This window comes from Aquiluna sp. Uisw_065 (assembly GCF_047731275.1).
Classification (GTDB): Bacteria; Actinomycetota; Actinomycetes; order Actinomycetales; family Microbacteriaceae; genus Aquiluna.
This window is the reverse complement of record NZ_CP159836.1, coordinates 690202-1151574: the sequence shown is the minus strand read 5'-3', so window position 1 is coordinate 1151574 and position 461373 is coordinate 690202. Positions and strand designations below refer to the sequence as shown.

437 protein-coding genes, 20 tRNA genes, 3 other RNA genes and 7 pseudogenes (2 of these 467 cut by a window edge) are annotated in these 461373 nt (G+C 51.6%); 290 read left to right on the top strand and 177 right to left on the bottom strand.

Annotated features, from left to right (window positions below; all coding sequences use genetic code 11):
* Positions 1 to 1017, top strand: the 3' portion of a protein-coding gene (locus ABXT50_RS05815; protein WP_415273933.1) for a cryptochrome/photolyase family protein. 501 nt of this gene lie to the left of the window's left edge; only the last 1017 of its 1518 coding nucleotides appear in the window; its start codon lies beyond the left edge, outside the window; it ends in the stop codon at positions 1015 to 1017.
* 73 nt (positions 1018 to 1090) lie between these two features.
* Here ABXT50_RS05815 and ABXT50_RS05810 read toward each other — a convergent pair whose 3' ends face one another.
* On the bottom strand, positions 1091 to 1534 hold the full coding sequence (locus ABXT50_RS05810; RefSeq protein WP_415273932.1) for a hypothetical protein: 444 nt from the start codon (positions 1532 to 1534) through the stop codon (positions 1091 to 1093).
* A gap of 199 nt (positions 1535 to 1733) precedes the next feature.
* Between ABXT50_RS05810 and ABXT50_RS05805 the strand changes: the two genes are divergently transcribed.
* The 5 genes from ABXT50_RS05805 to pntB all read left to right on the top strand — a co-directional run bounded on the left by ABXT50_RS05805 (position 1734) and on the right by pntB (position 8413).
* Positions 1734 to 2381, top strand: coding sequence for an LON peptidase substrate-binding domain-containing protein (locus tag ABXT50_RS05805; protein WP_415273931.1), 648 nt, complete (start codon positions 1734 to 1736; stop codon positions 2379 to 2381).
* Between the two features lie 504 nt (positions 2382 to 2885).
* Positions 2886 to 3620, top strand: coding sequence for a hypothetical protein (locus ABXT50_RS05800; RefSeq protein WP_415273930.1), 735 nt, complete (start codon positions 2886 to 2888; stop codon positions 3618 to 3620).
* 49 nt (positions 3621 to 3669) lie between these two features.
* Entirely contained in the window at positions 3670 to 4764 is a 1095-nt protein-coding gene (locus tag ABXT50_RS05795; RefSeq protein WP_415273929.1) for a hypothetical protein, read from the top strand.
* 719 nt (positions 4765 to 5483) lie between these two features.
* Positions 5484 to 7019, top strand: coding sequence for a Re/Si-specific NAD(P)(+) transhydrogenase subunit alpha (locus tag ABXT50_RS05790; protein WP_415273928.1), 1536 nt, complete (start codon positions 5484 to 5486; stop codon positions 7017 to 7019).
* The gene (gene pntB, locus ABXT50_RS05785) at positions 7016 to 8413 is read left to right on the top strand and encodes a Re/Si-specific NAD(P)(+) transhydrogenase subunit beta (protein ID WP_415273927.1); all 1398 of its coding nucleotides are present in this window, start codon (positions 7016 to 7018) and stop codon (positions 8411 to 8413) included. The genes ABXT50_RS05790 and pntB overlap by 4 nt, the downstream gene beginning before the upstream one ends.
* A 194-nt stretch (positions 8414 to 8607) precedes the next feature.
* On the opposite strand, the gene ABXT50_RS05780 is transcribed toward pntB, so the two are convergent.
* From ABXT50_RS05780 to hemE, 4 genes are read right to left on the bottom strand one after another with little or no spacing between them, the layout of a single operon-like run.
* Positions 8608 to 9708: a ferrochelatase gene (locus ABXT50_RS05780; protein ID WP_415273926.1), complete on the bottom strand. Its 1101-nt coding sequence runs from the start codon at positions 9706 to 9708 to the stop codon at positions 8608 to 8610.
* Entirely contained in the window at positions 9709 to 10386 is a 678-nt protein-coding gene (gene hemQ, locus ABXT50_RS05775) for a hydrogen peroxide-dependent heme synthase (RefSeq protein WP_415273925.1), read from the bottom strand.
* Positions 10370 to 11728, bottom strand: coding sequence for a protoporphyrinogen/coproporphyrinogen oxidase (locus ABXT50_RS05770; protein ID WP_415273924.1), 1359 nt, complete (start codon positions 11726 to 11728; stop codon positions 10370 to 10372). Before ABXT50_RS05770 ends, hemQ begins: the two co-directional genes overlap by 17 nt.
* Complete coding sequence (hemE, locus tag ABXT50_RS05765) at positions 11725 to 12804, bottom strand: uroporphyrinogen decarboxylase (RefSeq protein ID WP_415273923.1); 1080 nt, start codon at positions 12802 to 12804, stop codon at positions 11725 to 11727. Before hemE ends, ABXT50_RS05770 begins: the two co-directional genes overlap by 4 nt.
* Before the next feature lie 73 nt (positions 12805 to 12877).
* On the opposite strand from hemE, the gene ABXT50_RS05760 reads away from it, so the two are divergent.
* The 8 genes from ABXT50_RS05760 (at position 12878) to ABXT50_RS05725 (ending at position 19484) form a co-directional block, all read left to right on the top strand.
* Positions 12878 to 14131, top strand: coding sequence for a glutamyl-tRNA reductase (locus ABXT50_RS05760; RefSeq protein WP_415273922.1), 1254 nt, complete (start codon positions 12878 to 12880; stop codon positions 14129 to 14131).
* Positions 14124 to 15050: a hydroxymethylbilane synthase gene (gene hemC, locus ABXT50_RS05755; protein ID WP_415273921.1), complete on the top strand. Its 927-nt coding sequence runs from the start codon at positions 14124 to 14126 to the stop codon at positions 15048 to 15050. Before ABXT50_RS05760 ends, hemC begins: the two co-directional genes overlap by 8 nt.
* On the top strand, positions 15047 to 15793 hold the full coding sequence (locus ABXT50_RS05750; RefSeq protein WP_415273920.1) for a uroporphyrinogen-III synthase: 747 nt from the start codon (positions 15047 to 15049) through the stop codon (positions 15791 to 15793). The genes hemC and ABXT50_RS05750 overlap by 4 nt, the downstream gene beginning before the upstream one ends.
* Entirely contained in the window at positions 15793 to 16767 is a 975-nt protein-coding gene (gene hemB, locus ABXT50_RS05745; RefSeq protein ID WP_415273919.1) for a porphobilinogen synthase, read from the top strand. The genes ABXT50_RS05750 and hemB overlap by 1 nt, the downstream gene beginning before the upstream one ends.
* Positions 16764 to 18089: a glutamate-1-semialdehyde 2,1-aminomutase gene (gene hemL, locus ABXT50_RS05740; RefSeq protein ID WP_415273918.1), complete on the top strand. Its 1326-nt coding sequence runs from the start codon at positions 16764 to 16766 to the stop codon at positions 18087 to 18089. Before hemB ends, hemL begins: the two co-directional genes overlap by 4 nt.
* A gap of 11 nt (positions 18090 to 18100) precedes the next feature.
* On the top strand, positions 18101 to 18433 hold the full coding sequence (locus ABXT50_RS05735) for a TetR/AcrR family transcriptional regulator (RefSeq protein ID WP_415273917.1): 333 nt from the start codon (positions 18101 to 18103) through the stop codon (positions 18431 to 18433).
* Positions 18411 to 18665: a hypothetical protein gene (locus tag ABXT50_RS05730; RefSeq protein ID WP_415273916.1), complete on the top strand. Its 255-nt coding sequence runs from the start codon at positions 18411 to 18413 to the stop codon at positions 18663 to 18665. The genes ABXT50_RS05735 and ABXT50_RS05730 overlap by 23 nt, the downstream gene beginning before the upstream one ends.
* Positions 18666 to 19004: 339 nt before the next feature.
* Entirely contained in the window at positions 19005 to 19484 is a 480-nt protein-coding gene (locus tag ABXT50_RS05725; protein WP_415273913.1) for a DUF427 domain-containing protein, read from the top strand.
* A gap of 151 nt (positions 19485 to 19635) precedes the next feature.
* Here the strand turns inward: ABXT50_RS05725 and ABXT50_RS05720 are convergent, their stop codons facing one another.
* Entirely contained in the window at positions 19636 to 20094 is a 459-nt protein-coding gene (locus ABXT50_RS05720; RefSeq protein ID WP_415273915.1) for a hypothetical protein, read from the bottom strand.
* A gap of 62 nt (positions 20095 to 20156) precedes the next feature.
* On the bottom strand, positions 20157 to 20930 hold the full coding sequence (locus ABXT50_RS05715; RefSeq protein ID WP_415273914.1) for a hypothetical protein: 774 nt from the start codon (positions 20928 to 20930) through the stop codon (positions 20157 to 20159).
* Between the two features lie 631 nt (positions 20931 to 21561).
* On the opposite strand from ABXT50_RS05715, the gene ABXT50_RS05710 reads away from it, so the two are divergent.
* Entirely contained in the window at positions 21562 to 22041 is a 480-nt protein-coding gene (locus ABXT50_RS05710; protein ID WP_415273913.1) for a DUF427 domain-containing protein, read from the top strand.
* A 52-nt stretch (positions 22042 to 22093) separates the two neighbouring features.
* On the opposite strand, the gene ABXT50_RS05705 is transcribed toward ABXT50_RS05710, so the two are convergent.
* A complete protein-coding gene (locus tag ABXT50_RS05705) occupies positions 22094 to 22801 on the bottom strand; it encodes a flavodoxin family protein (RefSeq protein ID WP_415273912.1) in 708 nt (235 codons plus the stop codon).
* A 98-nt stretch (positions 22802 to 22899) separates the two neighbouring features.
* Positions 22900 to 22987: transfer RNA gene (locus tag ABXT50_RS05700), tRNA-Ser, on the bottom strand.
* Between the two features lie 66 nt (positions 22988 to 23053).
* On the opposite strand from ABXT50_RS05700, the gene ffs reads away from it, so the two are divergent.
* From ffs to ABXT50_RS05670, 6 genes and pseudogenes are all read left to right on the top strand, one after another.
* Positions 23054 to 23150: signal recognition particle sRNA small type (gene ffs, locus ABXT50_RS05695), an RNA gene on the top strand.
* A 68-nt stretch (positions 23151 to 23218) separates the two neighbouring features.
* The gene (locus ABXT50_RS05690) at positions 23219 to 23668 is read left to right on the top strand and encodes a DUF2231 domain-containing protein (RefSeq protein ID WP_415273911.1); all 450 of its coding nucleotides are present in this window, start codon (positions 23219 to 23221) and stop codon (positions 23666 to 23668) included.
* Positions 23669 to 23730: 62 nt separating this feature from the next.
* A pseudogene (locus ABXT50_RS05685) lies at positions 23731 to 25308 on the top strand (DNA polymerase III subunit gamma and tau); the annotation flags it as partial.
* 212 nt (positions 25309 to 25520) lie between these two features.
* A complete protein-coding gene (gene recR, locus ABXT50_RS05680; protein ID WP_415273910.1) occupies positions 25521 to 26117 on the top strand; it encodes a recombination mediator RecR in 597 nt (198 codons plus the stop codon).
* A 50-nt stretch (positions 26118 to 26167) separates the two neighbouring features.
* On the top strand, positions 26168 to 27436 hold the full coding sequence (locus ABXT50_RS05675) for an aspartate kinase (protein WP_415273909.1): 1269 nt from the start codon (positions 26168 to 26170) through the stop codon (positions 27434 to 27436).
* Positions 27437 to 27438: 2 nt separating this feature from the next.
* Positions 27439 to 28506, top strand: a complete 1068-nt coding sequence (locus tag ABXT50_RS05670) for an aspartate-semialdehyde dehydrogenase (RefSeq protein ID WP_415273908.1) — start codon at positions 27439 to 27441, stop codon at positions 28504 to 28506.
* A gap of 6 nt (positions 28507 to 28512) precedes the next feature.
* On the opposite strand, the gene ABXT50_RS05665 is transcribed toward ABXT50_RS05670, so the two are convergent.
* Both ABXT50_RS05665 and ABXT50_RS05660 read right to left on the bottom strand, forming a co-directional pair.
* Positions 28513 to 29343: a metallophosphoesterase gene (locus ABXT50_RS05665; RefSeq protein WP_415273907.1), complete on the bottom strand. Its 831-nt coding sequence runs from the start codon at positions 29341 to 29343 to the stop codon at positions 28513 to 28515.
* On the bottom strand, positions 29334 to 31883 hold the full coding sequence (locus ABXT50_RS05660) for a transglycosylase domain-containing protein (protein WP_415273906.1): 2550 nt from the start codon (positions 31881 to 31883) through the stop codon (positions 29334 to 29336). The genes ABXT50_RS05665 and ABXT50_RS05660 overlap by 10 nt, the downstream gene beginning before the upstream one ends.
* A 42-nt stretch (positions 31884 to 31925) precedes the next feature.
* Between ABXT50_RS05660 and ABXT50_RS05655 the strand changes: the two genes are divergently transcribed.
* Together ABXT50_RS05655 and ABXT50_RS05650 are read left to right on the top strand one after the other, a co-directional pair.
* Positions 31926 to 32081 (top strand): hypothetical protein, encoded by a 156-nt coding sequence (locus ABXT50_RS05655; RefSeq protein WP_415273905.1) that lies wholly within the window; start codon positions 31926 to 31928, stop codon positions 32079 to 32081.
* Positions 32078 to 32539, top strand: a complete 462-nt coding sequence (locus tag ABXT50_RS05650) for a RidA family protein (protein ID WP_415273904.1) — start codon at positions 32078 to 32080, stop codon at positions 32537 to 32539. Before ABXT50_RS05655 ends, ABXT50_RS05650 begins: the two co-directional genes overlap by 4 nt.
* Here the strand turns inward: ABXT50_RS05650 and ABXT50_RS05645 are convergent.
* Complete coding sequence (locus ABXT50_RS05645; RefSeq protein WP_415273903.1) at positions 32536 to 32973, bottom strand: GNAT family N-acetyltransferase; 438 nt, start codon at positions 32971 to 32973, stop codon at positions 32536 to 32538. The genes ABXT50_RS05650 and ABXT50_RS05645 overlap by 4 nt on opposite strands.
* Positions 32974 to 34947, bottom strand: coding sequence for an acetate--CoA ligase (gene acs / locus ABXT50_RS05640; RefSeq protein ID WP_415273902.1), 1974 nt, complete (start codon positions 34945 to 34947; stop codon positions 32974 to 32976).
* 346 nt (positions 34948 to 35293) lie between these two features.
* On the opposite strand from acs, the gene ABXT50_RS05635 reads away from it, so the two are divergent.
* The 9 genes from ABXT50_RS05635 to ABXT50_RS05595 are packed head-to-tail and all read left to right on the top strand — an operon-like array spanning position 35294 to position 43552.
* Positions 35294 to 36205 (top strand): ATPase, T2SS/T4P/T4SS family, encoded by a 912-nt coding sequence (locus ABXT50_RS05635; RefSeq protein ID WP_415273901.1) that lies wholly within the window; start codon positions 35294 to 35296, stop codon positions 36203 to 36205.
* Positions 36205 to 36933 carry a hypothetical protein gene (locus ABXT50_RS05630; protein ID WP_415273900.1) on the top strand — a complete coding sequence of 243 codons (729 nt, stop codon included), beginning with the start codon at positions 36205 to 36207 and terminating at the stop codon, positions 36931 to 36933. Before ABXT50_RS05635 ends, ABXT50_RS05630 begins: the two co-directional genes overlap by 1 nt.
* 12 nt (positions 36934 to 36945) lie before the next feature.
* The gene (locus ABXT50_RS05625) at positions 36946 to 37107 is read left to right on the top strand and encodes a DUF4244 domain-containing protein (RefSeq protein WP_007540090.1); all 162 of its coding nucleotides are present in this window, start codon (positions 36946 to 36948) and stop codon (positions 37105 to 37107) included.
* Positions 37100 to 37405, top strand: coding sequence for a hypothetical protein (locus ABXT50_RS05620; protein WP_415273899.1), 306 nt, complete (start codon positions 37100 to 37102; stop codon positions 37403 to 37405). Before ABXT50_RS05625 ends, ABXT50_RS05620 begins: the two co-directional genes overlap by 8 nt.
* The gene (locus ABXT50_RS05615; RefSeq protein ID WP_415273898.1) at positions 37333 to 37731 is read left to right on the top strand and encodes an Rv3654c family TadE-like protein; all 399 of its coding nucleotides are present in this window, start codon (positions 37333 to 37335) and stop codon (positions 37729 to 37731) included. Before ABXT50_RS05620 ends, ABXT50_RS05615 begins: the two co-directional genes overlap by 73 nt.
* Before the next feature lie 14 nt (positions 37732 to 37745).
* On the top strand, positions 37746 to 40322 hold the full coding sequence (gene topA / locus ABXT50_RS05610) for a type I DNA topoisomerase (RefSeq protein ID WP_415273897.1): 2577 nt from the start codon (positions 37746 to 37748) through the stop codon (positions 40320 to 40322).
* A 2-nt stretch (positions 40323 to 40324) separates the two neighbouring features.
* The gene (gene tmk, locus ABXT50_RS05605) at positions 40325 to 40936 is read left to right on the top strand and encodes a dTMP kinase (RefSeq protein ID WP_415273896.1); all 612 of its coding nucleotides are present in this window, start codon (positions 40325 to 40327) and stop codon (positions 40934 to 40936) included.
* The gene (locus tag ABXT50_RS05600) at positions 40933 to 42090 is read left to right on the top strand and encodes a DNA polymerase III subunit delta' (protein WP_415273895.1); all 1158 of its coding nucleotides are present in this window, start codon (positions 40933 to 40935) and stop codon (positions 42088 to 42090) included. Before tmk ends, ABXT50_RS05600 begins: the two co-directional genes overlap by 4 nt.
* Positions 42080 to 43552 (top strand): alpha/beta hydrolase, encoded by a 1473-nt coding sequence (locus tag ABXT50_RS05595; RefSeq protein ID WP_415273894.1) that lies wholly within the window; start codon positions 42080 to 42082, stop codon positions 43550 to 43552. The genes ABXT50_RS05600 and ABXT50_RS05595 overlap by 11 nt, the downstream gene beginning before the upstream one ends.
* 34 nt (positions 43553 to 43586) lie before the next feature.
* Here the strand turns inward: ABXT50_RS05595 and ABXT50_RS05590 are convergent, their stop codons facing one another.
* Positions 43587 to 43955, bottom strand: a complete 369-nt coding sequence (locus ABXT50_RS05590; RefSeq protein WP_415273893.1) for a hypothetical protein — start codon at positions 43953 to 43955, stop codon at positions 43587 to 43589.
* Between the two features lie 41 nt (positions 43956 to 43996).
* Between ABXT50_RS05590 and ABXT50_RS05585 the strand changes: the two genes are divergently transcribed.
* The 4 genes from ABXT50_RS05585 to ABXT50_RS05570 all read left to right on the top strand — a co-directional run bounded on the left by ABXT50_RS05585 (position 43997) and on the right by ABXT50_RS05570 (position 46988).
* On the top strand, positions 43997 to 44902 hold the full coding sequence (locus ABXT50_RS05585; RefSeq protein ID WP_415273892.1) for an oxygenase MpaB family protein: 906 nt from the start codon (positions 43997 to 43999) through the stop codon (positions 44900 to 44902).
* A 16-nt stretch (positions 44903 to 44918) separates the two neighbouring features.
* Positions 44919 to 44991, top strand: a tRNA-Thr gene (locus ABXT50_RS05580).
* Between the two features lie 42 nt (positions 44992 to 45033).
* The gene (locus ABXT50_RS05575; RefSeq protein ID WP_415273891.1) at positions 45034 to 46059 is read left to right on the top strand and encodes a proline racemase family protein; all 1026 of its coding nucleotides are present in this window, start codon (positions 45034 to 45036) and stop codon (positions 46057 to 46059) included.
* Positions 46056 to 46988: an ornithine cyclodeaminase family protein gene (locus ABXT50_RS05570; protein WP_415273890.1), complete on the top strand. Its 933-nt coding sequence runs from the start codon at positions 46056 to 46058 to the stop codon at positions 46986 to 46988. The genes ABXT50_RS05575 and ABXT50_RS05570 overlap by 4 nt, the downstream gene beginning before the upstream one ends.
* Positions 46989 to 46992: 4 nt before the next feature.
* On the opposite strand, the gene ABXT50_RS05565 is transcribed toward ABXT50_RS05570, so the two are convergent.
* Together ABXT50_RS05565 and ABXT50_RS05560 are read right to left on the bottom strand one after the other, a co-directional pair.
* Complete coding sequence (locus ABXT50_RS05565; protein ID WP_415273889.1) at positions 46993 to 47271, bottom strand: hypothetical protein; 279 nt, start codon at positions 47269 to 47271, stop codon at positions 46993 to 46995.
* A 16-nt stretch (positions 47272 to 47287) separates the two neighbouring features.
* Positions 47288 to 47437 carry a hypothetical protein gene (locus ABXT50_RS05560; RefSeq protein WP_415273888.1) on the bottom strand — a complete coding sequence of 50 codons (150 nt, stop codon included), beginning with the start codon at positions 47435 to 47437 and terminating at the stop codon, positions 47288 to 47290.
* A gap of 132 nt (positions 47438 to 47569) precedes the next feature.
* Between ABXT50_RS05560 and ABXT50_RS05555 the strand changes: the two genes are divergently transcribed.
* Positions 47570 to 48493, top strand: a complete 924-nt coding sequence (locus tag ABXT50_RS05555) for a D-isomer specific 2-hydroxyacid dehydrogenase family protein (protein ID WP_415273887.1) — start codon at positions 47570 to 47572, stop codon at positions 48491 to 48493.
* A 14-nt stretch (positions 48494 to 48507) separates the two neighbouring features.
* Here ABXT50_RS05555 and ABXT50_RS05550 read toward each other — a convergent pair whose 3' ends face one another.
* From ABXT50_RS05550 to ABXT50_RS05540, 3 genes are all read right to left on the bottom strand, one after another.
* Positions 48508 to 49485, bottom strand: a complete 978-nt coding sequence (locus ABXT50_RS05550; RefSeq protein WP_415273886.1) for a dipeptide epimerase — start codon at positions 49483 to 49485, stop codon at positions 48508 to 48510.
* Positions 49482 to 50498, bottom strand: a complete 1017-nt coding sequence (locus ABXT50_RS05545) for a DUF1611 domain-containing protein (RefSeq protein WP_415273885.1) — start codon at positions 50496 to 50498, stop codon at positions 49482 to 49484. The genes ABXT50_RS05550 and ABXT50_RS05545 overlap by 4 nt, the downstream gene beginning before the upstream one ends.
* Before the next feature lie 72 nt (positions 50499 to 50570).
* Positions 50571 to 50945, bottom strand: coding sequence for a thiol-disulfide oxidoreductase DCC family protein (locus ABXT50_RS05540; protein WP_415273884.1), 375 nt, complete (start codon positions 50943 to 50945; stop codon positions 50571 to 50573).
* Positions 50946 to 51016: 71 nt separating this feature from the next.
* Between ABXT50_RS05540 and ABXT50_RS05535 the strand changes: the two genes are divergently transcribed.
* The 3 genes from ABXT50_RS05535 to ABXT50_RS05525 are packed head-to-tail and all read left to right on the top strand — an operon-like array spanning position 51017 to position 53442.
* Positions 51017 to 52384: a TrkH family potassium uptake protein gene (locus tag ABXT50_RS05535; RefSeq protein ID WP_415273883.1), complete on the top strand. Its 1368-nt coding sequence runs from the start codon at positions 51017 to 51019 to the stop codon at positions 52382 to 52384.
* Complete coding sequence (locus tag ABXT50_RS05530) at positions 52377 to 53057, top strand: potassium channel family protein (RefSeq protein WP_415273882.1); 681 nt, start codon at positions 52377 to 52379, stop codon at positions 53055 to 53057. Before ABXT50_RS05535 ends, ABXT50_RS05530 begins: the two co-directional genes overlap by 8 nt.
* Before the next feature lie 7 nt (positions 53058 to 53064).
* Positions 53065 to 53442, top strand: a complete 378-nt coding sequence (locus ABXT50_RS05525; RefSeq protein ID WP_415273881.1) for a hypothetical protein — start codon at positions 53065 to 53067, stop codon at positions 53440 to 53442.
* Here the strand turns inward: ABXT50_RS05525 and ABXT50_RS05520 are convergent.
* Positions 53365 to 53961 carry a copper resistance CopC family protein gene (locus ABXT50_RS05520; protein ID WP_415273880.1) on the bottom strand — a complete coding sequence of 199 codons (597 nt, stop codon included), beginning with the start codon at positions 53959 to 53961 and terminating at the stop codon, positions 53365 to 53367. The genes ABXT50_RS05525 and ABXT50_RS05520 overlap by 78 nt on opposite strands.
* 22 nt (positions 53962 to 53983) lie before the next feature.
* On the opposite strand from ABXT50_RS05520, the gene ABXT50_RS05515 reads away from it, so the two are divergent.
* Together ABXT50_RS05515 and ABXT50_RS05510 are read left to right on the top strand one after the other, a co-directional pair.
* Entirely contained in the window at positions 53984 to 55354 is a 1371-nt protein-coding gene (locus tag ABXT50_RS05515; protein ID WP_415273879.1) for a D-alanyl-D-alanine carboxypeptidase/D-alanyl-D-alanine-endopeptidase, read from the top strand.
* 47 nt (positions 55355 to 55401) lie between these two features.
* Positions 55402 to 55995, top strand: a complete 594-nt coding sequence (locus tag ABXT50_RS05510) for an isochorismatase family protein (RefSeq protein WP_415273878.1) — start codon at positions 55402 to 55404, stop codon at positions 55993 to 55995.
* On the opposite strand, the gene galK is transcribed toward ABXT50_RS05510, so the two are convergent.
* Positions 55992 to 57131, bottom strand: a complete 1140-nt coding sequence (gene galK, locus ABXT50_RS05505) for a galactokinase (protein ID WP_415273877.1) — start codon at positions 57129 to 57131, stop codon at positions 55992 to 55994. The genes ABXT50_RS05510 and galK overlap by 4 nt on opposite strands.
* Positions 57128 to 58207, bottom strand: a complete 1080-nt coding sequence (gene galT, locus ABXT50_RS05500; RefSeq protein WP_415273876.1) for a galactose-1-phosphate uridylyltransferase — start codon at positions 58205 to 58207, stop codon at positions 57128 to 57130. Before galT ends, galK begins: the two co-directional genes overlap by 4 nt.
* 37 nt (positions 58208 to 58244) lie before the next feature.
* On the opposite strand from galT, the gene ABXT50_RS05495 reads away from it, so the two are divergent.
* Complete coding sequence (locus ABXT50_RS05495) at positions 58245 to 59117, top strand: hypothetical protein (RefSeq protein ID WP_415273875.1); 873 nt, start codon at positions 58245 to 58247, stop codon at positions 59115 to 59117.
* On the opposite strand, the gene ABXT50_RS05490 is transcribed toward ABXT50_RS05495, so the two are convergent.
* Entirely contained in the window at positions 59104 to 59766 is a 663-nt protein-coding gene (locus ABXT50_RS05490; RefSeq protein WP_415273874.1) for an SDR family NAD(P)-dependent oxidoreductase, read from the bottom strand. The genes ABXT50_RS05495 and ABXT50_RS05490 overlap by 14 nt on opposite strands.
* A 143-nt stretch (positions 59767 to 59909) precedes the next feature.
* On the opposite strand from ABXT50_RS05490, the gene ABXT50_RS05485 reads away from it, so the two are divergent.
* Genes ABXT50_RS05485 through ABXT50_RS05475 form a run of 3 tightly spaced genes read left to right on the top strand, consistent with a single transcriptional unit; the run spans position 59910 to position 61834 of the window.
* Entirely contained in the window at positions 59910 to 60401 is a 492-nt protein-coding gene (locus tag ABXT50_RS05485) for a hypothetical protein (RefSeq protein ID WP_415273873.1), read from the top strand.
* Positions 60402 to 60430: 29 nt separating this feature from the next.
* Positions 60431 to 61045 (top strand): DUF998 domain-containing protein, encoded by a 615-nt coding sequence (locus ABXT50_RS05480; RefSeq protein WP_415273872.1) that lies wholly within the window; start codon positions 60431 to 60433, stop codon positions 61043 to 61045.
* 36 nt (positions 61046 to 61081) lie between these two features.
* Entirely contained in the window at positions 61082 to 61834 is a 753-nt protein-coding gene (locus ABXT50_RS05475) for a DUF429 domain-containing protein (protein WP_415273871.1), read from the top strand.
* 46 nt (positions 61835 to 61880) lie between these two features.
* Here ABXT50_RS05475 and ABXT50_RS05470 read toward each other — a convergent pair whose 3' ends face one another.
* Positions 61881 to 62849: a sugar-binding transcriptional regulator gene (locus tag ABXT50_RS05470; protein WP_415273870.1), complete on the bottom strand. Its 969-nt coding sequence runs from the start codon at positions 62847 to 62849 to the stop codon at positions 61881 to 61883.
* A gap of 88 nt (positions 62850 to 62937) precedes the next feature.
* Between ABXT50_RS05470 and ABXT50_RS05465 the strand changes: the two genes are divergently transcribed.
* Positions 62938 to 64647 (top strand): glycerol-3-phosphate dehydrogenase/oxidase, encoded by a 1710-nt coding sequence (locus ABXT50_RS05465; RefSeq protein ID WP_415273869.1) that lies wholly within the window; start codon positions 62938 to 62940, stop codon positions 64645 to 64647.
* Positions 64648 to 64895: 248 nt separating this feature from the next.
* Positions 64896 to 66719 (top strand): alpha/beta hydrolase family protein, encoded by a 1824-nt coding sequence (locus ABXT50_RS05460; RefSeq protein ID WP_415273868.1) that lies wholly within the window; start codon positions 64896 to 64898, stop codon positions 66717 to 66719.
* Between the two features lie 233 nt (positions 66720 to 66952).
* On the opposite strand, the gene glpK is transcribed toward ABXT50_RS05460, so the two are convergent.
* The 3 genes from glpK to ABXT50_RS05445 form a co-directional block, all read right to left on the bottom strand.
* Complete coding sequence (glpK, locus tag ABXT50_RS05455; RefSeq protein ID WP_415274819.1) at positions 66953 to 68452, bottom strand: glycerol kinase GlpK; 1500 nt, start codon at positions 68450 to 68452, stop codon at positions 66953 to 66955.
* Between the two features lie 247 nt (positions 68453 to 68699).
* Positions 68700 to 68776: transfer RNA gene (locus ABXT50_RS05450), tRNA-Lys, on the bottom strand.
* A gap of 26 nt (positions 68777 to 68802) precedes the next feature.
* A complete protein-coding gene (locus ABXT50_RS05445) occupies positions 68803 to 69018 on the bottom strand; it encodes a hypothetical protein (protein ID WP_415273867.1) in 216 nt (71 codons plus the stop codon).
* A 75-nt stretch (positions 69019 to 69093) separates the two neighbouring features.
* Here ABXT50_RS05445 and ABXT50_RS05440 point away from each other — a divergent pair, with 75 nt between their 5' ends.
* The gene (locus ABXT50_RS05440; protein ID WP_415273866.1) at positions 69094 to 69618 is read left to right on the top strand and encodes a DUF4864 domain-containing protein; all 525 of its coding nucleotides are present in this window, start codon (positions 69094 to 69096) and stop codon (positions 69616 to 69618) included.
* 184 nt (positions 69619 to 69802) lie between these two features.
* Positions 69803 to 69925: a hypothetical protein gene (locus ABXT50_RS05435; RefSeq protein WP_415273865.1), complete on the top strand. Its 123-nt coding sequence runs from the start codon at positions 69803 to 69805 to the stop codon at positions 69923 to 69925.
* A 63-nt stretch (positions 69926 to 69988) separates the two neighbouring features.
* Here the strand turns inward: ABXT50_RS05435 and ABXT50_RS05430 are convergent.
* The 15 genes from ABXT50_RS05430 to ABXT50_RS05360 form a co-directional block, all read right to left on the bottom strand.
* A tRNA-Lys gene (locus tag ABXT50_RS05430) sits at positions 69989 to 70062 on the bottom strand.
* Positions 70063 to 70088: 26 nt separating this feature from the next.
* On the bottom strand, positions 70089 to 70889 hold the full coding sequence (locus ABXT50_RS05425) for an ABC transporter permease (protein WP_415273864.1): 801 nt from the start codon (positions 70887 to 70889) through the stop codon (positions 70089 to 70091).
* A gap of 19 nt (positions 70890 to 70908) precedes the next feature.
* Positions 70909 to 71853 (bottom strand): ATP-binding cassette domain-containing protein, encoded by a 945-nt coding sequence (locus ABXT50_RS05420; RefSeq protein WP_415273863.1) that lies wholly within the window; start codon positions 71851 to 71853, stop codon positions 70909 to 70911.
* A gap of 5 nt (positions 71854 to 71858) precedes the next feature.
* Positions 71859 to 73052 carry a LolA family protein gene (locus ABXT50_RS05415; RefSeq protein ID WP_415273862.1) on the bottom strand — a complete coding sequence of 398 codons (1194 nt, stop codon included), beginning with the start codon at positions 73050 to 73052 and terminating at the stop codon, positions 71859 to 71861.
* A 129-nt stretch (positions 73053 to 73181) separates the two neighbouring features.
* Positions 73182 to 74471, bottom strand: coding sequence for a saccharopine dehydrogenase family protein (locus tag ABXT50_RS05410; protein ID WP_415273861.1), 1290 nt, complete (start codon positions 74469 to 74471; stop codon positions 73182 to 73184).
* A 175-nt stretch (positions 74472 to 74646) separates the two neighbouring features.
* Entirely contained in the window at positions 74647 to 75441 is a 795-nt protein-coding gene (locus ABXT50_RS05405) for an ABC transporter ATP-binding protein (RefSeq protein ID WP_415273860.1), read from the bottom strand.
* Positions 75442 to 75569: 128 nt separating this feature from the next.
* Positions 75570 to 76460 carry a DMT family transporter gene (locus ABXT50_RS05400; RefSeq protein ID WP_415273859.1) on the bottom strand — a complete coding sequence of 297 codons (891 nt, stop codon included), beginning with the start codon at positions 76458 to 76460 and terminating at the stop codon, positions 75570 to 75572.
* Between the two features lie 9 nt (positions 76461 to 76469).
* On the bottom strand, positions 76470 to 77996 hold the full coding sequence (locus ABXT50_RS05395) for an SDR family oxidoreductase (protein ID WP_415273858.1): 1527 nt from the start codon (positions 77994 to 77996) through the stop codon (positions 76470 to 76472).
* A gap of 34 nt (positions 77997 to 78030) precedes the next feature.
* A complete protein-coding gene (pstB, locus tag ABXT50_RS05390) occupies positions 78031 to 78810 on the bottom strand; it encodes a phosphate ABC transporter ATP-binding protein PstB (RefSeq protein WP_415273857.1) in 780 nt (259 codons plus the stop codon).
* Between the two features lie 3 nt (positions 78811 to 78813).
* A complete protein-coding gene (pstA, locus tag ABXT50_RS05385) occupies positions 78814 to 79878 on the bottom strand; it encodes a phosphate ABC transporter permease PstA (RefSeq protein ID WP_415273856.1) in 1065 nt (354 codons plus the stop codon).
* The gene (gene pstC / locus ABXT50_RS05380; RefSeq protein WP_415274818.1) at positions 79878 to 80804 is read right to left on the bottom strand and encodes a phosphate ABC transporter permease subunit PstC; all 927 of its coding nucleotides are present in this window, start codon (positions 80802 to 80804) and stop codon (positions 79878 to 79880) included. Before pstC ends, pstA begins: the two co-directional genes overlap by 1 nt.
* Before the next feature lie 91 nt (positions 80805 to 80895).
* Positions 80896 to 82005, bottom strand: a complete 1110-nt coding sequence (pstS, locus tag ABXT50_RS05375; RefSeq protein WP_415273855.1) for a phosphate ABC transporter substrate-binding protein PstS — start codon at positions 82003 to 82005, stop codon at positions 80896 to 80898.
* Between the two features lie 92 nt (positions 82006 to 82097).
* Positions 82098 to 83015, bottom strand: a complete 918-nt coding sequence (locus ABXT50_RS05370) for an NUDIX hydrolase (RefSeq protein ID WP_415273854.1) — start codon at positions 83013 to 83015, stop codon at positions 82098 to 82100.
* A gap of 35 nt (positions 83016 to 83050) precedes the next feature.
* A complete protein-coding gene (locus ABXT50_RS05365) occupies positions 83051 to 85162 on the bottom strand; it encodes an RNA degradosome polyphosphate kinase (RefSeq protein ID WP_415273853.1) in 2112 nt (703 codons plus the stop codon).
* 11 nt (positions 85163 to 85173) lie between these two features.
* A complete protein-coding gene (locus tag ABXT50_RS05360; protein ID WP_415273852.1) occupies positions 85174 to 85866 on the bottom strand; it encodes a winged helix-turn-helix transcriptional regulator in 693 nt (230 codons plus the stop codon).
* Between the two features lie 65 nt (positions 85867 to 85931).
* Here ABXT50_RS05360 and ABXT50_RS05355 point away from each other — a divergent pair, with 65 nt between their 5' ends.
* The 5 genes from ABXT50_RS05355 (at position 85932) to ABXT50_RS05335 (ending at position 89686) form a co-directional block, all read left to right on the top strand.
* The gene (locus ABXT50_RS05355) at positions 85932 to 86186 is read left to right on the top strand and encodes a hypothetical protein (RefSeq protein WP_415273851.1); all 255 of its coding nucleotides are present in this window, start codon (positions 85932 to 85934) and stop codon (positions 86184 to 86186) included.
* Between the two features lie 121 nt (positions 86187 to 86307).
* Positions 86308 to 86904, top strand: a complete 597-nt coding sequence (locus ABXT50_RS05350) for an FABP family protein (protein ID WP_415273850.1) — start codon at positions 86308 to 86310, stop codon at positions 86902 to 86904.
* On the top strand, positions 86897 to 87865 hold the full coding sequence (locus ABXT50_RS05345; protein ID WP_415273849.1) for a YgfZ/GcvT domain-containing protein: 969 nt from the start codon (positions 86897 to 86899) through the stop codon (positions 87863 to 87865). Before ABXT50_RS05350 ends, ABXT50_RS05345 begins: the two co-directional genes overlap by 8 nt.
* Positions 87862 to 88929 (top strand): FUSC family protein, encoded by a 1068-nt coding sequence (locus ABXT50_RS05340; protein WP_415273848.1) that lies wholly within the window; start codon positions 87862 to 87864, stop codon positions 88927 to 88929. The genes ABXT50_RS05345 and ABXT50_RS05340 overlap by 4 nt, the downstream gene beginning before the upstream one ends.
* Before the next feature lie 10 nt (positions 88930 to 88939).
* Positions 88940 to 89686 carry a phosphoglyceromutase gene (locus tag ABXT50_RS05335; protein WP_415273847.1) on the top strand — a complete coding sequence of 249 codons (747 nt, stop codon included), beginning with the start codon at positions 88940 to 88942 and terminating at the stop codon, positions 89684 to 89686.
* On the opposite strand, the gene phoU is transcribed toward ABXT50_RS05335, so the two are convergent.
* Positions 89683 to 90333 (bottom strand): phosphate signaling complex protein PhoU, encoded by a 651-nt coding sequence (phoU, locus tag ABXT50_RS05330; protein WP_415273846.1) that lies wholly within the window; start codon positions 90331 to 90333, stop codon positions 89683 to 89685. The two genes, ABXT50_RS05335 and phoU, sit on opposite strands and share 4 nt — an antisense overlap.
* Positions 90334 to 90510: 177 nt before the next feature.
* On the opposite strand from phoU, the gene ABXT50_RS05325 reads away from it, so the two are divergent.
* Positions 90511 to 91572 (top strand): sensor histidine kinase, encoded by a 1062-nt coding sequence (locus ABXT50_RS05325; protein WP_415273845.1) that lies wholly within the window; start codon positions 90511 to 90513, stop codon positions 91570 to 91572.
* Positions 91569 to 92249 (top strand): response regulator, encoded by a 681-nt coding sequence (locus ABXT50_RS05320; RefSeq protein WP_415273844.1) that lies wholly within the window; start codon positions 91569 to 91571, stop codon positions 92247 to 92249. Before ABXT50_RS05325 ends, ABXT50_RS05320 begins: the two co-directional genes overlap by 4 nt.
* Before the next feature lie 5 nt (positions 92250 to 92254).
* On the opposite strand, the gene ABXT50_RS05315 is transcribed toward ABXT50_RS05320, so the two are convergent.
* On the bottom strand, positions 92255 to 92728 hold the full coding sequence (locus tag ABXT50_RS05315) for a hypothetical protein (RefSeq protein WP_415273843.1): 474 nt from the start codon (positions 92726 to 92728) through the stop codon (positions 92255 to 92257).
* 91 nt (positions 92729 to 92819) lie between these two features.
* Here ABXT50_RS05315 and ABXT50_RS05310 point away from each other — a divergent pair, with 91 nt between their 5' ends.
* The 4 genes from ABXT50_RS05310 to rlmB are packed head-to-tail and all read left to right on the top strand — an operon-like array spanning position 92820 to position 96794.
* Complete coding sequence (locus ABXT50_RS05310; RefSeq protein ID WP_415273842.1) at positions 92820 to 93302, top strand: CarD family transcriptional regulator; 483 nt, start codon at positions 92820 to 92822, stop codon at positions 93300 to 93302.
* Positions 93303 to 93305: 3 nt separating this feature from the next.
* The gene (ispD, locus tag ABXT50_RS05305; RefSeq protein ID WP_415273841.1) at positions 93306 to 94424 is read left to right on the top strand and encodes a 2-C-methyl-D-erythritol 4-phosphate cytidylyltransferase; all 1119 of its coding nucleotides are present in this window, start codon (positions 93306 to 93308) and stop codon (positions 94422 to 94424) included.
* Positions 94425 to 94428: 4 nt separating this feature from the next.
* Entirely contained in the window at positions 94429 to 95826 is a 1398-nt protein-coding gene (gene cysS / locus ABXT50_RS05300; protein ID WP_415273840.1) for a cysteine--tRNA ligase, read from the top strand.
* A complete protein-coding gene (gene rlmB / locus ABXT50_RS05295) occupies positions 95826 to 96794 on the top strand; it encodes a 23S rRNA (guanosine(2251)-2'-O)-methyltransferase RlmB (protein WP_415273839.1) in 969 nt (322 codons plus the stop codon). Before cysS ends, rlmB begins: the two co-directional genes overlap by 1 nt.
* On the opposite strand, the gene ABXT50_RS05290 is transcribed toward rlmB, so the two are convergent.
* Both ABXT50_RS05290 and ABXT50_RS05285 read right to left on the bottom strand, forming a co-directional pair.
* Positions 96791 to 98104 carry a DUF4032 domain-containing protein gene (locus ABXT50_RS05290; RefSeq protein ID WP_415273838.1) on the bottom strand — a complete coding sequence of 438 codons (1314 nt, stop codon included), beginning with the start codon at positions 98102 to 98104 and terminating at the stop codon, positions 96791 to 96793. The genes rlmB and ABXT50_RS05290 overlap by 4 nt on opposite strands.
* Positions 98105 to 98110: 6 nt before the next feature.
* Complete coding sequence (locus tag ABXT50_RS05285; RefSeq protein ID WP_415273837.1) at positions 98111 to 99184, bottom strand: ABC transporter ATP-binding protein; 1074 nt, start codon at positions 99182 to 99184, stop codon at positions 98111 to 98113.
* Positions 99185 to 99318: 134 nt separating this feature from the next.
* Between ABXT50_RS05285 and ABXT50_RS05280 the strand changes: the two genes are divergently transcribed.
* The gene (locus tag ABXT50_RS05280; protein WP_415273836.1) at positions 99319 to 100167 is read left to right on the top strand and encodes a DsbA family protein; all 849 of its coding nucleotides are present in this window, start codon (positions 99319 to 99321) and stop codon (positions 100165 to 100167) included.
* 56 nt (positions 100168 to 100223) lie between these two features.
* On the opposite strand, the gene ABXT50_RS05275 is transcribed toward ABXT50_RS05280, so the two are convergent.
* Together ABXT50_RS05275 and ABXT50_RS05270 are read right to left on the bottom strand one after the other, a co-directional pair.
* A complete protein-coding gene (locus tag ABXT50_RS05275; protein ID WP_415273835.1) occupies positions 100224 to 100826 on the bottom strand; it encodes a hypothetical protein in 603 nt (200 codons plus the stop codon).
* Between the two features lie 425 nt (positions 100827 to 101251).
* Entirely contained in the window at positions 101252 to 101467 is a 216-nt protein-coding gene (locus ABXT50_RS05270) for a hypothetical protein (protein WP_415273834.1), read from the bottom strand.
* A 279-nt stretch (positions 101468 to 101746) separates the two neighbouring features.
* On the opposite strand from ABXT50_RS05270, the gene ABXT50_RS05265 reads away from it, so the two are divergent.
* Positions 101747 to 101819 (top strand) — tRNA-Thr (locus ABXT50_RS05265).
* Between the two features lie 12 nt (positions 101820 to 101831).
* Here ABXT50_RS05265 and ABXT50_RS05260 read toward each other — a convergent pair.
* Entirely contained in the window at positions 101832 to 102920 is a 1089-nt protein-coding gene (locus ABXT50_RS05260; RefSeq protein ID WP_415273833.1) for a fatty acid desaturase family protein, read from the bottom strand.
* Between the two features lie 35 nt (positions 102921 to 102955).
* Between ABXT50_RS05260 and ABXT50_RS05255 the strand changes: the two genes are divergently transcribed.
* The gene (locus ABXT50_RS05255; protein WP_415273832.1) at positions 102956 to 104389 is read left to right on the top strand and encodes an aspartate ammonia-lyase; all 1434 of its coding nucleotides are present in this window, start codon (positions 102956 to 102958) and stop codon (positions 104387 to 104389) included.
* A gap of 12 nt (positions 104390 to 104401) precedes the next feature.
* On the opposite strand, the gene ABXT50_RS05250 is transcribed toward ABXT50_RS05255, so the two are convergent.
* Together ABXT50_RS05250 and msrB are read right to left on the bottom strand one after the other, a co-directional pair.
* Positions 104402 to 105133: a DUF554 domain-containing protein gene (locus ABXT50_RS05250; protein WP_415273831.1), complete on the bottom strand. Its 732-nt coding sequence runs from the start codon at positions 105131 to 105133 to the stop codon at positions 104402 to 104404.
* 47 nt (positions 105134 to 105180) lie between these two features.
* On the bottom strand, positions 105181 to 105585 hold the full coding sequence (gene msrB, locus ABXT50_RS05245) for a peptide-methionine (R)-S-oxide reductase MsrB (RefSeq protein WP_415273830.1): 405 nt from the start codon (positions 105583 to 105585) through the stop codon (positions 105181 to 105183).
* Between the two features lie 174 nt (positions 105586 to 105759).
* Between msrB and ABXT50_RS05240 the strand changes: the two genes are divergently transcribed.
* Positions 105760 to 105963: a cold-shock protein gene (locus tag ABXT50_RS05240; protein ID WP_040324712.1), complete on the top strand. Its 204-nt coding sequence runs from the start codon at positions 105760 to 105762 to the stop codon at positions 105961 to 105963.
* 172 nt (positions 105964 to 106135) lie between these two features.
* Positions 106136 to 107755, top strand: a complete 1620-nt coding sequence (groL, locus tag ABXT50_RS05235; protein ID WP_415273829.1) for a chaperonin GroEL — start codon at positions 106136 to 106138, stop codon at positions 107753 to 107755.
* Between the two features lie 61 nt (positions 107756 to 107816).
* Here groL and ABXT50_RS05230 read toward each other — a convergent pair whose 3' ends face one another.
* The 5 genes from ABXT50_RS05230 to ABXT50_RS05210 are packed head-to-tail and all read right to left on the bottom strand — an operon-like array spanning position 107817 to position 113490.
* Positions 107817 to 109271 (bottom strand): sensor histidine kinase, encoded by a 1455-nt coding sequence (locus ABXT50_RS05230; protein WP_415273828.1) that lies wholly within the window; start codon positions 109269 to 109271, stop codon positions 107817 to 107819.
* Between the two features lie 3 nt (positions 109272 to 109274).
* A complete protein-coding gene (locus ABXT50_RS05225; RefSeq protein ID WP_415273827.1) occupies positions 109275 to 109967 on the bottom strand; it encodes a response regulator transcription factor in 693 nt (230 codons plus the stop codon).
* A 48-nt stretch (positions 109968 to 110015) separates the two neighbouring features.
* Positions 110016 to 111644 (bottom strand): DNA repair helicase XPB, encoded by a 1629-nt coding sequence (locus tag ABXT50_RS05220; protein ID WP_415273826.1) that lies wholly within the window; start codon positions 111642 to 111644, stop codon positions 110016 to 110018.
* 2 nt (positions 111645 to 111646) lie between these two features.
* Entirely contained in the window at positions 111647 to 113251 is a 1605-nt protein-coding gene (locus tag ABXT50_RS05215; RefSeq protein ID WP_415273825.1) for a helicase-associated domain-containing protein, read from the bottom strand.
* Positions 113251 to 113490: a hypothetical protein gene (locus tag ABXT50_RS05210; protein ID WP_415273824.1), complete on the bottom strand. Its 240-nt coding sequence runs from the start codon at positions 113488 to 113490 to the stop codon at positions 113251 to 113253. Before ABXT50_RS05210 ends, ABXT50_RS05215 begins: the two co-directional genes overlap by 1 nt.
* 56 nt (positions 113491 to 113546) lie before the next feature.
* On the opposite strand from ABXT50_RS05210, the gene ABXT50_RS05205 reads away from it, so the two are divergent.
* Positions 113547 to 113927 (top strand): cold-shock protein, encoded by a 381-nt coding sequence (locus ABXT50_RS05205; protein ID WP_415273823.1) that lies wholly within the window; start codon positions 113547 to 113549, stop codon positions 113925 to 113927.
* Positions 113928 to 113937: 10 nt separating this feature from the next.
* A pseudogene (locus ABXT50_RS05200) lies at positions 113938 to 114228 on the top strand (DUF3027 domain-containing protein); the annotation flags it as partial.
* A gap of 36 nt (positions 114229 to 114264) precedes the next feature.
* On the opposite strand, the gene ABXT50_RS05195 reads toward ABXT50_RS05200, so the two are convergent.
* Complete coding sequence (locus ABXT50_RS05195) at positions 114265 to 114492, bottom strand: DUF2530 domain-containing protein (protein ID WP_415273822.1); 228 nt, start codon at positions 114490 to 114492, stop codon at positions 114265 to 114267.
* Positions 114493 to 115608, bottom strand: a complete 1116-nt coding sequence (gene serC / locus ABXT50_RS05190) for a phosphoserine transaminase (RefSeq protein WP_415273821.1) — start codon at positions 115606 to 115608, stop codon at positions 114493 to 114495.
* 56 nt (positions 115609 to 115664) lie between these two features.
* Between serC and ABXT50_RS05185 the strand changes: the two genes are divergently transcribed.
* The 4 genes from ABXT50_RS05185 (at position 115665) to ABXT50_RS05170 (ending at position 118441) form a co-directional block, all read left to right on the top strand.
* Positions 115665 to 116348: a metal-dependent transcriptional regulator gene (locus tag ABXT50_RS05185; protein WP_415273820.1), complete on the top strand. Its 684-nt coding sequence runs from the start codon at positions 115665 to 115667 to the stop codon at positions 116346 to 116348.
* A gap of 48 nt (positions 116349 to 116396) precedes the next feature.
* Positions 116397 to 117143 carry a C40 family peptidase gene (locus tag ABXT50_RS05180; protein WP_415273819.1) on the top strand — a complete coding sequence of 249 codons (747 nt, stop codon included), beginning with the start codon at positions 116397 to 116399 and terminating at the stop codon, positions 117141 to 117143.
* A gap of 282 nt (positions 117144 to 117425) precedes the next feature.
* Positions 117426 to 117932: an HNH endonuclease gene (locus tag ABXT50_RS05175; protein ID WP_415274817.1), complete on the top strand. Its 507-nt coding sequence runs from the start codon at positions 117426 to 117428 to the stop codon at positions 117930 to 117932.
* Positions 117933 to 118075: 143 nt separating this feature from the next.
* A complete protein-coding gene (locus ABXT50_RS05170; protein WP_415273818.1) occupies positions 118076 to 118441 on the top strand; it encodes a hypothetical protein in 366 nt (121 codons plus the stop codon).
* An 81-nt stretch (positions 118442 to 118522) separates the two neighbouring features.
* On the opposite strand, the gene ABXT50_RS05165 is transcribed toward ABXT50_RS05170, so the two are convergent.
* Positions 118523 to 118595 (bottom strand) — tRNA-Arg (locus ABXT50_RS05165).
* 200 nt (positions 118596 to 118795) lie between these two features.
* Between ABXT50_RS05165 and ABXT50_RS05160 the strand changes: the two genes are divergently transcribed.
* Positions 118796 to 122398 (top strand): hypothetical protein, encoded by a 3603-nt coding sequence (locus ABXT50_RS05160; RefSeq protein ID WP_415273817.1) that lies wholly within the window; start codon positions 118796 to 118798, stop codon positions 122396 to 122398.
* A gap of 9 nt (positions 122399 to 122407) precedes the next feature.
* On the opposite strand, the gene ABXT50_RS05155 is transcribed toward ABXT50_RS05160, so the two are convergent.
* Positions 122408 to 122563 carry an FmdB family zinc ribbon protein gene (locus tag ABXT50_RS05155; protein ID WP_415274816.1) on the bottom strand — a complete coding sequence of 52 codons (156 nt, stop codon included), beginning with the start codon at positions 122561 to 122563 and terminating at the stop codon, positions 122408 to 122410.
* Between the two features lie 75 nt (positions 122564 to 122638).
* A complete protein-coding gene (locus ABXT50_RS05150; RefSeq protein ID WP_415273816.1) occupies positions 122639 to 123160 on the bottom strand; it encodes a 5-formyltetrahydrofolate cyclo-ligase in 522 nt (173 codons plus the stop codon).
* An 18-nt stretch (positions 123161 to 123178) separates the two neighbouring features.
* On the opposite strand from ABXT50_RS05150, the gene ABXT50_RS05145 reads away from it, so the two are divergent.
* Genes ABXT50_RS05145 through ABXT50_RS05135 form a run of 3 tightly spaced genes read left to right on the top strand, consistent with a single transcriptional unit; the run spans position 123179 to position 125068 of the window.
* Positions 123179 to 123766 carry a GNAT family N-acetyltransferase gene (locus ABXT50_RS05145; RefSeq protein WP_415273815.1) on the top strand — a complete coding sequence of 196 codons (588 nt, stop codon included), beginning with the start codon at positions 123179 to 123181 and terminating at the stop codon, positions 123764 to 123766.
* 35 nt (positions 123767 to 123801) lie between these two features.
* Positions 123802 to 124398, top strand: a complete 597-nt coding sequence (locus ABXT50_RS05140) for a hypothetical protein (protein ID WP_415273814.1) — start codon at positions 123802 to 123804, stop codon at positions 124396 to 124398.
* Positions 124399 to 124450: 52 nt separating this feature from the next.
* Positions 124451 to 125068, top strand: coding sequence for a hypothetical protein (locus ABXT50_RS05135; RefSeq protein WP_415273813.1), 618 nt, complete (start codon positions 124451 to 124453; stop codon positions 125066 to 125068).
* On the opposite strand, the gene ABXT50_RS05130 is transcribed toward ABXT50_RS05135, so the two are convergent.
* A complete protein-coding gene (locus ABXT50_RS05130; protein ID WP_415273812.1) occupies positions 125069 to 125953 on the bottom strand; it encodes a TIGR01777 family oxidoreductase in 885 nt (294 codons plus the stop codon).
* 79 nt (positions 125954 to 126032) lie between these two features.
* Between ABXT50_RS05130 and ABXT50_RS05125 the strand changes: the two genes are divergently transcribed.
* Positions 126033 to 127034: a TerC family protein gene (locus tag ABXT50_RS05125; protein WP_415273811.1), complete on the top strand. Its 1002-nt coding sequence runs from the start codon at positions 126033 to 126035 to the stop codon at positions 127032 to 127034.
* Here ABXT50_RS05125 and ABXT50_RS05120 read toward each other — a convergent pair.
* Entirely contained in the window at positions 127031 to 128485 is a 1455-nt protein-coding gene (locus ABXT50_RS05120) for a dolichyl-phosphate-mannose--protein mannosyltransferase (RefSeq protein ID WP_415273810.1), read from the bottom strand. The two genes, ABXT50_RS05125 and ABXT50_RS05120, sit on opposite strands and share 4 nt — an antisense overlap.
* A gap of 23 nt (positions 128486 to 128508) precedes the next feature.
* Between ABXT50_RS05120 and rsmI the strand changes: the two genes are divergently transcribed.
* From rsmI to ABXT50_RS05050, 14 genes are all read left to right on the top strand, one after another.
* Positions 128509 to 129327, top strand: coding sequence for a 16S rRNA (cytidine(1402)-2'-O)-methyltransferase (rsmI, locus tag ABXT50_RS05115; protein WP_415273809.1), 819 nt, complete (start codon positions 128509 to 128511; stop codon positions 129325 to 129327).
* Positions 129305 to 130912 (top strand): methionine--tRNA ligase, encoded by a 1608-nt coding sequence (metG, locus tag ABXT50_RS05110; protein ID WP_415273808.1) that lies wholly within the window; start codon positions 129305 to 129307, stop codon positions 130910 to 130912. The genes rsmI and metG overlap by 23 nt, the downstream gene beginning before the upstream one ends.
* Complete coding sequence (locus ABXT50_RS05105) at positions 130909 to 131805, top strand: TatD family hydrolase (RefSeq protein WP_415273807.1); 897 nt, start codon at positions 130909 to 130911, stop codon at positions 131803 to 131805. Before metG ends, ABXT50_RS05105 begins: the two co-directional genes overlap by 4 nt.
* Positions 131805 to 132620 carry a 16S rRNA (adenine(1518)-N(6)/adenine(1519)-N(6))-dimethyltransferase RsmA gene (gene rsmA / locus ABXT50_RS05100; protein WP_415273806.1) on the top strand — a complete coding sequence of 272 codons (816 nt, stop codon included), beginning with the start codon at positions 131805 to 131807 and terminating at the stop codon, positions 132618 to 132620. The genes ABXT50_RS05105 and rsmA overlap by 1 nt, the downstream gene beginning before the upstream one ends.
* Entirely contained in the window at positions 132617 to 133495 is an 879-nt protein-coding gene (locus ABXT50_RS05095) for a 4-(cytidine 5'-diphospho)-2-C-methyl-D-erythritol kinase (RefSeq protein ID WP_415273805.1), read from the top strand. The genes rsmA and ABXT50_RS05095 overlap by 4 nt, the downstream gene beginning before the upstream one ends.
* Positions 133495 to 135279 (top strand): ABC-F family ATP-binding cassette domain-containing protein, encoded by a 1785-nt coding sequence (locus ABXT50_RS05090; RefSeq protein WP_415273804.1) that lies wholly within the window; start codon positions 133495 to 133497, stop codon positions 135277 to 135279. Before ABXT50_RS05095 ends, ABXT50_RS05090 begins: the two co-directional genes overlap by 1 nt.
* Before the next feature lie 37 nt (positions 135280 to 135316).
* Positions 135317 to 135388: transfer RNA gene (locus tag ABXT50_RS05085), tRNA-Gln, on the top strand.
* A 24-nt stretch (positions 135389 to 135412) separates the two neighbouring features.
* Entirely contained in the window at positions 135413 to 136825 is a 1413-nt protein-coding gene (glmU, locus tag ABXT50_RS05080; protein ID WP_415273803.1) for a bifunctional UDP-N-acetylglucosamine diphosphorylase/glucosamine-1-phosphate N-acetyltransferase GlmU, read from the top strand.
* Positions 136826 to 136827: 2 nt separating this feature from the next.
* Positions 136828 to 137802, top strand: a complete 975-nt coding sequence (locus ABXT50_RS05075; protein WP_415273802.1) for a ribose-phosphate diphosphokinase — start codon at positions 136828 to 136830, stop codon at positions 137800 to 137802.
* Positions 137803 to 137811: 9 nt separating this feature from the next.
* Positions 137812 to 139017: an APC family permease gene (locus ABXT50_RS05070; protein ID WP_415273801.1), complete on the top strand. Its 1206-nt coding sequence runs from the start codon at positions 137812 to 137814 to the stop codon at positions 139015 to 139017.
* Between the two features lie 96 nt (positions 139018 to 139113).
* Positions 139114 to 139752, top strand: coding sequence for a 50S ribosomal protein L25/general stress protein Ctc (locus ABXT50_RS05065; protein ID WP_415273800.1), 639 nt, complete (start codon positions 139114 to 139116; stop codon positions 139750 to 139752).
* Between the two features lie 7 nt (positions 139753 to 139759).
* Positions 139760 to 140290 (top strand): aminoacyl-tRNA hydrolase, encoded by a 531-nt coding sequence (gene pth, locus ABXT50_RS05060; protein WP_415273799.1) that lies wholly within the window; start codon positions 139760 to 139762, stop codon positions 140288 to 140290.
* Between the two features lie 10 nt (positions 140291 to 140300).
* The gene (gene mfd, locus ABXT50_RS05055; RefSeq protein WP_415273798.1) at positions 140301 to 143807 is read left to right on the top strand and encodes a transcription-repair coupling factor; all 3507 of its coding nucleotides are present in this window, start codon (positions 140301 to 140303) and stop codon (positions 143805 to 143807) included.
* The gene (locus tag ABXT50_RS05050) at positions 143782 to 144480 is read left to right on the top strand and encodes a MazG family protein (RefSeq protein ID WP_415273797.1); all 699 of its coding nucleotides are present in this window, start codon (positions 143782 to 143784) and stop codon (positions 144478 to 144480) included. Before mfd ends, ABXT50_RS05050 begins: the two co-directional genes overlap by 26 nt.
* Here the strand turns inward: ABXT50_RS05050 and ABXT50_RS05045 are convergent.
* Positions 144473 to 145057, bottom strand: coding sequence for a TetR/AcrR family transcriptional regulator (locus tag ABXT50_RS05045; protein WP_415273796.1), 585 nt, complete (start codon positions 145055 to 145057; stop codon positions 144473 to 144475). The genes ABXT50_RS05050 and ABXT50_RS05045 overlap by 8 nt on opposite strands.
* A 102-nt stretch (positions 145058 to 145159) precedes the next feature.
* On the opposite strand from ABXT50_RS05045, the gene hisS reads away from it, so the two are divergent.
* From hisS to ilvA, 10 genes are all read left to right on the top strand, one after another.
* The gene (hisS, locus tag ABXT50_RS05040; RefSeq protein WP_415273795.1) at positions 145160 to 146362 is read left to right on the top strand and encodes a histidine--tRNA ligase; all 1203 of its coding nucleotides are present in this window, start codon (positions 145160 to 145162) and stop codon (positions 146360 to 146362) included.
* Positions 146363 to 146442: 80 nt separating this feature from the next.
* Positions 146443 to 147729 (top strand): phosphopyruvate hydratase, encoded by a 1287-nt coding sequence (eno, locus tag ABXT50_RS05035; RefSeq protein ID WP_415273794.1) that lies wholly within the window; start codon positions 146443 to 146445, stop codon positions 147727 to 147729.
* 50 nt (positions 147730 to 147779) lie between these two features.
* Positions 147780 to 148280, top strand: a complete 501-nt coding sequence (locus tag ABXT50_RS05030) for an FtsB family cell division protein (protein ID WP_415273793.1) — start codon at positions 147780 to 147782, stop codon at positions 148278 to 148280.
* An 8-nt stretch (positions 148281 to 148288) separates the two neighbouring features.
* Positions 148289 to 148765: a DUF501 domain-containing protein gene (locus tag ABXT50_RS05025; protein WP_415274815.1), complete on the top strand. Its 477-nt coding sequence runs from the start codon at positions 148289 to 148291 to the stop codon at positions 148763 to 148765.
* Positions 148756 to 149952: a S8 family peptidase gene (locus ABXT50_RS05020; protein ID WP_415273792.1), complete on the top strand. Its 1197-nt coding sequence runs from the start codon at positions 148756 to 148758 to the stop codon at positions 149950 to 149952. The genes ABXT50_RS05025 and ABXT50_RS05020 overlap by 10 nt, the downstream gene beginning before the upstream one ends.
* 14 nt (positions 149953 to 149966) lie before the next feature.
* Positions 149967 to 151358 carry an NAD(P)/FAD-dependent oxidoreductase gene (locus ABXT50_RS05015; protein WP_415273791.1) on the top strand — a complete coding sequence of 464 codons (1392 nt, stop codon included), beginning with the start codon at positions 149967 to 149969 and terminating at the stop codon, positions 151356 to 151358.
* 47 nt (positions 151359 to 151405) lie between these two features.
* Positions 151406 to 151481, top strand: a tRNA-Leu gene (locus ABXT50_RS05010).
* A gap of 63 nt (positions 151482 to 151544) precedes the next feature.
* The gene (locus tag ABXT50_RS05005) at positions 151545 to 152114 is read left to right on the top strand and encodes a LemA family protein (protein WP_415273790.1); all 570 of its coding nucleotides are present in this window, start codon (positions 151545 to 151547) and stop codon (positions 152112 to 152114) included.
* Positions 152115 to 152123: 9 nt separating this feature from the next.
* Positions 152124 to 153011, top strand: coding sequence for a M48 family metallopeptidase (locus ABXT50_RS05000; protein WP_415273789.1), 888 nt, complete (start codon positions 152124 to 152126; stop codon positions 153009 to 153011).
* A 42-nt stretch (positions 153012 to 153053) separates the two neighbouring features.
* Positions 153054 to 154289 carry a threonine ammonia-lyase gene (gene ilvA, locus ABXT50_RS04995; RefSeq protein WP_415273788.1) on the top strand — a complete coding sequence of 412 codons (1236 nt, stop codon included), beginning with the start codon at positions 153054 to 153056 and terminating at the stop codon, positions 154287 to 154289.
* On the opposite strand, the gene greA is transcribed toward ilvA, so the two are convergent.
* Together greA and ABXT50_RS04985 are read right to left on the bottom strand one after the other, a co-directional pair.
* Positions 154286 to 154792, bottom strand: coding sequence for a transcription elongation factor GreA (gene greA / locus ABXT50_RS04990; protein ID WP_415273787.1), 507 nt, complete (start codon positions 154790 to 154792; stop codon positions 154286 to 154288). The genes ilvA and greA overlap by 4 nt on opposite strands.
* A 51-nt stretch (positions 154793 to 154843) precedes the next feature.
* Positions 154844 to 155236, bottom strand: coding sequence for a DUF4307 domain-containing protein (locus tag ABXT50_RS04985; protein WP_415273786.1), 393 nt, complete (start codon positions 155234 to 155236; stop codon positions 154844 to 154846).
* 39 nt (positions 155237 to 155275) lie between these two features.
* Here ABXT50_RS04985 and ABXT50_RS04980 point away from each other — a divergent pair, with 39 nt between their 5' ends.
* Positions 155276 to 155572 carry a hypothetical protein gene (locus ABXT50_RS04980; RefSeq protein WP_415273785.1) on the top strand — a complete coding sequence of 99 codons (297 nt, stop codon included), beginning with the start codon at positions 155276 to 155278 and terminating at the stop codon, positions 155570 to 155572.
* Here the strand turns inward: ABXT50_RS04980 and trhA are convergent.
* Positions 155526 to 156254 carry a PAQR family membrane homeostasis protein TrhA gene (gene trhA / locus ABXT50_RS04975; RefSeq protein WP_415273784.1) on the bottom strand — a complete coding sequence of 243 codons (729 nt, stop codon included), beginning with the start codon at positions 156252 to 156254 and terminating at the stop codon, positions 155526 to 155528. The genes ABXT50_RS04980 and trhA overlap by 47 nt on opposite strands.
* A gap of 46 nt (positions 156255 to 156300) precedes the next feature.
* On the opposite strand from trhA, the gene ABXT50_RS04970 reads away from it, so the two are divergent.
* The 3 genes from ABXT50_RS04970 (at position 156301) to ABXT50_RS04960 (ending at position 159088) form a co-directional block, all read left to right on the top strand.
* Complete coding sequence (locus ABXT50_RS04970; protein ID WP_415273783.1) at positions 156301 to 157062, top strand: isoprenyl transferase; 762 nt, start codon at positions 156301 to 156303, stop codon at positions 157060 to 157062.
* A 150-nt stretch (positions 157063 to 157212) separates the two neighbouring features.
* On the top strand, positions 157213 to 158541 hold the full coding sequence (locus ABXT50_RS04965) for a PhoH family protein (RefSeq protein ID WP_415274814.1): 1329 nt from the start codon (positions 157213 to 157215) through the stop codon (positions 158539 to 158541).
* A gap of 52 nt (positions 158542 to 158593) precedes the next feature.
* Entirely contained in the window at positions 158594 to 159088 is a 495-nt protein-coding gene (locus ABXT50_RS04960; RefSeq protein WP_415273782.1) for a prepilin peptidase, read from the top strand.
* Here ABXT50_RS04960 and ABXT50_RS04955 read toward each other — a convergent pair.
* Genes ABXT50_RS04955 through xseA form a run of 5 tightly spaced genes read right to left on the bottom strand, consistent with a single transcriptional unit; the run spans position 159066 to position 163093 of the window.
* Entirely contained in the window at positions 159066 to 160454 is a 1389-nt protein-coding gene (locus tag ABXT50_RS04955; RefSeq protein WP_415273781.1) for a class II fumarate hydratase, read from the bottom strand. The two genes, ABXT50_RS04960 and ABXT50_RS04955, sit on opposite strands and share 23 nt — an antisense overlap.
* 10 nt (positions 160455 to 160464) lie before the next feature.
* Entirely contained in the window at positions 160465 to 161094 is a 630-nt protein-coding gene (locus tag ABXT50_RS04950; RefSeq protein ID WP_415273780.1) for a carbonic anhydrase, read from the bottom strand.
* A gap of 7 nt (positions 161095 to 161101) precedes the next feature.
* Positions 161102 to 161656, bottom strand: a complete 555-nt coding sequence (locus tag ABXT50_RS04945; protein ID WP_415273779.1) for a DUF4245 domain-containing protein — start codon at positions 161654 to 161656, stop codon at positions 161102 to 161104.
* Positions 161653 to 161862, bottom strand: a complete 210-nt coding sequence (locus tag ABXT50_RS04940) for an exodeoxyribonuclease VII small subunit (RefSeq protein ID WP_007542392.1) — start codon at positions 161860 to 161862, stop codon at positions 161653 to 161655. Before ABXT50_RS04940 ends, ABXT50_RS04945 begins: the two co-directional genes overlap by 4 nt.
* Complete coding sequence (gene xseA / locus ABXT50_RS04935; protein WP_415273778.1) at positions 161846 to 163093, bottom strand: exodeoxyribonuclease VII large subunit; 1248 nt, start codon at positions 163091 to 163093, stop codon at positions 161846 to 161848. Before xseA ends, ABXT50_RS04940 begins: the two co-directional genes overlap by 17 nt.
* A gap of 32 nt (positions 163094 to 163125) precedes the next feature.
* Between xseA and ABXT50_RS04930 the strand changes: the two genes are divergently transcribed.
* Entirely contained in the window at positions 163126 to 164142 is a 1017-nt protein-coding gene (locus ABXT50_RS04930; RefSeq protein WP_415273777.1) for a 4-hydroxy-3-methylbut-2-enyl diphosphate reductase, read from the top strand.
* Between the two features lie 27 nt (positions 164143 to 164169).
* On the opposite strand, the gene fbaA is transcribed toward ABXT50_RS04930, so the two are convergent.
* The 4 genes from fbaA to ABXT50_RS04910 all read right to left on the bottom strand — a co-directional run bounded on the left by fbaA (position 164170) and on the right by ABXT50_RS04910 (position 168096).
* A complete protein-coding gene (gene fbaA / locus ABXT50_RS04925) occupies positions 164170 to 165192 on the bottom strand; it encodes a class II fructose-bisphosphate aldolase (RefSeq protein ID WP_415273776.1) in 1023 nt (340 codons plus the stop codon).
* A 12-nt stretch (positions 165193 to 165204) separates the two neighbouring features.
* Entirely contained in the window at positions 165205 to 166212 is a 1008-nt protein-coding gene (locus tag ABXT50_RS04920) for a 1-phosphofructokinase family hexose kinase (RefSeq protein WP_415273775.1), read from the bottom strand.
* An 86-nt stretch (positions 166213 to 166298) separates the two neighbouring features.
* Complete coding sequence (locus tag ABXT50_RS04915) at positions 166299 to 167510, bottom strand: DNA recombination protein RmuC (RefSeq protein ID WP_415273774.1); 1212 nt, start codon at positions 167508 to 167510, stop codon at positions 166299 to 166301.
* A 22-nt stretch (positions 167511 to 167532) separates the two neighbouring features.
* A complete protein-coding gene (locus ABXT50_RS04910; RefSeq protein ID WP_415274813.1) occupies positions 167533 to 168096 on the bottom strand; it encodes an exonuclease domain-containing protein in 564 nt (187 codons plus the stop codon).
* 36 nt (positions 168097 to 168132) lie between these two features.
* On the opposite strand from ABXT50_RS04910, the gene ychF reads away from it, so the two are divergent.
* Positions 168133 to 169206 (top strand): redox-regulated ATPase YchF, encoded by a 1074-nt coding sequence (gene ychF / locus ABXT50_RS04905; RefSeq protein ID WP_415273773.1) that lies wholly within the window; start codon positions 168133 to 168135, stop codon positions 169204 to 169206.
* A gap of 72 nt (positions 169207 to 169278) precedes the next feature.
* Here the strand turns inward: ychF and ABXT50_RS04900 are convergent, their stop codons facing one another.
* The 3 genes from ABXT50_RS04900 to ABXT50_RS04890 form a co-directional block, all read right to left on the bottom strand.
* Positions 169279 to 170631: a dihydrolipoyl dehydrogenase family protein gene (locus tag ABXT50_RS04900; RefSeq protein ID WP_415273772.1), complete on the bottom strand. Its 1353-nt coding sequence runs from the start codon at positions 170629 to 170631 to the stop codon at positions 169279 to 169281.
* A gap of 72 nt (positions 170632 to 170703) precedes the next feature.
* Positions 170704 to 171819, bottom strand: coding sequence for a calcium/sodium antiporter (locus ABXT50_RS04895; RefSeq protein ID WP_415273771.1), 1116 nt, complete (start codon positions 171817 to 171819; stop codon positions 170704 to 170706).
* A 9-nt stretch (positions 171820 to 171828) separates the two neighbouring features.
* On the bottom strand, positions 171829 to 172383 hold the full coding sequence (locus ABXT50_RS04890; RefSeq protein ID WP_415273770.1) for a hypothetical protein: 555 nt from the start codon (positions 172381 to 172383) through the stop codon (positions 171829 to 171831).
* Positions 172384 to 172530: 147 nt separating this feature from the next.
* On the opposite strand from ABXT50_RS04890, the gene ABXT50_RS04885 reads away from it, so the two are divergent.
* A complete protein-coding gene (locus tag ABXT50_RS04885) occupies positions 172531 to 173166 on the top strand; it encodes a DedA family protein (protein WP_415273769.1) in 636 nt (211 codons plus the stop codon).
* On the opposite strand, the gene ABXT50_RS04880 is transcribed toward ABXT50_RS04885, so the two are convergent.
* Entirely contained in the window at positions 173163 to 173759 is a 597-nt protein-coding gene (locus tag ABXT50_RS04880; RefSeq protein ID WP_415273768.1) for an ATP-binding protein, read from the bottom strand. The two genes, ABXT50_RS04885 and ABXT50_RS04880, sit on opposite strands and share 4 nt — an antisense overlap.
* A gap of 86 nt (positions 173760 to 173845) precedes the next feature.
* Here ABXT50_RS04880 and typA point away from each other — a divergent pair, with 86 nt between their 5' ends.
* Positions 173846 to 175747, top strand: a complete 1902-nt coding sequence (typA, locus tag ABXT50_RS04875) for a translational GTPase TypA (RefSeq protein WP_415273767.1) — start codon at positions 173846 to 173848, stop codon at positions 175745 to 175747.
* On the opposite strand, the gene ABXT50_RS04870 is transcribed toward typA, so the two are convergent.
* Positions 175744 to 176340, bottom strand: coding sequence for a nitroreductase family protein (locus ABXT50_RS04870; RefSeq protein WP_415273766.1), 597 nt, complete (start codon positions 176338 to 176340; stop codon positions 175744 to 175746). The genes typA and ABXT50_RS04870 overlap by 4 nt on opposite strands.
* A gap of 57 nt (positions 176341 to 176397) precedes the next feature.
* On the opposite strand from ABXT50_RS04870, the gene ABXT50_RS04865 reads away from it, so the two are divergent.
* Positions 176398 to 177294, top strand: a complete 897-nt coding sequence (locus ABXT50_RS04865) for a DMT family transporter (RefSeq protein WP_415273765.1) — start codon at positions 176398 to 176400, stop codon at positions 177292 to 177294.
* A 37-nt stretch (positions 177295 to 177331) separates the two neighbouring features.
* On the opposite strand, the gene cysE is transcribed toward ABXT50_RS04865, so the two are convergent.
* Entirely contained in the window at positions 177332 to 177862 is a 531-nt protein-coding gene (cysE, locus tag ABXT50_RS04860; RefSeq protein ID WP_415273764.1) for a serine O-acetyltransferase, read from the bottom strand.
* Positions 177859 to 178809: a cysteine synthase A gene (gene cysK / locus ABXT50_RS04855; protein WP_415273763.1), complete on the bottom strand. Its 951-nt coding sequence runs from the start codon at positions 178807 to 178809 to the stop codon at positions 177859 to 177861. Before cysK ends, cysE begins: the two co-directional genes overlap by 4 nt.
* Before the next feature lie 147 nt (positions 178810 to 178956).
* Between cysK and ABXT50_RS04850 the strand changes: the two genes are divergently transcribed.
* Both ABXT50_RS04850 and glpX read left to right on the top strand, forming a co-directional pair.
* Complete coding sequence (locus tag ABXT50_RS04850) at positions 178957 to 179325, top strand: hypothetical protein (RefSeq protein ID WP_415273762.1); 369 nt, start codon at positions 178957 to 178959, stop codon at positions 179323 to 179325.
* Positions 179326 to 179361: 36 nt separating this feature from the next.
* On the top strand, positions 179362 to 180339 hold the full coding sequence (gene glpX / locus ABXT50_RS04845; protein WP_415273761.1) for a class II fructose-bisphosphatase: 978 nt from the start codon (positions 179362 to 179364) through the stop codon (positions 180337 to 180339).
* Here glpX and ABXT50_RS04840 read toward each other — a convergent pair.
* Genes ABXT50_RS04840 through aroA form a run of 4 tightly spaced genes read right to left on the bottom strand, consistent with a single transcriptional unit; the run spans position 180336 to position 184613 of the window.
* A complete protein-coding gene (locus tag ABXT50_RS04840; protein WP_415273760.1) occupies positions 180336 to 181520 on the bottom strand; it encodes a CynX/NimT family MFS transporter in 1185 nt (394 codons plus the stop codon). The genes glpX and ABXT50_RS04840 overlap by 4 nt on opposite strands.
* Positions 181521 to 181522: 2 nt before the next feature.
* Positions 181523 to 182299, bottom strand: coding sequence for an inositol monophosphatase family protein (locus ABXT50_RS04835; protein WP_415273759.1), 777 nt, complete (start codon positions 182297 to 182299; stop codon positions 181523 to 181525).
* Between the two features lie 8 nt (positions 182300 to 182307).
* Complete coding sequence (gene rsgA / locus ABXT50_RS04830) at positions 182308 to 183309, bottom strand: ribosome small subunit-dependent GTPase A (protein WP_415273758.1); 1002 nt, start codon at positions 183307 to 183309, stop codon at positions 182308 to 182310.
* Positions 183309 to 184613, bottom strand: coding sequence for a 3-phosphoshikimate 1-carboxyvinyltransferase (aroA, locus tag ABXT50_RS04825; protein WP_415273757.1), 1305 nt, complete (start codon positions 184611 to 184613; stop codon positions 183309 to 183311). The genes rsgA and aroA overlap by 1 nt, the downstream gene beginning before the upstream one ends.
* An 86-nt stretch (positions 184614 to 184699) precedes the next feature.
* On the opposite strand from aroA, the gene ABXT50_RS04820 reads away from it, so the two are divergent.
* The gene (locus tag ABXT50_RS04820) at positions 184700 to 185287 is read left to right on the top strand and encodes a sigma-70 family RNA polymerase sigma factor (protein WP_415273756.1); all 588 of its coding nucleotides are present in this window, start codon (positions 184700 to 184702) and stop codon (positions 185285 to 185287) included.
* The gene (locus ABXT50_RS04815; protein ID WP_415273755.1) at positions 185284 to 185526 is read left to right on the top strand and encodes a zf-HC2 domain-containing protein; all 243 of its coding nucleotides are present in this window, start codon (positions 185284 to 185286) and stop codon (positions 185524 to 185526) included. The genes ABXT50_RS04820 and ABXT50_RS04815 overlap by 4 nt, the downstream gene beginning before the upstream one ends.
* Here the strand turns inward: ABXT50_RS04815 and ABXT50_RS04810 are convergent.
* Positions 185523 to 186116 (bottom strand): GDSL-type esterase/lipase family protein, encoded by a 594-nt coding sequence (locus ABXT50_RS04810; RefSeq protein WP_415273754.1) that lies wholly within the window; start codon positions 186114 to 186116, stop codon positions 185523 to 185525. The genes ABXT50_RS04815 and ABXT50_RS04810 overlap by 4 nt on opposite strands.
* A complete protein-coding gene (locus ABXT50_RS04805; protein WP_415274812.1) occupies positions 186116 to 189769 on the bottom strand; it encodes a multifunctional oxoglutarate decarboxylase/oxoglutarate dehydrogenase thiamine pyrophosphate-binding subunit/dihydrolipoyllysine-residue succinyltransferase subunit in 3654 nt (1217 codons plus the stop codon). The genes ABXT50_RS04810 and ABXT50_RS04805 overlap by 1 nt, the downstream gene beginning before the upstream one ends.
* Positions 189770 to 189949: 180 nt before the next feature.
* Here ABXT50_RS04805 and ABXT50_RS04800 point away from each other — a divergent pair, with 180 nt between their 5' ends.
* Together ABXT50_RS04800 and ABXT50_RS04795 are read left to right on the top strand one after the other, a co-directional pair.
* Entirely contained in the window at positions 189950 to 191254 is a 1305-nt protein-coding gene (locus ABXT50_RS04800) for a hemolysin family protein (RefSeq protein WP_415273753.1), read from the top strand.
* The gene (locus ABXT50_RS04795) at positions 191247 to 192284 is read left to right on the top strand and encodes a hemolysin family protein (protein ID WP_415273752.1); all 1038 of its coding nucleotides are present in this window, start codon (positions 191247 to 191249) and stop codon (positions 192282 to 192284) included. Before ABXT50_RS04800 ends, ABXT50_RS04795 begins: the two co-directional genes overlap by 8 nt.
* Here ABXT50_RS04795 and ABXT50_RS04790 read toward each other — a convergent pair.
* From ABXT50_RS04790 to ABXT50_RS04770, 5 genes are all read right to left on the bottom strand, one after another.
* Positions 192274 to 193350, bottom strand: coding sequence for an NADH:flavin oxidoreductase/NADH oxidase (locus tag ABXT50_RS04790; protein ID WP_415273751.1), 1077 nt, complete (start codon positions 193348 to 193350; stop codon positions 192274 to 192276). The genes ABXT50_RS04795 and ABXT50_RS04790 overlap by 11 nt on opposite strands.
* Positions 193334 to 194509 carry an MFS transporter gene (locus ABXT50_RS04785; protein WP_415273750.1) on the bottom strand — a complete coding sequence of 392 codons (1176 nt, stop codon included), beginning with the start codon at positions 194507 to 194509 and terminating at the stop codon, positions 193334 to 193336. Before ABXT50_RS04785 ends, ABXT50_RS04790 begins: the two co-directional genes overlap by 17 nt.
* 10 nt (positions 194510 to 194519) lie before the next feature.
* On the bottom strand, positions 194520 to 195722 hold the full coding sequence (gene metX, locus ABXT50_RS04780; protein ID WP_415273749.1) for a homoserine O-acetyltransferase MetX: 1203 nt from the start codon (positions 195720 to 195722) through the stop codon (positions 194520 to 194522).
* A complete protein-coding gene (locus tag ABXT50_RS04775) occupies positions 195723 to 197018 on the bottom strand; it encodes a bifunctional o-acetylhomoserine/o-acetylserine sulfhydrylase (RefSeq protein WP_415273748.1) in 1296 nt (431 codons plus the stop codon).
* 90 nt (positions 197019 to 197108) lie between these two features.
* Positions 197109 to 198224, bottom strand: coding sequence for a M20 metallopeptidase family protein (locus tag ABXT50_RS04770; protein WP_415273747.1), 1116 nt, complete (start codon positions 198222 to 198224; stop codon positions 197109 to 197111).
* A gap of 127 nt (positions 198225 to 198351) precedes the next feature.
* On the opposite strand from ABXT50_RS04770, the gene ABXT50_RS04765 reads away from it, so the two are divergent.
* From ABXT50_RS04765 to ABXT50_RS04715, 11 genes are all read left to right on the top strand, one after another.
* Positions 198352 to 199002: a uracil-DNA glycosylase gene (locus ABXT50_RS04765; RefSeq protein WP_415273746.1), complete on the top strand. Its 651-nt coding sequence runs from the start codon at positions 198352 to 198354 to the stop codon at positions 199000 to 199002.
* 2 nt (positions 199003 to 199004) lie between these two features.
* Positions 199005 to 199574: a GNAT family N-acetyltransferase gene (locus ABXT50_RS04760; protein ID WP_415273745.1), complete on the top strand. Its 570-nt coding sequence runs from the start codon at positions 199005 to 199007 to the stop codon at positions 199572 to 199574.
* Positions 199575 to 199879: 305 nt separating this feature from the next.
* Positions 199880 to 200068 (top strand): hypothetical protein, encoded by a 189-nt coding sequence (locus tag ABXT50_RS04755; protein ID WP_415273744.1) that lies wholly within the window; start codon positions 199880 to 199882, stop codon positions 200066 to 200068.
* A 230-nt stretch (positions 200069 to 200298) separates the two neighbouring features.
* Entirely contained in the window at positions 200299 to 201996 is a 1698-nt protein-coding gene (locus ABXT50_RS04750) for an FAD-dependent oxidoreductase (protein WP_415273743.1), read from the top strand.
* Positions 201993 to 203090, top strand: coding sequence for an ABC transporter ATP-binding protein (locus tag ABXT50_RS04745; RefSeq protein ID WP_415273742.1), 1098 nt, complete (start codon positions 201993 to 201995; stop codon positions 203088 to 203090). Before ABXT50_RS04750 ends, ABXT50_RS04745 begins: the two co-directional genes overlap by 4 nt.
* Positions 203091 to 204176 carry an ABC transporter ATP-binding protein gene (locus tag ABXT50_RS04740; RefSeq protein ID WP_415273741.1) on the top strand — a complete coding sequence of 362 codons (1086 nt, stop codon included), beginning with the start codon at positions 203091 to 203093 and terminating at the stop codon, positions 204174 to 204176.
* A gap of 2 nt (positions 204177 to 204178) precedes the next feature.
* The gene (locus ABXT50_RS04735; RefSeq protein ID WP_415273740.1) at positions 204179 to 205129 is read left to right on the top strand and encodes a carbohydrate ABC transporter permease; all 951 of its coding nucleotides are present in this window, start codon (positions 204179 to 204181) and stop codon (positions 205127 to 205129) included.
* 88 nt (positions 205130 to 205217) lie between these two features.
* The gene (locus ABXT50_RS04730; protein WP_415274811.1) at positions 205218 to 205982 is read left to right on the top strand and encodes a carbohydrate ABC transporter permease; all 765 of its coding nucleotides are present in this window, start codon (positions 205218 to 205220) and stop codon (positions 205980 to 205982) included.
* 2 nt (positions 205983 to 205984) lie between these two features.
* Complete coding sequence (locus ABXT50_RS04725) at positions 205985 to 206269, top strand: DUF2160 family membrane protein (RefSeq protein ID WP_415273739.1); 285 nt, start codon at positions 205985 to 205987, stop codon at positions 206267 to 206269.
* Between the two features lie 113 nt (positions 206270 to 206382).
* Positions 206383 to 208161, top strand: coding sequence for an ABC transporter substrate-binding protein (locus tag ABXT50_RS04720; protein WP_415273738.1), 1779 nt, complete (start codon positions 206383 to 206385; stop codon positions 208159 to 208161).
* Between the two features lie 81 nt (positions 208162 to 208242).
* Positions 208243 to 209079, top strand: a complete 837-nt coding sequence (locus ABXT50_RS04715; RefSeq protein WP_415273737.1) for an aldo/keto reductase — start codon at positions 208243 to 208245, stop codon at positions 209077 to 209079.
* A 326-nt stretch (positions 209080 to 209405) separates the two neighbouring features.
* On the opposite strand, the gene ABXT50_RS04710 is transcribed toward ABXT50_RS04715, so the two are convergent.
* Positions 209406 to 210179: a DeoR/GlpR family DNA-binding transcription regulator gene (locus ABXT50_RS04710; protein WP_415273736.1), complete on the bottom strand. Its 774-nt coding sequence runs from the start codon at positions 210177 to 210179 to the stop codon at positions 209406 to 209408.
* Positions 210180 to 210519: 340 nt separating this feature from the next.
* Here ABXT50_RS04710 and ABXT50_RS04705 point away from each other — a divergent pair, with 340 nt between their 5' ends.
* Together ABXT50_RS04705 and ABXT50_RS04700 are read left to right on the top strand one after the other, a co-directional pair.
* Positions 210520 to 212637 (top strand): alpha-galactosidase, encoded by a 2118-nt coding sequence (locus tag ABXT50_RS04705; protein ID WP_415273735.1) that lies wholly within the window; start codon positions 210520 to 210522, stop codon positions 212635 to 212637.
* Positions 212637 to 214538 carry a beta-galactosidase gene (locus ABXT50_RS04700; protein WP_415273734.1) on the top strand — a complete coding sequence of 634 codons (1902 nt, stop codon included), beginning with the start codon at positions 212637 to 212639 and terminating at the stop codon, positions 214536 to 214538. Before ABXT50_RS04705 ends, ABXT50_RS04700 begins: the two co-directional genes overlap by 1 nt.
* Before the next feature lie 62 nt (positions 214539 to 214600).
* Here ABXT50_RS04700 and ABXT50_RS04695 read toward each other — a convergent pair.
* Positions 214601 to 214682 (bottom strand) — tRNA-Leu (locus ABXT50_RS04695).
* A gap of 118 nt (positions 214683 to 214800) precedes the next feature.
* Here ABXT50_RS04695 and ABXT50_RS04690 point away from each other — a divergent pair.
* The 10 genes from ABXT50_RS04690 to ABXT50_RS04645 all read left to right on the top strand — a co-directional run bounded on the left by ABXT50_RS04690 (position 214801) and on the right by ABXT50_RS04645 (position 223047).
* On the top strand, positions 214801 to 215817 hold the full coding sequence (locus tag ABXT50_RS04690) for a CpaF family protein (protein ID WP_415273733.1): 1017 nt from the start codon (positions 214801 to 214803) through the stop codon (positions 215815 to 215817).
* A complete protein-coding gene (locus ABXT50_RS04685; RefSeq protein WP_415273732.1) occupies positions 215804 to 216568 on the top strand; it encodes a type II secretion system F family protein in 765 nt (254 codons plus the stop codon). The genes ABXT50_RS04690 and ABXT50_RS04685 overlap by 14 nt, the downstream gene beginning before the upstream one ends.
* Positions 216555 to 217103, top strand: coding sequence for a type II secretion system F family protein (locus ABXT50_RS04680; protein WP_415273731.1), 549 nt, complete (start codon positions 216555 to 216557; stop codon positions 217101 to 217103). The genes ABXT50_RS04685 and ABXT50_RS04680 overlap by 14 nt, the downstream gene beginning before the upstream one ends.
* Before the next feature lie 12 nt (positions 217104 to 217115).
* Positions 217116 to 217268, top strand: a complete 153-nt coding sequence (locus ABXT50_RS04675) for a hypothetical protein (RefSeq protein WP_415274835.1) — start codon at positions 217116 to 217118, stop codon at positions 217266 to 217268.
* A gap of 32 nt (positions 217269 to 217300) precedes the next feature.
* Positions 217301 to 217618 carry a hypothetical protein gene (locus ABXT50_RS04670; RefSeq protein ID WP_415273730.1) on the top strand — a complete coding sequence of 106 codons (318 nt, stop codon included), beginning with the start codon at positions 217301 to 217303 and terminating at the stop codon, positions 217616 to 217618.
* On the top strand, positions 217611 to 217955 hold the full coding sequence (locus ABXT50_RS04665; RefSeq protein ID WP_415273729.1) for a hypothetical protein: 345 nt from the start codon (positions 217611 to 217613) through the stop codon (positions 217953 to 217955). The genes ABXT50_RS04670 and ABXT50_RS04665 overlap by 8 nt, the downstream gene beginning before the upstream one ends.
* Positions 217952 to 218341, top strand: a complete 390-nt coding sequence (locus ABXT50_RS04660; RefSeq protein WP_415273728.1) for a hypothetical protein — start codon at positions 217952 to 217954, stop codon at positions 218339 to 218341. Before ABXT50_RS04665 ends, ABXT50_RS04660 begins: the two co-directional genes overlap by 4 nt.
* A gap of 200 nt (positions 218342 to 218541) precedes the next feature.
* Positions 218542 to 220341: an ABC transporter substrate-binding protein gene (locus ABXT50_RS04655; RefSeq protein WP_415273727.1), complete on the top strand. Its 1800-nt coding sequence runs from the start codon at positions 218542 to 218544 to the stop codon at positions 220339 to 220341.
* 70 nt (positions 220342 to 220411) lie between these two features.
* Positions 220412 to 221959 carry an ABC transporter permease subunit gene (locus ABXT50_RS04650; protein WP_415273726.1) on the top strand — a complete coding sequence of 516 codons (1548 nt, stop codon included), beginning with the start codon at positions 220412 to 220414 and terminating at the stop codon, positions 221957 to 221959.
* Positions 221959 to 223047 carry an ABC transporter permease gene (locus ABXT50_RS04645; RefSeq protein ID WP_415273725.1) on the top strand — a complete coding sequence of 363 codons (1089 nt, stop codon included), beginning with the start codon at positions 221959 to 221961 and terminating at the stop codon, positions 223045 to 223047. Before ABXT50_RS04650 ends, ABXT50_RS04645 begins: the two co-directional genes overlap by 1 nt.
* Positions 223048 to 223049: 2 nt before the next feature.
* Here the strand turns inward: ABXT50_RS04645 and ABXT50_RS04640 are convergent, their stop codons facing one another.
* Positions 223050 to 223622, bottom strand: a complete 573-nt coding sequence (locus ABXT50_RS04640) for a PH domain-containing protein (protein ID WP_415273724.1) — start codon at positions 223620 to 223622, stop codon at positions 223050 to 223052.
* Between the two features lie 29 nt (positions 223623 to 223651).
* Here ABXT50_RS04640 and ABXT50_RS04635 point away from each other — a divergent pair, with 29 nt between their 5' ends.
* Positions 223652 to 225316 (top strand): ABC transporter ATP-binding protein, encoded by a 1665-nt coding sequence (locus ABXT50_RS04635; RefSeq protein WP_415273723.1) that lies wholly within the window; start codon positions 223652 to 223654, stop codon positions 225314 to 225316.
* Here the strand turns inward: ABXT50_RS04635 and ABXT50_RS04630 are convergent.
* Positions 225313 to 226524 carry an MFS transporter gene (locus tag ABXT50_RS04630; protein ID WP_415273722.1) on the bottom strand — a complete coding sequence of 404 codons (1212 nt, stop codon included), beginning with the start codon at positions 226522 to 226524 and terminating at the stop codon, positions 225313 to 225315. The genes ABXT50_RS04635 and ABXT50_RS04630 overlap by 4 nt on opposite strands.
* On the bottom strand, positions 226505 to 227365 hold the full coding sequence (locus ABXT50_RS04625) for a DMT family transporter (protein ID WP_415273721.1): 861 nt from the start codon (positions 227363 to 227365) through the stop codon (positions 226505 to 226507). Before ABXT50_RS04625 ends, ABXT50_RS04630 begins: the two co-directional genes overlap by 20 nt.
* A gap of 120 nt (positions 227366 to 227485) precedes the next feature.
* On the opposite strand from ABXT50_RS04625, the gene ssrA reads away from it, so the two are divergent.
* The 5 genes from ssrA (at position 227486) to ABXT50_RS04600 (ending at position 231326) form a co-directional block, all read left to right on the top strand.
* Positions 227486 to 227856: a transfer-messenger RNA gene (gene ssrA, locus ABXT50_RS04620) on the top strand.
* 108 nt (positions 227857 to 227964) lie between these two features.
* A protein-coding gene (gene prfB / locus ABXT50_RS04615) for a peptide chain release factor 2 (RefSeq protein WP_415273720.1) occupies positions 227965 to 229067 on the top strand; the annotation gives its coding sequence in 2 pieces (ribosomal slippage) (positions 227965 to 228331 and positions 228331 to 229067; 1104 coding nt in all).
* Positions 229068 to 229128: 61 nt separating this feature from the next.
* A complete protein-coding gene (smpB, locus tag ABXT50_RS04610; RefSeq protein WP_415273719.1) occupies positions 229129 to 229602 on the top strand; it encodes an SsrA-binding protein SmpB in 474 nt (157 codons plus the stop codon).
* A 57-nt stretch (positions 229603 to 229659) separates the two neighbouring features.
* The gene (gene fdxA / locus ABXT50_RS04605) at positions 229660 to 229983 is read left to right on the top strand and encodes a ferredoxin (protein ID WP_415273718.1); all 324 of its coding nucleotides are present in this window, start codon (positions 229660 to 229662) and stop codon (positions 229981 to 229983) included.
* A 71-nt stretch (positions 229984 to 230054) separates the two neighbouring features.
* Entirely contained in the window at positions 230055 to 231326 is a 1272-nt protein-coding gene (locus tag ABXT50_RS04600) for a citrate synthase (RefSeq protein ID WP_415273717.1), read from the top strand.
* On the opposite strand, the gene rsmD is transcribed toward ABXT50_RS04600, so the two are convergent.
* Entirely contained in the window at positions 231323 to 231892 is a 570-nt protein-coding gene (rsmD, locus tag ABXT50_RS04595) for a 16S rRNA (guanine(966)-N(2))-methyltransferase RsmD (RefSeq protein WP_415273716.1), read from the bottom strand. The two genes, ABXT50_RS04600 and rsmD, sit on opposite strands and share 4 nt — an antisense overlap.
* Before the next feature lie 50 nt (positions 231893 to 231942).
* On the opposite strand from rsmD, the gene ABXT50_RS04590 reads away from it, so the two are divergent.
* The 6 genes from ABXT50_RS04590 to mutM are packed head-to-tail and all read left to right on the top strand — an operon-like array spanning position 231943 to position 236859.
* On the top strand, positions 231943 to 234072 hold the full coding sequence (locus tag ABXT50_RS04590) for an ATP-dependent DNA helicase RecG (protein WP_415273715.1): 2130 nt from the start codon (positions 231943 to 231945) through the stop codon (positions 234070 to 234072).
* Positions 234073 to 234081: 9 nt separating this feature from the next.
* Positions 234082 to 234570: a pantetheine-phosphate adenylyltransferase gene (coaD, locus tag ABXT50_RS04585; protein WP_415273714.1), complete on the top strand. Its 489-nt coding sequence runs from the start codon at positions 234082 to 234084 to the stop codon at positions 234568 to 234570.
* Entirely contained in the window at positions 234567 to 235073 is a 507-nt protein-coding gene (locus ABXT50_RS04580; RefSeq protein WP_415273713.1) for a YceD family protein, read from the top strand. The genes coaD and ABXT50_RS04580 overlap by 4 nt, the downstream gene beginning before the upstream one ends.
* Before the next feature lie 2 nt (positions 235074 to 235075).
* On the top strand, positions 235076 to 235279 hold the full coding sequence (gene rpmF, locus ABXT50_RS04575) for a 50S ribosomal protein L32 (protein ID WP_040325276.1): 204 nt from the start codon (positions 235076 to 235078) through the stop codon (positions 235277 to 235279).
* 3 nt (positions 235280 to 235282) lie between these two features.
* Positions 235283 to 235957, top strand: a complete 675-nt coding sequence (gene rnc / locus ABXT50_RS04570) for a ribonuclease III (protein WP_415273712.1) — start codon at positions 235283 to 235285, stop codon at positions 235955 to 235957.
* Positions 235957 to 236859 (top strand): bifunctional DNA-formamidopyrimidine glycosylase/DNA-(apurinic or apyrimidinic site) lyase, encoded by a 903-nt coding sequence (gene mutM, locus ABXT50_RS04565; RefSeq protein WP_415273711.1) that lies wholly within the window; start codon positions 235957 to 235959, stop codon positions 236857 to 236859. The genes rnc and mutM overlap by 1 nt, the downstream gene beginning before the upstream one ends.
* Here mutM and ABXT50_RS04560 read toward each other — a convergent pair.
* Positions 236852 to 237235, bottom strand: a complete 384-nt coding sequence (locus tag ABXT50_RS04560) for a hypothetical protein (RefSeq protein ID WP_415273710.1) — start codon at positions 237233 to 237235, stop codon at positions 236852 to 236854. The two genes, mutM and ABXT50_RS04560, sit on opposite strands and share 8 nt — an antisense overlap.
* Before the next feature lie 140 nt (positions 237236 to 237375).
* On the opposite strand from ABXT50_RS04560, the gene smc reads away from it, so the two are divergent.
* The 23 genes and pseudogenes from smc to ABXT50_RS04445 all read left to right on the top strand — a co-directional run bounded on the left by smc (position 237376) and on the right by ABXT50_RS04445 (position 258122).
* Positions 237376 to 240825, top strand: a complete 3450-nt coding sequence (smc, locus tag ABXT50_RS04555; RefSeq protein ID WP_415274810.1) for a chromosome segregation protein SMC — start codon at positions 237376 to 237378, stop codon at positions 240823 to 240825.
* Positions 240825 to 241922, top strand: a complete 1098-nt coding sequence (gene ftsY, locus ABXT50_RS04550; RefSeq protein WP_415273709.1) for a signal recognition particle-docking protein FtsY — start codon at positions 240825 to 240827, stop codon at positions 241920 to 241922. Before smc ends, ftsY begins: the two co-directional genes overlap by 1 nt.
* An 8-nt stretch (positions 241923 to 241930) precedes the next feature.
* The gene (gene ffh, locus ABXT50_RS04545; RefSeq protein WP_415273708.1) at positions 241931 to 243433 is read left to right on the top strand and encodes a signal recognition particle protein; all 1503 of its coding nucleotides are present in this window, start codon (positions 241931 to 241933) and stop codon (positions 243431 to 243433) included.
* Between the two features lie 144 nt (positions 243434 to 243577).
* Positions 243578 to 243994: pseudogene (gene rpsP, locus ABXT50_RS04540) on the top strand (30S ribosomal protein S16); the annotation flags it as partial.
* Between the two features lie 275 nt (positions 243995 to 244269).
* A complete protein-coding gene (locus tag ABXT50_RS04535; RefSeq protein WP_415273707.1) occupies positions 244270 to 244506 on the top strand; it encodes a KH domain-containing protein in 237 nt (78 codons plus the stop codon).
* 16 nt (positions 244507 to 244522) lie between these two features.
* Positions 244523 to 245053 (top strand): ribosome maturation factor RimM, encoded by a 531-nt coding sequence (rimM, locus tag ABXT50_RS04530; RefSeq protein ID WP_415273706.1) that lies wholly within the window; start codon positions 244523 to 244525, stop codon positions 245051 to 245053.
* Positions 245043 to 245729, top strand: coding sequence for a tRNA (guanosine(37)-N1)-methyltransferase TrmD (gene trmD / locus ABXT50_RS04525; protein ID WP_415273705.1), 687 nt, complete (start codon positions 245043 to 245045; stop codon positions 245727 to 245729). Before rimM ends, trmD begins: the two co-directional genes overlap by 11 nt.
* 126 nt (positions 245730 to 245855) lie before the next feature.
* Complete coding sequence (gene rplS, locus ABXT50_RS04520) at positions 245856 to 246209, top strand: 50S ribosomal protein L19 (protein ID WP_040325274.1); 354 nt, start codon at positions 245856 to 245858, stop codon at positions 246207 to 246209.
* Positions 246210 to 246262: 53 nt separating this feature from the next.
* Positions 246263 to 246970, top strand: coding sequence for a signal peptidase I (gene lepB, locus ABXT50_RS04515; protein ID WP_415273704.1), 708 nt, complete (start codon positions 246263 to 246265; stop codon positions 246968 to 246970).
* Complete coding sequence (locus ABXT50_RS04510; protein WP_415273703.1) at positions 246951 to 247583, top strand: ribonuclease HII; 633 nt, start codon at positions 246951 to 246953, stop codon at positions 247581 to 247583. The genes lepB and ABXT50_RS04510 overlap by 20 nt, the downstream gene beginning before the upstream one ends.
* Before the next feature lie 18 nt (positions 247584 to 247601).
* On the top strand, positions 247602 to 247931 hold the full coding sequence (locus ABXT50_RS04505) for a DUF2469 family protein (protein ID WP_415273702.1): 330 nt from the start codon (positions 247602 to 247604) through the stop codon (positions 247929 to 247931).
* Between the two features lie 73 nt (positions 247932 to 248004).
* Positions 248005 to 249042, top strand: coding sequence for a DNA-processing protein DprA (gene dprA / locus ABXT50_RS04500; protein ID WP_415273701.1), 1038 nt, complete (start codon positions 248005 to 248007; stop codon positions 249040 to 249042).
* Positions 249043 to 249126: 84 nt separating this feature from the next.
* A complete protein-coding gene (locus ABXT50_RS04495) occupies positions 249127 to 250017 on the top strand; it encodes a tyrosine recombinase XerC (RefSeq protein WP_415273700.1) in 891 nt (296 codons plus the stop codon).
* A 99-nt stretch (positions 250018 to 250116) separates the two neighbouring features.
* Entirely contained in the window at positions 250117 to 251130 is a 1014-nt protein-coding gene (locus ABXT50_RS04490; RefSeq protein ID WP_415273699.1) for a YeiH family protein, read from the top strand.
* A gap of 851 nt (positions 251131 to 251981) precedes the next feature.
* A complete protein-coding gene (gene rpsB / locus ABXT50_RS04485; RefSeq protein ID WP_415273698.1) occupies positions 251982 to 252920 on the top strand; it encodes a 30S ribosomal protein S2 in 939 nt (312 codons plus the stop codon).
* Position 252921: 1 nt separating this feature from the next.
* Positions 252922 to 253748: pseudogene (gene tsf / locus ABXT50_RS04480) on the top strand (translation elongation factor Ts).
* Between the two features lie 105 nt (positions 253749 to 253853).
* Entirely contained in the window at positions 253854 to 254549 is a 696-nt protein-coding gene (gene pyrH / locus ABXT50_RS04475; protein ID WP_415274809.1) for a UMP kinase, read from the top strand.
* Positions 254550 to 254568: 19 nt separating this feature from the next.
* Positions 254569 to 255129 (top strand): ribosome recycling factor, encoded by a 561-nt coding sequence (frr, locus tag ABXT50_RS04470; protein ID WP_415273697.1) that lies wholly within the window; start codon positions 254569 to 254571, stop codon positions 255127 to 255129.
* Complete coding sequence (locus tag ABXT50_RS04465) at positions 255130 to 255951, top strand: phosphatidate cytidylyltransferase (protein WP_415273696.1); 822 nt, start codon at positions 255130 to 255132, stop codon at positions 255949 to 255951.
* Between the two features lie 2 nt (positions 255952 to 255953).
* Positions 255954 to 256490, top strand: a complete 537-nt coding sequence (locus ABXT50_RS04460; RefSeq protein ID WP_415273695.1) for a hypothetical protein — start codon at positions 255954 to 255956, stop codon at positions 256488 to 256490.
* Positions 256491 to 256540: 50 nt separating this feature from the next.
* Positions 256541 to 257119 carry a lytic transglycosylase domain-containing protein gene (locus tag ABXT50_RS04455; RefSeq protein WP_415273694.1) on the top strand — a complete coding sequence of 193 codons (579 nt, stop codon included), beginning with the start codon at positions 256541 to 256543 and terminating at the stop codon, positions 257117 to 257119.
* Positions 257119 to 257415 (top strand): hypothetical protein, encoded by a 297-nt coding sequence (locus tag ABXT50_RS04450; RefSeq protein WP_415273693.1) that lies wholly within the window; start codon positions 257119 to 257121, stop codon positions 257413 to 257415. Before ABXT50_RS04455 ends, ABXT50_RS04450 begins: the two co-directional genes overlap by 1 nt.
* The gene (locus ABXT50_RS04445; RefSeq protein ID WP_415273692.1) at positions 257415 to 258122 is read left to right on the top strand and encodes an alpha/beta hydrolase; all 708 of its coding nucleotides are present in this window, start codon (positions 257415 to 257417) and stop codon (positions 258120 to 258122) included. The genes ABXT50_RS04450 and ABXT50_RS04445 overlap by 1 nt, the downstream gene beginning before the upstream one ends.
* A gap of 9 nt (positions 258123 to 258131) precedes the next feature.
* On the opposite strand, the gene ABXT50_RS04440 is transcribed toward ABXT50_RS04445, so the two are convergent.
* Together ABXT50_RS04440 and ABXT50_RS04435 are read right to left on the bottom strand one after the other, a co-directional pair.
* Positions 258132 to 259184 (bottom strand): AI-2E family transporter, encoded by a 1053-nt coding sequence (locus ABXT50_RS04440; protein WP_415273691.1) that lies wholly within the window; start codon positions 259182 to 259184, stop codon positions 258132 to 258134.
* The gene (locus ABXT50_RS04435; protein WP_415273690.1) at positions 259185 to 260252 is read right to left on the bottom strand and encodes a DivIVA domain-containing protein; all 1068 of its coding nucleotides are present in this window, start codon (positions 260250 to 260252) and stop codon (positions 259185 to 259187) included.
* Positions 260253 to 260313: 61 nt separating this feature from the next.
* Here ABXT50_RS04435 and ABXT50_RS04430 point away from each other — a divergent pair, with 61 nt between their 5' ends.
* The 8 genes from ABXT50_RS04430 to gatB all read left to right on the top strand — a co-directional run bounded on the left by ABXT50_RS04430 (position 260314) and on the right by gatB (position 270678).
* Entirely contained in the window at positions 260314 to 262023 is a 1710-nt protein-coding gene (locus tag ABXT50_RS04430) for a hypothetical protein (RefSeq protein ID WP_415273689.1), read from the top strand.
* Complete coding sequence (locus tag ABXT50_RS04425; RefSeq protein WP_415273688.1) at positions 262023 to 262865, top strand: tetratricopeptide repeat protein; 843 nt, start codon at positions 262023 to 262025, stop codon at positions 262863 to 262865. The genes ABXT50_RS04430 and ABXT50_RS04425 overlap by 1 nt, the downstream gene beginning before the upstream one ends.
* Before the next feature lie 72 nt (positions 262866 to 262937).
* Positions 262938 to 264104 carry a cysteine desulfurase family protein gene (locus ABXT50_RS04420; protein WP_415273687.1) on the top strand — a complete coding sequence of 389 codons (1167 nt, stop codon included), beginning with the start codon at positions 262938 to 262940 and terminating at the stop codon, positions 264102 to 264104.
* A gap of 29 nt (positions 264105 to 264133) precedes the next feature.
* Complete coding sequence (gene mnmA / locus ABXT50_RS04415; RefSeq protein WP_415273686.1) at positions 264134 to 265240, top strand: tRNA 2-thiouridine(34) synthase MnmA; 1107 nt, start codon at positions 264134 to 264136, stop codon at positions 265238 to 265240.
* A complete protein-coding gene (gene ligA, locus ABXT50_RS04410) occupies positions 265233 to 267329 on the top strand; it encodes an NAD-dependent DNA ligase LigA (protein ID WP_415273685.1) in 2097 nt (698 codons plus the stop codon). Before mnmA ends, ligA begins: the two co-directional genes overlap by 8 nt.
* A 48-nt stretch (positions 267330 to 267377) precedes the next feature.
* On the top strand, positions 267378 to 267674 hold the full coding sequence (gene gatC / locus ABXT50_RS04405) for an Asp-tRNA(Asn)/Glu-tRNA(Gln) amidotransferase subunit GatC (RefSeq protein ID WP_415273684.1): 297 nt from the start codon (positions 267378 to 267380) through the stop codon (positions 267672 to 267674).
* 2 nt (positions 267675 to 267676) lie between these two features.
* Positions 267677 to 269179 (top strand): Asp-tRNA(Asn)/Glu-tRNA(Gln) amidotransferase subunit GatA, encoded by a 1503-nt coding sequence (gene gatA / locus ABXT50_RS04400; protein WP_415273683.1) that lies wholly within the window; start codon positions 267677 to 267679, stop codon positions 269177 to 269179.
* Positions 269179 to 270678 carry an Asp-tRNA(Asn)/Glu-tRNA(Gln) amidotransferase subunit GatB gene (gatB, locus tag ABXT50_RS04395; protein WP_415273682.1) on the top strand — a complete coding sequence of 500 codons (1500 nt, stop codon included), beginning with the start codon at positions 269179 to 269181 and terminating at the stop codon, positions 270676 to 270678. The genes gatA and gatB overlap by 1 nt, the downstream gene beginning before the upstream one ends.
* A gap of 4 nt (positions 270679 to 270682) precedes the next feature.
* Here gatB and ABXT50_RS04390 read toward each other — a convergent pair.
* The 4 genes from ABXT50_RS04390 to ABXT50_RS04375 all read right to left on the bottom strand — a co-directional run bounded on the left by ABXT50_RS04390 (position 270683) and on the right by ABXT50_RS04375 (position 278541).
* A tRNA-His gene (locus ABXT50_RS04390) sits at positions 270683 to 270758 on the bottom strand.
* A 24-nt stretch (positions 270759 to 270782) separates the two neighbouring features.
* Entirely contained in the window at positions 270783 to 271352 is a 570-nt protein-coding gene (gene orn / locus ABXT50_RS04385) for an oligoribonuclease (protein ID WP_415273681.1), read from the bottom strand.
* Positions 271353 to 271391: 39 nt separating this feature from the next.
* A complete protein-coding gene (locus tag ABXT50_RS04380) occupies positions 271392 to 274994 on the bottom strand; it encodes an efflux RND transporter permease subunit (protein WP_415273680.1) in 3603 nt (1200 codons plus the stop codon).
* Between the two features lie 97 nt (positions 274995 to 275091).
* Complete coding sequence (locus ABXT50_RS04375) at positions 275092 to 278541, bottom strand: bifunctional proline dehydrogenase/L-glutamate gamma-semialdehyde dehydrogenase (RefSeq protein WP_415273679.1); 3450 nt, start codon at positions 278539 to 278541, stop codon at positions 275092 to 275094.
* A 154-nt stretch (positions 278542 to 278695) separates the two neighbouring features.
* Between ABXT50_RS04375 and ABXT50_RS04370 the strand changes: the two genes are divergently transcribed.
* Both ABXT50_RS04370 and ABXT50_RS04365 read left to right on the top strand, forming a co-directional pair.
* Positions 278696 to 278771 (top strand) — tRNA-Arg (locus ABXT50_RS04370).
* A 54-nt stretch (positions 278772 to 278825) separates the two neighbouring features.
* Positions 278826 to 280109: an ATP-binding protein gene (locus ABXT50_RS04365; RefSeq protein ID WP_415273678.1), complete on the top strand. Its 1284-nt coding sequence runs from the start codon at positions 278826 to 278828 to the stop codon at positions 280107 to 280109.
* Between the two features lie 99 nt (positions 280110 to 280208).
* Here ABXT50_RS04365 and ABXT50_RS04360 read toward each other — a convergent pair whose 3' ends face one another.
* Positions 280209 to 281570 (bottom strand): DEAD/DEAH box helicase, encoded by a 1362-nt coding sequence (locus ABXT50_RS04360; protein ID WP_415273677.1) that lies wholly within the window; start codon positions 281568 to 281570, stop codon positions 280209 to 280211.
* Positions 281571 to 281842: 272 nt separating this feature from the next.
* Here ABXT50_RS04360 and ABXT50_RS04355 point away from each other — a divergent pair, with 272 nt between their 5' ends.
* Complete coding sequence (locus ABXT50_RS04355) at positions 281843 to 282364, top strand: YqhA family protein (RefSeq protein WP_415273676.1); 522 nt, start codon at positions 281843 to 281845, stop codon at positions 282362 to 282364.
* A 93-nt stretch (positions 282365 to 282457) separates the two neighbouring features.
* On the opposite strand, the gene ABXT50_RS04350 is transcribed toward ABXT50_RS04355, so the two are convergent.
* The 6 genes from ABXT50_RS04350 to ABXT50_RS04325 all read right to left on the bottom strand — a co-directional run bounded on the left by ABXT50_RS04350 (position 282458) and on the right by ABXT50_RS04325 (position 286727).
* The gene (locus ABXT50_RS04350) at positions 282458 to 283336 is read right to left on the bottom strand and encodes an ABC transporter substrate-binding protein (protein ID WP_415273675.1); all 879 of its coding nucleotides are present in this window, start codon (positions 283334 to 283336) and stop codon (positions 282458 to 282460) included.
* A 15-nt stretch (positions 283337 to 283351) separates the two neighbouring features.
* Entirely contained in the window at positions 283352 to 284032 is a 681-nt protein-coding gene (locus ABXT50_RS04345) for an ABC transporter permease (protein ID WP_415273674.1), read from the bottom strand.
* Positions 284025 to 284666 carry an ABC transporter permease gene (locus ABXT50_RS04340; RefSeq protein ID WP_415273673.1) on the bottom strand — a complete coding sequence of 214 codons (642 nt, stop codon included), beginning with the start codon at positions 284664 to 284666 and terminating at the stop codon, positions 284025 to 284027. Before ABXT50_RS04340 ends, ABXT50_RS04345 begins: the two co-directional genes overlap by 8 nt.
* 11 nt (positions 284667 to 284677) lie before the next feature.
* Entirely contained in the window at positions 284678 to 285394 is a 717-nt protein-coding gene (locus ABXT50_RS04335) for an ATP-binding cassette domain-containing protein (RefSeq protein WP_415273672.1), read from the bottom strand.
* A gap of 21 nt (positions 285395 to 285415) precedes the next feature.
* Positions 285416 to 285703, bottom strand: coding sequence for a DUF427 domain-containing protein (locus tag ABXT50_RS04330; RefSeq protein WP_415273671.1), 288 nt, complete (start codon positions 285701 to 285703; stop codon positions 285416 to 285418).
* 199 nt (positions 285704 to 285902) lie between these two features.
* Entirely contained in the window at positions 285903 to 286727 is an 825-nt protein-coding gene (locus tag ABXT50_RS04325) for a WD40/YVTN/BNR-like repeat-containing protein (RefSeq protein WP_415273670.1), read from the bottom strand.
* Positions 286728 to 286987: 260 nt separating this feature from the next.
* Here ABXT50_RS04325 and ABXT50_RS04320 point away from each other — a divergent pair, with 260 nt between their 5' ends.
* Entirely contained in the window at positions 286988 to 287893 is a 906-nt protein-coding gene (locus ABXT50_RS04320; protein WP_415273669.1) for a ribokinase, read from the top strand.
* A 4-nt stretch (positions 287894 to 287897) separates the two neighbouring features.
* Here the strand turns inward: ABXT50_RS04320 and ABXT50_RS04315 are convergent, their stop codons facing one another.
* From ABXT50_RS04315 to ABXT50_RS04255, 13 genes are all read right to left on the bottom strand, one after another.
* Positions 287898 to 288527: a LysE family translocator gene (locus tag ABXT50_RS04315; RefSeq protein WP_415273668.1), complete on the bottom strand. Its 630-nt coding sequence runs from the start codon at positions 288525 to 288527 to the stop codon at positions 287898 to 287900.
* 23 nt (positions 288528 to 288550) lie between these two features.
* The gene (locus ABXT50_RS04310) at positions 288551 to 288961 is read right to left on the bottom strand and encodes a hypothetical protein (protein ID WP_415273667.1); all 411 of its coding nucleotides are present in this window, start codon (positions 288959 to 288961) and stop codon (positions 288551 to 288553) included.
* Positions 288958 to 289653, bottom strand: a complete 696-nt coding sequence (gene deoD, locus ABXT50_RS04305; protein WP_415273666.1) for a purine-nucleoside phosphorylase — start codon at positions 289651 to 289653, stop codon at positions 288958 to 288960. Before deoD ends, ABXT50_RS04310 begins: the two co-directional genes overlap by 4 nt.
* Positions 289653 to 290966 (bottom strand): argininosuccinate synthase, encoded by a 1314-nt coding sequence (argG, locus tag ABXT50_RS04300; protein WP_415273665.1) that lies wholly within the window; start codon positions 290964 to 290966, stop codon positions 289653 to 289655. The genes deoD and argG overlap by 1 nt, the downstream gene beginning before the upstream one ends.
* Before the next feature lie 28 nt (positions 290967 to 290994).
* On the bottom strand, positions 290995 to 292662 hold the full coding sequence (locus ABXT50_RS04295) for a DUF885 domain-containing protein (RefSeq protein ID WP_415273664.1): 1668 nt from the start codon (positions 292660 to 292662) through the stop codon (positions 290995 to 290997).
* A 90-nt stretch (positions 292663 to 292752) separates the two neighbouring features.
* Positions 292753 to 293625: an ABC transporter permease gene (locus ABXT50_RS04290; RefSeq protein ID WP_415273663.1), complete on the bottom strand. Its 873-nt coding sequence runs from the start codon at positions 293623 to 293625 to the stop codon at positions 292753 to 292755.
* A complete protein-coding gene (locus ABXT50_RS04285) occupies positions 293622 to 294503 on the bottom strand; it encodes an ABC transporter permease (protein ID WP_415273662.1) in 882 nt (293 codons plus the stop codon). The genes ABXT50_RS04290 and ABXT50_RS04285 overlap by 4 nt, the downstream gene beginning before the upstream one ends.
* Positions 294445 to 295266 (bottom strand): ABC transporter ATP-binding protein, encoded by an 822-nt coding sequence (locus tag ABXT50_RS04280; protein ID WP_415273661.1) that lies wholly within the window; start codon positions 295264 to 295266, stop codon positions 294445 to 294447. The genes ABXT50_RS04285 and ABXT50_RS04280 overlap by 59 nt, the downstream gene beginning before the upstream one ends.
* Before the next feature lie 9 nt (positions 295267 to 295275).
* Positions 295276 to 296319, bottom strand: a complete 1044-nt coding sequence (locus ABXT50_RS04275) for an ABC transporter substrate-binding protein (protein WP_415273660.1) — start codon at positions 296317 to 296319, stop codon at positions 295276 to 295278.
* 81 nt (positions 296320 to 296400) lie between these two features.
* Positions 296401 to 297408: an agmatine deiminase family protein gene (locus ABXT50_RS04270; protein ID WP_415273659.1), complete on the bottom strand. Its 1008-nt coding sequence runs from the start codon at positions 297406 to 297408 to the stop codon at positions 296401 to 296403.
* Complete coding sequence (locus tag ABXT50_RS04265; RefSeq protein ID WP_415273658.1) at positions 297405 to 298397, bottom strand: nitrilase-related carbon-nitrogen hydrolase; 993 nt, start codon at positions 298395 to 298397, stop codon at positions 297405 to 297407. Before ABXT50_RS04265 ends, ABXT50_RS04270 begins: the two co-directional genes overlap by 4 nt.
* A 2-nt stretch (positions 298398 to 298399) precedes the next feature.
* Positions 298400 to 299758, bottom strand: a complete 1359-nt coding sequence (locus tag ABXT50_RS04260; protein ID WP_415273657.1) for a pyridoxal phosphate-dependent decarboxylase family protein — start codon at positions 299756 to 299758, stop codon at positions 298400 to 298402.
* Between the two features lie 25 nt (positions 299759 to 299783).
* Positions 299784 to 300266 carry an Lrp/AsnC family transcriptional regulator gene (locus ABXT50_RS04255; RefSeq protein ID WP_415273656.1) on the bottom strand — a complete coding sequence of 161 codons (483 nt, stop codon included), beginning with the start codon at positions 300264 to 300266 and terminating at the stop codon, positions 299784 to 299786.
* A gap of 123 nt (positions 300267 to 300389) precedes the next feature.
* Here ABXT50_RS04255 and ald point away from each other — a divergent pair, with 123 nt between their 5' ends.
* On the top strand, positions 300390 to 301505 hold the full coding sequence (gene ald / locus ABXT50_RS04250; RefSeq protein ID WP_415273655.1) for an alanine dehydrogenase: 1116 nt from the start codon (positions 300390 to 300392) through the stop codon (positions 301503 to 301505).
* Between the two features lie 49 nt (positions 301506 to 301554).
* On the opposite strand, the gene ABXT50_RS04245 is transcribed toward ald, so the two are convergent.
* The 3 genes from ABXT50_RS04245 to ABXT50_RS04235 are packed head-to-tail and all read right to left on the bottom strand — an operon-like array spanning position 301555 to position 303109.
* A complete protein-coding gene (locus tag ABXT50_RS04245; RefSeq protein ID WP_007542103.1) occupies positions 301555 to 301782 on the bottom strand; it encodes a hypothetical protein in 228 nt (75 codons plus the stop codon).
* 9 nt (positions 301783 to 301791) lie between these two features.
* A complete protein-coding gene (trxA, locus tag ABXT50_RS04240; protein ID WP_415273654.1) occupies positions 301792 to 302169 on the bottom strand; it encodes a thioredoxin in 378 nt (125 codons plus the stop codon).
* Position 302170: 1 nt separating this feature from the next.
* Positions 302171 to 303109 (bottom strand): DMT family transporter, encoded by a 939-nt coding sequence (locus tag ABXT50_RS04235; protein WP_415273653.1) that lies wholly within the window; start codon positions 303107 to 303109, stop codon positions 302171 to 302173.
* A gap of 72 nt (positions 303110 to 303181) precedes the next feature.
* Here ABXT50_RS04235 and msrA point away from each other — a divergent pair, with 72 nt between their 5' ends.
* The 3 genes from msrA (at position 303182) to ettA (ending at position 306034) form a co-directional block, all read left to right on the top strand.
* Positions 303182 to 303703, top strand: coding sequence for a peptide-methionine (S)-S-oxide reductase MsrA (msrA, locus tag ABXT50_RS04230; protein WP_415273652.1), 522 nt, complete (start codon positions 303182 to 303184; stop codon positions 303701 to 303703).
* An 85-nt stretch (positions 303704 to 303788) separates the two neighbouring features.
* On the top strand, positions 303789 to 304193 hold the full coding sequence (gene ssb, locus ABXT50_RS04225) for a single-stranded DNA-binding protein (RefSeq protein WP_415273651.1): 405 nt from the start codon (positions 303789 to 303791) through the stop codon (positions 304191 to 304193).
* 158 nt (positions 304194 to 304351) lie between these two features.
* On the top strand, positions 304352 to 306034 hold the full coding sequence (gene ettA / locus ABXT50_RS04220) for an energy-dependent translational throttle protein EttA (protein WP_415273650.1): 1683 nt from the start codon (positions 304352 to 304354) through the stop codon (positions 306032 to 306034).
* On the opposite strand, the gene ABXT50_RS04215 is transcribed toward ettA, so the two are convergent.
* On the bottom strand, positions 306031 to 306909 hold the full coding sequence (locus ABXT50_RS04215) for an acyl-CoA thioesterase (protein ID WP_415273649.1): 879 nt from the start codon (positions 306907 to 306909) through the stop codon (positions 306031 to 306033). The genes ettA and ABXT50_RS04215 overlap by 4 nt on opposite strands.
* Before the next feature lie 37 nt (positions 306910 to 306946).
* Here ABXT50_RS04215 and ABXT50_RS04210 point away from each other — a divergent pair, with 37 nt between their 5' ends.
* The gene (locus ABXT50_RS04210; protein ID WP_415273648.1) at positions 306947 to 307606 is read left to right on the top strand and encodes a hypothetical protein; all 660 of its coding nucleotides are present in this window, start codon (positions 306947 to 306949) and stop codon (positions 307604 to 307606) included.
* On the opposite strand, the gene ABXT50_RS04205 is transcribed toward ABXT50_RS04210, so the two are convergent.
* The 3 genes from ABXT50_RS04205 to pepN are packed head-to-tail and all read right to left on the bottom strand — an operon-like array spanning position 307603 to position 311400.
* On the bottom strand, positions 307603 to 307980 hold the full coding sequence (locus ABXT50_RS04205; RefSeq protein ID WP_415273647.1) for a globin: 378 nt from the start codon (positions 307978 to 307980) through the stop codon (positions 307603 to 307605). The genes ABXT50_RS04210 and ABXT50_RS04205 overlap by 4 nt on opposite strands.
* Positions 307981 to 308841, bottom strand: coding sequence for a mechanosensitive ion channel family protein (locus ABXT50_RS04200; RefSeq protein ID WP_415273646.1), 861 nt, complete (start codon positions 308839 to 308841; stop codon positions 307981 to 307983).
* A complete protein-coding gene (gene pepN, locus ABXT50_RS04195; protein ID WP_415273645.1) occupies positions 308842 to 311400 on the bottom strand; it encodes an aminopeptidase N in 2559 nt (852 codons plus the stop codon). It lies immediately after the preceding gene.
* A 75-nt stretch (positions 311401 to 311475) separates the two neighbouring features.
* Here pepN and ABXT50_RS04190 point away from each other — a divergent pair, with 75 nt between their 5' ends.
* The 4 genes from ABXT50_RS04190 to ABXT50_RS04175 are packed head-to-tail and all read left to right on the top strand — an operon-like array spanning position 311476 to position 314643.
* A complete protein-coding gene (locus tag ABXT50_RS04190) occupies positions 311476 to 312660 on the top strand; it encodes a cation:proton antiporter (protein WP_415273644.1) in 1185 nt (394 codons plus the stop codon).
* Between the two features lie 10 nt (positions 312661 to 312670).
* Positions 312671 to 313369, top strand: a complete 699-nt coding sequence (locus ABXT50_RS04185; protein ID WP_415273643.1) for a hypothetical protein — start codon at positions 312671 to 312673, stop codon at positions 313367 to 313369.
* Position 313370: 1 nt separating this feature from the next.
* Complete coding sequence (locus ABXT50_RS04180; RefSeq protein ID WP_415273642.1) at positions 313371 to 313844, top strand: ribose-5-phosphate isomerase; 474 nt, start codon at positions 313371 to 313373, stop codon at positions 313842 to 313844.
* Between the two features lie 4 nt (positions 313845 to 313848).
* A complete protein-coding gene (locus tag ABXT50_RS04175; protein ID WP_415273641.1) occupies positions 313849 to 314643 on the top strand; it encodes an Fpg/Nei family DNA glycosylase in 795 nt (264 codons plus the stop codon).
* Positions 314644 to 314669: 26 nt separating this feature from the next.
* On the opposite strand, the gene ABXT50_RS04170 is transcribed toward ABXT50_RS04175, so the two are convergent.
* A tRNA-Gly gene (locus ABXT50_RS04170) sits at positions 314670 to 314743 on the bottom strand.
* Between the two features lie 72 nt (positions 314744 to 314815).
* Between ABXT50_RS04170 and ABXT50_RS04165 the strand changes: the two genes are divergently transcribed.
* The 6 genes from ABXT50_RS04165 (at position 314816) to ABXT50_RS04140 (ending at position 319995) form a co-directional block, all read left to right on the top strand.
* Positions 314816 to 314889, top strand: a tRNA-Pro gene (locus ABXT50_RS04165).
* 38 nt (positions 314890 to 314927) lie between these two features.
* A complete protein-coding gene (tig, locus tag ABXT50_RS04160; RefSeq protein WP_415273640.1) occupies positions 314928 to 316190 on the top strand; it encodes a trigger factor in 1263 nt (420 codons plus the stop codon).
* Positions 316191 to 316266: 76 nt separating this feature from the next.
* Entirely contained in the window at positions 316267 to 316848 is a 582-nt protein-coding gene (locus ABXT50_RS04155) for an ATP-dependent Clp protease proteolytic subunit (protein ID WP_415273639.1), read from the top strand.
* Positions 316849 to 316850: 2 nt separating this feature from the next.
* A complete protein-coding gene (locus tag ABXT50_RS04150; protein ID WP_415273638.1) occupies positions 316851 to 317492 on the top strand; it encodes an ATP-dependent Clp protease proteolytic subunit in 642 nt (213 codons plus the stop codon).
* Between the two features lie 57 nt (positions 317493 to 317549).
* Positions 317550 to 318824 (top strand): ATP-dependent Clp protease ATP-binding subunit ClpX, encoded by a 1275-nt coding sequence (clpX, locus tag ABXT50_RS04145; protein WP_415273637.1) that lies wholly within the window; start codon positions 317550 to 317552, stop codon positions 318822 to 318824.
* A gap of 19 nt (positions 318825 to 318843) precedes the next feature.
* Positions 318844 to 319995 (top strand): benzoate/H(+) symporter BenE family transporter, encoded by a 1152-nt coding sequence (locus ABXT50_RS04140; RefSeq protein ID WP_415273636.1) that lies wholly within the window; start codon positions 318844 to 318846, stop codon positions 319993 to 319995.
* Here the strand turns inward: ABXT50_RS04140 and valS are convergent.
* Positions 319992 to 322571, bottom strand: a complete 2580-nt coding sequence (gene valS / locus ABXT50_RS04135; protein WP_415273635.1) for a valine--tRNA ligase — start codon at positions 322569 to 322571, stop codon at positions 319992 to 319994. The genes ABXT50_RS04140 and valS overlap by 4 nt on opposite strands.
* Before the next feature lie 73 nt (positions 322572 to 322644).
* On the opposite strand from valS, the pseudogene ileS reads away from it, so the two are divergent.
* From ileS to ndk, 4 genes and pseudogenes are all read left to right on the top strand, one after another.
* Positions 322645 to 325832, top strand: a pseudogene (gene ileS, locus ABXT50_RS04130) (isoleucine--tRNA ligase).
* Positions 325829 to 327187, top strand: a complete 1359-nt coding sequence (locus ABXT50_RS04125) for a bifunctional folylpolyglutamate synthase/dihydrofolate synthase (protein WP_415273634.1) — start codon at positions 325829 to 325831, stop codon at positions 327185 to 327187. The pseudogene ileS and the gene ABXT50_RS04125 overlap by 4 nt, the downstream one beginning before the upstream one ends.
* Positions 327180 to 327584: a DUF4233 domain-containing protein gene (locus tag ABXT50_RS04120; protein WP_415273633.1), complete on the top strand. Its 405-nt coding sequence runs from the start codon at positions 327180 to 327182 to the stop codon at positions 327582 to 327584. The genes ABXT50_RS04125 and ABXT50_RS04120 overlap by 8 nt, the downstream gene beginning before the upstream one ends.
* Positions 327562 to 327969: a nucleoside-diphosphate kinase gene (gene ndk / locus ABXT50_RS04115; protein WP_415273632.1), complete on the top strand. Its 408-nt coding sequence runs from the start codon at positions 327562 to 327564 to the stop codon at positions 327967 to 327969. Before ABXT50_RS04120 ends, ndk begins: the two co-directional genes overlap by 23 nt.
* A gap of 18 nt (positions 327970 to 327987) precedes the next feature.
* On the opposite strand, the gene ABXT50_RS04110 is transcribed toward ndk, so the two are convergent.
* The gene (locus tag ABXT50_RS04110) at positions 327988 to 328554 is read right to left on the bottom strand and encodes a vitamin K epoxide reductase family protein (RefSeq protein ID WP_415273631.1); all 567 of its coding nucleotides are present in this window, start codon (positions 328552 to 328554) and stop codon (positions 327988 to 327990) included.
* Between the two features lie 182 nt (positions 328555 to 328736).
* On the opposite strand from ABXT50_RS04110, the gene ABXT50_RS04105 reads away from it, so the two are divergent.
* The 11 genes from ABXT50_RS04105 (at position 328737) to ABXT50_RS04055 (ending at position 337122) form a co-directional block, all read left to right on the top strand.
* On the top strand, positions 328737 to 330788 hold the full coding sequence (locus ABXT50_RS04105) for an Rne/Rng family ribonuclease (protein ID WP_415273630.1): 2052 nt from the start codon (positions 328737 to 328739) through the stop codon (positions 330786 to 330788).
* Positions 330789 to 330892: 104 nt separating this feature from the next.
* Complete coding sequence (gene rplU / locus ABXT50_RS04100) at positions 330893 to 331198, top strand: 50S ribosomal protein L21 (protein WP_007542036.1); 306 nt, start codon at positions 330893 to 330895, stop codon at positions 331196 to 331198.
* Between the two features lie 14 nt (positions 331199 to 331212).
* Positions 331213 to 331464 carry a 50S ribosomal protein L27 gene (gene rpmA / locus ABXT50_RS04095; RefSeq protein ID WP_040325248.1) on the top strand — a complete coding sequence of 84 codons (252 nt, stop codon included), beginning with the start codon at positions 331213 to 331215 and terminating at the stop codon, positions 331462 to 331464.
* Between the two features lie 60 nt (positions 331465 to 331524).
* Positions 331525 to 333018 carry a GTPase ObgE gene (gene obgE / locus ABXT50_RS04090; RefSeq protein WP_415273629.1) on the top strand — a complete coding sequence of 498 codons (1494 nt, stop codon included), beginning with the start codon at positions 331525 to 331527 and terminating at the stop codon, positions 333016 to 333018.
* Positions 333015 to 333794, top strand: coding sequence for a glutamate 5-kinase (gene proB, locus ABXT50_RS04085; RefSeq protein ID WP_415273628.1), 780 nt, complete (start codon positions 333015 to 333017; stop codon positions 333792 to 333794). Before obgE ends, proB begins: the two co-directional genes overlap by 4 nt.
* A gap of 9 nt (positions 333795 to 333803) precedes the next feature.
* Positions 333804 to 335048 (top strand): glutamate-5-semialdehyde dehydrogenase, encoded by a 1245-nt coding sequence (locus ABXT50_RS04080; RefSeq protein ID WP_415273627.1) that lies wholly within the window; start codon positions 333804 to 333806, stop codon positions 335046 to 335048.
* Positions 335049 to 335075: 27 nt separating this feature from the next.
* Positions 335076 to 335258 carry a hypothetical protein gene (locus ABXT50_RS04075; RefSeq protein ID WP_415273626.1) on the top strand — a complete coding sequence of 61 codons (183 nt, stop codon included), beginning with the start codon at positions 335076 to 335078 and terminating at the stop codon, positions 335256 to 335258.
* A gap of 6 nt (positions 335259 to 335264) precedes the next feature.
* Complete coding sequence (gene nadD, locus ABXT50_RS04070; protein ID WP_415273625.1) at positions 335265 to 335873, top strand: nicotinate-nucleotide adenylyltransferase; 609 nt, start codon at positions 335265 to 335267, stop codon at positions 335871 to 335873.
* Positions 335854 to 336663, top strand: a complete 810-nt coding sequence (locus tag ABXT50_RS04065) for a hypothetical protein (protein ID WP_415273624.1) — start codon at positions 335854 to 335856, stop codon at positions 336661 to 336663. Before nadD ends, ABXT50_RS04065 begins: the two co-directional genes overlap by 20 nt.
* Positions 336664 to 336667: 4 nt before the next feature.
* A complete protein-coding gene (gene rsfS / locus ABXT50_RS04060) occupies positions 336668 to 337021 on the top strand; it encodes a ribosome silencing factor (protein WP_415273623.1) in 354 nt (117 codons plus the stop codon).
* 28 nt (positions 337022 to 337049) lie between these two features.
* Positions 337050 to 337122: transfer RNA gene (locus ABXT50_RS04055), tRNA-Ala, on the top strand.
* Positions 337123 to 337291: 169 nt separating this feature from the next.
* On the opposite strand, the gene ABXT50_RS04050 is transcribed toward ABXT50_RS04055, so the two are convergent.
* Positions 337292 to 338806: a protein adenylyltransferase SelO gene (locus ABXT50_RS04050; RefSeq protein ID WP_415273622.1), complete on the bottom strand. Its 1515-nt coding sequence runs from the start codon at positions 338804 to 338806 to the stop codon at positions 337292 to 337294.
* A gap of 893 nt (positions 338807 to 339699) precedes the next feature.
* On the opposite strand from ABXT50_RS04050, the gene ABXT50_RS04045 reads away from it, so the two are divergent.
* Positions 339700 to 340440 carry a Bax inhibitor-1/YccA family membrane protein gene (locus ABXT50_RS04045; protein ID WP_050816757.1) on the top strand — a complete coding sequence of 247 codons (741 nt, stop codon included), beginning with the start codon at positions 339700 to 339702 and terminating at the stop codon, positions 340438 to 340440.
* Here the strand turns inward: ABXT50_RS04045 and ABXT50_RS04040 are convergent.
* The 3 genes from ABXT50_RS04040 to ABXT50_RS04030 form a co-directional block, all read right to left on the bottom strand.
* Positions 340437 to 343667, bottom strand: coding sequence for a DNA polymerase III subunit alpha (locus ABXT50_RS04040; RefSeq protein ID WP_415273621.1), 3231 nt, complete (start codon positions 343665 to 343667; stop codon positions 340437 to 340439). The two genes, ABXT50_RS04045 and ABXT50_RS04040, sit on opposite strands and share 4 nt — an antisense overlap.
* Positions 343668 to 343952 carry a hypothetical protein gene (locus ABXT50_RS04035; protein WP_415273620.1) on the bottom strand — a complete coding sequence of 95 codons (285 nt, stop codon included), beginning with the start codon at positions 343950 to 343952 and terminating at the stop codon, positions 343668 to 343670. It lies immediately after the preceding gene.
* Positions 343953 to 344274: 322 nt separating this feature from the next.
* Positions 344275 to 345069 carry an aminotransferase class IV gene (locus ABXT50_RS04030; RefSeq protein ID WP_415273619.1) on the bottom strand — a complete coding sequence of 265 codons (795 nt, stop codon included), beginning with the start codon at positions 345067 to 345069 and terminating at the stop codon, positions 344275 to 344277.
* A 33-nt stretch (positions 345070 to 345102) separates the two neighbouring features.
* Between ABXT50_RS04030 and ABXT50_RS04025 the strand changes: the two genes are divergently transcribed.
* The 5 genes from ABXT50_RS04025 (at position 345103) to holA (ending at position 352322) form a co-directional block, all read left to right on the top strand.
* On the top strand, positions 345103 to 346380 hold the full coding sequence (locus ABXT50_RS04025; RefSeq protein WP_415273618.1) for an anthranilate synthase component I family protein: 1278 nt from the start codon (positions 345103 to 345105) through the stop codon (positions 346378 to 346380).
* A 31-nt stretch (positions 346381 to 346411) separates the two neighbouring features.
* Positions 346412 to 348877, top strand: a complete 2466-nt coding sequence (gene leuS / locus ABXT50_RS04020) for a leucine--tRNA ligase (RefSeq protein WP_415273617.1) — start codon at positions 346412 to 346414, stop codon at positions 348875 to 348877.
* 63 nt (positions 348878 to 348940) lie between these two features.
* On the top strand, positions 348941 to 349510 hold the full coding sequence (locus ABXT50_RS04015) for a helix-hairpin-helix domain-containing protein (protein ID WP_415273616.1): 570 nt from the start codon (positions 348941 to 348943) through the stop codon (positions 349508 to 349510).
* Positions 349507 to 351363 (top strand): ComEC/Rec2 family competence protein, encoded by a 1857-nt coding sequence (locus ABXT50_RS04010; protein ID WP_415273615.1) that lies wholly within the window; start codon positions 349507 to 349509, stop codon positions 351361 to 351363. Before ABXT50_RS04015 ends, ABXT50_RS04010 begins: the two co-directional genes overlap by 4 nt.
* Positions 351360 to 352322, top strand: coding sequence for a DNA polymerase III subunit delta (gene holA, locus ABXT50_RS04005; protein WP_415273614.1), 963 nt, complete (start codon positions 351360 to 351362; stop codon positions 352320 to 352322). The genes ABXT50_RS04010 and holA overlap by 4 nt, the downstream gene beginning before the upstream one ends.
* A 40-nt stretch (positions 352323 to 352362) precedes the next feature.
* On the opposite strand, the gene rpsT is transcribed toward holA, so the two are convergent.
* Entirely contained in the window at positions 352363 to 352623 is a 261-nt protein-coding gene (gene rpsT / locus ABXT50_RS04000; RefSeq protein WP_415273613.1) for a 30S ribosomal protein S20, read from the bottom strand.
* Positions 352624 to 352758: 135 nt separating this feature from the next.
* Between rpsT and lepA the strand changes: the two genes are divergently transcribed.
* The 20 genes from lepA to ABXT50_RS03900 all read left to right on the top strand — a co-directional run bounded on the left by lepA (position 352759) and on the right by ABXT50_RS03900 (position 372429).
* Positions 352759 to 354615 carry a translation elongation factor 4 gene (gene lepA, locus ABXT50_RS03995; protein ID WP_415274808.1) on the top strand — a complete coding sequence of 619 codons (1857 nt, stop codon included), beginning with the start codon at positions 352759 to 352761 and terminating at the stop codon, positions 354613 to 354615.
* Positions 354615 to 355814: a radical SAM family heme chaperone HemW gene (gene hemW, locus ABXT50_RS03990; protein ID WP_415273612.1), complete on the top strand. Its 1200-nt coding sequence runs from the start codon at positions 354615 to 354617 to the stop codon at positions 355812 to 355814. Before lepA ends, hemW begins: the two co-directional genes overlap by 1 nt.
* A gap of 42 nt (positions 355815 to 355856) precedes the next feature.
* Entirely contained in the window at positions 355857 to 356882 is a 1026-nt protein-coding gene (gene hrcA, locus ABXT50_RS03985; RefSeq protein WP_415273611.1) for a heat-inducible transcriptional repressor HrcA, read from the top strand.
* On the top strand, positions 356879 to 357931 hold the full coding sequence (locus ABXT50_RS03980) for a DnaJ C-terminal domain-containing protein (protein ID WP_415273610.1): 1053 nt from the start codon (positions 356879 to 356881) through the stop codon (positions 357929 to 357931). The genes hrcA and ABXT50_RS03980 overlap by 4 nt, the downstream gene beginning before the upstream one ends.
* A complete protein-coding gene (locus ABXT50_RS03975; protein WP_415273609.1) occupies positions 357931 to 358623 on the top strand; it encodes an RsmE family RNA methyltransferase in 693 nt (230 codons plus the stop codon). Before ABXT50_RS03980 ends, ABXT50_RS03975 begins: the two co-directional genes overlap by 1 nt.
* Positions 358624 to 358631: 8 nt before the next feature.
* The gene (locus ABXT50_RS03970; protein ID WP_415274807.1) at positions 358632 to 358964 is read left to right on the top strand and encodes an HIT family protein; all 333 of its coding nucleotides are present in this window, start codon (positions 358632 to 358634) and stop codon (positions 358962 to 358964) included.
* Complete coding sequence (locus tag ABXT50_RS03965; protein WP_415273608.1) at positions 358964 to 359911, top strand: PhoH family protein; 948 nt, start codon at positions 358964 to 358966, stop codon at positions 359909 to 359911. Before ABXT50_RS03970 ends, ABXT50_RS03965 begins: the two co-directional genes overlap by 1 nt.
* Complete coding sequence (gene ybeY / locus ABXT50_RS03960) at positions 359908 to 360366, top strand: rRNA maturation RNase YbeY (protein ID WP_415273607.1); 459 nt, start codon at positions 359908 to 359910, stop codon at positions 360364 to 360366. Before ABXT50_RS03965 ends, ybeY begins: the two co-directional genes overlap by 4 nt.
* The gene (locus ABXT50_RS03955) at positions 360363 to 361436 is read left to right on the top strand and encodes a hemolysin family protein (RefSeq protein ID WP_415273606.1); all 1074 of its coding nucleotides are present in this window, start codon (positions 360363 to 360365) and stop codon (positions 361434 to 361436) included. Before ybeY ends, ABXT50_RS03955 begins: the two co-directional genes overlap by 4 nt.
* Positions 361429 to 362313: a GTPase Era gene (gene era, locus ABXT50_RS03950; protein WP_415273605.1), complete on the top strand. Its 885-nt coding sequence runs from the start codon at positions 361429 to 361431 to the stop codon at positions 362311 to 362313. Before ABXT50_RS03955 ends, era begins: the two co-directional genes overlap by 8 nt.
* A 134-nt stretch (positions 362314 to 362447) precedes the next feature.
* Positions 362448 to 364190 carry a 2-isopropylmalate synthase gene (leuA, locus tag ABXT50_RS03945; protein WP_415273604.1) on the top strand — a complete coding sequence of 581 codons (1743 nt, stop codon included), beginning with the start codon at positions 362448 to 362450 and terminating at the stop codon, positions 364188 to 364190.
* A 27-nt stretch (positions 364191 to 364217) separates the two neighbouring features.
* Complete coding sequence (recO, locus tag ABXT50_RS03940) at positions 364218 to 364940, top strand: DNA repair protein RecO (RefSeq protein ID WP_415273603.1); 723 nt, start codon at positions 364218 to 364220, stop codon at positions 364938 to 364940.
* A 62-nt stretch (positions 364941 to 365002) separates the two neighbouring features.
* Positions 365003 to 365695 (top strand): polyprenyl diphosphate synthase, encoded by a 693-nt coding sequence (gene uppS, locus ABXT50_RS03935; protein WP_415274806.1) that lies wholly within the window; start codon positions 365003 to 365005, stop codon positions 365693 to 365695.
* Positions 365696 to 365734: 39 nt separating this feature from the next.
* Positions 365735 to 367108, top strand: coding sequence for a glycine--tRNA ligase (locus ABXT50_RS03930; protein WP_415273602.1), 1374 nt, complete (start codon positions 365735 to 365737; stop codon positions 367106 to 367108).
* 58 nt (positions 367109 to 367166) lie between these two features.
* A complete protein-coding gene (gene dusB / locus ABXT50_RS03925; RefSeq protein WP_415274805.1) occupies positions 367167 to 368267 on the top strand; it encodes a tRNA dihydrouridine synthase DusB in 1101 nt (366 codons plus the stop codon).
* Positions 368268 to 368269: 2 nt separating this feature from the next.
* Entirely contained in the window at positions 368270 to 369523 is a 1254-nt protein-coding gene (locus tag ABXT50_RS03920) for a deoxyguanosinetriphosphate triphosphohydrolase (protein WP_415273601.1), read from the top strand.
* Positions 369524 to 369532: 9 nt separating this feature from the next.
* Positions 369533 to 371350: a DNA primase gene (gene dnaG / locus ABXT50_RS03915; RefSeq protein ID WP_415273600.1), complete on the top strand. Its 1818-nt coding sequence runs from the start codon at positions 369533 to 369535 to the stop codon at positions 371348 to 371350.
* 43 nt (positions 371351 to 371393) lie between these two features.
* Positions 371394 to 371469, top strand: a tRNA-Asn gene (locus ABXT50_RS03910).
* Positions 371470 to 371488: 19 nt separating this feature from the next.
* On the top strand, positions 371489 to 372133 hold the full coding sequence (locus tag ABXT50_RS03905) for an AzlC family ABC transporter permease (RefSeq protein ID WP_415273599.1): 645 nt from the start codon (positions 371489 to 371491) through the stop codon (positions 372131 to 372133).
* Entirely contained in the window at positions 372130 to 372429 is a 300-nt protein-coding gene (locus ABXT50_RS03900; protein WP_415273598.1) for an AzlD domain-containing protein, read from the top strand. The genes ABXT50_RS03905 and ABXT50_RS03900 overlap by 4 nt, the downstream gene beginning before the upstream one ends.
* Here the strand turns inward: ABXT50_RS03900 and def are convergent.
* The gene (def, locus tag ABXT50_RS03895; RefSeq protein WP_415273597.1) at positions 372418 to 372981 is read right to left on the bottom strand and encodes a peptide deformylase; all 564 of its coding nucleotides are present in this window, start codon (positions 372979 to 372981) and stop codon (positions 372418 to 372420) included. The genes ABXT50_RS03900 and def overlap by 12 nt on opposite strands.
* Before the next feature lie 86 nt (positions 372982 to 373067).
* On the opposite strand from def, the gene ABXT50_RS03890 reads away from it, so the two are divergent.
* The 9 genes from ABXT50_RS03890 to ABXT50_RS03850 all read left to right on the top strand — a co-directional run bounded on the left by ABXT50_RS03890 (position 373068) and on the right by ABXT50_RS03850 (position 381992).
* A complete protein-coding gene (locus tag ABXT50_RS03890; RefSeq protein WP_415273596.1) occupies positions 373068 to 373976 on the top strand; it encodes a DMT family transporter in 909 nt (302 codons plus the stop codon).
* On the top strand, positions 373960 to 375408 hold the full coding sequence (locus tag ABXT50_RS03885) for a glycosyltransferase (protein ID WP_415273595.1): 1449 nt from the start codon (positions 373960 to 373962) through the stop codon (positions 375406 to 375408). The genes ABXT50_RS03890 and ABXT50_RS03885 overlap by 17 nt, the downstream gene beginning before the upstream one ends.
* A 163-nt stretch (positions 375409 to 375571) precedes the next feature.
* Entirely contained in the window at positions 375572 to 377323 is a 1752-nt protein-coding gene (locus ABXT50_RS03880) for an AMP-binding protein (protein WP_415273594.1), read from the top strand.
* Complete coding sequence (locus tag ABXT50_RS03875) at positions 377323 to 378288, top strand: hypothetical protein (RefSeq protein WP_415273593.1); 966 nt, start codon at positions 377323 to 377325, stop codon at positions 378286 to 378288. Before ABXT50_RS03880 ends, ABXT50_RS03875 begins: the two co-directional genes overlap by 1 nt.
* 68 nt (positions 378289 to 378356) lie before the next feature.
* Positions 378357 to 378430: transfer RNA gene (locus ABXT50_RS03870), tRNA-Ile, on the top strand.
* A gap of 94 nt (positions 378431 to 378524) precedes the next feature.
* Positions 378525 to 379580, top strand: coding sequence for a type III polyketide synthase (locus ABXT50_RS03865; RefSeq protein WP_415273592.1), 1056 nt, complete (start codon positions 378525 to 378527; stop codon positions 379578 to 379580).
* On the top strand, positions 379577 to 380113 hold the full coding sequence (locus ABXT50_RS03860; RefSeq protein WP_415273591.1) for an isoprenylcysteine carboxyl methyltransferase family protein: 537 nt from the start codon (positions 379577 to 379579) through the stop codon (positions 380111 to 380113). Before ABXT50_RS03865 ends, ABXT50_RS03860 begins: the two co-directional genes overlap by 4 nt.
* Entirely contained in the window at positions 380110 to 381153 is a 1044-nt protein-coding gene (locus ABXT50_RS03855) for an NAD(P)/FAD-dependent oxidoreductase (protein WP_415273590.1), read from the top strand. Before ABXT50_RS03860 ends, ABXT50_RS03855 begins: the two co-directional genes overlap by 4 nt.
* Positions 381154 to 381155: 2 nt before the next feature.
* Complete coding sequence (locus ABXT50_RS03850) at positions 381156 to 381992, top strand: UbiA family prenyltransferase (RefSeq protein ID WP_415273589.1); 837 nt, start codon at positions 381156 to 381158, stop codon at positions 381990 to 381992.
* A 12-nt stretch (positions 381993 to 382004) separates the two neighbouring features.
* On the opposite strand, the gene ABXT50_RS03845 is transcribed toward ABXT50_RS03850, so the two are convergent.
* The 6 genes from ABXT50_RS03845 to ABXT50_RS03820 all read right to left on the bottom strand — a co-directional run bounded on the left by ABXT50_RS03845 (position 382005) and on the right by ABXT50_RS03820 (position 388187).
* Entirely contained in the window at positions 382005 to 383072 is a 1068-nt protein-coding gene (locus tag ABXT50_RS03845; protein ID WP_415273588.1) for a homocysteine S-methyltransferase family protein, read from the bottom strand.
* Between the two features lie 73 nt (positions 383073 to 383145).
* The gene (locus tag ABXT50_RS03840; protein WP_415273587.1) at positions 383146 to 383931 is read right to left on the bottom strand and encodes an amino acid ABC transporter ATP-binding protein; all 786 of its coding nucleotides are present in this window, start codon (positions 383929 to 383931) and stop codon (positions 383146 to 383148) included.
* Entirely contained in the window at positions 383928 to 385112 is a 1185-nt protein-coding gene (locus ABXT50_RS03835; protein WP_415273586.1) for an amino acid ABC transporter permease, read from the bottom strand. Before ABXT50_RS03835 ends, ABXT50_RS03840 begins: the two co-directional genes overlap by 4 nt.
* Entirely contained in the window at positions 385109 to 386272 is a 1164-nt protein-coding gene (locus tag ABXT50_RS03830; protein WP_415273585.1) for an amino acid ABC transporter permease, read from the bottom strand. Before ABXT50_RS03830 ends, ABXT50_RS03835 begins: the two co-directional genes overlap by 4 nt.
* 50 nt (positions 386273 to 386322) lie before the next feature.
* Positions 386323 to 387429, bottom strand: coding sequence for an amino acid ABC transporter substrate-binding protein (locus ABXT50_RS03825; RefSeq protein ID WP_415273584.1), 1107 nt, complete (start codon positions 387427 to 387429; stop codon positions 386323 to 386325).
* A 164-nt stretch (positions 387430 to 387593) separates the two neighbouring features.
* Entirely contained in the window at positions 387594 to 388187 is a 594-nt protein-coding gene (locus tag ABXT50_RS03820) for a thymidine kinase (protein ID WP_415273583.1), read from the bottom strand.
* A gap of 168 nt (positions 388188 to 388355) precedes the next feature.
* Between ABXT50_RS03820 and ABXT50_RS03815 the strand changes: the two genes are divergently transcribed.
* Complete coding sequence (locus tag ABXT50_RS03815; protein WP_415273582.1) at positions 388356 to 388805, top strand: DUF3145 family protein; 450 nt, start codon at positions 388356 to 388358, stop codon at positions 388803 to 388805.
* Here the strand turns inward: ABXT50_RS03815 and ABXT50_RS03810 are convergent.
* The 6 genes and pseudogenes from ABXT50_RS03810 to aceE all read right to left on the bottom strand — a co-directional run bounded on the left by ABXT50_RS03810 (position 388802) and on the right by aceE (position 396085).
* Positions 388802 to 390010: a beta-ketoacyl-[acyl-carrier-protein] synthase family protein gene (locus ABXT50_RS03810; protein WP_415274804.1), complete on the bottom strand. Its 1209-nt coding sequence runs from the start codon at positions 390008 to 390010 to the stop codon at positions 388802 to 388804. The two genes, ABXT50_RS03815 and ABXT50_RS03810, sit on opposite strands and share 4 nt — an antisense overlap.
* 25 nt (positions 390011 to 390035) lie before the next feature.
* Positions 390036 to 390284 (bottom strand): acyl carrier protein, encoded by a 249-nt coding sequence (locus ABXT50_RS03805; RefSeq protein WP_415273581.1) that lies wholly within the window; start codon positions 390282 to 390284, stop codon positions 390036 to 390038.
* 40 nt (positions 390285 to 390324) lie between these two features.
* A complete protein-coding gene (locus tag ABXT50_RS03800; RefSeq protein WP_415273580.1) occupies positions 390325 to 391323 on the bottom strand; it encodes a beta-ketoacyl-ACP synthase III in 999 nt (332 codons plus the stop codon).
* Complete coding sequence (locus ABXT50_RS03795; protein WP_415273579.1) at positions 391320 to 392219, bottom strand: ACP S-malonyltransferase; 900 nt, start codon at positions 392217 to 392219, stop codon at positions 391320 to 391322. The genes ABXT50_RS03800 and ABXT50_RS03795 overlap by 4 nt, the downstream gene beginning before the upstream one ends.
* Positions 392216 to 393274 carry a PucR family transcriptional regulator gene (locus ABXT50_RS03790; protein WP_415274803.1) on the bottom strand — a complete coding sequence of 353 codons (1059 nt, stop codon included), beginning with the start codon at positions 393272 to 393274 and terminating at the stop codon, positions 392216 to 392218. Before ABXT50_RS03790 ends, ABXT50_RS03795 begins: the two co-directional genes overlap by 4 nt.
* A gap of 88 nt (positions 393275 to 393362) precedes the next feature.
* Positions 393363 to 396085, bottom strand: a pseudogene (gene aceE, locus ABXT50_RS03785) (pyruvate dehydrogenase (acetyl-transferring), homodimeric type).
* A gap of 135 nt (positions 396086 to 396220) precedes the next feature.
* On the opposite strand from aceE, the gene ABXT50_RS03780 reads away from it, so the two are divergent.
* From ABXT50_RS03780 to rnpB, 6 genes are all read left to right on the top strand, one after another.
* Complete coding sequence (locus ABXT50_RS03780) at positions 396221 to 396679, top strand: peroxiredoxin (RefSeq protein WP_415273578.1); 459 nt, start codon at positions 396221 to 396223, stop codon at positions 396677 to 396679.
* 30 nt (positions 396680 to 396709) lie between these two features.
* Positions 396710 to 396782 (top strand) — tRNA-Val (locus ABXT50_RS03775).
* Between the two features lie 74 nt (positions 396783 to 396856).
* A complete protein-coding gene (locus tag ABXT50_RS03770; protein WP_415273577.1) occupies positions 396857 to 397672 on the top strand; it encodes a Nif3-like dinuclear metal center hexameric protein in 816 nt (271 codons plus the stop codon).
* Between the two features lie 29 nt (positions 397673 to 397701).
* Positions 397702 to 398385, top strand: a complete 684-nt coding sequence (locus tag ABXT50_RS03765; protein WP_415273576.1) for a zinc ribbon domain-containing protein — start codon at positions 397702 to 397704, stop codon at positions 398383 to 398385.
* 14 nt (positions 398386 to 398399) lie between these two features.
* The gene (locus ABXT50_RS03760) at positions 398400 to 399509 is read left to right on the top strand and encodes a histidine phosphatase family protein (protein ID WP_415273575.1); all 1110 of its coding nucleotides are present in this window, start codon (positions 398400 to 398402) and stop codon (positions 399507 to 399509) included.
* Between the two features lie 14 nt (positions 399510 to 399523).
* Positions 399524 to 399866: RNase P RNA component class A (rnpB, locus tag ABXT50_RS03755), an RNA gene on the top strand.
* A 5-nt stretch (positions 399867 to 399871) separates the two neighbouring features.
* Here rnpB and ppgK read toward each other — a convergent pair.
* Both ppgK and map read right to left on the bottom strand, forming a co-directional pair.
* Complete coding sequence (ppgK, locus tag ABXT50_RS03750; protein ID WP_415273574.1) at positions 399872 to 400624, bottom strand: polyphosphate--glucose phosphotransferase; 753 nt, start codon at positions 400622 to 400624, stop codon at positions 399872 to 399874.
* Complete coding sequence (gene map, locus ABXT50_RS03745) at positions 400625 to 401488, bottom strand: type I methionyl aminopeptidase (RefSeq protein ID WP_415273573.1); 864 nt, start codon at positions 401486 to 401488, stop codon at positions 400625 to 400627.
* Positions 401489 to 401528: 40 nt separating this feature from the next.
* On the opposite strand from map, the gene ABXT50_RS03740 reads away from it, so the two are divergent.
* Complete coding sequence (locus ABXT50_RS03740; RefSeq protein WP_415273572.1) at positions 401529 to 401714, top strand: hypothetical protein; 186 nt, start codon at positions 401529 to 401531, stop codon at positions 401712 to 401714.
* On the opposite strand, the gene panB is transcribed toward ABXT50_RS03740, so the two are convergent.
* Both panB and ABXT50_RS03730 read right to left on the bottom strand, forming a co-directional pair.
* A complete protein-coding gene (gene panB, locus ABXT50_RS03735; RefSeq protein ID WP_415273571.1) occupies positions 401711 to 402496 on the bottom strand; it encodes a 3-methyl-2-oxobutanoate hydroxymethyltransferase in 786 nt (261 codons plus the stop codon). The two genes, ABXT50_RS03740 and panB, sit on opposite strands and share 4 nt — an antisense overlap.
* On the bottom strand, positions 402493 to 404112 hold the full coding sequence (locus ABXT50_RS03730; protein WP_415273570.1) for an NAD+ synthase: 1620 nt from the start codon (positions 404110 to 404112) through the stop codon (positions 402493 to 402495). Before ABXT50_RS03730 ends, panB begins: the two co-directional genes overlap by 4 nt.
* A gap of 34 nt (positions 404113 to 404146) precedes the next feature.
* Here ABXT50_RS03730 and glnA (ABXT50_RS03725) point away from each other — a divergent pair, with 34 nt between their 5' ends.
* Both glnA (ABXT50_RS03725) and ABXT50_RS03720 read left to right on the top strand, forming a co-directional pair.
* The gene (gene glnA / locus ABXT50_RS03725) at positions 404147 to 405487 is read left to right on the top strand and encodes a type I glutamate--ammonia ligase (protein ID WP_415274802.1); all 1341 of its coding nucleotides are present in this window, start codon (positions 404147 to 404149) and stop codon (positions 405485 to 405487) included.
* Positions 405488 to 408373, top strand: coding sequence for a bifunctional [glutamine synthetase] adenylyltransferase/[glutamine synthetase]-adenylyl-L-tyrosine phosphorylase (locus tag ABXT50_RS03720; protein WP_415273569.1), 2886 nt, complete (start codon positions 405488 to 405490; stop codon positions 408371 to 408373). It abuts the gene before it with no gap.
* Positions 408374 to 408422: 49 nt separating this feature from the next.
* Here the strand turns inward: ABXT50_RS03720 and glnA (ABXT50_RS03715) are convergent, their stop codons facing one another.
* From glnA (ABXT50_RS03715) to ABXT50_RS03680, 8 genes are all read right to left on the bottom strand, one after another.
* A complete protein-coding gene (gene glnA, locus ABXT50_RS03715) occupies positions 408423 to 409847 on the bottom strand; it encodes a type I glutamate--ammonia ligase (protein WP_415273568.1) in 1425 nt (474 codons plus the stop codon).
* A 78-nt stretch (positions 409848 to 409925) separates the two neighbouring features.
* Positions 409926 to 410624 (bottom strand): DUF4191 domain-containing protein, encoded by a 699-nt coding sequence (locus ABXT50_RS03710; RefSeq protein ID WP_415273567.1) that lies wholly within the window; start codon positions 410622 to 410624, stop codon positions 409926 to 409928.
* A 14-nt stretch (positions 410625 to 410638) separates the two neighbouring features.
* The gene (lipA, locus tag ABXT50_RS03705; protein WP_415273566.1) at positions 410639 to 411631 is read right to left on the bottom strand and encodes a lipoyl synthase; all 993 of its coding nucleotides are present in this window, start codon (positions 411629 to 411631) and stop codon (positions 410639 to 410641) included.
* The gene (lipB, locus tag ABXT50_RS03700; protein WP_415273565.1) at positions 411618 to 412268 is read right to left on the bottom strand and encodes a lipoyl(octanoyl) transferase LipB; all 651 of its coding nucleotides are present in this window, start codon (positions 412266 to 412268) and stop codon (positions 411618 to 411620) included. Before lipB ends, lipA begins: the two co-directional genes overlap by 14 nt.
* A gap of 10 nt (positions 412269 to 412278) precedes the next feature.
* Positions 412279 to 413754 (bottom strand): 2-oxo acid dehydrogenase subunit E2, encoded by a 1476-nt coding sequence (locus ABXT50_RS03695; protein WP_415273564.1) that lies wholly within the window; start codon positions 413752 to 413754, stop codon positions 412279 to 412281.
* A gap of 28 nt (positions 413755 to 413782) precedes the next feature.
* A complete protein-coding gene (lpdA, locus tag ABXT50_RS03690; protein WP_415273563.1) occupies positions 413783 to 415156 on the bottom strand; it encodes a dihydrolipoyl dehydrogenase in 1374 nt (457 codons plus the stop codon).
* Between the two features lie 43 nt (positions 415157 to 415199).
* Positions 415200 to 416228 (bottom strand): leucyl aminopeptidase, encoded by a 1029-nt coding sequence (locus ABXT50_RS03685; RefSeq protein WP_415273562.1) that lies wholly within the window; start codon positions 416226 to 416228, stop codon positions 415200 to 415202.
* Complete coding sequence (locus ABXT50_RS03680; RefSeq protein WP_415273561.1) at positions 416218 to 416601, bottom strand: hypothetical protein; 384 nt, start codon at positions 416599 to 416601, stop codon at positions 416218 to 416220. The genes ABXT50_RS03685 and ABXT50_RS03680 overlap by 11 nt, the downstream gene beginning before the upstream one ends.
* Positions 416602 to 416633: 32 nt before the next feature.
* On the opposite strand from ABXT50_RS03680, the gene ABXT50_RS03675 reads away from it, so the two are divergent.
* The 4 genes from ABXT50_RS03675 to ABXT50_RS03660 all read left to right on the top strand — a co-directional run bounded on the left by ABXT50_RS03675 (position 416634) and on the right by ABXT50_RS03660 (position 420684).
* The gene (locus ABXT50_RS03675; RefSeq protein WP_415273560.1) at positions 416634 to 417539 is read left to right on the top strand and encodes a proteasome assembly chaperone family protein; all 906 of its coding nucleotides are present in this window, start codon (positions 416634 to 416636) and stop codon (positions 417537 to 417539) included.
* A gap of 134 nt (positions 417540 to 417673) precedes the next feature.
* Positions 417674 to 418912 (top strand): RNA polymerase sigma factor, encoded by a 1239-nt coding sequence (locus tag ABXT50_RS03670; RefSeq protein ID WP_415273559.1) that lies wholly within the window; start codon positions 417674 to 417676, stop codon positions 418910 to 418912.
* Entirely contained in the window at positions 418913 to 420115 is a 1203-nt protein-coding gene (locus ABXT50_RS03665; protein WP_415273558.1) for a MurT ligase domain-containing protein, read from the top strand.
* Positions 420112 to 420684, top strand: a complete 573-nt coding sequence (locus ABXT50_RS03660; protein ID WP_415273557.1) for a hypothetical protein — start codon at positions 420112 to 420114, stop codon at positions 420682 to 420684. The genes ABXT50_RS03665 and ABXT50_RS03660 overlap by 4 nt, the downstream gene beginning before the upstream one ends.
* Before the next feature lie 62 nt (positions 420685 to 420746).
* On the opposite strand, the gene ABXT50_RS03655 is transcribed toward ABXT50_RS03660, so the two are convergent.
* Positions 420747 to 420935 carry a hypothetical protein gene (locus ABXT50_RS03655; protein ID WP_415273556.1) on the bottom strand — a complete coding sequence of 63 codons (189 nt, stop codon included), beginning with the start codon at positions 420933 to 420935 and terminating at the stop codon, positions 420747 to 420749.
* 118 nt (positions 420936 to 421053) lie between these two features.
* Here ABXT50_RS03655 and ABXT50_RS03650 point away from each other — a divergent pair, with 118 nt between their 5' ends.
* Positions 421054 to 423108, top strand: coding sequence for a DNA gyrase/topoisomerase IV subunit B (locus ABXT50_RS03650; RefSeq protein ID WP_415273555.1), 2055 nt, complete (start codon positions 421054 to 421056; stop codon positions 423106 to 423108).
* On the opposite strand, the gene ABXT50_RS03645 is transcribed toward ABXT50_RS03650, so the two are convergent.
* Positions 423105 to 425453, bottom strand: coding sequence for a DNA gyrase/topoisomerase IV subunit A (locus tag ABXT50_RS03645; RefSeq protein ID WP_415273554.1), 2349 nt, complete (start codon positions 425451 to 425453; stop codon positions 423105 to 423107). The two genes, ABXT50_RS03650 and ABXT50_RS03645, sit on opposite strands and share 4 nt — an antisense overlap.
* Before the next feature lie 27 nt (positions 425454 to 425480).
* On the opposite strand from ABXT50_RS03645, the gene ABXT50_RS03640 reads away from it, so the two are divergent.
* On the top strand, positions 425481 to 426605 hold the full coding sequence (locus ABXT50_RS03640; RefSeq protein WP_415273553.1) for an alkaline phosphatase family protein: 1125 nt from the start codon (positions 425481 to 425483) through the stop codon (positions 426603 to 426605).
* On the opposite strand, the gene sepH is transcribed toward ABXT50_RS03640, so the two are convergent.
* The gene (gene sepH / locus ABXT50_RS03635) at positions 426585 to 427340 is read right to left on the bottom strand and encodes a septation protein SepH (RefSeq protein WP_415273552.1); all 756 of its coding nucleotides are present in this window, start codon (positions 427338 to 427340) and stop codon (positions 426585 to 426587) included. The two genes, ABXT50_RS03640 and sepH, sit on opposite strands and share 21 nt — an antisense overlap.
* Before the next feature lie 160 nt (positions 427341 to 427500).
* On the opposite strand from sepH, the gene ABXT50_RS03630 reads away from it, so the two are divergent.
* Positions 427501 to 427782 (top strand): DUF4193 family protein, encoded by a 282-nt coding sequence (locus tag ABXT50_RS03630; protein ID WP_415273551.1) that lies wholly within the window; start codon positions 427501 to 427503, stop codon positions 427780 to 427782.
* Here the strand turns inward: ABXT50_RS03630 and ABXT50_RS03625 are convergent.
* The gene (locus ABXT50_RS03625) at positions 427750 to 428136 is read right to left on the bottom strand and encodes a DUF3093 domain-containing protein (protein WP_415273550.1); all 387 of its coding nucleotides are present in this window, start codon (positions 428134 to 428136) and stop codon (positions 427750 to 427752) included. The genes ABXT50_RS03630 and ABXT50_RS03625 overlap by 33 nt on opposite strands.
* A gap of 79 nt (positions 428137 to 428215) precedes the next feature.
* Between ABXT50_RS03625 and dut the strand changes: the two genes are divergently transcribed.
* The 5 genes and pseudogenes from dut to dxs all read left to right on the top strand — a co-directional run bounded on the left by dut (position 428216) and on the right by dxs (position 434542).
* Positions 428216 to 428647: a dUTP diphosphatase gene (gene dut / locus ABXT50_RS03620; RefSeq protein ID WP_415273549.1), complete on the top strand. Its 432-nt coding sequence runs from the start codon at positions 428216 to 428218 to the stop codon at positions 428645 to 428647.
* Complete coding sequence (locus tag ABXT50_RS03615; RefSeq protein ID WP_415273548.1) at positions 428647 to 429210, top strand: DUF3710 domain-containing protein; 564 nt, start codon at positions 428647 to 428649, stop codon at positions 429208 to 429210. The genes dut and ABXT50_RS03615 overlap by 1 nt, the downstream gene beginning before the upstream one ends.
* Positions 429203 to 429877: a DUF3159 domain-containing protein gene (locus ABXT50_RS03610; protein WP_415274801.1), complete on the top strand. Its 675-nt coding sequence runs from the start codon at positions 429203 to 429205 to the stop codon at positions 429875 to 429877. The genes ABXT50_RS03615 and ABXT50_RS03610 overlap by 8 nt, the downstream gene beginning before the upstream one ends.
* Positions 429878 to 429896: 19 nt before the next feature.
* The gene (gene acnA, locus ABXT50_RS03605; protein ID WP_415273547.1) at positions 429897 to 432566 is read left to right on the top strand and encodes an aconitate hydratase AcnA; all 2670 of its coding nucleotides are present in this window, start codon (positions 429897 to 429899) and stop codon (positions 432564 to 432566) included.
* 33 nt (positions 432567 to 432599) lie between these two features.
* A pseudogene (gene dxs / locus ABXT50_RS03600) lies at positions 432600 to 434542 on the top strand (1-deoxy-D-xylulose-5-phosphate synthase).
* Here the strand turns inward: dxs and ABXT50_RS03595 are convergent.
* The 5 genes from ABXT50_RS03595 to ABXT50_RS03575 are packed head-to-tail and all read right to left on the bottom strand — an operon-like array spanning position 434484 to position 438117.
* Complete coding sequence (locus ABXT50_RS03595; RefSeq protein WP_415273546.1) at positions 434484 to 435626, bottom strand: ribonuclease D; 1143 nt, start codon at positions 435624 to 435626, stop codon at positions 434484 to 434486. The pseudogene dxs and the gene ABXT50_RS03595 sit on opposite strands and share 59 nt — an antisense overlap.
* A 59-nt stretch (positions 435627 to 435685) precedes the next feature.
* On the bottom strand, positions 435686 to 436246 hold the full coding sequence (locus ABXT50_RS03590; RefSeq protein WP_415273545.1) for a DUF3000 family protein: 561 nt from the start codon (positions 436244 to 436246) through the stop codon (positions 435686 to 435688).
* Positions 436247 to 436281: 35 nt separating this feature from the next.
* A complete protein-coding gene (locus ABXT50_RS03585; RefSeq protein WP_415273544.1) occupies positions 436282 to 436824 on the bottom strand; it encodes a hypothetical protein in 543 nt (180 codons plus the stop codon).
* A complete protein-coding gene (locus ABXT50_RS03580) occupies positions 436817 to 437245 on the bottom strand; it encodes a SufE family protein (protein ID WP_415273543.1) in 429 nt (142 codons plus the stop codon). The genes ABXT50_RS03585 and ABXT50_RS03580 overlap by 8 nt, the downstream gene beginning before the upstream one ends.
* The gene (locus tag ABXT50_RS03575) at positions 437242 to 438117 is read right to left on the bottom strand and encodes a sulfurtransferase (protein ID WP_415273542.1); all 876 of its coding nucleotides are present in this window, start codon (positions 438115 to 438117) and stop codon (positions 437242 to 437244) included. Before ABXT50_RS03575 ends, ABXT50_RS03580 begins: the two co-directional genes overlap by 4 nt.
* A 48-nt stretch (positions 438118 to 438165) precedes the next feature.
* On the opposite strand from ABXT50_RS03575, the gene zapE reads away from it, so the two are divergent.
* Complete coding sequence (zapE, locus tag ABXT50_RS03570; protein ID WP_415273541.1) at positions 438166 to 439167, top strand: cell division protein ZapE; 1002 nt, start codon at positions 438166 to 438168, stop codon at positions 439165 to 439167.
* Here the strand turns inward: zapE and nhaA are convergent.
* Positions 439151 to 440302: a Na+/H+ antiporter NhaA gene (gene nhaA, locus ABXT50_RS03565; protein WP_415273540.1), complete on the bottom strand. Its 1152-nt coding sequence runs from the start codon at positions 440300 to 440302 to the stop codon at positions 439151 to 439153. The two genes, zapE and nhaA, sit on opposite strands and share 17 nt — an antisense overlap.
* 187 nt (positions 440303 to 440489) lie before the next feature.
* Between nhaA and ABXT50_RS03560 the strand changes: the two genes are divergently transcribed.
* The 16 genes from ABXT50_RS03560 to ABXT50_RS03485 all read left to right on the top strand — a co-directional run.
* Entirely contained in the window at positions 440490 to 441710 is a 1221-nt protein-coding gene (locus ABXT50_RS03560; RefSeq protein WP_415273539.1) for an ammonium transporter, read from the top strand.
* Positions 441711 to 441818: 108 nt separating this feature from the next.
* Positions 441819 to 441890 (top strand) — tRNA-Gly (locus ABXT50_RS03555).
* Positions 441891 to 441915: 25 nt separating this feature from the next.
* Positions 441916 to 441989: transfer RNA gene (locus ABXT50_RS03550), tRNA-Cys, on the top strand.
* An 11-nt stretch (positions 441990 to 442000) separates the two neighbouring features.
* Positions 442001 to 442072: transfer RNA gene (locus ABXT50_RS03545), tRNA-Val, on the top strand.
* A gap of 365 nt (positions 442073 to 442437) precedes the next feature.
* Positions 442438 to 443085, top strand: a complete 648-nt coding sequence (locus tag ABXT50_RS03540) for a response regulator (RefSeq protein WP_415273538.1) — start codon at positions 442438 to 442440, stop codon at positions 443083 to 443085.
* 89 nt (positions 443086 to 443174) lie between these two features.
* The gene (locus tag ABXT50_RS03535; RefSeq protein ID WP_415273537.1) at positions 443175 to 444794 is read left to right on the top strand and encodes a hypothetical protein; all 1620 of its coding nucleotides are present in this window, start codon (positions 443175 to 443177) and stop codon (positions 444792 to 444794) included.
* 212 nt (positions 444795 to 445006) lie between these two features.
* Entirely contained in the window at positions 445007 to 447700 is a 2694-nt protein-coding gene (locus tag ABXT50_RS03530) for a leucine-rich repeat protein (protein WP_415273536.1), read from the top strand.
* Between the two features lie 321 nt (positions 447701 to 448021).
* Entirely contained in the window at positions 448022 to 450913 is a 2892-nt protein-coding gene (locus ABXT50_RS03525) for an RCC1 domain-containing protein (RefSeq protein WP_415273535.1), read from the top strand.
* 252 nt (positions 450914 to 451165) lie between these two features.
* The gene (locus ABXT50_RS03520) at positions 451166 to 451375 is read left to right on the top strand and encodes a hypothetical protein (protein ID WP_415273534.1); all 210 of its coding nucleotides are present in this window, start codon (positions 451166 to 451168) and stop codon (positions 451373 to 451375) included.
* Between the two features lie 273 nt (positions 451376 to 451648).
* The gene (locus ABXT50_RS03515) at positions 451649 to 453037 is read left to right on the top strand and encodes a hypothetical protein (protein ID WP_415273533.1); all 1389 of its coding nucleotides are present in this window, start codon (positions 451649 to 451651) and stop codon (positions 453035 to 453037) included.
* Positions 453038 to 453247: 210 nt separating this feature from the next.
* The gene (locus tag ABXT50_RS03510) at positions 453248 to 454513 is read left to right on the top strand and encodes a hypothetical protein (RefSeq protein WP_415273532.1); all 1266 of its coding nucleotides are present in this window, start codon (positions 453248 to 453250) and stop codon (positions 454511 to 454513) included.
* A 269-nt stretch (positions 454514 to 454782) separates the two neighbouring features.
* Positions 454783 to 455901, top strand: a complete 1119-nt coding sequence (locus ABXT50_RS03505; RefSeq protein ID WP_415273531.1) for a hypothetical protein — start codon at positions 454783 to 454785, stop codon at positions 455899 to 455901.
* A gap of 566 nt (positions 455902 to 456467) precedes the next feature.
* Positions 456468 to 457601, top strand: a complete 1134-nt coding sequence (locus ABXT50_RS03500; protein ID WP_415274780.1) for a hypothetical protein — start codon at positions 456468 to 456470, stop codon at positions 457599 to 457601.
* A gap of 483 nt (positions 457602 to 458084) precedes the next feature.
* Positions 458085 to 459404: a hypothetical protein gene (locus ABXT50_RS03495; protein WP_415274779.1), complete on the top strand. Its 1320-nt coding sequence runs from the start codon at positions 458085 to 458087 to the stop codon at positions 459402 to 459404.
* Between the two features lie 313 nt (positions 459405 to 459717).
* Entirely contained in the window at positions 459718 to 460347 is a 630-nt protein-coding gene (locus tag ABXT50_RS03490) for a hypothetical protein (RefSeq protein WP_415274778.1), read from the top strand.
* A 378-nt stretch (positions 460348 to 460725) separates the two neighbouring features.
* Positions 460726 to 461373: the 5' portion of a hypothetical protein gene (locus ABXT50_RS03485; RefSeq protein WP_415274777.1), read on the top strand. Its footprint extends 327 nt past the window's final position; 648 of the gene's 975 nt are visible here — the first part of the coding sequence; it begins with the start codon at positions 460726 to 460728; its stop codon lies beyond the right edge, outside the window.

Genomic DNA, 461373 nt, shown 5'->3' with positions numbered 1-461373 from the left:
TTGGTAACGGATGGTAAGCCGGAACAGGGCCGCTGGAACTTCGATGCCGATAACCGGCTGCCACCACCAAAGAACTACACCTGGCCAGATAGGCTCAACCACTCTCGCGACGAAGTCGATCTCGAGGTGGCAAAGAGTTTGAACTATGAACCGACTGATAGTTGGGCCACAACTCGTGAGGGAGCTCTTAGGCAGCTTGGACACTTCTTAACTAATCATCTCGCCGGTTTTGGACCATACGAAGATGCCGTGACACTGGATGAATGGTCCCTGCATCACAGTCTTTTGAGCCCGTATCTGAATAACGGCCTGATCACACCGGCTGAGGTCGTTGCGGCGGCCGTCGAGCGCTACGACGATGGACATGCTCCGATTGAGTCAGTGGAAGCCTTCGTTCGGCAAATCATTGGCTGGCGCGAGTACATAAATGGCATGTACTGGTTTTTGGGCGAAGACTACAAGGAGCTAAACGGCCTCGGCGCGACCAGAAAACTATTACCCCTGTTTGCAGATTCATCAAAAACCAAAATGAACTGCGTTAGCCAAGTTGTTTCACACGTCGAGACGCGAGCTTGGACCCACCACATTCCAAGACTCATGATTCTTAGTAACTTGGCCCTTGTCACCGGCACCAATCCACAGGAGTTTTTAGATTGGATGCGAGAGCAGTTTGTCGATGCAGCCGAATGGGTAATGGTGCCGAACATCATCGGCATGGGAGTTCATGCCGATAGCGGCCGCCTTATGACTAAGCCGTATGCCGCTGGCGGTGCTTATATCAATCGGATGACGCAGTACTGCAAGGGCTGTGCATACGACCCTAAGAAGCGAGTGGGCGATGACGCCTGTCCTTTCACCACTTTGTATTGGGATTTTCTTGACCGACACAAAGATGAATTCAAGAAAAATCACCGCATGAGTCAACAGGTGTTTGGTCTGAATCGGCTATCTGACTTGCCGGAGCTCAAGACTCGTGCCCAGGAGGTTCTAAACGGCTTGAGCGAAGGAAAAATCTAAGCCCAAGGATCGAGCAATTAGACGGGTGGAATGGCTCTCAAATCTCCCGACAACGCCGCTGTCTGTCGCCTTGCTACTTTGCGCTGAGTTTCAGAAGAAACTGGCCGGCTCCGGGGGTTATTTCGGTGAAGAACTTGGTGGTTGGCGCGAGCCTTGACAAGCGGTCCAATAGCCAGAGCGACGCCTGTTCGGCGTCTTCGTTGGTTGCGCAACGGCCGACCGCTTCCCTCCCGCCTTTTTTTGCAAGTCGTTCGACCGATTCGAAAATTGGTGCTGGGTCAAAAACAAAGAGATCTTTTGACCAAGGAACTACCGGGGCAACCTTGCCGCGCATAGTGTTGCAAGATCGGTGGGCTAGTCGCTCAACGGTCGTGGCTCCCTTTTTGGCCTTTGAAGCTGCGTAGCTGTCGGTACTTGGACCTTGGTCAGAATTCACGGAGCCGTCCGGGTCTACCTGTTCATCGCACAGCCAACAGCGCCAGTTATCTTTTTGGCCTATTTGGTTTAAATCGCTCATTGTTACCGCCCTCATACTGAACTTTAGTCAGGCTAAGAGCAGGCCGCGGCTATAACAGGGGAGTGATTGAAGGTCTTGTTGAAATTTAATTAGTTTTTGCTTGGTTTGACTGATTTCAGGCAAGTGCGATTGGATGCTAAAAATTGAGTAATAAGAAAACTAAGCGGCTTGAAAAAAGCCTGATTGTTGAGGTTGCCTCATGCCAGTAATGCCAATGTTTCCTTTGGGCCTTGTTCTTATGCCCCATTTGCCCCTTGATCTTAGAATCTTCGAAGAGCGCTATCTAAAGCTGCTGGGAGATTTGCTCGGAGATGAAAACCCAGAGTTTGGTGTGGTTCTAAACGGTCGTGGTGAGGACGAGCGAGGCAAGGAAAAGCGCTTCGATATGGGTACGGTCGCTCTAGTGACAGACATCGGTACCACCGAAGAGTTTTATGGCTTGCAGTCGGTTGGGGGATCCCGGTTCAAGGTAAACGCTTGGCTTCCGGATGACCCATACCCGGTAGCCGATATTGACTTCCTGCCCGATCTGGTTTGGGATAAAGCCCTTGAACCGCTTCGGCAAGAACTCGAGACAAAGGTCCGAAAGCTTTTGTCTTTTGCAAGTGAGTTTGCTGATTTGCAGTATGGAGCGGACACGGTTTTGAGTGATGACCCCTTGGAGGCGTCCTGGCAATTGGCGGGCGTGCTACCGGTTGGCCAGTTGGATCAGATCGATTTGTTGCAGTCGCAGTCCACTGAAGAACTTTTGACAAGGGCGCAGCATATCGTTGACAACGCCGATGACACTCTCCACGCGATGATTACTGACCAAGAAGGCGTCGGCTTGACTGACGATGAGGACTAGACCCCAAAGCTGCTTCCTAGCTTTCCACCGAGGCCGATGTCAAAACTCTGAGGTTCAAGTTATACGATTCAAGCAACGTGGTGAGAATTTCTAATCCGTAATTTTCGAGTTCAGAGTTGGAATTTTATCGAGTTAGATACCCAATACCCACACTAGGGCCCGCGAGTCGTCATTGGCATAGAAGGCATTCAAGGAAACGGTCTTTTGAGCGCCAGCTGCGTTCGCAAGCGGCAGACGTTATTTCGTCGAAGCAAGGCTCTCTTCGCAAAGCCAATCTCGCTTCCAAAATTACTCACTGGCAAAAGAATGCTCAAGCTCCTTCGTTGCGCAAGTTAACCAGTGGAAGCGGGCTCTCTAAGTCGGGGTAATTATTGAATGAGCCCTAATTGGCTGGGGCCTGACCCTTGACCGGCTAGACATTTTATTTTGACCGGTCTAGACCAGTCAAAACCACTAGCTTTGAAAACGAGTGTTATTTTCATCGAAGCTTTGAATGGAATTGTTATGAACCAGAGAAAAAAATTAGGGGCTGCGTTTATCAGCCTCGCAGTGTCCGGGTTTGCCAGCCTAATGATCGTCGCACCGGCCGCACTTGCGGTAACTGTGGGCGGTGGTGGCATAGTCGGAACTGTGCTCACAGATGCAAAGTGCGATTGGAAAATTGTTGCCATACCTACAAGCTTCGTAGTCGGGAGTTCAGGCGCCACGAAGTACACAGGCGTGCCCTTAGATCTCACTCTTGCGGATCAGGATCTAAACATTTATGTCTCCGGTAAGCAAGACGGTGCGACTTCGACGGGACACACACCCTGCATTTTCTACGATGGGTTGGACGCATCAAAAAAAACGCGACCAGAGATCACGATGAGCATCAATGCAACGAAGTTCCTGGCTGAGTACCAGGTCAACGGTGCAGGTACAGTTGTGCTTGATCCCACCATGGATATAAATCTCACTACGTCCCCCTTGGTGATAACAGTGGGTGAATGCGCCGATAAGACCACATGGATTTCACCTGCAACACTGCAGCTGGGTCCGACCACCAGCGGCACAGCCCTAAAGATTGCGGACATGGCAAAAGTGCTAAGCAGTCAGCTGCTTTCTGGACTTCGATGCGATAGTGGTTATGGAGTTAAGCTAACGCTTCCTGGCGGCATAGAACCCGCGGGAGCCGGGGAAGAGTATTCCTTTAGAGGCGTCACTCTAACAACGACGCTCGTGGCTGTAAACGGCAGCTGAAGTAACTATCGCAGTAGCTGTGAAGTGAGAGTTACTTAGGAACAATTGAATGACGTCAATTAGAACAATCAAGGCCCGGCTCGTCAGCTTGGCCTTGATTGTTTTTTGTTTTTTTGGCGGGCTCCCGGCCCTAGGGGCAACTCTTGGGATATCTGTAAACGTTGAGGCACAAAGCGATAATAGTAATAGGTCGTCGAGCAAGGAAATCTGGTTTTTGGGAGACCAAGGCGCAGAAGTTACTCGAAGGATAACAGTTGGCGGGCAGAATGATATTGCTCAGAATCTTGAGCTGAGGTTTTACGAAGTTCAGATCATAAACGGGGAAAAGACTTACCAGCAGACAGAGCTCAGCAAAGCTCAGGACTGGTTTCAATTCACCGAAGAGTTCCCAAGCGTTGAACCGGGTGAAGTAAAGACCTTCGAGATAGTGGCGACAATTCCCCAAAATGCAAGACAAGGGCTTGTTGAGGGATTGATGGTCGTAATTGCCACGGCTAAAGGAGAGGCGGAAGTCGATAGCCCCAGAGGAGGTGCTGTCGGAATTATCGCGGCTGAGGCTGGAATAGGAATCCCCTTCAAGCTCGCAATTGGAGACATGTCAGCCTTAAATCCAATGTTTTCTATTCAATACGTCGAGGGAGTTTTGATCGACGGGGAGAAATACCTTCGCACTTTTTTCCGCAACGAGGGGACAGTGCCGGTCATTCTTGCTGGGTCAGTTCAGCTAAGCGATGCCGTCTTTGTAGACCGACTCTTTGGTCCATACGAGTATCGCTCTAGAGAGATTGCTGCAGGCGCGCTTGGCTTTATTGACATCGTTGCTGACGAGGAAATAGAAGAAGGTAGCTACAGCGCCTTCGTCACGGCTGAACAGTTGGGCGTGAAGGAATCAAGAGTTTTTGACGTCTACATCGAATACCTCTCACCTGGCACTCTAAAGTTCTGGGACTTAGCTCCGTGGATTGGGCTGGTGCTGCTGTCTGGCATTTTGATGGTCATTGGGATTCGCCTGTTCAGGCGACCATCACTTAGGGACACCGATTTAGAGACACCGACAAAGCTCAAGAAACCCAAAACTGAAAAGGTCAGGAGAGGTAAGCAGAAACGGCTGAAAAAAGGAAGTAAAAAGCAGCGGCGGCACTAGAGACCTAGGTCCCGATAGAACCCAAGCCTACGTGCCCAAAAAAGTTTCAGCGGAAACCAATAGAAGAGCTACCTCTTAAAACTCCAACCATCGAGGAGTTGCTGGCTGGGCCCTAAGTTGAAGGACGCGGCCCAGAAACCAAGAAGTCAAGAAGCAAAGAAATCGAAAATCGCTAGGGAAAAAAGTAACTCGAGTCCCGCAGATTACATGCCCGTGGCTTAGCATGATGGGAAAATTGGAAAGCGCTAATAAGTTTTTGAGTGCTAAAGATGGCGGCGATTGTTGAGCGAAAAAAATTCTTTTTCGGCGGCTGGCCACCGAAGCTTTTAGCTTGCATTTGGGGATTAGTTGACCCCCAGCTATCGCGCTGCTCTTTGCACTTGCTCCTATAAAGCCAAGCTCCCCGAAGAGCTATCGCGCGTTTCAGTTTGGATATAGCTCTGTGCATCTCGTTCCCGGTTACTGCTTGGCAATTCGGTGAAGCAATCCGCAAGGCCCACCAAGAGCACGAAGCCGCTGAAGAATTTGCTGAAGCCATGAGGAGCAGAGTCTTCATGGGCCAGTTCCTGCCGGATTGACCCCTCGTCTCTTGGTTGCCGCGTGTCGGACAAAAATCAACAGGCCCAAAACGCGCGCTAAGGCTCATAAAAGGCGATAACGTATTGGGGAATTGCGAGCGCTGCTCGTGAGTTGACTAACAAATCGACAGGGAAGAGTAGATGTCAGTAATTGGAGTAGTGACCGAGCAGTCACAAGAATCTAGAGTTTCGGCCACCCCAGCAACTGTAAAGAAGCTGCTTGAACTGGGCTATGAGGTCTTAGTACAAAAAGGCGCGGGAGCCAAAGCCGCATTCCCGGACTCTGCTTATGCCGAGGCCGGTGCCAAGGTAGTTGCTGCGGCCTCCGCATGGAAAGCAGACATCATTTTGAAGGTGGATGCCCCTACGGAAACCGAAGTAAAGAAACTGCAGGCCGGAACAGTTCTTGTGGGCCTATTGAGCCCCGCGTTCAAGCCAGAGCTACTTGAGGCTCTTGCCAAGCGAAAAGTCACCGCGCTCGCAATGGATGCAGTGCCAAGAATTTCCAGAGCTCAGTCCATGGACGTGCTCAGTTCAATGGCGAACATCGCTGGTTACCGAGCGGTTATTGAAGCCGCTCACGAATTTGGTCGCTTCTTCACCGGTCAGGTCACCGCCGCTGGAAAAGTGCCGCCCGCCAAGGTCTTGGTCGCGGGAGCCGGAGTGGCGGGGCTAGCCGCAATTGGATCGGCATCGAGTCTCGGAGCTATCGTCCGGGCAACCGATCCTCGCCCAGAGGTGTCCGATCAGGTTCGGTCAATCGGAGGCGTGTATTTGCCCGTTGAGGTTGAAGAGAAGATGGAGACCGGTGACGGCTATGCCAAGGCCACAAGCGATGCTTATAACAAGCGTGCCGCAGAGATTTATTCAGAGCAGGCTGCGGAAGTGGACATTATTATTACCACTGCTTTGATCCCTGGACGACCCGCTCCAAAGCTAATAACTGCAAAAGACGTCGCCCTTATGAAGTCCGGAAGCGTGATTGTAGACATGGCTGCAGCCCAGGGCGGTAACGTCGCTGGTTCAGTCGCAGGAAAAAAGATCGTAACCAAAAACGGCGTCACCATCCTTGGTTACACCGATCTGCCAAGCAGGCTCCCGGCTCAATCCTCACAGCTTTACGGCACCAACCTGGTAAACCTTTTGAAGCTGCTCACACCAGCTGCAGACGGCAAACTTGTGATTGATTTCGAGGATGTGGTTCAGCGGGCCGTGACAGTAGTCAAGGCCGGCGAGGTAACGTGGCCACCGCCTCCAATTCAAGTCTCGGCAGCCCCGCAGGCCGCCGCCCCCGTAGCCGTTGTTGTTGCCAAAAAGAAGATGTCGGCGCTTTCTAAGAGCATGCTGATTGGTTTGGCTTTTGCCGCAGCTTTTGCCGTGATTTCATTCGCACCGCCATTGTTGCAGCAGCACTTCCTAATTTTGACCCTGGCCGTTGTGGTCGGGTTCTATGTCATTGGCAAGGTTCACCACGCTCTTCACACCCCATTGATGAGCGTTACCAACGCAATCTCTGGAATCGTGGTGGTAGCGGCAATCTTGCAAGTCACCGATTCCAATAGCTTGATTCAGATTCTCGCTGCAATCGGTGTGTTGCTTGCGAGCATAAATGTTTTTGGTGGCTTCGCGGTTACCCGTCGAATGCTCAAGATGTTCACGAAGGGTGAAAGCCGATGAACGCCGTCGCTCTAGCAAACTCCGCATATATCGTCGCCGCACTGCTTTTCATTATGAGCCTTGCAGGTCTCAGTAAGCATGAGACGGCAAGAACAGGCGTGGTCTACGGAATGACAGGCATGGCTGTCGCCATCTCCGCAACCATTTGGCTCACACTCTCAGGGGAGTGGAACGACTCAACCTCCACGGGCTTTGTGCTCTTGGTTGCAGCACTGTTGATAGGCGCGCTAATTGGACTCTGGCGGGCCCGGGTGGTTGCAATGACGGGTATGCCTGAGCTGATTGCCCTGTTCCATAGCTTCGTCGGTCTAACGGCCGTGTTGGTGGGTTGGAACGGTGCTCTCCACACGGCAGATGTTACCGCTGAGATGATCGGGGTTCATCGAGCAGAGGTGTTCATTGGAGTCTTTATTGGTGCTGTTACCTTTACGGGTTCGATTGTTGCCTACCTAAAGCTCTCGGCAAGGATTTCCTCTAAGCCACTGATGCTCCCAGGTAAGAACCTGCTAAATCTTTCGGCATTGGTTGGGTTTTTGGTTCTAACGGTTTGGTATGTAATTACACCGGACCTGTGGCTTTTGATCGCAGTAACGGTTTTGGCACTGGCTCTTGGTTGGCACCTGGTTTCATCAATCGGTGGCGGAGATATGCCAGTGGTTGTCTCGATGCTCAACAGCTACTCCGGTTGGGCAGCAGCAGCAACTGGATTCTTGCTAAGCAACAACTTGTTGATTGTTACCGGTGCCCTAGTCGGTTCTTCCGGTGCCTACCTGTCCTACATCATGTGCAAGGCCATGAACCGTTCCTTCATCTCGGTTATAGCCGGCGGCTTCGGTATTGAAGCCCCTTCCTCCGAAGAGGAAGAGCAGGGTGTTCACACTGAGATCGATGCCGGGTCCGTGGCTGAGCTTCTCAGCAATGCCAGCAGCGTGGTTATTACTCCGGGCTATGGCATGGCAGTTGCCCAAGCTCAGTATCCGGTGGCAGATCTTGCAAAGCGTCTTCGAGACAAGGGTGTGAACGTTCGATTTGGTATTCACCCTGTCGCTGGACGTCTCCCAGGACACATGAACGTGCTCCTTGCTGAAGCCAAGGTGCCGTATGACATCGTGCTAGAGATGGACGAGATAAATGACGAACTGTCTCAGACCTCAGTCGTTCTAGTTATTGGTGCGAATGACACCGTGAATCCAGCTGCCACCGACAACCCAGGTAGTCCTATCGCGGGAATGCCGGTGCTAAAGGTCTGGGAGGCTGAGAACGTGATTGTCTTCAAGCGCTCAATGGCCTCTGGTTACGCAGGTGTTGCAAATCCTCTGTTCTACAAGGACAACACCAGAATGCTCTTTGGCGATGCCAAAGATCGCGTTGAGGACATTCTCAAGGCTCTCTGAAGCCAGGGCTTTACCTCCAAGACAAGGGAAGTGGAATTCGTTGACCAACCTATCTTTTTGGGGTAATTCCAAAAAGATAGGTTGATTTTCGTCCAACGAGACTCTCTAGATTGAGGCCTGATCTCGGTTCTCAATCAGTAGAGGTACTGACTTACGGGTCTAGTTTTGGGCTCGCTTTGGCTTATTGCTCTGGCTTATTGATCCGCCTGAGCCACTGTCTGAAGCTCACTCCTGAGGTTTGGGCAACATCCAACAGCGCAGTTATCGGCCCATGGACCCAAGGGTGAAAGCGCCTTCTTGTCAGAACCGTTGATTCGCTCAAGTATCAAATCGGCAATGCCGTCCACGAATGCGTGGTGATCAGAAGCGGTAGCAGCTCTTAGGAAGTGCATACCTAGCTCCTCTGCGGTTTCCTTGGCCTCATTGTCTAGATCCCAGACGACCTCTACGTGGTCGCTGACGAAGCCAATAGGCACGACCATAACCGCGGCTTTTCCGGATTGATGCGCGGTCCGGATTGCGTCGTTCACATCTGGCTCAAGCCAGGGCGTCTGCGGGCTGCCGGACCTGGACTGGTAAACAACTTCCCAATTTGGAGACTCTTGCCCAAGTCGTTTGCTCACGGCGTCGATTACTAGACCACCGGCAACTAGGTGTTGTGCTTCGTAGGCGCCACCGGGAGCGGTGAATTCATCCCGTCTTTTTGGAGGCCCACTGGTTTCGCCCATTGTGTTCGGGATTGAGTGAGTGGCGAACATGATTTGGATGTCATCGTCTGAGATCCCCTCGCCGCGGAATTGAGTTAGCTTTTTCGCAACATCTTCAATCACTGGCTCGAGGAAGCCGGGGTGGTCAAAGTAGTGACGAACCTTATCGATCTTCATCTTGCCAACCAGATCATTCTCATCGAGCGCTTTATAAAGGTTCTCTCGATACTGGCGGCATCCTGAGTAGGAGGAGTAGGCGCTTGTGACCCACGCCAAGACATTGCGGTGGCCATCCTCGTACATTTGGCGCACAACATCTGCAAAATACGGCTCGCTGTTTCTATTACCCCAGTAAACCGGGATGTCGATGCCGCGATTTGGAAAGTGCTCTTTTAGCTTGGCAAGCAACGCACGGTTTTGGTCATTGATTGGGCTCACGCCACCCAGTGCCATGTAATGGTGAGACACCTCAACAAGGCGCTCCTTCGGGATACCGCGACCCGCTGTTACGCGCTCGAGGTATGGCATCACTTCTTCAGGACCCTCTGGGCCTCCGAACGAGGTCAATAAAATTGCGTCGTAGGACATTTAGTTTGTTCCGATCTGGCTTAGTTGTATTTTTCTTCCTGTGTAAAACGGGACCTCTTCGCGCACGTGCAGTCGGGCCTTGGTGTATCGAAGCTCGCGCATCATATCCACGATCTCGTGCAAATCATCTGACTCAAGCGCCAACAGCCACTCATAGTCACCTAGTGCAAAGGCCGCAACAGTGCTCGAGAGTATGCCTGGGAACTCCTGACCCGCTTTACCGTGCCCAATCAGCATTTCTCGACGCTCCGCCTCCGGCAGAAGGTACCAGTCGTAAGACCTTACGAATGGGTAGAAGCAAAGCCAGTCCTTGGGTTCCTTACCCAGCATGAAACCGGGCACGTGGCTCCGGTTGAACTCCGCTGGCCTGTGAAGCCCCATTGCACTGAAAACGCTCTCGTAGTAGGCGCCTAGGTCGGTTGCCAGAAAGGACTTGATAGCACTTTGAACTTGCTCAGCAGTCTCAGCGTGAATCCAAAGCAGTAGGTCTGCATCACCCCTAAACCCCGTGAGGTCATAGGAGCCGCGCAGTTCAATATCGTCTTTGGCCAGACTCGCCTCAAATTCCGCGACCGGGGTGCCAGCGTTTGTCCTTGGCACGCTCAGTCTTCTTAGTGCGGTCCAGTTGGTATAGCGAACCGTGTTGTTGATTTCTTCTGCTTTAGATTCCTGTTCCAATGAGATCTCCTTCTCTAGTTTCTAGCTCGTGTTTTAAGATTCCCAGCAGGCCATTTCCTGACATGTATGCACCGCGCAGTTCTATGCCCAAAGGTTCAACGAGACTCTTAATCCGCTCTATTCTTCTCAGGTGCCCGGCGGACGCCTTGACCAGAGAGTCTTCCCAAAACACCTCGACTTGACCAAGTAGCTTCGGACTTTTTACTCCGTAGATTAAGTCGAAACTCTCGAGGATGGCAGATTTTTGCTCGATGCCGTCTAACTTCCTTGAATTTCGGAAACTGAATCGGACCAGATGTTGATCTTTTTTAAGCTTGTCGTTTAGCCATTCCCACTTCGCGTTTATGTGGGTGGTCGCCTTCACCGCGAGCCCTAAATCCTCCGCTACAAGCGCGCCGGTGCCAATCGGAAAACTGTTGAGCTCCGGGGACTCAACCAGCACTGTTACCAGAAGCGTTTCTAAGGACTCGATCTCCTGCAAGGCAACCGACAGCTCATGAAATTCGACCAGCATTCTTGCTGCAGCGTTTGCCGTTGTCGCGATAACTAAGTTTCTTGCGCGAATGGTTTCTCCCGCTTCAATCTCAAATTGGCCATCGCTCAACCTTGTTATCCGAGAGACGTCGGTGCCTAGACGCAACGTGCCACCAGATTGCACGAACTCATCAACCAGTTTTTCAACGAGCAGGTGCATGCCACCCTCAAAGCTCGCAACCGCTGATCCAGGGGCAGGCTTATCGCCTCGAAGCGTTTTGGCGGCCTCTACTATCGAACCTTTTGACTTGAGCTCTTTTACAAGACCGCCAAGCACAGATCTGGCCTCGAGATGCTCTGGTAGCGATCCGTGTACACCTGAGATCACCGGGCCCACAAGTGAATCTGTAAATGCCGGCCCGAGTCTCAAGTCGATTAGTTCCCGAACTGAAAGTTCATCGAGATTCTCAGGAAGCGGCTTGGCGTCAAGCTTTCTGGCAAGTGCAAGCGCTGGAGCACCAAGAAACTCAAGGCCCGAATCATCGAGGCTCACTGGAACGCCAAATACACCTTGGGGTATTGCGTGGACACCTATTTTCGAGAGAATAACTGGAGATTTGGTGTTCGGCTTCACAACGAAAGAGCCAAGACTCAGATCTGACAACCAATTTTCAAACTCAGGGGTGACATTGGAGAAAGCTTCCGCTCCCGAATCGAACTTGATACCGTCAATTTCTTCAGACTGAATCAATCCGCCAGGAGATTGGCTTCTCTCAAGTAGCAGGACTTGTTGTCCTGCTCGAATAGCACTCAGTCCGTGCAATAGACCTGAAAACCCTGCGCCAATAATTACCTTGTCGATGCTCATTTTGTTAGCTCGTGCACTAGCGAGACAATCTTGGTGAGGACTTCTGGATTAGTATCCTTTGGAACCCCATGGCCCAGGTTCACAATGTGTCCCGGTGCTCCCTGGCCAAAAGCAATGACATTTTTGACTTCTTGCTCTATTACTTCCCAGGGCTCGGTTAGTAGCTCCGGGTTGATATTGCCCTGCAAAGCAACCGATGGCCCCAAGACTTCAGTAGCAAAAGAGAGCGTCGTGAAGTGATCGACTCCCATTACCGTTGCACCGGTCTGATGCATTTGGGACAACATGTCTTGGGTCCCAAGACCAAAGAGGGTCCTTGGAACTGCAATCCCTGCCTCGTCCTTGAGGTCTTCAAGAAGAGAAAATAAAGTCTTCGTGTGAGGGGCAGCAAATTGTTCGTACTCGGGGACTGTAAGTTTCCCAGCCCAGCTGTCAAAGACCTGTAAGGCACTTGCGCCCGCCAAAACCTGGGCCCTGATAAATTCTGCCGTAATTTCCGCGCACCAGCTAAGAACACTGTTCCAAAGCTTGGGATCCCCATGCATTATTGCTCTGGATTTTGGGAGATCTTTGGAGGGCCCACCCTCAAATAGGTAAGAAGCAAGCGTAAATGGAGCCCCACCAAATCCAATAAGGGGTGTGCTTCCAAGTTCTGCAACAAGCTTTTGTACCGCTGATCGGATTGGTTCTAGGCTCTCGGGCGTTATTGGTTTGAGCCTGGCGAGGTCTTGAGTTGTTGAGATTGGATCCTTAATTACTGGGCCCACTCCGGCCACAATCTCAACCTCTATGCCCGCAAGTTTGAGCGGAATCACAATGTCCGAAAATAAGATAGCCGCGTCCGTTTGGTGTCTACGAACCGGCTGCATGGTGATCTCAAAAACCATGTCCGGGTTCAGGCAGCTTTCTAGCATTGTTGTGCCTAGCCGAATCTCACGATACTCAGGCAACGACCTGCCTGCCTGGCGCATGAACCAAACTGGAAGCGGTGCCGTGCGCTCGCCACGCAGTGACCTGACCAGTGCAGATTTTGCAGTCAGTCCGGTGTTCAAGGGATGGATCGCACTTAGGGTCACATCAATATCTTCGGGAGCATTTGGTTAGATTCTCTGACAAAGTGTCAGTAGGCCTATTGGTACCTTCTAACTTGTGGGACTTGTATTTATTGGTTCAAACTTTAGAGATAGCGAACTGAGCTGGCTTGAGAGGCTTGAGGCTGCCAGCTCGGCTATAAGAGCCAGGCTTGACGACTCGTCAAGCCTGATTGACTCCCATGTTTCTCTGGCCACTTGCAACCGTTTTGAGCTTTACTTCGAAACCGATGATTTCCACCGCACTTTAGACAGCGTGATTGATGCGATTGCCGAAGAGACGAACGAAAATAGGGATTCTGTTTCCCAATCTCTTCAGATCCTCTCCGGCGACAAAGTTGCTCAGCACCTTTTTAGTGTTACTTCGGGCCTCGAGTCGATGATCGTAGGCGAGAGTGATGTCACCGGACAGGTTCGAAGGGCGCTCACCCGCGCTCAGCTGAGCGGTCCCTTAGCCCCATCAGTCCAACAGCTATTTCAAACTGCCCTTCGAGTCTCAAAGAAGGTTAGCCAGACAACTGGAATTGGCTTATCTGGCAAGTCCGTTATCACAACGGCCCTAAAACTTTCTGAGCCTCTGATGCCTCGGGATGTCCCGAAGCAGGTTCTAATTATCGGCACCGGTGCATATGCACGAGTGGTGACCGCCTTCTTCAAAAAAACTGGGGCGGGCGACATAGCGGTTTATTCGCGCTCGGGCCGTGCGGAGATGTTTGCCGAGACTCATACAGTCAGGGCCGTGACGAATCAAGACCTGGTGGCAGAGCTGTCCCGAGCGGATATTGTGATCAGTGCAAGTGGCTCAAGGGGCCATCTCCTGGACGAGGCCTTGGTTTCAGAGGCTCTAAGGCTACGAAGCAAAGAGCATGATTTAGTGGTTGTTGATGTTGCTCTTTCTAGAGACGTAGCTCCCGCGGTGCACGAATTGGCTGGTTGCTTCGTGTTGGATTTGGAGCAGTTGAAAAAACTCACTCCGCAAGAGCATTCAATCGCGATCGACAGTGCTCGTGAAATGGTGAAGGCAGCGGCTGAGGAGTTTGAGGTAGAGCAGCGCGCCAAGACCATGGGCCCAATAATCACGGCGCTGCGATCTCACATTGAACTGCGGGTTGATCAAGAGATCGATTCGGTAAAACACAAGCTTGATCCGGCCACGGTGACTGAGATCCGAAAATCGCTTTCCAGAGTAAAGGACGCGATTTTACACACTCCGAGTCTGAACGCAAAGAGTTTGGCTGGGACGGGAAATCAAGCAGATTATGTCAATGCTATAAGAGTGCTGTTTGACATAGAGATCGGCGAAAATGGCTAAATTTCGCATTGGCACCAGGGCAAGTTTGCTCGCCCTCACCCAAACTAGGTGGGTTGCGTCTCAGCTGCAACTCCACTTTCCAGGGCTTTCTATTGAAGAGGTGTTGATCACCACCGAGGGAGATCTCAGCACCTCACCTCTCTCGGAATCTAAAACCCCCGGAGTCTTTGTCTCCGCCCTACGTAATGCACTTTACGATCGGGAAGTGGACTTTGTTGTGCATTCAATGAAGGATTTACCGGCAAAACTGGAACCAGGAATCAGTGTGGCTGCTGTCCCGAAGCGCGAGGATGTCAGAGATGTCTTGGTATCAAAGGGAAACCTCAAACTTTCCGAGCTAAGAAGCGGCGCCAGGGTTGGAACTTCCTCACCTAGGCGGGCTGCGACTCTGAGGCAACTGCGACCAGATCTTGAATTGGTATCAATCCGAGGCAATGTAGACACCAGAATCGCCAAGGTGCGAGAGGGCGATTATGATGCCACCATTTTGGCGTTGGCAGGACTCAATCGCATTGGTAGATCAGCGGAGCTCAGCGAGGTTTTTTCGCCAGATCTAATGATTCCCGCTCCTGGTCAAGGTGCTCTGGCAGTGGAACTTAGGACTCAGGACAAGGAATTAGCAGCGGTCTTAGGTGCGATTAATAGCGCATCGGATCTACTTGTCACCACAGCCGAGAGGGCAGTACTGCGAGGTCTCGGCGCTTCTTGCGCGACCCCCATTGGCGCCAGTGCTCGCTTTGAAAAGGGTGAGCTGATACTGATTGCCGAACTGGCAATCGAATCAACTGGCCAAGCCATAAGAGTGTCAAGGTCAGTTGAATCTGATCTCCACAACCTTGAGCAGGCTGAGGAGCTGGGTCTAAGTGTCGCGGCCGAAATGCTGAAGAGTGAAATTGCAGATCGGGCGTCACTCAAGTGAAGATTTTGCTGATTAGACCGAATCGTAACGAGGCCGACGCGTCGGCGCTCGCGGAATTTGGCATAGAAACCGAGATTGATCCGTATCTTGAGATTTCGCAGGTGAACAATGTCTTAGGCGCCCAAAAAATGCTTGATGCCTTGAGGTCTAAGGCTGAAAAGTGGCTCATCTTAACTTCCTCAAACGGCCTGCAGTATTGGCAAAATCTCTTGGGTCCGGGTGAGCTGGAGAAAGCGGTTTTTGAATCCGAGTCAATTCAATTTGCCGCCATCGGACAGCAAACCAAGAAGCAGCTTCTCGCACTGGGTGCCAGCGAAGTTGTGGTTGCGGACCGGTTCGATTCTGCGTCTTTGGCTAAGACTCTTTCTGGGGGCAAGCCAATACCCGTCGTGATTCCGGCCGGCTCTATCGCGATGCAGACCCTAGATAATTCGCTGTCGGGACTTGGATTTGATGTCATCTCGGAAGTTGTTTATCAAACCACGCCAGTCGTCGCGGCTCCTAATTCTGTTCGCCAAATTTCGGCTGGCGTTTTTGATGCGGTGTTGTTGAGATCGCCGAGCGCAGCGAGAACGTTTTTGTCCAAGAACCCAAGCCCTCGATTGAGCATCATCTGCGGCGGTAACACCACAGCTAAGGCTGTTCAGGCGCTAGGTGTAAAGCCAGATCTGATTGCGGCTGATCCCAGCCCTGAGTCAATTGCTAAAGCGGTGTCAGAGTACTTTTCGGACAGGAGAACCTAATGCTAAAGCGTCCCAGAAGGTTGCGCTCTAGCGCTGCTATCAGAGAGCTGGTTGCCGAAGTGCGGCTTAGTCCGGAAAATCTTATGCTTCCACTTTTTTTGCGTGAAGGGTTAGTTCAGCCAAAGCCAATCGAAGGTATGTATTCGGTTTTACAGCACTCGCCAGAGACTTTTCTCCAGGAACTTGATCGTGCATTGGCTGTCGGAATCAAGTCAGTCATGGTTTTCGCCGTTCCGGAAAAAAGGGATGGGACGGGATCCGAGGCCTGCAATAGCGAAGGTGTACTTTCAAGAGCCATCCGAAGCGCGCGAGCGCACGTGGGAGACAAGCTGGTTCTGGTTGCGGACCTCTGCCTAGATGAATTCACTGACCACGGCCACTGTGGAGTTTTAGATAAAAGAGGCGAGGTTGATAACGACGAGACTCTGAAGCACTATCGGAAGATGGCCGTAGTTCTTGCAGATGCCGGAGCTGACCTTTTGGGCACAAGTGGCATGATGGACGGCCAGGTTCAGGCCATAAGGGAAGCACTTGATGCGGCAGGTTTCATAAACGTCGGCATTCTTGCCTACGCGGCCAAGTATGCCTCTAGTTTCTATGGTCCGTTTAGGAATGCCGTTGAGTCAAAACTTCAAACAGACAGAAAAACCTACCAGCAGGATTGGCGAAACGTCGTTGAGGCGCTGCGTGAGATTCAGCTGGATCTTGAACAAGGCGCGGACATTGTCATGGTTAAACCGGCCATGAGCTATCTGGATGTAGTGCGAGCTGCCGCTGAGATTAGCGATGTTCCGGTCGCTGCCTATCAAGTCTCGGGAGAGTACGCGATGATCGAGGCTGCCGCGAGCCTTGGGCATCTAGATAGAAAACACGCGATTTTGGAAACCCTTCACTCCATCAGGCGTGCGGGCGCGACCATTATCTGTAGCTATTTCGCAATTGAGGCCGCCACTTGGCTAGGAGAGAAAAAATGATCACCATAGGTTCAAGCAGTTGGCACGAGAGAGCAAAGCTCTCAATTCCAGGCGGCGTGAGCAGTCCGGTTCGGGCTTTTCAATCCGTTGGTTCGCATCCGAGGTATTTTGTACGAGGCGAGGGATCAAAGGTCTTCGACATCGACGGAAACCAGTACGTTGATCTGATTGGCTCTTGGGGTCCCATGATTTTGGGTCATGCGCACCCGGCAGTGGTCGAGGCTGTAGTAAAGACATCAAGAGACTCCTTCTCGTTTGGCGCCCCTGGGCCCAACGAGGTTTTATTGGCGGAGGAAATTATCGCCCGAGTGGAGCCTGCCGAGCAGGTCAGGTTCGTGTCCTCTGGCACCGAGGCAGTAATGACTGCCGTTCGACTGGCAAGAGCGGCTACTGGGCGCGATTTGATTGTGAAATTTGCCGGTTGCTATCACGGTCACAGCGATGCCCTTTTGGTGGAGGCGGGGTCTGCAATTGCGACTCTTGGACTCCCAAACTCCCCGGGCGTGACTGTTGGTGCGACAAAGGACACTTTGGTTTTGCCTTACAACGACGAAGCAGCGCTCCGAGAGCTATTTGCAACACGGGGTCATGAGGTCGCCGCCATCATCACTGAAGCTGCTGCCGCTAACATGGGCGCAGTTCCGCCAGAGCCGGGCTTCAACAGGCTGCTGGCTGATTTGACCAAGAGTCACGGCGCGCTTTTAATTCTTGACGAGGTAATGACCGGTTTTAGAATCTCGGCTGGCGGTTGGTGGCAGGCGTTCGGCAAACCGGAAGGCTGGGAGCCGGACCTATTTACTTTCGGAAAGGTCATCGGCGGCGGCTTTCCTCTTGCCGCAATTGCGGGTAAAAAAGAGGTAATGCAGCTTCTTGCACCGGTTGGAAGCGTGTATCAGGCTGGAACCTTGAGTGGAAATCCGGTTGCAACCGCATCCGGTCTTGCGACCTTGGAAAACTGCACACCAGCGGTTTACAAAACCCTAAACCTAAGGGCGACACAAATTGGGGAGGGCATAAGTCACGCCCTTACTGGTGCCGGGTTAGAACACAGTTATCAAACAGCGGGAAATCTATTTTCTTTCTTTTTTGCGCCCGGTAGGGTTACGAATTACGCCGAAGCAAAACTTCAAGACACCGCCCGCTTTGCAAAGTTCTTCCATGGACTTCTAGAAAAGGGAGTATCGGTGCCGCCGTCTGCTTTCGAGGCCTGGTTTGTTTCGGCTGCTATCACTGATGCGGATGTTGACCAGGTGCTTTCCGCAGCCGAATACGCGGCAAGAATTACCCGAGAATTCTCAGGAGTTGACAAAAAAACTACGTAGAATTAAAGCAAATGAGATCTCAAACCCTTGATGCGCGACAAGAGGCGATACTTGGCGCAGCCGCTGAACTTATTGCAGTCGAGGGCGTGGAGGCCGTAACGATGGCAACGCTGGGAAAAAGAACCGGTCTGTCTCGACCCGCCATTTACCAGTACTTTGCCTCCAGAGATCACATCTTGGGCGAGCTGTTGATCAATGAAATGGCTGACCTAAGCAACGAGATAGATCGTTTGATTTCAGGAAATCGAAGACCCTCTCGAGCGGGTCCGAGTTTGGATTCACTATTCCCTGGCTCACTTGGCCAGCGCGGAGCACAGAGTGGTGAGGCAGATCTCTATAGATAACCTTCCGACCGACCAACGGGGCATGCTCAAGGCAATGCACGGCTACTTCATGATAAGTCTGATCACATCTCTGAAGGACCTCGGGATTGATGAGCCAAGTTCTTTGTCAGGCATGATTTTTGGTTCGATTGCCTCTGCCGCAAAGCGAATTGATGATGACGGCAATTTTGCCGCCGAGGCCATGGCGGTTGAGAAATTTGTGATGGCCGGAATTCAATCAGTCATTCGCTAACCAGTTTCAGATTTACTAGTCTGCGATTCTTCAAACTTAATATTTTTATCTTCACAAAATACTGACCGACACTGGTTTCTATGCCAAGTGACGAGACGCGGTCCAGGAGCAAGATAGCGGCTTGTGTTTCCAAATTTCCAAGAGGGCGAGCCGTTGCTACTTAGTTTTCACCATCTCGAACAACAACACGAGTCCCCCCAACGCCAACGAGGTCTTTATAGTTTTTAGTGCGCCCCTAAGCTCAGTCGCATTCATGGCCAAAAATCGGGTGTGTAGAAAAGCCCTTACCTCAGAGAACTCTGGAAATTTCGCGTCAGCGATCACGGTTATCATCTAGTGATGAGCGCAAAGAGTGAGCAAGAATCGGTCTGGGACTACCCCAGACCTCCAAGAATCGATCCGGTATCAGAGCACATCACTGTCACTCACCTAGGCAAGGAAATTGTTTCAACAAACCAATCGGTAAGGGTGTTGGAGACCTCCCACCCTCCCACCTACTACCTACCCATTACCGACTTTGCTGAGGGGGTATTGGTGCCCGTGGATGGACAAACCTATTGCGAGTTCAAGGGAGCCGCCAGCTACTTCGACATTGTTGTTGGCAACAAACGCATACCAAGGGCTGCATGGACCTTCGAAAATCCAACCAAAGGCTTTGAAGTCCTCACCCGCAAAGTCGCTCTCTACGCCAGCAAAGTTGATCGTTGCACAGTGGGTGAAGAAGTGGTTCAGGCCCAAGAGGGTGACTTTTATGGTGGCTGGATAACCAGCAAGATCGTTGGCCCCTTCAAGGGCGCGCCCGGAACCTTGGGCTGGTAATACACCCTTACTTAGGCGCTATCTCGAGGGAGGTACTGGCGGAGAATGGGGATTCAAACGATTCCCTTTTTGTCACCATAATCCCTGCGGCTAACGAGCTAAGAAACGCTTTCTACGTCACCCTGAACAGGGTAGAGGGCGACATTCATGGCTAGGCAGGCAACGAACCTTCTAATCGACCTTGCCGGTCTTGCGTAGCACGAGACCTGAGGTGTTGTGAGATGACTAAGTAGATAATTGGCACAACGATGTCAGAGACGATAAAAATTGGGTCTTCCATCAGGTAATCGAAGTGGGCATCCGAAGTCTGGATGAAGAGGATAGCGTGAATCGTAAATACCGAGACAGGCCAAGCTAATACTGAAACAAGGAAAAGCGCCCACCAGGCGCCCACGAGTTGGACTCTAGATAGCAGGATAAAGACTGGTCCACACATCAATAGAACCCAAGATGCGATTGCAATCAGTTGGGCCAAGCCCAAGATGCTAAAGCCCGTCTCGAACGGGTTGAACATGAAAAAGCCCGGATTACTGAGAGCTATGAGAAGCAGAACCGTGGCAATGAGAACACTCAGTAGGGCGGCTGTTCCCCTTGTGATTTTCTTTAGCATTTCTGAACGTCCGGAAGCGCGAAAGCTTCGGGTTTTGGTAGAACTCAGATCTTGTTTAGATTTCATATTCTGACGCACGCCAAAACGGAGGCGGTTTTTCCCACAAGTAGGGAAATATCTAGCCACACGAACTTTCCAGTTATGCCATCGGCCGAGCATGATTGCCCTGCAGTGATGCCAACGATTGCACCTGGATCGCCCTTAGGACCGGCTGGACCGGCTGGACCGGCTTTGCCGTCGACACCTGAATCGCCCTTAGGACCGGCTGCACCGCCGTCACCTGTCGCACCCTGGGCCCCATTGATCCCGTCGGCACCCGCGGTCCCGGTGGCACCCTTTGAACCGGTAGACCCAGCGGCACCAGTTGAACCGGTAGACCCAGCGGCACCAGTTGATCCCGTTGACCCAGTGGAACCCGCGGCACCCGTTGACCCAGTGGAACCCGTTGATCCAGCAGCACCCGTTGACCCAGTGGAACCCGTTGATCCAGCAGCACCCGTTGACCCAGTGGAACCCGTTGATCCAGCAGCACCCGTTGACCCAGTGGAACCCGTTGACCCAGTGGAACCCGTTGATCCAGCAGCACCCGTTGACCCAGTGGAACCCGTTGATCCAGCAGCACCCGTGAGGTCCAGATCACCAGCTGTAGTAGAGACACCTGAAGTATTCGATGCGTTGGGGGTGTCGAGAGAGGACAATGTGATGGGTTTCATTACTGCTGTGGGCCCGAACATCTGAGTGGAGCCTTGCGCACTCATAACAGAAAGGCCAATGACTGCCTGCACGACTATGAATCCTGCGAGCGTGTACGCAGTCTTATTCGTTAGTGGTCGCATAACTCCTCTTTTGCTTTAATCCCCGGGGTTAGTCCTGGGAAGAATCAAAGGTCATCGAGTCTGTTAGTCCCGAGAGATGTTGTCTCGGACAAGCAAGAATAGACCAGTTTTTGGTGGCTATATCCCTCGAGAATAGACCAAAAATATCGTCATCTTCTTTTTTGTACGTACAGTTTTCCGCACCTTATAAAGTCAACGAAAGTGGACTCTAGGGGGTTGCAAGGATGCAACCAGGTATCAATTTTACGCTCGAGCCCTCTTGCTAAACGGAAACAATAGTTCGGCGGCTTGCTCCTGACAACTCTGTCAAACCCACGTTCTTTGTCGGTCGCTTACTGATATTTATGAACGTGCCCTAGTCGGACTACAAGTTCTTAAACTCGACATCCGTCGCGACGAAACCGCGCAAGCTCACTGAGATGCACTCGATAAAGCTTTAGGCCCGTAATTCTGGTGGGCGGCGCTGCGGTGTTGTGGTTGCTGCCCCGTCGACGTACTTGAAATGCGGAGGCTTGCAACCACCCAGTACCGATCGCAGCATGTTTGCGAGACTCTAAGGCCTTGGTGGGAACGTGAAAACCTCAGAGAACTCTGGAAATTTCGCGTCAGCGATCACGGTTACCATCTAGTGATGAGCGCAAAGAGTGAGCAAGAGTCAGTCTGGGACTACCCCAGACCTCCAAGAATCGATCCGGTATCAGAGCACATCACTGTCACTCACCTAGGCAAGGAAATTGTTTCAACAAACCAATCGGTAAGGGTGTTGGAGACCTCCCACCCTCCCACCTACTACCTACCCATTACCGACTTTGCTGAGGGGGTATTGGTGCCCGTGGATGGACAAACCTATTGCGAGTTCAAGGGAGCCGCCAGCTACTTCGACATTGTTGTTGGCAACAAACGCATACCAAGGGCTGCATGGACCTTCGAAAATCCAACCAAAGGCTTTGAAGTCCTCACCCGCAAAGTCGCTCTCTACGCCAGCAAAGTTGATCGTTGCACAGTGGGTGAAGAAGTGGTTCAGGCCCAAGAGGGTGACTTTTATGGTGGCTGGATAACCAGCAAGATCGTTGGCCCCTTCAAGGGCGCGCCCGGAACCTTGGGCTGGTAATACACCCTTACTTAGGCTCTAGGGATGCATTGCCGAAACAAAGCCGAATCGTCTAAAACCACTTATCGATTTGGTCAAATCCAGGCTTGATGCCATTTTCCCAGTCGCTACGTGAGTTGCCCTCTTGTGGGAAGAAGTGGTTGTCTTTCAATAGCTTCGCGAGGTACATCAGATTCCAAACCATCGTGGTTGTGTTCCGATTTGTAAAATCGTTCTGCGGGCCTCCGGAGCCTTCGTCTAGATAGCTTTTTCCTGGACCAATAGTCCCAAGCCATCCTGCATCCGCTTGCGGCGGAATGGTATAGCCGATGTGCTGCAGCGCAAACAAGTTACCCATTGAGGCATGCTTAACTCCGTCTTCATTGCCCGAAACCAGGGTGCCGGCAACCTTGCCGTACATCTTGAACTGACCCTTTTCGTTGAGTGCAGAAGAAGTTGCATACAGTCGCTCAAGCACAATCCTCATCACCGAAGAGTTTTCCGCAAGCCAGATTGGACCACACATGACAAGAATATCCGCTGCTAAAAGCTGCTCGGAGAGCTCTGGCCAAGGGTCACTGTCATAACCTTTACCGCGCATGTCGTGTTGAATTCCTGGCGGAATGTCATAGTCAACCGCCCTGAAGCTCGTTGTGTTGACGCCTTGAGTCTGCATAACTTTGCAGGCAAGAGAAATTAGTCCGTCAGTGTGTGAAAGCTCCGGAGACTTCTTAAGCGTGCAATTGATAAACAGTGCCGAAAGTTCATTAAATTGAGCCATGCCCCCAACCTACTCCCGTTCTGAGGCACGCAAATTTCACATTATCTAAATGCACCCTTACCGAGGTCTTTATTCTGACTCTAGATTGGGCGAGTTACTGGCGGAGAATGGGGGATTCGAACCCCCGAGGGCTTGCACCCAACACGCTTTCCAAGCGTGCGCCATAGGCCACTAGGCGAATTCTCCAGAACCCCGATTCTAGCTGTATTTTTTGCGGTCTGGAAATTGACTGATTCTGGGTTTAGAATTGAGAACGACTCCTCGTGTGGCGTCACCTTGGCTAAATCCCCCAGGATCGAAAGATAGCAAGGGTAACTGAGCTCTGATGGGTGCACGGGGGGTCCTTTTTATCGAAAGAATGCTGGCAGTGCCTTTTTTAGCTGCGTACCGCTTCAATCAGCCAAGGATTTTCAAGTAATGGATGAACTGTTTTTACGATTTGGGGACTTACCGCTTCACCCGCTCGCCGTGCACTTTGCCGTGGTGCTTTTGCCGCTTAGCGCGATTGTTTTTATAGTCACAGTTTGCTGGCCGAAGTTTAGAGACAAGTTTTTAGTCACTTCGATCGTGGGGCTAGGCGTTTCGGTCCCAGCTGTCTATGTATCTTCCCAATCCGGCAAGGCGTTCCAAGAGGTTGTTGGTAACCCTGGCGTTCACGCCCAGCTGGGCGATTCGATGATGGTGCTTTCGATAGGCATGTTTGCGGTGGCTTTTGCTTACTGGCTTGCCGTGAAGAAGAATTTAGCTAAGCCGATTGTCTACGTACTTAGTTTTATCGGCATCTCGGTTGCCATTGCTGTGATTGTAATGATTGTCCTTATTGGCCACTCGGGCGCTGCAGCTACTTGGTCCTCGGTACTCGGCTAGTAAATGCTTGCAAGGCTGTGGAATTGTCCTTGCTTGTCTGCTAGCTCGGTTAGGCTTGGCGCGTGACCACAGCCCTATATCGACGCTATCGACCAGAGAGTTTTGCCGAGCTAATTGGCCAGTCTCAGGTGACCGATCCGTTGCGCTCTGCTTTGAGGTCAGACCGGGTTAATCACGCTTATTTGTTCTCCGGCCCAAGGGGTTGCGGAAAGACAACAAGCGCCAGAATTTTGGCCAGGTGCCTAAATTGCAAAGAGGGTCCTACCGACACACCTTGCGGCAAGTGCGACAGCTGCATCGAGCTTTCGCGCGGCGGACCTGGTTCTCTGGACGTAGTTGAAATTGATGCGGCCAGCCACAACGGTGTTGATGATGCGCGAGATCTTCGAGAGCGGGCAATTTTTGCTCCGGCGCGGGACCGATACAAGATCTTCATTCTTGACGAGGCACACATGGTTACCCCGCAGGGCTTCAATGCCCTGCTAAAGATTGTTGAAGAGCCACCAGAGCACGTGAAGTTTATTTTTGCAACCACAGAGCCCGAGAAGGTTATAGGAACCATTCGCTCCAGAACCCACCACTACCCCTTTCGGTTAGTCCCTCCAGGGGAGCTCCTGGAGTACCTAGGGACTGTTTTGGATGCTGAAGGTTTCAGCGCTGAGGCAGGCGTGATGGCGCTTGTAGTCAGGGCTTCCGGCGGTAGTGTTCGAGATGCCTTGTCACTGCTTGACCAGCTGATTGCCGGCAGCGACACCAAAGAGGTTGCCTATCAGCGTGCAGTAAACCTATTGGGCTTCACTCACGACGAGCTTATGAGTGAGGTCATAGACGCCTTTGCTGAGATTGATGCTGCCAAGGCTTTTAGTGCAGTGGACAAGGTAATTCAGTCCGGCCAAGATGCAAGAAGGTTCCTTGAGGATTTACTCGAACGCCTCAGAGATCTAATGCTTGTCAGCTCTCTTGGAAACGACGCTAAGGCTATTTTGCGAGGTATTGGGCCCGAGCAGTTCGATATTCTTACGATTCAGGCCAACCGATTCGGTCTTTCCGATTTGACCGCAGCTGCGGAGGCCACCTCTAAGGCGCTCTCAGATACCAGTGCGGCCTCAAATCCGAGGCTGCAGCTTGAACTTCTTTGCGCGAGGGTGCTAGCACCGGTGAGCCAGCGATCCATCGCTGCAATTCATCAAGAGCCGGTTGCAACCCTTTCTGCACCCGCAGCTATGCCAGTAAAGACCCCGGTCACTGGTGCTAAGACCACAACTGCCGCACCCGCCACTCCCTTCGCGGAGGAAGCCAAGCCAGAGGCTGTAAAGCCAGCAACCCCAGTAGAAGAAAAAATCTCGGAGACCGAGGCAAGGTCTGTCATTACTGCTCCAAAGCAGCCGGTCGTGCTCTCACAGGACATCACCACCGCCACTGTCAAGTCTGCTTGGCCGATGATTCTAGAAACATTGGCTAAGCAGTCACGATCTGCTTGGGCTGTTGCCTTCACCACCAAGGTGATTGACTTCAAAGACGAAGTGCTAACCCTCTTGTTTCAGAGCCAGAACGATGTTGATGCGTTCAAGAGTTCCCAAGGTGCAGCCGAGGTGCTTCGCCAAGTTATTCGTGAGCAATTGGGAGTCGTTGTCAAATATCGGGCCAAGGTTGCTGAGGCGCCAGTAAAGCCGGAGACAAAAAACACTGTTGAACCGACGGCACCTGAAGAGTTCACGACGGAAGAAGAGCTAGAAGCACAAGACACGCCAGTCGAAGTGATTCAGGCTTCCGAACCAGAAGCTCAGCAAGCCGGAGAGTTTGTTCTGAGAGAAGTCCTTGGAGCCAAGCCGATAAAGGGTGAGCCTAACTAATGTATGACGGAGTGATTCAGGAACTAATTGATCAGCTTGGTCGGCTTCCCGGTGTGGGGCCCAAATCTGCCCAGCGAATTGCCTTCTACCTGATTGAAACCGACAGCGAAGTTGCTCTTGAGCTTGCGGACGTGCTCCGGGAGGCCAAGGAAAAAGTTCGTTTTTGTGCAACCTGCGGAAATGTTTCGGAGACCGAGCAGTGCTCTATTTGCTTAGACCCAAAGCGGGAACTGACTTCTATATGCGTAGTTGAGGATTCCAAGGACATCAATTCCATTGAACGAACAAGAGAGTTCAGGGGCAAATACCACGTCCTCGGAGGGGCAATCTCGCCAATTATTGGTATTGGCCCAGACCAGCTGAGAATCAAGGACTTACTAAAGCGCCTAAGTGACCCGGAAATTACAGAAGTTATCCTTGCGACCAATCCAAACCTCGAGGGTGAGGCAACCGCCACTTACTTGATTAGGCTCTTGGGATCAATGGAGATCACGGTCTCCAAACTCGCCTCTGGCTTGCCGGTTGGCGGCGATTTGGAATATGCGGATGACATGACTTTAGGTCGTGCCTTCGAGGGGCGCAAGAGAGTCAACTAGAATTGGCAAGTTGCCAATGAAGGCATAATTCCTCAATCCAGGAGCCCCAATTGGCAGTTATTGTGCAGAAATATGGAGGATCTTCCGTCCAAGACGCTGAGAAGATCAAGAATATTGCTGTGCGCGTTTTACAGACCCAAGCCCAGGGAAATCAGGTGTGCGTAGTGGTTTCTGCCATGGGGGACACTACCGATGACCTAATAGATCTTGCAAATTCGGTTTCGTCTTCGCCGGAAGGCGGACGTGAGATGGATGTTTTACTAACAGCAGGTGAGCGCATATCTATGTCGCTACTGGCAATGGCCATAAAGGAGCAGGGCGGTCAGGCCAAGTCCTTCACTGGTTATCAGGCTGGTATTTCAACTGATTCGGCTCACGGATCGGCCAGAATATGGAAACTAGAGCCAACTCGTATCGAAGAGTCTTTGGCAAAGGGTGAGGTTGCTATTGTTGCTGGCTTTCAGGGCTTCAGCTTCGAAAATGGTGACACCACAACTTTAGGTAGAGGCGGGTCGGACACCACTGCGGTGGCACTGGCTTTCGCGCTCAAGGCAGATGTTTGTGAGATCTATTCGGATGTGGATGGCATCTATACCGCCGACCCAAGAATTGTCCCCCGGGCTCACAAGCTTGCGCAGATTGATATCGAATCGATGCTGGAGCTTTCATCCTCCGGAGCTAAAATCCTTTACATCCGCGCTGTTGAATTTGCGCGTCGCCACAAGGTCCCCCTTCGTGTTCGGTCCTCGTTTAGTACTGACCCCGGAACCCTCGTTTACACAGCTAGTGCAGGAGATGACATGGAAGAGCCAATCGTTTCAGGTGTTGCAACTGATGACACTCAATCAAAGGTGACAGTTATTGGTCTGCCAGACCGACCGGGTAAGGCAGCAGAGGTGTTTCAAATTGTGTCCGAAGCCGGTGCGAACATCGACATGATCGTGCAGAACGTCTCGACCGATGAAGACAAGCTGAGCGACATTTCAATGACGCTTCCTCACTCAGACCGACACAAGGTGGTTCAGGCCCTCAAGGACCGTCAGGAAGAGGTCGGCTTCGAGAACATTACCTACGATGACGAAATCGGCAAACTTTCCGTCGTTGGGGCCGGAATGAAGACCTCATCCGGCGTTTCGGCAAAGCTTTTTGGAGCCTTAGCAAAAGCCGGGATCAACATCGAAATGATCTCCACATCCGAAATCAGAATCTCGGTTGTTACTCGCGCAGATCAGTTAAAAGAAGCCACCAGAATCGTGCACTCTGCCTTTGAGCTGGACGCCGCCGATACTGCAATCATTTACGCCGGAACCGGGAAGTAAGAATGTCTAAGCCAAATCTCGCCCTTGTTGGCGCAACCGGTGCGGTTGGCACCGTGATGGTCGAAATCATCAACTCACGAGAGAACATTTGGGGTGAAATAAGGCTTATTGCATCAGCGAGAAGTGCGGGCAAGCAGATTATTGTCCACGGCCAGCCGCTGACGGTTGTAGAGCTTACCGAAGATGCATTTGATGGCATAGACATCGCTTTGTTTGATGTTCCAGATGAGGTATCGGAAGTTTGGGCACCAATCGCTGCTGCCAAGGGTGTTGTTGCGGTTGATAACTCAGCGGCTTTCCGCATGAACCCTGAGGTTCCTTTGGTGGTTCCTGAAGTGAACCCTCACATGGCTAAATCACGCCCTATCGGGATCATTGCAAACCCAAACTGCACTACCTTGACCATGATGGCCGCTCTTGGCGCCCTGCATCACAAGTGGGAGCTTAGAGAGTTAGTCGTTGCTAGTTACCAGGCTGTGTCTGGAGCGGGTACTCCGGGCATTGACCGTCTGGCGAACGAGATCAAGGCTGCAGCCACGAACCGCGAAGCGGGACTCAGTTCCGACAGTGTTTCAAAGACCTTGGAGGCTCAGTCAGTGCACCAGGCCGATTCGCCCTGGCCACATCCGATTGCTTTGAACGTCATTCCTGCGGCCGGCGGCTTCAAAGAAGGTGGGCACACCTCCGAAGAGCTCAAGGTCAGAAATGAGTCACGCAAAATTCTTGGAATTCCTGGCCTCAAGGTTGCTGCAACCTGTGTTCGAGTCCCAGTCCAGGTTGGTCACTCCTTGGCCGTCCATGCGACTTTCGGATCTTCGGTTTCCGCCGACGAGGTTAGAGAGCTGCTTTCCAAGCAGCCAAGCATCGTTGTCATGGATGATCCAGAAAATAACCTTTACCCCACACCTCAGCATGTTGCCGGACAGGACCCGACCTTTGTTGGGCGCATCCGCCAGTCCGAAGATTTTCCAAACACAATCGATCTTTTTGTGGTGGGGGACAACCTTAGAAAAGGCGCTGCCTTAAACACTTACGAAATAGCGGAGCTAGTAGCGCAAGAGCTCGCTTAGTAAAAGCTAACTAAGGGTTATGAGCGTTGCACTCGGTGGGCAGAAGATTCTAAGAGGCGCATAGATAGAGCAGCCAATGCCGGCTGAAACATGCAGCATTGCCTGGTGGTTGTCATCTGACCAAGCCGATAATCCGCTTGCGTACTTCCTCGGCAAATCGCAATTAGTAATCAATGCCTTTTGTCCCGGCAAACACAACTGACCACCGTGAGTGTGGCCGGCAAACATAATTCCGACTCGCTGCTCCAAGAAGGCGTCTATAACCTCCAAATAGGGTGCGTGAGCCACTCCAATTGTGATGTCTACTTCTTTTAGCGATGCGGTTTGCTTTGGCAGTCCAGCAAAATCTTCAAGTCCTTCGTGGGCATCATTGAGCCCAAGGAAACCAATTTGGGTGCTATTGATTTCCAATTGACCTGCCTTGTTGTTGAGGTTTAGCCATCCGGAGCCAATGAGCTCATCTTCAAATCTTTTAGTATCGAGTCGAACTCCCGGTGTCGAGTTTGATGAGGGTCCGATGAAGTAACGAAGCGGATTTCTTGGCATCGGTGCTCGGTAGTCATTGCTTCCGTTGACAAAAACGCCCGGAAACTGCCTGAGTGGTTCCAGTGCCAATAGGGCCGGGTTGATGGCGTCCTTATGTCCCAGGTTGTCGCCGGTGTTGATTACTAAATCCGGTTCCAGTTCAGAAAGTCTGACTAGGAAGTCAGCCTTGGCGGCTTGTCCTGGAGCGAAGTGCAGGTCGGAAATGTGCAGAATACGTAAGCCCTTGCCAGCCGAGCTTGCAATCTCTATTTCATGAAGCTTAAAGGGACCTGAGTTTCCAGCTATCCACATGTGTTGGGCTGCACAATCACTGCGGATGCGACGATCACTGATTCGCCGGCGGCAGGAATGGTTGAATGAGCCGAACCTTCTGGAAGATTCGGATCACAAAGATTTAGCATCCAGTATTGACTTGGCTGAGGTGGGGTTGGGAAAAAGCCCATCACCTCAAGCGCGGTGTAAGCGTCCTCAAGGGCTAGGCCCGAAACGTCTGGCACTATGAGCTGACCACCAGCTGAAATAAAGACTTCGATTATAGATCCCCTAGGTATTGACTCTCCTGCGGCAGGGAGTGTGTAGGCAACGGTGCCCACCTGTTGAGCGGAGGGCACTGGGGTGTCGACGAATTTTATGTTCAGACCGCTGGTGATCAACTGAACCTTCGCGCTATCCATACCGAACCCGGTTATCTCCGGAACATTGAGCATCGTGGCATTTACATATCTAGGGTTTGCAGCTGGGAATGGAACTTCCTCGTAGTGCTTATTTACCTCGAGCATTACCTCTTTCCAGACGGCATGACGAATGGTTGAAACTGCTCTATTGTTTACAGACTTGCCAGTCTGGGGTGTCAGTCCAACTACGTTTCCAACCCAAGTCGCGGTCGCTACCTCCGAAGAGAAACCTGCCATCCAGGTGTGGATGCGGTTGTCTGTGGTACCGGTCTTGCCGGCCAAAGGTGTTCCATCATTGGTATTGGCAGCGGAACCGGTTCCTCCGGAGACAACGCCCTTCATGGCGTAAATCATCGCCGCTGAAACTTCTGGGGAAACCGACTGGTTGCACAAGCTCTTTGGAACGGCTAGCTCCTCGTTGGTCAACCTAACGAGCACTCTGTCAATGGCAATCGGCGAGCAGTAGACACCGGCATTTGCGATGCCAGCGTAGGCGGCAGCCATTGTCAGCGGTGCAATTTCGTTCGTTCCTAGAATTGCGGACGGGACATACAAGAGCTCATCGCCATCGGCCCTGTGGACACCAAAATCCTTGGCTGTGTCTCTTATGGCGCAAAGGTCCAGTTTGGATGCCATTGCCGCAAATGCGGTGTTTTGAGACGTCACAACCGCCTCTCGAACGCTTAGGTCATCGATGGTTTTGTCTCCGGAGTTATTTACCTCCCAGAGTCCAACAACACCACCACAACTAGCCCGGAAATCTTTTGAGACATCCCAAATCTTCACCTTGTCAGCTTTCCCGTCAAGGTCGACATCTTCACCAGTAAAAATTCGGCCATCAACGTGGTCACCGAGGGTGTAGCCACTCTTTAGCCACTCCGCCAAAGTAAAGACCTTGTAGGTCGAGCCGGGTTGGAAGCCCGAAGATCCGCCGTACGGCTTATCGCTATTGAAGTTCACGCTGGTGCCGCCCAGAACTGGGTTATCGCTCTGATCGAAGTAGCGGTTTTGCGCCATCGCCACGATTCGGCCAGTTCCAACCTCAACCGAAACCGATGCAGTGCCAAAGCCCCACTCGTTTTCAGGTGGAAGGTTTGTCATAACCGAATCCCAGGCTGCCTGCTGAATGTCTAAATCGATTGTGGTGAAGATTTCTAGCCCGCCGCGGCGAAGAAGCATTTCCCGGTCCTCCGGGGTAACTCCAAATTCCGGAGAATTTCTTATGGTCCATACGGTGTAGTCGCAGAAGAATGCCGAAACTTGATTCTCTCCACAGCCCTGCTTATTTATGGTGATTTTGGTCTGGATTGGTGATTCTTTGTAGGCGTCAGCCTGCTCTTGAGTTATGTAACCTTCGCTAGCCATGTTCTGGATGACGTAGTTTCTTCGGTTAAGGCCACGCTCGTGATTTTCGGCCTCGTCGGGCTTGTAGTCATTCGGAGACTTCAGCATGCCGGCCAAGTAGGCGGCTTGCGGAACGGTCAGGCGGCTTGCCGAGGTTCCAAAATAGTACTGGGAAGCCGTTTCAACACCGTTTATTTGATTGCCCAAGAACACCAAATTTAGGTAGCCGGCCAGGATTTCCTTTTTTGAGACCTCTTGCTCCAGAGCGATGGCGAGCCTAATTTCCCTAAGTTTTCTGGCAACGCTGACTTCGGTCGCGGCCTGAATGGCTCCAGCGTCATTCGAAATGCTCGCTGCTTCCACCATCGACTGACGGACATACTGCATTGTGATAGTGGAAGCACCGGGTCCATCGCCGAAAGTGGCAAGGTTTGTCAGCGTCGCACGGATCAGAGAAATGATGTCCACCCCGCCGTGCTCATAAAATCTAGGGTCCTCAGTCGCGATAACAGCGTTCACAAGGTTGTCGGACATGTTCTCGAATGGAACCTCGACGCGGTTTTCGTGGAAGAAGGTCGCAATTTGCTCCGGCTTTCCGTCTCGAAGCGCGTAGATCGATGATGACTGCGATGAGTTCACGGGCTTGATATAAGAAGGTATTCCTTCAAACATTCCTATCGAAGTGGTCGTAACCACTCCGGCCACCGCGACCGCCGGTGCTAGGAGCGCAACAGACAATAGGCCGGCGACAACGCTGAGTACGCCAAATTTTAGAAGGCTTACGAACGTAGAGGATTTAGAGCTGCCGGACATAGACTCTAGGATACTCGACATAGGCTGAAATGGAGCTGTGAAATGACCAAGTGGGAGTACATAACAACGCCGCTATTGATACACAAGGAAACTCAAATTCTGAACACCTGGGGTAACCAGGGCTGGGAACTGGTTCAGGTGACTACGGGTCCGCAGGGCGGCCTCATAGCATTCTTCAAAAAAGCTGTTGCTGAGTGAGCAAGGTCGAACAAAGGCTCACCGAACTGGGCTTTACTCTTCCCGAGGTGGCAGCCCCTGCCGGCTCGTATTTGCCAGCCATGATCTCAGGAAACCTAGTCTTCACGGCCGGCCAAATACCGCTCATTGAGGGCAAGCTCATGGCTACTGGAAAGCTTGGTGCGGAAATAACCGCTGAGCACGGAGCCGAAATTGCTCAGCGCTGCGCGCTAAATGCCCTTGCTGCTGTGAAGTCGGTTCTTGGGGATTTAGATCGAGTGAAGCAGGTAGTCAAGGTCGTTGGTTTTGTGTCATCAGTCCCAGAGTTCTCCAGTCAGCCGGCGGTCATCAATGGCGCCAGCGAGTTCTTGCAACAGGTTTTTGGAGACGCAGGCAAGCATGCTAGAAGTGCAGTTGGAGTTTCAGTGTTACCGCTTGATGCCCCAGTTGAAATCGAACTGATCGTGGAGTTTTCCTAGAGGGCTTTGCGCATCCAAACCGAGTCCTCGGTTTCGAAACCAAGATTTTCGTAAAGCTTTCTAGAATTGGGGTTTTGGGCTTCGGTTTCGAGAAACACGATCTTTGTTTCGTACTTTCCTAGTTCAGCTATGACCGCGGTGATGATTTTTGCGCCGATTCCCTGGTTACGGTGGGCCTCCAAGACAAGAACCTCATCTATTAGTGCTTCTCTGCCGCCAGATTCGATTCCCCAGCCCCAGCCGATGACCGCGTAACCAATCAACAAGTTGTCTAATTCGGCTACAAATAGCAGCCCCAGATCCTGATTATTTAGCATCGGTTGAAGTCCGGTCAGCAAGTGCTCACGACCGAAGTTAGTACCGGCCTCTTCAGAAAAGCCCGTCAAAAGCGACAGCAGTGCTTCTAAATCATCAGGAACTGCTTGCCTGATCATTTAGTCGTTGGCACCAGAGTCGAGCTTTCGGCCAATGATGTCCATGACTGAAGTGTCCGTAAGGGTACTTATGTCGCCAATTGGTCGATCTTCGGCAACGTCCCTGAGAAGCCTGCGCATAATCTTTCCGGAACGAGTTTTGGGCAGTTCGCTAACCACGAAGATTGACCTTGGCCGAGCAATCGGGCCTATCTGACTTGCAACGTGATCGCGCAGAATCTTTGAGGTGTCGGCTTCGCTACCGAGTTTGTCTAGTTCTTCTCGCATCAGAATCACAAACGCCACAATTGCCTGACCGGTGGTTTCATCGGACGCTCCCACCACTGCAGCTTCTGCCACATACGGGTGAGCCACCAGCGATGATTCAATCTCTGTCGTGCTGAGTCGGTGACCAGAGATGTTCATCACGTCGTCCACTCGGCCGAGCAGCCACAGGTCGCCATCAGCATCTAGTTTTGCGCCGTCACCCGCAAAATAAACTCCTGGAAACCTGGACCAATAAGTTTCTTTAAACCGTTCCGGGTCTCCCCAGATGCCTCGCAGCATTGAGGGCCAAGGCTCAGTGATTGCTAGGTAACCTGCGTGACCGGGACCAAGTTTTTCGCCGTCCTCACTGATCACCGCAATCTCGATTCCTGGAAGTGGCACTTGCGCACTACCGGGCTTGGTTTTGGTAATCCCAGGTAGCGGAGAAACCATGATCGCTCCAGTTTCGGTTTGCCACCAAGTGTCGACAATCGGCGCCTTTTCAGAGCCAATCGCCTTTCGATACCAAAGCCAAGCCGCTGGGTTTATTGGCTCACCCACTGAACCAAGGACCCTTATCGAACTCAGGTCGTAGTGGCTCACGACCGAGTCGCCTAGTTTCATAAAGCTTCTAATTGCGGTGGGTGCGGTGTAGAAAATGCTGACGTGGTACTTCTGGACAATATCCCACCAGCGACCCCAGTCCGGAGTATCTGGTGTGCCCTCGTAAATAACCTGCGTGGCACCATTGGCAAGAGGCCCGTAGACAACATAGGTGTGACCGGTTATCCAGCCGACATCGGCCGTGCACCAATAAACATCCTGGCCTTCGTGCAGATCAAAAACGTTTTTGTGAGTGAAGCTGGATTGAGTTAGATATCCACCGGTTGTGTGCAGAATCCCCTTGGGCGTTCCAGTTGTTCCGGAAGTGTACAGAATAAAGAGCGGGTGCTCGGCATTGAATCCCTTGGCAACGTGCTCATAGTCAACGCTTTGCATTTGCTCTTCCCACCAAACATCGCGGGCTGAATCCCAGTCGACGTCTTGGCCAGTTCGCTTGACCACGAGCACCTGTTCGACGCTCGGGCAGTTTCCATCTTTGAGGGCTTGGTCCACCGCCGGCTTCAGCGCGCTGGCTTTACCTTTTCGATAACCACCGTCGGCTGTGATGACGACCTTGGCCCCAGCATCTTGAATTCTGGACGCCAACGACTCGGCGCTAAAGCCACCGAAGACCACCGAGTGCACAGCGCCGATTCTGACGACTGCCTGCATGGCGATGATCGCTTCCGGAATCATGGGCATATAGATAGCCACTCGATCACCTGGCTCAACGCCCATTCTTATTAGGACGTTCGCTGCTTTTTTTACAGCCTTGAGCAAATCTAAGTAGGTATAAACCTGAGTGTCGCCCGGTTCTCCCTCAAAAAACAGCGCCACTCGCTTGCCCCAGCCGGCTTCAACGTGACGGTCAAGGCAGTTGTAGCTGACATTTAGCTCGCCGTCGGCAAACCATTTTGCAAACGGTGCGTTAGTAAAATCCAGGGTCTCAGTGAAAGGCTTGTGCCAGTGAAGCTCTCTGGCTTTATCAGCCCAGAACTCCAAGCGGTCTACCTTGGCCTGGTCGTAAATCCCAGGCTTAGCTATTGCAGCCTCAGCGAATTCTTTAGACGGCGCAAATGAGTCAGTATCGGTCAGCAGGGTCTCTATTTCGTGCTGTTCAGACAACTTTGCCCTCCAGGTGGTTTCTAGTTTTATACCTAATCTTATTATCGGTTTTCATTGATGTTTCGGCTATCACGCTAGCGCTTTTCGTCGTCGGTCATGTCGATACCTAACAACGCCAAATGTACCGACAGACAAAAAATGTCCATATTTTGCTCTTCGCACCAAAATGGGGGACAAATCTTCGTAATCTTCGATAGGGTTACAGAACTGATTAGTCAGTCGCGGTGCCACATCCCCCATGTCGGCATCGCCGGCAGCAGGTTTCCCCAAACCTGCTGCCACCCTAATTTTCCCCAGATTCATTTTTTAGAGACGAAGTTTCCAGTCCGCGAGCGAACATAAGTTTGTGGAGATCAATCAACTAAGCATCTGGCAAGTAATCGACACCCTTGGGGTTACCGACCTAATCATCGATGGTGCCAGTTATGCTCGGGCGGATTATGGGTCCGGTCTTCAGGATATTAAATCGCCATTTATTACAGATCAGGATCTTTCTGAAGTCATTATCCAGCTCGCGCTGGATGCCGGATCAAGAATTGATATCGCAAAGCCGGTCGCCGATTTTGTTTATCGCGGAGCACGGTTTCACGCCGTCTTGCCATTCGGGTTATCTGATAAGCCGCTACTGAGTATTCGGGTTCACCCCCGTAAGCCTCAAACTCTAGAGTCGCTGCAGTCAGCTGGAATGTTCTCCAATCGCCGGCTCGATTGGCTTAGGCAGCAAATCTTTCGTAAAAAGAACATAGTTTTTAGTGGTCCGACTGGTGTAGGGAAGACCACCTTGCTGCGGTCGCTCTTGAGTGAAGTCACTGAGCGCGTGATCTGTATTGAGCAAACACCTGAACTGTTTCTTGCTCCACCCGCAATTGCACTTACAGAACGGGAAGCAAACCAAGAAGGTGTCGGTCAAATCGAACTGGATGAACTAATAGTTCATGCCCTTCGCATGCGACCAGATCGAATAGTGGTCGGCGAAGTGCGCTCAAAAGAGTTCAGAGTACTGTTGCAAGCTATCAACAATGGTCACGAGGGCACCCTTACGACTCTGCACGCAAATAATTTGGAAAGTGTCGCGGAGCGACTACTAGTCCTTGGGCTGCTCGGGAACCTAACTTCCGAGCTCACCTCGAGGCTCGTTTCCCAATCGATCGATTACGTTGTTCAGCTAGGAAAAAAAGGTAACCAAAGAGTCATTGCGGGGATTGGTCAACCGATCATGACCCCTACTGGGCTAGTGGTTCAGAAGGTGGCAATCTAATGCGGCCTGCAATGTTGGCGGGGTTGTTGTCAGCGGGGGTTCCGTTTCCAAAGGCCATTGAGCTGGCAGACCCCAAGGATTTGCCGAAAAAATTTCGAGATTTTATAGTTCTCGCCTTCGAACTGGGTGCTCCATTGGTTCCAACCCTGAGTCAACTTGAGGTGCAGATGCGCCACGAGGAGCGCACGAGTCAAGAAATCGATCAGGCACAGGCAGTCCCTCAGGCCACTAGAACACTGTTGATTTGGCTGCCATTGGTCAGCTTCGTTTTGGCACAAATAATGGGCCTTGGAACCTTCAGTGGAATATTGCACCCGGTGGGAGCCTTGGCCGCATTGCTCGCAGGAGCACTGCTGTTCGCTGGCTATAAAATTTCCGGCCGAATGCTCAACAGTTTTCTTGTCCCAAAACCAGACCCAACCCTGTCGTTGATGGTTTTGCGTATTTGCCTTTCCGCCGGGGAGCCGTTGGAAAAAATTCGTAGAAGGCTTGAAGGTTACCCAGACGGCGGAGCAAGTCAGTTGGTTGAAATTTCAAAGCGCACTGGAGCAAGGCTCTCCTTTCTTATTGACTCTGAACTCGAGCAACTGAATCAAAAGCTTCTGTCCGCCCGCATTGAGGAGGCCAGAAAGCTCTCCGTTCGATTGCTTATTCCATTGTCTTTGACAACCCTTCCCGCATTCTTGCTTCTCACCCTGCCGCCGATAATCATCGGCTTCACCCAATAAGAAAGGAAAAAAATGCAACTACTAAAATCCGAAGACGGTGCCATTACCGCCGAATATGCAATTGCAACACTTGCCGGAGTCGCCTTTGCGGGTCTCATGCTGCTGGTGCTGAAATCCGAAGAGGTCAGGTCGCTGCTATTCAAGTTGATTGCAGGAGCAATTGGCCTTGGCTAGCAAAAACTTTTCTAGTGATGATGGGGCGGTAACAGCAGAGTTCATGCTGCTGTTACCGGCTCTCATAATGCTATTTGCCACGGTGCTCGGCTCAGTGGTTTTTGCAACCGATCGAATAGCACTTGAGGCAAGGGGTTTTGAGGTAGCCAGGACGCTCGCCCTTGGGCTTGATCTTCGAGCCGAAGAGGGAATCGAAATTGAGAAATCCGTAGAAGGGGCTCTAACTTGCGCAAGAATAACAAAGCAGTCACTCATGCCTATGAGCACCAAGCTCTGCGTGATGCAGGTTGGTCAGTAGATGCGGGATCCACCGCGATGGTCTCACTAGCGTTCATGGGAGCGCTCATGCTGTTGTTGTCCGCGGTCTCGATAACGACGTCATTGGCACTCGAGCGCACGAGGTTACAGGTGGTCGCGGATCTTGTTTCGCTCGCCGCCGCCGACACACTTCGGGGCCTGATTACTGGAATTCCTTGCGAAAATGCGGAACTGATTGCGGTTTCAAATAGTAGTTTCCTAGATTCATGTCGTATTGTCGGAAGCGACGCGAGCGTCGAGCTAACCAAGCAGGTCGGATTTGCAGATATTTTTGCATTTTCGGAAGCGGGTTCGCCAAATGACTAAATAGGAGTATTTTCTTGACTAAGAAACTGGTGATTGTTGAGTCGCCCGCAAAGGCGAAGACGATTTCCAAGTACCTCGGAAATGATTACGAAGTATTGGCATCGGTTGGCCACATCCGAGACTTGGCTCAGGCAAAGGAAATTCCAGCAGACAAGAAAAAGGGCTCGCTCGGCAAGTTCTCAATTGATGTAGAAAACGACTTCGAACCTTTCTATGTCGTTTCACCCGGTAAAGCCAAGACCGTAAGTGATCTAAAAAAAGCGCTAAAAAACGCCGATGAGCTTTACCTTGCTACCGATGAGGACCGCGAAGGCGAAGCAATCGCGTGGCATCTTTTGGAGGTCCTGAAACCCAAGGTCCCGGTTCACCGAATGGTCTTCAACGAAATTACAAAAGACGCCATCACTGCGGCCGCAAACAACACCAGGGAGCTGAACACCAACTTGGTGCAGGCCCAGGAAACTAGGCGCGTAGTTGATCGCTTGGTCGGCTATGAGATTTCTCCGGTGCTTTGGCGCAAGATAAATCGCGGGCTATCCGCTGGAAGAGTTCAGTCACCTGCAATGCGAATGATTGTGCAGCGCGAGCGCGAGCGGATGGCTTTTGTCTCCGCTAGCTATTCCTCAATTACTGCAAATCTTGAGGCCGACTCAATTGGCTTCGAGGCGAAACTCACAATCTTGGATGGACAAAAACTTGCCGGAACCAAGAGTTTTGACTCCAAGGGCGTTCTAGTTCAAGAGGTTTTGGTGCTATCGCCCGAGGAAGCTGCCGGCTATGCGGCAAAACTCAAAGGTAAGACTCTTAAGGTTTCAGCGGTTGAAGCGAAGCCGTCGACCAGAAAGCCGTACGCGCCTTTCACCACTTCGACTCTGCAGCAGGAAGCCTCTAAAAAACTTGGCATGAGTGCCAAGCAGGCAATGGACACGGCCCAGATGCTTTATCAAGATGGTCACATTACCTACATGCGAACGGATTCGCCTTCGCTGTCTGGGCAGGCAAGTTCTGCAGCAATTGCTGCCGCCAAAGAGCTCTTTGGGCCGGACTCGGTTGCTTCGGCGCCGCGTATGTATGGGGCTAAGTCAAAAAATGCCCAAGAGGCCCACGAGGCTATTCGTCCTTCTGGAGAGAAATTCGTTCACCCAGACGACCTCAAGAATGTTTTACAGGGAAAATCACATCTTCTATACGAGTTGATTTGGAGAAGGACTGTCGCTTCTCAAATGGCGGACGCAAAGCTCTCAACAACGACCGCAAAGTTGCAAACCGAAGTTGATGCGAAGGTCGCTGAATTCTCGGCATCCGGAACCGTGGTTTTGTTTAAGGGCTTTATGGCCGTTTATCAAGAAGCTCAAGAAGAAGGCAAAGAACCAGAGAGTGCGAAGCTTCCGGGTCTTGAGGTCGGCGCAACGATCCAAATTGACGAAATCGCATCGAAGGACCACTCGACTTCGCCACCAGCCAGATACACCGAAGCTTCATTGGTAAAGGCTTTGGAAGAGCAGGGTATAGGAAGACCTTCAACTTACGCTGCCATTATTTCCACAATCATTACCAAGGGCTACGTTGTTAAGCGCGGCAGCGCACTGGTTCCTGAGTGGATCGCGTTTACTGTGACCAGATTCTTGGAAGACAACTTTGGCGACTTGGTTGATTATGCTTTCACGGCGAAGATGGAGTCGGATCTCGACCGAATAGCCCTTGGCGAACTAGATCGCTCTGGTTGGCTTAAGAATTTCTACTTCGGGGAAACCGGGTTGCAGTCAACCGTTGAGGGTCTTGGCGAAAGCGACCCTCGATCGATCAACACATTCGAGATTTCCGAGGACATCAATCTTCGAACCGGTAAATTCGGTCCGTACCTTGAAGTCATGGAGAACGAAGAGCGCAGAATCGTGAACATCCCTGCGGACCTGAGCCCCGACGAACTGACTCAAGCTAAGGCCGTTGAACTTGTAAATGCTCCGCCGGCAAGCGACCGAGTCCTGGGCCAAGAGCCGGAATCGGGTTTGGACATCATCGTTAAAGATGGTCGCTTTGGTCCTTACCTAACGTTGGTTGATGAGGGCAATCCAAAGCCAAAGACCGCCTCCTTGTTCAAGACCATGGCCGTGGACACTGTCACCTATGAAGATGCCCTGAGGCTCATGTCCCTGCCAAGAGTTATCGGCATCGATCCGGAAAATGAAACTGAAATAACTGCTCAGAATGGGAAGTTCGGTCCTTACTTAAAGCGTGGAACGGATTCTCGCTCCCTTGATACTGAGGAGCAGATTTTCTCACTTGATTTAGATTCGGCGTTGGAAATCTACAAGCAGCCAAAGTATGGCGGGCGCCGCACGGCAGCCACTCCGCTAAGGGAGTTTGGCGAAGACCCAGCCTCCAAGCTGAACGTTGTGGCCAAGACCGGACAGTTTGGAACCTATGTGTCTGATGGAATCGTGAACGCGACGGTGCCAACGGATGAGCCCTTGGACGAGCTAGCAAATGACCGCGCCTTCGAGCTTTTAGCCATTAGGCGTGAAAAGCTAGGGGTAGAACCAGGCGAAACACCAAAGACTCAGAAAAAGACGACCAGAAAAAAGCGGTAGCCGTGTTTATTACTTTTGAGGGAATCGACGGAGTTGGCAAGTCCACTCAGTTGGACCTGCTCGAGACCTGGCTAAAAGCCAGGGGACATGAAGTTCTGCGCACGATGGAGCCCGGCGGGACCGAACTGGGTCAAGAAATAAGGCACTTACTGCTTCACCGTAAGGGAGATGTCGCCCCAAGGGCAGAGGCACTTTTATATGCCGCGGACAGAGCGCATCACGTCGCCACCAAGATTAGGCCGGCTCTCGAGCTCGGCACAATAGTGCTCGGGGACCGATATTACGATTCATCAATTGCCTATCAGGGTGCCGCTCGAGAGCTTTCCGTGAAGGAAGTTCAGGACATTTCGCTCTGGGCCGTTGCAGGCCTCGAGCCTGACTTGACTTTTTTACTGGACATGCCAGCCGAACAGGCGCTTATAAGACGCGATGACACTGGAACTGCTCCAGATCGACTCGAAAGTGAGCAGGTTGAGTTTTTTACGAGGGCGAGAGATCAGTTCCTGAAGCTCGCGACCCAGCCTCGTTTTGAAGTTATTGACGCGTCCATGGCCATTCCCGACATACATTCAGCGGTGATTGCTCGTATTGAAAAAGCGGGGCTTGGCAAATGACCGCCGGGGTCTTTGATCGGCTTCTAGGTCAACCAGAAGCAATTGAGCAACTTCAACGTGCGGTTGCCGGCAAACTAGAAGGCGTCCACCACGCGTGGCTATTTACTGGCCCCGCAGGTTCCGGCCGGTCCTTGTTGGCCAAGGCTTTTGCCGCTGCGCTTCAGTGCGAAAATAATGGCTGTGGTCGCTGCCAGCAGTGTTCGTTGACAATTGCCGGAGCTCACCCGGATGTATTGACCCTTGCCACCGAGCGGGTGTTGATCAGCATCGATGAGGTTCGTGAGCTGGTACAAAAATCCGGGATGAATAGCACCATTGGTGATTATCGAATCGTGATTATCGAAGACAGCGATCGTATGACCGAGCGCACCTCAAATGTTTTACTAAAAGCCCTTGAAGAACCTCAAGACAAAACAATTTGGATTCTCTGCGCACCAAGTGTTGCCGACCTTTTGCCAACAATCCGTTCTAGAACTATGAACGTGCTTCTTCGCCTCCCGAGTGTCGAGGAGGTTGCCGAGCTGCTGGTTCAGCGGGACAAGGTTGATAGGGAGCTTGCCATTAGATCAGCACGCCAGGCCCAGAATCACGTTGGCATGGCAAGAAGGCTGGCAATGTCCCAGGACGCAAGATCCAGAAGGGCTGAAACCCTTAGGGAAATTGCGGGAATCACAAACCTTAGCCGGGCCATGCTTGCTGCTGAAAAGCTACTGGGTGTGGCCAAGCGCGATGCTGAGGCGCTAGCTCAAGAGCGCGATAAATCGGAAAGGGAGCACTTGATGCTTGCCTATGGACTCGGGATTGACGAGAAAATTCCTCCCAATCTGAGGCCGCAGTTCAAAGGCTTAGAGGAAAATCAGAAGAGAAGAAACACCCGGGCTCTTAGAGACGGGATTGACAGAATTTTCACCGATGCCGAGTCGTTTTTTAGGGACGTGCTTGCCCTTCAACTCGGAGCGAATGTCGAAATGACTAATCCTGAGCTTGCCGAAGACCTTCAGCTAAGGCAACTGGGTACAAACGCGGCCGCAAGCATCGCTGTTTTAGACGCAATCACCGAATCCAGAAAGCGTTTGGCTTCAAATGTTAGAGACCTGCTGGTGCTCGAATCGCTTTGCACGCTGATGATCCTGAGACGCGACCTTGCGGCTTAGGGCAACTGTCATCGCTGGCGTTTTGTTGCTTGCCGGCTGCACCCCTACTCCAGCCCCGAATCCTGTTGCTGAAATTTCAAGCGGTGCTGTTTCCTTGTATGAGCAGGTAATCATCTGGGAGGACTGTGAAGAGAGTTTCGAGTGCGCGGTTGCTGCTGCGCCGCTTGATTGGCAAGAGCCCAATGAATCGTTCATCACGGTATCCCTTATTCGAAAAGCCGGAACCTCGTCGCTAGAACCACTGCTTGTAAACCCTGGTGGACCGGGATCCAGCTCGATCGAATGGTTGCTGGCTTCTTACGAGAGCCTCGGAAGCGATTACCTGCGATCAAATTTTCAAATCATAGCCTTTGATCCAAGGGGGGTTGGAAAGACTTCACCCGTTGAGTGCAGCAACCTAGGCCTAAAAGACCAAGTTCTCTACGGAAGCTCTCCCTACCGATTTGGAACCGAAGAGGACATTCAGTATTCGGCCGACTTGTCCTATCGCTTCGCACAGAGTTGCCAGGGGGAAGTGAGCACCGGTTATTACAACACTCAGCAGACTGCCAAGGACATGGAGCTACTGAGAATTCTTCTTGGCAGCGAGAAGCTAAATTATCTTGGCTACAGCTACGGCACCGAGCTCGGAGCCACCTTCGCGGTCCTATTCCCGGATCAAGTGGGTCTGTTTGTGCTGGACGGTGCAGTTGACCCAACTGTTGACCCTGACCTGGCTCTACTGGGCCAGATAAAAGGCTTTGATAAGGCGCTCAGCGCCTATCTAGTCGACTGCTTCACCAGAGCCAGCTGCCCACTACCAAATGACATGGCTGAGGCTAGGGACACTATTGCAGGACTCTTGAGCTCGCTAGAAAATAGTTCGATGCCAACTGATTTTGATAGGGACCTATCGTTGACGGCAGCGATTGCGGGAATGATTGTGACTCTTTACTCGGAAGACAGCTGGAAGTTTCTATCGATTGGGCTTGAAGAGGCTCTTGCAGGAGATGGCACAACCCTGTTGCTACTTGCAGATTTTTATAACGACCGCGATGCCGAAGGCGGTTATCTAACCAACTTGGTTGAGGCAAATTATGCAATTGCGTGCGCCGATGAAATTACTTATCCTCTTTCGTCCACTGATCTGACCCAAGAAATAATGGCTGCGAGCAAGGTTTTCGGAAAGTACTTTGCCTATGGCGAGAATTCTTGCGATGGTTGGGCAGAGGGTATTGGGAACCAAGTGCTTGATTACAGGGTTGAGTTGCCAAATCCAGTCATGATCATTGGCACCACCGGTGACCCGGCCACTCCCTACGAGCAGGCCGTTACCTTGAGTTCGCTGATGAAGGGTTCTTACTTGCTTACATTCGAGGGTGAGGGCCACACTGCCTATGGCTCCAGTGACTGCGTCGGCAAGGTCGTCGATGACTACCTTGCAGGTGAAGAGATTTCAGAAGATTCGCTTTACTGCAGGTAGTGCGCCTAAAGTCCCCAGCCTTTTATCTGGCCTTCTATAGATAAAGAGCCGCCATTAATACTGCAAATATCACGATAAAGATTGCAGGGGTCACAAACTTCACAACCTCTAGCCATGGTCGAAAGCTAACTACCCTTGATCGAAGAGCCGACTGACCTGGTAGCGCACTTAGGTCATCAATGACAGCCTGGGCCTGGGATGCAGCCGAGTATTCCGCCAAAGCGCCGAGAATCCCTGAGGCTAGTAAAATAAGAGCAAACCCATGAACCAAGAACATTTCATAGCCGGAGATGGTCGGGGTTGCAAAGGCGGCAAAGGCCAGCAGGGCCGTTGGCGCGAGCTGAGCCAAAATAATGTGGAGTCGGTTTTTTTGAAACTCGCGGATTAGTTCGGCTTCTGTCATGGTTATGTCCTTTGATCGTATCTATAAGGTTAGGCAACACATTGAAAAATAATGCCCTGCAGGAGAGCCTGTCGCGCAGATTCCGTAAACTCTTGTCTGGTGCACCCGACGGAGTTCCTCCGTGGCTAGAAGTCGTCGCCAGGGGCAATGAGCCAGGTTTTTATTTGCCTACCGATGCACCCTGGGTTGTACACGGAAATTTTTCGACATTGGTTGGCGGCGTCAGGGCACTACTTATGCAAGCCCTTCACCCAGGTTCGCTCACCGGGGTGTCAGAACACTCTCGCTATGAGCAAGACCCACTGGGCAGACTGTCTGGAACGATTAGGTGGCTAACGGTTACAACCTTTGGTTCAATCGAGGCAATAAACGGTGAGGCCGGCAGAGTAAACCGTATGCACAAGACCGTCAGCGGCGAATATGAGACTTCCACTGGCGAAATAAAGGGTTACAGGGCGGGAGACAAGGATCTGTTACTTTGGGTTCACGTTGCTTTTATGGACTCATTCTTGAGGGCCCACCAGAATTACTCAAAGACCCCAATTCCGGGTGGAGCAGATTCTTACGTTGCACTGTGGTCAAAATCAGTTCAGCCTCTTGGGCTAAAAACTGCCCCGATGAGTGAAGCCGAGCTCCTGGAAACTCTCGAAGATTTCAAGTCGAAGCTCACCGTCACCGAGGACACTAAAGCAGTCATCAGCTGGATAAGGAAAGCACCGCTACCGCTTGTTGCAAAGCCGGTATACGCTCTGCTGTTTCAGTCGGCGCTCGCCTCAATGCCGAAGGAGTACCAGTTGATGATTGGTCTAAAACCTTGGCCACTTTGGTTCTTGAGGCCCGTGACTACATCGTTATTGAGCTTTATGCGTTTCGCTATCGGGCCGGAGTCTCCGATAGAAGACGCAGCCCTTGCCAGGCTTAGGCGAGCAGGCGCAATTAGCGACTAAACTTTGGGAGCGACACGCCACCCTAGCTCAGTTGGTAGAGCAGCTCACTCGTAACGAGCAGGTCAGGAGTTCGATTCTCCTGGGTGGCTCTGCGTAAAGTCCCAAAACCCAGTCGCCCATAGACTCGACTTATGAAGAGTCCTTTGGTAAAAATCACTGCTGCGGATTATCACACCGCTGGCGAGCCATTTCGAATCGTGAGTGTTGGGCTTCCTTCCATCACAGGAGCGATGGTTCTGGATAAGCGAGCAGGGGCTCCCTCGAACCAGGAACTTGAACAAATTAGAAAGCTTCTTGTCAATGAACCCCGGGGACATGCGGATATGTATGGCGGGTTTATCGTGGAGCCAAACGATGATGGCGCTGATTTTGGTGTGCTGTTCTGGCACGGCGATGGTTATTCAACTGCTTGTGGGCACGGCACCATTGCGCTCGGTGCTTGGGCCGTAGACACTGAGTTAGTCGCGGCAGAGCCGAATGGCGAAACGGCAGTCACAATCGATGTTCCGTCTGGCAGGGTGCAGGCTCTGGTGACCCAAGAAAACGGCATTACAACAAAGATTTCCTTTAAGAACGTGTTTTCCCATGCAATCGCCGAGGCAGTGCCAGTAGCTCTGGATGATGGCAGGACCGTCTTGGTGGACATTAGTTACGGGGGTGCCAACTACGCAAGTATTGATGCGAGCAAGCTTGGCCTATCGGTAGAACCCCAGCATTTAGATGAGCTAATTCGCATCGGCAGACAGATCAAATGGAAGTTGAACGAGGCCCCAGAATCTAATTCGCAGGTCGATGAGCGCCTAAACGGCATTTACGGAACCATTATTTTTGATGAGATCAATTCAACTGAGTCCGAGCTTCATCAAAGAAATGTAACCATTTACGCCGATGGCCGGGTTGATAGATCTCCTTGTGGTTCTGGAACCGCAGCGAGGATTGCTCAGCTGGCTCATTCCGGCAAGCTAACTAAGTCAATGACCCTAATTCACGACTCAATCATCGGAACCAGGTTCTTAGGTCGCATCGAAGAAACCCAAACCCACGGCCAAAAATCTGGGGTTATCCCGATGATTACTGGAAACGCCTTCCATGCTGCCAATTCAGAGTTTTTGCTATTTGAAAACGATGAATTGGACACAGGGTTCTCACTTCGATGAGCGCTATAGGCCCAGCTAAGTGGATAAGTGACCAAGAGCTATTCGTAAAGTTCGGCTATCGGAAGGCAATCGAAGCAATAAGCCATGCTTTGACCGGAGGGTTTGACCCTGCAACTGATAAACCCCGCTCATTTGTCGAATTTGCCTCTGGCCAGGGGCTTGTGATGCCGAGCGAGAATGCCGAGTTTGTAGGGCTGAAGTTCGTCACCGTGGCACCCAAGAACCCGGCTAAAAACATTCCCAGAATCCAAGGCATCTACACGCTATTTGATGCCAAAACTCTTACTCCTCTCGCCCAGTGCGATGGCGCCGCCCTTACGCTCCTCAGGACTTCCTGCGTCACAGCCGCCATGGTTCAAAAGCTAGATTTGCCAGAAAATCCAAAGCTGGTTGTTTTTGGGTCTGGGCCGCAGGCCTTTGCCCACATTCTTGCAATTTCGGCAGTGTCGACGCCGAGTGGAATTCGCATATTAGCTAGGAACACCTCCGGGGTTGAGAAGCTGATTGTCGAGCTCAGGTCCCATGGCATCGAAGCTGCTGCCGGTTCAACCAAGGACCTTGCGGAGGCGGACCTGGTCATTACTGCAACCACAGCAAGAGAACCCCTGTTTGCTGCAGAGCAAGTTCAGAAGACCGCAATCGTTGCGGCGATTGGCTCTCACGAACCAAACGCTAGAGAACTACCCGGAAACCTTATGGGTATTGGAACGGTTTTCATCGAAGATCTATCAGCTGCTCTTAGAGAAGCGGGTGATGTCATCATGGCAATCAACGAAGGCTTCGTTGCCGTGGAAGATCTCGTGGAGGTAAAAAAGCTGTTCACCTCTGATCAAAAGATAGACAGTCGATCCCTAAGGATTTACAAATCGTCCGGAATGCCGTGGCAGGATCTGGCAATCGTTGGCGCGGCTTATAAGGCCCTGATCTAAGCGTTTATTTCGTGCGCAACGCGCTTATAAGAGCAAAGCCCCCGGCAATTATGACCATGGCCGGTGGGATGAAGTTTAGAGGCGAGTACCAATCGGTGGCGCTGTTGGCAATTACGAACGCTACTCCAGCGACACCAAGCGCGAGCAATAGCCATGCAATTACCTTGGTGGACTGCGGGTCGATTTTCTGAAGGTCTTCCCTCGACTGCGCGGTTGTTTTACCGCAGCTCGGGCAATTGAAATCAGACTTGGAAATATCGCTCTGGCAATTTTTGCATTTCATAGCTCTAGGTTATTGCCTATCTAAAGTCTGGGTTCACTAAATCAATAACCTGAGGACCTGCCACCAGGAAGATTGCCAGCAGAAACAGCGCTAGGCCGATTCGTTTCCAAATCTTTTCTAGTTGCTTGGAATCCTTGGGTTCCTTCGGGCTCTTTTCATCAATCACTCCCACAGACTACTTCTAGCCTCTGGCATGGGCGGGCTTTGACTTGCTGGCAGATACAATTGCCCAAACGGGAAGCAGCAGTTCTGCTGGGGTTTCATTTAGCGTCGCCGCCCTTTTTTAGATTGGAAAACCTTGAAGAACAATCTCGTTGCACTGGAGCCAAAGCAGGTTCCAGAATATGCCCAGGCAATAACCGATGCCGGTGGTCAGGTGACTGCAATCACCCCTTCCACAAAAGCCCTTGTCTGGACCGACTACTCGTCCCCGGAGGCCTTGCAGGCGATGCTTACCTCTAACCCGCAGCTTGAGTGGGTGCAGCTGCCATTTGCTGGGGTTGATGCTTTTGGGGAGATTTTGAAAAGTCCAATTATTTTTACAAGCGCAAAGCGGTCCTACTCTGAACCGGTCGCTGAGCATGCCCTCGCTCTTTGCTTGGCTTTGGCAAGAATCATTCCGGAGCGAGTAAGGACCAAGAGCTGGGGCAGGCAATTTGCCGATTCTTTTTATGATGAGGATGTTTTGATTGTTGGTGGCGGCGGTATTGCCGAGGAGCTTGCGTCACTGCTTACCCCTTTTCGATCCAATGTAACCGTTTTAAGGAACAGGCCCAACGAGCCTTTTCTTGAGGGCTTCACAGGACGAGTTGTTTCGTTTGATCACTTCGATCAGGAGTTAGCGAAAGCAAAGTTTGTGATTCTGGCCTGCGCTTTGACCGAGACCACGAGGTTCTTGTTTGATGCTCGAGTCCTCGGGCTGATGCGTACGGATTCGTATCTAGTGAACATTGCAAGGGGAGAGGTTGTGAACCAAGAGGACTTGGTTCACGCTTTGAAATCAGGCAGCATTGCGGCAGCAGCAACTGATGTTACTTACCCAGAGCCACTGCCTGAAGAGCATCCAATGTGGGAATTGGATAATTTACTCATCACCCCCCACACAGCAGATACCAAGGAGATTGTGACGAAGTTGTTTTCAGATCGACTCAGGGTCAACGTGGGAGCATGGCTCACCGACAAGCCGCTTGTCGGCGTTGTCGATGCAGACCTGGGCTATTAGCTCAGTATCTTGCTCTAACCCCAAAGCTTCGAGGTAAAGACTTCCACTTTTCCGCCCGGAAGGTAGCTTAAGCCGTTTGGAATATCTTGAGCTATCAAAAGCGGCCCATCGATATCTACGAAGTCAGAGTGCTGGCCGATGACATAGGCCGGAGCCATGGACAGTGAGGTGCCGGTCATATTGCCCACCATTACCGACTTACCATCTTTTTTGGCAACCTCAACAATTTGCAAGGCTTCGGTCAGGCCACCGCATTTATCCAGCTTTATGTTTATCACCTGGAAATTCTTTGAATTGGATTCATATTCGCTGAGGTTTAGGACGCTCTCGTCCCCGCCCAAAGGAATGGGAGAAACAAAGCCGTCAAGTTCAGAGTCGCTACCGCGAGCTAGCGGCTGCTCGATCATCTTTATGCCCAAGTCGCTGAGGGCTGGAATGAACTTTGTTAGCTGTTCAAAATGCCAGCCCTGATTTACGTCGACAACTAGATTCGCATCGGGTCTTGCCAGTCGTATCGCGGCCAACTTTTCTACCGGCTCATAATCATCGAGCTTGATTTTCAAGTTTAAAAAATCGCTTAGCTCTTTTGCTCTTCTGGCCATTTGCTCTGCTGTGCCGATGCCTATGGTCGCAACGGTACTAAGTTGTTTGGGTTTTAGCCCAACCAGCTCCCAGATGCTGGCATCTCTCATCTTGCATTCCAAATCCCACATCGCAGAGTCAAGCGCGTTTCGGGCCCCATTAGGCGGCATAAGTTCGTTGAGGTCTTGACGGGTGGCACCTTGCTCGATCCGGGGTTTTATTTCTTCAAGGTCTCTTAGCATCTTGGCTTGGTCGTCTCCCAAATAGTAAGCGCCAACACCTTCGCCCTTGCCAATAAACCCATCTTGTTCAAGGGTCACCCAAACTGCATTTAGCTCAAGAAAGGTGTAGCCGGTGATAACAAAGGGTGAGTGCAACGCGAAATCCTTGCGCTCAATTGTCATCCTCATTTTTGGCCCAGAAGATTATCAATCACATCGTCAAGTCCAGTGATTAACGGGTCCATGGTGGGAAGGTCGTAGAGTGCGCTCAGATTAGTAAGGTAGGCGGCTCGCTCGTGATCTGGGATTGCGCTCGTGTTTACGCTGATTCCAACGCACCTAATTTCGGGGTTCACGCTTCTAGCAATCTCAATGGTTCGATCGATTACTGCTGGAATGCTCGGCAATTCAAAATCGGGCCAGCCCTTGATATGGGTGCGAAGTGCTTCGGTGCAAACCACAAAGGCATCTGGTTGCGAGCCCACTAGTAGACCGGTGCTTACGGATGAGTAGCCCGGGTGAAACAAGCTCCCCTGACCCTCGATTATGTCCCAGTGGTCGGGGCGATTGTCCGGAGAAATCATTTCTGCCGCACCCGAAAGAAAGTCGGCAACAACGGCATCAATCGGGATACCGCTTCCGGCAATCATGATGCCAGTTTGGCCGGAAGCGCGGAAGTCGGCATCGATGCCTCGTTCTTGCAGTCGTTTAGCGATTGCTAAGGCTGTGTACTTCTTGCCCAGAGCGCAATCGGTACCAACTGTCAGAAGTCTTTTTCCAGTTCGTTTTTTACCGGTTCCAACAGGAATATCCTTTGGAGGCACCCGAATATCAACCAGCTTTGCCCCAGACGCGTTAGCTACCGAAACCAGCGCTGGAATATCATTCAACTTCGTGTGAACTCCCGCGACGATGTCCATGCCTGCCTGCAAGGCGGCAACTAAGGTCGGCATCCAAGTCTCTGGAATTGCACCGCCTACGGCCGATGTTCCAATGACTAGTGATTTAGCTCCGGCTTCGGCCGCACTTGTCACGCTGTGCTTAGCGAGGCCTAAATCGATGGTGCCGCCCTCGAGGCTCAGCTGGCCCATGCAGCTTTCTGGTCTCCACTTGGCAAGCCCTGCAGCGGTCTTGGCATATATTGGCTCGGTCTCGCTGCCCATAAATAAGAGGTAAGGGGTGCGGAGCGTGATTGCTGTCAATTGGTCCTCGCCGTGCTAGATGTCCACATGATTCTTCACTCTAACTAGGTTTGTGGCTTGAAGTTCCGCTTCTTAGCTCTGCGGCAGCTGGCACTCTGGGGTGCCGCCCGGGAACCGATGCCGATTAGCCGCAACCAAGTAATAAATAGGCTTTGCGATGTTTCTTACGACCGGGAGCTTGAGGAACCGGCCGGCTAGCGCCCACGCGGTTTGGGATTCGATTAGTGCCTGGGCGATAGCCGCCGCCGCAACAAACCTTTTTTTGCTAGACACGAAGTAGACCGCCTTGGAGGTTAGCTCAGAGGTCAGACCCAAAGACTCAAGGTCTAATTTTTGGTACGGTTCGATCGGAATTTTGTTTTTGGTCATTCTGCGCAGCAGCCTGGCACTTGAGCTGCAGAAAGCGCAGTCTCCGTCGAAAATAAGAACTTGTTTAGTTGCGTCCATCGGTTAAGCCTAATGCGGTGTAATGTTCTGGGGTTGTATTGGTTTTACTACAGGAGGCGTAGGCTCAAAGCGTGAACCAATTAGGTCGCAAGCGATCCATGCACCCAACACAGATCGTAGTTATTGCGTTCGGTGTGGCGGCAATTGTTGGCACCCTGTTGCTTTTGCTCCCAATATCAACATCCGCCGGAAATAACACGACTCTGGTGACCGCATTCTTCACTGCCGTTTCGGCTGTTTGTATTACTGGTTTGACCGTTGTGGACACCGCAACTCACTGGTCCGGTTTTGGGCACTTCGTGATTTTAATTTTGATTCAACTTGGTGGTCTTGGAATAGTTGCTTTCGCAACTCTGCTTGGGTTGCTGATTTCCGGTCGTATAAGCCTTAGAGACCGAATGAACACTTTGTCTGAAGCCAAGATTGTAGGCGCGGATAACGTTTCTAAATTGCTCGGTCGCATTCTGTTGGTCTACTTTGGTTTTGAACTAATCCTGGCTGCTTACCTAAGCATTAGATTGCACTTCAGCTATGGCGAAGAAGTTCTTCATTCAATCTGGTACGGGACTTTTCACTCGATTTCAGCTTTCAACAATGGTGGCTTTTCGCTTTACACCGACAGCATGATGGGTTTTAGCCAGGACATGTTTTTCATCGCCCCCGTGATGTTGGCCGTGATCGTTGGAGGGCTTGGGTTCCCGGTGCTAATCGAGCTTCATGAGCGGCTATGGCGCTTGCGAGTGCAACCAGGTGGCAAGCCAAAACGCTTTAGCTTGCACACCAGACTCACCCTCTGGATGACTATTAGCCTGATCGGTCTAGGAGCACTTTTTATAGGGCTACTTGAGTGGAATAACCCCGGAACCCTGGGGGGCTTGAACACCTGGGACAAGCTGGTTAACACCCTCTTTTCAGCTGTCATGCCGCGCTCGGGTGGTTTTAACTCGATAGATATCTCCTTGATGGACCCTGCCACTTGGCTCGGGATAGACCTTCTTATGTTTATCGGAGGCGGCTCGGCCTCCACCGCCGGCGGCATTAAGGTCACCACAATCGCTGTTTTGATCTTTATTGTTTACACCGAAATTCGCGGTGAGACCGCGGTGAACGTTGGAAACCGCAGACTTCCTCGCTCGATTCAACGTCAGGCTCTTACTTTGGTGGCTCTGAGTACGACGGCGATTCTGGGCACGACTTTGCTTTTTGCCGCGACAACTGACTTCTCGCTTGACGAGATTCTTTTCGACGTGGTCTCGGCTGCCGCGACGGTAGGGCTTTCAACTGGCATAACCGCCGAGTTGCCGGCGTTTCATCAATTTTGGCTGGCACTTCTGATGTTTGTTGGCCGGCTGGGCCCGGTTGTTGTTGCGTCAGCACTTGCTCTTCGAATCACAAAGAGGCACTATGAATTACCAAAGGAAAGGCCCCTAATTGGCTAAGGAAAAAGCAAAGCGACGAATTCTGCACACAAACGTCATCGTGATTGGCCTCGGTCGCTTTGGGTCTTCGCTGGCCAGAGAGCTGGTTCGAACCGGACACGAGGTTCTAGGTGTTGATACCGACGAGAGACTGGTTCAACAGATGGCGCAGGAACTTACCCACACCGTCAAGGCCGACTGCACGGATGAAGCCGTCCTTTCCGAACTCGGCATTCAGGAGTTTGACGCTGCCGTTGTGGCAATCGGAGCAGATATTGAGGCAAGCATTTTGACCACCTCGTTGCTGTTGCAACTGGGCGTTCCAAACGTCTGGGCGAAAGCTAACTCGAAATCTCACGGTCGTATCTTGGAGCAACTAGGCGCTCACCACGTGGTGTTCCCTGAGTTTGAGATGGGTAAGCGAGTGGCCCACATGGTTTCTGGAGAGTCACTTGACTATGTCCCAATCGACAACGATTTCGTGATGATCAAGTCGAAGGTTCCGGAGTCATTTCACAACAAAAACTTGGCGGAGCTGAAAATTAGAACCAACTATGAAGTGACAGTGGTTGCGGTCACAAAAGGCGATGGTAAATATTCGCCAGCGTTCCCCGAAACGGTTCTGGAGTCAGGCGATCAAATTGTGGTGGCTGGCCAGGTGGAACCGTTGAACAAGTTCTGCCGGGTTATTTAGGCAGCCCTTGAATTCGTCAAGAGCGCTGAAGGTTTCACTGTTTTGGCTGTCCTTATTACTTGCCATGCTGACTAGTAACTTTTTCTACCAGACTACTTACCCACTAATTTTCGCCGGGACGGCACTAGCGCTTGGGCTTTCCTCGCTCACGATCTGGAGCGGCTCTAGAATCTCCGGCAGCGTCGTTCCGGTGAAGCTGATGGTGGTGGCGGGCGTCTCTGCCTTCATGTATGCGCAAGCACTCGATGTTGCCTACTCTTTGGCGTTTGCACCGATGGGTAATCGTTTTGACATGCCTATTGAAGTATTAGTTTTCGGTCTTCTCTTCTGGGTCTTTGCGGTTATTGCCAGAACTTTTGTTTTTAGACCTCAGCAGCAAAAATAGTCCGACCGCGGCCAGTGGCAATGAGCCCCAGAGTAACCAATACAAAGAGGCAGGTGTCTGAACCTCGACGTCTAAAGTTTCCGGGTTGTAAGGGTTAGCGCACTCCGTGAAGAGGTAGTCCGGGTCAGCGATGTAGCCGGCATTATTTTCAACCACGAAGCTAAAGCTTCCGGAAATTGGATGGCCGTCTCCGGACACAACACGCCAGCCCACTTGATAGGTCCCAGGTTTGTCAATGTCCGCCCGCGCAATCGCGGTGCGGCCATCAATAACCGCGCAACCGTTGTTCACTGGATTCCGATCCGAATCAAGAATGACTATTTCGGAGCCGGCTGAGTTTTCCAGAGAAATCAGATCATCGCTGAAGGACAGCTTCACTTCAGCGATACCGGCCTCCAGAATCTGTCCAGTCTTGGGCTCTTGGTCCACAAGCCGTTCGTGTGAGGTTGCCGGCAGTGATGTCATCATGACTGTGGTGACTAGGGCCAACATGGAGGCTGCGAACAATCTAAACTTCATGGGTAAAGCTTAGGTGAGTGAGATGAAGCAAGCACTAATTGGCATCGGTTCAGGTCTGGCCGCGGGTTCCGTTGCGCTTGGCTTTTTGTTTTTGGGCCCACTGAGCCAGACCGATGAAGGCCCTGCGCCGATAGCAAGCCAAACCACTGTGCCCGAGGCGACGGTTTCTGCCTCTCCGGTTGAAATCGAGCCGGAGCCGACAACGCCGGAAGTCACCCAGTGCTCGGTGTCGGTACTCGAAGACGCCGCTGAAATCTTATTGCTGCAGGCTCAGGTGATTGATGCTTCAACGGGCGAGGTTTTATTTGACCGCGGAAGCGGTTCGGCTGCAAGACCTGCATCGGTTATGAAACTCTTCACTGCCGCTGTCGCTCTTGAAACCCTTGGCCCGGACTACCGAGTAACGACCAGGGTCTATCGGGACAACTTGGAGCCTGGAAAAATCTACCTGGTTGGAGCTGGCGACCCGACTCTTTCGCGCACAGGGGTCAATGAAAATTCGGTCTATCAAAAAGCCCCAAAGCTTTCTGACCTCGTCGCTCAGGTGCTCAAGGTTTTTGGGAAAGAGCCGATAACCCAAATAGTGCTTGATACTTCTCTGTACGGGGGAGCCAAGGGCGAGTACCAAAGCGTTTGGGACTCTCGCGGCATCACTAATGGCTATATGTCTCCGGTTTCTGCTCTTCAGGTGGACGGTGACAGGGCGAGCCCAGCCGCTAAGGAATCTCAGCGTTCGATGGACCCGGTCAGCAGGGCCGGTGCTTGGTTCCAAGAGTCACTTGGAGTGGCGGCGACGGATGCGGTAATTACCAAGGGCTTGGCCCCCGCAGATTCAATACAAATTGCCACTGTAAAATCTAGGCCAATCAGCGAGTGGATCGACTACATGCTCGTTGTCAGCGACAACACCCTTGCGGAAGCACTTGCAAGATTGGTGTCTCTCGATGTCGGGCTTGATGGGACCTTTGGCTCTTTGACTGAAGCCTACAATCGGGCACTCAGGGGAACCGGACTGAATCTTGCAGGCCTTACCATTGAGGACGGCTCAGGCTTGTCCAAGTACAACCAGGCCTCCCCTGAGCTAGTAAATAAACTCCTGAAGCTAATCGATGCCGGCTATGGAGACTTTGAGGTAATTCTTGGAGGAATGCCGGTTTCCGGAACTCCCGGCTCATTGAGCTACCGATTTGAAGATGCGGTTGGAACAATCACCGCAAAGACCGGTTGGATCAGAACGGGTTACACGCTCGCTGGCTTCCTGGACACACCGGATCAGTCGAGGCTAATTTTTACCGTGTATAACCTAGGCGATGTGACCGCTAGTAACCGTGAGGCCATGGACGATTTAGTCATGGGCTTTTATGATTGTGGCTCAACGCTAGTAAATAGATAGCTAGGTAATAGATAGCCTGAGAACAAAACGGGTAACAAGAAAGCAAAATGACTAAAGCATTATTGGTAATTGACGTTCAGGTCGATTTTTGTGAGGGCGGCGCCTTAGCCTGTGCCGGAGGGGCAATAACCGCCAAGCGAATTACCGAACACCTCGAGAGCAATAAAGGTGATTACGACTATGTAATTGCTTCAAGAGATTGGCACAGAGCCAACGATGCAAATGGTGGGCACTTTGCGGCATTAGACGAGTCTCCTGATTTCAAAACTAGCTGGCCGGAACATTGTGTCGAAAACAAATTCGGCAGCCAGTACCACGCGAACCTAGACACCAGCCTTATCGACATCCACATAAAAAAAGGCCAAGGAGCAAACGGCTACTCGATCTTCGAAGGTATCGATGATGCCGGCACCAGCTTCCCTGATCTAGTCAACCAGCTTCAGATCACCCAGGTCGATGTGGTTGGAATAGCGACCGACTATTGCGTTCTGGCTTCTTCGATGGATTCAAAGAAATTTGGGCTGGCAGTTAGGGTCATCACCGGCCTAACCGCCGGGGTTTCACAAGGCTCTACTGAAACTGCAATCGATGACATGGTCGATCAGGGAATCGAAGTAACTCCGGTTTACGAAGCAAATTAGCTTTCTCTGGTTGCTCCGGCGCTCGCGGAGACAGTAAATACGTTTGCTGCGCCAAATCCGGCTTTAATAAAGGCAGCCTTGACAGCCATTTCTAGGCCGGGCAGCAGGTCTTTATCGATAACAGCAATCGCAGCGCCCCCGAAGCCGCCACCGGTCATCCTGGAGGCGATTGCGCCGGTTTTCAGGGCAGTTTCGACCGCTAGGTCTAGTTCTGGGATAGAAATCTCGAAATCATCGCGCATTGAGACGTGGCTTGCTTCAAAAATTGGACCGATTTTCTCAATCCGGCCGGCCCTTAGGGCCGCAACGGTAGCTAACACTCGGTCGTTTTCGGTGATGATGTGGCGGACGCGACGATAAGTCAGATCGTCGAGCTTTGATTTTGCGGCTTCAAGGTCCAACTGTCCAAGCTCACGCAACGAGCTCACGCCCATAATGAGGGCGCCTTTCTCGCAAGCATCTCTTCTAGAGCGGTAGCCACCGTCGGAGTGACGATGTGAGACCTGGGTGTCAATTACTGCCACAACTAGATTCTGAGCCTCCAGGCCCAGCTCGACTGTTTCTGTTTCAAGACTTAGGCAGTCAATCAAAACCGCAGCGTCAGTTGAGGCGAGCATAGATGCTGTCTGGTCCATGATTCCGGTCGGAGCACCTACGACTTCGTTTTCGGCACGCTGGCCGATAAGGGCGAGCTCCTGCTTGCTGTGTCTCAAGTCCCACAAGTCGTTTAGTGCAAGGGCTACCGAGCACTCAACCGCGGCAGACGATGAAAGGCCGGCTCCAATTGGAACATTTGAATCCAAGTACAAGTCAAAGCCAGCATCAAGACCCGCACGCACTACCCAGGCTACGCCAAGAGGGTATAGCGCCCAATCGAGATCTTGTGGCTCGGTTTCTCCTAGTTCAAATTCGACGATGCCCTCAGTGAAGGAAGTTCCGATTCTGATTAGGGAGTCATCCCGCTTGGACATGGCCGCATAGGTTCGCTTATCTATTCCAAACGGGAGAACAAAACCATTGTTGTAATCGGTGTGCTCGCCAATTAGGTTGGCGCGTCCCGGTGCTGACCAGACTCCAGTTGGTAAGTAACCAAACTGTTTTTCAAAGCCCGCTGTTGTTTGCTTGGTCAGGTTCACTTGATTACTTTCTTGAGTCTTGCAGCAGTTTCTTCTGGAGCAACGTCTCCGACAAAGGCTCCCATGGCGCTTTCAGACCCTGCCAAATATTTCAGCTTGTCGGCATCCCGAAGCGGAGAAGTGATTTGAAGCATCAATCTAATCTGGTCCCGGTTTTCAATCATCGGAGCCTGGTGCCAAGCTGAAATATATGGAATTGGCTTGTCATACAAAGCATCAAGACCTAAAAGTATTTGCTTATAGGCGCCAGCCAGCTCGCTTACTTCGGCGTCTGTCAGCTCCGTAAAATCTGCAACCTGGCGTTTTGGCAATAGGTGGATTTCGATTGGCCACCTTGCGGCAAAAGGCACGAACGCAACAAAGTTTTCGGTTTCTAGAATATTTCTACTCGAGGATTTTTCGAATTCAACTAGCTCACCGAAGAAGTCGCCGCCGTGATTCCGGACGCTCGCGATTAGCTTTTCAGTTCTAGGAGTCACAAACGGATATGAGTAGATCTGCCCATGGGGGTGGTGCAGGGTGACTCCTATGTCCTGGCCGCGGTTTTCAAAGGGGAAGACCTGAATAACGCCTTCCAGTTTCTGGAGGTGTGAGGTTCGAGATTGCCAGGCTTTTATAACCGTCTCGATGCGGGCCACCGGCATGGATCCCAAGTTGCCCATGTGGTCGGGACTGAAAACAACTACCTCACAGCGGCCGAAGGAGGTTGTCGAGAAACCGAACGGGGCAGTGCGCTCAGGAGGCGAAATCTCACCGAGATCCGGACCAAAAGCCGGGCCCTTGTTCTCAAAGACCGCGACATCGAAGTTGTCTGGAACCTCGCTTGGGTTATTTTCGGAAGTTGGACAGAGCGGACAAGCATGAGCGGGTGGTAGAAATGCGCGCTGCTGTCTATGGGATGCGACAGTGATCCACTCTCCAGACAAAGCGTCATAACGTAATTCAGCGGTTACGGGTCTTTGGTCCGACTCGCGCTGATCTTGTATGCGGTTTGCTGGAAGCGTTGATTCGGCGTCATCAAAATAAAAGATGTCCCGGCCATCAAAAAGCTTGGCTTCAATACTGGGCTTGTTCACTCAAGTACCTCATACTCACTGTCGGTAACATATACGGGTGCGCAAAAACTACCCTGGTGAGCAACTGAGTATTTCCCGCCTAGGCGGGAAGACTTCCAGTATCGCAGAATTTGATGTACTAGGAGGTCAAATTAGACATCTTATGTTGGGCGGCGTTGAGGTAGTCCCTGAATTCGCAGGCGAAAATCCTCGCGCTCAGGTGTTCGGCTTCACAATGGCGCCTTGGCCCAACCGTCTTCAGGACGGTAAGTACCAGATGTCCGGAACCGACTATCGGATTCCAAAACTCGATTCTCAAAACAACGCTAACCACGGTTTATTGCTCGACGAAAAGATGGAGATTGTCTCTCACGCTTCGGATTCTCTGAAGCTCTCCTACAGCTTCGGCCAAGCTGCTCACTATCCATTTGCGATTGATTTAGAGCTTGAATTTAGCCTCGAGGAAAATGCACTGGTAACTCGAGCAACCGCAACGAACAACTCGACGCAGTCCGCACCATTTGCTATCGGCTTTCATCCTTATTTCCTGATGGGAAATGAGTTCACTTTGTCCGCGGGCTTCACTCACCAAATAGCTACCGATGATCGAATGTTGCCGGTTTCGGCGAAGGAAATTTCGGGGTTAGCTCTCAATCAAGACTCCCGGGAGCTAGCAACACTGGATAATTGCTATTACGGGAGCAATGAAGTTCTGGTTACAAATTCCTCAGGTTCTTTCGAGATTCGCGGTCTAGAAAATATCAACTACTTCATGCTTTATCGGCCATCAGCACTTTTGTTTGCGAAGGGCTCTGCGCTTGCTATCGAACCCATGTCTCATCCTGCGAACGTTTTTGCAACCGACATTGCCAGCACTGAAATTTTGGCTGGAGAATCTAAAAGCTACAGCTACGAAATTAGAAGTCGGTAGAAGCTAGGTCTTTCTCATCAGCTTCCAAAGCGGCAATCAACCTTGCGACCACGTGTTCTGTAGTCATGCCAGCTGGGAAATTAGGAGCTTGTCCAGCAATCGCTCTTGTAGCCAGGCCGGTTTCGGTGTGGCCCGGCCTGGCAGAAATTACTCGAATTCCTTCGCGGCGCCATTCTTTGCCCAGTGCAGTCAAGAACCCATGAACTGCGGTCTTTGAGCCGCAGTAAGCAGCCATACCCATCATCGGAGTTTCCGCGACCACTCCGGTAATGTTCAGCACGAAAGGCTGGTTACCAGCTTCTGAGGATTCCTTTAGTTTCCCAAACAGCTGGGATATTAGCTGAATAGGCCCTTGGGAGTTCACGGCCGTCAGTCGCCTGCTGGTCTCGACGGTCAGTTCGCTGACCGGACCAAAAGCAACTACTCCGCTGGCGTTGATGATTCCGTCAACTTGGCTCGCAGCAACCAGGTAATCGGTCAAAGTTTGAATTGAGTCTGGCTCCTGAAAGTCAAGCAGTAATCTAACTTCAGCCTTGGCAGGGATACTGCCCGCAGACTCGTTGTTAGTCGCAGTGCCCAGCACCTTTGCTCCCTTTGATGAAAGCACGTTCGTAAGTTCTGTACCAAGTGCGCCTGAGGCGCCGGTCACCAATATAGTTTTTCCTGAAAGATCCATAGGGAAAGCTAACACCATTGCGGCTCGCGGTATTTCGATGAACCCGATGAATTTGGCGTCAAAGCCTAAACTTAGGGCTCGCAGCCCTGTTTTCAAAAGATCCTGAAGGGGGTTTTATGCTCAAATCGGTTTCGCTGATGGCCTTAGTGGCGTTGGTCTTGACTGGCTGTGCATCGGCATCGGTCTCAGAGTTTGCGGCAGACGGCAGTTGCGACGGCGCTAGGGTCACGGTGAATTTTGCTGGTCTTGGTCGGGATGTTTCCAGCTGCGTTTCAATCAGTGGGGATGTGGCCACCGCCAAGCAGGTCTTGTCCGCGGCAGGAGTATCCACCGAGGGCACTAGAGCTTATGGAGACATGGTTCTTTGCCGTGTAAACGGTGTTCCGGGAAAGAACCAGCAGATAGTGATTTCAGGAGGCGAGCCTTACGTGGAGACTTGCCAGGAGCTGCCAGCGGCATTTGCTTACTGGGGTTTTTATGTCCGGGTTTCAGATACAACCGACTGGGTTTTTGCGCCGGAGGCGGTGACAGATCTTTTGGTTAGACCTGGAGACTCGATTGGTTTGGCTTTTTCACTAGGTGGAACAGCGCTAAAGCCGACAGACTAGGCAACATTGTCCATTAGAGGGGTAACACATTGAGGCGAATCGGCATTTGGGCTTTGGTGGCCGCAACACTCGGCCCAATTCAAAACGTACTGGGCTGGACCATTTCAGGTTCACTGGTCCCCGGCTATGACCCCATAGCCAAAACAATAAGCGATCTTGCGGCAGACGATTCTCCCGTGCAGGTGATTCAGTCCAGCTTCTTCCTGTTTGGCTCGCTGCTGACGCTAGCGGGCGCGTGGCATGCCAAGGCGTTTTCTCTCCCCGGACGACTGGCGCTTGCTGCTGCTGGTTTAGCCGGCTTCGGTTATACATTCTTTTCGACCCCCTCCCAAGACAGCTCCTCTTATTGGCACGTTTTGTTCGCAACTTTTGCCTTCGTCTTATTTTCGGCATGGCCACTGTTGGCAATGCGCTTTGACAAGCGATACCACTGGAGCATCAGACCCGTCGGCGCGATTCCAGCCACTCTGATTATGGGGATTACCACGCTATGGTTCCTACTTACGTGGCTGGAACCCGGACAGCCGATTGTTGGATTATCGGAGCGTGTGATTGCTGTCATGCAGGTTTTGTGGCTTTCGGCTGCCATCTGGTTGCAGTGGTTGCACCAGAAGAAGGCTGACGCCGGGCTTGTCGCCAGCTAGTTCTAATTACTACAAACCTGGCCTTAGGCTTTTATTGTGATAACCGCCGGAATCGACCTAGCCGCAGAGCCAAAAGGCACTGCCCTGGCAATCATCGATTGGAACAGTAGCTCTGGGACGCTAATAGACCTGAAGGCAGGTGTCGCTGACAGTGTCATAGTTCAAGGCTCTTCTGATGCCGAGAAAATTGGTATCGACTGCGCACTCGGGTGGCCAATCGAATTCGTAGATTTCGTCTCGAACCATAATGACCCAGATTCTAAAAGCCACGAAGTAGAAGGCGACATGGATTGGCGTCGACGGCTTTCATACCGAGAGACCGACAGGGAGGTTCGTGCAAGAACAGGCAGATGGCCACTGAGCGTTTCTACCGACCGACTGGGGCTCACTGCTATGAGGTGTGCTGGTCTTCTAGGCAGGCTTGAGAAAACCGGAATTCAGATCGACAGATCTGGTGCCGGAGTAGTTGTCGAGGTTTACCCCGGTGCAACTTTGAGGGTTTGGGGCTTTGATACCACGGGTTATCGAAAGTCCATTGATGAACGTAAGCGTCTACTAGGCCAAATTCTTGAGCAGGCTGACTGGCTAGATACTTCCGCGTTCGAGTCGCTAATGCTCGAATCATGCGACGCGTTTGATGCAGTGATAGCCGCCCTTGCAAGCAGAGCGGCGCTTCTGGGCTTATCTGAGCCTCCGACTCAAAGCCAGATGTCGCAGGCTCGCATCGAAGGCTGGATTGCCTTGCCGGCCGGAAAAATAACTGAGCTAGTAGCGCATGGCCAAGAATGAAGCAAGCCCCGTCGGATTCGAGCTGACATCAAAAGCGATGTAAGAGTTAGTTCGCCGTCAAGAGAGATGCTGCGGAAAAATCATCGATAATCAAATCGGTTATGAAGCCCCCGGCAAGAGCTCCTTGCAGGCTAGGGATTCGAGATTTACCCGAAACGACACAGACTCGTCTTGGCGCACGTTTGAGGACATCCAGGTCTAGGCCACTGGATCGACGGTTTAGTTTGACATCCTCCCAGGAGCCATCGGGACGATAAAACACTGTTGCGATATCGCCCACCACGTTATCGTCGCGAAGGCTATCTAGGTCGGCCTGACTCAGATAGCCGGCGGTATAGACGTGACTTGGGACCTCGGCGTGCAGCGCGCCTAGTCCAAAGAGCGCGACATCTAAAGAGCCTTGAATGTTTAGAGTGCGCTTAATGCTGCGCTCCCTCCAGAGGATTGATTTAGTGTCTGAGTCATCAAAAAAGGCTGGCACCGGAAACTGTTCAACTACGGCACTAAAGGCCTCACCAAAACGACGCAGAATTTCACCGGAGTAGGTGACTCCCGTGGTGTGGTCATTTCCGGCTCCGTTTAGCTGAACAATCCGAGAATCACTTGTTTGCCTGCGGGTCAAGTGACGGCTCACGGCGCTGGTAGTTGCTCCCCATGCCACCCCCATTGTCATCTTCGAACCAAAAAAGCCGCTTAGCATTCGTGCAGCACTGAGCGAAACTCGGTCCAATTGCTCAACCGGGGAAATAGCATCGGAGACTGGAACCAAGTGAGCATTCACTCCAAATCGGTCATTAATTTCACTAGCTATTCGCCTTGGAGCTTCGTCGGGGGTGTGGACTTTTATTTCAACGATGCCTCGGTCTCTAGCCATCTGTAGCAGCCTCGAAACGGAAGACCGGGATACATTCAGCTCGGTGCCTATGGCTTCCATTGTGAGATCTTGCTGGTAATACAGCTGGGCAGCTCTAAGCGAAAGCTTGACCTTGGATGTTTCGTTTAGTTCCTGATACATAACAAAAGTATTGCACGAATGTGCAATATCCCTGATTAGTATTTCAGGTTCCGAAGAGCCCACGTAAATTTTATTGAACTATACCGTTATGAAGGGAAGCTACCCCGTGGGGCAAAGAGGCTCGAGTAAGGAATCAGACATCAGGCTTCAGGGCCTTCGAGATAATCCGACTGCGCAGGTGCTTATTATTGGCGGCGGCATAAATGGGATTGCAACTTTCAGAGATCTTGCGCTCCAAGGTGTGAGCGTAGTTTTGGTTGAGCGCGAGGACTTCTGCTCCGGCGCATCGGCGGCCTCTTCGCACATGATTCACGGGGGAGTTCGCTACTTAGAAAACGGTGAGTTCAGACTGGTCAAGGAGTCGCTCCAAGAACGCAATCGTCTTCTGGCTTCGGCGCCTCATTACGTCAAGCCACTTCAGACCACAATGCCGATTTTCACTCTTTTTTCGGGCTTGCTTTCCGCCCCACTTCGGATTCTTAGACACACTCAAGGCAAACCTCAAGAGCGCGGAGCTGTGCTCATCAAAGTGGGATTGACGCTGTATGACTTCTTCGGTCGTAACGGCGGACGCATGCCGCGCCATGAGTTTTTTGGCAGGAAGAAATCACTGAAACTATTTCCAGAGCTCAACAAGAAGGTGGCTTTTACCGCCACCTACTATGACGCAGCGATGGAAAGCCCAGAGCGCCTAGCACTGGACACTCTCAAGGATGGCTTGGCAACAGGATCTCATGCTCGAGCTGCAAACTACTTGTCAGCCGTAGGCATGAAAGATGGTGGAGTTGTTTTACGTGATTCGCTAACGGGTCAGGAGTTTTCCTTCAAGGCCGAGGTAATCATCAACACCTCGGGACCTTGGACAGACCTAACCAACAAGACCCTCGGTCGATCCACAAGCTACATGGCCGGCACAAAAGGTTCTCATATTGTGCTTGACAACCCTGAACTGCTTGCAGCCTGCGACAGCCGTGAAATTTTCTTCGAGAACGAAGATGGTCGAATTGTGCTCATGTACCCAATTCTTGGTCGAGTCTTGGTCGGCACCAGCGATATTCCTCATGACATGTCTGAGCCTGCGGTTTGCACCGAGGAAGAGGTGGACTACTTCTTTGATTTGGTGAAGTACATCTTCCCTGACATCAACGTCGACAGATCTCAAATCGTATTCCGGTATTCCGGTGTGCGCCCCTTGCCTAAATCAGATGATTTGTTACCGGGCTTTGTTTCCAGGGACTATCGAATTGTGAAGACCTCAGATGAAGCAGATATCCCTTGGCTGAGTTTGGTTGGCGGTAAATGGACCACCTTCAGGGCTCTTGGAGAGCACATGTCCTCTGAGGCGCTGAAGCTTCTAGGTATAAAGCGCACCGTTTCAACCACCGACATGGCTATCGGTGGGGGAAAGAATTTTCCAATCTCCAAGGCCTCTCAGCTTGAGTGGGCCGAGGAGAACGGCGGCGAACTGGAAACAGACAGAACTCTGCAGTTATTGAACCGTTACGGCACTTTGGCGTCGGAAGTTATTGACTTTGTACACGCGGCCAATAAAGACGAAAACCTTCTACATAGCTCGGACTATTCCAAGGCTGAAATTCAGTTTTTGGTAGAGCGGGAACACGTGGTTCATCTTTCGGACATTGTCCACAGAAGGACCAGCCTCGCCTTCACCGGAAAAGTGAATAAACAATTACTGGTTGAGCTTTCCGAAATAGTAGGAGCAGAGTTGGGATGGTCGTCCGATCAGAAGGCTCAAGAAGTCCAGGGAATTCAGCTGGAGAGCGTAAGTCCAGTATGAGCACCGTTGAGCTAGTGAACAAAGCCTTTGACAATTCTGCGAATGGCAAACGACTAGTGCCGCAGATGAACTCCCTCAATCGTCATCAGCTCTTCCGAAACTGGAAGAGGACTGTGCCTAAGACCATGGGTTGGATTGATCAGGACGTGGAGACCTAATCAACCAATCTTCATGAGGAGCGCACATCCGTCGCGACTCTAAAAACGCAGTACCCAATACAACGAAGTAGGGAATCTATGAGACACACAATGATTAAAAAGAACAGCTTTTGGCTGGCGCTTTCGCTGATAGTGATGTTGCTTTCGGGCATCGTCGCCTCAGTAGTGCAGACTGCAGGTGGCACCGTAGCCATCAAGGACATGCGATGGGAGACCCCGTCTGGTCAGATGATCAGTGCGCTGATGTACAAGCCGGACTCGGTCACCTCAGAGAACAAGGCACCCGTTATTATCGTCAGCCACGGCTGGTGGAATAATCGCGAGATGCAGGCCGGCAACTATGTCGAGCTTGCGCGACGCGGCTACGTTGTCGTGACGATTGACATGTACGGCCACGGCAACTCTTCACCGCTGATTAACGACCAGTTGACTCTGGGTGCCACAGGAATGTATGACGTTGTCAAGCTTGTTGCTGCCTTGCCTTACGTTCAGGCAGACAAGATCGGTATCTCGGGTCACTCTAACGGTGCCCGCGCGTCGAACTTTGCAGTGGCTTTGGACAACGAAGCAGAAACACCGCTTATTGCGGCACTCTTGCTCGTAGACAAGGACCCGGACACGAGGGACGCTGATGGCGCATTCACAAACGTATATGGTGCCCGCGACGTTGGCGTCGTGGCAGCGCAGTACGACGAGTTCTTCTTTCGTAGCTACAGCGCAGAAGGTGCAGTTCTAACCCCGCCGCGCGAGTACATCGGCACGCCCAACGCACAGTCGTTCCTAAACTTTGGAGTCGACCCTGCGATGGGTGAAGAGCGCAACGCAGGTGAGTTCTACACCGAAGGCGGCTCAACTCGCATCGTCTACACCCCTGCTGAAACTCACCCGTGGGGCACTATCTCGATGACGACCATCGGTAGCCAGATCGAGTTCTGGGAAGAGGTTTTCTCGGCCCCGGCCCCGTTAGCCGCCAGCTCTCAGGTATGGCAGGTTAAGGAAGTCTTCACCGCTCTCGGTTTGGTCGCTTTCGGTATCTTCCTGCTCACTTTCGCTCGTGCGCTTCTCGGCACTCGTGCGTTTGCCGGGCTCAAGAAAGAAGCCCCAGCTGCGGTTGCTATGGCAGGCGGCAAGGGGCTCGCATGGTTCTGGGGCGGCATTACTGTCTCAGCGCTATTCTCCGGCTATAGCTACGTGTGGCTCAGCCAGCAGCCTATGATTCAAGGAATTGCGTTCAATGGCACTCCCACAATCTTTACTCAGGGCGCGGTTTTCTTCATCGCATCGTGGGCAGCGATCAACGGTCTTTTCGCCATCCTCGTAATGACCGTGTCGTACTTCGCCTTCGGCAAGAAGAACGGCATGAACCTTCGCGAGTCTGGCGTACTACCGGGCTGGAAGAAGTTCTTCCATGGAATCGGCTTGGGCGCTGTTGTAGTTATAGCGGCATTCAGCATCGTCTTCGTGCTCGATTACTTCTTCAAGACCGACTTCCGATTCTGGACGATGGCGGTCAAGGCCTTTGAAGCAGACAAGCTCTGGATTGCACTGCTTTACGTGCCGTTCTTCTTGGTGTTCTTCATCGCTAACTCAGTCGCGATCAACGCATTCAACAGGTTCACTTTGGTTGGAAAAGAGTGGGCAAACACGCTCGTTCTTACCATCGGAAACTCGTTGGCAGTTCTTGTGCTCGTTATTGCGCAGTACACCAACTTCGCATCCACGGGCTACACGATTGATGGCTTCAGTGGCATCTTCAGCATCTGGCTTTTCCCGGTCATCGTGATTCTTGCGGTGGCGGCTGTTGTTTCGCGCAAGCTGTACCGCGCGACCAGCAACCCTTACATCGCTGGCTTCATAGTGGCCACTGTGGTGACGATCATGTCAGTGTCCAACACTCTGACCGTCACTTACTAAATCCCTCCAGTCGGCAGCAATAGCCGACCGGTAAAAACTCACGGCCCCAGCATTTGCGCTGGGGCCGTGAGTTTTTTTTAGAATCTGCAGTGCAGTGCTCGTATATCGCGCCAAGGAAGAGAAAATCCTCTAGAGCCCAATCGCCGTCCCTGGTTACGTTCCGCTGGTAACTTCACTGTGGGGTTGGTGTATTTACAAAAGCCAATGCCACCCAGAGGATGGCTACTAAAGGTTTAGACCCAATTCAAGGTTCTGGAAACTGCCTTCTTCCAGAGTGACAGGTGTCGGTCGCGTTCTGGAGCCGCCATCTTTGGTTCCCACCTTGCGCCTTCCTGCCAGCGATCTCTTAGCTGATCTAGATCTTTCCAAAAACCAACTGCCAGACCGGCCGCGTAGGCGGCACCAAGCGCGGTGGTTTCGGCGACCACTGGACGTATCACCGGCACCCCGAGGATGTCAGCCTGGAACTGCATAAGAGTATTGTTATTGATCATGCCACCGTCGACCTTTAGCTCGGTCAGGTCGTGACCAAAGTCCGCATTTAGGGCATCTAGAACTTCGCGAGTCTGAAAGGCTGTTGCCTCGAGCGCGGCTCTGGCGATGTGTCCCTTGTTTATAAAGCGAGTCAATCCTACCAAAACACCGCGTGCATCCGGTCTCCAGTGCGGTGCGAATAGACCGCTAAATGCCGGCACGAAGTAGGCGCCACCGTTGTCTTCAACGGTATTAGCCAAGGCCTCTACATCTGAAGCCGAATCTATAATTCCTAGGTTGTCTCTCAGCCACTGGATCAGGGACCCGGTTACTGCGATCGAGCCCTCAAGAGCGTATACCGGAGCCGCATCGCCGAGCTTGTAGGCCACGGTGGTTAGCAGGCCGTTCTTGGAAAGAACTATCTCCTCACCGGTATTGAAGATCAGAAAGTTGCCGGTGCCATAGGTATTTTTGGATTGGCCCTTTGAAAAAGCCGCTTGACCAAAGGTTGCTGCCTGCTGGTCGCCAAGGATTCCGGCAATCGGGACATCTCTGAGCAGGCTTTGACCGCTTACGGTTCCAAACACTTCCGAGGAGGAGCGGATTTCCGGAAGCATGGACAGCGGAATATCGAACTCCTTGGCAATGGCTTCGTCCCACTCGAGAGTCCTGAGGTTCATCAACAGGGTTCTGCTGGCATTTGTGACGTCGGTTTTGTGAACGCCGCCCTCGACGCCACCGGTGAGATTCCAGAGCAGCCAGGTGTCCGGAGTTCCAAATAGAAGTTCGCCCTTGTTTGCAAGCTCCCGCGCGCCGGACACGTTCTCTAGGACCCAGCTAATTTTCGTTCCAGAAAAGAAGGTGGCAAGCGGAAGGCCTGTAGTTTCTCGGTATCGATCGACGCCTTCGGGACCAGCGAGACGGTCGACTATGTCTTGGGTTCTGGTGTCTTGCCAGACAATGGCGTTATAGACGGGCTCGCCGGTTGTCTTATTCCAGACAATGGTGGTTTCGCGCTGATTGGTGATGCCAACGGCGGCAATGTCGTGCCTAGTGATGTTTGCCCTGGAAAGCGCAGTTCCAACCACTTCGCGGGCGTTACCCCAAATTTCCATCGGGTCGTGTTCGACCCAGCCTGGCTTGGTCATTATTTGCTTATGTTCTAGTTGTCCGGTGGATATAACCGAGCCCGACTCGTCGAAGACAATCGCTCGAGTGCTGGTTGTGCCCTGATCGATTGAAAGGACGTATTTTTCCATGAGAATAATCCCTAGCTCCGTTGATAGTTTTCCCTTGCTGCCCCACAAGGATACCGCTGCGAGCATGTCAAGAGGCTGGAGCGAGGCAACAATTGAGCTGCACGAATGTTCAGATTCAAAGGCCACCCAGCCCAGTTTTTGGAGTCTAATTCCTGATCATAAGGGCTTATTCATATGTCCTCGGGGCTCGGAGAGTGCAGCGACCCCTTCACAGAGTAAAAAGACCCCATCCTGGAGGATGGGGTCTTGGTAGGCCCCGTCGGGATCGAACCGACGACCCACGGATTAAAAGTCCGTTGCTCTAACCAACTGAGCTAGAGGCCCTAACCGTCTATAATTCTAACAGCGAGCTAGCTCCGAACAACATCGTTTTTCGCATCGGACAAACGCAATAGCACCGAAGATCGCGACTTAGCCGAGCTGCAGCAACTGCAGTCTTTATCTTCACATTCTTCGGCAACATCAATCAGTGCGTCGAGGATAAAGGTGCATTTGGCATAGACACTGACCAGGAACGGCCATCGTGGCTGTTCGGCCAGTGCTGGCATCTTGGGCTGCGTTGCCATCCTCTGTAACTCGGCATCTAGAGGCTCTAAACAAGCCTAGGGAATTTCGGTCCAAGCCCCAAAGTTGATCTTCAAATGAAGACCGCTCGGCAGCTGCTATACGCGATTCCCGTCCTTCTCCTGCTCGTTGGTTGCGCACAACCCCAAGCTAACATCGTGTCGGAGTCTGAAACACCCACGGCGGAAGCCCAACCCCAACCAACTCAGAGTGAGGCCCCTATCACGGAGGGCGGTCCCATTGCTTGCGATGCCAATGTCCAGGGCGCCATCGAGACAACGGTAAACGCTCAGACCTCGGCCTTTGCACGTGATGACTTTGAGCTGGCGTACTCGTTTGCGTCACCATCATTTCGGTCCAACGTGACACTAGAGGGCTTCGTGGAAATTATCGCCGGGAGTTATGGCCCGCTAATCGAGTCTTCCAAGCTAATTTTCAATGACTGTATGGTTGATTCGAATTCCGGAATAGCGCTGATTGATGTTCGGTTTCTACAAGCCGGAAACGACGTTTATGCCCTCAGATATTTGATGATTGAAGCCATGGATGGTTGGCGAGTCCAGGGCGCAAGTAACCTTCAAGTGGTTGGTGAGGGCGCCTAGGAAGGTCAGCTCATGGCTGCGAAGGCAGCTACTTTACGCAACCGCCTGCACAAGTCGCCAAGGACTTAATGAGAATAAGCTGGCGGAGAGACTAATTTGAGTTTTCAAAGCTAAGTTTGTACGGGATGGTTGTTATCGATAAGCCGATAACCCGCGTGAATAGAAGCTCAAGTAATAAGGGAGAATGACAATGGCACAAAAAGAGCAAAAGCCTCAAAAAAACACCAAGAAGGCCCCTGCAAAAAACTTGAAGGAAAAAAGACTGGAAAAGCAGTCCAAATCAGAAAGCAAAAAGCGCCTCGGATAGATTCGCTTTTAGCCTCTTAGTGCCCGTGTCGGGCATAAAATCCTGAGAGGTCACCAATTTTTGTAGGCCCCGTCGGATTCGAACCGACGACCCACGGATTAAAAGTCCGTTGCTCTAACCAACTGAGCTAGAGGCCCCTGCAGCTTGAAAGTGTATCAGCCGATTAGCTCAAGATGTCTTTAGTGGTGAACCTTGAATAGGCCAAAGCTCCAAAGACAGCAATGTATCCCAGTTGGAGGAGAGAATTGCTGGCAAATGATCCAAGCTCAATCGGTTGCCTCAGCAGATCCGCGAAGCTCAGCCAATAGTGGGTAAAGAGCCATTCGTGGAGCCAAGAAAGCTGTGGCAAGTTATCAAGAATCTGGCTTACCCCTGCTAGAACGACCGTTGCAGCCATTGCGCCGACTGGGACCGTAGTCAGAGTCGAAACAAATAAGCCAATAGCTAATAGCCCGCTCATTGAAATTGCCGTGTAGACGGCGACGAGTGCCATGCGACCGATTGATTCCGCCAGGGAAATTTGATCGCCTGACAACAAGGTGACCGGGCCAATTGGGAACAAGATCGCTCCAATAATCCCGCCGGCTAGCATCAGCGTGAAGGTGCCCGCAAGTGCGAAGACGAGTGTTCCTAAGTACTTGACTACAAGGAGTCTCAAACGACCCACCGGAGCAATCAGCAGGTATCTAAGCGTTCCAAGACTCGCCTCTCCGGCAATGGTGTCTCCGGCAACGACGGCCATGGTTAGTGGCAAGAACAGCGGAAGAGCCAAAAGGGTAGCGGTGAAGCCAGTGAAGAGACCATTTTGGGTCACTCGATCAAGGAAAGGCGGGCCTTCACCAGGAGCGAGCTGATCACTGGTTAGCGCGACCGCTACCGCCAACAAGATCGGTATTAGTGCAATTGCCGCAAGCATCGCCCACGTGCGACGCCGGGTGAACATGACTCTTAGCTCTGAGAGCATCAGAGAAAGACTTAGGGATTTAGCGAACAACTTCAAACCCCTCTCCGGTCAGGTTGACAAAGTATTCTTCCAAACTTGGTTGCTCGAGACGGATCTCACTGACCATAAATTTCTTCTTGACCAGTAACTGGTTCAGACTCGCAACGTCGAAGTCACTCGGCACTGGAACCACCACTCGGTCTGGTTTTAGGGAAAGTTTTGTTAGCCCTTGAGTTTTTAGTAGATCAACCAACTCATCAATACGGTCGGCTTTTAGCACCAGTCTGGTTTGGGACTCATTTCTTAGTTCCGCCAAGCTGCCCTGCGCGACTATCTTGCCGGCGGTCATAACTGCTAAATGACTACAAAGCTGTTCGATTTCGCTCAAAAGATGGCTCGAGACAAAGATTGTAATACCCTCAGCGGCGAGCGAGCGAATAAGGTTTCTAACCTCTCTGGTTCCTTGAGGGTCTAGGCCGTTTGTCGGCTCATCAAGAATCAAAATCTCGCGCGGCTTTAGAAGTGCATTGGCCAAGCCCAGGCGCTGCTTCATGCCTAGTGAATAAGCATGAACCTTTTTCTTGGCGGCGTTGGTGAGACCAACCCGCTCTAGCGCAGCGTCTACGCGCTTCTTACGCGTGGAAGCAGTTGAATTACGGTCGGCCGAATCAATTCTTATAAGGTTGTTTCGCCCCGACATGTATGGGTAGAAGGCCGGGCCTTCTACCAGGGCGCCAACTTTGGGGAGGGCGTGTTCTAGTTCTTTAGGAATAGGGTGACCTAGGAGTTCAATTTCACCTTTGGACGCTGCGGCTAGACCCAGAATCATGCGGATTGTTGTTGTCTTTCCTGAGCCATTTGGACCCAAAAAGCCAAACACCGATCCCTTTGGGACACTTAGGTCGATGCTTGATACCGCCTTTTGGGAGCCAAACTGCTTAGTTAGAGAGCTGGTTTTTATCGCCAGCTCAAGACTCTGGGGCATGTCCTCTATTTCGAAACGCTGAGCAAGTACTCAATTGTGACGGCACCCATGTAGACCTCGCCGGAATCAGTAAGGAATACATTCACAAGTGCGCTTGAGAATACTTTGCCGCCTGGAACCTCGGTCAGCATGTCTGCGAATAGCTCAGTTGCCATTAGCTCTGCTGGAATGTCTGCCGGAAGAGCTGGCAAATAAACAACGCTCTGCCAGTCCTTGCCAATAACCTCGGGCTTCGCTGAGTCGCCAAATGCTTCTTCAAGCTGGGCTTCTAGTTTGCCACTGTCCTTGTCGGCGTAACCTTCTAGGTCAGTGGAATCTAAGGTTGTCACCACTGTGCCAGCCGGTGGGGTGAAGTCAAATAATGAAGCGTCATTCGGCCCGAAGCTGATTGATTCAAAACCTACAGAAAAAGCAGCTTCCGACTGCTGAGTGGAGAAAACTTCAACCTTCAGTGGAAGTCCGGTTTCAGAATCAACCGAAATCTCAGCGCGCTCAATCAAAGAAGCGGCGGCGTCCGGGCTAATGAGTAGCTGGTAGGCGGAGCGGCCTGCAACATTGTGGTCCTTGCCGACCTCAACTGTGCTGGTCTCGTCAATCATGCCGACTAGATAGTCGGCAATGGCTTCTGGACTACTTAGGTCCAGAGCGATTGATTCTGCATAGTCGAGAACTTCCTGCTCGGCAGTTGCCTGCTTTGCAGGATCGATTTCCATGTTTATGGTGCCAGTTGTTGCGGTGGCGGTCTTGGCGTCATAGACCCAAAACTCATCTCCGTTAACAATCAGGTCTCTCTGGGACATGGGATCTAAAATCTGAGCTCGCATCTTGTCCTGACCGGACACATAAACCCTCACATTGTGAGTGCCGGAGACTATTTCCATGGCCTGGGTCAAGGCGCTTGATTCAATAACAGCTGGCACAAAATCAGCGAATTCAGCCGGCATCTTCTCTGCCATCTCGTCTGCCATGTCTTCACTCACCATGGAGCTGAACTCCAAGGAGGGAATACCCATGTCGCTGACCTTTACGATTGTTCCGGAAAACTCCAGCACCTCGCTCTTTTGCATCAGCACCATAACTTCGGATGCGCTTAGGTCCGGAAGGTCCACGGCGTTAGCCTGAAGTGGAACCGCGACAGCACCCAGTGCAATTACAGCCGGAACCGCTACGGATGGAATCCATCGCTTTGAAATGCGCATCTTTAATCTCCCTGAAAGTTGGTAGTTGTAAGCCTAGTTTTTATAACTTCAAGTTAGCTGAGAGTGTTCCCAATTATCAAAGTTGCCTGCTGACTAAATTTCGGGCTCTAACCCCAACATCAACGTAGGTTATTGCCAGTTGGCGTCAATTACGCTCGGGTTTTCTGGGTTACGGTCCTGCGAACCCCATGGCTGCTTGTATTCAGTGGACATTAGGTCCAAGAACAGCTTGGCGTCGAATTCTTCAGGACCACGAACTCCAGTGGCCTTCCAGTCACCTCGCGATAGCAGCTCTAGTGCAACTACCGGAACCAAAGCGGTCTGCCAGACCACGGCCTGAGCATTGTAGTTTTTGCCAGTCCAGCTGGTGTCTGCCACGTGGTAGAGGTAGGTGGCTCTTGGCTTGCCATCGAGGCCTTTTCCTGTAACCAAGGTTCCTGCACAGGTCATACCAGTCATCGAATCGACCAGGGAGGCTGGGTCAGGAAGAACTGCAGCGACTAGGTCCCTCGGGGCAACTTCGACGCGTCCGGATTTGGATCTAACCGAGACCGGCTCAATTTTGTCGAGACCAAGAGCGTGTAGGGTCTGCAAGACGCCGATGAACTCACTGCCAAGGCCATATTTGAAGCGGACCTTTTGGGCATCCATGGTGCGGGGCAACATGTTTACTTCTTCGTGCTCAACGTTCACGCACTCGATTGGTCCTATTCCTCCTGGGAACTCGAACATCGCTGGCTCGCTAAACGGTTCGGTTGTGTACCAGCCGCGATCTTTTTCCCAGATCAGTGGTGGGTTCAAGCATTCTTCGATGACGGTCCAGATCGAGAACGAAGGAGCGAAGATTTCCTCACCCTGTTCATTCCTGACAACTAAGTTCCCACCATCAAGGATGCAGATTTCATCAACTTCACTGAAAAGGTAATCGGCTGCGTAACGAGCAAAAATGTTAGAAATACCGGGCTCAGCTCCGGTGCCGATTAGAGCCAGTAGGCCTGCCTTTTCAAACTCAGCGTGTTTTTCATATTGCCAATCGCCTAGTTTTTCCGCCGGGGTGTTGAACGGATCTGTCTTGTGGACGTGGCTCAAACTCATCGCCATGTCCATGTAGTTCACGCCTGCCTTCAGTGCACCATCGAAGATGCTCTGGACAAACTTGGGCTCGACCGCGTTCATGATGTGAGTGGCGCCGACCTCCTTGGCCAAGGCGGCCACCTGGTCTGAGTCACTGGCATCAATCTGCGCAGTTTGGAACTTGTCTGCGGCTTCCGGGGAGTGCTCTTTTACCCAATCAACGCTTTTTTCAGCACGCTGAATGTCGTAGTCAGAGACGATTAGTTTTTCGAAGAAATTACGATCGGCAGAGATCTTAACGATCGCATCGCCAACACCACCTGCCCCTATTAGCAAGATACGCACGGATTTTCACAACCAAACATGACCGATTCGAAGATTCGGGCCCAGTCCTTGCCCTCATTCATTGGTAGGCGCAAGCCTCTGTGGCGTCACTGCTAGTAACTGCGCCTTCACCTAATGAACTACGTGCTCAATTATGGCGCTTGCTTCAAAAATAAGCGACCTTGAACAAAACTTTCTAAGCAAGCTGGCGAATTGGAATCACCAGTGGCGTCTTACCAACCGGATCATCGATTACGCGAGCCAAAATCCTAAAGGCGTCGGCCAAATTGTTTGGGGTTATAACCTCGTGCGGAGTGCCCTGTGCCACTATGGAGCCGTCTTTGAGGATAACTATATGATCTGCAAATCGGGCCGCAAGGTTTAGGTCGTGGATCACCGCGACGACTGTCATCCCACGTTCGCGCTTCAGGGAAGACAAAAGGTTCATCACCTGCAGCTGGTGACTGTAGTCGAGAGAGTTGGTGGGTTCATCTAGCAACAGCACCGCAGGGTTTTTCACCAGCGCCGCCGCTATCACGGCGCATTGACGGTAACCGGAGGAAAGTTCCCCTACCTTTTTATCTCTGGCTCCAGTAAGTGAGGTTCGCTCCAGAAGGGTTTCGATTTCTTCCTTGAGCCTCGGAGATACTCTGGAAATTTGGCGGGCTGCCATTGCCGATCTTCCCACCAGATCAAAAACAGTTTCCTGGTTTCTGGCCGCCGGTATTGCGGCAAGAAAACCAATGCTTTGGTTTATCTCTGCTTTGGTGAGTGAAGTGATTGAAATGCCGTCCAGTAGCACAGCCCCGCTTGCCGCCGGAATTTTCCGTGCTAAAGCCTTTAGGAGCGAAGTCTTTCCAGCACCATTTGGCCCAATAATCGCCGTGACAGAACCCGGACTGATTTCTAGGTCAAGGTTTCGAATTACTTGGTCGGCGGAGTACCCAGCACTCAGTGCCTGCGCGGCCAACTTGGACTCGGGTTGATACATGCCTAAAGCTTAGTTTTTGTGGGACCATTCGGTCGCACCTAAGGGTCTTAGTCCCAGCACATCTTTTTTTGAAGTGCGACTGCAGTTGCGGTAGGAGATTCTCTGCAACCTGTAATTCGCCTGAAAACCTACTCGTGGAGCTTGGGCTCTAGGGGTATGACCGGTTCGGTCTTTGTTGGCCACTCAACAATAAGCATGGCGGTCAGCATCACCGATCCACCGATGACCATCGCAGTTGTCAGTGGTTCTTGACCAAGCCCGACCGCCAATATGGCCGTGAAGATAACTTCGCTGGTAATCAACAATGCCACTCGAGCAGGATCGATCAGGGTCTGGGCCCAGGTCTGAACCCAAAACGCGATCACAGTGGACAGTAGGGCCGTGAAAAGAACCGCGAACCAAACTTCCCAGTTTGGTGGTGGCTGGTAGCCATCGACAAGCGCAAAACCCCAGCAGACAACGGCTGCGAAGCTGATTTGAATCATGGCGATTCTGTATGAGTTTCTTCCATGACCGAATTTGCCAAGTAGCAAAATATGAATGGCGAAAAACACTGCGCAAATTACAAGCCAGATTTGCCCAAGCTGAAATTCGATGTTGGTGGCGGCGCCGGAGAAAACAGCGAGCCCCGCCACTGCCAGCAGGATTCCCACTATTACTCGGGCCGGGAAGCGCTTGCGAGTGAAAACCCAGGCAATGATCGGCGTGAATACGACATACAGCCCGGTGAGAAAACCGCTTGTGGCTGCAGTTGTGAGGCTTAGCCCAACGGTCTGGGTTATAAAGCCAAAGGCTAGGACGATCCCAATTAAGGAGCCGAACTTCAGGTCACCTGGCTTCATGCTGAGAGAAAGTCTTGGTCGTAGGACGATCATGGCAAGCGCGGCGATCGAAAATCTGGTTGCGAGAAAGTCCATATACGGCTGTTGTTCGATGGCGTCCTTCATTAGGACAAAGGCCGCGCCCCAGACAAAACCAACGCCCAGCAGGGCAATAACAGCTAGGCGAGTTTTAGGCACTCCAGAAGCCTAGCTGCTGACGGGCTTTCTACTCTTGCCACCACTTAGCTTCTTCGCCATGGAAGGGAACACAATTCCGTGCATAAACGAAACCAGCCACCAGTAAGCGTGTCCGGCAAGTCCGTGCGGGTGATAGTAGGCCTTTTGAACGAGCAAAGTTTTGCCGTCTTCGAGAGTGGAGACTTCAAATTCCAGCCAGGCGAGTCCAGGCATCTTCATTTCGGCTCGAAGCCGAAGCATGTGCTGTCTGTCAATTTTTTCAACTCTCCAGAAATCAAGAGCTTCGCCCTCCATAAGGGTTTCGGGGTCACGACGGCCTCTTCGAAGACCGACTCCGCCAATCACCAGATCCATGAGCCCACGTAGCTCCCAGGCCCAAGTGGCAGTTGAATATCCGTTTTTACCGCCGATTGCTTCGACTCGACTCCAAACTTTACTTACCGAATCAGTGGATACAAATTCGCGATGATCAACATACAGCGACCCTCCAGCCCAGCTCGGATCGGTTGAGAAGGGTTCTGAGGGGGTGCCCGGAAAAGACGCATTGCTCCATCTGGTTTCCACCTCCAAATCTTTTACTCGAGTTAGCGCCAGGCCAACAGCGCTTTTGAAGTCAGTCATGCCTCCCACGGCCTCGGGGATCAATTCCCTGATGCTGTTGTCTCTGGCAACCACATCGTGCTTCAGGGATGCCACCAAGCGCTTGGCAAGGGTCACTGGCACCGGGGTGACAAGCCCAACCCAACCCGATGCAAGCCTTGGGGTTAGAACAGGAAGCGGAATGATTATCCTCCTGCGTAATCCGGCCACTTGGGCGTAGAGCTGCATCATCTCCAGGTAAGTGAAAATCTCCGGACCACCGATGTCGAAGTCCTTGTTCATTTTCTTATCGAGGGTCGCGGAGCCCACTAGATATCGCAAAACATCCCGGATAGCTATCGGCTGGATTTTATTTAGTAGCCATTTCGGGGTGACCATGAAAGGCAAGCGCTCGGTTAGGTGCCTAAGCATTTCAAAAGAGGCGGACCCGGAACCTATGACAACCCCTGCTCGGAGCTCGATTGTAGGGACTCCAGACCCGCGGAGGATTTCACCGGTTTCTTCTCTGGCGGACATGTGAGGTGAAAGCTCGAAGTCATTTGAAATCATGCCACCCAGGTAAATAATTCTGGAGACATTTTTTTCTTTGGCCACCCTGCCAAAAACCTCAGCTAGCTGTCGCTCCATGAGTTCGAAGTCTTTGTCGACCATGAGGGCGTGCAGCAAATAATAGGCAAGATCGACACCCTCTAGCGCCTGAGCCAGCACCGCTGGGTCGGTGGCATCGCCTACTACAACCTCGACATTCTTTTGCCAGGGGTAATCAGTAATGCGTTGGGGGTCGCGGACTAGTACTCGAACTTTGTAATCGTGGCTCAGTAGCTCACGAATCAAGCGGCCGCCGATATACCCGGTGGCACCGGTAACAAGTACCTTGGCCGGCTTCCCACTTTTATTCTTGAGGGTTGCAAGATCTGAGGTTACGGTTTCTATCATTAAAATAACAACTTACTACCGACCAGTTTTGTTTCTAACCGAAGCGACCAGAAACGTAATCTTCGGTTTGCTGTTCGGTTGGGTTGGAAAAAACCTTTTCGGTTTTGTCGTATTCGATTAGCTTGCCGGGCAGACCGCTCCCCGCAATGTTGAAAAACGCGGTCATGTCAGAAATTCTTGAGGCCTGCTGCATATTGTGAGTGACAATCACAACGGTGAAGTGTTCTTTTAGTTCTACCGCAAGGTCTTCAATCGCTGCTGTCGAAATTGGGTCAAGTGCGGAAGTCGGCTCGTCCATCAAAATAACGTCCGGCTCCACCGCGATTGCCCTGGCGATACAAAGACGCTGCTGCTGACCACCAGAAAGTCCAGAGCCTGGTTTTTCTAAGCGGTCCTTGACTTCATTCCAAAGGTTTGCCCCCACAAGTGCTTTTTCGGTAATCTCCTCTGCCTCAGCTTTTGACATCCTGGAATTATTTAGCTTGTATCCGGAAAGGACATTGTCTTTGATTGACATGGTTGGGAATGGGTTTGGTCGCTGGAAGACCATTCCGACTTGCCTGCGCACTCGAACCGGATCAACATCTGGTCCGTAGACATCTTCGCCGTCCATCAGTAGTTGACCTTCAACCCTTGCGCCGGGGATAACCTCGTGCATGCGGTTCAGGGTCCTAATAAGCGTTGACTTCCCGCAACCGGAAGGACCGATAAAAGCGGTGATGGCTTTGGGCTCAATCACCATGCTCACGTCCTCAACAGCCAAGAAGGCCTTGTAATAGACATCTAGCGACTTTAGTTCAATGCGTTTTGACATTTTTTATCCCTTCGGAGAAAAGTATTTACTTATTAGACGGGCAACGAGATTTAGGACCATGACAATGAGCATCAATGTGAGAGCTCCAGCCCATGCCCTATCCACATAGGCCTGCATGTCCACACCCTGGTTCGCGTAGGAAGTGTAGACAAAAACAGGCAGCGTCATCATGCGCTCATCTAGTGGGTTGTAATTCATGGAAGCCGTAAATCCTGCGATCAGCAACAGCGGAGCTGTCTCTCCGATTACTCTCGCGATAGCTATCATGATGCCGGTTGCAATACCGGCTAGCGATGTTGGCAGCACAACTTTTAGCACCGTTAGCCACTTTGGAACCCCAAGCGCATAAGCTGCCTCGCGGAGCTCGTTTGGAACGATCTTTAGCATTTCCTCGGTAGCCCTTATGACAACCGGAATCATCAGGAGGCTTAGAGCGATCGCGCCGCCGAGTCCCATTCTGACGCCAGGACCAAAGAAGATTACAAAAAGCGCATAAGCAAAAAGGCCAGCCACAATCGAGGGAACTCCAGTCATGACATCGACGAAGAAGGTCACCAAACGAGCGACTGTTCCGCGGCCATATTCCACAAGGTAGATAGCGGCCATGATTCCAATGGGGACTGAAATAAGGGTTGCTATTCCGGTGATCTCGATTGTCCCGATGATTGCGTGCAGTGCGCCGCCGCCTTCACCGACAACATTTCGCATCGAGAAAGTAAAGAACTCGGCGTCAAACCTTGCTACTCCCTTGGTTACAACCGTGTAGGCGAGCGACAACAGCGGAATCAGTGCAAGCGAGAAAGCAGTGGAAACCATAATCGTTACCAAACGATCTTTTGCTTTTCTGACTCCTTCGATAACGCGTGAGATTACGTAGAGAGCAAGCGTGAAGCTAAGGAGTCCAAAAATCGCGACCGGAATAAAATTAATGTCCGCACTGTCGCTATTCGATGCAAGCAGAACCTGTAGTCCAAATGAAGCCAAGAAAAAGCCGACAAGCAATGATGGGGACAGCCACTTTGGCAAGTCTTGGGTTCCTCGGAAGCTTGAATTTAGCTGCGTCGTCATTAGTTGGCCCCCGAGAATTCTGCTCTGCGGCTTATGACCCAGCGGGCAATCATGTTGACAACCATGGTGATCGCGAACAGAACCAGCCCGGTCGCAATCAAAAGGTTCGTATAGTTCCCGCCGGCTTCTGGAAATTGCAGGGCGATGTTGGCCGCGATTGTGTTTGAGTTTGTTGAGGTTAAAACTGCGAAGGAGACAACGGCCGCAGGCGAAAGCACCATTGCCACTGCCATGGTTTCACCAAGTGCCCGGCCTAAACCGAGCATTGCGGCTGAGATGATTCCGGGACGACCAAATGGCAGCACTGCCATCTTGATCATTTCCCATCTGGTCGCTCCGAGAGCAAGAGCAGCTTCCTCGTGGAGCCTGGGGGTCTGCAAGAAGATTTCGCGAATAAGCGCCGCCATGATCGGCAGCACCATGATTGCAAGAACGATACCCACCGTCAGCATCGTTCTTCCGGTGGCAGAGACTTGCCCAGCAAATATCGGGATCCAGCCCAAGTTTTCATTTAGCCAATTGAAAGTTGGGCTTAGAAATGGCGCCAGCACCAAGATTCCCCAGAGACCATAAACCACGGAGGGGATAGCCGCCAGAAGGTCTACTGCGTAACCGAGTACCTGAGCAAATTTGCGGTTAGCGAAGTGTGAAATATAAAGTGCTATGCCGATCGCCAAGGGGGTAGCGATTGCCAACCCGATGACCGAGGCATAAACGGTCCCAAAAACAAATGGGAGAACGTAGCTGAAGAAACCCTCGGAGGCCGCATCGATTGGTGGTCCGGTAAAAGCTGGAACTGACTGCGCGAACAAGAAGGCAGCGACAGTAGCAAGAGTGGCAAGGATGCTGACACCCGCGAAAAAAGCTAGGTTTGCGAACACGACATCCCCGAGGCGTCGAACCACCTTCGGCTTAGTGTCGGTCATCATTTCCTTTTCTTAGATGTCTGTGTACAAAGTTAGTAAGTAAAACCCGGCCCAGGAAACCTAGGCCGGGTTTTATTAACCTACTGTTCAGTTACTTGATTGCGTCGATGATGGCCTGTGCCTTTGCACGAAGACCAGCAGAGATTGGTGCATTTCCAGCTGACTCTGCAGCTGCGTTCTGTCCTTCTTCTGAAACTAGGTACGAAGCCCAGGCGCGAACAAGTTCTGCCTGTGCGTCATCCGCGTAGTCGTTGCAACCCATTAGGTAGCTAACCAAAACGATTGGGTAAGCACCTGATGCTGTGGTGTTGCGGTCAATCTTGGTTGCCAAGTCGTATGACTCGCGTCCCTCAACTAGTGGTGATGCGTCAACCACTGCAGCAGCAGCTTCGGCTGAGTATGAAACGTAGTCAGTTCCTACCTTCACGGCGACGGTTCCTAGGTCTCCGGCGCGCGATGCGTCTGCATAACCGATTGTTCCGTTAGCACCAGTAACAGCGGAAACAACTCCCGAGGTACCCGGTGCGCTTTCGCCCTTGTACTCAGCTGGCCACGCTTCAATTGCGCCTACTGTCCAGACGTTCTCCGCAACCTTGGCTAGGTAGTCAGTGAAGTTCTTCGAGGTACCAGACTCGTCAGAGCGGTGAACCGCAGTGATCTGTAGGTCAGGAAGGGCTACACCTGGGTTTGCAGCGGCGATTGCTGCATCGTTCCACATTGTGATCTGGCCAGCAAAGATGCCGGCAACAGTTGCGCCATCCATGTTCAGACTTGAGATGCCATCAAGGTTGAAAATAACTGCGATCGGAGAAATCCAGATTGGGAACTCCCACGGCATTGTTCCGGCCTCACAACTAGGGAAAGCCTCAAGTAGTTCTTCGTCTTTCCAGTACGAGTCAGAACCGGTGAAGGAGGTTGCACCATCCATGAACTGAGCACGACCGGTACCAGAACCGGTTGGGTCATAGTTCACGGTCACACCAGGGTTTGCAATCTGGAAACCGGCAATCCATGCTTCTTGACCAGCGGCCATTGAAGATGCGCCAGAACCGTTCAGGGTTCCAGTTAGCTCAACAACTGTTTCTGTTGATTCGGAGGCAGCGCTTGTTGCGGTCTCTACGACCTCTTCGTTAGCTGCACAGCCCGCTAGCACCAGGGTGCTGACAGCAGCCAGGGCACCAAGCTTGAGAATGTTATACATGTATTACCTTTCCTTGTGGGTTTTGTTAGGCGAGAGCCAAGTTAGAAAGGGAATACAAACTTGGCTTGTAAACCAAGTAAACAGCTGATGAATTAAGCGCTAAGTTTTGCCTCTGATACCGCGGATTCCAGATAGATGCGCTCATAGGCGATGACCTTAGGACTACTGCCCGTGGTTACCCGCAACACGAAAAACTCTCCCGGTGACAAGGTTTTCTCGGCGGCAAGCGTCGGGGCAACATCTGTGGTGGCATATTTTGAAAAAGTCTCGATGATTGTTGGAAGTGCTGGGCGGTGAGTGCAGATGAGGGCGTTTTTCGTCTGACCAAAGGTGTCATCGATGACGTTCTTGGTTTTTCTAGGGCCGCGTTCATTTGCAAGCTCAGTGAGTTGAGAACGTTGAATCAAGGTTCGCTTTGACTTCTTGGAATAGGGAGCAACGGTCTGCTGACATCTAGTCCAAGGGCTTGTGACCAATCGTTTCGGGCCGTAAGCATCTAGCAGGTTCACCAGCCGTTTCGCCTGCTGTCGTCCTTCTGGGAGCAACGGTCTCTTGGCCTCCTCGCCCGCCCATGAAGCTCTCGGCGTCGCCGAAGTGTGGCGGAGAATTATCAGCCCTCTGGTTTCAAGCTCACCCTGATCGTAAAATTCGAGGGTTCTTGCCAGTAGCTCCCGGTCGTGGTCGTAGGTGAGTTGCTCCATGGCTCTTTTCGCTGTGACCCACTCGACTTTTTCGATTTCATCGTTGGGTGCGAACTTTGATTTGGCAATTGCGCTGTCTTTGACTTTGGAAACCCAATAGTGAACCTCTTTGGTTTCGCCTGAGGCCAGCTCATAATCGATGACCGCAAGCTTTCGACCAAGCCTGATTCTGAAGCCAGCTTCTTCCTCAACTTCTCTCACGGCAGTTTCCGGGAGTAGCTCTCCAGGGTCAACCTTGCCCTTGGGGAAGGTCCAATCCCTGTGCCTGGTTCGGAAGACCATGGCAAGTTCTATCTCGCCCTTTGACATTCTCCAACATACTGCACCGGCCGCATAGATGGTCATTACCTGGCCCCTTTTTTCAAGAGTGTCCGTGCCATTACTTCATCTTGCATATCAATTAGCGCTTCACCATCTTGATTCTTTGAATCCCGTCTCCAAATACCACTGGACTCCAGCTCCCAGATTGCGACCGTGCCTCCGACGGCAAGTTCCAAAAGATCGTTGAGCTCTTTTATCTGATCAGCTTGAGTTATTTTCACCAATGACTCAACTCGCCGATCGAGGTTGCGATGCATCATGTCAGCACTGCCAATAAAGACATCGGGGTCACCTGCGTTTTCGAAGAAGAACACTCGGCTGTGCTCGAGGTAGCGACCGAGCACGGATACGACCTTTATGTTTTCGCTTAGGCCCTGAATGCCAGGTTTTAGGGCACACATACCTCGCACCAAGATTTCGATGGAGACTCCAGCCATTGATGCGAAGTAGAGCTGGTCGATAATTTGCTCGTCTACCAGAGAGTTCAATTTCATTCGAATTTTGGCTGGCTTGCCATCTTCCTTATTGGTGATTTCGCGCTGGATTCTTTCGACAAGCCCCTCTCTGACTCCAACTGGAGAGGTCAAGATCGATGTGTAACCGGGCTCAGTCGAGAATCCTGAAAGCTGATTGAAGAGCTGAGTCAAGTCCGCGCCAACTGATTCTCTGGCTGTTAGAAGCCCTAAGTCCTCGTAATACCGAGCGGTTTTGGGGTTGTAGTTTCCGGTTCCTATGTGGCAATAGCGCCGGAGTTTGTCGCCCTCTTGTCGTATCACGAGTGAGAGCTTGCAGTGAGTCTTGAGTCCAACAATCCCGTAGACAACGTGTACTCCTGCTGCTTCTAGTTTTCTTGCCCAGGCGATGTTGTTTTTTTCATCAAATCGAGCTTTGATTTCCACCAGCGCCAAAACCTGCTTACCCGCCTCCGCGGCATCTATCAGGGCATCTACTACCGGAGAGTCTCCAGAGGTGCGGTAAAGAGTTTGTTTTATTGCCAACACTTGGGGGTCCTCAGCGGCTTGCTCCAAAAACGCCTGAGTGCTTGTAGCAAAGCTCTCGTAGGGGTGGTGAACTAAAACTTCTCGCTTGCGAAGAGCCGCGAAAATATCCGCAGCTTCGTCCTCGTCGGCCTCTAAGTGGGGGCTGGTGGTAATCGAGTGCGGCTCAAAATGTAGTTCTGGCCGCTTTAGAAAGGCGATTGCTATAAGCCCCGTAAGGTCCAAGGGCTCTGGCAGGTGATAAACATCGGTGTTGGAAATATCGAGTTCTCGCTGCAGCAGGCTGAGTATTTGAGAGTCGATGTTTTCTGCAACCTCGAGGCGAACCGGTGGACCAAATCTTCTACGAAGCAGTTCTTTTTCTAGCTGAACCAAGAGATTCTCGCCTTCGTCCTCATCTACCTCAAGGTCTTCGTTTCTAGTGACTCGGAAAATGTGGTGCTGAGTGACTTCCATTCCGGGGAAAAGCTCGCCTAGAAATTGGCCCATTATCTCTTCCAGCGGCACGTAACTGGATTCCGAACCCGGGACCGGCACGAAGCGTGGCAACAGCGATGGAACTTTTACTCGGGCGAAGTGTTCTGAGTCTGTCTTTGGGTTCCGAAGCGAGACCGCGAGGTTTAGAGAAAGGCCAGATATGTATGGAAAAGGATGAGCTGGGTCAACAGCGAGCGGAGTCAAAACCGGGAACACTTGATTGGTGAAATATTCGTGAAGCGCGTCATGCTGTGGTTCGGACAGAGTCGACCACTGCACAACATCGATGCCGTTGACTCTGAGCTCTTGAGAAATTTCGGTTGCAAACAATTCCGCATGGCGCGACTGCAGGTCCCTGGTTCTGTCAGAAATACGCTGCAAAACCTCCTGAGGGCTCAGGCCTGAAGCTGATTGAACTGCGATACCGGTCGCGATTCTTCTTTTGAGTGAAGCAACCCTGACCATGAAGAACTCATCGAGGTTGGAGGCAAAAATGCTTAGGAAGTGGACACGTTCCAAAAGCGGCAGTGATTTATCTTCGGCGAGCTCCAAGACACGCTGATTGAACTCCAGCCAGCTCAATTCGCGATCTAGAAAGCGACCCTGAGGAAGATCCGGTTGCGAATCTGGCTGAAAAATTATTTGTGTTTCTTCTGACATGGGCCTAATCCTTACAGCTGCGGGTTAGCAGCAGGTGAACTTATATCGGCTTCTTGTCGCTCAGGGTCCAATCGGTAGCCGACATTTCTAACGGTGCCAATCAAGGACTCGTGCTCCCCGAGCTTGGAACGAAGGCGCCTTATGTGGACATCCACGGTCCTGGTGCCCCCGAAGTAGTCATAACCCCAAACTTCGCTGAGGAGCTGCTCTCGGGTGAATACCCGTCCTGGATTTTCGTTCAAGTGACGAAGCAATTCGAATTCTTTGAATGTTAGGTCTAGCGTCTGGCCAGCCATCTTTGCGACATAGCTATCAAGGTTGATCACCAGTCCCGTTTCTTGGTTTAGAGCCGGTGCTGTTGCCTGCTTTGCATCGAGCAAAATTCGCAATCTCGCATCGACTTCCGCGAGGCTTGCACCTTCCAAAACAAAGTCATGCAGTCCCCATTCGGCGTTTACTGCCGCAAGTACGCTCTCGTTCGCAACCAGCATCAGGGGCTTGGTCCAGCCGGCGGCGCTCAAAATTCTCGCAACAGATTTTGCGCCCATAAGGTCGTGTCTGCAATCCAGCAAAACCAAGTCGTGTCTGGGCGATTCCGAGAGGCTTTGCGGGTCAAATGTGACTTGAATCAACTGATGTCCGAGAGCGTCAAGGGCGCCTAGGGGGCTGGTTCCCGCGGGCGAAATGCACAGGACAATAGCCATGTCAACACCCTTCGTTTAGCCAAATGATAGCCCGAATTTAAGCTGTTTTGGGTAGAGTTTGAGTCGTGAGTAGGCAGTGGTTGCAGATTGCAGCGATTTGGGCGGGTGTCCTGATCGCAGGGATTGTCGCCCTGTTTGGTTATTCGGATGATCGGCTCTACACGGCATTTGCTGCAATAGCCGGATCCGCCATTGCCCTTGTTAGTCTCGAGCACTTGTTCTCAAGAAAAGCCAAAGACACCGTTAGGCAGCAAATTTATGTCTCAACCGGAACCGTCTCAATCCTCGGTCTTCTGACGCTGATTGCATTGGTCAGATAGACTCTGAACATGTTGTTGGCAATCGAAATATTTTTCACGGGCCTATTAGTATTGGCCACAATCGCTATCGCCGGTGTATCGGCGTTGGTGGTCTTCAAGTTGTTCAAGGGCCAGAGCTAATTTGTTCGTTCTCCCCGACGACTTACCAATAGCGCTTACTCCTTTTACCTTCCTGATTGGAACCTGGAGCGGCTCTGGAGTGGTCAGCTATCCAGTTGAGGGAACCGCTACAACTGAAATCGAATTTTTCCAAAGGGTCGAATTCACCCCTTTGACCACTGGGAAACTTGAATACCGCTCAATTGTGTCGGACTCCAAGGGCGGCCTAATTATCCAAGAGCAGGGTTACTGGATGCTTGCGCAAATAAGCACCGCGGACCAACCCGGACCCGGTCTTTTGCCCGGAACCGGGAAGCCCATAATTGAAACTCGTGACGATTTGGAGTTACTCAGAAACGTCAACGATGGCTTTGAAATCGAAGCAATCATCACCAATTCGGACTCTGTTTCCGAGCTCTACTTCGGCCAGATAAAGGGTGCAAGAGTCGACATCGCAACTGACGCAGTTCTAAGGTCGCCTAATTCTAAGGAATACACGGCGGGCCAACGCATGTTCGGACTGGTAGATGGTGCTCTACTTTGGGCATGGGACATGGCGGCCATCGGCAGCCCTTTACGGTCCCACGCATCGGCGAGATTGGAGAAGCAGGTTGACTGACCACTACGGCAACCCTCTTCTTGAGCAGCGCAAGCTTTTGTCGCATGACGCATTCGTTGAGCGAACTGATCAGCGGGTTTTTGAAGTAAATGGGCCGGATGCGAAGAGCTGGCTGCACTCGCTGTTATCGCAGAACATCATGAATCTAAAAGATGGGCAAAGCGCCGAGGCACTCCTGCTAACGCCGCAGGGAAGAATCGAGCACCAGCTAAAAATAATTGCCACTGAAGCTGGCGTCTCAATCATCACCGCCGCAGACCACCTGGAGCCTTTGATTGCTTGGCTTCGAAAAATGGTTTTCCGATCAAAGGTTGAGATAACTGAGCGTGCGGACCTGAAGGTAATCGGCGGGTTCTTTATCCGGGAGGGCTTGTGCTGGATCGACAAGTTTGACGGTGAGCCAGTCGGTTCGGTACGTTATGCCGCAAACCGGGCCGAATTTCCCTACCGCGAGTACTTGCTGGAAGACGCCCCGACTGACCTTGTGCCATCCGGGCTATTGGCCTATGAGGCTCTCCGCATCAGCGTCGGTCGACCGGAGATAAAAGACGTTGACGATCGCTCTTTACCTCACGAGTTTGACTGGCTCTCTTCGGCTGTTCACCTAAGCAAAGGTTGCTACCGAGGCCAAGAGGCCGTTGCAAAGGTCCATAATCTAGGTCGTCCTCCAAGAAGGTTGATTATCTTGAACCTTGAGCAGGGCGATGTTTTGGCAAGCAAAGATGACAAAGTTTTTTACCAAGAAAAAGAAGTCGGCAAAGTCGTCGCGGGTGCTCTCCACTACGAAACCGGGTCGTTAGCCCTGGCGCTAGTGAATCGAAATACTCCTTACCTTGACCTGTTCATCGAATCTGGTAGCTTCCGTGTCTCTGCCATGCAAGAAGTCCTAGTGCCTCACGACGCTGGAAAGGCGGCGGATCTTCCAAGGCCCGCGGCCTTCAAGCTCACCGGCCGGAAATGAACCGATTTGTAATTAGGTTCTCCTTCGCCAGGGTTAGAGATTCATTTTGGACAATCGGGCAAATAGTCCTTGCTGCGCTGTCTTCCTATCTCTTCGCACGCTATGTTCTCGGCCACCAAGTGCCATTATTGGCGGTCACGGTGGCCATCTCTTCACTGGGTTTCAGTCGTGACACCAAGCCCAAGCAGGTTTTGCTCACGGCCATAGCTATGTTCTCGGGAGTTGTTCTAAGCGAAACCCTCCTTCAAACCTTCGGCAGCGGGGCTGTGCAGTTAGCGGTTGCAATACTGCTTGCTCTAATGATCGCGAGACTCTTCACGTCTAACCCGGCTTTTACAATAACCGTTGCGATTCAGGCCGTTTTGGTCCAGTTGATGCAGACTCCAGTTACCGGTATCTACTCTCGGGCGATTGATGGTTTGATTGGCGGAGCCATTGCCCTGATCTTTGTATCACTAATGCCACGCAATCCAATCAAGTTGGCCAGACAAGACTCAAAGGCTTTGTTTCTGGTGTTTAGAAACACGCTTTCAACCGTTGCGACAGTGCTGAGATCTCCAAACGCTGATTTAGCCGATCAGGCTCTCACCGACATTCGCAAAACTCAGCCCTTGGTCGACAACTGGCAAAGCTCGCTGGAAAGCGCGCTTGCGATCAGCAAGATTTCTCCGTTTTATCGTTGGACCACAAGGGAGATCAGTCAGCAATGGCAGGTCGCCGCGGGCATGGATTTGGCCACCAGAAACCTTAGGGTCCTGACCAGGCGAGTTCATTTTTTAATCAAGGACGAAAAACCACGGCCTCAACTTGCTGATTTAGTGGGAAAGATAATCATTGCTACCGAGTTACTTGAGCAAACCTCCGATGATTTTTCAGTAACGCAAAAGGCCAAGAAGTATCTGAGAAAAATTCCACCCAGCTTGAGCCCAACGGTTTTTGATCCACCCCTGACGATCTCAGAAAGCGCTCTGCTTCTGGAAATTAGGCCACTCTTCGTGGACCTTGCTGTTGCAGCTGGCATAGCCGCAGACCAGGCCAGGTCGCTGCTGCCTAAGGTTGACTAAGCTCTTCCGTATGACCTACGACCTGATCTTGCTGCGACACGGCAATTCGACATGGAACCAGAAAAACCTCTTCACTGGATGGGTGGATGTTGATTTGACTGACCAGGGGAGACAGGAAGCCAGAAGCGCCGGAGAGCTCATCGAGGCTTCTGGGCTAAAGCCAGATATTCTCTACACTTCGGTCCTAAAGCGAGCGATAAATACCGCTCACATCGCCCTCGATCAAATGGACCGAAACTGGATCGAAACTCTGCGCTCTTGGAGATTGAACGAGAGGCACTATGGGGCTCTGCAGGGGTTAGATAAAGCCGAGACTTTGGAAAAATACGGCCCGGAGCAATTCCAGATATGGCGAAGGGGCTTTGATTCTCCGCCTCCGGCGATTGCCGAAAATTCTCAATACTCCCAGGCTCACGATGAGCGTTATAAAGACCTCGGAAAAGATTTACCGGACACCGAGTGCCTGAAAGATGTCTTAGTAAGAATGCTTCCCTACTGGGAGAGCGACATCGCTAAATCTCTTAGAGAAAACAAGACGGTTTTGGTCACCGCACACGGCAACTCTCTTCGGGCGCTGGCCAAGCACTTAGACGGCATTGGCGATGATGAAATTACCGATCTGAACATCCCAACCGGAGTTCCGCTTTACTACCAGCTTGATGCAGACCTTCAGCCAGTTGAACCGGGTGGTCGTTATCTAGATCCTGAAGCGGCTAAGGCTGGAGCTGATGCAGTCGCATCACAGGGAAAGCACTAACTATGTTCTTGCCAGTCTCCAGTTTGCAGAAAGCTCACCTTGGATGAAATGTCCACAACGTGGTCGGCAAATCGCTCGAAGTAACGGGACGCCAGTGTTACGTCAACCGTGAACATGGCATTTTCGGACCAATCTGGACCCAGCACGACGTCGAAGACTTTTCTGTGAAGTAGATCCACTGCCTCGTCCTCGGCCTGAATCTCACGAGCCAAGTCAACATCGGTATCCCTTAGCAAGATAATTACCTTGTCGGCAAGTTTCAGATTCAGCCGTGCCATCTCTTCGAAGGTGCCACGAAGGGAATCGGGGACCGCGGAGCCGGGGTAACGGTAGCGGGCGATTGCGGCGATGTGTGAAGCAAGTGAGCCCATGCGCTCTATGGAAGCGCTCATTCGAAGTGCTGACACCAAAATTCGCAGATCTCTTGCAACCGGCGATTGAGTCGCCAAAATCTTTATCACAAGCTCATCAAGGTCCAAAGCGCGTTCTTCGTTGGCGTCGGTCAACGCAAGAGCTTCATCGGCCAGCGAAACATCGCTAGTTAGAAACGCCGTTGAGGCCTTTTGCATGATTATGCGGGCATTTTTCGCCAGGTCGACCAGACGGGTCTGGACTTCAATCAGTTCCTGCTGGAATACTGCACGCATTTTTTCCTAACTGCTTCATAATTTCTTGAAAGATGCCCGAGTGTCCCACCGCTATTCAAATTTCAGATTAACTTCGAACTAATCGGGGGGAAACTAGCGCTTATAAATAGAAATTTACACCTAGTCTTAAGACAAAGCCGGTTGTTTACTTGGTAAACACAACATTAGGAAGAACTCTTGGGCATTCTTGGCAACAGAAAAGTGGACCAGGCCGACGCTCGTCAGGTTGATGCTTTCGAGATTGTGGCGGCTCAGGTCGTCGATGTCCTCGCAACCGCGGGAGTGGTGTTGGATGAGCGGAACATGGTTTTGCGAGCATCGCCCGGGGCTATTCAATTTGGACTGGTTCAAAATAGACACTTGATTCACTCGGCCCTGGTTGGTCTGGTCGAAGAGGCCAGGTCAACGTCGGGAGCCGCTGAACAAGAACTTCAGATCGAAGCTGGTCTCCGGCGAGAACAGCTTTGGGTGCATGCACGCGCTGCCAAGTTCGGCGATCGCTATGTCATGTTGTTAGTCGACGACCGAACCGAGGCAAAGCGATTGGAAGTAACCAGAAGAGATTTCGTAGCGAACGTGTCCCATGAGCTCAAAACCCCAATTGGAGCAATAAGCCTTCTAACCGAGGCGATTGCAGGTGCTCAGGATGACCCGGATACCATCAAGAAATTCTCTGCCTCACTTCAGAAGGAAGCGGCCCGGCTTGGCAGCCTGGTTCAGGAGCTGATGCAGCTGTCCAGAGTGCAAGGCGCAAATCTTTCTGACACCGCTGTCGAGCTTGATTTGGCTCTGGTCATCAACGATGCGGTAGATCGTAATCAGGTGCTCGCCGAGCAGCGTGGAGTGAAGCTAGTAACCAATGCGAAGAAGGGCTCTCGTATGGTTGGAGACTACGAAATGCTCACCACTGCGGTTCGAAACTTGGTCGAAAACGCCATCGCGTATTCAGACAAAGGGTCTCAAGTTGGAATCGGGCTAAAGGAAGTTGGTGGAGTGGCGGAAATCGCGGTCACCGACTCCGGTATTGGAATCTCAGAGGACGATCAAGAGCGCATATTCGAACGGTTCTATCGCGTCGACCCGTCGCGGTCTAGAGATACTGGTGGCTCGGGCCTGGGGCTCTCGATCGTTAAGCATGCGGCGTCAAACCACAAGGGCGATGTCAGATTATTTTCAAAAGAGGGCGTCGGAAGCACTTTCACGCTTAGGTTACCCATTCAAGACAGGGAGACAAATTGACCAGAGTTTTAGTTGTTGAGGACGAGCAAAACCTTCGGGAACCTCTTGTTTATCTTTTGCAAAAAGAGGGGTACGACGTCATTGAGGCCGAGGACGGACGCAGTGCCATTGACATCTTCTTCAGCTTGGGTGCCGACTTGGTGCTTTTGGATCTCATGCTCCCGGGGGTAAACGGCAACGAGGTCTGCAGGGCAATCCGGGCCGAGAGCCAGGTCCCAATAATCATGATTACCGCTAAGGATTCTGAAATAGACAAGGTTGTAGGGCTCGAAATTGGTGCCGATGACTACGTTACGAAACCTTATTCATCCCGAGAACTGCTCGCGAGAATGAAGGCTGTTCTTAGACGAGGAACCGAAACCGCCACGATTTCCACCGGCTTAATCAAGGCGGGTCCGGTTGAAATGGATCTCGAGCGCCACACGGTTACAGTCAACGGTGAACGAATTCAGATGCCGCTCAAGGAATTCGAGCTCCTTGAGCTGCTAATGGAAAACGTCAACCGTGTGCTAACCCGAGGTCAAATTATTGACCGAGTTTGGGGCTCAAATTACTTTGGTGACACAAAAACTCTGGATGTTCACGTGAAGAGAATTAGATCAAAGATCGAAGAAGATCCGGCCAGGCCCGTTCATCTGACAACCGTCCGAGGTCTGGGATACAAGTTCGAGGCGTAGTTTTTTTAGTCCAGAAGCTCAAGAAATGGGCGGTACTCCTCAAGGGAGCCGTCGAGCACTGGAACAGCTAGTTGTATCGGGCTCTTTCCGTCGCTCACAAAAATAGTGTGCATCGATCCTGGTCCCTCGGCAATTTCCAACAGAATTCCGAGATTGCCACCGTAGCCAAGGTCGTACTTGGCTTTGGGCCCTACTTCGAATTCGTAGACGGTTCGATTGTTGTCTTGATCAACAGTCTGAATATTTGCGCTGATAGCGGTATCGGAACTGTTAACAAAAGAGCCAATAAGAACTGCCTGAGGTCCTTCGGATTTGATGAACAGCAGGTTTCTTGCCTTCAAGCTTCCAATGTCACTAACAACCCCATCGCTGGGAGAGTAGGGGTCTAGCGAGGATACGTTCCTGCTCAACGAGCAACCGGAAAGTGCAACGACGGTTAGAACCGTGGCCAAAAGGGCAGTTAATTTCTTGATTTGCAAGGGACCTCCGCATTAGCTAACGCCTAAAGTCTAGCCTAGGTAATTGGCGGGAACTGTGGTAAAATAAGGGCTTTGAAGCCGAGAGAAGTGTATGAAGTTTGAAGTTGGCGAAACAGTTGTTTATCCCCACCACGGTGCCGCAGAAATTATCGAAGTTTCGAAAAAAACCGTTCGCGGTGAATCCCAAACCTATCTAAAGCTTCGAGTGGCTCAAGGTGATTTGATTATCCAGGTTCCAGCGGCAAACGTAGAAATGGTCGGCGTAAGAGACGTAATTGATAAAAAGGGCGTCAAGCAGGTCTTTGATGTGCTGAGAGCCGAGTTTGTCGAGGAACCAACTAACTGGTCTAGGCGCTATAAGGCGAACTTAGAAAAGCTAGCTTCTGGCGATGTTGTAAAGGTTTCCGAGGTAGTTCGCGACCTATGGCGTCGTGACCAGGACCGAGGCTTGAGTGCTGGTGAGAAGCGAATGTTGGCCAAGGCAAGACAGATTCTTATTTCGGAGCTTGCCCTTGCACGCAAGGTCGATGAGGAAAAGGCGTCTGCTGAGCTTGACAAGGTATTGGCAAGCTAACAAATGACCGTAGCGGTGGTGTTGGTCTCTGCCGGCAAGGGCGCAAGGCTTGGGGCATCAGTTCCAAAGGCTGTGGTGTCGGTAGCCGGGAAGACCTTATTAGAGCTTTCCTTGATGCACATTTCGGAATTCAAGCCGGACCAGCTGATTGTGGTCGCGCCAGAGGGCCTGACGGCTGAGTTCGAAAGACTAACGTCCAAATTCTTCCTGGATTTCAAAGTCGTGACTGGTGGCAGTACGAGACAAAAGTCCGTGGCCGCCGGCATGAAAGAAGTGACATCCGATTTTGTTCTGGTGCACGATGCTGCTCGGGCTTTCACTCCAAAAGAGGTGTTTGACCGCGTAAAAGGGGCGCTCGAGTGGGCGGATTGCGTTGTCCCAACAATTAAGCTTTCGGACACCGTAAAGCAGGTGAATGATCACTGGGTCGATAAGACCGTTGATCGCAACCAGCTCAGACTTGTGCAAACCCCTCAAGGGTTCAGAGTTTCGACCCTAAGAGATGGCCTAAGTAGGGCAATTGCAGACTTTACGGATGAAGCGGGGCTTCTCGAGTCCATAGGGGTGCCTACCGCGGTAGTCGATGGCCACGAGCACGGCTTCAAGGTGACTACTCCTTCCGACCTTGAGCGCGCCCGCGCAATCTTTGCAGATGTTCGCTCTGGAATTGGAGTTGATGCGCACCAGTTCAGTGAATCGGGGACGCTGATGTTGGGCTGCCTGGAATGGCCCGAATATCGTTTGCTTTCTGGGCACAGCGATGGAGATGCAGTGGCCCACGCGATCGTGGATGCGCTTCTTGCCGCCGCCAGCCTAGGAGACATTGGCTCTAATTTTGGAACTGATAGACCCGAGTACCAAGGAGCTAGCGGCGAGCTTTTCTTGAGAGAAGCCCTTAGGTTGCTGTCCGATGCCGGTTTCGAACCGGCCAACGTTTCAGTGCAGGTGGTTGCGGATGAGCCAAAAATCGGTCCGAGGCGATTGGAAATTGAGCAACACCTGAGCCTAATAATTGGGGCTCCTGTCTCTGTATTAGCTACCACGACTGACGGACTTGGTTTCTTGGCGGACTCAAGGGGAATAGCCGCTGTGGCAACCTCTCTCGTGAGAATGCGTGGCTAGGCTCTTGAACATGAAGCTTTACGACACAAAAGCCGGCGAACTAAGGGATTTCAAACCTCTAGTTGCGGGTCGGGTTTCCATGTATGTTTGCGGTCCCACCGTTCAGTCTGCGCCTCACATTGGGCACCTAAGGTCTGCACTCGTTTACGACCTAATGGCTAGGTGGTTTACGCACCTAGGACTTGAAGTTCAACTAGTCAGAAACGTCACGGACATCGATGACAAGGTTTTGGAAAAAGCCGGTGAGCAGTCAGTTGCGTGGTGGGAGTTGGCCTACAAAAACGAGCAATTGTTCGCCACTGATTATCGTCGGCTCGCCATTGGACTTCCAGCGCATGAGCCAAGAGCAACTGGTCACATCTCACAGATGATTACTCTCATCGAAAAGCTTGTTGAGCTCGGTTACGCCTACCAGAGCCTCGATGGCTCAGGGGGAATTTATTTCGACACGGCGAAATGGTCAAAGTACGGCGAACTGACTAACCAGAAACTCGATGACATGGAGGGTGAACGCTCAAATCCGGCGAAAATAAATCCTCAGGATTTTGCCCTGTGGAAAGCGGCCAAGTCGACCGAACCAGAATCTGCTAACTGGCCCTCTCCTTTTGGTATCGGCCGCCCAGGTTGGCACATTGAGTGTTCAGCCATGGCTGCCCACTATTTAGGGGAGAGTTTCGACATTCACGGGGGCGGCTTAGACCTTCGGTTCCCTCACCATGAAAATGAACTCGCGCAATCTACTGCAGCTGGCCACGGATTCGCTAACTACTGGGTTCACAACGGGCTGGTGAGTATTCAGGGTCAAAAGATGTCCAAGTCACTCGGGAATTCGATATTGTCAGAGGAGCTATTTGACAAGGTGAGCGACAAAGCTGCCCGTTACTATTTGGCCAGCGCTCACTACCGATCAGTCCTTGACTACCATCCCGAGGCAACTATCGAGGCTTCCGCTGCACTTTCAAGGCTCCACGGCTTCGTTGTTCGGGCAGCCAGGGAACTGAAAGAAACTAGGTTTAGTAATTTTGCAGTCGTTGAGCTGCCCGATGAATTCACTTTGCAAATGAACGATGATTTGAATATTCCTGGAGCACTTGCTGTTCTCCACGAGAGCGCAACTGCCGGTAACACTGATCTAGACGACCAGCGATTAAGCCAAGCGCACCAGCGCTGGAGCGAGGTAGTCGGTATGCTCAAGGTTCTAGGTCTTTCCTTGGACACATCGAACCGGACCAATCAAGAGCATCGAGCGCTGGATCAATTGATCCAAACTTTGATTGCCGAGAGAAATAAAGCTAGAGAAGACAAGAACTATCAACGCGCTGATCAGATACGCGACCAGCTAATAGAAATTGGTATCGAGCTATCTGACTCGACATCTGGAACACATTGGAGTTTGAAATAATGGCAAAAATTGGAAGACCTGGAGCTAGCAAGTCCAAAAAAGGGCCGCTCAAGGGAACTGGTGGGCACGGACGAAAGTCCCTAGAGGGCAAAGGCCCAACGCCCAAGGCTGAAGATCGCAAATATCACAAAACTTATCGTTCCCCAAAGGACGTGACTGAAGTTCGTCAAACCCCTAAAAAGGGTCAGTTTGTGGCGTCGAAGACGGGCAAAGCATCGAAGGCAAATGCTACCGAGGTGCTATCCGGTAGAAACTCTGTGGTTGAAGCGCTGAAGGCTAGCGTCCCGGCCACCGCCCTGTTCATTGCCCAGCGCATCGAGGTTGATGACAGAGTGCGAGAGTCAATGACCATCGCCAACAAGCGCGGGATCATTATCAACGAAGTCACTCGAGTCGAGATCGATCGGATGACCGGTGGCGACAGCGTCCACCAAGGAATCGCACTTCAGGTTCCTCCATACAGTTACAAAGACCCGAATGAACTCCTGGACCGAGCCTTGTCTCAATCGGCTTTGCCACTCTTAGTCGCACTAGATGGGATAACCGACCCTCGTAACCTTGGTGCGATAATCCGATCGGTTGCCGCGTTTGGCGGTAATGGAATCATCTTGCCGCAGCGCAGAAGCGTAGGCGTGACTGCGGCGGCTTGGAAGACAAGCGCTGGTGCCGCAGCCAGAATGCCGGTTGCCTTGGCAGCAAACCTCAATCAGACAATTAAGGAATACAAGCGTCGAGGCGTCTTTGTGGTCGGGCTTGATGGCGACGGAGACGTATCGCTACCTAATTTTCAGCTCTTCGACAAGCCGCTTCTGGTTGTTGTCGGATCCGAGGGCAAAGGGTTGTCGCGGTTGGTTCAGGAAAACTGTGACCAGGTTATTTCGATACCAATTTCCGAAGTTACGGAGTCACTGAATGCTGGAATTGCTGCAAGCGTAGCGCTCTATCAAATTGCAGCGTTAAGGGCCTAAACCTTATCTCGCCAGTCCCCAGTTTCATCATCGTCAGTCACGACTATCAGCCCGGTTGGGATAGATTGCGCGAGCATTATTGTGCCGGTCATTGGGCTACCCGATAACAACGAGGACTCATCACGGCGTTCGGCCAGGACATCTGAAATGTAGCTTCGAACGGCATCGACAAGGGCAATGTCGCTTCCTTGAACTTCGGACTGCTTCAGTCGGTGCCTCAGGACCTCGTGGAATACCTCAGCGGGCTCAAGCTTGCCGAGCAGCTCATTTGGTATTGCTCCAACCACCGGCTCGAAGACCTCGCTAAGCCATTTGTGTGCCAAAACTTCCTCATCGAAGCCGAGGTGGGCATTGACTAGTGAGTACTGGTCAATGTCATTCAGCAGGCGCCTTGCTTGATTTTCCTCCACGTCTAGACCGGTGACGAGCAAAAGCCTTCTAGCGTGATGACCTGCATCCACGACCTTCGGCTGAATTCTTACTGTTCTTTTATCTTGGTCTTTGGCCATGGACAGCTCTTGAATATCAAACCCAAGGTCGTTGAGGCGTTGAATTCTTCTAGCAATCTTCCATCGCTCGCTGTCATCGAAGGTTTCGGTTTCGGTGAGTTCTTTCCAAAGTTCGCGGTATTTATCTACGATTCGCTGGCTTACGGTCCCAGGGTCTAAGTCAGTCGCTTTTCCGGAGGCAATTAGGTCCATCAACTCACCGGCAATGTTTACCCGTCCGATCTCTAGATCGTTTTCACGCTGACCATTTGAGAGATTGGAATCATAGAGATGTCCGGTCTCCGCATCCACCAAATACGCGGCGAATTGCCCCGCATCTCTTCTGAATAACGTGTTCGACAGTGAGACGTCACCCCAGAAGAATCCAGCCAGGTGAAGTCGCACCAGGAGTAGCGCTAGAGCGTCGACCAACCGGTTGGCAGTTTGTTCTCTTAGTCCTTGAGACCACATCGCGCGGTAAGGGAGTGAGAATTTTAGGTGCCTCGTTATCAATACCGCCGGCAGCGGGCTACCATCGAGATCTTCACGCTCTTGGATTATTGCGAAGGCCTCAACGCAAGGGATGTCGAGTTTCTCCAGTTTGCGAAGCATCTCGTACTCACGTTTTGCTAGATCGAAAAGGGTTTCCTTGATGGCTATGACGTGATCGTTCAGGTGGGCGAATCTGACCGTGTGACGGGACAGGCCTTTTGGTAGCGCCGCTATGTTTTCTTTTGGCCAATCTTCCAACGGCAAATGCCACGGCAGATCCAGTAACTCTGGTTCTGCCGCAGCGGCCGTAATGCTTATAGAAGATGGCATTGAGGCCTAGTTAAGGCGCTCGCCTGACTCGGTGTCGAAGACGTGAACTGCCTCTGGGTCAGCCTGGAGATGAATCTTGTCTCCCGCCATTGGGTGGTCGATTGGGTGCACTCGAACAACGATGTTCTGCTCTGTGCCGTCCAGCTGAACGCGACCATAAAGGTAGCCATCGCTTCCAAGTTCTTCGATTACGTCAACATCAACTATTAGACCCTTTGGCGCAACGGTCAGCTTTTCGGGCCTGACACCTACGGTCACTCGGTTGCCAGTTGCCTTCGCCAGGATCTCGCGAGCAATTGGTAGCACTGCATCTCCGAACTGAACACCGCCGTCAATTATCGGAAGCTGAACAAGGTTCATTGCGGGTGAGCCGATGAAGCCGGCCACGAAGACATTTTGTGGTCGATCGTAAAGGATTCGAGGGGTGTCAACCTGCTGTAGTAGGCCGTCTTTCAAGACTGCAACTCGGTCACCCATGGTCATGGCTTCCACCTGATCGTGTGTCACATATACCGTGGTGACTCCAAGACGTCGCTGAAGTGAAGCAATCTGAGTTCTGGTCTGGACCCGAAGTTTGGCGTCCAGGTTGGAAAGCGGCTCGTCCATCAAAAAAACCTGTGGCTGTCGAACAATGGCTCGACCCATCGCAACCCTCTGGCGTTGACCACCGGAGAGCGCCTTCGGCTTGCGGTTTAGGTACGGCTCCAAGTCCAACAGCTTTGCGGCTTCTAGAACTCGCTCCGCACGTTCGTCCTTGTTTATACCGGCGATTTTCAAGGCAAAGCCCATGTTCTCCGCGACGGTCATGTGAGGGTAGAGGGCATAGTTCTGAAAGACCATCGCAATGTCTCTGTCTTTCGGCGGCACATCGGTGACTTCTCTGTCTCCGATGTAGATGCCACCCTCGTTCACTTCTTCAAGACCGGCCAGCATTCTCAATGATGTTGACTTACCGCAACCAGAAGGTCCAACGAGCACTAATAGCTCGCCGTCTCTAACTTCGAGGTTTAGTTTGTCTACAGCTGGCTTAGTTCCGCCCGGGTAGATTCTGGTTGCATTTTTAAATGACACTGTTGCCATGATTTACTCCTTCACCGGCAGGTACGTGCCGGACGATCCGTAGTGATGGATGTTTGCCTAAGCGAACCACATAAGTATGCCACTGGAATTAGACTTGACCGGCATTGCAATAAAGTTGATAACAAAGGACGAAGATGACCCCCAACGAAAAGCCAACGCGTTCAGAGCAACGCGAAGCAGCCAGAGACAAAGCACGCGAGCTTCGGAAGCTGAGCGCCAAGAAGGAAAAGCGCAATCGTTTGCTCTTGCAGGTCTCCGTTGTTCTTGTGGCACTTGGGATTATTGGGGGTATCGCGGCTGTAGTTCTTGTTGACGCGGCCAACCGCGCAGACGCACCCATTGTTGGGGAAACACCAAACAACTTGACTGATCTTGGTGGGCTAAAAATCGGTGTTGGGCTGCAGGCATTTACCCTGAGCAACACGCCAACCCCTGATGCAGCTGAAGAGACTCCTAAAATCGAGATTTATGTTGATTACCAGTGCCCAATTTGTCAGGCTTTTGATGTGCCCAACGCCTCTCAGATTCGCTCTTGGGCCGACGTGGGTGCCGCAACGGTTGAGATCAGGCCTATTTCTTTTCTTGATCGCGCATCGTTGAACGCCTATTCTTCAAGAGCCGCGAACACTGCTTTTTGCGTCGCTAACTTTGAGCCGGATTCCTTCTACGACCTTCACGAACTCTTGATGGCCAATCAGCCTGAGGAGGGTACCCAAGGACATGACGATGATCAGTTATTCGAATACGCGAAAGAGGCTGGTGCTGGCACTGAAGAGGTAAAGGGCTGCATCCAAGCCAAGAGCTTCGGGGATTACATTGAACAGCACACGCAGGCAGTGCTGTCGTCTCCTCAGAACGGAGTCAGCGTTACCGGTACTCCAACGATATTGGTAAACGACAGGCAGTACACCTGGGCAACTGGAGAAGAACTGGTGTCCGCTGAGCGATTCGCTCAGTTCGTCCAATTGGCAACTGCTGAGTAGTCAATCGGGTTAGTTCCAGGTGACCCTGCCGTTTTGAGAACTTGAAGTCGCTGACTCTAATTAGCGACTTTAGGGGGGAAAGTCTCTGATCTGTAGACGACCTGGCTGTCAGCATCCAAGTAATCGATTTTCGCAAGATAGTCCTGAGCGGCAACCCCGTCATACATTTGATAGAAGGTTGCGGAAAGCGCCACGTCCACACCAATCAGCGATGCCGAATCAGTTGCCTCAAAAGCCTCTTGGTTGACTTCAATGGTGATTGATCTGAAGTCGTCACTGTGAGTTATTGCAAGAATCGAAGGCTCGGAGGAGGCCATTGCCGCAAAGGCTCCTTCCACGCTCATTGCTGCTGATTGCAGAGTTTCGTCTCGCTTAGCCAAAGACATTCTGTAGGTCACCGAACCATCGGGGTTGCGCGCATAACCCACATAGCCTTGGTCCGCGACCATCTGGTAGAGCTCATCATCAGTAAGGTCACCTAGCAAGCTTGCTGGAATTGTTATGTCAACCGTTTCGAGGGTTTCATCGACTGGGTTCGAGGTGGGCGCAATCGCCTCAGCTGTACTTGGTGAAACCGAAGACTCTAAAGTGTTGGCTGCGCAGCCAGTCAGTAGCAGCAGGCTAGCGCCAAAGACGGCTGTTCTAAACAAGAGTGTCATGTGTTCCTAATTTCTTTGGATCGAGCTCCAAGCATAGGCGACCATTACCAAGGAGGTCTGGGTGCGCAGTAATGTTCAGTCCAGACCTTAGAAACCGAAAAATATAGATGTCTACAGTTAGCTGAAATTCTTGGCAAACGCTCGCACGACCAAAATTTAGAAACAGCTCAGGCTAGGGATTTTCGATCGAATCCGGGCTTGAGACATTGGGGAAAGATTGGTGAACTCCACTGTCCACTTTGCGAAATTCGATCAAGTCCAAGTCTTTGGGTTTTTTCAAATCGACACTCAGAACCTTCTTGACGTCTTTAAAAAGTCGAGGCAGGCGGTAGCAGGATTTTCTCCAGCGCCGACTAATGGACGGAATAACTAAAAATAGGGACACTGCATACGATGCAGAACGAGCTAGTGGAGCGCTGGCTTTCTCAAGAACCCTTCTTGGTGCTGGGCCGCTTTATTGCATTTCGCTCCTGCTTTGAACGAGTTTCGTCTGATTCGATTTTGTCCACCAGGAGCGGCTCTTGTGACTCTGGATTTCCATCGCGGGTTTCCTGAAATTTCAATGCTTCTTGTTCTGCCGAGCGCATGCCCTCGTTTATGCCCCTTGCAATGTCCCTTTGTAGGTCAAGATCTTCTAACATCTTTGGCCTCCTCTGCACTTTTCAGGCTACCCCTAGAACGCCCCGGTGTCCAAGTAATGCTGTCCCCAAAAAGTGGTAGCAGGTGGTGGCAGGATTTCCCCCAAGGGGCTGATTGATGTATTCACTGGTGGCTAAACCAAGAAGCCCTGCACGGCGGCCGCTCACGGCAATGTAAGAGGGAGCGACAGGGGGAGAATCCCCCTAAATCCAAGGGAAATGCCAGCAACTAGATGCCAATAAGCGATTATCCATTAGGCTATGTCGGGGTTAAAACCCCAAGCCGACCTGGCGCAATTGGTAGCGCACCACTCTTGTAAAGTGGGGGTTACGGGTTCGAGTCCCGTGGTCGGCTCTGTATTTTTTGCTAGTTTCTAGGGCGAAGTTCGGCAACCATTGGGCAGTTGAATGGATTGACGTTGTTGCTAAGGCCAACCTTGTTCAAGTGCTTCATAATTACCAGGTAGCTTGCAAACAAGTTCATCTCCACCATTGTGACGTCATTCTTGCGGCAGAATTCAGACACCATCTGGTGAGCCCTACGAAGGTATGGTCTCGCCATTGATGGAAACAGGTGATGCTCAACTTGGTAGTTCAAGCCACCCATTAGATTGTCCTTCAACCAGCTTCCGCGAATGTTTCTAGAAGTCAGAACTTGCCTGGAGAAGAAATCTAGCTTGCTGTCTTTTTCAATAAGAGGCATTCCCTTGTGGTTTGGGGCAAAGGCTGCTCCCATGAAGAATCCAAAGGTCATCATCATGGCAAACCACAGAGCGATGGCCCAAAGCCAGCCGAACATCCATGCCATTACGAAGTATGGAGCTATCTGGCGGACCATCATCAGGCTGAATTCCAGAATCTTTATACCTACGGACCTGTCCTTGCGGCCAAGCCCTGCAAAGGAGTCAACTAACAAGTCAAAGCCAGTGAAAAGTAGAAGGAATGGAAAGAGGTAGCCCTGGCGGTCTGAAAGCCAGCGTTCCGGTCCCTTTTTGGACTCTTTGGACTCTGTGGTGAAGCTTAGAACTCGGATGGCAATGTCTGGATCTTCACCAATTTGGTTTGGTCGCTGGTGGTGCTTGTTGTGCTTTTTTAGCCAGAAGCCGTAGCTCAGGCCAGCAAACAGGTTCGCGAGTACCAAACCGAGCCAGTCGTTGGCTTTGTTGTTTTTGAAGACTTGACGGTGAGATGCCTCGTGAGCAATAAATCCATACTGCGCACTCATGATCCCAAGGAGGCCCGCTAGAACGAAACCGGCAACTATCCACCACTGGCTCTGCTGCAATGCGTAGCCGGTAAAACCAGCACCGACCCATAGGGCTGATGCAATCAAGCTGATAACCGCAAGACGAATTATGTAGAAGCTTGGACGCTTAGTAAGTAGTCCCGCTTCTCTAACTTGCTCAAGAATTAGGCTGAAGTTAGTTGGTGTTCTGGTTTCGGAAGCAATAGTCATTACACAAGTCTACGTGTCTTAGTTCGGGTGGTGCCGTGAAACGCAATAACAATAAGTGTCATACTGATGAAGTGAAAGCGACGAGGCTTGAAAGCGACCTTCTTGGCGGTAGGGATATCCCAAACGAGGCCTACTGGGGTGTGCACACCCTCAGGGCAGTGGAAAATTTTCCCATCAGTGGAGTGCCTATAGGCCACTATCGGTCACTGGTAAGGGGCCTTGGTTTTATAAAAGAAGCTTCGGCATCAGCAAACTTAAAACTCGGGGTCATAACTTCCGAAATCGCGGAACCCATAATCAAGGCCTGCATTGAGGTGCGAGACGGCAAGTTTGACGATCAGTTTGTAGTCGATGCGATTCAAGGCGGCGCCGGAACATCAACAAACATGAATGCGAACGAAGTCATCTGTAACCGTGCTCTAGAAATAGCCGGCTTTGACAAGGGCGAGTTCCAGCACATTCATCCGCTCAACCACGTTAACGCTTCGCAATCAACCAACGATGTTTATCCGACTGCCATCAGGGTTTCGATGATCATTGAGATCAGGGCCTTGCTGGAGGAGATTGCATACCTGCGTTCGACAATTGACGCCAAGGCAGAGGAGTTCTCTGAAGTTCTAAAGATGGGTAGAACGCAACTTCAAGATGCAGTCCCTATGACCTTGGGTCAGGAATTCGCAGCTTGGTCTCAGACGCTTAGTGAAGACGAGGGCCGACTTCAGGAAATGATTCCTTTGTTGAGTGAGATAAATCTCGGCGGCACAGCTATTGGCACGAAGCTAAACACCCCGGCCGGTTACTCGCAATTGGTGACCGACGTCCTCAGCGAAATTTGCGAACACCAGTTCTTTCCAGCTGTGAACCTGATCGAGGCAACGAGCGACACCGGAGTTTTTGTGTCGGTCTCGAGCACCTTCAAGCGACTAGCTACCAAAATATCCAAGATCTCAAACGACCTCAGATTGCTTTCATCTGGCCCAAGGGCTGGCATCAACGAGATAAACCTCCCCGCAAGGCAAGCCGGATCCTCGATTATGCCCGGCAAAGTAAACCCGGTAATTCCAGAGGCGGTAAACGAGATTGCCTTCACCGTAATCGGAAATGACCTAACAGTTACGATGGCGGCCGAAGCCGGTCAGCTGCAGCTCAACGCATTCGAACCAATTATTGCCAGGTCGCTGATGATGAGCGTGGTGTACCTAAGACAGGGCTGTCACATTCTTGCCAAGTTCTGCATGAGTGGAATTACTGCCAATGTCGAGCACCTTAGGCTCACGGTTGAAAACTCAATTGGGCTTGCTACTGCACTTGCTCCAAAACTTGGGTATGAAAAGACTTCTCTGATTGCCAAGCACGCAGCCGAGATGAACATGTCAGTTAGGGAAGCAGTGATGGACCTAGGCCTAATGACCGAGGATGAATTCAATTCCCTTCTAGGTGACGTTAGAAAGCTAACCGGGCAGGACTGATTCGGCTCTCGGCTAGATAAAGCTGGCCACTCCCCAAGTAATTAGAGGCGCAAGAACGAGAGCGGGCAGCATGTCTGCGACCGAGACCATTCTGATTTGCAGGACCCTCAGTCCGGTCCCGAGCAATAGAACTCCACCGGTGGCCGTGATTGATGCCACAAGGGCATCGCTCATGAGAGTTCCGGCGCTCGCGGCCAAAAGGGTCAACAGGCCCTGCCAGATGCCAACGGGAATTGCCGCAAAAGCGACTCCCCAACCAAGGGCCGCCGCAAAGGCAACCGAGGTCAATCCGTCCAGTGAGGATTTCAGAGCTAGAACATCAAATCCTTGCCCTAAGCCATCCTGAAGCGCTCCGAGCACGGCCATGGGTCCAATTGTGAAAAGCAAAGAGGCGTTCACAAAGCCCTCTATAAATTTTTCTTTGTCTCCGCCTCGAGAGGCTTTTAGTTGAAGCCAGGTGCCGAAGTGTGAAAGGCGTTGCTCAATTTTGAGCATTGAGCCAAGAACACTGCCCACCACCAAAGATGCCAAAACTACTAGTAAGGTTCCTGCCGAACCGACCTCAGCTACGAAAGAGGAATCGGTGAGAGCTATTAGGTTTAGGCCACCGATAACCAGCACTACCAGGCCCAGAGCATCGGTCAGAGTTCGTGAAATGTTTTCAGGGAGTCTGTGACCCAGAGCTACGCCTATGCCTGCACCGATCAAGATGGAAAAAACATTAATGATTGTTCCCAAGGACACCTTTTCTAATGATTCTGGTAAGAATCAAAAGACTACTTAATAGTTGGCTAGTCTTTTTGCTCTTGGAAGCTAATCGAAACAGAGTTGATGCAGTAGCGGTTCCCCGTTGGGGTTTGCGGCGCATCGTCAAAAAGATGACCGAGATGGCTGCCGCACTTGGCACATCTGACTTCGGTCCGAACCATGCCGTGATCACGATCTTCTAGGTACTCAATCGCCTCGTTCTTAAGAGATTTGTAAAAAGAAGGCCAGCCGCAATGTGAATCGAATTTCGCCTCGGCTTCGAAGAGCTCAGCGCCACATCCTCGACAACTGTATGTACCCACTCGTTTCTCTTCGAGGAGTTCCCCGGAGTACTCGCGCTCGGTTCCTGCCAGGCGCAACACCTGATATTCAGACTCGGAAAGCTCATCGCGCCACTGCTGGTCGGTCTTGAAAATTTCGTATTTCACTAAAATCACCTCTTCCATACTTTATAACCGTTAGGTAACACATTTCATACCGACAGATATGACTGTCTTTTTTATGCAAAACCCCCTAGAGTTGGTCAGGTCGAGCTGTGACCGAGGTTAAGCTTGATGCATTTGTGAGTTACGCAAATGGAACAAGCAACAGGAGCAGCAAAAATGGCACAAGGAACCGTAAAGTGGTTTAACTCTGAAAAGGGATTTGGATTCATCACTCAGGATGGCGGACCGGACGTATTCGTTCACTTCTCCGCAATCGAGTCAGATGGATACCGCGAACTTCGTGAGAACCAGCGAGTTGAGTTCAACGTTAAGGATGGGGACAAGGGTCCTCAGGCTGAAAACGTAGTTCCAGTCGCATAAGTAGTTAAAACATCGAACACCGGTAGCTTTTGCTGCCGGTGTTCTTTTTAACCTGAGGTAACTGTTTTCCTCAATTTATTTGCACTCAGAGCATTAGAGTGCTAAAACTTTATTAGCACTCTCGAACCGGGAGTGCTAATCCCAGTCTTGAATTCAAACAGAGAAGGCCCAAATGGCAAAAATTATTCACTTCAATGAGGAGGCCCGTCGCGGTCTTGAGCGCGGCCTGAACATTCTCGCCGACACCGTCAAGGTAACCCTTGGACCACGTGGTCGCAATGTTGTTTTGGAGAAAAAGTGGGGCGCACCTACTATCACCAACGATGGCGTTTCAATCGCCAAAGAAATTGAGCTAAGCGATCCCTTCGAAAGAATTGGCGCTGAGCTAGTCAAGGAAGTTGCCAAGAAGACAGACGACGTGGCCGGAGACGGAACCACCACAGCAACTGTCCTGGCTCAAGCGCTTGTAAAAGAGGGCCTGAGAAACGTTGCAGCCGGCGCTGACCCAATCAGCCTCAAGCGCGGCATCGAAAAAGCCTCCGACGCAGTTATCGAAGCCTTGATCAAGATGGCCGTTCCTGTAGAGACCAAGGCGCAGATCGCGGCAACCGCGTCTATCTCCGCTGGCGACTCAGTAATTGGTGACATCATCGCCGAAGCAATCGACAAGGTCGGTAAAGAGGGTGTAGTCACCGTAGAGGAGTCGAACACTTTCGGTATTCACCTTGAACTAACTGAGGGAATGCGCTTTGACAAGGGTTACGTTTCTGCCTACATGGTTACCGACCCGGAACGCCAAGAGGCGATCCTAGAGGATGCCTACGTGTTGATCGTAAACAACAAGATTTCCAACATGAAGGACTTGCTTCCAATCGTTGACAAGGTCATGCAGGCTGCAAAGCCGCTGCTGATCATCAGCGAGGACATTGAAGGCGAAGCTCTTGCCACTTTGGTAGTAAACAAGATCCGTGGAATCTTCAAGTCGGTTGCTGTCAAGGCCCCAGGCTTCGGAGATCGCCGCAAGGCAATGTTGCAGGACATCGCTATTTTGACCGGTGGCCAGGTTATAGCCGAAGAAGTCGGACTAAAGCTCGAGAACACCGAGCTCTCAATGCTGGGACGTGCTCGCAAGGTTGTAATAACCAAGGACGAGACGACCATTGTTGAAGGAGCTGGTGAGAGCGACCAGATCAAGGGCCGTGTCGAGCAGATTAGGCGCGAAATCGCAACAACAGATTCTGACTATGACCGTGAGAAGCTTCAGGAGCGCTTGGCGAAGCTTGCCGGTGGTGTTGCAGTGATCAAGGCTGGAGCAGCCACAGAGGTTGAGCTCAAGGAGCGCAAGCACCGCATTGAGGACGCTGTTCGCAATGCTAAGGCTGCAGTTGAAGAGGGCATCGTAGCCGGCGGTGGAGTAGCACTACTCCAGGCTGGAAAACTGGCTCTTGACAAGCTGAAGCTAACTGGCGATGAAGCAACTGGAGCAGACATTGTTCGCGTTGCAATCTCTGCGCCTCTTAAGCAGATCGCAATCAACGCCGGCCTAGAGCCTGGTGTTGTGGCCGAGAAGGTTGCTAACTTGCCAGATGGCGAAGGACTAAACGCTGCAACTGGCGAATACGTCAACATGCTAGAGGCCGGAATCAATGACCCAGTAAAGGTAACTCGCTCTGCTCTGCAGAACGCGGCCTCTATTGCTGGATTGTTCTTGACCACTGAGGCGGTTGTGGCCGAAAAGCCAGAGCCAGCATCAGCGATGCCTTCTGACCCAAGCGGCGGAATGGACTACTAAAGTCAATCGATACTAAAAAAGAACGGGATGGCGTAGGCCATCCCGTTCTTTTTTAAGTTAACTAGTTACTCGAGTGGTTCCTTGGAAGCTCAAGTACGAAGGTAGAGCCCCCGCCTGGAGTTTCTAATGCTCTAATTTCCCCGCGGTGCGCGGTAATAATTGATTTTGCGATTGCCAGGCCGAGTCCAGACCCCCCGGTGCTGCGGTTTCTGGAACTGTCTGCTCGATAAAAGCGCTCAAACACCTTGGTCCTGAGTGGCTCCGGGATGCCCTCGCCGTGATCAATTACCTTAATGTTTAAGTTCTGAGCGGCTGCTTCGATCTCGAGGCTGACCTCCGATCCGGCCGGAGCAAAGCGAGAGGCGTTGGCAACAAGGTTTGTTAGCACTTGCTTTACTCGGTCGGTATCCACCTCGGCTACAAAGTCCTTGCCGTTTCTGGCAACTCGGAATTTCACTTCCTGGTTTGCAACCGAAGCATCTTTGATTACTAGATCCGCAAGCTTGGCTAGGTCGGTCTCCACTAGATCTAGGTTCCCACTCTCGTCCATTCGTGTGAGTGTAAGTAGGCTCTCGACGAGACCTGTCATGCGAACTGCTTCACTTTCGATGCGCTGCATGGCTTCGGCAACATCCTGTTTTTTGGTAATTGCTCCCATGCGATACAGCTCTGCATAGCCTCGAACCGTTACCAGCGGGGTGCGAAGCTCGTGGCTCGCGTCCGAAACGAACCTACGCATTTGCTGAAGTGTTTTGTCTCGACCGTCCACTGCACCCTCGATGCTGTCAAGCATGCTGTTGAGGGCATTATTCAATCTACCGATCTCAGTCTTTCCGTGTTTAGACAGCAAACGAGATGAAAACTTTCCTGCCTGAACAGCCTCAGCCGTTCGCTCCACTTCCTTCAGTGGCCTGAGCGCTGAAGTGATTGTCAGCCAGATACTGAAGCCTGAGAGTACAACCAGGAAGATCCCGAACCTACCGCCGATCACTGCGTACTCGGCCAAAATTTGTGCGTTCGAACTTGTCGGCAGTGCTACGACTACTGAGCCATTTGCCAGCTGGAGTGGGAGGGCGATCATTCTCCACTCGGTGCCCATACGCCTTGAGCTTTCAACGTCAATGTCAAAGGGAATCCCTTGGGTTTCTCGAACAGTTTCTAGGGTGAGATTTGAAAAGTTTGGTATTGCTCGGCCGCCACCGGTCGACGAGATAAGTCCAAGAAACTGATTGCCATTAGCGTCCAAAATGGCGATGTAGTAGTCGCTGGGTAACGATGGCAGAGCCAGTTGTCCTGACGAGACCATTCCTTCAAGCTTGAGAGGGTCCTGAGTTCGCAGCTCGTTGGCTGTGGTGACCAAAAGCGTGTCAGTACTTCTTTGCAGGTAGGTGTCTAAAAGCGCGATTGTCCCGGCGCTGGAGACGGCCAAGAGTATGCCTATGAGTCCAACCGATAAGGATGTTAGTTTGGCGCGAAGTGAGATTCGCGCCCAGCCTGCCAGTAACGTTTGCTTCACGAATTAGCCCTTTGGCCCCTTGAGCATATATCCGACGCCGCGCTTAGTAATAATCAACGGCTCCTGGCTAAGAGGATCTAGTTTCTTGCGAAGGTATGAAACGTAGCTCTCGACAATTCCCATTTCACCATTGAAGTCGTATTCCCAGACGTGGTCAAGGATTTGCGCCTTAGTTAGAACCCGATTCGGATTCGTGGCTAGATATCGAAGCAATTGGTACTCGGTGGGGGATAGTTCTACCACCTGCGCTCCAACGGTCACCTCGTGGGCATCTTCGTTGATTGAAAGCTCTCCGACCGTAATCAGCGCACCATCCTGCCCGTCCTTGCTGGTCCTTCGTATGATTGCCGAAATACGGGCCATGATTTCGTCCAGGCTAAATGGTTTGGTCACGTAATCGTCCCCGCCGACAGTCAGCCCCGTGATTTTATCCTCGGTGTCATCGCGCGCGGTGAGAAACAGAATTGGGACTTCAATGCCCATTGCTCTGATTTTCTTGGTAACGCCGAACCCAGAAATGTCGGGGAGCATCACGTCGAGCAGCACGATATCGGGCTTGGTTTCGGTGATCATGCTAATCGCGTCGGTTCCGTTAGCTGCGGTGGCAACTTGGTGCCCGGCGAAGCGAAGACTGGCTGAGAGCAAATCACGAATGTTTGGCTCATCATCTACGACTAGAACTTTTAGTATTTCCATGACGCCAAGTGTGTGACAGTTTGCTGGAAGTTGTCTGGGAGTTTCCTCTTACAGATTTTCAGCATCAATGATCTCGTAGGAGTAGCCCTGCTCAGCCAAAAAGCGCTGGCGGTTCTGCGCAAAGTCTTGCTCAACCGTATCGGCCGCAACAATCGTATAAAACGCAGCAGACCTGCCATCTTGTTTCGGGCGAAGCAGTCTGCCAAGTCTTTGAGCTTCCTCTTGCCTTGAACCAAATGCTCCCGATATCTGAATGGCAACCGATGCCTCTGGCAGATCCACTGAGAAATTCGCAACCTTGGAGACAACCAGCGTGTTAATTTCACCGTTCCTGAAGCTGCGGAAAAGCTCCTCGCGGACATCAACTGGGGTTTCACCGGTGAGTTTTGGAACACCCAGGCCTTCGGCAACTTCGGCTATCTGGCTCAAATATTGACCGATTATCAAAGTCGGTTCACCCTTGTGCTTGCTAAGAATCTTTCGCATTATGTCGAGTTTGGCGGTTGCCGTCGAGGCAATGCGAAAGCGGCTTTCCTGGTCAGAGATTGCATACTCCATGCGTGCTTCATCCGGTAATGCAACCCGAACTTCAAAGCAGTTTGCCGGTGCGATGTAGCCTTGCGCCTCGATGTCTTTCCAGGGTGCGTCGAAACGCTTCGGGCCAATCAAAGAAAATACATCAGACTCCCGACCATCTTCTCTTACCAGAGTTGCGGTGAGTCCAAGCCTTCTTCTTGCCTGAAGGTCAGCGGTCATTTTGAAAATTGGCGCGGGCAAAAGGTGCACTTCGTCGTAAATAATCAGACCCCAATCGCGAGCGTTTAGAAGCGCCAGGTGGGTGAACTCATTTTTGCGCTTAGTCGTCAAGATTTGGTAGGTGGCTATTGTCACTGGTCCAAGATTCTTGCTACTGCCTGAATACTCGGCAATGTCTTCTTCGGTGAGGCTGGTTTTCTCTAGAAGTTCATCGCGCCACTGTCTGGCTGCGACGGTGTTTGTTACCAAAATTAGAGTGTTGGCTTTCACATCGGCCATAATCGCCGCGCCAACCATGGTCTTACCGGCGCCACAGGGCAGCACCACAACGCCCGAACCTCCAAGTTCGAACTTATCTGCGGCCTCTCGCTGATACCCGCGCAGTGACCAGTTTTGTTGATTAAGTTCTATTGGGTACGGGGCGCCCTTGGTATATCCGGCATTATCGTTAGCGGGCCAGCCGAGCTTAAGTAGCTGCTGTTTCAACGCTCCTCTAGCCCAGTCTCTGACTCGGTAGCCATTTTCGATTTCGCCCTCTAACAGCTCAGCGACCTTCGAATTGGAACTTACTTCTGCCAGAACTGCTCTTGAATCCGAGGTAAGGATAAGACCTTGGTCATCTCTTGCAATCTCGAGCTTCCCGAAACGCGCAATGGTGTTCTCAATTTCGGATGACACCAGTTGAGGTATGTCGAACTTTGACCATTTCCTCAACGAGCTGAGAATGTACTCGGCGGTGTGTCCGGCTGCCCTAGCGTTCCAGAGGCCGAGTTTGGTTATCCGATATGTGTGTATGTGCTCTGGAGCGCGCTCTAGTTCGGCAAAGATTGCCAGCTCATGGCGAGCTGTTGTGGCGTCAGCGTGATCCGTTTCCAGAAGCACGGTTCGGTCACTCTGAACAATCAGGGGTCCTTGAGACATTCTTATACCAACAGCACTGACTGGATGCGCGATATTGGTAGGGTCCGTTCAGCATCTTTGAGCTGGTCTTTACCTCTGAGTCGTCCAGCTGCCACGCCCAATACTGAAAGGGTGAACTGTTTCGCGTCACCATCCTGCATCTCGACCGAAATCTGAACCATGATTTTGTTCTTTTGGGCAAACAAGAGTTGACGCATCACGTCATCGCCTCCCATTTGGTTTTTTTCTCCAGAGATTAGCGAGGCAACCCTCGAGGCTATTTCATCTTCCCTGGGGATTTCTGGAGTGGCAGAAACCGGCACTCTAGGCGATTGAACATTGCCCTTGTCATCAAACATCACTGCCGCATATCCGGCGTCCCGAAGGTTGAAATAGACAAGGTCCGCGCCAAGTCTGCTGCCGAGTTGTCCATTGGCAATCGGCTGAAGCATGAGTCCTCGAAGTGATTGCTCGTTCGATATCTGCGTGAGCAAAATGGTATCCGCGGCCTCGACAATGGTGCCTTCTTTTTGAGAGAGGATCTTGAGCTGCCCAAACCGATCACCGGTCTGCTGAAGAACGTATTCAACCGGCTGAGGCAGACCCTTACCTCCAGACTGAAGCAAGACTTCTGTAATTTCGGCAATACTCATTCCGGTTTCCATTGCATGCGAAATGCTAAGGCTTGAAATACGGAATCTAGATGCTAACCCGAGGTCCTCAGAGTCCGCAAAGGTGTCTAACTTTCGATGAAGGCTTGTTGAAATTGGACCGGGAGAAACAATGCTGAGGTCCGCTTGAACCAACAATTTGTCTTGAATTCCCGGCAGGTTCTTTGCTATGTCCTTGGCTGCTTTGTCGGCAGACCCAAGAGTCAGCGGGTGGAGAGCTTTGTCGAAATCAGTCAATCCCAGGTCAGCTCCGTACTCGAGCAACCTGATATTTGCCAGGTTTACTAGCGGGTACGCCGTCGAAATTTGGTCTGCGATTGGTCCTTCATGCACCTTGAGTGCTGGCAGGTCCCAACAAGCTTTTGCGAGCATTAGCCAGGCTTGACTTCTTTCGAGCTCAAGCCATTCCATGCCGAGGGTTGTTGCGACCCAGCGTGACTCGTTCTGACCAATTAGACCGGCTTCAAGGGCTAGCTGAAAGATTCGCTGAACGTCTTTTGGTGCGATCTTGATCTTTAGTGCGATCTCTTTCGCGTCTTGAGACCGAATACCTGCTCTGATGACATCTAGCCAGTGGCGTTCACAGGCGAACAATAATTCTGTAATGCAGATGAGGGTCTCGTAGGCCGTCAGGTAAGAACCGTGACGGTTTGCCGGCTTGTACTTCGCGATCTCAAGTTCCCTACCCAAGCTCGCGGCCTCAGGCAGAGAAGATTTGGTCGCTAAATTTTGCTCTCTCAAGTGAGCGGTGGTCTTTTCGTTTCTCAGCGCCTCTAGTTCGGCGGCTGGAAGTGCGCGAATCTTCGGTTCCAGCTCTCTTCTCGAGAGCAAGACCCGGCTCAGATCAAAGTAGTCATCGCATCCATGCCCATGACCGAGTGAGTTTTCAAGGGTATGGCTGAGTTCTGCAACATTCTTAGCTCTTAGCTGCGATGCAAGTTCGAGTATCGAAGACACTAATCCCTATTTTCTTTCGTACGTCGAATGATTGACACAATCAGCATGCTGATGATTATCAGAAAACCGACGGGTAGTCCGATGAGTGGCAACTGGGCAAAAAACACTGGGAAACTGTTGAAGCCAAGGGCGCTTAGCCCCAGAGTGAGTATCATGAAAAGAATCGAGACACCGATCACGCCGACGGCCATGTAAGCCAAGGTTGTTTCGATTTGGGGTCGGTTTTCATTTTTAGCCATCAGATAACTCTAACCTTTCAGATACACTAAACGCCGACCAGTTGAAAGTAGGAAGCATGCCGACCGGCAAAGTAAAATTTTTTGATGACGAAAAAGGATTCGGCTTTATCGCGGGCGATGACGGCACCGAGGTCTTTTTGCATGCCAGCGCTCTTCCTGCGGGGACCGACACAATTAAACCCGGCAGTCGCGTCGAGTTCGGCATAGCCGACGGTCGCAAGGGTGCTCAGGCTCTATCAGTCAGAGTGATAGAAGTGCCGACGCTAACATCACCGAATCGTAAGCCAGCCGAGGATTTGGCAATCATTACCGAGGACCTAATCGGTCTTTTGGATCAAGTCGGTGGGAACCTCAAGCGAGGTAAATATCCGGAGGCCGCACACGGCAAAAAAGTAGCGCAATTATTGCGCAGGGTGGCGGAAGAGCTTGAAGGCTAAAAACCAAGACATGGCCATTGAGCTTTTGAAGGCCGAGCTACCAGAGGCAAGCTACGGAGAGCTCATAAGTGAGATAGAGCCATCCAAGGGCGTCATTGAACTTCGCTACCTCTGCAGCATGCGCGGTTACAGCGGATGGCACTGGCTTCTCACTCTTACTCAAACCGATAAGCGCAAGGCCGCAACGTTCTCAGAACTTAATTTAGTGGCGTCGGAAGATGCTCTTTTGGCACCAGAGTGGGTGCCCTGGTCAGAACGCCTTAGCGAGTTTAGAAAGCAACTTCGTGCAGAGGGTAAGGCGAAAACCGACGCCGAGGCCGACGAGCTGATTAAAGCCCTAGTCGTTACGGATGATATAAAGTCCGATGATTCCGAGGGAAATTCCAACCACGGAAGTATGCAGCCACCATTGAAGACCCGCGTCCGACAGCGCCGGATAAAACACAGCGAGCCCGACGAAGACTAAGAGCCAACTTATTAAACCTGCCCTGATAATCGGTTTTGAATCTAGAGCCTTAGGGGTTGGCTCCGCTTCGCGCTCGCTAAGTTTCAGGTAGAAACGCATTCAGATTCTCTCTAGCACGTATTCAATTGATGCTATTAGTCGCTCGACTTCCGACGGCTCCGTTGAAACAAAAGTCGCTACCCGAAGCTGATTCTTTCCAAGCTTTCGATACGGTTCAGTATCGACAATGCCATTATCTCGAAGTATCTGAGCGATCCCGAGAGCATCGATCGAATCATCAAAGTTTATGGTTGCCACAACCTGTGAGCGATGTTTGGGATTTTCAACAAAGGGCTTTGTCACCTTGGTTTTTTCGGCCCAGTGATAGAGAAGGTCGGAGCTCTCTCTGGTTCTACTGTCAGCCCAAGCCAAACCGCCGTTGTCATTTATCCACTGAACCTGATTATTGGCGAAAAATATAGTTGCCAGCGATGGGGTATTGAGAGTGAAGTTCTGCCTCGAGTTATCCAGCGCTAGTTGCAGGCTCAAGATGTTTGGAATGTAACGTCCGGATGAGGCAACCGCTTCGATGCGACCAATTGCCTTCGGTGAAACTAGAGCAATCCAGAGACCTCCGTCGGAAGCTAGATTTTTCTGCGGGGAGAAATAGTAAACATCTGTTTGCTTCGGGTCAAAATCTATGCCGCCGGCAGCACTCGTGGCATCGGTGAGCATCAGGGCGTTTTCGTCAGCACCCTTTACGCGCTGGACATCTGTGACAACCCCCGATGAAGTTTCGTTATGAGGGTAAGCGTAGACATCGACGCCCTCTTCGGCGACGAGGTCGCCTCGAGATCCCGGGTCGACCGAGATGACGGTTGGGGCTTCCAACCATGGGGTGTTAAGAATATTCGCGAATTTATTGCCGAACTCACCATGAACCAGGGCCTGACCCTTTTGTTCGACAAGCGAGAAGGTCGCGGCATCCCAGAATGCTGAAGCGCCACCATTGCCCATAATTATTTCGTAACCCGCCGGAGCGTGGAACATATCCAGCAAGCCCTGCTTGAAATCACCAACCAAGTTCTTTATTGGCTGTTGGCGGTGACTGGTACCCATGTATCTCTTGCCAAAATCCTCAAAAGCACTGAGCTGCTCGGGCCGCATCCGAGATGGGCCGCAGCCGAATCTTCCGTCTAGGGGTTTGATTGAGTCTGGGATTACGATATCTGACATAGCCTTAAGTTTAGTATTGCAATTAACAGACCTGGTCTAGCGACGAAGAGGGATTGATGACTGACCTCATTGACACAACCGAAATGTACCTCAAGGCAATTTACGAGCTTGAGGAAGAGCACATTCCGCCAATGCGAGCGAGGATTGCCGAACGTCTTGACCACTCAGGCCCCACTGTTTCGCAGACCGTGGCCAGGATGGAGAGGGACGGGCTTCTTCGCTTACTGGATGACCGCCAACTTCAGTTCACTGATGTTGGGCGTCTTACCGCCGTCGAAGTTATGCGCAAGCACCGTTTAGCCGAGCAGCTTTTACTCGAGGTAATTGGACTCGAATGGTCAAACATCCACGATGAGGCTTGTCGTTGGGAGCACGTCATGAGTGAGTCAGTAGAGCGAAAACTTATCGGCCTCCTAAAAAACCCAAGTGTCTCGCCCTTCGGCATGCCGGTTCCAGGCCTTGAACTTCTGGGACTGGCCCCCGCTGATGTCAGGGAGTGCTGGGCACTAGCCTCCTTGGAACCGGGCGAGTATGAGCTTGTGAGAATCGGGGAGCCGCTGCAGCTGGATGGATCATTTTTGAATCAGCTGGCAGAGTTGTCACTTCTACCAGGGGCCAAGGTAACGCTGTCTACTCAAGAGCAGGGATGGCTTTTGATCTCAACCGGCCTTAGCGAAGGGCTGCTAGTCGACACAGAAATTGCACAGCATCTGTTTTTAGGCGTTTCCAAAGTTTTGTAGTTAGACTTTGGCGAGTAGAACCAAAGAAAGTTTTTCAGAGGACCCCTATTGATTTCAGCTAATGCTGACGCTTCGCTAAGTAGTCGCAGAATCTTGCGATCTAGCGAACGAAAAAGAACTGCGAAGGTGCAGCGGCACTCGCTTCGCACGTTTATGACAATGCTCGCTTCCACGGGCCTCATGGCTACCGCAGCTCTTCCCTCCTACGGTTTTGCACCGGATGTCACGGCGGCTTCTGGACTCGCGCGGGACTCCGAGATGGTTCAGATTTCAGCTCCGAGCCAAGGCCTATCGGTCGCGACGGTTAGGGCCGTTGAATTCACTAGAGGAGACTACGCTCCGGCAGAAGCCTCCGAATTCCAGGTCGCATCAGAATCAAGAATTTACAATTACCAAGGTCCTCGGGCCGCAGATTACCTCGCTAATCCAAGATTTACAGGTGTCTCAAGCGCCAACCTAATGAAGTCCTCCGCTGAATTAGTTGGGACCCCATATGTATTTGGTGGCCAGACTCCAGGCGGTATTGACTGCTCCGGTTACGTGCTGTTTGTTTACTCTCAATTCGGCGTCGACCTACCGCACAGTGTTTACCAGCAGGCAAAATTGGGAACCAAAATTTCCGCCGAGGAAGCCCTTCCCGGCGATTTAGTTATTTTCAATGACTTCTCCCACAACGGTATCTACGCCGGCAATGGCAATTTCTACCATGCCCCTCAACCGGGCGACCGTGTAAAGCTTGCTCCGATTTTCACTGATCGCTATCACTTCATACGCGTCGCAGAGATTCAGAACTAGAAAATTAACCCTTTTTCACTTTCCCGGTTTAGCGTTTCTAACCAAAAAATCTTCATATCCCTCATACTGTTTTTAAGTATTGATTCTTGATCTTCGGGGAAGGAGTACAGATGCCAGGAAGCATGCCAGCCATGTATGGCAACTGGATACATCTGTGCCACTACCCCTGCATATCTATTTGGGAGAACCTACGCGTCGCATTATTGCGGCGCGTTTTTTATTACCCAGGGTCAATTCGGATGCCAGCAGGCCGTGCTGGCGATTTCGATCGGAGATAACTACATGCGCACACTTGTTCTAAATGCAGGCTACGAGCCGCTCGCCGTCGTTTCTTTCAAGCGAGCCTTGGTTCTAGTTCTCAATGAGAAAGCCACAATCCTGGCGCGAATTGACCACGAAGTAGTTCGAAGCGCAAGCCAAGAATTCGAAATGCCTTCAGTTATTTTACTTTCGAGGTATGTCAGAATTCCGAACGCGAGAAGGGTCCCAGTTTCTAGAAGGGGAGTGCTCAGGCGCGATTCTCAGCGTTGTGGTTACTGCGCCGGTCCCGCGAACACCATTGATCACATCATGCCAAAATCGAGGGGAGGCAAGGACACTTGGGAGAACCTGGTGGCTTGTTGTCTAGAGTGCAATAACTCAAAGGGCAACCGCACTCCGGCGGAAATCGGCTGGAACTTGAAGGTGTTACCGAAGATGCCAACTGGAACGGTCTGGAGCGTTAGGGGATCTGATAGGCCGCTTCCGCAGTGGAGCGAGTTCCTTCCTCTGCAGGCAAAAGCCGCATAATTAAGCCGACTCAGAACGCTGCAAGTAGGCGGCAATCAACTGTGGTTCGCTTACAACCTTGCAATCATCTCCGAAAGAGCTAGGCTTTTTTAGAGTGAGACACGCATTACTCAAAGTCAAGCGCCCAAACAAAGGAAGTCAAAATGGATTCATCTGCACTTGTAGGAACCTGGAACACGTTGAGAAAAAGCATCATAAGCTCGCAAATGTCTTCGGTAATAATGCTTGCTGTGGCTCTTTATTTGGTTGCCACCGGACAATTTATTGACGCAAGTGCCGGGGTCAAGCTGTTCGCGGTAACAGTTCTGGTTACCACTGGCGCGCTGTCTTTGATAAATCAGTTCGCAGCCATTCGAGAGGGATCAGCGCTGATCAAGGACATGAAGGCCTCGGATTCCGCACTTGAAACCGCCATTGCCTCCTCAGCCCGCTTCGTCAGTTTGACTCAAGCGGCCATGGCAATCTTCGCCGCAGCCACACTCGTTCTATTTGTCGTAGCTATTTACTAGCAACTAGAAGCTAAAAGTTTTAGGGCGTGGTGACCTTTCGGTCGTCACGCCCTTTTTCGTAATTAGGTGTTCCCACAAAAGTGGCCCCGAGGTGAATCGAACACCCGACACACGGTTTAGGAAACCGTTGCTCTATCCACTGAGCTACGGGGCCAGCAGCCGTTATAGGTTACTAGTTATTAAGCCGGTGCAGATTTCCCGTCTGGAGGCTCAAGAGGAACTTGCAGCTAAAAAATTTTACGGAACTAACGGGTGTTCGTTGTTTGATCTCTGAATTATTTCGCCAGCAAGCACTTACTGCTTAGCGGGCAAGGCAACCTCAACTTTCTTGGGTTCGCTTCTAGTATTTTCCACGTGGAACGCAATGAGTTACTAGAGCTTTGGCACAAGCAGCGACTGAGCATTGGCGGCATTAATCCGTTGGTGCAGTTTGAATTATCTAGTTTCGGGCAAGTAGATCTGAGTCGGTCCCACCCGGGCGGACTGGCTCAATTGGCTTCAGCCCGCAGTTCTACTATCTCAAATCTGGTGAGAGACGGGGTTGCCCAGTCCAGGGCCCTGAATACGTCCCGCAGAATTCTAAAAAAAGCCCATCGGATCGAGCGCAATTTTGGCATTGATGCTTTGTTTGTCGCCGGAGGCCTGGTTTCTATGGGCAACACCAAAATGCCAATTTTATTGTGGCGCAGTCACCTGCTGCCAAAGGGCGAAGACTTTGAATTGCGAGTGGATTCAATACCGAGGGTAAATCCAGCCTTAGTAAGCGTGATCAAAACCTATAGAAGTGATTTTCGTGTCTCAGACTTGATAGCTGTCAGCCAAGGTCAAACTGACCTCATTCCAACCGGTGTGCTTTCTTTAGTTTCTGAATTGATTCAGGATCCAGATGTTGAAATAGAAAAGCTGTTGGTGATGGGAAACTTTGTCCCAGACCTAACCCTGAGTCAGCAGTCTGAATTAGAGAACTCATCTTCTTTGATTATGCAGCTAACTGGCAAGGTCCCTGCACCTGGCGTTGAAAGCCCCACAAGGCCCTGCACGTTGGTTCTTAACGCTGACGCAGACCAGCAAAAGGTGCTGGACAGAGCACTAGCCGGCAACAGCTTTGCGGTCGAGACACTTCCTGGCTGCGGCTACCTGCAGACCGTAGTCAACTTGATTGCGAACCTGTCTGTATCTAAAAAGCGCGCCTTAATTATTGCCCCCCGCCAGCAGACTCTCGATGAGCTTGCGGAACGACTAAGTGCTTCGAAGCTTCCCGGCTTAGCGGTTAGGCAAAGTGATAGCTGGGGCGACGCCGTTGCGGCAATTTCAAGAAACGAGAAAGCCACTCCCGGAAAGCTTGATTCCGCGAGGGACTTGGTTGCCTTGAGACAGGTGGATGTCGAGCAGTACTTTTCAGTGGTGCAGTCTCGGGAAAACAACCTTGGCGTGAGCGTTATCGAGGCTCTTGGGAATTTGGCGACTCTGGCTTCGCTGCCTTCGGCTCCGGTCAACAACGCCAGAATTGGGCCTGAAATCTTGTCGACAATTCGAACGGATGCCTCGGACCTTCTAAGCCGCGCACACGAGGCCGGACTCTTTGCGACCTCTCCGATAGATGGCCCATGGTTTCAGGCCAAATTCGATTCCGAAGCGCAAATCAGTGAAGCTCTCGTCGCAGTCAGGTCACTTGCAGGCGAAGAATTTCGAATGCTCAAGTATCAAATTAATCTTTACCTGTCGGACCTGAACCTTTCACCGAGCAAAAAAGTTGAGGACTGGTCTCACCGGCTGAATCTACTAATTGGCATTCGGGAAACTCTGGACAAATTTAAGCCAGAAATATTTGATCGTTCTCTCCAGGAAATGATGAGCGCAACTGCTTCAAGAGGAGACCGGGGTGAGCTCTCCGGCGCCCAGCGAAGGAGATTCAGGAAGCTGGCAAAGGGCTATCTTCGACCGGGTGCTGCAGTTGCGAATCTACATCAGGCCCTTGTTGAGGCCGAAAGGCAACGAGTTGCCTGGTCGGACTTCAATCTAACCCAGGCTCCGCCGACTGTCCCACTAGGGCTAAGTGACGTTCAGACTAAGTTTGAGCAAATTTATCGAGTGCTTGAGATTCTTCAGCGGCACCTCAATCCGGATCCGGACATAGAGCTTTTGACTCGAATGGACCTAGATCAACTGGCTGTCACTCTTGAAGATTTAGAAAAAAAGACCAACGGCTTAGACCACTACATGCAACGGCTGCCAATTTCTAAAGAGTTGGTGGACATGGGCTTGGGGCAGTTCACAAAGGAAGTTAGTAAGTCCAGACCGGAATACGAACGACTTCAACGGGAATTTGAGCTCACTTGGTGGCAGTCCGCGCTGGAGGCAATTATCCAGTCTGACTCGAGGATTTTGGAATATACCGCTGAGGCCATTGCAACCCTGGAGAGCGACTTCGAGCAAGCCAACGAAGACCTTATTGCTCAGGGTCTTTTGGATGTAAGGCATCAATTGGCACAGGCTTGGCATGCAGCGATTGCAAAGCAACCTGCGCAGGCCGACGCCCTCAGGGCTCAACTGAGAACCAAAAAACTAGAGCTTAAGGCCGCCTCTCAAGTTGGTGGAGATCTGTACAGGGCGCTTGTTCCGGCCGTTTCTTTGTCTCCCTACCGAATACACGAAATCGACTTGGCTGAAAAATTTGATCTGGTTATAGTTTTGGATGCATCCTCCACGGGCTTGGCTGAGGCTCAGCAGGCGCTGTCAATGGCTGACCAAGTGCTTGCGTTCGGAGACCCAGTTATTGCGACTCCCGAGAACTTTGACACAGTGGCAAGGGCCAGCCAGGCGCACGTCGAAACCGATCGCGGATCGGTGTTTGATCTAGTCGCGGAAGTTTTCGGCTCCTTGGGAATCAGTCGTAATTATCGAGTCGAGGGCCAAGTGCTTGGTAAGTACCTGAACGATAATTTTTATGGTTCGCGTCTAGTGATAGAGCCCGCAGCTGGGCAACTCTTTGGATCCCATAATTTTGAGCAGATTGAAATTACCGATGATGCCAACGCCTCAAGCACTATCGAGGGATCGACTGAGTCCTTAGATTCTGAGGTTAGTAAGGTCGCCGAGTTGGTAATGAGCCACGCCAGATGGAGCCCTGAAGATTCACTTATGGTCGTGACAGCATCAAGAACACACGCTGAACGCATTGATCAATTAGTTCGCCAAGAGACCTATAAGCAGCCCCAGCTAGCCGAATTTTTTGATGCTCATGGGAGAGAAAAGTTTGAGTGCGTCAGTATGAGCGAACTGACTCATCGGCTGGCCGATCGAGTGCTCTTTTCAGTCGGGTTTGGCCGAACGCAAGAAGGAAAAATCTCCGGAACCCTAGGGGACTTTAATTTTGCAAATGTGAGTGGCTGGATGGTCAACCAAATTGTCTCGGCCAGAAAACGCATGACAGTCGTTTCTTGCTACAACTTTGAAGACTTTGCAGCAGGAGGGCTCCCAGAGAATCAGCGTTGGTTGAAAGATCTAATTGCCCCAAGCTTTATGAGTGATGTTTCTGGGGGCCAGGCAGACCCATTGCTTAGAGATTTGGCTCTTAGGCTTGAGAAGCTGGGCCTAAAAGTTGCGCTAAATTTCGGCGGCCGCATCGGTTTGGCTGTTTCGTTTGGAAAAAAAGCTGCGGTTGTCGACCCGGACTGGGCTCTTGTTGGCGAGAGCTGGGACGAAAAGCTTCGAGTGAGACCGGGGCTATTGAGAGCAATGGGCTGGGACTACCAGCGAATTCACGCGCTTGAGATCTTTGCTAAGCCCCAGGATGTAGCGAACCGAATTGCAATGTCATTGGGTGTTGACCTTATTAGTCGCGCGCAACCGCTATTTGACGATCGAGCCTTTGAGGACACGAGTGGAGCATGGGGTCACGAAGATGATTCGAATGATGACAGGCTTCGAGACGATAAGCCTCCGCACTGGGGTTAGTTCGATTACTTAGCTATCGGTGGAACTGGGTCTTGCGGGTGCAGAATCATTTTTATAAAAGCCCGAGCCTTTAAAGCTCACGCCAAGGTTTCCAAATTGCTTTCTTAGTTCCCCTGAGCACTTCGGGCAATTCTTTAGTGCTTCTTCAGCAAAAGTCTGGTGCATCTCGAAGGTATGGTCGCATGACTTGCATACGTAGGTGTAAGTCGGCATTTGTCCTCCGCATAGATTCTAACCAGACTAAATTGCAATCAACCTGGTTGGAGTGACAATGCCGTTGACTTTCTTGTCATGAGGCTCGTTGGGCACAAGCTCCAATACTTCTGAGTCAAAAACAACCGCGAAAAGGTTTGTGCTGGCAACATCCACGAGCCATCGGTCGTAGAAGCCCTTGCCCTTCCCGATCCTGTTACCAAGAACGTCAACCGCGAGGGCCGGAATAAGAAGTAGGTCAAGATCGCTGGTTAGTATTGCCGAGCCTGTTGGTTCTATGATTTTGAATTTGCCCTCTCGCATTGGTCCTTGTGCAAATTCAAGTCTGTCTTGAACCACTCTGGGGAAGTAAAGGTCTAGGTTTTCAGCCGCCCAATTGTTAAAGGTTCCCAGATCAGGCTCGTTTTCAAGAGGGCTGTAGCTACCGATTTTTGTGGCCTTGGTCTTTTCAGCGAGACTCCGAAGTTGCTCAAATAATCCCATGGACGAGTGTGGGCGCTGCAAATTCATGATCTTTCGGAGTTCCGACTTGGCGCTTGCAGTATCCATAGCGGTAATCTTGCCAGCGTGCAGAGATTTCCTCCATTGACTCACGGTGATATCACGCTTCGGGCTCTTGCCAAGCGAGACTTCAGGGTGCTTCGAAAGCTACTAATAACTGACAGGGAGTGGCTAATTCCCTGGGAGGCCACAACGCCAGGGATTCGTTACCCTCTGGATGTTCGCTGGATGATTCGCTCCCTTATGTCCCAAGCCAAAAAGGGAACTGGCTTAGCGCTAGTTATGGAATACGAGGGCAAGGTTGTAGGGCAATTGAATGTGGCAAATATTCTTTTCGGATCGGTTTCGTCGGCGAACATTGGCTACTGGATAGCTAAAAACTCGGCAGGCAAGTCAATCGTTCCGATTTCTGTGGCCATCGCCATCGATCACCTCTTCACCGAAGTTGGTCTGCATCGGGTTGAAATAGATATTCGCCCGGAAAACACAGCATCGCTGCGGGTGGTTGAGAAGCTGGGCTTACGACAAGAGGGAGTCAAGGAGCGATTTATCCACATCGATGGTCATTGGCGCGACCATGTCGTTTTTGCCATCACCTCGGAGGAGCTGAAAGGTTCTTTGCTGTCTAGAGTTCAAAACACGGGTGGTCAATAGGCTGATTTTACCAAGCGGGACATATCTTGGTACTCATGGAAAACTCTGCAGGGCTCGGCGGCATAACTCTCGTGCTCGCAGCTGTGGTTTGGCTTTTCATTTTTGTCCCCGGATACACCAAGCGGTCTCAGATTAAAGAGACGACCAAACTCATTCAGTCGGCTCGGCGAACACAGGAAAAATCCAGAGTGCAGACTGATGACGATCGACTAAGAAGGCTGATCTCAACCCAGCGGGGTTTCTCTGTGATCTTTATGTTGTCAGCACTAGCTGCACTGGCCTCCGTGGTCGCAGCAACGGCTCAAAATTCATGGTGGTTTGGTTTTGCTGTCGCCCTCACATTGAGCTTCGCTTCCTTCGTTATCCAGAGAGCAGCTGCTAGCCAAGCTGCAAAGCTGGCAGGAAATATTCACCGAGCTAGACAGCGAGTTCGAGCTAGCGCATCCAAAAGCCAGGCGCAAATAGTCAAAGACAGGCAGTGGAGCCCTAATCCGCTGCCCACCCCAATGCCGGAGGTCAGGAAGGGCGAACTCGTCCAGCCCTTGGCTGAAGTCATCGAGATTTCTTCACCCAAAAAATCGTTAGCGGCAAAAGAAATAGACGAGATTCTGGCTCGTCGTCGGGCAATCTAGTCAAAGACCTCTAAGCTTTGAATCGTCCATCCAAACCAAAACGGAGACCCTCATGAGCCTGCTTGACTCGATCAAGAATCTTTTCACACGCACCGGTAAAGCTGCTTCAAGCTCCGCCGCAACCGTCGCACACGAAGCCCGCGATGCCGCCAAGGAAGTCGCTGCAGAAGCTTTAGCTGAGGTTGAAAAGGTAGCCACAAGGGTCGCCAAGACGGCCGCAACGGCCAAGAAGCCAGTAGCTAAGACCACTGCTGCAACGAAGCCAGTAGCTAAGACCACCACTGCCAAGAAGCCAGTAGCTAAGACCACCACTGCCAAGAAGCCAGTAGCTAAGACCACCACTGCCAAGAAGCCAGTAGCTAAGACCACCACTGCCAAGAAGCCAGTAGCTAAGACCACCACTGCCAAGAAGCCAGTAGCTAAGACCACTACTGCCAAGAAGCCAGTAGCTAAGACCACTACTGCCAAGAAGCCAGTAGCTAAGACCACTGCTGCAACGAAGCCAGTAGCTAAGACCACTGCTGCAACGAAGCCAGTAGCTAAGACCACTGCTGCAACGAAGCCAGTAGCTAAGACCACTGCTGCAACGAAGCCAGTAGCTAAGACCACCACTGCCAAGAAGCCAGTAGCTAAGACCACTACTGCCAAGAAGCCAGTAGCTAAAAAATAGTTAGCTAACTACGTATGCAGCCGACTGTTGCAAAGCCGGGTGAGTGAACTCGAATCCTGAGTCTGTGAGTTTTTTTGCGCTCATTTTTTGAGAGCAAAGTAGTAATTCTTTAGCAGCTACACCTATGACAAGGTTCATTGCCCAGGCCGGAACCTTCAGAAAAGTTGGCCTGCGGAGTTCTTTGCCAAGAGCAGTAATAAGCTGTTTGCAGGTGGCGGGTTCCGGGGCAGTGAGATTGAATGCCCCAGTAGCATCTTCATTGTCTATCAAATGAATAATCGCCCGGGCTTCGTCCTCGAGGCTAATCCAAGCCCACCATTGGCTGCCTCGCCCAATCGAGAAGCCAACACCGGCGCGGATAAACGGCAAGAGGCGACCGAGTGCCCCTAGCTTTTTGCTCATAACTAGGGTCGTTCTAGCAAGTACCACTCGAGTGTTGGCTTTCAGGGCTTCGGTTTCCCAAGAGTCGGCCAAGTCGGCAAGAAAACCTTCCCCCCGACCCGATTCCTCTGTTAGCAGCTCATCTCCGCGATCGCCATAAATTCCTGAGGCGGACCCACTCACTAAAACTTTTGGCTGGTTCTTCGAGTTATTTATTGCATCCACCAAAGTTTTGGTTGAATCGATTCTTGATGAGATCAGCAGTTTCATGTATTTCTTTGTCCATGGAATACGTCCGGTTGTCGCCCCTCCCATGTTGACGACCGCATCGATGGATTCCATCAAGCTCGAGTCAAGTGCTTCAAGTCCGGGCTTCCAGCTAACTTCGTTTCTGGCTTTGGCTTCGCGTCTTACCAGCACAACCGGTTCGTGTCCGAGAGCCAGTAGCTGCCTAGAAAGCTCAGTTCCAACTAGTCCTGATGCTCCAGAAATCAATACGCGCATTTAAAGCCTTTCGCCACTGGAAACATTACCTACAATTGGCGAAGATTGTTTATTCCAACGGTCTGGAAAACAGAAGGTCATGAACGTAGAAATTTGGGTTTGGTTAATTACAATCGGCGCATTTTCAGCCGTGATCCTTGGCGACCTTGTTTACCAGGTGCGCAATCCCCATGAGCCCGGCTTTCGGGAATCCGCAATTCAAAGTGCTATCTACATTTCTCTGGCTTTGTTGTTCACTCTGGTTATCGGCCTGGTCTGGCCGGGTCAGTATGCTGGCGAATACCTTGGCGGCTTTATTACCGAAAAGGCTTTGTCCGTGGACAACCTATTTGTGTTTTTGGTTATCTTCACCCAGTTCAAGGTGCCAAGAAAGCTTCAGTCCGAGGCTCTCCTAATAGGCATCGTCATAGCCCTTGTGCTTAGGGGTATCTTCATTGCCGCAGGTGCTGCGTTCATCGAGAACTTCAGCTGGGCCTTTTATGCCTTTGGTGCGTTCCTGCTACTGACGGCTATAAAGCTAATCAAGGACACCGCGAAGGACCTAAGGCCGGACGAGGAAACCGATGATTTCGAAGACGGCCGACTTATTCGTTTTATTCAACGACGTTTTCGTTCAACGAGTCAGTACCACGGGACAAAGTTAGTGATTGTAGAAAATGGCAAGCGGGTAATTACGCCACTGCTACTAGTCATGGTTGCGATCGGGTTTACGGATTTACTCTTTGCACTTGATAGCATCCCTGCGGTTTACGGTCTAACCAATGAGCCTTACATAGTTTTTGTGGCAAACGCTTTTGCTCTTTTAGGCCTGAGGCAGCTCTATTTCTTGCTAAGCGGCCTAATGCAGCGACTCAGATATCTTGGCTTTGGGCTAAGTTTGATTTTGGCCTGGATCGGCATCAAGCTTGTAATTCACGCCCTTCACAAAAATGAAGTCCCGTTCATTAATGGCGGGGAGGCCATCAAGGTCATCCCAGAGATCTCCACTGGCTTGTCCCTGATTGTGATTTTGATAACGCTCACTGTAACCACCGTCTGGTCCCTTGTTGCAACCAGGGCAAAAGGTGAAAAGGACAACTAGATCCAGAACGGAAAAATCATTTGCAGCTGCCAGACAAAATGTGGGACAGGCAGCGCCATCCAGATGGTCAGGAAGTACAGGGCGTATAACACCACGACCATCGTGAGAACTACCAACGCTCCAGACCTGCCCTTGAGTCTCCAAGCCACACCCTTTCGCCAGTAAGCGTGCATGCCAAAAGCTAGAGCAAGCACTAAATACGGTGCGTAAGCTACGGCGTAGAACTGGAAGGTAGTGCGTTCAAGGTAGAACACCCAAGGCAGCCAGCCGGCCAAGAAGCCAGTCATCAGTGCGAAGCTACCCGCATCAAACTGCCGAATATTTCTAAGGCCTAACCAAATAATTGCCAACAACCCGCCCAGCCAAATTACAAGATTAGGTATTGCGGTCAGTGCAACGGTGCAGTCAGTGAGTAACCCGCAGGCACTGGAGGCCTCGTAGCGCTCGAAAAACAGGGCTGTTGGTCTCAGGCTCAAAAGCCACTCAAAAGCGTTTGCCTGATAGGGGTGGGGGCTTACAAGCCCCGTGTGGAAGACGTATGCATTGACGTGATAGTCCCAAAGCGACTCGTACCAACTGGGTTTAGCGCCTCTACCCCAGCCATCACTTCCGGTAATCCAGCCAAGCCAGCTGAGCAGGTAAATTCCGAAGGCTGGAACGAGAAGCACAATCGCATTTATCGCCCCTTGTCCAATCGCTAGAACTCTCGGCATTCCTAGGCGACTTCGAAGGTTGAGATCCACGATAAACGTGTAGATGCCGAATGCTGCAAGGAAATACAGCCCTGACCACTTGACGCTGATGGCAAGCCCCAAGGCGATCCCGGCTAGCAGTAGCCATCCGCGTATGACTAAACCGTTTGACCTAGTTCGTCTCAGTCTGTGCTGCCAGGAACCTTGATCTCGGATCACAAAGTAAAAAGCCAGTAGAGCGAAAAACGCAAGGATTCCATCGAGGATTGCGGTGCGGGAAAGAGTTATTGACAAGCCCTCGAGTGCCATCAGTAGCCCAGCAACTGCGGCAAAAAAGTTTGACCCAATCAACCTTCTGGCAATCAGGATTACCAGTGGAATCATGAGGGTGCCTAGCAAGGCTGTCGTGAAGCGCCAGCCAAAAGCGGAGTCGGCACCGAATAGCTGCATGCCAAACCAGATCATCCACTTGCCAAATGGCGGGTGCACTACATAAGCGGCAGAATCCAGGAAGCCAGAGAGGTTACCCATTTCAAAGTCTGCATTGGCATCGGCCCGCCAATTGCGCTCGGATCCAAAAAGACCGAGCGTATAGGCGTCTTTCACGTAGTAGGTCTCGTCAAATATCAGAAGTCGAGGGTTAGAAAGATTTCCGAACCGAATTATCAGGCCCATGAGAGTTATGACGAGCGTGGAAACCAGCCCAAACCGCGGATGGCCGGCGAACTTGGTCGAAACGCGAATTGCTGCTGATATCACGCTTAGATGCTAGTTTGCTTAGCGTGTTGATACTCGCGGCCACTCCAATCGGAAATCTTTCCGATGCATCCAAGCGCTTGGAAAAAACTCTTATTGACGCCAGTTTCATCGCGGCCGAGGACACCAGAGAGCTAAAGCGACTGTGTCGAGGTCTGGGCATCACCCTAAACGCCAAGCTCTTCAGCCTGCACGAACACAATGAGCGCGATCGCATCGTTGAACTAGTCGAGCTTGCCAAAGAAGAAACAGTTGTCTTGGTGAGTGATGCCGGCATGCCAACAATCTCTGACCCCGGCTTTTTGCTGGTTAGGGCCTGCGCGGATGCCGGAGTGGAGATTCAAATTGTTCCCGGACCATCGGCTGTAGTTTCGGCGCTCGCGGTTTCGGGCTTACCTACTGACCGGTTTAGCTTCGAAGGCTTTTTGCCGAGAAAATCCGGCGAGCGAGTTCGAGTTTTTGAGTCATTGATTACGGAGAAGCGAACCATGGTGTTTTTTGAAGCTCCCCACCGCATTCTGGAGAGCCTCAAGGATGCCCGCAAGGTATTCGGTGCTGATCGCTTAGCCAGCGTTTCACGAGAACTGACGAAGAAATTTGAGGAAACAAAGAGAGGAAGCCTTCAAAACCTTGTCGACTGGGCAGAAAAAATACCAAAGGGCGAAATGGTACTTGTGGTTTCAGGTGCTGGCGATGAACAGCTTGATTACGAAGAATTGGGCCGGAAGGCCTTGTTGTTGGCCGAGTCAGGGATGGGCCTAAAACAGGCCAGCACAGAACTCGCTGATAAATTCGGGGCCTCGAAGACTGCCATCTATCAGCATGCACTGCAGGCTAAAGCCTAAGATATCTACAGTGTCCAAGTCTTTTTACGTAACTACGCCCATCTTCTACGTCAACGATGCCCCGCACATCGGCCATGCCTACACCGAGGTGGCCTGTGATGTTCTGGCCAGATGGCATCGTCAGCGCGGTGAGGAAACTTTTTTGCTTACTGGAACCGACGAGCACGGTGAAAAGGTTTTGCGAACGGCCCTTGGAAATCAAACGGATCCGAAGAGCTGGACCGACAAGCTGGTAACCGAATCCTGGCTTCCGCTTCTGAAGACCATCGATATTGACAACCAAGATTTCATTAGAACAACCGAGCCAAGGCACGAGGTAGCGGTTCAAAAGTTTTTACAAAAGCTTTTCGACGACGATTACATTTATCAGGGTTCTTTTGAGGGAAATTATTGCGTCGGCTGTGAAGAGTACAAAAACGACGGTGATCTCATTGACGGAGCCGACACATTTGCTGGTCAACGAGTTTGTGCGATCCATTCGAAGCCAGTGGAGCAGCTCAATGAAACGAATTACTTTTTCAAGCTGAGCCAGTTCCAAGAAAAACTTTTGGATCACTACGAGCAAAACCCCACCTTTATTCAGCCAGCGTCTGCCAGAAACGAGGTTGTTTCGTTCGTGAAATCGGGTCTGAGCGACCTTTCAATTTCTAGGTCTAAGGAACGATTTGACTGGGGAATTGATATTCCCTGGGACTCCGAGCACATCACCTATGTTTGGTTTGACGCACTTTTGAATTACATCACCGCAATTGGTTATGGCAGCGACGAAGAAAAACTCAAGTCGCTTTGGCCAGCCGATGTTCAGGTCGTCGGCAAGGATATTCTGCGTTTTCACGCCGTGATTTGGCCGGCGATGCTCATGGCGGCGGAGCTTGAACCACCTCGTCAAGTTTTTGGTCACGGCTGGTTGCTAGTCGGCGGCGAAAAGATGTCCAAGTCCAAATTGACTGGAATCTCCCCGAATCAGATAACTGATATTTTCGGCTCCGATGCTTTTAGGTATTACTTCATGAAGGCAATTGGTTTCGGTTCTGACGGTTCGTTTAGCTGGGAGGACCTTTCAGCCAGATATCATTCTGAATTGGCAAATGGATTTGGCAACTTAGCCTCCAGGACAGTGGCGATGGTGAATCGCTACTATGACGGAGTTATCCAGGCCCCCGGAGAATTTACCGATGCCGACAAACGCGTGTCGAACATTGCCGCAACCGCAACTCGCGAAGCTGATCTTGCAATTGCGCAGATTGCACCGCACGAGGCAATAGCGAAAATTTGGACACTTGTTGATGAGCTCAATAGCTATATCACGACGCAAGAACCCTGGGTGTTAGCCAAGGACCCGGCTAAGAACGAGCGTCTCTCGACTGTGTTGTACACGGCGGTAGAGGGGCTTCGCTGTCTGGCCGTGTTGCTTTACCCAGTGATGCCGAAAGCCACGGGCAGGCTCTGGGATTCGATTGGTAGCTCACTTGGTGCGCTTGCGGATCAGCCGCTGTCATCTTGCGAAACCTGGGGGTTATTGCAGCCCGGTGTGAAGTTGGGTGAATTGGAAGCCCTCTTCCCAAGGGTAGAAGAGAGCGCATGAGCGAGTTTGCGAGAACTCGCAACAGTTATGACGGCAGCGAGAAATCGAAGCGTCTCTACCCACCGCTACCTGAACCGCTTGAAGTCGGTACCTATGATAACCACACGCACTTGGAAATAGCTGACGGAGATGAGCCGCTTAGCGTGGTTGAGCATCTTGAAATGATGCGTCAAGTCAACATGTTGGGAGCTGTCCAGGTTGGAGTGACTGTGGAAAGCTCAAAGTATTCTGCCGAACTAGCAGACCGAGAGCCGATGCTACTTGCTGCGGTTGCAATTCACCCCAACGAGGCTCCGCTTTATGGGTCACTCAAAGAACTTGATGTTGCAATTTCGGAAATTGCTGACCTTGCAAGGCTCCCGCGAGTCAGAGCTGTGGGCGAAACAGGGCTCGATTATTTTCGCACCGAGGGCGAGGAAGCTCTTTCGATGCAGCAGCACTCGTTTGAGCAGCACATTGCAATCGCCAAGGAATTCGATTTGGCGCTTCAGATTCATGATCGCGATGCCCACGCCGATGTTGTTGCAACCTTGCTGAGGATGGGCGCGCCCGAGCGAACTGTGTTTCATTGTTACTCCGGGGATTTGGAGCTGGCCCAGATCTGCAAGGAAAACGGCTGGTTCTTATCTTTTTCTGGCAACGTGACTTTCAAGAAGAACCAACACCTACGAGACTCACTGCTGGCGGTCAACCCCGGTCAGCTTCTAATAGAAACCGATGCGCCATTTTTGACTCCCGAGCCCCTTCGCGGAAGACCGAATGCGCCCTATTTGGTTCCGCACACGCTCAGGTTTATCGCAGCACTTATGGAGTGGAGTCACAATGACCTGGCTATTCAGTTGAACAAGAACACTGAAAATGTGTACGGTTCTTGGTCGGAAGGGTTGAGCTAGTGCTCGGGGCTAAGGAGATTCGCCAGTTAGCGGGGACTCTGGAGATCAAACCAACAAAAAAACTTGGACAGAACTTCGTGATCGACCCAAACACTATCAATCGCATAGTTGCAGCAGCCGGTCTGGTGCCTGAGGACGTGGTTGTGGAAATCGGACCCGGTCTCGGTTCTCTCACTTTGGGGTTATTGGAAAAGACCGAAAGTGTCATAGCGGTTGAGATCGACCCGAAGCTTGCCAAGCAACTGCCTCTGACAATTTCGTTGCATGCGCCGGGAAAGACCGTGGAGCTAGTGATTGCCGATGCACTTCAGATTCGGGAATTACCGAAAGCCCCAACTGCATTGGTCGCGAATCTTCCCTACAACATTTCTGTGCCGGTGCTACTGCATTTTCTAGCAACGTTCCCGACTCTAAAAAAGGGATTAGTGATGGTCCAGGCCGAGGTTGCTCATCGATTAGCAGCGTCTCCCGGAACAAAGGATTACGGTTCCCCAAGCCTAAAAATGTCATGGTACGGGCCCGCAAGGTTGGCGGGAAACATTGGCAGAAATGTATTTTGGCCAGCGCCAAATGTTGATTCCGCGCTGGTGTATTTTCAGCATAATGTGACCAGGACTGCAAATAGAAAAGCCGTCTTTGCGGTTATTGATGCCGCTTTTGGCCAGCGAAGAAAAACCCTGAGGCAGTCTCTGTCTAGCTGGGCGGGGTCACCATCGGCCGCCGAGGAGATACTTATCAGAGCCGGTATAGACCCCAAGTTCAGAGGCGAACAGTTGCTGATTGATCAGTTCATTTCGATCGCGGAGGCTAAATGATCAGCGCGCTAGCACCGGCAAAAATTAATCTGGCTTTTCTATCGGGACCAGTTCGCCCGGATGGATACCACAACGTCATCAGCATCTACCAAGCCCTGGACCTTTTTGAAAAGGTCAGCGTCGAAAGTGCCAACGACTGGGAGGTGGAACTAATCGGAGTTGATCTAGCCGAAGCTGAGCGCATTCCAATAGACAGTTCAAACCTTGTAATCAAGGCTGCGCTTGAGCTGGCTAAGCATGTCGGAATTGAAAAGCCTCAACCAATGAGGTTTGTTATTGAAAAGCACGTGCCTCCAGCAGCTGGAATGGCTGGTGGTTCAGCGGATGCCGCAGCCAGCCTCGTTGCACTAAACCGAGCCTGGGGTCTTGATTTGAGTTCGGCCGAGCTCACTAAGGTAGCCGCCAAAATCGGGGCGGATGTTCCATTCGCGCTTCTCGGGGGAACTGCACTCGGTCTTGATACCGGCATAGAGTTGCGTCCGCTTCCGCCTTTGGGTCTGCAGTTTGTGCTGCTAATCTTCAGCACTCCAGGGCTTTCGACTGTCGACGTTTTCAGAGAGTTCGACCGACTTTGTCCGGACGGAAATCTAACTAAGACACCTGAGCAGGTTATGTCCCAATATGAGTCAGGCTTAGGGAGGGTTCTCGGCGATAACTCTCTTGAGGTGGCGGCCTATTCACTTCGACCAGATTTGTTTGGTATGGCTCAAATGATTCCGGGCAAAAAAGCTTTCGTGTCCGGTTCTGGTCCAACTTTGTTTATGCTTTCTAAGGACTCTCAAGAAGTCGATTCTTGGCATCGGGCATTTGTTGCCAATGGATTTAGTGCGATGGTCTGTAAAACGTCTAACGGCAGTGCGGAGCTTGTGAACTAATGGCACACCTAATGGGCGCCGAAGTCATCACCCATGAGTTTCCTACTAAGGAAGTCTTTTCCGGGGTAACGGTCGGTATAAATGATGGCGATCGAATAGGCATTGTTGGTCGCAACGGTGACGGAAAATCGACGCTTGTGAAAATTCTCACCAAGCAGTTTGCTCCCGATACTGGGCGCGTGACATGGCGGGGTGGTTTGCGGATTGGTTTCCTAACCCAGGTGGATGTAATTGATGACGATATTTCCATTGCCGAAGCAGTAGTGGGGGACCGGCCAGAGTTTGAATGGGCATCAGACCCAAAGATTAGGGACGTACTGTCGGGTCTGGTGGCAGATCTCGATTGGCACCAAAAGGTCGGCACGCTATCGGGTGGGCAGCGTCGAAGGGTAGCGTTAGCGGCTCTGTTGGCCGGTGAGTACGACGTTGTTTTTCTTGACGAGCCAACAAACCACCTCGATGTAGATGGCGTGGCTTGGCTTGCAAATCATCTTCAAACCCGCTGGCCGAAAAACGTCGGCGGCTTGGCTGTAATCACTCACGACCGGTGGTTTTTGGATGCGGTATGCAACTTGACCTGGGAAGTCTACGGAGGCCGCATTGAGCCATTCGAAGGCGGCTACGCGGCTTACGTGCAGCAGCGAGCAGAGCGATCGAGACAGGCCGATGCGATTGAGTCCAGAAGGCAAAACCTGCTTCGCAAAGAGCTTGCCTGGCTTGGCCGTGGCGCCCCAGCTAGAACGGCCAAGCCAAAATTTAGAATTGATGCGGCTCTTGCTCTTATTGGCAACGAGCCCCCTCCGAGAAACAGTGTTGAGCTAGCCAAACTAGCAACCACTCGTCTCGGCAAGGACGTAGTTGACATGGAAGACGTGAGCTACAGCACCCCAGGTGACTTGGTAATCGTAGATGACATGACGCTTCGGCTTGGACCAGGAGATCGAATTGGCTTGGTCGGGGCAAACGGTGTGGGAAAAACAACTCTAATGAGGCTGATTACAGGTGAGCTACAGCCTGAAACCGGCCGCATAAAAATTGGCAAGACTGTCAAATTCGCAAAACTCTCGCAGGATGTTCACGAGCTAAATAAGCATTCGGAAGAGCGAATTTTTGATCTAATTCGCCGTGAAAAGACAACCTTTATGGTCGGCAAAAAAGAGGTCGGCACCGGCCAGCTATTGGAGCAACTGGGCTTTGACCAGCAGCAGCTCCAGACCCCTATCAAAGACCTCTCGGGTGGGCAGCGAAGAAGACTTCAATTGCTCAGACTGCTTTTCAGCGAGCCAAATGTATTGATATTGGACGAGCCCACAAACGATTTGGATACAGACATGCTTGCGGCGATGGAGGATGTTTTAGATAGCTGGCCGGGCACTCTGATTGTGGTTAGCCACGACAGATATCTGCTTGAGCGCACGACTGACAATCAGTATGCGATGCTCGGAGACGGCAAGCTGCGCCATCTAACTCGAGGTGTTGAGCAATATTTGGAGCTCAGAAAATCTTCCGGAACGGAAACCAAATCAACGGGATCAGCCTCTGCTACCCCGCAAGTCACTGGAGCCGAAAAGCGCAATCTCGAAAAAGAACTCGCGCGGCTGGAGCGTGCAGTTGCCAAGTCTCACCTTGAGCTCGATGAGCTAAACAAAACCCTAGGCGACCACGATCCAGCTGATTACGAAGGGCTAGTCGCTCTTGGATCTAGGCAAAAAGAACTAGAAACTAAAATTGCCAAATCTGAAGAGCTTTGGTTGGATGTGGCTCAAAAACTGCAACTGAGCTGAACTTCTGGCAGACTTGTGCCCGAGACTCAGGTCTCATTCCGCCCTAGTGTAACGGCAGCACGGCGCTCTTTGGAGGCGTCCGGTCTAGGTTCGAATCCTAGGGGCGGAGCTAGAGGAGTTGAGGAGGACCTAAGTGCAGTTAGCAGTTATTGTGCTCGCGGCTGGTGAAGGTACCAGGATGCGCTCCAGCTTGCCCAAGGTGCTCCACTCGATTGCAGGGTTACCGCTGATCGGGCACGTGCTCTCCACCGCCTTTGCTTTGACGGCTGATCATGTCGTGACTGTTCTGGGGCATCAAAAAGATCTTGTTTCTGAATTTATAACTGAGCATTTTCCTTCAACTATCGTGACCGAACAAGGTCCGACCCCAGGCACCGGTGCCGCCGTAGAAGCAGGACTTGCTGCTCTACCCAAAGGCTTCAAGGGTGAGGTTTTAGTTTTGTCCGGCGATGTGCCGCTGCTGGATGTAACAAGCATTTCCGAATTAGTTGAGATGCACCGAGACTCATCAAACGCCGCCACGCTGATAAGCACGATTTTGGATAACCCGAACGGCTACGGTCGAATTCTGCGGTCGCAAGAAAGCCTGATAGGAATCGTCGAGCAAAAAGATGCCAGCGAGTCAGATTTATTGTTGACCGAGGTGAACGCTGGAGTTTATGTTTTTGACCGGGACCACTTGGACAATGCCCTTTTGAATGTCACCACAAAAAATGCTCAAGGCGAAAAATACCTGACCGACGTGGTTTCAATCATGCTTGAGCAAGGTCAATCTGCCTCTGCACATCCGATAAATGACCATTGGCTGGTTGCCGGCATCAACGATCGTCACCAGCTCTCTCAGGTTGCGGCTGAGCTGAACTCAAGAATTGTCAAGGCTTGGCAGCTTGCCGGAGTAACCATAACTGAGCCGGCTACAACCTGGATAGACGTGACTTGTCAACTTGGAACAGACTCTACGTTGCTGCCAAGCACCCGATTGCATGGGCTTACTCAAATTGGAGCCAAGGCGACTATCGGACCTGACACGACAATCACTGACAGTTCGGTTGGTCAAGGCGCGACTATTTCCAGATCGCAGGTTTCATCATCCGAGATCTTGGACAACTCCAGCGTGGGGCCATTTGCATTTATCCGACCCGGAACTGTTTTGGGAGCCGAGGGAAAGATTGGCGCATTCGTCGAGGTTAAGAATTCCGTTATCGGACCGGGCGCTAAGGTTCCTCACCTCAGCTACGTGGGTGATGCTTCAATAGGAGAGGGTGCCAACATTGGCGCCGGAACTATTTTTGCCAACTACGACGGAGTAACTAAGCACCGCACGACAATTGGTGCGTTTGCCAAAACGGGCAGCGGCAACACCTTTGTCGCACCGGTGACTATTGGAGATGGCGCGTACACAGCCGCAGGTTCCACTATTCGTCGGAACGTTGAGTCTGGGGCGTTAGCATTGAACCCGGCGGCACAGAAAAATCTTTCCGGTTGGGTGTTAGCCAATCGACCGGGGTCAAAATCAGCGAGAGCAATAAATCTAGATACGGAGTAAAAATGGCAATCGAAAAAGCCGCCAGAAAGCAATTAGTAATTGCATCGGGAAGAGCTCATCAGGCTCTGGCTCAAGAGGTTGCCGACATTCTAGAAACCGAGCTAGTTCCTGTAACGGCCTACGACTTTGCAAACGGTGAAACTTTCGTTCGATACGAAAGAAGCGTTCGCGGCGTCGACGCTTTCATCATTCAGGCCCACCCTGCACCTATAAACCATTGGCTCATGGAGCAGTTGTTGATGGTTGATGCAATGAAGCGTGCTTCGGCCAAGCGCATAACCGTAGTTGCACCGTTTTTCCCTTACGCCCGACAGGACAAAAAGCACAAAGGCCGTGAGCCAATTTCGGCAAGACTGGTCACTGATCTTTACGCGACCGCTGGCGCGGATCGCCTAATGTCCGTGGACTTGCATGCTCCGCAGATTCAAGGTTTTTTCAATGGCCCGGTGGATCACCTCTGGGCGCTTCCGTTACTTGCAGACCACATCGCGGAGACTTTTGGTACCGATAACTTGACGATAGTCTCACCAGACTCCGGTCGCGTGAGAGTGGCTGACATTTGGGCGGATCGCCTCGGCACCCCCCTTGCGATTGTCCACAAGCGTCGTGACCCAGATAAACCAAATCAGGTTGAAGTCAACGAAATCGTTGGAGATGTTGCTGGCCGGGATTGCCTGTTGGTTGACGACATGATTGACACGGGCGGCACTATTATTGCCGCAGCCAAGGCACTGAAAGCTAAGGGCGCCGCGCGCGTTATTGTTGCCGCCACGCACGCAGTTTTCTCACCGCCCGCTGTAGAGCGCCTCAGCGATGAAGCAATTGACTCAGTCGTGGTCACTAACACTCTTCCGGTTACGCCGGACAAAGAATTCAAGACGCTAACCGTGCTGTCCATAGCTCCGCTAATCGCAAAGGCAATAGCGGCAGTTTTCTACGACGACTCTGTTAACTCACTGTTTCCCGGACACTCGTAGATTCCGTTTGTGACATCTCGCCTAACAACTTTTGATGCGGTCAGCATCGGGGTCGCCTCAATGCTCGGAGCTGGCGTTTTCGTTGTCTTTGGTCCGGTTGCCGACCTGACCGGGAGCTTAATGCCCTTGGCTATTGTGTTGGCAGGGCTCGTGGCCTATCTCAACGCCGGCTCAATCTCACAACTTGCAGCTAAAGTCCCGAAAAGCGGCGGAGCTTACTCCTACGCCCGCCACTACCTGAATCCAACCTGGGGCTTTCTTGCGGGCGCTAGCTTCCTAGTCGGCAAAATTGCGTCCAGCGCGGCCATCGCACTTGTGGTTGCCGAATATGTGTCAGCTGAAAACCTTATTCCCTTCGCTCTCGGTGCCGTGTTGATCATGACGCTTATAAACATTGCTGGGATTAATCGCACCGCTCTTGGATCAAAAGTATTAGCCGGCATTACTTTGTTATTTTTCGCTGTCTTGATAACAGCGGCGTCATTTGCGCCCGCTGCAAGTCCACCTCTAGCAGCAGGTTCAATCTTAAATATTCCGAGTGCAGCGGCGATAGTGTTTTTTGCCTTCGCAGGATATGCCAGGGTCGCAACTTTGGCCGGCGAAGTAGCGAATTCCGTTAAGTCGGTCCCCAGGGCCATAGCTTGGTCACTGGCAATCGTAGGGACGATATATCTAGCCATCGGCATGTTATTGCCGCAAAAACTTGGGAGAAATTTGGAGGGGTCGTTAACTCCGATAGCGGATCTAGCCGCTGTCAGTTTGCCGAATCTCAACTCGAATTTTGTAGCCATCTTCGCGGCATTGGCTGGACTCGGGTCATTACTTGCCTTGTTGGCAGGCATGACAAGAACGGCAGCTGTAATGGCCGATGATGGCGAACTCTCAAGGGTTTTTCGCATCCGCCTAAAAAATGGAGTTCCGATTGTGGCAGAAGTGGTTATCGCTTTGTTTGTCGGCATTTTGGTGCTTTCCGGAAGTGTCGTTCTCACCATCGGGCTGTCATCTTTTGCGGTGCTCAGCTACTACGCGATAGCCAATTTGGCGGCCTTCAGGCAACCGAAGCCTGAAAGCGGAAGGCCGAAGTGGCTAAACCTCATCGGGCTTGCCAGTTGCTTGCTTCTGGCACTGAGCGTGCCAGCGCAGGGACTGATAGTGGGGATAGCTGTTTTGGCCTTGTTGCTATTTCTAAGGTGGGGCTTGGTAAAGCTTCGCTAACTCGGCTAAGCTTTGGGAAGTTCAGCGGCGAGGGGTACAAAAAGTATCCGTAATCGACGGGGTCCCTTTCCTCGCCTGTAATTTGAAGAGGAAACGATGTCTGAAGTAAAAATTGTTGCGGAATTCCGCGAATCATTCGGCAAAGGCGCAGCGCGTAAACTTCGTGCTGCCGGCCGCACCCCAGCTGTTATCTATGGTCACGGCCATGACACCCGCCACATTCATCTTCCGGCCCACGAGGTTGCTCTTGCGCTGCGTGTTAAAAACGCTCTGCTGGAGCTGACTATTGCTGGCAAGTCGGAGCTGGTTTTGGTGAAGAGCGCGTCAAAGGATCCCTTCACTCAAGTAATTGAGCACGTCGACCTAGTAGAGGTCAAAAAAGGCGAGAAGGTTCACGTTGAGATTCCAGTTCACATTATTGGCGAGACAATGAGCGGAACTGTCCTAGATTTCGAGCACAAGACTGTCAAGGTGGAGGCTGAGGCAACTCACATTCCTTCCTTCATCGAGCTGCACATTTCCAAAGATAACCTTGCGGGTCACCACTACTTGGTAAGCGACTTAATCGTGCCGCAAGGCGTGATCATGGAGCTTGAGAGCACTGAGCTAGTTGCATCTGTAGTCGAGACCAGAGCTGGAGTGGCTGATGAAGAATCTAATACAGAAGCTACAGCTGAGGGCGAGGCCACTGAAACAGCAGCCGCAGCCACAGCCGACGACGCAGCAGCAGAGTAGTACTTGGTTGATAGTCGGTCTCGGTAACCCCGGGTCCGACTATAAATCCAACAGACATAATGTGGGTCAGCAGGCTCTAGAGGTCATGGCCTCCCGGTTTGGGGCCGTATTCAAGACTCACAAGTCCGTGGCTCTAGTTGCGCAGGCTAAAACAACTAGTGGCGATAGCTTGTTGCTTGTGAAGAGCACAGGTTTTATGAACCTATCCGGTGGGCCTGTAGCTGCCGTCGCAAAATTTTATTCGGTCCCAACTGACAGAATAATTGCTATTCACGACGAACTGGATTTCGAGTTCGGTGTCATCCGGAAAAAGTTTGACGGCGGACATGCCGGACATAATGGCCTGAGGGACATCAGCGCCAAATCCGGTTCGGGCTATCACCGAGTTCGTTTCGGGATTGGGCGCCCGCCAGGGTCAATGCCAGTGGCTAGTTTCGTATTGCAGGATTTTTCGACTACCCAGAAAAAAGAGCTCCCCGTGCTGATCGAGTTGGCAGCAGATTGCGTTTTCGAGATTCTGCAAGCAGATTCCAAATAGACTTGAGCCCGTGACCCTGGGCCCATTACTTCAAGCGGCGGCTCTGTCGCACTCGCTGGCACAGATTGCCAAGTCAAAGACCGACCATTTTTACGCTCCATCCAAATCCAACTTCTTGGCGTTGGCGGCTCTAGTGCAGTCTTCGAGCAAGCCGATCGCAATCATTACTTCAAGCTCCAGGCAGTCCCAGGAGATATCCGATGCACTAGTTCAGATGGTCGATGAAATTGAAGTTATTGACTTTCCATCCTGGGAGACATTGCCCCATGAGCGGTTATCGCCTTCTGCAGAGACGGTCGGAAAGAGACTCCAAGCTCTCCACCGGATGAATCAGTTTTCCGCTAATAATCCCAAGCACAAAGTGGTCGTCATGATCTCTATCAGGGCAGCCCTGCAACCGGTAATCGGGGGCTTGGAAGACCACCCACCATTTGAAATGACCAGGGGCAAGGACTACTTGCTGCCAGAACTTGCTCTCAAGCTAATTGAGATTGCCTACGAGCGCGTTGACATGGTCACCAGACGAGGCGAATTCGCAATCAGGGGTGGAATTTTGGATATTTTTCCAACCACCGCGGAGCACGCCGTTCGGCTTGAATTTTTTGGGGATGAGCTGGAAGATATTCGTGAGTTTCAAGTCGCTGATCAGCGATCGATAGCAGTATCTCTCTCAGCTATCGAACTTTATCCGGCCAGAGAGATGCTAATTACTCCGGCGGTTGCTTCTAAGGCCCGGGAAATGGCTTCAGAATTTCCAGGGCTTAGCGAGATGCTTACAAAAATCTCGGAGGGTATTCCGGCTGCGGGAATGGAATCCCTGGCTCCAGTGCTGGCCAAAAAGCTAGGACCGTTGACGCAATATTTACCAACAGCGACATTTGTACTGCTAGACCCGGAGTTGATTAGTTCAAGGGCCAAGGCTTTAGCCGACACAAACGAGGAGTTTTTGCACGCCGCTTGGGACACGGCAATCGCGGGTGGCAGTGCCCCGATTGACTTATCGACCGGCGGCTTTCTTGAACTAACTGTGTTGTTGGATGCAATTCGTAAAACTAACCGACTCGTCGAAATTAACTCCCTACCGCAAGATCACTCCATTGACCTTGGCCTACGGGAGATTCCAACCTTTCAAGCAGGGGGCGCTGTCACCGATTGGATTATTGATCAGTTGGCGCAGTCGCAAAAACTTGTTATTACAGCCAAGGGCCACGGCACGGCCGAGCGGATAGTGGAAGTTCTATCGGGCCTCTCTATTCCTGTGTCTCTAAGCGAAATAGTCAGAGAACCAACTAGCGGTTCGGTGATGGTTGTGGTGGCCGATTTACCTCACGGGTTCTTCGTTGCAGATCAGAATCTTATTGTGATTACCGAAACAGAGTTTTTTGGTGTCGCATCGAGTTACCAGACTTCTAATTCACGCAAGCTTGCTAAGCGTCGCGGACCTCAGGTTGACCCGTTGACCTTGAAGCAGGGTGATTATGTCGTTCATGAAATACACGGCATTGGCAGGTTCAAGGAGCTAGTACAGCGCGACAATCGTTCCCAGGTCAGGGAGTACCTAGTTATTGAATATGCCTCTCCAAAACGTGGCTATCCGCAAGACACTTTGTTTGTGCCGACCGACCAGTTGGATTTTCTATCGCGATATGCCGGTGGTGAAGCCCCGGTTCTATCGAAGATGGGGGGCACCGATTGGGCAAGAGCCAAGGGGAATGCCAGAAAAGCTGTTCGGAAAATAGCTATTGACCTGGTGAAGCTCTATTCGGCTCGCATGAAATCGAAGGGGTATGCCTTTGGTCCGGATACCGAATGGCAACGAGAACTAGAAGAAGCATTTCCTTTTCAAGAAACCCCCGACCAGCTGACAACAATCGATGAGGTCAAAAGGGATATGGAGAAAGACATCCCGATGGATCGCCTTCTGGCCGGTGATGTCGGTTACGGCAAGACTGAAGTGGCGATTCGAGCCGCGTTCAAGGCAATTCAAGACGGCAAGCAGGTCGCCATGCTCGTGCCAACGACTCTGCTGGTTCGTCAACACATGCAAACTTTCAATGAGCGCTACGGCGGATTTCCAGTTAATATTCGAGCTCTTTCCCGCTTCCAAAGTGCGAAGGAGATTAAAACCACTCTCGCCGAGACAGCTTCCGGCGCAGCGGATCTAATTATTGGAACTCACCGACTTTTGTCTAGCGGGGTCCAGTTCCGAAACCTAGGGCTAATAATCATCGACGAGGAGCAACGCTTCGGCGTCGAGCACAAGGAAAAGCTCAAGGAGCTCAAGCACAATGTCGACGTCTTGGCAATGAGCGCAACTCCGATCCCAAGAACCCTTGAGATGGCAGTAACGGGAATCCGCGAGATGTCCACTCTAGCCACCGCCCCCGAGGAGAGGCACCCTATTCTCACTTTCGTTGGCGGGTATTCAGAGAAGCAAGTGGCTGCCGCAATCAGAAGAGAGATGATCCGTGAGGGTCAGGTTTTCTTCGTCCACAATCGCGTCGCGACCATTGAAAAAGTTGCTGCGGACATCCGGAAACTAGTTCCGGAGGCCAGGGTCGCCATGGCTCACGGCAAAATGCCTGAGGCCGCGCTCGAGCAAGTGGTCATTGATTTCTGGGAGGGCAAATACGACGTACTGGTTTCGACAACAATTATTGAAACTGGCATTGACATTCCGAATGCCAATACTTTGATTGTCGATCGGGCTGAGAATTTTGGCTTGAGCCAGCTGCATCAAATTAGAGGGCGAGTTGGTCGCTCTAAGGAGCGCGCGTACGCGTATTTTTTCTACGATCCGTCTAAAACCCTGAGTGAAACGGCTCACGATCGACTTGCAACAATCGCTACGAACAATGAACTCGGTAGTGGGATGCAGATTGCCATGAAAGATCTAGAGATCCGAGGGGCGGGGAACATGCTCGGTGGAGAGCAGTCCGGTCACATCGCTGGAGTTGGATTCGATCTTTATCTCCGAATGATCTCAGAAGCCGTAAGCGAGTTTCGGGGGGAGCCAGTCAGTTCTCCTGCTGAACTGAAGTTAGAGATCCCAGTCGATGCTCGCATTCCGCCGGAGTATCTGGATAGTGAGCGATTGCGACTCGAGGCTTATCACAAGCTTTCGGCGGCAAGCTCAAGTAAAAGCAGCCGCAAGGATCTAGACGCAATTCTGGCTGAGCTCGAAGATAGATTTGGCAAGGCGCCGGAGCCCGTGATCCAGCTACTGCAGGTGACCGAACTGAGGCAGCAGGCGAACCGGCTTGGGCTGAAAGACGTGAACCTACTCGGTGTCCAGGCGAAGCTGTCTCCAGTTGAGCTTTCCGATGCCAAGATGGTGGCACTGAGTCATAAGTTGCCTCAGCTTCGCTATCTTCAAAGCTCCAAGCTTCTGAGTGTTCCAATGCCGATTTCTCAGGGCTTGGAACCAATTACCAGCTCAGAGGTGATTGACTGGCTATGGCAATTACTCGCGATTGTATTTGAGGAGTCTCTTGGAAAAGCTACAGAGCTTAATTAAGACCGCCCACCAGCTTCGGGCTCCAGGCGGTTGCCCTTGGGATGCCGAGCAAACTCATGGCTCCCTGGTGCAATACCTACTGGAGGAAACTCACGAACTAATTGAAGCGATTGAGTCTGGCAATAGAGATGAAATCCTTGAGGAATTAGGGGACGTGCTCTACCAAGTCCTATTTCACGCTGATCTTGCAAGTCAGGGGAGCCTCGGGGAGCCCTTTGATCTGGAGGATGTGGCTCAAAAAATGGAAAACAAAATGATCTCGCGCCATCCACACGTGTTTGGCACGGCTGAGGACAAGGAAAAATACCTCGCTGAGACTGGCGAAGATGTAGTCAAAAACTGGGAATCTCATAAAAAACTAGAGAAGCCAGGTAGAACCAGTATTTTGGACGGCGTTCCTCAGGCAATGCCCGCTCTAGCCCTGGCAAGCAAAGTCATGGGCAAGGCTGAAAAGGCTGGAATCTTAGAAACAAGCGAAATACCCACAATCCCTATGGAAACAGAGGAGCAGCTTGGCAAGCTCTTGCTCGCAATAGTCGCTAGCGCTAGGTCAGTTGGACTAGACCCCGAGCGAGCACTGCGAGAAGCGAATCGCGAATTGCAAGCCGAAATTCGAGCATCGGAATTACAGGGGGACTTTGACGCGGGTGTCGTTGCTTTTCCGACTAGCTAAAAAGTGCTTCGAAGTCGTTAAAGCCGGCATCTAGAACTTCTGAGGGGGTTCTCGGGTCGTCAGTCTCAGCCCACCAAATTAGTATCGCCACTGATGCCGATAGCATCGCGGCGGAGACAGCTTTTGCTCGAAGCTTTTCTCCACCTAAACGGGAAACTGCATCCTCCAAAACCTGCCTTGCCAGATCCAGTTGCCCCTGGCCCCAACCGTAAACCTCGGGGGAAGAGCCAATCAGCTTTAGCCTGAGTCGAACGGTTTCGAGAGAATTGTCGGCCAGATGCATTGTCTCAACCCAGGAGCCATGCAGCAGCTTAACCACGCTAGAAGACGAGTCATTCAATAAGTTCTTCTCTAGCTCCGCTCTGAAAAGATGCATCCCACCCCAAACCACTGCGGCCTTCGACGGGAACACTCTAAAAAGATTTGAACGAGAAATTCCTGCAGCCTCCGCAACCTGATCCATTGTGACTTGGTCGATGCCGTGTTCGCTGAACAGCCGAAGGGCTGTGAGCCCAACTGCTTTGGGATCTGTAGTTACCGGACGGCCTCGTCCTAGTTTCTTGGCTTCTTCTGGCATGGCCCCAAGATTATCAAGACAACGCTAGGGAAGCCGATAGATTTTCAAGATAGCCGCGGTTTAGGGAAGTAGATAATTACCAGTCTGTGCCAGACTTTCAACGTGGCTAATCAAGTGAATCCCCCGCGCGGAATGCGCGACATCCTTCCGGAAGACAAGGTCTTGCGGGAACGTCTGATTTCGAGTGTCCGCCAGGGCTACCTGGCGAGAGGCTTTCAAGAAGTAGAGACGCCTGCACTCGAGGATCTATCAAGGCTTACCTCGGGCCAGGGCGGCGATAATGAGAAGTTAGTTTTCCAGGTCCTAAAGCGCGGTGACGACCTTGACGCCGCAATCAGCTCTGGTTCCGGCCTAGCCGATTTGGGCTTGCGCTTTGACCTAACGGTTCCGTTGACCAGATATTTTGCAACAAACCAGGCCGTCTTGCCAAGAGTGTTCAAGGCAATACAAATTGGTCCAGTGTGGCGGGCGGAAAGGCCTCAAAAGGGTCGGTACCGACAGTTTCTCCAGTGCGACATCGATATTATCGGCGATTCAAGCATTTTGGCCGAGGCCGAACTTCTGTCGGCTTCCCTTGTGGCGCTTGCAGAACTGGGGCTCGATGAGGCGATTATCAGAATTAACCACCGTGAAGTTCTAACCGAAAGCATTGCAAAGATTGGCGTCCCCAAAAACGAACAGCTATCTGCCATGGTCACGATAGACAAGTTGGACAAATTAGGCATTGATGGCGTTATTGCGGAGCTGGGCGAAAAATTCGGGAAGTCAGTCGCGAACGCAGGCTTTGAGTGGCTCTCGAACTTAGATCAGAGCCGGTTCCCCGAAATACTCCAGCCTCTTGTTGATGCCATGGGATCTTTGGGCTCCAGGATTCGCTACGACGCAAGCCTTGTTAGGGGAATGGGCTACTACACCGGAGCAATTTTCGAAATAGAGCACCCGCTTGCATCCTCTTCGATTGGCGGAGGAGGTAGGTATGACACCATGGTCGGAAAATGGTCCGGGACCGACGCTCCGGCAGTCGGTATTTCCCTCGGCATTGAGCGCATTATTGAGCTTGCGAGTTTGCCGAAAGAACAAACCTCTAGCCTGGTACTGATGATCGATTCCGAGGCAATAACTGGGCAAGCATTGAGCATTCAGAGTGAACTAATCGCTCAAGGCTTTAGATGTCGAATCGAGTTTCGACAAAAGAACTTCAAGGTTCAAATGGCTTCGCTGACCAAGCAAGGGTTTGAAAAGTTTGCTCAACTCGACTCCGGCACTGTCAGTGCAAGTGACCTTGATATTCGCGTGATCGACTAACTGACTAAACTCTTTTTTGAAACCAGCGCCGCTTTCGTAACTGCAGCATTTTTCTATTCACGCACAGCTAAGGAGACATCTTGTCAATCATCACTGCGATCGGTGCCCGCGAAATCCTGGACTCTCGAGGCAACCCAACGGTTGAGGTTGAAGTACTTCTTTCGGACAATTCATTCGGCAGAGCCGCAGTCCCTTCTGGCGCATCTACCGGAGCCTTTGAGGCTCACGAATCTCGTGACGGCGATAAAAATCGCTACCTTGGTAAGGGCGTCCAGAATGCCGTTAGGGCAGTGGTCGAGACTCTAGATGAGGCACTTTTAGACTTCGACGCCACCGATCAGCGAGCAGTTGATTTGGAGTTGATGCGAATTGATGGAACCGCAAACAAAGCCAAGCTAGGCGCTAACGCTATTTTGGGTGTCTCACTAGCAACCTCAAGAGCCGCAGCTGAGTCAGTTGACATGCCTCTGTACCGTTACTTGGGAGGCTCAAACGCCCACGTTTTGCCAGTTCCACTTATGAACATAATCAACGGTGGTGCTCACGCGGATAACGGTGTTGACATACAAGAATTCATGATTGTCCCACTAGGTGCTGAGTCATTCTCTGAGGCACTGCGATGGGGCGCTGAGGTTTACCACACACTCAAGAAGTTGCTAGCCGAGAAAGGTTTGGCAACCGGTTTGGGCGATGAGGGCGGTTTTGCTCCTGACCTTCCGACCAATAGGGCGGCCTTGGATCTTATTTCAGAGGCGATCGAGTTGGCCGGCTACAAGCTCGGCACGGAGATCGCACTTGCTCTGGATGTCGCCTCTACTGAGTTCTACGATGAAGCAACCTCCAGCTATAACTTCGAGGGTGCCAAGAAAACAGCCGGCGAAATGGTCGCTTACTATGCGGAGCTTTTGGAGAACTACCCTTTGGTCTCAATCGAGGACCCTCTTGCCGAGGATGATTGGGCTGGCTGGGCGAGCATCACCAAGGAACTTGGTGAAAAAGTTCAGCTGGTGGGGGACGATTTGTATGTTACAAACCCAGCGCGCTTGCAAAAGGGAATTGATATGGCTGCGGGCAATGCGATTTTGGTGAAGGTTAACCAGATCGGAACTCTCACCGAGACAATGGACGCCGTCTGGCTCGCACAGACTCACGGAATGAACGCCATTATTTCTCACCGTTCCGGAGAGACCGAGGACACCTACATTGCAGATCTTGCCGTTGCAACCAACGCCGGCCAGATAAAAACCGGTGCGCCGGCAAGATCAGAGCGAGTTGCTAAGTACAACCAGCTTCTAAGGATTGAAGAGGAATTAGCCGAGTCGGCCAAATATGCAGGACGCTCAGCCTTTCCTAGATACCGCGACTAGCCCCGGGGCAACGTGTTTTCTGTCGGTATAGCTCGTATTATCAAATAGTTATGGCTACAAATTCACGCGAGTCAAAGGTCCCGGTGGCATTGAGCCAGGGGAGAATTCTTCAGCGAATGCTGAGGCTGAATAGCGTGTCGGTGAGCGTGATCCTTGTAATCATTCTTGGCACTTATCTAATCTCCCCAGACGTCCAGAGTTACCTAAACCAGCGTCGAGAAATAGTGGAGATGGAGCAGAGCATCCAGCTTGCTGAGGACGCTGTGGTGGACATGCAAGCAGAACGGGACCGCTGGCAGGACCCCGTTTATATTCGCTCACAAGCCAGAGATAGGCTTTATTACGTGCTTCCAGGAGAAGTGTCGTACCTGGTGATGGACTCAGAAGGTCTCGATTTTTCCGATACTTCAAATACCCTAGGAGCGTTGCTTGCCCAGCAGCGGAATGCCGATGAGATAAGCCTTGAGGTTTCAGCGGCGAAGGCTAATTGGGTGGATTCACTCATGGAGACTTTGCTGCGCTCGGCAATGGAAACTCCGGTCGAGGAGTAATAAGTTTGGTGCTTGCAAAAGATATTGATGAGGTTTCCAGGCAGCTAGGCAGGCCGGCAAGGGGAATATTGGAGATAGCTTGCCGCTGTGTTTGCGAGCGTCCACTTGTGGTCAAGACCTCGCCTAGGCTCGACGATGGCACGCCGTTTCCAACCCTTTACTACTTGACGCAACCCGCGGCTACTGCCGCAATTTCAACCCTAGAGGCATCGGGTTTTATGGCTGAATTACAATCGGAGATGGCGATAAGCGAGGATTTACAAGCCGCTTATCTGTTGGCGCACGAGTCCTATCTGGCCGAGCGTGATGAGCTAGAAGTGGTTGAGGAGCTGGCTAATTTTTCAGCTGGAGGTATGCCAGAGCGAGTGAAGTGTCTTCACGCCTTGGTTGCGCATTCGTTAGCGAAGGGTCCGGGCGTGAACCCAATGGGTGACGCTGCCCTCGAGGCCCTTGAGTGGTCCCCTGAGGTTTGCAAGTGCAGTTAGCTGCAGGGATAGCGGCAATTGCAATACTGGGTGCAACCCTCGCTCCATCGGATCACTGGTGGCTTTTGGAGCTAGGGGACAAGGTCGGTCAGCCTCTGGGTGGAGAAGGGGTAGTCGTAGCGGTCATTGACACCGGTATCGATGTTACCCACCCTGATTTGACATCGACAGTTATTGGCGGAGCGGACTTTTCTAGGGTAGGTACACCTGAAGGAACGACGCCGGTGGGCTCCAGCGGTTACCACGGCACGATGGTGGCGTCCCTAATTGCGGGCCAAGGACTAAAAAGCGGAGGAATCATTGGAATAGCACCCGGTGCGAAATTGCTCTCGGTTTCTGTCGGCTTGGGTGTTGAATCTAGTGACACTGACGCTCAAATAGCGGCCGCAATTATTTGGTCGGTAGACGCCGGTGCGGATGTTATAAATCTGTCTCTTAGTCGTAACTCGCGCTCTTGGCCAATAAGTTGGGACACCGCGTTTTTATACGCCTTTGAAAATGACGTGGTAGTCATTGCCGCAAGCGGCAATGACTCGGATGGCAACTACCGTCCAGCGGCTCCAGCAACAATTCCGGGGGTTATTTCCGTAACCGGACTAGATCGAGACCTTGAGGCCACCCGCCTCTCAGGAACAACCGGTATCGACGTGACACTAGCTGCCCCTGGGGCCGGTCTTTTTGGGAGTTATCCGGAGAATCAAATTGCCGGTTGGTCAGGGTCTTCGGCCGCCACTCCGATAGTGAGCGGCGTTGTTGCGCTTATGAGAGCAAAGGATCCTGAAGCTAGCGCAAATGATATAGTTTTTCGACTGATCAATACCACTCGAGACTTAGGAGAGCCTGGGTTCGATGAAGTTTACGGATTTGGCTTAGTTGATCCGACATCTGCCATCGCATCGGCATTGAGGGCAACGACAAACCCACTCGGCTCACTGAGTTACTGGGCATCTCTTTATCGAGCATCCGTAACAGCTGAGCCTGAAGGTTCCAATCTCGTTACCCCGATTGCGCCAGAGAGCTTTTTAGGTGCGCCAGAAGCCCAAAACTCTCTTCAATCACAAGCTTCCCAAGCATCCTGGTACTTAAACCCGCTACTCTATTTATTGATAACGCCCGCGGCACCGTTGCTCTGGTTGGCACTGCGCAAAAGACGCAATGAGGGCCAGGGTAGAAAAATACGAAAGTAACCAGCGCAAACATAATGACTATTGCGAAACTGAACTCCAAGACCCCTAATGCTGTGGCCGAAAAAATATTTGATCCAAAGCCGAAGCAGCAAATACTCATCATTGGTGGCGGCTATGCCGGCTTCTACACTGCCTGGAAGCTCGAGAAAATCTTAGGAAAGAATGAAGCAGAAATAACGCTTGTCGATCCGCTCCCATACATGACTTACCAGCCATTTTTGCCAGAGGTGGCGGCGGGCTCAATTGAGCCGCGCCACGTTATCGTCTCTCACCGTCAGCATTTGAGGAAGACCACACTCATTGCCGGAAGTATGACCAAAGTGAACCACAAGCTAAAAAAGGCAACAGTAAAGATTCCTGGTGGCAAGAACCGAGTTTTGGAATATGACCAAATAATCATGACGGCTGGTGCCGTAACCAGAACCTTCCCGATCAAGGGCGTTGCCGAAGAGGCAATTGGAATCAAGACGGTTGAAGAGGCCGTTGAGATTCGCAACCGCATGGTCGGAAACTTTGAACGTGCGGCAGCCCTGCCCAAAAACAGCAAGTCACGAAGTCGGTTGTTGACAACCGTGGTCGTCGGGGGAGGCTTTGCTGGAGTGGAAGCTTTCGCCGAACTTCTCAGCGCGGCGACCGCATTGGTGCGCTACTACCCTCAGATTGATTTTGAGGAAATCGAATTTCACTTGATCGAGGCAGCCGGACGAATCATGCCCGAAGTTTCCTTGAAAACTTCGCTCTGGGTGATAGCCAACCTCGAAAAGCGCAACGCGAAAGTGCACCTGAACACGCAGCTTTCCTCAGCTGAAAAGGGTCTAGTCACCTTGTCTACTGGAGAGTCGATGGAGTCGGATTTGATTATCTGGACCGCTGGCGTTGCCGCCGCACCGATTGTTAAGAACTCCGATTTCCCATTGGATGACAGATTTCGAATTGCTGCTAACACTAGATTGCAAATTGTCGATGGTGAAAAAGTTGTTGTAGGGGCTTGGACCGCCGGGGATGTAGCCGCTGTTCCAGATACGACCGGTGGTGGTGTCGGAGGCTACTGTGTTCCAAACGCCCAGCATGCAGTCAGGCAGGCAAAGCTTTTGGCCAAGAACATCGTCGGAGACATTCGAGGAGAAGCGCCTCACGATTATCACCACAAGAACCTCGGGGCCGTTGCCGGATTGGGTATTGGAGTTGGTGTTTTCCAGTCTGGAAAAATTGGGCTAACTGGTTTTGTGGCATGGATTGCGCACCGCGGCTACCATGGGCTAGCCATGCCAACCTGGGAACGCAAAATTCGCGTTGTCTCCGGCTGGTTCTGGAACATTTTCCTGGGCCGCGACCTTTCAAGTGTCGAGGCAATGCGCAACCCACGATTATTTTTTCAAACCTGGGCTGCCAAAACTGGAAAGTAATTTCTAGGACAAAAAACTTGGGAGACCTCCTTGGTATTTTGTCCTTTGCCCCGATAGCCCAATGGCAGAGGCAGACGACTTAAAATCGTCACAGTGTGGGTTCGAGTCCCACTCGGGGCACCAGGTTTGTCAGTCACATCACAGCAAAAGATCATAAGATTTTGACTCTGGACAGTAAGGAATAACGTGGATATTGCAATTTGGGTCGTAATCGGAGTAGTAGTACTTTTAGGTCTATTCCTATGGGTGACATACAACGCGTTGGTAGCCCTCAAGGTTCGGGTAGATGAGGCCTGGAGCGACATCACTGTCCAGCTCAAGCGCAGAGCAGATTTGATCCCCAATCTGATTGAAACCGTCCGAGGCTATGCGTCCCACGAAAAAGAAGTTTTCGAAAATGTAACCAAAGCGCGAGCTGCCACCGTCTCGCCCGAGGCGCTCGAGCACCCAGCTCAAGCAGGAAAAGCCGAGGGGGCCCTTCAGGGAGCCTTGAAGAGCCTTTTCGCGGTCTCAGAGGCGTATCCAGTGCTCGTAGCGTCTACTAACTTTCTTGAGCTGCAGCGAGAGCTTACCGATACCGAAGATAAGGTCATGGCGGCCAGACGCTTTTTCAACGGCGGAGTGCGCGAACTAAATACGAAAATCTTGCAGTTCCCAAATAATGTTTTTGCTTCAAACCTAGGTTTCTCTGAGCGTGAGTTCTTCGAGGTTGAAGACCCCGACGCCATTGCAGAGCCGCCTACAGTTAAGTTCTAAGCGCCATACATGTACTCGGCGATCGCCAGAAATAAACGAAATACCGTATTTATAATCACCGGTTTCATTGTGCTCCTCGGTGGCATCGCCTTTCTCTGGGGCGCTTACAGCGGCAACGGGTCCAGTGCGATTTTTATCGTGGCATTTGCCATCGTCTACGCATTGATCCAGTACTACGCCGGCTCCCGAATAGCGATTGCCGTGAGTGGGGCCAAGCAAATTGAGAAAACAGATAATCCAAGATTGTGGAACATAGTAGAGAATCTAAGCATCTCACAGGGCATGCTGATGCCCAAGGTGTACCTGATCGAAGACGCCGCTCCAAACGCCTTTGCTACCGGAAGAAATCCCGAAAACGCAGTCGTTGGAGCTACGACCGGTTTGCTGGAGATCATGGATGACAACGAGCTTGAGGGCGTCATGGCCCATGAGATGGCTCACGTGAAAAACTATGACATTCGCGTCTCTATGATTGTTTTTGGACTGATTTCTGCCGTCGGCCTACTGGCAGACATAGCAATTCGCATGTCCTTCTATTCCAGAATGGGAAACAATCGCAACAGCGGTCAACTTGGATTGATTCTCGTCTTAGCAGGGGTTGTCGGAATGATAATCGCTTGGCTAATTGGACCTCTGGTTTCGGCTGCTGTGTCTAGACAGCGTGAATACCTGGCTGACGCCTCCGGGGTTGAGATGACTCGTTACCCAGATGGCCTGGCCTCGGCACTGGTTAAGCTCGGTGAATTTGGAAAGCCCATGAAGCGTGCAAACTCCGCCATGGCGCACATGTACATAAATGACCCCCTTAAACCCGGGTTCGTGGAGCGCGCATTCTCAACTCACCCCCCGATAACTAAGCGAGTCGAAAGACTCAAGCAAATTGGTAGGAGCTTCTAAATCACTAGACTTCTACTCATTCTTAGATTTTGAGGTTTCCCAATGGCAGCAGTTGAACCAATTACGTTAGAGCAATTCGAAGATGCTCAGCAGACCATCAGCGATGTTGCTGTGAGAACTCCGCTACTCAAGAGCGACTGGCTAAGCGAATACATCGACAGTCCGGTGTTTTTTAAGTGTGAAAATCTGCAGAGAACCGGCTCCTTTAAACTCCGCGGTGCCTACAACATAATTTCGAAACTATCGCCCGAGCATCGAGCTCGGGGAGTGGTGGCAGCATCGGCCGGAAATCATGCACAGGGCGTTGCTTATGCCGCCAAAGAGCTTGGAATTAGCGCCACCATTTTTATGCCGGTTGGCGCGTCACTTCCTAAGTATCAAGCAACCCTAGATTTCGGCGCCGAGGTTATCCTGACTGGCCAGATTGTGGACGAAACAATGAAGGCTGCTCGGGAGTTCACCGAGAGATCAGGGGCGGTATTGATTCCTCCTTTTGACGACAGAGACGTAGTGATTGGGCAGGGCACCGTGGGGCTTGAAATCCTCCAAGACCTTCCTGATGTCGACAACATTCTGGTGTGCTTGGGCGGAGGAGGGTTGGCTGCCGGCGTCGCAACCGTCGCCAAACTCATGGCGGAAAAACGCGGAAAAAAGATAAACATTATTGCAATACAGGCCGAAGCAGCAGCGGCTTATCCAGTGTCCCTTGCAGCAGGAAAACCGGTTGCGATAAAAATGTCGCCGACAATTGCAGACGGAATCGCCGTGGGCAAGCCTGGTCAAATTCCGTTTGATCTTATAAGCCAGTTCGTCGACGAAGTAGTTACCGTTACCGAAGACGAGATGGCTAAGGCCATGGTCATTGTCATGGAGAAGTCAAAGCTGGTAGTCGAGGCTGGTGGGGCTGTTGGAGTTGCGGCAATTTTGGCGAACAAGGTCAAACTATCCGGGACGACTGCGGTAATACTTTCGGGTGGGAACATCGATCCATTGCTATTGCAGCGAGTGATCCGTCACGGGTTGGCAGCTTCTGATCGATACACGAACATAGCCGTAATGCTTCCTGACCGTCCCGGACAACTTGTCCTTACTGCGCAGGCCGTAGCAGACGCCGGAGCTAACGTTGTAGAGGTTCTTCACACAAGGCACGGTGATGGCCTTCAAATTAGTGAAGTTGAATTGGAGCTGAGCATCGAAACGCGTGGGAAGTCTCACCGCGACGAGGTCTTCGAGTCGCTGAAAGCAGCGGGCCTCAGCCCGAGAATGACTGAAGACTAAAAGTTAAAGTTTTTTAGACCGGAAATTTCGACTGCTATTTCCTTACCGTTTGGCGCATTAAAGCTAACGGAGCTCCCAACTTTTTGCCCCATGACCGCTTTGCCAATCGGTGAATCTGGACTGTAAACGTCGAGATCACCCTCGTCGATTTTCGCTTGAAATTCAGTCCCGTCAAAGACCTCATTGCTGCCCAGGTAAAACTCCATCGGAGAACCGTTTAGATTGCAGCTAACGACGAGGCCCTGTTTGACAACCCCATCCGAAGGGTCGGCCTCGCCGATCTCGGCATTTCCGAGCATGTTTTGAAGTCGGTTGATTCTGGATTCCAGTTTGCCTTGCTCTTCTTTGGCGGCGTGGTAGCCCCCGTTTTCTTTCAGGTCGCCTTCTTCGCGGGCTTCTTGGATTTTGCGGCTTATCAGCCCCCGCTCAACTGTCATAAGTTGAGTGAGTTCAGCCATGAGCCTGTCGAAGGCTGCCTGGGTAAGCAATAGGTCGTCGCTCATAAAAATCTCTTTCAGGTATTAAAACAGCTCGCCTAGCGAGCCATAAATACTCTAACGCAGCCGGCACTCGTCGACCAAGCCTGTTACGGCCATCGAATAGGTATTGAGATTTATGGTGTACCGGTTGGTTGTGGTTTCGGAAGGTCCAAATTCATACTCCGCCCAGCCAACAACTCCGAAGCTGTTATCTAAGGCCTCAAAGGAGCAGACAACAACTGCTTCAGCTGGTTTACTAAGCTCAAAATCGACTTCGGTACGCCAATCTGAGAGCACCCGGAATCCCACGTCGGTGCTTGTAACCGGGGAGTAGTTCGCCAGCGCAAAGTATCCAGCCATTGCGACCAGGCCAGCCACCCCGAGTACAGAAAGCACCCGATTTCTAATCGGGTTATTTGGTTTTTTAGCGCCGTAGCGCTCAGCCAGGAGCTCTTCATTTGTTGTCATCGTGCGAAAAGTTTAAGGCACAGGTGGAATACTTGAGTAATGGATTTCTTGCTAGCGATACTTATCGAAGTTACTGCCACTCCAATCCCAGTGCCTGACGACACTTACAACTCACCTGGCCTTATCGGCTTTATCGTTACTTTTTCAGTAGCCGGTATCGCCGTGGCTCTAATTTTTGACATGAACCGCAGAGTTAGAGACACTCGCTATCGCACCGAAATCAGGGCAAAGCTCGCAGCAGAAGAGCTGGGAAACATGGAGATCGCCAAGCCGGATCGGCCGGAGCCTCCTATGAGGCCGAAGCGATCGAGCCCACAAGAGGGTCCAGACCAATAAGTAGACATGCGGTCCAGTGGCAGAAGAAAGCCGCAACTGTAAGGGCATGGAAAATCTCGTGAAAGCCAAAGTGCTTCGGAGATGGGTTAGGGCGCTTTAGACCGTAGAACACGGCTCCCAGTGAATAAAACAGTCCACCAACAATTACGAGCGTCATCATGACCCAGTTTGTTTCAAGAAAATCTGGAACGAATAGAACTGCTATCCAGCCCATTCCCAAGTAAATCGGAACGTACAGCCACCTGGGCGCATTGATCCAGAAAATTCTAAATCCAATTCCCAGAAGCGCTGTTGACCAGACTGCGGTCAATAGCCAGACGCCTTTGTCGGCGACTAAAGCGGTGACAGCCATCGGGGTGTATGTTCCCGCGATCAACAGGAAAATGTTTGAGTGATCGATACGCTTCAGGACAACCTTGGTAACTGGCCCCCAGTTGAAGCGGTGATACAGGGCAGAGTTTCCAAACAGCAAAACAGAACTAGCGAAGTAGATCGCCGCAGCAGTTTTGGCTTGCCAGCCGTCGGAAAAGACAATCAGCAGAACTCCGGCAGCGATTACGAACGGTAACACTCCGGTATGAATCCACCCTCTCCAGCTCGGCCGGAAATCGTCTTGAGTGACGGAGCCCTTGAGCCCGTTGAGTGGTATGTGAAGAGGGTCCGGAGAATCTGACTTTGCCATGTTCTTAAGGCTAAGGCATCGACTTGTTTCGGGTAGCATTAAAAATGTGCAAAATTTGCTATACGGCCTTTATTCCAAAGTTCTTGAGCGGAACCTGAGCAAAGAGGATATGCCCAAACATATTGGCGTGATGGTTGATGGAAATCGACGTTGGGCCAAAGTCCAGGGCTTCGAGGCAGCCGGCCAAGGTCACGCGGCCGGGGCAAAAAAGATTATCGAGTTTTTATTATGGTGCTCCGATCTGGGCGTGAAGCACGTGACTCTGTACTTGCTTTCCACCGACAACCTCAAGGGCAGAACTAGTCAAGAGCTGACCGAACTTCTGGATATCATCGTTTCAATGAGTGAGGAGTTGGCGGATATTGGGCTCTGGAAATTGCAAATGGTAGGCGATAAAGAGGCACTTCCTGCGTCAGCGATTGGGCGTTTAGAGGCTGTTGAAAAAGCGACCAATAGTAATTCTGGAACGCATGTGAACCTTGCGATCGCTTACGGGGGGCGTAAGGAAATAGCAGATGCCATGCGGGATATATTGCGGAAGCATTCAAAAGACGGGAGTACCGTTGATCAGCTTGCTGAGGTAATGACCCCGGAGCTGATTGCGGAGCATCTCTACACCGGCGGCCAGCCAGATCCCGATTTGCTAATTAGAACCAGCGGTGAACAGCGCCTAAGCGGTTTCTTGCTTTGGCAAAGCGCCAATAGCGAGTTTTACTTTGCAGAGGCTCTTTGGCCAGATTTTCGGAGAGTCGATTTTCTGCGGGCGCTTCGAGACTTTCAAGGCAGGCATCGCCGCTACGGAAGTTAGCAATTAGTTAGGTGAACGATTTGATTTCCGGCGTGTCTTTTTACGACTTGCGAAAAACGCAGGTCTAGATTTAGAAAAAGGTTCACACCGATAGGAGCTAAATTGGCAAATACCTCAGGCCCCAGGACGAATTCGAAAAACAAAGCCGGAATTGAGCCTGAGGCGGTGAGCCCAAGAGCCAAGAAAACCAAGGAACATACACCAACCGCTGTAAGGACATTCGTCCTTGACACCTCTGTGCTGTTATCCGACCCCAAAGCAATGTTCAGGTTTGCCGAACACGAAGTTGTTTTGCCAATCGTGGTTATCAATGAGCTTGAGAAAAAACGGAACGATTTAGAGATTGGGTTCTTCGCAAGAAAGGCGCTGCGCCTTCTGGATGACCTTCGAAAAAAGCACGAGCGACTTGATTTCCCTGTTGAAGTAGGCGACGGCGGTACCTTGAGGGTAGAGCTGAACCACATTGAGCAAAGCATTTTGCCAACGGGGTTTCAGTTGGGGGACAACGATTCCCGCATTTTGGCCGTAGCGGCAAACCTTCAAAACGAGGGTTTCCAAGTGACGCTCGTCTCCAAGGATCTTCCGATGAGAGTAAAAGCCTCATCTATCGGCCTGAACGCTGAGGAGTACCTTCACGAGCTGGCAACCGATGAGTGGAGCGGTATTGCCGAGGTGTCGCTTTCTGGCGATGACATGGCAAACCTCTACGACAACGAGGAATTAGTCCATGAGTCGGCCAAGGAGTTGCCGATGAACACTGGTCTGGTTCTGGTCTCTGAAAGAGGAAGTGCCCTGGGTCGAGTTAGCGAAAACCGCACTATCCGTCTAGTCAAGGGCGATCGAGACCTTTTCGGTCTTCATGGCCGCTCGGCAGAGCAAAGGCTTGCCATTGATTCATTGCTGGACCCGGCAATGGGCATCGTGTCTCTGGGGGGACGCGCGGGAACAGGAAAAAGTGCTTTGGCTTTATGCGCGGGCCTAGAAGCAGTTTTGGAAAGACGCCAACACAAGAAGATAATGGTGTTCCGCCCACTCTACGCCGTGGGTGGTCAGGAGCTAGGCTACCTGCCCGGCTCCGAGGCCGAGAAAATGAACCCCTGGGCCCAGGCAGTTTTTGACACCCTCGGGGCGCTGGTTTCTAAAGAGGTAATCGAAGAAGTCATGAATCGTGGAATCCTCGAGGTTTTGCCGCTTACTCACATTCGCGGTCGATCGCTCCACGACACCTTCGTAATCGTCGATGAAGCACAGTCGCTTGAGAGGAACGTTCTACTGACAATGCTCTCTCGGATTGGTCAAAAATCCCGCGTTATTTTGACTCACGACGTGGCTCAACGCGACAACCTAAGAGTTGGAAGGCACGACGGAGTTGCGTCCGTTGTAGAGAAGCTAAAAGGCCAGTCAATCTTCAGTCACATAACTTTGACCAGGTCCGAGCGAAGCGAAATTGCAGCGCTAGTAACCGAGCTACTTGACTAACACCTGGGGATAACCCAGAACGGCTCAAGCAGTTTGGTTCTAGCTTGTGGTGATGCCCGCAGGTTATTTATCTTTGGTTCCGATAGCACTCATTGCTGCTCTCGCCATCCCACTGTCGATCACTGATATTAGAGAGCACCGGCTTCCAAACAGGTATACCTACTTTTTGATCGCCACTGCTACTGCGGGAACATTGCTTGGCAGCCTCCTTGAGGCTCTGTGGGTGGATTTTGCGGCTGGCATTGCCCTTGGGGTGGTAACTGCTCTTGTCGGCTACCTGCTGGCTAGATTCGGCGCAATCGGCATGGGCGACGTAAAACTGTTGACCGCGATGCATGTTTGCCTAGGTTGGCATTCGCCGGTTCTAGTTTTATTTTCTCTCAGTCTTAGCTTGGCTCTGGCAAGCTCAATCAGCCTTATTGGTCTAGTGATGGGAAAACTAAACCCCCGAACGCTAATACCGTTGGGTCCCTATTTACTCATTGGGTTTTTAGTCGTTTCATATTCACCGGTGTCGGCAGTGATTACTGGGGAGGCCTCGTCATAGGTAGCACTGCTAGCAGTTGGTCGAGTTGCTCGAGGCTCAGTGTGTCGCCGTCGACATACCCCAGATCACGCGCAGCCTGTTTCACCGTGACAGCGTTTGCCACCGCGTGCTTGGCAATCTTTGCGGCCGCTTCGTAGCCGATTACCTTATTCAGCGGCGTGACTATCGCTGGTGATGATTCTGCGAGTGCCTTGGCTCTATCCTGATTCACCAGTAAGCCGTCGATTGTTTTGTCGGCGAGTACGCGCATTGAGTTTGAAAGCAGCCTGATTGACTCCAGGAGGGCGTTTCCCATGACTGGGATAGCAACGTTCAGCTCGAAGTTTCCACTTGCGCCGGCCCAAGTGACGGTCGCATCATTTCCAATTACTTTTGCGCAAACCATTAGCACGGCCTCCGGGATTACCGGATTGACCTTGCCCGGCATTATCGAGCTACCGGGCTGAAGATCCGGAATCTGTAGTTCGCCGAGTCCAGTGTTCGGGCCAGACCCCATCCAGCGAATATCGTTATTGATTTTAGTTAGGCTCACCGCCAAAACTTTCAGCGCACCGGATGCCTCGACTAGCGCGTCTCTAGCCCCCTGCGCTTCGAAGTGGTTGCGAGCCTCGGTGATTGGAAGGCCGGTTTCTTTGGCTAGATGGCTAATTATTGCCTGGGGGAAGCCCTTAGGCGTGTTTATGCCAGTGCCAGTGGCGGTGCCGCCCTGCGGGACTTCGCTGACTCTTGGCAAGGTCGCTTCAACTCGCTCGATCGCGTATCGGATTTGGGCTGCATAGCCAGCAAATTCCTGTCCAAAAGTAACCGGGGTCGCGTCCATCAAATGGGTACGGCCAGGCTTCACGAGATCACTCCATGCGGCTGCCTTCTTTTCAAGATGTCCGGCTAGGTAGTCAAGTGAAGGAAGGAGATCTTTGATGAGCGCGCTAGTGATTGCGACGTGAACCGAGGTGGGAAATACATCATTGGAGGATTGCGACATGTTTACGTGATCGTTTGGGTGAACCTCGGACCCCAAGTGAGTCGTTGCCAGGGTAGCTAACACCTCGTTCATGTTCATGTTCGAGCTAGTGCCACTGCCGGTTTGAAATACGTCTACTGGGAAGTGCTCATGGTGTTTGCCGGCGATAATCTGGTCAGCGGCAAACTGAATTGATGTGGAAATACTCTCGTCGAGAATGCCCAGCTGGGAATTAGCTAGTGCTGCAGCTTTTTTGATGCGGGCCAGCGCAACTATCTGTTCTTTTTCTAATCTGGTTCCAGAGATTGGAAAGTTTTCAACCGCACGTTGAGTCTGAGCTCTGTAGAGAGCGTCTTTGGGAACTTTTACTTCGCCCATTGTGTCTTGCTCTATGCGATATTCCATCAATCTCTCGCTATCTGTCTAATTCTATTTTTCCACGATATTCGACGACGTGGACTTCACCAAGCTCTAGTTTGTACTGTGCTCCGACGATAGCAACTCGACCGGCCTTAATTGCATCTCTAATAACGGCAGATCTGTCGGCAATTTCTTGAACGGTGTCCTTGATGTGGCGGTTGGTGAATTCGTCGATTGACGTTTCTCCAAGTGCTAGGCCGCGCTCAATGGTGGGAGTAATTCGGTTAACAATATTGTGGATGAACTCGCCTTTTGCAGATAGCTTTCCTTCTTGAGCGGCCATGCCAGCCTTGATAGCTCCACATTGATCGTGGCCGAGTATCAGTATCAGTGGAACGCCGATCACTTCAACTGCGAACTCCAGGGAGCCCAGAATTGTCTCTGCCAACACTTGACCTGCATTTCGAACAACGAATAAGTCTCCAAGCCCAACATCGAAGATCATCTCGGCCGCAAGTCTCGAGTCTGAGCAGCCAAAAACTGCTGCGAATGGTGTTTGCTCTCCTGCTAGCTCGCGCCGTTGTTCAGCGTCTTGATGCCTGTGCTCGGGGACACCGGATACGAAGTTCTTGTTGCCCCGCACTAGCTTGCTCCAAGCTTGCTCGGAGCTCAGAACTTCGGCCATACGTTTCCTAGTTGAGTTCAGATGAAATGGCCTTCGCCAGCTTTTCAAAATCAGCTGTTGCGGCTGTTCCATAGATTACAACCACGGAATTCTCTAGTCGGTGCAAAAGCGCATATTCGGTGGTCCCGGGAGGAGAAGACGGGTTTATTGTTGGCCATATTTCCCAGGTCAATCCCGACAGTTCAATTTGCCCGTCTTGGAAATTACTGCTTAGTAAGTCGCTCTCCCAGGAGGGATTGGAATCATAAGCTTGAGAAAGTCCAATGTACTGGTTGTCCTCGGTCACGAATCCGACGTACCAACTGACAACTCCGAGGTTTGTCTCCAATCGTGCCGCGTTAGCCCACCAGTCCAAAGGGACCTCAGGGCTCAGGGCTTGCCGCCCGAGTGACTCTGAGGCTTCGATTGAGATTGTCTGGTAGTCCACCGCAGCAATTCGATTGCTGTCATCCCTTGGAACACCAAGATAGATTGCCGCCACCAGACCCGTGGTCACAATTAGCGAAAGGATTAAGTTTCTTATGGTTTGTTTGGCTCGGCGCTGCTCTGGGGTAAGGCTCACTTGGTCTGACGCTCCTTGGAGGCTTTGTCTAGTTTCTTGCGGGCTCCACTCAACCACTCTTCGCAGTGCTTAGCCAAAGCCTCACCACGCTCCCACAGGGCCATTGAGGACTCTAAGCTCACATTCTGCTGCTCTAGTTGCTGAACGACTTCCTGAAGTTCGTCCCTGGCCTGCTCGTAGCTCAGTGAACTAATTTCTTTTGACATCTCTCTCCCTAACATCATCTACTGTTGCTGAAATTTCCTGGCTGGCCGAAATGACACTAAATGCCTCGCCTTTTTTTGCTTTGTTGATTACCTTGCCATCGGCCGAAGTTATCACCGCGTAGCCGCGTTCCAAAGTCAATTGCGGCGATAGGGATCTAGCTCGAGCATGTAACTGCTCAACCTCAGCAGTGCTCCGCTCAATTCGGAATCCCAAGATTTCAACAAGCCTTCTGGTTGCCTGGGTCAAAATATCTTGTTGGTTATCAACGAAACCGAATGGAGATGCCAGAACGGGCCGGGACCTCATCGAGGTAATGCTTTGCTGCTGGTTTTCAACCAGTGATGACATTCGAAACCAAATTCGTTCCGCGGCATTGGAGAGCTTGGAAAATTCTTCTGCGATGTCTGGGACAACTCTTTTAGCGGCATCAGTAGGCGTTGATGCTCGGAGGTCCGCAACTAAGTCTAAAAGTGGCTGGTCATTTTCGTGGCCAATCGCGCTGACAATCGGTGTTTTGGCTGCGGCAGCAGCCCGCACCAGGCGCTCGTCGCTAAAAGGGAGGAGATCTTGGAAGCTTCCACCGCCACGGGCGATAATTATTACGTCCACATCAGGCATTAGGTCCAGTTGCTCAAGAGCCAAAATGATTTCTGCCACTGCTCGATCGCCCTGAACTAGTGTGTTTATCACTTCGAAATCGACTTCGGGCCAGCGCAGCCGGGAGTTTTGAAGGACATCCTTCTCGGCGTCAGATTTTGCCCCGGTGATGAGACCAATTTTGTTTGGCAAAAAAGGGAGAGGCTTTTTTAGCCCCGCATCAGTTAGGCCCTCGGAGATCAGTTGAAGCTTCAGTTTTTCGATTCGCTCAAGAAGCTCTCCAAGTCCAACCTTGTGCATCTGGATAACGCGCATCGTTAGCTTGCCGTTTTTCGGCCAAAACACCGGTTGCACAAGTGCTACTACTCGGTCCCCTTGGCTGAGTCCAGAGGCTATCTCGGCTCCGGAGCTTGCAAAAGCGTGTATTTCAATTGAATTTTCAATGTCTAGATCACGGATTGACCCAAACATGTTCGTGCCACGCTCGGTGAAGGACTGCAGTTCTCCCTCAATCCAGACTCTCCCAAGTTTCTCAATCCAGTCTTTGAGTGATTTAGATAGAGTGGCAACCTGCCAGGGGGAATGCTCAGTGCTAACTTTGGATTGCAACTCATTACCAACTGCTTGCTCCAAACTGACCTCCTTGCTGGGGTTTGTAGAATTGAATGGTGACTGTTATCAACAATACCGACCTAAAAGACACTGGATCGAACAAGAAGGTTCTCCTAGCGGCGCCGAGAGGCTACTGCGCAGGAGTAGACCGAGCGGTGATCGCGGTCGAGAAGGCTCTTGACCACTACGGAGCACCGGTTTATGTTCGCAAGCAAATAGTCCACAACAAACATGTCGTTCGCTCCTTGGAGCGTCGTGGAGCAATTTTTGTGGAAGAAGTCGACGAGGCACCCGAGGGTTGCGTCATGATTTTCAGTGCTCATGGAGTTTCTCCAGCGGTAGTTGCGATGGCCGAATCTAGGAACCAACAAACCATCGACGCTACCTGTCCGTTAGTAACCAAGGTCCACCGCGAGGTTCAACGTTTTGAAAAAGAGGGTTACGACATTCTTCTGGTTGGCCACGAAGGTCACGAAGAGGTTGAGGGAACCGCCGGTCAGGCTCCAGGCATCGTTCAGTTAATTGACGGCAATGACGACATTGCAAAGGCAAAAGTGAAAGATCCGAGCAAGGTCATTTGGCTTTCTCAAACTACGCTGTCGGTCGATGAAACCATGGAGACTGTTCTAAAGATTCGCGAGAGGTTCCCGCTCTTGGAGAATCCACCCAGTGATGACATCTGCTACGCCACCCAAAACCGTCAGGTAGCCATCAAGAAAATAGGCGCCGATTCTGATCTTGTGATTGTTGTCGGATCGGCAAACTCCTCAAACACCGTCAGGCTTGTGGAAGTTGCTCTTGAGGCAGGGGCAAAAGCCGCCTATCGAGTCGACTTTGCATCAGAAATTGAAGACTCCTGGTTCGAGGGCGTTGCAACAGTTGGAGTGAGTTCGGGCGCATCAGTACCTGAAGAGCTTGTTTCGGACGTACTCGACTACCTCGATGAGAAGGGTTTTGGCAACGTTTCGACTGTTACGACTGCCGAAGAAGACATCCAGTTCTCGCTTCCAAAAGAGCTTCGCAAGGAGCTAAAGGGCGCAGGTCACGACACGTCGAACAAAAAGCGCTAAGAACCCCTAGGGAAGCTTTTTAGAAAACTACCAGGCGGACTTGCCGGCAGAACCCAACTGCGTGGCAGCCTGAATAACTCGAGATGCCATTCCTGCCTCCGCGGCAGCTCCCCAGTTTCTGGGGTCATATAGCTTCTTGTTTCCAACTTCGCCATCGATGCGCAAAACCCCATCGTAGTTTTTTAGCATGTGGTTGACCACTGGACGGGTGAATGCGTATTGGGTGTCGGTGTCGATGTTCATCTTGATTACACCGAATGAAACGGCATCGGATATCTCTTTGTCAGTTGATCCGGATCCGCCATGGAAGACCAAGTCAAACGGATTCTCTTGTCCGTATTTCGCCCCTACTTCACGCTGTATTTCCTCGAGTAACTCAGGTCGCAGGTGTACGTTGCCCGGCTTATACACACCGTGAACGTTGCCAAAAGTTAGTGCCGACAGGTATCGCCCTTTTCGGCCCATACCCAGTGCTTCTATCGTCTTGATTCCATCTTCCACAGTTGTGTAGAGGTGCTCGTCGATTGCACCCTCAACGCCGTCTTCTTCGCCGCCAACCGCGCCTACTTCAATTTCAAGAACTGCTCCCACGTTGTGGGTTTTCGCAAGTAGCTCCTTGGCAATAACCAAGTTCTTATCGAGGGCAATCGCCGATCCATCCCACATATGGGAGTTGAAAATCGATTCGCCGCCTGACCTAACCTGCTCCGCTGAGAGCTCCAAGAGGGGTCGCACGAATCCATCAAGCTGATCTTCTGAGCAGTGATCCGTGTGGAGGGCGACCTTAATGTCATAGTTCTTAGCGACCTCTTTAGCAAACGCGGCAAAGGCCAATGCTCCGGAAACTCGGTGCTTGATTGTCGAGCCCGACCAATAGTCTGCTCCTCCTGTGGAGACCTGCAAGATGCCATCGGAACCGGCTTCCTGCAAGCCGGCAAGAGCTGCATTCAAAGTCTGGGAGCTCGATACGTTTAGGGCTGGATAGGCAAAGCCTCCGGCTTTGGCGCGGTTCAGCATTTCAGAATATTCGTTGGAAGTTACGACTGCCATGATGTTTGCTCCTTAGGGCTTTGCTGGCTCACCGAGAAGGTGATTTCGGTCTGGATTTTGGTCAACTGTCGCCGAAACAAGATTTTCAATACTTTGGAGCCCACTGGTAGGTTGTTGGACTTTCGCCGCACCCCATTGAACCGCCGCCGAAATACCTTCGGCGATGTCGAACCCGACGCCGTAAGCGGTTTCGTCAGCCGGATGCGTGGCCAGTGCCGCAAGAAACCCGGCGATTGTCGAGTCTCCAGCTCCAACGGTGTTGATGACCTTCACGGGAGCTGTGCGGGCATGTATGGCGTGCGAGCTTGTTACGGCAAGTATTCCGTCGACGCCCAACGAAGCCATCACACAGTCGATTCCCCAGCCATTTAGCTTGCGGGCGGCATCAATGACGTCCCCGAAAGTACTGAGCTCTCTTCCGACACATTCGGCTAGTTCGTGAGCGTTGGGTTTCATAATTGTGGCGCTACCATTTTGAGCCCAGAAACGAAGTGCGGGGCCGGAGGTATCAAGTACAACGCGAACATCGAGTTTTTTTGTTAGATCAAAGAGCGGCTGAAGATCTATCGCCTTGCCTGTTTCCAGTATGTCTGGGTGAGCCCCAGCAACGACTAGCCACATGGCGCCGCTCGCGACCAAGGTTTCCTCAGTGAGCCTCAGGACGTGATCCCAGTCCGCTTGCTTTAGGGGTCTTGGGTTTTCATTAATTTTTGTGGTCGGTCCGTTTTCTTCGACGATTGTAGTTGAGACACGAAGTGTTCCTTCAACCCAAAGCGGCGTGAGAAATTCAGAACCGGTGCGCTCCAGAACTCCAGTGTCCGCATCACCGATTGGGACGATTCCAGGGGCTTCTATATTCGCAAGTCTCAGGGCTCTGGAAACGTTGATTCCCTTGCCGGCTAACTCTTCGCCCACTCGGGTAGCACGGTTTACGCCACCGGGTTCAAGGTTGTTCACGAAGTAGGTTCTGTCAAGAGTTGGCGCAGGTGTAAGTGTGACTATGGAGGTATTGCCTGCCATGGTTACTCCTTGAAGGTGGGGTAGTAAAAACTGAGATTCCACTCACATCTTTGTAGGCGCGTCCTCAACACTATAGCGATAAGCGCTCAGTCGTCCGAAAGCTCTTTGGCCGTCATTGCGGTTGGAGATTCTTCGATTTGCTTGGGTTCGGTAATCGAATCAATTCCCAGCTCATTTTCGTCGAGATCATTTAGCTTCCTGGCAGTCACCAGCATTCTGGACTCCAAGCTGGAGACGAAGGCGTTATAGGACTTCACCGTTGAGGTGAGTTTGTTGCCAAGGTCTGAGGTGAGAGTTGCAAGTTTTCCAACTCGCTCATAGAGCTCCCGGCCCAGTTTGATCATTGAGCGAACCTGGGACTCATCCGCGTTTTGGCGCCAAATGTAGTTGATTGTTTTGAGAACGGAAAATAGCGAAACCGGAGATGAGAGCGCAACATTTTTCTTGAATGCGTACTCCATCAGGGCAGGGTCTGAATCCAGAGCGGCAGAAAGCAGAGATTCGCTCGGCAGAAAGCAGATTACGAAATCCGGAGATGAATCCAAGCCAGTCCAATAGGCCTTGCTGCCCAAGTCGTCAATGTGTTTTCTTACTGCGGCCACGTGGTCCTTAATGAGCCGGTCCCGCCTGCTGGCTTCTTCGCCAGTTGCAAGTTCCGAGATAGCGCTGGCTTCTTGATAGGCGCTGAATGGGACCTTTGAGTCAATAGCTAGAGACTTGCCTGCGGGAAGGTTTATGACCATGTCGGCTCGACCGATTCCGGTGTCGGTTGATATCGTTGCCTGCTCGGAAAAGTCGGCATGCTTTATTAGACCCGCAAGCTCAACCAGCTTTCGAAGCTGAGTCTCACCCCAAACGCCTCGAAGGCTGTTTGAGCTAAGCGCTTGGGAAAGTTGCTGGGTCTGCTTTCTAAGGTTCTCATCGGTTTCGATGGCGGTTCTAAGTTGCTCGGAGATGGAACTGAATTGCTCGGTTCGCTCTCGCTCCAGGCGTTGGACAACATCTTGCATTTGTTGAAGCTGCAGCTTTACTGGTCCAAGCTGGACTAAAACTTTGTTTTCTTGGTCTTGCTGATGAGCCTGAATTGCGGAGGCTTGGTCGGCCTTGAGAAGCTGAGCGCGCAGCTCCTTTTCTGTTGCCTCTAGGCCGGCCAGCTTGCTTCCAAGTTCCGGATCAGAGCCAACGATTTTTCGCTTCTGGTATCTGACGCCGAATACGGCTCCAATGATTAGGCCGAACAGTAGGGCGCTGACGCCTGCCCAAATGGCCGTGCTGCTCGCAATAAGTCCAGTTTCCATGCTCACAAGTATTGCAGTGGGGTCAGACTAATAAGGTCTTAAAACGCTGCTTGGTTTTGATTAACAACTCATCCAGAGAGCCCGCCTCGTGCCGGTTGGCCATGTCCAGCGCAATTCTTGCGCAGGCGTCGGCATCTGCCAGTGCATCGTGGTGAGCAAATTCTTCGTGCCCTATCGCGTAGGCGACCGCGTTCAGACGGTAGCTGTCTAAGTTGTAGGTTTTCCTGGCCATGTGCAACGTGCACCCGTAGCTCAAGTTCGGAAGATCAAATGACACTGCCGCGGCCGAAGCTCGAAGCACGCCCATGTCAAAAGCGGCATTATGAGCCAGAAGTGGTAACCCGTCGGTAAAAAGTAACAATTCTGGAAGCACTTCCTCCCAATCAGGAGCATCGGCTACATCCTCCGGCTTGATTCCGTGGACCCGGATGTTCCCTTCGTGGAACCAGTTGTTTGGAAAAGGTGGTCGAAATAACATCGACAGTGTCTCGATTATTTGGCCATCGGTAACCTTCACCAGGCCAACTGCGCAGGGGGAAGCGGGCGAGGAATTAGCTGTTTCAAAGTCAATGCTTATGAATTCCATGGCCACACATTAAGTATGAGGCAATAAGCTTTGCCGGTGGCCCTAACTATCGGAATCGTCGGCTTGCCCAATGTTGGCAAGTCCACCCTGTTCAACGCACTGACTAAGAACAACGTCTTGGCGGCGAATTACCCATTCGCCACAATTGAACCCAACATCGGCGTTGTGAACCTTCCAGACCTGCGCCTCAAGAGGCTGGCAGAGATATTTGGTTCGGAGCGAATCCTTCCAGCAGCGGTTTCTTTTGTTGACATCGCAGGAATCGTCAAGGGCGCATCAGAGGGTGAAGGTCTCGGAAATAAGTTTCTGGCGAACATCCGAGAGGCAGATGCAATCGCTCAGGTAGTCCGTGGATTCGCCGATAGTGACGTTATTCACGTCGAGGGCAAAGTTGATGCTGGTGGAGACATCGAAACAATCAACACCGAATTGATTCTTGCCGACATGCAAACTCTCGAGAAGGCAAGGCCAAGACTTGAAAAAGAAGTCAAGGGCAAGAAAGTCGATCCGTCGGTGCTCGTAGTAATCGATGAAGCAATGGCTTGCCTAAACGGCGGGACACCGCTGTCGTTGTCAAGTATCGACTTAGAGCCGATTCGAGAGCTCGGCCTGCTGACCGCAAAGCCAATTTTGTTCGTGTTCAATGTTGACGAGGAAGTTCTTGGAAGCCCGGAGCGGCTTCAGGAGCTGGCCAACCTAGTTAAGCCCGCGGAAGCGGTGTTCTTGGATGCCAAGGTCGAATCGGAGCTCATCGATCTGTCTCCGGAGGAGGCTAACGAGTTACTTGCGTCGCTCGGGCAAAACGAGTCGGGTCTTGACCAGCTTGCACGAATCGGATTTGAGACTTTGGGACTTCAGACCTATCTAACTGCCGGGCCAAAGGAATCCAGAGCCTGGACAATACCAAAGGGTGCCAAGGCTCCCCAGGCTGCCGGCGTTATTCATACTGATTTTGAAAAAGGCTTCATCAAAGCTGAGGTTGTTTCGTTCAGCGATCTAGACAGTGCGGGCTCCATGGCTCAGGCTAAATCACTCGGCAAGGCCAGAATCGAAGGCAAGGATTACACAATGCAGGACGGCGATGTTGTGGAGTTCCGCTTTAACGTTTAGCCAGATCTAAAAATTACTCTGATCAGGCGTCTAGTGGATACGACGACATCCGCCGATACGAGTGCAGGCTGCTTAGAGCATCGCCGCCAAATCTCCTCCGATTGATGGGTAAACGGCGGTAGTCGACCTCAACTGTTTCGTGGTCAGGCCGTGTTTCATGGCCAAGCTAATGGTGTTGGCAACTTCGGAATAGTGGTGACCGAAGAGATGAGCGCCGATGATGCGGTCCGTGTTTTTGTCAATCAGGATCTTGGTAGCCCCGGCTGTCTCTCCAATCCGGTAGTTCGAATACCAGCCACTGGTATCGGAGTAGCGCACGTCGACGTCGAAGCCTTCCGCGCGGGCGTCATGCTCGAGCAAGCCGACTCGCACGAGTTCGGGAATTGTGAAGACGGCAGCGGGTATTGCCCGATAATCCGGTGTGACTGTGCCGGATTTCAGTATGTTGGACGCGGCGACCTGAGCCTCAAACACGGCGACCGGTGTGAGCGGCATCCCTGGAGTATCCGCAGAATCTCCCGCCGCATAAACATGAGGGTTCGTGGTGCTTTGCAGGTGGCCTGCAACGCTGATGCCCTTGGGGCTGTAGGCGATGCTGCCGGCATCAAGGCCCATTCGGGTGAGATCCGGAACACGCCCAGCACCGTGCACGACAAGGTCAGTATCGATCGTGGCTGTCTCCCCACCGCGTTCCACAGTGATCCGAAAACCCTGGGGAATCTTCACCACGCTGGCGATCGTCGTGTTGCGCTGGACGGCAACGCCGGCGGTTTCGCCGCGCTCCAGGAGAAGTTCGACGAGGTCGGGGTCGAATTCTTGCAGCGGGATGTCACCACGGTCGAGGATCACGGGGGAGCTTCCCGCACGCGCTGCGATGTGAGCAAACTCAAAGGACACGAGGCCACCGCCGATGAAAGCGATCCGGGGTGGCAGATTCGGCAGATTCAGGAAGTCAGTGCTGTCGATGAGATGCTCATGCCCGGGAAAGTCGAGTTCGCGAGGCCGCGCGCCGGTCGCGATAAGGATGTTGCTCGCCTCATAGATCTTGCCGTCGATGTCGACGTGCGTGTCGTCCGTGAACGCCGCCACTCCATGGAGCGTGGTCACGCCCTGTGAGCGAAGGCTCTCTTCCATATTTTTCGGAACTGGGTCGGTGAAGCCGTGTTTGTGCTTCATCAAGTCAGCCCAGTTGATGCCGAATTGATCACCTTCAATGCCTTTGCCACTAAACATACGGGCGGCATCAACGATTTCTGCGCCGCGGCGAAGGATTTTCTTCGGGTCGCATCCCCGAAGGGCGCAGGTTCCTCCGTATGGAAGTGCATCAACGATAGCGACGCGCCGGCCCTGCGAGGAGCTCTTTGTTGCGGCGGACATTCCGGCCACTCCTGCGCCGATTACGAGTAAGTCGAATTTTTCGGTCATGATTCCATCATTGCATAGCCATGCGATTTGGTGGAGTTTCGCCGTAGCGCTTAGCGAGTAGTTGGAATCTAATTAGCCGCTTGGTGCATCTTTGGGCCTGGTGCGTTGCTTTCGGCCTTTTACTAAACCGACCTCGTATGAGGTGACAGCAATGATGGTGACGGCAAGTAGCGGCAAGACGAACCAGAGCATGACAATTGTGAAGCCTTGGGCCGCATCGTGCTCGGTTGATGCGAGCACGAGATAGAGGGTGTAGGCAGCGTAGAGTGCCACAAACATCACGCCTTCCCAGCGAGCAATGATGAAGCCAGTGAATGCGATTGGTAAAAGTGCAACTGCCGCCGCGAGCATCAGCGGGAGATCAAGCGCAATTGCAGCTGAGGGCACCGGAATGCCCTGGCCGAAAATAATGGCTGGCAGACCAAGCACTACACCGATGTTGAAAAGATTACTGCCGACAATGTTTCCAACCGCCATGTCTCGCTCGCCGCGCCTGAGAGCGATGATCGAGGTGGCAAGTTCCGGCAACGAGGTGCCTAGGGCGACAACGGTCAGTCCAATAACCAGGCTGCTCACGCCGAGCCCCGTAGCAATATTCACGGCTCCCGAAACCAGCAACTGAGCTCCAAGAACCAATAATCCAACCCCGACTGCAAGTAATAGTGCGGCCAGCCACATGGATGTCGGCTTGCTATTACCCGGTAGCTCATTTGGTTGATGATCCGGCTCGGCGGCAGTGCGCTTGCCAATCAAAATGCTCATGATTATGTGGAAAACTAGAACAGCAAGTAACAACATCCCATCAAAGATGCTGATTCTTCCATCTAGGCTCACCAGCACAAGCAGTAGCGAGAGACCGACCATTACCGGAATATCGAACCTAATCAGCTGACGCTTTATGACCAGCGGGCTGATGATCGCCGAAATTCCAAGAATCACCAAAATGTTTACGATGTTGCTTCCGACGACATTGCCCACCGCGAGGTCGGGTTCTCCATCCAGAACAGCGCCAACCGTCACTGCCAGTTCAGGGGCAGAGGTTGCGGCAGAGACAACAACCAGACCAATCACCAGTGGCGATAATCCAACTTTGGAGGCCAAAGTTGATGCGCCACGAACAAGGGCTTCGCCTCCCGCTATAAGAAGAATGAGGCCGGCAATAACCATCACGATGTCGGAAATATTCACTTTGGTAGCTTACGCTTCTGCGATTCCGGTTATTGCCAACTCGACTCGCTCATTCAGATAATCTTCTAGCGGTCGAAGGTCAGAGTCTGAAGCAGTCGACATCCAGCGGACTAGGAGTTGCTGAGTACGAACCCCGTCGACAACTATTTCTCTTAGCACTAGCGGCCCATTTTCTTTTGCCAGTGCCTCTAGGTCGTCTATTGGCAATCGACGAGGGTCAATCAAAACAGCGCTGTCCTCTGGGAACTTAGCCGCCAGAAGTTTCCTCCTCAGCTCTACTCGCTCCTGAGCGCTCTGAGCTTGATGGCCCGGCAGAACCTTGAGGCTCGCTCTGATTATCAAGCCTGGTTCAAATACATTCCCATGAGTGGTGACCACAAGAGCACCAAGCAAAAAGCCCTCGCCGGCCCTCTTGTAGGAGGCGGAGAGCGGGAAAGCCCCAAGAAGCCTGCGAGCAGGCGTCGATACTGCAAGCTGCTCAGGGTTGGCGCCAGCAGCCGACAGTTGGTTCGCTACCGAAGTGATTAAGTTTCTAGTTTCAGCGATCACCGAGTTCAAATCCATTGCTATATCGTGCCCTTCTAGTTGCTATCTAGCAAGCAATACCCCAATTGGCCCTGGGGCCATAGTGTGAAATTCGAGATTTCGCTTGGAAGAGCCAAGCTTGGGCAGGTAAGCATTTTGCAAAATTAGCGAGTTAGACTTCACTCCGTGACCTCGACCATAATCCGCTTATCAGTCTCCGACGATATCGTCAGTTGGTTTGATTCAGTCGGTCCAATCCTCTTCTACACGGTTGTTTTTGGTCTCGTGTTCGCCGGGACCGGTTTGTTCATTGGTGCCTTTATTCCTTTTATAACTGGGGATTCTCTGGTATTTGCCGCTGGCTTGGTTGCGGCAGCCAACGCTGATTCAATCAATATTTTTGTCATGGTTATTGGGGTCGGCATAGCCGCTTGGCTCGGCGATCAGGTTGGCTACACTCTTGGTCGGCACTATGGACGCCCTTACCTCGATAATCGTCAGGGCAAATGGTTACAAAAAGCCATCATCAAGTCAGATCAGTTTTACGATCGTTACGGCTGGTGGTCAATTGTTGTTGCAAGATTTGTGCCCTGGGGAAGAGTAATAATGCCTGCCCTAGCAGGCATTAGCAAGATGGATTACTACAAGTTTTTTAGTGCCAATGCTGTTGGTGCGGTCGTCTGGGGATCGGGCTTGACCATCGCCGGTTACTTCACTTATTCGATCCCGGGCGTGAGGTCAGCGGTCTACATAATTGCGCTTGTTGTGATCACACTCAGCGTTATTGCTGGAGTTCGAACTTGGCGGGCTAACCGGGTTTAGTTTTCCACCGTAATCTCGCATAACTTAGTGGTTTGTTCTTGCTCGTAAAACTCATCTTCTTGAATGGACCAAGCCGCCCAATACGAGTCAAACTGCCCCTGATCTCTTGCTGAGATTCTCGTCTTTCTTTGGCCCGCGTCACTCTCGATCCAGATCGTCAGGTCCGCTAGCTCGCTGGATGCCTTGGACACAGAGCCGCAGCCCTCGGCAAGAACTAAATTGCCGCCCTCAAAACTGCGCCAACCATTCGCCGGTTCGTTTGACGTGCCTCTTCTGCCTAATTCCCAGTCCCAGACTTGCCAAGCCGCCTGCTTTCCGGCCGCAATTGGCTGAAGAATGCTTCGGTTTAGATAGGTCGACCCTGCCCTGAGGCCATCCCAGCCCGGGTATAAATCGTCCATGTGGATTAGCTTGGGGAGTTGCTTCTCGGATCGAAAAATCAAGTCTGCGAGCTGGCCGGTAAAGCGCGACTTTCCGGATCCGGCTCTGCCGTCAATCAGAACTATGGCTGTGTTTTTTGTATTCATAAGAACATCAAGCTTGGAGTGAACCGAAACAAGGGCCTCTTCGTAGCTAAGCAAATTTCGCGGCATATGGTGAGTTTAGGCGGAATTCCCGTAAGCTTAGAAAGGCTATTCCAGCCTCCTCAGAATTTTCCCAACCCAAGGTCTATATAAAAATGAAGAACAACGCGCTCAGGAACCTAGCCATCGTGGCCCACGTGGACCACGGTAAGACTACTTTGGTGGACGCCATGTTGCGCCAGACTGGCTCTTTTGCCTCTCACGGGACGCAGGGCGAGCGCGTCATGGACTCCGGCGACCTTGAGCGCGAAAAGGGAATTACGATCCTGGCCAAGAACACGGCGGTTCGCTATGAAGGGCCTGCAGCCAAGGGTGAGTCGATCATCCTAAACGTTATTGACACCCCGGGTCACGCTGACTTCGGTGGCGAGGTTGAGCGCGGTTTGTCAATGGTCGACGGTGTGCTGCTTCTAGTTGATGCATCAGAGGGGCCCTTGCCACAAACCCGTTTCGTGCTGCGCAAGGCACTTGAAGCCAGACTTCCCGTGGTGCTACTTGTAAACAAGACTGACCGCCCGGATGCCAGAATCGACGAGGTAGTTGAGGAAAGTCATGACCTACTTCTGGGACTTGCTTCTGATTTGAACGACACTATGCCGGATTTGGATGTCGATGCAATTTTGGATCTTCCTGTTATTTATGCTTCAGGCCGAGCTGGTCGAGCATCACTAAACAAGCCAGCAGATGGTCAGTTTCCAGACTCGGAAGACCTAGAACCTCTATTTGAGGCAATCTTGAAGTACATCCCGGCTCCTACTTACGAAGAAGGCGCACCACTGCAAGCCCACGTCACCAACCTTGACTCATCTCCATTCCTTGGTCGCCTAGCTCTGCTTAGGATTTTTAACGGTGAAATCAAGAAGGGTCAGACAGTTGCCTGGGCTCGTCAAGACGGAACCACTCAGAACGTAAAAATTACCGAGCTGCTTGGAACAAAGGCCCTGGAGCGTATGCCAATCGATAGTGCCGGTCCTGGAGACATCGTGGCTGTTGCCGGTATCGAGGACATCACCATCGGTGAATCACTTTGTGACCCGAATGACATCAGGCCGTTGCCGCTAATTACAGTTGACGATCCTGCGATCTCGATGACCGTTGGTATTAACACTTCTCCTATGGCCGGCCGCGTCAAGGGCGCCAAAGTCACCGCTCGTTTGGTGAAAGATCGACTAGATCGCGAGCTGATCGGTAACGTTTCGATTCAAGTTCTTCCAACCGAGCGTCCAGATGCTTGGGAAGTTCAGGGACGAGGCGAGCTAGCTCTAGCCATTCTTGTTGAGCAGATGCGTCGCGAGGGTTATGAGCTAACAGTCGGCAAGCCACAGGTAGTTACCAAGAAGGTCGACGGCAAGGTGCACGAGCCGGTTGAAGACCTGACCATTGACACCCCAGAAGAGTTCTTGGGTGCTGTCACGCAGCTTCTAGCCGCCCGCAAGGGCCGCATGGTCAACATGACCAATAATGGAACTGGATGGGTGCGAATTGAGTTCATGGTTCCATCACGAGGACTTATCGGATTTAGAACTGAGTTCCTGACCACAACCAAGGGTGCCGGTATCGCGAACGCACTGGCTGCTGGCTATGAGCCATGGTTCGGCCCAATTGTTACTCGACAAAATGGATCTATGGTTGCAGACCGAGCCGGTGTTGCGACGCCATTTGCGATGATCGCGCTGCAAGAGCGTGGATCATTCTTTGTTGAACCAACCAGTGAGGTCTACGCCGGAATGGTAGTAGGCGAGAACTCTAGGGCTGATGACATGGACATCAACATCACAAAGGAGAAGCAGCTCACTAACATGCGAGCTGCTTCTGCTGACAACTTTGTTGGCCTAACTCCTCCCAAGAAGCTTTCTTTGGAAGAGTGCCTGGAATTTGCTCGCGAAGACGAATGTGTTGAGGTCACGCCAGAAGCCACCAGAATTCGAAAGCTGGAGCTCGATCCAAACGTTCGTGCACGCCATGCTTCTTCCAGAAAGCGCGCTTCCGAAAGCTAGGCGATTTTGGAATCTATTGAATAGATTTCGGCGGGGTCCTTTCGCGTTCTTATCGCTACTTCTCGCTCGACTATCTCTGCGCTCTGGTTTTCAGTTGTGCCTTGCTTGCCGATCGCAATTACGCAGATAACTTCCCGATTCTTGGCGCCGACTATGTCCGAGACGATCTGGTGATTGACGCCTCCCATGTAGTGAGCCTTGAGGCCCATAGCTTCGGTTTGGGTAACCAGCTGGCTCGCTGCCAGACCAACATCGAAAAAGGTACCACCTTGGTTTCTAGGTTCACCATCAAATTTTGTATCGGCCAGCAACACAGCATAGGCAGATCCCTGTGGAGCCCAGGCTTGGTTGAATCCCATTAGTCCGGATTCTGACATTTTCGCAAATAGATCGGTTCCGGATCTTAGAATCACCACGTGCCAATTTTGATGGTTGCTACTTGAAGGGCTCCAGCGGAAGGCTTCGCCAAGGCTCGTCGCTTCGGCGTCAGACAGCTTGTAGCTTGAATCAAAGATTCTTGGGCTCCACCTGTTAGAGATAAGTGGGTGTAGGTCTGCGCTAGTTTGGGCAGTTTTTTCTATTAAAGGACTCATAATTACTACAACAGTACCCGGTTAGTCATTAGTCCCTTCGGACACTAACATTAGGGAGTGTCATCTCGAGGTTTGATTCTGTTCTCGATGGCTGGCCTATTCTGGGGCCTCCCATACTTCTTTATCGCACTTGCTCTAGAGAGCTTCTCAACACCCACGATTGTTTTTGCCAGGACTTTTCTTGGCGCGCTGGTTCTGATTCCTTACGCGGCTTTGACCGGTGGACTAAAGCCAGCACTGAGAGCCTGGCCTTATGTGGTGATGTTTGGACTTATCGAGATGGTGGGTCCTTGGTTTTTGATTACCGAGGCTGAGAAAAACATATCTTCCGGTCTTGCCGGTCTTTTGATTGCAACTGTGCCATTTTTTGCCGTAGCGGTGCTGGCTATTTTCCTAAAGGATCGTAAGGCTCTGCGTCCGCGCTCATTGGCTGGAATGCTAATCGGTTTCTTCGGCGTTGTTGTTTTAGTCGGAATCGACTCATTCTTGGGTGCAGTGAATCCGCTATTTGTGATGATGGTCATTCTGGCCGCCGTGGGCTACTCAATAGCACCGATTATCGCAAGCAGAAAGCTAAACCATGTTCCGAGTGCGGGGGTAATTGGTGTCAGCATGGCGATGGTTTCAATCATATACGCGCCGTTTTCCTTGCCCGGCTTGGGCGACGAGTTGGCCGAAGCGACCACCTCTAGCATCTGGGCGATTATTGTTTTGGGGCTGGTGTGTTCGGCGTTGGCATTTGTGGTTTTCTTCATGTTGATTCAGGAAGTTGGGCCCGTCCGAGCCACTCTGATTACCTACGTCAATACTGCCGTAGCTCTAACACTGGGTATCGTGTTTTTGAACGAGCCGATCACCATCGGGTTAGCGGTTGGATTACCACTTATTGCTATAGGTCTTTACTTAGCCGGGGGCACTGAGAAAAAAAGAGAGATCCCAGAAACTCCGGCCTAACCAGAATTTCGAATGGGCTTCGGAAGCATTTCAGGAGCTAGATCAGGTATAGATCGTCTCCGGTAATGTTGAGCAATCTGGCATTAACACCGACCGCAACAGTCCCGGCTGGCATGTCCTTGGTCACTACAGCGTTAGCACCAACGGCACAGTCATTACCAATGCGAATATTGCCGATTAGTTTTGCTCCGGCACCGAGAATTACCCTATCTCCGACCGTGGGGTGGCGCTTTACAGGGTCCAGGGTTTTACCGCCGAGGGTAACGCCGTGGTACACCAATACATCGTCTCCGATTACTGCTGTTTCACCGATAACGACGCCGACGCCGTGATCAATAACGAACCGCTTCCCTATTGTTGCACCGGGGTGAATCTCAATGGCGGTGAAGAATTTAGCGTGGTTTGAAACCATTCTTGACAGCGTTCGGAGCCGGAGATTCCACAATCTGTGCGCCAGACGATACTGCCAAATCGCGTGGAGACCTGCGGACGTGAACCACAGCTCCCATGCACTCAATGTGGCTGGATCGCGCTCAAGTCCTGCGCGAATGTCTTCCCTAAAGCTCAAAGCTTGCTCTGGTATTCATCTTGCAGGTCGCGGTAAAGAGTTGAAGATACATAACGCTCACCAAATGAAGGAACGATCACCACTATTTGCTTGCCGGCAAACTCTGGGCGTGCTGCAACTTGGCACGCTGCCCACAGCGCAGCACCCGACGAGATGCCGGCCAAAATACCTTCTTCGGCGGAAGTTCGCCTTGCAAATTCAAATGCTGTGGCATTTTGGACGCTAATAACTTCGTCATAGCTTTTGGTGTCGAGTATTGAGGGGATAAAGTTCGGCCCAATTCCCGCCAGCGGGTGACCGGCTGCATCGCCTCCGGTCAACATTGGAGAAGAAGCCGGTTGAACAACGAAGCTTTTTATCTCTGGATTGAGTTCTTTCAGTCGCTGTGATGTTCCAGTAATGGTGCCGCCGGTGCCACTTCCCGCAACTAGGGCAGCGACTTGGCCATCGGTATCGGCCCAAATCTCCTCGGCGGTGGTCCTCCGGTGAATGTCGGGTCCGGCTTCATTGTCAAATTGGCGCATCATGACTGCGTTTTCGATTGTCCTACCTAATTCATCGGCCTTGGCAACTGAGCCTTTCATGCCCTCCGCCGCAGGAGTGAGTACTAGCTCCGCACCGTAGGCACGAATCAAGATTTTGCGCTCCATGCTCATGGAATCCGGCATGACGATAATGGTCTTGTAGCCGCGTGCCGCACCCACCATAGCCAGTGATATGCCGGTGTTTCCGCTGGTGGCTTCGATAAGAGTCCCGCCAGGCTTGAGCTCGCCTGATTTCTCTGCGGCGTCCACCATGGCGATACCCAGTCGATCCTTCACTGAGGACGACGGATTGTAAAACTCGAGCTTGGCAAGGACAGTGCCCTTGGCACCGTCGGTTACTTTGTTCAGGGTGACAAGAGGGGTATTACCGAACACTTCGGTGATGTTGTTGTAAATACGCAAGAGATCAGTCCTAAAAGTCGAGGCTACAAGATTCTAACCAGAGTGGGGTGTGCATAAGTCCTTATTGCCGATTGTTACGTCTTGGGTATTGATTTGGCAAGAGTGGCTAAGTCGGAATCGGAGCGATCGCAAATACTGTTTGAATCGATGAAGAAACTCTCTATTGCTGTCCTCTTGGGACTCGGCGTTATTGGCATTGCTGGCTGCAGTATCCAAGAAGTGGCCTCCACTGCAGCTGATGCCGCTGCATGCAAGGCACTCAGCTCCACCTTGAGCGGCATCTCTGGTGCCTATGAGAAAGGCCTAGTTGACTCCGGCGTAATTACCCAGCTCGATTCGATTGTCGGAGAGCAGGTTGATTTTTTGCTCTCGACTGAATTGGCGGCCGACCTCGGTGAGCTTGCTAAACAACTAAGCCAATCAAGCCCTGCGCAGGGAACTTCGGACAAGGTCGCCGAACTAACCGCGAGTATCGCGGAAAAGTGCTCCGGATACGGCGTTGATTTTTCAAACTGACCGTGACATCACTTCTGGCATCAGTAACCTAAGAGCATGAATGTATCGCCTCCGGAACTGCACCCCGACCGTAACTTGGCACTGGAGTTGGTGCGAGCCACCGAGGCCGCGGCAATTCGTGCCTATCCATTCATTGGCAAAGGCGACAAGAATGCGGCTGACGGCGCGGCAGTCGATGCAATGCGAGCTTTCTTGGGGACCGTTAACTTCGAGGGCCTCGTAGTCATTGGTGAGGGCGAAAAAGATAACGCTCCAATGTTGTTCAACGGTGAAATCGTGGGAACTGGTAACGGCCCGAAGGTTGACATCGCCGTTGATCCAATCGATGGCACGTCACTGACGGCAGCCGGAAGGCAGAATGCTATTTCTGTCATAGCGGTTGCGGATCGTGGTTCAATGCTCGATGCTTCTACGATTTTTAAAATGGACAAGTTTGTGACCGGCCCAGCCGGAATCGAAGTCTGTGACATTAGGCAGTCAATGGATGAAAACCTCCGTGCTTATTCAAAAGTAACCGGCAAGCCAGTGGCTGAGATCCTGGTCGCAGTTTTAGACCGCGAATATAACGCCGAGCTCGTAGATGAAATCAGAAGTGCTGGAGCGGCGACCCGATTGCTTCGAGACGGCGATGTTGCCGGCGGCATTCAGGCCGCGAGAGAAAATTCGCGAATCGACATGTGCGTCGGTAAGGGAGGGTCGCCAGAGGCAATTATTACCGCCTGCGGCATTCAGGCCCTAGGCGGCCTTATTCAAGGGATTCTTGCTCCTGGCGACGAGGAAGAAAAAAAGCGCGGCCTCGATGCTGGCTTGAAGTTTGACTATGTTTATGAAACCAACGAAATGGTGAAATCTGACAACACATTCTTTGTTGCCACCGGGGTAACCGACGGCATGCTGTTCGCGGGTGTAAAAAAACTTGGCAAGACCATAATCACTGAGTCATTGGTGATTAGGGGGAGATCCGGAACTGTAAGAACTGTTGTGGCCGAATACAAAGCTGACCGTTGGCTCTAGTGGGCCAGCTCGTCATCAACGAAGTGGTTTTTGGCAATTTGAATCCCCATCAAAGCACTAAATAAAGCAACCCCAAACAACATCCAAAGAGCAAATTCCCAGCCTCCGGTGATCTCTCGGAAGACTCCTACCAAAAACACAATAATCGTGGTCATTGTGTAGCTCATTCCTTGCCCAAACGAGCTAACGGCGAGCACTGTGCTACGTTCCCTCGACCTCAGGTTATAGAGGGTAAGGGCAAGAGGGAACATCGTCGGTCCAAGGCCCAGTGCCGCAACCCAAATCCAGAGGTGCGCCCCATCGGCCCAAAGAATACCCAGTGCTCCGGTCATTCCCATGGAGCTCGAAAACCAAATAATCGGGGCGTGTAGCCGCTTGTACTTGACTGCTAGCCCGGGGATTATCAGTGCCGCTGGGAGCCCCAAAATTGCAAACAGTGACAATAGTGCTCCAGCCTCTGCCACACTCACCGAATTGTGTTCAAGCAATAAAAGTGGCAGCCACGCAAAGCTCACGTATCCGAAAACGGAAGTCATTCCCTGGGTCCCAAATATTGCCCAGGCCGTTGGCGAGCGCCAGATTGCCTTTTGTTTGACTACACCGGGTGGGGGCTTCTCGGGCGTGGAGTTTTTTCGAAGGGCAATGAGTGGTAGCAGGGTAAGTGCCGCCATCAGCGCCCACTGTCCGAGGGAAAAGCGCCAGCCGCCTAAATCTGCAAACGGAACAGCCAGGAACGAGCCCGCTGATGCGCTGAGGGCTGCTAACGAGATGTAAAGACTAGAGATCAAGCCCACTCGGTTTGGGAAATACTTTCGAACGATTACAGGCATCAGGATGTTTCCAATCCCCATGCCCAAAAGACACATCATGCTGCCCACGAATAAGGCAGTCGAGTCCCAGGACAGGGCCCTAAGGACATGACCGCCAATAATTAGTAGCGAGGTTGCAATAAGTGTTTTTTCAACACCGATTTTTCTGGTTGGAACGTTTGCCATTGTGGTGGCTATTGCGAAAGCTAGTGGAGCCGCGATCCCAAGTAGGCCAATAGTCACAATGGGGAGCGAAATTTCCTCTTGTATGTAGGTAACCAGTGGAGAGAAAGAGCTAACGGCGGTCCTCATGTTTAGTGCCAGTAGCGCGATTGCTACGATCGCCAGCCATTTTGTCCTGCGTTCGGTCAAAGCTAAGAGTCTGTCTGAAGAATTTGAAGCGCTTTTTCGTGCAGCTTTCCGTTAGTTGCTAGAACTGTTGAGGTGTCGTTTTCTAATGGACCGGAAAATGAGCTGATCATCCCGCCAGCCTCAAGGAGAATAGGAACCAAGGCCGCAATGTCATAAACCTTCAAGTCATGCTCGGATGCAATCTCAATTGCGCCTTCGGCAACGAACATGTAGCTCAGAAAGTCACCGTAAGCGCGAGTTCTAAGAACCTTAGTTGAAAGTTCCATGAGCTGATCCAGGTATCCCGCGTCACGCCACTGCTCCAATGAATTAAAACTTAGAGTCGCATCGGCAAGCTCTGAGATGCCCGATACCGCTAGTTTTCTCACGGTGCCATCAATGTCTTTGGTGAAGGCCCCTTTGCCGCTAGCGGCCCACCAGCGCCTTGACAAGGCCGGGGCGGAGACGACCGAGGCAACTAGTTCTTGGTCAACGCGAAGAGCAATCAGAGTTGCCCATATCGGAACACCTCGCAGATAGTTTGCGGTGCCATCGATCGGGTCGATAATCCAGGCTCTCTGCGAGTCACCAGTGTTTTCAAATTCCTCTCCGATGACAGAGTCGGCTGGGCGATAAAGCTTCAGTAAATCCCGAAGTTTTTGTTCCACTGCCCGATCGGCATCGGTTACCGGAGTCCTGTCGGGTTTCGCTTCAATTTTTAGATCCAGTGCCCGATAGCGCGATAGTGATATTTCATCGGCGGCATTCGCGAGGACCTGTGCAAGCTCTAAATCGTTCATCTTGTCACCTAATCTACCGAGGAAAGTGACTCAAGCAGTCTTCGAAGTGAGTCCAGCCTCAAGGGAGAAATTTCTCCAGCCAGCATTTTTTGATCCAGCGCGCAATCTGGCGAATCGGCCAGATGGGTGCATCCACGAGGGCAGTCGCTACTAGCGTCACTCAAGTCCGAAAAGCCCTTGAGTAAGCCATCCGCATCAATGTTGGATAGGCCAAAGCTTCGTATCCCTGGGGTGTCAACCAACCAGCCCCCTTGAGCCCGAATGGCGTGCGCGGAGCTAGAGGTGTGGCGACCTTTGCCCGTGACCTTATTGACTATCCCAGTCGCACGGATAAAATCCGGAGCTATTTGGTTAATAATGGTGGTTTTGCCAACTCCGGAGTGTCCCACAAACACGGTGGTGTGGCCCGTGAGCATTTGTTTTAGTGATTCCAAGTTCGGAGCATTTTCCGAGGTTTGAATAATTTCTAAGTCAAACCCTTGAAAACTATCGATGAAATCCCTTGGATCCGCAAGATCACACTTAGTCATAATCAAAATCGGTTTTAGTCCAGAGTGAAAAGCAGCGACTAAATACCTGTCGACTAGCCTCGAGCGCGGCTCGGGATTTGCTGCGGCCATGACAATAACTAATTGGTCTGCGTTGGCCACAATTGTTTGTTCCAGCGAGTCGCCGTCTTCGGCGGATCGTGAAAGAGCATTCCTTCTGGGCTCAATGCCCACGATCCTGGCTAGAGCACCTGAGGCTCCAGTAACGTCGCCGTCAAGTCGAACTCGATCGCAAATCACGCAGCCATCTTTGCGAAGCTCTTTGGCCAATGTCGCCGTTATTTCCTTACCTTCATCGGTAAGAATGCGGTACCTAGCTAAGTGAACCTCTAAGACCATCCCTAATGGCGCTTTGCTAAAATCTGGACGCCTCTTCGTTCTTGGCCTTGAGCCCTTGGGGTTAGGCCTAATGCGGACATCATCCTCATCAAGATCCATGGGATCAGCCCTAGACCAGGTCATTATGCCCCGAGCATCTCAAGCCACATCTTTGCAAAGTTGGGCATGGTTTTCGCGGTTGTTTCAATGTTCTCTACCTCAACACCGCTTACTGCTAGTCCTATGATCGCTCCGCTGGTGGCCATTCGATGGTCGTGATAGGTGTGCCAAAGTCCGCCATGTAGAAGCTGTGGCGTGATCTCGATTCCGTCCGCAAGCTCTTTAGCGTTTCCGCCGAGGTTATTTATTTCAGCCACTAGTGCCGCGAGACGGTCGGTCTCGTGCCCCCGGAGGTGCCCGATACCTATCAGCTTGCTTGGACTAACCGCTAGTGCGCAGAGGGCTGCAATGGTCGGCGCCAGTTCGCCGGCCTCTGACAAGTCGGCTTCGAGGCCAATAATTTCTCCGCTGCCCGAAATGGTGAGCACATCGTTCACAACTTCAATATTCGCGCCCATGCGAGTCAGAAGTTTTCGGTAGTGGTCTCCAACTTGAGTTGTCGAACTAGGCCAATTCGGAATCTTGACGGTTCCTCCGGTCACCATTGCTGCTGCAAGAAACGGACCCGCATTTGAAAGGTCAGGTTCAATTACGACTTTGCCACCAGAAATCGGGCCGGGCTCTACCTTCCAGCTGGAATTGTCGAGCGCTTCAGCTTTAACGCCCCTCGCTCTGAGGGTGTGCAGGGTCATCTCAATGTGAGGCAGTGAAGGTAGACCATGACCTTTGTGGCTGAGGGTTAGGCCTTGATTGAATTTGGCAGCGCTAAGCAAAAGCCCAGACACAAACTGCGAGGATGCTGATGCATCGATGGTTAGCACACCACCGGTGACCGCCCCTTTGCCAATGACGGTGAAAGGGAGTGACTTGGCACCGGAAGTGACTTCGGCCCCTAACGCCTGCATTGATTCGATTGTGGTTTTCATTGGCCGCGCTCTGGCACCGGCGTCACCATCAAAGCTAACCTCGCCGTCCACCAGCATCGATAGCGGCGGGACGAATCGCATAACTGTTCCGGCAAGACCGCAATCAATTTTGGCAGGACCGGATAGCTCTCCAGGGGTAACCAGCAGATCCGAACCTTGCCACAGGAATTTGGTTCCCAGAGACTTTAGAGATGCGATCATAAGTTCGGTATCTCTGGATACCAGGGGTGAGATAAGTTCAGTTGGCTCTTCGGCCAATGCTGAGAGCACCAGCTCACGATTTGTGAGAGATTTGCTCCCAGGCAGCACAACTTCGGCGCTAACGGCAGAAGATAGCGGCGCGGGCCACGTTGAAAACTCAATCATCACTCCAAAGATACAAGGAATGGCGGCTATCGGCATGTCGGGCCCATCGTTCCTCGAAAGGTTTTGTTGTGAATTATTTATGCTTGCACCTGCTTTTCGGGTGGAGGTTAGACTGTTGAGTAATGCCCAATAAAAAATCTGAAAAAATTCTGAGCTTCGAAGCCCAGGCGTTGCCGCTCATGCCTCAGCTTTACGGTGCAGCTCTGAGGTGGACCAGAAATCCCAGCGACGCTGAGGATCTGGTGCAGGAGACCTTCGCAAAGGCCTTTGTGGCGTGGGAAAAATTTGAGCAGGGCACCAACTTGAAGGCTTGGTTGTTTCGGATAATGACCAATACTCATATAAATCTTTACAATAAAAAAGCCAAGGACAAGGCAAAGACAGCACTCGATGATCTAGAGGATTGGCAAGTTGGCCAAGGAGAGTCGGTAACTTCAAGGTCTTCAAGGTCTGCGGAAATAGAGGCTATGGAGAATCTTCCCTCCCTGGCCATAAAAAATGCACTTGACCAAATCCCAGAAGAATTCCGAATGGTGGTTTACTACGCGGTAGTCGAAGGCCTCCCTTACCAAGAAATCGCCGACATTATGGGCACGCCAGTTGGTACTGTTATGTCAAGATTGCACCGAGGGAAGAAATTACTTAGAACTTTGTTGCAAGACTACGCAAAGCAAGAAGGTTACGACACAGGAGTGGAGGTCGACAATTGAAAAAAGTTGACTGCGAAGAAGTGAAAAAAGGCGTTCATGAGTATCTGCACTCTGAGCTGCACGAAGAAGAGCTTGATCAAGTGACCGCTCACCTGGCGAACTGTGATTCCTGCGAAAGTCACTACGACATCGAGGTTATCTTCAACCAGGTAATTCAACGTGCGTGTGACGAAATTCCAGCAGAGCAGTTGGCTGAACGAGTTATGGATCGCCTAAAAGAGATTCAGCAACACGACTAATCTTTCTGAGTGAGACCTAACCACTCGAACCAACCGCGATTCAAAACCAACCAAGCAATTAGGCCATAGCCAACTTGACCGGGCAGCTGCTTGGGGTGGTTAGTAACTTCTGACAGCCAGCCCTCATGGTCTACTAGTGGACTAAAGCAGTCCACGTAAGTCAGCTGTCTTCGCCTCACGACATCCGAAAAACCCTCTGACAGGTGCTTGACCTCGGAGTCAAATTCCGGGACACCGGTAGGTGTGGGACCCACGACCAAAACCTTAATACCCTCGCGAACCGCGTCATCTAGTAGCGAGGCGAGGTTCAATCTGGAGCGAGATATGGTTATGCCGGATCGAACGTCTGCAGACCCAAGGGCCAAGACCAAATAATTTTCACTGTCCTTGGAAAACCTGATTGTCGCTTCATTTTTCCATCTGCTCAAAAGATCAGAAGTTGTCTCTTCGATCATTGGCAAAGCGAAGACCGCCACATCTCTATCGCCGGGCAAGCGTGCCTGAACTCTGCCTAGCCAGCCAATGCCCTTTGGGTCACCAGCTCCGGTGAGAAGTTCGTCTCCGAGGATAACGACGCGTAGGTCAGGCATCAGTCGCTAAATGCCCTATTGACCAAATCTGCTTGCTCGGCAGCGTGCCTCTTGGCGGAACCAGTGGCCGGAGAAGCGGATGCTGCTCTGGCAAAAACCTTAAAGTTGACTCCGTACTTAGGCATAAACAGTCCCAGGTAGGTCCAGGCTCCTTGGTTGGCGGGCTCATCTTGGACAAATCTCAGTTCCGCTTCTGGGAACTGAGAAATCGCGGCTTTCATTTCCTCAACGGGAGTCGGGTAAAGCTGCTCAAGTCGAACGATTGCCGTGTCACCGGCTCCACGTTTTTGGCTCTCCGCCAAAAGATCCCAATAGACCTTGCCGGAGCAGAATAAAAGCTTGGTAACTTTTGCCGGGTCCAAATTTTGCTGGTCATTTATCACTGGCCGGAAGCTGCCCTCGGTAAAGTCTTCAACAGAGCTAGAAGCCGCCTTGAGGCGCAACATTGATTTTGGAGCAAAGACTACAAGCGGTCTTCTAGGAACCGTATAGGCCTGCCTTCGAAGCAAGTGGAAGTGGCTTGCTGGAGTTGAAGGCTGCGCAATCGTCATGTTGTTCTGCGCACACAGCTGCAGGAATCTCTCGAGCCTCGCCGATGAGTGGTCTGGGCCCTGACCTTCATACCCATGAGGCAAGAGCATTACCAGCGACGAGCTTTGGCTCCACTTTTGTTCGGCACTAGAAATAAATTCATCCACAACGACTTGGGCACCGTTGATAAAGTCACCGAACTGAGCCTCCCAAAGCGTAAGAGTGTCCGGTCTTTCGACGGAATAGCCATATTCAAAACCGAGTGCTGCGTACTCGCTAAGGAAGGAGTTGTAACCTTCGAATTTAGCTTGCTGTTCCGAAACGTAGCGAATGGGAGTCCATTCTTGACCATTATTTCTGTCGTAAAACACGCTGTGGCGCTGGACAAAAGTTCCTCTAAGGCTGTCTTGACCTGCCAGTCGAATGTTTACGCCTTCTACCAGTAGCGAACCGAAGGCGAGTAGCTCACCAAAGCCCCAATCGATTCCACCTGACCTTGACATCTCAACGCGTTTTTGGAGTAGTTGGGCAAGTTTTGGGTGAACGCTGAAGCCTTCGGGTTCATTGCCGTGAGCATTACCTATGGCTTCCACCAATTCTTGAGGTATCGCGGTCTGGCGAAGAAGCTCTTGTTTCTCACTGGCCGTAGTTCCAATGCCATCTGGTCGCGTTTGGAGGGCAACGGTAGCGGTCATGGCGTCGTGAACATCTATAAATGCCTGCTCAAGGCTGTGCTGGAAGCGTTGATTCGCCTCGTCAAATTCCTCTTTGGTAATGTCTTCACGGCCAATCAAGTTGTCCATGTAAAGGGACCTAACCGAACGCTTTGCCTCAATGAGGTTGTACATCATGGGCTGCGTCATCGAAGGATCATCGCCTTCGTTGTGACCACGTCGGCGGTAGCAAACGATGTCAATAACAACGTCCTTTTTGAATTCTTGTCGGTACTCAAATGCCAATTGTGAGACTTTGACTACAGCCTCGGGGTCATCGCCGTTTACGTGGAAGATAGGGGCTTGAATTGCCTTGGCCACGTCGGTGGCATACAGACTCGATCGTGCATCTTTTGGAACCGTTGTGAATCCCACCTGGTTGTTTACTATCACGTGAATAGTACCGCCGACCTTATACCCGTCCAGCTGGCTCATTTGAAGGGTTTCTAAGACGACACCTTGACCGGCAAAGGCCGCGTCACCGTGAATCAAGATTGGGAGAATTGGGAAGTTCTCCGGGTTTCCGAGCTTGTCTTGTTTGGCCCTAACAATTCCCTCAAGAACTGGATTAACAGCCTCGAGGTGAGAAGGGTTCGCTGCAAGCGAGACTTTGATTTGAGTGCCGTGACCCGAGGTGAATACCCCTTCTGTCCCCAGGTGGTACTTCACGTCTCCAGAGCCCTGGACGCTAGAAATGTCATTCGAACCCTCGAACTCGCGGAAGACTTGCCCGTAGGTTTTCCCGGCGATGTTCGTCAGAACATTCAAGCGACCACGGTGGGCCATTCCGATGACCGCTTCGTTCAATCCAGCGTCCGCTGCTGCTTGCAACATCTGGTCCAAAGCGGGGATTAGTGATTCGCTGCCCTCTAGAGAGAACCTTTTTTGACCGACAAACTTAGTCTGCAGAAAAGTCTCAAAAGCCTCGGCTTCGTTGAGCTTGTTCAGAATCCTAAACTGCTCTTCCTTGGTTGTTTTCTGATACGGGCGTTCTAGCCTGTCTTGGAACCAAATGCGCTCCGATGGATTCTGGATGTGCATGTACTCAACGCCAATTGTTCGGCAATAAGAATCTCGAAGAATTCCAAGAATATTCCGAAACTTGGCCTTTGATCGTCCACCGAAACCAGCGGTCTTGAAGGTTCGGTCTAGATCCCAAAGGCTAAGTCCGTACGATCGGATATCAAGGTCGGAGTGCCAGCGCTGAACATACTCAAGAGGATCAATGTCTGCAATGAGATGCCCACGGACTCTGAAAGCGTTGATGTATTCCTGGATTCGAGTGTTTTTGCCAGATTGGTCGGCGATGTCCCAGTGGAAATCGCTTGACCAGACCACAGGGGAATAAGGAATTCGCATGTCGGCAAAAATTTGCTCGAAGAACTCTCTTTCACCCAAGAGAAGCTCGTTGATTATTTTTAGGAACTCTCCGCTGCCAGCACCCTGAATAACGCGGTGATCGTAGGTGGAGGTAATCGTTATTGTCTTTCCGATTCCCTGGTTGGCGAGTTGCTCTTCGGACATGCCTTGAAACTCGGCCGGGTAGTCAAGTGCTCCAATTCCAACAATGCAGCCTTGGCCGCTGGTAAGCCTTGGAACCGAATGAACAGTTCCAATGCCGCCTGGGTTCGTAAGCGAAATAGTGGTGTCTTTAAAGTCTTCTGCGGTTAGCTTGCCTTGCCTTGCTTTGGCAACAAGTTCTTCGAAAGCGCTCACAAACTCCGCAAAATTCATCTTTTGAGCACGCTTTATGTTTGGAACCAGAAGCGCTCTGGAGCCGTCCGGCTTTGGGATGTCAATAGCAACTCCGAAGTTGATATTGGCCGGGGAAACAACCGCCGGTTTCCCGTCCACCTCTTCGTAGAAGACGTTTTGAGAAGGGAAAGCCTTCAGGGCCTGAACGATTGCGAAGCCAATGATGTGGGTGAAGGAGACTTTTCCACCTCTGGTTCTTTTTAGGTGCGAGTTGATGACAATTCTGTTGTCAATTAGAAGTTTCGCTGGCACGTGACGAACACTAGTTGCAGTTGGAACAAATACCGACGCGTCCATATTGGCGGCAAGGGCTTTACCCATACCCTTGAGGATTTTTACTTCCCGTTGCTCGTTGATTTCTTCCATGGTGATGGCTTGAGAATCGGTGGACGGCAAGTCTGCCGGGACCGGTGCGGTCCTAGGAGCTTCATCTGAGGTCTTTGCAATTGGAATGGTGATTGCTTCGGTAGGAGGCGCCGGGGCATCGGGGTCAAAGTTTGTGACGACTGTCGAATCGGTATCAATGACCGTAATAGAGCCTGTGCTGGGCCCCTGGGAACCAGTACCTGCTTGGTTAGAAAGATGGTACCGCTCTAGAATCGGCAGCCATGATTGGTCCACCGAATCCGGGTTCTCCTGCCACTGGGCGTACATCTCGGCCACAAGCCATTGATTGGCGCCGAAGTCATTTTCAGAATTATTTGTATCGCTGCCCGACAAGGGTGCCCCTTAGAACGAAAAAACCTATGGAAAACAATGTAAGTCTAGCCACTTGACTGGCTATAGTTAAATGGAAATGGAGCTTGATAAACGTAGTTACACGCAGGTGATTGGTTGAACGACTATCTTCTGCTGGCTTTTGCCGTGGTTTTGACTCTGGGCACGGGCCTATTTGTCGCTAGCGAGTTTTCCCTAATCAGCACCGACAGAGCCCAGCTAATGGCTGATCGCGACTCGGGCGAAAAAGGCTTGGACCTGCCGATAAAAGCGATTGCGAAGACCTCTACTCACCTCTCATCTGCCCAACTTGGAATCACTCTCACGACCTTGCTAACTGGTTTCGTCGCAGAACCGGCGCTGACCAGGATGCTAAATCCCTGGCTCCAAGGTTTTGACTTATCGATCGAGGGCATGAGGGTCCTGTCGGTTGTTCTCGCGATGACAATCGCAACTGTTTTTTCTTTCCTAATAGGAGAGCTGGTCCCAAAGAACATGGCGCTTTCGGCTCCCAAGCGGGTGTTGAAAATGGTTGTTGGTTTCCAACTCGGCTTTACCTGGGTTTTCCGGCTGCTGGTTCGAGTCATGAACGACAATGGCAACTGGTTGGTCAGAAGATTCGGAATTGAACCAAGAGAAGAGCTCTCAAGTGCCAGGACTGCCGATGAGTTGGTGTCTATGGTAAGGCGAAGCGCGACTCTGGGCTCACTCGAGCAGGACACGGCCAAACTCCTTGAAAAGACCCTGGCGATGAGTACTTTATTGGCCAGCGACATAATGACCCCTAGGCCAAAAATGTATTCTCTGGAAAGAGAATCTTCCGCTCGTGATCTAATCGAACTCGCTTCGAGCACCGGCCATTCAAGATTCCCGGTTACCGGCGAGGATGCGGACGACATTGTCGGGGTGGTGCATCTAAAACGTGGCATCGGTGTTCCAGTTGAGCGTCGCGACCAAGTTCCAGTCAGTGCATTGATGGTGGATCCGGTTCGGGTTCCAGAGACCATGGCCCTTGATCGTTTGATCTTGCAGCTGAGGGGCAGAGGGTTGCAGTTCGGAATCGTAATCGACGAATACGGCGGCACCGCGGGGATCGTGACTCTAGAGGATGCCGTTGAAGAATTAGTGGGTGAACTGTCCGACGAACACGACAGACATCGCTCCGATTTGCTGCAGTATGCCGACGGCTCGCTTGCGTTCAGTGGTCTTACTAGACCGGCTGAACTTGAGGAGTTTGGACTCTCGATAGCCGAGGACGAAGATTACGATACCGTCTCGGGATTCCTAATGAGCGAGCTTGGACGAATACCAAAAACCGGTGACCAAGTAGAGGTTTCAGGCGGGCGCCTCGTTGTCCTAAAGATGGAAGCTAGAAGAGTAGACCGAATTAAGTTCGAGCCAGTGGTGATCAACGATGAGTAGCGATCTAATGGGGCTGGTCTGGTTTGTCCTGCTGCTTGTGGCAAATGCATTCTTTGTTGGTGCTGAATTCGCCGTTATCACAGCAAAGCGTTCTCAAATTGAGCCTCGTGCTGAAGCTGGAAATCCCGCGGCGAAGATTACCCTGCGTGCGATGGAGAGGGTGTCGTTGATGCTGGCCACTGCGCAGCTTGGGATCACCGTTGCATCGCTTTTGATACTGGTTGTCGCAGAGCCTGCGATTCACCACTTAGTGGAAATCCCTTTGAAGGCAATCGGAATCGGAGAAGCAGCTTCGGCGGTTACTGGTTTCGTAATCGCTCTGATTCTCGTTACCTATCTTCACGTTGTGATAGGCGAGATGATCCCCAAAAACATCGCAATCTCGGTGCCACTGCGAACTTCGCTGATTTTGACTCCGATCCTCTATTTCATTGCGCAGCTTGTGAAGCCCGTGGTCTGGGTGCTGAATCAGATCGCCAACCTGATTCTCATAATTTTCCGGTTCAAGCCCGTAGAAGAGGCGAATACCGCTTTTACGTTGGATCAGGTTGAAGGTTTTGTTTCCGCAAGCCAAAAAGAGGGCACGCTTGCCGACGGCTCTGGCACGATTGAAAAGACATTTGAATTCACCGAGAAAACAGTTCGCGATGTTGCGGTTCCAATCGGTGATTTGGTTACCATGACGCTGTCTTCGACTGCTGGAGACCTCCAGGCGGCGGTTTCCGAGCATGGCTTCAGCCGCTATCCGGTGAATGGAACCGGCGATGACATTGTGGGCTATTGGCACATAAAAGACGGGTTGACTAACGACCCTGGGGAGATGTTCAAGACTCTACCCTCCAAGCGCTTGAGGGCGATGATTTCCATCCCCGAAACAACTGACCTCGAAGACGCGCTAGCTCAAATGCGAAAGAGTGGAGCGCACATCGTTAGAAGCTTCAGCTCGTCCGGAGAAATCGTTGGCTGCCTATTTCTTGAAGATATAATCGAGGAGCTCGTGGGCGAGATCGAGGACGCCACTAGGCGCTAGGCCAGCGGCCTCGCTCATATTGATGTGGCCACTGTATATCTGCCGAAAGCTCCGCTGCTGCCCGCAATCCAAAATACGGATCTCTCAAAAATTCGCGTCCCACAAGCACCACATCAACAAGGCCCTCGGAAAGAACCTGCTCGGCTTGCGTTGCATTTGTTATCTGACCAACCGCCGCAACATCCGCACCGGTGGCTCGCTTCGCGCTTTCAGCAAACTCGACCTGGTAGCCGGGTCCGGTTGGAATCTTAACGCCCGTAATGAGCCCTCCTGAGGAAAGATCGAATAAATCTGCCCCAAGCTCTCGGCACCACTTGGCGACCTGATTGGTCTGGTCTTGGTCCCAGCCGCCCTCAACGTAATCTGTGCTACTAAACCGAATAAAAACCGGCATTTGCTCGCCAACTGCTTTGCGCACTTGGGCCACTATCTCAAGGAGCAATCGGGCCCTGTTTTCAAGTGGTCCGCCGTAGAGGTCATCACGCTTATTCGAGATTGGTGACAAGAATTGGTGCAGCAAGTAGCCGTGAGCAGCATGAATTTCTATCGAATCGAACCCAGCCTTTTGTGCCCTCAACGCAGCACTGGAAAAGTCCGCAACGATTCTGGGGATTTCGCCAATTGATAGCATTCTTGGGGCATCAAGCCCCTGAAAGGCCTCTGATGTGGCGGAGTACGTTTCCCAACCGCCATCGGAAGCTGCTACCGAGCCGGAGCCTGATGTTGGTCGGTGGGTGGAGCCCTTCCGGCCTGCGTGAGCGAGCTGTATTCCGCTGGTGGCACCCTGCTCCCGTATGAAGTCTGTGATCACTTTCCATGGGGCTATCTGGTTATCTGCATAGAGGCCTGGACACCAAGGACTTATGCGTCCTTCCGGGCTGACTGCACTGGCTTCAGCTATGACCATGCCGGCACCTCCCATTGCCCTAGACCCCAAGTGGACAAGGTGCCATTGGCCAACAATGCCGTCTTGGCCTTCGCAGGAGTACATACACATTGGAGACACCCATAGACGGTTTTTGATTTCAAGGTCGCGAATTTTTATGGGGCTAAATAGCTTCGTCATTTAGTAACTTTTCCAATCTAGGGTTTGCAGCCAAGATAAATATCGCGAGGGCCGTGCCCCAGCCGATTGCTACATTTAAGGGGTAGATAGCGGTCAAGAGTCCGATTGCCGAGGGTCCAGCCAGGGCGCCAATGTATGTAATGCCAACTACCCTTGCCATGTTTCTGCCGGAGTGGGTAGCTTCACCAATTTCGCCGCCGGCAGCAAAGATTTGAGGAACCACCCCAGAGATTCCAAGGCCAAGAAAATACCAAAGCGCAAGTGATATTTCGAAAGTGGGAGCGATTGCTTGGGCAGCGATGGCTATTCCACCAATCAGCGACCCCCACCGAATAATAAAGCCCCGCCCTTTATTTTCGACTATCCGATCGATAAAAATTCGACCGGTGATCATTCCTAGGTTGAAGGCGCCAAGGCCCCAAGCGGCTACGGCAACGCTAACGTTCTGAATGTCGATTAAATAAAGCGCTGACCAGTCCTGAGCGACACCCTCAATAATTGCCCCAGCCGATGCCATCAGCCCGGCCAGAATAACAAGGGGGAGCACTCGACGGTTTGCCTTTGAAGCCACTCGATTTTTAGTTTTGTTCTCTTTGGTTGCTACCACCTCGTTTGGCAGGAGCCACCCGGCGACAATAACTCCGGTAATGCTCAACACCACACCGGTGATACTCAGGGTTTGCGACTGATCGAATCCGGCTGAAATAGTAGCGAAACCTAGAGCTGCGCCAAAGAGGCCCCCCACGGACCAGAACAGGTGGAAAAAAGTAAAGATTGCGCGCTTATTCACTTTGTCAATTTGAAGGGCCGCTGCGTTCATGCCAACGTCCACTCCAGCAATTCCAAACCCGAGGAAAAAAATTGCGAGGCCGAGTGACCAGACGTCTTGCGCGAAGGCCGGGCCCAATAGTGAAAGCCCTACAACAAGGCCACCGATTCTGGTGGCAGTCTTTGCTCCAATGTGGTCAATAATCCAGCCGTAAATCTGCATGGCCAAAAAACCACCTAAACCGGAAAACATAAATAATGCTCCAAGAGCGACGTAACCAATGCCTACGGTTCGCTCAATTAGGGGAATGTGAACGGCCCAAAGAGCAAGAGACGAACCACCGGAAAAGAAAAAGAAGCAGACTGCAAATTTGGATTTTAGAAGGTTCACCGTTGACACTTTAGGACAAGAAGTCTTCAAGTAGCTTCCCCACTGCGTCGAGCTCAATCAAAAAGCCATCGTGGCCATATTCACTCTGAATCACGTGGAGTTGACCACCGTGTAAATTGCCGCTGATCGAATTAGCTATCAGTTCTTGGCCACTGAGTGGAAACAGCCGATCGCTGTCCACGCCAATAACTAGGGTCGAGCAGGAGATTTCCTCAAGTGCCGACTCGACTGAGTCACGTCCGCGGCCAATATCGTGCGAGTTCATGGCATTCACGAGGGTCACGTAGCTGTTGGCATCGAATCGCCTGACAAACTTGTTTCCGTGAAAATCCAGATAGCTCTCAACTGCGTATTTGCCAGCCTCGGTAAGAGGGCTCACCTTGGACTGCCAGGTCCGTCCGAATCGGTCATTCAGCTCCTTGGGGGAACGGTAGTTAAGAAGTGCCATCCTGCGAGCGAGCGCAAGACCGCGGTGGGGTCCAAATCCCGGCTTGGCATCGTAATAAGACCCACCGGCAAAGTTCGCATCAGATCTGATGGCCTCAAGCTGAACCGTGTTGAGAGCGATTTGATCCGCAGTTGTGAATGGGGGAGCAGCCAAGATTGCGAGGCGCTCCACGCTTTGGGGTGAATTGATGGCCATTTCCATAGCGTGCATCCCAGCCATTGAGCCGCCAATGATGCTAAACCATCTGGAAACATCGAGTTGTTGAGCAAGCACCTCGAAAGATAAAGCCTGGTCTTTTATGGTGAGCTGAGGAAAGTTGGGCCCATATTCTTGACCCTTGGGATTCAGAGAAGCCGGTCCGGTCGATCCTTGGCAGCCTCCCAGAACATTTGGCGTCACTACAAAATACTTATTGGTATCGATTGCAAGTCCCGGACCAATTAGGCCTCCCCACCAACCCGATGTTGGGTGCCCAGGTGCTGAGGGTCCTGTGGTGTGACTGTCTCCGGTTAGGGCGTGCAGCACCAAGACGGCATTTGATTTTGTGGCGTTTAGTTCTCCCCAGGTCTCGTAGGACAAAACTGCCTGGTTCAAGGTTTCGCCTGATTCTAGAGGGAGCGAAAAAACCTGGGAGAATTTTCGATCTCCAAGGTTGTCCCCAACTCGCCACGCACCGCTGGCAGGGGGTCTTCCAACAAGCTGACGACGCTGCTCCTCGGAAATAAATTCCGAGGGAGCAGAGTCTTCAGATATTTGAAAGTCCATTTATTTTGCCGCGGCGAAGCCTGTCTGTAGATCAGCGACGATGTCCTCGTAGTTCTCGAGTCCAACTGACAGTCTCACTAGACCAGGTGTAACTCCAGCTTTAGCGAGCGCCTCTGGGTCCAGTTGAGAATGAGTGGTTGAGGCCGGGTGAATAATTAGCGACCGAACGTCACCGATGTTGGCGACGTGGCTAAACAGCTCGACGCCTTCGACGAATTTCACCCCAGCATCTAGGCCACCGGCGATCTCGAATGAGACGATAGCACCAGCGCCCTTGGGCGCGTAGTGCTTGTGAGCCTCGTTGTACTTGCTGGACGCTAAGCCGGCGTAGTTGACCTTCAGAACCTGAGGATGAGCCTCGAGCCAAGTTGCGACCTTGCTAGCATTCTCAACGTGTCGCTCCATGCGAAGGCTCAAGGTTTCAATTCCCTGAATCAATGAAAAGGCGGTGTCTGGCGAAACTGCAGCTCCTATGTCGCGCAAGAGTTGAACTCTGGCCTTAATAATGAAGGCGATTCCATCTCCCAGGGCCTCGGTGTAGACAACGCCGTGGTAGCTCGGGTCGGGCTTGTTTAGGCCAGGGAATTTGTCCGATTTGGACCATTCGAACTTTCCACCATCTACGATCGCGCCAGCCACAACCGTTCCATGGCCACCCAGGAACTTGGTTGCCGAATGGATAACAATGTCGGCACCGTGTTCAAAAGGCCTGATTAGAAACGGGGTCGCTACTGTGTTGTCGACAAGCAAAGGGATGCCGTGTTTGTGGGCTACCGTTGACACCTTTCGGATGTCAAGTATTGACACATCTGGGTTTCCGATTGTCTCTCCGAACAGCAGCTTCGTGTTCGGGCGAATTGCGGCGGCCCAGGCATTCTCGTCATCTTGATCGTCGACAAAAGTTGTTTCGACTCCAAGCTTGGCAAGGGTGTATCTGAAGAGGTTGTAGGTTCCACCATAGAGCTTCGAGCTTGCAACGATGTGATCGCCGGCCTCAGCAATGTTTAGAACAGCGAACGTGGTGGCCGACTGACCGGAAGACAAAAGAAGAGCCGCAGTTCCACCCTCGAGAGCGGCGATGCGCTTTTCGGCAACGTCTTGAGTGGGGTTCATGATGCGGGTGTAGATGTTTCCAAATTCTGCAAGACCAAAAAGCTTGCGGGCGTGCTCCACTGAATTGAACGTGTAGGCAGTGGTTTTGTAAATCGGTACAGCTCGAGCGTTGGTTGCGGGATCACTCACTGCACCGGCGTGAATCTGTACGGTCTCAAAACCCCATTTTGCTTCATCGGTCATTTTATTTCTCCAAGTTAGGTCGTTGGCTACTGATATAACTATTCAGGGTTGCTCTTCATCAGGCAACTAAGTCAGTAACCAAACGTAACTTTACAACAAATGCGAACCGGCCAGAGAGGCCAACAACGCCGAGCCCAAAGGAATAACCGAGTCGTCGAAGATCGCTCTGGCCGAGTGATTAGTTGGTGCTGATGTGTAGTCGATGTCTGTCGGGCAGGCCCCCAAGAACACAAAAGCCCCCGGAATTTCGTAGGCAATTGAGGCAAAATCTTCTCCACCAGCGATTGGGTTCTCCATCTCCGTATAGCCGGAGGGCCCAACTAGCTCTTGCGCTATTCGGCGAACTCTCTCAACTGAGTCTTGATCATTTATCAAAACCTTGGTGGGTTCACTGAATTCGATTTTGGCCGTGACCCCAAACCCTTCGGCAATCGAATTTATTAATTTGGGTGCCAGAGCTTGCAACTTTTCGGTGTTGGCTTCGGAAAAAGTTCTGACGGTTGCCCCGAAGCTCGCTGTATCTGGGATGACATTATTGGTGGCGTCATCTCCAGCACGAATCCAGCTGACATTTACTATTACTGGATCAAACTGATCGAAATTTTTATTGAGCATTGTTTGAAGGCTCGAAATCGCCTCGACCATTGGGGCCACTGGGTCCTTGGATAACCAAGGCATCGAACCGTGACCACCGGATCCGTGGAAGACGACGTTCATGTCTCCCGCACTTGCCATCATTGCTCCAGGCTTGCAGGCAATCGTGCCTGCCGGCAATGAGGTGAATACGTGAAGGCCATATGCGGCTACTGGGCGACTGCCGGTAATTTCCAGCATGCCCTCCTCGATCATCACATCAGCGCCATGGTGGCCCTCTTCACCCGGTTGGAACCAAATAGCCACATCGCCTCGTAGTTGGTCTTTTAAGCCGTGCAATAGTTTTGCTGCTCCGACGCCTGCGGACATGTGCAGATCATGCCCGCATGCATGCATGTAGCCGTTCTTGGAAGCAAAGTCCAAATTGGTCTCTTCCAATACATGAAGGGCATCCATGTCCGCCCTCAAGAGCACAGTCGGACCAGGATTCCCCCCTCGAATGACTAAAACGATTGAGCTTAGAGATTTACCTAGAGTTATTTCACCCAACCCTGCTAGTGCAGAAATTAGCGCCTGTTGGGTTTGGGGCAAATGAAGTGCAAACTCTGGCATTTTGTGCAGTTTTCGGCGCAGCGAAACTAAATCTTCGCGGAGATTACTGGCTGAAACTAAGAACTCACTGGGTGTTGGCATGCTTGCTCCTTTGCTCTATTTATCTTTGCACTATTTAATGGACACTATGTTCAATCAACTGCACCCTGAATGGCAGGAACTTCTGGCCGACCAAAGAGAATTACTCGATGAGATATCTTTGGTCTTGGCAGGTCAAAAAGAGGTTGTGCCGGAAAAGCCAAATATCATGCGAGCTTTTAGGTTTCCTCCCGAGCACTTTCGGGTACTGATCGTCGGTCAAGACCCATACCCGAATGCCGTTCACGCTACTGGTCTGGCTTTTTGCGTCCCAGAAGGAACAGCCCCACTCCCACCAACTCTTCGAAACATAATCAAAGAGTTGCGTGATGACCTTGGCCAAAACTTTGTGGCGACCGGAGATATTTCCAACTGGGCCAATCAAGGCGTCATGCTCCTAAACCGTTCTCTAACTACCCGTGTCGGTCAGACTGCTGCACACTTCGACATCGGCTGGGACATCTTTACCTCTCGAGCAATTCAGGTTCTTCAAGAGGTCCACAAGGGCAAATTAGTCGCGATTTTATGGGGACAGCGAGCAGGAGAATTAGCAGGGGATCTGAGTCTGTCTAAGGTATTGAAGAGCCCACACCCTTCTCCGCTTTCGAGCTATCGGGGTTTCTTTGGTTCGAAGCCGTTTTCTAGTTGTAACAAACTGTTGACAGAATCAGGTCTACCGCCGATCGATTGGAGCTGTTAGTGGTGGATAGCAAAACTCGATGGGCAATGATTCGCCGCCTGCGGCAGAACCCCGCCTTACCGGTACCCGAAGTACTGATTCGGAACGTTGCGACAGAGGACTTGCCCGCAATCAAAGACATTTATAACTACTTCATCAGAAATACGGTCATCACCTTTGACGATGCACCTTTAAAGCTTGATTTTTGGCAAGAGAAATATGACATGGCTCAGAAATTCGATTTGCCTTTTTTGGTGATGGTGCGAGGGTTCGATGTTTTAGGGTTTGCGTTAGTTTCTCCATGGAGACAGCGATCCGGTTATCTGAAGGTTGTGGAGAACTCGATTTACCTCTCTGCGCCTGCAACCGGTAAGGGCTTGGGTACGAAGCTGTTCACCGCGCTTTTGGAGCGCTGTCGAGCCGTGGGTATCAAAGAAGTCATTGCTGTAATCGCGGATCGCGGTGCTCATGCATCGATTGCACTCCATGAGAAATTTGGCTTTGTGCAGCAGGGGCATTTGGCCAACGTCGCCAATCGCTTCGGCAAGCCAATAGGAAGTTACTTGCTGTCCCTTAAGCTACCGAAGTCCTAGCCCTCTAGGGTTCGGCTACGAATACCTCACTTGCTTTCTTTCGCGGATGAACCATTCAAAAACGCGGGGACCGGAAGCTTTTCAACTTTTACACCGTAGTACTCACCGAGACGCCTTAGAATTTCACCTCTCTGTGTCAAACCGGTAGTAAATGTATTTCCAGCAGTAAGGGTATCTCCAGCCGCATATAGCTGGACCGCTCTAAATTCTCTTAGTTGAATTGCTGAGGAGCTAGGTTTTTAACGACCGAAGCTGTGGTTCATCTCCTGGCAACCTCGATGGTAACTCCGGCGAAGAAGAAATCGGTGAGCATTCGTGCGGCGGCGAAGGCAACGCGATCGAGTCAATCAATCGGCGAAGCCGATTCTGGAACTAGCACCGAGCGAACGTTTACCCCGCAGTGCTTTTTTATCTCGGTGGTGATGCGCTATGTGGCATCTTCGGGAGAGCGGATTTTCACCGCTACAGGCGCCTCTGCCCCGCGCAACCCGTAGCGGACGAGGAAACTAGGATCGCGAGACCATAATCTTCGCGCCGGAGGCGCCCACGGTCAAATCCTGGAGGCAGTAAAGCAGAGCGAACTTGAGGGCCAAGCAGGACATGGACTTTGTTGTTAAATTCCTCAAACATAACGAAAGTGTTGAACATGTGTGCAACTTGGTTGGAAATAGGTCCAAGCCTCTATCTTAATTTATAGATTTTACTCATTCGCAGATTTTCAAAGATGAGAGCAGGGTCGGAATTGAGCCAAAGCACGGGTCAGTCCTCTCGACTGGAGAACCTCAGGGACAGCCCTAAGGCTCAAGTGCTGATAATTGGCGGCGGCATTAACGGCCTGGCAACATTTCGCGATTTGGCCCTTCAGGGAATAGATGTTGTCCTTGTCGAGCAAAACGATTACTGCTCCGGGGCATCCGCAGCCTCCTCACACATGATCCACGGAGGCGTTCGGTACCTAGAGAACGGCGAGATTCGTCTCGTCAAAGAATCCCTTGAAGAAAGAAATCGTCTCCTGAAAGCGGCCCCTCACTACGTAAAGCCTCTCAAGACCACTATGCCGATTTTTTCAATCTTCTCAGGCCTAATCAGCGCTCCCATTCGACTCTTTACCCACGCGCAGGGCAAACCCAAAGAACGCGGCGCCATCTTGATCAAGGTCGGGCTGTTGCTTTATGACACCTTCGGTCGAAACGGTGGAACGATGCCACGGCATCGTTTCCTCGGACAGAAAAAATCCAAGGCTGAAATGCCTTCGCTCAACAAAGACGTCAAGTTCACGGCCACTTATTACGATGCAGCAATGGACAATCCAGAAAGACTTGCTCTTGATGTTTTGTTTGACGGCTTGGCGGCCGGTTCGAATGCAAGAAGCTACAACTACGTTTCAGCCGGTGCTCGCTCCGGTGGCAAGACAGTTTTGAAGGACATGCTCACCGGCGAAGAGATTGCATTCACAGCCGATGTGATTGTAAACACCACCGGTCCTTGGACTGACATGACCAACCGGAGCCTAGGTTTTGACACCGGCTACATGGCAGGCACCAAGGGCTCCCACATTGTTTTGGACAATAAGGAGCTGCTTCAAGCGTGCGACAACCGAGAAATTTTCTTTGAAAACCGCGATGGACGCATCGTATTGATGTATCCAATCTTGGGAAAAGTATTGGTTGGCACCACGGACATTCCTCATGACATGAGTGAGCCAGCGGTGTGTACCGACGAAGAGGTCGACTACTTCTTCAAGCTGGTCGCTTACGTTTTCCCAGAAATCAAAATTGATGAAGATCAGATTGTCTTCAAGTACTCCGGTGTAAGGCCGCTCGCTGCTAGCGGAGACATCAACCCTGGGGTCGTTTCTCGTGATTACCGGATCGTCCGAACTTCAGCCGAGAACGACGTCCCAGTTCTTAGCCTGGTGGGCGGAAAGTGGACGACCTTCAGGGCTCTCGGAGAGCATCTTTCATCAGATGTGTTGAAACTGCTGGGCAAAAACCGAGTTCTGTCCACGCAGAAGCTTCCAATCGGTGGCGGAAAAGATTTCCCGACTGCCCCTGAAGCACAGCAGACGTGGGCTGAAGATAACCGAGGTTTGGTCTCCGAAGAGCGTGCCATGCAACTTCTTCTTCGCTACGGTACTCGCGCTAAAGCAATCTTGGAATACATCGCTGCCAATCCTGAGACTATGCTCACGCACAGTTCTGGGTTTTCAGATTCCGAGATTGACTTTTTGGTGAAGCACGAAAGCGTTTATCGACTCGAGGACCTTGTCAACCGGCGCACCAACCTTGCTTTCACCGGGTCAATGAGCACCTCTTCACTTAAGGAGCTAGCAAGCATCCTTCAGAAGTTCTTGGGCTGGGACGCAGCCAGGGCTTCCTCGGAAGTTTCGGAAATTTACATTGAGGCGGGGAGCCGGGTTTGAGCAAGCTAGTTCTAGAAAACATTTCTCTGAGACAAGATTCAGAAGACGTCATTTACGACCTCTCGGCGACCTTCAATAGCGGGATCAACCTGCTGATTGGTCCAACTACAGCGGGTAAGACCACATTGATGAGAATCATGGCCGGATTGGTCAAGCCATCTACCGGAACCATGAATCTGGGAGGAAAGGACATAACCAAGGTCTCGGTTCAACAGCGCTCGGTCTCCTTCGTCTATCAGCAGTTCATTAACTACCCGTCTCTATCTGTTTTTCAAAACATTGCGTCTCCGTTGCTGGCACAAAAGAAAAAGCAAAGCAAAGAGGAGGTTGCCGCAAGAGTTGAAGAAATGGCAAAGCTTTTAGGTCTTACACCGTTTTTGAAGCGCAAGCCCTCTGAGCTCTCCGGTGGTCAGCAGCAACGTGTTGCTATTGCTCGTGCTTTGGCCAGAAAAGCTGACGTTGTTTTGCTAGATGAGCCACTGGCCAACCTGGACTACAAGCTAAGGGAGCAGCTTCGAGAAGAGCTGCAAAGTATTTTCTCCGACGAGTCTTCTATCGTTATTTACTCAACGGCCGAGCCGTCCGAGGCCCTTGATTTTTCCACCGATACTTTCGTTATGAACGAGGGTAGTTTGATCCAGTCAGGCAAGGCTCTGGAGATCTACCAGAAGCCCCACTCATTGGCAGCAGCCGTCGCCATGGCCGATCCTCCAATCAACTTGCTTGGCTCAACCGTCGACGGCAAAACGGCCAACTTTGGCAAGGAAACCTTCGAGTTCTCAAGGCCCGAGATAGCTTCAGATTCATCCCGAGAAATTACTCTGGGAATTCAGCCTGGCAAGATCTTTCTTGAGCCCCAAGGCCCAAATAATGTTTCCTTCAGTTGTCGGGTCCAGCTTGCCGAAGTTACGGGAAGCTCGACTTTTGTACACGTTGAACTCGAAGCTGGAGAGCTGGTCGTAATCGAGGTTGAAGGAACTAAGAACTTTGCCATGGACAAACAGCTAACGGCCTACTTTGACCCAGCTGACCTCTACGGATTCGGCTCAAAATCAGGCAAGGCAATTTTTGCTCCGATCGGAAGGGCTAGGTAAATGGCTGAGATTCGCTTAGAAGGTGTCGCTCACTCCTACGACGGAGGTAAAACTTACGCCCTAAACCCAATCACCATGACTTGGGAAGACGGCAAGGCCTACGCCTTGCTAGGACCTAGTGGTTGCGGAAAGACCACGCTTTTGAACATTATTTCAGGTCTTCTAAAGCCATCTGAGGGAAAAGTTTTCATCGACGGTAAGGATGTCACCGACGTCATCACTGATAATCGAAACATCGCACAGGTGTTCCAGTTCCCAGTGCTATACGACACCATGAGCGTACGTAAGAACCTCGAGTTCCCGCTAAAAAACCGTAAAGTTTCAAGGGAAAAAATCGCTGAGCGAGTAAACGAAATCGCAGAGCTTCTGGGAATCGAAAATGATCTAGATAGCAAGCCATCGAAGCTCCGCTCTGATCTTCAGCAGATTGTTAGCCTGGGTCGCGGCTTGGTTCGCGAGGATGTGTCGGCGATCTTGTTCGATGAGCCACTTACAGTTATTGACCAGAACTTTAAGTGGACATTGCGTAACCGCCTAAAGAGATTGCACGTAGCTACCGGAGTCACAGTTGTCTACGTGACCCACGACCAAACCGAGGCTCTCACGTTCGCCGATGAGGTGCTTGTTATGGACAAGGGAAGCCTGGTTCAGGCCGGAACTGCCGAGTCTTTGTTCCTGGAGCCTCAGCATGAGTTCGTGGGGTACTTCATTGGATCACCGGGGATGAACTTTCTGGATGTTGAAGCGAAGTCTTCACTTCTTACCCACAACGGTAAGGAGATTGGAAAGGCCGCCAAGGCGGGCCTCAACGGCAGCCACCGCTTCGGAGTAAGGCCTGAGTTTCTGATTCCAAGCACAAAATCAGGTTTGGAGTTCAAAGTCGATCGCATCGAGGACCGTGGAGTATTCAAGCTGGTGCATTTGAGCAACGACGATTTCAAGTTCATCGCGAAGACCGAGGAAAGCTATGAGGCAGAAGTAGGCGGCAAAGCCACCTTCAGCTTCGACCCCAAGCGTGCGTTTGTTTACGACGTGAACCAAATGGCAGTTTCAACGGTTTCACCAAGCAGTGAAGGAGGCAACTAATCATGGATGCCAAACGGAAAAACAATAAAGCTTGGTTCCTTGTTCTGCCGGTGGTTTTTGTTGTGGCTTTCACTGCGATTATTCCGTTGATGGCCGTTGCTAACTACTCACTGCAGGACATTCAGGGTGCTGATAATCGCATATTCGTCGGTCTTGACTTCTTTAAGCGAGTTGCAACAGACCCAAACATCCAAGATGCCTTCGCTAGAAACTTAACTCTTTCGATGCAGGTTCTTTTGATTCAGATCCCACTTGGAATTTTCCTCGCCAGGTTAATGCCTAAATCTGGCTGGAAAGCCTCAGCTGCTTTGGTGGTTGTTGCAATTCCGTTGATTATTCCCTGGAACGTAGTTGGAACCACTTGGAGAATCTTCACCAGAAGCGACATCGGCTTGGGTGGTGTGCTGGTAAACAAATTTACTGATTACAACCTAAGCGAATCCACCTTCGATGCTTGGGTCACCATCCTGGTCATGGATACCTGGCATTGGACTCCACTTGTGACCTTGCTGGTCTATGCGGGATTACGGTCTATACCGCAGGCTTACTACCAGGCTGCGGCAATTGATGGAGCCTCGGCAATGGCGGTGTTCCGCTTCGTTGAGCTGCCAAAGCTCAAGCGAGTTCTAATGATTGCTCTTTTGCTTCGCTTTATGGACTCATTCATGATGTACACCGAGCCATTTGTGGTCACCGGTGGCGGTCCTGGATCATCCACCCAGACACTTAGTATTCTGCTCACCACCATCGCCATCGGTCAGTTCGACATAGGTGTGGCCGGAGCATTCTCACTCATGTACTTCTTGTTCATCCAAATCTTCTCATTCCTGTTCTTCACAGTTTTGACTCTAGACGAGCGCCCTGGCGCAACTAAGGTGACCCCGAAGGACAAGAGAAAACTGAGGGAAGAAAAAGAAGAAAACCAGTCAATTCGAAACTTAAGAAGGTTCTAAAATGACGACGATGATTGAGACTTCCGCAGCGGGCAAGAAGATCTCCCGCTTCAGAATAGACCTTAGGAGCTGGCTGTTCTGGCTGATCATGGCGGTCTGGGCTCTACCGGTTGTCTGGTTGGTATCTATGTCACTTCGTGACAACGCAGACATCCTTTCTTCGTTCGAGGTGATCCCCAGCAAGATTTCGCTCGATAGTTACGCACAGTTCTTTGCAGATCCAAGCTGGATCGGCTCCTACATGAATTCGATCACTTACACCCTGCTGAACACAGTGCTGTCGTTGCTTGTTGCCCTCCCAGCAGCATATGCATTTAGCCGCTATACCTTCTCGGGGGATAAGCACCTGTTCTTCTGGTTGCTTACAAACCGTATGGCTCCCGCGGCTGTGTTCTTGCTGCCTTTCTTCCAGCTCTACCAAGCAGTAAACCTGTTTGATACAGCGCTGGGTGTTGCTCTTGCTCACATGCTTTTCAACGTTCCGCTTGCGGTGTGGATACTGGAAGGCTTTATGTCGGGAGTGCCGAAACAGCTTGACGAAATTGCCGAAGTTGATGGCTACAAGTTCGGCAGGTTTTTCCTGACCATATTTATCCCGATGATCCGTTCCGGAATCGGCGTGACGGCGTTCTTCCTGTTTATGTTCAGCTGGGTTGAGCTATTGATTGCCAGAACCATTACTGCAACGGCTGCTAAGCCAATCGCGGCGCAGATGACGCGGACAGTTTCGGCATCCGGTCTTGACTGGTCGTTACTTTCGGCCGCGGGAGTAATGACCATCATTCCGGGAGTGATTGTCATCTGGTTCGTTAGAAACTACATCGCCAAGGGCTTTGCGTTAGGGCGTGTGTAAAAATGTTAGAAATTTTTGACTGGATTCCTTGGACTGCGCCGATTGCCTATATTTTTATCGGTTTGGCAGTAATGATTACCGGTCTAACCATCTGGGGTCACTACCGACCTCCGGTTAGACGAAAGGGCTTTTTAGGGTTGGTGACAGATAGAAGTGAGCGCGTTTACATCGCGATTGTTTCATTTGCGCTTGTGATGGTGGTCTCATTCTCGATTGTGGACAGCAACACCATGATATGGGCCCTGTCAGCTCTGGCCATGTCAGCAGGGATCTTGAAATGGGGATGAAGAATTCGGTGAGCAAGCTATGTTCACCGATTTGGGGCTCGAGGGTTTCCTCGGGTTCTAGAAATCTTGAAGAGACCAAGTTGGCCTCTCCAACTATGATGCGAAAGGTAAAAATGTTGAATAGAAATGTTCGTGAACGTAGCATCGCTGGTTTGGCCATGTCGGCCGCCGCGGTACTGCTATTGACTGGGTGTGCCTCAGCTGGGGATACATCATCATCATCAGGTGGGACCGTACCTGACGACATTGACGCAGTTGCTGCAAAGTGGGCCGACGGTGAGTTTGCACTCAGCGCTTTGACTCGCGATGAGAAAATTGCTGAAATGAAGTGGTTCGCTGAGGCGGCCTCAGCTCTTGGTGTTTCTGACATCAGTGTTGTCTCTGAGACTATCGACCCACACGTTTACGAGTCAGAGACTCTGACTCAGGCATTCAAGGAACTGACTGGAATTTCAGTAATCCACGACCTCATTGGCGAGGGTGACGTTATTGAAAGAATCCAGACTGAAATCAAGACCCGTACCTCGATCTACGATGGCTACATCAATGACTCCGACCTAATCGGAACTCACCAGCGTGGCGACTACATCTACCCAGTGGGCGAGCTAATGAAGGATTCAGCGATTACAAACCCAGGTTTGGACATCGAAGACTACATTGGCACAAGCTTCACCACTGGTTCTGATGGCGTTCTGTACCAGCTACCTGACCAGCAGTTCGCGAACCTTTACTGGTTCCGTTACGACTGGTTCAGCGACCCTGACATCCAGAAGCAGTTCAAGGACATCTACGGTTATGACCTAGGCGTTCCAGTGAACTGGTCAGCCTACGAGGACATCGCTAAGTTCTTCTCAACCGAAGTAAATGGCAATGGGTCAATCGATGGCAACAAGGTCTATGGTCACATGGACTACGCACAGCCAGGCCCATCACTTCAGTGGCGTTTTACTGACGCATGGCTATCCATGGCCGGCAACGGTGACGCAGGAGAGCCTAACGGTCTTCCTGTTGACGAGTGGGGTATCCGCGTTGAGGAATGTCACCCAGCTGGTTCATCAGTATCCCGCGGTGGAGACACAAACGGTCCTGCTTCCGTCTACGCTCTTCAGAAGTTTCTCGACTGGTTCGAGTACGCTCCTGACACAGCAAAGGGAATGGACTTCAGCGAAGCTGGAGGCGTAGTAGGTCAGGGTGAAATTGCTCAGCAGATTTTCTGGTACACAGTTTTCACTGCTTCTGCTACCGACCCATCGCTACCTGTTATGAATGAAGACGGATCACCGAAGTGGCGCATGGCTCCAAGCCCACACGGTTCCTACTGGAACGAAGGTCAGAAGCTTGGCTACCAGGACGTAGGATCATGGACATTCATGAACCACGCTGACGAGAACAGGCGCGCTGCCGCATGGCTTTACGCGCAGTTTGTAACCTCGAAGACCGTTGACGGTGCTAAGTCGGCCAAGGCACTGACGTTTATTCGTCAGTCAACTCTTGACCTTCAGTACTTCACCGACAACGCATACAAGTATGGAGGGCTCATCGAGTTCTACCGTTCATCAGACCGTGTTGCATGGTCTCCAACTGGTACCAACGTTCCTGACTACCCAACCATTTCTAACCTATGGTGGCAGTCAATTTCCAAGGCTGCATCAGGTGAGTTCACTGCCCAAGAGGCAATGAATGAGCTAGCAGCTGCACAGGATGACGTCATGGTCCGCCTAGAAGCATCGAACCCTGATGCTAACTGTGCGGTCAAGATGAACCCAGTGCAGGACGAGCAGTACTGGATCGATCAGCCAGGTGCGCCGGTTGCGAAACTTGCAAACGAGAAGCCAATGGGTGAAACCCAGGACTACGACGAACTAGTCAAGCGCTGGGCTTCCGGCAACTAATTCGGTTGTAGAGTAACGAGATTGTTGGCTGGCGGCTTCGGTTGCCAGCCAACAATTCTTTTCTAGAAGAATTGAGAAGCATTGAATAAGCCTGCGACCTCCCCGGTTACAAACTTGCTAGATGGAACCACCATTCCGCAGCTAGGCCTTGGCGTCTACAAGGTTGATAATGACATTGCCGCCCCACTGGTGTCTCACGCCCTACAAAACGGCTATCGACTAATAGACACAGCTTCGATGTATGAAAACGAAGTTGGGGTAGGTCAGGGGATAAGAGACTCCGGGGTGCCTCGCGAAGAGGTGCTGGTGGCCACCAAGTTCTGGATGGATGATTTAGGTTTTGAAAACACCCTTAGGGCTTTTGATAAGAGTTTAAAATCGCTCGGCCTCGACTACCTAGATTTATATCTAATTCACTGGCCAGCTCCGAAAAGAGGCCTCTTGTATGTTGACTCCTGGAAGGCCATGGAGAAGCTCAAAAACGAAGGTTTGATTCGCTCAATCGGTGTTTGTAATTTTCACACCCACCACATCGACGAAATTCTAAAAGTAGCCGAGCATAAGCCGGTTCTGAATCAAGTCGAACTTCACCCTTGGCTTACGCAGGAAAAGGTCTTGGAGTACGACAACTCGCGCGCAATCGCAACTCAGGCCTGGTCGCCGCTTGCAAGAGGGAAGATTCTAGAAGATCCGATGCTGGCAACCCTAGCTGAAGCATACGGAAAGTCAGTGGCTCAGGTTGTTTTGCGTTGGCATATCCAGAGGGGAGTGGCGGTGATACCAAAGTCAAACTCTAAAGAGCGCATTCTTGAGAACATAAATGTGTTTGATTTTGAGCTTACGGAGCAACAGATGTCAGAAATTACCGCTCTGAACACAAACTTCAGGACAGGCGTAGACCCAGAGGACCGAAACTAGTGGTTAGCCGATCCAGTCGACGCTTCCGCTCTTAATCTGGCATGTTTGGCGCCCACCTTCTGCCCTCGCGCCAGCGTGAACGAAGCTGATCAAGATCATCCCAGAACCCAACTGCAAGTCCAACCGCGTAGGCTGCTCCCAAAACGAGAGTCTTAAGAATTCAACACATACGAGCTCGCGGAATTATTTCTTTGCTCGCGCGTCGAATGCGCTCCATGAGAAATCTCGGTCTGTGCAGCGGGGAAATTTGGCCAATGTCACCAATCGCTTCGGTAAGCCAATAGGAAGCTACTTACTGTCCCTTACGCTGCCGAAGTCCTGGCCATCTAGGGTTTGGCTACCAGTACTTCCTTGATGTTTTCCCGCAAGGTTCCCAAGGCCTCGGGGGAAAGTCCGTCTGTCGTAATGACGCCGTCTGCCTCCGATAACTCGGCGAAAGAGCTGAAGCCCCGAATGCCCCACTTGGTGTGGTCGGCGAGAACCACAAATTTAGCGGCCCTTCGAATTACTTCGCGGTTGGTATCAGCCTCAATTAGGTTCGGCGAGCTAAATCCAAATTCAATGTCCATGCCGTGGGTGCCCATAAATACCAAATCGAGGTTAAATCTTGCAAAGGCTTCGGTCGTGATGTTTCCAACTAAAGAATCGGTAGGCGTTCTGACGCCGCCGGTTAGTACAACAGTCTGATCACCCCTTGGTTGCTGGGCGAATAGATCGGAAACAGGTACTGAGTTTGTTACGACGGTGAGCGAAGGCATCTCTCTGAGTCTTTTTGCCAAAGCGTATACGGAGCTTCCGCCCATCAGGGCAATTGCCTGACCCGGACGAACCATTTCGGCGGCGAGTTTTGCGACTGCATCTTTAGAGGTTTGCTCTTTCAGCGAGTTAAAGGCAAAGGGAGGTTCCACGGTTGATGAAAGAGAGTTTGCAGTTACCCCACCATGAACCTTGTCAACAAGGCCTTGGTCGGTTAAGGCTTCGACGTCCCGCCGGATTGTAACCTCGGAGACGCCAAGACTTTTTGCAAGTTCCGAGATTCGCCTGGCCCCTGATAGCGATACTTCTTCCAGTATCAGGGCCTTACGTTGAGCTGCGAGCATCGCCGACCTTTCTCTAAAACCTAGGTAGAGGCTAGTGCGAAATATCAAAAATGTTCGGATATTTACTAACGGAATGATTACTTTTGTCGCTTTTTATTCGAAAAGTTTGCAATTATTGCGTAAGTTCGTTTTTACCCGATCGTTTGAGCCTTTTTTATTTTGCTCAAACAATAAAGATTAGGAAGGGGCGAGCTGACAATCGAGCCCGGCACAAGTCGGGTTCGGAGCAAAACTGAAATAGCAACTGAGTAGATAACTGGGTGCGGCTTCGGCAGCACCCAGTTATCGCAGAACTTCAGCTATCGTCAAACCAGGAGCACCAAACAGATTCGGACCAAGATTGAAACCTTCTAGCTTTGCTCACCTGCGCCAAGACGGCGTCTCGTTCTTAGTAAGCCTTACGCCCGAACTGGTTCGAATAATCCACTGGGGCGAAGACCTGGGAGATATAAAAGACTTTGAGAGCTACTTAGCCGCGAGCATTGAGCCCACGGCGCATGCCGAGGGCGACTTCCCGGACCAGTCTGGTATTTGGCGAGAGCAAGCTCGTGGCGCAATTGGTTCCCCTGTCCTTAGGGGGCACCGACAAGGAGAAGACTTTTCTCCACTGTTTGTCTTAATCAGTCACTCGTCCAGTGAACAAGAACTCGTTGTCGTTGGGGAAGATGCTGCTGCTGGCTTGCGAATAGAAACAAGCTTTAGCTTTGTGGGTGCGGGTGTTCTTGTTACAACGCAGGCAGTCACCAACATTGGCCCCGGTGACTATTTCCTTGAAGACTTGGCTACTTACCTACCACTTCCCGACAGAGCCCAAGAGTCCTTAGATTTCGCAGGCCGCTGGGTCAAAGAGCGCCAGCCCGTGCGCAGGCAAATTCAACCCGGTGTTGTATCCCGCGAGGTTCGAGAAGGCAGGACCAGTCACGACTACACAATTCTGCAATTGGCGATGACTACGGCAGCTACCTTTAGAACTGGAGAGGTCTGGGCTATGGGGTTAATGTTTTCCGGTAACTCTCGGCACACCATCGAGCAGTTGCAATCTGGCAGAAAGTCAATCTCCGCCAGCGAGCTTCTAATGCCGGGAGAAATGATTCTGGAAGCGGGCAAAAGCTACGAGGCGGCACCAGTCGCCGCTGTCTACTCAAATTCTGGAGTAGACGGCACGTCTGATAGGTCTTATCGCTGGCTTCGATCAAGACCTGATCACCCAACCAACAAGCGGCCGAGGCCGCTGACCCTGAATGTCTGGGAGGCGGTCTACTTTGACCACGACCTAGGCAAGCTCACCGAGTTGGCAAAGGTGGCTAAGAGGATCGGCGTCGAGCGCTTTGTCTTGGACGATGGCTGGTTCGGCTCAAGGCGGGACGACACCTCAGGTCTGGGGGACTGGGTAATTTCCAAGGATGTATGGCCGGAGGGTCTCGGTCCACTAATTGAAGTGGTCAAGGCAAACGGGATGGAGTTCGGTCTTTGGTTTGAGGGCGAAATGGTCAACCCAGACTCGGACGTATATCGCGCCCACCCGGAATGGATTTTGAACGTTGATGGGAGAGTGCCGCCGACCGGGCGAGGTCAGCTGGTGTTGGATCTCACGAATCCTAATTGCTATCAACACGTTTTTGATCAGACCAACAAGATTTTGACGGATTTCGATATCAGCTACATCAAGTGGGACCATAATCGGCCCCTGGTTGACCCAGGCCACAATGGCAAGGCTGCAGTTCACGAGCAAACCAAGTCGCTTTACAGGCTGTTCACAGAGCTGAAAGCGAACCACCCGGGCTTGGAGATTGAAAGCTGCGCCTCCGGTGGCGGGCGAGTTGATCTTGGCATTGCTCAAATTGTTGACCGGTTCTGGGTCTCCGATTGCAATGACGCATTGGAGCGCCAGTACATCCAGCGCTACACGCAAATTGGGATTCCGCCAGAAATGCTCGGAAGCCACATTGGTCCGACAGAGTCTCACACCACCGGAAGGGTTCACTCACTAGGGTTCAGAGCAATCACTGCCCTGTTTGGCCACGCCGGTTTGGAGTGGGACATAACTAAAGCAACCGCGGATGAGCAGGATCACCTGAAGAATTGGGCAACTTATTACAAGAAAAACCGCGATCTTCTACACTCCGGGAAAGTGGTGCGTGTCGAGACTGATAACGAAGCTACTTTTGTTCATGGAGTAGTGTCCCAAGATCAATCGAAGGCGATATTCGCTTATGTGACCCTTCAGGGACAGGCCGCATCGCGAGCAAACGCCATTTTGATTGACGGCCTTGATTCAAACCGAAGTTATTCGGTGAAAGCGGTCTATCCGGTTGGTAAACCGGTTTTTCAAGAGCGGACCGGCCCTAAGTGGCTTGATGGCGTTGTCCTAACCGGCAAGGCACTCACTCAAATGGGCCTCCGGGCTCCAATTTTGTTCCCAGAAACGGCACTACTAATAGAAATTGAGGCAATCTAATGTTGAAAACCAACAAACTGTTCTTTGGCGGCGACTACAACCCGGAACAGTGGTCAAAGGATGTCTGGAAACAAGATATTCAGCTGATGCAAAAAGCTAACGTAAACCTGGTGTCTCTTGGCATCTTTTCTTGGGCGAAATTAGAAATTAGCGACGGGGACTATCAGTTTGAATGGCTCGATGAAGTCATGGACCTTTTGCACGCAAGCGGCATTTCAGTTGACCTGGCGAATGCAACTGCCTCACCGCCAGCTTGGTTGTCCTCGAAACATCCTGAGATTCTGCCGGTCAACTTCGATGGCATCCGCTTGGAATTTGGAGGCCGTCAGGCTTACTGCGCTGCAAGCACCGTTTATAAGCAAAAGGCGGCACAGCTAACCGAGAAGCTGGCCGAGAGATATGCCAAACACCCAGCTGTAGTCATGTGGCACGTGAACAACGAATATGGTTGTCATGCGCCATATTGCTACTGCGATGCGTCTAGGGACGCATTTATTGGTTGGCTGAAAAATAAGTACACGTCCATAGAAGAACTAAATACTTCCTGGGGCACCGACTTCTGGTCTCAGCGCTACTACAACTGGGAGGAGATTCCCGCCCCAAAGAGAACTCCGGATGGCACTCACCCAAACCCAGGTGCGCAGATTGACTATAGGCGGTTTACTTCCGATATCACGCTAGATCTATTCAAGACCGAGCGTGACATCATCAAAAAATACGACAAGGTAAACCCCGTCACTACAAATTTCATGTCCATGAAGTTCACTCACGCGATGGACTACTTTGCATGGGCTAAGGAAGTGGATTTTGTTTCCACCGATCACTACCTGGCGCAGCATGACATCGAAAATCATATTGACTTGGCTCAGATGGCGGATCTGACCAGAGGATTCGCAAACGGCAAGCAGTGGTTACTCATGGAGCACAGCTCGTCAGCCGTTAACTGGCAGCCAAGAAACTACGCCAAGACACCGGGTCAAGAAAAGCGCAACGCCATGAGTTTTGTGGCCCGAGGTTCACAGGGAGCAATGTATTTCCAGTGGCGCCAAAGCCAAGCAGGCTCTGAGAGATTTCACTCCGCGATGGTTCCTCATGCGGGTGAGGACACGAGGGTCTATCGAGAAATTATGGAGCTCGGGGCCTTGCTAAACGAGCATCCAGATTTGGCTAACTACGAAACCGCCAGAGCTGATGTGGCGATGGTTTATGACTACGAGCAGATGTGGGCGATGATGCAGGACAACCTGCCAACCGAGGACGTCAGCTATCCGGAAACAGTTGCGGCCTGGTATCGAGCACTCTATAAAGAAGGCATCTCGGTAGATTTTGTTTCTGCGGACGTGGACCTGACAACGCTGAAGGGCTACAAGTTAGTTTTGATGCCAATGGTTCACATGCTCTCGGATCCTCAGGAGCAGGTGTTCACCAACTACGCGACCAACGGTGGAAACCTAGTGGTTGGATACTTCTCGAACATTTCCGACCGGACGCTGCGAGTGAAACTTGGCGGCTACGGTGGCGCACTGGTCAAGGACGTTATCGGTGTATACGTCGAAGAGTTCTATCCGTTCCGCGAGGCCACTGTTGAGCTTTCTAATGGATACCAGGCGAAGCTGTGGGGAGAGCTATCGAGACTAAACGGCGCGGAATTGGTCGCTGAGTTCAAGACTGGTCAGGCCTTAGGGAGCGTTGCAATCGCAAAGCGCAAGTTGGGGTCTTCGACTGCTTGGTACCAAGGTACAGAACTCACTGATGACTCGCAGCGTGCATTCTTCCGAGGCATAGCCGCGGATTTGGGTATCCAGGCAACCGGTCTTGAGTCCACCGAAGTTGTAAAGCGTGGGCCGTACCAGATAGAAATTGACCACAAGGCCAACACTGTCAAGGTGACAAAGAGCTAGGTAGGCAGCTTGCTGAACAGAATAAAAAAAGGGTTCCGATTTCTCGGAACCCTTTTTATTCGTGCGGGTGAAGGGACTTGAACCCCCACGCCTCGCGGCGCCAGATCCTAAATCTGGTGCGTCTGCCAATTTCGCCACACCCGCAACTCCAACAAAGCATAATGGCTTTTTAGGCTGTGGAAAACCCAAGACCAAGCTTTTCGGTTCGTGGCATTGTTTTGGGATGGATCAGCTCGAGGAAATTTTAGGTAGGACACGGTTTTTGGCGCGCACCAAAGCTCTTGATGTTGGCGCGGCCACACAGTTAGCGATTGATAGGGCAGCGGAGGTCCATCACGGCCCGCTGGATGAGGCGCTGCTTAGTGAACAGGCGAATCTTGAGCTAACCGGTTTGGGAGTCTTACAGCCGTTGCTGGACGATCCCGAAATCGAAGAGATTTGGATAAATCGCCCCAACGAGATTCACTACTTCGGAGCGAACGGGCACAAGCTGCTTGTGACGGAGGTTTCAGCTACTCAAATTAGGAACTTATGCTTCCGCATGCTTTCTTTTTCAAGGCGCCGGGTTGACCGCATGACGCCCTATGTCGACGCGGCCTTAAGGGACGGCTCAAGACTGCACATCGTTATTCCGGAGGTGACCTCGGAGCATTGGGCAATAAACATTAGGAAATTCAATAAGCCAAACGTCACACTGGCTCAGCTTCAGGAGCTTGGAAGCGTCACACACCAGCAAGTTGAATTGCTTTCGGACGCCATGATTACAGGCAAGAGCGTTTTGGTGTCCGGTGCCACCCAAGCTGGCAAGACGACGCTTATGACGGCCATGCTCGCTGCCTCAAATAGCCAAGATCGAATTATTTCATGCGAGGACACATTCGAGCTTTCTCTAAACCAGTCCGATTGGGTGGCCATGCAGACTAGGCCCGCCGGCACCGAAGGTGCGCCCGAGATTTCACTTAGGGAGCTGGTTCGTCAGGCGTTGCGTATGCGCCCGGATCGCTTAGTTATTGGCGAGGTTAGAGGCGCCGAAGCTTTGGACATGCTGATTGCACTTAATTCAGGAATCCCTGGTCTATGCACGCTGCATGCCGATTCGGCCAGGGCCGCAATCCGAAAGGTTATGACTTTGCCACTATTAGCTGGGGAGAACATCTCCGACGCTTTTTTGCGGCCGACTGTTTTGGGCGCGTTTGATCTTGTTGTTTTTTGTTCACGTGATGAACTCGGGCAAAGAAAAGTGAGTGAGATCCTCGAGGTGACAAGTGAACTTCTTTAGCCTTTTAATTTCAAGCGCGGGGCTTTACTCCAGGAGAAAAGAAACCTTCATATTGGCTGCTCTGGCAGTAATTTTGTCGGCTGCCCTTACTCAAGCTACGACTGATGTTCTGGGCTTGTCGCTTTCGCTGAGCGCACTGACGGCCGGTGCGGTTATCGAGGCCATCAGGTTACGCGCTCGATCAAGGCAAAACCACTTAGACCGACTCTGGCCGCGGGTGTTCGATTCTTTTCAAAACGCTACGCAATCCGGATTATCACTACAAGAGCAGCTTGAATACCTAGGGACCATGGGCCCAATTCGCTTGAGGGTTCATTTCGCGAGGCTGCATCGTGACCTAGGCAGAGGTAATGACATCACTGAAAGCCTTGAGGTATTTCGCGAGGCGATTGGATCCAGACAGGGTGACGCGCTGTCCTTACTGATCGAGGTAACAACGGAGCTTGGAACCGCCGGAGTCGCGGAGAGCTGGAGAAAGGCTGCGGCCAACCTTCGATCAGAGCAGGCAATGTTCGGCGAGGTTATTGCAAAGCAGGGCTGGGTACTTGGAAGCGCAAAGGTTGCTCTTGTGGCTCCGTGGCTGGTCGCGTTCTTGCTGGTGCGACTAGAACAAAATCGTGCGGCTTTCGAAACTGGGCCAGGTGCCCTGGTTTTATTAACGGGTCTTCTTTTGTCTTTACTTGCGTATGTAGCCGTGAACAAGCTGGGCAGCCTCACTCTGCCAGGAAGGATCTTTAATGCGACTTTCTAACCGAGTGCTGAGCGCTCACCTACCTCCGGCAAAGCCAGGGCTGAAGCTACGGGTCTCTAGATATCAAAAAAACTTTTTTGCTGCAAAAAACAACAAGGCTCTTCGAGAACTCCCCGACTTCACCGAGGTAGTGGCTTTACTTTTGCAAACCGGGCTTCCTGTGGGTGTGGCGCTTAGTTGGTTGCAGCCTCGAATGACCGGAGAGCTGGGCAGGGAGTTGTCGATCGTAATCAACAACATCGGTCTTGGTGCCGATTTGGCAGCGGAGCTCTCAGAAGCCGCAACTCGCATCGGGCACGAGGGCTTTCATGAGTTGGTTGAAAAGCTCAGTATGAGCCTTGACAGGGGAGCGCCGGTCGCGGAGCAGACTATGCAGTTGGCTTATTCGCTGAGGCAAGAGCAAGGACGAGGGCTACTTCGCCAAGCCGGTTCAAGTGAAACCAAAATGCTGATTCCAACGGTCTTCGTGATTCTTCCGGTAACTGTTCTTTTTGCTGTATTTCCTTCCGTGTTAGTGCTGCAACAGTCTTTTTGAAAGGAGATGGCAATGGACAAACTTAAATCAGACAGGGGTGACGTTCCTGGTTGGGTGCTAATCACTCTCATGACGGCAGGATTGGTGGTGTTGATATGGGCATTCGCCGGACCTGCGCTCGAAGGCGTATTCGAGCAAGCAATGTCAAGGGTGGTCTCTTTCTAGCTGAGAAAGGTAACTCAGTCGTATCGGCGGTCATGAACATCGCACTTGCGACCCTCATAACGCTCAGCTCGGTAACGGTGGTGTTTAGTGCCTACTACGGTCTGATTATTAGAGACGCTGTCATCACCGCAGCATCTCGTGCTGGAAAGGCTGAATCAGTCAACCAGTATCCGTATTTATTGCAAATGCTAAAAAATAGTCTTCCTTCCCTGGCCAACTACGAGGCGGACATTGTTCAAGAGGGCGACTTTATGAGGGTGAACGTGACCGCTAAGCTTCCCGGTTTCGGTTTTATCGAACCGCCGCCGATTAATTACTCGGCGCTCGCGGCGAGGGAAACCGTTGGATGAGACCGGTTCCAGTCCGCTGGAGGCCGTAGCACTTTTAATGCTGTTGGTGTTGCCTATTGCGCCTGCGTTGGGCCTCTATCAACACTTGAGCGATTCTCTGGCTGCGGAGTCAATTGCTAGGCACGGACTTAGGTCAGCTGTTCTGTCGAAGGAAAAAGGGGAGGTCCCCAGACAGCTCGGCGCTGTTTTGGAGTCCCTGGCCGCGAGCTGGGGTAAAAGCCTCGGAGGCTACGAACTTCGATGCCTAAGCGACTGCCGGGATTCAGATATTTTGTCATTGGAGATTTCGATTGGCTCGGCAAGAGCCATTCAAAGTGCTGGGTTAGAACCAAGATGAAATCAGACCGCGGAACAATTGCACCGCTTATCGCCACCTACCTGGCTTTGATCTTGCTGTCCGTGTTTGGTTCAGTGGCTGTCGTAACTGCGTTGGTTGCTGTGAATCGAGTTCAGGGAACTGCCGACATGGCGATTCTCTATGCCCACGACAGGTCTGTAACGGCGGGCATCCCTAACCAGGCACAGCTGTCCCATGAGATTGCGCTGTTTCTTCAAAAAGCACCAAGTGCTCAAAGGTTGGTCATTCTCTCGACTGCAGTTCGGGTGAAGGCGGAGACTTCGACACTAAGAATGTGCGCCAGGTATCAAAACCCCTTGGGAATCGGTGTCGATAGCGCAATTATTTGCCGAGAATCGAAAGCCAAAAGCTTTCTTGTTCCCTAGCCGTCAGTTGGAAAATGACACAGTGCTGCACAAAACATCCAAGTTTCATCAGGCGAAAAAAAAGATGAATCACTCGCCAATCCGATTCGTTATCAAACTGAAACACGCCCGGCATCTCTGGGCAAATCAAACCCCTAGAGTTAGAAAAACGTTCATCGGGTATGGGACCCAATGTCATTTTCAACACAGAAGGAGAAAGAATGAAGAATTTCCGCGGATCAGCAGTTGTTGCTGGCCTGAGCGTCGTAGCCCTAACCCTCGCGGGTTGCGCGGCTACTGAAGAACTGACGCCAACATCCAGCCCTTCGGCTGTGGCTGAAGAGGCGACAATTGCGCCCCTCATCACCGTCGCCTGGAACGATATTGTTGACACCTTTAATTCGAGTTCAGCCGCTGGCAACAATGTGGCCAACTCATTAACTACTTACTTGACTAGTTCAACCTTCAACTATTACGACAACTCACCGGCCCTAGTGCAGAACACTGAGTTTGGCTCATACGAGGTCGTGAGTGAAGACCCACTGACGGTCACGTACACCATTAATGATGGAGTGGTCTGGTCGGATGGAACGGCAATCGACGGAGCCGATCTTGCTTTGGCATGGGCGACGATCTTTGGAAAGTTCAAGGATGCGGACGGGGTCTACATGTTCTCCCACGCTGCTCCTAAAGACAACGTAGCTTCGAAGCTTCCAACAATTAGTGGAAGCACTATCACTTTTGAGTATGACGTTCAGTACGTTGACTGGGAGCTTGCTTTCGGCGTCGGAGTGGCCGCTCATGGAGCCGTTCAGATGGCTTACCCTGACCTAAGCATCGCGGATGCCAAAAGCAAGTTGATTGACTCCATTATGAACGAAGACACCGAATGGCTTGCAGCGGTTGCAACTGTCTGGAACGAGGGCTACTCGTCCGTCAACACTCCAGAGAACCCTCTTGTTTACTTGTCTTCAGGTCCATACGTTCTTGAGGAGCTTGTGGAAGAGCAGTACTCGACTCACGTTCTGAACCCACTCTTCACCTGGGGCCCAAAGCCTCAGTATGAGCGAGTCACTATTCGTCAGATTGAAGACTCGACTGCCGCCATCCAAGCTGTCGACAATGGAGAAATCCAGATTGCCTCGGGTCAGCCAACGGCCGATGTCTTGGCTCTAGTGCAGGCGCTTGCAAACGCAGAGTATGCGTCCAGCGAGGAAGCGGCATACGAGCACATTGACCTTACTGTTAACAACGGAGGCCCATTCGACCCAGCTAGTTACGGCGGAGACGCCGCTAAGGCACTGAAGGTTCGACAGGCATTCTTGCTGTCAGTCCCTCGAAATGAAATCATCGAAAAGTTGATCAAGCCTCTGAATCCAGATGCGAGGGTCCGAACCTCGGTGCTATTTATCCCGGGTGCTGAAGGTTATGACGAGGCTGAGTCCTACTACTCCAACTACTTAGGTGCCGACGATGAAAATCGCGCTAAGGCTAAGGCTCTGCTTGCAGAGGTCGGAGTTTCGACCCCGATTGATGTTGAGTTCTGGTACCCAGAGGGCAACGTTCGCCGCGGCCAGGAGTACGAGCTACTCAAACTATCCGCGGATTCGGTCGGCTTCAACCTAATCGACGAGTCTGAGCCAAACTGGGCATTCACTGAAACGGTTTTCCCAGACCTCAACCCACACGATGCAGTTATCTTCGCTTGGGCTGCAACATCGTTGTCAGTCTCAGGAGACGACCAGTACCTAGTACTCGGAGGACCATCTAACTGGACCGGCTTTGACAACGCAGCCGTAAAGGTGCTGTTGGATGAGTTGACCGTGGCCGTAGATCCTACTGAGCAGCTTCGTATCCGCCTTGCAATTGAGGCAGAGCTTGCAAAGGATGCATACAACATCACCCTCTTCCAGTTCCCAGGTCTAACCTGGTGGGACAAAGGGGTCACTGGCGTATCGCCAAACCTACTTGTTCCTTACTTCTACTGGAACTTCTGGAACTGGGCCGCAACCGCGGGCTAGTCTAGAAACGTAATTGTGAGGGGTCATCATTGTTCATCAGTGGTGGCCCCAAACAATGTAAAAAAGGGCGATGATGCTTAGTTTTATTGTGCGGAGATTTGCGGCGACTCTGGTCGTGCTGCTAGTCGCATCTTTCATTGTCTATCAACTAACCGCCATATCTGGCGACCCATTGGCTGAAATCCGCGCCTCACGAGACCCAAACACACAAGATCGTCTGCGCTACCTAACTGGGATGCTCGATTTGGACGTCCCTCCATTTCTAAGATATTTCTATTGGCTAGGTGGGGCGGCCGGATGCTTGGTTGGACGTTGTGATCTTGGAGTGTCGATAGCTAAGGGTGAGAGTCTTGTGACAGACGCTCTAGCTGGAGCAATTGCTTCAACCCTGCAACTAATCATTTTGGCGACGGTGCTCTCAATTCTGGTGGGGGTTGCTGTTGGCATGACCACTGCACTTCGTCAGTACTCGGGCTATGACTACTCAGTCACCTTCTTCGCTTTCGTTTTTTACTCTCTACCCATTTTCTGGGTGGCAGTTTTGCTAAAGGAGTACGGGGCAATTAGATTCAATCGCTTTTTAGCGGACCCTACTTTTGGCCCCTGGGCACTGATCCTGATCCCACTTTTTCTTGCCGTCATAATTACCGGGATAGCTGGCGGAAGGCTCAAAGCTCGTATTCGTGTTTTCCTGATGTCGCTCGTTTTATCGGTCACTTTGCTCGTCAGTTTAAATATCACCGGTTGGCTTACATCTCCGTCAATTGGAGTGGTTGGCGTGGTACTTGTTACGGCTCTAATTGCAGGAGTGGTGCTCCTGCTTTCCACGGGCTTTGGTCAACGAAGGGCAGTCTATGTCGTTGGTTCCATGGCCCTCGTAGCTGGGGCCATGTGGCTGCCTGGACAGTATCTTTTTTACTACCTAGAGGGCCCACTGGGAATCGTGGCGATGATTTCAATCATGGCGGCTATCGGCGTCGGACTCGCTTTGACCTTCGGCGGAGATGCTCGGGTGCAGATAGCAAAAATCGCCGGGTTCGTTGGAGGCCTCGGCGGTCTTGTTTTAGTAATCGACGAGGCAATGCAGTACTGGAGTACTTACTTGGAATTGATCCCATTGAAGACGGGCTTCGTCTCCACAATTGGCGCTGTTACCCCCACCATTGGACGAGAGGAGAACATGTGGCTCAGTCTGCTGGACTCATACGCGCACTTGATTCTCCCGACAGCAGCTCTCATGATTGTTTCTGTCGCTGGTTATACGCGGTACGCTCGCGCGTCTTTACTTGAGGTTTTGAACCAGGACTACATAAGAACCGCTAGGGCCAAGGGGCTAAATGAGCGAACTGTGATTGTCCGGCACGCTTTTAGAAACGCCATGATACCAATCGCCACAATTATCGCTTTCGATATTTCGGGTCTAATTGGCGGCGCAATTATTACCGAGCGAGTATTCGCTTGGGATGGCATGGGTGCGCTTTTCTCCAAGGGGCTCAATGCCGTCGATGTGAACTTAGTGATGGGCTTCTTCCTAGTCACTGGGCTGCTGGCGGTTGTAGGTAACCTGATTGCCGATCTGCTTTATACCGCTCTGGACCCAAGAATTAGGGTGAACTAATGGCGAGGAAAAAGCGTAACGACAACGCTCAGCTCAACAGCGAAATTACGATCGAGCAGCGAGAGACCGAAGGCCTGTCTCTTGGGACAATAGTCCGTAGGCGTTTTTTAGCTCATAGGGCCGCCATTGCTTCACTGATCGCGCTGGCAGTAATTACCTTGCTTGCCTTTACTTCTGTGGGAATAGTAATTGGTGGAAACGGATCCCTAATTACCGACCCGAACACAGGCAGGCTAGCAGTCGATGGCTTTCGGGTTCCAGGCTGGTGGGCTTACAACTGGTACGAGAACTACGACATTTTGAATCCAGGCGGAACTCCGACCATGACCCTCTGGCCGTTCAGTCCAGGGGCTCACCCATTTGGTCAAGACACCTTAGGCAAGGACATTTTTGCCCGAGTCATGCGCGGCACCCAGCAGTCCCTAACTGTTATTTTCCTTGTTGGACTTATATCGACTGTGTTGGGTGTAGTCATAGGGTCGGTGTCTGGATTCTTCCGCGGATGGCTGGATAGCCTCCTAATGCGCTTTACTGACACCATCATCATTATCCCTACTTTGGTCCTCGGCGCCGTTCTTGGCCGAACTTTTGGTGGCAATGCCTGGTCGCTTGGGATCCTCCTTGGCCTGATCGCCTGGACCGGACTCGCGAGGCTTGTTCGGGCAGAGTTCTTGGCACTTCGAGAGAGAGAATTTGTCGATGCAGCTCGGGTTGCAGGGGCGTCAAATTTTAGAATCATTTTCAGGCACATACTCCCGAACTCAATCGGAGTGATTGTCGTAAACGCAACTTTGCTGATGTCGGCCGCCATTTTGATCGAAACTTCACTCAGTTTCCTCGGGTTTGGCATAACCTCACCCGATATTTCTCTGGGTCAGATTATTTCCGAGTACAACGAGGCATTCAAAACCAGACCTTGGCTTTTCTGGTATCCGGGGTTATTCATTGTCGTGATAGCGCTCGGTATTAATTTCGTGGGTGACGGATTGAGGGACGCGTTTGATCCCAGACAAAGACGCTTGCCCAGAACAGATGGCGCTCTGCAAGACCTCAAGCGCTTGATTGGAAAGCGAAGGGCCGGGAAGTGATACTAGAACGCCAAGGCGGCAAGCAGGGTGAGCGTGATGAGTGCCGAAATGGTCCTAAAGTGCCAAGCTGTGTTCACGCTAGAAATCAAATCCAGCCCTTGAGTTTTTTCCCAACGGTTTCTAATTACAGCGGCCGCGGCTCCGGACTCACTGGTTACAAGATCTCCCGGCCTTACGGTCCCAGCGAGGTAGGTGGAGTCGGGGAGGTGCTGTCCTTGATCTTTAGTGGCAAAGAAGGCTGCGTGGCGTCCAGGGGCCGGCGCTCCCCATGCGGTGTATTTCTTTTGGCCAACGAAAACCGCGAGCGCGTAGCGAGTATCAACTCGATCAATTGCTCCCCAAGAGATGTAGTGACTCCGTATCAAGTTGATAATTCTCACTCCACCATCGTCGACTTCGACTCGCGGCAGCCAAAACATTACTGCGCTGCTATAAACCAAGAGGGCCGCAAGTGGAACAGATCCGAGCGCGCTAGCTACTCCATAATCTCTGACAAAAAGAACCAAAGCCAAGGCCATTACAAGTCCGACGAGGATGGTAATTACTCTGCCGAAAGTAGACCTGAAAACTTGCATGACTCCAATCTATCCGCAGAGGTAATGTCGTGAGCGCAGACAAGCACACCATTATCGAGGCTACGGGGCTTTCGGTTGATTTCTGGGTTGACGGCGAATGGGTAATGGCTGCCTCGGGGGTTAATTTCAGGGTTGGCCCAGGCGAAGTTCTGGCCATTGTGGGTGAGTCGGGATCCGGAAAGTCGACCTCGGCGATGAGCCTTCTGGGCCTATTACCTGTGAACGGCAGATCAGCAGGATCGGTGAAGCTGCGAGGCGAAGAGCTAGTGGGGGCTGAGAAAGCGCGACTGAGACAAATCCGGGGAAAGGAAATTGCGGCGATTTTTCAAGAGCCAATGACTGCTCTAAATCCCGTCTACACGATAGGTTTTCAAATTGTCGAGGCAATTCAGGTTCATAATTCTGGAATGACAAATGCTCAAGCGAAGAACAGGGCACTTGAATTGCTGGCAATGGTCGAGCTTCCGAACCCAGAGAAGGCATTCAGCTCCTACCCTCACCAACTCTCGGGAGGTCAGAGGCAGCGTGCAATGATTGCGCAGTCCATCTCATGCGATCCTCTTTTGCTGATTGCAGATGAGCCAACTACGGCACTTGACGTGACAGTCCAAGCCGAAATATTGAATCTCCTTCGAGGTCTAAATAAAAGACTTAATTCGGCGATTATTTTGATTACCCACGATATGGGCGTGGTGGCAGATTTATCAGATCACATGATTGTCATGAAAGACGGTTTGGTCGTTGAGGCCGGATCAACCATTGATATTTTCAAACGACCTACCCATCGGTACACCAAGGAACTACTTGCAGCGGTTCCTCATTTAGGTACAGTCAGCGTCTCGGAGCCTAGGCCCAGAGACGAGAGGGCTGCGCCATCTCTAAAGATGGAAGCCCTCAACATCGAATACCCTAAGCGCGGTAAAGTGCCGGCTTTTTTGGCAGTGCAAGATGCTACTCTCGAGATTTACCCTGGAGAGGTACTCGGATTGGTCGGGGAGTCGGGCTCAGGTAAGACCACAATTGCAAGAGCTGTCGTCGGGCTTATGCCAATCAAGAGCGGGCAACTCGAAGTCGCAGGCCAAAAGATGGTGGGGGTATCAAAAAAGGATCTCCAGGCTGTCCGCAGAAATATTGGCATTGTATTTCAAGACCCGGGCTCGTCTCTAAACCCGCGTTGGCCAATCGGCCAGTCCATTCAAGAGCCTCTCTTGCTCGCCGGTCAAAGTCCTAAAGATCGAAACGAAAGGGTCGGCGAACTACTGGACATGGTGGAACTTCCAAAGTCCTACCGGAATCGCTATCCGCATGAATTATCTGGGGGGCAGCGCCAGCGAGTCGGCATCGCAAGGGCTTTGGCTCTTAACCCGAAACTTCTGGTTGCCGATGAACCCACAAGCGCCCTGGACGTATCGGTGCAAGCGCGGGTTCTTGAGCTCCTGCAGGAAATTCAAAAGAAGCAGCAGTTTGCAACGCTTTTTGTCTCGCACGATCTTGCAGTGGTAGATCTATTGAGCGACCACATTGCAGTTATGCAGCATGGTGTCATCGTTGAGAGGGGATCAAAAGACCAGATTCTTCGAAATCCTCAGCAGGAATACACCAAAAGGTTGATCGCCGCCGTGCCGGTGCCGGATCCGGAGGCTCAAGCAAAGCGCAGGGAAGATGCCAAGCGGACTTTCGGCCCGAAAGACTAATCTTCCAGTACTGGTTTCTCCGAATCGGGCGCCTTGTAGTCAGGTGCATAAATTGGCAAATACTTCCAAAACAAGAACGCCCCAACAAAGTTAAGTAGACCGGTTGCCGCGAGAGCGCTTGCCAATCCAACGGATGCCGTCAGTACGGTAATCATTGCCGGGGCCAAGGCCACGCCACCGGATGTGAGCATCCTAAAGGCTGCCAAAAATTCGCTTCTTGAGCCCGGAGGGGCCAGGTCTGCACCCAGGATCATGTTTATGCCGGCCGAAAGCGCATTGGCAAGAGCGGTGACGGCCGCCAATATCCAGAAGGTAAATACGTCGGTAACCAAGAATGAGAACAGATACGTCGTTCCAAGGGCTAACAGGGTAGGAACCGAGGACCAGAACTTTCCATAACGGTCCATAATGATGCCGGACAGATAAAACAGAGCAAAGTCTATGAATCCAGTCAGACCAAAAATAAACGAAGTTTCGCCCGGGGGGATGCCTAGTTGAATTGCCAGCAAGGGTAGCCCGATAAGCCTGATGGTTCTCCCGGCTGAAATAATCGCAGATGCCACTCCTAGCGTCGCTAGTTTCGGGGCCTCTCGTCGTGCAACCTTCCAAACGTTTCCGTTTTGACCGGACGGCGTTACTTTTAGACGACCCTTTGGCGCAAGCATTATTGAAGCTCCAGACGCCAGGCACAAAATCGCAGCGGCTAAGTAACCAAATTCAAAACCGTATAAAACGATGAACGCTGAACCCAGCACCGGTCCAATGGCTAAGCCACCGCGAAACATACCTCCAAGAAGTGACATCGATTTTGGTCGGTGTTGCTCGGGAACTATTTCGGCAAGCAGGCTGTGTCGGGCCAAGCCAAACAGAGAATGGGCCGCACCGAACCCTAGAGCGCTTAGAACAAGTGCCGGATAACCCAGATGGAAAAAAGCCAACAGCGTCATGGCAAAACCCAAAACCGTACTGGTAATCATGGCTTGACGCTCGCCGATTTTCGAGTTCAGCCAAGATGCTGGCACCTCGAAGACCATTGTTGAAACCATCAAGACAGTGGTTACGATGCTGGCTTCGGCCAAGCTGAAGCCAAAGACCACAGCCGAAACTGGCAAAATTGGTAGGAGTGCCCCCTCAGCTGCGGTAATCAGGAGAGAGGGTAAGTAGATTGATGTGACTAACTGGCGCTTTCTAAACTCTCCAGATGTCATGGTTCTTATTATTCACCCTCGAACCAAATACAGCAGCGAGAAGTATCAGTGCAGCCGACAGCCCGAGCATCAGTGTCAGGCGCTGGCCGGTTACCGTAAGAAGCAGGATCGTGGAAATAAGTGGGGTAAAAAAGGCAATCGTGCCCACTCGTTGAGCTGGAGCATGCTTCAGTGCGAAGTCCCAAAGGTAGAAAGAGCCACCCAGAGGCCCTAGTCCCATAAGGACCAACCACAGCCATTGGACAGAGTCGATTGTCGCGGGCGGCTCAAAGACGAAATGGGCCCCAATTGCAAGCACTCCGGCAACAAAGCTGTAACCACCAACCGCAGCCGTTGGCGAGTCGGCGAGTGTTTTGCTGATCAGCGAATAACTGGAAAATATAATCGCCGCGATTCCCGCGTAAACATATCCGACTGCGAATCCGCCGACTAATTGGGTCCCCGACAAAATAGCTAATGCGGCACCCGAAAAGCCCAAAATACCTGCAATCCAGTGTTTGTAGGTAAGGCTCGTGCCCCTAATAAAAAGTGGAGCCAACAGCACAACAAATATTGGCCAAAGGTAATTCACGAGATTAGCTTGAACGCTGGGAGCATTTTGCAGCCCGGCGAACAGCGCAAAGTGGTAGCCCAGAAGTCCATAAACGCCAACCAAGAGGACTCTTTTTTTAGGAATCAGCCTTCGGATGCTGAAGCCCGAAACGGGCAAGGCAATGATAGAGCCCACTACTAGGCCAATGCCGGTCATCAAAAGAGGGGGCACTGTGTCCAATAAGATTGCCAAGCTTGCCAGGGAACCCCAGAGAAAAACGGCCGCGAGTGCAGCCAAGTCGCTTCGCACTTCCTGATTCTAGGGCTTGTAATCGGCTGTGAGTTGCCGATTCTTATTACAAATTGTGGCTCATGTTTGGTATCCTTAGGTGCTCGGAGTATTCCGAGGAGCTACTAAGTAACTAAACATGGGGATGATCGGTTTCGACATTGCATTGCTGCGTGGAAGAAGCGGGTCGAGGATGAGCACTTATCTCGTAAACGATGTGTTCAAAACTATAGGTGCCAAAACAAAGCGCGCCGACTTCGCCCTAGCTGCATAGCTAGCCTCGAGGTCCGTCTGACTAGGTATGATTTCGATCTAGATCCAGACGTCATTTAGAAATCTAGCTAGCCGCTTGCGTCAAAGGTGCGGTTGGGACTTTTTACTTTGACTGGGCTTGTCGGCGTAGTTGCTTCAAATAAATGCCGGAGCCGAGTAGAACGAATTCTGAAGCTACACCCGTAGAAGAGCCATAATCGATGTCATGGACGGGGGTTCAATTCCCCCCATCTCCACAACCCCCATATAACTAAAGGCCCCTCTAATCCGGGGCCTTTAGTTATTTAACGAGAGGGCTTGCTGCCGAACAGGCGGCTGTCTCGGCCGCGGCCAATAGACTTATGCAAATGGCTGAGCTAGATATTGGGAGACAGATTAGAGACCTAGAGTCTCTCTTTCAGGGGATCTCCAAAGTCCTAAACCCCGAGGGCCTAAAGACAAGAGTCAGCGACTTAGAGGCGCAGGCAACCGATCCGCATATTTGGGACGACCAGGTGAATGCTCAGGCGGTTACCACTGAGCTGTCGCGCACCAAGGCGCAACTTTCTCAGCTAGAGGAGCTCGGCCAGGACATAAAAGACCTAGAGGATTTCAAGGAAATGGCCCTGGAGGACAAAAGTGAAGCAGACGAATTCGCCCTTGAGCTCGCGAGGGTAACGAGCGAACTTGACCTGCTGGAGACGCAAACCTTGTTGAACGGCGAATATGACCCAGAGGGGCAATCCTCTCGGTGCGCTCCGGTGCCGGCGGCGATGATGCGACTGACTTCGCCGAAATGCTAATGCGAATGTATTTGCGTTACGCCGAGAAAAATGGACACAAGGCCAAGGTCTTGGAAATTTCTCACTCGGAGGGTGCCGGCATAAAAAGCGCGACCGTGGAAATGGATTTCCCTTATGCCTACGGGCAGCTGTCGATCGAGTCCGGCACTCATCGTCTGGTCCGCATGAGTCCATTTAATGCTGCCGGAAAAAGACAGACATCTTTTGCGGCAATAGAAGTTGTTCCCGTCATGGCTGTTACTGAATCGGTAGAAATTCCGGACTCAGATATTCGAATAGATGTTTTTAGGTCTTCTGGCCCGGGCGGTCAATCGGTCAACACCACCGACTCTGCTGTGAGGATCACCCACACACCTTCCGGCATTGTCGTGTCCTGCCAAAACGAAAAGAGCCAGTTGCAAAACAAGGCTTCTGCGATGAGGGTCTTGCAATCCAAGCTTCTTGATGCCCAGCGTCGTGCGGACAACGAGAAACGTAAGGAGCTCGCCGGTGATGTGAAGGCCAGCTGGGGAGAGCAGATGCGCTCCTACGTTCTAGCCCCCTATCAGATGGTTAAGGACCTAAGAACAAACTACGAGGAGAACAACCCCGACGATGTGTTCGATGGAAAACTCGAGGGTTTTATCTCCTCGGGAATCAGGTGGCGCAAAATGGGGCAGTCAAACTAGCTCTGCAGTTTTCTTTTACTCCGCCTAGGCTTAGTAAAACCAACACCAATTAGGAGCATAAGTGCCAAGGGAACGCGGTCAAAAAGCGGTAGCGACAAACCGCAAAGCTCGCCACGATTACCTCATAGAGGACGAGATCGAGGCTGGCTTGGTGTTGACTGGAACCGAGGTTAAGTCTCTGCGGGAGGGACGAGCGTCTCTGGTGGACGGCTATGCGGTCATCGATCGCGGCGAGGCTTGGCTCGAAAATGTTCACATTCCGGAGTTCTTAGCAGGGTCTTGGACAAATCACGGGACAAGGCGTCGACGGAAGTTACTGATGCACAGGGCTGAAATAGAAAAGCTAGCCGGAAAAATTAGTGGCTCAGGAATGACATTGATTCCGCTGTCGTTGTATTTTTCGGATGGCAACGCGAAGGTAAAGATCGCTCTTGCCAAAGGTAAAAAAGAATATGACAAACGCCAGAGCCTAAAAGAGGCTCAGGACACCCGAGAAGTCGCGAGAGCCGTGGCAACTCTTGGTAAAGAGTGGTGAGTGCTTTTCTCTCAACTTTTATCGGGATAGAGTTACTGAAGTACTGAGGAGCTAGTTTTGACTTATTTAATTGCGTTGCCATGTGTCGATGTGAAGGACAAGGCCTGCATTGATGAGTGCCCCGTTGATTGCATCTATGAGGGCGACCGCATGCTCTACATCCACCCAGATGAGTGCGTTGACTGTGGTGCCTGTGAGCCAGTTTGTCCGGTCGAGGCTATTTACTACGAAGATGATATTCCCGCTGAGTGGAGCGACTATTACAAAGTAAATGTTGATTTCTTCGACGAAGTCGGCTCTCCTGGAGGCGCTGCAAAAGTGGGCCCAATCGCCGGAGATCACCCTATAGTTGCCGCTCTGCCTCCGCAGTTGCAGGCGTAATTTTCACAACTTTTTCTGGTGGTAAACACAAGTGCCCTAGGCTGTGGCCTAAGCATGACTAGGAGTAGCAATTGAGCGCGAATAAGGTTTCCATCGACATCGATGGCAAAGTTGAAGAGTATGCGGTTATTCCTGCGACTCAAGGCCCATCGGGCATAGACATTTCAAATCTAATTACCAACACTGGTTTGACTGCGTTTGACCAAGGCTTCGTAAACACCGCTTCCACAAAATCCGCAATAACTTTTATTGACGGGGATAAGGGAATCCTGCGCTATCGCGGATATCCGATTGAGCAACTTGCTGCTAACAAAAGCTTCCTTGAAACTTCCTATCTTCTAATCTACGGCGAATTGCCTACAGCAGCAGAAGCTGAAGAGTTTGATCAGAATCTAAGGCGCCACACTCTTATTCATGAGGGCATGAAGGACTTTTTCAAGGCCTTTCCTCAGGATGCTCACCCGATGTCGGTTATGTCTGCTGGGGTCAGTGCTTTGTCGACTTTCTACCAAGACTCGCTTGACACCAAAGACCCTGAGCAGGTGGAACTTTCAACACTCAGGCTCTTAGCCAAACTGCCGGTAATCGCCTCATACGCTTATAAATCTTCAATTGGGCAAGCGCTACTTTACCCAGATAATTCTTATTCACTGGTTGAGAATTTCTTGAAGATGACATTCGGAAATTACGCCGAAGATTATTCTCAGAACTCGGTGGTTACTCAGGCGCTAGACACGCTGTTATTACTTCACGCCGATCACGAACAGAACTGCAGCACCTCAACTGTTCGATTGGTTGGCTCCTCAAATGCCAACATTTTTGCGTCCGTTGCGTCTGGGATAAACGCTCTTTCTGGTCCATCGCACGGTGGTGCAAATGAAGCGGTTTTGGAAATGCTCAGCTCTATCCAAAACTCCGGCGAGGGCGTTAGCCAGTACGTAGATCGAATTAAGAACAAAGAAGAAGGCATTCGACTCATGGGATTTGGGCATCGAATCTATAAGTCCTTTGACCCCAGGGCGACGATTGTTAAGCAGACTGCCGATCAGGTTCTAAGTGAATTAGGCATCAACGATCCGATGCTGGAAATCGCCAAGGAGCTTGAGGCAGTTGCGCTTTCGGATGAGTATTTTGTGGAGCGCAAGCTTTACCCGAACGTCGATTTCTATACCGGCGTTATTTACAAAGCTCTAGGTTTCCCTCCTCGAATGTTCACACCGCTGTTCGCAGTTGGACGACTTCCGGGTTGGATTGCACATTGGCGCGAGATGATGGAAGACCCAAGTACTCGTATTGGTAGGCCGCAGCAGCTCTACACAGGTCCAGCCGAACGCTCACTCTAGATTTTTTGGTACATCCGCACCCGGGTGCTACCGAACTTTTTGTCGGAAATTACTCGTATCCAATCTGGATAATCTAAATTGTCAGTTTTATCCGAGCGCTCGACTACTAATGTCGCGTCTGGGCTCAGTTGGTCACTTAGCGCTGTCAAGATTTTGAGAAGCTCACTGTTGGCAAATTCATAGGGTGGGTCTAAAAACACCAAGTCAAACACTTGGGTTGCGTTTTTTAGATACCTGAAAGCATCTATGTTTTTGTTTGACACTGCTGCGCCAGGGCGTTTTTTTTGAACCGCCTTAAGGACCTGAATCGAGTTCTCGAGGCAAATTTCGTGGGCTTCGGGGTTCTTCTCGACGAGGATAACGTTGGTGGCGCCGCGAGATAGGGATTCAAGACCCAGCGCTCCGGTGCCGGCGAACAAATCAAGCACTACGCAGTCTTCTATTAGCCCTCGAGCCTCTAGGGCGGCAAAAATAGATTCTTTGACTCGATCCCCTGTCGGGCGAGTGGACTTAGCTACCGAGTGCAATCTAATTGACCCGGCATCTCCCGAAATTATTCTGCTCACGCAAGTGAGCCTAGTGAATCTTTTTTCAGAACATCGGTCATGATTGGCGTGTGCTTACCGATTTGACGCTATTGGCCGGAGTTCTTGGAGATAAAACCGCCAAGGCTCTCGATAAGCAGTTTGGAATCAAAACGGTTGCGGAACTACTTTTGCATTTTCCAAGACGCTACTCCAAACGCGGCGAGCTCACCGATTTTTCATCGCTACCAATCGGTGAAGTGGTAACCGTTGTTGGTCAGGTTCAAAGCACTAACCAGCGCAGCATGAAGGGGCGCAAGGGCAGTATCTTCGAGGTGGTTCTCGGAGATGGAAATGGTCAACTAACCCTGGCTTTTTTCAATCAAGCCTGGCGGCAGGCCGAGCTACATGCCGGTGTTCAGGGGTTATTTTCTGGAAAAATCGGGGCCTTCTCGGGCAGATTACAGCTCACTCATCCCGATTATGAACTGTTCGACGCCGAAATTATCGATCAGCAGGCCAAGGCCTGGGCCGAGCTCCCGATTCCGATTTACCCGGCAACCGGAACCCTATCAAGCTGGCGGATTCAGAAAGCTGTCGAAAAAGTGCTTGATGCAAGGCACCAGGCTCAAGAGGTCATTCCAGCTGAGCTTCTAGAAAAACAGAAGCTCATGCCGCTTTTGACCGCAATAGAAATGATTCACCGCCCCAAAAAAGATTCGGACTGGGAGCAGGCCACTAATTCTTTGAAGTTTCACGAAGCCATGCTTTTACAGCTTGGTTTGCTGGAGCGAAGAAAAAAAGCCGAGTTAGAAGAGGCCGCCGTGTACAAATCTGGAGCGCTGCTTTCTAGATTCGATGAAGGTCTTCCATTCGACCTGACCCCCGGACAGATCGACGCAGGAACTCAGATTGCGGCCGATTTAGCTCGTGGTCACCCAATGAACCGCATGCTTCAGGGTGAGGTGGGTTCAGGCAAGACAGTTGTGGCTCTTCGAGCCGTTCTAGCGGTCGCGGAATCCGGCGGACAGAGTGCTCTTCTGGCACCAACCGAGGTCTTGGCGTCGCAGCACTTTCGATCAATAGTTCAAGCGCTCGGCCCAGCCGTAACTAAGGAGCTTGGAGTCAGGCTGCTGACTGGGCAACAGCCCCTGGCCATGCGTAAAAAGACTCTGCTGGACATGGCATCTGGTAACTGCCGTCTTGTAATCGGAACTCACGCGTTACTGAGTGAAAACGTTTCTTTTTTTGACCTTGGTTTAGTGATTATTGACGAGCAACATCGATTCGGAGTGGGCCAGCGTGAAGCCCTCAAGTCCAAGGCGAAAAACTCTCCGCACAGCTTGGTGATGACCGCAACTCCAATTCCTCGGACGCTTGCAGTCACGGTCTTTGGCGATCTCGATGTTTCTTCCCTCAGGGAGCTTCCCAAGGGTCGTCAGCCAATTGTGACTCATATCGTCGATATCTCTCGCAAGGACCTTGTCGCCAGGGTATGGGAGCGGGTTTCTGAAGAAGTATCAGCAGGCAGGCAGGCGTTTGTTGTTTGTCCAAAAATCGACCCTCAGCAAACAGAAGACACTGGAGCAATGGTTCCGGAGTCTGAAGATTTGGAATCCGAGCCTGGGCTCGAGCCTGCAAGCGTCACAAGTGTGTTTGCCTCCCTGGAAAACAACAAGATGCTGGCAGGGATTCGAATTGGCTTACTCCATGGCCGCATGAGCTCGAAGGAAAAAGACGAGGTCATGGATCAGTTTGAATCTGGTCAACTCCAGGTGCTTGTCGCCACCACCGTTATTGAGGTCGGAGTGAATGTGCCAAATGCCTCAACAATGGTCGTGCTGGACGCAGATCACTTCGGACTTTCTCAGCTCCACCAGCTTCGTGGTCGTGTGGGCAGGGGAGAGCATGCCGGGCTTTGTCTCTTGGTTTCAGGGGTAGATAGGGAAACCTTGGCGTTTCAGCGCTTAGATGCTCTGAGTCGAATCAGCGACGGTTTTGAACTCTCGGAGATAGACCTTGATGTTCGGGGCGAGGGCGATGTTTTGGGTGACACCCAATCGGGGGGCCGCTCGTCGTTGCAGCTTCTTCGTGTTGTTAGGGATGCCAAATTGATTCAAGAGGTGAGGCCACTGGCCGTCGAGGTGGAAAAAGCCGGCATGTCTGAACAATTGACATTGGTTTTGGAAATACAGGATGCGGGGCAGCTAGCTCGCGGGTAACCTAGTGACGTGAGTTCTGTAGCGATTTATCCGGGGTCTTTTGACCCGATAACAAGAGGGCACCTGTCGGTGCTCTCACGCTCCGCAACGGTCTTTGACCAGGTCTATCTGCTCATAGTCCATAACAGCTCCAAAACAGCCGCTATGGACCTTGAGACCCGTGTGGCGATGGCGGAAGGGGCGATAGCGGAAGCTGGCCTTGCTGCCAAGTGTTCAGTTCAGTCACTGAACAGTGGTCTTCTTATAAATAAGGCCCAAGAGCTTGGTGCAAATGCAATCGTAAAAGGCTTTCGTAACTCAGCAGACATCGACTACGAACTGCCGATGGCGAAGGTGAATCATGACCTCGCCGGGATTGAGACAGTGTTTATTGCCTCCGAGGGGAACTTCGGGCACGTTTCTTCAAGTTTGGTCAAGGAGGTCTTCGCCTTAGGCGGAGATATATCCAAATACGTAACTCCATCGGTTCTAAAAAAGATGCAAGAAGGAAAAGAATGACCCTGCTGGTTGCAGTCCACGATCTAATGAAACGACCCGGTCAAATGCGGGAGCTCCAGATTGATCACGTTCAGGAAATCGGAATCGGAACCTCAGTTGTTGAGGTCCCTGCCGAGTCAACCATAGAGATTTCCCTGAAGCTCGAGTCAGTCCACGAGGGCGTTTTGGCCACCGGCGAGGTCTTCGCAGTTGCCGAAGCCCAGTGCTCGAGATGCCTAGATCCGATCAACCTTGAGGTTGAGGTGGATTTTCAGGAACTTTTCGCCTACTCTTCTAGCTCGGATGAAGATTTGGTTGTTCTTGGTGAACACATCGACTTAGAACAGGTCCTCATTGATTCGATAGTCTTGAATCTTCCCTTCCAGCCTGTGTGCGCCAAGACCTGTCTTGGCTTGTGCCCAGACTGCGGAATAAGGTTGAATCAAGATGTAGAACACGGCCACGAAAAACCGGTTGATCCGCGTTTCAGTGCGCTACAAGATTTCGCGAATAAGGAAGAGTAAAGATGCCAGTACCAAAACGTCGACAGTCTCGCTCGAACACACGCTCACGTCGCTCTCAGTGGAAGGCTGCGCCAATCACATTGGTAAAGACCATTGAAAATGGCGAGACCGTTTACAGCTTGCCTCACCGTGCCAAGGTGGTAACCGACTCTGTCGGCACCGCACTTTATATGGAATACAAGGGCCGCAAGGTAGCAGACGCATAACCAATGCCCCTTGACGAGCTGTCACAAACGCTCGGCATCGAGATTGATCCCGAGCTACTCACGCTTGCTCTGACTCACTCCTCTTACGCATACGAAAACGGTTCCAAGGACAACGAGCGTCTTGAATTCCTTGGCGACTCAGTGCTTGGCTTTTTGGTTGCAACTTTTGTTTACCAAACTCATTCCGACCTTCAAGAGGGCGAGCTCACGAAGCTGAAAAATGCCGTCGTTTCAGCCAACGCCCTGGCAACGGCCGCCAATCGCATGAACCTTGGTGCTCACATCTACCTTGGCAAAGGCGAAGAGCAGACCGATGGCAGACAGAAAACTAATATTCTTGCCGATACTTTTGAAGCGGTCCTTGGCGCCGCATATCTTTCAAAAGGACTCGAGGGCGCGAGTCAAATTGTCCAAAAATTTATCCTGCCGCTTTTGGATGACCCGGACGCAGTCCGAGAGGCGAGTGACCCGAAGACTTCGTTGATTGAGAAACTTCAGCGGCTATCAAGAGAAACGGCTTCCTACGAAATAACCGCTACCGGACCTGAGCATGAGCGGGTTTATCGCGCGGAGTGTTTTTCGGCGGGCAAGTTGCTTGCAATCGGCGAGGGCAGAACTAAGCGCAACGCTGAAACTGAGGCTGCTATTCAAGCCCTCAGGTCGCTTCAAGGCTCCTAATGCCCGAACTTCCCGAGGTAGAGACAGTTCGTGCTGGGCTTGCCTCCAAGATAATCGGCTCTCGAGTAGTTGACATTTCAATAAGCGACGCGAGGTCCTTGAAGCGTCATGTCTTGGGTCCGAAGCACTTTGTGGATGAACTTTTAGGGCAAAGCTTTCTGGCAGTTGTTCGACGGGGAAAGTTTCTGTGGCTACCCCTGTCAGATTCTCGGGCACTTGTTGGTCACTTAGGCATGAGTGGCCAAATGCTCTTGCGCGACAAAGGTCATGACCCCGATCCCCAGACCAGGGTGGTCATATCTGTTGAGTCCCAGTCGGGTCAACTACTAGAGGTCAGATTCGTCGATCAAAGAATTTTTGGTTCGTTGGCGATTGAGGATTTGGTTCCCACTTCAGATCGGGCGCCCGGAGGCTTCAGCCCCGAGAGCCCGGTGAGCAGCAGCATCCCAAGTGTGGTGGCTCACATTGCTAGAGACCTGCTCGATGCGAATTTCAACATCGACAGCGTCGCAACCAAAATGCAAGCTCGAGCCTCCGGTATCAAGCGCGTGCTACTTGACCAGAATTTGCTGAGCGGAATTGGAAACATTTACGCCGACGAATCACTCTGGCTTGCACGGCTTCATTATGACCAACCTGCCAACAGCATCACTAGGGAGAAGTTGACCGAGCTGATTGTGATCGCAACCGGTGTCCTTGAGCGCGCAGTTATCCAAGGCGGGACTTCTTTTGATGAACAGTACAAAAACGTAAACGGTGAAAGTGGCTACTTTTCTCAGTCTCTAAACGCTTACGGTCAAGCTGGAAAACCATGCCCTAGATGCGGGACGGAAATAAAGCGAATCGCTTGGGCAAACAGGGGAAGTCATTTCTGCTCAACCTGTCAGAGGTTGGCTACCTAGCCGTTGAGTTACTTCGCCACTGCTTAGCAGAGATCCTTGGCCACATTGCCACCGCAAATGCCAGCACCGCAGCACCGTAGGACCAGATAAATCCGGCTTGGTTAGCCGGAATCATTTTGTCTTGCCCGAAGCTTTGGCTGAATAAAAAAAGTGACCCCAGGATCGCTATGGCGAAAAAAAGATTTGGACTTCTGAAGCCCGACGCGATTCTAATTTGCAGGGCAACTAGCAGCACAAGGCTGAGACTTAGGACTGACCCAATTGGGAGCTGATCGAATAGCGAGCTTTGATGCAGAATCGTGCCGAAAACTGCGACTGCTACCGCTTTCAGGACTGCCGAAAGGCTTTTGCCGATAGCTCTTTTTTTGGTTAGCACATCTTGAGCCTATGACCTAAGTGCGCGCCGTAGTCTGTCCCACACCTGCCTTTGACACGCTCATCTAATCAAACTGGCAGAAAATCGCTAAACTTTTGGCTCGGATAGGCTTTATCTGGAAGCGAAAGGGGTGTTTGAGCTTGTATCTAAAAAGCATCACCCTTAAGGGCTTTAAATCTTTCGCCCAGGCAACCACGATTGTGTTGGAACCCGGGATCACTTGCGTAGTTGGACCGAATGGATCCGGTAAGTCCAATATTGTTGACGCTCTAGCTTGGGTGATGGGCGAACAGGGTGCAAAGATCCTTCGTGGCGGCAAGATGGAAGATGTGATTTTCGCCGGAACCTCAACCAAAGCTCCCCTTGGTCGGGCAGAAGTGTCTCTCACCATCGACAACTCGGACGGGGCTCTGCCGATTGAGTATGCCGAGGTCACGATTTCAAGAGTCCTGTTTCGAAACGGGGCCTCCGAATATTCGATCAACCAGCAACCCTGTCGTTTATTGGATGTCCAAGAACTGCTCAGCGACACTGGTCTCGGTCGTGAGATGCATGTCATCGTTGGACAGGGGCAGCTCGACACCGTGCTTAGAGCCACACCACTTGAGCGACGCGCTTTTATAGAGGAAGCCGCGGGAATTCTAAAGTTTCGTCGTCGCAAAGAAAAGACAGAGCGCAAGCTGGAAGCAATGCAGTCAAACCTGACTAGATTGCACGACCTGATCGCGGAAATTAGGCGAAATCTAAAACCGCTTGGACGACAAGCGGAGGTAGCAAGAAGCGCCCAGGAGATAGCCGCCGTGGCACGCCACGCCAAGTCCCAGCTTCTTAGCGCCCAAGTTCGTAACTCAAAAGAACAGCTAGAAGTGGCCTCAAAGTCCGAAAATGAACGCAAGGCCGAATCCTCTTTTGCTCAAGCGCAACTAGCGAGTGCCAGAAACGCGATCGCTCAAATTGAATCGGAATTGAGTTCGGACCAATTAGACCAAGCCAAGTCAAAGCTATTTCGGTTCGAGACCATCGAGCAAAAGCTTAGAAACCTAAAAAACCTCGCCGATCAGCGGGTAAATCTCTTGGTGGACAATCAGCCCGAATCTGCCGGTTTGGAAATTGAGTCATTAGAAACGGAGCTTTCATCGGCGACTGATTCGCTAAAAACCATCGAACTTAAGATACAGGCCAGTGCCTCGCAGCTTGCTGAGCTAGAGCAGGCCAGACAGCTTGCTGCAGAAGCAATGAATTTATTTGACGCAGAGTCAATCCGTCAGCGAAGCCAGCAGGAGTCTCAGACCCGCGAAAGAAATCAGGCGACCGGGGAGGTTTCCCTCCAAGAGGCAAGAATTGAAGCTATTTCTCAAGCCCGCCTCAAGCTTCAGGACAGCACCTCCCAAGCAGAGTCTCGTGTGACTGAGCTATCCAAGCAGCAGTCGGATATGACAACCGGAGGCTTATCGACCTCTGATGATGCGCTTCGAAAGGGTTACGAATTAGCCCAGTTGGCCGAGGCCAACGCTCGGAAGTTAGTTGACGAATCTCGCCAGCAGTTACATTTTGCCGAACGAGAGCGTGATGCTCTGGCCGCGAGGCATGCTGCACTTGGCCTAACCCTCGATCAATCAGACGGCGGCGGAGAAGCAATTAGAGCAAAGCTTCAGGGCATCAAAGGGTTGCTGGCAAAGAGCGTCAGCGTTGAAAAGGGGTTTGAGAAGGCAATCGCCGTTGCGCTAGGAGCCCTTTCGGACGCGATAGTTGTCGATAGCAGAGGTCAGGCTATCGATGCCATCAGGTTCCTCAAGGCTCAAGATCTTGGTCGCGCAGAGTTTCTTGTCACAAGCTCTGACGCCGAAACCGGCAAGCTTGCTGAAAGAGCGGGGCTTGTAAATGCCAGCACACTAGTAAGCGCACCAACGTCGGTTCTGGCACTTCTCGAACATTTTTACGTTGCACCAAATCTTGATGCTGCGGAAAAAGCCCTGGAAGAAGATCCTGAAATAACCGTCATCACCAGAGACGGCGACTTAGTTTCCCAATATACGGTTCGAGGCGGCGGAACAAAGCTTGCATCCAAGCTAGAACTCAGTGCTGAAAGGGATTTCGCGGCTAAGGGTTTAGCTAAATTTGAGTCTGAAATTCAGGCTCTTTCAAAAAAACTCAGCGATGCCGAGGCCGGCTCGGAGGTTGCGACCGCGGCCGTGAAAAGGAGTCTGTCAGAGCTGCAAGAACACGACGCACTCCTGGCAGCAAGTGCTGAGCGCGCTGGAAGGCTGATAGCGCAACTGGATTCTGGCCGCGCTGAGATCGCAAGGTTTGAGGCGGAAATTGAACTGCAGGACCAGCTGGCCAAGACTGCGAACCACGAGCTTGAGGTCTTGGCCAAAAAAGTTGCAGACCTCCCTGAACAGTCTTCAGTCGAAGTTTCCATAGAGGCGCGCTTGGAGCTTTCGAAGAATCTTGACTCGTCAAGGCAGCAAGAGTTGGAGGCCAGGATTGAGGCCGGCACTCTTGCCGAGCGAAGCAGCGCATCTTCCGGGCAGTTGGCGGTTTTGAAGGGTCGATTGGCTGAGGCCGTTTCTGCCAAGCTTGCCGCTAATGACGCCAGCTTGGCTCGAGAGAACCAGCTGAATAGCGCTAAAGACGTTCTTTTGAAATTACCTCAAGTAATGACGCTGACCCAGGCTCTTTCTTCGAAGCTGCGGGTTGAACTTCTGGACCTAGAGGCCAAGCGGTCGCAACGCAGTGAGCGCCTAGCGCAGCTGAGGTCTCAAGCGATTGAACTGGAGGCTAGATTTACCAGCCTGAACTCCTCCGTTCACGAAGTCGAGATGCAAAATTACGAGCTTCGCCTAACGTTGCAAAACCTAAAGGATCGCGTCGAGTCTGAGCTGTCGATCAGCATCGAGGAGCTACTAGAGGAAAACACGGACGATGACCAGCCGATTGAAGAACTGCAGAGGCTGCTTAGACAGGCTGAAGCCAAATTGGCACAACTGGGCGCTTTCAACCCACTTGCGCTTGAAGAATTTTCAGCACTTGAAGAACGCCACAAGTATCTGAGCGATCAGTTGGCCGACTTAACCGCCGCTAGGGCCGATCTAACCTCGATTATTGGCGACCTTGACGGCAAGATGCAGCATATTTTTTCTAGTGCGTTCGAGGACACAAAAAAGGAATTCGAAAAAGTGTTTCCACTTCTGTTCCCAGGAGGAACTGGTTCACTGAGCCTCACTGAGCCGGATAACTTACTGGTCACGGGACTTGAGGTTTCGGTCAAGCCTGCCGGCAAAAGAATTGAGCGAATGTCTCTTCTTTCCGGCGGCGAGCGCTCTTTAGCTGCTGTCGCGTTACTCATTTCAATCTTCAAGGCGAGACCAAGCCCATTTTATGTTTTAGACGAGGTTGAGGCCGCGCTAGACGATTCAAACTTGGGTCGTTTATTGAGCGTCATAAAGTCACTTCGAGATAGCTCGCAGTTGATTGTCGTTACTCACCAGAAGCGCACAATGGAAATCGCAGATGCGCTCTACGGAGTCTCGATGCGTCAAGACGGAATCACGCAGGTTGTTGGTCAGAGAGTAGAGCTGGCAGGCTAATGTTCAAATTTCTAAAGCGACTTCGCGGCAAAGACGTGGATGCCTCATCTCCAGTGGAAGAAAATCAACCGGCGGCTGTCATTGAAGTTTTACCCGGGTCGGATTTACCCTCGTACGCTCCCGCACCGTCGGAAACAGAAACCGAATCTGGAACTGAGGCCACCGTTGCCCAGTCGGGGACGAGGACCGACGAAAAAGAGATTGCAAAACCGGATCTTGTCTCCGTGGAACTTCCTAAGCGCTCGCTGGGAACTGGAATCAGGTCACTGTTTAGTGGCGCAATGGACATCGATGAGCTCGAAGATATTCTCATTTTGGCTGACTTTGGCGTTGAGACAGCAGAGGAGATAGCCGCTGAACTCAGAGGTGAGGCAAACAGGCAAGGCGTGGCAACTGACCCTGAATTGCGGTTACTGCTTAAAGACTTGCTAGCAAAAAGGCTTAGCCGAAATGATTCGGCACTCAACCTAGATGACGGCACTCTGCCCTATGTGATTTTGGTAGTGGGTGTGAACGGCGCCGGAAAGACCACAACCATCGGGAAGCTTGCAAGGTGGCTCAAGGATGGAGAGTGGGAGGTTGTTCTAGGGGCAGCTGACACCTATCGAGCAGCCGCGGTCGACCAATTGGAAACTTGGGCGAAGCGAGCCGATTCTCCAATTGTCAAGCCGGTCAAAGAGGGCGCGGACCCTGCCTCGGTTGCCTATCAAACCGTGGAAATGGCAATAAGGACTCAGGCTGACATCGCAATCATTGACACCGCAGGTAGGTTGCAAAATAAAAAAGACCTGATGGACGAATTGGGAAAGATAAGAAGAGCAGTCGAGAAACAAGCAAAGATCTCAGAGGTTCTCCTTGTAATCGACGCAACTAACGGTCAAAATGCCATGAGCCAGGCTAGGGCGTTTGCCGAGGTTGCCGAGGTCACCGGCATCGTTATGACCAAGCTGGATGGAACTGCTAAAGGTGGAATCCTCTATTCATTGCAAAAAGAATTGAATTTGCCAATTAAGCTCGTTGGTGTTGGCGAACAAATCAATGATTTTGCGTTTTTCTCACCCGAAGAATTCGCCAAAGGTCTAGTCGCTAAGAAATAGGAGTTTCATTGTTCGGCAATCTTTCTGATCGATTATCAGACACGTTTAAGAACCTTCGTAGCAAGGGCAGGCTTTCGGCTAGTGACATCGATGCCACGCTGAGGGATATCCGCAGAGCGCTGCTAGAGGCCGACGTAGCCCTTGAGGTCGTAAAGAGCTTTATAGCGGCCATCCGCGAACGCGCACTCGGCGACGAGGTCTCAAAGGCCCTGAACCCGGCTCAGCAGGTAGTTCAGATTGTCAATGATGAACTGACCAAAATTCTCGGAAGAGAAAATAAGAGAATTCAATTTGCCAAGTCCCCTCCAACCGTGATCATGCTGGCCGGTTTGCAGGGATCTGGAAAAACCACGTTGGCAGGCAAGCTTGCCAAGTGGCTAAAAGAGCAAAACCAAACCCCGATTTTGGTCGCGGCTGATTTGCAGCGACCAAATGCGGTCACCCAGTTGCAGATATTGGGCGAGAAGGTTGGCGTACCGGTGTTTGCGCCGGAGTCTGGAAACGGTGTAGGTGACCCTATAACAGTTGCCAAAGATGCCATCGCCCATGCCAAGAAGGCTCAATTTTCGGTTGTTATTGTCGACACTGCTGGTCGCCTAGGTATCGACGAGGAAATGATGCAGCAGGCCATCGGCATCCGAGATGCCGTGAGTCCAGATGAAATTTTGTTTGTTGTCGACTCGATGCTTGGTCAGGACGCGGTTAATGTTGCGAAGGCATTCAAGGATGGCGTTGGAGTAACCGGCGTGGTCCTAACCAAACTCGATGGCGACTCCAGAGGGGGTGCGGCGCTTTCGGTTGCAAACATAACTGGAGCACCGATTCTGTTTAGTTCCACGGGTGAGGACCTCGATTCATTCGAGCCCTTTTATCCGGAGCGGATGGCAAGCCGAATCCTCGACATGGGTGACGTAGTCAGCCTCATTGAGCAGGCGCAAAAGACTTTTGACGAGGAAGAGTCAAAAAAGCTCGCCGACAAGATAGCTAATGACGAATTTACGCTCCAGGATTTTCTAGAGCAAATGCAGCAACTCAGAAAAATGGGCAACATGAAAAGCCTTTTGGGCATGCTTCCGGGCGCGGGGAAGATGAAGCAGCAGCTGGAGGACTTCGATGAATCTGAAATCGCTAGGACCGAAGCGATCATTTTCTCAATGACCCCCTTGGAGCGAAATGGCCCCAAGGTGCTAAATGGATCCCGGCGAATGCGGATAGCAAAAGGTTCTGGCACGTCTGTCACAGAGGTAAATCAACTCGTGAATAGGTTTGAGCAGGCCGCCAAGGTTATGAAGACTATGTCAAAGGGCGGAATGCCCAATATTCCCGGCACTAATCCGGTCACAATGGGCGGAGCTGTTGGCGGAGGCTACATCGGCGGCAAAAAAAGCACAACGAAAAAGAAGGGCTCTAAGAGTGGAAATCCAGCTAAGAGAGCGGCAGAAAATCAAGGTTTGGGCTTCTCTCAACCCCAAGAATCAAAACCCGGCAGTGCTTTTGGTCTCCGAAACTAGCGAAACTTCGTGTTTTCTGGCAGACTTTGACAGTTCGAGCGTCTCGACCCTCTAACGAGACGTATTCGAAAAACCTTAGAGAAACATCAGAGTGTGTCCCCACGCTCACGGTGAAAACTCATCCCAGAAACTCACAGGAGAATTGTGGCCGTAAAGATCAGACTTCAGCGCATTGGTAAAAAGCGCAGCCCTCACTACCGCATTGTGGTAGCCGACTCTCGAACTCACCGTAACGGTCGAGTAATTGAAGAGATTGGGCGTTATGTACCAACTAATCACCCATCCATTATTGAGGTTCAGTCAGAGCGAGCTCAGTACTGGCTTTCAGTTGGCGCTCAGCCAACTGAGCAGGCTGCTGTTCTTCTAAAGCTCAGTGGTGACATGGCCAACGAAAACGGCGAGTTCAAAAACACCATCAAGCCTCAGGTTGCCAAGACTCCGTTCGTGCCAGACGCAAAGAAGAAGTCAGTTCTTCTTCCAAAGGTCGAGAAGAAAGCGACGGTTGAAGACATTCCAGCTGCCAAGGAGGCAAAAGCTCCCGCTGCAGAGGCGCCATCTGAGACCCCATCAGCCGAAACTCCAGTAGCTGAAGCTCCAGTAGCCGAAGCTCCAGCCGTCGAGGCAGAGACTCCAACAGAAGCTCCAGCAGAGGCTGTAGCCGAAGCTGAAGCTCCAGTAGCCGAAGCTCCAGCCGTCGAGGCAGAGACTCCAGTAGAAGCTCCAGCCGAGGCAGTAGCCGAAGAGGCTGCTGTGGCAGAGTCAGTAGAAGTTGTAGCCGAAGAAGTTTCTGTTGAGGCTCCAGTAGCCGAAGCCGAAGAGCCAAAGGCCGAATAATCATGTTGCAGGCGACCCTCCAGTTCCTAGTTCGTTCAATTGTCAGTAACCCTGACGACGCCACCGTGGCAACGCGGAAGGTTGGACCGAACGACCTACTGGAGGTGCGCGTGCACCCCGACGACCTAGGTCGAGTAATCGGAAAAAATGGCAGGACTGCAACAGCTCTCAGAACAGTCGTGAATGCTCTTGCGGACGGCAAGCGAGTGCGAGTAGACGTGGTGGACACCGATTTCTAGTTCCACTGAGCTCCGAGTGGGGCGATTGCTCAAAGCTCACGGTCTCAAGGGAGCTATAAAGCTCGAAATTTACACCGACAGTCCTGAGCAGCGTTTCACACCGGGCGCAGAAATAAAACTTCAGGTACCCGAAGAGTCGTCTTGGTTTGGCAAAACAATCATTGTCAAAGAACTTCGCATGTACAACAGTTCTCCCGTGTTATTCATCGAGGGCATCGAAAGCCGCGAGGATGCCGAGGGTCTTATTCGGGCCATTCTTCTTATTGATCAGCCCCTCGATGAGCTCCCTCAAGAACCCGAGGCGTGGTTTGATCATCAGCTGACGGGGCTAAAGGTGTTTCGAGACTCCATAGAGGTCGGTTTTATTGACCGGGTTGAGCACAAGCCAGCACAGGATTTGCTCGCCATTACAACGGAGAATGGTGAGGTTCTGCTGCCGTTTCTAAAGATTTTTGTTCCAAAGGTTGATGTTGATTCCGGTATCGTGGAAATTACTCCACCCGGAGGGCTTTTCGAACAGTTGGAGTCCCCAGCTAATGAAGATTGACGCGATAAGCATTTTCCCGGAGTTCTTTGACGTCCTGGGGTTGTCGCTGTTGGGTAAGGCCCAAGATCAGAAGATCATAGGCTTCGAAGCACACGACCTACGCAAATGGACTAGCGATAGGCACCGAACAGTCGATGACTCTCCATACGGGGGTGGGGCCGGAATGGTAATGAAGCCCGAGCCTTGGGGCGATGCTTTTGATGAAATCATTCCAAAAGACCGAAGGCCAACCCTTATTTTTACAACGCCAGCCGGCATCCCCTTCACCCAGAAGCTTGCCGCTGAGCTCGCCGCCAAATCGCACCTGGTTTTTGCTTGCGGCCGATATGAGGGCATTGATCAGCGAGTTGTGGAACATGCCAGCGGGCAAGCAGAAGTTTTGGAAGTTTCTATTGGTGACTATGTTCTGAACGGCGGAGAGGTCGCCGCGATCGCGATGATCGAGGCAATTTGCCGCCTGATTCCTGGAGTGATAGGAAACGCGGAATCATTGAGCGAAGAATCCCATAATTCAGGGCTTCTTGAGTACCCCAGTTACACGAAGCCGGCAAGCTGGCGCGGACTTGAGGTGCCGGAGATATTACTTTCCGGACATCACGCCGAGATTGAGAAATGGCGTAAAGATCAATCACTTAGTCGTACCAAGGTAAATAGGCCTGATTTGCTAGCTGAATAGTTGCCAATAGTCTTTTGCTGTGAGAGACTTCTAGCTGTTCCAATAGACTCTGCCGCAGGGGAGTCGGAACAAACAAATTATTAGAAACTAGCCATTTTGACCTGCGTGCAAGAGGAAAGAATAAAAATGAACATTCTTGATGACTTAGATGCCAAGAGCCTAAGGCACGACATTCCAGACTTCCGAGCCGGTGACACTGTCAAGGTTCACGTAAACATCGTTGAGGGTAGTCGCAGCCGTGTTCAGCTTTTCCAGGGAATTGTAATCGGTCGCTCCGGCGACGGAATTCGAGAGACCTTCACAGTTCGTAAAGTTTCTTTCCAGGTTGGCGTAGAGCGCACCTGGCCTGTACACACCCCAGTTCTTGAGAAGATTGAGCTCGTCTCGCGCGGAGACGTTCGACGAGCAAAGCTTTATTACTTGCGTAAGCTTCGCGGCAAGGCCGCAAAGGTTCGCGAGAAGCGCGACAACGTCAAGTAGAACACTCCCTAATGTCGTTCGACGGGGGATTGCGACCCCGGAGGCCTGGTGCTATGAACGGTTTCAGGCGTAGGTCTCGCCGTTTACGTAAAAATCCAGTATTAGCTTTCCTAGTCGACTTTGTCGTAATCGTGGGGGTTGCTTTACTGCTTTCAGTTCTTATTAAAGCTTTTCTCATAAGGTCATTTTTCATACCCTCTGGCTCAATGTTGGACACTCTTCAAATAAATGACCGAATAATCGTGAACGTGCTGGTTCCAGAAGTGCTGCCTGTTCAACGCGGTGATGTCGTGGTTTTCCAGGATCCTGGAGGCTGGCTTTCCGTGGCTAATTCGATTGAGAAGCCGGCCATTGAAGAGCTTGGGGACTTTGTTCTCGGAACCTTTGGTGTAACGGCTCCTGATTCAGCAGAGCACTTAGTCAAGCGCGTGATAGGTGTTGGCGGAGACGTCATCTCTTGCTGCGATGCTGACGGCAGGCTGCTACTCAACGGCGTTGCTATCGATGAATCATACATTCGTGATGGGGCAAACCCCTCTGACATCGAATTCTCCATTACCGTCCCCGAGGGGTACCTATGGGTGATGGGCGATAACCGAGGAAATTCAACCGACTCTCGGTTTCATCAGGACCTTCCTTCAAAAGGGTTTGTTTCGCTCGATGTAGTGGTGGGTCGGGCAATGCTGGTTAGTTGGCCGGTAGCAAACTGGAGTTACCTAGATAACTACTCGAGTACATTCGATGTCTTACCCAAGCCTTGATTTAGAGCGTGAGCTCCTACAGAGTCATCGGCTCGTCATAGGTGTTGATGAGGTCGGTCGTGGAGCTCTCGCAGGACCAGTCGCCGTAGGCGCCTTTGGCCTCAATGCAGACGGTCTCCACTCAATGCCAACTGATCTACGCGACTCAAAATTGGTAACGGAGAAAAAGCGTGCTCCGTTAGCCCTGCAGGTTGCAAGCTGGGGGCAGCCAAGCGTCGGATTTTCCGATGTTGGAGTGATTGAGTCGAAGGGAATCAACTTTGCTCTTCAGGAGGCCGCTCTGAATGCCCTAGAAAACTTCGACCTAACCGGAGCGATTGTTTTGCTCGATGGTAGCCACAATTGGTTAGGGGATATCGGCATTGAAGTGCGGGTGATGATAAAGGCTGACCGGGATTGCGGGTCAGTTTCAGGCGGTGCAATTAGTGCCAAGGTTGAGCGCGATTCTTTGATGGCGAAACTTGGTCAGGAGTTCCCGGCATACGGTTGGGAGGGTAATAAAGGATATTCTTCACCTTCTCACCTAGCGGCACTGCGGAAAATTGGCCCGAGCTCTCATCACCGTCTCAGTTGGCTAACGAAGATCCTGGCCGATGACAACAGCTTGTTTTGAGGGTTAGGATTTAGGCATATGGATGAGAACGAATTTGAGGATTACGACAGGGAAGCTGAGCTAGCTCTCTATCGCGAGTATCGAGACGTAGTGAAAATGTTCCGCTACGTGGTTGAGACTGAGCGCAGATTTTATCTTGCCAATGACGTCGAGCTAAAAAGAGTAGACACCGCAACGGATTTCTACTTTGAGCTTGCAATGAACGATGTTTGGGTCTGGGACATTTATCGCAGCGATCGATTCGTAAAGCAGGTAAAAGTCATGACATTTAAGGATGTCAATGTTGAGGAAATCGGTAGTCAAGAATTTGAGCTACCGGAAGAATTGGCAGTGGGCGATCAGCCCTAGTTATCAACAGCTTGGGAATGCTCCTTAGAGCCTAGGTCCTTTAGATGTGACACTTCTTGCAAAAGGAGGGTCCGTGCATCTAAGTCAACATGAATTAGATTTGATTTCCTGGTGCGCGCTGTCTGAACCCGGCGATGCTTTGACCAATTTGATCTGGAACGCATTTGGACCGGAAGCCCTAGAAAGCATCAAAAAGCAGGATTTCGAGACCTGGCGGAATTTTATTTCCGAGAGCTTCCCCGAGTACTTGAGTGAACTCAGGTCCATGGAAGAGCGAGTTTGTCTTCGACTGCCGAGAGCCAATGCCTATCAACTCGTTGAGCGCGGAATCCGATGGAACGCTAGACCGGTTGCGGTCGCATCCCTACCAAGCGTCGAGGGTAGGCTGTCCGATCTTGGAGTCCACGCACCACTTTTGATATGGGTAGCAGGCGATCGGGTCGCGTTAGAGCAAGATTTTGCAGGGATTGTTGGTACTAGAAAGCCTTCAGTAAAGGGAGCATCAAACGCCAGAGGGCTCGTCGCAAGCTTGCGAATGCCCATAGTTTCAGGCGGTGCTGTTGGAATTGACCGAGCGGCTCATGAAGCAGCTCTTGAATTTGGACTGCCAACGGTCGCGATCATGGCCGGCGGCCTAGACAAGGCCTACCCCATGGAGAACTGGGAAATGTTCCACCAAATAGTGCGCTCTGGGGGAGTGCTTATGAGCGAAATGCCTCCCGGAGCAGCTCCCAGCAGGTTTAGGTTTTTGCAGCGCAACCGGCTAATAGCGGCGATGTGCAAGGAACTTTTCGTAGTCGAAGCTGCCCATAGGTCTGGATCCAGGAACACTGCTAATCACGCTAGGGCTCTCGGGCGAGAGGTTTATGCCTTGGCGGGTTCCTGGGCTAGCGAGCAAAGTCAAGGCTGCAACACGATGATTCAAGAGGGGGTAGCTAAGCAGTATGTTCTTGATGACCCAATCCAGATCGAGCCGTCTTGGACCGAAAAGCGAGTTCAAGATGCCCTTCGTGCGGGTGCAAAAACTCCCAGTGAAATAGCCATAGAGTCCGGTGTCGGTCTCAAACAAGTGAAATCCATCGTGCTGCTCGGCGGGAAAACTTGTAACTAAACGCCGATCGCCAACGTCTAGGAACCATTCGAAAAAAGCTTGACCGCAACGACCATTTTGAGATTCTGCGTTTACTCTGGAGACATGCGGAATCTAAACCACGACTTAGTTCAGTTTCTAGAGCAGCTAAAGGCGCGCGGGGTTTCTGCAAACACTCAAAAGGCTTACAACTCTGACATCAACGATTTGCTAACTTTTCTGTCGGATACAAAGCAACTGTTAGACGTTGAGGCTATCAGGAGCTGGCTTTATCGAATTTCCGAGGCTGGTGGTTCTAAGGCAACGCTGGCGCGAAAAACCTCGGCGATTAAAAGTTTCACTGCTTGGAGAGCTGATTCAGGCTTCGCTGATCAAGATCCTGCATTGAGGCTTCGGTCTCCAAAGCTTGACCGGCCACTACCTAAGGTCGCGTCGGAAATCTCATTGGCGGAGGTGTTTGATCGAATGCTGTTTCAGGCGACCGCAGACAACCCAGTCGGCCTCATGAACCACTGTGCCGTCGAACTTCTTTATGCAACTGGCATGAGGGTAAGTGAGCTAGCCGGGCTGGACCTATCGGACCTAGACCACGAGCGACAGCTCTTGAGAGTCACCGGTAAGGGTAATAAGCAGCGAATGCTGCCATTTGGTCTGAGGGCGAAGGACGCAATCGATCGTTGGGTCAGGCTTGGAAGACCAGTTTTTGAAATACCGACCTCATCAAGCGCTCTGCTCTTGAGTTCACGCGGCGGAAGGGTTGGGGTTCGCCAGCTATATGACGTTGTTGCAAGTCAATTGGCGACCACCACCCTCGGTTCCGCAGGCCCGCACACTCTGCGGCATTCAGCGGCGACACATCTTTTAGATCACGGCGCCGACTTGAGAGCCGTGCAGGAGATACTTGGGCACGCTTCCTTGACTACCACTCAGATTTACACACATGTTTCAGTTGAACGTTTGCGTTCTTCCTTTGAACAGGCGCATCCTCGCGCATAGCGCGGAGCGAGTGCAGCTCACCTTAGACAAGGCTCGCTCTTTTCTAACAATCTCAAAGTATCTGCCGCCGCGACTTCGAGGGGGCGGATAATGGTAGCTATGAGCATGAGTACCGGGTCAAAACAAATCTCGACCTGGATACCCGGGGTTGCAGTCGCAGGCGCTGCAGCGTTGTTAGCCTGGGGTCTCCACTCGATGGTGCCCTCGATTCCGCTACTGACTGCTGCTGTCGCTCTGGGCATTCTGGTCGGCCAGCTTCCATTCGCGCGTCCCGTGCTGATTGGTATTCTCGGTCCCGGACTGAGTTTCACTGCCAAAAAATTCATGCGCCTGGGTATCGTGCTATTGGGTCTCAAGCTAAGCCTGGTCGACATTGCTCAACTCGGCTGGGTATCGATTGCCTCCGTAATCGGTGTGCTCTCAATCACTTTCGCCGCAACAATTTGGCTGGGTCGGCTCTTCAAGCTGCCGGGGGATCAGCCTTTGCTCATCGCGACCGGATTCTCCATTTGTGGAGTATCTGCAATCGGAGCAATGAGCCAGATCGTAAAGTCGAAAGACGAGGACACTGCCATCCCGGTTGCCCTTGTCACGCTTTTTGGAACTCTGGCTATCGGCGTGTTACCTATTCTCTGGCATCCGCTAGGTTTCAGCGCTATTCAATTTGGGCACTGGGTCGGCGCGAGCGTGCACGACGTGGGTCAGGTAGTCGCCACTGCCCAGATCGCTGGGCCAACGGCACTTGCATTTGCCCTGATCATAAAGCTAACTCGGGTACTGGCCCTAGCTCCCATGGTGGCCGCAACCTCCTTGGCCTTGAGACTTCGGGAGGGAGTTTCAGTAGCCGGTTGCAAGCGTCCACCAATAATGCCCCTCTTTGTCGCCGGATTTATTGGAGCCATGATGGTGCGTACGTTTTTGCCAATTCCCGTTGCGCTCACTGATGTTGCCGACATCGTTCAGACGGTTCTCTTGGCGATGGCACTTTTTGCGCTGGGCGCGGCTGTTCAGCTTGTCCCGCTTTTGCGCACCGGTTGGCGCGCCCTGCTGGTCGCGCTAATGTCTTGGACTCTAATCGCGACCCTCGCCTGGGTCGCTGTGCAAATCGGTTGAGCGTCCTGCTAGTGGCACACCCGCACCTCTCGAGCCGGACCGTGCTTTCTGATCGGCAGGAGACTGACGGCATTTGGAAGTTGTTACTTATGAGTTGCTGCTTCCCATGTCACGCTTGGTGGATTGAGGTTAGGACTTGAGAACGCTGGGTGGAAGACTGCCCAGAAAAAGCTCCGGGTTTAGGTAGCCACGATTACCCCTCACTGAAAAGTGGACGCAGCTCTCACAGTGCGGTTTATAGGCTTCACTGATCGAGCAAAACTGGCCGAGTTTCGCACCCCTTTAACGAAATCTCCAGGCAGCAATGAGGAGCAAATTTGCTCAAAGCTGAGCAGATACCCACTAGCGGTTGCGATCGTGACGATGTTCCGATCTACCACCGGCCCTGAAAACGTTATGAGACCAGAGGCCGGTGCCAAGATTTTTTGATCATTCCCGAGGACAAAGTCCAGGCCCCGATGTCCTGGGCCATAAAGAGATACGGGAGCTAAAAATTGGTGTTCGACTTGAAAAAAAGGAACGGGCTTTGCCCAGATTTCCGGAGGACGAAACTCTTGACTAACAACGCTCACTAGGACCCAAAAAATTGCTAAGAATCTAAACATGACTAGAGACTGTCGAAAGGACAGATGCTCGGTGAGGAATGCCTAATTGCACTGGAAAAACAGGCCCTTTGGTTGGTATGCTAATAAGACTCTCGACACCTAGGTGTTGAGTGAATTCGCGTGTTCCAATCATTTTGATAACTCGGTCCTAGAAATAGGTGCTGTCAAATGGAATGCCAGGGATTAGGCCAACCGGCCGAATCATGAAACTGAGTGGATACTTCGGTGTCCAAAAAGGAGGGCCAATTGGCCACGATCACAATGCGTCAACTATTGGACGCGGGAGTTCACTTCGGTCACCAGACCAAGCGATGGAACCCCAAAATGAAGCCGTTCATTCTCACGGACCGTTCCGGCATTTACATCATCGACCTGCAGCAGTCGGTAAAGCACATTGACGACGCCTACAACTTCGTTCGCGATTTAGTTGCTAATGGTGGATCAGTTATGTTTGTCGGAACCAAGAAGCAGGCTCAGGGAGTCATTTCTGCCGAGGCCATTCGCGTTGGACAGCCTTACATCAACCAGCGTTGGTTGGGCGGACTTCTCACAAACTTCAACACCGTAAACAAGCGAATTCAGCGTCTAAAAGAGCTTGACACCATGGATTTTGAAGACGCCAGCAAGTCGTCATTCACCAAAAAAGAACTACTAATTTTCCGTCGTGAGCGCGACAAGCTAGAGAAGTCACTCGGTGGAATTCGTAACATGGCGAAGACACCAAGCGCACTATGGGTGGTTGACACAATCAAGGAGCACCTTGCAATCACAGAGGCCAAGAAGCTTGGCATTCCTGTAATCGCAATTCTTGACAGCAACTGCGACCCAGACGATGTAACCATCGGAATTCCAGGTAACGACGATGCCATCCGCTCAATCGAGATTTTGACCAAGGTGATTGCTGACGCAGCGGCTGACGGCATGATCGCTCGTCACTCAAAGGACGAAGACCAAGCAGAGCCTCTAGCTGAGTGGGAACGCGAATTGCTGGAGCAAGGTAAGTCAGAAGCGACGGACGTTGTGGTCGAAGCTCCAGCGACTGACGCTGCGAATGTTGAAGCCGAGAAGCCAGCTGCCGCTGAGACTGAAGAGGCACCAGCTGCCGCTAAGACTGAGGAGGCACCAGCTGCAGCTGAGGAGCCAACTCCAGCCGTAGAGGCCGAGACAGACAAGAAGGACGCGTAACATGGCGAACTACACAGCTTCAGACGTAAAGGCGCTTCGAGAAAATCGGGCGCCGGAATGATGGATTGTAAGGGCGCCCTTGATGAAGCCGATGGGGACATCGAAAAGGCTTTTGAAGTTCTAAGACTCAAGGGTCTAAAGGGAGTTTCGAAGCGCGAAGGCAGAACAACTTCAAACGGTTTGGTAGTTTCTCGAATTGCCAATGGATCCGCAGTGATGATCGAGCTTGCTTGCGAGACCGACTTTGTTGCCAAGGCGGAGAATTTCGTCACACTTGCCGATCAGGTTGCAGATGCAATCTCTGCTTCTGGCGCAACCTCGATTGAGTCCGCTCTGGAGGCGCCGCTGGGTGACAGCACGGTTTCCGCGTCGATTACCGACAAGGCAGCAATCATGGGCGAAAAAGTAGAACTCAGAAAGGTTGAGGTCATCTCAGCCCCTGGGTTAGATGCTTATATGCATCGCACGAGTCGCGATCTTCCGCCACAGGTTGGGGTTGTACTTGGGTTCGAGGGTACCGATGCAGAAACTGCTCATGACATTGCAGTTCACATTGCAGCCTTTAGCCCGACTTACCTTTCACGCGAAGACGTTCCTGCTGAGGTTGTCGCCAAGGAACGCGAAATTGCCGAGGAGACCGCTCGCAACGAGGGCAAGCCTGAGGCAGCTTTGGCAAAGGTAGTCGAAGGACGAGTCACGGGCTTTTTCAAGGAGACTTGTCTGCTTGACCAGCCCTTTGCGAAGGACAATAAGCAGAGTGTCGCTCAGGTGGCTAAGGCTGCCGGATTGACCGTAACTGGGTTCTTAAGGTTGCGCGTCGGCGTCTAGTTTAAGAATTGGTTAACGGGCTCGGTCAATGACCGGGCCCGTTTCTTGTTTGCGCCCTAGTATTGGAAAGGAAAAACGTCGTAATACCTGAAGGGCTAATTGGAGATGAAGAAAAGAAGAGTTCTTCTGAAGCTTTCCGGGGAAGCCTTCGGAGGCGGTGGCCTCGGGATTAATCCAGACGTTGTTGCCGCAGTGTCCAAAAAAATCGCAGACGCCGCCAAAGAAGTAGAAATTGCAATCGTCGTTGGAGGCGGAAACTTCTTTAGGGGTGCTGAGCTTTCAAACCGCGGAATGGATCGCGGTCGTGCTGACTACATGGGTATGCTTGGGACCGTTATGAATGCGTTAGCGCTTCAAGACTTTATAGAGCAGGCCGGTGCTGATGTCCGTGTTCAGACAGCGATTTCTATGGCCCAGGTAGCAGAGCCATACTTACCATTGCGCGCAATCAGGCACTTGGAAAAGGGTCGAATAGTTATTTTCGGCGCCGGCGCGGGTTTGCCTTATTTCTCCACTGACACCGTTGCCGCACAGCGTGCGCTTGAGATTTCTGCGGACGAGGTACTTGTGGCTAAGAATGGAGTCGATGGCGTTTACTCGTCCGACCCACACAAGGATCCAGAGGCAAAGAAGCTTACGGAGATCAGTTACCAAGATGCTTTGGTTCAAGGCTTGAAGGTTGTTGACTCAACGGCATTCTCACTCTGCATGGACAATCAGATGCCAATGCGAGTGTTTGGAATGGATGACATTTCGGCTGCGCTCTTAGGGAGCGAAGTCGGCACCAGGGTTCGAACATAGGCAAATAGGAGTAGATGAAATGATCGCAGAAATTTTGGCAGAGGCAACAAACAAGATGGACAAGGCTTTGGAGTCGACCAAAGACGATTTTGCGTCGGTCAGAACCGGCAGAGCTAACCCAGGGATGTTTCAAAAGGTGATGGTCGATTATTACGGAACGCCAACTCCATTGACGCAGCTTTGCGGAATCCAAAACCCAGAGGCCCGCTCTCTAATTATCAATCCCTACGATAGAACCGCTTTGCCGGCCATCGAGAGGGCGCTAATGGCGATGCCTAATCTTGGGGCGCAGCCCAATAATGATGGCGAAATTATTAGAATCAACCTCCCGGAGCTCACCGAAGAGCGACGGAAAGAATACGTTAAGTTGACTCGTGACAAAGCAGAGCACGGTCGAGTTTCCGTTCGAGGAATAAGAAGAATTGCGAAGGAAGCACTCGAGGCAGTGAAGAAGGACGGTGGAGCCGGTGAGGACGAGGTTGACCGCGCTGAAAAAGAGCTCGAAGCGCTCACCAAGGCCCACACTGACAAGATTGATGACGCATTAAAGAACAAGGAAGCAGAACTGCTAGAGGTCTAAATGGAATCAGGTAAAACTAGAACCTTGAGGCCACGGCTCGTGGTCGGGTTCAGCCTTGGCGCCATTCTCCTTCTTTCGCTGCTCCATCCTCTGGCTTTCACGGTGCTGGTGGCGGTTGCCTCCGGGTTTGCGGCTGCCGAATTGAGCGTTGCGATGCGATCAGCCGGTTGGCACGTTCCGAGGCTGGTTGCGCTTTTGGGTCCTGGGATAGTTATCAGCACATATTTTCTCGGCGCAGAGGGTCAGTGGCTTGGGTTGCTTATTTCGATTTTTCTTTTGGTTGTTTGGCGAATAGCTACCTTGGTTTACTCCTCCAACAAGCAATCTTTCAAGCAGACCCTCCGAGATTTTGGGGGTACGGCCTTTGTTCTGGTCTACGTGCCTTTGCTTTTGAGTTTTTCAATCCAACTTGTCTTAGAGCCGGCTGGCGTTCAGTGGGTCCTGGGCCTAGTGCTTACGGTTGCAATAATCGACACCTTCGGGTACCTAATTGGAATGTTTTTTGGAAAGACGAAACTTTCTCCTGAGATAAGCCCAAAGAAAACCTGGGAGGGTCTTGTTGCTTCAATAGTCGGGGCTTTTGTGGGCGGCCAAGTGCTTGTGTTGCTAACTCCGGCGTCATTTTTATTTGGTTTGGTCTTTGGAGCGGCAATATTATTGAGTTCCGTTTTGGGTGATCTTTCCGAGTCGCTACTAAAACGCGACTTGAATGTGAAAGACATGGGTAACGTGCTGCCTGGACATGGGGGAGTGCTGGACCGCATTGATTCCATCATCCCATCAGCCTTTGTGGCATACCTCATGAGTCAGTTAGTGTTCTAATCATGTTTCCAAAGAGCCAGCCGGATCTCATGGGGTATCACCCCGATCAAGTCGACGCACTCCTGGCTCGAATCAAGATTCAATTTGGAGCCGCCCATCGCAGTCTTGTTACCTCGTCTATTGTCTCTGTTGCCAGGTTCGACATGGTTGCGGGTGGCTACCAAATAACACCGGTCGATAGCACTTTGGACAAGCTCGCCGACTCTCTCGAGGCAAGAGAGATAGCTGACAAAATGTCCCGGTCAGGAAAATCAGGTGTTCTCAACGAGTTAAATCAATTGCTTTCGGAGATTTCTAAGGTTTTGGATGAGAAGCCCAAGGAACGCTTCTCGGGGCAGAAGAACGGCTACTCGAAATCACATGTGGCTGAGCTACTGAATTCCATCAGAGTAAACCGGGGGAAGCTAGTTTCTCCGTTACCCCTGGAGGTTCGCACTAGGCCACTTGGGTCGGCCAGATCGGGGCTTTCGAAGGTGGAAATTGATGCGTTTCGCGGGCTCGTTGCCAGCGCCGGCCACCGGCAAATCGCGCTGGGCTAATTGCTCCAAAGCCAAACCCCTAATAGGCTTATCTTTTCCTGAGGAGCGAATTGGCGAAACATCAATCGAGAACCACTTACCCGCTGACAAGCGTCGGCATGGGTTTCGTTTTCGTGTCCGCTCTAGTGATGGTAACCGCGGTCGATCCCTACTCTGGCGCTTTCGCCTCCGCTAACTCAATGCAGAGTTTTGAGAGCGAAGACATGGAGTATCAGCAGTTAACAATTCAGTCGATTGCGGGGGATGGTTTCGGTCGGGGTGAGTTCGAGCTTGTAGATGGAGCGACCGCGCTAAGGCTTGTAGTTAGCAACGCTCCAACTCCGGATCCGGAGAGCGCAAAGGGGTTCGCTCTGGAGGCGACTACGGCTCGAGGCTGGGAATACACACAATTTTCATGTTTGGTCAAGCTCTGGGAGCGTGAGAGCAATTGGAGACTAACCGCGACCAACAGGTCCTCGGGTGCTTACGGGATCCCACAGTCACTGCCTGCTTCTAAGATGGCATCAGCCGGTGCGGACTGGCGAACCAATGCCGAAACTCAGATCAAGTGGGGCTTGGGTTACATCGAAGGTCGCTATGGCTCACCCTGTGCCGCCCTTGCTCATTCCGACAATCACAACTGGTACTGATGGTCGGTCGCAGACCTCGTCGAAATGCTGCTAAGCGTGAGTATCGCGAGCTAGATTTTTCAATGATTCGTTCCGCTTTGCCGCACTCGGAGTTTAAGCGCGGTGTGGAGTTTCAGGTCCAGCAGAGCTCCGGTGCGAATGCCGAAGAGGGAAAGCGATGGAAGTGTCCAGTCTGTCAAATTGACATTGAGCAAGGAATTGCGCACACGGTTGCCTGGGACCTTCATCGTGGAGTTGAAACCAGAAGACATTTTCATAATCACTGCTGGAAGCTGTTTGACGGGATGTTGACCTAGTGGAAGAGATACGCTCCTCCACCGTACTTCCCGGTATTCGCGAGGACGTCGAAATTCATACTGTCGACTCTGAGGTGCTGGTCGGTGAATTGTCGGTTCCAGCCGTTGGTGAGCCGCTGACAACTTTGATAATGCTTCACCCGTTACCTACTCACGGCGGTTTTATGGACTCCCATTTGATTAGGAAGACAGCTAACAGACTGCCGGCACTAATTGGAGCAGCTGTGCTTAGATTCAACACCAGGGGCACCACGTCGCCAAGGGGCACCTCATCGGGCCAGTTTTCAGATGGCGTTGGTGAGAGAGAGGATGTCGCAGCGGCAGTGAAGTTCTGCTTGAAGCGAGGTCTTCCAACACCTTGGCTAATCGGTTGGTCTTTTGGCACTGAGCTTGCAATCAAATACGGACCAGATTTGGACATTTTGGGGGCAATCTTGCTCTCGCCACCACTTCATCGTGCAACCGATGCCGACCTTTTGCGTTGGAACGAATTTGGACGACCGCTTATTGCTCTCGTTCCTGAGTTAGACGAATATCTCGACCCAATAGCGGCCGCCGCGAGGTTTGCCATCGTCGACCAGGCTGAGGTTTTTGGGTTCGACCAAGAAAAGCATCTTTGGGTTGGCGAAAAGGCAACCAAGAGAGTCTTAGACAAAATAGCCGAAGTCACAGTTCCGGGCAGCTCTCCGCTCCCAACTAGTTTTTGAGCTATTTTTTTAGCGAAGTTGCTGTCTTGGCATCCAAACCTCACGCACGATTAGCAGTATCGATGCTGCAACCGGAATGGCGATAACCGCCCCTAGGACACCCATAAGTGTTCCTCCCATCAAAGCCGCGATAACAACAAGGGCTGCGGGGATTGAAACGGCCTTCTTCATAATCCTCGGGGAGATTAGATATGCCTCGAGCTGCAGGTAAATCAGGTAATAAATAACCGCAATCAGAGCAAGCTGTGGACCTTCAATCAGAGTCACCGTGATGACGATAATCGCCGAGGACAATGGGCCAATTAGTGGGATCAACGAGATGGTGAACGCCATTAGCGTCAAGAGAAGTGCGAAAGGGGCATTGATGATGGTCAAAAAGATAAACAAGCTGGTCGCGTGTATCAAGCTGACGGATGTCTGGCCCATTACCCAGCGACCGACCGAATAGGCGATCTGGTCTGTGATTTTACGGAAGCGTTCGCGCTTAGAAGCCGAGGAAAGTTTTGCTAGGTAGTCCTTCATTCCCTCAAGCGACGCCATGAAATAAAGGGTTAGAATCACCACAACTATGACTCCCACCACGCCAGATATAACTCCGATTCCAACCTGAAGCACTCCTCCGAGTAGCACCGGCCAGTTTGCAGAATTGCTTATGAAATCGAGGCCTGAATTGGTGGCGGTTGTAATGGCGCCACCTAGCTGCCTGTCCCAACGAGTTATAAAATCCGTGGTCACCAGGCTCGCTGCAATGTCCGGTATTTGCTCGATCAGCTTTGCAGCTTCTCTAACCGCCGTTGGGATGATCGCCCAAAGTATTAGTCCGACAGTTCCTAAAAAGCCAGTAACAACTATTCCAACTGCAACCGGGCGCGGCACCTTGCGCTTGGTCAATGATCTTACGACCGGGTCAAGCCCTAGCGCCAGGAATAATGCGATACCAATGTAAGTAAGAATCGTCGCAGTCTGAGAAATAGCGGCGCCGATAATTATTGCCGTGAGGACTCCGAGTCCGCCGGTCAGTCCAATCTGGAATGAGTTAGTTACCCTTGCGCGCTGTTCCATCTATTCCTCCGGAGAATCAGTGTTGGTTACCAAACTACGCAGGTTTTTCAAATAAAGCTCACCTGAACGCACACGATTCTCGATTTTCTTCATGCGTAACTCGCTTGCCTTCTCAAGCTCGGCAATGCTTTCAAGGGCCTTCGCATTTATCTCAGTTGCCTCCAGATCAGAAGCGTGAACAATCGCCTCGGCTTGACTTCTTGCCTCAGCAAGAATTCGACTTTGAGCTTGACCGGCTTCCATTTCAAGGGCCTGTATTTCGAGTCGAATAGTAGAAATCGTCTTTTTTAGGTCGGTCAGGTCAACTTTGGCGGACTCTAGGTATGTCTCGGTTTGATGAACGGCCTCATTGTGTTTTTCCAGGTATTCTTTCTCGGCAACTCTTCTACGGGTTTTGAATTTTGATTCAAGGTCCGCAAGAGCGAGATCTTTCGCGGCTTGCTCTATCCCGAGCTGGTCAAGATTGAGAACTTCTTGCCCGGCAATTTTTGCATCCAACTCCGCTTTTTTTGCCTCCACTTCGCGCTTCGCCGTGGTTTTGAGGGCAGCAACTTCCGTAGCAGCCTGCCCGCGCATCCTTGCAACCTCTAATTCGGCATCCCTCACCTTGTCCTTGGCGTCGGTGGTTGCCTTCATGATCAGTAGTTCGGCATCATGTTTTGCCCCAGCGATTCTGCGGGCAGCGCGTCTTTCTGCAGCCGTGATTTGATCCTGATAAACATTCTCGGCGTTTTGTTCAATTCGCTTAGCCTCCTGGGTGGCCGATTCAATCAGTTCTTCCGAGGTCACAGCTGCCGCGCTCTCAATTTCTCGGGCGGTGGTCTCTGCTCTAATCAAGAGCTCTGCGGCCTCGGCACCGAGGCTTGAAAAACTCGGTGCGATCGTTCCACTCAGCTTCGCTTCGGACTGAGCAAGTTGTGCCAGTGTGCGTTGGAGTGCTTCTGCATTTTCGGTGGCCTGCTCTTTGACACGGACAAGTTCCGAGTTCAGGGCGTTCAGCTCACGCTCGACGGCTTCTGGATCGTAACCTCGCTTGGCTGTCTCGAAGCGATTATGGTCAGTTGGCAAGTTGAATCCTTGGTTGAATAGTAAACTTTCGTGGCTACCCAAGTGTAGTCGGAGCTGGTTTATGCGTTTTTGGATTGCCCTACTTGTATTTGTGACAGGGTTGGTTTTTAGCGCCGTCGGGTTCACTAATCAGCTCGAGAATCAGCCAATTAGCGTTATCAACGCATCCGCCTCGCTCAGCAAGCCAGCTAGTTATGTTTTGATTCCAAACGCTGTACTCAGTGCCTACGAAGGCGAGAACTCAGTTTTTGCAATCGGTGATGGCACCGTGTTTATGGCAACCGGTCGAGAGTCGGACATCGTTGCGTGGCTCGGAGATTCTTCCTACGTGGAAATGAGACTCTCAGTGAATAAGACAAACCAAAGCGCAAGCTTGGTGGAAATTGAAAGGCCGGGAACCGGAGAGCTGGAAGATCCAGCGGGCGCAGACATTTGGAAGACAGAAATTCTGAGCAATGGAACTGCTCTTTTACCCGTTGAGGTAAACAACGAAGTTGCGGTCTTAATGGCGTCGACCGGAATAGAGCTGGCGCCGAGGACTGTCCGTGTGACCTGGCAATTGGGCGCAACTGAGGCTCCGATAGCTCCAATAACCCTCATAGGTCTTGGAGTCATGCTTGTGGGAGCAGCGCTGGGATTGTATGCAGCATTTATCTATCGCAAGAAGTTCCGAAGTCGCAGAAACACTCGAGGCCCTAGAAGGCCCAAGCATCGAAGAACCAGAAGGGTCATTTCTCAAGCAGGTAATGGACCGCTCACGAGCAGAAGGTCCCTCAGAGGAATGAAATATGTCGGAATCGCGCTCTCGGTGGGAACGTTAGCTGGCTGCGTGCCGGATTATCAAAACCCAATTATTTCGCCCAAACCACTTGAGCAACCGGGTGTCCTTACGGCAACTCTTGACAGCTCTCAGCTGGAGAGAATTCTGAAGGAGATATCAGGGGTGGTAGCGGTCGCCGATGCGACTCTGGACAGAGAGTCTCTTGAGGTCAGGGTTACCGGTCCCGCTTTAGAAATCCGCAGAGCGGCTTACGCTTTGGCGGCGAAGAGCACTGATTCGCCATTCGCTCCAACGAAAATACTCGCCGGCCCAGTGCAATTATTTTTGCCTGGGGCAACTGACACTTGGCCTAGGAATACCATCGTCGTTACAGGAGAAAACTCCTTGCAGGTTTTGGTTTTGCGCCAAGAGGGTCCCCGCGATGATTACAAGCTTTATCAGTACTCTGACTTACTTCCGAACATCAGCTTCCCCGAAGTGCCAGCCGAGATAGTGGGTGCTAACGCACTGAAGGAAGATAATAAGTTCCTCTCGATGGACCCGGCGTCCCTTGTCGAGGGTCTTGGCAATCTTTTGAATCGCGGTTTCGAATCTCCGTGGGCACTTTTGATTGATCCAGACAACCAGTACGTCGCGGATGTGTCAGCTGTTCAGCTTGGCCTGCAAGAAACCCTCAGCAATGCGAATCTGAGTTTTGAGCACAAGCTATCTGAGAGTCAGCCAGTGATACTGGCAAATTCCGAGGGCGGGGCGCTGGTAGCTGTGTACATGATTGATACCTACACGATTATTCCTAAGGAGCCTGGTGACGCCGTGTCGATAACTGGCGAGGAGGCGATACTGCTTGGCACTGGAGGCAGCGCAACTGGGATTGAGACCAAATACGGTGCAATGTTGCTATTCAATGTCCCGGCATCTGGATCGGATGAACGTGCAACTCTGCTCGGTGCTACACAACAGCTTCTCTCAGCGATAACCTTGGGCGGATAATGAGTAATTTCGGAGCTATGGATCTTTCGGGTCTTGCCAATAAGACAACGCCACCGGCTGGCACTGCTATTTCTAGCTGGCTCGTCCCGGGCGATGAGCCAACGCTCAGACGCTATCTAACCCTTTCTGAAACCACTCCAGTACTAATGCTGGTCTCGGACCAGTCCGAGGCGTCTGTGAGGCTAAGAGCTGCCGTTTTAGAGGTTCTTGAAGCCAGTCAGGGCCGTTTTGCCGGCATCGACATCGACATCACTGCGAACCCTCAGCTAGCTCAGGCCGTTGCTGTTGAAAAGGCACCTGCAATGCTCGCGATTTTGGCGGGGCAGCCGGCACCTTTATTTCAAGGTGAGGCCACTAAAGAACAGCTTCTGAGTGTGCTGGGCCAAGTCCTGCAGCTTGCGGGGGAGAAAAATATAACCCAGACCGTGAGCATTCAGGGGGGTTCAGCACCGGAAAAACCTCTGGCCCCGGAGCACTTAGCTGCAGTGGCGGCAATTGACACCGGTGATTTGCCAGAGGCCAAAAGGCTTTACGACAAGCTAATTGTCGAATACCCAAATGATTCAGATGCCACAGCAGGTCTCGCTCAGGTGAACCTCATGCTGAGGCTTGCGGCAAAGGATCAGACTGGCCCACTGGGGACCTTGTTCTTTGAAGCTGATCAGTTGCTGATTGCCGGAAATACTCGTGATTCACTCGCTTTGCTCCTTGATCGCTTTGAAATCGAAACCGATGCTCGCGATCAGATTCGTGACCGCTTGCTAGAGATGTTTATCTTGATTGGCGACAGTGACCAGGAAGTCCTGCAAGCTAGGCGAAGACTGGCAACGCTGCTGTTTTAGTCAGACATCATTTTGGGCTATTTGTTCAAATTGCAACTCTTGATCGCATGACTCGAGAAGTAGGATTTTGACATGTCAGTCTTTCTGGATCACGCCTCCACAACAGCGCTTCGATCTTGTGCGAAGAGTGCACTAAGCGATGCGTTGGAAATTCTGGGAAATCCATCCAGTGTTCATAGCCAAGGGAGGGCGACTCGCGAACTATTAGAGCAATCGCGGGACGAGGTAGCAAAGGCCTGCGGAGCAAACCGCAGCGAAATAATTTTCAACTCCGGTGGCACCGAGGGTAATAATCACGCGATCAAGGGCATTTTCTGGGATCGAGTTTCAAGAGACCCGGAATGCAAAGTAATCATTTCCTCCAGAACCGAGCACCATGCTGTAATCGATCCGGTCCAATGGCTCGGCGAAAATCAAAATGCCGAGGTTATATTCGTGGAGCATTTTTCTAACGGCATGATCGATATGAATTCTTTTAGGTCCTTGGTTAGCAAGCACGGCCACAGGATCGCTCTAATCAGCTTGATGTGGGTTAATAATGAGACCGGGGTGATTAGCGATGTTTCTGCGATCACCAAAATAGCCGCCGAGTTTGATATTCCTGTGCACAGCGATGCCGTGGCGGCTTTTGGTCACGTTCCCATCGATTTTCAAGCAAGTGGATTGACCGCTATGACATTGTCTGGTCACAAGGTTGGGGCACCAATAGGGGTGGGTGCACTTGTGATTACTAGAAGTGCCAAGCCCATTTCATTGGTGCACGGTGGGGGTCAAGAACGTTCGCTTCGATCCGGAACCATGAATTACCCGCTCGCCGCCAGCTTTGCCGCCGCCGCTAGAGAGGCCATCGCTGAACTAGATCATGAAGTGACACGTTTAGGTGCGCTAAAAGACCAGCTGGAAGCGGCTGTAATGGAGGTCGTTCCTTCCGCAATAATCACAGCTCAGGGGGCCAATAGAGCTGCATACAACGCTCACTTTGTTTTTCCTGGAACGCAGTCAGACGCGATGTTGTTTTTGTTGGATCAAAAGGGAGTTTGTGTCTCTGCCGGTTCGGCTTGTCAGGCTGGAGTCCTAGGTCCTTCTCATGTTTTACTGGGTATGGGATTTAGTCACTTAGAGGCATCCGCGTGTGTTCGGGTGACCCTTGGTAGAACTTCGACATCCCAGGACGTTCAACGATTTTTGACTGCTTTAGCGCAAGTCCATCCAGTCGCCCTCCAGGCAACTCCCGCATAAACCCCCAATGGCAAATTAGACTTGTAGCCATGCGTGTTTTAGCAGCAATGAGTGGCGGAGTTGATTCTGCTGTGGCTGCCGCGCGGGCCGTAGAGCAGGGCCACGACGTCATCGGTGTTCACTTGGCTCTTTCTAGGATGCCGGGAACACTTAGAACTGGCTCCAGGGGTTGCTGCACAATAGAAGACTCGATGGATGCCCAGCGTGCAGCTAATAAGCTCGGCATTCCTTTTTATGTGTGGGATTTCTCAGAGCGCTTCAAGCTTGACGTGGTCGATGACTTTGTGGCCGAATACCAAGCCGGTAGGACCCCTAACCCCTGTATGCGCTGCAATGAGCGCATCAAGTTCTCAGCGTTGTTAGAACGTGGACTATCACTTGGTTTTGAGGCAATTTGCACGGGTCACTACGCGTCAATCATTGAGGATGCTAGAGGGGACCTAGAACTGCACCGGTCATTAGAAATGGCGAAGGATCAGAGTTATGTACTGGGAGTGTTAAACGCGAATCAGCTAGCTCACTCTATGTTCCCACTAGGGGCGACTGCGTCTAAAGATTTGATTAGGCAGGAGGCTACCGCTCGGGGCTTGAGTGTCGCAAATAAGCCGGACAGCTACGACATTTGCTTTATACCTGAGGGGGATACCCGGGAGTGGCTAAAGGACTTCGTACCAACTGACCCGGGCAAGATTGTGGACAGCGATGGAAATCAGCTAGGAGTGCACGACGGGCACGCCGGTTTCACAATCGGGCAGCGCAAGGGGTTGAGAATCGGAACTCCAGCAGTCGACCGCAAGCCAAGATATGTGCTGGAGATTAGGCCGAAAACCAAGGAAATTGTCGTTGGACCTGAAGAAGAATTGCAAGTCTCCGATCTCTTCGGCGCTCGCTATACCTGGTGCGGGAAAGCGCCTGAAAATCCCGAAGATGCTTTTGACTGTGATGTGCAAATAAGAGCTCACGGAGACACTGTTCCAGCCACAGCGGCAATTGTCGATGGTCAGATGCATGTGCAACTGAATGAGCCGCTCTACGGGGTACCGGCTGGACAAACTGCAGTCATCTATCTTGGAACGCGAGTATTGGGCCAAATGACGATAGATAAAACCCGTAGCAAGGTCTCAACTGGTGCCTAGTCAGTCGATAAGAATCGAAGAACTAAGAGCGCTGATTGAGAAATATCGAGATGCTTATTATCAACAAGACCAATCGCTTATTTCGGACGGTGAATACGATCTACTCGAACAGGAACTCAAAGAACTAGAGGCACTTGAGCCAATGGGCGCTGGGGATGCTCTAACAACCAAGGTCGGGTCTGGGTCCGGCAGTGTGTTCGATCCGGTGGTTCATGGGCAAAAGATGATGAGCCTAGACAATGTTTTTGACTCGCAAGGTTTTCAGGCTTGGGCCGAAAGGGTCGGTCCGGGGCCTTATTTGTGTGAACCTAAAATCGATGGACTTGCGGTGTCTTTGACCTACAAAGATGGAGTGCTCATTAGAGCCGCCACCCGGGGAGATGGCGAGGTTGGCGAAGATATTACCCAGAATGCGATGACCATTCAGGGTGTCCCACATCGACTTCTAGGCCAGAATCACCCAGAACTTGTCGAAGTTCGCGGCGAGGTTTTTTTTGAGCTTGAAGATTTTGCAAGACTAAATGCCAGAATCGTTTCCCAAGGTGGCAAACCCTTCGCTAACCCTCGAAATAGCGCTTCCGGTTCGCTTCGTCAAAAAGACCCGGCTGTTTCGGCGACTAGGCCACTGAAAATGCTGGTACATGGTTTTGGAGTTTGGTCCGCTGACGTTTCCAGTCAGAGCGCGGTTTATGAAAAGCTCGCGAATTGGGGACTTCCGACGACCAAGCGCTACCGGGTTCTTGAAACTCCAAATCTCGTACTGGCATATATTTCCGAACTGGAAGCGGCACGCCCTACCATCGAGCACGAAATAGATGGGGTGGTCATCAAGGTAGATGATTTGGCAACTCAGGCAAGCCTCGGATCAACCTCTAGGGCCCCGCGTTGGGCGATTGCCTATAAGTATCCACCGGAGCAGGTTTACACCAAATTACTGGACATAAAAGTCTCAATCGGAAGAACTGGTCGGGCAACGCCTTTTGCCGTTTTAGCTCCGGTAGTTGTGGCAGGCAGTCAGGTTGAATTTGCGACTCTGCACAACCAGGAACAAGTCAAATCAAAGGGTGTTCTTATCGGTGACACAGTTGTCCTCAGAAAAGCCGGAGATGTGATCCCGGAAATTTTGGGCCCGGTTGTTTCGCTGCGAGACGGCTCGGAACGCGCTTTTGCAATGCCTCCTAATTGTCCCGAATGTCAGGCGAAGCTGGAGCCTGCAAGCCAAGGAGACATCGATTTACGGTGCAGCAACGCCAAGAGCTGCCCGGCTCAGCTTCGCGAGCGCATCGCCTACATTGGATCAAGAGCTGCTCTTGACATTGAGGCACTCGGCTATGTAAGCGCGAGCGCACTCACAAAGCCGGTTGAACCGGCGGTTGCCCCAATTTTGTCCGAGGCGGATTTATTTTCGCTCACCATGGAAAAGCTCTTGCCCATAAAAGCCAAAGTAATAGATGCCGACACTGGCCTTGCGAGGAAAGACGCTGAAGGCAACGACAAAGTAGTCGATTATTTCAGAAAGAAAAATGGCGAACCCTCAGAGGTTGCTATCAAGTTGTTGGCAAACCTAGAAGTCGCGAAGACCAAGCCACTTTGGCGGTTATTGGTTTCACTGTCTATTAGGCACGTAGGTCCGGTTGCCGCCCGGGCGCTTGCGGATAACTTTGGGTCCTTTAGGGCAATTTTCGAAGCCAGTCAGGAACGGCTCGCGGAGGTCGATGGAGTCGGTCCAACGCTGGCTGAATCGATAACCGGTTGGTATCTTGAGGATTGGCATCGACAAATTCTTACTAGCTGGGAAAACGCGGGAGTGCAGCTGTCTAATCCGATGCACAGGGAGCAAGAGGTATCTAAATCAGACGGACTGTTTGCCGGTCTGTCGATAGTTGTCACCGGTTCGATGGAAACAATGACCAGGGAAGCTATCGAGGCTCTGATAATCGAAAACGGCGGCAAGGCTGCTTCCTCGGTATCTAAGAACACGGCCTTTTTGGTAGCTGGCCCGGGGGCTGGCTCGAAGTTGAACAAGGCCGAGTCGCTGGATGTCTTGGTAATTACCGAAGCGCAGTTCCTAGATAAATTGCCAGCCTGACAGAACTAGACTTGGCTACGAACACCAATTGATGAAGTGAGAAACTGTATGTCTGAAATTACACCCGATTTGGTCCGCCATTTGGCGTCTCTCGCCAGAATCTTGGTCACCGATCAAGAGGTCGAGCAATTGGCCGGTGAGCTTGGAGTGATCGTGGATTCGGTTGCCACTGTCACCAAGGCTGTCTCCGGAGATGTGGTTGCGACAAGCCACCCAATTCCAATGGCAAACGTCTATCGCGAGGATGTAATTCTGCCTTCTCTGACTCAATTGCAGGCCCTTTCCAGCGCCCCTGACAGCAATGATGGCCGATTCAAAGTAAACGCAATCTTGGATGAGGATTAGAAATGACTGAGATAACTTCTTCCAGCGCGGCGGTTCTCGCAGGTCTCATTTCTAGCAAGCAAGTCTCATCGGTGGAAATTACCACGGCATTTTTAGACCGTCTAGAAAAATTGAACCCGAAGACCAACTCCTACCTTCACTTCAATCGTGAAAACAGCCTGGCTCAGGCAAAAAAAGCGGATCAGCAACTGTCTGATGGGACTGCAGTCTCCCCGCTGCACGGTGTACCAATTGCGGTGAAGGACAACCTAACTACGACCGATGCGCCGACGACCGCCGGTTCAAAGATTCTTGAGGGCTGGGTTCCGCAGTACGACGCAACCGTAGTTAGAAAGCTAAGAGAGGCTTCAATGCCTATTCTTGGAAAGACCAATCTCGACGAATTTGCAATGGGCTCCTCGACTGAGTTCTCGGCTTATGGCCCGAGCAGGAATCCTTGGGACCTAAGCCGGATCCCCGGAGGTTCTGGAGGAGGCTCCAGTTCCGCTATTGCCGGCCATCTCGCTCCTCTTGCCATAGGCAGCGACACGGGAGGCTCAATCAGGTTCCCAGCGGCAATGACTGGCTCCGTTGGCGCAAAGCCGACCTACGGCGCAGTGTCTCGTTATGGCCTGATCGCCCTCGCTAGTTCTTTAGACCAAATAGGCCCAGTGACTAATAGCGTTATGGATGCGGCCATGTTGCAGGATGTAATCGGGGGGTATGACCCACGTGATTCGACATCTTTGCCAAATAGCTTGGGCTCTATGGTTCAGTCTGTGAAAGAAGCGGATGTCAAAGGCCTGAGAGTCGGAGTTATAAAGCAACTATCTTCGGACGGCTTCCAGCCCGGGGTAAAGGCTTGTTTCGATGACACAATTGAAAAACTTGCTGCTGCAGGCGCTGAAATTATTGAGGTTGATTGCCCAAGCTTCGAATACGCGGTCGCCGCCTATTACTTGATCTTGCCCGCAGAGGCTTCGTCAAATCTGGCGAAATTTGATTCGGTCAGATTTGGACTCAGAGTGACTCCAGACGGAAACCCCACCATAGAAAATGTCATGGCTGCCACGCGTGAACAAGGCTTCGGACCAGAGGTCAAAAGAAGAATAATTCTGGGCACTTACGCGCTTTCGTCTGGTCACTACGACGCCTACTACGGCTCGGCCCAAAAAGTCAGAACACTAATCCAGCAAGATCTAGCTATGGCATTTACCCAGGCTGATGTGTTGCTGACCCCCACTGCACCCACCACGGCATTCAAGATTGGCGAGAAGGTCGATGACCCACTCGCGATGTATCTAAACGATGTCGCGACGATCCCCGCGAATTTGGCGGGAATCCCGGGAATCTCAGTGCCAAACGGGCTCGCTTCAGAGGATGGACTGCCTTCCGGCTTGCAGATTCTTGCCCCGGCGATGCAGGATGCCCAGATGTATCGAGTCGCAAGCATCGTAGAGAAGCTTTATATGGATCAATGGGGCGCCTCGCTAATTGCGCGAGTGCCTGATTTGGAGGCGCTGTAATGGCTAAAGAACAACTAATGTCCTACGAAGATGCCATTGAGCGTTTTGAGGTGGTGATCGGGCTCGAGGTCCACGTTGAGCTAAACACCGTCAGCAAAATGTTCTGCGGTTGTGCAAATAACTTTGGCTCGGAGCCAAACACCAACGTTTGCCCAACTTGCCTGGGACTGCCTGGCTCCTTGCCAGCGGTTAACCGCAAGGCCGTGGAGTCCTCAATTGCTATCGGACTCGCGCTGGATTGCCAGATCGCGTCCAATGGTCGCTTTGCTAGAAAAAACTATTTCTATCCTGACCTAGCCAAGAACTTCCAAACCTCGCAGTTCGACGAGCCAATTGCCTTCGAGGGTGAGATTTCAATCGAGCTTGAAACCGGCGAAGTTTTTATGGTCCCAATTGAGCGGGCCCACATGGAGGAGGATGCCGGAAAGCTGACTCACGTCGGTGGAGAAACCGGCCGAATTCAAGGGGCGGAGTACTCTCTGGTGGACTATAACCGCGCCGGTGTCCCACTCGTGGAAATTGTGACCAAACCCATCTACGGAGCGCTTGACAAGGCTCCAGAGCTGGCCGCAACCTATGTCCGGGCAATCCGCGACATTGTAAAGAGCATGAACGTGTCGGATGCAAAGATGGAGCGCGGAAACGTGCGTTGCGATGCGAACGTCTCACTCAGAGAAAAGGGTGCGGAGAAGCTTGGGACCAGAACCGAAACCAAGAACGTTAACTCCTTGAAGAGCATCGAAAACACGGTTCGTTACGAAATTCGACGCCAGGCTTTCATCCTCGCCGCCGGCGGAAAAATCATTCAGGAAACCAGGCATTGGCACGAAGACCGCGGCCACACATCTGCCGGTAGGCCAAAGTCCGACGCCGATGACTATCGCTACTTTCCAGAGCCAGACTTGGTGCCGGTTCAGCCGAGCAAAGAGTGGATCGAAGAAATTCGCCAGACGCTATCCGAAAAGCCTGCGCTTAGGCGCAAGCGTCTTCAGACCGCTTGGGGATTCGCGGATCTTGAGTTTAGAGATGTTTTGAATTCTGATTTGCTCGACGAGATTGAGGCAACTGTTTCTGCGGGCGCCAGCCCACAGTCAGCCAGAAAGTGGTGGACAGGGGAGCTTGCGAGATTGGCAAACGCCCAACAGGTAGCTGTGCAGGACCTTCCAATCACTCCAGAGCAAGTGGCTGCTATTCAGAGGCTAATTGATTCCGGTGAGCTAACTGATCGCATCGCAAGGGACGTAGTTGCGGGTGTATTGGCAGGCGAGGGCGAGCCGGCCGAAGTTATCGAAAGCCGTGGCTTGAAGATTGTTACCGACGAGGGCGCGCTCATTGCCGCAATTGACAAGGCACTGGCGAGTCAACCGGATGTCATGGAGAAGATTCGGGACGGCAAACTCCAGGCTGCTGGGGCCGTAATCGGAGCTGTAATGCAAGAAATGCGCGGTCAAGCCGACGCAGCCAGAGTACGAGAGCTCATTTTAGAAAGAGCCAAGTAACTACTGGGGTGAGTAACGGGACTTGAACCCGCGACCCCCTGGACCACAACCAGGTGCTCTACCAGCTGAGCTATACCCACCATGTCTGGACTAGCCAGAACGCTTTAGAGTGTATCAGCCTCTAAGGCTAAAACTGCCTCCTTTAGATCCTTCACCGAAGGACCCGGTGCCGGAACTAGAAATACTTGGCGGTAGTAGCGGAGCTCCATGATCGATTCTTGAATGTCAGAAAGCGCTCGGTGACTGACGTCTTTTTTGGGCAGCTGGAAGTAAATCTTTGGATACCAACGTCTTGCCATTTCCTTAAAGGAACTAACGTCAATGTTTCTGTAGTGCAAAAACGAGTCAAATTCCGGAGTTTGACGGTTTAGAAACATTCGATCGGTACCGATTGAATTCCCGGCCAGAGGCGCCGTTCCCTTGTCAGTGACCCATTGCTTTACATAATTAAGCACCTGCTGCTCGGCCTTCTTGATCGAAATACCCTTTGGAATTTCAGTTATCAAGCCGGAAACGGTGTGCATGTTGGTCACAAACTCGCCCATGTTTTTCATCGCTTTGCGTGAGGGCTTCACAACCACCTGAAAACCTTCGTGAACCGGCTTCAGGTCTTCGTCAGTTACGATCACTGCAATTTCGCAGATTTCATCAACGCCGACCTCGAGTCCAGTCATTTCGCAGTCGACCCAAACTATAAAAGAAGACATAGGCGATTAGTCGTTCGAGTGACGAGGGTTTTTGGCGGCTTTAATCTGGTCCTTGCGGTCTTTCTTATCCTTTTTCTTGGCTGCTTTGACTTCTTTCTTCGTCAAGGGCGCTGCGGCGACTTCATCCTGACTTGCCGGCAATTCAGCGGCCGATCCAGTCAAGGCTGGAGCGGGCTCCACGGGGACCGTGGGTTCGTCCCAAGTCATGCTGGACTCATCATCCAGTTCGACTTCGTTGGGCTCCTCTGTCCAAGCAAGTTCTGGCGCGGAAGATGCCGGTGCTGGCTGGAAGGTCTGCTCAGGCAATTTTTCTTCCGGAGCTTGTTTGACCGCCAACTCTTCATCAGGAGCTTCTACCTCAGTGGCTTCTTGAACAGCTTCGGGATTCGGCCGGGTATCGGTCAGCACAGCGGCTGATGTCATAGGAGTTGCGTCTGAAGCGGAAATCACGTTCTGACCCGAGGCGGTTTTCTTGGCTAGACGAGCTTCTTTTTTGACTAGTCGTCGGTCGACTCTGATTACTTTTCGTTCCCTTCGGCCCTCCACTAGCCAGTACAGGACAGGAACAAGGATCAGCGTCAAAAGGGTGGATGAAACAAGCCCACCAATTACTACTATCGCAAGTGGCTTAGAAATAAACCCTGAGTTCCCTGTCACACCAAGGGCTAAGGGGGTAAGGGCGAAGATAGTTGCAAAGGCGGTCATGAGGATCGGTCTCAGCCTTTGCCTTGCTCCAGCAATCAGAGAATCCTCTACGCTTCTGCCCTTCTTTCGATACTGATTCACCAGGTCTAGCAACACAATCGCGTTGGTGACCACCAGCCCAACCAGGAGGAGCATTCCTATTAGTGCAGGAACCCCAAGAGCGGTGTCTGTGATCAGTAGTAGCCCTAGAGCTCCAATCGCGGCAAACGGAATTGATACCAGCAGCAGGAGCGGCTGAATCAGGCTTCCAAACGTTGCAACCATAACAATGTAGACAATGGCAACCGCCGCGAGCAAGGCTGTGCCCAGCTGGCTGAAGCTCTCGGCTTGGTCGGCCGCTGCTCCACCAACGGTTGCTTCAGCACCGGCTGGAAGCTCAATTAGAGCTAAGGCCGCAGTGATGTCTGCTGAGATAGCACCTAGGTCTTCTCCAATAGGGGCCAGCGAAACTGTGGCGGAGCGGTTACCTCGCTCCGAGGTTATCGAGGTTGGCTTTAGTACTTCGGTGATTGTCGCGATACTGTCCAGGCGCACCGGCCCCTGAAAGGTTGGTATTGACAAGGCATTAATCTCGCTAATTGACTCAGGAGCTTGGGTGCCGGAGATGTAAACATCGGTGTCTTTACCTTCGATGCTCAGGGTGCCAAGCGACGAAGGGCGGAGTTGAGAGGCCACTATGCCGGTAACCGTGGTTTCAGTCAAAAGGTAACTTGCGGCCTTCTGTCTGTTTACGATGACCTCGAGAACTCTCTGATCCGCGTCCAGGGTCGTTGTGATTGAGCTTACGTTCTGAACATCGGCTAATCCTGCAACAAGATTATTGACCGAGTCCTGGAGAAGCGCGGGATCGCTCGCTAGTACCTGAATATCGATGGTCTCGCTCGAGCCGAAACCTCCACCAGTCGAGACTGTGATTTCGCTTCCCATGGGTGTTTCAAGTCGACGCACCTGTGTTTGAAGGATTTCCACGTCCGCGTCATCTGCGGCGGTTACTGTCAGGCGCACGCCGGAGGCTGCCCTGCCAAAGGCAACTCTGCCATCGGCTCCAGATGATCCGATAGTGCTTTGCACCACCTCGACGCCGTCAAGGGCCATGATCTGGCCTTCCAGGACAGCCGAGGCTCTGTCTTGTTCTTCGAGGGTCACGTTGCTTGGCATGCTCAGCTGGGCGTCAAACTGGTTTGAGCCGCCGCCGTCAATGAAATTAGTTTTCAAAAGTGGAACAAGTGAGAGCGTGTAGCCCAAAATCAAGACTGCAGCGGTCAGAGTGACCCACGGGTGATTCTTGGTGCCTTTGAGGATCGGAATATAACCGCGCTGAAGAAGGCTGCGCTTTTCGCGTTGTTCCTCAATCTCCCGCTGGTTCTCTTCGAAGGCAACTGGGTCAGCAGCTTGAGCTGCCAAAAGACGCTTTGGCATGCGCAGGAACCAGTACGCCAGCACCGGAACGATGGTGAGCGATACAAGGAGTGAGGCCAGCAACGCTATTGCGACAGTGAATGCGAACGGGCGGAATAGCTCACCAACTAATCCGGAAACTAGAGCGATTGGAAGGAAGACTGCAACGGTTGCAAGGGTCGAAGATGTTATCGCCAGGGCGACTTCCTTGACTCCGGAGAGCACTGCTTTCACGCGCTCCTCTCCATAGCTCAGGTGTCGGTTTATGTTCTCAATAACCACAATCGAGTCATCTACTACGCGGCCAATTGCGATTGTCAGAGCACCTAGGGTCAAAAGGTTTAGGGAGTAATCCGCAAACTCCAAAGCGATAAACGTTATAAGCAACGATGTCGGAATCGAAATAGCAGTAATGATCGTGGATTTAAAGCTCAGCAGGAAAATCAGAATTACGATGATTGCAAACCCGAGACCCAGTAGTCCCTCGACTGTTAAGTCCTTGATGCTTTCTTCAATAAATGGTGCCTGGTCAAAAATAGTGACTACTGTCACATCTGCAGCCAAAGCGGCCTTCAGATCAGGAATTAAGTCTTGGACGCCTCGCGAAACGTCAACCGAGTTACCGTCCGGAGTCTTCGTTATCGAAATAGCCAGGGTTTCATTGCCATTCGTTCGTGCAATTGAGGTGATTGGAGCATCCTCATAGGTGACTGTTGCTACATCGCCAATTGTTACAACGCTAAGTGCATTTGCATTGGGTGTTGCCGAGATTAGAGGTAGTGACTCCATCAATGAAACTGTGTCAACAGCATTTCCCATCTGAATGGAAATACTGCCATCTGCGTCAGTCAGAGAACCAACCGGCAGAACCAGTCCGTTAGCACGCAGCGCTGCGGAGATGTCCCTCTGACTGAGACCATTTTGGGCAAGAGCCACTTGGTTGAGCTCTAAATTGAGTCTTTTTTGCTTTCCTCCGGAGACGGCAATTTCCCTAATGCCACTTACTTGTTGGAAAACTGACGGTGCAATCTTGTCGAGCTCCGCGCTGAGGCTCTCGTTGTCGCCATTATTGGCCGAAATCGCAAGGACGATGATTGGCACCGAGTCGAAGCTGCCTGAAATAACTTGAGGGCTTACATCTGCAGGAAGCGAAGCCGCTACGGCACTGATGGCATTATTTAGCCTTTCAGTCGCGTCAGAGGTGCTTGTGCCGAACTCAAAGGACACTCGTAAGACCGAAAGCCCGGTTGAGGAAGTGACGCTAGTTGATTCCAAGCCTTCCAGACCAATAACAGCGTTTTCGATAATCACGGAAACTTGACTGTCAACAACCTCGGGTGATGCTCCAGCATATGAAGTCACAATTGCGGCCGACGGAATCTCTATCGATGGAATTAGTTCCTGTTTCAGGTTGCCAACGGATAGCAGGCCGAACACACCGATAATGAGGGTTATTAATGCGACAACAGCGCGATTTGCTAGCGAAAGTCTGGAAATATTGGACAACTAATTACCTCTTTGTTTGTTGGCTTTACTGACAACTCAACAGTTTAGGAGATTAGTCCCTTAAATTACGAGCTGTGACTGTTGAAGCCCTTGTCAATCAGATGCTTAGCGCGGCAACAAACTGAACCGGGGTTCCGAACCTGTGACCAGTCACGGTTACAGACTGCTCCTTGAAATATGGCAACAGTTCAATTCGTCCAGATTCGGTTAGCTCATGATTGTAAACAGCCACGTCGCAGTTGGAAAGAGCGCTGTCGGCATCGACTTCTGGTGCATCACCGACTAGCCGAACTCGCCTCGGGCTCTCAGCTAGCCTCTTCTCAAAGCCGTCTTGGTCTTCTATGGCCACGCGCAAACCTGAGCTTTTCAGCAAAGAAATTACGTTCTTATCTAATTCAAAGGAACTGATGTCGAGGTTTCCTAGCACCAGAGCGACGGAGAGAGCCCTCATGGTCTCCTGAATGGTCGCAGTCTTTTCAATGCGAAGTACGCAATCGCTTCTTCGATAGCGAAGAACATTCCGCTCGCTGTCCAGGTTAGAAGGGTCGGTAGCGTTACGGAAAGTTTCTGTTAGAGCCACCTGGTCAGATTTGGCTCCGCGAATAAGCGATTCCATCTCAAGGTCGGACAAGTCTGTCAGCTGAGCTATGGCAAGCAGCTGGTTCACACTCTTATTCAGGATCTCAGCGCTAGCAGTCGAATGCGAGCTCTTCCAGTTGGTCAGACTAAGGATGTAGTTCGGTCCGCCAGCTTTGGTGCTTGGTCCTACACTCGAGCGCTTCCAGCCTCCGAAGGGCTGACGCTGAACGATAGCGCCGGTGATTCCGCGGTTCACGTAAAGGTTTCCAGCCTGAATTGTGGCGAGCCACTTTTCTATTTCGACTGCATCCAGGGAGTGGATCCCGGTTGTAAGTCCGTAGTCCACTGAGTTCTGTAGAGCGACTGCTGCTTCCAGGTTAGGTGCGATCATGATGGACAAAATTGGACCAAAGTACTCGGTCAGGTGACTGGTCGAATTCGGCACGACATTAACTCTGATTCCTGGAGACCATAGTTTTCCAGTTTCATCCAGCTGCGCGGGCTCAAGTAGCCATTTTTCTCCGCGGCCGAGCGTTGTTAGGCCCTCGAGAAGTTTTCCCGAGGGTGCAGCAATCATGGGCCCCATTTGAGTTCTGGGATCATTGGCATGACCGACGTGCATACTGCTGACTGCGTCATGGAGCTGGCGCAAGAACCGCTTTGACTTGTGGACGGATCCAACCAAGATAACAAGAGAGCTAGCTGAACATTTTTGACCAGCATGGCCAAAAGCGGAGTAGGCAATATCCTTAGCGGCTAGATCATAGTCAGCGCTCTCGGTGACAATAATTGCGTTTTTCCCGCTGGTTTCTGCTAGCAGTCTCAGGTCAGGGCGGAAGCTCTTGAATAGTTGGGCCGTCTCGTAACCGCCGGTCAAGATCACTTGGTCGACATCAGGGTGTGACAGGAGCTGCTTGCCGAGCTCAGACTCACTCAGTTGAATCGGGATAAACACGTCTTGGTCGATAATTTGGGAAATTATGTCGGCAAGAACCGCACCGCATCTGGCCGAGGCACCCGCAGACTTGAAAATAACTGCGGAACCTGCGGCGAGAGCAGCTAGTGCACCACCGGCGGGAATGGCAATTGGAAAGTTCCACGGGGGAGTGACAACCGTGACGCCAAATGGCACCGGGGTTGCACCGTCTATCTTGTCTAACTCAAGGGCCCGCTGCGCGTAGTAGTGAGCAAAGTCAACAGCCTCTGAGATCTCAGTGTCAGCCTGATCTATTGTCTTGCCGGCCTCGGCCATTGCGACTTCTATTAGACGTCCCCTGTTGGCTTCCATCGCGACGCCGATTTCGTGGAGCTTTGCGGCGCGAGTCCGTAAAGAGTCCTTACTCCAGCGTGCCCCACCATCAACTGCCCTATCCATAATTCCTTGAAGTTGGGCCTCACTGGATATTGTTTGGTTCGCTACTAGGTCTATACCGATATCGCTGGTGCCGGCGCGGCCAATAATTTCGTAGCCCCAGGCTCGGTTGGCCGCTAAAGACGGGTCAGTGTCCGCGGCGTTTGCAAAGCCTTTCGCTGGCGGAAATGCCACGTCGTTGTGACGATCTTGTAGTCGGTTTGGGATTGGAATTTCCAAATCCAGCATGGTTAGAGAAACCTTGAAGCGTTCCTCTTCAACCTGGAAAACATCTGGGTCAGCCAACCTAAAAGCGTTGGAAAGGAAGTTCTCCTTTGAAGCGCCCTCCTCCAGTCGTCTAATCAAATAGGCAATGGCAACATCGAATTCCTGCGGGTGAACAACGGGGGTATAAAGCACCAGAGTTCCAACGGTTTTCCGGATCACATTAGCCTGCGCCTCTGCCATACCCAGGAGCATCTCAAAGTCCATGCCGGTTTGCGCATTTCGCTGCGAAGCTAACAGCCAGGCGAAGGCAAGATCAAATAAGTTGTGTCCCGCGACACCAATCCGAACGTTCGCTACGCGGTCTTCGGTCAGCGCATAGTTCAGGACTCTTTTGTAGTTAGCATCCGCTGCCGCTTTTGATTCAACTGTTGCAAGTGGCCAGCCGTGGGATTCCGCGTCCACCCTTTCCATCGGCAAGTTGGCGCCTTTTACGACCCTAACCTTCACCGGAGCGCCACCAGCTAAAACTCGACGCGCAGCGAACTGCTGAATGTCGATCATTGCTCTGACCGCATCCGGCAAATAGGCCTGTAGGACTATGCCGGCCTGAAGCTTAGTAAATTCTGGTTTTGATAATATGCCTTTGAAGACCGCCACGGTCATGTCGAGGTCGTGGTACTCCTCCATGTCTAGGTTTATAAACTTTTGTTTTTTTGATTCTGAGGCAATTCGGTAAAGCGGGGCGAGACGCTCAATCACATCACTCACGGTTTCATCGAAGGACCAAGGTGAGTGAGGCGAGACGATAGCCGACACCTTCACTGAAACGTAATCGACATCTGGCCTCGAAAGCACGTCCTTCACTTTCTGCAGCCTGCGGTCGGCTTCCTTGCTTCCAAGAACCGCTTCTCCCAATAGGTTGACGTTCAGGGTCGAACCCTGCCTCGATAGGCGGGAGATGCTTCTACTCAATTTGGTTGGGGTTGCGTCAATCACGAGGTGCTCCACGAAGGAGCGCAAAACTTTGCGTGCAATTGGAATGACAATCCACGGAAAAGGCCTGGCTAGGTTCGCTCCCAGAGACACCATGGCTCTAAGGATCCAGGGTAAAAATTTGGGTGTGATTTTGCGAAGGCGGTAAAGGTTTCTCGCCGCGACCCTAAGGCTCTCGGGCCTGATTACTCCGTCCACAAAACCGACCGCAAAATCCAACCCGTTCGAGTCCTGGAGTAGACCGGAAAGTCGATCGGCCGCTTGCGAATTCTTCTGCTGAGAAGCATTGAGCACCCAATGCTGGACCTGCTCGACTACTGCCGCGGATAGTTCATCTTTTGCCGGGACAATAGGAATTTGAGTAGTGCTAAGCGTCATTGGTTTGCCGTCTCTCATTGGAATCTACACAAGCAGTCTAATTGGCAAATTACGTTGGCGAGTGGCTCACCTCATGACTTCATTCAGACAAGTTCTGGGACCGATTTTCGCCCAGAATAAAACCTTTCTTGACAAGGGCTTGTAGACTACTGATGGCTTCAAAGCCAACTCCGCCTTCGTAGCTCAGTGGATAGAGCAGGAGCCTTCTAATCTCTTGGTCGCAGGTTCGATTCCTGCCGAGGGCACCAAAGATCCCGGTAGACATGGTTGTATAGACCAACAAATCTAAAGGGAGTGGTGCTGTGAGCGTTAGATACCGAAACTTTCAACCAGTTGACACTGATTCGCTGCTGACGCTTTGGGATCAAGCTCGCACCGCCGGTTATGCCCCTGTGTACTCTCTCGCCGAAGTTCTGGCGTCCTGCAACCAAGATCATGCAATTACGGCCTGTGATGGCGATCAAATCATTGGCTTTGCTGTTGGCAGGGTTGCCCACGAGCAGGGCTGGGTAGTGCTCCTCATGGTTTCTGATACTCATCAGGGTCAAGGCATAGGCGGCAGGCTCTTGGGTGAGCTCGAAATAGACATGGCTAAATCTGGCATCACCAAACTTTCGATGCTCGTTGCGGATGATGGCAAGAGCGGCGTTCTGGAAAAGGCTGGGTTTGCGGACTTGAAGCACCTTAAGTACTTTGAACGCGAAGTGTCTGTGAGCGAGAAAGAGCGCGAGATTCTTACCAATCTCGGTGGCCGAGTTTTGGCACGTGACCTTTGGGGCAAAATCGCGGGCATGAAAAACGAGAAGGAGATGCTTGAGCGGCGTTTGGTTCTTCCGCTGGCGGATTCCAGGTTGGCTGAGACTTTCGGCGTCGAGCCACCAAAGGCAATTGTCTTGTTTGGTCCTCCAGGAACAGGTAAAACTACCTTTGCTAAGGCGGTTGCCTCTCGACTCGATTGGCCTTTTATCGAGGTTTTTCCTTCGCGACTTTCTGGCGACCGGAATGGTTTAGCCGGTGGTCTTCGTGAGGTCTTCAACACCGTAAACGAACTTGAAAACGTAGTGGTCTTCATCGATGAGGTCGAAGAGATTGCTTCCAAGCGCAAGGGTGATCCACCATCGCCAACTCAGGGTGTCACCAACGAATTACTTAAGTTGATTCCAACTTTTCGTGAGAAGCCGGGGCACCTCTTGGTAGTGGCAACCAACTACATTCGAGCATTGGATGATGCCTTCTTGCGACACGGCCGTTTCGACTATGTCATCCCTATTGGTCTGCCCGACGAAGAAGCGCGTCTATCAATTTGGAGTCGTTACATCCCGGCTGCTGCGTTACCCAACATCGACCTTGAAGAATTAGTGTCGAGGTCGGCTGGTTTCTCGCCTGCTGACATTGAATATGCTGCTCGAAAGGCATCACAGCGAGCCCTGGAACAGTCGGTTTATGAGTCTCAGGTGGTCACTAAAGAGTCTTCAACCACAGCTACCCATCACTATCTCTGGGCCATCGGAGATACTAGGAGAACCGTCAGCGACGAGGTAATTCTTGAGTTTGAGCAAGACATCGAAAGCCTGGGAAGGCTTTAAGCGCAGCGCTTCGCGAATTGTCTACTGGAGCAGAACCTCTGAGCGCGATAGTCTCGGGAGATGTTCGAGGAAGGCACTTTTTATTTTGCGTGCACTTGACTATCTCGAATCTTGGCGACGACGCGATCCATTTGTTGCGCCTTGCGAATGGGGTCTCGAACCAGGTGCTCTTGACTGCTGATTTTGAGGCTTCCCAGACTCGCTCAATGCTCGCTTTCGCTGGGCATTTCGACCAGTCGACGTACCAGTCTTTTTGGGCTGGGCTGCTGGAGCAGTTGGCTTCACATATTCGGCAACCTCTCCAATGAGAGCTATTACTGTCGGTGATTTTTCAGTAACTGACTGAGGCTTTACGGAGATTTTGGCTTTGCTTAGCAAATCAGATAAATCTTTACGCTGGGTAGGCAGAGATATAGTCACCACATCACCTGCTGCTCCAGCCCTCGCTGTTCTTCCAGAGCGGTGAAGGTAAGCCTTGTGCTCGGCAGGTGGATCAACGTGAATCACGAGGTCTACTCCGTCAACATGGACACCTCTTGCTGCAACGTCTGTAGCCACTAACACCCTGGCCCGACCAGCGCTAAACGCCTCTAGATTTCGATCCCTAGCGGCCTGGGAAAGATTCCCGTGTAGGTCAACGGCCGGTATGCCTGCCTGTGTTAGCGCCTTAGCAAGTTTCTTGGCGTGGTGCTTGGTTCGCATGAACAAGATTCTTCTTCCTGTTCCGGAAGCCAAGGCATAGACCAATCGCTTCTTTGCTTCTGCGTCCGAGGCTTCAAGCACGTGATGGGTCATCTGGGTAACCGGAGAATTGGCGTCGTCAACTGCGTGCATAACCTGGTTCTGCAAGAACTTATCTACGAGCTTTTTTACTCCGTTATCCAAGGTCGCCGAGAACAGTAGGCGCTGGCCACCTCTTGGGGTGGCGGTCAAAATTCTGGTAACTCCGGGCAAGAAACCGAGGTCTGCCATGTGGTCGGCCTCATCCAATACTGTTATCTCAATAGCATCTAACTTCAAAATGCCTTGACGCATTAGGTCCTCTAGTCGGCCGGGGGTAGCGACGATAATCTCGACACCATCCCTGAGTGCTTGAACTTGCCTCTTTTGAGGAACCCCTCCAAAGATTGTCGTAACTCTAAGGTTCATAGCGTTGGCCAATGGCTGGAGGGCATTAGTAATCTGCGTGGCCAGTTCGCGGGTTGGTGCTAGAACTAGACCTCTCGGCTTACGAGATGCGTCTCTACTGTTGGCGGAAACAGCGAGTCTGGCCACCATTGGGATGCCAAATGCCAGAGTTTTGCCGGAACCAGTTTTGCCTCTACCTAAAACATCTCTACCGGCCATTGTGTCGGGCAGCGAATCAACTTGAATGGGGAACGGTGTGTCAATGCCCTGAGCAGTCAGCACAGCCGCGATTTCGGCTGGCACGCCAAGGTCAATAAAGGTCTTTGAAGACATAATGTAATTACTTTCACGTGAAGGGTTTTATCACTTTTGATCCCAAGTTTTTTGGGAATACGGCGAAGACATCGATGGATGCATTCGTTCGCCGGAGGAAGAGTTTGGCCACAGTATCGTGGGGGTCGTTCTACGACGCAGAGCGATGAAGTTTCACCGTTCCGCCCTAAGTCTAAGGGGCTTACGTGAAAAGCCATAGGACTAATTACGTAGGCTCGAATCTTCCCGAGGGAACCAGATGCCTTATGAGCCCAAATTTGAAGAAATTCCTAGTGAACGAAACTCAAACTCAGGGCACTAAAGTTTTAGACATGGGAAAAATCTTGGGTCTTACTAGGTACGCGGTGGTAGTCCCCGCTTTAGCTTCGATAATCGGAGCATTGTTGCTAATGGCTCAGGGGTCTATCGCGATGCTAGTGGCCGTGTATAACGCGGCTGGAAACCTCACCCAGCTGAAGTCTTCAATCGTCGAAGTCCTAACAGCCGTTGACGCGATTCTGCTTGGAACAGTTCTCCTGGTAATTGGCTTCGGGCTATACGAGCTGTTCATCGACGCCGACATCGATGTTCCAGATTGGTTGAGGGTGAATGACCTTGATGATCTCAAAACTAAGCTCATCGGCGTTGTCGTTGCGATCATTGCTGTTGTTTTCGTTGGGGTATTTGTGGACGAGAATCGTGCTTCTGACGTGGTCGCCTACGGCCTAGGCGCCGGTGCCTTGGTGGGCGGCCTAGGGATCTTTGCCTTTGCGACGCGTAAAACAGGTCCGGCGAAAAAGGAGAAGCAGCTCTAATGTTTTTGCCCTTGCTGATTGCCTAAGTACTCTTTGCAAAAAAATACCCAGTCCGCTTTGAAAAAGCGGACTGGGTATTTCTAATTATTTCCTCTAGTCAATAAGACCTTTTGATAGCAACCAGTCCCTGGCAATAACAGCTGATGACAGTTGCTCGTCAACGCTTCTGACGTTTAGGGCAACTAGGTCTGCTGCTGTCATGGCCGATGAGACGGCACTGATTAGATCGCGCGCTTCTTGATTCACGGCATCCGAGGCGATTGGCACAAGGTTAGAGGACAGGAAAAGACCCTGCGGGTCTGTCAATGTGACCAGTCCAAGCTGCTGGATTCGTGGGTCAGCGCTGTAGACGTTCGCCATGTCAATTAGTCCTGCTACGAGTGACTCAACGGTGGTGTCTCCAGTGGCCTCAAACTCTACTGTCACGCCGTAGGAGCTCAGGAGGCCTGTTGGTCCGTATGGTCGCTCAGCTAGCTCTGGGGCGCCACCGAGTCGTATTCCAGTTACTCCAGCAAGATCCCCAATCGAAGTAAGGCTGTTTTTCATTGCAAAGTCACTTGTGACGTTGTAAGAGTCTTGGTCGGAAGCTCCCGATAGTGCAAGAGCGGTTAGGCCCGCTGGCAGTGCGGCCTGCAGGGCCTGGTAAACGTCTTCTTCGGCGGTTGCGGTGGCTTCGGGGTCAAAGTACTGCAGTAAGTTTCCGGTGTACTCAGGGAAAATATCGATTTCGCCGGCCAAAAGCGCTGGTACATAAACGTCACGCTGTCCGAGAGCAAATTGCCTGTCAACCGAGTAGCCAGCGTCTTCCAAAACCTGGGCGTATACCTCGGCAACGATTTCGTTTGAGTAGTAAGCCTGGGAGCCGATTACAAGTGGCTCGCTGCTTGATTCGGCGCAGCCTGCAAGCCCCAGCACCGCAACAGCGCTGAGAGCAATGGCACTCTTAATGGATTTTTTAATTGGTTTTGTCATTGTTTTTCCTTCTAGTTACCTGTTTGTTTTTGATAGCGTGAGACGACGATCTAATTTGCCCTGTGCTTTTGCGAAGAGTCTCTCTCCGGTAATTGACAACAGTACAATCACTGCAGCACTTCCCGTTAGCTGAGCAAAATCTCGAAGCGCCAGACCCTGAATGACTCCGAAGCCCAAGCCACCGAGTCCGACTAGCGGTGCAAGGACCACGGTGGAGACCACTTGAAGATACGCGATCTTGAAACCACCAGCTATTGAGAACGCCGAAAGTGGCAAGCCAACATGCCGAATCTGCTGCAACGTCGTCATTCCCTGGGCTCGAGCGCCTTCTCGGATGACTATGGGTATTGACTTGATACCGGCATAAGCTCCTGCTAAAACAGGTGGAATAGCTATACCAACCAGGGCCATTACTACGGCGAACTGCCTAAATTCAACTCCCATAACCATCACCAGCGCGAACATCAGGCCCATTGTTGGGATAGCCCTAGATGCCGACGAAATTGCTATAACCAGCGTTTCGCCGCGTCCCGATTGGCCGATCGCCACTCCTATCGGAATTGCCAGCAATCCAGCAATCGCCAGAGAGACAAGAGTAAGTGTCAAATGCTCTACGAATAAGTTGGCAAGACCGTATCGGCCTGTCCAGTTCTCAGCGTCCGTGAGCCAGTCGAAGAGCTCGCCGATGCTAAACACGCTGGGCCGATCTTCTAGTCCACGGAGTAAGGACCTTACCTAGCGCCCAGAGTCCAAGGTCCAGCGCAATGCCGATTATAAATATCGCGAAGAGTCCAGTAAGTATCTCCTCGGGTATTTTTCGTTGAAAGCCATCCAAAAATAGGTAGCCCAAGTTTCTAACTCCGACTATGGCACCGATTGATGCCATTGAAACTGTGCTTGCCGCCGCTACCCTCAGTCCCGCGATGAGGCCCGGGATTGCAAGGGGTAACTCCACGTGAACAAAAAGTTGAAGCGGACTCAATCCTTGAGCTCTGGCGATAAAGACTGTTGGCTTGGACACCTGACTGAAAGCATCTCGGATGGAGAAGAACATCGCTGCTGCGACATAAATGCTCAGGGCGATTACGACGTTGGTGGGACCTAGGTAGCTGGTGCCAATGACTGCTGGCAACGCCACGAAGACTGCAAGAGACGGAATTGCGTAGATCGCACTAAAAGTGGTGCCGATTGTCCCTGCGAGCTTTAGTGGAGTGAGCCTGACTAGGGCAAAGGCTAAGACCGAACCCAAGACCAGTGGTACAAGAGAAATCAACAGATGGGTCACCGATAGTTCAAGTACAAAGTCAAAGTTTTTAGCGGCCCACTCCATAAGTGCTCCCGCTACAGTCCAAGTAGCTTTTGCACGAACTTGTTGGCTGGCTTCTCAATTAAATCCTTTGGAGCACCGGCCTGTTCAATCTTCGCGCCCTTGCTTAGCACCACCAGCTGATCGGCCAATTTGATCGCTTCGTATCGGTCGTGAGTGACCAAAATAATGGTGAGCGAAAGCTGGCGTTGGATACGAATTAGCTCGTCTTGCAGTTCCTCTCGGACAATTGGATCCACCGAGCCAAAGGGCTCGTCCATAAGAAGAATATTCGGCTTGATCGCGAGCGCTCTTGCCACTCCAACTCGCTGCTGCTGTCCACCGGACAGCTGTCCGGGAAAGCGATTGTGAAAACTATCATCAATGCCGACTAGTTCTAATAATTCAAGGGCGTTGTTTAGCGCTTCATCTTTGGTTTGGCCGGCTATGTTGGCTATCAGGGTCACGTTGTCTAAAACGCTCTTGTGGGGGAGTAGTCCAACCTCCTGCATGACATAGCCAATTGATCTTCGGAGAACCACAGAATCCAGGTCCGCTATGTCGTTACCGTCAATCAGTACAGATCCTGCAGTCGGCTGCACAAGCTTATTCACGGCGCGAAGAAGAGTTGTTTTTCCGGAACCCGAAAGTCCCATGAGCACAGTGATTTTGCCGCTCGGGGCAATTAACGAAAAGTCACAGACCGCGGAATCTTCGCCGTAGGTCTTTGTGACATCTATAAACTCAATCAATAGTCGAATTCCGGCTAGTGACTAGCTGTTAGTGACCTCTACCATTCGGTAGAAGGCCACGTGACCGGCGATGGAAGCTGCGCCGTCCTTCGGGGTTTTATAGGTCCATGCCGAGTCTTTGCTGGTTTCGCCATCAACGTTTAGGTTGAAATAGCTTGCGGTTCCCTTCCATGGGCAGCTCGTCTGCATTTGGGAATCCGTGAGGTAATCCGTTGTGACCGAGTCGAGTGGGAAGTACTGGTTTCCTTCGATTTCCACCGTCTTATCGGACTTGGCAATTACTTTGCCGTTCCATGTTGCTGTGTACATGTGAGGCCTCTCTTGTCAGTGGGAACAACATTGTGCCTCGGCTTATAGTTCCCAAAATGCTAGCTCTAGTTTAGGTTGTGGGCGAAATGCGAAACATGCCTATAGTTTGGCTCATGTCGCTTGGTGCGACAGCTTATACGCATTAGAAGTCTTCGGAGCAGATCAACGGCGGAAGATTTTCACCAATTAGCCCTTAGCTCTAGGGCAGCAAACTGAACACTTTGCCGTTATCGGTGGAGACGTGCGCCCCTAGCTCATCTAGGACAATAATGCTGCCCCCGTTAGCCGCTACATCTTTTATACCGGTGAATGATTCCGAAAGTTCAAGGAAAGGCATGCCCAGGCTAGGGCTCCTATAAATTGTTGAATCGGTAGCGAGGATGATGCCGTTATCAGACCAGTCCACTCTTGTTATGCCGGAAGGCGCAGTGATTTCGGTGAGAGAAAGCCCTGAGTCCTCGGTTAGGTAGAGAAGGCCCTCCGAGGTCAACAAGAACTGCAAACCGTTATTCGGATTTAGGCTCAAACTTGTCAGGCTTGGAGTCGCAATGTTGGACCAAGTAACGGCCCCATCTTGGGATCCGACAACTACACCGTAGTTAGCTGCGATACCAACAATTGCGTCTCCCGACACTTCAAGCAGGTGGAAGTCGACCTCGCCAGTAAAAGTTTTTGATGTCCAGGTGTTTCCGTTGTCACGGGATTCTATGATCCCGAGCGGGTTAGGAAAAGTTTGTCCGGGTCCCGGGTGACCACTGGCGTAGAAAATGCCCTTATCAATCGTCAAACCCATGGCATCGAATTCCTCGCCGACCAGGTTCCATCCCTCATCGGACCATTTATAAATACCGTGATGGCTGGCAAGATAAAAGCTTCCCCCATCGGCTGCGACACTGTGGACATGCTCCATTTGGGCAATTGGCTTCGGCCCAGGTGCGGCAGAGCAACCGGCCGCAACCAGCAGGATCGCTCCGGCAATTCCTAGCGTCCTAAGCATCGGCCAACTTCTCGAGTAGTTTTTCATCTCAATAAAGTTAGCCGCTAGATCTGCAAATCATCTGCTAAATCTCTGCCAATTAGTATTCCGTGAGCGCTTGTTCACTTCGCACTCTGTCTCGCGGGCAGTAGTTAACTAATCTATTTTTCAAGCGGATGGGTTAGCACGGCGTCGGGTCCATAGCCGTGAATCTTTTTAGGTAGGCATCAGTGCCTTTTATTTGTGGTCCTTTGGCTATTCTAGAAAAAGTTCTATTTTATAAACGTCATCGACTCAAAGGGGACTGATTGAAGCAAGGGATATCCATTGCAGTAGTTGGAAGTGTCAACGCTGACTACTCGGTCTTTATGAAGAAGCTACCCTTGCCCGGGGAAACGGTACTGGCATTTGACTCTGGACGCTTTGCCGGAGGAAAGGGTCTGAATCAGGCTGTTGCAATCCATCGGGCCGGTGGGGACGTAACATTCCAGTTTGCAGTCGGAGACGATGATGACGGTGAGTTTTTGACGAACTTTCTTTCGGAACAAAAAGTGGACTTCTCGAGAATTCTCGATTCTGGCACTGCAACCAGTAAGGCTTTTATACTCGTTGACCAAGACGGCGAGAATCAGATTGCAGTTGTTCCAGGAGCCAATTACAGCCCCAAATTAAGAGAGCAAAGTTTTGAAGAGGGACCGGGGCTTCTTGTTCTGCAGTTGGAGATAGGCAATGAAAATAATCTAGTAGTCGCCGCGCTTGCTAAGAAGGCCGGCTGGAAAGTGGTGCTAACTCCCGCACCATCATCGGAGTTTGATCCCAAGCTTCTTGAATTCGTCGACATCATCACGCTCAATGAAACCGAAGTTACGCAACTCGTAGGCGCTACTGACTTTGAAAGCGCCGGTGCCGAGCTTTCTAAGCTTGTGGGGCTGGTGTTTGTCACCCGGGGGGCTCAGGGGGTATCGGTATTTGCTGATGGACAGTTCCTGGGTAATGTTGACGCCATGGCAGTCGTCGCAATCGACGCTACCGGTGCGGGCGATACTTTTTGCGGCTATGCGTTGGCGGGACTAGCCCAAGGCCTAACGCCGTTGGAGGCCGCAGAACTCGGCACCGTTGCCGCCGGGATTTCCGTTCAATCCAGGGGAGCGTCCAATTCGATTCCGTCAAGGCATGAGGTCGACTCGCTAATGCTCAAAAGACAAAAAGGTTAGCTTGTTACAGGAGCGCGTCTAGCAGCATGTAAAACCCTAAGAACGTCAGGGCTAGGCCACCGATTCCACGGAAATTTGCTAGGCGCTGGTCTGAGTCGCCGAGCCAGTGCCGGGCTTTACCAGCTGCAATCGCATACACAGCGTCACTCGTCACTCCAATGATTAGAAATAGCGCACCGAGAACAAGCATTTGTGCGCTGGGGTTGCCGCCCGAGGGATCTACGAAACTTGGCAACGCTGCTATGAAGAAAACCAAGGTTTTGGCATTCGTGATGCCGACAACAATTGATTCACTTAGGACTTTTTTGCCTGAAGGTGAAACCGAGACATTACCCGCATCAACTTTTGTGCGTTGCCAGATCGCTTTCACTCCCAAGAACCCGATCATTAGTGCTCCGACTACCTTGATAACAAAAAATAGTTCCGGGGATTGCTGGATAAGAGCACCGAGGCCTAGAGCCACGATAAGAATTTGTAATCCAACACCGAGGGCGTTTCCAAAAACACTTATCAGCGCGGCTCTTGTTCCAAGCACCAAGGCCCGACCGATTGCAAACAAAACGCTTGGCCCCGGCACCAGAATTATTACTATCGAAAGCAGCAGGAAGCCGATTATGTTTTGGGATGTTGGCACCTCTAGATTTTACTGCAGTAAAGCTAAGTTTTCTTGCGCCTCAATAGTCGATAGGCGTTGGTGGAAATGAGTGCCCAAAAAACCAACACCGGTTGAAAGAACAACCTCATGAATCGAGCTTGATCGGTGTCTAGGCCGAAAGCACTGACTCCGTTTATCCACTGCGAAAGATTACCCGGGAAAATAGCGATGAAAAACAAGGCGGCCGCCAGCCCAATCAACTTTCGCGGGAGCTGTTTCCAGAGTATTAGGAGTCCAATGCCCAGGGAAATTTCCACAATTCCCGATGCGATCACTACGAAGTCAGCATCCAACGGAAGCCAAGTCGGAACTTGAGCCCGGAATTCGGCTCTTGCGGTTGTCAGGTGTGAAATCCCAGCGGATAGCAAACCAAACCCGAGGCCAATCTGAAGCAAAACTTTTATGTACTTCATTTGGAGGCTGCTAGCGCTATTTCGACCATGTTTGCGAATCCAGACTCTCGCTCTTCTGAGGAGGTGTGGCCACTCCCATCCATCATGTCTGACACGGTCACAATGCTAAGAGCCTTGCGGCCAAACCTGGCTGCAAGAGTGTAAAGCTGGTTGGTTTCCATCTCTAAGGCCAGAACCCCAAGCTTCTTCCACTGCTCTAACGAGTCCGTAGTGTCATAGAAAAGGTCACCCGAAGCTATGCCGCCAACATGGAAGCTGATTTTGAGCTCTCTGGCCTTTGCCACTGCCTTTTCAAGAAGTTCGTAATCTGCACTTGGCGCAAAGTCCAAGCCGTTGGTAGCGCGACGATTTATTTGAGAGTCAGTAGACGAGGTCATTGCAATTACTACATCACGTAATTTGGTTGGAGCCAATCCACCCGAGGTGCCAACTCGGATTGCTTTTTGTACTCCGAAATCTTCGAATAGCTCATGAGCGTAGATTCCGATAGAAGGGGCGCCCATGCCAGTGCCCTGAACTGATACCCGCTGTCCGTTATAGGTTCCAGTGAATCCAAACATGTTTCTCACGGAGTTGTACTGAACAGGGTTTTCGAAAAATGTCTCGGCTATCCACTTTGCGCGGAGTGGATCTCCGGGCAATAAGACCGTTTCCGCAATTTCTCCAGGCTCGGCCCCAATGTGGACGCTCATTAGGTCAGGTCGCTCGCGTTGTTCGAAAGCTGTCCTTGAGCCTTATAAAGATCAAGCTTCGCTCTGGTGTCTTCGATGTCCAGGTTTCGCATGGTCAACTGGCCAATTCGATCTGTTGGACCGAAGGCTTCTTCCTTATTACGCTCCATCGACAGCTTTTCTGGGTGATAGCTAAAGCCCGTACCTTCGGTGTTCATAATCGTGTAGTCATCGCCTCTGCGAAGTTTTAGCGTCACCGAACCAGTGACTGCACTGGCAACCCAGTTCATGAGAGATTCCTTCAGCATTAAGGTCTGCGGGTCTAGCCAGCGACCTTCATAAAGCAGCCGTCCCATTCTCCGGCCTTCTTGATGGTAGCTAGCGACGGTGTCCTCGTTGTGAATTGCGCTGAGAAGTCTTTCGTAGCAAATGTGTATAAGCGCCATTCCAGGAGCCTCATAAATGCCGCGAGATTTAGCCTCGATTATTCGATTCTCAATCTGATCGCTCATGCCGAGTCCGTGTCGACCACCAATTTCGTTGGCCTTAAAAATAATCTCAGCGGCGCTAGAGAGCGCCTCACCGTTTATCTTGACGGGGCGACCTTGCAAGAATTCAACGGTAACTTCTTCTGTTTCAATCTGTACTGAGTCATCCCAGTGCTTTACTCCCATGATCGGCTCGACTATTTCCAATGGTGTGTTCAAAAACTCCAGGCTCTTGGCCTCGTGAGTAGCCCCGAGCATGTTGGCGTCTGTTGAGTATGCCTTTTCAACAGAGGAGCGGTAGGGAAGGTCTCGCTCAAGAAGCCACTCGCTCATTTCTTCACGGCCCCCAAGTTCCGCTACAAAGCCTGCGTCCAGCCAGGGCTTGTAAATTCTTAAGCTTGGATTGGCCAGTAGGCCGTAGCGATAAAACCGCTCTATGTCATTGCCTTTGTAGGTCGAGCCATCGCCCCAGATTTCAACTCCGTCTTCTTTCATGGCGCGAACCAGAAGGGTTCCGGTAACAACTCGGCCTAACGGAGTGGTGTTGAAATAAACTTTGCCTCCGGTTCGAATGTGGAATGCACCACAAGCAAGAGCGATGAGCCCTTCTTCGGCTAGTGCTTCCCGGGCATCGACGATTACGCCTGCCTCAGCACCATATTCTTTTGCTCGATCTGGAATCGAATCAATGTCATTCTCGTCATACTGACCAAGATTCGCCGTGTAGGCATAGGGAATGGCGCCTTTTTCACGCATCCATGCAACAGCGACCGAGGTATCGAGACCTCCGGAGAATGCGATACCGACCTTTTCCCCTGTGGGGAGTGATGCTAGAACTTTAGACACGTTGCCAAGCGTAACCAAAAAGCGGGCGCTATGCCTGCGCCATTGCTTTTTGGAGGGTCGAAAGCCCGAGCCCGCCAAGATTCAGTGCAGTTTTGTGAAATAGCTTGATGTCAAAGTCATCACCTTTTTTCATTGCGTAGTCATCTCGCACTTGCTCCCAGATGCGCTGCCCGATTTTGTAGCTTGGTGCTTGCCCCGGCCACCCGAAATACCTTGTGACTTCAAACTTTACAAATTCTTTACTCATGTTTACGTTCTTACCCATGAATTCAAGTGCGTAGTCAAAATCCCAAGTTCCGCTGCCGTCGAGCCTCGGTTTGCCTAAGTGAACCCCGATATCCAGAACAACACGAGCAGCACGCATTCGCTGACCGTCGAGCATCCCGAGTCGGTCGGCTGGGTTATCTAGGTAACCAAGCTCGTCCATTAGTCGCTCGGCATATAGCGCCCAGCCTTCTCCGTGGCCAGAGGTCCAGGAAGCTAGACGTCGCCAAGCATTAAGGGTTTCTTTCACGTAGGTTGCCTGTGCCACTTGAAGATGATGACCAGGAACGCCCTCGTGGTAAACGGTGGTGGTTTCACGCCATGTGTCGAATTCAGTAACACCGACTGGCACTGACCACCACATCCGCCCGGGTCGTGAAAAGTCATCTGATGGTCCGGTGTAGTAGATACCACCGTGTTTAGTCGGCGCAATCATGCACTCGAGCTTTTTTATCGGCTCAGCGATCTCAAAGTGCGTCCCTGAAAGAGCCACTACGGCAGCGTCCGAGAGTTGCTGCATCCATTCCTGAAGAGCCTTTGTGCCATGAAGCTTGGTGCTGGGGTCATTTTCTAAGTAGGTTATTGCCTCTTCCACGCTCGCCCCGGGGAGGATTTGTTCAGCCACTAGAGCCTGCTCGGCGACTACCCGAGCAAGCTCTTCCTTGCCCCACTCGTAAGCCTCGTCTAGGTCCACTTTGGTTCCTAAGAACCTCATGGACAACAACTCGTAGCGCTCCCTGCCTATAGCATCCTCAACGGTCGCGCCTGGCAAGAGTTCTTGTTCTAAAAACGATTCAAATTTCGCATACCCGTGGGTTGCGGCCTCGGCGGCCTCGGCCAGATCTTTCATAAGCTCTTCTGTGAGCTCACCCTTTTGAGCCTTGGCGTCTTTTGCGAATTCGCGAAAGAAGCCGTCAGTCGCTGTGATCTGTCGAACCTGATCAATGACAGCTTCAACCTGACGCTTGGCTGGAGCGTCACCCGCAATCAGTCCGATTCTCAGTGTTTCAATGTATCCAGACAGGGATACTTCCACTTTTCGCATTCTTGAAGCTAAGTTTTCCCAGTCCTTTATTGTGGCCGTCGGTGAGTTGTCAAAAATGTCTCTTACTCCTTGCGCCGGCGACGCAATGTTGTTGAGGTTTCTGAAGTGGAGGCCAGAATCATAGCTTTGGATTTCCTGAGTCAAGGACGCGGTCATCGCATCTTTTGTTACTTCGTCTATCTGATCTTGTGGCTCAAGCGCTGCCAATTTGGCAAGAACCTCCTTGATGGCCAACTGCTCTTTCGCTAGGGCTTCGGGTGAATGGTCATCCATATCGCCCTCGCCCCCGGGGTAGCCGATGTCGGTCGCAAAGGATGGATAGCGGCTAGCCATATCAATAACTAATTCATTAGCTAACAGGTCGATGGCGGTCTCGGTGCGCTTCATGGCGGCTTCCTTTCAACCCCTCGATTCTAGTTGGCTGAAATGCCGTGTTAGTCATGAAGCGAAAGGGTAAATGCGGCTACTTTGAACTTTCTATCGGGACTTCCAGGCCTGCGGAGCGAATCGCTTGAGAACGTAGGTTTCAAACAGCCCAATCAGGTTGTAGAGCACGATGGAAACCAAAGTAATCACAACAACATAGGCCCAAACCTCGTTGGTCTTCGCCCTACCAACGGCCGATATAATTCCATAACCGATACCCTGGCCGGTGGCTAGCCACTCGACTAATAGCGCCCCCGTGATAGCCCCTGGAACTGAAATCTTTACGGCGGCAAAGAATGATGGCAGTGAACTGGGAAAGGCAACATACCTGAGGGCAGCAAGCTTGTTTGCGCCATACACGGTCGCAACATCGAGGGTTGCCTGAGAAGCTGACCTAAGGCCAAAGACGATGTTTACAAGCGCTGGAAACAGCACCACAATGGCCCCCATCACTGCCACCGTGACTTGCTCCCTGCCGAAAATTAGAATCAGGATCGGTGCCATTGCAATAAGTGGCACTGAGCGCAGCAGCATCGCAATTGGCATCAGCGCTTGCTCGACAGATTTGAATAGGGTGAAAAGCACCGAAATCAACGTTGCAAAAAACAACCCGAAGCCAAAACCAATCCCGGCATCGAACATGGTTTGGGCAAGTGCCGAAAGAACCAGCGTCTGATTCTCGACTGCAGCCTCAACTAGGAACAGCCAGTTGAAGACATCGAGCGGGCCCTTGCCAATGTATGGGCTGACATCGAAGGCCCAGAGCGCAACTACCCAGAGGATCAAAACTACAACCAGCGAAAGGGCAGTGTTTCCTATGGACTGCGAAATAATCTTGGCGGTCTGCTTTGCAGCGTCGCGCTTGACCCGGCTCCGCACAACAATCATCGAGCGATCTTGCGCGTCTTCTATCTTGAAGTTCATCGGTTGGTTACCTTCGCCCAGGGAGTAACGAGCTTTCCAATAATGCTAAAGAGCGCGTAACCGCCACCGGCAATCAACCCGGAAATGAGCGCAACGCCCCAAACTCTGGCGATCTCAAGGCTCTGCTGGGCATTGACCATGGCTGGCCCAAAGCCAACATCTGGACCACCCACATACTCGCCCAGGATTGCACCCAAAAAGGCTGCCGGTGCGGCTATTTTGAAGGCTGCGAAGATAGACGGAAGCGCTGAGAGCAGTTGCACCCTAAGCAATCGCTGGATTGCACCGCCACCATAGGCAGTAACCACATCGAGCATTCGTTTATCAGTGGCCTTTACTCCAGTAAGGGCTCCAATCATGGTCGTGAAAAAGACGCTCAGTGCAGCCAGCACTATTGCTGCGCCTGCCGGTTCCCCGGCCCCGGGTGCACCAACGACGAGTCGCACGATAGGCCCAATGGCCACGATTGGGATGCAGTAAGTAATAACCGCAATCTGAGTTGTGAGGGTTTCAAGCCTTGGTAGCACCAGCGCAATGCCGGCGAAGACAAGTGCCAATGCGTTGCCCCAGGCAAAGCCAATGGCTGCCTCGGTCAAGGTAATTATTCCGTTTCGCCAGTAAAACCCAAAGCCATCTTCAATTAGTTGAAGTACAACTTCGATGGGAGTCGGGATGGCCCCACCGGAACCATCCGGTCTGGTTCCCACGCTTGCAAAAACTGTTTCCGCCAGCAGCCACCAAATGGCAAGGGTAGAAACAATGCCAATTACACCGCCGGTCCAGGCTGGCAAGCGCAGCTTGCTGCGCAAAGTGGTTGCGTTACTCATCGCCAACAGCCGCGCCATTGCCACCAAATAGAAGGTCTGAAGCATGGTCATGGAGTGCATGGAACTCAGGAGTCCGCATCATTTCTGGCGTTCGAGGTCTGGGCAGGTCCACTTCGATAATTTCTTTGATTCGGCCAGGTCGTGGGCTCATTACGGCTACCTGATCGCTCAAAAAGATGGCCTCCGAGATCCCATGGGTAACCATCAAGGTGGTAGCTGGCTTTTCGGTCCAAATTCGCAAGAGCTCCAGGTTCAAACGTTGCCTGGTCATGTCATCTAGGGCCCCGAAGGGTTCATCAAGAAGTAGCACCGAGGGTTGCACCACCAATGCTCTGGCAATCGAGACGCGCTGTTTCATGCCGCCGGAAAGCTGAGCCGGCTTGGCATTTTCAAAGCCCTGCAGGCCCACCAGCTTTATTAAGTCTGAAATTAGGCTTTCGTCCGGGCTCACTCGGGCTAGTTCGAACGGCAGTCTTATGTTTGCAACAACGCTCCGCCATGGCATAAGAGCGGAATCCTGAAATGCGATTCCTAGTCTGTGATCGCGTCTGAGCTCACTCGGGTCCATTCCGTCCACGGTGACGCTTCCAGCGGTGGGAATTTCGAGTCCGGCTAGGATCCTAAGAATTGTTGACTTGCCACAACCCGATGGGCCGAGCAGCGACAAGAAGCTGCCCTTATCCGAGTGCAGGGTGGTGTCTTCAAGCGCGGTAATCGTGCTGTTTCCCAATTTGAATACTTTGGACAGTCCGGAAATAGTGATACCGCTGCCCAAGGTGGATTCACCTTGGGCAGCGGTATTTTCAAAACTCATGAGGGAAGGTTACTCCAAAAGCTCTGGGTGCTCTTTGTAGACCTCAGCTAGCAAGCTAAGGTCGAACAGCTGGTCTGCGGTAATGTTATAGCCAGCCGCAGCAAGCGTTGCAATGTTGCTCGCCTGCATTGCCTCGGAAATAGTGAACAGACCATTAGCAACGGTTTCATCCGTTACAACCAATAGTGAGTTCTGAGCAACAGACTGCTGCTGCTCCTTGCCGATGTCCAGACCTAGGTCCTTGCCATAAACCTCTACTGCCAAACGCGCACCCTCGTTGGGGTCAGCGATTGCATCTTTCCAACCGCGTGCGGTTGCGTAAAGGAAGGCTTTTAGGCCAGCGCGGTTATTGTCGATTGAGTCCTGGGTAACCACAAATGCCTCGGCTACAAACGGCAAGCCGTTGTCAGCAAATAGCAGGTTTGTTACCTCAAAACCAAGGTTCGCGACGGTGATTGACTCGTTGGTCACGTAGGCCAGGAATCCGTCAACTTCACCGTTTACAAGTGGAGCTGGGTCATATTCCACTGGGACCTTTGTTACCTGATCCTGTGAGATGCCGTTGGCTGCCAACAGTGCATCAAATAGAGTCTCGTTGCCACCGGCCTGAACACCAATCTTCTTACCGATTAGATCCTGGGCAGTGGCAATGTTGCCGCCATCCTTCAGGGACAAAATTGTGAAAGGGTTTTTCTGGTAAGTAGCACCGATGATCTTTAGAGGTGCGCCCTCTTCCAGGATCACTGGAGTGACCGCAATCGGATCGGATAGACCGACCAGTGCTTCACCTGAAAGAACTACAGCTGTGGTTGCAGTTGGGCCAGCGATTAAATTGACTGAGCTGAAGCCAGCTTCGGAGTAGTAGCCGTTCGAATCGGCGAAGTACTCTCCGGCGAATTCGGCGTTTTTGATCCAGCTGAACTGAACATTCAGTTCACCTAGATCAGATGACTCAGTTTCGGTGCTCGAGCAGCCAGTTAGTGCTAGTGATGCAATCGCTGTGACTGCTGCGAGTGCGAAAAAGCGCTTGCGAATGGTTGTTTTTGTTGCCATTACAGTTTGGCCTCTCGGGTATAGGTAAGCGAGCCGGAAATTTCCGACTACGACGTTGTTTCCCAAATGTTAGCGTGAAATTTAGCGTTTACTGACCGGTTGCTGCTGTGTGATGCAATGGATTCCGCCACCGCGAGCAAATAGCTCACGAGCATCAATCAAAATTACTTCTCTATTTGGGTAGCAGTCTCTCAAAATGGCCTGAGCCTCTTTGTCGTTTTGATCTTCAAAGCTTCCAAGTAAGACAGCGTCATTCAGAACGTAATGATTGACGTAGCTGTAATCAACGAAACCATCATCATCCCTCAGGGTCGTTGGGGCGGGAAGCGATACTGGGTCAAGCTCAGCGTCTACAAGTTGTTTTTTGATGGCTTTGCTCACCGGAAAGTCTGGGTGATTCTGATTCTTTTGGTCATGGAATAGAACTCTTTGATCGGGTGAGTAGCAAGCCACAATATCGATATGGCCCTTGGTGCCGAATTCGTCATAGTCTCTGGTGAGTCCTTGTTTCAGCCAAACGAAGTCAGTCACTCCAATAGTTCTGGAGAGCTCTTCCTCAACTTGCTCCTTGGTCCAGTTTGGATTTCGACCCGGGTCTAGTTGAACCGTCTCGGTAAGCAGCACTTGGCCTTTGCCGTTGACGTGGATACCGCCACCCTCGTTGACCATGTCACTGTCTACTCGCGGAGCCCCCAAAAAGCTCGCTACTTCTTGCGCCATCCTGCTGTCGTTCTTATAACTTGCCCAGCTTTGAGCGCCCCAGCCGTTAAAGACCCAATTGACGCAGGCCAGTTCGCCAGCCTCGTCTTTGACAAAGGTGGGACCACTGTCCCTTACCCAGGCATCATCAATTACTAGGTCAAAAATTTCGACCTGTCTGGAAAGAAACTTCTTCGCGATGGCAAGGTCTTTGGGGTGAACGATTGCGGTCACTTTTTCAAAGTTACTTGCAGTATTGGCGACATTTGCCCAAGTTTTTCGAGCCGCGTATTGTTCATCGGGAGTGTCGCCAAGCGTATAGCCATCGTGTGGAAATGCGATCCAGGTTCGTTCGTGTTTCTCCCATTCGGGAGGCATCATGTATGTCATGGGGTCAGCCCCGGAATACCACCGTGCTCACCTTTGCCTCCAGGAGCTCTCTTGTTGACGAGTGCACCTGACAGGGAGCTATAAGTATCTGGTCGTCGAGTGGCAAAGAACGGGAACAGTTCTAACCAGTCCCTCCGCTGATCTAAGTCGAGGTCAGCGACTAACACCTCATTGCCGAAACGGCCGGCTTGAGCCAGTATGCGTCCGTAGGGATCGACTATGAATGATGAACCGTAAAAATCCAATAAACCCTCGTTGCCCCATCGGTTTGGAACAACAATAAATAAACCGTTGGCAATCGCGTGACCGATAATGACCTGGCGCCAAAGTGGTTCGGTGTCAAACTCCGGATGGTCAGGTTCGGAGCCAATCGCGGTTGGGTAGCAAAGAATGTCCGCTCCTGCCAACGCATAAGCTCTTGCAACTTCGGGGAACCACTCATCCCAGCAAGTCGGTAGCCCAAGCTTTGGTTTTCCGACTAGGTCCATTTCGAAAACCGGGTAAGGATCATTGCCTTGACCCGGAGCGAAATACTTGTCTTCGAAATAGCCCTCGGTAACCGGAATGTGGAGCTTCGGTGTTGATCCCAGAAGCTCCCCATTTGACCCAACGATGATGGCTGTGTTCAGCCCTCTTCCATCAGTCAGACCCGCCTCTTGATAAAGCGACGCGTGAATAACGACGCCGTATTTTTTGGCCTGCTGTGAAACCAGGTTGAATGTCGGGCCTGACTCCAGCTGCTCGGCATTTCTGTTAGGCGCCCCCGTGGGCAATTGGTCGGCCGGATATCTTGAAAGCGTTAGCTCAGGAAGAAAAATTACCTGGGCGCCTGCGTCCACGGCAATCTCGATTGCCTCGAGAAGTGTCGCTGTGTGTGCCGCCGGGTCGACATTGTGGTTTATTTGGACGGCAGCGACCTTGATGATTGAGCGCTCAGGCTCTCGAACACGGCTGAGTGATTTCGGTGACGCAACCTGGGTTAGTTTCACGGCTAATCCATCGTGTCCAGGATTGCGACCAGGTCTTGATACCTGGTTGTTGGGTTGACTATTGCAAACCTCGTGTTTGGCTTCCCTAGGTGACTGGAGGGGACAACGAATGCGAACTGGGATTCAAGTAGTTTTTTTGACCAGTCTTCATAATCGTTGGCATCCCAGCCGACTCTTTCGAACACCACGACTGAGAGCTGCGGGTTGCGCACCAGCTTGAGGTTGGGACGGGTAGAAATCTCAGCGCCAATTTTCTTTGCTAGGTCGACATTCGATTTGATTGCAGACCGGTAAGCAGCTACCCCGTAGGTTGCGAGTGAAAACCAGAGAGGCAAACCTCTAACTCTTCTGGTGAGATTGAACGCAAAATCCGACGGGTTCCAGTCATGATTCTTATTTAGAGTCTCTAAATATTCCCCGTGCTGGGTGTGCGTTTGTCGAGCAAGGTCAGGGTCGCGGTACACAAGAGCGCAAGCGTCAAAGGGTGCAAATAACCACTTGTGCGGGTCGACAATAAATGAGTCAGCTCTTTCTAATCCAAGGTAAAGAGGCTTCAGCTCCTCAACTAAGACTCCTGCCAAGCCGTAGGCCCCATCAACGTGGAACCAAAGATCATTAGCGGCAGCGACATTCGCTAGTTCATCGAGCTTGTCAATAATGCCAAAATTAGTAGTGCCGCTTGTGCCGACCAGAGCAAAAGGAATCAGCCCTTGGTTCTTGGCTTCTTGAATTGCAGATTCGGCGGCGTCGCCGGTTAACGATCCAGTCTGGCTTGCGTCAGCAGAAATGACCGTTACGCCCATTACTTTTCCAACGGACTTGACTGATGAATGCGCCTCGGAGCTGCAGATTATTGCCCAATGTTGACGACCGTGCTTGGCTTCTGCGACATCGCGCGCGACGACAAGAGCGGACAGGTTCCCTAGTGTGCCGCCTTGAACAAATACTCCGCCGGCTCCCTTTGGAAGCCCCGCTTCGCGAGCTAGAAATTCGAGGACTTGATTCTCTGCAAAAACAGCCCCAGCACCTTCGGTCCATGATCCACCGTAGATAGAGCTTGCGGAAACTACCAGATCAAAAAGAGTCGCGGCCTCCGTGGGCGCAGCAGGAATGAACGAGAGGAAATTCGGGTGATCCGTGGAGATGGTTGCTGGGGCTAAAACCTCTTCGAAGATTGATAGGGCTTTCTGTCCACCGATGCCAGCCTCGCTTATTGTGATCCCTGCGTGCGTCTCCAGCTCGCTTCTTGAGCGCGGTAAGTCAAGAGGAACCGGGTCCATAGCCATGCGCTCGGCCGCATACTTATAGATGGCCTCGCGGAGTTCGCTGTCTGCTCCTGCTTGATGCATTGACTCAGTCATTTTGACCCTCCCGATAGGCCCAACTCTAGCTAATTGGGCCCTTGTGAAAATGGTCGAAGACGATGTTGGTTCTGGTGGTTGCCACTGATGCGTTATTACTGAGTTGGTCCAGCACAAACTCTCTGGCTGCGTCTGAATCTGCGACCGCGATGTGCACAATGAAATCCTCTGCACCACCGAGGAAGAACACTTGAATCACCTGTGGGTGCTCACGCATTGCAGTCATGAAACTGGCAAGATTTGCTCTCGCTCCTGCTCGAAGTGACACTGAGATCAGAGCCTGTAGTTCCAATCCAAGAGCCTCTGGGGCTATGTCGGCGGCAAAAGATCTAATCACCTTGCGCTGAACCAGATTGCGAACTCTACCAAGGCAGGTCGAGGCAGCTATGCCAACTTGATTCGCTAGATCAGCATTAGAAATACGGCCATTTTTGCCGAGTATGGAAAGAATCGAGCGGTCGATTTCGTCGACCTCGTCGTTGACGCGAATATTCTGCGGCTTGAGCATTTCAAAAACCTCATTTTTCATTAGATATCGTGCATTTTCCTGTAATAAGTGAAGATTCTTCGTATTTTATCCGCCTAAGCGAATTATTTGCAAGAATTCAGGTCACTTGCTCAAGGAGAATAAATGTTAGTTGGCGTCCCCAAGGAAATTAAGAACAACGAATTTCGAGTCGCGCTCACGCCCGCCGGTGTTCATGAATTAGTGACGCGCGGCCATGAGGTCTTAATCCAGTCAAGTGCGGGTGAGGGCTCGGGCTTTCGGGACGACGATTACGAAAAAGCCGGTGCGACCATTACAGCAACTGCCGAAGAGGTTTGGTCCAAGGCCGAATTGCTTTGCAAGGTCAAAGAGCCGATAGCTATGGAGTATCCGCTGATGCGTAAAGGGCAAGTGCTTTTCACTTATCTGCACTTAGCGGCTTCTAGGGAATGTACAGATGCTCTTATCCAGTCCGGGACCACGGCAATCGCCTACGAGACTGTTCAGCTGGAAAACCGTTCGCTTCCTTTGTTGCAACCGATGAGTGAGGTTGCAGGCAGGCTCTCGGCGCAGATTGGTGCTTACCAGCTGATGAAGACCAACGGCGGTGCCGGGGTTCTCATGGGCGGAGTTCCTGGAACACCGCGTGCGAAGGTCGTGGTAATCGGTGGAGGAGTCGCCGGTACCGAAGCGGCCCTTGTTGCCAATGGCATGGGCGCAGATGTGACTGTTATCGACCTGTCGCTTCCAAGGCTCAGGGAGATTGACGAGCGTTTCAATTCCGAGGTGCAAACCAGAGCTTCGACCTCCTACGAGATTGCCGAGCAACTAAAGGATGCAGATTTGGTGATCGGTTCGGTTCTTATTCCAGGTGAGCGAGCTCCAAAATTAGTGACAGACAAAATGGTGAGTGAGATGAAGTCCGGAGCTGTACTTGTTGACATCGCGATTGATCAGGGCGGTTGCTTCGAGCACTCCAGGCCAACTACCCACGATGAACCGACCTTCCAGGTTCACCAAACTATTTATTACTGCGTTGCAAACATGCCGGGCGCGGTGCCTTCGACTTCGACGCGGGCACTAACCAACGCCACCTTGCCGTATGTGCTGCAGTTGGCAACGAGAGGCTGGAAGGCCGCCCTAAAAAATGATGCCGCTTTAGCTTTAGGCCTAAACGTGCATGAGGGAATGATCACCCACCCTGCCGTCGCACAAGCTTTTCCAGAATTGAACTATGTGGATACTCAAGAATTGATTTAGAGAAATTCTCTTTTCGACTCACTCAAGAGCTAGTCGCAAACGAGAGTAGCTACTTCTTTTTTCGCTTTAGAACGGTGGTTATTAGAACGCCTGCGACAGTCACACCAATCAGCGCATAGAGCGCGATAGTTCTCTGGTTTGCTATTTCTTCGCAGGAGGACCACCCCGCGACCTGAACATCCGGAGTACATGTCGTCGGGTCAAAAAATCCAATCAACCAGGCCAAAATCCCGATGCCAGCTATCGTCGCCAACATGGCGATTGAATTGTTTTTCAAGTTTGTTTGCTAGCTTGCTTCGGGATCAGATTGCTGCTTTGCGATTTCCGCGTGGACGTCAGCCATGTTGAGGCCCTGGACTTTATCAATCAACTCGTTCAGTGCCGGAGCCGGCAGTGCGCCTGCTTGGCTGAAGAGCAAAATGCCGTCTCGGAAAATCATCAGTGTTGGGATCGAGGAGATTCCAGCCATGCCGGAAAGTTCTTGTTCTGCCTCGGTGTCGACCTTGGCGAAGGTGATTTCTGGGTGGCCATTGGAGGCCTCCTCGAAAATTGGACCAAAGGTTTTACAAGGGCCGCACCATTCGGCCCAAAAGTCGACAAGCGTGATGCCGTCACTGTTTACTGTTGCTTCGAAATCCGCTTGGACCAAGTTTATTGTTGCCAATCTAATCAACCACCTTTACTACTCTTTGCCGCTTGGACGTCTGTGCCAAAACGATACCTACAATCACCACCATACCCCCGAGGGCCTGGGTCAGGCTAATCAGCTCCCCAAGCCAGAGTAAGGCGAACATTGCGGCCAGAATCGTCTCCGATGTAGCCACTACACCCACCAAAGTCGCCCCGAGGTGACGTAGCGCAAGAAAAGTAAAAGCCATGGGCAGGAAGCTTCCGGCCACCCCAAGCAAGAGGAGCATTACCCACAACGGAACTGTTATTCCAGAAAGGTTTCCGCTCAGGTCTAGGCCGTCGGTCAGACCTCCGTAGTCAAATTCGTTCAGCCTTGAAAAGGGCAGGTAAAGCAGAGTGGCAATACCCATTCCATAAGCCATGGTGACGTTTGTGGGCAAGTGTCGCTGAATTCGCTCCCCGACTATCAGGTGAGTGGTTAGCGAGGCGGCAGCGCCAAGCGCATAAATAATCCCTAGACCACTAAGTTGACTATCCCAAATTTGCGCAACGACGGCCAAGCCGCCAAGCACTAGCGCAGCTCCAAACCAAATCTGTTTTTTTACTCGCTCTTTGAAAAAAAGCAAAGCAATTATTGGCACCCAAAGGACGGCGGTGTACTCGATTAGTAGTGCGATTCCAACTGGCAGGAGTACCACCGCTTGTGAGTAGGCCCACTGAAGAGTTCCCACTCCCACGATTCCTAAAAGTAGAAGTCTCGGGATGAGCCGCTTTTCTACTCGCAGATCGGAACGGTTTGCAATTAGAGCCCAGGCGAGAGCAATTAAGCCTGCGGTAATCGACCGAACTAGAACGGCTTGTTCAGGGGTAATACCCGATTGGATTATCACTTTGGTGGTGGAGGCATTGAGACCAAATAGGATTGCGGCACTGGCCGCGTAAAGCACGCCAAGCGTAGGGTGTTTTTGAGTCAATTAGGCTTGTGCCGTACCTTTCAAAATGCCAATTGGGAATCAATTGGGTAACCATCTAAGTTTAGGAACATTATGGAGACTTTTGTACTTGCCGGTGGGTGTTTTTGGTGCCTAGATTCAGCTTATGTCCAATTCCGTGGTGTGGGAGAGGTGACCTGCGGCTATACGGGCGGCCACAAGCCCAATCCGAGCTATGAAGATATTTGCAATGGCAATACTGGCCACGCTGAAGTCGTGAATGTCACTTTCGATCCCGATGAGATTTCCTCCGAGCAAATACTAGATATATTTTTCACCTTGCATGATCCAACTCAGCTGAATCGCCAGGGAGCTGACGTTGGTGATCAGTATCGATCGGCGATGTTTTATTCGAGCGAAGCCCAAAAGCAAATTTTTAGCGATGCTGTTGAAAGAGCCAAAGAAATTTGGGGTCAAAACGTCGTGACCGAAGTCACTCCTTTAGCCGAAAACTTCGAGGCCGAGGACTACCACCAAGATTATTTCGACAAGAATCCCAATCAGGGCTATTGCCTTGCCGTAGTGGCTCCAAAGGTCTCAAAGGTCAGAGCAAAGTTCACAAGTCTTCTTCGATAACGAGTTTTCCACAGATTTGTTTCTGCACCACAATCCTGATTGACAATTTGCCAAACTTTCCAGAATCACAAGGAAAGGCTCATACATGGCAGAAACTTATACGGCAGTCGGTCTGGTTGCCACCACTCCTAGAAACATAGTCACATCTGAGGGGCTCTCGGTCACTTCATTTCGCTTGGCGTCCGGCAGTCGACGGTTCGATAAAGACTCGGGTGCATGGGCTGACGGTGACACTAATTGGTTCACTGTCGTGGCATTTAGGCAACTTGCCGTCAACGCAAACGAATCGATTTCCAAAGGTGATCGAATCCTAGTCAGCGGTCGAATAAAGGTGCGCGATTGGGATAACGGCGAACGCACCGGAACGACAGTGGAGATTGAGGCGGATTGTCTTGGGCACGACCTTTTGTTTGGCACCAGCACATTCGAAAGGGCTGCACGTCAAGACCAGCAAACTGAAGATTCGGACTCTACGCTCCAGCCCGCCTAGAGTTTGATGGGTCTGGCGCCCCCCAAACTCCAGACCCGAACCTCTCTTCGTCACTTGCAATTTCAAAGGGCAATGCGCCTTTTAGCACTGGGATAAACTTTTCCCAGAGCAAACGACGAAGAGGGGTTTCCCTCTTCCAAATTGGATGGGCAATTTTCTTGGCTGAATTTATTTACCAAATGATCAAAGCGCGTAAAGCGCACGGCGACAAAGTGATTCTTGACGACGTAACACTTGCGTTTTATCCGGGTGCAAAAATCGGAGTTGTTGGACCAAACGGTGCCGGTAAATCCTCTGTTCTAAAAATCATGGCTGGTTTGGACAATCCTTCGAACGGAGAGGCTCGGCTGGCGCCGGATGCGACCGTTGGTATCTTGATGCAGGAGCCGGCCTTAAACGAAGAGAAGACAGTGCTTGGAAACGTACAGGAAGCCGCTGCCGAAACCATCGCTCAGATTGAGCGATTTAATGAAATTAGCGCGGAGCTTGCCAGCCCAGACGCCGACTACGACACTCTTTTGGCGGAGATGGGAACACTTCAGGAGCAGATAGACGCTTCAGACGGCTGGGATCTTGAGAATCAACTAGAGCAGGCCATGGATGCGCTGCGATGCCCACCCGGGGATACGCCGGTAACCAACCTCTCGGGTGGCGAAAGGCGAAGGGTTGCTTTGTGCAAGCTTTTGCTGCAAAAGCCGGACTTGCTGCTACTTGATGAGCCGACGAACCACTTGGACGCTGAGAGTGTTTTGTGGCTCGAACAGCACCTCGCGCAATACGCGGGTGCGGTGCTCGCGGTCACACACGATAGATATTTTCTAGACAACGTGGCCCAGTGGATTCTTGAGCTGGACCGCGGGCGCGCTTACCCATATGAGGGTAATTATTCGACGTATCTGGAAAAGAAGCAGGAACGGTTGCAGGTTGCTGGCAAGAAGGACGCCAAATTGTCAAAGCGCCTCGCCGACGAGCTCGAGTGGGTCAGATCAAGCCCCAAGGCCAAGCAGACGAAGTCGAAGGCCAGGCTTTCAAGGTATGAGGAAATGGCCGCGGAGGCGGACAAAACCAGAAAGCTAGATTTCGAGGAAATCCAAATTCCGCCGGGGCCAAGGCTTGGGGACATAGTTATAGAGTCCAAGAAGATCTCCAAGGGGTTTGAGGACAGACCACTTTTCAGCGACTTGAGTTTTACCCTGCCCCGAAATGGAATAGTTGGAATTATCGGCCCGAACGGTGTCGGTAAGTCAACTTTGTTTAAGTGCATAACTGGCATGCATCAGATTGACACTGGGGATCTCAAGATTGGCGAGACCGTTTCGATCAGCTACGTAGACCAGTCTCGAGAAGGTATCGATCCGAATAAGTCACTCTGGGAAGTTGTATCCGGAGGGCTGGATTACATTCGGGTTGGACAAGTTGAAATGCCATCCAGGGCCTATGTTGCAGCTTTTGGGTTCAAGGGCGCCGACCAACAAAAGAAAGCCGGAGTCCTCTCGGGTGGCGAAAGAAATCGACTGAATCTGGCTTTGACCCTCAAAAAGGGCGGAAATCTCCTGCTACTTGACGAGCCCACAAATGACCTCGATGTTGAAACCTTGTCGTCTTTGGAAAATGCGCTTCTAGAATTCCCTGGTTGCGCCGTGGTGATCACTCACGATCGCTGGTTCCTTGATCGGGTGGCCACGCACATTTTGGCTCACGAGGGGACAGACGAAAAGCCAGATAATTGGCACTGGTTCGAGGGAAACTTCGACTCATACGAGGAAAACAAGATCAAGCGACTGGGCCCGGACGCTGCTAAGCCTCACCGATCCACTTATCGCAGGCTTACTAGAGACTAGGAAAGCTCTGGAATTCTCAGCATTCCTTCTTGCGCGACGGATGCAACTAGGCTCCCGCTTCTGTTGAAGATTTGCCCGAGTGCTAGCCCGCGGCTGTTTTGCGCAGCGGGGGAGTGCTGAACATACAGCAGCCAGTCACTGAAGTCTGGCTTTTCATGAAACCACATTGCATGATCCAGGCTTGCTGAGCTAAGACCCTTGTGCGCCCAGCTAAGGCCGTGGCGCCTCATTATTGACTCCAGTATCGAGTAGTCGCTTGCGTAAGCCAGGCTCGCCACTTCTATGGCTTCGTCAGCGGGCAGCTCCGTTATGGGCTTGAACCAGACACACTGCTTCGCGGACTGCTCTTTAGCTGCAGATAGATAGATGGGTTCGTCGGTGTGCCGAAGGTCAAACGGCCGCGCCTTGGCCCAGTAATTGGTTATCGGGTGATCAAAGTTGGAAAGAATTGAAGCTGCGGAAGGAAGATTCTCCGGTTCGGGCAGGTTTTCGGGCATGGCGTCCGAGTGGGTCATACCGCCACTTGAATCCTGGAAAGACGCAATCATTGAAAATATGGCCTTACCTTCTTGGCTGGCCTGAACACGCCGAGCGGAAAAGCTGCGACCATCTCGAAGGATGTCAACTTCAAACTCAATTGGCTTGGCCACGTCCCCCGGGCGCAAGAAGTAGCTGTGGAGGCTGTGGACTGGACGCCCCGGCTCAAGCGTCCTAGTGGCAGCGACTAGGGACTGCGATAAAACTTGTCCGCCAAAAACCCTGCCATGTGGCATCCACTGGGTTTGACCGAGGAAAGTAGTGGGGCTCTGCTGTTCAAGGTCCAAGATTCGAACTAAATCCGCCACTGGGTCCTGTGGAATAACTGAATCTTGCATAAAAACCTTCTCTCATTGACTAGTTTAGGAGTTGATCATGGATAAAAATCTCTCCTTTCAGGACCCGAATGACCTTGTCGATCTCGCAGGTTATCTAAAAAGGGCATTGCGCTTGGACAGCACCGGCGCAGTAAGGCTGCGGGCTTTTGGTTCTGTGTTGGCGGTTTACGTCAGTCCTATTTATGCCGGATCTTTGTTGGGTGACGGGCTCACGGTCATTGGGCTCAGGACCCTCAACCTCACTTCCGAAAACGAGCTTGACTCGCTTTTTACAATCGAAGACTTACTGGCAGCGGTGGAGAAGAGCATCGAGAACGACGAGCTGGTTTTGGTGCCACCTAGGACTGCCGCCAGGGTTGGCTGGGCCGGCATTTCTCCGCCACGCCAAGGCTGGGTGCGTGCTGGCGAAGTTGAACAAGAGAAAATTTCTGCTTGGGCAAAAGAAGGCATCGCCGCCGTGGCCGAAGCGCTTCCTGAGAGCATCGGAAGCGCTATTGCCGCGAGAGTAAGGCTTCAAATCTGGGGTAAAGCAGTAGGAATTGAGCACAACTTTCCAGCGGGCTCAGCCTTTGCCATGGCTGGGTTGGGATTCATGCAAAAAGGTATTCCTGTAAAGGTATACAGGGCCCATGGCTGGATTCGTCTAAGTAGCGACTTTGGTCACGTGATAGCGAAGGAAAGCTTCAGGTTTTCCTAGTCCTCGAAGGTGTTTAGCATCGAGTGAGCGGCCCGCTCCAAATAGTCCCAGAGCTCATCTCTATCCAGCTCAGAAATCGAGAGCGACTTCACTGCGCTTTCCATATGCATTAGCCAGGCCTGTTTTGCAGCGGGGTTTATCTTGAAACCGTTGTGACGCATTCTCAGCCTCGGGTGACCTCGGGTCTCTTGATAGGTGGTTGGGCCTCCCCAGTACTGCTCCAAAAATAATTGCAACCTGATCCGCGCAGGCTCCAGGTCTTCCTCCGGATACATGGGTTTAAGTATTGGATCGGCTGCGACCCCTTTGTAGAAGGTGCGAGTGAGCTCTTCAAAGACCGGCTGTCCGCCAACTCGCTGATAGAAATCTTGCAATTACTTCGCCAGGTTTATCTTGCTTGCACGAAGTAGGCCGATGTTTTGCTTGTCAAAGGCTTGCTTGCATCGCTTTCTGAGCTCTCTTGAAACCGCCCACTGACGATTAGGAAGAGTCCTTATTGAAACTCGGATGACAAACTGCTCACCGGAAATGTGTTGCATTCCCCACATGTCGGCATCCGCAATCATGTCTCTGCTCCACTCTTTAGACTTGCGCATTTCATCAGCGGTGGTTTGTATGATGTCCTGAACTTGATCGACATCATTGTCGTACGCAAATGGGAAGTCCAACAGAGCAGCTGCCCACTCCTGTGAGGCGTTACCCACCTGAATGATCTCGCCATTCCGAACAAACCAAAGCGTCCCGTGAATGTCTCGAACTTCGGTAACCCTCAGGCCCACACGCTCCACTTCTCCGGATACATCGCCAATTTCGACCCAGTCACCGACTCCATACTGGTCTTCGAACACTATAAATATTCCGGAGAGAATGTCCTTCACTAACGACTGGGCACCGAAGCCAATAGCGGCACCTAAAACGGTCGATACGGCAATTAATGCCCCTACGTTAATTCCAAGTTCGCTAAGAATCATCACTAGCGCGGTGATAGCGATTGCCCAGGTCGTGAAGTTATCGAGGACGGTAGCGATGGTTCTAGTTCGCTGCGTGAGTCGTTGTTCCACCATCAGGTCGTCCAGGCGATCATTCTTCTTTACGCGCTGAACCCCCGAGATAATCGTTCTGACAATTCTCTTCGATGCCACCTTCAGCAGCACACGCAGCACGACAGCTGCCGTGAGAATAATCACGATGGATACCAGAGTGGACCATTCGGACATGAATTCGGTAAAGGTCATTTAGTTCTCCTCTTGGTCTTTGGCTTGGGCTTTTAATCCACGTTCCAGACCAGCCAGATTCTCCACCAAGGTCCTTCTAAAAGCAGGCTTTGACTTGGCGAAGCTTGAATCAATGAGTTCTTTGGTCTTGTCGGCGAGGCTTTTATTTGCCAGGGCGATTGGGTAGAGGTTGGTCAATAAGTAAGACGCGATTTGGTAACTGCGCTCCTCCCAGATCCGTTGGGCTATCAACATATATTTGTCAGCGTATATTTCGAGCAATTTGGTGTCAGAGACCCGCCCAAAACTGGAAGAGGCGGAGCTAATCAGCGTGTTCGAGTACTCGGTGCGGTCTGTCAGCTCTGTCCAAGCTTCTAGCTTCGCCTCTGGAGTTGAGATTGCTGCTAACGCTGCGGCGGCAAACTTCTTGCCGTTTGCCGTGTTGTCCTTGGTTAGTTCAGTCGCTATTCGGTCTTGGTCGGCGCGATTGCCGACCGCAAGTCCGAGCAGAATCTCCCATCGCAAGTCTCCGTTAACTATTAGGCCTGTGAGCGCTTTTTGGCCGGATACTAGACCTTCTAACCAGTCGAGTTGTTTAGAGTCGGTTGCGAACTGAGCGACGAATTTCGCAAACTGCAGCTGGTTATCGCTCCCGGCCTCTGCGGTCTCTGCCAGCGAGATGAGCGAGTCAGCTATGTGCTCAACTGTTTCTGCTCGTTTATCTTCCGACACGTATAGCGTTGCTGTTGTTACTAGTTGGCGTAGCAGTGTTGTGACGGTCGTGGACTCAGTTTCACTGCCAATGTGGTCCAGCACCAACTGAATGAAATCTCTCGGCTTCGCCTCGGCGTCTCTGGTAGTGTCCCAAGCCGCCGACCAAATCATGGTTCTTGCAAGCGAGTCAGAGATCCCAGATAAGTTCTCGAGTGCTACGGCCCATGAGCCGTCGTCCAGTCGAATTTTGGCGTAGGCAAGGTCCTTGTCATTTATTAATATCAGGTCCGGCTTTATTTCACCCAGTAACTGTGAAACGGATGTTACGGGACCCGCAACATCGATTTCAATCTCGCCATTACGCTCAAGTCGACCACCGACAAGCTGAAACATTCCGACACCCAATCGGTGAGGACGAAGGTATGGGAAGTCATCAATCGCCGTTTGAACAATGTCAAACTTGGTAAACCTGCCATCTTTATCAACTTCGATGTCGGGACGAAGAGTGTTCACACCGGCAGTTTCGAGCCAAAGCGATGACCATTCTGCTAAGTCGCGGCCGCTCTCGGCCTCGAGCTCAACGAGCAGGTCCTTTAATTCGGTGTTTTTCCACTGGTGTTTTTTGAAGTAGTTACCGACACCACGCATGAATGAGTCTTGACCGACCCATGCGACGAGCTGCTTTAGAACCGAGGCTCCCTTTGCGTACGTGATGCCATCAAAATTCACTTGAACGTCCTCGAGATCGTTTATCTCGGCGACGATCGGGTGAGTGGAGGGTAGCTGGTCCTGTCGATATGCCCAGCTTTTTTCGAGGGACGCAAAAGTGGTCCAGGCTTCCGTCCACTCGGTTGCCTCTGCGGTCGCGAGGGTAGAAACATATTCGGCGAAGCTCTCGTTTAGCCACAGATCGTTCCACCAGACCATGGTCACTAGGTCTCCGAACCACATGTGGGCAAGCTCGTGCAAAATTGTGACTACCCGTCGTTCTTTGACTGCGTCAGTCACAGCGGATCTAAAAATGTAGCTCTCCGTGAAAGTAACTGCGCCGGCATTCTCCATTGCTCCTGCATTGAAATCTGGCACCCAAAGCTGGTCGTACTTGTCAAACGGGTAAGGGTAATCAAAAAGGTTCTCGAAGTAAGTGAAGCCGGCCTTGGTCTTGTCGAAGATGTAGTCTGGATCCATAAATGTTGCCAGTGAACCTCGGCAGAATACTCCAAGTGGAATCACCTGTCCGTTCGATGAAACTAGTTCGTCGCGCCAGACCGTGTATGGTCCCGCTACTAAGGCCGTGATGTAGCTGGAAATTCTTGGGGTCGGTGCGAAGTCCCAACGGGCCAGTCCTTCACCAATTGGTACTGGTTCCGGAGTGGTGGAGTTTGAAATCATTTGCCAGTTTTGGCTACCAGTGACCCTGAATTCAAAACTAGCTTTTAGGTCTGGCTGCTCGAATACTGCAAACATGCGACGAGAGTCAGGCACCTCAAATTGGGTGTAGAAATAAACCTCGTCGTCCACTGGATCGACGAATCGGTGCAAGCCTTCGCCGCTGTTGGAGAAGGTTCCGTGAGCTTTTACTGTGAGAAGGTTTTCGTGTTTTAGGTTCGGCAACTTGATTCTGGTGCCATCGGAATACTTAGAGGGATCGAGGTTCTGTCCATTTAGCTCTATTGATTCAACAGATGCTGTAATCGCATCGATAAATGTTTCTTCGCCTTCTTCGCTGCAACTAAATCGCACGATAGAAACGTAGGAAAAGACCTTCGCATCCTCTGTCAAATTGACTTCAACGATGTAAGAATCAACATCGAGTATTTTAGATCTTGCTTGCGCTTCTAGGCGAGTGAGATTTTCCCCTGGCATTTTTTCTCCATTAAGTCTTTGTTTCTAAACAGCCTAGATGCTTTTTTACCTCAGACTCTGGGCAATAATTGAATTATGAATCAGTTCCTTCAGGCGGCGGCAACACCCGAGACCTCGGCACAGCTCGCTGAGATTGGTGCGGCCCTGTTGGTTCTTGGTCTGGTGGCTTTTTTGGCCAACAAGATGAAGTTCTCGGTAGTGCCCCTTTATTTGATGATAGGACTTGCTCTTGGCAATGGAGGGTTCATCCCTCTTTCGCTAAGCGAAGAGTTTTTAGTCACCGGCGCTCAAATCGGCGCGATCATGCTCCTGTTGCTCTTGGGTCTTGAGTATTCGGCGTATGACTTGGCTAAGTCATTTAAAGAGCGCAAAAGTGCCGGTGTGATCGACGTTATCGCGAATGCCACCCCGGGTTTCTTGATCGGCTTCTTATTGGGATGGGGGATTCCTGGAGCATTAGCCCTCGCCGGAATTACGTATGTGTCCTCCTCGGGTATTGCAGCTCAGCTAATTAAGGAAATGGGCTTTAGGAAGTCGGAAGTTTCCAAGCGCGCCATCGGTGTATTGGTTTTTGAGGACTTGGCTCTGGCTCCCTACCTGCCACTGCTTTCCGCAGTTATTACTGGGGTCAGCGTCTGGAACGGCTTACTAACCGTCGGACTAGCCCTGGCTATCACCGGCTTGGTGATTCTCGTGAGCTTCAAGGGCTCCTCTAGATTTCAAAAGTTTCTCGACCCGAACGAGCCTGGTGGGTTGTTGCTCACGGTTTTCGGCACGGCACTTTTGGCGGCGGGCTTGGCCGATCTTGTGGGCTTTTCGGGAGTTGTAGCCGCCTTCTTGATCGGCCTGCTGTTGACCGGTGAAGTAGCGGAGGCAGCAAGATCGAGGCTGATGCCGCTTAGGGATATTTTCGCAGCAATTTTCTTTCTGTTTTTTGGCATAACCATCGACCCGGCGGAGCTGCCAGCAGTGCTGCCACTTGCATTGGTGTTAACGGCCGTTGGAGTAGCGGGTAAGTACGCTGTTGGATGGTGGGTGACGCGCGATCTGACGGATCGGTTGGCGGTATGGCGCACAACTGCGTTCCTAATCCCGCGCGGTGAGTTCTCAATCGTGATAGCCGCTCTCGCGGCACCAGCGGTACTGAGCGTTAATCTTCAAGCGCTCACTCTTGCGTACGTCATTCTTACCGCGTTCACTGCGTCCATGATTTTGCGGCTTACTCGTCCCAAGCTAAATGCCAAGTTGGGCAAGAAGTAAATTGAGAAACATGAGCTCTACACGATTGGCAATTTATCTATTAGCCCCGGTTCTAACAGTTGCTTTTCTTGTCGGAAGTTTTTCCCTGGGGTCGGCCGGATTACTCCCGGACCCCGTCGCAATCCACTGGGGGGTCAGCGGACAAGCGGATCAATTTTTGGACCTGAACAGCTATTTGTGGTTAGTCACGATTAGTTTTCTGTCCTATTTATCTGGTCTTGTTGCACTCGAGGCCTCCGGCGATACGGCAAAGTTACTAAAGCCTCTGATGAAGTCGCTCTTGGTGGGTCTGTTTTTCTTCATTCTTGTGGTTGTGACCACTACCACTTTGCTCCAGGCGGGCCTAGATACCGACGAAAGCCTGTTTATTGGTCAGTGGTTTCTCTTGGTTCTTATTCCAACTGCGATCATGGTTTGGTTGTTCTCGGCTAAGCCCAGTTTGAGAGTTCGTGAAAACCTAGACATTAGTCTTAGAGGGTTAGTTCTTTTGACCGTGCCACTGAGCGCCATCGAGTCAGTCAGCCGGATAAACGTTCAAGCAAGAGACTATGGCGGCTGGGGCTTGCGCTACTCGTCTAACACCCTTGCTTTTATTCCAAGTTCGGGAGCTGCGGTTTTGATAAAGCTCGACTGGGGAGAGGCTATTGCGGTGAGAATGCAGAGCCCAGAAGACTTTATTGCCAGTTACCAATTAGAGACAGCGGGATAGCATGAAAATACACATAGCAACCGACCACGCCGGCATGGAGCTGAGCGGGTTTTTAGTCGATTCACTGACTGAACTTGGCCACGAAGTTGTCGATCACGGGCCCAAGGTTTACGACGCTTTGGATGATTACCCGGGGTTTTGTATCCAAGCCGCTTTAGCGGTTGCCAAAGACCGAGTCTCCGGTGAAGAGGCTCTTGGAATCGTACTTGGCGGCAGTGGAAACGGTGAACAAATGGCTGCTAATAAAGTAAAGGGCATTCGCGCAGCACTTATTTGGAACCCAGAGACCGCGGAGCTTGCCAGGGACCATAATGACGCCAATGTTGCGGCAATTGGCGCCAGGCAGCATGACAACATCGAAGTTCTTGAGCTAATAAAGATATTCATCACTCAGCCATTCTCAAATGATGAGCGCCACCTGCGACGGATTGGCAAACTGATGCAGTTTGAAAACACCGGAGAGGTTACTTACTAATCCGATGCCAGAGGGACATACCGTTCACCGAACAGCAAAACATTTTTCTAAACATTTCCTAGGAAAACAGGTCGAGCTGACCTCTCCGCAAGGGCGCTTTACTGACTCGAAACTAGTATCTGGTCAAGCTCTTTTGACCAGCGAGGCTTTTGGCAAGCAGCTTTATCTCGGCTTTGAGACTGCGACAGTGAGAATTCACCTGGGTATTTACGGCAAGTGGCGTTTTCGAGGCTTTGAGGACACCCCTCCCGAACCAGTAGGGCAGGTCCGAGCGAGATTTCTGAGCGGCGAACAGGTTGCAGACGTCGTGGGCCCGACATCGTGCGAGGTACTTGATGCACTTCAGGTAACGGCAAAACAATCGAAGCTAGGACCAGATCCCTTGCGAATAGACCCGGGTGACCACGAGCTACAGCGCTTTCTAACAAGAGTGGCAAGCAGCAAAGTTGTAATTGGGCAATTGCTAATGGATCAAAGCGTAATTGCTGGGGTCGGCAACGTTTATCGAGCGGAGTTGCTTTTTCGCGCTGGCCTAAACCCATATACCCCTGGGCATCTGATTGCATCCGAAGTGATTGCAGGGATTTGGTTTGATGCCGTGATGCTAATGAGAATTGGCGTCAAGACCGGAATCATGTTGACAAGAGACGGGTATCTAAAAGGACGACCCACGATCTTAGATCGGTATTCTGCTTATAAGCGCGAAGGCTTACCCTGTAGAAATTGCTTGAATCCTATTTCGATTCAGGTTCTCAATAGCAGGAAGCTCTACTGGTGTTCTAGTTGCCAAAGTGCATGAAGGCCGATCCTATGAGCGTCGTTGCTTGGAGCGAGTGACGGGAATCGAACCCGCGTCATCAGTTTGGAAAACTGAGGCTCTACCATTGAGCTACACTCGCGCGTCTTTGTTAGACGAGACATCATTCTATGGGGTAGAGTGGTCGAGTTCGTGGCCATTGGTCAAGAATGTTCGGGATGTAGCGCAGCTTGGTAGCGCATCTGTTTTGGGAACAGAGGGTCGCAGGTTCAAATCCTGTCATCCCGACAAATTGCTTGAAGAAAAACCCCAACCATGGAGATAAGTTGAAGACGACCGTTGAAAAACTGAGCCCGACCCGAGTAAAACTGACCATCGAAGTTGATCAGGCGGGGTTCAAGCCCACACTAGACAAGGCCTACAAGTCAGTCGCTACCCAGGTCAACATCCCGGGTTTCCGCAAGGGTAAGGTTCCTTCCTCTGTTTTGGATCAGCGCGTGGGTAAGGATTCGATCATTGCTCAGGCCATCAACGATGGCATGGACAGCTTTTACCGAGAAGCACTCGTAGCTGAAAAGCTAAAGCCACTCGGAACCCCTGAAGCGGATGTCAGCTCAGCGCCGACCGCTGCTGAGATGGGCAAACCCCTAATTATTTCTCTAGAGGTTGAAGTTCGCCCAGAGTTCAAGCTTCCTAGCTACAAAAACATTGCGGTGACTGTTGAACCCGTCAAGGTTGCCAAAATGGACATCGAGACCGAGTTAGATGCGCTTCGCGCCCGGTTTGGGACCCTAAAGACAGTAGATAGGCCAGCTAAGACTGGAGACTTCACCACAGTAGACCTAACGGCGACGATGGACGGTAAGGACATCGACACTGCTCAGGACATTTCCTACGAAATCGGTTCCGGGCAGCTGCTTGACGGTATCGACGAGGCCCTAGAGACCCTCACGGCTGGCGAGACCACAACCTTTAGTTCAAAGCTTGTGGGCGGAGAAATGGCGGGACAGGCGGCCGAAGTATCCGTTACCCTAAAGGCCGTAAAAGAGCGCGAACTTCCAAAAGCGGATGACGACTTTGCGCAGCTGGCCAGTGAGTTTGACACGTTAGCCGAACTTAAGAAGGACCTAGAAACCAAGCTTGCCGAGCAGCTTGGTCGCAAGCAAGTGCTACAAGCTAGGGACAAAATTGTTGAGGAACTTGTAGCTAAAGCCAAGATTCCGGTGTCCGATGTTGCTGTAAAGAAGGAAGTTGACTCTCACCTTGAAGGCGAAGGTCGTCTAGAGGACGAGGTTCACCGTAAGGAAGTCACCGCAGACTCTGAAAAAGGCTTCAAGACTCAGTTGCTACTAGATGCCATTGTCGATGCCGAGGAAATCAAGATTGAGGACCAGGAATTGATTGAGTACTTGGCGTTCACTTCCAGGAATTACCAGATGGAACCTAACCAGTTCATCGAACAGGTCGCTAGTTCTGGACAAGTCGCTTTCTACGCTGATGAGCTAAAAAGGCGCAAGGCCGTGGACTTCTTGGTTGCACAGGCTGACATTACTGACACCAAGGGTGCAAAAGTTACCTACGAGGTCTAACGCCTAAGGCGAACAAGGGCACGCTGTTACAACTTTGCTGGTTATCGTAGACATAACGTAGCTAAAGGAGATTTTAATGGCAATGCCCCAAATGGAGCGAACAGGTGTTTTTGACAGACTACTGAAAGACCGCATTGTGTGGTTGGGTAGTGAAGTTAGGGACGAGAACGCTAACGAGATTTGCGCCAAAATTCTGCTACTAGCAGCAGAGGATTCCGAAAAAGACATCTTCTTGTACATCAATTCTCCGGGCGGATCAATCACCGCAGGCATGGCCATCTACGACACCATGCAGTACGTTCCAAACGACATTGTCACGGTCGGCATTGGAATGGCTGCGTCTATGGGTCAGTTCCTGCTCTCTTCTGGCGCGAAGGGTAAGAGGTATGCCACTCCGAACACCAGGGTTTTGCTTCACCAGCCAGCTGGAGGCTTCGGAGGAACCGCCTCGGACATTCAGACTCAGGCAGAGCTAATCATGTCAATGAAGCGACAGCTTGCAGCCATCACTGCGCAACAAACCGGAAAAACCGTCGAACAGGTAATGCTCGATGGAGACCGCGATCGATGGTTCACAGCCGCGGAAGCTCTCGAGTACGGGTTTATTGATCAAATACAAGAATTTGCTAGTCGCTCAACCGGCGTTGGAAAGGCCTAATTATGAGTTTCATCGAGACATCCCAGGGCCGCGTCGCTGCACCCAGTGCCAGGTACATTCTTCCTGAGTTTGAAGAGCGAACATCCTACGGAATAAAGCGTCACAATCCATACACAAAGTTATTTGAGGACCGCATTGTGTTCTTGGGTGTTCAAGTTGACGACGCTTCCGCCGACGATATTATGGCGCAGCTTTTGGTTCTTGAGTCCCAAGACCCAGATCGGGACATCACCCTTTACATCAACTCTCCTGGTGGCTCTTTCACAGCGTTGACAGCTATTTACGACACCATGCAGTACATAAAGCCGCAGATTCAAACAGTTTGCTTGGGTCAGGCTGCCTCCGCTGCAGCTGTTCTGCTTGCTGCCGGTGCCAAAGGCAAGCGTCTCGCCTTGCCCAACGCCCGAATTCTGATCCACCAGCCTTCTTCTGGAGGCGGGGGACAGGGTCAAGCTTCTGACATTGAGATTCAAGCCAAAGAAATCATGCGCATGCGAGACTGGCTCGAATTTACATTGAGCCATCACTCCGGAAAGAGTTTGGAGCAGGTCAATAAAGATATCGACCGCGACAAGATCTTGACCGCCCAAGAGGCAATGGAGTACGGCTTGATAGATCAGGTGCTGACTTCCAGAAAGCTCTAGTGCTCTTTGGCGAGTGGCGCGGCGAAAAAAGTCGGCCATTCGCTATAGGGTTTTGTCATGACACTATCTGAGACCAGTGAGCTCCTGAAGTGCACATTTTGTGCCAAGAGCCAGAAGCAAGTGCGCAAATTAATTGCTGGCCCGGCTGTGTACATTTGCGACGAGTGCATTGAGCTCTGCAACGAAATCATTGAAGAGGAACTGGGTCAGAGTGTCTCCAAGGACTTGGAGTCAATGGAGCTCCCAAACCCCAAGGAAATCAAGGGCTTTCTGGATGAATACGTCATCGGTCAAGATGGAGCCAAGAAGCAGCTGGCGGTGGCGGTCTATAACCACTACAAGCGAATCAGATCAACTGGCACACTAACTGCCGCGGGCAAGCCGCACGATGACATAGAAATTGCCAAGTCCAACATTCTTATGATTGGTCCAACTGGTTGCGGAAAAACTTACCTTGCACAGACTCTTGCGAAGCGTCTGAACGTCCCGTTTGCGGTTGCTGATGCTACTGCGCTCACCGAGGCGGGCTACGTGGGCGAGGATGTAGAGAACATTTTATTGAAGCTGCTCCAGGCTGCGGACAACGATCCCAAGCGGGCTGAAACTGGAATTATTTACATTGACGAAATTGATAAAATTTCAAGAAAATCTGAGAATCCATCCATCACTCGAGACGTTTCGGGAGAGGGTGTCCAGCAGGCCTTGCTGAAAATTCTTGAGGGTACAGTCGCTTCTATCCCGCCCCAGGGCGGCAGGAAGCACCCGCAGCAGGAGTTTATCCAGCTCGATACCACCAACGTGCTATTTATTGTCGCGGGAGCTTTTTCCGGCCTCGAGACAATAGTTTCGGAGCGAACTGGCAAGAAGGGTATTGGCTTTGGTGCCGAGCTAAAACAGAAGAACGATGGTGTGGACATTTATAGGCAGGTTCAGCCAGAAGACCTTCGTAAATTTGGACTAATCCCAGAATTTATTGGCAGGCTCCCAGTAATTGCGACCGTGGAGGAGCTTGACAAGTCTGCCCTCATCAAAATTCTTACCGAACCAAAGAACGCGCTAATAAAGCAGTACCAGCGCATGTTCGAAATTGATGGGTTCGACCTTGAATTCGAGGCCGGTGCTATTGAGCACATTGCTGAGTCCGCGCTTGAGCGCCAGACTGGTGCCAGGGGTCTGAGGGCAATTCTGGAAGAGCTGCTCGGTCCGATAATGTACGAGCTTCCCGGTAGCGACAGCACTGGCATCGTCATGATCACTGAAGAAGTTGCCAAGACTGGATCAATCCCGGAAATACAACCACACCGCAAGCCACTTCAAGACAAGTCCGCTTAGCGAACACGCACCACTCCCCATGAAAAACGCGGCCATCACGCCCTACCTTGCTGGAACAGTAGCTTCCACTACCGGATCAATCGCAACCTTCGGAATAGCAATTGCCGGCCTAAGTGCCATGGGAGCAAGCCAGAGCCAGACTGCAACCGCAATTGTGGCAATGCTTGTTGGCTACGGAGTGCTGTCGATTGGCCTTAGCGTTTGGCTCAGAATGCCAATTAGCATCGTCTGGTCCACACCTGGTGCGGCATTTTTGGCGACCAGTTCGGGGCTTGGGGTCAGTTTCGAGACGGCCGTGGGAGCATTCATAGTCAGCAGCTTGCTGGTTGTTCTTACTGGTGCGTGGCCTGCACTTAGCAGGCTAATTGCTAAAATACCGCCTCAGATATCGGCTGCGATGTTGGCGGGCGTTATTTTCCCGTTTGTTGCTGCGACAGTGCGCTCGAGCGTTGATTTCCCGATATTGATAATTCCAGTAATCGTTATCTGGCTCATGCTCAATCGGTTACTTCCGCTGTGGGCTTCACCGATTGCAATTCTTATCGGCTTTGCGTTGATTGCCATGAGTCAAGAAGCCAAGAGCTTCGAGGTCTTGTCATTCTGGCCAAGCCTGGAAATAATTTCTCCCGTATTTGATATCGGTGTAATAGTCGCAATCGGTATCCCGCTTTATTTGATTAGCATGGCCTCGCAGAACCTTCCCGGTTTGGCCATCATGAGCGGGTTGGGATATCCGCTTCCAACCTCTAAAATCTTCGTTGCCACGGGTGTTGGATCCGTCGTTACGTCATTTTTTGGAGGCTTTGGGTTGAATCTAGCCGCCATCACCGCGGCGCTGAATGCCGACGAGGGGGCTGGCAAGGACCCGTCAAAGCGTTGGAAGGCAGCAGCCTGGGGCGGGGTTGTCTATCTAATTTTCGCGCTTTTTGCTTCTGTATTTGCGGCCTTTGTGCTGGCAGTTCCTACGGAGCTGCTTCTAGCGCTAGCCGGCCTCGCGCTCATTAAAACTTTTGCGTCGTCTCTTAGAACCGCAGTCAGCGATGAGTCGACGAGGCTCGCGGGTGTTGTTACGTTTGTTATAGGAGCAGCCGGCATATCTGTTTTAGGTATCGGCGGAGCCTTCTGGGCTCTCGTCTCTGGGATTCTTGTTTGGTCTATCAGAGCGCGCTAGTCCTGATTTGGCAGAAAGCTTAGCTCCGTCACAGTCACTTCTTTAGCGTCTGCAAATCTCAGTTCGGCAATGTGACCAACGGCTGCTAGGTCCTTGGCCATACTTCGCATTGCAACTGGTCCGGAGACAAGTGCAGTTGCAATCTCAGCCTTCATCGATAACTTGTTGTCCGATTTCGACTTTCTGATTTGCACCAGAGCAGTACTCGCCAAGATCATCAATCCAGAGTCTTCACCTGAAATCTCATCGGGAGTTGGCCACGAGGACTTGTGCACTGTGCCGTCTTGCCACCAGCTCCAGACCTCTTCTGCTGCGAATGGAATGAAGGGCGCAAATAGACGAACCAATACGCCAAGGGCCTGCCTAAGCGCAATAACTGCGCTTCCTTTTTCCTGTTCCGTGAAGTCACCCTGACCATAGGCGCGCTCTTTGACTAGCTCGAGGTAGTCATCGGTGAAGGTCCAGAAAAAGGACTCGGCTTTTTCGAGTGCTTTGGTGTGATCGTAGCTCTCGAAGGCTTGTGTGGATCCGACAATTACTTCCTGGAGGCTAGCGAGCATGGATTTGTCAATAGCTTCTGTGACTGCTGTAACGCCGGCCGGAAGCTCAAAGCTAAGTGCAAAGCGGGCCGCATTTAGAAGCTTGATTGCCAGCCGTCTGCCGATTTTCATCTGGCCTTCGTCGAAGGCGGCATCGGTTCCTAGCCGCGCACTTGCGGCCCAGTATCGAACCGCATCGGAACCGTGTGTCTCAAGTATTTCGTTTGGCACAACTACGTTGCCCTTGGATTTTGACATCTTCTTGCGATCTGGATCTAGGATCCACCCGGAGATGGCCGCGTGCTTCCAAGGAGCTTGGCCGTGTTCAAGTTCAGAGCGTACCAAGGTTGAAAACAGCCAGGTCCTAATAATGTCCTGACCCTGGGGCCTCAGGTCGTAGGGGAAGACCTTCTCGAATTTTGCGGGGTCCGATAGCCATCCGCCTGCCAACTGGGGAGTTAATGAGCTGGTGGCCCAGGTGTCCATGATGTCGAGTTCGCCAATAAATCCGGTGGCCTGCCCGCGCATTGACTCGTCATAGCCATCCGGTGTGTCGCTTGAAGGGTCGACAGGGAGCTGAGCTTCATTGGGAACAATTGGGTTCTCATAATCTGGATTACCTGCAGCATCCAGTGGATACCAAAGTGGCAGCGGGACGCCGAAGAAGCGTTGACGAGAGATTAGCCAGTCGCCGTTTAGTCCATTGATCCAATCCTCGAGTCGAACCCTCATGAAATCCGGGTGGAAAGCAACTTCCTTGCCAAGGCTTACTAGTCTTTCTCCCAGCTTCTTGTCGTTGCCACCATTTTTTATGTACCACTGTCTGGTGGAAACTATTTCCAGAGGCTTTTCGCCCTTCTCGAAGAACTTAACAGGATGAGTAATCGGCTTGGCTTCTCCAACCATGTCGCCAGAAGCCTGAAGGGATTTGACCAAAATTTCCTTGGCGCTAAAGACGGTTTTTCCGGCGAGCTCCGCGTAGAGATCAGCACCCTTGTTGGAGGATATCGCCTCGGGCGCCTCTGCGAGTATGCGGCCATCGAACCCGATTATGGGACGATTCGGCAGCTTTAGCTCGCGCCACCAGATAACGTCTGTGACATCTCCAAAGGTGCAAATCATTGCAATGCCCGAGCCCTTGTCAATTTGGGCCAGTCTGTGAGCCAAGATCGGAACCTCTACCCCAAAGAGGGGAGTTGTGGCTGTCTTGCCAAAGAGGTGCGCGTATCTTTGGTCATCCGGATGAGCAACTAGAGCGACACAAGCTGGAATTAGCTCCGGGCGAGTGGTTTCGATAAAGATTTTGCCATCGGGACCATCGAACCCGATTCGGTGATAAGCACCTGGCATCTCTCGGTCTTCGAGCTCTGCCTGAGCCACCGCGGTTCTAAAGCTCACATCCCACAGGGTTGGTGCCATCTGTGAGTAAGCCTCATTGCGAGCTAAGTTGTTCAAAAATGCTCTCTGGGACACCAGCTGAGACTCTTTGGAGATTGTTCTATAACTTTGTGTCCAGTCCACCGAGAGACCAAGATTTCGCCACAAATTTTCAAAAGTCTTCTCGTCCTCTTCGGTTAGTTGCTCACAAAGCGCGATGAAGTTTTGCCTCGAGATGGGAAGCTGGTCCTGCACTCTCGACGATTTGTTGTCTCCACCTGTTTGAGGCGGTTGGAAGTCTTTGTCAAAAGGCAGCTTCGGGTCGCATCTGACTCCGTAATAGTTTTGAACTCTTCTTTCAGTTGGGAGGCCATTGTCATCCCAGCCCATTGGGTAATAGACAGCCTTGCCATTCATTCGCTTATAGCGAGCGACCACGTCAGTGTGGGTATAGCTGAAAACGTGGCCAACATGCAGAGAGCCGGAAGCCGTTGGAGGAGGGGTGTCTATCGAGAAGATATCGCCTTTTAGAGCTTGAGAATCGAACTCATAAACTTTATTTACCTCCCAGGCAGGGGCCCACTTGGCCTCTAGGCCCTCTACGGAGGCTTTTTCTGGGACGCTGGCAGGCCTTAGTGGCTCGGGAATGTAGTTATTCAATAGGTATGACCTCTGTATATTCGTAGTCTCTAGATTAACATTGTTCTTGACCGTTACTTCTCCGAAAGCCGTGATGTATCCAAAGCACCGAAATTCCTCTCAAGGGCCAGTAGCCTCGCCCTCATTTCCTGAACTTGAAAGGGAGGTGCTGGCCTACTGGGATAAAGACGGAACTTTTCAAGAATCAATTGACCAGCGGGCTGCAACTGATGCTCCGGAGTTCGTTTTCTACGACGGCCCACCTTTTGCCAATGGACTTCCGCACTACGGTCACCTTTTAACTGGGTACGCGAAGGACCTAGTGCCTCGCTACCAAACCATGCGTGGCAAGCGCGTTGAGCGTAGGTTCGGCTGGGACACACACGGACTGCCAGCCGAAGTTGAGGCGGAGAGACTCTTAGGTATATCCGGCCGACCGGAAATCGAAAAATATGGAGTTGCTAAGTTCAATGAATTCTGCAAGACCTCCGTACTGAAGTACACCGAGGACTGGCGCAGCTACATAACTCGGCAAGCACGTTGGGTCGACTTTGATAATGACTACAAGACTCTGGACCAGAACTATACCGAAAGTGTCATCTGGGCCTTCCAGCAGCTGTACAACAAGGGCCTGATCTACGAAGGCTTCAAGGTCTTGGCTTACTGCTGGCGTTGCGAGACCCCACTTTCAAATCATGAACTCAAGATGGACGAAGAGGTCTACAGAGATAGACAGGATCAGTCCGTAACTGTCACTTTTGAGATAACCAGTCAGGGTGAACTTGCGGGTGTAAAAATGCTTGCATGGACAACAACGCCGTGGACACTGCCAACCAACTTCGCATTGGCCGTGGGACCGAAAATTGAATATGCGCTCGTGCATGCCAAAAACAGTGACTTGGGCGATGAAAAGTTTTAATCGCTTCGGCACTTCTGCCTAACTATGTAAAAGAACTCGGATTTGAAGATGCGGAGAGTGCGGCAGCCGCAGTATCGAAGACATACCTTGGTTCGGACCTTGCTGGTCTGAGGTACGAGCCAATTTTTGACTTTTACACTGATGCCAATAAGTTCAGCATCGAAAATGCGTGGCAAGTGCTAGTCGGCGACTACGTAACCGCGGAGGACGGCACGGGAATTGTTCATCAAGCACCGGCCTACGGTGAAGATGATCAGATTCTCTGCAATGCCGCCGGCATTCCGACTTACGTTTCAGTCAATGAAAGAGGAGAGTTCATCTCATTGATCGCCCCGTATGAAGGGCAGCATGTTTTTGAGGCCAATAAGCCAATCACTCAGGACTTGAAAGCGAAGAATCGACTTCTCAGGCAAGCGTCCTATGACCACAGCTACCCGCATTGCTACCGTTGCAAAAACCCGCTGATTTACAAGGCGGTTTCCTCCTGGTTTGTTGAGACCACAAAAGTCAAAGACCGGATGCTTGAGCTAAACCAGGAGATTAACTGGGTTCCCGATCACACCAAAAATGGTGGCTTTGGGAAATGGCTTGAGAACGTTCGCGACTGGGCCATCTCAAGAAACCGGTTTTGGGGAGCACCGATACCAGTTTGGAAATCGGATGACCCCAATTACCCGAGACTCGATGTTTACGGCTCTCTGGATGAAATGGAGCGCGACTTTGGTGTTCGCCCCACTGATTTTCACAGGCCGGTTATCGACGAGCTAACTAGACCGAACCCTGATGATCCAACCGGCAAGTCGACAATGAGAAGAGTTCCGGAAGTATTGGATTGCTGGTTCGAATCTGGATCGATGCCGTTCGCTCAGGTTCATTATCCGTTCGAGAATCAGGATTGGTTTGACTCGCATTTTCCAGGCGACTATATCGTTGAATATGTGGGGCAAACCAAGGGCTGGTTTTACACGTTGCACGTTTTGTCCACGGCGTTGTTTGATCGCCCGGCTTTTAAGAACGCGGTGAGCCACGGAATTGTTTTGGGAAATGACGGACAAAAGATGTCCAAGTCCCTTCGGAACTATCCAGACGTCAATGAAGTATTTGATCGTGACGGCTCTGACGCCATGAGATGGTTTTTGATGTCAAGCCCAATTCTTCGCGGTGGAAACATCTCAGTTACTGAACAGGGCATTCGGGAAGGCGTTCGTCAAGCCCTCTTACCCCTGTGGAATAGCTACTACTTCTTTACTCTGTACGCCAACGCTTCCAGCTACACTGCAAGCCCATCGATGGCCTCCACTCAGTTATTAGACCGATATATTTTGGCTAAAACCCGTGAACTGATTGACTCGGTTGCTCTGGATCTTGACATATTTGATAGCTTTGCGGCCTCTGCCAAAGTCCGGGATTTCGCTGAAGTGCTTACCAATTGGTACATCCGTCGCTCCAGAGACCGTTTCTGGGAAGGTGATAAGGATGCCTTCGACACTCTCTACACGGTTCTAGAGGCGGCATTCAGGGTTATTGCCCCATTGCTGCCGTTGGTGGCCGAAGAGATGTGGCGTGGTCTGACTAACGGTCGCTCTGTTCACCTAGAAAGCTGGCCGGAGGCCGAGGAGTTCCTGCAGGATGCTCAGCTGGTTCGGGATATGGACGCGATCCGCGAGGCGGCATCCTCTGGGCTTTCATTGAGGAAGTCTTCAGGTATTCGCGTGAGGCAACCTCTGGCAAAAATAACTCTGGCTGTAGTTGGCTCTGAGACTCTGCGTGATTACGCGGAGTTATTGGCCGACGAATTAAACGTGAAGAAAGTGGACATCGTGGAGGCCAACTCCGAAACCTCCTCGAGTTTCGGCCTAAGGCAGTCGCTGTCCGTAAACGCCAGGGCCCTAGGACCCAGAGTTGGCAAAGATGTTCAGCGATTAATTGGCCAAGCTAAGTTGGGCAACTGGGAGCAGCTGGCCGAGGGGATCTTCGTTGATGGCACATTGCTCATGGAGCCCGAGTATGAGTTGACTCTGGTTGCGGACAATGAATCCAGTGATTTTGCAGTTGGAGTCACCAGCTCCGGCTTCGTTCTGCTTGACACTCGACTTACGCCAGAGCTTCAATCGGAGGGTCTAGCCAGAGATACGATTCGACACATTCAGCAGGCGAGAAAAGATTTCGGACTTGATGTATCGGACCGCATTTCGCTCAAGCTTGCTTGCGATGAAGAATCACTGACTGCTCTGGAAACCCACTCGGATTTGATTTCAAGGGAAACCCTGGCCAGTGACATTGAAGTTGTTGCGGGTCAAATAGCGGCGCCTCTCTCAGTCGGCGAAACCGGGTCCATCGAGATAACTTTGGCCAAAAAATGAACTCCGACAGCCAACCTCAATCTATCAACGAGGTGCTTGCCGCCCTTTACGCAAGGAAGCCTGAGAGCCAAATTAGGCCTCGCCTGGAGCCCACCAGGCGCCTCGTGGAAATGATGGGAAATCCTCAAAACAATTACAAAATAATTCACATCACTGGCACCAACGGCAAGAGTTCGACAGCGAGAATGGTTGAGCGGTTGCTCAGAGAGCACGGGCTCAGAACCGGAAGGTTGACCAGTCCTCATCTAGTCTCCTTCAACGAGCGCATTGCTCTTGACGGTGAGCCGGTAGAGGATCAGTTGATCATCGAGGCCTACCAGGAGAACCTGGTGCTATTGCAGCTTGTAGACCAAGAGCTCACAGACAAGGGTGAAGGTCCGCTTACTTTCTTCGAAGCATTCACAGCACTCGCTTTTCACGTCTTTTCGGACGCTCCGATTGATGTTTTGGTTCTTGAGGTTGGAATCGGGGGAGAGTGGGATGCCACGAATGTTGCCGATGCAGATGTCGCAGTATTCACGGCGATAGACCTTGATCATCGGGAAACGCTGGGTGACACCGTAGAGGAGATCGCTCAAACTAAGGCCGGCATCACAAAGCAGAATTCGATTGTGGTGTCGAGCTTTCAGCAGCCAAGCGTGGCGTCAATTCTGCGCACCCGAGCATTCCAAGAGGTTTTCATGGCGGGTGAAGAATTTGGATACTCCGAGATAAGCCCAGATGGATTCGGAACCAGGTTCAGCGTCAAGGGGATTTGGGCTGAATACCCCGAGCTCTGGATGCCAATTATTGGCCAACACCAAGCAGAGAACGCAGCAACCGCAATTGTCGCCACCGAAGCATTCTTAGGTAGGGCAATCGCCGACGAGGTTCTCAGGAGTGCTCTTGCAGACTCGGTTAGTCCCGGGAGGCTTCAGGTCATAAGTAAGCAACCGTTGGTTGTTATAGATGGGGCTCACAACCCAGCCGGGTTAGTAAGCCTCAGGAACTCTATTCAGTGGCACTTTGGCGCACCAAGAGCAATAGGGGTAGTTGGAATGCTTCGAGAAAAAGACATTCAGTCTTCGGCTCAGGAGCTAATTGGAGTATTCGACCATCTCATAGTTACCTCGGCGCCTGGAGAGCGAGGCCTTCCGGCCTCCGACCTGGCAAACAGTTTTTCCGATGAGGGGCTAGTCGTCGATGAAATAGTCCCTGAGTTCTGGTCGGCCTACGAGCAGGCAATTAGGCTTGGGGTAAGCACTGAGCGGCCTGTCTTTATCACCGGGTCGCTCTACCTGGTTGGTGCAGTACTTGAAAAGCTTCAGCTGGAAAATTCGAAACCGAGCGATCAGGATGGGCGAGAAGTTGAGTAAAAGGTCTTCAAAACGAGCTCTCGGATCCATCGCACTTAGTTTCGAGGCCTTCGTGGTGTTTTTCGCCACCCTGACTGCTTTTGGGCTAAAGGCATCTGGCGTAAGCCCGAACTTGCCGCGCGTTGAGATAATTTGGGCCATTGGGTTGGGCGTTGCTCTTCTTTGCATTCTCACCCCTGCTCTGCTTTCTAAGCCATGGGGTTACTTCATTGGCTGGGGGATTCAGGTCGCGGTTTTGGCTTCTGGTTTCTGGCTGTGGGGCATGTTTGTAATCGGCGCCATGGTGGCTGGAATGTGGATCTGGGCGATGGTGGCCGGTGGCACAATAGACAAAGCACGAGCAAATTACGAAAAAATGAACGAAAAGGATCCAAATGCAGACACTAGTTCTATGTAAGCCGGACGCGGTTCGTCGTAATCTGATCGGCGAAATTATTCGACGATGCGAGCAAAAGGGCTACGTGGTTGCAAAGCTGGCAAAATTGGTGCCATCAAGACAGCTACTCGCGCAGCACTACCTTGAGCACGAGGGAAAGCCCTTCTATGAGCCATTGATGGAGTTCATGCTTTCTGGAGAGGTTGTTGCAATAGCCCTCGAGGGCGAACGTGTCATAGAGGGATTCAGGGCCCTAGCCGGCTCCACTGAACCAACATTGGCGGCTCCAGGTACCATCCGCGGCGACCTAGGAAGAGATTGGGGGACAAAGGTTGTTCAGAACTTGGTTCACGGTTCGGATTCGGATGAGAGCGCTGCTCGAGAATTGGCCCTCTGGTTTAGCTAGCTCTTACTTTAGCTCGGTCTAAATAAGGGTTATCCAGTAGTCCCAGAACTGAATCAAGATCAAGACAATCAAAATTAGGTAGCTCATCAGGGTAAGAACCCAGCTCCATGAAAAAATAAAATCCCCGAGCTTTTCGTTCTTGCCCAAATTTCCATCTTTCATGGTTTTGCCTAAAATCATCCAGAACAGCGGGATTGTTGCTGCCCAAGCCACCATGCAGTAAATGCAAAGGGAGCCGATTACGTAGGCAGACTGCGTAAATAGCCAGACGGTGAAACCAAGAGCGAATACGTGCCCTATCAGAAACAGTCTCCAGAACCATGGTGCAAACTTTGCTCCGGCTAGAATCGCCATTCCTACCAAGATCGGCGCAATAAACGCGGCTACACCGATTAGCGGATTCGGAAAGCCCAGAAGAGCAGCCTGTTCGCTGAGCATTACGGACTTGCAGCTCAGGATGGGGGAGATGTCGCAAGATGCGCTGGCCCCGGGATTTTCGGCGACATGGAGTCGTTCGAGCGTCAGGCCGAAGCTAGCGATCCAGCCCATAACACCCATTGAGATAAGGGCAATCGGAAATAGCATGGAGCAATTATCGCATTTTGGTAACAAGTCATGGCATACTTACGAAAGATGTATTCACACTTACATCAAAGATTTTTTTCGGAGAGCGATATGCCCCGAAGAATAAGAATTAGATTCCGGCTGAGGCTTGAATCATTAGAACAGGCCCGGCGGGTGTGAACCTAAGGGCTACAGAGGCATAAGTGGCTGAGAACAAAGATATTCCAGAAAAAGCAGTTCCAAAAAAGGCGGCTGTCAAAAAAGTCGCCGATGAAAAAACAGTCGACAAAAAAGTAGTCGCTAAAAAACCAGCAGTGAAAAAAGAAGCTGCGCCAAAAGTTGTGGAAATGAAAGACGAGCCTAAGAAGCCAATGAGCATTCAGCTCATCTTTCAGGCACCAGACCTCCCCACTCCAAAAGTAAATCCTCGAAGCGGCAAGCTGGCTGAGGAGGAGAACGTTGAAGCCCCGACTAGGTCTGCTCCGACCAGGTCCGCTCCGAGTAGAACCAGACAGCGAAACAAGCCCGAGGGTGAAGCCAAGCAAAACACCGCTCAAAACGCCACGCAAAACACCACGGACGAACCGGTCGAAGAAAAAGATTCGGGGTCGACGAGGGTTGCCGCAAAGCGCCAGCGCCGTAAGGATTCGCGGGATACCGGGCGCCGCAGGACTGCAGTTACCGAGTCTGAGTTTTTAGCAAGAAGAGAATCTGTTGATCGTCGAATGGTTGTTCGAGAGAAGGACGCTCGGGTTCAAATCGGAGTTCTCGAAGACGGCCTCTTGGTTGAGCATTACGTAGCCGAAAGCCAGGGCGGCTCACTTATTGGAAATGTTTATCTTGGCAAAGTGCAGAACGTACTGCCTTCCATGGAAGCCGCGTTCGTCGACATCGGACGTGGCCGAAACGCCGTCTTGTATTCGGGTGAGGTGGATTGGGACGCCGCTGAAACCGGAAACCAACCCAGAAGAATTGAGCTAGCACTAAAGTCTGGCGACCAAGTCTTGGTTCAAGTAACTAAGGACCCGGTTGGCCAAAAAGGAGCAAGGCTCACCTCGCAAATCTCGCTTCCCGGACGCTTCCTGGTTTACGTTCCTGGTGGCAACATGTCTGGAATTTCGAGGAAGCTACCCGAAGGCGAGAGGCAGCGACTAAAGCAAATTTTGAAGCACTCTTTGCCCGAAGACGCCGGAGTCATCGTGAGAACGGCTGCGGAGGGTGCCACTGAAGATCAACTCACTCTTGACGTTGAGAGACTAAAGATGCAGTGGGAGAACATAAACAGCGAGGTAGCAAAGGGCAAAGCACCAACGCTCCTCCACAGCGAACCAGACCTGCTGGTAAAAATCATTCGAGACGTATTCAACGAAGACTTCACGGAGCTAGTTGTTTCGGGAGAAGAGTCCCTAGAGACAATCAGACAGTATCTGGAATCTGTGGCGCCTGAACTAATTGAGCGTCTGGTCCAGTACACCTCTAGCGAGGACGTGTTCGATAACTATCGACTCGGGGATCAAATTATCAAGGCTTTGGACAGGAAGGTCTTCCTTCCCTCCGGAGGATCTCTGGTGATTGATCGAACCGAGGCTATGACGGTTGTGGATGTGAACACCGGCAAATTTATCGGATCTGGAGGAAACCTCGAAGAGACGGTCACGAAGAACAACCTGGAGGCGGCTGAGGAACTCGTTCGACAGCTACGGTTGCGCGACATTGGCGGAATCGTCGTGGTGGACTTTATTGACATGATTCAAGAGTCAAACCAGGAGATGGTTCGAAGACGCCTTTTGGAGTGCCTATCAAGGGATCGAACTAAAAACCAGGTCGGCGAAATTACATCACTTGGACTTGTCCAGATGACAAGAAAGAAAATTGGTCTCGGATTACTTGAAACTTTCTCAGAGCCCTGTGACTGCTGTGCTGGAAGAGGTGTAGTGGTTCACGACGAGCCGAGGTTCAGGATGCCGGAAGTCTCTGAGAACAAGCGAACCAAGAAAAAAGAGAAGGCTAAGCCGACTGTGGTCAAAAAAATTGTGACGGCCGAGCAAGCTGACGCATTCAAGAACGTAGTGAACCAGATCGCGAGTGCCGGTCATTCGAGTGATGAAGCGGTTCTTCAGGCAAAGAAGGAGCCAGAAGGTACGACTGAAATCCTTAACGCTGTGCTTGATTCGCTTCCAGAGGCCGAGAATGTGCCCAAGCCAAAGCGTAGACGTGCGACCTCAGCAGGTAAGCTCTCAATTACAACCGAGTAAAACGCGGTTGCGTGTTGCTCACTCGCGGTTTAGTTGCTAAACTTCGAGGCTGTTGCTCACGTTCTGTGGTTCAACAAGATTTCCCCTAATAGTTAGGTCATAAAGTGGTTTACGCAATTGTTCGAGCTGGTGGACGCCAGGAAAAGGTTGAGGTCGGCACCATTGTGACCATGAACCGCATCAAGGCGTCTTCGGGCTCCATTGAGCTACCGGCTGTTTTGTTGGTCGATGGTGACAAAGTCACCTCAGACTCACAGTCTCTTTCCAAGGTTAAGGTTGTTGCAGAGGTTCTTGACCAGTTGCGAGGCCCAAAGATTTCGATTCAAAAATACAAAAACAAGACCGGATACAAGAAGCGCCAGGGTCACCGTCAAGACTTGACTCGCGTCCAGGTCACAGAGATCAAGTAACTAGGAGTTAGACAATGGCATCCAAAAAGGGAGTTAGCTCCACACGTAACGGCCGCGACTCGAACTCTCAGCGTCTTGGCGTAAAGCGTCACGACGGTCAGGCAGTGAATGCCGGCGAAATAATTGTTCGCCAGCGTGGCACTCACTTCCACCCGGGAGTAAATGTTGGCCGAGGTAAGGACGACACTTTGTTCGCACTTGCGGCAGGCGCAGTCAAATTTGGCGCAAAGGCAGGCCGACGAGTAGTAAACATCGTCACCCTGTAACAGGATTAGGCAAAAAGGCGAACCTGGACCGGGTTCGCCTTTTTTTGTAGGGAGGGAAAAATGGTCACTTTTGTTGATCAAGTAACCCTGCACCTATCCGCGGGCAACGGCGGAGACGGATGCACGAGCACAAAACGTGAGAAATTTAAACCACTTGCTGGTCCGGACGGTGCCAATGGTGGCGATGGCGGCACTATTTCGCTAATTTCGGACGTAAATACCACGACACTGCTTGACTACCATCATCGCCCTCACCGCACTGGACTCAATGGCACATCTGGAGCGGGCGATTACAGGAACGGCGCACACGGCGGCGACATCGTTCTCAAGGTTCCAGTAGGTACTGTCGTGAAAGACGCTCGAGGCAAATTGCTGGCTGATTTGGACTCGGTTGGGATGGAGATCGTTGTCGCCCAGGGCGGACAGGGAGGCCTCGGCAACGATGCACTGTCTAACCAAAAGAGAATTGCTCCTGGTTTCCACCTCTTAGGTGTCCCCGGCTGGAAGGGCGAGGTAATCCTCGAACTCAAGGTTGTCGCCGACATCGCTTTTGTAGGATTCCCCAGTGCTGGAAAGAGTTCTTTAATCGCCTCGATGAGCTCAGCTCGTCCAAAAATTGCGGATTATCCATTCACCACTCTTCACCCAAACCTTGGGGTGGTTCAGGCTGGAGAGCAAAGGTATACCGTCGCTGACGTCCCGGGTCTGATAGAGGGGGCAAGTCAAGGCAAGGGCCTAGGGCTTGAGTTTTTGAGGCACGTAGAAAGATGTAGCGCGCTATTGCACGTTATCGACTGCGCCACCATGGAGCCGGGCAGAGATCCTCTGACTGACCTGAAGGTCATCCTCGGTGAACTGCGTGACTACCAGGTGCCCGACGGGCAGACGCCTCTGAATGAGCGACCTCAGCTGATTGCCCTAAATAAAATCGACATCCCGGACGCTAAGGAATTGGCAGCTTTTGTGACTGAGGAACTAGAGGCCATGGGCTATCCAGTATTTGCGGTCTCAACAGCCACTCACGAAGGACTGAAGGAACTTAACTTCGCCCTTAGTGCGGTGGTTCTAAAGGAGCGCGAGGGCAAGGTTGTCGGAGCCCAAAAGAGATTCTCACTGATTCCCACCAAGGCCGAGGACTCAAGCTACATAGTGCGCAAAGAATCTATTTCTGGCGAAGATGTGTTTCGAATCATTGGTTCCAAGCCGGAGCGATGGGTCGCACAAACGCATTTTGGGAACACAGAGGCTGTTGGATATCTGGCCGAACGACTTCGAAAAATCGGTATAGAGGACGAGCTTGTGAGAAAAGGTGCGAAGCGCGGCTCCACCGTAATCATCGGTGAAGAAAATGGTGTCGTTTTTGACTGGGATCCATTGATTGATTCAGTTGCGGAACTGGCCGATGGTATTGGCCTAGGGGAAGACGAAAAGCGAAGAACGAACGAACAACGACGTGGAGAATACTACGCAATGATGGATCAGCGCGCGAAGGGTCGTGAAGAGCGCGCTGCGGTCCGCGAGGCTAGCGTCTTCATAGAAGAAGACCAAGAGTGAAGACCTCTGAACGCATTGCATCAGCCAGCAGAATTCTCATCAAAGTCGGATCGAGTTCCATAACCGGTGAAAACTATTCCAATCTAGACAAGATCGTTGATTTGAGCGCCGGGTTAATAGCTCTGGGTAAGGACGTTATCGTGGTGAGCTCCGGAGCAATCGCAACGGCTGCCCCATTCATCGGTCTTACAGTCAAAGCCGAGGATTTGCCAACATCGCAGGCATTAGCGAGCATTGGCCAGGCAAAGCTAATGAGTCGGTACGAAAAGTCTCTTGAGCGTCACAATCTGATGCCGGGGCAAATACTTCTAACGGTTGAGAATTTGGATCAAGAAGTTACTTCGCTGAATGCCCTGCGCGCACTCGAAAGACTTCTGGAGATAAAAGTTTTACCAATAATCAATGAGAACGATTCGGTTGCAACAAATGAGATCCGATTTGGCGACAATGATCAGCTTGCGGCCAGAGTCTCAAAGTTGGCAAAGGTCGATCTTATGATTCTGCTAAGCGATGTCGATGGCCTCTACAGTAAGCCTCCGCAGGAAGAGGGTTCTGAGCATATTCCGGTTGTAGCTTTCGGTTCGGACTTATCTTGGGTCGAAGTATCCGGAACCTCGACCGGTTACGGAACCGGGGGTGCACTAACAAAACTTTCAGCTGCCAAATTGGCGACTGAGGCCTCTGTCGGAGTGATTCTGACATCCAGTGACAGTGTCAGTCAGCTGATTGAGGGTGACTGCAAGCACACTTGGTTTGAGCCCGGACCTAAGAGCTAGGATTTCAGGATGAGCGTTCAGCAACTTCTGCAAGAGGCCAAGGCAGCCTCAGCTGCGATGGGTAGAGCAAACAGCTCGGCGAAAAATCAAGCGCTTGAGACCATCGCGTCAGAGCTTGAAAAGAATTCAGCCTTAATAATTGCGGCAAATGAGCTTGACATGTCGGCGGCGCAAAAAAATGATGTAAGTCAGGCACTTCAGGATAGATTGCGCCTTGATCAGGCGAGGGTATCTTCGTTAGCCACTTCTCTTAGGAAAATCGCTCAACTAGATGATCCAATCGGAGAGTCGGTTCGGGGCATGACGCTACCGAATGGCTTACTGGTTCAGCAGATCAGGGTACCGTTTGGCGTGATCGGCTGCATCTACGAGGCTCGGCCAAACGTGACAATTGACATTGCAGGCCTAGCAATCAAGAGCGGAAATTGCGCCGTGCTAAGAGGCGGCAGTGCTGCCGAAAACACCAATAAAAGCCTAATTTCGGTCATCCAAGCCGGACTAGAAAAAACAGGATTACCGAAGTCCGCTGTTTCCACTGTTGATCCTTTTGGCAGAGATGGTGCCGTTGAGCTTATGAAGGCTAACGGTCTGGTTGATGTTCTAATCCCTCGCGGATCCGCGAGCCTTATTCGAACAGTTGTGACTGAATCCACCGTCCCTGTAATTGAAACCGGAGACGGTGTGGTGCATATTTTCGTGGACGCCTCGGCAGATCTAGCCACGGCGATTCCTATTATTATCAACTCTAAGGTTCAGCGCCCTTCGGTATGTAACTCTCTGGAGACATTGCTTGTGCACGCTGATGTAGCGGAAAAGATTCTTCCGGCACTCGGAAAAGAATTGAAGGAAAACGGAGTCACAGTCCATGGCTGTGATCAGACTTTGCTGCATATCCCAGACGCGATGTCTGCAACAGACGATGATTGGGCTACCGAGTATTTGAGCTTGGATTTGGCCATACGCGTCATTGCTGATTTAGATTCCGCGCTGACGCACATCGCCAAGTTCTCAACCAAGCACACAGATTCGATCCTGACTTCCGATTCTCTAAACGCAGAACGATTCCTTTCCGAAGTGGATTCCTCGGTAGTTATGGTCAACTCCTCTACGAGGTTTACCGACGGGGGAGAGTTCGGCTTTGGTGCTGAAGTCGGGATTTCCACTCAAAAACTTCACGCTCGGGGTCCAATGGGTCTGCGGGAATTAACATCAACCAAGTGGTTGGTTCGCGGAAGCGGACAAGTCCGAAGCTAAACTAAGGGACGAAGAAGGAGCCACAACATGATTTCCATATTATTTGAGGAAGGTGTGATTATTCATCACACCGAACTGCCGATTCCAGCGTTGCTGTTTGGGGTCATTGCGTTTGCCTCATTCCTGGTTCTGGCCGCAATCACGTGGTCTTATCGAGACGTTGCAAACAGGCATTCTCACAAGGAGTCGGGCTCCAAGGCCGGTCATTAGTCCAAGATGACTTCCAAGCGACGGCGCATTGGTGTGATGGGTGGAACTTTTGACCCAATTCATCACGGTCACCTAGTCGCGGCCAGCGAAGTCGCCTCGGTTTTGAGCTTGGACGAAGTGATCTTTGTTCCAACCGGTCAGCCGTGGCACAAAAAAGCCGTTAGCTCCGCAGAACACCGTTATCTAATGACGGTTATCGCGACTGCCGCTAATCCTCAGTTCACGGTTAGTCGAATTGACATAGACCGACCAGGGGTCACTTACACCGTAGACACTCTTCGCGATCTTTCCGCTCTGATGCCCGATGCCGATCTATTTTTCATCTCGGGCGCGGACGCCATTGCACAAATACTAGCCTGGAAAGAAATTGACGAAATCTGGCCCATGGCCGAATTCATAGCTGTAAGCCGTCCAGGTCACAACCTCGAACTTCCGGAAGCTCCGGAGGGCAACATCTCTGTATTGGAAGTACCTGCTCTTTCAATTTCTTCTACAAACATCCGGCAGCGAGCTGGAGCGAATAAGCCAATTTGGTACCTAGTTCCCGACGGCGTGGTCCAGTACATCGGCAAGCACAAGCTTTACGAGGGGAGCCATGACAACTCCCATGACTAGGCGCGAGCTAAGAGAGCTTGAGAGAGCGGGAACCTCCAGCGAAAATGCTGCTTCTGGCCCGAATAAACATCCGGTACTGAATCAACTACCATTTCAAGACAAGAGCACTGATCTCGTCCCTGAGTCAACCGATCAAATCGAGGTCGAGTCCCCACCGATGTCACGCAGACAGATGCGCGAGCAAGGTCTTCTCGGTCCATCGGACCGAAACAGCACACCGCATTTCTTTCGTGGCATCAACTCAGAGGCGCCCGCACTCGAAAAGGCCTCCGGTTTCCATGCGCCTTCAAGGCGTAGTCTCCGGGATTCTTCGGCGAGCGTTGTTGAGGATTCTGCTGTCGCTTTCGCTGAGGATGAGTCAAGGCTCAGCGCGATTGAGGCGCCCGAGGAGCAGCTGTTTACTGGAGTGAACTTATTTGCCGAACCCAGTACTCAGTCAATAATCCTTGAGGGGATGACCGAAGCAATTTCGCTGCCAATGGACACTGGCGAAATATTCACAACCGGATCTATTTCTATAGTTTCAGACCCAGCCACTGGAGCGCATACTGCGGGTTTTGACTTAGACGGAATTTCTCAAGATCGGGAGAGCGTTTTTGGCGTGGTGTCGACCGTTAGTCCGATAAGCGCCCTGGACCTAATTGACCAGCGCGCATCCATCGGCGTAGTGCCTCAATCTGTGCTGCGAAGGGGATGGTGGAAGCCGTGGGCTCTAGCTGTCTGCGCGCTAGTTCTTGCAATTGCTGCCATACTTGCCAGTATTACCATTCTCGGGGCCATAGGAGGCTAAGTACTTGCCAGCAAGCAAAGACACTATTTCACTAGTTAAAACCGCATCGAAAGCAGCCTCCGACAAGCTTGGAGAGAACATAGTTGCCTTGGATGTCACCGAGCCATTCGCGCTTGCAGAGGTCTTCTTGATGATTAGCGCTACCAATGAGCGTCAGGCTCAGGCAATTGGAGACGCCATTGAAGATGAGTTGCTAAAGCAAAAGGTGAAGGCTCGCTTTCGCGAGGGTAGGCAGACCGGCCGATGGATTTTACTTGATTTTGGAGATCTAATCGTTCACGTTATGCACGAGCAGGAGCGCGAATTTTACTCCCTAGAGCGCCTCTGGAGTGATTGTCCGGTTGTCCCAACTGCCTAGTTTTTTTGTGTAGACTTAGGCACTTCACGGGCCTGTGGCGCAGCTGGTAGCGCACCTGCATGGCATGCAGGGGGTCAGGGGTTCGAGTCCCCTCAGGTCCACCGTGTAAGGCAGACTGCAATTGGAGTCCATTTCGATGTCAGCGAGCAAGCCTTCTAAGAAAATTCTCTTGAGCCACACTTCCGGTAGCTCTTGTCACTGATCCCATGTGATGCCCCATCTCAGCCGTCAATCCGCTGTCAATTCGGCATCTGACATAGATGACGATGACTAAGTGCCACAAAATGTTTGAGTAACTCTTTCTTCGAATTTTGGTGGTGTCATTAAGTCTTCGTCAGCTGGGTCAATTTGATAAGGATTAGCCAAAACCCGACATAAGCGTCTGAAGGGTAAAAAGTCATTATTTTCAACCGCGGCGTCAATAGCAAACTGCACCTGATGATTCCTCGCAATGACTGCCGGGTTTGCTTGGCGCATAGACGATAAAGTCTCGTTATCTTTTGCCCGCAGTTCCTGCCATTGTTTAATCAACGCAGTCACGACGTCTGAATCCTCAAATAGATTAATGACGACTTGATCCGACTCACCTTCAGCCACCTGGGTCAGGCTACTGAAAAAAACCGTGAAATCAACACCGTTCCGAGCCATCGCGGCTAGAAACTCGCTGGTGAGTTGCTTGGTTTGTTCATTGCTGTCAGGAAAGCCGAATTTCTGTGTTAACCCCGATTGATAAGCCTTTTGAAACTGCGGCATAAATTCCGAAAGGCACTGTTGCGCCAGTTCAATAGATTTTTCTTGATCTTCATCAAATAGCGATAACAATGTCTCGGCCAATCGAGTCAAATTCCATTGAGCAATCGCTGGCTGTTGGTCCCAAGCGTAACGGCCCTGAGTATCGATTGAACTGAACACTTTTTTGGGGCTAAATTCATCCATAAAAGCACAGGGCCCGAAGTCGATGGTTTCACCAACAATTGACACGTTATCGGTATTCATAACACCGTGGATAAAGCCAACAAGCATCCATTCAGCGATGAGTTCGGCTTGTCTTTTGCCAACGGCAGATAATAAATCAAGATATTTTGACGTCGATTGCTCCAGTTCGGGGAAATGTTTTGCAATAGTGAAATCAGCTAACGCTTTTACACCACTTGTTACTGGTTGCGACTGGAAAGACCGCGTGTTTGCTGCCTGAGCATTAGCGAATTGAAAACTGCCCACACGCAAGTGGCTCTGTGCCGAACGCACCAATATAGCTCCGGGGTTTAGTTGCTCCCGTGCGACTGAATCTCCGGTCGCCAACATAGCAATCGACCGAGTGGTTGCAATACCTAAACCCGCCATCGCTTCACTCAGCAAATATTCTCGCATCACCGAACCCAAGGTTGCTCGACCATCGCCACCTCGAGAAAACTGACTTCGACCTGACCCCTTGAGTTGAAAATCGAGATACTTTCCTTCAGCAGTCTTTACCTGCCCCAACATGTGCGCGCGGCCGTCGCCCAGTGTTGGCGACCAATGACCAAACTGATGACCCGAGTAGGCCAACGCGATTGGGCGATTGTCATCATTAATACTGCTACCCGAAAGGATTGACAAAGCCTGTTCACTGTTAAACCAACTAGCGTCGATGCCTAACTGCCTCAGTAGGTTCTTGTTGAGCTCAATTAGTGACGGTGAGGCCGTCGGAACAGGTATGGATTCAGCAAACATTTCTCTAGGTAGATCTCTATAGTGCTGAAAACAGATTGGATTTTCGCCAGTGGCGGTTCGATTGGTATTCATAATTTCCCATTAATGCCGGTCAATAAGCCTTTTCATAGCTCGAGAGACTTACTAGAAGATTATCACATCGCCTTTTATTGCTTATTTTCTAGCCCTCATAGTTCAAGCAAAGGGTAGAGGTATTAGATTCCTCGCCGATACTTTTTTATATTTGGTTTCCCTTTCGATTTTTTACCGAGCGAAGCGGATAACCATGATGACCTTACCCCTAGAGACTTAGTTGCCCTTTTAGGAGCCGGTTCGCGGAAACGCACAATATTTCTTTAGCAGACTGTAATTAGAGGCTGATGGCCGGTACTCACCGATACAGCCTGGTGTTGGAGATGCCGGGGTCTTTCGACACGTCGGCCCGCTTAGGACACTGCAGCCCGCGGCGTTCGTCGCGGCGGGGCGGGAGGCACTTCCTTGGCGGCCACCACTAGCGGTAGTGCAATCACAACGTCGGAGCGTCGGGTGCGGACGGTGCACTCGCCGTCGGACTTTCCCACCAGCTCGCCCAGAGCATCCGTCAGCCCGCCGTCGATGCGGTATCTGACGACCACCCGAATGCCGAGTGGGGCGCTCGAAAGAAAGTGCTTGGGCGCTGGCAATGGGTAACTCACCCCTTCATGCTAGACGCGGGATGCCAAATAACACGCCCGCTAGCGCGCAATTTTGTTCGTTTCGTGAGCTAGCCCCAGGCTTACCGTGGTTTTGGGCATCATTCCCATAGGACCCCACCGTGTGTTTCTCATACTGAGTTTGCGTCTGCAAGTTTTTCTGTCGATCTTGTTTGGTTTTTATCAAGCGATTTATGAACATAAAGTTGTAAATAATGGCGATGATTTCCAGCAAATTTTCAGTAATCTGACTTAGACTTCCTCAAAGTTATATACCTCCAAGAAAGGGTAGAAGTGGCCTCTCATAATCCTGCTTTCAACCAAAGCATGCGTTCCGGACTAGCCTCTGCGAACCAGAATCAAGTCAACGTTGAATTTGATCGCATGACCTCGAAGCCCATGACCATGGCGGGAACTACCTCAAAGGTCCTAGGCATGTTTTTGGCAGTACTGGTTGGAGCAGGTGCGACTTGGTACTTGGAGCTTTACTCCCTATTTTTCCCTGCAATGTTCGTCGGCTTAGGTCTTGGTCTTTGGGCAAGTTTCAGCAAGAAGGTCCGTCCAGGTCTTTACATGGCATACGCGTTGGTTCAGGGCGTTTTCATCGGCAGCATTAGTGGCCTGTTGGAGTCTTTCTACCCCGGAATTGTGCAGACTGCTGTTATTGGAACCTTTGCAACTGCCGGCACGATGTTTGCGGCCTACCGTTTTGGGTGGATAAAAGTAAACCAGCGCTTTACTCGATTCATGACTTTTGCGGTGACTGGCTATCTTGTCTTTGCGCTTGTAAACCTCGGGTTCGCAATGTTTGCCGGCATAAGTATTTACAGCTCACCATTCGGTTGGCTAATTGCCTTGGTTGGAGTAGGCCTAGCTGCGTTCACTTTGAATCTCGACTTTGAGGTTATTAGCCAGGGCGTTAGCCAGGGCTGGCCCGAGGAGATGGAGTGGCGAGCTGCATTTGGTCTGACGGCCACTCTCATCTGGCTATACGTTGAGATTCTTCGATTGCTTTCTATTTTCAACCAAAACTAAGAGGCCCGTTTCTCCCATTGCTGCCATAGCTGGCGAAGGTCCCAAGCGTTTTCGGCAAGTATTGAAACCCCTCGCACTCCGGTACGGCGAGTTTTTCCAGATATTAGAAGCAGCTTATTTTGAAACAACAACTGGCTGCATCGACGTTGTGCCTCGTCAAAGAAGGTGGCATCTGCAATGCCGGATCCGTCGTCCAGGCTAATAAATACGACCCTCTTGCCACTGCGCATAGGTGGAGTTTGGGTAGCAATTCGGACTCCGGCCACCAGAACCTCGGTGTTGCTCCTTAGCGAGCCAACTTCACTTGCCCGCACAACTCCCATCTCTTCTAGCATCTGCTGGAACTTTTGAATCTGGTGCTCGGAGATGTCCATCCCGGTAACAGCCATTTCGGCTTCAAGTTTTTGTTGCCTGGTGGGCGCAGTGTTGCCCACTGGTAATTGATCAAGGTTTGTTAGGTCAAATGCCAGCTGATTTTTATCAATTTTGGGCGCAGCCTTTGAGCTGATCTGTCTAACCTTTACCAGGAGATCACTTCGGTTGTGGATCGATTCTTCATTCGATACTCCGGCTATTGTGTCCAGCGCGCCCACTAGTGCAAGGCGCTCTAGAGTTCTCCTCGAAGGCCTGGCTCTCAGATAGAAGTCAGTCACATCTGTGTAGGGTTGCTCGCAAATTATTCGATCCATCTCAGGTCTTGAGATACCGGAAATTTCACCGAGTGAGACCCTCACTCCAAGCTCTTTGCCACTTTTCTGGACAACGTACTGACTGGTTGAATAATTTACGTCAATTCCAAGAAGTTGAACTCCCAATCTTCTAGCTTCCGCGAGCAGCAATCTTCTTGGGTACATTCCAGGGTCGTGCGTCAGCAGTCCAGCTATGAACTCGGTGGGGTAGTGAGTTTTTAGCCAAGCCGAATGATACGTGGGGACTGCAAACGCAGCGCCGTGTGCCTTGCAGAATCCAAAGCTTCCAAAGCCTTCGAGGATTGACCACACGCGATCGATTACGGCAGGAGTGTAATCTCTGGCGGCGGCTGACTTTTTGAAGTAGCGCTGAACTATACGAGCCTTATCTGGCTTACCCAGCTGTCGACGCATCTCATCAGCCCTGGCTAATGAGCAACCCGTCATTACCTGCATTATGCGCATCAGCTGCTCATGAAAGACCACTACTCCGTAGCTTTCTTTGAGGATGTCATGAAGATCTGGATGCATGTAGTCCGGTTGGATAAATCCGTGTCTGCCATCAAGGTAGGGCTTAATCATGTTGCCCTTCATTGGCCCCGGTCTGAAGAGTGAAATCTGCATTGTGAGGTCATTGAACTTGGTTGGTTGATGTTTGCCGGTGAGCTCTCTTTGACCTGGGCTTTCGATTTGAAACAACCCCAGGGTGTTGGTGGTCCTGATCATCTTGTAGACGGCGGGATCATCTCTTGTGACTTTGTCTAAATCGAGGTCAATATTTTTGACTCGTTTGATCTCCTTTATTGTGTAGGCCATTGCACTTTGCATCCGCACGCCTAGTACGTCTAGCTTTAGAAAGCCCATGGGGTCCATGTCGTCTTTATCAAACTGGCTCATAGGTAAGCCCATCCCGCTCGGTTCGGTTGGGGTTAGGTCAAGAAGTCTTGAGTTTCCTAAAATCACGCCGCAGGGGTGCATTGAAATGTGCCTAGGCAACCTATCTAGTCGCTGGGTTATATCAACCAGCAGGTTTAGCTTGCGGTCAGATTCGGTGAGCTTGGAAAAGTTTGCAAGCTCGGGCTTATTCGACATTTCTGACCGAAAGTTTTTTGCCGAAAATCGCCACATGTTTTTAGCAATCTCGTCAACCTGCTGGTCGTCTAATCCAAGTGCCATTCCACCGTCTCTGACTGCACCCCTGCCTCGATAGGTGGACTGCATTGAAAGTAGGGTCACTCGTTTACCGCCGTAGCGCCGAAAGATCGCGCGATAAATCTCGTGTCGCCTAGCAGATTCAACATCAATGTCTATGTCTGGCAAGGTGCTGCGTTCTGTTGAAAGAAATCTTTCGAATAGCAGGCCCTCTTCTATTGGGTCAACGCTGCTTATGCCCAGCAAGTAGTTGATTAAAGAGCCAGCGCCGGAACCTCTCGCCGCAATTCTTATGCGCATGTCTCTAATCATTTGAGCCACATCGGCAACCGTTAGAAAGTAGGTTGCAAACCCAAGCTTGTTTACCGCTATCAACTCCTTGGAGAGTCGATGCTGAACAGTTGCAAGTTCGGCTGCCTTGATTCCTGGGTAGCGCAAGCTAATTGCAGCATGACTTCTTTGCCAGAGAACTTCGAAGGGGTTTTCTGTCACCCCAAGCGAAGATTGCTCTGGAGTCTTCGGCTGGTTCCAGCCACAATCGCCAATTGGATCTAGGGAGCACTTTTGAGCTAGAAGTTCTGTTGCTCTTAGAAGCGCCACTGACTCATTGGTGTCTTCGGTTACCTCTAGCGCGAGTGTTGCCATCCGATGTGATGGCTTTAGCCAGGCCTGGGCGTTTGGCTGGGGGGTAAATAGGCCTAGAGGTTCCAAATATCTTGCGGAATCTAAAATATCTGCGGTCAGGGCACCATCCGGCTCTATGTAGCGAACCGCGTTGGTTATAACCGGAGGAATACCAACTGTTTTTGCCAGATCAAACATTGCCTTTGCGTGCTGTGCGGAACCTAATTTACCGGGCTCAGTCATGTGATTCACTACTTCGATGGCAAGTGCAGCCGAGGCTGGAAAATACTCTCGCCACATCGTCGCTAAGTCACGTGCACTGGTTTTGGAGGTGAGCACAGCATCAGCTAGGGAGCTTTCAAGGCCAACCAATATCGTGCAGGAAGTTTCTTCCTTGAAAAAGCCAGCAAGGTCACTAATTTTTATCGAGACATCTTTTTTCCCGCCTTTTCGCTCCTGCGCTTGAGAGATGATGCGGCATAGTGTCGCCCAGCCCCTGCCTGAGTTGTTTCCGTGAGCCAGAATCAGAACGCGACCCAGGGATTTATCTGCGGTCACTTCTAGGCTGACACCCACGATCGGAGCTATGCCTCTAGATATGCAAGCTCCTATATGCTTTATTGCCCCGTAGAGGCCGTCTCGATCAGTTATTGCTAAAGATTCACAGCCCATTGAGCTTGCGGCCGCACAAAGCTGCTCAGGTCTGTTTACGCCATAGTGGGCGGAGAAGGCGGAGCTAACATTTAGATGAGTGAAGCTCATTTAGGGCGCGGCTTGCTCAATTTCCCAGTTGTCATCGGGCATTTGGTGCCTTAGCTGGAAAAAGTATCTATCGTTAGGGCTTGCCGCCCACAAGCGCCACATTTCTGTCTCAACCAGGTTTTGGCCCTGACCGGGGTGGGCCTGACCTGCATGTTGCCACCAGAGTGATCTGGAGTACCAACGAACTGGACGGGATGTGGTCAAAAAGAGAGCATTGCGCCAGGTAAAGCAAGCCGGAGCACCGTCAGCATCAAGCACGACACCGGTGACTAATTCTGTTTCCAAAGCTAGCGCCCCTTCTAACTATTCGAACAAGTGTTCGAATAGTTAGAAGTGTAAGTCTTAGCTAAGACATTTACAAAATTGCCTGGAAGTTATGGCTCAGTTTTTTGTTTTTTACTATTCCCAGGGCTCAAAAAATCTAAAAACCAATCAATTCTTCCGGTGCATCTTTGCAAGATTTCGATTCCAGCAAAGGCGGCTGCCTTGAGGTTTGCCTCTAATGGCTCGTAGCTAGCCTAAAACTAACAAGGCCTAAGAAAGCATTCAGGAGGTTGGGCACGCTAATAGCCTTCGAGCGACAAACTCAAAGACCATCTGGTTTTTATTAGGCAATCGAAAGGTCGTCGCTTTGGGAAGAGTTGGTGAGAAGAGCTAGGCGTTTGCGAAATGAGCTGAGCCTTTTTAGGTTTGAGATCGGAATGTTTTGCCAATGACTTACGCCTCTGATGCCCTGAAGCGCTGAGAGGCTCCACACTTCGCAGCCCGCTAGGTCCTCTGGCTTCGAATTCACGAAGGCAGTTTCGAATCCTGCCTGATTTGCCATCTCGAAAACAATTTCTCTGGTGATGGATGGAAGCCACTCAGTTGAATTATCAGGTCCGCAAAGCACGTCGTCGCGCCACCAAACGATTGACGACAGCGCTCCATCTGCAACGTTCCCGTTGGCATCGAGAATGACCGCTTCGTCGGCGCCATGGAGGTTAGCTTTTCTTCTAAGCTTTTGGCAAACCGAGAGATCAGGGCCCTTGACTTGAGCGTCAACCCGAGGGTCAGGCTCGTCTAGTGACCATAGAGAGCAGGTAAGAGTCCTAATCGGTGCTTGACGGAGTCGGAAAAATAACTGCTCACCAGGGTTTTGTTCCTTGCGAAATTCGATTCTTGGAAACCAATCACCTTGCAACGGAATTGCGGACACGACGGCTTCAAAAAAGCCGCTCAGGTCCTGCTGCTGTATTTTGGTAACTGAACCAGAAAACCGCGCAAAGTGCCGTTCGATAACTCGGGTTGAACCGTTGGAAACCAGCCAGCTGTCTGCCACGCTAAGAGTGGTTGGTATGGCGTGGTCAATCGGATTCAGCTCACCGCCGGTGAATTGAAAGAAATCTCCAGTTACGCTCATCTTGTCTAGAGTACGGGGCTGAAAAAGGATTAGATGCCACTTTATTATGAACGCATAGCAGGGTGGAGCCCCGTGCCCGATACTTTCGTGGCTTTTTTCGGGAGCAAACCAAACTCATTCTGGCTCGACCGGGAGCATCACCATGACGCTCGATTTTCGATAATTGGCTCCGGACCAAGGACTTCCCAGTTGCCGGAGTATGCCAAAAATGAGCAAAATCACAACTTGCCGTTTGGTTTTCGACCGGGCTTCGTTGGCGTCATTGAATATGAACTACCCGAAAAAGGACCACTGGTTGTATCGGGCATTGAGGTGGACAGGGCCTTTGTCTACGATCACGACAATCGCGCCATGTTTTTTGTTGGAGAGTTTGCAGATAAGGGATCTTTCGCGGAATGGTTTCATGCCGCCCTGTTACGTTTGGCTTTGTCCGGGGGAGATGCGGCCAACTATGCGCTTAATCACGACGCTGCTACCGCGGCCATCTTTGAAGTCAAGGATGCTAAGGCTGATTATCTTTCAAATATCGAAAAGGCTAAAGATCAAATCGCCAAAGGTGAGATCTACCAGCTCTGCCTGACAACTGAACTGTCGGGGGGTTATGTTGGGGATCCACTTGCGTTGTTTCTTCGACTCAGAAAAGACCATGGCGCGCCCTACTGCAGCTATCTAAAAGTAGGTGGCGTTAGTTATTTGAGTATTTCTCCTGAAAGATTCTTGACAGTCTCTGGGGTGAGGGTCACCAGTTCACCCATCAAGGGGACTCGTGCTCGATCGAGTGATCCTGAAATCGATTCGGCCTTGCAGGCATCGCTCGGGGCCGATGAGAAAGAGCGAGCAGAAAACCTAATGATTGTTGATTTGATCAGAAATGATCTGTCTTTGGTCTGTACGGCTCAATCAATCACGGTCGAGTCTCTATTGGCGCTGCGGTCATATTCGACCGTCCATCAACTTGAATCTGATGTTGCCGGCGAGCTGGCGAATGCTAAGACTGGCTTTGACGCGCTGAGCGCTTTGTTCCCGGGTGGTTCAATGACCGGTGCTCCAAAAATTAGGGCCTGCGCATTAATTTCGGAGCTCGAGAATAGGCCCAGAGGTGCTTATTCGGGTGCGATTGGCTGGGTCAGCCCATCAGGCGACATGGATCTTGGAATGGTTATTAGAACGGCTATCTTCGAAAATCAAACTGTCAGCATTTCCGTGGGTGGGGGCATTACCTCTGGATCGGATCCCGAAATCGAGCACACGGAAATGCAATTGAAGGCACTAGCTCTAGTTCAGGCAATGGGCGCCTCGGTGAATTGGTAACCTATAAGTTCGCTAAGCAAAAGGTCAATAATTGCAAGAAGATTACAACGTAACAGCCATTCAAGATAAGTGGTTGCCGGTATGGGATGACCTGAAGCCTTTTGACTCGTCTAGAAAAGACGACACGAGACCCACTAAGTATGTTTTGGACATGTTCCCATACCCTTCTGGTGACTTGCACATGGGCCATGCGGAGGCCTACGCGCTTGGCGATGTTATTGCTCGTTATTGGGGTCAAAAGGGCTACAACGTTATGCACCCAATTGGATGGGATGCTTTTGGGTTGCCTGCCGAAAACGCGGCAATAAAGCGCGGACTAGACCCAAGAGCCTGGACCTACGAAAACATTGCTCAGCAAAAAGCCTCTATGCGCAGGTATGCCTGCAGTTTTGACTGGGACAGAGTGCTGCAGACCTGTGACCCGAGTTACTATCAGTGGAACCAATGGTTGTTTCTAGAGCTCTACAGTCGCGGTCTTGCCTACCGCAAGAACTCGAACGTGAACTGGTGTCCGAGCTGCCAAACGGTGCTGGCCAATGAGCAGGTAGTCCAGGGTCTTTGCGAGCGTTGCGACTCGGTTGTTACCAAGAAGTCTCTGACTCAGTGGTACTTCAAAGTGACTGATTACGCAGATCGACTCCTTGATGACCTAAGCCAACTAGAGGGCAAATGGCCCTCCAAGGTGCTCTCAATGCAGCGCAACTGGATCGGAAGATCGCAGGGTGCAAATATTAATTTTGCAATCGAAGGCATGGATCAGAAGATTTCGGTGTTTACCACTCGACCTGACACCTTATACGGAGCCACCTTTATGGTTTTGGCAGCCGACAGTGAGCTAGCTCAGGAGCTTGCCAGTGCCGCATCCAAAGAAATTCACGAACAGTTCAATAGCTACCTCGAGGAAGTCAAGAAGGCCAACGACATCGAGCGTTTGGCTACCGACCGCAAGAAAACCGGCGTGTTCTTGGGCCACTATGCGTTGAACCCAATAAACGATGAACGAATCCCAGTCTGGGTTTCCGATTATGTTTTGGCTGATTACGGAACCGGAGCAATCATGGCGGTTCCCGCCCATGATGATCGCGACATTGAGTTTGCAAAGACTTTTGGCCTGCCAGTATTCATGGTTGTCGACACCGGTGAAGAGGACCCAGCCGTGTCTGGAATTGCAACCAGCGGCGACGGTGTCATCGTGAACTCTGGAGAACTGAATGGTCTAAACAAGTTGGATGCAATCTCCAAGGCCATCGAGCTAGTTGAAGCGAAGGGCACCGGCAAGGGTGCGAAGAACTTTAGGCTTAGAGACTGGTTGATTTCTAGGCAACGCTACTGGGGAACGCCGATCCCAATCATTCACTGTGAAAAGTGCGGGGAAGTGCCGGTACCCGCCGATCAACTTCCAGTTGAGTTGCCGGCTAGCGAAGGCCTAGACCTTGCACCGAAGGGGACTTCGCCTCTTGGGGCCGCGTCGGACTGGTTAAATGTTGATTGTCCAAAATGTGGCGGCAGAGCCAAACGAGACTCTGACACCATGGACACTTTTGTTGACAGTTCCTGGTATTTTTTGAGGTTCCTAAACCCAAATTCTGATGAAGTTCCGTTCGAAAAGGAGCAAGCAGAAAAGTGGGCCCCGGTTGACCAGTACGTCGGTGGCGTGACTCATGCTATTTTGCACTTGCTCTATGCGAGGTTCTTCACCAAAGTGCTTCACGACATTGGAATGGTTGATTTTGAAGAGCCCTTTACTAGGTTGCTAAACCAGGGCATGGTCTTGATGAGCGGCTCAGCCATGAGCAAGTCCAGGGGCAATTTAGTTCGTCTCAGTGAGCAGCTCGATATTCACGGGGTAGATGCAATTCGTCTTACCATGGCATTCGCGGGACCACCGGAGGATGACATCGACTGGTCCGATGTTTCGCCAGCTGCGTCGGCTAAGTTCTTGGCACGCGCTTGGCGCATCGCCCAAGATGTCACTAGCAAACCAGAATCCAATTTCGCTTCGGGAGACAAAGGGGTCCGTAAGGCAACCCACCAGTTCTTAGCCGGATTCAAAGAGGCAATCGAGAGCCATAAGTTCAACGTGGGCGTGGCCAAGGCCATGGAGTTAACTAACCACCTACGCAAGGCAATTGACCAAGGCGTCGGCCCAGCTGACATTGCTGTCAGAGAGGGCGCCGAGGAGCTAGCGAAGGCACTAAGCCTCTTCGCTCCCTACACTGCAGAGGACATGTGGCAGCTGCTTGGTCACGAGCCGACAGTGGCACTAGCTCAATTCGCAGAAGTTGAGAGTGAGCTACTTGTCGAGCAAAAGGGCATCGCCATCGTGCAGATTGACGGCAAGCTGCGGGACAAATTCGAGGTGGATGTCTCTATCTCGGAGGATGAGCTCAGAGAGTTGGCACTAAGTTCCGAGCTAGTTAAAAAGACACTTCAAGGCAAGGAAATTTCAAACATAATTGTGCGTGCTCCGAAGCTCGTAAACATAGCCACCAAGTAGCGGTTTTTCTACAACATTTTTAGCCGCTAGTAGTCCAGTTGATTTTTGGTGCATTTTGTTTCGATGCAGAAAATACTTCAATGGCTAAACGCTCTGGATTCTAAAAAGCGCAAGCAGCTTTATCTTGCCGGAGGGCTCGTTGCGATACTGCTCGGCGTTTTACTTTCAAACTCCAGCGCACCTAAAGTGCAAGATGCAATAGTCGAGCAAAGTGCAAACTTCACAGTGTCCGGTGAGATTTTTATTCACGTAGTTGGCGAAGTATTAAAGCCTGGTCTATACGAGCTTTCCTATGGATCCCGGGTCCGAGACGTTATCGACGCTGCAGGGGGTTTTACTATTCTTGCCGTCCAGTCAAGCGTCAACTTAGCTCGACTAGTTTCCGATGGCGAGCAGGTAGTGATACTCGCAGAGTCCCAAATGGCCACTGACTCTGGTCAGGGTTTCATTTCCTTAAATAGAGCTTCTAGCTCACAGTTGGAGTTACTGCCGGGCATCGGACCGGCACTGGCGGGTCGGATTCTGGCATACCGGGACGAAATTGGGTCATTTGCCAGTGTCGAGCAGCTGCTAGAAGTTACGGGTATCGGCAGTAAATTGTTTGAAGACATAAAGGGCTCAATTACTTTGTGATTATTTTCGTTGCGGCTACCTACTGGATGATTCTTTGGGTTACCGCCTTGCCCGGCTCAAGCTCCCAGATCAAACTTTCCTATCCGAGAATCGAATTTATCGAAGGTCTCAGGGCCGTTTTTCTTTTTCGTGCCCAGGGGGTAAGTCCAGACGCAAAGGCGCTAGTGGGTGGGCTTGCAATCGGGGAGCGAGAGCTTCTATCTCCTGAGATGGCTGAGAACATGAAAACCCTTTCACTCACCCACCTGGTGGCGGTATCCGGCGCGAATCTCGCCATAATAATGGGGGTCATATATCTAATCACGGCCACTTTTGGGCTCGCAAGAAACACTAGATTCACATCCGCTCTCGTGGTGATGGTCGCCTACATTCTGGTGGTCGGCCCGGAGTCAAGTGTGCTGAGATCTGCGACTATGGCAACTTTTGTTGCAGTGGGTCTATGGCTTGGGAGGGGGGCAAAACCACTAATTTCATTGGCCTGGGCTGTTATCTTTTTGTTGGCTGTCGATCCGGGCCTGGCGACGGATTTTGGCTTCGCCCTTTCGGCGCTGGCTACGGTTGGGCTTTTGACGATGGCTGTCCCAATCTACAAATGGCTATCAGGCTTTATGCCTCGCCTGATCGCAATTGGAATTGCGGCAAGCTTTTCAGCCCAACTAACAACAACGCCGGTTTTACTGATGCTCCAACCGTCGATCCCAATATATTCAGTGTTGGCAAATCTCATCGTCGAGCCAGTAGTGGCTCCGGTTACGATTCTTGGGATCCTGGCCCTAATCCTTGCCTATCCGCTTCCGTTTCTGAGTTCCGCAGTGAGCTATTTGGCCTCGATTGGGACTTGGTGGATAACACTGGTAGCCAACGAAGTATCAGCATGGCCGGCCGCGAGAGTGCATTTTGTGGCGGGTCCGGCTGGCATCGTTTTGGCTGCGCTTATCGTGCTTTTATGTCTTGGGCTTTACCAACCTCGGCTCGTGAAGTATCGAGTGGGCTTTGCTGCCTCACTGGCTGGGGTATTGCTCTTGTCTGCGGCCTGGTCGACCATCGATCAGATTCGGTTTCAGGGCTTTGACGGTGAGTGGGAGGTGGTGAACTGCGATGTGGGACAGGGTGATGCGCTCGTAATTAGAAGCCAGGGCGTTATTGCCCTAATTGATGTCGGAAGAAAACCAGACCCGGTACGTGAGTGTTTGGATAATTTGAAGGTGACTCAGATTGACCTATTGGTCATCACCCACTTCGATGCGGATCACGCAGGTGGAATCTATGGTGCACTAGATGGAAGAAAAGTAAAAACAGCCGTCATATCGGGATTTGCTGACGATCGTCCCCTGGTCTCCTTGGTTGCATCCGCCCTTGCTCAGTCGCGAGTGGAGGTACTAACTGGCTTTGCTGGTATGGGCGGAAAGCTTGGTGAGCTCAACTGGAAAGTTCTGGCTCCAACTGCGAAGGCCACCGAGGCTAAGGACAGCAATGACGCATCGGTAATAGTGGCGTTTACGGGTGAGAAGTATGGCGTTCTCGCACTGGGTGACTTGGGAGCCGCCGGTCAAACACGTTTGATGAGGAATGCTGGCGGAGCCTTGAGCGAACTGGCGCATTCACCGCTTCTATTGAAAGTCGCCCACCATGGCTCTGCTGATCAGTCAAGTCAGCTGTTTGAAATGCTTTCTGCCGATGTGGCGATTTTTTCAGTCGGACAGAATCCCTACGGGCATCCAACTAAGAAAGCACTTGATCAGGCGACTCTAAGCGGGGCAATAGTAGTTAGAACCGATGAACTTGGGTCTGTCGCTTTTAGATTCGAAGAGCAATCATGGAAGATTTCAAGCGCGGGTAAACTAACGGCGTGACTAATGGACGAACGGTTAGCTGGCATCAGGCCGAGCCTGCCAACCTTGTTTTGATATCCGGTCCTGAGTCTTACTTTGCATCGCGCGCAACCAGGCTGATAAAGGACAAGTTGCGAGCTGGTCACGAACATTTAGAGGTAAACGAGGTTGGCGATGGAGAATATTCCCCAGGCTTGATTTTTAGCTTGGCTTCACCCTCACTGTTTAATGAGCCACGACTTGTAATCATTAGCGCCGCGTCTGAGGGTTTAGCCGAAGATCTAGAGCAGTTGCTCACAGAACCTGCGGAAAACTGCACGATAGTGGTCCGTATTTCTAACCTGGTTGGCCACAATGGCAAACTAAAAAAACAACTTTCTGCATCTGCCCTAAACATTTCTTGTGAAGAGGTAAAAAAAGATGTCGACCGGATCGACTTCATAAAGCGAGAATTTCAGAGACTTCAGACTCCAATTGACCAGCCGGCCATTAGGGCTCTGGTAGCCGCCTTCGGTTCGGACATGGGTGAGCTAGGCGCCGCTTGTGATCAATTGGCAAATTCGGGAGCATCGAAGGTTTCACTTATTGAGGTGGAGCGAACTTTTCAGGGCAGGGTCGAGACAAACGCCTTCAAAATCGCCGATGCTGCGCTAGCTGGGAATGCAAGTGAGGCTATAAGGCTATTTCGACACGGGTTCGCAACCGGTATTGACAGTGTTGCCCTCACCGCTGCACTTTCTATGAAGATTCGACAGCTAGCCAGGCTTTTTAACGACAGGAATGCCCCTGCCGCTGCAATTGGGATGCAACCGTGGCAGCAGGATCGGGCGATAAGAGAACTAGCCGGCTGGAGTGAGCCTCAACTAATCGAACTTGTGCAGCTGGCAGCCCAAACTGATTTCGATGTAAAGGGCGCAAGCAGAGATCCCGAGTACTCCATAGAGAAGCTTTTATTAGCGATGGCTAAATCTGGGCAATAAAAAACCGGGCCATCAGCCCGGTTTTTTTTGAAAAAGCTTTTTAGAGGCTATTTACCTTCTTGGCAATGGCTGATTTGCGGTTAGCTGCTTGATTCTTATGAATGACACCCTTGCTTACAGCCTTGTCAATCTTCCTGTTTGCTCCAACGAGCGCAGCCGCAGCTGCAGCCTTGTCGCCGGCTGTGCTTGCATCGCGCACTGCACGGATTGCAGACTTGACCTCGGTCTTAACTGCCTTGTTGCGGTCCTCGGACTTCTGGTTGGTTCCGATGCGCTTGATCTTGGACTTGATGTTTGCCATGTTCTACTTTCTCTGGCCAAAATTTTTTGCGGAGTAAATCTCCGCGAACAAAGCAAAACTCTATCAGTTTGGCTCCTGTCGAGCAAGCATCGTGGGAGAATGACTTGGTTACTTTCATCCATAAATGAGGTTTATTTGTCTCCACGCGCACGGTCTGCTCTCGAGCCGTCTCTAACCGACCAGGATCAAATACGCAATTTCTGCATAATTGCCCACATTGATCACGGTAAATCGACCCTTGCAGATCGGATGCTTCAGCTGACTGGAATAGTTGACGACCGTCAAATGCGGGCCCAATATCTGGACCGCATGGACATTGAGCGAGAACGTGGTATCACGATTAAGTCTCAAGCCGTGCGGCTGCCTTGGGAGTTTAACAATGAGACTTTCGCGCTAAACATGATTGACACACCCGGCCACGTGGATTTCACTTACGAAGTTTCTAGATCGTTAGCTGCCTGCGAGGGAGCAGTTTTGCTTGTGGACGCGGCTCAAGGGATTGAGGCACAGACTCTGGCCAATCTTTATCTTGCGATGGAGAACGACCTGGAAATTATTCCGGTTCTAAATAAAATCGACCTTCCAGCGGCTCAAACTGAGAAATACGCGGAGGAACTCGCCAACCTGATTGGCGGATCCCCGGATGACTGCCTAAGAGTGTCGGGTAAAACTGGCGTGGGAGTAGAAGAGCTTCTTGACCGAATCGTTCAGCGAGTGCCTGCGCCCAAGGGTGACATCAATGCTCCCGCCCGTGCAATGATCTTCGATTCTGTTTATGACAGCTACCGCGGCGTGGTCACCTACGTCAGAATGATTGATGGTCGACTCTCTTCTCGGGAGCAGATTCAAATGATGTCAACCAGGGCGGTGCATGAGCTATTGGAGATAGGCGTCATTAGCCCGGAGCCAGTCGTTACAAAGGGTTTATCGGCTGGCGAGGTGGGTTATTTGATCACTGGAGTCAAGGACGTGAGGCTTTCCAAAGTCGGCGACACTGTCACTACTAAAGATAAGCCCGCAACAGTTTCTTTGAAGGGTTATGCCGAGCCAAAGCCAATGGTTTTCTCTGGTATTTACCCAATAGATGGAAGCGATTACCCAAATCTGAGAGAGGCATTGGATAAGCTCCGCCTCTCTGACGCGTCATTGGTCTACGAGCCGGAAACTTCAGCCGCACTTGGCTTCGGCTTTCGCTGCGGCTTTTTGGGTCTATTGCACCTTGAGATAATCACCGAGCGACTTGAGCGAGAATTCAATCTCTCTCTAATTGCGACGGCCCCATCAGTGGTTTATCAGGTCACTCGCGAGGACAACACCGAGTTCATAGTCACTAACCCGTCTGAGTTTCCTGAGGGAAAAATAAAGGTAGTGAAAGAGCCGATCGTAAAGGCCACAATTCTGAGCCCCAAGGACTACGTGGGCACAATCATGGACCTGTGTCAAACGCGCCGTGGCACGATGATTGACATGCAATATCTCGGTGAAGACCGAGTTCAACTCCGCTATCAGCTTCCGCTAGCTGAGATAGTTTTTGACTTTTTTGATCAGCTAAAAAGCAAGACCCAGGGTTACGGTTCTTTGGACTATGAGGAAGCCGGCTATCTCCCGGGCGACTTGGTAAAAGTAGATTTGCTACTTCAGGGCGAGAAGGTAGACGCCTTCAGCTCGATTGTTCACAAGGACAAGGCTTATGGCCACGGGACAAAGATTACGGCGAAGCTCCGCGAGCTAATACCGAGACAGCAGTTTGAGGTTCCAATTCAAGCGGCGGTGGGCTCAAGAATCATTGCCCGTGAGAGTGTCCGTGCGGTCAGGAAAGACGTGTTAGCTAAATGCTATGGCGGCGACATAAGCAGAAAACGAAAGCTTCTTGAAAAGCAAAAAGAGGGCAAGAAGCGAATGAAGATGGTGGGACGAGTAGAAGTTCCTCAGGACGCATTTATCAAAGCGCTGTCTTCGGACGAAACCTCGAGCACGGAAAAGAAAAAGTAGTGTCAGCTAGCTTGCCGCTGGGGCTGCCGTGGCCAATGTCGAACCTCATACCTCCAAGGTTCGATGAGTTGAAATCCTTTCACGCCTATGTTCACATTCCGTTTTGCGAATTTAGGTGCGGCTATTGCGATTTCAATACTTATACCGCCAAGGAAATCGGCGGGCTATCCCAGTCGAGTTTCCACGAGTCCCTAATTACCGAAATAGATGCCAGTGCGAAGATTTTGGAAAACTCGGGTTATCCGAAGCGAGGTCTTTCGACCTTGTTCTTCGGTGGCGGGACACCATCGCTTTTTACCAGTAATCAAATTGAGCTCATCATGGCTAGCTTGAGAGATCATTATGGTTTTTTACCGGACATCGAAATAACGCTAGAAGCTAACCCCGAATCGGCAAGTCCTCAGTATTTAGAGCAACTGGCCGCCATCGGTGTAAACAGAATCAGCTTGGGGGTCCAGAGCTTCGATCCAAAAGTTCTAGAAACGCTAGAGCGAGTTCATGATCCCGACAAGGTTGGCCCAATCTTGAAAGCCGCAGCCGAACTTGGATTAGAAAGCAGTCTCGATTTGATCTACGGTGCTCCAAACGAGTCGCTGGATTCTTGGAAAAATACTGTTGAAATCGCCGCGTCGATGGGCACGAAACACGTATCCGCCTACTCCTTGATTGTTGAACCGGGAACAAAGCTTGCCAGGCAAATCAAGGTCGGTGAATTGCCTGAAACGGATGACGACTTGGACGCAGAAAAGTTTGAAATTGCGGACAGCATTTTTCAGGCCAATGGTCTTCCTTGGTATGAAGTCGCCAACTGGGGTAAACCGTCGCAGCATAATCACGCTTATTGGAGCAGCGCCGATTGGTGGGGCTTTGGTCCGGGAGCTCATTCACACTTGAGCGGGAATCGATTTTGGAACACCAAGCATCCCCTCAGTTATCAAAAACAGCTTGCGAACGGCTCGCCGGTTGCAGGAATCGAATACATTGATGCGCGCACTAACCTCGAGGAGCGCTTGATGTTGGAACTGAGAACCAGTACTGGGATTCCTGCAAACGTATTGGCTGAACTCGGTATTTTGGAAAGTACGATCGAGCCTTTTATTTTGGATGGAAGCTTGAAGATCAATAACCAAAATCTTGCAGTTACGGCTGCAGGTAGGCTTTTCGTTGATCGCATAGTTCTTCAACTGCTGACGAATTAGTCCATACGGAATAGACTTGGCACTCATGATAGGTCAGTGCTAATGATTCCAAACAGATCCCTAGAGGTTTTGCGGGCAATTGTTGAGGATTACATCGCCTCGAACCAGCCTGTCGGTTCTAAGTCTCTTCTTGATAGACATCCACTGGGCGTCTCGGCCGCCACAATTCGTAACGACATGGCGCTTTTGGAAGAAGAAGAGCTGATTACTGCTCCGCACACTTCCAGCGGCAGAATTCCAACCGAAAAAGGTTATCGACTTTTCGTGGACAAGCTCGGTGAGATTAAGCCGCTTTCGCACTCGGAGCGCAGCGCGATTGAGACCTTCTTGGACGGTGCTACTGACCTGGACGAGATTGTAGAAAGAACCGCTAGATCGCTATCAACGCTTACAAATACTTTGGCGCTAGTTCAGTATCCGACCCTTGGGAAGGCAAAAGTTCGCCACGTCGAGCTAATACCTATTGCCGAGCTGAGGCTCCTTGTGATGCTCATTTCTGACAAGGGCAGGGTTCAGCAGGTTCAGGTGGAACTAAGTGTTCCGGCCGACTTGGATCTTGTTACCGAGTTGCGCGGACGTCTAAACGGGATGCTGGTGGGTTCAAACTTTACGGATGTCAGGGTGATTTTGGACAAGCTCCCGGCTGAGTTTGCGCCTAGTCGAAGAGATTTTGTTGGAAGAGTTGTTTCTCAGCTTCAGTCCTTGATCGATGCCAATAGAGAAGAACGGTTGGTCTTGTCGGGTACTGCGAATCTAGCCAAACACGATGAAGATTTTGGTGGCGAACTCTCGAGTGTTCTTGAGGCTATCGAGGAACAAGTTGTGATGCTTCGTTTGATGCAAGAAATGCAGACGGATCAATATGGTGTCGGCCTTAAGATCGGTTCCGAGCTTGGGGTTGCTGGCGTCCAACATGCGGCCATGATGGCCATCGGTTACGAAAACTCCGGAACCGAGTTAGCAAAAATTGGTGTCCTCGGGCCAACAAGAATGAACTATTCGGGGAACATAGCGTCGGTTAGAGCCGTTGCAAAATATCTAAGCAATGTACTGGAGGCAAATTCTTGAGCGATCACTACGAAGTTCTCGGAGTCGCAAGGGATGCGACCGAGGATCAAATCAAGAAGGCATATCGCAAACTGGCAAGGGAGCTACACCCTGACATCAACCCGGCCAAGGAAGCCCAGGAGCGCTTCAAGTTAGTAACGCACGCCTACGAGGTGCTAATTGACAGCAACAGTCGCGCAAGCTACGACGGAGCCGGGTCCGAAGGGGTAGGCATCGGAGACATTTTCGACAGTTTCTTTGGTGGAGGAGGCCAGCGTGGACCACAGTCCAGGTCCCAGAGGGGCCAGGACGCGCTCCTAAGAGTGGATCTAGATCTGAAAGAGGCAGTTTTTGGTGCCAACAAAGTACTGACCATCGACACGGCGATTCTCTGCGAAGTGTGCAAGGGAAGCTGCTGCCGCCCGGGAACAAGCGCTCAAACCTGCGATATCTGCAGAGGATCAGGCCAGATTCAACGTCGGGTTCAGTCATTCATGGGAGCCATGGTCACCTCTGCACCATGCGGGACTTGCCGTGGAACCGGTCAAGTGATTCCAGACCCTTGCGTAGAGTGCCGAGCCCAGGGCAGAGTCAGAGCCTCAAGAGACCTAGACCTCGATATCCCAGCAGGAGTTTCGGATGGCTTGCGTCTACACCTGCCTGGTCAGGGCGAAGTCGGTTTCGGCGGGGGACCAAGTGGGGATATATACCTTGAAGTTTCAGTCCGGGCAGACCCTACTTTCGGACGGGATGGCGATAATTTGGTGGCCGTACTAGAGGTTCCGATTGCAGATGCGGCCCTTGGTTTCGAGACCGAGATTGAGACATTGGATGGGCCTTCGCTGGTGACAGTGAAGGCGGGAGCTCAGCACGGTGATGTAATAACCCTCAAGGGTCTTGGGTCAAATAAACTTCGCGGCCGCGGCCGCGGGGACCTTTTGCTGCAGTTGAAGGTTTTGACTCCAAACCGAATAGACGGAAAACAAAAAGATCTTTTCAAAAAACTCAAGGCGCTTCACAAAGACGACTCACCCAGACTTGGCAGCCGTCGGGCCAGGGGTAGGTTCTAGTGCATTGGTTTTATGACCCGAACATTACCGCGGATTCATCGGCTATCACAGCTGCTGAGCTTGAACACTTCAAGAGTCTTCGGATAAGAGAGGGAGAGGAGATAGCAGTAACTAATGGCGTCGGAGGAGTTATGACAGCTACGGTTTTGAATGCTTCGAGCGGACAGCTAGAACCGAAATCTTTCGAAATACTATCTAGGCCCACTCCTTCGATACATCTTGTGCAATCTCTTGCTAAGGCAGGCAGGGACGAAGCTGCTCTTCAGACCGCTGTCGAATTAGGCGCGGCGAGCATAACGCCGCTGCAGGCATCCAGGTCTGTGGTGGAGTGGGGAGTAAAGGCATCAAGAAATCAAGAGCGTTGGAATCAAATCGCTATTTCTGCAATGAAGCAATCTCAGCAAGCCTTTAGGGCAGAGGTAAAGGTCCTCTCTACCGTCAAGCAACTAAGCCCTATCGGAACAGGTCTTGTGCTTGACCCACAGGCTCCAACAAGCATGGTTGGTCTGGAACTAAGGAATGAAGTGACCATCGTCGTGGGACCAGAGGGCGGGTTCGCCAAGCAGGAAATTGACAGCCTTGGGTCACAGGGGTTCTTGGGTGTTCGGCTTGGTGGAACGATACTTCGAACATCAAGCGCCGGGCCTGCCGCTATCGCAGCCGTGATGGCCCTTTCTGGACAATGGAGCTAGTGGCTAAAATGATGAGGGAGGAAAACTTGGACTGTATTTTTTGCAAGATAGCCAATGGCGAGATTCCGTCGAAGCTAATTGGTGAGAATGAGCACGCGATAGCCTTCCTGGATCTTTATCCAAAGGCCCCGGTCCATATTTTGGTGGTTCCAAAAATTCACAGTGAAAATATTCTCCTGCTAGACAATTCTTCTATCCTCACCGGTCTTTTCGAGCTAATTCGCGAGGTGGCAGCAACGAGTACCGACGGCCAGTTCAAGCTTCAATTCAATACTGGAGAACGTGAAGGGCAATCGGTTTTTCACACCCACGCACATGTTCTTAGTCAGCAGTCCAAATAGTGGCCAAGACGAGCTTTGAAATAAACGGAGTAGCACTCTTGGATCTCCTGGGCGAACAAGACAAGAACCTGAAGCGATTAGAGGCTGAGCTTCCGGGCTTGGTTATTCAAAATCGGGGAAATGTTTTTAATCTCACGGGCGATCAAGCCCAGCTGGACCTTGCCATCGAGGTTCTTGATCAGCTGGCAGAGATGATAAAGCAGGGACTGAGCCCAGATCCTCAGGGAGTCACCGAGACGATACGAATTATTCAGGAAAATAAAGAACAACCGGCGTCAAAAATACTCGCGGCGAGCACCATAAGCACGCCGGCGAAAACGGTGAGGGCCAAGACCGCGGGCCAAAAAGAGTACCTAGATGCCATTGATGAAAACACGATCACTTTTGGGATTGGACCTGCGGGTACTGGAAAAACCTACCTGGCGGTAGCAAAGGCCGTTGAGGCTCTCTACAGAAAAGAAGTTAGTCGGATAATCCTTACTAGGCCAGCTGTTGAGGCCGGAGAAAGGCTTGGCTTTTTGCCTGGGACACTCAGTGAAAAAATCGACCCCTATTTAAGACCTTTGTTTGATTCACTTCAGGAGATGCTTGAGCCCGATGTGACAGCAAAGCTCATGGAAGCCGGAGTTATTGAGGTTGCACCCCTTGCGTACATGCGCGGCAGGACTCTAAATGACAGTTTCATTATTCTTGATGAGGCGCAAAACACCACCGGTGAGCAAATGAAGATGTTTCTAACACGACTGGGCTTCAACTCCAAGATGGTAGTAACCGGGGATGTGACTCAGATTGATCTTCCCGGCGGAAAATCTGGACTCGGAATTGCCCAGACGGTGCTGGCCGATGTTGAGGGTCTTCACGTTCAGAAGCTAACCAGTAGAGACGTAGTTAGACATGAACTCGTAACAAGAATCGTTGAGGCCTACGACAGGGCGGCAATCAAGTGAGCGTTGAAATAGCGAATGAATCCGAAATCACTGTCGACACCGAACGAGTACTTGAGCTGGCATATTTTGTTCGGGGAGCACTAAAGCTTCACGAATTAGTTGACCTAGGAATTACGTTTGTTGATGAAGGCCCGATGACTGACCTTCATATGAAATGGATGGATGAACCAGGACCAACTGATGTCCTGAGTTTTCCAATGGATGAATTACGTCCCGGTACCGACCGAAACGCTTCACCCGAAGGAGTTTTGGGCGACATAGTTGTTTGCCCGCAGGTTGCCACGACGCAGGCTAAATCGGCTGGACATGAAACAATCAATGAAATTTTGCTGCTGGTCACGCACGGCATGCTTCACCTAGTCGGATTTGATCACGCCGAGCCGGACGAAGAAAAAGAAATGTTTGATCTGCAAAAAAGCTTGCTGGCCGATTTCTACGCATTGGAAACTTCTTGATCTTCATAATTACGGGTTTAGCAATCGCTCCTTTGCTTGTCATGCTGGCAGCCACCCAGACCACGCTTGAAATTGCCGAGGATGCCCGGGCCGGAGCCCTGTCAATAGCCAGGGCGCTATTGATTGGCGTTTTAGGGGCTCTTTGGTTAGTTTTCGCAGTCGAAGCGGGCAATCTTGGTTACATCCTGGCATTTTGCTTACTTGCTCTTTGGTTTTCACAGCAGCTCATTGGCCGAATACTCGGCAGGGCTAAATTTGCCGAGAAACTATCCAGCAACGTCAATGGACTTGTGACGTGGTGGAGCAAATTGGTTGCACCAATCCGGCTTGTAACCCCTGAAGCGGCCAAAGAGTATGAGCAAGAACTTCTGGACTCCGTTGAAGAATTTGGCGAGACGGTGGTCCGAGAGGTGATGGTCCCTCGGGTAGACGTGGAGGTGGTCGACAGCGATGCGCTTCTAGAGGATGCATTGAGCACGTTTATGGCTACTGGATTTTCGAGGCTACCGGTTGTTGGAGAGAGCGTGGATGATGTGGTTGGCGTGCTCTACCTAAAAGATCTCGCAAGGGTAGTGCATCAGGATCCGGGCCTACTCTCGGTCAAAAACGCCATTGACGCTTCAAGACAGGCGCTCTTTACTCCAGAATCTAAGTCGGTTGCTGAGCTGCTTCAAGAAATGCAGCGTGTGAAAACTCAAATTGCAATTGTCGTGGATGAGTATGGCGGAGTTGCCGGAATCGTGACCGTTGAGGATTTGATTGAGGAACTAGTTGGTGAGATTGGGGACGAGTATGACCGTGAGGTTGTAGGGATAGAGAAACTTTCCGAAACAACTTTCAGATGTCAACCGAGAACACCGCTGGACGAAATAGCCGAAATTTTCGAGATTGATCTTGAAGACGATGATGTTGACACAATCGGCGGTCTTTTAGTTAAGGCTATCGGAGCGCTCCCCGTTGGAGGCGAAACGGTGGAGGTACAGGGCCTGATGCTAACTGCCGAACGCGTAGTTGCCAAGAAAGGGCAACTTCTTAGCGTATTAGTTCGTAAGCTCGTGGTAGATGAGTGAATTTAGATCTGGATTTGTAAGCTTTGTCGGCCGACCGAACGTTGGCAAGTCAACGCTTACAAACGCCATTGCTGGCGAGAAGGTCGCCATCACTAGCTCTAAGCCGCAGACGACTAGGCGTGCCATCAGGGCGGTCAAGACCACGGAGGCTGGCCAGCTGATTATGGTTGACACTCCGGGTCTTCACAGGCCAAGAACGCTGCTGGGGCAGCGATTAAATGATCTTGTGAGCTCGACTTTGCACGAGGTGGATGTAATTGTCTTTTGCACGCCGGCCAATGAGGAAATTGGGCCGGGTGACCGAAAAATTGTTGCGGACATTGCAAAATATGGCCGTGCCAAGAAAATAGCCATTGTTACCAAATGTGAAACCGTTTCCAAGCAAAAGCTTGCTCAACATCTGATGGCAGTCTCGGAGCTGCACGACTGGAAGGAGATTGTTCCGGTATCAGCCGCCACCATGGAGCAGGTCGACCTCCTAGAGACACTGCTGATTGGCTACTTACCAGTCGGTCCGTTGTTTTACGAGAAAGATGTCGTCAGTGAAGAACCTCTTGAAGATCGGATTTGCGAACTAGTTCGAGAGGCGGCCTTGGAGTTGGTAAACGATGAACTGCCTCATTCTCTGGCCGTCACCCTGGATGAGATTCTCTACGATTCAAAAAAGCCGACCGTTCACGTTTCGGTTTGGGTCGAACGCGATTCCCAAAAGGGGATCATTATCGGCAAGGGCGGCTCGATGCTGAAAACCATAGGCCAGAAGGCTAGGCGCGAAATTGAGGCTCTGATGGACGAGCCTATACATTTGGCAATTCAAGTCAGAATTGCACAAAACTGGCAGAGAAATGCCAAACAGCTTGGAAAACTGGGGTTCTAGCGCAACCGGTCCTCAAGTGCTAGCCTGAGAAGATGAGTTTTAGCCTCCTCCTTATTAGCCGCGACGAGGCCTAGCCACGGCCCAATCTCGTCGCGGTGCAACCCTGCGGTCAATTCAGATTTAGGCGGAGAGAAATGAAAAACCACCAAAAACCATCGAAAATGCCCTTTGAGCGTTATGAACCCTTTCACGATCAGATTTCAGTAGAGCTTCCAGATAGAACTTGGCCCACCAAGAGAATCACTCAGGCGCCACAGTGGTGCGCTGTTGATCTTCGTGACGGTAACCAAGCACTCATCGACCCGATGAACGCGGAGCGAAAGCTTGAGATGTTCAAGCTCTTGGTTTCGATGGGCTACAAGCAGATTGAGGTCGGCTTCCCTTCTGCATCCCAAACTGATTTTGACTTCGTTCGCCTGCTTATCGAGCAGGAGCTAATTCCTGAGGACGTAACAATTCAGGTTCTGACCCAGTCCAGGGATCACCTTATCGAGCGAACCTATGAATCTATAGCCGGTGCCAAGCAGGCAATCGTCCACTTCTACAACTCAACTTCAGTGCTCCAGCGCAGAGTTGTTTTCGGGCAGGACAAAGCGGGTATTAGAAAAATAGCTACTGATGCGGCTTTGAAGTGCTTAGAACTAGAAGCCAGCATCCCCGAAACAAAAGTTTTCTACGAGTATTCGCCGGAATCTTATACCGGCACCGAGCTCGAGTTTGCGCTTTCAGTGTGCAACGCCGTCGCAGAAATTATCAAGCCGACGTTGGACCGAAAATTGATAATAAACCTCCCGGCAACCGTGGAAATGGCGACTCCTAATGTTTACGCGGACTCGATCGAGTGGATGTCAAGAAGGCTTCACCCGCGAGAAGCCATTCTGCTTTCCCTTCATCCACATAACGATCGCGGTACAGCAGTTGCCGCAGCCGAACTGGGCTACATGGCCGGAGCGGATCGAATTGAGGGTTGTCTGTTCGGAAATGGTGAGCGGACTGGAAACGTCGACCTGATTACTTTGGGCCTAAATTTATTTAGCCAGGGGATCGATCCGATGATAAATTTCGGCGACATTGACCAGATCAAGCGCACTGTTGAATATTGCAATCAACTGAAGGTCCCTGAGCGCAGTCCTTACGGTGGCGATTTGGTCTACACGGCATTTTCCGGCTCGCACCAGGACGCAATCAAAAAAGGATTTGACCATCTGGCCAAGGACGCACTTGAAGCCGGAAACAGTGTCGACAAGCACACTTGGGCTGTTCCATACCTTCCGATTGATCCAAAGGACGTTGGCAGGAACTACGAGGCCGTCATTAGGGTCAACTCCCAATCCGGAAAGGGTGGGGTGGCTTATCTATTAAAGACCGACCACAGCTTGGACTTACCTCGCAAGCTCCAGATTGAGTTTTCGAGAGTTATTCAGGGTCACACGGATACCTCTGGGGGCGAGGTTAGTTCCGAGAGAATTTGGGAAATCTTCCAGGACGAATACCTTCCAGCGGCTATCGAACAGCCTAAGTGGGGTCGCTTCGAGCTTAAGAGGATGCGGACAGAATCTGACATGGACGGCATTGTGCAAATCGATGTAGTTATGCGCGACGGAGAAGCTGAGTTTGCCGCTACTGCAACGGGTAATGGTCCCATCTCGGCTTTCATTGCCATTTTGCGGGATAAGGGTTCTGATATCAGACTTCTCGATTATGTCGAGCACACCCTTAGCGCCGGAGGCGACGCTTTAGCTGCTGCGTACATCGAACTTGAGGTGGACGGTAACGTGCTCTGGGGTGTCGGTATTGATGGCGATATTGCTACCGCGTCTCTGAAGGCGCTGATTAGCTCAACAAATCGAGCTCTAAGGTCCGTAGTTACTGGCTAAACCGGCAATTATTGCGATACTTGTTCTATGCCCCATTACCGAGATGAAGCCGTCGTCATCCGAACCCACAAGCTTGGGGAAGTCGATCGCATAGTGACACTGTTGACAAAAAATAACGGTCAGGTTCGAGCTGTCGCAAAGGGGGTCAGAAAAACTAGCAGCCGAATCGGTGCAAGGCTAGAGCCGTTTAACGTGGTGGATTTACAGCTTTACGAAGGCAGAAACCTAGACACTGTGTCGCAGGTAGAGCAGCTCGCTAACTACGGCTCCGTGATCGTGGCGGACTACGCCAGATACACAGCCGCCAGCGCGGTTGTGGAAGCAGCCGAACGCTTTACTCGCGAGGACTCTTCTTCGCAGCACTACATGCTTGTGATTGGTGCATTGAGGGCTCTCTCATTGAAAGAGCACTCCTCTGACCAGATCTTGGATTCATACCTTTTGAGGGCATTAGCAATCTCGGGCTGGATTACCAATCTTGACCAATGTCAGGGCTGCGCCTCAACCGAAACCGTTTCATTTTCTGTTCATTCTGGATCTGTCAGTTGCCAATCTTGCACGATGCCCGGGTCGGTGCGCCTAGGGGTCGATGGAATTTCGCACATTAGCGCATTGCTTATCGGTGATTGGCCAAGCGTTGGCCGGGCTAACTTAGCTACGCGCGCCGCGGTGAGCGGTGTTGTTGCCGGCTACTTGCAATGGCAGCTGGAAAAAGGACTTAGGTCCCTGGAGCACGTGGAGCGAAGTTGATAAAGCTTAATGACCCAGCAAGAAGCACGCCTGTCTTTAGCGCAGTTCCGAAGCATATCGCCATGGTGATGGACGGGAATGGCAGGTGGGCCAATGAGCGGGGTCTTACTCGAACTGAAGGCCATCGAGCCGGCGAGGCGGCACTTCTAGAGGCAGTCGCGGGCGCTACCAGCGCCGGTGTCGAGAACTTGACTGCGTATGCGTTTTCAACGGAAAACTGGAAGCGATCTACCGATGAGGTTAAGTTTCTTATGGGTTACAACAAAGACGTTTTGAGACGACGAAGAGACCTCCTGATGGAGTGGAACGTTCGCATTCGCTGGTCCGGGGCAGAGCGGAAGCTTTGGCCAAGCGTTGTGCGTGAGCTTCGTATAGCCGAGGAAATGACCAAGAACAACACTGGATTGGTCCTAACCATGGCGGTCAACTACGGAGGTAGGCAGGAGATAGTTGCCGCGGTAAACAAGATTCTGCAAGAAATCAGAGCTGGTGGCCAGGCGCCAAAATCCATCACCGAGAAGACAATTCAAAAAAGACTTTACGTTCCGGAACTTCCGGACGTGGATATGTTCCTTCGCTCAAGCGGGGAGATGCGTATTTCTAACTTCATGCTTTGGCAATCTAGCTATGCGGAGATGATTTTCATGGACGTGCTCTGGCCGGATTTCACCCGAGAGTCGCTGTGGGAGGCTATCAGTGAGTTTGGGAGAAGGCAGCGCCGCTTCGGTGGTGCCTCCGATGCCCCACTAAACTAGGAATTCACTAGAAACCCAAAAAATAATCCCCGGAGAATAATGGCCAATCAGAAGCTCGACCAGGTAATTTCGCTTGCAAAACGCAGAGGCTTTGTGTTTCAGGCTGGCGAGATTTACGGTGGTTCGAGATCGGCTTGGGACTACGGCCCACTCGGAGTTGAGCTAAAAGAAAACATCAAGCGTCAGTGGTGGCAGTCCGTAGTGTCTGGAAGAGATGACGTTGTTGGACTTGATAGCTCCATTATTTTGCCGACGAAGGTTTGGGAATCTTCTGGTCACGTTGAGGCATTTGTCGATCCATTGATTGAGTGCACCAGCTGCCACAAGCGCTTTCGTCAGGATCATCTCGAGGAAGCCTTTGAAGAAAAGAAGTCCAGGGCTCCCAAGTCGATGGCAGAGATAGCCTGCCCAAACTGTGGGGTCAAAGAATCCTGGACTGAGCCAAAGAGCTTCAACGGCCTTTTGAAGACTTCGTTGGGTCCAGTCGATGATGACACCGGAATGCACTACCTGCGGCCTGAGACTGCTCAGGGGATATTCGTAAATTTCAACAATGTTCAGAATGTTTCCAGGATGAAGCCTCCATTTGGAATTGGGCAAATGGGAAAAAGCTTCCGCAACGAAATTACTCCGGGGAACTTCATCTTTCGAACTCGTGAGTTTGAGCAGATGGAAATGGAGTTTTTTGTAAAGCCCGGCGAAGATGAAAAGTGGCACGAATACTGGATCGAGCAGCGCCATAACTGGTATCTAGACCTTGGAATTAATCCGGATAACCTTCGACTGTTTGATCACCCGAAGGAAAAGCTGTCGCATTACTCCAAACGGACCGTTGATATCGAATACCGTTTTGGATTTCAGGGCGGAGAATTCGGTGAGCTTGAGGGAATCGCAAACCGAACCGATTTTGACCTAAAGACTCACTCGGCTTCATCAGGTGTCGATTTGAGCTACTTTGATCAAACCGAGGAAAAGCGTTGGACTCCCTTCGTTATTGAGCCAGCGGCGGGACTCACCAGGTCCCTCATGGCATTCATGGTCGATGCGTATTCCGAGGACGAGGCGCCTAACGCGAAGGGCGGCGTCGATACAAGAACCGTGCTTCGACTTGATTATCGACTTTCGCCTGTCAAGGCAGCGGTTTTGCCGCTGAGCAGGAATGAGGCTCTTAACCCAATTGCTAAGTCTTTGGCGGCTGAGCTTCGCAAGAACTGGAACATTGACTTCGATGACTCAGGTGCCATTGGACGCAGGTATCGCAGACAGGATGAAATTGGAACTCCTTTTTGCATAACGATTGACTTTGAGACTGCCGATGATCAGTCCGTTACTATTCGTGAGCGAGATTCGATGGCTCAGGAGCGGGTGTCTTTGGACAAGGTCGCAAGCTACTTATTTGAGAGACTCAGTTAGTTAATTGGGATTAACGTACGGAACTAAGACCTTCGAGGTGCCAGTCGTGCTGGCACCAATGGCCGGCATCACTAACACAGCCTTCAGGAGGCTCTGTCGCGAGTTCGGCAATGGCCTATTTGTCTCGGAGATGGTTACCTCAAGAGCGCTAGTTGAGAGAACCGAGGAGTCGATGCGCCTTATTGGGCATCATGAGTCGGAGAAGTTTCGGTCAGTCCAGTTGTACGGAGTCGACCCCACAACAATTTCTAGGGCTATCGAGATGCTCGTTCAAGAAGACCGAGCAGATCATATCGACTTGAACTTTGGTTGCCCCGTTGCGAAAGTCACCCGAAAGGGTGGGGGAGCAGCCCTACCTTGGAAATCGGAGCTGTTTGAGGCCATTGTTCAATCAGCCGTAAAGGCAGCTGGAACTATCCCCGTGACAGTCAAAATGCGTAAGGGCATAGATCAAGATCACCTGACGTTTTTGGACGCTGGAAAGGCTGCTCGTGACGCAGGAGTTACTGCGGTGGCCCTCCATGGGCGAACCGCGGAGGATTTCTACTCTGGGAGAGCAGACTGGGACGCCATCGCCGAACTTCGAGCGTCATTGCCAGATGTTCAAGTACTTGGTAACGGCGATATCTGGTCCGCACAGGACGCGGTGTCCATGATGGATAAAACCGGAGTGGACGGAATTGTTGTTGGCAGAGGATGCCTTGGTAGGCCATGGCTGTTCCAGGATCTTGAACGGGCAATTGCGGGCTATCTAGCTGGTGACAAGAATCCAAAAGTAGAAGAGGTAATGCCTTCACTTGGTGAGGTGGCCGACGCGTTCTATCGCCACGCCGAACTCTTGACTGAGTTCTTCGAGGAAGAAGGCCGGGCATGCCGAGACATTAGAAAACACGTTGCGTGGTATTTCAAGGGCTACCCGGTTGGTGGAGAGTTTAGGGCCGATCTTGCAAGGGTCGAGTCGCTGCAGCAGGCATCCGATTTGTTGGGTTCTCTAGAACGAGATGCGCCCTACCCGGGTGAAGAAGCCGAGGGCCCACGGGGCAGGCTCGGCTCGCTAAAGAAGTGTTCACTGCCAGAGGGTTGGTTGGATTCTAGGGAACTGAGCGACACTCACCGATCTCAGCTGGAGTTCGCGGAACTTTCAGTCTCAGGGGGATAGGTATGGTCGCCAAAACGGAGAGCGGCTATGACCCTCGAGACCTCGAGCGGTTTGTGGGCCAACCCGGATCTCAAATGGAAGGCCGCGGAGAATTTGCGCGGGACCGAGCGAGAGTTTTGCACTCGGCGGCGTTCCGGAAGCTGAGCGCGAAGACTCAAGTTCTATCCCCGAGCTCGGGGGATTTTGCAAGGACAAGACTTACTCATTCGCTCGAGGTTGCTCAGGTTGGCAGGGAGTTGGCTACAGCTCTGGGAGTAAACCCGGATCTAGTGGATATGGGCTGCCTAGCTCATGATCTCGGTCATCCACCTTTCGGCCACAACGGAGAGTCTGCTCTAAACTTCTGGGCCGCCGACATTGGCGGTTTTGAGGGGAACGCACAAACATTCAGAATCTTGACCAGGCTTGAGCCAAAAATTTACGACGATAGCGGCATCTCGAGGGGCTTGAATCTTACGAGAGCTTCCATGGATGCGGCGACAAAGTATCCCTGGCCCCTGGCTAGGGCGGCCGAATTCGACAGCGTAACAAAATTTGGCGTGTATGACGACGATGTAGAAGTCTTTGATTGGATGAGGCAGCAAGCTCCCGAGGGCGCGAAGTGTGTCGAGGCTCAAATTATGGATTTTGCCGATGATGTTGCTTATTCTGTGCATGATTTTGAGGATTCAATAGTGGAAGGATTTGTAAATCCCTCTTTGATCTCGGTGTCCAGCTCGAAAGACTCCTTAATCGAGGACATAAGCAAGTGGTCTGAGGGCTCTTATTCAAAATCAGAGCTAGAGGAAGCCCTTTTATCTCTGCAATCCTCCAGTCACTGGCTCAAATCATTTGACGGATCACCGAGGCACTTGGCAAGTCTCAAGAATCTAGCCAGCGACCTGATTGGCTCTTTTGTTTCTCGAACTACCAGTGCCGTTCTGGAAGAGTCAAAAAAGGGCACTTTGAGTCGTTTTAGCGCCGGAGTATCTGTTCCCAGCCGAGTTAAGAGCGAGATTGCCGTGCTGAAAGGAATCGTGGCTTCTTCAGTGATGACGGAGAATTCCAGGCAGCCCTATTATGAGGACCAGCGGACTCTACTCGTGGAGCTCGCCGAAACCCTGCTATCCAAAAATGGCGCAGGCCTAGACTCGACCGGTTCCGAGGCCTGGGTAGCTGCAAAGGACCACAAGTCTCAGAAACGCGCCATCGTGGATTACGTGGCATCACTTACTGACCCCGCAGCTGTCGCTCTTCACCGCGGCACAAGAGCATAGGATTCAGTTATGGCTGGTCGAGTATCCCAAGGGGACATTGAGGAGCTAAAAGAGCGCGCGGACATTGTGGAGATTGTTGGCGGCTACGTCTCTCTTAAGGCAGCAAGCTCTGGCTCTTTCAAGGGTTTGTGCCCATTTCATGATGAGAAATCACCCAGCTTCAACGTCCGAGCTAATCCCGCGTTCTATCACTGCTTTGGCTGTGGAGTTGGTGGTGATATTTACAAGTTCATTCAGGAGATCGAGTCAGTTAGTTTTGCCGATGCTGTTCAGCGTTTGGCCGACAAGGTCGGCTATCAGCTGAAGTTTGAGGAGGGAAGCGACGAGGGCTCAACAAGGTCCAGGCTGCTGGCTCTAAATAAATTTGCGGCAGATTATTACCAGGGGCAATTGCAATCTGCGGAAGGGCAAGCTGCTCAAGATTTTCTGCTGTCTCGAGGATTCGAATTGGCAAGCTTTTCAACTTTCGGCATTGGTTATGCTCCAAAGGGTTGGCAGAATTTGATCGAGGCAGCAACGGCTGCGGGTTATCAAATGCAGGAGCTTGTATCTGCGGGTTTGGCGATGGAGAGCGATAAGGGTGGTTACGACCGCTTTCGCGGGCGAGTGCTGTGGCCGATCCGAGACGCAAACTCGCAGGTTCTTGGGTTCGGTGCCAGAAAGCTTTATGAAGACGACCAGGGCCCGAAGTACCTAAACACTCCAGAGACTCCCGTCTATCACAAGTCGAGCGTTCTTTATGGCCTTGATTTAGCCCGCAAGGCAATCGTCAAGTCAAGGCAGATCGTTGTCGTAGAGGGCTACACCGATGTCATGGCCTGTCATCTAGCCGGAGTGGAGACTGCGGTCGCAACTTGTGGCACGGCTTTTGGTGAAGAGCACATTCGCATAATCAATCGATTATTGGGTCAAACAAGCGATCCGGCCGAAGTAATTTTCACCTTCGATCCAGATGCTGCTGGCGAGAAGGCTGCACTTCGGGTCTACGGGGACAGCTCAAAGTTCAACGCCCTAACCTTTGTCGCAAGTGGACCAGATGGTCTTGATCCTGCTGACCTTCGTCAGAAAATGGGCGATGGGGCGATTTCAAAAATGCTTGGATCAAAGAAGCCGCTGTTTGAGTTCGTAATTCGCCATCGAATAAGCCAGTTTTCTCTTGGGGATCTTGATTCGAGGGTCGCTGCCGCGAGGGCGGCAGCTCCAGTTGTTGCCGAGATTACCGATCCTGCGCTCAAGTCAGGATACGTAAAAGCCCTAGCGGACTGGGTGTCTCTCGATTCCTCCGAAGTAGAACAAATGGTTCGGGCTGGTGTGACCAGGCAGGTTCAACAGCGAGTAGAGCCAATGAGACAGACCGGAATTCCTACTCCCGAGGTAATTACTCCTCAGGCTCGAATGGAGAGGCAAATACTAGAGGTCTTGGTTCAAGCCCCCGGGGCTTTTAGTCCCGAGCAGCTTCGCCGCATGTTGGCTTCGGGTTTTTCCGTCTCACAGCATCATCGAATTCTCGAGGTGGCGAATATGAACTCTATGCATTTAGCCGAGGATGGCTTCGCGAATCTATTGGCCACCCACGTTTTGCCAGAGGATTTAGAAGTCATCCGGTCCTTGGCACTTGCGAACCTTCCCGTAGCTAACGAGGCCGCACTGACCAAATACGCGGTTGGTGTCGTAAGAACGGCGATGCTCAATACTTTGGCTCGAGAAAAAGTCGATCTAATGGCTGCGCTTAGACGAATCGACTCGACCGCGAGCCCAGAACAATTGGCTCAAGTCCAACAAGAATTGATGGCTTTGGAATCAGAACGTCGCGAGTTGATGAAATAGCTCACGAATCTGCTAATATTGTGCCGTGTCTCTAGGGATGCATTCCTCGGTAGCTCAATTGGCAGAGCAATCGACTGTTAATCGATAGGTTCTTGGTTCGAGTCCAAGCCGAGGAGCCATACTTTTCCTGGAGAAGGCATGAGCAGGCGAGTAATTTCCACGTCACTTTCCGTAGGCCTGGCCACTGGCCTTTACGGCCTTTCCTTTGGCGCTATTGGTTCGGCCGCGGGTCTAGGGGTTCCGGCCGTCATGCTGCTGAGCCTGTTGATGTTTTCGGGTGCAAGTCAATTTGCATTCGTTGGCATCATCGCTGCTGGGGGAGCACCTATCACCGCCATTTCGTCGGCATGGCTAATGGGTGTCCGAAACTCCTTTTATGGACTTCGATTGAATACCGTAATCGGCCCTAGGGGGCTGTGGCGTCTGCTGGCGGCGCAGTTGACGATTGACGAGTCAAACGCTGTTTCGGCAGCTCAAGAGAGACCGCTTGATCAAAAAATTGGCTTTTGGCTGACTGGCGGAGCGGTATTTATTTTTTGGAACACAGCAACTCTGATGGGGGCGTTGGCTGGGAACCTTTTTGGATCAGTTGAGGCCTGGGGCCTGGATGGCGCAGCAGCAGCAGCCTTCTTAGGGCTCCTCTGGCCCAGATTAAAAAATAACTTAGCTCTGGCCGCTGTAGGCGCGCTGGTCGCACTAGTGGCAATTCCCCTCACCCCAGCCGGTGTGCCTGTTTTGTTGGCGGCCGTTGTCGCTTTGCTCCCAATCGGGGGTAAAAAATGATCAGCACGGTAATCTTCGCTTCTTTGGCCGTCTACAGCTGGAAAATTCTAGGCTTCTTGATTCCTGGTCGTCTTATTGGAGGGCGTGGAAGGCTGATTGCCGAGCGCATGACTGTTTCTCTGCTAGCAGCACTAGTAGTTCTTCAGGGGTTTTCATCTCAGAGTGTTCTGATTCTTGACGCGCGAGCAGCTGCCCTAGTTGTGGCAGGAGCTCTTTTGGCGATGCGGGTTCCGTACATTTTCGTTGTGCTAGCCGGTGCGATCGTGGCTGCGGGGGTACGGTTTTTAGGGTTCTAGATAGTCTTGCCCAGGCGACCATGACAATCCTGGTACGCCCCATTCGTTCTCTTTTATTGCCTTTTTCATAAGCCTCTTGTGCGGCTTCACTAGCCGGTCTGCATAGAGCATTCCCTCTAGATGGTCGAACTCATGTTGAAAGATTCGAGCAAGCCAACCCTCGGCTTCAATTTGGTAACCGTGGCCATCTAAGTCAGTGGCCATTAATAGGGCACGATTCGCTCGCTTCAGAGGAAATCTTTCTCCGGGGATCGATAGACAACCCTCGGCATCAGCCTCTTCATCTAGTTCCTCGTCAGAAAATTCTGAGATAGAAAGCTGTGGATTGATTGCAACACCACGTACTTCCTGATCGTCAGTGCTGTACGAGTAGACAAAAATCCTGAGCCCGGCTCCAATTTGTGTCGCAGCTAGTCCTACGCCGGGCGCCGCATCCATGGTCTCGAACATGTCCGCCACCAACTCGCGGATGTAATCATCTATCGCCAGGACTTCCAGGGCTCGTGTATGGAGCGCTGGGTCGCCGGTTATTCGAATTTTATACAAGGTCACGACCCCCATTTTACTGAATCTGACGGAGGAATTTCAGCTTGGTGGTCTAGGCTTTTAGGGCTTCCAGTCCGACAGGAGAAAAAGGTTTGTTTTCACCCGAGATTGTTAGGGCATTCGCTATTGTCCTCGCTGTAATCGGAGCGATTTTCCTCTCACTCGGCGCACAGTTTCAAAATGACGCAGTTACTAAGCACCATGCCCCAAGTCGCCCTAAGCCGGGATCTCTGAGCCTCAAGCAGATTGCTGATCTTCTAAGAAGACCAAGATGGCTGACTGGGACAAGTTTTCTAGTTCTTGCAATTCTTTTTCAGCTTTCAGCGCTCGCGCTGGCTCCCTTGATCGTGGTTCAGCCGATCGGCGCGATTGCGCTCATTATGACCTCGATACTGAATGCCAGGATATACAGGGTTCGACTTAATAAAAGCACTTTCATTGCCATTGCTCTAACGACACTAGGCGTGGGCGGATTTGTCGCAGTCGCAGCCTCTAGTGCTGTGGCTGTCGAGATGAGCAACGAGAAACTACTTCAGGTGGTCGGCATACTATTCGTCTTGCTTCTAATGTTTGGTCTCTTGTTTTGGCGGTCCAAGGGCAAAGTGAGTGCGCTGCAGTACATTTTTGGTGCAGGGGTGCTCTACGGTTTCGTGGCCTCGCTGGCGAAGGTCGTTATTCAGCGAATTTTGCAAGAGGACTACGACCTGCTTACCCTGCTTGCGCTGATTTCCTTAGTCGGCGCAACGGTGCTGGGTGGTTGGTTCGTTCAAAACGCTTACGCGTCTGGACCTCCCGATCTGGTCATCGCGGGGCTGACCGTCATCGATCCTGCGGTCGCAGTTATGATCGGCATCGTAATTCTTGGCGAGGCCGAAGCATCCAGTCTTGGACAGGTGTTTAGTTACGTATTGGCCGGTACTATTGCCGTATCTGGAGTGCTTGCTTTGAATAAATTCCACCCGCAGTTGACCGAGAAGGGTAACAGTGAGCCAACCGATTAAGGTTCTCATCGCCTGTGACACTTTTGCACCGGACATTAACGGAGCGGCCAAATTTGCTGAGCGATTGGCAGGTGGTCTTGTTAGAAATGGCAACGAAGTAGCAATTATTGCTCCCAGTCTGGACGGTTGGTCTGGCACAAGGGTGGAAGAACACGACGGCGCCAAAATGACCGTGCACCGACTCAAGAGTCACAAGATGCCAAACCATAAAAGCCATCGATTTACATCTCCCTTTGGGCTAACTAGGGAGCTAAAGAGAATTATTCTCGAGCAACAGCCGGACGCCCTGCACATACAGTCGCATCTGATGGTTGGACGATTCGCAATTCGTGCAACCAGAGGAATGTCGCTCCGGAGGATCGCCACCAATCACACGATGCCTGAGAATCTTCTAAAGTATTCTTTCGTGCCAAAATTTATGCACCCGCTTGCCATCAAGTTTCTTTGGTGGGACGCAGGCAGGGTCTTGCGGAAGATGGATGCTCTGACCACACCCACAAGACGTGCAGCCGATCTACTGGAGAACTCGGCTCGCGTTGAGGGGGTTCTTGCAATTAGCTGCGGCATTGACGCCACAAGGTTTGCCAACCGGACTCCAACTCAGAACAAGGAGCCGGTGGCACTGTTCGTGGGCCGATTGGACAACGAGAAGAGAATCAATATTTTGCTAAATGCCATTAGTAAATTAGATAAATTTCCAAATCTAAAATTGCGACTGGTTGGAGATGGCGGTGAGCGCGAGCGCTTGCAGCGTCAGGCCGCTTTGCTGGGTATTTCGAGCCGGGTTGAGTTTTTGGGGCATGTTACTGACCAAGAGCTAGCGGGGATTTATGAGAGCTGCACAGTTTTTGTCATGCCCTCTATAGCTGAGTTACAGTCCATTGCGACAATGGAGGCAATGGCTTCTGGACGACCAGTCATAGCCGCAGACGCAATGGCTCTTCCTCATTTGGTTCACGACGGAGATAACGGCTACTTATTTACCCCGGATGACGCGGATGCTCTAAAAAATCGCTTGGAGCTTGTGCTTTCGGCCGACGAAAAAGAGCTTGCAAGGCTCAGTGAGAACTCTTTGCATTTGATTCAGTCGCATGACATTGGAACAACCATCAGCATTTTTGAAGATCTCTATCGAGGCACTGGCGCTGATGTTCCAACTACAGCCGATAATCAGCCCGAGTACCTTCTGCCAATTGGTCGTCTATCGGCTTCCCTTAGGAAACGAGTAGAGGAGTTCAGGGCAGAAGCTCTAAACCTTAGACGCCGCGCAGAGGGTGCGTCAGAGAGCGCGCGAGGAAGATTCTCCGGTGCAGCCGATGAGGCCAGGGAAAGGTTAAGCGAGGTCCGCGAAGAGGTCAGGGAGCAACTTTCCGAGTTTCGAAGCGAACTAGGCGATGCTGCAAAGAAGTTTCGACGCAAACGCGACGATTAATTGGAAATAGTCCCTAAATAAAAGTGCGTGATTTTTCTAAATTTAATTTTCGTCTAGTGTGCTCAATGTTTGACAAAGTTGGCAAAAACCTAATTAGTATTGAGGAAACTCTCCAGCGTCGGGGTCTTTAACCCGAAGCTGGCAACATAGGCGAAGGGCTTTCATGTCACAGCACGCATGGTTAAATCACTACCCGTCAGACGTGCCACACGAGTTAGAGGCTCACTCTTTCCGCAACCTCCCGGACTTATTGGCAGTTGCGTCAAAAAAGTACTCAAAGACAATCGCTTTTACTCAGTGCATGCCCAATGGCATGAACGGATCTTTGACCTTTGATCAGATTGACAAACTCAGCGATGACTTTGCCTCTTATCTTCGCGAGGAGGCGGGGCTTGTAACTGGCGAGCGTGTTGCGGTTCAGATGCCTAATTGTTTGAGCTATCCAATAGTTGCATTTGGTGTCTTGAAGGCTGGATGCGTTTTGGTGAACACTAACCCTCTATACACACAAACTGAGATGTTGCATCAGTTCGCTGATTCGGGCGTAAGTGCATTGGTCGTGATAGACATGTTCGCTGATCGGCTACCTGGGATTATCGAAAAGACCGAGATAAAAAACGTTGTCACCGTAAGCCTTTCCGAGTTCTTTCCCGGCCCTGTAGCCGGAATTATTAATCTGACTCAGAAGTATTGGAGCAAGACGCTCCCGAAGATCACAGTCGATCACATCAGCTTTAGAGATGCTCTGGCCCTTGGCAAAAGAGCTTCGTCCAGCAAAGAATCTTCTGGATACCTTGACGCTGTTGGTCCTGAGAGTATTGCGGCTCTCCAGTACACCGGCGGAACGACTGGAGTGTCAAAGGGTGCGATGCTGACGCATGGGAATTTAGTAAACAACACGCTTCAGATGATTTCCATGTGTGGCGCTTACATGAGGCCCGGGGCGGAGATTGTTCTGACAGCTCTGCCGCTATATCACATCTTTGCTTTCACAGTAAACCTTCTGGGTTTTTATCACCTGGGGGCCAGGAACATCTTGGTTCCATCGCCGAGACCACCAAGCAACCTAAAGCGCGCCTTTGAAAACTATAAAGTGACCTGGCTGTCTGGAGTAAACACTTTGTTTAGCGCCTTGCTGAACGAACGCTGGTTTACGGACGGTTCGCCAAAGTACCTAAGAGCATCCGCCGCCGGAGGTATGGCTTTGCACGAGTCCGTTGCCAAACGCTGGAGAGAAGTAACCGGTACTCCGATTGTCGAGGGTTATGGGCTTACCGAGTCATCACCTGTTCTGACTTTCAACCCCTTGGGTGGTTTACAAAAGGATGGCACGATTGGCATTCCTGTTCCATCGACCGAAATTCGCTGTGTCGACGAAAAGGGAGTGGAAGTCGGGGTTGGCGAACCTGGTGAGCTAATTGCCAGGGGTCCACAGATCATGCAGGGCTATTGGCAGCGACCGGAAGAGTCATCGTCGACACTTCAAGATGGCTGGCTGTATACCGGTGATGTCGCCCAGGTTGACCACGACGGTTACTTCACAATTGTTGATCGAAAGAAGGACATGATTTTGGTCAGCGGCTTCAATGTGTACCCCAACGAGGTTGAAGAACAGATTGCGGCGGCTACAGGTGTGCTGGAAGTCGGAGTCATAGGAATACCGGATGAGAAAAGCGGCGAGAAGGTTCGAGCTTATGTAGTGACCTCGCAGCCGGCTCCTTCCGCCGGCGATATCCTCGCGCATTGCCGTGAGCACATGGCCGCCTATAAGGTGCCACAGCAAGTCATTTTTGTGGACGAGCTACCCAAGAGCCCCATAGGCAAGATCTTGCGACGTAAACTCCGCGCAGCGGCCCTCGCTGGTGAAATCACCGAGACTAAACCGATCGACCGAATCGATAAGGACGGTAACTAATGAACATGGCCATGATTTTATTGGAGCAGGTTACTGTCTCTGAGCAGGACGTAGTAACACCCTTCGAGCAGAATCTCTTGGTGGCTATGGTTTTCGTGATTATGTTCGGTCTTGGTTCTGGTCTAACTCCACGAGATTTTAAACTCGCAATTCGAAGACCTTGGGGCTTGATAATTGGGTGGGTTACCCAGTTTGGGATAATGCCGCTTCTGGCTTTTACCCTCATAGCCACGCTGCTCTTCCAGCTCCCGATGGAATATGCGGCCCCAGTGGCATTGGGCGCTCTGCTTATGGGTTCAGTACCTGCTGGGACCACTTCTAATATATTTGCGTATTTTTCGAAGGGCAACTTGGCTCTTAGCGTCATTATGACCACTAACTCCACCCTTTGGGCACTGCTCATGACTCCTCTGGTGCTCACCTTTTACGGGATGCTTCTTTTCGCCGATGACGAGCAATTTCAAATACCGATTACCAACATCGTGGCGACTCTTTTCTTGCTCTTGATACCTGTACTATTCGGCATGATTTTGAGAAGGTTTAGCGCGAACATAGGCGCCTTCCTGGAGCTAATGGGTGGCTTCTTTGGATTGTTTTTCATCCTATTTCTGCTGGCGACCTGGGTTCCAAGGAACTGGGCACTACTGGCGGATACTCCCTGGCAAACATATGTCGTAGCCATTGGTCTTGGGCTCTTCGGTATCGCAATCGCCTTTGTGCTGGCCAAATTACTTAAATTGCACCCAATGAACGTCAGGACTATCGCTCTCGAGACTGGGATTCAAAATGGCCCTCTAGCCATTGCCATTGTTCTTTTGACTTTTGGCGGCACCGCAGACGTTGGCCTCATCCTGATTGTTCCCGCACTTTACTCGCTGTTTATCGTGCTGGTCTCTACGGCCGTCACTTTCTGGTTCCGTCGTGCCAATGTCGCGGAGGAACAAAAGATACCTAACCTGCTGTAGATTTTTTGATACCCATGGCGCTTTGGACGCGCCGGGCTAGCTGGATTAGCTAGAATCTAGTTAGGTTGGGGGCGTTAGCTCAGCTGGTTAGAGCAAACGACTCATAATCGTTCGGTCGCGGGTTCAAGTCCCGCACGCCCCACTTTCGGACACCTTTGCCTGCAACTGGGTGACCCAGGGAAGCCTCGACCACCTCTCACCTAGTTACACTTGAAGAAAGAGCTGGGAGCAGATGAATGTCGGCAATGATCATTCAAGTCCAAACGTCCCTGCCTGAGCATGTTCATTCTCAATCCGAAGTTACCGCCGCTTTGGCACCAAGGCTTGCACCGACTGACGGAGCTAGAGCTGTACTAGAGAGACTCCACAGCAATACCAAAATTGAACAACGTCACTTTGTTTTACCGATTTCGGAATATACAGACATCGAATCATTCACAAAGGCGAATACACTTTTTGCGCAACACGCCCTGGCGCTGGTGGAGGATTGCACATCAAGAGCTCTTGAAAAGGCCGGGCTAAATGCTGCAGAAGTTGATCATCTTTTCTTCACCACGGTGACGGGGGTTGGCGCTCCTGCTCTGGATGTATTGCTTGCTGCTCGAATGGGATTCCGGTCAGACCTCAAACGGATTCCAAGTTTTGGGCTTGGCTGTGCTGGAGGTGCTGCGGGAATAGCACGAGTCGCGGATTATCTTCTGGGTGATCCTAAGGCAGTGGCTCTGGTTGTTTCTGTTGAACTCTGCTCACTAACTATCCAATGGGAAGATCGATCTATGGCCAACTATGTTGGCACGGGAATCTTCGGTGATGGTGCAGCAGCGGTTGTGATGGTGGGTAATGAGCACCCCAAATCGTTGACTGGCATAACTGTCAAGGCAACCAGAAGTACTTTATATTCGGACACGGAATCTCTCATTGGATGGAAGATCGGCGCAAGTGGCCTCTCGCTAATGCTCGAAGCCGGAGTGCCCGAGATGATAATGGAGCACTTTGCAGACGAGGTTGACGTGCTTCTTGGTCAACAAGGGCTCTCCCGTGAAGACATTGATGTCTGGATAGCACACCCTGGTGGTCCGAAGATTCTTGAAGCCTTCGCCTCATCTCTGGATTTAGCTGATTCTGACTTTGCCGCGAGCTGGGATGTTATGGCCAAGGCGGGAAATATGTCCTCCGCCGCGGTCCTTCATGTGTTGAGCGGTCTTTACCAGCAACCTGCCTCAACAATTGGGGTGCTATTTGCTGTTGGCCCGGGAGTTTCGCTTGAGCTTGTGCTGTTGGAGTGGACATGATTTTGACAATCAGCGTGATGCTATTTATCGGTCTTATCTTGGCAACGGGTGCAGAGCGGATTTACGAGCTTGTTGTTTCAACTAGAAATGCTAAACGAGCGTTCGAATCCGGTGGCGTCGAATACGGCCGTGGTCATCTGCCGGCCATGATTGCTCTGCACACTGCCTTATTAATCGGTGCAATGGTCGAAGTTATTATTTTCGACCGCCAATTTCCGGGCGCTCCGGGCTGGATATTTCTTGCTGTTGCTATCGGTTGTCAAGCGGCAAGGTATTGGTTTATCTGGGCACTCGGGTCCCAGTGGAATACCCGAGTGATCGTGATCCCCGGAGCCCAGCGTGTAAAAAAAGGTCCCTATTCGCTTTCTTGGCTGCGTCACCCCAACTACTGGGTTGTAGCTATCGAAGGTATAGCTTTGCCCATGGTTCACTCGGCGTGGATAACAGCCGTCGTGTTCACGGCTCTCAATGCCGTGCTTCTGCTTGGGTTCAGGATTCCGACAGAAAACAAGGCACTGAAAGGTCTTAGATGACAAGCTACGACGTGATTGTCGTCGGAGGGGGGCCAGTGGGCATGGCAGCGGCGATTGAGGCCCGTTTGAGCGGCCTATCGGCCGTTGTTATTGAGCCGCGCAGCGGTGTAATAGACAAGGCGTGTGGCGAGGGGCTAATGCCTGGAGCAATTCCACTATTAGCAAGGTTGGGCGTTTATCCCATGGGACGTGATCTGGCCGGGGTTACCTATCGAAGCGGTGGGCACGTTGTGTCTCATAAATTTTCCAGTGGCGTAGGTAAGGGCGTTCGGCGCACGGAGCTTCACGGGAGCCTAAGGTCCCGTTCTGACGAGCTTGGAGTGGTTTTTGTAGAAGCATCCGTTAGTTCAGTTGCTGAAGCTGATAGCGGCCTAGTTGCATCGTGCTCAAATGGTGAGAGCGTTCCAGGTCGATACCTAATTGCCGCAGATGGATTGCATTCTAGTATTGCCAAGGCTGCTGGATTAGTGAAGGAGGTTTCACCAAGGCGGTCAAAACGCTTTGGAATCAGGCAGCATTTCCATGTTGCACCGTGGTCTGAATTTATTGAAGTCTTCTACACCAAGACTGCTGAGGTATACATAACTCCTGTGGCAGAGAACCAGGTTGGCGTTGCAGTCCTTGGGCCAAAGGCCACTGACTTTGATGAAACCATAGCTGGTATCCCAGAGCTCGCGAAAAGGCTAGAAGGTGCTGCACCGGCGTCTCAGCGGAGTGGAGCCGGTTCATTCCCTCAGCTAACCACCGCACGCACCAAGGGTCGAATTTTGTTGGTTGGGGATGCTTCCGGATACGTGGATGCAATTACCGGTGAGGGCCTGAGGTTAGGTTTTGCCCAGGCAAAAGTGGCGATTGAATGCATTTTGATTAACAAGCCGGCAAGTTATGAAAAAGCTTGGCGCCGAGTAAGCAGAGACTTTAGGGTTTTGACTCAGGGCCTTATCTCAGCAGCCAATTCACCGATCAGAATGGCCATTGTTCCACTCGCAAGCAGACTTCCCTGGGTATTCGGCTTGGTTGTAAATCGCTTGGCTCGCTGACGATGCTCGTTAGCAGGCTGAGCCTTCTGTTCAGGTCTTCGCACCCGATGCCTTCACTCGCCGTGGCACTCTTTTCCATGTTATTTGCAGTGGGTGTTGGCTTGGGGGTAGACAGGATTGCACTTGTCGGGCTCGCGGTCTTATTGCAGCAGTTTTCGGTGGGGTTATCCAACGACTGGTTAGACCTTGCACGAGACCGGGCTTCCGGGCGTACCGACAAGCCTGTAGCAAAGGGCTCACTAACCTCTTCGCTTGTCCGAAACTCATCCTTTGCAGCGGGCTTCACGGCGCTTTTGGCAGCCGGCTTGCTCGGGTGGGAGAGCCTTGGCTGGATGGTCTTCATGCTGGTTGCGGGTTGGGCCTACAACCTCGGGCTCAAGGCAACTGCCTTTTCAGTTCTTCCCTACGCAGTTGGTTTTGGTATTCTGCCAGTGTTTGTGACCCTGAGCCTCGAGCAGAGCCAGATACCACCCGCTTGGGTTGTGGTTGTCGCAGCTCTGCTGGGAGTCTCGGCGCACTTCGCCAATACATTGCCTGACCTTTTGGAGGACAGAGCCACTGGGGTTCGAGCGCTTCCGCACATTGTCGGCCAAAAGATCTCTGCGCTGGTAATTGCTGCAACAGCAATTCTGGCTTCAAGTATTGCTGTTTATCAAAGCGATACCTTGGCGCCCATTGTCGGTTTAGTCGGTTTAGTGGCAACAATCTTGTTGGCGGGAGTGGCGTCGGTATTGAGCCTGAGGCAATCTCCACCGCGGGTGATCTTTCCATTGCTGGTTCTGGCATCTTTGTTCAATGCGATTTTACTCATGCTCGGTGTCGGGCCTATTGGGGTTTAGGGCAGGTGCCGATTAGGCCTTAGACCCAAACTGCGTCGAGCTGGCTGGAATAACATTTTCGTCGCCAAACAAGAAGTGCTTGCTCATGTCTGGCGAGTATTTAGATAAATAAGTCTGTCTTCCAAGACCTTCGGCCAGTTGTCGATGATGGATAACGCTTGCACCGCAGCAAAGGCCAATAACCTTTACCCCAAGGTCAAGAGCAAATTTCCCAAACTCAGCCGTCTCATATCTGTTGGAATTTTGAGCTTCCAGAGCGTCTGGAAACGTCCTCGCATGCCGGAGGCTTGCCGTGTTTAGTGGGTCAGGAAGATTAAATAGCGTGGGGTGTTTCGCGGTTGTGCGATAGGTTGCCGGCATCGCGCAAACGTTATGCCCTGTGGTTGTTTCAACTATCGCCTCGACTATGGGTCGAATTGTCTGGGGGCCGTGAAAACAATTGGTTCCGACCACGTCGGCTCCAGCTGCTGCCAACCTTCTGCATGCATCTTGTGCAGAGACTCCATCGCGCAGCACGCCGTTGGCAAAGATCGCCACATTGATTATCGAGGGTAGCCCTGCGTGCTGTATTTCTTCGAGTGCGATCTTTGCTTCTTCGAAGTAGTACATAGTCTCGGCCAAAATAAGGTCGGCGCCACCTTCTTTTGCCCAGTTAATCATCTCCCGATACATCATCCGAACTGCCGATTTGGAGGAGTCATCAGCCGGGTCGAAGATGTTCGAATTGGAAATGTTTCCTGCAACATAAATGTCTCGTGACTGAGCCACTCGCTGCTCGCCAGCCGCTTCTCTGGCGATCGACATCGCCGCCCTGTTTAGTGGCTCCAGCAGATGCTCCTGCCCCAGAAGCTTCATTTTTTCTCGGTGACCGTTATATGTAAATGCGAGAGCGATGTCACTGCCTGCTCTTAGGAAGTCAGTGGTAATTTGCTTCAGAACCTCGGGATGCTCGAGCGCTACCAACGGAACAAATTCACCCGCGGTTAGGTATCCGCGTCTCTCGGCCTCAAATAGGTAGCCGCCGGACAGGATTATTGGCTGAGGCTCGAGTAGGCGCTCCAGGAAATTGAGTTCGTTCATAATAAGCCTCCTGCGGTAAGGGTTACAGGGAGCTCGGTTTCAAGCAAGTCGAGTGAAACGAGGCGTAATTTTTCTAAAGAATTTGGGACAAGAACTTTTTAGTCCGCTCTTCTTTTGGGCTGTCAAATATTTCTGAAGGCGTTCCTACTTCTACGATTTCGCCCTTGTCCATAAAGACAACTCGGTCGGCAACTTCGCGGGCGAAGCCCATTTCATGTGTAACCACAATCATGGTCATGCCTTCTTGGGCTAGCTCTTTCATTGCATCCAGAACCTCATTGATCATCTCCGGGTCCAACGCACTTGTGGGCTCATCAAACAGCATCACCTTTGGGGTCATTGCTAGAGCACGAGCTAGGGCAACTCGTTGCTGCTGACCCCCGGACAGCTGGGCTGGAAATTTATCTGCCTGCTCCGGAATCTTCACTCTCGTCAATAGCTCCATGGCAAGCTCTTCGGCTGCAGATTTAGAAAGACCGCGAACTCTTCTAGGTCCAATTGCAACGTTAGTTAGGACGGTGAGGTGGGGGAACAGGTTGAAGTTCTGGAACACCATGCCGGTTTCTCTTCGTATCTCCTGAATATTTCTAATGTCAGTAGTCAGTGCAGTGCCGTCGACGAAGATGTGGCCTGCGTCATGGGTCTCGAGCCTGTTTATACAGCGGATTAGAGTCGACTTTCCGGAACCGGATGGGCCGATTACTACGACAACTTCCTTACGGCCAACCTGCATTTTTATGTTCTTCAGCGCCTCAAAGTCCTTGAAGCGCTTATAGACACCGTCGATGACGATAATGGCATCATCGGATTCGCGTCCACCCGACATTTTGGATGCATCCTTGAAGACTTCATTGCTCATCGAACACCAACTCCTAGTTTCTTTTCTATTCTTTGACTTTCCCTACTCATTACATATGATCCAACCCAGAACAGTAGCCCCACAAAGGCGAGGGATTCATAAATTAGGCCCTGTCCAAGGTAGTCATCCTGCTTCGTTATAGCTGTACCAACATTTAGTAGATCAAGGACACTGAGCGCGACTCCGGCAAGAGTGGTGTCCTTGAAAAGGGAGATGAATTGACCTATCTGGGCGGGGATAACGTTTCTCAGCGCCTGGGGCAGAGTAATCAGGAATGTAATCTTGAAGGTCGACAATCCGAGCGCCTTGCCTGCCTCTGCTTGACCTTTCGGTATCGACTGTAAGCCGCCCCTAATTACTTCCGCCAGATACGCGGCGGTAAACAAGGTGAAGACGGTTATTGCCCGGAAGATGGCATCGGGTGCGATGCTCGCCGGTATAAAGAACTCCAATGCCACACCCGCCAGCAGCAGAAGAACAAAAAGCGGAGCACCCCGGAGCAGCTCGATGTATGCGGTGCATAGCCATCGAAGAAGGGGGAGTGTTGACCTTCTACCGAGGGCCAATAGCACGCCCAGTGGAAAACTCAGTGCGATGCTGACCACGGCAAGGTAGAAATTAATCAGGAACCCTCCCCACTCCTCGAGCGCGGCCTGTCCCATTGTCAGAAATATTAGTATCAGCGGCAACAGTGCATTTATCGTGACCCACAGCCATCCGGGCAATTTCCTGAGTGAGGTGTTGCGCCTGGCTCTTCCGAAAAGCCTTCCTCCAAGTATGGAGAGTATTACGTATGCGCCGAAAAGAATGGCATTAAGATCCCCAGCAAGCACAATCAGGAATGTTGAGGTGGCAATAATCAAGCCGAAGCGCTGGAACAGCTCCCACAGCCTGCCGGACAGTCTTTGCGTGGTTTCGATCGTGCGATTGGCCCCTGAGGCAAGGCTTGCTATCGAAAAGCAGGTCGCCAGTACCGAGAAACCAACCAGGTACATCACTTCCTCGGGAAAGCGGCCAACCAGAAGAATTTTTAGGTTGACCTGAATAATTTCCCAGCGTCCAGTGACGAATACGAATTGAAATACCTGAAAGACAACGAAACCCAGGATGCTAGCCGAAACTACGGTGAGTATCGAGTCGGTAATTGACCTGAAAAGGTTTCTTCTAATCCATGTAATCATCGTTCCACCAACGCAAGTCTTCTATTGAAGAAGTTCACTATGAGGCTAGTCACGAGCGAAATTGCCAAATAGACCAACAGGGTAAGAGAGAAAGCTGGAACTGCAGGAGAGCCATTACCAACAGTGATTTGAGCGATTTGCGTGAGCTCAAAGTAGCTTATGGTCGCTCCTAGAGATGAATTCTTAATTAGGTTTAAGTACTGGTTGCCAAGTGCCGGCATTGCAATCCGAAATGCCTGAGGAAGAATAATCAATCTCATCTTTTGAGAACCGGTTAGCGCAATGGCATCCGCAGCCTCCCCTTGACCTCTGGACACAGCCAGGATCGAACCGCGCACAATCTCTGCTATGTGGCTGCTTGTGTAAATCACTAGAGATGCGACCAGAGCGAAGAACGACGGGTCCAGTCTTAGTCCGCCCGAGGTGCCCCTGCCATCGACGTAAGGCAGTTCCCAGCCGTATCCAAAGAGCAGCCAAATCAGAACTACCAAAGCCAGGAATGTGAATATTCCGAAGAGCCATGCTCGGTCTTGCTTTCCGCTTTTATCCGCCTGCCTAATTCGAACTCTGGCTACCACGAATGCAATCAGTGCAGCACTAAGGATGCCAATTCCCAGCTGGGCGGGAGAACCAATGAACCAAGGGATGGCGATGCCGCGGTTGGAAACGACGAATAGATCAAGTGGTAACCACGCATTTTCAATTCGTGGAAAGGCCTGCAAAACGACTGCAAGATTCATGAATGTCAGTAGGAGTAGTAGCGGTAGGTTTCGAACCAATTCAACGTAGACGGTGCCGAGAGTTCTGACCATAAAGTTTTTGGAGAGTCTGGCTATACCAATCAGGGTACCCAGAATCGTGGCAAGTGCGACTCCTATGAATGCGACTCTGAGGGTATTTAGAAAACCCTCGACGAAGGCGTCTCGAACGGGTTGCGATTGGTCTAGGTCATTTCCTGGAATTGTAAAGTTTGCGGGATTGTCGAGAAAGCGAAGATCGGTTTGAATGCTGCTTTTTGCCACATTTTCTTGGTAGTTGCCGTAGAGCCAGTAGAGCAGAGCAAACACTGCCAGTAGAGCAAGTATTTGCAGTGCCCATTTGAGGGTTCTTATGTCTCTATAAAAAGGCACCTTTGAGGGTGTGCTCAATTGAGGGCTCATTTTATTGAGCCCTCAATTGAGTTACCTGTTGTCGTAATGACGATGTTTATTTAACGGTAAGGAGGTGCGTAGAGAATTCCACCAGCGTTCCACAATGAGTTCAGACCGCGGTCTAGACCCAGTGGGGTTAGGTGACGAGCAAATATCTCTCCGTAGTTTCCGACCTGCTTGACTACTTGGTAGGCAAAGTCGGTAGGTAATGAAAGGTTCGGATCTAGAACAGCCGCTCCGTCGCTACCTGGAACTTCAGCTCCAAGGAAACGAAGTATTCCGACGTCCTCTGTAGTGTCACGAATGCTGTCAACGTTCGCACTGGTGATTCCAAACTCCTCGGCTTGGATTGTAGCCAGTATTGCCCAGTTGACTGCCTGTGCCCAAGCGGTGTCCCCGTCAAGAACTGCTGGCGCCAGTGGCTCCTTTGAGAACACTTCTGGAAGGATCGTTAGAGCTTCACTTCCGTTTGGGTAGGCAGATCGTAGCCCGGTTAGCTGGCTAACATCTGATGACCATCCGTCACACTGACCGGCAAGGAACGCCTCCAGAATTAGGTCGGTCTCATCGAAGGAACGGATTTCCCAATCTAGACCTAGGCGAGACGACTCAAGAGCAGCGTTGCCCTCAGTAGTTGTGCCCTTGGCTACACAGATGATTGCCCCATCCATGGCCGCAATCGTGTTGTAACCGCTGTCCGAGGTAACCATCATTCCCTGGCCGTCGTAGAAGGTTGGCTGTAGGAAGTTTGCACCCTCGCTACCATCCCGCGTCGCAGTCCAAGTGGTGTTTCGGACTAGAACGTCTATTGCGCCGCTCTGAAGGGCTGTGAAGCGGTCTGCAGTCTCTAGGTCGATCATTTCAACTGCAGTGGCATCTCCAAGGACGGCTGCGGCAATTACGCGACAGAAGTCCGAATCGAATCCAACGTGCTCACCGGCGTCGTTAAGAACCGCAAAACCCGGAAGGGCATCGCGAGTTCCACAACGCACTGAGCCTGCAGCGATAACGCTGTCTAGCAGTGAACCTGCCGCCTCAGTAGTAGTGGTAGTAGTTGTCTCTGTTGCAGCGGGCGTGGTTGTTTCACCTTCGGTGCTGGCGCAACCCGCCAAAAATAGTGCCGCAGCTGAAGCAACTGCAAGAACTGATAATGATTTGCTTTTCACGTGTCCTCTTTCATGGAGAAACATCTCACTCCGAAAGTTCTTCGAGAGCGGCACGAACCAATTGGACGTGTGAGTCCAGACTAGGCCTGTTGGTGAAAAGCAGCTGTCGATGATGGGTGATTGTTACGCATCGCTGGTCTGATTGTTACATAACCGTTACAGACCTAGAGGGTTTTCTCCAGGTAACAGTTTGCACAAAGTGACTCATAGGTCACCTGGTCGCCGTCAATGGCGACTTGCTCACCATCGAAGATGAAGACTCCATTTAGGAGTCGCCCATTGAACATTGCCTTGCGACCGCAGCGGCAAATAGTCTTCAGTTCTTCAAGGCTGTGCGAAATCTCAAGAAGCCTTTTGCTCCCGGGGAAGCTCAGCGTTTTAAAATCCGTCCGAATTCCGTAGGCCAAGACGGGGACTCCATCAAGGACAGCAATCTCAAGACATTGGTCTACTTGTTCTGGAGAGAGGAATTGGGCCTCATCCAACAGCAGGCAAGCGATTTGCTTGTCTTCAGCTTGTCTCAGAGATTCCGCTTCGCTTGCAAATTTTTCTCGCAGGTTCTGCGACGGGGTGATCAGGAAATCAACGTCTCTAGAGACACCCAGTCTGCTGACTATGGACTTATCGCCCTTGGAGTCTACGGATGGCTTGGCAATTAGGACGTGTTGAGATCGTTCTTCGTAGTTGTAGGCAGCCTGAAGCAGGGCGGTGGATTTGCCTGAATTCATGGCACCGTAGCGAAAGTAGAGTTTGCTCATAATCCGACAAATATAACCCGCTGGAGACTGCGTGGGCTCGCTCTCTTGAGTGTGGCTCAAAAACATTTTGACTTTTCTAGGGCTCGAGGTTTATCCTCAAAGCAACGATTCAGGACATTGGGGAAGATGTTTATCTGAATCGGAGGTTGAAAACTGGACACCTGTCTGTTGTGGGTTCTTTCTTGCCCACAAGATAAGTGCAAGGGTGTAAATGAACTCCTTGCAAGTTTTTCTGCGTCCAGGACCTGGCTTGCCCAGCCGGCCTTACCTTCGACCTATCAACTCCAAACAAGCCTTAAAGGCCCCACAGGACTATGTTCTGATTTGGCATCTGAATTATCCAAGCGGGGCATCATCTGTGAAATCGAGTGCCGAGACTCGGAAAATGAGCTCTACTTAGTCCATCCGAGGCTGGGGATTCATCGTCAGAGCGTCGACTTAGCGGGAGAGCCGGTCATAAGGCTCGGGCAGATCCACAGTTTTATTTCTCGGTCTCAGGGAAATATGGCCGAATTTGAAAGGCTCATCAGGGTTGCCGAGGGACAAGCTTGGTTTGATTTGTTCGAGCCTCTGAGGGTGGCGCCTGAGGGCGTGAGATTGTTGCCTAGGGCCGTCTAGATGTTGCGAAATGCCAGAACCGCGTTGTGACCACCAAAGCCGAAGCTGTTGGATATTGCTATTGCTTCTGGCCTTTGTAAACGCGTGATAACCCTGGGAACATTCAGTGGAATGGCTGGATCCTGGTCATCAAGATTAATTGTCGGAGGAACCTGTTGTTGCTTCAGCGCCAAAATCGTAAAGATGGCCTCGATTGCTCCGGCTCCGCCAAGCAGGTGACCGGTGGATGCCTTGGTGGCGGCTATGACTAGGTTTTCCGTGTGTGCTCCAAAAACTCTATGTATAGCCGTGTACTCGGCAATGTCCCCGACTGGCGTAGATGTTGCGTGTGCATTTACGTGTTCGACATCTGAAATTGACGCGTCTGCTTGTTTCAAAGCGTCTAACATTGCTCTCGCCGCGCCAGCACCTTCGGGATCCGGCGCCGTGATGTGATAAGAATCACTTGTGACCGAGCCGCCGACAATCTCACAATAGATCTTCGCACCGCGAGACTTGGCGGACTCCAAAGACTCAAGAACTAAAGCGCCTGCCCCTTCTCCCATCACGAATCCATCTCGGTCAGTGTCGTAGGGCCTGGATGCTGCCGAAGGCGAGTCGTTTTTTCTACTCAGCGCATGCATCGCGGCGAAGGCCGCTATCGGGAGCGGATGGATCGCTGCTTCAGCACCGCCGGCAACTACCACATCGGCTTCGCCTCGCTGAATTCTATGGAAGGCGTTGGCTATCGCTTCGTTTCCGGATGCACAGGCGCTCACTGCAGTCCTGGCCCCACCCTTGGCGCTAAGCGCCATTCCTATTGCTGCCGCCGGTCCGTTTGGCATAAGCATGGGAACGGTCATGGGCAGTACGCGTCTCGGACCGCGCTCTTGGAGAGTGCTCCACGCGTCCAGCAGAGTCTGTACTCCGCCAATGCCGGTTGCAAAGTCGACTGCCAGTCGTTCCGGGTCCACTTCTGGTTCTCCAGCGTCTGCCCAGGCTTCCCTAGCTGAAATCAATGCAAATTGGCTGGAGGGATCCAGTCGTTTTGCCTCTTGTGGGCTGAGAACAGTGCTGGCAGCTACCATCGCTTGGCCGGCGAATGTAACCGGCAATTCGTATTTGGCAACCCAGTCCTGCTCCAGCGTGGTTACGCCACTTTTTCCCTGCAAGAGCGCTTCCCAGGTAGCCATGGCGTCACCAGCAAGGGGAGTGGTCGCCCCCATGCCTGTAACAACTACGCGACGCACGTTAGTCTTGGTTCGCCGTTATGTAGCTCACTGCGTCGCCCACAGTTATTAGGTTCTTTACTTCTTCGTCTGGGATTTTTACGCTGAACTTGTCTTCGGCGTTGACCACGATAGTCATCATTGAAATCGAATCGATATCTAAATCATCGGTGAATGACTTCTCCATTTGTACAGCCTCTGCTGCGATGCCAGTTTCGTCGTTGACGAGCTCGGCTAGTCCAGCTAGTACCTCTTGCTGTGTATGTGCCATGTGGGTTTCTCCTAATTGTTTCGTTAGTAACTGACTTATCTTATGGGAGCTCTACAACTTGGGCCGCGAAGGTGAGCCCCGCGCCGAAACCAATTTGTAGCGCATACCCACCGCTTGCTACCTTTTTTTCCTCGAGAATACGATGCATCGCTAGCGGAACGGACGCTGCTGAAGTGTTTCCAGTCTCCACAATGTCCTTGGCTATGACAACGGTATCTGGAAGCTTCATCTGTTTTGCAAACTCGTCTATGATTCGCAAGTTAGCTTGGTGCATAACCAAGGCGCTTAGATCGCTGACTTCAATGCCTGCGGCCTCAAGTGCTTGCTTTGCTACTTTCGACATTTCCCAAACTGCCCATCGGAATACAGTCTGCCCCTCTTGCGTGAGAGTCGGCCACGTGGTTTTGCCGTCGCGGAAATCCAGGATGGACCCGGTCATGCCGACCTTGTCCCAGCTCGAGCCGTCAGCGCCCCAGATTGTCCTTGAGATTCCAGGATGGTCACTGGCGCCAACTATTGCGGCGCCAGCGCCGTCGCCCAGAAGGAAGCTTATAGTTCGGTCAGTTGGGGAGATAAAGTCTGAAAGCTTTTCGGCTCCAACCACCAAAACGTATTTGCACAACCCAGAACGAACTAGTGCATCGGCCTGCGCAATGCCGTAGCAGTAACCTGCGCAAGCGGCGGAGATGTCATAGGCCGCGGCATCGTGAGCGCCAACTAGTTCAGATAGCAGTGAAGCCCCAGATGGAGTTTGATAAGGAAACGAAATTGTGGCCAGGATTACCGCGCCGATTTCGCTTGGCTTAACGCCGGATTTGGCTATTGCCTCTTTTGAGGCCTCCACAGCCAAGTCCATCAGGGACTGATCTTCGGCTGCTCTGGTCCTTGTTGATACTCCGGTCCGCTGTCTTATCCACTCGTCCGAAGAGTCAATTGGGCCGGCTATGTCGTCGTTGGTTACAACCTGATTTCCTCTTGCGGCCCCCAGCGCATAAATGCGGCTGTGAGCAACTGGAATGGATTCTTGAAGCTGTTTCATTTAATAACCCTCTCGAAATCAGTTGGCATCTTCAAGGCTATCGGGTTCGCATTGGCGACCGATCGCTTTACAAGTCCGGTAAGAGCTCCGGCGGGAGGAAGCTCGATAAAATCAAATTGCTCTTCTGGCAGGCTGGCCATGCACAAGTCCCACCGGACGGGTGATGTTACTTGGCTTACCAGCGAGCTAAGAAAGCTTTGTCCGCTGTTGCAAATCTGACCATCCACGTTGCTCCAAAGCTGCATGATCGGATCCAATACTTCGACTTCTTTGACTGCCTCAGCCAACTCGTGGCGCGCAGTGTCCATGTAGTGAGTATGGAAGGCTCCCGCCACCTTGAGCTCAATGACTCTAGATTTGACCGGTGGCGAGGCAATTAGCGCAGCGATCTGGCTCTTCTCGCCCGCAGCCACTAGCTGGCCTGCTCCATTATGGTTTGCTATCTGAAGTCCCATTTCAGCCACTGTCAGTGCCACTTCGGAAGGGTCCCCACCGAGAATTGCGGCCATGCTGGTTGGATGCTCGGCGGCGGCATTTGCCATCGCATTTGCTCGGATTACCACAAGTCGCATTGCGTCCGAGTCCGATATCACTCCAGCTATTGCGGCAGCCGCAAATTCGCCAACAGAGTGACCGAGTACCCCTCTTACGGAGGTGGTAACAAACAATGTCCGATAGGCCGCAATTGAAGACGCCACGATAAGCGGCTGGGCGATTGCCGTGTTTTTAATCTGGGCATCGTCCGCTGTGGTTCCCAGGCTGACCAGGTCAAGGCCGCTGGCCGATGAAAGTTTTTCCAACTCGGACCGGAAGCCCTGGACTTCCGTAAGCCACGAGCCGAGAAAACCGGCTGTCTGGGACCCTTGACCAGGGCAGGCGACAATCGACAACGTCATCTTCTAACTCCCGATTCGCTATCGCTTATGGCCCCTAGCGCGAGGGCTATTTGTAGCATGAAGGCGGATCTAGGGTCAGTTGGGTCTTCAATAATAATTTCCTGTACTCGTTTTAGTCGATATCTAACTGTGTTTGCGTGAACAAATAGCTGTTTGGAGGTTGCTTCCAAAGATCTACCGCACTCAAGATAGGCCCGGAGAGTAGAAAGTAAGTCAGATTGAGAATCTGCAAGTGGAGTGTAGTACTTATCCAACATCGACTGCTTAGCTAAAGAGTCTCCCGCTAGGGCTCTTTCGGGCAGGAGTTTGTCGGCCGGGATTGGGCGCGTGCTTGCGCCGACAGTTGGGGCGACGGCGAGGGCTGAAAGAGCAGCCTTAGCCGACTTTGAAGCATCGGAAACGCTCAGGACCGTTGGTCCTAGCACAAGCGGACCGGCCCCAAAGTACTGCTCTAGCGCCCCAGCCGTCTCGTATATTTTCGTTTCTGCATCCTTAGTTGGCTCCATGAGTCCAACTACAACGACTTGCCTTCTACCTTGAATTCCAACTAGCACGTCGGCGGAGAGTTTCCTGGCTGTCTTGCGCACGCCATCGGGGTCTTCGCTTAATGGGGTGGAACCGAGAAGTACTGCTACTGCCCCGTCCGCCTGCCAGCCAAGCGCAGCGACGCGTGAGCTAATTTCCTGGGATGTCTCACCGCTAATAATCGAATCGACTACTAATGCTTCGAGTCTGGCATCCCAGAGTCCGCGGGCCTCGGCAGCACGTGCGTATACGTCCGCGGCGCTGAAGGCCAAGTCTCTTGAGTATTTCAGAACCGCGTTATGAAGATCAGGGTGTTCTTTAAGGACGGTTTCCTCAACCATCTCCACTACAACTTGAATGACTTGGAGGGTTTCCTGGAGCGAAATTGACCGTAGAAGTTCTCTTGGAGCACTACCAAATACATCGGCAGCTACCCATGGCTGGGCCTTCGGATCTTTGTACCAACTGATAAAGCTGGTGATACCCGTTTGGGCGACACTGCCTATAGCCGCCCTTCGGACCGGCGGCATGTTTCGATACCAAGGCAGGGTCTCGTCGAGCCGAATCAGCGTCGCAGTGGCTAACTCTCCGGCTATGGAGTTCAGCCACGCAAGATGCTTAGGAGTCTCCACCGGCTGTCCCGCTTGTTCCTGCCGCAACGTCGTGCAACCGATACTTGTCAATCGCTAGCTGAGGAACTGATGGGTCAATTTTCTGCTCGGCAACTAACTGCTCCAGCACTCTAACTGCGATCGAGGGGCCGTCAATTTTGAAGTACCTTCGTGCGGCAGCTCTGGTATCGGAGAATCCAAAGCCGTCGGCTCCTAGGGTGGCGTAGTCTCCAGAAATCCAAGGTCTGATCATGTCTGCCACCGAGTGCATGAAGTCGCTGACTCCAAGGGTTGGGCCTTCGGAGTCAGCCAGCTTGCCTGTCAGGTACGGCATCGTTAGGTCTTGGTTCGGGTACAGGAATCTTTTTTCATCTGAAGCAAGTCCGTCTTTTCGAAGCTCAGTCCAGCTGGTAACCGACCAAACATCGGCGGAGACACCCCACTCGAGCAACAGCTGTTGCGCCTCAAGTGCCCATGGAATGGCGACTCCGGATGCAAGAATCTTTGCCTTGTGACCTGATGCTGCGTTCTTGCCCACGAGGTGTATCCCTCTAACTATCCCGTCAACATCAACGTCCTCAGGCTCTGCTGGCTGCAGTGCAGGTTCGTTGTAGACGGTGAGGTAATACATGACGTTTGGATCCGGGTGTTCGCCACCGTACATGCGCTCGATTCCAGTTCGAACTATGTGCCCGATTTCATAGCCGTAGGCAGGATCGTAGCTAACAACGGCGGGGTTCGTGCTTGCCAATACAGGGGAGTGACCATCGGCATGTTGTAGGCCTTCTCCGGTCAGAGTTGTTCGCCCGGCAGTGGCCCCTATCAAGAAGCCTCTGGTCATCTGATCGCCGGCTAGCCACATGGCGTCCGCTGTTCGTTGGAATCCAAACATTGAGTAAAAGACGTAGAACGGAATAATAGGTTGCCCATGGGTCGAGTAACTGGAACCAGCCGCGGTAAATGCGGCAAGCGAGCCCGCCTCATTGATTCCGGTGTGAAGTATCTGTCCGTTGGTCGCCTCTTTGTAGCTCAAGAGTTGCTCTCGGTCGACTGATAGATAATTCTGACCGTTTGGATTGTAAATCTTTGCTGTCGGGAAGAAGGCGTCCATTCCAAAAGTTCGGGCCTCGTCCGGGATGATCATGGATATACGCTCGCCGAAGCCTTCAGATTTGAGAAGATCCTTGAGCATCCTTACGAAGGACATAGTGGTAGCTATTTCTTGGCTGCCGGACCCCTTGCGAGGTGAGGCATATGCCTTATCGGTAGGAAGTTCGAAGTTTACGTACTTACTTCTTCGTTCAGGAAGGTAACCTCCAAGCTCTTTTCGACGCTCGTGCATGTACTGAATTTCTGGGGCATCTCTGCCGGGGTGGTAGTAAGGCGGCTGGTATGGATCTGATTCCAGTTGCGCGTCGGTTATTGGTACGCGCATTTCGTCTCGGAAGTCCTTGAGATTCTGGAGACTCAGCTTTTTCATCTGGTGCGTGGCATTGCGACCTTCGAAGCTCTTACCCAGACCATAGCCCTTCACGGTTTTGGTAATTATTACCGTTGGCTGACCTTTGTGCTCTGTCGCGGCCTTGTAGGCGGCATAGATCTTCTTGTAATCGTGTCCTCCGCGCTTCAAGCCCCAAATTTGGTCGTCAGTCATGGCTCCCACCATGCTTGCGGTTCTTGAGTCTCTGCCGAAGAAATTTTCTCTTACGAAGGCTCCGGATTCGGCCTTATAGGTTTGATAATCGCCATCTGGAGTTCGGTTCATCAGATCAACCAGCGCACCGTCAGTGTCTTGCTGTAGTAATGGATCCCATTCTCTGCCCCAGATAACCTTAATTACGTTCCAGCCGGCACCTCGGAAGAAGCTTTCTAGTTCTTGAATTATCTTGCCATTACCTCGAACAGGTCCATCTAGACGCTGCAGGTTAGCGTTCACTACGAACGTCAGATTATCGAGGCTGTCATTTGCAGCAAGCTGCAAGGCGCCTCTAGATTCAACCTCGTCGAGCTCCCCGTCACCCAGGAATGCCCAAACGTGCTGTTCGCTGGTGTCCTTGAAGCCACGTCCTTGGAGGTAGCGGTTGAATTGCGCTTGGTAAATCGCATTGATAGGCCCGAGCCCCATTGACACTGTCGGGAATTCCCAGAATTCTGGGAGCAGCCTTGGGTGTGGGTATGAGGGCAGCCCACCTCCGGTTCGAGACTTCTCTTGCCGGAACGCATCCAATTTTTCCGCACTAAGTCTGTCTTCCAAGTACGCCCGAGCGTATGGGCCAGGTGATGCGTGACCCTGGATGAAAATTTGATCCGCCCCGGCCGGGTGGTCATGACCTTTGAAGAAATGGTTAAACCTACTTCGTAGAGCGAAGCGCTCGAAGCAAATGATGAGATGTGACCGCCGACGGCTATACCGGGTCGCTGAGCTCGGTGTACCATGATGGCCGAGTTCCAGCGCATCCAAGCACGATAGGTGCGCTCTATTTGCTCGTCGCCAGGGAAGTCCGGCTCGTCCTCGGGGGAAATGGTGTTTATGTAATCGGTAGTAGGGACCAGGGGAACATTCAGTTGAAGATCGTGCGATCTACGCAACAGCGACTGCATAATTTCTCTTGCGCGACCACGACCGTGGGCTTTCGCAAGTGCGTCCAGTGATTCGAGCCATTCCGCTGTCTCTTGTGGATCGCGGTCCGGGGATGGCGGGACGTATGCATCTTGGTTGTTGTGCGACACTGAAGCCTCTTTTCGTGGCCTGGGTTCCTTGTGCTCTTGTGTGAGCCTCTAAAGTCTACATAGGACTTAGAAATCTGTCCGACACCCTGTCGGTTTTTCAGGGTCGATTAGGTCGAAAAAGTAAAGGGAGAATAAATGACAATTTCCGTCGGAGACAAAGCCCCAGATTTCTCTCTCACCAATCAGTTCGGTGAGGTCGTAAAGCTAAGCGATTTTGAGGGTAAAAAGCCGGTAGTCCTCGTTTTTTATCCACTATCTTTTTCCGGCACTTGCACCGAAGAGCTCTGTGAGCTCAGAGACAACTTATCCACTTTCGAATCGGCCGAGGTCGAGTTGCTGGCCATCTCAGTTGACAACAAGTTCACTCAAGCAAAGTTCGCCGAAGATCAGGGGTATGGGTTCCAGCTATTGGCAGACTTCTGGCCGCATGGTTTTGTCACCCAGCTGTACGACGTATTTCTTGAGGACCGCGGACATGCCACTCGAGGCACCTTTGTGATCTCAAAATCCGGCGAGCTGGTGGCGAAGTTCATCACCTCACCAGGGGAGCCAAGAGATCTTGAATCCTACAAAAAGGCACTTGAGCTTCTATAAGCTCACCGATTGGTAGTAAGATTTCGCGAGGGGCCTTTAGCTCAGTTGGTAGAGCGCCACGTTTACACCGTGGATGTCATCGGTTCGAGCCCGGTAGGGCCCACTCGAACGGCTTAGTCGCGATTTAGCGAGTCTAAGAGCCAGAAATGCGGCACAAATCACGAAACACTAATTTGATTGGCTGAAGACATGGAAAAGTTATCCTCTCTTGTCAACCACTTCAATTCGCTTTGGCCGGAATCCGAAATTGCTGACTGGGACAGGTCCGGGTTGATGATTGGGGATCTTTCTTCTGAGGTCCACACGGTCGTTCTAAGTGTGGATGTGACAATCGATGTTCTTGCACATGCCAAGGACCTTGGTGCGAACCTTATTTTGTCGCATCACCCGATGTTCTTACGGGGCACGCATACTCTTCGTGAGGATACGGCAAAGGGCTCAGAGGCAGCATTTGCCATCAAGAATGACCTTGCAGTTTTTTCGGCTCACACCAACGCCGATTTTGTCCCTAACGGCGTCTCGCAGACCTTAGCGAAGGCTCTTGGCTTGGGTTCATTAGGTTTCCTAGATGCTGAAACTAAGCAGGGGGTTATTGGAACCCTAGAAAAACCAACTTCGCTATTGGACTTTGCCCGAGCGGCAGCCAAAGTGCTTCCCTCAGTAGCGCAGGGCCTTAGGGTCGCGGGGGACCCTAATCGAACGATTGCCAAAGTTGGCTTGGTTGCTGGAGCGGGCGACAGCTATCTAAACCTTGCGCACGAGGCCAATCTTGATCTTTTCATCACCTCTGATCTAAGACATCACCCGTCCCAAGATTTTGTCGAGCAGACCAAGTTGACAAATGGCCCCGCGCTTATGGACATCGCCCACTGGGCGGCGGAGTGGTTGTGGCTAGAGGTGGCTCAACAGCAGCTCAGTGATAAGTTTGAATCTGTTAGCTTTATCGTCAGTGATTTGTCGACCGACCCTTGGAATTTTGTGGTGATGCAGTGAAAATAGACCCGAGGCAACTCCCGGTCCTGATGATTTTTAATCAGCAGGTATTTCAAATTCGTAAGCTCGAAGCCCAAGCCTCAAAGATTGCTGCAGGCGAAGAGTCTGAGAGCATACGCGAAGCACTTTTGCTGTTGAGCTCTCAAGCAAGCCAGATGCTCAGTAACCATGAAGAAATAGAACGAGACCTACGCCGCTCAGAGGGCGATCTTGAGCTAGTCGAAGCTCGAATTGCTAGAGACGAGCAGCGACTGACTCAATCCGCGGATACTAGAACGATTACGGGCATCCAGCACGAGCTAGTGACACTTGGAAAACGCAAGGGCGAGCTGGAGGAGGCTCAACTGCTGCAGATGGAGCGTGTGGAAGATTCGAAGGCCGTGCAGACTGAAACTCAGGTGAGCCGCGAAGCGCTTCAGGAAGACTTGAAGATGGCGACTGACGACGCGAATAGATCTTTGGCAAGAGTGACCCTCGAGCTTTCAGAACTTAGGGGGTTGACGGAAAAAAACCGCTCTTCGATAGATTCCGGTCTTGTAGAGCTGTTTGAAAAGTTAAGTAAGCGAGGATCTGCCATTGGGTCACTGCGTGGATCGACCTGCGGGGCTTGCAACATGAATTTGACCTCAACGGCCCTTGGTGCGATTCGCGCAATCGCGCATGATGAGCTTGCAATCTGCCCGGAGTGCAGCGCAATCTTGGTGCGAGAGTGACCTGAGGCTCCACAATGATCTTTGTTTACTGCGATGGAGCGTCAAGGGGAAACCCTGGACCAGCATCTTATGGCGTCCACATTCAGGATCATGCTGGTAACGCAATTGCTGATTTCGGCGAGGGCTTAGGAAGCCAGACAAATAACTATGCCGAGTATCAGGGTGTAATTGCCGCACTCAGGTTTCTAACTACCACTGAGCACCGGTTGGTAACCATCAGACTTGATTCTAAATTAGTCGTCGAACAGCTCAGTGGTCGCTGGAAAGTCAAGAGCCCGGAGATTAGGGAATTGGTTTTCGAGGCTAGTCAATTATTGGGGGCCTTTGACGTGAAGCTCGAGTGGATTCCACGTGAAAAGAACACCTTCGCGGATGCCAACGCTAACAGGGCCTTAGACCAGGGGGACTTTCATAGCGAGGAGTCGGCTCTTCCGTTTTCCGCCATTCAGCCAAGAAGCATTCGGGCACCGAGGCAAAAAATAGAACCTACAACGCTTGTAGTCATCAGGCACGGCAGCACGAAGAGCACCTTGGCCAATGTGATCGCGGGGGGCGACGGGGAAGACATAGGACTGAATGAAAAAGGCCTCAAAGAAGCAATGCTTGCAGCCTCAGCCGTTTCGCCCCTGCTGAACTTTTTTGACCTTCCACCCGTATCATCAATAATCAACTCTCCTATGAAGCGGACTACTCAGACTGCCGAGGCCCTTTCTGGCGCTGAAGGGCTAACTGGACTTGCTGATGAGCGGCTAAGGGAGATTGCCTTCGGGGATTGGGATGGCATGTCTATGGACGCAATGGAGATTGAGTCAACCGAGGAAGTTGCAAAGTGGCGCGCTTCGATGAGTCAAAGACCTCCAGGGGGAGAGTCAATACTGGATTTGGAAGAGCGAGTTTCCGAACTAGTGTCTGAGGTTATTCTTTTGAATCAGGGTAATACCGTGGTTTTGGTGACGCACATGATGCCATCTAGGGTTATTGCGAAGTTGGCCCAGCAGTCAGCAGAGTCGAGCTACTGGAACATAAACTTTGCGCCAGGCGGGATAAGTATTTACCGTTTCTTCGGGACCGGTTTCGTCGAAACATTCGCCATCAACTCTTGCGACCATCTGATTCAGGGATAGTCTTGGTGTCGAGATGGGTCGGCTGGACGGTCGCGGCATTGCCGAGGAACGTCCGGGCTCCAAAGAGCACGGTGGTGGGTAACGCCCACCTGGGGTAACCCAAGAGATAGTGCAACAGAAAGTAAACCGCCCCTTAGGGGGTAAGGGTGAAACGGTGGTGTAAGAGACCACCAGCGAATTAGGAGACTAGTTCGGCTAGGTAAACCTCACCGGGAGCAAGACCAAGTAAGAAGACGCTAAGGACTGCTCGTTTAGTCTTCGGGTAGGTCGCTAGAGCCACTTAGCAATTTGTGGCCGAGATAGATGGCCGTCAGTGCTTAGGCATTACAGAACCCGGCGTATCGGCCGACCCATCTCACTTTTTATAGGTACTGCACGGCCATTGCCGCCGCGCCGATGATTCCGGCCGCATTCTTTGTGCCAGCAGGAACAATTGCTGTCTTGATCTTGATAAATGGAAAAAACTCTTCGTGAGACTTGCTGGCTCCGCCACCGACGATAAACAGGTCAGGGCTAAATAGTTTTTCCAAGTGCGCGAAGAACTTCTCTAACCGCTGGCCCCATTGTTCCGGCGAAATCTGGTCGCGCTCGAACGCACCGTAGGATGCATAGCTTTCGATGTTTAAGTGTTCACCAATGTCCAGGTGCCCGAATTCGGTGTTTGGGACCAGCGTCTTCTGGATAAAAAGTGCTGAACCAATGCCAGTTCCGAGAGTTGCCATAATTGTGACTCCGCTTGCATTCCGTCCGGCACCGTAGGTCATTTCGGCGACTCCGGCTGCGTCGGCATCGTTGAGTACGTGGACCCTCCGATCGAGTGCAGCTATGAGTAGGTCTTCGGCACACAAATCGATCCAGCTGTCGCTTATGTTGGCGGCTGATCGTGTAATGCCATTGGTGACAACTGCTGGAAGGCACACACCGACCAAGGCAGTTGAAGGAGCCTCGAGTTGGCTTATGAGTCCCTTGCAAATTTGAGCAACCGCATCGGGCTCTGCGCCATCGGGTGTTGGAATCCGAATTCTTGAGGAGGCAAGCTCTCCAGTTGAGGTGTCAACTAGCGCAGCCTTAATCCCGGTGCCACCTACGTCGATACCGATTGAAATGCTTGTCATCTAGAGCTCCGTAAGTATTTCCGGGCCAGTTTCGGTTATCAAAATAGTGTGCTCAAATTGCGCGGAGAATTTTTTGTCTTTGGTCGTGATGGTCCAGCCATCGTCCCACATGTCCCAATCTTGAGATCCGAGCGTAAGCATAGGCTCAATCGTGAATACCATTCCGGGTTCGATTAGATCCCGGTAAGCCGGTTCGTCGTAGTGCGGAATTATTAGACCGGTGTGGAAGCTGGTCCCAACTCCATGACCGGTGAAGTCACGAACAACTCCGTAGTTGAAGCGCTTCGCATAGCTCTCGATAGCTCGCCCGATAATGTTGACTTCTCTACCGGGAATCGCGGCTTTTATGCCTCGCATCATAGCTTCGTGAGTGCGCTCCACTAGTAATTTGACTTCCTCTGACGCTTCTCCTGCAATCACAGTTCCGTTGTTATCACCGTGGACTCCGTCAAGGAATGCGGTTATGTCAATGTTTACGAGGTCACCCTCTTCGATGACCGTGTCATCAGGTATGCCATGGCAAATCACCTCATTCAATGAGCTACACAGAGATTTTGGAAACCCCCGATAGCCAAGTGTTGAAGGATAGGCTCCGCGGTCTATTAGGAATTCATGCCCTATCTGGTCCAGCCGATCCGTGGTCACGCCTGGTTTTACCGATGCAAGAACAGCTTCGAGGGCTTGTGCGGCGAGCTTGCTAGCTGCGCGGATTCTTTGAATGGTTTCTTCCTCGTACTTGTCGCCACCCTTGTGCTTGGCGGGTCCGCTCTTTCCAACATACTCTGGTCTAGCTATGTTTGAAGGTACGATTCGCGGTGAGGATATTTTCCCGGGGATAAGGCTGGAATTGTGAGCTTTTGGCATGCGATTAGTCTATTTTTGATTTAGCAATATAGGAGGCACATTGTCCGATAAGCCCGAATTCTGGTTTAACATCAAGACTCAACTTGTTGAGAGCGGACCGCAGTCTCTCTCGCTTGATCGAATCGGGCCATTTCCGGATATTGAGAGTGCGAAGGCTGGGCCCGACACCGTAATCGCAAGAGCAAAAGCGCTTCGAGAAGAAGATGAAAAAAAGTGGGAAGACTAAAACTGCTGATCAATGGCAGGAAAGCTGCCATTTTGCACTTCGGATCGATACTCCACTGCCGCAGCCTGGAGTGATTCTCGAAGGCTGAGATATTTCTTCGCAAACTTTGGCGATCTTTCCCCTAATCCTGCAAAGTCTTGCCAGACCAGTATCTGGCCGTCGCAATCTGATCCAGCGCCGATGCCGATCGTCGGTATCTCCAGGGCGATAGAGATCTCCTTGGCCAAAGCTGCGGGTATCATTTCCAAGACGATTGCGAAGGCTCCGGCTTTTTGAATCGCTAGGCACTCGCTCATAAGGCGATCTGCATTTTCCTGATCCCTGCCTTGAACCTTATAGCCAGCCAGTCCGTGCAAGGTCTGAGGGGTGAAACCGACGTGACCCATTACGGGAATACCGTTGTCTACAATTCTTGAAATCTGATCTATCTTGGCCCCCTCGAGCTTTACAGCTGCCGCGCCAGTTTCCTTCATGGCTCGGATAGAGGTTATTAGAGCCTGTTCGGAACTGACTTCGTAACTACCGAAGGGCAAATCGAAGACCACAAGCGAGTTTTGAGCGCTTCTTGCAACTGCCTTTCCAAATGGGATCATCTCGTCAAGAGTGATTGGAGCTGTGCCTTGATTGGCCAGGACGTTGTCGCTTGCTGAATCTCCAACCAATAGAACTTCTATCCCAGCGGCATCGAAGATGCTGGCTGTATGCATGTCGTAGCTGGTTAGTGCCGCAAAACGAATCCCTTTGTTCTTAAGCTCCCTCAGAGTGCTGGTCCTGATCTTCATAGTTCGGTAAACCTCGTTGTGATAGGAACCCTGCGGCCGAAGCCGAATGCAATCGCCGTAGTTTTTGTTCCGATGGCGCCTTGTGAACGCTTCCATTCTGAGGCCCTGACCATACCCTCAATCTTTTCAGCCAGTTGTCTTGAATGACCGCTGGCAATCACCTGCTCAATCGTCGCGGATTGTTCTATGAGGAGCGCTAGAACTTGATCGAGAATCTTGTAATTAGGAAGTGAGTCGGTGTCAATCTGGTCAGGTCGTAGTTCCGCACTCGGCTCCTTGGTTATTGAGTTTTCGGGGATCAGCTCTCCATTGCCTCGATTATTTAGCCAGGAGGAAACCCTCCAAACATCTGATTTGAAAAGGTCCTTTATAGGCGCAAATCCGCCCGCGCTGTCGCCGTACATGGTCGAATACCCAACCGCGATCTCCGACTTGTTGCCGGTCGAGAGAAGAAGAGCATTATCAGTGTTGGAGATACCCATTAGCAGTACTGCCCGGATTCTCGCCTGTAGGTTCTCTCCCGCCAGGTCACTGAAGTGAAGAGAAGACTCAAAAGCCTTGTGCACTGTGTCAATCGGAATCTCACGAAGTTCAATTGAGAGGTTCGCCGCTAACTTTTTGGCATCTGTTACCGAGTGGTCCGAGGAGTAACGGGACGGCATAGCAACACCTATCACGTTGACCGCACCGACGGCTTCGACAGCAATCGCCGCTGATAGAGCCGAGTCAATACCACCACTTAGACCTAGGACCAATTTTGTTTGGTTGGTCTTTCTGCAGTAGTCGCGTAACCCGGTAACTAAGGCCTTCCATAGTGTGGACAGATCGTCGCTTGTCACCGGCTGTAGGTCATTGGTGGTTTCATAAAAGCAGCCCTCTTCGAAGGGAGCTCTCTGCACTTCGGTCCCGCTTGAGTCAAGTAAAAAGCTCCCGCCGTCAAAAACTAGTTCGTCCTGCCCACCGGACAGGTTGGCGTAGGCAACGGCGAAGTTATCTTGAAACTTCCGTGCCGCAACGCGTCTCTCGGGCGCCTTTTCGCGAGTATAAGGAGAACCGTTTGGAACGATTAGCAGTTCGACGCCCGCTTTTCTGAGTTCTGCTGGTCGGGTTGAGTTCAGATCCCATATGTCCTCGCAAATAGCTATTGCGCATGTGGTTCCACGCACCTCAAAAATGAGTTCTTGGTTACCAGGAACAAAGTTTCGCCAATCGTCGAACACGTCATAGTTAGGCAGCACTTGCTTGTGATAAGTGCCTATCAGCTTGCCCCCGTGAATTACGCTGGCTGAGTTGTGGGCTATCGCCTTGGAGGACTGAATGTGTGTGAACTTGGAAGCGGCTAGCGTGGCATGGCCGATGACAAAGTACAGTTCCGAAAACATAGGCGCGTTAGAGGCTTCCACCAACTTGTGCAGGGCTTTTTCTGAACGATGAATCACGTCTTCGCGGTAACTCAGGTCTCCCAGCGGATATCCCGACATCGCGAGCTCTCCTGAGACCAGCACATCGGCCTTACCTGCAGCTTCTTCGGCATATCTCAGGAGTTGTTCGAGGTTATGGGCAACATCGCCCACCACTGGGTTTGTCTGGGCAAATGCTACTTTTATTGACGTCACACCCGATAGCCTATTACCAGTGTCAGGAGGAAATATGGACAAGCAGCAAGAGTTTGTGTTAAGAACCATTGAAGAGCGCGGTGTTAAGTTCATCCGCCTCTGGTTTACGGACGTTGCCGGGTCTCTGAAATCGGTGGCTGTTGCCCCTGCAGAGATAGAGGGCGCCTTCGCAGAGGGCATAGGTTTTGATGGTTCCTCCATAGAGGGGCTCGCCAGAAACTCTGAAGCGGACATGCTGGCGATCCCGGATCCTGCGACTTTCCAGATTCTTCCATGGAGGGGGACGGTTGATCCCGCGGCAAGGATGTTCTGCGACATTGCAACCCCCGATGGACAGCCTGCAGCTGCCGACCCACGAAATGTTTTGCGCAGGACGCTGGCAAAGGCCGCATCCATGGGCTTTAGTTTTTACGTTCACCCTGAAATTGAGTTCTACCTTTTAAAGTCGAGCAGTGTTGACGCCTCTGGGGAACCCGTTCCAGTTGATAATGCCGGCTATTTCGACAACGTGCCTGGAGGCACGGCTCATGACTTTAGAAGAAGAGCCGTAACCATGCTTGAGCAGCTGGGTATCTCGGTTGAGTTCTCCCACCACGAGGGCGGTCCGGGACAAAACGAAATTGACTTGAGATATGCTGACGCGCTAACAATGGCCGACAACATAATGACTTTCCGGACTGTAATCAAAGAGGTGGCCATAGAGCAGGGTGTCTATGCAACCTTCATGCCAAAGCCTTTCACTAACCACCCCGGTTCCGGAATGCACACTCATTTCTCGCTTTTTGAGGGAGACAAGAATGCATTCTTTGACCCCGCCGCCAAGTACCACCTGTCAAACACCGCTAGGCAGTTCATGGCCGGAATTCTTCGTCACGCCCCTGAGATAACTCTGGTCACGAATCAGTATGTGAACAGCTATAAGAGGCTCTGGGGCGGTGGTGAGGCTCCAAGCTACGTCAGCTGGGGCCACAACAATAGAAGTGCCCTAGTTCGCGTTCCACTTCACAAGCCGGAAAAGTCCCAAAGCACGAGAATTGAATATCGCGCAATGGATTCTGCCGCGAACCCATATCTTGCTTATTCTCTGCTGTTGGCTGCAGGGCTGAAGGGCATTGAGAATGAATATCAGCTTGAGGATGAGACTGAGCAGGACGTTTGGACTTTGTCTTACCAGGAGCGTCGTGCAATGGGCATAGAGGCTCTTCCTCAGTCACTGGACCACGCCATCAAAAAGCTTGAGGGCTCCGAGCTTGCCGCCGAGGTCTTGGGGGAGTCGGTATTCAACTTCGTGCTTGCTAACAAGCGCAACGAATGGGCCGATTATCGCGCCCAGGTGACTCCGTATGAGATTGATCAAAACCTAAAAACTCTCTAAATGGTTATCGGTAGAGTCACTTCACTAAGTGACATAGTTCGACTGGGTTTTGAGTCGCTGAGCGTTGCCAGGGAAAACTTGGTTGAACTAGAGAATGTTCTTGGCTCAAGCTACCAGCGGTGCGAATCGGCTTTTGAAACGTCTGCGTCTCCGGATAGGGCTCTGACGCAACTCCTGGAGCTTTCAAGGAACCACCCGAAACTTATTCAGAAGGCGCTTGCTGAGTCGTCAGGCCCGAAGCGGTTAATAGCAATTCTCGGTGCATCTGACGGTTTGGCAGAATATCTCACGCGTCATCCTTCTGAACTGTCACTTTTTAGCAAGGCTCAATCACTTCCATCAACTTTTTCTCTCAATTGTGAATCAAGACTCGATCTTCGTGTGTCGTATCGCAGCATGCTTCTAGCAATAGCCGATTGGGACTTGGGGCAGTCAAATCCGTCTGACGGTGTCGTTGCGGTCACCCAGGCCTTGAGCAGGCTCGCCGATGCAGCCTTGGATGCAGCGTTGTCGGTGGCAAGGTCGGAGTTACTGGCAGACGGAAGAATTTCCCAAGAAAAATCTGAGAATACTAAATTATCGATTATCGCGATGGGCAAAACAGGTGCGGATGAACTGAACTACGTGAGCGACGTTGATGTCATTTATGTTGCTGGGGGTCCAGAGGAATATGCGATTGCAACGGCGACTCAATTGGCGCAGAGGTTGGGTTTGGTTATCAACGAGGCAGCTATGGAACCTGGACTTTGGGAGGTTGATCCGAACCTTAGGCCCGAGGGCAAAAATGGGGCGCTTGTCAGAACGGTTGCCGCTCATGCGGCCCACTACAACAAATGGGCTGAACCGTGGGAGTTCCAGGCGCTACTAAAGGCCAGGTTCGCAGCTGGTGACCAAGAGCTTGGAGAGCAATACCTTCTGGAGGTGAAGTCCCAAATTTGGGGTGACAGAGAGCGCTCAAATCTGGTTCAGCACGCCAGGCAAATGCGTAAGCGTGTCATTGAACAAATCCCCTCGGAGGAGAAAGAGCTCAACATAAAGCTAGGCCGCGGAGGACTTCGCGATGTCGAATTCACCATTCAGCTTCTTCAGCTGGTTCATGGCGTTGTCGACGAGACCCTTCGAGACTCGGGCACATTTCCTGCAATTCACGCTCTAGCCGAGGCCGGGCTTTTGGGCCGAGATGACGCGTTGGAGCTGCAGAGCCAATATCGCTTGCTTCGGGTTATCGAGCACAGGCTTCAACTGGTAAAGCTTCGAAGGGCTCATTTGGTGCCAACCGATTCTTCAGATCTTAGAAGAATTGCGCGTGGTGTCAATCCTCGTCTTAGCGCCGAAGATCTTCGTGTGATTTGGGCGAACAGTCGCCAGGAGATTGCAAGTCTCCACGATACGATCTTTTTCCGGCCCTTATTGGCGGCAACAGCCGCGCTTTCGCCGGGTGAAATTTCGCTAACTGCCAGCGAGACTGAGAGCCGTCTAGTTTCTCTTGGATTCACAGATCCCAAGGGCGCCATGCGCCACCTAAAGGCCTTGAGTCTAGGGATGTCACGCGGTGCTACTATTCAACGCTCTCTTCTTCCGGTCCTGCTGCGCTGGATGGCCGAAGGTATGAATCCGGATGGAGCTTTATTGAGCTTCAGAAGGCTCAGCGAATTGTTGGGTGATAAGCACTGGTTCCTAAAGATGCTTCGTGACTCTTCGGGTGCCGCAGAGCGGCTTATGCAAGCACTGTCGAACTCCGTCTACATTTCGCGACTGCTTGAGTACACGCCGGAATCAACGGCCTGGTTTGCGGACGAATCCAAGCTTCAACCCACTAACAGGACCTCTTTAGAGGCTGAGGTGGCATCATTTTTGGCCAGGAACTTAGGGTTTGAAAAAGCCGCCGAAGGACTGAAGTTTATCCGCCGTAGGGAGTTCCTAAGGATTGCTATTGGGTCGACTCTCGGCAATCTAAAGGTGCGTCAAGTTGCGATGGCGCTCAGTGAAGTCACGGAGATTTATCTAGGGTCAATGCTTATCATTGCTGGACGCAAGTCCGACATTGACCTGGACGTGAGCATCGTGGCAATGGGTCGCCTTGGAGGTCAAGAACTTGGCTTTGGTTCAGACGCTGATGTGATGCTTGTCTACAGCGACGATGGTCCGAATGCTCAGAGCAAGGCCGAAGTTCTTACCGGGGAATTTATAGGGCTAGTCAAGGACCCAATTTTAGAGTTCGAGTTAGATCTCGACTTACGCCCCGAAGGTAAAAATGGCCCGCGCATCAAATCACTCAACGCATACGAGGGTTACTACCAAAAGTGGGCGGAGACCTGGGAGTTTCAAGCTCTTCTTCGCGCACGTCCTATGTTCGGATCTCGAGGCCTAAGAGATTCATTCACAAACCTCATCGACAAGTATCGCTATCCTGAAGAGCTCTCAAATAAGCAGCTTGTGTCTGTGCGTGTGGTCAAGGCGAGAGTTGAAAACGAAAGGCTTCCGAAAGGTATCGTCGCAAATAGACACCTGAAGCTTGGACCTGGCGCAATTAGTGATGTGGAATGGCTTATCCAGTTGATGCAGTTGAGATACGCCGGGAACAATCCCGAGCTGCGAAGCCTCACGACACTTGACACTTTGGCATCTCTAGTCAAGCTGGGACACATTGACGACGCTGATTCGCACGTGTTGGAAGATGCATGGATTATGGCGAGTCGAGTGCGCAGTGCCCAAGTTCTTGCCTTGGATAAGGCATCCGACGAGCTTCCGATTGACAGGAATAAGCTTGAGGCGCTCGCACGAATTTTAGAGTTCGAGCCTGGCTCAGCTACCGAGCTTGAAGAGCGATATCTCGCTGTGACGAGGCGCTCAAGAGCAGTTTTTCAGAAGTTATTTTTGGAATAGAAAAAGCCGGGTGGAAAATCCACCCGGCTTTTTCTGATGCAGATAAGTCTTACACTCCGTAGTAAAGCTCGAACTCGTAAGGATGAGGTCGCTGCGCCATTGGCTTTATCTCTTTCTCGCGCTTGTAGTCGATCCAGTTCTCAATAAGGTCCTTTGTGAAGACGTTGCCTTCCATGAGGTAGTCGTGATCCGCCTCTAGCGCCTTCAAGACAGACTCTAGATCCGCAGGAACTTGAGGGATCATCTTGGCTTCCTCTGGAGGTAGCTCGTAAAGATCCTTATCAACTGGCTCATGCGGTTCGATACGGTTTTTAATTCCATCCAGGCCAGCCATTAGCTGCGCGGCGAAAGCCAAGTAAGGGTTTCCAGAACTATCTGGAGCCCTGAACTCGATTCGCTTAGCCTTTGGGTTCGAACCAGTCATAGGGATACGAATGGCGGCAGATCGGTTTCCAGCGGAGTACACGAGATTTACTGGAGCCTCAAAGCCGGGTACCAAGCGATGGTATGAGTTGATAGAAGGGTTGGTGAAGGCAAGCAAGCTTGGTGCGTGCTTCAAGATTCCACCGATGTACCAACGGGCTAGATCGGAGAGGGAACCGTAGCCAGCCTCGTCATAAAACAGCGGCTTGCCGTCTTTCCAGAGCGACTGGTGAACGTGCATGCCAGACCCGTTGTCGTTAAACAATGGCTTGGGCATGAAGGTTGCTGTCTTGCCGTACTGATGAGCAACATTTTTCACGATGTACTTGAACTTCAGAAGATCGTCCGCGGACTTAACTAATGTGTCAAAGCGATAGTTGATTTCACATTGTCCAGCAGTTCCGACTTCGTGGTGGCTTCGCTCAACACTCAATCCTGCGTCTTCTAGCTCCAACACGATTGCGTCGCGGATATCGGCCAAGTGGTCCACGGGGGAAACTGGGAAATAGCCACCCTTATAAGGAGTCTTGTTTCCTAGGTTTCCACCTTCTTCTTCCCTAGCGGAGTTCCAAGCGCCTTCGATCGAGTCAACGATGTGGAAAGCGGTGTTTGACTTCACTTCGTAGCGAACGTCGTCAAAAATGAAAAACTCAGCCTCAGGGGCGAAAAACGCGGTGTCGGCAATTCCGGTCGACTGCAGATAGCGCTCGGCCTTGTGAGCTACCTGGCGTGGGTCGCGGTGGTACAGCTCACCATTCCGCGGGTTGTAGATGTCAAAGTTCATGATCAGAGTCTTTTCGACTCGGAATGGGTCTTCCCACGCTGTTGTGACATCCGGAATCAGCTGCATGTCACTCTCGTGAATGGAAGCGAATCCGCGAATTGAGGAGGCGTCAAACAGCTGTCCAATTGCAAAAAATTCTTCATCAATTTGAGAAACTGGCAGGTTGAAGTGCTGTTGCACTCCGGGCATATCAGTGAATCGAACGTCCACAAACTTGATGTCGTGTTCCTTGATGTACTGCAGCGCCTCTGAGGCTGTTTTGAACATTGAGGTACCTCTCTTGGGTAATTACGGGTATTTCTACTTACTCAGCTGTAAAGATAACGAATCTATGTTTCGGAAATGTTAACCTTTGCGCTTTGGAGCTCTAACTCGATTGGGATCAATTCCTTTTGGAATCGGAACAGAGGCGTGTGCGCCTAGAGCAGCAAGTCTGTTTGATACTGCATTTACTTCGCCACGACTTAGAGACTTGGGAAGCTTGTAAACATGCTTTAGCAGTCGATAGATTCTCACTCCGGAGTCGTCTACAGTCACCTTCACTTTGTGAACCGCCGCGCCGGGTGCTGACCTCAGAACTTTTCTTGCTTCATCATCAAGCATTTGCTGAACTCGGGCTGATGAACCCTCTGAAATAAGGACCACCCCGGGGCGCCCTATCATTCGGTAAATAGCTTCTCGTGTCTTGGCGTTGACGGCTACTGGCATCGAGGAAGTCCTCCAGCCGCGCTTTATTTGTGAGTCCAACACTGCACCAACGGCCCCTGCTTGACCTTCGATTTGCATGTAGGCGTTCTTTTCGGCCTTCTTGCTCATGACGATCATTGCCAAAAGTACTCCGGTTATGAATCCGGATAGGCCCCACAACACCAACGTGAAGACATTTCCATCGCCGGTCAATACCCCGACACCTAGACCGACTGCAATGGACACCAGTAATGTCAGAGCTGCGAGCCATGCCGAAGTCGGGTCAGATTTAGCTGTCGTCTTATAAACGCGCCAAAGCTGTCGGAAGCGTCCTGGGGTTTTCTTGTCTTTAGCCACGGGAATTAGTTTAGTCAGGCTACTGCGCTTGCTTGCGCAAACTCGACTTTGTCCGCCAGATGCTCAAGTTCTTGAGGGATCTCGCGGCCCTTAGCCATCATCGACTTGGCCCAAAGCCTTCCGGCGCGGTAACTTGATCGAACCAATGGACCGGCTAGGACTCCTAGGTAGCCTATTTCCTCGGCGGCCTGTGAAAGCTCGACGAATTCCTGAGGCTTGACCCAGCGTTCAACCGGGTGGTGTCTTGGGGAAGGCCTTAGGTACTGAGTGATTGTAATGATGTCTGTTCCGGCATCGTGTAAGTCCTGAAGGGCTTGAAGCACCTCTGGAATTTCTTCACCCATACCCAAAATCAAATTGGATTTAGTTACCATTCCGGCTTCTCTGCCTTGGCTTAGAACATCTAAAGAGCGATCGTAAGTGAACGCTGGCCTAATCCTCTTGAAGATTCGGGGCACTGTCTCGACGTTGTGTGCAAATACTTGTGGTTTGGTGTCAAATACTTTTTGCAGAAGCTCTGGTCGACCTGAGAAGTCTGGAATGAGTATTTCGACTCCGGTTCCCGGTGACTGCTTTTTAATCTGTCGTATTGTTTCGGCGTAAAGCCAAGCACCCTCATCGGGAAGGTCATCTCGAGCAACTCCGGTGACCGTTGCATAGCGGAGGTTCATTTGCTTGACTGAGGAGCCAACTCGTCGAGGCTCATCCGCGTCGAAGGCGGCTGGCTTGCCTGTGTCAATTTGGCAGAAATCGCACCTTCTGGTGCACTGGCTTCCGCCAATGAGGAATGTCGCTTCTCGATCTTCCCAACATTCGAAAATATTTGGGCAACCGGCCTCTTGACAAACAGTGTGGAGTTCTTTTTCCTTCACAAGACTTTGCAGTTTTTGATACTCAGGCCCCATTTTGGCTGTAGTTCTTATCCAATCGGGTTTTCTCTCGATGGGAACCTCACTGTTACGAACTTCCAGTCGGAGCAGTTTGCGCTCTGGTTTAGCTTCTGACATTCGGTATTTCTCCCATCTGCTGCTCTACAAGCGTAGCTGCTTGAGCTGGCGTGATATCGATTCCAGCAAGTTTGGACAAAGTTGTCGCCTTTGCGTCGTCTATACCGCAAGCAATTATGTGATCGAAGGGGTCGAGTGAGTTGTTGCAGTTGAGGGCAAAGCCGTGCATGGTTACTTTTTCGCTAACTCGAATCCCGATGGCCGCGAGCTTCTGGAAGCCCCCTTCGGTATTTACCCAGACTCCAGTTCGGCCTTCAACGCGCTCTCCTGCAACGCCAAACTCGGCTGCAACATTGATAAGAACTCCCTCCAGCCATCGGACGTATCCAACCACATCGATTGGTTGAGGAAGGTGCATAATTGGGTAGCCAATAAGCTGCCCTGGGCCGTGCCAAGTTATTTTTCCGCCCCGGTTTGTTTCGATAAATTCGGAACCATCATTCGGAAGCTCGTGTTTCTCGGTTCGCTTACCTGCTGTGTAGACGCTTTTGTGCTCGAGAAGGAGGACTGTGTTCGGCCTCATGTTTGCTGCAACTTCGGCATGGGTCTTGAGCTGCATCTCCATGCCTGAGCGGTAATCCACAAAGTTGGGGTTTAGTCCAACTCTTTCAAATTCAGGCATTACTAAGGAGTTCACCCATCTTCATCTAGATGCCGAGATTGGCTTCAAAATTGCCAGCCTCAAGCCTTGACTTCACCTGCATTAGGTAGCGGGACGCGTCTGCGCCGTCAATAATCCTGTGGTCGTAACTGAGAGCCAAGTAGACCATTGAGCGTATGCCAATGGTGTCATTGCCATCAGCATCTTTCACAACCGCTGCACGCTTTGTTACGACGCCGGTGCCCAAGATAGCTGACTGTGGCAAGAAGACAACTGGAGTATCAAACAAGGCTCCACGGCTACCAGTATTCGTCAGCGTGAAGGTTCCGCCGGAAAGTTCGTCTGGTGTGAGTTTGTTGGTTCTTGTGCGCTCGGCCATATCGGCAATTACCTTCGCCATTGTGGCGATCGACATGCTCGCTGCGTCCTTTATGACTGGTGTGAGCAACCCTCTTTCGGTGTCAACAGCAAATGCGATGTGGTCTGAACCGTGATACACAATGTTGGTATCTTCGACGGTCGCATTAATTATTGGGTTCGCCGCTAGAGCCTCTGCCGCCGCAAGAGTGAAGAACGGCATAAAGGAAAGCTTTGTTCCGGCTTTCTGGGTGAACTCGGCTTGTACGCGCTGTCTCATCTCGGCGATTTTTGTTACGTCCACTTCAACAACGGATGTCAGCTGAGCGCTCTGTTGCATCGACGCAACTGCACGCTCGGACAGTACTTTTCTGAGTCGTGACATAGGTACTGTGGTACCCCTAAGCGGTGATGCCTCCGCGCTCGTGTGGGCAGAGGCCGGCACGACCTTCGAAGTTGGCGCAGTTAGATCTTCTTTTCTGATTCGGCCGCCGACGCCGGATCCTCTAATGGTTCCGAGGTCTATTCCCAGCTCCGATGCAAGTTTCCGGACGATTGGCGTTACGTAATTTGGGTCGCTGGCAGTCTCTTCCGTTCCAGTTCCCGCAGCCGGAGATGACGGTGGGGTAGGCGCGGCGGCTACAGGCGCAGCAGGCGCAGCGGCTACCGGAGCAGGTGCAGGAGCAACAGGCGCAGCGGCTACTGGTGGAGTGGCTACAGGAGCAACAGGCGCAGCGGCTACTGGTGGAGTGGCTACAGGAGCAACAGGCGCAGCGGCTACTGGTGGAGTGGCTACAGGAGCAACAGGCGCAGCGGCTACTGGTGGAGTGGCTACCGGCGCAGCGGCTTCGGGTTCAACAGGAGCAGTAGAAGCAACAGGAGCAGCCTCTTCAGGAGTTGAAGGGGCAACCTCGGCAGAAGCTGCGGCTGCTGCCTCGCCAACGATGGCAAGAACAGCGCCAACGGCAACCGTCTCGTCTTCCTGGACCATGATTTGAGTGAGAGTGCCGGCGAAGGGCGATGGGATTTCGGTGTCTACTTTGTCTGTAGAAACCTCTACTAACGGCTCATCGATGGCTACTGTGTCGCCGACGTTCTTAAGCCATCGTGTGACTGTACCTTCGGTAACAGATTCGCCCAATGCTGGAAGGGTTACTTCGCTCATCTTGGATACCTATCTCTAGAGTTCTTGGCTATGCGTGGGCGTGAAGTGGCTTACCAGCTAGCGCGAGGTGCGCCTCGCCAATAGCCTCGTTCATTGTTGGGTGTGCGTGGATCAGCGGTGCTACATCTTCCGGATATGCTTCCCAGTTGATGATTAGCTGTGCTTCACCAATCTGCTCGCCTGCTCGTGAGCCGATCATGTGGAATCCGATGACTGGACCGTCTACCTCGCGAATCAGCTTGATGACGCCCGCAGTCCCGAGGATGTTGCTCTTGCCGTTACCGGCCAAGTTGTACTCGTAGATGGAAATCTTATCCGCGCCGAACTTCTCTTTGGCTTGGGCCTCGGTTAGTCCCACTGAGGCGATTTCAGGCTCGCAGTAAGTTACACGCGGGATTCCCATTTGGTCCACAACGACTGGCTTCAGACCGGCAATTTCCTCGGCCACGAAAATTCCTTGCATAAAGCCGCGGTGCGCAAGCTGCAGCCCAGGCGTCATGTCTCCGACGGCAAAAACGCCCGGCAGGTTTGTCTGGAGGCGTTCATCAGTGAGAACGAATCCACGATCCATCGTGATTCCTTGCTCCTCGAATCCGAAGCCTGTGGCGTTAGGACCGCGACCGACAGCTACTAGAAGAAGGTCAGCGGCAACGCTGTCGCCGTTTTCCAGTGTGACTACAACGCCATTTTCATCCTGGGTTACTTCGCTGAACTTGTTTCCAAGCTTCAGCTCCATACCGCGCTTCTTGAAGGCTCGCTCGAGACCCTTACTCATTGCGGGGTCTTCGTTGGGCACAAGTCGGTCAAAGCCTTCAATGATGGTGACTTCAGCTCCGAACGACCTCCAAATGGAAGCGAATTCGACGCCAATGACGCCGCCTCCAAGGATCGCAACCTTGGCCGGAACCCAGTCCATTTGTAGGACCTGGTTGCTAGTTATTACTCGTCCCTTGATTTCGACGCCCAAGGTTTTTGCAACCGAACCCGTAGCAAGAAGAACATTTGTTCCGGTGTAAACCTCGGTGCCCACCGTGATTGATTTTGGTCCAGTTAGGTGACCTTCTCCCTGGACTGAGGTTATGTTCTTTGAGGCCACAAGACCAGTCAAGCCCTTGTAGAGCTTGTCAACGATGGAATCCCGGTACTTATTCACCTGAACCATGTCGATGTTCTGGAAGGTTGCATTTACTCCGAAGTGAGCCGATTCCTTCGTGGTATCTGCTACTTCGGCCGAGTGAAGGAGCGCCTTTGTTGGGATACAGCCATAGTGAAGGCAGGTACCACCAAGTTTGTCTCGTTCGATGAGGGCGACTGACAGTCCTAGTTGGGCTGCACGCAGGGCGGCCGCATAGCCACCGCTTCCGCTGCCAAGGATTACAAGGTCAAAATTATGCTCTGTCAATATTCACTCCAAAAAACGCGGCTTATTAGCCCAAGTCTACTACTTAGCTAGAACTCAAGTTCTTGGCCATTTGCACAAGCGTGCGAATAGCCACCCCTGATGCACCCTTCGGGGTGGAAGCGAAAGGGCCACCGTCATTATTCGCTGGACCGGCAATGTCTAAGTGCGCCCAAGATGCGTCGGGATTCACGAACTCGCTCAGAAACCAGCCAGCAATAAGCATTCCACCGGCCCGGTTTCCAATCTTTACGTTCGTCAGGTCTGCAAGGTCCGAATCTAGAAGGGGCCTCAGTTCGGCTGGCAAGGGCATCTCCCACATCAGCTCGTCTGATTCGACAGCCGCCGTTCGAATCAGGCTGACTGCTTCGCCGTGCCCCATTACGCCGGCATACCGGTTCCCGAGGGCGATCGTGGCGGCTCCGGTCAAAGTAGCGACATCGACGATGTGGTCGACGTTCATCTCGGTAAGTAATGAAAGACCATCTGCCATTACTAATCTGCCTTCGGCGTCGGTGTTTAGTACTTCAACAGTCTTGCCATTTCTCATGGTCAACACGTCGCCAGGTCTTGTTGCTTGCCCGGAAGGCATGTTTTCAGCAACGCAGAGTATCGCCGTCACGTCCAGCGCCAATTTTTGCTCAGCAATTGCAAGAACCGCCGCCATTACTGTTGCAGCTCCCGCCATGTCGTATTTCATTCCCACCATGGATTCGGCTGGCTTCAAGGAGAGACCGCCAGTGTCAAAGGTGATCCCCTTGCCAACTAGTCCTAGGTGCTTTCCGCCGCCTCGATAGGTCATCTTTATGAGTCTCGGCGGACGCTCTGATCCTTGTCCGACGCCTAGGATTCCGCCGCAGTTTTCCTTGGCTAATCTTTCCTCGTCCCAGACTTCTATCTCCAGCGGGAGTCCAGAACTGGCGGTAATGCAAATCTCCGCCAGTTTTTCGGGCCATAAGTCATTGGCCGGCGTATTGATTATCTGCCTTGCCTGCACTATGCGGCTGGCGAGGTTCAGGGATTCGGAGATGTCTGTTCCGAGGAGCTTCTCATCGACTACAAGCTCAATTGCCAAGAGGTCTGAGGAGGATTTTATACTTAGACGGTGTGTCCATACCCAGAAGGCATCCTTCCGCAGCCAGCAATAATTCTTCCGCGCTTGCTTGGGACAAATCAATACTTAGGTGGGCAATCCCTTTTGAGGCCCTAACCGCTGCGGCCGCGTAATTTCTGTAATTGATTGCGTCGCCACACCCTATTACTAGCAAAACCACATCTGCTCCAGGTACCCGGGTAGCGCTCTCCAGCTTTGCTGATGAGCCGTATTTGAGAAGAGCGTCAGTTTCAGAGGACTCGAACCAGTCGGCTTCTGAATTACCCGCAGTCTTGGGAACTGCCAGATGAGTAAATGTGTTTGTTCGGGTTGAGGTCAATGTGATGTTTTGCATGTTCCTAAGTTTAGGTCGGTTACTCTTTAAGGGTGAACCCGCTATACGAAGAATTTACACATGCCGAGATTCCATCTGGACTGCCGATGGTTGCGTTGATATCTGGGTTCAGCGATTCGGGGTCGACCATTTCTCAGCTGTCTGATCACTTTTTTTCGGAACTTAATCACGAATTGGTGCTGAGCTTTGACAACGACGAGTTTTTAGATTATCGATCTAGGCGACCGGCTCTCTTTTTTGAAAAAGATCACATTGAGTCTTACGAGCCACCGTCGCTATCAGTCCATCTCGTGTTCGACGAAGCACAACAACCCTTTTTGCTTTTGGAGGGCTACGAGCCAGATTTGAAGTGGGAGGCATTCGCTGCCAGCCTCCTTGAAATTATTCAACGCTTCCAGGTGTCAAATTTCACGTGGGTTCATTCCATTCCATTCCCGATTCCTCATACAAGACCCGTTGGTGTGACCGTTTCTGGAAATCGTAAGGACATGATCGAGAGATTTTCAGAGTGGAAACCGCAGACTCAGGTTCCAGGCAATGTGACACACCTTCTTGAATTTCGGTTGAGCGCTCAGAATGTGAACACTGCTGGGTTTGTGCTTTTGGTTCCTCACTATTTAGCTGACAACGAGGTGCCAAATGCTGCGATTACCGGACTCGAGCTAATTAGCGCCGCGACCGGGCTGGTATTCCCATCGGATCAGCTAAGGGACGATGCGGGAAAGTTTGAAGCCAAGGTCAAGGGCCAAATTGAGGACAATCCGGAATTAAGTAAATTGGTGCAAACTCTTGAAGCTGGTTACGCAAGCGGTGGCTCTGGTCCGTCGAGGGCTCCAATTAGTAAACCTTCGGGGGAGCCTCGCAGTGTTGACGAGCTCACGGAAGAGCTAGAGAATTACCTTTCGACTATGAGAAAAAATACTGACACCGAGGAATAAAATCCCTAGAAATTGTCTTATCTTGATACACACAGCAACAATAAGTGGCATACTTGCTGTTCGAAACCCTTTCAGGTCGCAAGACTTGACAAGGGTTTAAAGTCTGCCCAAGAGCGAGGTCTATCATCGCAACAGTGTCAAAGGCGAAAGCCAAGGAAATCACACCAGAAGGTGTCGCTAAGGCTGAGCCTAAGAAGGCAACGGTCAAGCCAGCTAAGGCTGCTGCAAAAACGCCTACCACCGCACCAGCTAAGGCTGCTGTGAAGAAGACGGCTGCGAAGCCAAGGGCTAAGAAGGATGACTCCGTGGAGGATATTGTCTCGGAGGCGACTTCAGCTGTTGATCTGAGCCTGGATGCCGACTTGGACCCAATAACTGCAGCCATTGAGCTACCTAAGGGTGCTCTGGTCATCAACGATGACGAAGACGACATTCCAGTTCAAAATCTTGCAATCACCGGAGCTACGGCCGATCCTGTCAAGGATTACCTGAAGCAGATCGGTAAAGTCGCTCTGCTAAACGCGGAGTTGGAAGTTGAACTCGCGAAGCGTATCGAGGCCGGCTTGTTCGCCGAGGATAAACTTGCGACCGAAAGCAAGCTCGCGCCTGCTGATCGCAGAGACTTGAACTGGGTCGTTAAGGACGGAAAGCGCTCAAAGTCTCACCTTTTGGAGGCAAACCTTCGTCTGGTCGTCTCACTGGCGAAGCGTTATACAGGACGAGGTATGCAGTTCCTGGACCTAATTCAAGAGGGAAACCTCGGCTTGATTCGTGCAGTAGAGAAATTCGACTACACCAAGGGCTTTAAGTTCTCCACCTACGCGACTTGGTGGATCAGGCAAGCAATTACTCGCGCGATGGCAGATCAGGCGCGCACTATTCGTATCCCAGTTCACATGGTTGAGGTAATCAACAAGCTGGCACGAGTTCAGCGTCAGTTGCTTCAAGACCTTGGTAGAGAACCGACTCCAGATGAATTGGCCGCTGAATTAGACATGACGCCTGAAAAGGTTGTAGAGGTCCAAAAGTACGGCAGGGAGCCAATCTCACTTTCTACTCCTTTGGGAGAGGATGGCGACAGCGAATTCGGTGACCTGATTGAGGACACCGAGGCAGTTGTGCCAGCGGACGCTGTTGGTTTCACGATGCTTCAACAGGAACTAGAGCGGGTATTGGACAGCTTGCATCCTCGTGAGGCTGGGGTTATTCGCTCTCGATTCGGTCTGGGTGATGGAGTGCAGATGACTCTTGACCAGATCGGTGAAAAATTTGGCGTGACTAGAGAGCGCATCAGGCAAATCGAATCCAAGACGATGTCGAAGCTTCGACACCCTTCTAGATCACAACTTCTTCGCGACTACCTGGACGGTTAAATGCGTGCCATCCTGGCGGTCTTGATCGGGAAGTTTTTGCGTTTTCTCGTTCGTTTAGTCCGGCCAGGTGGAGGCTCAGCACTTCCAGGAGTAGTAGCAAATAAATTAGACCCAAATCTTCTCTCGAATGCTCTTCGCGCTCTGGATCATGGCCTGGTTGTCGTATCCGGTTCAGCGGGAAAGTCCTCGACAACTAGCTACTTAGTCACCTTGCTGGAAACACACGGTCTTCGCGTCTTTACTAATAGCAGCACAGCGAACATTAGGCAGGGCCTTGTTGCGTCGGTGTTGAAGCAGAGTAATTGGCGTGGACAGTTGGACTGTGACATAGCGGTGTTGGAATTAGACGAGGGTCACGGTGCAGTCCTAGCTAGGGAACTCGAGGTTCGATTAGCGGTACTGACCAACGTGCTTTCGGATCAACTAGATAGATTCAGTGATCCTGATGATGTCATTGCAATGCTGAAACAAATAGGTTCGGCAGCAAAGGCAGTCGTCCTAAACGTGGATGATAAGAATCTGGCTCAGTTGGAATTCGAAATCCCTGTCTTTGGGTTCGGGGTGTCGAGGGGGACAGTCAACACTCCAAAGGCGGTTTACGCCTTGAATTTCGGTTCTCACCCGACTATTCCGGTTTTCGCCGAAGTCGGGCATGGCGGCATTGTCTTGCACTCAGAGGCTGAGACTAGATTTGAAACAACGAGTTTGCCAGAGCATCAGGCGCTGAACCTGTCGGCCGCTGTGGCCGCCTTGTATCAATTGATTGAGCCGTCCGAGAGCATTATTCGTGCTGTACTCATGGAACTAAAACCAGTCTTTGCTCGAAACGAAAGAGTTGAAGTTGCCGGCGTCGACGTGACTATCCGCTTGGTTCAGAATCCGACTAGTTTCCAGTTGAACCTCGATGAGCTGCTGCCGGACCAGACTCCACTCATGTTTATGGCCGGGCGAGACATTCATGATCCGAGTTGGCTGTGGACAGTCGATTTTTCAAGAGTGAAAAGGGTAGACATCGTTGGAGGTTTCAACGCGCATGAACTGTCTCTGCGATTGGCCTTTGCCGGCGTTGAGGTTGGCGCTGTGATTCAAGATGCTAGCGCTGCGGCAGACAGTTTCCTAGCGCTATCAGGGACGGGGCATACTGTCTTGTTTAGCGCAGATGCAATGCGTCGCGTGAGAAGACATTGGGGGCTAGCCAAGTGACTCGTTTTTTTAGTTTTCATAAGGAATATTTTGACAACAACGGTGATCAGGGGAACTTATCGGTCCTGAAGTTCTTTCTAGGCCAGCAATCCGTCTCATTTGATGAGGTTAGTGAAATGGCATCGGCTGACTTTGTCCTAGTGGGCGATGCAAGTCGCGCGACACTTCGACAATACGGGAAAGAGCTTTTAGATTTAGCCCCAGCCCTTCAGGCCAGACACGCAAATGGACTGCCAACTCTGGTTATTGGTTCAAGCTATGAGCTTCTTGCCTCTGAGGTGGATTGGCTTGAAACTCCAAAACGGGGATCTGTCGTCAGCGAGTTCAGGACTCTAGTTACAGATGAGGCCGGACCGGTTCTCGGTTATCGAAATAGCTCGATACTGGACCTAGATTTCGTTCGGAACGGCGACTTTATTGCGACAACGCTGTTCGGGCCTATTCTGGCTAAGAACCCAACTCTGCTGGACCAGATGCTTCTTGCCTGCGGTGGCACCTCGGCCGATTGGGAACCGAAGATGAAGAACTGGGTCGAAAGCATTAGAGAACTGGCGCCGACTCATCGCTAAATAAAGTGCCTGAACAATGCCGCTCAAGATTCTTGTAGCTGGCAGTTTTTCTAAGGCTTGGTCTAGGCCTGGTTTAGGTCAGCGCTTTGGTCGTGCCATCCTAGAGTGATTGGCTCTAGTTTTGCCTTGTTGGCATTTCCGTGGTGTGCACAAAACAGCAACTCTCCGCCTGCTAGCTGAACTCGCATGTATGCCTGAGCTCCGCAAACGTCGCAGCGGTCACTAACCAATAGCTTCGAAGTTTCTGTCATGTTTTCCATTCCTTTATTAAAGCATGGTTGGCCGTAATACACGTGACATCTGCTGCCAGTTTCTCTTACGGCGAAGTGGCGTAGTGCTACTAATGTCTAGCGGGGTTATTGTTTCGGGGTGGATGATTACTCAGCGAGACACCTTTCAGTCCTTGAGGGACTTGAGGCAGTTAGAAAAAGACCAGGCATGTATATCGGTTCGACCGACGGCCGCGGGCTCATGCACTGTCTATGGGAAATAATTGACAACTCTGTCGACGAAGCTCTTGCTGGACACGGCAAGTCAATCGGTGTTGTTATTCATACCGACGGTTCTATCACTGTTCAAGATGACGGCCGGGGAGTGCCGGTCGACATAGAACCTAGAACTGGACTAACGGGAGTAGAGGTCGTCTTTACCAAGCTGCACGCCGGAGGTAAATTTGGTGGCGGTTCTTATGGGGCCTCTGGTGGATTGCACGGGGTTGGCGCATCCGTAGTTAATGCTTTGAGCTCCCGTCTTGACGTTGAGGTGGACCGCGCCGGTCAAACTTGGGCCATGTCCTTCCACAGGGGCGAACCGGGATTGTTCGCGGGTGACGGGCCAGAGGCGGACTTTGCACCTTTTGTTGAACAGAGCGAGCTTCAGGTGATTGGCAAGGTTTCCAAGTCGAAGACCGGCACTAGGGTCCGGTATTGGCCAGACGTGCAAATCTTTGAGCCGGGTGCGGATTTTCAGATGCAGGATCTAGAGGGCCGTCTCAGACAGACCGCTTTTCTGGTTCCTGGATTAGTCCTCAGCGTTCACGATGAACTCTCGAATATCAGCCAAGAGTTTGTGTTCGAGGGCGGCATTACCGAATACGTTGAATATCTGGCGGCCGATGGACCAGTCTTGGCCACTCGCCGCATCCAGGAAACGACAAGTTTTCGCGAGACGGTTCCGGTATTGGATGAAAACTCCGGCTCGATGAAGAGCAAAGAGGTCGAGCGACAATGTGTTGTGGACATCGCCTTACGATGGGGAGGTGGTTTTGATACGAGGGTCAAGTCTTTTGTAAACATAATCTCGACGCCCAAGGGCGGATCTCACTTGACCGGTTTCGAACAAGCCTTACTTAGGTCATTTAGGACTGCGGTCGAGGCAAATGCGAGACGACTAAAGGCAACCTCCCTAAAGATCGAGCGCGATGATGTCATGGCGGGCCTGACTGCGGTTGTGTCAGTCAGTTTTCCGGAGCCACAGTTTGAAGGTCAGACAAAGGAGACGCTGGGTACTCCTGCCATAAAGGCCATCGTGGCTAACTCGGTCGCTAAATGGGCCGATGAGCTTCTTGCCGGCAAGATCCGTGGCACAAAAGCCGAAGTTGATGCTCTCCTGGACAAAGTAGTCAGCGAGGCCAAGACGCGGATTAGTGCGCGGAGCTTGAAGGACACACAGCGCAGAAAAAACGCTCTTGAATCATCATCGCTTCCTAGCAAGCTTGTGGATTGTCGCGGCAGCGCCACCGTTGGTTCCGAGCTTTTCATCGTTGAGGGTGACAGTGCCTTGGGAACAGCTAAACTTGCGCGCGACTCGGCCTTTCAGGCATTACTTCCTATTCGTGGGAAAATCCTAAACGTCCAGAAGGCGTCTTTGTCCGACATGCTGTCGAATGCCGAATGTGCAGCAATCATTCAGGTTCTCGGTGCGGGATCTGGTCGAACTTTCGATCTAGAGCAGGTTCGATACGAAAAAATTATTCTTATGAGCGACGCTGATGTGGATGGTGCACACATTCGCACATTGCTTCTAACGCTATTTTTCCGCTACATGCGACCACTGGTCGAAGCCGGCAGGGTTTACGCTGCTGTTCCTCCATTGCATCGGGTGGAAACTGCGGGCCGTAATAAAGAGGTCATCTACACATACTCACAGCAAGAGTTGACTGACCTTCTAAAAAGTCTTGAGAAGGCCGGCAAGACTTATAAGCAGCCTATTCAGCGATATAAGGGCCTCGGCGAGATGGATGCTGATCAGCTTGCTGAGACGACGATGCAACCCTCGAACCGCATGCTACGACGCATCACTGCCGTCGACGCAGCAGCCGGAGAGCGAACCTTTGAGTTGCTCATGGGTAATGAAGTGGCTCCTAGGCGCGACTTTATCGTTGACTCGGCGGACGATTTTGACAGAGAGAAAATCGACGCTTAGAAGGCTGCAGCTAGGTAGTCATCGGCAGCTACTCCGCTGCCGTCCCTGCGTTGGTCTATCTCTACCGCCGGCATTTCTGAACCATCGAAGTTCAGCAGCACTGGGCTCTTCGAGCAAAGGCCTGCAAAATACAGCTGGTCCTGATTTTTCAGGAAGCGCTGGCATCTAACACCTTGGGTTCCTCTACCTTTTCTCGGGTAGTTGGCAACTGGAGTAACTTTTATCGCGCCTGGGTCCGTGGAACCTAGGGCCAATGACGAGTTCGCAGCTGTCACAAGATGAGAGTCTGAATCGACTACGCCGAAACTGATCACCCGTGATTCAGTCGAAGTAATTCCCGACATGCCGCCTGCGCTCAGCCCTTGAGGTCGCACCGATGATGCTGGGAAGATCAGCAGATTCGCGTTGCTTGTCACGAAGCAAAGCTCCGAGTCATTCTCGGCGACCGTGAAGGCGACAATCTTGTCACCATCTTTTAGCCCAATCACTTCGGTCTCTTCTTTGTCAGGGAATGGTCCGGTTAGTCTCTTCACAACACCGTTAGTTGTCCCAATCGCGTAGGTTGCGTCACTCAACCAGTCCGCTAAGCCGACGACTGATTCACTGGACAGCCCAAGAAATTTGTCGGCACTAGAAGCATTTGTCGAAACACCAGCTGACAGGGCAGGTAAATCGGAAACGTGCACTCTTATTATTCGCCCCTTGGAAGTAACTAGGCCAACGTCTTTCCTAAGTGAAGTAGTGAGGGACCTTCCCGATCCTGAATGAGATGCAGGCTCGGTGCGGAAAAGATTGCCCATTGTGTCTAGGGTTACCGTTGCGGGGGAGTCCTCGAGTTGAGTTACCTGAACTGGCTTTCGAGAAATAGTGATTCCCTCTGAATCGATCAATTGAGTTCGCCTAGCATCTCCAAATTCCTCTGCTACCTCGTCAAGCTCTTTGGACACCAGTCGTTTTACAAGTTCATCGCTACTTAGGAGCTGCTGGAGGTTTGCGATTTCTTTTCGCAAGGTGTCGGCCTCTGTCTCTAGCTCAATAAGGCTGAATCTGGTCAGCCTTCGAAGCCGGAGTTCCAGAATATAGTCCGATTGCAGCTCTGATAGATCAAATACTGTTCTCAGACGATCGCGAGCAGCATCGGCCGTGTCAGAAGTTCTAATGACTTCTATAATTTCGTCAATGTTTAGTACCGCAATCGCCAGGCCGTCAAGCAGGTGGAGCCTGCCCATTCTGCGGTCTAATCGGTTTTTACTCCGTCTAGTAGTAACGCTAATTCGGTGCTTGAGGTAAACCTCGAGAAGAGCTTTTAGTGGCATTTGCTGTGGCCGGCCTTCGACTAGCGCAACGTTATTTATGCCGAAGCTTTCCTCGATGGGCGTCAATCGGTAGAGAGCATCGATGACGGAGGCAGGATCGAATCCGGTTTTCAGTTCAATGATTAGACGTAGTCCGTTTTCACGATCGGTTAGGTCGACAACGTTGTGGATTCCCTCAAGTTTCTTTGAGGTAACCGCGTCCCGTATTTTCTCTATGACTCTTTCTGGGCCAACCAGGTAGGGAAGCTCAGTCAGCACTAGTCCTGTGCGCCGTGGGCCAACCATCTCGACCGAGATTTTCGCTCGAGTGCGAAACGTACCTCTTCCAGTCTGATATGCCTCTCTAAGGCCGTCTCCGACGAGCGCAACGGCGCCGGTGGGTAGATCCGGACCGGGGAGAACTTCCATGATTCGGTCTAGAGATGCCTCGGGGTTGTTAATCAGCAAGTGCAGTGCCGCAACGACCTCTCTCAAGTTGTGTGGCGGCATGTTGGTGGCCATACCTACGGCAATGCCGCTGGCGCCGTTAACTAGGAGGTTTGGGAAGGCGGCGGGAAGCACTGAGGGCTCAGTTAGCTGGGCATCGTAGTTTGGTGTGAAGTCGACTACGTCCTCATCGAGGCTCTGATTCAGCGCCTCGGCAGCCTTGGCAAGGCGGGCTTCCGTGTATCTCGCGGCAGCCGGACCGTCGTCAAGGCTTCCAAAGTTTCCGTGACCGTCAATAAGGGGCAGGCGCAGTGAAAACGTCTGAGACATCCTCACTAGAGCGTCGTAGATTGCCTGGTCACCGTGAGGGTGTAATTTACCCATCACTTCACCGGTGACTCTGGCCGACTTTACGTGACCGCGGTCAGATTTGAGTCCCATTTCGCCCATTTGGTAAATAATTCGTCGCTGCACAGGCTTTAGGCCGTCCCTAGCATCCGGGAGCGCTCTTGAATAGATAACCGAGTAGGAGTACTCCAGGAAACTCTCTTGCATTTCTGCAGAGACATCAATGTCTACAATTCGTTCTGATGTATCGGTCATGAGTCCTAGCTGTGCGAAACTTGTGGGGTGCCTTTGACTTTACCTGCTGTCCCCAACGCTTTAGGGAACATTCGCAACGTGTTCACATCTGGGCTTCTATCGTTGCAGGGTCTTACTAACCCCTTGAACTTGAGTCATAAGCAAAAGGTGATTGTCATCTTGATTGACGGTCTTGGTGCTGAGCAAATAATGCAGCGGAGTGGACACGCCCCCTGGCTCAATAGCTTGCTTAGCAAAAAGAGCATCTCGGTATGCGGTTTTCCAGCAACCACCAGTGCAAACATTGCATCCTTCGCGACTGGCGATTCCCCGGGCCAGCACGGATTAGTCGGGCACCGGGTTTGGGATAGAAAACACGACGAGCAGATAAATCTTTTGGTCGGATGGAACGAGCGCACTGATCCAAGAGTTTGGCAACCACGCCAGACCGTTTCCGAGCGAGCATTGGCTCTGGGATTGCAGTGCAACGTTGTTGCGGCTTCTGAATACCGCGACACTGGCTACACAGAGGCAACAATGCGAGAAGCAAACTTCATAGCCGCTAACAGTTGGCAGGAAAAGTTAGAAGCCGCAAGGGCGATTGTCAATTCGAAGCAACAATCGCTCACTTATCTTTATATTCCCGAACTCGACAAATTCGGCCATCAGAATGGTTGGTCTAGTTCCGGATGGGCGGCGATGCTGGAAGAGCTGGATGCAATGCTTAGGTCATTCTGCGAGCAGGTACCAAAGGACACGGGTGTCGTGATAACGGCGGATCACGGAATGATCGAAACTTCAAAGCCCAGGCAATTGGTACTCGATGATTCTTATGACAAGAGCGGTTCTGTGCAATTTGTCGGGGGAGACACGAGGGTGAATTATGTCTACCTTGACGACATTGGAGCTGTCGACCAAGTTGTTGCTGACCTCGAGCCTTTCAGCTACGCATTCGATGCCGTAAGGACCGAAGAAGCAATTGCCGCTAACTGGTTTGGTGAAGTCTTGCAGCCGGCCAGAGATCGATTACCAGAGCTAATGCTTCTTGCCAAGTCCGATTTCACGCTTTATCACTCTAAGTATTTTAAGAGCAGAAGTTTTGACATGATTGCGCATCACGGCTCGCTGTCACCGGCTGAAATTAGGGTGCCACTAATCCGAATTGGGTTCTGAGTTAGTAGTACCCAGAACAATCTCATCCCAGCTTGGAAGCGATGCCCTACCTTTCGCCGTTGCTGGTTTCAGGTCCGCCTGCTTGCGCCGGGTCCTTAGTTCTTCGACAAGGCTGTGGACGGATGCGGTTCGTTCAAAATCCTCTGGGTTCTCGATTACCTCTGGGGTTGACATGTCTTTCATCGCCGCATCCTCGACCGGGATTGCTTGATGGATCGCTGGCGAGACGACGTCTCTTCGCGATTGTTGTCTTGACGCGTTTTGAGCTTCTAGATTGGTGGGCTCGATGCTTCTGGTACGGGGGTCAAATTTCCAAGTCATCAGCGATTCGCCTGCCGCGTGAACGTGCCACATTCCATCAGTTTTTAAAACCCTGAAGGTTGCCGAGGAGTCGGTGCGTGCGACCAGGTCTTGAAAACGCATCATGCTTACGCCGTCACTCACCTCGGTTTCGAGAGCCGCATCTAAGACATATCGAAGCTCATCCAGTATCGGGGCGGCGAATGGGCTAATTGCATTCACTTCCTGTCCAACCTCAGCGGCGACTTCCTCGATGTCGAGGCCGGCCCTGATTAGATCTTGGACCAATTTAGGGCTGAAGTCTGCTCCGGACACTCGCGGGTTGTTCTTGAGCGCGTCCCTCATCGATTCGTCGATGAGGACCTGAAAGCGTTCTCCTTGGTCTGACTCGAGAATGATGGCGTCGCCGTCTCTGGCTACGAATCTTAGGTTCATGAATGCCTCCTAGCTAAGAAGTGTTGCACTTCGGGCGTGTTGTTGGTTTATTTGCCTCGGTGAGTTTCGTAACGGATTTTGTGTTGCGGCGAGCCTAGTTTGCGTAATATCAATTCCTAGGGCATAGTTCACGCGCAGAGGCACGGAGAGGCTGGACAGAATGGCAACGGATTACGATGCAACTCGAAAGACCGATGATGACACTGAGTCCCTTGACGCCATAAAGGAACGCGGCCCTTCTCAGGGTTCAGGCGGTGAAGATGATGTTGACAACATCGACGGCTTCACGATGCCGGATGTGGTTAACGAGGAACTTGAAGTCGTTGTGTTACCTCTTCAGGAAAACGAATTCACTTGTACGACATGTTTTCTAGTTAAACCGCATCAGCAGCGTGCTTCAAAGCCGCGCTCAGCTGCCGTTTGCATTGATTGCGCTGGCTAGCTCCGCGGGATTTCTAGTGCTTATTAGTAGGTAGGCCGTAGGGTCGTTGGGATCTGTAACGGCAACTTTTACCATGAATTTTATATCCCCTCTTATGACAAATTGAGCCGCGGGGCTGAGGCCCGGGCCGCGCTCCGTCTTCATTCTTTCTCCTTCTAAACCGATTGCTTCACCTAAAGCATTCAAAGGAACGTTTATCCTGCCAACGCGGATACTTTCCGAGACTTGAATAATGGGGGCCGTGAAGATGGATAGAAGTGCGAGGCCAATGGGAACCAGGACGGCCATGACTATGGCCACAGGCTGTGACACAGGTAGCAGTGACAACAGGACCAGCGGAGCAGACAGGCTCATGGCAACTAAAAATCCCACTGAGGGGTACAGGCGTTCGAAATAAGAATTGGTAGGCACAGGAATACATTACGCTCTAGGCATGGATTTGGAAGTGCTAATAATTGCTCAGGACGGCTTCGAGCCGATCTACGCAAAGCCGGGAGACGCCGGCTGCGATCTTCGTTCGACTCATCAACTCGTGATTAGTGCGGGCGAGCGCATGCTTGTACCTACTGGCGTAAAGATCGCGATGCCCGATGGTTATGTGGGCCTTGTTCACCCCAGAAGTGGGCTGGCGGCAAAGCACGGAATTACCGTATTAAACTCACCGGGAACGGTGGATGCGGGTTATCGCGGAGAGGTTATGGTGACGCTGCTGAACACCTCCTCCGAGGATTTCGCCATTGAAATTGGCGATCGCATCGCACAGTTATTGTTCCAGAAAGTCGAACGAGCGCGTTTTGTCGCGGTTGGTGAATTGCCTGAATCAAGTCGCGGTGAAAGCGGATTTGGTTCCAGCGGGAGGTCATAATGTCAAAATCAAGCCCTGTGGACAGAGATACAGCTGGACCATTCGATATCTCTGAAATCGGGGTTCTCACACCGTATCTAGATTTTGGCTCCATCAGATTAGCGCCTCGTCAGGACATGCAAATCCGCGCTGACATAGACGATACAAGCAAGAAGGTAGTAGCTCTAACCGTCGAAATCGAGGGACACCGGCTGCAACTCCAAGCTTTTGCGTCAACAAAATCTGATGGGCTTTGGGAGGCGACCATGTCAGCGCTGATTCAGGGCATTGCATCGCAAGGCGGATCGGTGGAGCCTGTCGAAGGAATTTTGGGTCAAGAGCTCAGGGGCAGCGTTCCCGCTAAGAGCGGAGACAAAACTATCTCTCGTCCCACCAGGTTCATTGGTGTAGATGGTCCGAGGTGGTTCCTTCGAGGAGTCATTTCTTCCTCCACAATTAGCGAGGACGTTTATGCTCGCCTCGTGTCGACATTTCGCTCGGCTGCGGTCAGTCGTGGAGACATTGCAATGCCTCCGGGCGAACTCCTGCCGCTGAGGTTGCCAGTGAGTGATAAAGATGAGTGATCCGGATGCGGTTGCTAGACGGCTTGGCATAGAAAAGGGCGAAAACGGTTTTGATCTAAATCGCCAGTCATTACTGGCAGGAATCGGAGGGCCACTCGGGATTGCCGAAGCGATACTTCCGGCAACGCTTTTCTCTATCGTTTTTGCTGTAACCGGCGAAGCCATAGCAGCCGTGGGTGTAGCTGCCACAAGCTCGGCTTTATTCATTGCCATTCGCCTTGGGCAGCGCAAATCCATAGTGCAGGCGGCAGTAGGCGCCGCGGCGATTGCTTTTGCAGCCTTCTTAGCACTTCGCGATGGCGGACAAGCGGCGGACTACTTTGTTCCTGGCTTCTTTACTAACGGGGCATATGCCTTGGTGTTTTTAGTCTCGGTTTTGATTCGAAGACCTGTCATGGGTTACGGGGCCCAGTTGTTGTTCGGCTTGGCAAATTGGCGAAGCAACAAGGCGGTTTTTTCTAGGCTTAGAACGGTGACTTTGGTTTGGGTTGGGTTTTTCTTAGCTCGGCTCGCAGTTCAGTTGCCGTTGTATTTCTCTGGTCAGGTTGAGCTCCTGGCCGCATCTCGGGTCGTTATGGGTGCTCCGGCCTACGCCGGCTTGTTGGCTCTCACCTGGATTCTACTGAGGCGCATTGCCAACCCAATTGAGGGTAGATTAGAGGGGTAACCTTCTAGGAGTTGAGTTGATGTCCCATTTTTCAAGCGCTAGCAATCTAACTGTCGGCAACAAGACTTATAAGTACTTCAGCATGGCTGACTTAGAGGTTCAAAAACTTCCGTACAGCCTGAAGATTCTCCTTGAAAACATGCTTCGCACCAAAGATGGTTTGAACGTCACCCAGGCTCACGTCGACGCACTAGTGTCATGGGATCCAAGCAAGGAACCAGACACTGAAATTCAATTCAGCCCTGCCAGAGTGATCATGCAGGATTTCACGGGTGTTCCTTGCATTGTCGACCTAGCAACAATGCGCGAGGCAGTTCAGGAACTTGGTGGTGACCCACAAAGCATCAACCCATTGACTCCAGCCGAGATGGTAATCGATCACAGTGTCGTGGCGGATGTGTCTGGATCTCCGGACGCGGCTGAGCGAAATGTCGAGTTTGAATATCAGCGCAACAGTGAGCGCTACCAGTTTTTACGTTGGGGTCAGACCGCGTTCGACAACTTTAAAGTTGTCCCGCCGGGGACAGGTATCGTCCATCAGGTGAACATTGAGTTCCTGGCTAGGACCGTGATGACTCGTGAGGTTGACGGTGAGTTAGTTGCATATCCCGATAGCTGCGTGGGAACAGATTCACACACGACGATGGTCAACGGACTGGGTGTCCTCGGTTGGGGTGTTGGCGGCATCGAAGCCGAGGCCGCAATGTTGGGGCAGCCAGTTTCCATGCTTATTCCAAAGGTTGTTGGTTTCAAGCTAACCGGGGAAATCCCGACTGGGGCGACGGCTACGGATGTCGTGCTGACAATTACTCAGCAGCTACGTAACCACGGAGTCGTGGGCAAGTTTGTTGAATTTTACGGCGATGGCGTTGCCAGCGTGCCTTTGGCTAATCGCGCAACCATCGGAAACATGTCTCCAGAATTTGGTTCGACTGTCGCAATTTTTCCAATCGATGATGTGACTCTCGATTATTTGCGCATCACAGGCCGTGATGCAGACGAAATAGCCCTAGTGGAGACTTACGCCAAAGCGCAGGGAATGTGGCATGACCCAAGTCAAGAGCCTGAGTTCAGCGAATATCTGGAGCTGGACCTGTCGACGGTTGTACCTTCAATCGCCGGGCCCAAGCGCCCTCAAGACCGGGTTGAACTTTCCACAAGCAAGGCTTCTTTTGAGCGTGATTTGAAGAGCTATGCGCCATCGTTCAGTGCCCCAGTGCCAGTGAAGGGCAAGGACTATCAGCTTGACCACGGCGCCGTGACTATCGCATCAATTACCTCTTGTACCAACACCTCAAACCCGTCGGTGATGATAGCCGCCGGGCTACTGGCGAAGAAAGCTGTTGAAAAGGGCCTGTCAGCAAAACCATGGGTAAAGACATCCTTGGCACCGGGCTCCAAAGTCGTGACTGAGTACTACAAAAAGGCGGGCCTAACGGAGTCTTTGGACCAGCTGGGTTTCCAGTTAGTTGGTTATGGCTGCACCACGTGTATTGGAAACTCCGGTCCACTCGCTGACGAAATCTCAGCTGCGGTCAATGAGGGTGACCTAGCCGTAACAGCTGTGCTAAGCGGAAACCGAAACTTTGAGGGACGAATAAATCCCGATGTCAAGATGAATTATTTGGCGTCTCCTCCTTTGGTCATCGCCTATTCATTGGCCGGAACCATGGACTTTGACTTCGAAACTGAATCACTCGGTTTGGATCACGATGGGCATGATGTTTTCCTGAAGGATATCTGGCCAACACCTGGCGAGGTGCAGGACACGATTGATAGCTCAATCAACTCCGACATGTTTACCACTCAGTACGCGTCCGTCTTCGATGGGGACAGCAGATGGCAGTCACTGCCAACACCTGAGGGAGCGTTATTTGATTGGGTCAGCGATTCTACGTACGTGAGGAAGCCCCCGTACTTCGACGGGATGAGCCTTACTCCTTCGCCCGTTACTGATGTTCACGCGGCTAGGGCACTCGTATTGCTTGGCGACTCGGTCACTACCGATCACATCTCGCCTGCCGGTTCGATTAAAGCCGATTCGCCTGCTGGTATCTACTTGATGGAAAAAGGCGTTGGACGAGTGGACTTTAATTCCTACGGTTCCCGTCGCGGGAATCACGAAGTTATGATTCGTGGAACCTTTGCAAACATCAGACTGCGTAATCAGCTGCTCGACGATGTTGAGGGAAGCTATACCCGAGACTTCACGACCGACGAAGGTGCTCAAAGTTTCATATATGATGCGGCTGAAAATTACCGTGCAGCCGGCACGCCACTGGTGGCAATTGCTGGAAAAGAGTACGGCTCTGGATCTTCCAGGGACTGGGCCGCAAAGGGAACTAGTCTTTTAGGCATCAAGGTAGTGATTGCAGAGAGTTTTGAGCGTATCCACCGAAGTAACCTCATCGGTATGGGCGTTCTTCCGCTGCAGTTCCCGACAGGACAGCACGCAGCCAGTCTTGGTCTTGATGGAACTGAAGAGTTTGACTTCACGGGAATTGAAGAGCTCAACAATGGCAAGACACCCAAAACTGTCCACGTGGTGGCCAAGCCGACATCTCACTCCGCTGAAGATAAGCCAGTTATCGAATTTGATGCGGTGGTTCGCATCGACACTCCGGGTGAAGCTGACTACTTCCGCAATGGGGGCATTTTGCAGTATGTTCTTCGCTCTTTGGTCGCCTAGGAATACTTCAAGTTGGCAGATGTTGGGAAACGCATGAGTCTTTTAGCTGGAATCGAATCTCCGAGTCACCTCCAGGCTCTTTCATCGACGCAGTTGGTGGAATTGTGCCAGGAAATAAGGGAACACCTAGTCGATTCAGTTTCAAAAACTGGTGGTCACTTGGGTCCTAACTTGGGCGTCGTTGAAATAACAGTCGCACTTCATAGGATTTTTGAATCGCCCAAGGATTCGATAGTTTACGACACCGGTCATCAGAGTTATGTCCACAAGCTACTCACCGGCCGCAGAGACCTTTCCACTCTTCGCCAAAAGGACGGCATCGCCGGCTACCCGCAGCGTTCTGAGAGCGAACACGACATCGTAGAGTCATCGCATGCTTCCTCCTCTCTCAGCTGGGCAGATGGCATTTCAAGGGCTTATAAGGCAACCAACCAGCACGACAGGCATGTCGTAGCAGTAATTGGCGACGGCGCTCTGACCGGAGGCATGTCTTGGGAGGCACTGAACAACATAACCGACGACAATGACCGCAACTTGGTGATTGTCGTGAATGACAATGGTCGATCGTATGCACCGACCATGGGTGGCCTGGCTCATCGTCTTGAGTCGATTCGAACTAACAATCTTTATAACGCCAGTTATTCGCTATCCAGAAAGATTTTTACCGTCTCGGCCCGCTGGGTAGGGCCGTTTTCGATTCAACTCGTGCCGGACTTCACTCCTTGTTTGGTCCTGGTAATTTCGGCGGAATCTTTCCAAACTTAGACATAAAGTATTTTGGCCCAGTAGATGGGCATGACCTGCTAGCTCTTGAAAAGACGCTCGCCAGAGCCAAGGCGCACCAGGGACCCGCCGTTGTCCATGCCATTACGCAAAAGGGCAAAGGTTACGATCCTGCTATCAAGGATGAAGCCGACCAATTCCATGCGGTTGGCAAGATTAATCCAGAGACTGGGATGCCGATGCCGAGCAATGGCTCGACTCCATGGACCGAAGTTTTCGCGGATGAAATTCTCGAAATAGCAAAAGCCGATTCGAGAGTCGTGGGGATAACTGGGGCGATGATGATTCCGGTTGGTTTGGATAAATTTGCCGGTCACTTTCCGGACCGCGTTTTTGACGTTGGAATTGCGGAACAGCACGGAGTGGCGGCGGCGGCAGGAATGGCTTTCGGGGGACTCCATCCAGTCGTTGCAATATATTCGACTTTCATAAACCGTGCCTTTGATCAAGTCCTCATGGACGTCGCTCTTCACAAAGCCGGAGTCACATTCGTGCTTGACAGGTCCGGCATAACTGGCCCGGATGGCGCCAGCCACCACGGCGTTTGGGACATTCCGCTTCTGCAGATGGTCCCCGGAATCCACATATCGGCGCCGAGGGATAAAGAACGGCTTCAAGAAGGCCTCAGAGAGGCAATCGCGATCGATGATGCTCCGAGCGTTATCCGTTTTCCAAAGGGTGCCGTTCCAAAGTCGATAGATGCCATTCTGCGGACAGCAAATGGCGTTGACGTTCTAAAGCAGGCCGCAAGCAAGGACGTACTCATCGTTGGAGTGGGTAGTTTTGCCCAGGTTGCAATCGATGTGGCCGATCTCTTGGCAAGTCAAGGGATTGGTGCCACGGTTGTGGACCCAAGATGGATCTTGCCCATAAACATGGACCTTGTCGAGATGGCTAAGGATCACCGGTTGGTCGTGACAATCGAGGATGGACTAAAGACCGGGGGCTTTGGTTCTAGAGTTCGACAGGAGCTAAGAGCGAATGAAGTTGATACTGCTCTTAGCGAGGTTGGTGTTCCGGCCGAGTTTTTAGAGCACGCTGAGCGTTCAGAGATACTGGAGCGATTGGGACTGACCGCCAAGACGATAGCGAGAGATATTGTCGCGCAGGTGCTTGGGTCAAAGGTTCCGCACGCTAAGGCGTTTGAGGATGAGAGTTCTCAGCCTCAGCTGACGCAAGACCCTCTTCAATAAGCTCAGCCACAATCTTAACCTGCCACGGCCGTGCCCCTAGTTTCTCGAGTTGCGCAGCTATTTCCTTTTCGGGCTCGAAGCAAACTCTTCTCAAAAACTCTGGCGTCAAAAGATTTTCTACTGGGACGACCAGTTCCGTTGCCTTGGCCATCATGAGCTCTCTTACGAGCTTTAGTCTGACGTGTGCCTCTGGAAATCTTTTTTCCCAGCTCTTGTGGTTCGGAAGTGCGCCGGTGTGCTCTGGCGCCGGCAGAATCTCAAGATTCTTTGACCCTTCTATTGCCTCCCACCACACTGACAGCATGGACCTAGAGGCTCGTCCCTGAAACAACTTGTTCTGGGACAGCTCGTGCTTGGACCTGGGTACTTTGTCAATCGCCGCCATTATGGAGCGGTCTGGGATCAGACGCCCAGGAGCAAGGTCTGATTCAATCGCTATCTCGTTGCGGGCCAGCCATAGCGCAGCGGCAGCCTTAAGTTTCACTTGGTCTTTGACTCGGCTTAGTCCCGGGAGGTTCCTCCACGGCTCTTGGGCAATTGGCTTGGGTCGAAAGTTCTGGAGGGCTGCGAATTCCTCTTTCGCCCACTGGCTCTTGGACTGGGACTCGAGACTCTTTTCAATTTCGGCCCAAAGATCGTGCAATACGTCTACGTCGAGCGCCGCATAATTTAGCAGCGAAGCTTGCAGAGGCCGTATTGACCAGTCCGAAGCAGAGTGTTCTTTTGCAAGCTCAAGGTCAAGTAATTCCGTGACCATAGATCCGAGTCCAACTTTTTCATAACCTGCCAGCCGCGCTGCCAGTTCGGTGTCGATTATTGTTTTGCTTGCAAAGCCGAGCTCTGTCAGGCAGGGAATGTCCTGCGTCGCAGCGTGCAGTAGCCAACTCCTGCTGTTTATCTCTTTAGCCACGAGTTCGTTCCAGCCGGGGGAGGTGTCATCTAGGGCTACTGGGTCAATCAGGTAAATCGAACCGGCAGCCAAACCAATCTGGACCAGGTATGCGCGCTGGGAATATCGAAAACCACTAGCTCTTTCGGTGTCAATGGCAAGTGTGTCCGTGTTTTGCGTTAAAGCTTCTAGCATTTCTTCAAGTGATTCTTGATCGACGACTTGAACAACTGGACGTCTTGGGGTGTCTAAATTCAACTAATTCTCATAACTTTGCTGTCTTTCGGTGGCAGGCCTGAAATGAGCGCTAAAAGCTCTATCCAGCCCATTAGGTGTGACGCCAAATCGAACGACGTCGGGGCCCAGCTGGCTCGAATTTCAAGCTCAGCGTGCTGCGGTTGCGCGATTAGCGCTCCGTGCCCTGTGGAGATAACTGTAGTCGTGGTTCCAGCCTCGTGGGCAAAGCCGGCCTTCTCGGCTGCTAGAGAGTCCTTCAGCCACTCCCAAGGCAAGGCCGCCGTGTAGTCATCCTTTGCCATCTCAAGCTCAATGGGGGACTTTGCATATCCAATAATTCGAAACTCAGAGTTCCAACCCTCGGGGATTTCAGGGTTACGACAAAAAACCAAACGAGAAACCCCATGATCGGAGGCTGTTTCGTGCACGATTTCAGCAGAAATAGCGATCGACTCGGTTGCAATACCTGCAGGAGAAGGAATTTGAGTAAGTTCGATTTCATCCCTAACCGACAAGCTCGAGAGTTCTCGGAGCATTGAGGCAAAGGGTTCTGAGATGTTGGTTAGGTCAAGTTCCACAACATCAAGCTACAGAGGTATTCACGGGGCCTCCTCTAGACTCGCCCAGTTACCTCAGTTACGTAGAGATTTTTGAATCTAAAAGTTCCCACTTGAAAAAGGTTCCACCTCGAAATAAAGGCCGCGCCCCCTGACTCATATTCGCTGCTGATAAACGCACGGACATCATTCCTTGATCGAAGAGTCTCTATAAGTGCAGTTGGACCGAACTCAATGTGAATGGGTGTCGGGCTTGATGTCATGAGTTGTTGCACGGATTCGGCTGGCGTGAGTACTGTTTCGCCGCCGATTAGGCGCACTTGTTCAGCCTGAAGTTCCATAGGGAGTGTTTCCGCGGTCGATCTAGTGAGAATCGCTAATGCTGAAGATGACGGCAGTCGGTAGTTCTCAGAACGTGCAGTTAGACCGGTTGTCAGAACCGTACCGGCTCTTTTTCGGAAAAGCATCAAGAGCTCGAAGTCTGATTCGCCACCTAGTGATTTTGAGGTGCCGTCTTGCCCTAGGTGTGATCCGACCTGATCAACCACCATTGATGCCGTAGTGGTGGTCTTACCAATCGAACTCAGAAAATCAGGCATCCTTCGCGACGAGCTCTGCTGTTTTGCGCTTGATCCTGGCTAGCATTCCACGCATGCCACGTACACGAAGCGGAGTGATTATGTGATCCAGCCCAAGTTTCGTGGGGAAGTCATCCGAGAGCTCAAGGATTTCATCGGCCGAGTGCGAGCTCAAAGCGCTGAACAAAATGCTTGCGAAACCCCTTGTGGTTGGAGACTCTCTAGGTGCCGAAAAATGAAGCTTAATCTCCGCGGCGGTCCCGTCTACGGCAATAAAGACCGGCGACTGGCACTCCTCAACTCGCTCAAGCAATTCCGGGTGGTCGCCGTATCGCGCATCTAACTCCGGTAAGGCTTCGCTGAATTCTAAAAGAAGCTGCAACCGGTCACTGCCCTCCAAGAATTGGAAGTCAGCAATTATGTCCTCGGAGGCACGTGTCAAGTTGCGAGCCCAGGCTCAGAACCGGTGGCAATTGGAGCGCCAACCAGGTTGCCCCACTCTGTCCAGCTACCGTCGTAGTTTCGAACACTTTCTACTCCAAGCAGATACTTCAGCACAAACCAGCTGTGCGAGGAGCGCTCACCAATTCGGCAATACGCGATGAAATCCGAGCTGCGGTCGTAACCCGTGTTTTCAAAGTAAAGCTTTTCAAGCTCGGCAACTGGTCGGAAGGTTTCGTCTTCCTGAATTGACTTGGACCAGGGGATCGATGCGGCGGTTGGGATGTGACCACCACGTGTTGCGCCCTCATTTGGGAAATCTGGCATGTGCATGCGCTCTCCGGAGTATTCCTCAGGGGAGCGAACATCGACCATTGGTTGACCTATGTGCTGAAGAACTTCGTCTCTGAAGGCGCGAATTTCAGAATCGTGCCTTTCAACTACTGGGTAGCTCTTACTGGAAACTACTGGCTTTTCCTTTGTTATTTCTCCGCCGTCAGCGATCCACTTGTTTCTTCCTCCATCAAGCAGGAGCACGTTTTCGTGACCGAAAAGCTTGAACACCCAGAATGCGTAGGTAGCCCACCAGTTTGAACGGTCGCCGTAGAGCACGATAGTGTCTTGTCTGCCGATACCTTTGATGTTCATTAGGGCTGAAAATTCTTCGCTCTCGAGGTAGTCGCGTCGAAGCGGGTGATTCAATTCGGTGTGCCAGTCAAGTTTGACGGCTCCAGGAATGTGGCCGGTCTCATACAAAAGGATGTCCTCGTCGGACTCAACAACTATCACGTTATCCAAGTTGCTCTTTAGCCACTCTGTTGTGACTAGCACATCGGGGTTCGCATACTCTGCTATTTTGCTCAGCTGGTTCATGGGTCTCCTCTTGATTATCTACACTTATGGTGACGAAGGGTACTTACATTGACAGAACAAGATTTGGTGAGACCAAATTCCTTGCTGACGCGGCATCCCGAGGTTTCTAAGGCAGAGCTTATTAGTCAGCTTATGCCACCTCCAGAGTTTGACCATGCCAGATTCGAGAGTTACCGCCCTGATAAAAATTACGAAAGCCAGTCAATTGCTCTTGGGCTGTGCAAGGAATTTGTGCATGGACCAAAGAAAAAGTTCTTCTCAAAGACAGAAAAGTTTCCTGGCATATATCTTGATGGCGGTTTTGGAGTGGGTAAGACCCACCTTCTCGCGTCTATCTGGCATTCATACTCTGGAGTGAAGGCCTACGGCAGTTTTCTCGAGTACACCAGCTTGGTCGGTTACCTGGGGTTTGCACAGACAATTCTGGAGCTGAAAAAGTATGGGTTGATCTGCATTGACGAGTTTGAGCTTGATGACCCGGGGGACACCATGATTATGTCCAGGCTGCTAAAAGAGCTAGAGGCAAGTGGAACCCGGTTTGCTGCCACCAGCAACACCCCTCCCAACGCTCTTGGGGATGGAAGGTTCGCTGCGAGTGATTTCCAGCGAGAGATTAAGGGTCTTGGAGACAGGTTTCGGATTGTGTCTGTGGACGGTGAGGATTTTCGGCATCGCGACATAGACGCTGAGTCTGAAACCCTTGACGAAGTCACTCTTGGTGGCTGGCTCAAACAGCACAAAAATAGCTTCAGAGACGACTTCGGCGATCTCCTGGGACACCTTGGAACTCTGCATCCAACGAAATATCGCGCGTTGGTGGCAGACGTTGGAGCGCTTGGAATCACCGATGTGTCAAAACTGGATGATCAAGTACATGCTCTAAGACTCGTGGCCTTTATTGACAGAATGTACGAGTTTCAGGTGCCACTAAGAACATCGGGCAGCACACCAATTACTGCGGTCTTTTCTAAGACCATGCTCTCTGGCGGTTACCGGAAAAAGTATTTGAGAACAATCTCTCGCATTGGAGCTCTTACGAGCCTTTCTTAGCCTTTGCTTTTTCTTCTCGGTGCTTGCGCATGTGATGTCGCCCTCTGACTTGGGATAACCAGCCACCAAAGGCCATCGACACCAGTGAACCCAGGATTACGGCAAGCGTTGCCTCGGCAACAATGTACTGAGTGTCGGCAAAGGCCAAGTTGGTCATCAGAAGTGAGACAGTAAAGCCAATTCCAGCCAGTCCGCTTATTGCCAAGAAATCCAGTGGCTCTAAATCCAAGCGATCAGGCTTAGCCGCGATCTTGTTAGCCAAGATGGCTAAGGCCGTTATCCCCAGCACCTTTCCGACTGGCAGCGCTACTGCGATGCCAACAAACACACTTGAGAACGCTCCGTCGAAGACGGGAAGTGCGATTGCCACTGCAAAAAAAGCATAAATAGGTAGTGACACAGTGTTAGTCCATGGCTGGATTTTCGCCACGAGGGAGTGAGTTTTTTTGCTTGGGATTATGAGGCCCAGAACAACACCCGCCACTGTGGCGTGAACTCCGGACTGATAGACGGTGTACCAAAGCAGGATGAAGGTCAAGACTCTTACGTAGTTGATCGGCAACTTTCCGTACTTCTCCATCAAAATGTGCAGAGCTGCAATTACCGCTGCTGCAACAAGCCAGAGTGCCTCAACATCGGAAGTGAAGAACACGGCAATAATCAGGATTGCCACCAGGTCATCAAAAATAGCTAACGCCAACAGAAACACGCGAGCTGATTTGGGAAGGCCTCTTCCGAAAATCGCAAGAATTCCAAGAGCGAAGGCAATGTCGGTTGCAGTTGGAATTGGCCAACCATTCAAGTAGTCAGTTCCCCAGTTGAAGGCGACGTAAATCAGGGCGGGGACTACAACGCCGCCGATGCCGGCAAGTACTGGAACAAGTGCACTGGCTGGTTTAGAGAGCACTCCACTTGAAAGTTCATATTTTAGTTCTAGGCCGGCGACCAAGAAAAAGGTGGCCAAAAGTAGATCGCTTACCCAGTGCTCGATACTTAGGCTCAGGCCAATCGACTCGAATCCAACGTATGCGTGCTTGAAGTCAAGGAACGCGGGGCCAAAGGGGCTGTTGGCTATTACGATGCCGATTATTGCCGCGCCCATCAGCAGCAGGGCGGCAGAACGATCGCTTTTCATGGCTCTCCATTTCGATTTACTTCATTCAGAATACCCTGTGGCGTTTCGCAATTTTTCGCACCCCGACAAACTGTCAGATGTAACCAGACCGAAACATTACGAGTGTCTGTTCGAAACCTTTTAGCGGAAAGCTATCCAAAGTGCTCGGAGAATTCGATCGCTTGAACCTATTTGGAGAGGTAAACAAATGTTAGATACAGGAGAACTTAGCTGGGCGGTAACCGCGACAGCACTAGTACTACTTATGACCCCGGGTCTGGCTTTCTTCTACGGAGGATTGGTTAAGGCCAAGTCCGTAGTAAGCATGATGATGATGAGCTTTGGTTCGATTGCGCTAGTGGGTGTCCTATGGGTCCTATATGGCTACAGCATGTCCGCAGTTGAGAACCCGACCGACTTCGCTGGAAACCCATTCACAACTTTCGGTCTTGACGGCCTTGATAACGACGGCCTCATTGGCGCAGCGTTCGGTGCAACATTCGCAATTATCACCATTGCCCTAATCTCTGGTGCGATTGCGGACCGAGCAAAATTCGGCTCTTGGTTGATTTTTGCGGGACTATTCGCAACCTTCGGCTACTTCCCAGTTGCAGCTTGGGTTTGGGGTGGCGGATGGGTAATGGAGTTAGGTACGTACCTTGACATGCCTGGCGTCATCGATTACGCCGGCGGTACTGCGGTACACATTAACGCTGGAGCTGCCGCTCTAGCACTTGCGGTTGTTCTTGGTAAGCGCTTCGGTTTTGCCAAGGGAATCATGCAGCCTCACAACGTTCCCCTTGTTCTTCTTGGTGCAGGACTTCTATGGTTCGGATGGTTTGGATTCAACGTTGGAGCAGAATTCCTAAACGGTATGCAAAACGTTGGTCTAATCACTGTGAACACTCTGGGTGCAACCGCTGCAGCGATTCTTGGTTGGCTTGTTATTGAAAAGGTCAAAGAGGGCAAGGCAACTTCGATTGGCGCAGCTTCGGGTGCAGTTTCTGGTCTAGTTGCCATCACCCCAGCCTGTGCAAACGTGACTCCAGTTTTCGCACTGCTACTTGGTGTTCTTGCTGGTGTTCTTTCTGCTCTAGCTGTGGACCTCAAGTACAAGTTCGGTTACGACGACTCACTTGACGTAGTTGGCATCCACTTGGTTTCCGGTTTGGTTGGAACCCTCTACCTCGGATTCTTCGCAATCGACACTGGCTTGTTCACAGGTGGCGACATCGGACAGCTAGTCGTGCAGGCAATTGCAGCCTTTGGTGTTCTTGCTTACAGCTTCGTGCTCGCACTTGTTATCGGCTTCTCTATCGAGAAGACCATTGGCTTTAGGGTCAAGAGCGAGGATGAAATCGCAGGCATTGACTCCGTTGTTCACGGCGAGGCTGCTTACAGCTTCGGCCAGGACGCAGAAGTTAAGTAACGCAAATAGATTCATGCAATCACAAAGGCGGGAGATCTTTCTCCCGCCTTTGTGCATTCATGGCAATCATTTTTGTGGCATAGTTATCTAGTTCTTGTAAAAGAGCATGCGGATGTGGCGCAGTGGTAGCGCACAACCTTGCCAAGGTTGGGGTCGCGAGTTCGAATCTCGTCATCCGCTCTCAGAGGCTTTTAGCCCCTGTACTGGTGGAGTGGCCGAGAGGCGAGGCAGCGGCCTGCAAAGCCGCGTACACGGGTTCGAATCCCGTCTTCACCTCCAGCTTCAAAGCTGGGCGATTGGCGCAGTGGTAGCGCGCTTCCCTGACACGGAAGAGGTCGCTGGTTCGAACCCAGTATCGCCCACCCCTACGGCCCAGTAAACACAGGGGTCTCGGTCTTTGTTACACCTGTCGTGCAACCTACGTGCAACCCGTGGACGAACTTGCACTCAGAAAAAGGCCTTTCAGTACTCATGCCTCAAGCGGGCTAGCTCTCGGCTTTGGCTCTTTGTGGTTCAACTTGGCGGGAGTCTCTCTAGTTCGCCTCGAGGCCGCAGTTCCGGCATAAAATAGGGCACCAATGTGGTTTACCCCACCGGACCGAGAATGACAAATGTGCTCGGCCGTATGCTTTGAGCAAATCGGTAAGTGCTACCTGTTTGAGTTTCTGAAGCTAGCTGGATTTCGGGCTGGCTTACCAAGAATGAACTTTGGTTTAGAAAGTGGCGAATGACAGTTTTCACGCGGAAGGTCCTGGTCGTCGAGGACGACCAGTTCATGGGTTCGCTAATCTCCCAGGCTCTTTCCAATGCGGGATTTGAAACGAAGCACGTTATCTCCGCGGTCGAGGCTAAGCGTTCGATCGGGGCACTTGACCCTGACATAGCTCTGATTGACATTGACCTTGGCGACGGCCCCAATGGGATCGATCTAGTGCACATGCTTCTGCGGATCTACCCCGGAGTAAAGCTTGTGATCCTGAGCACCCTGGCGGACGCCAAGAGTGCCGGCCTGGGGGCCTTGGATGTTCCAGCCGGCGTTACCTATTTGCGAAAAAGCCTGATTCATGACGTGAATGAGTTCATCTCCACGATCGAGTTAGTAATCGGAGACAACAACCCGGAAATCCGCCAAGACCTTGAGGTCGCAAGGCAGTTTGATGGTGTTAGTAAGGTCCAACGGGAGATACTTCACATGATGTCTCTAGGTCTATCAAATCGTGAAATTGCCAGCCGTCGTAAGGTCAGCCTTTCAAACATTGAACAGCGTTTGACTGAGATTTATAAGGCCCTGGAAATAGCGAAAAGTGAAGCAACCGTCCCGAGAGTAGAGGCTATTCTCAAGTATCTGTCTATGACGGGCACGGCCAAGCACTGAGTGGGTAAGGCGTGAGGGAAATACTAAGGAGGCTAGGGAGTCCAGACGCGATTAGCAGATTTACTGTTCTTTCGCTTTTATTCGTGAGCATGTCCGGAACCCTAATCCTCGCCAATGCTTTGTACCCGGATCGACTGGGTGATGCGATTCTTGCAAGGTCGCTTTCAATAATCCCTATGATCGGGCTCCTTGGGCTGGCAAAATTTGCATTGAAGTCTTCCGGTGCTGTCAAACCCAGACCAGCATGGACAATCCCGGTATTTATTGTCAGCGCTCTAGCTGGAAGCGCAGTATTTGACTCTTTGCTCTTGATTCAGAACGTGACCGAGACATCGGGTTTTTTGTTTCGAATTTTTTGGCGTGCGGCAATTTCTCTGGCCGTCATTGTTCTAACGGGGCTACTAGTTGTTAGCACCAGAGAGCTCAATCGCAAGAACGATGAATTAGAGGCTTCTTTGCGAATGATCCTCTCACTGCGAGACCAGGCTGTCGACCGAATTGCTCAGCGCAAATCTTCATTGCTTGAACAGATTTTTACGGAAGTCAAGTTGTCGCTAGTTAGCCAAGGCTCACACGCATCGACTAGCGAATCTCTCAAGAGGCTCCTAAGCGAAGTTATCCGGCCCCTAAGTTACCGACTCACTAGGGAAGTCCCGGGCGAGAGTGCCGAGGCGCAATTGCCGAAAATTGGACGCGCTCCATGGCTAGCGATATTTAGAGAGGCCCTCAGTTCCAACCCCATTCATCCATTCCTCAGCGGTTCTGTCCTGGTCCTCATCTTGGTTCCATTCGTATCGATAAGTGGAGGCGCGCAAGTCCTGACAAGTGTCGCGTTTCTTTCAGTCTGGATAGTTTTGTCCTACCTCTTGAAACTAATTTGGGCGAAACTTCCCGCAATCATTGGGTTTGGCGTCAGGGCAGGCATGTTTGTATTAGCCATCGCTGTGGTGACCACGCTTTCGCTAGTGGCTGTGCGTGACCTATTGCGCCAGGTTGCCCAGCCGTGGTTTGCTGCTGGCGTCATTTTTTGCTTTGTTGTTTCTATCTCGGTGGCCATGCTCCACGCGGCATTCATGCAGCTAAGGCAAGTGTCGTCCTCTCTAGCCGAAACAGTCGATGAACTAAAGCGTGAGGTCATCCTTCTAAATAATGGCCTGCGGCTAATGCAAAAGGCGATGGCAAGAGTGCTTCACGGCACGGTGCAGCAGGAAATCACTCTTGCAATCAAGAAGCTTCAAGACGCAACGAATGCTGAGGAGGCTCTGTTGGTTGCTTCAGTGAGCCAGGAGCGAATCAATAACGCTCTTGAGAAACTTACTGAACCTGGTGGCACTTCGATAAACCTGTCCGATTCCCTCCGAACCTTCGCAGAGCTCTGGGATGGGTCAGTCGCGATAGCCCTCACTCTGACAAAGGCGGATTTGAAAATTATTCAGAATCGGTCCAATCTCCCGCAAGTTCTCGATGAACTAGCCAAAGAGGCTTGCCGAAATGCAATCGTGCACGGGGAGCCTACGAATATCAGCATCACTTTCTCGACTGATCTAGCGAATCGACTAGTCGAGATGGCTGTCGAAAACGACGGTAAGGCTCTAGAGCCTGGCGCTCAGAACGGCCTTGGATCTCAGATATTCGACGATCTGACCATGCGCTGGTCAAGAACTCAAGTCGGAGCTTTAGTGCGTCTCGCAGCCACAGTTCCCTTCTAGAACTAGCTTCTAATGTGGTAAACCCCACTAAAATCTTGACGAAAAAAACGGGTCAGCTAGCTTTGCAACCGAACTAACTTTAGAGGCCCTTAAATGAGACCTAGAGCGACTTTGCAAGTTCTGAATCCTAGGACGCCCACGCTACCGGCGATGGGCACTAACGGCTTCGGCGAGCTGGGCTCTGGCAATAACAGCCACAAGATTGGAAAAGAATGAAGACTCTCCGAGGACTCAGCATCGGTGTTCTGTTTTCCCTGGTGACATCAGTTCTTATAGGACCAGCAGCTTGGGCTGAACCTGAACCTGGGTACTGCACAACAGGCACGTTGACGATTGCGAACAATGTTGTCACAGACCACACAAATTGTTCTGGTACCGCAAACATCCCATTTGGAGTAACCAGAGTCGGCGACCAGGCTTTTTTATACGCCAATCTAACCTCGGTAACCATTCCAAGCACCGTCACCTCAATCGGTACTTCGGCGTTTTATGACTCTAAACTAACCTCGATAACCATTCCAAGCAGCGTCATTTCAATTGGCCCAGACGCGTTCGTATACAGCGGCAATCTAGCCTCAGTGAACTTTGAGGGCAACGCACCAACTGTTGGGAGTAATGCTTTTAGCGGCACTAAAACTGGCGCTGCTGCAAATATTGGCGCTTCGGCAGAACTCTTTGGCACGGGCAAAAGCTGGAACGGCCTACGGGTACTTCGATCAGGCACAGTAGCTTGCACAACAGGCACGTTCACGATTGCGAACAATGTTGTCACAGGGCAAACAGATTGTGCCGGTGCGGCAATCATCCCGAATGGAGTCACCTCAATCGGTGATTCTGCGTTTGATGGAGCCAGCTCGCTCACTTCAATAATTATCCCAAAGAGCGTTAACTCCATCGGCAACTTTGCGTTCAGAGACAACACGACGCTTGAGGCGTTGACTTTTGAGGGCAACGCTCCAGCTGTTGGGTTCAAGGCTTTCTACTCCATCGGACCGGATCCAACTGCAAATATTGGCGCTTCGGCAGAGTTCTTTGGCGCTGGCGAACTTTGGAATGACCTACGGGTACTGCGATCAGGCACAGTAGCTTGCACAACAGGCGCGTTCACGATCGCGAACAATGTTGTCACGGGGCACACAAATTGTTCCGGTACGGCAATCATCACTGATGGAGTCACCACAATCGGTGATCAGGCGTTTAAAGACGTCCAACTAACCTCGATAGCCATTTCAAAGAGTGTGACCTCAATCGGGGAAGGTGCGTTCGATGGCGCCAGCTCGCTCAAGGCAATCACAATCCCAAAGAGCGTTATCTCTATCGGCAACTTTGCGTTCAGGGACAACACAGCACTTCAGGCGGTGACTTTTGAGACAGACAGCAAGATCACTTCACTCGCCTACAAACTGTTCTGGGGGGCGACGGCACTAAGCACAATAACCATCCCTAACAGCGTCACGGAAGTCGGTGAGTATGCCTTCTACCAAGCGACCTCACTCGCATCAATAACCATCCCAAGCAGCGTCACCTCAATCAGGGAAGGTGCGTTTATTCAAGCGACCTCACTCGCTTCAATAACATTCGACGGCAATGCACCGAGTGCTAGTGATGCCTTCAACAACGGCAAAAGTGGTGCTGTTGCAATCATCAGTTCTTCCGCAACTGGTTTTACGTCAGATCCATGGAACTTACTCAAGCTCGCTGTTCTGCGCAACGTGACCTTCAATGAAAACGGGGGCACTGGAACAATGTCTAGCCAAGTAGCAGCAGTTACCACGGCCCTGTCGACCAATGCCTTTAGTCGCGTCGGGTTCACTTTTGCTGGCTGGAACACCGTGGCCGACGGCACGGGGGGAGTTAGTTACTCACCCGGAGCCGGCTACAGCTTCGCAAGTAATGCAACCCTCTATGCACAATGGACTGCAATCACTTATTCGGTCACCTTCAATGAAAACGGGGGCACTGGAACAATGTCTAGCCAAGTAGCAGCAGTTACCACGGCCCTGTCGACCAATGCCTTTAGTCGCGTCGGGTTCACTTTTGCTGGCTGGAACACCGTGGCCGACGGCACGGGGGGAGTTAGTTACTCACCCGGAGCCGGCTACAGCTTCGCAAGTAATGCAACCCTCTATGCACAATGGACTGCAATTCCTGCCCCTCCTTCACCTCGTTTTTCTGAGCCTGCCCCGAACCCTTCTCCACTAAAAACGACAGCACCAGAGCCAACACCTCCAACTCAGAGAGCATCTACTCCAGGAGGAACGGTAGCCGATAGTGCTGAAAAGCTGATTATTTCTGCCGGCACTTCAGGGGAGACCATCACGGCTCGTGGGTCAGATTGGCAGTTGGAAATTGCCTCAGTGCAGGGGAATGGCAAAGCAAATCCCGCGACCGGAGATTCGAATCTCGTCTTCCAACCAAGCTCTAAAGTTGAACTTTCGGCGAATGGTCTAATGCCGAGTGCAAAGGTTGCGTTTTGGGTGTTCTCAGACCCAACCTTTGTTGGTGAGGTGGAGACTGACAGCACTGGAAAGTTCGAATCGAACCTGGTGCTGCCAGACGGCCTCGCTCCGGGTGAACACACACTGCAGGTGCTGTCTCGTGACTCTAAGGGCAGAGCAATCACTTTGAATTTCCCAATCCTGGTGCAAGGTGAAGTCGCTTATGAAACAGCTTCTATTTCTCAAAAGCTCAACGCGGGTCCGTTCAATCGTTCAATCGCCGTTTATGCCAAGGGCCATAAGGGTAAAACCCTGTCCTGGAAGATTGCAGGAAAGTGGTCCAGGAAAACAATTACCTCTGACTACCAGGTCTTCCAAAGAAGAACTGCAGCAGTCGGTCTAGATGTCAATGTCCATCTCTACATAGATGGCAAGAAGCAGTCGACGATGACCGTTAGGACCAGGTAGTCAGCTTCTACAAGAAGCTAAATAAGTTGCGTGGCACATTAGAAACACAGGGGGCAACTTCGAACCCAGTATCGCCCACCCCTACGGCCCAGTAAACACGCGGGTTCCGGTCTTTTTTACTCCGGTCGTGCAATTTACGTGCAATTAGTTTCCCTCGCCTATTCGATAAATAGGTATGGAGTCTTGACTCTTTGGCTATTGAATCAAACCGCTCGGATAGAGCTCAAAGTAATGCACCACTAACATAGTGTTCAATGAGGTTTGTCCCAAAGACGTGACGGGCTTCTTTCATGCACTTACCATCACCCACAGGGACACTCAATGCGATTCAGTATGACCACGCCTGTCTTGAAATTTGCATCGAGTGAGCGAGCGCGGCGGTTCACTGCAGCAACAATCCGCAGCTCAAGATACCCTGAATCGTTTTCTGGATACGCACAGGGTTTACTAATCGCGCTTCTAGCAAGTTTCGTAGTTACAGTTGCCCCGGGTGGCGCTGAAGATTCAGCCAGCGCGGCTATGGAGCTGAAAGACACAACATTCATTAGCCTTGAAGGCGGCATCAATCACTCGCTGGCTCTATCGGCGGATGGCACTATTTATGCCTGGGGTTCCAACGGCTATGGCCAGCTCGGCATTGGGGACACAGCGGATAAGAATTCACCGGTTTCGATTTCAACTGAAATTACTTTCTCGGCCATTGCGGCAGGTTTAGAACACTCTCTCGGATTATCGACCGATGGCACGGTGTATTCCTGGGGTTCCAACTCCTACGGCCAACTAGGCAATGGAAATACTAGCCAACAGAATGCACCAGTTTCGATCTCATCGGGAATTGCCTTTGTTGCTATTGCGGCTGGCGACCATCACTCCCTAGCCCTGGCAGCCGATGGCACTCTTTATGCCTGGGGTTCCAACTCCTCCGGCCAGCTCGGTATTGGCAATACCGACCAACAGAGCTCACCAGTTTTGGTCTCACTGGGAGTCGCCTTATCTGATATTGCAGGAGGCTACGCTCATACACTCGCTTTAGCAGCCGACGGCACCTTGTATTCCTGGGGTCGTAACAGCTACGGCCAACTAGGCAATGGAAATACCAGCCAACAGATTTCACCAGTTTCGATCTCACCTGGAGTGACCTTCTCCTCTGTAGCGGCTGGCGAAGAACATTCTCTCGCGATTTCAGCCAATGGAGCGTTATACGCGTGGGGACAGAACAGGTTTGGCCAACTGGGTACCGGGGACACAACGAATAGAAGTTCACCAGTTTTGATCTCAAACGGCGTCGCGTTTTCGGCTATGGCGGCAGGCTTCGCCCACTCACTTGCCTTATCAGCTGATGGGACGATTTACGCATGGGGAGGTAACTACTCCGGTCAACTGGGTACCGGAGACACAACGGATAGAGGTTCACCAGTTTCGATCTCAACCGGAGTTTCTTTCTCCTTTATGTCGGTTGGCAACGATCACTCACTCGCAATATCTGCGGATGGCAAGATTTACGCCTGGGGAAACAACGACTATCAACAACTGGGAAATGGTCCGGATCGCACATCGAGCCCACTTAGAACTGCAGTGAACCTCGGCTTCACAGACATTGCTGCAGGCAACGCTCACTCACTTGCTCTATCAACTGATGGGACGATTTACGCCTGGGGATCCAACAGGTCCGGCCAACTGGGTACTGGAGACACAACGAATAGAAGTTCACCAGTTTCGATCTCACCCGGAATCACCTTCTCCGCCATTGCGGTAGGCGCTAACCACTCACTGGCCTTAACAGCGGAAGGCCTTATTTATGCATGGGGTTCTAACACCTTCGGTCGATTAGGAACTGGAGACCAGACTGATAGACATTCGCCGATCTCGATTCTTCCCGAAGTTACCTTCTCGGCTATTGCTGCTGGTGCAGATTACTCCTTAGCGATAGCAGCGGACGGCACTCTGTATGCATGGGGGAAAAATAGCTTCGGCCAACTTGGCACTGGAGACGAAGCGAGTGTGTATTCGCCCGCTTCAATCTCACCTGGAATTAGGTTTTCATCTATCGCTGCCGGCAACGCTCACTCGCTTGCTCTATCAGCAGAAGGCAGGCTTTATGTTTGGGGATATGGAAGGTATGGTCGCCTGGGAACTGGAAACAACAGCAGTCAGAAGTCTCCCTTTTTGGTATCGCCCGGAGTTACGTTCTCAGCTCTAGCCGCCGGTTACGATCATTCACTGGCTTTATCAACGGACGGCACGCTGTATTCCTGGGGTCGCAACCGCTACGGCTCGTTAGGCAATGGCAGCACAACGGACAGTAGTTTGCCAGTTTCGATCATGCCCTCTGTCACCTTCTCGAGTATCGCGTCAGGCGCTTACCACTCACTGGCCCTAACGGCGGATGGCACTATCTATGCCTGGGGTGCCAACGGTTATGGCACGCTGGGCAACGGTAATACTAGCCAACAGAATTCAGCGGTTTCGATCTCGCCCGGAATAATTTTCTCTGCTGTTGAGGCGGGTAACAATCATTCACTGGCCATATCAGCCGATGGAACCGTCTGGGGCTGGGGCTCTAATTCCAGCGGTCAAGTTGGCAACTTCTCACTATCTTCCGATAGCAGCCCAAGGTTGATTGTGATAGTCATTGGAGCAGGCGCCGCGCAAGAATTGAATCCAGCCCCAGCGCAAGAATTATATCCAACTCCAGCCCCCTACTCGGGACCAATACCAACTAACTACTCGGACAGACGTCCTGCCATCGGTGATCAAGTCATGATCAAAGGACTAAGACTGAACCAAGTGACTTCTTGCACGCTTGATGGAGTGACCGCTGTGATATCTAGTCAGTCTGCGGATAGCTTCACCATTGTGATTCCAGAGGGCATCACATCGGGACTAAAAGACCTAGTTATGACTGGACCATATGGAAAACTGACTGCTCAGGGAGCCTTGACTATTCAGGAGTCAATTCCTGAAATCATCAGTGAAGCCTCAGTGCCATCAAAGGTCAACTCTGGTTCATTCAATGGCTCTATCGCTGTTTATGCCAAGGGCCATAAGGGTAAAACTCTGTCCTGGAAGACTGCAGGAAAATGGTCCAGGAAAACGATTACCTCTGACTACCAAGTCTTCCAAAGAAGAACTGCAGCAGTCGGTCTAGATGTCAATGTCCAGCTCTACATAAATGGTGAAAAGCAGTCAACAAAGACCGTCAGGACCAGGTAGTCAGCTTCTACAAAAACTAAACAAGTTGAGTGGCACATTAGAAACACAGGGGGCAACTTCGAACCCAGTATCGCCCACTCCTACGGCCCAGTAAACACTCGGGTCCCGGTCTTTTTCATAGCCGTCGTGCAATTCGCGTGCAATTCGTTTTCCTCGACAGAGTGAGCTGGGCCAGCTATTGCCAACCTGCAGGGGTACTAGTAGGTTCGAAGTATTTAACACTTCACATCAAGTTTTGTCCGGGGGTACCCAATGACAGAAAACACGGAGAATGAACTAGCTGAAATTCATGCCGTGGCGGCGCTGGCTTATAAAAGGGCGTGCGAAGCTTTTCAGATTGCGACCGACGCGCATAGAGCATCTGTCGAGGCCTATGGCTTAGCCATGAGAGTCTCAGTCGATGACCAGTTCGACCCGCCACCGAGAGATCCAGCCGAGGCCCCACCCGAGCTCGAAATCTAAAACCCTTTTAGGCACTAAAGGATGATGAGTGGTCTAGTGGGCTTACGGCAGGAGGCCCGGGCGTGGGCTCGGAATGATAGGAACAACATCCTGGGGTCGCAATCCCAGCAGATAAGAATCCAGCCGGAATCAAGTTCGAACGCTCTCAGAGGTTGGTTTTTGTCGCACAGGTCGCAATTCATCTCGAGATGCTATTCCGGTTTGATCGCTTGCAGTATTTGTTACCCACAGGCATTTTAGTTTTGCAGGCGTACTGAAAGTTAGGGTGGGGGTATGAGAAAAGCCATAGCTCTAGTTTCATCGCTTCTACTTGTTGCAACACTTGCAACTCCAGCTCAGTCTGCAGGGGCTAAGTATTCGGTTTATCAAAAGACCCTGGCGGCCTTTAGTTCCAGCGCAACAACGCTGACCACCCAACAAAAAGCCCAAGTAGAGGCAACAGTTGAGGCCAATCCCTACGCCGAGAAGTTTATTTGCACCGGCATCGGGTATTACGACCAACCAATGAGTGTGAACATAACCGTCAGGAAACGTGCCAAGGCCGCTTGTGAGTATGCCAAGCAACTAAATCCGGCACTTTCCACCTGGTTCCAGAACAAGCCAACGCAAGCCAAGAGCTATGCGGGAAAGGTTCTGCTGACCCTAAAGAACCCCTACGCTGCAAAGGCCACATACACGCCATCCGACTCTCCAAATGCTTGGTTAGCGGCCTGTAAGGACTATGAGGCCGACATCTCCTTCAGTTCGCCGCAGGTTTACGCCACCATTATTGATGACGTGTGTGCAGTGAACAAACTGGATTACAGCCTGGTAACCGTTGTTGCTAGCCCAACCGTAGATCAGGTCAAGCTAAAACAGTATGTAGATAGCACTGTCTTTGTCATGTCCTATTGGCAGAGTCGCACTGGTTTAGCACTTAAGCCTCTGACCATAGTCGCGTTCAGCGAGCTTGATAACGGGTTCTGGGAAGAGGAAGTGGGTAGTCGGGTAAGCGTCGACATTGAATACCCAAGCAGGACCACAAAGGGTGGGCACTGTGGCTACGGTGACGATATAGCTGACGCGTTCTGCCCCAAAAAATACCCGAGTTCCGCAAGCAAAGACGGAGGCATTGTCTTGTCGCTACTGCTGGGTTCACAAGTTGTGATAAATAGATTCAGGCATCTCGTGCCAGCACACGAAGCAGTGCACATTTTCCAAGACTCAGTCGGGCAGGGTCATTACACAATGTGGTACGTCGAGGGACAAGCGACACTATTCGAGTTGGCCCTTCAGACGCTCTTCTACGGTTCTGCCAAGGGCTATAACGTTATGGATAGGGGAGAGACTTTAGATGCAGCGCGTACTGACGATAACCCCTTCAATCCAAAGACTGTTCAGGATGTAGTGACTCATGTTGCCGAGTGTCGAAATTCGGGCAGCGCCCCCTGCATGGGCTTTAGGAATGGACCAGGATCTGTTTTTCATGAAAAAATTATTATGGACTTCGGCATCGATTCATACATGACTCTAATGAGCGTGATTCTAGATCAAGAGCGTCTCTACGCGTTGGAGTGGTCAGAGGGGTTGCTTTATAGAGGATTCGAGGAAGTAACTGGGGTCGAATGGTTCAGCTGGAGCGAGTCCAGTGTCGCTCCCTACCTTGTCGAGCTCTATAAGTAGTTAAGAACTTAGGCCCGCCAGTCCGTTGCCCCGGCCAGCCTTGAAGTGTGCTGCAGTCAATACCCTTGCCAAGTGCAGACGGGCAACTGGCTGCATCGGCCCTCCAATGCAGCTACCTTCATCCGATTTAAATTCAGGTACGTGCAACTCATGGTCATACCCTGAATGAATAATTGCACCCCTAAACTGAAGGCACTCGCAGGGGGATCAATGAGAAAGGCTATAGCTTTAGTTTCATCACTTCTACTTGTCGCAACATTTGCAACTCCAGCGCAGTCTGAAGGGGCCAAGTATTCGCTCTATCAAAAGACCCTGACGGCCTTTGGTTCCAGCGCAACAACTCTGACCACCCAACAAAAAGCCCAAGTAGCGGCAACTGTTGAGGCCAATCCCTACGCCGAGAAGTTCATATGCACAGGCATTTCGTATTACGACCAACCAATGAGTGTGAACATAACCGTCAGGAAACGTGCCAAGGCCGCTTGTGAGTATGCCAAGCAACTAAACCCATTTCTATCGACCTGGTTCCAGAACAAGCCAACGCAAGCTAGGAGCTATGCAGGAAAGGTTCTCCTGACGGTAAAGAGCGTCCCTGCGGAGGTCGAAGAAGTTGTCGTTCTAGAGGGAGCCCTTTCCGTGCTGAACGACCCTGACAAAGCCTGGACGGCCGGGCAGCAAGAAGTTGTTGACGCATACGCCAGGGCTAAAAAAGTGAAGACTGCAGTCACCTACATAAATGCCGATGATGCCGACCTAGAGGCGGTGGCCGCAATCGACCGAAGCCTGCAGATGGGGCTGTCGCTTTTCGCGCCACTCATGGAGCCAGGCCGTGTGGTTGTTGTTTCATATGGAAGCAATTCCGTGGAGTGGTCGAACGAACAAATGCGGAGCCTAATGGCAGGATTTCCCTCCGTCACCAGCTGCTACGGTGGCCGTGAATTTTCAGTAGTAGCAAACGGAGAGTGGTCCTATTTGTTTCACAACTGTGCACCTGAGGGAGACCTAAATCCCCGTTCTGATTACAGTGCTCATGCCGCAACTCACCTCTGGCAGGGCTATCACGGTTGCTCTTGCGGCCCAATTACTCCCGCTTGGCTTCTCGAAGGGACCGCAACTCTTTACGGCGATGTTCTGGGATTTGGTCTGAATGACAAAGTCAACCAAAAGATTGAATGGGGTGGCACTCCGCATCTTCGCAATGCCCTGAGAACAGGGGACCCCGAGAAAATAATTCCTCTCATGGAAACGCTTGAAGGCAGAAACGCTCGAGGTATGGCACATGTTTATACGCTTGGAAAAATGATTCTCACTGGCCTGAGCGCGGCGTTCGGACACGAAAAAATCGTTGAATTCAACCAGTCATTTAGCAAACCAACGGATTTCGAATCTGAGTTTGTCAAAACCTTTGGGATTTCCTCAGATGAGTTCTACCAGGCAATGGTGCCTGTGCTCAAGTCATGGGCTCTTACCAAATGATGGTCCAAAGAGACTTTTAGCTCTGAAGTAGTAAACCAGTGAAGATTCTTGACGAGGGAAATTTAGACTCTTGAAAATACGGTGTTGTAATCTCAATCGCCATCTCTGCTCAAGTCCTTAAACAATGACCTGGGGTCACAATGCCAGTCAATAAGTATCCAGCCGGAGTCCAACTTGAGCACCCTTAGAGGTTTGTTGTTGATCCGATGCGCGTGAGTAAATCATGGCGCTACCAGTGCGTCCGGCTGCCCTGTGCGCATAGTTACAAAGTGAAGGGGTTTTCCTCTTGGAAAAAGGACCTCTTTCCAATTATCAAGTCGGGTTTATTGGTCCGGGTGCTATACGATCATGACGTGAAATTATTCAACTGCTCCTTTATTGTGGCCGCAACACTGATCCTTTCCGGTTGTGCCAGCGGGGAAATTCCAGTCGATGGACCGAAGAACCCCTCGTTCGGTGTCGCGGTAGATGAGCCTGTTCAGCTGTACGTGGCTGCATCGGACATAGACCCTGGCTATGAGGCTGAGTACCGAGAAGTAATGGCGAACCTAAATGCCTTTGTGGGTGGATATTCTGGCTTCAACACTTACATTTTTTCGACGTGGGAAAACTCCTCGGCAATTATTGAAGACTTGAACCGATTTACTCCCGCTTACCGTTCCGTAGACAGCTTCGATGATCTAGAACAGAATTGCCTCAGCACTGTTGGAAACGGCCTAAATAAATTCGGTATCTGTCTAAACGAGAAAGACTGGTACTTCTACGTTGGAAAAGATCCTGCAGGATTAACTAAAGAGTCGGCCCGTTATGACACCTATACGGGGGTAGCTCACGAATACTTCCACTGGTTCCAAGACAATATGGCGGGGCAGAAGCACTTGGACTATCAGGCCAGTCCAAGCGTCAGTGCTCCGACATGGTGGGTCGAAGGCACGGCAAGCCTATTTTCATTTCTCTGGATAGAGGAAACTGCCCCTAGTTTTTCAATTTTCCAGCAAGGGGTCCCAGAAGACTATCAACGGCGCACTGATCCTGACGTGCGACGAATGGACGCGAGTAATTTTATTAACAGGTGCCCCGAGCATGACCTAAGTACCGGTGAAAGGTACGACACAGAAACAGAATGCACGCCGAATTACGAAATTGCAATAGCTCATTTGGCTTCATTGTCCAGTTATCAAGCAGTGTTCGTTGACATTCCAAGAGACTTTCGCGAGATGGATTTCGAGGAGGCTTTTCAGAAAAATATTGGAATGTCCATGACGGATTTCTATCGCCAACATAAAGAGTGGTTGACAAGTACGTCTATTCAAGGCGGAGAAGTAGCCTTCGCAGAGATCTTCCCAAAGGAAAAGCTTTCGTCCCTAGTGAAGTTTCCCAACTATTAGCTTTGCCTAACAGGATTTTTCGCGCTTCTGGAGGAAAAGACTGATTATTAGCGCAGCGTCTCGAACCCCTGGGCCTTAGCTCAGAAGGATTCAAACAATGACCTGGGGTCACAATCCCAGCAAACAAGAGTCCAGCCCGAGTCGAGTTCAAAAGCTCTTAGATTTCGCTCTTGTAAGTAGCGGTTAGGCTCTGCTAACTTAGCAATTCGCGAAGCTGTCGGTTGGCTCATGTACGGGGGATATAAGTGTTGAGACTTGTTGCTGCGCTTTCCGGTTTTGTACTTCTGCTCTCAGGTTGCACCCCGGTCGCTTCCTCCGCGGCCCTCCCAGCTCATAACTCCGTTCTTCAAGCCAGCCCTGCTTTTGCTTCTGCTCCTGTGAGCAAAAAGGCTGGGGCGCGCTGTTCACAAATGGGACAAAAGGCGACACTCAGCAAATCGAAGTCCTTGGAGTGTCGAAAAGTAGCAGGCAACAAACTCGTTTGGTTTGCAAAAACATCCAAAGCTTCGACTCCCGTTCAAAAGTTCACAGCGGTAGAGGTTGAAAAATGTCAGATAAAGGACTTTGTGAACTATGCGCCTGGGGTCTGGACAGGTGGAGATCTAGGATATCCGGCGTACGGTGAGATGCCGGCGACGGGACCTGTGAACATCGCGATCATTCCTGTGGACTTTTCCGATAACCCGGGAGGCGTAGCACCGAGTTTCCTGCGAAATGAGATGAAGACAGCGGACCGCTGGATCAAACAGTACAGCCACGGAAAGATGCGCTACGTGTGGGACTTCAAGCCCAAGTGGGTGAGGGCTCCGAAATCTTCGAAATTTTACAATATGGCGAAGACATACATTGCGCCCGATGGTTCTTTCACAACCATTGGCAAGGATCCTCAAACCAGAGAGCAGGCTATCGCCCAGATTTTTGAGGCTGCAGAAAAAACTTACGATCTGTCCAAAGCCGAATTCGTTTACTTCGTTTTCCCCAAAAATATTGGGAAGAAAATTGAATCTGGGTTTGCCGGAAGAAATGAAATAGTCGAAACCGCCAAAGCCACCTATCAATTGGGTTTCGCAACAAGCGCCGGCTACGCGCATTCGTTCGGACGGCTCTGGCACCAGTGGCTGCATGAAACCATGCACTCGCACGGCCTTATTGGCCACGCTCCGGGCAATGAGTATCCCTACAACATCATGGCGTTTGATGCAGGGCCTGGTCAGTCACTCACCGCCTGGGACACCTTTATTTTGAAGTGGTTTGATGACAAGCAAGTGGCGTGCTTTGACAGGGATTTTCTGAGGAGTCAGACCGTGACACTCACCTCCATGGACGTTGTTGCGCCAGGAGTAAAAACAGCAATGGTTAGGCTGTCCGAGCACGAGATGATCGTGGTTGAATCAAGAAGAAAATCAACTTTCACAAAAGGGTTCCCTGAGGGCTTTTATGGCATTCAGGCTTATTACGTAAACACAAAGCACGATGGCCAACGTTATGACTACGCTCCGGGCCGCGATGCAGAAAAAAAATACTTTGCCTACTACTTAGAGGTTGATTCTCTGAACCACGGTAAGGGTCAACCAAGCGTTGGCAGCCCGTCTAATCTCAACGTGATTGCTTACGTCGGCGACTCTTTCACTTACGAAGACGTAAAGATCAGGTTTACCAAATCTGGCGACTTCGACACAGTCGTTATCAGCAAGAAATGATAACGATTCCGGAGAGCTGACTGCGGAACTAGCTCAGTATTATTCGAATAAGGATCTGGGGTCACAATCCCAGCAAATAAGAATCCAGTTGGAATCCAGTTCGAACGCTCTAAGGGGTTGGTTCTTGTCGCATAGATCGCAGTTCATTGTGAGATGTTATTCCGGTTTGATAGCTGGTCCTAAGTGGTTCCTCAGCGAGCCTAAGAGGGGAGAACACCCTTCTCCATTCGTCACGCCCAGATAACGCAGTTAGGGCGCCTGTGACGGCTTCGGTCGCGTTTTTGGGCCCATTTCAACTGGCTGGCTACTAGAGCCTTCAGGGGGGGGGTGGGGTCGCTATGTTTGCGCGGTCACTTTGGATTTATCGACATTCGGCTTCGCCACCTTAGGCAATCTATGCCAGTGTCTGTACGTACAAGTACCCGGACACAAACCGCCCAGGGTTTATTTGCAAGGACTCAAACATTCAAGAAATGGATAAAAATGAAGAATAAATTAGCGACGCGATCCTTGGCAGTAGCCGGGCTCCTCACTACTGGGCTGGTATCGAGCCTTGTCGTGCCAGCGGCAGCCGCGGACGTTCAAGTCTCCGTATTTTCCTATCCAGGATTGAACGGCAGTTCGAATGCGTGCGACAACGAGAATTTCAACCTTGCTGAAATCGTTGAGGCAGAGGTCGGCTACACAGTTAACACAGCTATTACGAATTTCACCGATGCTGATTTGCGGGCAAAACTTGACTCAAGTCGGTTTTTCTTTATGACGGACATGGAGACACAAAATCCTTCAACTTCCTCTTTTCTTCCGGCCAGCGCCAAAACCGACATAAAAGATTGGACAAACGAGGGTGGAGTCATGGTCATGACCGGCACGCACAGCTCATATGACGCCGACTTCCTAAATACGATTTATTCCTGGGATGTATCCAGTGTTTCTACCAGTTTGTTGACCCCAGTGTTAGCAAATACTTCCGGTACTCCCTTTGAGGATTTCTCGGGCAACTTGACCACACCAAGTGCGACTCAGGCTATGAATATGGGAACCGTCGCAAATGTGTCCGTGATGTGGGGAGATAGTGACGGTACAGCGGCTTTGGTCGCTGTAGTCCAATATGGCCGCGGATATGTGATTTACATGGGATTTGACTTTTACAATACCGGCCTGACTGGTAACAGCGGATCGCCCTGTAGCCAGAACAGTAATGATTGGGTGCAGGAGATCGTACCGGCATCGTTGAGATACGCGACAACACTTGCCGATGCAAATGCAGCCCCAGCAGCCCCAGCCCCATACACCGGCCCACTACCAACCAATTACTCGGATAGAACGCCTTCAATCGGAGATGACGCATTAATCTCCGGACTAAGAATGAACCTGGTTACTTCCTGCACCATTGATGGAGTGACTGCTGTGGTGTCCAATCAGTCTGCTGATAGCTTCGCCATCGTGATTCCAGAAGGCATTACATCAGGACTAAAAGACCTAGTGATGACTGGACCAGCTGGAAAACTGACTGCTCAGGGAGCTTTGACTATTCAGGAGTCAATTCCTGAAATCATCATTGAAGCTGCAGTGCCATCAAAGGTGAACGCTGGTTCATTCAGTGGCTATGTTGCTGTTTATGCCAAAGGCCACAAAGGAAAGACTTTGACCTGGAAGATCGCCGGAAAATGGTTCAAGACAACTATTACTTCTGACTACCAGGTCTTCCAAAGAGGGACCATAGCAGTCGGTCTTGATGTTTTTGTCGACCTCTACATAGATGGTGAAAAGCAGCTCACAAAGACAATCACGACTAGGTAGTTCGCGAAAGCAAGCAAGTCATCAATCAGTCTGGGGGACAGACCGAATCCTAATGAGGGAAGACGAGCGGTCTCCTGAGGTTCTCTGAAGAGCCTCACTAATCAATCGCTCAGAAGGATTCAAACAATGACCTGGGGTCGCAATCCCAGCAGATAAGAATCCAGCCGGAGTCCAGCTCGAACGCTCTTAGAGGTTGATTCTTGTCGCATAGGTCGTAATTCGCTAAAAGCACTGGCTTGTAGAGGGCGATACTTAGTTTCAGTGCTCGGTGCTATGGTGAGAAATGCAATTACATTGAACAAAGGCGTTCGAGATGGATTCTAAAGAGACCGTTATGGCCGTAATGATTGCTGTCCAAGATCTACGTGAGCAGGATCGCCAGATGGGCGAGGATTCAAACTGGGAAGAAGTAGACGCGATTCCGAATGCAGTAAATCAGGCGTTAGAGAGGCACGGTGGTCACATAACGCATGATGTCCTCACTCTTCACCAATCAACTAGAACCGACCAAGATGGTCGTTCGCGCGCGTATGCCTTTGGGGTCGTCAGTTTCAGTATCTTTGGAAGCGAAGAAGGCAACCCGATTACCAGCGAAGTTCCGGCTGAGGCCTGGGAGAGAAAAGGTGATCCAGTTCCTAGGTTCATGAAAAGTGCGCTTTGGACTTTTTACCAGATGACGTTTCTGTTGCCAACCGATAGAGCTGAACCAGACTCATTCAGTTACGATTTTGGTCCGCCGAGCATTCCAAAATCTAACGATGTCATGGCTGAAGAAGCGAACTTGACTCTAGATGAATACGCTTCCAAGGTGGTCAAGTACTACATGGAAATGTTTCGGAGCTATCGAGGCTCTCATTTTCGAACAGAGATGATTGAGCTTCTAATATTAGAAGGTTTCTCTTTGTCTCAAGCCGAGTTCGGGGTGTCCCAGAACGGCTTTTAGGCTACAGCATAGTTTTATAGAATTCGCCAATTCAGGCTTGCCTAATTCGACATCAGCTAGACCACCTTGGGGGCTTACTTAGAAAGAGTCGTCCAACGATCCGGGGTCGCAATCCCAGCAAATACGAATCCAGCCGCAGTCTAGTTCGAACGCTCGCAGCGGTTCGCTCTTGTCGCATACGTCGCAATTTATTCTGAGATGCTATTCCGATTCGACCTATCGCCGTATTCGCTATCCGGAGGCAGCCTAAAGGGCGTCAACCGGAGGCAGAGGGTTGGCCTTTTTTCTGCCTATAGCCGCCGCACTCTTGCCTAGTGCCGACCTTAACTTTGACCATCGTACTAGGCTTATGTTAATACCCAAGAGGGGGTGTTGTAGATGAGGACCATAGGAAATGTTCTAAGTGTTGCGGTTACGATTTGCCTGGTTTCGATTGGGTTTGCCCCGGCTGCAGGGGCCGGCGAAGTTAGTCGAGTGACACTGTTCTCTGACCACGGGACATTCAACTCTCAGCTAAAAGATTGCTCGCGCGGCGTCCTCGGCAACTACGAGATCGATGACTCTTACAAGATGGCTGAAGTCGATGCTCTTCCTACTATTGATGCCCCTAGTGCCATGGTGTCAATTAGGGTCTCGTTTAGCCAAGCATGCAGTGTTGACGCCGATAAGTACACCAGAAGCGTCGAGATTATTGCCCCCGATGGAACGCACTCCCCACTCACTAGAAACGATGCACTGTCTTGGTCCTACACATCCGATTCTTCAATCGCCTGTTCCTTTTTGAGCTGCCGTAACAGCCTGGATGTTTACCAGGTGCAGTTCGGCGGTGTCGGGCAATCAGGAATCCACGGACTGCGCTTTTCTACAACATATCTAGACCGGGCTTGCAGTTTTATCGAAGATTTTTATGTATGCGAGACCGATGTTCCCTATTCTCACAGCTTCGTATGGCCAAAGTTTATTACCGTGCACAGGACGGGTGTCTTGGGCGATTGGGAAATCGGCACCCCCGAACCGGTTCCCACT

Coding starts and splice junctions, on each gene's coding strand:
- ABXT50_RS05810 (WP_415273932.1), bottom strand. CDS start 1,534: ATGAGCGATTTAAACCAAATAGGCCAAAAAGATAACTGGCGCTGTTGG.
- ABXT50_RS05805 (WP_415273931.1), top strand. CDS start 1,734: ATGCCAGTAATGCCAATGTTTCCTTTGGGCCTTGTTCTTATGCCCCAT.
- ABXT50_RS05800 (WP_415273930.1), top strand. CDS start 2,886: ATGAACCAGAGAAAAAAATTAGGGGCTGCGTTTATCAGCCTCGCAGTG.
- ABXT50_RS05795 (WP_415273929.1), top strand. CDS start 3,670: ATGACGTCAATTAGAACAATCAAGGCCCGGCTCGTCAGCTTGGCCTTG.
- ABXT50_RS05790 (WP_415273928.1), top strand. CDS start 5,484: ATGTCAGTAATTGGAGTAGTGACCGAGCAGTCACAAGAATCTAGAGTT.
- pntB (WP_415273927.1), top strand. CDS start 7,016: ATGAACGCCGTCGCTCTAGCAAACTCCGCATATATCGTCGCCGCACTG.
- ABXT50_RS05780 (WP_415273926.1), bottom strand. CDS start 9,708: ATGTCCTACGACGCAATTTTATTGACCTCGTTCGGAGGCCCAGAGGGT.
- ABXT50_RS05770 (WP_415273924.1), bottom strand. CDS start 11,728: ATGAGCATCGACAAGGTAATTATTGGCGCAGGGTTTTCAGGTCTATTG.
- hemC (WP_415273921.1), top strand. CDS start 14,124: ATGGCTAAATTTCGCATTGGCACCAGGGCAAGTTTGCTCGCCCTCACC.
- hemB (WP_415273919.1), top strand. CDS start 15,793: ATGCTAAAGCGTCCCAGAAGGTTGCGCTCTAGCGCTGCTATCAGAGAG.
- hemL (WP_415273918.1), top strand. CDS start 16,764: ATGATCACCATAGGTTCAAGCAGTTGGCACGAGAGAGCAAAGCTCTCA.
- ABXT50_RS05735 (WP_415273917.1), top strand. CDS start 18,101: ATGAGATCTCAAACCCTTGATGCGCGACAAGAGGCGATACTTGGCGCA.
- ABXT50_RS05725 (WP_415273913.1), top strand. CDS start 19,005: ATGAGCGCAAAGAGTGAGCAAGAATCGGTCTGGGACTACCCCAGACCT.
- ABXT50_RS05720 (WP_415273915.1), bottom strand. CDS start 20,094: ATGCTAAAGAAAATCACAAGGGGAACAGCCGCCCTACTGAGTGTTCTC.
- ABXT50_RS05715 (WP_415273914.1), bottom strand. CDS start 20,930: ATGCGACCACTAACGAATAAGACTGCGTACACGCTCGCAGGATTCATA.
- ABXT50_RS05710 (WP_415273913.1), top strand. CDS start 21,562: ATGAGCGCAAAGAGTGAGCAAGAGTCAGTCTGGGACTACCCCAGACCT.
- ABXT50_RS05705 (WP_415273912.1), bottom strand. CDS start 22,801: ATGGCTCAATTTAATGAACTTTCGGCACTGTTTATCAATTGCACGCTT.
- ABXT50_RS05690 (WP_415273911.1), top strand. CDS start 23,219: ATGGATGAACTGTTTTTACGATTTGGGGACTTACCGCTTCACCCGCTC.
- recR (WP_415273910.1), top strand. CDS start 25,521: ATGTATGACGGAGTGATTCAGGAACTAATTGATCAGCTTGGTCGGCTT.
- ABXT50_RS05670 (WP_415273908.1), top strand. CDS start 27,439: ATGTCTAAGCCAAATCTCGCCCTTGTTGGCGCAACCGGTGCGGTTGGC.
- ABXT50_RS05665 (WP_415273907.1), bottom strand. CDS start 29,343: ATGTGGATAGCTGGAAACTCAGGTCCCTTTAAGCTTCATGAAATAGAG.
- ABXT50_RS05660 (WP_415273906.1), bottom strand. CDS start 31,883: ATGTCCGGCAGCTCTAAATCCTCTACGTTCGTAAGCCTTCTAAAATTT.
- ABXT50_RS05655 (WP_415273905.1), top strand. CDS start 31,926: ATGACCAAGTGGGAGTACATAACAACGCCGCTATTGATACACAAGGAA.
- ABXT50_RS05645 (WP_415273903.1), bottom strand. CDS start 32,973: ATGATCAGGCAAGCAGTTCCTGATGATTTAGAAGCACTGCTGTCGCTT.
- ABXT50_RS05630 (WP_415273900.1), top strand. CDS start 36,205: ATGCGGCCTGCAATGTTGGCGGGGTTGTTGTCAGCGGGGGTTCCGTTT.
- ABXT50_RS05625 (WP_007540090.1), top strand. CDS start 36,946: ATGCAACTACTAAAATCCGAAGACGGTGCCATTACCGCCGAATATGCA.
- ABXT50_RS05600 (WP_415273895.1), top strand. CDS start 40,933: ATGACCGCCGGGGTCTTTGATCGGCTTCTAGGTCAACCAGAAGCAATT.
- ABXT50_RS05590 (WP_415273893.1), bottom strand. CDS start 43,955: ATGACAGAAGCCGAACTAATCCGCGAGTTTCAAAAAAACCGACTCCAC.
- ABXT50_RS05575 (WP_415273891.1), top strand. CDS start 45,034: ATGAAGAGTCCTTTGGTAAAAATCACTGCTGCGGATTATCACACCGCT.
- ABXT50_RS05570 (WP_415273890.1), top strand. CDS start 46,056: ATGAGCGCTATAGGCCCAGCTAAGTGGATAAGTGACCAAGAGCTATTC.
- ABXT50_RS05565 (WP_415273889.1), bottom strand. CDS start 47,271: ATGAAATGCAAAAATTGCCAGAGCGATATTTCCAAGTCTGATTTCAAT.
- ABXT50_RS05550 (WP_415273886.1), bottom strand. CDS start 49,485: ATGAGGATGACAATTGAGCGCAAGGATTTCGCGTTGCACTCACCCTTT.
- ABXT50_RS05540 (WP_415273884.1), bottom strand. CDS start 50,945: ATGGACGCAACTAAACAAGTTCTTATTTTCGACGGAGACTGCGCTTTC.
- ABXT50_RS05520 (WP_415273880.1), bottom strand. CDS start 53,961: ATGAAGTTTAGATTGTTCGCAGCCTCCATGTTGGCCCTAGTCACCACA.
- ABXT50_RS05515 (WP_415273879.1), top strand. CDS start 53,984: ATGAAGCAAGCACTAATTGGCATCGGTTCAGGTCTGGCCGCGGGTTCC.
- ABXT50_RS05510 (WP_415273878.1), top strand. CDS start 55,402: ATGACTAAAGCATTATTGGTAATTGACGTTCAGGTCGATTTTTGTGAG.
- ABXT50_RS05485 (WP_415273873.1), top strand. CDS start 59,910: ATGCTCAAATCGGTTTCGCTGATGGCCTTAGTGGCGTTGGTCTTGACT.
- ABXT50_RS05470 (WP_415273870.1), bottom strand. CDS start 62,849: ATGTATCAGGAACTAAACGAAACATCCAAGGTCAAGCTTTCGCTTAGA.
- ABXT50_RS05465 (WP_415273869.1), top strand. CDS start 62,938: ATGAAGGGAAGCTACCCCGTGGGGCAAAGAGGCTCGAGTAAGGAATCA.
- ABXT50_RS05460 (WP_415273868.1), top strand. CDS start 64,896: ATGATTAAAAAGAACAGCTTTTGGCTGGCGCTTTCGCTGATAGTGATG.
- glpK (WP_415274819.1), bottom strand. CDS start 68,452: ATGGAAAAATACGTCCTTTCAATCGATCAGGGCACAACCAGCACTCGA.
- ABXT50_RS05445 (WP_415273867.1), bottom strand. CDS start 69,018: ATGGCAACGCAGCCCAAGATGCCAGCACTGGCCGAACAGCCACGATGG.
- ABXT50_RS05440 (WP_415273866.1), top strand. CDS start 69,094: ATGAAGACCGCTCGGCAGCTGCTATACGCGATTCCCGTCCTTCTCCTG.
- ABXT50_RS05435 (WP_415273865.1), top strand. CDS start 69,803: ATGACAATGGCACAAAAAGAGCAAAAGCCTCAAAAAAACACCAAGAAG.
- ABXT50_RS05425 (WP_415273864.1), bottom strand. CDS start 70,889: ATGCTCTCAGAGCTAAGAGTCATGTTCACCCGGCGTCGCACGTGGGCG.
- ABXT50_RS05420 (WP_415273863.1), bottom strand. CDS start 71,853: ATGCCCCAGAGTCTTGAGCTGGCGATAAAAACCAGCTCTCTAACTAAG.
- ABXT50_RS05415 (WP_415273862.1), bottom strand. CDS start 73,052: ATGCGCATTTCAAAGCGATGGATTCCATCCGTAGCGGTTCCGGCTGTA.
- ABXT50_RS05405 (WP_415273860.1), bottom strand. CDS start 75,441: ATGTATCAACCCGAGTCCAAGTTGGCCGCGCAGGCACTGAGTGCTGGG.
- ABXT50_RS05395 (WP_415273858.1), bottom strand. CDS start 77,996: ATGATAGAAACCGTAACCTCAGATCTTGCAACCCTCAAGAATAAAAGT.
- pstB (WP_415273857.1), bottom strand. CDS start 78,810: ATGTCAAAACGCATTGAACTAAAGTCGCTAGATGTCTATTACAAGGCC.
- pstA (WP_415273856.1), bottom strand. CDS start 79,878: ATGACGACGCAGCTAAATTCAAGCTTCCGAGGAACCCAAGACTTGCCA.
- pstC (WP_415274818.1), bottom strand. CDS start 80,804: ATGACCGACACTAAGCCGAAGGTGGTTCGACGCCTCGGGGATGTCGTG.
- pstS (WP_415273855.1), bottom strand. CDS start 82,005: ATGTATAACATTCTCAAGCTTGGTGCCCTGGCTGCTGTCAGCACCCTG.
- ABXT50_RS05370 (WP_415273854.1), bottom strand. CDS start 83,015: ATGTCAAAGGGCGAGATAGAACTTGCCATGGTCTTCCGAACCAGGCAC.
- ABXT50_RS05365 (WP_415273853.1), bottom strand. CDS start 85,162: ATGTCAGAAGAAACACAAATAATTTTTCAGCCAGATTCGCAACCGGAT.
- ABXT50_RS05360 (WP_415273852.1), bottom strand. CDS start 85,866: ATGGCTATTGTCCTGTGCATTTCGCCCGCGGGAACCAGCCCCCTAGGC.
- ABXT50_RS05340 (WP_415273848.1), top strand. CDS start 87,862: ATGAACCGATTTGTAATTAGGTTCTCCTTCGCCAGGGTTAGAGATTCA.
- ABXT50_RS05335 (WP_415273847.1), top strand. CDS start 88,940: ATGACCTACGACCTGATCTTGCTGCGACACGGCAATTCGACATGGAAC.
- phoU (WP_415273846.1), bottom strand. CDS start 90,333: ATGCGTGCAGTATTCCAGCAGGAACTGATTGAAGTCCAGACCCGTCTG.
- ABXT50_RS05310 (WP_415273842.1), top strand. CDS start 92,820: ATGAAGTTTGAAGTTGGCGAAACAGTTGTTTATCCCCACCACGGTGCC.
- ispD (WP_415273841.1), top strand. CDS start 93,306: ATGACCGTAGCGGTGGTGTTGGTCTCTGCCGGCAAGGGCGCAAGGCTT.
- rlmB (WP_415273839.1), top strand. CDS start 95,826: ATGGCAAAAATTGGAAGACCTGGAGCTAGCAAGTCCAAAAAAGGGCCG.
- ABXT50_RS05290 (WP_415273838.1), bottom strand. CDS start 98,104: ATGCCATCTTCTATAAGCATTACGGCCGCTGCGGCAGAACCAGAGTTA.
- ABXT50_RS05285 (WP_415273837.1), bottom strand. CDS start 99,184: ATGGCAACAGTGTCATTTAAAAATGCAACCAGAATCTACCCGGGCGGA.
- ABXT50_RS05280 (WP_415273836.1), top strand. CDS start 99,319: ATGACCCCCAACGAAAAGCCAACGCGTTCAGAGCAACGCGAAGCAGCC.
- ABXT50_RS05275 (WP_415273835.1), bottom strand. CDS start 100,826: ATGACACTCTTGTTTAGAACAGCCGTCTTTGGCGCTAGCCTGCTGCTA.
- ABXT50_RS05270 (WP_415273834.1), bottom strand. CDS start 101,467: ATGTTAGAAGATCTTGACCTACAAAGGGACATTGCAAGGGGCATAAAC.
- ABXT50_RS05260 (WP_415273833.1), bottom strand. CDS start 102,920: ATGACTATTGCTTCCGAAACCAGAACACCAACTAACTTCAGCCTAATT.
- ABXT50_RS05240 (WP_040324712.1), top strand. CDS start 105,760: ATGGCACAAGGAACCGTAAAGTGGTTTAACTCTGAAAAGGGATTTGGA.
- groL (WP_415273829.1), top strand. CDS start 106,136: ATGGCAAAAATTATTCACTTCAATGAGGAGGCCCGTCGCGGTCTTGAG.
- ABXT50_RS05225 (WP_415273827.1), bottom strand. CDS start 109,967: ATGGAAATACTAAAAGTTCTAGTCGTAGATGATGAGCCAAACATTCGT.
- ABXT50_RS05220 (WP_415273826.1), bottom strand. CDS start 111,644: ATGTCTCAAGGACCCCTGATTGTTCAGAGTGACCGAACCGTGCTTCTG.
- ABXT50_RS05210 (WP_415273824.1), bottom strand. CDS start 113,490: ATGGCTAAAAATGAAAACCGACCCCAAATCGAAACAACCTTGGCTTAC.
- ABXT50_RS05205 (WP_415273823.1), top strand. CDS start 113,547: ATGCCGACCGGCAAAGTAAAATTTTTTGATGACGAAAAAGGATTCGGC.
- ABXT50_RS05195 (WP_415273822.1), bottom strand. CDS start 114,492: ATGCGTTTCTACCTGAAACTTAGCGAGCGCGAAGCGGAGCCAACCCCT.
- serC (WP_415273821.1), bottom strand. CDS start 115,608: ATGTCAGATATCGTAATCCCAGACTCAATCAAACCCCTAGACGGAAGA.
- ABXT50_RS05185 (WP_415273820.1), top strand. CDS start 115,665: ATGACTGACCTCATTGACACAACCGAAATGTACCTCAAGGCAATTTAC.
- ABXT50_RS05175 (WP_415274817.1), top strand. CDS start 117,426: ATGCGCACACTTGTTCTAAATGCAGGCTACGAGCCGCTCGCCGTCGTT.
- ABXT50_RS05170 (WP_415273818.1), top strand. CDS start 118,076: ATGGATTCATCTGCACTTGTAGGAACCTGGAACACGTTGAGAAAAAGC.
- ABXT50_RS05155 (WP_415274816.1), bottom strand. CDS start 122,563: ATGCACCAGACTTTTGCTGAAGAAGCACTAAAGAATTGCCCGAAGTGC.
- ABXT50_RS05150 (WP_415273816.1), bottom strand. CDS start 123,160: ATGGATACTGCAAGCGCCAAGTCGGAACTCCGAAAGATCATGAATTTG.
- ABXT50_RS05140 (WP_415273814.1), top strand. CDS start 123,802: ATGGAAAACTCTGCAGGGCTCGGCGGCATAACTCTCGTGCTCGCAGCT.
- ABXT50_RS05135 (WP_415273813.1), top strand. CDS start 124,451: ATGAGCCTGCTTGACTCGATCAAGAATCTTTTCACACGCACCGGTAAA.
- ABXT50_RS05130 (WP_415273812.1), bottom strand. CDS start 125,953: ATGCGCGTATTGATTTCTGGAGCATCAGGACTAGTTGGAACTGAGCTT.
- ABXT50_RS05125 (WP_415273811.1), top strand. CDS start 126,033: ATGAACGTAGAAATTTGGGTTTGGTTAATTACAATCGGCGCATTTTCA.
- metG (WP_415273808.1), top strand. CDS start 129,305: ATGCACTGCAGGCTAAAGCCTAAGATATCTACAGTGTCCAAGTCTTTT.
- ABXT50_RS05105 (WP_415273807.1), top strand. CDS start 130,909: ATGAGCGAGTTTGCGAGAACTCGCAACAGTTATGACGGCAGCGAGAAA.
- ABXT50_RS05095 (WP_415273805.1), top strand. CDS start 132,617: ATGATCAGCGCGCTAGCACCGGCAAAAATTAATCTGGCTTTTCTATCG.
- ABXT50_RS05090 (WP_415273804.1), top strand. CDS start 133,495: ATGGCACACCTAATGGGCGCCGAAGTCATCACCCATGAGTTTCCTACT.
- ABXT50_RS05075 (WP_415273802.1), top strand. CDS start 136,828: ATGGCAATCGAAAAAGCCGCCAGAAAGCAATTAGTAATTGCATCGGGA.
- ABXT50_RS05065 (WP_415273800.1), top strand. CDS start 139,114: ATGTCTGAAGTAAAAATTGTTGCGGAATTCCGCGAATCATTCGGCAAA.
- ABXT50_RS05045 (WP_415273796.1), bottom strand. CDS start 145,057: ATGCCAGAAGAAGCCAAGAAACTAGGACGAGGCCGTCCGGTAACTACA.
- ABXT50_RS05030 (WP_415273793.1), top strand. CDS start 147,780: ATGGCTACAAATTCACGCGAGTCAAAGGTCCCGGTGGCATTGAGCCAG.
- ABXT50_RS05015 (WP_415273791.1), top strand. CDS start 149,967: ATGACTATTGCGAAACTGAACTCCAAGACCCCTAATGCTGTGGCCGAA.
- ABXT50_RS05000 (WP_415273789.1), top strand. CDS start 152,124: ATGTACTCGGCGATCGCCAGAAATAAACGAAATACCGTATTTATAATC.
- ilvA (WP_415273788.1), top strand. CDS start 153,054: ATGGCAGCAGTTGAACCAATTACGTTAGAGCAATTCGAAGATGCTCAG.
- greA (WP_415273787.1), bottom strand. CDS start 154,792: ATGAGCGACGACCTATTGCTTACCCAGGCAGCCTTCGACAGGCTCATG.
- ABXT50_RS04985 (WP_415273786.1), bottom strand. CDS start 155,236: ATGACAACAAATGAAGAGCTCCTGGCTGAGCGCTACGGCGCTAAAAAA.
- ABXT50_RS04980 (WP_415273785.1), top strand. CDS start 155,276: ATGGATTTCTTGCTAGCGATACTTATCGAAGTTACTGCCACTCCAATC.
- trhA (WP_415273784.1), bottom strand. CDS start 156,254: ATGGCAAAGTCAGATTCTCCGGACCCTCTTCACATACCACTCAACGGG.
- ABXT50_RS04960 (WP_415273782.1), top strand. CDS start 158,594: ATGCCCGCAGGTTATTTATCTTTGGTTCCGATAGCACTCATTGCTGCT.
- ABXT50_RS04955 (WP_415273781.1), bottom strand. CDS start 160,454: ATGGAATATCGCATAGAGCAAGACACAATGGGCGAAGTAAAAGTTCCC.
- ABXT50_RS04950 (WP_415273780.1), bottom strand. CDS start 161,094: ATGGCCGAAGTTCTGAGCTCCGAGCAAGCTTGGAGCAAGCTAGTGCGG.
- ABXT50_RS04940 (WP_007542392.1), bottom strand. CDS start 161,862: ATGTCAAAAGAAATTAGTTCACTGAGCTACGAGCAGGCCAGGGACGAA.
- ABXT50_RS04930 (WP_415273777.1), top strand. CDS start 163,126: ATGGTGACTGTTATCAACAATACCGACCTAAAAGACACTGGATCGAAC.
- fbaA (WP_415273776.1), bottom strand. CDS start 165,192: ATGGCAGTCGTAACTTCCAACGAATATTCTGAAATGCTGAACCGCGCC.
- ABXT50_RS04920 (WP_415273775.1), bottom strand. CDS start 166,212: ATGGCAGGCAATACCTCCATAGTCACACTTACACCTGCGCCAACTCTT.
- ABXT50_RS04915 (WP_415273774.1), bottom strand. CDS start 167,510: ATGGAAACTGGACTTATTGCGAGCAGCACGGCCATTTGGGCAGGCGTC.
- ABXT50_RS04910 (WP_415274813.1), bottom strand. CDS start 168,096: ATGGAATTCATAAGCATTGACTTTGAAACAGCTAATTCCTCGCCCGCT.
- ABXT50_RS04900 (WP_415273772.1), bottom strand. CDS start 170,631: ATGACCGAAAAATTCGACTTACTCGTAATCGGCGCAGGAGTGGCCGGA.
- ABXT50_RS04890 (WP_415273770.1), bottom strand. CDS start 172,383: ATGGATTTGAACTCGGTGATCGCTGAAACTAGAAACTTAATCACTTCG.
- ABXT50_RS04880 (WP_415273768.1), bottom strand. CDS start 173,759: ATGCCGCGAAATTTGCTTAGCTACGAAGAGGCCCTTGTTTCGGTTCAC.
- typA (WP_415273767.1), top strand. CDS start 173,846: ATGAAGAACAACGCGCTCAGGAACCTAGCCATCGTGGCCCACGTGGAC.
- ABXT50_RS04870 (WP_415273766.1), bottom strand. CDS start 176,340: ATGAGTCCTTTAATAGAAAAAACTGCCCAAACTAGCGCAGACCTACAC.
- ABXT50_RS04850 (WP_415273762.1), top strand. CDS start 178,957: ATGAAGAAACTCTCTATTGCTGTCCTCTTGGGACTCGGCGTTATTGGC.
- glpX (WP_415273761.1), top strand. CDS start 179,362: ATGAATGTATCGCCTCCGGAACTGCACCCCGACCGTAACTTGGCACTG.
- ABXT50_RS04835 (WP_415273759.1), bottom strand. CDS start 182,299: ATGAACGATTTAGAGCTTGCACAGGTCCTCGCGAATGCCGCCGATGAA.
- rsgA (WP_415273758.1), bottom strand. CDS start 183,309: ATGACCTGGTCTAGGGCTGATCCCATGGATCTTGATGAGGATGATGTC.
- aroA (WP_415273757.1), bottom strand. CDS start 184,613: ATGCCGATAGCCGCCATTCCTTGTATCTTTGGAGTGATGATTGAGTTT.
- ABXT50_RS04820 (WP_415273756.1), top strand. CDS start 184,700: ATGCCCAATAAAAAATCTGAAAAAATTCTGAGCTTCGAAGCCCAGGCG.
- ABXT50_RS04810 (WP_415273754.1), bottom strand. CDS start 186,116: ATGCCTGACCTACGCGTCGTTATCCTCGGAGACGAACTTCTCACCGGA.
- ABXT50_RS04805 (WP_415274812.1), bottom strand. CDS start 189,769: ATGTACGCCCAGTGGCAGGAGAACCCGGATTCGGTGGACCAATCATGG.
- ABXT50_RS04795 (WP_415273752.1), top strand. CDS start 191,247: ATGAGTAGCGATCTAATGGGGCTGGTCTGGTTTGTCCTGCTGCTTGTG.
- ABXT50_RS04790 (WP_415273751.1), bottom strand. CDS start 193,350: ATGACGAAGCTATTTAGCCCCATAAAAATTCGCGACCTTGAAATCAAA.
- metX (WP_415273749.1), bottom strand. CDS start 195,722: ATGGACTTTCAAATATCTGAAGACTCTGCTCCCTCGGAATTTATTTCC.
- ABXT50_RS04775 (WP_415273748.1), bottom strand. CDS start 197,018: ATGACCGATGAAGCAAAATGGGGTTTTGAGACCGTACAGATTCACGCC.
- ABXT50_RS04770 (WP_415273747.1), bottom strand. CDS start 198,224: ATGCCAGAGTTTGCACTTCATTTGCCCCAAACCCAACAGGCGCTAATT.
- ABXT50_RS04765 (WP_415273746.1), top strand. CDS start 198,352: ATGTTCAATCAACTGCACCCTGAATGGCAGGAACTTCTGGCCGACCAA.
- ABXT50_RS04750 (WP_415273743.1), top strand. CDS start 200,299: ATGAGAGCAGGGTCGGAATTGAGCCAAAGCACGGGTCAGTCCTCTCGA.
- ABXT50_RS04740 (WP_415273741.1), top strand. CDS start 203,091: ATGGCTGAGATTCGCTTAGAAGGTGTCGCTCACTCCTACGACGGAGGT.
- ABXT50_RS04735 (WP_415273740.1), top strand. CDS start 204,179: ATGGATGCCAAACGGAAAAACAATAAAGCTTGGTTCCTTGTTCTGCCG.
- ABXT50_RS04730 (WP_415274811.1), top strand. CDS start 205,218: ATGGCGGTCTGGGCTCTACCGGTTGTCTGGTTGGTATCTATGTCACTT.
- ABXT50_RS04725 (WP_415273739.1), top strand. CDS start 205,985: ATGTTAGAAATTTTTGACTGGATTCCTTGGACTGCGCCGATTGCCTAT.
- ABXT50_RS04720 (WP_415273738.1), top strand. CDS start 206,383: ATGTTGAATAGAAATGTTCGTGAACGTAGCATCGCTGGTTTGGCCATG.
- ABXT50_RS04710 (WP_415273736.1), bottom strand. CDS start 210,179: ATGCTCGCAGCTCAACGTAAGGCCCTGATACTGGAAGAAGTATCGCTA.
- ABXT50_RS04700 (WP_415273734.1), top strand. CDS start 212,637: ATGTTGAAAACCAACAAACTGTTCTTTGGCGGCGACTACAACCCGGAA.
- ABXT50_RS04680 (WP_415273731.1), top strand. CDS start 216,555: ATGCGACTTTCTAACCGAGTGCTGAGCGCTCACCTACCTCCGGCAAAG.
- ABXT50_RS04675 (WP_415274835.1), top strand. CDS start 217,116: ATGGACAAACTTAAATCAGACAGGGGTGACGTTCCTGGTTGGGTGCTA.
- ABXT50_RS04670 (WP_415273730.1), top strand. CDS start 217,301: ATGAACATCGCACTTGCGACCCTCATAACGCTCAGCTCGGTAACGGTG.
- ABXT50_RS04660 (WP_415273728.1), top strand. CDS start 217,952: ATGAAATCAGACCGCGGAACAATTGCACCGCTTATCGCCACCTACCTG.
- ABXT50_RS04655 (WP_415273727.1), top strand. CDS start 218,542: ATGAAGAATTTCCGCGGATCAGCAGTTGTTGCTGGCCTGAGCGTCGTA.
- ABXT50_RS04650 (WP_415273726.1), top strand. CDS start 220,412: ATGATGCTTAGTTTTATTGTGCGGAGATTTGCGGCGACTCTGGTCGTG.
- ABXT50_RS04645 (WP_415273725.1), top strand. CDS start 221,959: ATGGCGAGGAAAAAGCGTAACGACAACGCTCAGCTCAACAGCGAAATT.
- ABXT50_RS04640 (WP_415273724.1), bottom strand. CDS start 223,622: ATGCAAGTTTTCAGGTCTACTTTCGGCAGAGTAATTACCATCCTCGTC.
- ABXT50_RS04630 (WP_415273722.1), bottom strand. CDS start 226,524: ATGACATCTGGAGAGTTTAGAAAGCGCCAGTTAGTCACATCAATCTAC.
- ABXT50_RS04580 (WP_415273713.1), top strand. CDS start 234,567: ATGACCCTGCTGGTTGCAGTCCACGATCTAATGAAACGACCCGGTCAA.
- rpmF (WP_040325276.1), top strand. CDS start 235,076: ATGCCAGTACCAAAACGTCGACAGTCTCGCTCGAACACACGCTCACGT.
- rnc (WP_415273712.1), top strand. CDS start 235,283: ATGCCCCTTGACGAGCTGTCACAAACGCTCGGCATCGAGATTGATCCC.
- mutM (WP_415273711.1), top strand. CDS start 235,957: ATGCCCGAACTTCCCGAGGTAGAGACAGTTCGTGCTGGGCTTGCCTCC.
- ftsY (WP_415273709.1), top strand. CDS start 240,825: ATGTTCAAATTTCTAAAGCGACTTCGCGGCAAAGACGTGGATGCCTCA.
- ABXT50_RS04535 (WP_415273707.1), top strand. CDS start 244,270: ATGTTGCAGGCGACCCTCCAGTTCCTAGTTCGTTCAATTGTCAGTAAC.
- trmD (WP_415273705.1), top strand. CDS start 245,043: ATGAAGATTGACGCGATAAGCATTTTCCCGGAGTTCTTTGACGTCCTG.
- rplS (WP_040325274.1), top strand. CDS start 245,856: ATGAACATTCTTGATGACTTAGATGCCAAGAGCCTAAGGCACGACATT.
- lepB (WP_415273704.1), top strand. CDS start 246,263: ATGAACGGTTTCAGGCGTAGGTCTCGCCGTTTACGTAAAAATCCAGTA.
- ABXT50_RS04510 (WP_415273703.1), top strand. CDS start 246,951: ATGTCTTACCCAAGCCTTGATTTAGAGCGTGAGCTCCTACAGAGTCAT.
- ABXT50_RS04505 (WP_415273702.1), top strand. CDS start 247,602: ATGGATGAGAACGAATTTGAGGATTACGACAGGGAAGCTGAGCTAGCT.
- ABXT50_RS04495 (WP_415273700.1), top strand. CDS start 249,127: ATGCGGAATCTAAACCACGACTTAGTTCAGTTTCTAGAGCAGCTAAAG.
- ABXT50_RS04490 (WP_415273699.1), top strand. CDS start 250,117: ATGAGCATGAGTACCGGGTCAAAACAAATCTCGACCTGGATACCCGGG.
- pyrH (WP_415274809.1), top strand. CDS start 253,854: ATGAAGAAAAGAAGAGTTCTTCTGAAGCTTTCCGGGGAAGCCTTCGGA.
- frr (WP_415273697.1), top strand. CDS start 254,569: ATGATCGCAGAAATTTTGGCAGAGGCAACAAACAAGATGGACAAGGCT.
- ABXT50_RS04465 (WP_415273696.1), top strand. CDS start 255,130: ATGGAATCAGGTAAAACTAGAACCTTGAGGCCACGGCTCGTGGTCGGG.
- ABXT50_RS04460 (WP_415273695.1), top strand. CDS start 255,954: ATGTTTCCAAAGAGCCAGCCGGATCTCATGGGGTATCACCCCGATCAA.
- ABXT50_RS04450 (WP_415273693.1), top strand. CDS start 257,119: ATGGTCGGTCGCAGACCTCGTCGAAATGCTGCTAAGCGTGAGTATCGC.
- ABXT50_RS04440 (WP_415273691.1), bottom strand. CDS start 259,184: ATGGAACAGCGCGCAAGGGTAACTAACTCATTCCAGATTGGACTGACC.
- ABXT50_RS04430 (WP_415273689.1), top strand. CDS start 260,314: ATGCGTTTTTGGATTGCCCTACTTGTATTTGTGACAGGGTTGGTTTTT.
- ABXT50_RS04425 (WP_415273688.1), top strand. CDS start 262,023: ATGAGTAATTTCGGAGCTATGGATCTTTCGGGTCTTGCCAATAAGACA.
- ABXT50_RS04420 (WP_415273687.1), top strand. CDS start 262,938: ATGTCAGTCTTTCTGGATCACGCCTCCACAACAGCGCTTCGATCTTGT.
- mnmA (WP_415273686.1), top strand. CDS start 264,134: ATGCGTGTTTTAGCAGCAATGAGTGGCGGAGTTGATTCTGCTGTGGCT.
- gatC (WP_415273684.1), top strand. CDS start 267,378: ATGTCTGAAATTACACCCGATTTGGTCCGCCATTTGGCGTCTCTCGCC.
- gatA (WP_415273683.1), top strand. CDS start 267,677: ATGACTGAGATAACTTCTTCCAGCGCGGCGGTTCTCGCAGGTCTCATT.
- gatB (WP_415273682.1), top strand. CDS start 269,179: ATGGCTAAAGAACAACTAATGTCCTACGAAGATGCCATTGAGCGTTTT.
- orn (WP_415273681.1), bottom strand. CDS start 271,352: ATGACTGGACTCGAGGTCGGCGTTGATGAAATCTGCGAAATTGCAGTG.
- ABXT50_RS04375 (WP_415273679.1), bottom strand. CDS start 278,541: ATGAGAGACGGCAAACCAATGACGCTTAGCACTACTCAAATTCCTATT.
- ABXT50_RS04360 (WP_415273677.1), bottom strand. CDS start 281,570: ATGTCTTCAAAGACCTTTATTGACCTTGGCGTGCCAGCCGAAATCGCG.
- ABXT50_RS04350 (WP_415273675.1), bottom strand. CDS start 283,336: ATGACAAAACCAATTAAAAAATCCATTAAGAGTGCCATTGCTCTCAGC.
- ABXT50_RS04340 (WP_415273673.1), bottom strand. CDS start 284,666: ATGGAGTGGGCCGCTAAAAACTTTGACTTTGTACTTGAACTATCGGTG.
- ABXT50_RS04330 (WP_415273671.1), bottom strand. CDS start 285,703: ATGTACACAGCAACATGGAACGGCAAAGTAATTGCCAAGTCCGATAAG.
- ABXT50_RS04325 (WP_415273670.1), bottom strand. CDS start 286,727: ATGAAAAACTACTCGAGAAGTTGGCCGATGCTTAGGACGCTAGGAATT.
- ABXT50_RS04310 (WP_415273667.1), bottom strand. CDS start 288,961: ATGAAGTACATAAAAGTTTTGCTTCAGATTGGCCTCGGGTTTGGTTTG.
- deoD (WP_415273666.1), bottom strand. CDS start 289,653: ATGAGCGTCCACATTGGGGCCGAGCCTGGAGAAATTGCGGAAACGGTC.
- ABXT50_RS04295 (WP_415273664.1), bottom strand. CDS start 292,662: ATGAAGCGCACCGAGACCGCCATCGACCTGTTAGCTAATGAATTAGTT.
- ABXT50_RS04290 (WP_415273663.1), bottom strand. CDS start 293,625: ATGAACTTCAAGATAGAAGACGCGCAAGATCGCTCGATGATTGTTGTG.
- ABXT50_RS04285 (WP_415273662.1), bottom strand. CDS start 294,503: ATGACCATGCTTCAGACCTTCTATTTGGTGGCAATGGCGCGGCTGTTG.
- ABXT50_RS04280 (WP_415273661.1), bottom strand. CDS start 295,266: ATGAGTTTTGAAAATACCGCTGCCCAAGGTGAATCCACCTTGGGCAGC.
- ABXT50_RS04275 (WP_415273660.1), bottom strand. CDS start 296,319: ATGGCAACAAAAACAACCATTCGCAAGCGCTTTTTCGCACTCGCAGCA.
- ABXT50_RS04270 (WP_415273659.1), bottom strand. CDS start 297,408: ATGACATACATGATGCCTCCCGAATGGGAGAAACACGAACGAACCTGG.
- ABXT50_RS04260 (WP_415273657.1), bottom strand. CDS start 299,758: ATGACTGAGTCAATGCATCAAGCAGGAGCAGACAGCGAACTCCGCGAG.
- ABXT50_RS04255 (WP_415273656.1), bottom strand. CDS start 300,266: ATGCTCAAGCCGCAGAATATTCGCGTCAACGACGAGGTCGACGAAATC.
- ald (WP_415273655.1), top strand. CDS start 300,390: ATGTTAGTTGGCGTCCCCAAGGAAATTAAGAACAACGAATTTCGAGTC.
- msrA (WP_415273652.1), top strand. CDS start 303,182: ATGGAGACTTTTGTACTTGCCGGTGGGTGTTTTTGGTGCCTAGATTCA.
- ssb (WP_415273651.1), top strand. CDS start 303,789: ATGGCAGAAACTTATACGGCAGTCGGTCTGGTTGCCACCACTCCTAGA.
- ABXT50_RS04215 (WP_415273649.1), bottom strand. CDS start 306,909: ATGCAAGATTCAGTTATTCCACAGGACCCAGTGGCGGATTTAGTTCGA.
- ABXT50_RS04210 (WP_415273648.1), top strand. CDS start 306,947: ATGGATAAAAATCTCTCCTTTCAGGACCCGAATGACCTTGTCGATCTC.
- ABXT50_RS04200 (WP_415273646.1), bottom strand. CDS start 308,841: ATGACCTTTACCGAATTCATGTCCGAATGGTCCACTCTGGTATCCATC.
- pepN (WP_415273645.1), bottom strand. CDS start 311,400: ATGCCAGGGGAAAATCTCACTCGCCTAGAAGCGCAAGCAAGATCTAAA.
- ABXT50_RS04190 (WP_415273644.1), top strand. CDS start 311,476: ATGAATCAGTTCCTTCAGGCGGCGGCAACACCCGAGACCTCGGCACAG.
- ABXT50_RS04185 (WP_415273643.1), top strand. CDS start 312,671: ATGAGCTCTACACGATTGGCAATTTATCTATTAGCCCCGGTTCTAACA.
- ABXT50_RS04180 (WP_415273642.1), top strand. CDS start 313,371: ATGAAAATACACATAGCAACCGACCACGCCGGCATGGAGCTGAGCGGG.
- ABXT50_RS04175 (WP_415273641.1), top strand. CDS start 313,849: ATGCCAGAGGGACATACCGTTCACCGAACAGCAAAACATTTTTCTAAA.
- ABXT50_RS04155 (WP_415273639.1), top strand. CDS start 316,267: ATGGCAATGCCCCAAATGGAGCGAACAGGTGTTTTTGACAGACTACTG.
- ABXT50_RS04150 (WP_415273638.1), top strand. CDS start 316,851: ATGAGTTTCATCGAGACATCCCAGGGCCGCGTCGCTGCACCCAGTGCC.
- clpX (WP_415273637.1), top strand. CDS start 317,550: ATGACACTATCTGAGACCAGTGAGCTCCTGAAGTGCACATTTTGTGCC.
- ABXT50_RS04140 (WP_415273636.1), top strand. CDS start 318,844: ATGAAAAACGCGGCCATCACGCCCTACCTTGCTGGAACAGTAGCTTCC.
- ABXT50_RS04125 (WP_415273634.1), top strand. CDS start 325,829: ATGAACTCCGACAGCCAACCTCAATCTATCAACGAGGTGCTTGCCGCC.
- ndk (WP_415273632.1), top strand. CDS start 327,562: ATGCAGACACTAGTTCTATGTAAGCCGGACGCGGTTCGTCGTAATCTG.
- ABXT50_RS04110 (WP_415273631.1), bottom strand. CDS start 328,554: ATGCTATTTCCGATTGCCCTTATCTCAATGGGTGTTATGGGCTGGATC.
- rpmA (WP_040325248.1), top strand. CDS start 331,213: ATGGCATCCAAAAAGGGAGTTAGCTCCACACGTAACGGCCGCGACTCG.
- obgE (WP_415273629.1), top strand. CDS start 331,525: ATGGTCACTTTTGTTGATCAAGTAACCCTGCACCTATCCGCGGGCAAC.
- ABXT50_RS04080 (WP_415273627.1), top strand. CDS start 333,804: ATGAGCGTTCAGCAACTTCTGCAAGAGGCCAAGGCAGCCTCAGCTGCG.
- ABXT50_RS04075 (WP_415273626.1), top strand. CDS start 335,076: ATGATTTCCATATTATTTGAGGAAGGTGTGATTATTCATCACACCGAA.
- nadD (WP_415273625.1), top strand. CDS start 335,265: ATGACTTCCAAGCGACGGCGCATTGGTGTGATGGGTGGAACTTTTGAC.
- ABXT50_RS04065 (WP_415273624.1), top strand. CDS start 335,854: ATGACAACTCCCATGACTAGGCGCGAGCTAAGAGAGCTTGAGAGAGCG.
- ABXT50_RS04050 (WP_415273622.1), bottom strand. CDS start 338,806: ATGAATACCAATCGAACCGCCACTGGCGAAAATCCAATCTGTTTTCAG.
- ABXT50_RS04040 (WP_415273621.1), bottom strand. CDS start 343,667: ATGAGCTTCACTCATCTAAATGTTAGCTCCGCCTTCTCCGCCCACTAT.
- ABXT50_RS04030 (WP_415273619.1), bottom strand. CDS start 345,069: ATGAGCGTAACTGGAGATTTCTTTCAATTCACCGGCGGTGAGCTGAAT.
- ABXT50_RS04025 (WP_415273618.1), top strand. CDS start 345,103: ATGCCACTTTATTATGAACGCATAGCAGGGTGGAGCCCCGTGCCCGAT.
- ABXT50_RS04015 (WP_415273616.1), top strand. CDS start 348,941: ATGCAGAAAATACTTCAATGGCTAAACGCTCTGGATTCTAAAAAGCGC.
- rpsT (WP_415273613.1), bottom strand. CDS start 352,623: ATGGCAAACATCAAGTCCAAGATCAAGCGCATCGGAACCAACCAGAAG.
- hrcA (WP_415273611.1), top strand. CDS start 355,857: ATGATTCCAAACAGATCCCTAGAGGTTTTGCGGGCAATTGTTGAGGAT.
- ABXT50_RS03970 (WP_415274807.1), top strand. CDS start 358,632: ATGATGAGGGAGGAAAACTTGGACTGTATTTTTTGCAAGATAGCCAAT.
- era (WP_415273605.1), top strand. CDS start 361,429: ATGAGTGAATTTAGATCTGGATTTGTAAGCTTTGTCGGCCGACCGAAC.
- leuA (WP_415273604.1), top strand. CDS start 362,448: ATGAAAAACCACCAAAAACCATCGAAAATGCCCTTTGAGCGTTATGAA.
- recO (WP_415273603.1), top strand. CDS start 364,218: ATGCCCCATTACCGAGATGAAGCCGTCGTCATCCGAACCCACAAGCTT.
- uppS (WP_415274806.1), top strand. CDS start 365,003: ATGGTGATGGACGGGAATGGCAGGTGGGCCAATGAGCGGGGTCTTACT.
- ABXT50_RS03930 (WP_415273602.1), top strand. CDS start 365,735: ATGGCCAATCAGAAGCTCGACCAGGTAATTTCGCTTGCAAAACGCAGA.
- dusB (WP_415274805.1), top strand. CDS start 367,167: ATGGCCGGCATCACTAACACAGCCTTCAGGAGGCTCTGTCGCGAGTTC.
- ABXT50_RS03920 (WP_415273601.1), top strand. CDS start 368,270: ATGGTCGCCAAAACGGAGAGCGGCTATGACCCTCGAGACCTCGAGCGG.
- dnaG (WP_415273600.1), top strand. CDS start 369,533: ATGGCTGGTCGAGTATCCCAAGGGGACATTGAGGAGCTAAAAGAGCGC.
- ABXT50_RS03905 (WP_415273599.1), top strand. CDS start 371,489: ATGAGCAGGCGAGTAATTTCCACGTCACTTTCCGTAGGCCTGGCCACT.
- ABXT50_RS03900 (WP_415273598.1), top strand. CDS start 372,130: ATGATCAGCACGGTAATCTTCGCTTCTTTGGCCGTCTACAGCTGGAAA.
- ABXT50_RS03880 (WP_415273594.1), top strand. CDS start 375,572: ATGTCACAGCACGCATGGTTAAATCACTACCCGTCAGACGTGCCACAC.
- ABXT50_RS03875 (WP_415273593.1), top strand. CDS start 377,323: ATGAACATGGCCATGATTTTATTGGAGCAGGTTACTGTCTCTGAGCAG.
- ABXT50_RS03865 (WP_415273592.1), top strand. CDS start 378,525: ATGTCGGCAATGATCATTCAAGTCCAAACGTCCCTGCCTGAGCATGTT.
- ABXT50_RS03860 (WP_415273591.1), top strand. CDS start 379,577: ATGATTTTGACAATCAGCGTGATGCTATTTATCGGTCTTATCTTGGCA.
- ABXT50_RS03855 (WP_415273590.1), top strand. CDS start 380,110: ATGACAAGCTACGACGTGATTGTCGTCGGAGGGGGGCCAGTGGGCATG.
- ABXT50_RS03850 (WP_415273589.1), top strand. CDS start 381,156: ATGCTCGTTAGCAGGCTGAGCCTTCTGTTCAGGTCTTCGCACCCGATG.
- ABXT50_RS03845 (WP_415273588.1), bottom strand. CDS start 383,072: ATGAACGAACTCAATTTCCTGGAGCGCCTACTCGAGCCTCAGCCAATA.
- ABXT50_RS03840 (WP_415273587.1), bottom strand. CDS start 383,931: ATGAGCAATGAAGTCTTCAAGGATGCATCCAAAATGTCGGGTGGACGC.
- ABXT50_RS03835 (WP_415273586.1), bottom strand. CDS start 385,112: ATGATTACATGGATTAGAAGAAACCTTTTCAGGTCAATTACCGACTCG.
- ABXT50_RS03830 (WP_415273585.1), bottom strand. CDS start 386,272: ATGAGCCCTCAATTGAGCACACCCTCAAAGGTGCCTTTTTATAGAGAC.
- ABXT50_RS03820 (WP_415273583.1), bottom strand. CDS start 388,187: ATGAGCAAACTCTACTTTCGCTACGGTGCCATGAATTCAGGCAAATCC.
- ABXT50_RS03810 (WP_415274804.1), bottom strand. CDS start 390,010: ATGGGGGCGACCACTCCCCTTGCTGGTGACGCCATGGCTACCTGGGAA.
- ABXT50_RS03805 (WP_415273581.1), bottom strand. CDS start 390,284: ATGGCACATACACAGCAAGAGGTACTAGCTGGACTAGCCGAGCTCGTC.
- ABXT50_RS03800 (WP_415273580.1), bottom strand. CDS start 391,323: ATGAAACAGCTTCAAGAATCCATTCCAGTTGCTCACAGCCGCATTTAT.
- ABXT50_RS03795 (WP_415273579.1), bottom strand. CDS start 392,219: ATGACGTTGTCGATTGTCGCCTGCCCTGGTCAAGGGTCCCAGACAGCC.
- ABXT50_RS03790 (WP_415274803.1), bottom strand. CDS start 393,274: ATGCCGCCGGTCCGAAGGGCGGCTATAGGCAGTGTCGCCCAAACGGGT.
- ABXT50_RS03780 (WP_415273578.1), top strand. CDS start 396,221: ATGACAATTTCCGTCGGAGACAAAGCCCCAGATTTCTCTCTCACCAAT.
- ABXT50_RS03765 (WP_415273576.1), top strand. CDS start 397,702: ATGATTTTTAATCAGCAGGTATTTCAAATTCGTAAGCTCGAAGCCCAA.
- ABXT50_RS03760 (WP_415273575.1), top strand. CDS start 398,400: ATGATCTTTGTTTACTGCGATGGAGCGTCAAGGGGAAACCCTGGACCA.
- ppgK (WP_415273574.1), bottom strand. CDS start 400,624: ATGACAAGCATTTCAATCGGTATCGACGTAGGTGGCACCGGGATTAAG.
- map (WP_415273573.1), bottom strand. CDS start 401,488: ATGCCAAAAGCTCACAATTCCAGCCTTATCCCCGGGAAAATATCCTCA.
- panB (WP_415273571.1), bottom strand. CDS start 402,496: ATGAAGATCAGGACCAGCACTCTGAGGGAGCTTAAGAACAAAGGGATT.
- glnA (WP_415274802.1), top strand. CDS start 404,147: ATGGACAAGCAGCAAGAGTTTGTGTTAAGAACCATTGAAGAGCGCGGT.
- ABXT50_RS03720 (WP_415273569.1), top strand. CDS start 405,488: ATGGTTATCGGTAGAGTCACTTCACTAAGTGACATAGTTCGACTGGGT.
- glnA (WP_415273568.1), bottom strand. CDS start 409,847: ATGTTCAAAACAGCCTCAGAGGCGCTGCAGTACATCAAGGAACACGAC.
- lipA (WP_415273566.1), bottom strand. CDS start 411,631: ATGTCAGAAGCTAAACCAGAGCGCAAACTGCTCCGACTGGAAGTTCGT.
- ABXT50_RS03695 (WP_415273564.1), bottom strand. CDS start 413,754: ATGAGCGAAGTAACCCTTCCAGCATTGGGCGAATCTGTTACCGAAGGT.
- ABXT50_RS03680 (WP_415273561.1), bottom strand. CDS start 416,601: ATGCAAAACATCACATTGACCTCAACCCGAACAAACACATTTACTCAT.
- ABXT50_RS03665 (WP_415273558.1), top strand. CDS start 418,913: ATGCGTGCCATCCTGGCGGTCTTGATCGGGAAGTTTTTGCGTTTTCTC.
- ABXT50_RS03655 (WP_415273556.1), bottom strand. CDS start 420,935: ATGACAGAAACTTCGAAGCTATTGGTTAGTGACCGCTGCGACGTTTGC.
- ABXT50_RS03645 (WP_415273554.1), bottom strand. CDS start 425,453: ATGACCGATACATCAGAACGAATTGTAGACATTGATGTCTCTGCAGAA.
- sepH (WP_415273552.1), bottom strand. CDS start 427,340: ATGAACCTAAGATTCGTAGCCAGAGACGGCGACGCCATCATTCTCGAG.
- ABXT50_RS03630 (WP_415273551.1), top strand. CDS start 427,501: ATGGCAACGGATTACGATGCAACTCGAAAGACCGATGATGACACTGAG.
- ABXT50_RS03625 (WP_415273550.1), bottom strand. CDS start 428,136: ATGAGCCTGTCTGCTCCGCTGGTCCTGTTGTCACTGCTACCTGTGTCA.
- dut (WP_415273549.1), top strand. CDS start 428,216: ATGGATTTGGAAGTGCTAATAATTGCTCAGGACGGCTTCGAGCCGATC.
- ABXT50_RS03615 (WP_415273548.1), top strand. CDS start 428,647: ATGTCAAAATCAAGCCCTGTGGACAGAGATACAGCTGGACCATTCGAT.
- ABXT50_RS03610 (WP_415274801.1), top strand. CDS start 429,203: ATGAGTGATCCGGATGCGGTTGCTAGACGGCTTGGCATAGAAAAGGGC.
- acnA (WP_415273547.1), top strand. CDS start 429,897: ATGTCCCATTTTTCAAGCGCTAGCAATCTAACTGTCGGCAACAAGACT.
- ABXT50_RS03595 (WP_415273546.1), bottom strand. CDS start 435,626: ATGCTAGAAGCTTTAACGCAAAACACGGACACACTTGCCATTGACACC.
- ABXT50_RS03585 (WP_415273544.1), bottom strand. CDS start 436,824: ATGCCTGATTTTCTGAGTTCGATTGGTAAGACCACCACTACGGCATCA.
- ABXT50_RS03575 (WP_415273542.1), bottom strand. CDS start 438,117: ATGAACCAGCTGAGCAAAATAGCAGAGTATGCGAACCCCGATGTGCTA.
- nhaA (WP_415273540.1), bottom strand. CDS start 440,302: ATGAAAAGCGATCGTTCTGCCGCCCTGCTGCTGATGGGCGCGGCAATA.
- ABXT50_RS03560 (WP_415273539.1), top strand. CDS start 440,490: ATGTTAGATACAGGAGAACTTAGCTGGGCGGTAACCGCGACAGCACTA.
- ABXT50_RS03540 (WP_415273538.1), top strand. CDS start 442,438: ATGACAGTTTTCACGCGGAAGGTCCTGGTCGTCGAGGACGACCAGTTC.
- ABXT50_RS03535 (WP_415273537.1), top strand. CDS start 443,175: ATGTCCGGAACCCTAATCCTCGCCAATGCTTTGTACCCGGATCGACTG.
- ABXT50_RS03530 (WP_415273536.1), top strand. CDS start 445,007: ATGAAGACTCTCCGAGGACTCAGCATCGGTGTTCTGTTTTCCCTGGTG.
- ABXT50_RS03525 (WP_415273535.1), top strand. CDS start 448,022: ATGCGATTCAGTATGACCACGCCTGTCTTGAAATTTGCATCGAGTGAG.
- ABXT50_RS03520 (WP_415273534.1), top strand. CDS start 451,166: ATGACAGAAAACACGGAGAATGAACTAGCTGAAATTCATGCCGTGGCG.
- ABXT50_RS03515 (WP_415273533.1), top strand. CDS start 451,649: ATGAGAAAAGCCATAGCTCTAGTTTCATCGCTTCTACTTGTTGCAACA.
- ABXT50_RS03510 (WP_415273532.1), top strand. CDS start 453,248: ATGAGAAAGGCTATAGCTTTAGTTTCATCACTTCTACTTGTCGCAACA.
- ABXT50_RS03495 (WP_415274779.1), top strand. CDS start 458,085: ATGAAGAATAAATTAGCGACGCGATCCTTGGCAGTAGCCGGGCTCCTC.
- ABXT50_RS03490 (WP_415274778.1), top strand. CDS start 459,718: ATGGATTCTAAAGAGACCGTTATGGCCGTAATGATTGCTGTCCAAGAT.